Consider the following 451177-nt stretch of genomic DNA (forward strand, 5'->3'; position numbering starts at 1 on the left):
TGCAGTTCGTCCGGGAGAACGGCGACCGGTGCGTCGTCGGCTCGACAGCGGTGAAGGTGACGGACGAGGACACCGAGGTCGCCAACGGCCGGCTGCGGGAGGTCACGCGCGACGGCACGACCACGACCGGCCGGGCGGTCCGCGTCTACACCAAGGAAACGCTGGTCCGAACCAGTACCGGCCCCGGCACGCTGACCGTGTCCGTCTCCCGCCCCCTCGACGAGGTGACCGACCCCCTCGACACCCTGGCGCTGGTCATGCTTCTCGTCGCGGGCGTCGGCGTCCTCGGCGCCGGGGCCGCCGGCCTGTGGATCGCCAGGACCGGGCTCAAGCCTGTGGACCGGCTGACCGAGGCGGTCGAGCACGTGGCCCGCACGGAGGACCTGGCCGTACGCATCCCCGCCGAGGGCGAAGACGAGATCGCCCGGCTGTCCCGCTCCTTCAACTCCATGACGGCCGCTCTCGCCTCCTCCCGCGAGCGGCAGCAGCAGCTGATCGCCGACGCCGGCCATGAGCTGCGTACGCCGCTCACCTCGCTGCGTACCAACATCGAGCTGCTCGCCCGCAGCGAGGAGACCGGCCGGCCGCTGCCGACCGCCGACCGGAAGGCGCTGATGGCCAGCGTCAAGGCGCAGATGACCGAGCTGGCCGCGCTCATCGGCGACCTCCAAGAGCTGTCCCGGCCGGACGCGCTGCCCGGCACCGGGCCGCTACAGGTGGTCGCGCTGCACGACGTGGCGGCGGCCGCGCTGGAACGGGCGCGGCTGCGCGGCGCCGACCTCACGATCGACGCCTCGCTGGGGCCCTGGTACGTACGGGGGGAGGCGGCGGCGCTGGAGCGGACGCTGGTCAATCTGCTCGACAACGCCGTGAAGTTCAGCCCTTCGGGTGGTGTGGTCGAGGTCGTGCTCAAAGACGGCCAGTTCACGGTCCGCGACCATGGCCCCGGCATCCCCGCCGACGAACTGCCGCATGTCTTCGAGCGGTTCTGGCGCTCGCCGTCCGCCCGCGCCCTGCCCGGTTCCGGCCTCGGCCTGTCCATCGTGGCCCGCACGGTCCAGCAGTCCGGCGGGCAGGTGGGGCTCCAGCCCGCGCCGGGCGGCGGGACGCTGGCCTGGATCCGGCTCCCGGGCGCGCCCACGCCGCCGCCGGAGCTCGACTGATCTCCGGCCGCGGGGTCGGCTGACCTCTTGTCCGCTGGCCCTCTCAGCCGCCGGACACGCCTGACTCAGCCTGCGCACAGGCTCGGCGGCGAGGTTGGAGCCCATGCATGAGACAGCCCGGATTCTGGTCGTGGACGACGATCCCGCGGTGCGCGACGCGCTCAGCAGAACCCTGAGGTTCGAGGGGTACGACGTCGACACGGCCCAGGACGGCCTGGAGGCTCTGGCCCGGCTTGAACACCTGGCCCGGATCGGACCGGGGCCGCTCGACCTGGTGCTGCTCGATGTGATGATGCCCGGCCTGGACGGGCTGGCGGTCGCCCGCCGGATCCGGGCCGGCGGCGACACCGTGCCGATCATGATGGTCACCGCGCGGGATTCGGTCGGCGACCGGATCGTCGGCCTCGACAACGGCGCCGACGACTACCTGACGAAGCCCTTCGCGGGCGAGGAACTCCTGGCCCGGGTGCGCGCCCTGCTGCGCCGCGGCACGCACGGCCCCGCCGCTGCCCCGATGAGGGCTCAGCCGGCCCGGGCCGCCGCCCACCTGTCCTTCGAGGACGTGACGCTGGACTCGGGCACTCGCCAGGTCACCCGGGCCGGGCGGCGGCTGGACCTCACCAGGACCGAGTACGCGCTGCTGAAGCTGTTTCTCTCCCGCCCCCGCCAGGTGCTCACCCGGGCGGCGATCCTGCGCGATGTGTGGGGGTTCGACTTCGAGCCCACGTCCAACACGCTGGATGTGTATGTGATGTATCTGCGGCGGAAGACGGAGGCGGGCGGCGAGCCGCGGCTGCTGCACACGGTGCGCGGAGTGGGGTACGTCCTGCGCGCCCTGGCGGGCGACTAGGCCGTGTTCTGGAACGTCAGGCCCGGCGGGGCTCCGTGAGCTCCGTGCCGTTCTGGGAGCCGTGCAGCCGCGCGTACGTCCCGCCCAGGGCCAGCAGTTCCCGGTGCGTCCCCGTCTCCACCACACGCCCGTGGTCGAGGACGAGGATCCGGTCGGCGTCCGGCGCCAGGTTCAGATCGTGCGTGATCATGATCGTCGTACGGCCGGACATCAGCCGCCTCAGCGGCCTGACCACCCGCCGCGCGGACAGCGCGTCAAGCCCGGTGGTGGGCTCGTCCAGGACCAGGACGGGCGCGTTCCGCAGCATCGCGCGGGCGATCGCCACCCGCTGCAACTGGCCGCCGGACAGCTGCGCGGTGTGCGGGTCGATCCGGGTGTCGTAGCCCTCGGGGAGGGCGGCGATGAAGTCGTGGGCCGCCGCGTCCCGGGCCGCCTGGACGATCTCGTGGTCCGTGGCCCCCGGCCGCCCGCAGGTGATGTTCTCGCGGATGGTGTCGTGCAGGATGAGCGTCTCCTGCGGCAGGAGGGTGACGTTCTCGCGCAGGAAGGAGAGGGGCATGGCTTGCAGCGGCACCCCGTCCAGGCGTACGGAGCCCTCGGCGGGGTCGTAGAAGCGCAGCAGCAGCTTCGAGACGGTCGACTTGCCCGCCCCGCTCGCGCCGGTGATCAGCACGAACTCCCCGGGGGCGGCCGTGAGCGCGACCCCGGCCAGGGTGCGCTTCTCGGCGCCCGGGTAGCGGAAGCCCACCCGGTCGAACTCCACCGTGCCGTGCACCCGCCAGGGCGCGACGGCCGTTCCCGGCGGCGGGTCGGCCACGGCGGGCTCGGCGTCGAGGATGTCCAGCAGCCGCTCGGCGCCCGCGGTCGCGGCGGTGAGGGTCAGGCCGAGCTGCCCGAGGTTGCGGATCGGCGGGTAGAGGTAGCCGAGGAAGGCGGCGAAGGCCAGGAGCTGGCCGATGGTCATCCGGTCCTGCGAGATCTCCCAGGCACCGAGCCCGATGACGGCGAGGACGCACAGCGTCTCGATGACCTCGACCAGCTGTTCGTACAGCTCGCTCATCCGCGCCCCGGCCACCGACGCGCGCATCCAGGCGCGCGCCTCCCGGTGCAGCCGCTTCTCCTCGGCGGCCTTCCGGTTGTAGGCCTGGGTGAGCACGATGTTGCCCAGCGACTCCTCGACCACCGAGGTGATCGCGCCGTCGGCGACGCGTTCCTCCCGCGCGACGGCCTTGATCCGGCCGGAGAAGCGCCGGGCGGCCAGCCAGAACAGCGGCGCCAGCACGAAGGTGGCCAGCGCCAGGTCCCAGCGCAGCCAGAAGGCGGCGGTGGCGAAGAAGACCGTGCTGAACAGGGCGGACACGGTGCCCACGACGCCGGAGACCACCATCTGCTCGATGGCCTCGACGTCCCCCGTGAGGCGCTCGAGCAGGTCGCCCTGGCGGTGGCGCTGGAAGAAGTGCGGCGGCAGGTCCTGGACGTGTCCGAAGACGCGGGCGCGTAGGCGCAGTACGAAGCGCTCGGCGGTCCATACCGCGAGCGAGTTGCCGGTGTACCCGACCGCCGCGCCGAGGACCGCCACGGCGAACCACTGCCCCGCGGGGGACCAGAACGCGCTGAGCGAGCCCTGCTGCAGGGCGTGGTCCGTCAGGTCGGAGAACAGCAGGATCGCGGCCGTCTCGGCGAGCGCGGCGGCGACCACGCAGACGCAGATCAGCACCAGCCAGCGGCGGTCGCCCCGGGTCAGCGGCCAGAAGCGGCGGAAGGCCACGCGCGCGGGCAACTGCGGGGTGGCGTGCTCCTCCGCCCTCTCCTCCTCGCCGCCGATCTCGTAGGCGATCTCGTAGGCGTACGGCTCGGGGCGCCGGTGGCGCCCGCGGCCGGGGGCGGGATCGGCTCCGACCATCCGCAGCTGCATCGTCGGCTGGTCGTCATGGCTGGGCGCGGTGCGCGCTGTGGGTTGCGCTGGGGGCACTGGGGGCACTGGGGGCATTGCCGGGGTCATTGTCTCTGTCTCTCCCGCTCCTGGCGTCGGCCGGCTGCCGGGGCCGTGCCGGGTCCGGACATGGCCGAGGCGGGCCCGTGGCACAGTGCCGCGGGCCCGCCTCCGGTATGTGGGTCAGCCACCGATCGGGCGACGGCGCTGGTGCTTCTTGTGCTTCTTGCACGCCGGCTTCGGGTGCTGGTTCTTCTTCTCCTCGGGCTTGCGGGCGGGCTTGACCGGAACGACCTTGCGGATGCTCATGGTGAATTCCTTTCGGTTTTTCTTTTCTGATGTCTCGCCGTTCGGCTTCGACACGGAAAACATTAGGAGGGGTTTCCGTGAGCGAGGTCAGAGGAGCCTGTGTATTTGCCAAGACCCTCATGGCGGACATGCCGAAGGGGGCCGGTGGCGTGTGCCACCGGCCCCCTTCTGTGACCTGACTCAGGTCGGCCCAGCCTGCGCTCAGTGCTCGATCGGACGGCGCGGGGGCTTCTTCGGGCCCTTCTTCGGCTTCGGCAGCGGCTTCGGGAGCGGCTTGTGCGAGTGCTTGGGCTTGGGTAGCGGGGCGACCTTCTTGAAGCTCATTTCAATTCCTCTTTCGTCTTCTTTTGCTGCGCCTGTCCGGTGCAACGAGAAAGACACTACCGAGGAATTCGACAACGGAAAGTCAAATTCGGTGAGACCTGATTGAGGAAACAATGAGATTTCCTCATGGAGGCTCACCCGGCCGAGTGCCGGGCGGCGCCCACGGCCAGCCCCGAGCCCGTCAGGTCGGCCCGGATGCCCTCGCGCTCGACGGTGATGTTCCGCAGCCGAAGGCCCTTGGCCTGCTTCGGCAGCTGGAAAGAGAACGCGACCCGCTCCGTCAGATCCTGGGCCCGCAGCCGCACCAGGGCCCGGGCCAGCACCGGGTCGACGCCGACCTTCTCCAGCGTCTCGGGGCGGTCGGCGACCAGGTCCACGAGGTTGGCCCGCGTCAGCCGGTCCGTGAAGCCCGGCCGCCCGGTGATCCGGCCCAGCCGCTCGTCGTCCCGCAGCGCCTGCTCCACGGCCTCGGGCGCGAGGCCGAGCTGCCGCGCCACCGATGGCACCGCGAGCAGCGCCCGCGTTTTCTTCTTGTCGCGGCTGATGCGTTCCGCGGCCTCGGGGTGCAGCCTCAGCTGAGCGGGCTGGCCGGGCCGGTAGGTGGCGATGCCGGGGACGTCGAGCCGCATGTCGCTGACGCTGGTGGCGACCCCGCGGTCGCCGTCCCGCCGGATGTGCGCCAGGGCGTGGATGCGCGCCTGCCGTCCGGCCACCGGCAACTCGCCCTCCGCGCGCACCGACGCGCGGTCGAGCACCCGGAACGTCACCTGCGAGGCGCCCAGTTCGCGGTTCAGGTCGTCGAAGGCCAGCAGTACGTCCCCGTCCACCCGGGCCGCCTTGGCCCCGTCAAGGGGCAGCGGCAGGCCCCCGACCAAATCAATGTCCGTGGCCTCGGCCCGTACCTCGGCGAGGGTCACCCGGCCGGCCGCCACGTCGGGGATGGTGACGTCCACCCCGTCCAGGTGCTTGCCCAGCACCTGGGTGAGGAACGGAAACCCGTGGATGTTCACCTCGGGCGTCGCTGCCAGACCGAGCTTGTGCCGCAGGGTCTGCTCCGCCCGTTGCTCGGCGTACATCACGGCCAAGCGGTCCACGAGCACCAGCAGCACGGCGCCCAGCAGAAGCCCGATGACCACCTTGGTGGTGCGCGGTACGCGGGCGAGCCCCCGGGGAACCTTTCGCTCCGGATCCGGGTCGACGCTCTGGGGGGATTGACGGGACAGGGGGGAGAACATGCGCACGGGAGATCGCATCACTCCATCCCAACACGCCCGCCCGGCCCGAACGCAAGTCCTGATAAGGGTTCGTGGCGAACGGCACGCAGCGCGTAGCGTGGCCCGCATGACCCGTTCCCGCAGCAAGCGTCGGCTCGTCGTCGGCGACGACACCTATCTGTGGTCGGTGGGCCATACCCACGAGGGCGGCAAGCGGCCGGACGTCTCGACCTGCCGGGAGACCCTGTCCCTCCGCCTGGACGGCAGCCGCGGCCGCCTGCTGCTCGCCTTCCACCAGCCTCCGGCCATCGGCCCCACGAGCACGGTCGGCTCCCCCGATCTCGGCTGGCTGAACCTCCACGAGCCGGGCGTGGTCCGTGCCTTCCTCGACGCGGCCCTCGCCCAGGGCTGGCAGCCCGGTGCGACCTCGGGACAGGAGATCGACGGCTTCACCCTCTTCCCCGAGGTGCTGAGCGCCCGTCGCGCGAAAAGCGATGGTGGGACGGGCACCGAGGCGTGAGGATGCCGCCATGAACAAGAAGCGGCTCACGCACATCCCGGCTCCGGAGGGCGTCGCCCCGGGGAAGGGCTACACCAACGTCGTCACGGGCTCCGGCCGTATGGTCGCGGTGTCCGGGCAGATCGCGCTCGACGCCCTGGGCGAGGTCGTCGGCGTGGGCGATCCCGCCGCACAGGCCCGGCAGGTCTTCGAGAACCTGCGCCGCTGTCTGGCCGCCGCGGGCGCGACCTTCGACGACGTCATCAAGCTCACGTACTACGTCACCGACGTGGCCCACCTGCCCGCGGTCCGGTCCGTGCGTGACGAGTACGTGGACATGACGCGCCCGCCCGCCAGCACGGCCGTCCAGGTCGCGGCGCTGTTCCGCCCCGAACTGGTCCTGGAGGTGGAAGCCTTCGCGCTCGTCGGGGAGTCACCCGCCGAGACCGCTTAGGCGGCCGCCCGCCAGCCCAGCGCCGGGCCCAGCTCGGTGGCGAGGTCGGTGAGGATCTGGACGTAATCGTCGTGCTCGAAGGTGAACGGCAGCGCGAACGCCACCTCGTCGATCTCCCGGAAGGCGGCGTGGGCGTAGAGCCGTTCGGCGATCTCGCCGGAGGTTCCGACCAGGTCCGGCGCGAACATCATGCGGGCCGGGCCCTGCGGTGTGGCCGTACGAGGCGTCCGCTTGCGGGCGTACGCCTCGTACTTCGCCCGCTGCTCCGGCGTGGCGGTGTCGGTCGGGATGACCACCAGCCCCTGGGAGACGCGGGCACGGTCGCCGTCGGGGTGGTGGGCGCGGAAGGTCCGGATGTGCGAGAGCTGGATCTCGGCGAAGTCCGCGTACTCCTGCGCCTCCTCCGCCTCCTCCGCCTTGACGACGCTGCTGGTCAGGAAGTTCATCCCGTGCTCACCGGCCCACTTCGCCGATCGCAGGCTGCCGCCGCCGTACCACAGGCGGCGGCCCAGGCCGGGAGAGTGGGGCTGGACGCGGTCGGAGAAGGCCTCGAAGCCTTCCGTGCCGCTGAAGTCGGTGGCCGGTTCGCCGCGTACGAAGTCCAGCAGGCGCCGTACGCGCTCGAAGCTGAAGTCCTCGCTGTCGGCGGTATCGGGATAGAGCGCGTCCTTGACCCTCGCGTAGTGCATCGGCGGGCCGACGCTGATCCCCGGGTTGAGGCGACCCCCGGACAGGATGTCGACCGTCGCCAGGTCCTCGGCGAGACGTAGCGGATTCTCCCAGCCCAGGGGGATGACCGCCGTGCCCAGCTCGATGCGGCTGGTGCGCTGCGAGGCCGCGGCCAGGACGGCGACGGGGGAGGAGATGCCGTACTGCAGATGGCGGTGGCGTACCCAGGCGCTGTCGAAACCCAGCCGCTCGCCCAGTTCGATGATCTCGAGGGTCGACTCATGGCCCCGGCGGGGGTCGGCCTCGTCGAACAGCCCGATGGTCAAGAAGCCCAGCTTGCGCAATGGTTCCGAGGTCAGCGGCACAGGGCTCCTCCATCGTCCGCGGGTGCGTTCTGCCGTACACCGACGCCGCCCGATTCTGGCAGGTGGTTGTTGCACGGGCCTGTCTAGAACATGTCCGGGGACGCGGCGGTCAGGTCGGCGAGGAGTCGCAGGGCCTCCTCGGACGGTGAGCCCGGCTCGGCGTTCATCACGGCCACCCGCTGCCCCTCGTCCTCCGGGAGCGCCAGCAACTCGCACATGAGCGTCATGGTGCCCACCACGGGGTGGCGGTAGGTGCGGGTGGCGGTGCCGCAGTCGCCCACCGTATGCGCGGCCCACAGCTTGGCGAACTCCGTGCTGCCTACGGTCAGTTCGCCGATCAGGCCGGTCAGCGCGGGGTCTCCCGGGTACCGCCCGGCGATCACCCGCAGGTCGGCGACGGTGGAGCGGGCCTTGCGGATCCAGTCGGCGTACAGCTCGCGCGTGTGGGGGTCGAGGAACAGCAGGCGGGCGATGTTGGGGCGCTCGGCCGGGCGGTTCGGCGCGTCGAAGTCGAGGTGCCCGGCCATCAGGGCGTGGGCCATCCGGTTCCACGCGAGGACATCGCAGAAGCGCCCCATGACCAGCGCGGGCACATCCCCGAACGACTCGATCATGACGCGCACCCCCGGTCGCACCTGCTCCGGCCTGGCCGCCCGGCGGCGGGCCCTCGGCTTCGGCCGGGCCAGCGAATACAGGTGGGTCCGCTCGGCCTCGTCCAGCCGCAGCACGCGGGCGACGGCGTCCAGCACGGCGTCCGAGGCGTTGGGGCTCTGCCCCTGTTCGAGCCGCGTGTAGTAGCCGGCGCTCACCCCGGCGAGCTGCGCCAGCTCCTCACGCCGCAGCCCGGGCACCCGGCGGCGTCCCCCGTACGTGGGAAGCCCCGCGTCCTCGGGCCGCAGCCGCGCCCGCCGCGACCGCAGGAACTCTCCCAGCTCCTCACGCGTGTCCACGCGCCCCAGTCTCGCGGACGCGCGCCCGCGGTGCCTGCACCTGCCAGGTGTAGTCACCGCGGGTGTATCTCCGGCAGGGGGCTGGGTACGGCTCGCCGCCCGTCGCAGCCTGGCACCGAGCGCGGGAAGACCAGCGAAACGGACAGGACAACGAATGAAGATTCTTGTGATCGGCGCGACGGGAACCATCGGCAGCGCGGTCGCCGACGCGTTGGCGGAGCGGCACGAGGTGGTGCGTGCGTCACGCCGTGGCCCGGTACAGGTGGACATGGCGGACACCGCGTCGATCGACGCCCTGTTCGCGGGCCTGGGGGACGGCCTCGACGCCGTGGTGTGCTGCGCCGCGAGCGGGGGTCTGACTCCGCTGGACGCCCCGTCGGACGAGCGATTCTGGAGCGGGCTCGACGGGAAGCTGATCGGGCAGGTGACCCTCGTACGGCGAGCGCTCGCCCACGTACGGGACGGCGGCTCCGTCACCCTCACCAGCGGACGCTTCACCGAGCCCATCCCCGGCAGCTCGCTCGGCTACCTGGTCAACGCGGGCCTGGAGGCGTTCGTGTACGCCGCCGCCACGGAGATGCCGCGCGGCCTCCGCCTGAACGCGGTCAGCCCCGGCTGGGTCCGCGAAACCCTCATCACCCTGGGCATGGACCCGTCCATCGGCACCCCGGCGGCGGATGTCGCCCGCGCCTACGTGGACGCGGTGGAGGGCGACGCCCACGGGCGGACGCTCACGGTGGGCGCGGCCTGAGCCGCCTGCCCGGGCCGTCTGCCTGCCCCGCCTGCCTGAGCCGCCTCCACGCCCTCTCACCGGGACCGGTCCCCCACCACCCCGAATGGCGAACCGACGACCGCCCGGACCTGCGGAAATGGTTACGCGGCAAGCGCATCGGAGTCCGGATCGCCCGCAAAGGCATCGAGTCCAGCGAACGGTTGGGCCGCCGCAGGTAGAGGATCGCTGTGCGGTCGCAGTAGACGATCTACCACCCGTCTCACGGCAGCGCGTGTTCCGCTACTCAGCGGTGCGCTTCTGCTTCCAGTCCCGTTCCGCGAGGCGCCTGATTCGCCAGCTCGGCAACGGGTGACGGGCCTCCATGGTGAGGAAGTGCATCATGTCGATCAGCATGCGCCGAACGTCGGAGATGGGGACGGCCAGCTCTTCCCACTGGTTGTAGTTGGCGTGCAGGCGGATCTGGTTGTCGGAGATGCGCTCCAGCCGACAGCTTTCCACTCCCAGCTGGGACTCTTCACCGGCTTCGATTCGGAGCCATTGCAGGAGGACCGCCGAGACGGCCCAGTCGGGCCCGCACTGCGAGACGATCTCCTCTGCCGCCCAGCACAAGGTCTGGGGCGTGCCCGCGGGAGCCTTGATGAGGGTTGTACCGAAGGCGGAGGCAACACGATGAACTGCCCCGTCCTGGCCCTTGCCGGAGGCGGGGATCTCCTCGAGGCCGAAGACCCAGCGGTCGTCCAAGGCGTCCCGGTGCTCGTTCGTATCGCTCACGTGCACGAGGATGCCAGGCGAGTCAAGCCGCGATGTCGAACGCGTCGCGACGCGGGGTGAGTTCGAACCACAGGAGCTTGCCGCTGATCCCGAAGAGCTCGTCGGCGAGGGGGTAGCCGCCCCAGTTGTCCGCGCAGAGCCGGACGATGAGCAGGCCACGGCCGTGGGTGTCGTCGGTCTTGGCGGCGGCCTCGGTGAGGGCGGTGAAGCGGTCGAGGGGGCCGGGTGGGGTGTCGAAGGGGGCGGGGATGAGCGGGGTGGTGTCCCAGATGCTGACCCGGAGGCGGCTCTCGCAGAGGTGGCGTAGGCGGAGCTGGGCGGGGCCGTCGGAGTGGCGGAGCGCGTTGGTCACCAGCTCGCAAGTCATCCGCGAAAGTATGTCTTTCTCGGTGGAAAGCTGATCGGGCAGGTGAACCTCGTACGGCGGAACGCGGTCGGCCCCGGCTGGGTCCGTGAAACCCTCGTCACCCTGGGCATGGACCCGTCCATCGGCACCCCGGCGGCGGAAGTCGCCCGCGCGTACGTGGACGTGGTGGAGGGGGACGCCCACGGGCAGACGCTTGCGGTGGGCGCGGTCCACGGAAGTGTGGCATAAGTCACTAGAACGGATAGGGGCTCGCGGACAAGACCGGATGTGGAATTTCTGATGCACGCCCGGATACGGGCGGGGGATCCTGAGGCGTTCCGGGAGCTGTTCCGCGATCACGCCCAGCTGGTCTACCGGCATGCGGTGCGGGTGGCCGGCGACTGGGCCGTGGCTCAGGATGTCGTCTCGCTGACGTTTCTGGAGGCGTGGCGGCTTCGGGACAAGCTGCGCGACGAGGGAGACAGCCCACGGCCCTGGCTGATGGGCATCGCAACGAATGTGCTGCGCAATACGACGCGCGCCGCCCGTCGCCATGACCGCGCCCTGGCGCGCATGCCCGCGCGGGAGGCCATGCCCGATTTCGCCGAGGAACTGGTCGGGCGGATGGCGGATGCCGAGCAGCTCGCGGCCGCCAAGACCGCGCTGGCGCAGCTTCGGCGGTCAGAGCGTGAGGTGTTCACTCTCTGCGTGTGGTCGGGTCTCGGGTATGCGGAGGCCGCCGAGGCTCTGGGCGTGCCGGTCGGGACGGTCCGCTCGCGGCTTTCGCGTGCCCGAACGCGGCTGCGCAAGCTCGCTGCGAAGGAGCTGAAGAAAGCACGGGACGCCGGAGGAAACAGGGAACCGCTGGCCGGGGACGGACAAGTACGGGCTGGCCGCACCGATGCGGCCCGGTCGATGAAGGAGTGGAACCGATGACGCTCAATCCGTGGCGACGGCGGCATGAGCCGCTCGACCATGCGGAGTTGGCCCGGCTGCTGCCGGCGCCGGGCGACCCGGCTCTGCCACCCGACCGCCACCTTCTGCTCGGGGACCACCTCATGCGAGAAATCCAGCACCAGCAGAACACCCCAGCCGCCTCGGCCCCGCCCCGTCGCTTCCGGCGGCGTCTGGTCTATTTCGCCGTTCCCGGCGCGCTCGTCGCTCTGGCCGGCGGCGCTGTGGCCGCGACCACCCTTATGGGCAGCTCGCCCGCCTCGGAGCCCAACAGCGTCCGCTGCTACAGCGCGGCCGAACTGTCGGCGCAGTACAGCGACATGGCCGTGGCGCAGCCGGCATCGGGCACCTCACCCGCGGATATCAGTGCCACCGTCTCCGCCGCGATCAACGCCTGCGCCGGCATGTGGGAGAGCACGCTTATCCGGCCCGGGAAGGTCGGGCATCCCACGGTCCGGCCCGGTGAGCCCCTGATCATCCCCTCTGCCACGCCTGGTCAGGGGAAGGTGCCTCCCCTGACCGCATGCGTGCTGGAAGGCGGGCAAGCCGCGGTCTTCCCCGGTGATGAGCGCAACCTCTGTCAGAACCTCGGACTGGCGCGACTCGCCGACCGGTCGTGACCCGGACCATGGATTTTCAGGAGGGAAATCGTGAAAACGACCAGACTACGGCTGCCCCGCAGGAGAGCATGGTCAACCGGCATGGTGCTCGGCTTGCTGAGTGCGACCGTGGCGGTCGTCGGGATCCCGTCGCCCGCCGGCGCCGATGAGGTAACCGGCCCAGCATGGAAACACACCACGGTCCCGGTTCCAGGCGCGATCCTCGCGGATGTCGCCGTGGACAAGACGACCTGGACCGTGGGCTACTCCCTGGCCGGTGATGGATTCGGCTTCAAGCCCAACGCATCCCAGCGGACCGATGGCAGGTGGTCGCCCAATCGTGCCGCCGGTCTTCCTGCCCATGGCCGCCTCGATGGCGTTGACACCGTCGGCGGTCATACCTGGGCGGTGGGAACCGAGGAGATTCCTGGCCCGGAGGAGGGAACCGTCATCGGTTTCCGGGCCTTGGCGGCACGGTGGGACGGCACCACATGGGAACCGGCGCGGCTGCCCCTTCCCCAGTCCGACTCCGCCTTCACCCAGCTCCAGGCCATCGACGTGCTGCCCAACGGGCAGGCATGGGCAGTGGGCTCTCAATCTGACCACGCGGCCGGCACCGAAAGCGGTCTCGTGCTCCATTACGACGGAACGCGTTGGAAGCGCCTGACACCTCCCGAGGGCGCTTCCTTCATCAGCGATGTCATGGCCGTCAGCGATCACAGTGTCTGGACCACCTCCAACAACCAGGTCAGCCAGTGGAACGGGACCCGCTGGACGCATACGCGGCTTCCAGCAGTAGACGGCGCGAAACCGAATCTCGAGGCCCTCAAAGGCCTGAGCGATCGCGACCTGTGGGCCGTCGGCTACACGCAGACCGGGGGTATCGACACCCGCAAGCCTCTCGCCCTGCACTTCGACGGCCACACTTGGACTCGCATCACGATGCCGCAGCAGGACAAGGCCACTCTGCTCGATGTCGCGATGACCGCAAAGAACCGCGCCGTGGCCGTGGGCTACACCCCTGGCGAGCGGTTCTACACCCTCGCCCTGTCCCTGGCCGGGGCCCGGCACGCCCCAGTACCCGCACAGTCCGCTGACACACCCGGCAGCCTCAATGGCGTCAGCGCCTCCCGAGCAGGGCTGTGGACCGTCGGAGCTGTGACCGCCGACGGGAACCAGCAGCCCGTGGCCGCCCACGTCAAACCGACGGTCGGCACCCCGGCGGCGGACATCGCCCGCGTGTACGGGGACGGGTGGAGGGCGACGTCCAAGGGCCGCCACCGGCTGGCGGGCGGCGGAGCGGCGGATGGTCGCCCAGAGCGGTAGACGCCGGTCCGGTTTGGGGCCTCCCCCCACCCCCTCTAAAAAAAGTGCTTGATGCAGAGCAAGCGTTTTTTTAAGAGGGGGTGGGGGGAGAGCCGGTCCCGCCCAGTGTGAGCTCAGCCGCTCACCGGGCGAAGGAATCGGGACACCGGGCCAGCCGCCCCGGTTGTCCGCGCAGTGCGAGCCATGGTCGCCCCTCGGTTGGTCGTTGAGGCAGGGGTAGGCCTCATGCAGGAAGACGGTGGTGTACACCAGCACGTCGATGCGTTCGCGGCCTGCGTCAGTATGTCCACGAACGTGGACACGGGGATGTCCGCGCGCGGTGACTGGTGGGGGTAGCTCATGGCCCTCTGGAGGGCGGGACGGTCCCGGGAGATGATCTCTTCATGAGCGAGATCATCCTGATGTCGGACCCGAAGGTCTCAGCCATCCCCATCCAGGAATGCGGCGAGCCCCTGGTGGACGTCCGCCGCGGCGGCTCTCTCCTGGTCGACATCCGCAAGCAGGACCCCGCGGGGGCCTTCGCGCACCTGCGCCAGGGCGTCCTCGACCGGCTCCTGGCCGCCCAGGCCCTGCTGCCTGATGGGCTGCGACTGCTGTTCGTCGAGGGATACCGCCCGCCGTCCCTGCAACGCCGGTACTTCGAGGAATACGCCGCCCAGTTGCGGGCCGCCCACCCGGACTCGTCCACCGACCAGATCCATGCGGCGACCAGCCGCTATGTCTCCCCGCCCGAGATCGCCCCGCATAGTGCGGGAGCAGCCGTCGACCTGACTCTCGCCGACGCCTACGGACACGAGCTCGATCTCGGCACACGCCTCAACGCGGACCCGGAAGAAAGCCACGGCGCCTGCTACACCCACGCCGACAACATCAGCGCCCAGGCCCGCGAGCACCGCGACATCCTGGGGTCTGCCCTCAGCGCCGTGGGCTTGGTGAACTACCCCACCGAGTGGTGGCATTGGTCCTACGGAGACCGCTACTGGGCCCTGGACACCGGTGCGGACACCGGCCTCTACGGGCCACGCGACCTGCTGGTTGCTCGGTAGCTTGCCCCGATGGATCAAGCGCGGGTGATGCAGGCTCTTGACGGCGGGTCCGACGCGTTCATCCGCGGGCTCCGCGGGTTGTCGGACGAGGAGTGGGAGCGTCCGACGCGATGCGAGCCATGGCGAGTACGGGAGCTTCTGGGACACATCCACGTCGTGGTTGGCCGGCTTCCGGGATGCCGGCTTCGCTGTCCTGTGGCAGCAGATGGCCCTGCTGTGCCAAGCCCAGCCGCACCGGCCGCCGGGGAGCTGATCGTGGGGCTGCTGCTGCTGCTGGGCCAGGGCCAGGCAGGACTGGTGCGTGAGCTCGGCTGGGATACCGCGGGTTTTGTGCGCAAGGCCACTGGACGGGAGCCGCTGAACGGCCGGGATGCCGCCCATGTTGAGCGGGTCGGCCTGCAATGGCTCACGCTCGGCTGACCATCTTCGTGGGCGGATCAGGCCGCGATGTCGAACCTGTCGCGGTGCGGGGTGAGTTCGAACCACAGCAGCTTGCCGCTGATCCCGAAGAGCTCGTCGGCGAGTGGGTAGCCGCCCCAGTTGTCCGCGCGGAGCCGGACGATGAGCAGGCCACGGCCGTGGGTGTCGTCGGTCTTGGCGGCGGCCTCGGTGAGGGCTGTGAAGCGGTCGAGGGCGAGACCGCCCTGACCTGCGATGACGGGACCTGTCCCGATGTTCACGGGGTCAGCCGAGATAGGGCCGGTCGCGGTGTTCCAGGAAGTGGCGGAGCCGGAGCCGCTGCGTGCGGTGCATGGGCAGGTCGGCAAGTCCCTCCGGCGGGACGAAGCGTAGTTCCATGCCGCCGCCGGGTGGTGCCCAAAGGGCATTGTCCCGGCGGCGCTGGAGCAGAATGCGGTCGGTCTCGTCGGTCTCGTCGGTCTCGTCGGTCTCGTCGGTGACGACGGCGGATGCGGCGACAACCAAGCTGTTCACATCGCCGTCACCCCGCGCCCGTAACGGGCGGACCGCACGGGCGCTGTGGGTGGCGGCAGGGTGGGTCGGATACGCCGGGTCACCCCGCGAGGGCCGCGCCGAAGGACGCCTTGACCGCCTCGTAGCCGAATGAGTCCGGGCCGAAGAGGATCGAGCCGGTGCCGGTGAGACCGTCGCCGCCGCCGTACAGCATGCTGACGGCGCCGGTGCCGCGCCACTTGCCGCGGGCGCCCACGGCGAGGTCGGCCGCCCCGTCGCCATTGTAGTCGCCGGGGGCCATGGCCGAGCCGAACAGGTCGCCCGTCTCGGCGACGCCGACGACGCCCTTGGTGTCGAGCGACAGGGTCTGGGTCTTTGAGTCGGCCAGCCAGTTCGCGCTGCCGGGCACGACCGTGAGCGCCCCGGCGTTGGAGAAGCCGTCGCCGTCCTCCGCGTTCGGGTCGCCGATGAGCAGGTCGGCGTGGCCGTCGCCGTTGACGTCCGCGAGCCGGGCCGCGGTGCCTTGGTGCGGGCCGCCGTCCCACACCACGGCGCCCGCCGCGTCGAGGCCGCTCGCGCTGCCGGGGAAGGTGCGCAGCAGATAGTCGTCGGGTCCGTCGGAGAAGCCGGTGTCGATGACGACGTCGTCCTTGCCGTCGCCGTTGATGTCGCCGACCACGGCCTTGTAGTCGGCGAAGGGCAGGCCGATGTTCCGGCCGAGCGGCGTGCTCTTCAGGCCCGTCCTGGAGCCCGGCAGTACGCCGAGGGTGCCTTCGTCGGCGGGGTCGTCGAAGTAGGCCACGGTGACGAGGTCGTCGTAGCCGTCGCCGTTGATGTCGCCGCTCGATATGCCCCGGGTTCCGGCGCCGCCGCCGGGCGGGGCGATCCGGGTGATCTTCGGGGTGGGCGTCGAGCGCAGGTTCTTGGCCCCGAGGACGAGGTCGACCTTGGTGCCGTCGACGACGGCGAGGTCCTTCAGCCCGTCGTGGTTGTAGTCGCCCAGGGCCAGCCGGCCACCGAAGCCCTGCCGGGCCGTGACGGTCGGCGCGTGGAACGCGATGGCCTTGGTGGACAGTCCGGTCCGGGAGCCGAAGACGACGGTCACCGAACCGGCGCCCTTCACATCGCCGATGGCCTCGCCGCTCGCGCCGACGACCAGGTCCGCGTATCCGTCGCCGTCCATGTCGCCCAGCGCGAGCGCGGATCCGAACCGGTCACCGGCCTCCGGCGTGCCCGGGACCCCGGTGGACGACTGGGTGAGCCCTTTGTGCCGGCTGACCTGGATGCCGTTCTTGGTGCCGTACGTCAGGGCCACGTAACCGGCCTTGGCGTACCCCTTGGTGGCGGCGTCGGGCGCTCCGACGGCGAGGTCGTCGTAGCCGTCGCCGTCCACGTCGGCGGCCTTGCCCGAACCCGCGGTGGCGGCCGCCAGGTTCATGGCGCCGCTGCCGCCGCCCGGGGCGCCGGTGTTCGCGGCGACGTGCGAGGTCCCCGCCAGCGCCACCCCCGTGACCACGGCCGTCACGGCACCTACGGACAGCAAGCGTTTGCGCATACCCGTTCCCTCTTCCGGTGGTTCGTCGTCTCGCGGCCCCCGGGGCGCCGGCCATGGCGGTCGTGGCGGTCGTGGGCGCGCTGGGTGAGACCAACGAGAAGGTGGAATGGTTGGGGTGACACGGAGACCAGAAAGTGAACGGCGCCTGAAGCGGCAGCGGCCCGGCGCTTCTGGGCGATGCCTACGACGAGTCAGGCCGCGATGTCGAACGCGTCACGGCGCGGGGTGAGTTCGAACCACAGCAGTTTGCCGCTGATCCCGAAGGGCTCGTCGGCGAGGGGGTAGCCGCCCCAGTTGTCGGCGCAGAGCCGGACGATGAGCAGGCCACGGCCGTGGGTGTCGTCGGTCTTGGCGGCGGCCTCGGTGAGGGCGGCGAAGCGGTCGAGCGGGCCGGGCGGGGTGTCGAAGGGCGCGGGGATGAGTGGGTTGGTGTCCCAGATGCTGACCCGGAGGCGGCTCTCGCAGAGGTGGCGCAGGCGGAGTTGGGCGGGGCCGTCGGAGTGGCAGAGGGCATTGGTGACCATTTCGGACGTCAGCAGCTCGGCCGTCTCAGTCAGCTCGGCCATGCCGTGGCCGGAGAGAACCGCCCGAAGGGTGACCCGTGCGATCCGGGCGGCCCTTGGGTCGTTGGGAAGGCGGAGGGTGTACGTCCAGGGCTGTTCGGCCTCGTCGGATGCACCGGGGTCGGAGTTCTGCGGCGAGACGGTTGCCATGCGAGTCTCCCTCGAGCGGGTGGAGTTCAGTGGGCTGGGCCACACCGTAGAGCAGTTAGTGGTAGACCTGCTACGAAATCGACAGCAGTGCTGCCAAATGACTTCGTGTGGGTGACAAGGGAGAGCCGATGCCGCCGAGTAGTACCCCGACGTTGACGCAGCGCCGCCTTGGCACGGAGCTGCGGAAGCTTCGTGAACGAGCGGGCTTGTCCTCAACCGCTGCCGCCGCGCGGCACGGGATCATTCAGGCTCGTCTGAGCAGTATCGAGGCCGGTCGGTATCCGGTGAGCGCGGATCGTGTGCGGCTCTTCGCGCGCAACTACAGTTGCGCGGAGGACGGTCTGGTGGACGCGATGGCAGAGATGACAGGCGGGCGCACACGAGGCTGGTGGGACGAGTACCGGGAGCATCTACCAGCCAGCTTCGCCGATCTGGCGGAGCTGGAGCACCATGCCCGGGAGATCCGTGTCGCGCTGGTCATGCACATCCCCGCGCTGCTGCAGACCCTCGATCACGCGCGTGCGTTGATGCGGGCGGTGGTGCCACCGCTACGGGCGTACGAGGTGGAGCACCGGCTGTCCCACCGGATGAAGAGGCAGGCGATCCTCTACGGTGACTGCCCGGTCCCGTACTCCGCGGTCATCCATGAGGCCGCGTTGCGCATGGAGTTCGGCGGCCTGGACACCGTCCGCGCACAGCTGGCTCACCTCGTCGAGATGAGCCAGATGGACAACGTCACCGTCCGGGTCATCCCTTTCAGCGGTGGCAGGACCTTCCCCGGGACGGGTCAGGCATTCGATTATGTTCTCGGCGCCGTTCCGCAGCTCGACACGTTGCAACTCGACGCCGCTCATGGATGCCAGTTCATCGACGCCGAGGCCGAGGTGGCCAAGTACCGGGCCGTCTTGCAACGTATGGAGGCAACTGCCCTTGAGTCGGCTGAATCCCGGGACTTCATCCACGGCATCATGCGCAGCAGGTGAAGCAGCATGTGAAAGGTGAGAAACGTGTCAACGTACCTGTGGCGTAAGTCTTCGTTCAGCGGCGATGCGTCGAACTGCGTGAACGTCGCCGCCGACAACGGCGTCATAGCACTCCGTGAGAGCGACGAGCCCGACGTCGTCCTGACGACGACACCCGCCGCTCTGCGCGCCTTCATACGTGGCACCAAGGCGGGCCGCCTCGACCACGTCAACGAGCGGCCCAAGCACGCATAACGGCGGAGGTCCGCGGCCACGAGCGCCATGGCGCTGCTCGTGTCGCGGGCCTCGACCCGGGCTGACGGTTGACGCGTCCGATCGCGATCGGGCGGACAGGCGCTAACTGGTGCGGGGGTAGCGGGCGCGCATGGCGGGGCTGGCAGCGGGGCCGGCGGTGAACGCGTAGGTGTGGCTGTCGTCGAGGCGGCGGCCGGTCTTGGCGTCGACGACCACGGGTTCGACTTCTTCGCCGCTGCTGGTGTCAACCAGGATCATGCTGCGCTGCTCGGGTGGGAGGCGGGAATTGCCCCATGCCGCCAGTGTGACGATCACCGGGCGCAGGGTGCGGCCCAGGTCGGTCAGGACGTACTCGTAGCGGACGGGGTTGGTCTGATAGGGGCGGCGCTCCAGCAGGCCGTCGGCGACGAGGGTCTTCAGGCGGGCGGTGAGCATGCTGGTGGAGATGGAGAGGTTCTCCTGGAACTGGTCGAAGCGGGTGTAGCCGTCGAAGGCGTCGTGAAGGATCAGCAGCGTCCACCATTCGCCGACGTGCTGCACGGTCGTGGACAGCGGGCATTCGAGGTCTTCCGCCCTGATGCGGCCTGCCATGGTTGACCACCCCCGGAGAGTTACTGCTAAAGTCGAAGTTAGTAGCTTCTATTTTAGCAGTAACTACGGGAGCGGTGCTCCTCCTGCCCGCATCCGGGAACGGAACTCGTCGTGACCACCCCCATCAGTGAATCCCTCGAGGCCCGGCGCGCCCTGGTCACCGGCGGCACCAAAGGGGTCGGGGCGGCCATCGCCCGACGCCTCGCCGACGCCGGCGCCACCGTGCTGGTGACCGCCCGCAACCGACCGGACGACATCGACCCCTCGGACATCATCGCCGCCGACCTCGCCACCCCCGACGGGGCTGCCACCGTGGTCGGCGAAGCCATCCGCCGCCTGGGCGGGATCGACATCCTGGTCAACAATCTGGGCGGCTCCAGCTCGCCCTCGGGCGGATTCGCGGCCCTCAGCGAGGACGACTGGGCCGAGGAGCTCAACATCAACCTCCTCGCCGCCGTCCGCTTGGACCGCGGCCTGCTGCCCGGAATGATCAAAGCGGGCAAGGGTGTCATCGTCCACGTCACCTCGATCCAGCGCCGCATGCCGCTGTGGAACGGCACCCTCGCGTACGCCGCGGCCAAGGCCGCGCTCACCACCTACAGCAAGGGCCTCGCCAACGAGGTCGCCCCACACGGCGTCCGCGTCAACACGGTCTCCCCGGGCTTCGTCCAGACCACCGCCGCCGACCACCTCGTCGACCGGATCGCCGAGAACGCCGGCATCACCCACGAAGCGGCGCTCGAGCAACTGATGGCATCCCTCGGCGGCATCCCTCTGGGCCGCCCCAACCGGCCGGAGGAAGTGGCCGAACTCGTCGCCTTCCTCGCCTCCGACCGCGCATCGGCCATCGTCGGCGCCGAGCACGTCATCGACGGCGGCACCGTCCCCACCGTCTGACCCCCACCGTCTGACCCCGGCCGTATGGCCCCCGCCGTCTGCCCCCCACCGTCTGCCCCACTCCGCCCCAGGGAACCGCCATGCGTGACAACCAGCCCCGCAGCATCGACCCGGCCGCTCTGCCCGAGGTGATCACCCGCTATCTGGACGCGCACCGCGCGCATGACACCGCCGCCGCGATCACGGCCTTCCACCCCGAGGCCACCGTGGTCGACGAAGGCAAGACCCACCAGGGGACGTCAGCGATCGAGAGCTGGCTGACCAGCGCCGCCACCGAGTACACCTACACCACCGAACTCACTGGCGCGCAGGAGATCGACGCGTATCACTACATCGCCACACACCACCTCGAAGGCAACTTCCCGGGCGGCGTCGTCGACCTGCGGTACCGGTTCACCCTCAGCGGTGATCTCGGCGGCGGCCTCATCATGGGGCTTCTCATCGAACCCTGACGCGTGCCCTCTCGGCGCGATGGCCACGACATCCTCCGTCGTGGCCATGCTCGCCGTCGTACCGCGGTCAGGTGCGCCTGGTGGCTCGGGGCCTCGCCTCGTCGACCTGGATCGAACGGCCGTCGACCTCGGTGCCGTTGAGGTCGGCCACCGCCTGCTCCGCCGCGTCGTTGTCGCTCATCTCGACGAAGCCGAAGCCCTGGGAGCGCTGCGTGTCGCGGTCGTGCATGATCTGGACGCCCGCCACCTCACCGCACTGCTCGAACAGTCGATGAAGGTCGTCTTCCGTCGTGTCGAAGCTCAGGTTGCCCACGTACAGCTTCTTCATGACCGGCTCTCCCTCTCGCCGTGGCGTTGGCCGGACGGATCGTCGCGAGCCGGGTCAATCGTCGCGAGGCGGAGGGCGGTCGGCCATCGCGGCTGGGCCGAACGGGTGAGGTTGGGCGGGGCGCATGGGAGCGGCCCGGCGCCCATCAGAGGTTGATGGGGGCCGGGCCGCGTCCGTGACGCTCAGCGCCAACGCTCAGCGCGCGCCGGTCACTTCAGGATCTCGCGTCACTTTACGATCTCGGGTCACTTCACGATCTTGATGCGGTCCGCCGCCGGTGGAGCCAGGGGCGAGGCGGCTGAGGAGTGCGCGCCCAGGTAGGCCGTGAAGGCCTCCAGGTCGGACGCGCCGACCAGCTTGTTCTTGCCTTCCTTGAAGACGGGGAAGCCGTCCCCGCCACCCGCGAGGAACTCGTTCATCGCGACGCGGTAGGTCTTGGCCGGGTCGATCGGCTCGCCGTTCAGCTTCACCGAGTCGGCGACGACGCGGTCGGCGCCGGTCTTGGTGAGGTCGAGGGTGTAGGTGAGGCCCTTGGAGACCTGGAGGATCTTCGGGGAGGCCTGGTTCGAGCCGCTGACCTGCTGCTTCAGGGCGGTGATGAGCTGGTCGCCGGTGAGGTCGATGACGTTCATCATGTTGGTGAAGGGCTGCACGGTGAACGCCTCGCCGTATGTTACGACCCCGTCCCCCTCGCTGCCCGACGCCGCGTAGGCGAGGTCGGAGCGGATGCCGCCGGGGTTCATGAGGGCGAGCTGGGCGCCGCCCTTGTCGGCGGGGGCGAGCGCTTCGAGCTGGGCGTCGGCGATGACGTCGCCGAGCGGTGACTCGTACGCCGTGGAGCCGCGGCCCGGGATCTCGGCGGAGACGTAGCCGACGGGCTTGTTCGCGATGGGCGCGGCCAGCTTGTTCCAGCGGCCGATGAGGGAGGTCATGTCGGCGGCCTTGGGCTGCTGCCGGTCGACGACGTGATTGGCCGACTTCACCTTCGTACGGACGATGTCGCCGGTGCGGCGGTCGTAGGTGAGGGTGGTGTCGGTGTAGAGGCGGCCGAAGGAGGCGGCGGAGGTGACGGTGCGCGGGGTGCCGGAGGGGTCCGGGATGGTGCACGCGTAGGCCTGGTGGGTGTGGCCGGTGACCAGGGCGTCGACCTTGGGGGTGACGTTCTTGGCGATGTCGACGATCGGGCCGGAGATGCCGGCGCCCGGGCCGGAGCTGTCGCAGTCGTAGTTGTACGAGGAGGAGGCGGGCAGCCCGCCCTCGTGGATGAGCGCGACGATCGACTTGACGCCCTTGCGGTTGAGCTCCTTGGCGTACTTGTTGATCGTCTCGACCTCGTCGTGGAACTTCAGGCCCCTCACGCCCTCGGCGGTGACGATGTCCGGGGTGCCTTCGAGCGTGACGCCGATGAAGCCGATCTTGACGCCGTTGCGCTTCCAGACGGTGTAGGGCTTGAGGACCGGCTTGCCGGTCTTCTCGTCGGTGACGTTCGCGGCGAGGTAGGGGAAGTCGGCGCCGGGGAAGGTCTTGCCGTCCTCGTAACAGCCGTCCTTGGGGTGACAGCCGCCGTTCTGCATCCGCTCCAGCTCGGCGCGGCCCTCGTCGAACTCGTGGTTGCCGACGGCCGTGACGTCCAGGTCGAGCTTGTTGAGCGCCTCGATGGTCGGCTCGTCGTGGAAGAGACCGGACAGCAGCGGGCTCGCGCCGATCATGTCGCCGCCGGCGGCGGTGACGGAGTACGGGTGGCCCTCGCGCGCGGTGCGCAGGGAGTTGGCGAGGTACTCGACGCCGCCCGCCGGGACGGCCTTGGTGGTGCCGTCCGGCTGGGTCTCGGTGACGGTGCCGGAGGAGCCCTGCGGGGGCTCCAGGTTTCCGTGGAGGTCGTTGAACGACAGCAGCTGCACATCGACGGTGCGGGCTGGGTGCGGCTTCGCGGGGGCGCTCGCGTTGGCGCCTGCCGGGCCGGCGGCGGACATGACTCCGGCCGCTGCGGCCAGTACGGCCGCCGCGGCGGTCAACCGGCGGGCCGTGCGGCGCCGTTGAGGTGTCGCTGGCATGTGGTCCCCTCTGTGCACCGTGGTGGTTGTGCGCGGCAGCTTACGGTCAACGCGCGTAGCGGGGCAGGGGGATCGAGGTTACGAGCTGATTGCGCGTGGGCGACCCCGCGGCCGCTGGTGGAGAGGCGGCATCCGTTCGTCACCCGTCCGTCGCCCGTTCGGCGGTATGGCGTGGGCGTGGGCCGGGGCGTGGCGCGTGGGTCGGGGTGCGGCGTGGAGGGTGCGGCGTGGAGGGTGCGGCGTGTGGGCCGGGGATCCGTCGGGCGAGTGACTCATCGGTAACGGAATGCGCGGCCGCCTGTCCGGCCAGGGCCTGGCCGTAGGCTCGGGAGCATGAATGACGTGCTGAACGAGGCGGCCGGCGCCCGCCGGATCGATGTCCTCGACGAGGTGACGCCCGCCGTGGCGCAGGACGTGCTGCGGCTCGTCGCGGAGGCCGCGCGCACCGATGGTCAGCAGGCCGTGTCCGAGCAGGGGCGGCTACAGCTGCGGGGGCGGCGGGAAGGGGTGCGGCATCTGCTGCTGAGCGAGGAGCCGAGCGGGAAGCTCGTGGGCTACGCGCAGTTGGAGGACACCGACCCGGTGGAGGCCCCGGCCGCCGAGCTGGTCGTGCACCCCGCGTATCGGGGGCAGGGGCACGGGCGGGCGCTGGGCGTGACGCTGTTGCGCGAGTCCGGCAAGCGGCTGCGGGTGTGGGCGCACGGCGGGCACTCCTCGGCGCGCCATCTCGCGCAGGTGCTGGGGCTGACGCTGTTCCGGGAGCTGCGGCAGATGCGCCGGCCGCTGGGACCGCTGGCCGGGCTGGACATCCCCGAGCCGGTGCTGCCGGAGGGCGTGACCGTGCGGAGCTTCCGGCCGGGCGAGGACGAGGCCGCCTGGCTGGCGGCGAACGCGTCGGCCTTCGCGCACCACCCCGAGCAGGGCTCGCTGACCCTGCGCGATCTCGAGGACCGGATGGGGGAGCCGTGGTTCGACCCCGAGGGCTTCTTCCTGGCCGAGCGGGGCGGGGAGATCGTCGGGTTCCACTGGACCAAGGTGCATGCGAAGGAGCGGCTGGGCGAGGTGTACGTGGTGGGGGTGCGGCCCGAAGCGCAGGGCGGCGGGCTCGGCCGGGCACTGACCGCGATCGGGCTGCGGCACCTGGCCGGGCGGGGGCTGCCGACCGCGATGCTGTACGTCGACGCCGACAACTTCGCCGCCGTCGCCGTCTACGGACGGCAGGGCTTTACGACGTACGAGACCGATCTCATGTACCGCACGGAGACCTGAGCCGGGGAGGTGAGCCGGGGAGGTGGGCCCGGCGGGGCCGGGCCGGCGGGTCGCCTGCGGGATGGATCGCGATTTCCTACGCGCCATGTCTCCGTTACCGGCGATTCAAACTTGGTTGCGAGCATCGCTGAATGCAGCCCGCCGTGCCGCCCACCTCGAACCGGAGGCTCCATGCCGCTTCAGCATCGGCTTCCGGTAAGCCGTTCTCGCCTTCGGCGCGGAACAATGAGGACATGAACCACTCCAGCGGACAGGCCCCCATTACCGCGCAGCCCCACCCACAGCCCCAGCCCTCGGTCGGCTCCATCGCGGCCCACCGGCCGCATGCCGTCGCCGCGCCGCCCGTCCGCAACCTCGACCCCGACCTCGACGGCGACCTGGACTCGTACGAGGACGACAGCGTGGACGTAGAGGGGGAGGAGCTGCCCCAGGGGCGGTTCCTCGACCGTGAGCGCAGCTGGCTGGCGTTCAACGAGCGGGTGCTGGAGCTCGCCGAGGACCCGAACACGCCGCTGCTGGAGCGGGCGAACTTCCTCGCGATCTTCGCGAGTAACCTGGACGAGTTCTTCATGGTGCGGGTCGCCGGCCTCAAGCGGCGCATCGCGACCGGCGTCGCCACCCGCTCCGCCTCCGGGCTGCAGCCCCGCGAGGTGCTGGACCTGATCTGGACCCGGTCGCGGGAGCTCATGGCCCGGCACGCGGCCTGCTTCCAGCAGGACATCTCGCCCGCGCTCGCCGACGAGGGCATTCACCTGATCCGCTGGCCCGACCTCACGGAGGACGAGCAGTCCCGCCTGTTCACGCTCTTCCGCCAGCAGATCTTCCCGGTCCTGACGCCCCTGGCGGTGGACCCGGCGCACCCCTTCCCCTATATCTCCGGGCTCTCCCTCAACCTCGCGGTCGTGGTGCGCAACCCGGTCAGCGGCCATGATCACTTCGCGCGTGTGAAGGTCCCGCCGCTGCTCTCGCGGTTCCTGGAGGCGTCGCCGCAGCGGTACGTACCGCTGGAGGACGTCATCGCGGCGCACCTGGAGGAGCTGTTCCCCGGCATGGAGGTGCTGGCGCACCACATGTTCCGGGTGACCCGCAACGAGGACCTGGAGGTCGAGGAGGACGACGCGGAGAACCTGCTCCAGGCCCTGGAGAAGGAGCTGCTGCGGCGCCGCTTCGGGCCGCCGGTGCGGCTGGAGGTCGAGGAGTCCATCGACCCGTACGTACTCGACCTGCTGGTGCGCGAGCTGAAGGTCTCCGAGGCCGAGGTCTATCCGCTGCCGGGGCCGCTGGACCTCACCGGGCTCTTCGGCATAGCGGCGCTGGACCGGCCGGAGCTGAAGTACCCGAAGTTCGTGGCCGGCACGCACCGGGACCTCGCCGAGGTCGAGTCCGCCTCCGCGCCGGACATCTTCGCCGCGCTGCGCGAGCGGGACGTGCTGCTGCACCACCCGTACGACTCCTTCTCGACCTCCGTCCAGGCCTTCCTGGAACAGGCGGCCGCCGACCCCGACGTGCTCGCGATCAAGCAGACGCTCTACCGGACCTCCGGCAAGTCGCCGATCGTCGACGCGCTCATCGACGCCGCCGAGGCCGGCAAGCAGGTGCTGGTCCTCGTCGAGATCAAGGCCCGCTTCGACGAGCAGGCGAACATCAAGTGGGCGCGCAAGCTGGAGGAGGCCGGCTGCCACGTGGTCTACGGCCTGGTCGGCCTCAAGACCCACTGCAAGCTGTCGCTGGTGGTCCGCCAGGAAGGCGACACGCTGCGCCGCTACTGCCACGTCGGCACCGGCAACTACCACCCGAAGACGGCCCGGCTGTACGAGGACCTGGGGCTGCTGACCGCCGACCCGAAGGTCGGCACCGACCTGTCCGACCTGTTCAACCGGTTGAGCGGCTACTCCCGGAGGGAGAACTACCAGCGGCTGCTGGTCGCCCCCAGGTCGCTGCGCGACGGGCTGATCAGCCGGATCAACCGCGAGATCACCCACCACAAGGCGGGGCGGCCCGCGTACGTACGGATCAAGGTCAACTCGATGGTCGACGAGGCCATCGTCGACGCGCTGTACCGGGCCTCGCGGGCGGGTGTGCCGGTGGACGTGTGGGTGCGGGGCATCTGCGCGGTGCGGCCGGGGGTCCCCGGGCTCTCGGAGAACGTCCGGGTCCGCTCGATCCTCGGCCGGTTCCTGGAGCATTCGCGCGTCTTCGCGTTCGGGAACGGTGGAGAGCCCGAGGTGTGGCTCGGCAGCGCCGACATGATGCACCGCAATCTGGACCGCCGGATCGAGGCCCTGGTGCGGGTCACCGACCCCGCCCACCGCGCCTCTCTCAACCGTCTGCTGGAGTCCGGCATGTCCGACTCCACCTCCTCCTGGCACCTGGGCCCGGACGGCGAGTGGACGCGGCACGCGACGGACGCGGACGGACAGCCGTTGCGGAACATACAGGAATCGCTCATAGACGCCCGGAGGCGACGGCGTGGTACAGCGACATGATCTGTCGTCGCCGGTCGGGGTTACGGAGGCCGGCCGGTCGCACGGCGCTCCACCCGCCGCTGCCCTCGGCCCTGGGGGGTACGACACGATGACGGACGGTGTGATGGGGGTCGACGCGGCGGTGGCCGGGCCGGCGCTCGCGACGGCCACGGCGGGCGATGTGCTGTCGTGGTACTTGAACACCCAGGCCGGGGACTTTCTGCGGAGCCTGCGGCAGCAGCGCGAGAGCGGGGCGGACGCCGAGGAGGCGGCCGAGGCCGCCCGGCTGCTGCGCCGCTGCGCCCGGCGTATCAGCGGCACGCTGTGGGTCTACCGCCCGCTCACCGACACCGCCTGGGCGGATCAGCTCCGCTCCGAGCTGGTGTGGCTGTCCGGCACGCTCGCGCTGGAGCACGCCTACGCGGCGCGCCTGACCCGGCTGCGCGGCGCCCTGCACCGGCTCTCGGGCGCGGTCGCCCCGGCGGACGCGGCGGCGGATGGGGTGGCGGGTGCGGCGGGTGCGGCGGGTGCGGGCGGGGACGTCCGGGGGGGTGCGCGGGTGGACGCGGCTGCGGACGTGCGGAGGGAAGCGCGGGCGGAGGTGCGGGTGGACGCGGGGGTGGATGCGCGGGGCGACGTGGCGGCGGGGGACGCGGCGGCGCAGCGCTCGCCCCGGGCCGCACGCCGCGGCGTCTCCCTGACGGCCGACGCCCCACAGGACCCGCCCGGCCCGCGCGGGAGCGGTACGACGAGTGGGGGTGCGGCGGACGCCGCACATGACGCCCGTGACACTGCCCGTGACGCCGCGAAGGACGCCGCCGGCGACGCGGCTCAGGCCGCGGCAGGCGCGGACGGGACAGCCGCCGCGGCCCAGCTGCGCGAGGCCGGGGCGGCCGGGGCGGCCGGGCAGCGGGGCGACAGGGCGAAGCAGCAGCCGGGCGGTGGCGCCGGACCGCGGTCGGGCGGTGGCGCGGACGAGGCCCGGGGCGGGGCGCTCACGGTCGGGGCCGCGCGGGCCGGGGCCCTCCTGGAGCGCCAGCTCACCCTCGCGCGGACCCGCGCGCACACCGCCGCCCTTCAGGTGCTCGGGTCCTCCCGCTTCCACGCGGTCGCCGACGCGGTCGCGCTTCTGGCCTCCGAGGCCCCCCTCGACGAGGCCGGCGCGGCCCGCCCCGCCGAACTGGCGTTGCCGCCGCTCGCGGAGCTGGCCCACCGGCGGCTGGTCGAGGCGGTCGAGACGCTCCCGCTGGGCCGGGCCGGGCATCCGTACAACGCGGAGGCGCTGATCCACGGCCTCGCCGCGACCCCGGCCGCCGACGCCCCGCCCGCCAGCGAGCGGCAGGACGCGCCCTGGGACCAGGTGCGGAGGCTGCTGCAGCTGCGGCGTTACGCCCTGGAGGTGCTCGACGCGGAGCAGCGGCCGGACGGCACCGGGCCGGTGGAGGCCGACCCCTCGCTGTCCGTACGGCTGCTGGCCGCCGGGCAGGCCCTCGAACGACACCGGGACGCGGCCGAGGCGGCGGCCGCCGCGGCCACCGCGGCCCGGACCCCGCGGATCGCCCCCGCCACCGCCTACGCCCTCGGCGTGCTGCACGCCGACCAACGACACGAGGTCGAGGCCGCCCGCTTCGCCTTCGGGCGGATCTGGCAACGGGTAGTGGCCTCGGCGTCCTGACGGCCGGGCGAGACCGGGCGACCGGGTCGGACAAGGAGGTCGGTGTATGGATGAGAAGTCGGTGATCCGTGCGGCGGGGTGCGTCCTGTGGCGGCGTTCCCCGCGCGACGGCCGACCGGAGATCGCGCTCGTACACAGACCGCGTTACGACGACTGGTCGCACCCGAAAGGCAAGCTCAAGCGGGGCGAGGAGCCGCTGCGGGGCGCGGTGCGCGAGGTGCTGGAGGAGACCGGAGTGGCCTGCGTGCCGGGGGCCGCGCTGCCCACCGTGCGCTATCTGGCCAAGGGCCGCCCCAAGGAGGTCCGTTACTGGGCGGCGGAGCCGGCCGAGGGCGATGCCGGTGAGGGCTTTGTTCCCAACGACGAGGTCGACCGGCTGGTATGGCTGCCCCCGGACGAGGCCCGTGCGTGGCTGACCCATGACCACGACCGGGCGCTCGTCGAGGCGTTCCTGGACACGCGGCGCCGCCCGGGCTGAGGCGGCCTCAGGCGCCGGGCCGCCGGCGACGCTGTGCCTTGTCGGCCAGCGCGGGCGGTGCGTAGTAGCTGTCGTCCCGGTTCAGGTCCGTACCCGGCGGCACGATCTCGTCGATGCGGTCCAGGACGTCCTCGCTCAGCTCCACATCCGCCCCCGCGAGCAGGTCCTCCAGCTGCTCCATCGTGCGCGGGCCGATGATCACCGAGGTGACGGCCGGGTGGGACCGTACGAACGCGATCGCCAGGTGCGGCATCGAGAGCTTGGCGTCCGAGGCCAGCTCGGCCAGCCGGCCGACGGCCTCCAGCTTGCGTGCGTTCTCGGGCAGCGAGGGGTCGAACTTGTGCTTCTCCATGGCCGTCCGGCCGCCGGTCAGGTCGATGTCGGAGGCCTTGGTGTAGCGGCCGGACAGCCAGCCCGCGGAGAGCGGACCCCAGGTCAGCACGCCCATCCCGTACTTCTGGGCGGTCGGCAGCACCGCCGCTTCCACCGAGCGCGCCAGGATCGAGTACGGCGGCTGCTCGCTGCGGAAGCGGACGTGGCCGCGCCGTTCGGAGGCCCACTGGGCCTCCACGATCTGCTCCGCCGGGAAGGTGGACGAGCCCACGGCCCGCACCTTCCCCGCCCGGACGAGGTCGGACAGGACCGAGAGGGTCTCGTCGATGTCGGTCGCCGGGTCGGGGCGGTGGATCTGGTACAGGTCGAGGTAGTCCGTGCCGAGGCGGCGCAGGCTGTTCTCGATCTCGCGGGTGATCCAGCGCCGGGAGTTGCCGCCGTGGTTGGCGTCCGGCCCCATCGAGCCGTTGGCCTTGGTCGCCAGGACGACGTCGTCACGGCGCCCCTTGAGGGCCTTGCCGACGATCTCCTCCGACTCGCCACCGGAGTAGACGTCGGCGGTGTCGACGAAGTTGATGCCCGCGTCCAGGGCGCGGTGGATGATCCGTACCGAGTCGTCGTGGTCCCGGTTGGCCCAGCTTCCGAACATCATCGTGCCCAGGGCGTATTCGCTGACCGAGATGCCGGTGCCGCCGAGGATTCTGCGCTTCATGGGGGTTCCGCCTCCGTGAATAAAATACGTTTGGGGTGTCTGGTTACAGCCTTCGGCCTGTGCGGCTCAGGGACCAGGCCCGGCTCAACCTGGGTCCGGCAGAACCACCTGGACGGGCCCCTTCCGGGTACCCCCGCGGATAATGGAGCGATGGGCGATGCGGAACCAGAGATCAAGGCGTTCCTGAGGGCGCGGCGCGCGGCGCTCGACCCGGCCGAGCTGGGGTTGCCCGATGGGCTCGTACGGCGCCGGGTGCGGGGGCTGCGCCGCGAGGAGGTCGCGCAGCTGGCGGGGATCAGCGTCGACTACTACACCCGCATCGAGCAGGGCCGCGCCCCCGCCGTCTCGGACTCGGTGGTGGACGGCCTCGCGCGGGCGCTGCGGCTGACGCCGTCCGAGCACACGTATCTGCGCAACATCACGCTGCCCCGGCGGCACGGCCAACCCCTGCGCACCAGCCCCCGGCCGCCCGTACGGCCCGAGGTCCGGCTGCTGCTGGACGCCATGGACGAGACCGTGCCCGCCTATGTCTTCGGGCCGGGCGGGGACATCCTCGCCTGGAATCTGCTGGGTGGCCGGGTCTCCTTCGACTATGCCGCGCTCCCGGAGCTCGAGCGCAACTCCTCCCTGCTGGTCTTCCTCCACCCGGACGCCAAGGCCCTGCACCCCGAGTGGGACAAGGTCGCCGACGAGACGGTGGCGAGCCTGCGGGCGGAGGTCGGACGCCACCCCGACAACCTCCGGGTATGCCAGGTCGTCCACGAGCTGCTGGAGCGGAGCGAGGAGTTCCGGCGGCGGTGGGAGGCGCAGGTGGTACGCGAGCGCACCAGCGGTACGAAGTGGATCCGACACCCGGTGGTGGGGGATCTGGTGCTGACGTACGAGGCCTTCGTGCTGCCCTCGGACCCCGGCCAGGTGCTGTGCACCTACGCGGTGGAGAAGAGCTCCCCGACGGCCGAGGCACTGCGGGCGCTGGCGCGCGGCACGGTGCCGGTGGGGTAGGTGCCGGTGGGGGTAGGTGCCGGTGGGGTAGGGCGTCGCGTACCCGCTGCCCGCCTGCCGCTGCCCGCCCTCCTCTCTCTCGCTACCCGCCCTCCCGGGAACGGGTGAACACCCGCTCCCGGGCCGCCTCCAGCCCCGTCGCCACCGCGCCCAGCAGCACCGCGTCCTCCCCGAGCGCGCTCGGCGCCACCTTCGGCCGCAGCGGCCCGATCCGCTGCAAGGTCAGCTCCACGGTCCGCAGCAGCAGGTCCGCGCTGTGGCCGACGCCGCCGCCGAGTACCACCAGGTCGGGGTCGAGCACGGCCGCGACCGCCGCGACCACATGGGCCAGCCGCTCGGCCTCCTGCCGTACGGCCTCCAGCGCGGGCGCGACGCCGTCCCGCGCCGCGTCGAAGACGGCCTTGGCAGTCAGGGGCTCGGACCTGGTCCCGGACATGCCGAGCTCCCGGGCGGCCCGTACGACCGCCTCCGCCGCGACGGCGCCTTCCAGCCCCCCAGGGCCAGGGCCGTACGGGCCCGGTCCGCCCACCCGGGGCAGGAGCGGCAGGAAGCCGATCTCCCCGGCCGCTCCGTGCGCGCCGGTGAACAGCCGTCCGTCGGCGACCACGCCCATACCGAGCCCGGTGCCGACCAGGACGTACACGAAGAGCCTGCTGCCTCTCCCCGCGCCGAAGGTGTACTCGCCGAGCGCCGCCAGGTTCGCGTCGTTGTGCACCGACAAGGGCGTGGACAAGGGCGTGCCCAACTCCTCGCGCATCCGGTCCAGCAGGCCCGCGCGCCCCCACCCGGGCAGGTTTCCGGCGTAGCGCACCCGCCGCCGCTCGGGGTCGTACACCCCGGGCACGCCGACGACGGTGTGCGCGACCAGGGCCGGGTCCACCCCGGCGTCGGCGATGACCCGGCGGGCCGCGGCGACGGTGAGGTCCGCCATGGCGCCGGCGCTGCGGCCGCGGTTGCGTACCTCCGCGCGTGCGACGACGGTGCCGTCCAGGTCGGCGGCGGCCACGCGCAGCCAGGCCCGCCCGATGTCCAGGCCGAGGACGTAGCCGGCGGTCGGATCCGGCTCGTACAGCACGGCGACCCGGCCCCGCTCCGGTGGCGCCTGCCGGCCCGCCTCGCGCACGAGCCCGGCCTCTTCGAGGGCGGCCAGGGCGCTGGAGACGGTCGGCTTGGACAGGCCCGTTTCGCGGGCGAGCTGGGCCCGGGAGGCGGGGCCCTCGGTGCGCAGCCGGGCCAGCAGCAGACGTTCGTTGTTGCTGCGCAGCCGCTGCCGGTTCCAGGGTTCCGACCCTTGACTCATCAAGTAAGGCTCCTTAACTTAATCACACTCGCACAGCGAGCCAGGGAGGTCCAGATGGCCGGAGGCCCGGCGCCCAGCAAGACCCCGCCAGCCGGTGGGAGTGGCGGGAGCAGCGCAAACGGATTCGTCCGCCGGATCGGACTGTTCCAGGCCACGGCCATCAACATGAGCCAGATGTGCGGCATCGGGCCGTTCGTGACCATTCCCCTCATGGTCGCCGCCTTCGGCGGGCCGCAGGCCGTGATCGGCTTCCTCGCGGGCGCGGTGCTGGCGCTGGCGGACGGGCTGATCTGGGCCGAGCTCGGCGCCTCGCTGCCGGGCGCCGGGGGCAGTTACGTCTATCTGCGCCAGGCCTTCCAGTACCGCAGCGGCAAGCTGATGCCCTTCCTGTTCGTATGGACGGCGATGCTGTTCATCCCGCTGATCATGTCCACCGGCGTGGTCGGGCTTGTGCAGTATCTCGGGTATCTGTGGGACGGCATGACGCAGACGCAGGGCGACCTGGTCGGGCTCGGCGTCATCGCCCTCGTCGTGGCGCTGCTGTGGCGCGGAGTGGAGCACATCGCCAGGATCACGGCCGTGATGTGGGGCGTGATGATCACCGCCGTGGTGCTGGTGATCGCCGCGGCGCTCAGCGACTTCGATCCGGACAAGGCCTTCACCTACCCGGCGCACGCCTTCGACCTGGGGTCCGGTCAGTTCTGGACCGGCTTCGCGGCGGGGCTGACCATCGGCATCTACGACTACCTCGGCTACAACACCGCCGCGTACATGGGCGCCGAGATCAAGGACCCCGGCCGCACCCTGCCCCGCGCGATCGTCACCTCGATCGTCGGCATCATGGGCATCTACCTGCTGCTCCAGATCGGCACCCTCGGCGTCATCGACTGGCATCAGATGCTCGACTCCCATTCGGTGGCCTCCCAGTCCGTCGCGTCCGCGGTCCTGGAGGAGACCTGGGGGAAGGGCGCGGCCGACGTCGTCACGGTCCTCATCCTGGTCACGGCCTTCGCGTCGGTCTTCGCGGGGCTGCTCGGCGGCTCCCGCGTCCCCTACGACGCCGCCCGCGAGCGCGTCTTCTTCCGCCCGTTCGGCACGCTCCACCCGCGCCACCACTTCCCCATGCTGGGCCTGGCCACGATGGGCGTGGTCACCGCGGTCGGCTTCCTGATCGGCCGCCACACCGACCTGGCCACGCTGATCCAGCTGCTCACCACCGTGATGGTCATCGTGCAGGCGCTGGCGCAGGTCCTCGCCGTGACAGTGCTGCGCCGCCGCCAGCCGGCGCTGCGGCGCCCGTACCGGATGTGGCTGTATCCGCTGCCGAGCGTGGTCGCGCTGGTCGGCTGGCTGGTGATCTACGGGTACGCGGACAAGAACTCGCCCGGGCGCCACCCCATCGAGTGGTCGCTGGCGTGGGTCGCGGCGGGGTGTGTGGCGTTCCTGCTCTGGTCCCGGTTCGAGAAGGTGTGGCCGTTCGGGCCGAAGGAGATCAGCGAGGAGTATCTGGGCGGGGACCCGGTCACGGGCGCGGCGCCAGCGCCTCCCAGCTGACGGTGACCTCGCCCTGACGCCAGCGCCGCGGGCCGTCCACGAGCGGCCAGCCCGCGGCGCGCAGCGCCTCGGCGCTGCGTATCCAGCGCTGGCGGGCGCTCAGCGCCGCGTACGGGGCGGCGGCCGCCCAGGCACGGTCGAAGTCGCGCAGGAAGGCGTGCACCGGCTCGCCCGGCACATTGCGGTGGATGAGCGCCTTCGGTAGCCGTTCGGCCAGGTCGGACGGGCGGTCCAGGGAGCCGAGCCGCGCCGCGAAGGTCACGGTGCGCGGGCCGCGCGCGGTGAGGGCGACCCACACATGCCGCCGCCCGATCTCGTCGCAGGTCCCCTCCACCAGCAGCCCGCCCGGCGCCAGCCGCGCGCACAGCCGCCGCCACACCTCGGCGACCTCGTCCTCGTCGTACTGCCGCAGCACATTGGCCGCCCGGATCAGCGCGGGCCGCGCGCCATCCGGCAGCGGCACCTCGAACCCGCCGTGCGCGAAGTCCAGCCCTTCCCGCCGGTACGGCCGCGCGGCGGCGACCCGGACCGCGTCGATCTCGACGCCCACGACCCGGGCGTCCGGCCGTACCGTACGCAGCCTGCCCAGCAGCTCGACGGCGGTCCACGGCGCGGCCCCGTACCCCAGGTCCACGGCGATGGGCGCCTCGGCGCGGCGCAGCGCGGGGCCGTGGGCGGCGGCGATCCACCGATCCATGCGGCGCAGCCGGTTGGGGTTGGTGGTCCCCCGGGTCGCCGACCCGATGGGCCGACCCGGCGGCGGAGGGACACGGGCAGACATGTCGCCGAGCCTAAGCGCAGGCGCACCCTGCGCCGGGCCGGGGGACCGGGGTCCGGGGCGCGGCCGCGGGCCGCCCGGAGCGAGCCGTCCGGAGCGAGCCGTCCGGAGCGAGCCGTCCGGAACATTCCGTCCTCAGAACATCACTTTTTGGCAAAGCGGAAATGGGAACGAGAGGTTCCGGTGTTGAGGGGTCGGAGGGGAAAGCGGAGTCCGCCCGAGTCCGCCCCGGCAAGGAGGTATCGCGCGGTGAGCCAGCATATTTCCCGGCTCGGCGGCCTGCGCGGCCGTTCCCATGGGCACGGAGCGTTCGGCGGGCCGCACCACCAGCGCCTCAGACGCGTCGGGCGCCGCCCGCGCCGGATCGCGATGCTCAGCGTGCACACCTCGCCGCTGCACCAGCCCGGCACCGGTGACGCGGGCGGCATGAACGTCTACATCGTGGAGCTCGCCAAGCGGCTGGCCGCCATCGACATCGAGGTGGAGATCTTCACCCGTGCCACCACCGGCACCCTCCCGCCCGCCGTCGAGCTCGCGCCCGGCGTGCTCGTACGGCATGTGGACGCCGGGCCGTACGAGGGGCTGGCCAAGGAAGACCTCCCGGCCCAGCTGTGCGCGTTCACGCACGGGGTCATGGGGGCCTGGGCAGGTCACCGCCCCGGGTACTACGACCTCGTCCACTCCCACTACTGGCTCTCCGGCCACGTCGGCTGGCTCGCCGCCCAGCGCTGGCGGGTGCCGCTCGTGCACGCCATGCACACCATGGCCAAGGTCAAGAACGCCGCCCTCGCGGAGGGCGACACCCCCGAGCCCGCGGCCCGTGTCATCGGCGAGGAGCAGATCGTCGGGGCCGCCGACCGGCTCATAGCCAACACGGCCGAGGAGGCGGAGGAGCTGCTGCGCCACTACGGCGCGGACCCCGAGCTGGTCGCCGTCGTCCACCCCGGGGTGAACCTCGAACGCTTCCGGCCCGCCGACGGCCGCGCCGCCGCACGCGCCCGCCTGGGTCTGCCGCCCGACGCGCTGATACCCCTGTTCGCGGGGCGCATCCAGCCGCTGAAGGCGCCCGACATCCTGCTGCGAGCGGTCGCTCACCTGCTGGACGAGGAGCCGCGGCTGCGCGAGCGGATCGTCGTCCCGGTGGTCGGCGGGCCGAGCGGCAGCGGGCTGGCGAAGCCGGAGCGGCTGCACAAGCTCGCGGCGCGGCTCGGCGTCAGCGACGTGGTCCGCTTCCGGCCGCCGTGCACGCAGGACGAGCTCGCGGACTGGTACCGGGCGGCGTCGGTGCTGGTCATGCCCTCCTACAACGAGTCGTTCGGGCTGGTGGCGGTCGAGGCCCAGGCCTGCGGTACGCCGGTGATCGCCGCCGAGGTGGGCGGCCTGCCCGTGGCCGTACGGGACGGGCACAGCGGCATCCTGGTGCCCGGCCACGACCCCGCCGACTACGCCCGGGCGCTGCGCCGCTTCTCCGACGACCCCGGGCTGCTGAAACGTTTGAGCAGCGGGGCTGCCCACCACGCCGAGGGCTTCGGCTGGGACAAGGCGGCCGCGGCGACGGCGGACGTCTACGCGGAGGCGATGCGCGGGTACCGTCGCCTACGATCGGTTCATGGGTGACGCCGAGGCCAGGAACGAGACCGCCAGGAACGTGACCGCCGGGAACAAGGCCGCCAGGAACGTGACCGCCAGGGCCGAGACCGCCAGGGCCGTGATCGAGCAGACGCTGCGCGACGCCGAGCTGGCGTGGGAGAGCCCATCCGACGGCACGTACGTGGTCACGCTGCCCGGCACCCGCAAGCTGTCCACGACCTGTTCGCTGCGCCTTGGCAGGCACTCGTTGTCGGTGAACGCCTTCGTCGTCCGCCGCCCGGACGAGAACCATGAGGCCGTGCACCGCTGGCTGCTGGAGCGCAACACCCGCCTGTACGGGATGAGTTACGCGATCGACCAGCTCGGCGACATCTATCTGGTGGGTCGGCTGCCGTTGGCGGCGGTCACGCCGGAGGAGCTGGACCGGGTGCTCGGTACGGTGCTGGAGAACGCCGACGGCAGTTTCAACACGCTGCTGGAGATGGGGTTCGCCAGCGCGATCCGTAAGGAGTACGCGTGGCGTACGGCGCGTGGCGAGTCCACGCGGAACCTGGCGGCGTTCGCCCATCTGACCCGCGAAGCCTGAGCGCTGCGCTCGATCCGCTCATGCACGACCCCTTCCGCCCGCCCCTGCCCCATGGCATCCTCACGCCGTCGCACATCTGAACGCCGTTCACATCCATGGAAGGCGGGCTCATGGACAGCATGGACAAGGGGATCGACCGGAGAAGACTGCTCGGTGGCGCGCTCGGCGCCGCGACGGCCGCGGCGGGCGCCTCGCTGCTCGGCGCCACCTCGGCCACGGCACAGCAAGCAGCCGCACAGGGCACAGCCGCACACAGCACGGCCGCGGAGGGCACAGCCGCACAGGGCGCAGCCGCGCAAGGGGCCGCGGGGTCCGGCACCTCGGCCCTGTGGCGGGAGTTCCGCGCCGCCCCGTACACCCACCCCCAGATCCCCTACGTCGGCCGGGCCGGCTTCCGAGGCGGGCGCGCGGACTTCCCGCGCTACCCGGTCGTCGCCGACGTCCGCGCGTACGGCGCCAAGCCGGACGGCTCGGCCGACGCCGCCCCCGCGATCAACCGCGCCATCGCCGACGCGGGCCGGCGGGGCGGCGGCACGGTCCTGGTGCCGCCCGGCACGTACCGCGTGGACGACGTCATCCGCGTCGGCCACGACAACGTCGTCCTGCGCGGCGCGGGGAGCGGCCGCACCACCCTGCACGCCACCCGCAACCTCACCGAGCTGATCGGCCCGTACGGCAGCCGGTACGGCGGCGACAAGTCCTCCTGGTCCTGGGCGGGCGGCCTGATCTGGATCTGCCCGACCGACCGCTGGCGGACCCTCACCGACGCGATCAAGGCGCAGGCCTGGCCCTTCGAGGGCTGGACCGGCAACAAGCGCGACGAGTGGCACACCCTCACCGCCGTCACCGGCTCCGCCCGGCGCGGCGACTGGACCGTCACCGTCGCGGACACCTCCCGGCTGCGCCGCGGCGACCGCGTCCTGCTTCAGCTCAGCGACGACGGGGACCACACCCTGCTGCGCCACATGGCCGGAGACGCCGAGGGCGCCGCCGACTACGTCTGGACCGACAAGACCAAGCTGACCTCGTACGTCCCGTACGAGTGGCCCTGCCGGATCACCGCCGTCGACGCCCGCCGCCGCCGGGTCACCCTCGACCGCCCCCTCCCGCTCGACGCCCGGCCCGCCTGGCAGCCGCGGCTGACCACCCTGGTCAAGGGCGTCGTCGGCGCCGGCGTCGAGGGCGTCACCCTCGACATCGTCGAGACCCCGCAGGCGCAGCACCTGCTCGACAAGGGATACAACGGCGTGGCGCTGCAGTGCGCATGGGACTGCTGGGTCGACGACGTGACCGTCAACAACGCCGACAACGGCTTCCTGCTGGTCGCGGCGAAGGCCTGCACGCTCAGCCGGGTACGGGTCTCCGGCCGCGGCAGCCACCACCCGTTCTGCTGCCGCGAGGGCTCCCACGACAACCTCATCGAGGACTTCGTGCTCAGCGAGCGCACGGTCCCGGCCCCCGCGGGGACGCAGCTGCACGGGATCAACGTCGAGGGCCTGTCCAGCTACAACGTCTGGTCGCGCGGGCGCATGGAGACGGGCACCTTCGACACCCACCGCGGGATGCCCTTCGCCAACGTCCGCACCGACATCACCGTGAACAACACCGGGCGGCACGGCGGCGACGCGAGCGCGGGTCCCCTGTACGGCGCGCGGTTCAGCCACTGGAACGTCACCGTCACCAACCAGCGCGCGGGCCTGATCAAGATCGACGGGATCGCCCCGTACAGCGCGACGGCCGGGATCAGCGAGGTCCGCGAGTTCGACCAGATCGACGTCCCGGACTTCACCGGCCCGCTCCACTCCCGCATCGAGTCCTACGGCCACCCCGAGGCGCTGCGCCCCCGCAACCTCTACGAGGCACAGCGCGACCTGGACTGCTGAGCGGGGGCCAACGGCACCCCCAAGTCGCTCCGAATTTCCCGCGGTTCACGGTGAAGAATCGCGTCCCCTGAGGCCTCTTTATGGTGAACCGGTCACCGACCGGGAAGCATCAAAGGGGACAAGATGGGGGCCGGGTATGAGTGACGCGGTCGAAGAGGCTACGGGCGGCGAGGAGTTCGAGGACTTCGAAGATTTCTACGCCCGCACCTATCCCTGGCTCGCCGCCCGCGCGGTGATGCTCAGCGGCAATCGGCAGAACGCAGAGGACGCCGTCCAGGAGGCGTTCATCGAGGCGATGCGCCGCTGGCCGACCGTGCGGGCGTGCGCCTCGCCGGAGGGGTGGGTCGTGACCACCATGCGCCGCAAACTGTCGCGCGACGGCCGGCGCTGGTGGTTCCGGTGGAAGCCGGTCGAGCTCACCGTACCGGCCGCCACCACCGCCACCGTGGAGGAGACCTCGGAGGCGCTGGCCGCGCTGCGCGCGCTCGGCATGCTGCCGCCGCGCCAGCGCCAGGTGGTCGTGATGCACTCCCTGGAGGGGATGAGCTACGCGGAGATCGGCGCCGAGCTCGGCATCAGCGCCGGGAGCGTCGGCAGCAATCTGCACAAGGCCCGCGCCCGGCTCAGCCTGTTGCTCGACGTCTCCCCGGAGCTCGGCCGGCCCGGAGATTCCCTGGTCCCCGGCGTGAGGACCGACCCACTGTCCACGGCGCTGCGCGGCGCCGCCGCGTGGCTGCTGGACGGGCTGCTCGGGGACGCGCGCACCCGGGACCGGCTGCGCACGGGTCCGCCCGCCCGGCCCGACGGACCTCACGACCGCGACGCCCGGGACAACCGGAGGCGGAGATGATCGCCGCCGCCATCGCCGCCGCCCGCGCCGTGCTGGCCCTGGTGCTGCTGGTCGCCTTCTACGCCCTGGTCGCGCTCCTGGTCCTGGTGTGGCTGGCCTTCCTGGTGCTGGGGCTGTGGGCCGCCGGGGCGCCGGGGAGCACGGCACCGCCCACCAGCGTCATTCTGGCCTGCGCCGCGTTCGCGCCGATCCTGGCGGGCATGGTGTGGGCGGTGGTGCGCACCGCGCGGCCCGCCGCGCCGCTGGAGAACACGGTGTGGGTGAGCCGCCGCAGGGCGCCCGCGTTATGGGCGGCGGTCGAGGAGCTGGCCGAGGGCGTGGGCACCGCCCCGCCGGACGCCATCCGGCTGACCGCAGAGGTCAACGCCTCCGTCACCGAGGACGCCGCGTTCCTCGGTCTGGTGCCCGGCCGCCGCACCCTCTACCTCGGCCTGCCCCTGGTGGTGGGCCTGCCGCCCGCCGAGCTGCGCGCGGTGCTCGCGCACGAACTGGGCCACTTCTCCCGCCGCCACAGCCGCTTCGGCGCCCTCGCCTACCGCGGCTCGGCTGGGCTGGCGGCCGCCTGCGAGGCGATCCGGAGCGCGGCGGCGGCCAACGACCTGGTGCGGATGTACGCGGGTGGGCCGCTGCTGCTGCTCCACGGCTACACGCGCGTCTTCCGCCGGCTCACCCGGCCGGTCCGGCGGCGCCAGGAGATCGAGGCCGACCGCGAGGCCGCCCGGGCGGCCGGGGCGCGGACCGTCGCCGACGCCCTGCGCTCCGCGGCCGCGCTGGAGGTGGCCTGGCTGGAGTTCGTCGCGGGTTTCCTCACCCCCGTACGCCGGGCCGAGGGCCGGGTACCGGACGATCCGTTCCGCGCCTTCGCCCACATGGTCGAGGCCCCCGAGCTGCGAGAGCCGTTCGCGGCGCTCCGGGCGCGGGCCGCCGAGCGGCCCGCCGACCGCGACGACCCGCACCCCGACCTGGCCACCCGCCTGAGCCACCTGGCCCGCCTCCCCGACCAGCCCGCTGGGACCGCCGGGGGCGGCGGTATGGCCGAGCCCCTCGACGTGCCGTCGGGGTACGCGGCCGAGCTGGGCCGCAGGCTGCACCCCGGCCCGCACCATGGCCCGCGTACGGCGCCGACCATGCCGTGGCGGGAGTGGCTCGGGCTGCTGGCCGAGCACCGGGCGACGCGGCTGCTGAGGCCGCTGGCGGAGGCGGTCCGTACGGTCGAGGAGGCGGAGGGGATATCCGGGGAGCGGCCCGTGGGGCTGACGATCCAGCGGGTCCTGCGCCTGCTCGACAGCGGACGTCGGATGCCGCTCGCCCGCGCGCTGGGCAGCCGCGTACCGCCCGAGGAGAGGGCCGAGGAGAGGGCCGGGGAGAGCGACGGGGCCGGGCGGGGGCCGTTGGGCCTGCTCGCCGAGGCCCTGTACGTGCTGATCGGGGCGCAGCTGGTGGCGCGGGGAAACGCGCACTGGACGATGAACTGGACCGGCCCCGGCACCCTCGTGCCGCCTGAGGGCATCGCGCCCGAAACGATTCGGGACTGGGCCGACACCGCCGTACGCCAGCCCGGCCAGACCCAGCGGCTCGGCCTGTACGTGGCCGCCCTGGGGGTGGACGAGCAGGCGCCGCTGCCGGGGGAGACGGCGCCGGACCGGGCGAAGGGGACTGGCGAACGGCCTTCCGGGGCTTCCAGGACTGCCAGGCCTTCCAGGGCGCAGATCAGCATCACCCCCCGCGTGGACGCGCCCGCCCAACGGCGCATCTCCGGCATCCGGGTGCTGGCGCTCACCGTGCTGCTGGGGATGACGGCCGTGTCCTGGCTGCTGTGGGCCAACCGCGAGGAGCGGCAATACCCCGGGACGGGGTGGCAGCGGGTGAACCCGACCAGTACCTACGACCCGGCCGCCGGCGGCGCCGGGCTGCCGGGGGAGGTGCCAGGCTCGGGAGGCTACTCGGGCTGGCCGACGACGGGGCCGTCCTATCACCTGCCCACTGCCCCGATCTGGACGCCGGGGACGTTGCTGCGGCCGAGTTTCGACGTCGAGTCCCTGGTGCCCAGGCTCACTCCGTGAACCGCGGGGGCTCAGCCCGCCGCGACGGTGCGATCAGGCCGGGAGCCGCCCCCAACGCGTTCCCCCACGTCTTCCCCCGCACAGTCCCCAGCACCATCCCCCGCACCTTCCTTCTCCGTCCCCGGCCCGACGGCCCGCATCAGCGCCGCGTACCCGGCTGCGGCCAGCGTCCCCACCACCGCGCACGCCGCCCACAGCACATCCGCCCCGTAGCGGTCGATCACCGCGCCGCCCGCCAGCGGGGCGATCAGCGCCGCGAGTGACCAGGAGAGCACGTAGACCCCCTGGTAGCGGCCGCGCCCGTGGGTGGGGGAGAGCCGGGCCACGAGTCCCATCTGGATCGGGGTGTTGATGATCTCGCCGATGGTCCAGACGCACACGGTCAGGGCGTACATCCAGACCGATCCGGCGAAGGCGGTGAGCCCGAAGCCGTAGCCGATCAGCAGCGCGGCGCCGACCAACAGCCGAGTCGGCTCGCGGTGCCGCTCGATGAACCGGGTGACCGGGATCTGCACGGCCACGATCAGCACGCCGTTCACGGCGATCGCCAGCCCGAAGTCCGAACTGGACAGGCCGCTTGCGCCCATGGCCACCGGCAGCCCCACGAACCCCTGCTGGATGAGCGTCGCGACAAGGAACGACAGCGCCACCACGGCCATGAACGACCGGTCGCGCAGCACGGTCCCGAGCCCGGTCTCCGGCTGCCGCGCCCCCGCCGCCCCCGCCGTCCCCTCCCGCGCCGGGCGGGATTCCGGCAGCTTGACGAAGACGACGACGGCGCACAGCAGCGTCATCATCGCCTCGCCCAGGAAGAGCGCCAGATAGCCGTGCTCGGCGATCAGCCCCGCCACCGCCGCGGAGAAGGCGAAGCCGAGGTTGATGGCCCAGTAGTTCAACGAGTAGGCGCGCACGTGGTCCTCGGGGGCGACGATGTCGGCCAGCATGGCCTGCACCGCGGGCCGTGACCCGTTGGTCGCCATGCCGACGAGGAAGGTGACCGAGGCGATGGCGACCGGATGCTCGACGAACCCGAGGACGGCGACGCTGACCGCCGTCGCGCTCTGCGCGATCAGCAGCGTGGGACGCCGCCCCAACCGGTCCGTCATGACCCCGGCACCCAGCGCCGACACCGCCCCGCCCAGCCCGTACAACGCGCCGACCAGACCGGCGTACGTGGCCGAATAGCCGCGGTTCACGGTCAGGTACATGGCAAGGAACGGGGCGACGAAGCCGCCTAACCGGTTCACCAGCGTGGAGGTCCACAGCCACCAGAACGCGCGCGGCAGACCCGAGACACTCTCCTTCGCTGCCTGTGTCAGCCTGGCGACGGACGGTAGGGCGAAGGACATCGGGCGACCCCTGGTGCAAAACGTGACATGTAAGTGGTGCGAGCGGTACCCGCAAGTTACCGACCCCGCCTCCCGCGCGCCACCGGATTGACCGGGTGCGTCCAGCGAGGCGTCCATGCGGGTCAAGTAGGCTCGACGGCATGGCCGACGCACCGTACAAGCTGATCCTCCTCCGCCACGGCGAGAGCGAGTGGAATGCGAAGAACCTGTTCACCGGCTGGGTGGACGTCAACCTCAACGAGAAGGGCGAGAAGGAGGCAGTCCGCGGCGGTGAGCTGCTCAAGGACGCCGGCCTGCTCCCCGACGTGGTCCACACGTCCCTCCAGAAGCGCGCCATCCGCACCGCGCAGCTCGCCCTGGAGGCCGCCGACCGCCACTGGATCCCGGTCCACCGCTCCTGGCGGCTCAACGAGCGCCACTACGGCGCGCTGCAGGGCAAGGACAAGGCCCAGACCCTCGCCGAGTTCGGCGAGGAGCAGTTCATGCTCTGGCGCCGCTCGTACGACACCCCGCCGCCTCCGATCGACGACGACTCCGAGTGGTCGCAGGCCGACGACCCGCGCTACGCGACCATCCCGCCGGAGCTGCGGCCGCGCACCGAGTGCCTCAAGGACGTCGTCGGGCGCATGCTCCCGTACTGGTACGACGGCATCGTCCCGGACCTGCTGGCCGGCCGTACGGTCCTGGTCGCCGCCCACGGAAACTCGCTGCGAGCGCTGGTCAAGCACCTCGACGGCATCTCCGACGCCGACATCGCGGGCCTGAACATCCCCACCGGCATCCCGCTCGCCTACGAGCTCGACGCCGACTTCCGCCCCGTCAAGCCGGGCGGCACCTACCTCGACCCGGAGGCCGCGAAGGCCGCCATCGAGGCGGTCAAGAACCAGGGCAAGAAGAAGTAAGCCGACGCCAGTAAGCCTCCTACCTGCGGTTTCTCCGCGAGTAGGGGGCTTACTGCTGGGCTGGGGCCGTCTCTGGGCCGTCAGGTGCGGGACGGCCCCGGTCACCGACTGCCGTCGCCAGCACCGTTCCAGCGGCGAGGAAGGCGGTCACGATCTTCCCGTCCGGGACCTTCGCCACGTAGAAGTTGGTGGCGCACCGGTCAACAGCGACGACGCCCCGGCCGCTCTCCTCGTCGTCCCCCGCGATGACCTGGACGGGTAGATCCGTCGAGTAGTCGCGCACGTGAACGTGAACACCGCGCGGGCCAGTCACGACGGTCAGATGGCATCGTCCGTCGGTGTGCTTCCAGACGTTGGTCAGGAGCTCGGTGGTCACGAACAGCACTTCGTCCACTACCAGCGCGGAACCCGGAGCGCTGAGGAGGGCACGGAGCAGGCGGCGGACCTCGGCCGGGCTCCTTTCAAGCACTTTTGAGAACCGGCAGGTGTACCGCTGGTGGGAAGCGAGCCCCGGGTCTACGTCGACAGCCATGTGCGTCTGCGGCCTCTCCGGCTGGCCATGAAGGCAAGGAGTAAGTGACAAGTTCGAGTGAACCGTCCCGGCTTGCCCCGCTCCACGGCATCCTTGCGGCACTCTGAACGCACACCGTGCAGGAATGAGGCAGCGGTCCGGGATCGGGCGGGCGCGAAGGGGAGCGGGCGTGGGCCTTGCTGAGCGTCGGAGAAGTCTGGGCTTCGGTCAGGAAGGACTCGCCCACGCCCTCGGCATCGATCGCACGACGGTCTGCCGCTGGGAGAGCGGTAAGACCGTGCCTCAGCCACCGTTACGACCGGACCTCGCCGCGGCACTCCAGCTCGACCTTGCCGAACTCGACGCCCTGCTGGCTCAGCCACGAACCGCCGAGGAGCCCGCAAGCGCGCCGCCCAGCGACCACTACGGCCCGGGGAGCGCCGACGACATGATCCGACGTGAGTTCCTTCGCGTGATAGCCGTGACCGGGGCACTCACCACCGTCCCCACCGACGAGGCCGAAGACCTCGCCGAAAGCCTCCGCCGCGCGTCCTCGCAGGACTTCCTGCGTATGAACGGCCACCTGTGGCAGGTCTACCAACTCGCCCGAACCAAAGGCGCGGTGTATCCGGTCGTGCGCGACCAGCTGTCGAACCTCAACGACGCCTTCTCCGGCCATTCCCAGCCCGAGTTCCGGACCATGTGCGCCGCCGCGAGCGACCTCTTACAACTGGCCGGCGAGTTGTCCTTCGACAGCAACCGGTACACCGAAGCCGCGACCTCCTACACCCTGGCCGCCTCCGCGAGCAGGGACGCAGGCGCATACGACCTCTGGGCCTGTGCTCTCGTACGGCACGCCTACATCGACGTGCACGAACGCCGCTACCAGGAAGCGGCGCACACACTGTCAGCCGCCGAGAAGGTGGCCAGACGCGGCGACCACTCGCTGTCCACCCGCCACTGGGTAGCTGCCGTGCAGGCCGAGGCGTACGCGGGACTTGGCGACCTCAGAGCCTGCGAGCGAGCCCTCGACACCGCCGAAGAGGTCCTGCGCCTGTCCTCCCCGGGCCACAGCAGCGGCTGGCTCCGCTTCGACGGCTCCCGCCTCGCGGAGGCACGCGGCGCCCGCTACACCCAACTGGGACGACTCGACCTGGCCGAGCAAGCACTACAGGGCGCCCTGAAACAACCAGTTCTCGCTCAGGGCCAGTCCTACCGGCGACGGGCAGCCGTCCTGACAGACCTCGCCGCCATCGGCGCCAAGCGCAGCAACACCGACCAGGTCATCACGTACGGCCGTGAAGCCCTGCAACTGGCTCGCCAGTCCGGCTCCGGGTACGTGGCTCGCAAGCTCCTCAGCTTGCGTACTGCTATCAGCCCCCTGGCCCACAACACCCGCGTCGCTGATCTGGCAACCGAGATCGCCGCACTGACCACCCCACGATGAAAGGCAACCGCATGCCCCACCCCGACGGCGCCCGCCTGTTCCGGGAAGCCTGGATCGCCGGCGTACGCAAACACTTCCCAGGAGAGCCCAAGCCCGGCTACGTCACCCCATGGGAGGAAACCCCGGAGTGGGAACGCCAAGCCGCGGGAGCCGTTCACGAACAGGTACGCCAGTTCCTCGACCTCAGCGCCGGCCACGCCACGCGACTCACTCGCGAACAGAAAGGCCGCTTCGTAGCCACCTGCTGGACCGCGCAGATGTACAAGCACTTCGATGCCCCAAAGCCGGGCTACGTCGCAGACTGGCCAGACCTGCCGGACTGGCAGAAGGAAACGGACGCGGACATCTTCGAGGCTATTGAGGATGCTCTTGACTGACCAAAATGCTTCTGGCCGCCGCGCTGGCTCCTCGGCCGCCTTACCATTCGAAGTGTCAAGCATCTCCCGGGACCGGACAGCCGAAGGGAAACGCAAGGCACAAGACATGCCTCCGGCGGGGGCGCTCAGACTCCGGGATGGACCGGGCGCCGTTCGCGAGTGCCGGCCGAATCGTGGCGAGCGTTGTGGGCTCCCATCCCGGCCACCTTCGCCCCAGGCAGAGCCGAGCAGTCGCGGCCCAGGGCGTCAAGGTCGTTCGTACAGTGGCGCGCTCCACCTTGACACCCTGAACCACGCCCGCTCCACGGTGTGTGGGTCGAAGGCGGACGGGATGGGAGCTGGGGTGAATGGTGGGTTGATGTAGCAGGCAAGGGGTGCTAGAGCTGCTTCAGCTCATGAAAAATGGATGGAGGGGGTCAGCGATGGCAGAGCGGGCGTGGGCCACGGCGGGCAAGAAGGACAGTCCCGACCGGAAGTCGCCGGGCCGGGCGCGGCTCACGGGCGTGGCGCTGATCGTGCTGTCTTTGATGTGGGCGGTGCTGAGCTACCTGGCGTTCACGGTGTGGGTGCCAGGCCAACAGGAGCGCTACGAGCACTACCGGGCAGCCGAGCCGTGCCCCGCGCAGGCGACCCCGCAGGAGGTGGCTGCGAAGGACTGCCTCACCACCTGGCACTTCACCGTCACGAAGGCCGAGTCCACGTTCACAGGAAAGGTCACGGCCTACGAGGCGACCCTCAAGGACAAGGGCGACGACTCCTGGCAGAGGGTCGTGCGGTTCAGCGACTCCGGGCCGCTCTTCGACAAGCTGCATCGGGGCGACGAGGTCACCGCGACCGGCTGGCGCCGCGACATCGTCGTCCTCAGCAAGGACGGCGTCCGCCAGAACACCTCCGACGCACCCCGCGACGAGCACCAGGCGAACGCCGCCCTAGGCGTCCTCGTCGCATTCCTCGCGGCCCAGTCGCTGGTATTCGGCGCGGTCCGCCTGGCCAGGCCGACCGCCTACGCGCCCTTCGTCTGGGAGCCGTACGGCAGGTGGTTGGCCTTCACCAACATCTGCGTCGGCGTGGGCGTGGGGGCCGCGTCGGTGTGGCTCGGCATCCCGTGGTGGACTGTGCTCGTGACCGTGCCGGTCGTGGTGTGCGCAGTGATGGTGCGACTCCTGCGCCGGCAGCGGCGCGCGGCGGCGTCCTCGGCGAAGGTGCGGCGGCCGAGGTGGCAACAGGACTCGCGAGTGAGTTCGCGATAGTTCAGAAGTTCCCCCGTGCCACAACCGCGCCAGATCGGGCGGGGACTCACGGGGAACCGCAGCTGCTGACGGTGGCCGAAGCCAGTAGCCGTCGAAGTCGGCATCCCACAGGCCAGACCCCAACACGCCCCACCTCGCTCCTAAAGAGGTTGTAGGAAACGGTGGGCTGTCTGTTGTCAGCCCGCGCTCGTCCATGCATCTGGGCGGGGCACCAGCACTGCGGAGACCACCGTGTGGGACAAGGTCATGACATCGACCACGAATCGCAGGCGCCCGATGCCGAGTAGGCGCAGTGCCGGACCGTGGTCGGCGGCGACGACGAGAGAGACCGCGAGCAGAAGAAGTCGCCACAGGGTCATCACCGGGCGGCGCATTGCGCGGGGCAGCTCCGCCAGGGAGGCGTGCAGTCGCTCGCAGTGGAAAGGGACATGGCGCTGCTCGTCAGACAGGATCCGCCCCGCCACATCCGCAGTGAGCGAGTCGTCGGTGCCATCGCGCAGGACCCGGTAATAGCGCAGCGCCACCACTTCCGCGATCAGCAGCACCAGCAGTTCCATACGTAGGCCCAAGAGACGCCGCAGCCGTACGAAGAGCACGTCGCTCCAGTGCCCAGTCAGAGCCGGTATGCCCCCCGCAGCCAGCAGCCGAGCAAGTAGACGGGCGTGATTCTGTTCCTCGGAGATGAAGAGCCGGACCGCCTGCCCGTAGTCGGCGTCGCCGGCCTGGTCCGCTTTGCCGACGAGGTTGGCGCCGTCACCGTCCTCGCCGACCTGGAAGCGCTGGATGCTGGCCCACACCGCCGGATGCAGCGCCGCGCCTTGCCCCCAGTCCGGATCACCCTGGGCGCGCCTGTACGCGCGCTCGTCCTCGAACCGCTTTGTCCACTTGGCGAAGCCGCCCGCATACACCCGGTCTCCCCTCTCCGGGACACAGCCACCGTGCCCCGGAGAGGGACGACGCAGGCGGACACCAAACCGTTCCACTGCTGCCAGGCGCCCACAGTTCACAGATTCACATGCACGCGCCGCGCGAGAGACCCGCCGGTCCCCTCGTGAACAGCCACTTTCCCAGTGCAGGTTGACATCAGCAGCTGACATCAACGTTGTCGGACAATCATGGATCCAGGTAGTCAGAGGTGGATCAGCCACCGTCCCGGAGCACGACTACGAGCAGGCCACGCGCTCCGTTGATCGAACTCTTAAAGCGGGTGTCGCAGGTTCGAATCCTGCCGGGGCGCAGGAAAAAGGGCCAGCTCAGGAGGGGGTTCCCTCCCAGGCTGGCCCCTCGTCATCCCGGACGCCGGTCCATTCGGAAACACACGGCGCCGGGCCCCGGCTGAGGGGACCCGGCGCCGCGGGTGCTTCATCGTTGCTTACTGAACGTCGACGTAGTCGGCGGTGACGGTGGCGGTGCCGGTGGTGGAGGTGCCGGCGAATGACCAGCGCCAGTAACCATCGGTGGCGGCCTTGACTGTGGTCTTCAGAGCGCCGCCGGTACCCGTGGTCACCGTCTTGACGGTGGTGTAGGTGTTGGTGCCCTTCTTGCGGAACTGCAGTTTCACCGGCTGGCCGGTGTAGCCGGCGTACTTGTAGGTCTCCCAGTTGGCGCGGGTCAGCTTGCCGGTGACACTGAGGGTCTTGCCCTTCTTCACCGGCTCCGGCGAGGCGTTGACCGTCAGCTTGGCGTAGCGCCTGACCTTCACCGTGGCGGCGACGTCCTTGCTGACGTAGTCCCAGTCGTTGCCACTGGCGCTGGCGCGCACCTTCCAGGTTCCGGCCGTGGTGTTGTCTTGAGGGTCGATCCGCGGGTTCATGGTCAAGGTGAAGGTGCAGGTGGTCGTGGTGGTGCTGTGAGCCACGCAGTCACCGGACACGTCGTCGGGGACAACCAGCCCGTAGGGGTCGTCGGGCATTTTCTGGCCGGGCCCGTGCCACAGCACGGGGAAGGTGTAGTTCTCCTTGATGCCCGAGTTGTCGGTGGCGGTCACCGCGATGGTGAAGGTCTTCGGGTTCGTGGTGCCCAGGACGATGTTGGACCCGCCGTTGACGACCACCTTGGTGATTTCGGTGTCGCCCACGGCCTCATCCGCCTGGGCGGCGCCTGGAACAACGAACGCGGACAGGGCCAGGGCGCTGGCAACGGCGGCCACGGTGGCGCGCTTACGCATAAGTGTGTTCCCCCCACACTCTGGTGGTCCCGGGACGTCCGGGACCAAAACCGGCGAGGCGCATCCGACGCAGGGGAGGCCAGCTCATCCGGGTAAAGGCGGCCTCATCCGCTCGGCGGCACGGACGGCACCGAAGATGACTGCCGAACCCCCGGAATGGTTGCACCGGAAGGAAACCCAAGCACACCCGCGAGCGCGGGAGGTGCCCATCAGCTCATAGGCCGCCGGGCCGTTATCCGGGCCGTCCCTGGGCCGTCCGAGGTCGCTCAACAGTGGCCAATGATGACCAGCGACGACCGTTCCGCCGCTCATGAACACCGCTCTGAGCAGCGAAAACCCAGCTCACCAAGATCCCCGGTAACACCCAGGGCAAGAAGAAGTAGGACGCACGTCTCACCAGACGCCGAAGGGTCTTCGACCGGGTGCCGGCCGAAGACCCCTTCGCTGTTCGCTGTGAGCTACGGGAACTCAGCCGCAGTTGCCGCCGCACGAGCAGGAGCCGCCGGACTGGCAGCCGCAGGAGCAGCCGGAGCCGCAGCCGCAGGCGCCGAGGAGGGGCAGCGGGGGGCGGTGTTCGGCGGCCGGCCGGGTGGGGTCGGCGGGGGTGGGAGTCGGGAAGTCGGCCATGAGTCGCCTCCTGGGAGGTCTTCGGGAGGGGTCAGCTCCTGCCCATGGTGCCGGTCCTCCGGCCCCCGCCCGTAGCGGCGCATGGACGGCGCGCGGATGCACGGGTCCCGCCGTGCGGCGGGCGCGTGCCCGGCGTGTGAGGGCGCGCCGGGACGCCCTCGCGCCCCTGGGCAGGCCCTGCACACGCCCCTGGGTAGCGCCTGGACTAGCCCTGGGCACCCCCTCGGGCGCCACAGGGCCGACGGTCACGCCCCCTCCGGCCGTCACAGCGACGGTCACGCTCCTCGGGTGCCACAGGGCCGACGGTCACGCCCCCTCGGGCGCCTCCGTCTGCTGTGCGATCTCGTCGGCGTGCTCCCCGGTGACCAGGTACACCACGCGCTTGGCCACCGAGACCGCGTGGTCGGCGAACCGCTCGTAGTAGCGGCCCAGCAGCGTCACATCGACGGCCGTCTCTATGCCGTGCTTCCAGCGGTCGTCCATCAGGTGCTGGAAGAGGGTGCGGTGCAGCAGGTCCATCGCGTCGTCGTCCTCCTCCAGCTGCAGCGCGAGGTCGACGTCCTTGGTGATGATCACCTCGGCGGCCTTGGCCATCAGCCGCTGCGCGAGCTGGCCCATCTCCAGGATGGTCGCGTTCAAGTCACGCGGAACGGCCGAGTCCGGGAAGCGGAGCCGGGCGAGCTTGGCTACGTGCTGGGCGAGGTCGCCGGACCGCTCCAGGTCGGCGCTCATCCGCAGGCTGGTCACCACTATCCGCAGATCCGTGGCCACCGGCTGCTGCCGGGCCAGCAGCGTGATCGCCCGCGCCTCCAGGTCGCGCTGCAGGTTGTCGACCTTCTCATCGGCGGCGATGACGCTCTCGGCGAGCTTGAGGTCCGCGTCGAGTATCGCCGTGGTCGCTCGACCGATTGCCGAGCCGACCAGCCGGGCCATGTCGACCAGGCCCTCCCCGATCGAATCGAGCTCCTCATGGTAAGCGTCCCGCATCACTGACCTTCTCTCGCTGGTTGTCGCTGTTGACTCTCGGTGGACTCGTGACTCGCCGCCCCCCAGGCTTCCACGTTCCGGCTGAAACGCGTCGGGCTCCGGCATCCGGAGTGAACCGCTACTGACTCCCCGGTGAACTCTGGGAAACGTCTCCCCGAGGGTGCCCGTCTGGGGCTGTGGAGCTGTCTCGTGGCACGCATAACCTGGATGCATGAACGTGAACGCGGCGATCGCCGCACTGGCGGCGCTCGCCGGGCTGTGCACCGGCGTCATCGCCATGCTGGCGTTCCGCTGGAGCGAACGCGAACAGGCGAAGCCTACGCGCTCCTCACTGCACACAGACGCTGCGCTGCCGCCCGGCGTGGACACTGTCCTCTCCGTCCTGCGCTCCTCGGCCGTCGTCCTCGACGAGGCGGACGCCGTGGTCAAGGCCAGCTCCGCGGCGTACGCGCTCGGGCTGGTCCGCGGCGGGAAGCTGGCCGTCGAGCCGATGATGCAGATGGCCCGCGACACCCGGCGGGACGGAGAGATCCGGCAGATCGAGCTGGACCTGCCCCGGCGCGGCACGGGCCGCGGCGAGGCCCTCGCGGTGTCGGCCAGAGTCGCCCCGCTGGGCTCCCGCCTGGTGCTGCTGCTGGTGGAGGACCTCACCGAGGCCCGGCGGATCGAGGCCGTACGGCGCGACTTCGTCGCGAACGTCAGCCATGAGCTCAAGACCCCCGTCGGCGCGCTGTCCCTGCTGTCCGAGGCCGTGATGGACGCGTCCGACGACCCCGAGGCGGTCACCCGCTTCGCCGGGCGGATGCAGATCGAGGCGACCCGGCTGACCAGCCTGGTCCAGGAGCTCATCGACCTCTCCCGAGTACAGAACGACGACCCGCTGGAGGACGCGGAGCCGGTCCGCGTGAACGAACTGGTCGCCGAGGCCATCGACCGGTGCCGCCACCAGGCGGGCACCAAACAGATCACCATGGCCACCGGCGGCACCGCCGATCTGCACGTATGGGGCAACCGCGGCCAGCTGGCCGCCGCGCTCGGCAACCTCGTGGAGAACGCGGTCAACTACAGCCCGGCCCGTACCCGCGTCGGCATCGCCGCCCGCCGTATCCCCTCCACCGGCGGCGAACAGATCGAGATCGCCGTCACCGACCAGGGCATCGGCATCTCGGAGAAGGACCGCGAGCGGGTCTTCGAGCGCTTCTACCGGGTGGACCCGGCCCGCTCGCGTCAGACCGGCGGGACCGGGCTCGGGCTCGCCATCGTCAAGCACGTGGCCGCCTCGCACGGCGGGGAGGTCACGGTGTGGAGCGCCGAGGGACAGGGCTCCACCTTCACCCTGCGGCTGCCGGAAGCCGGCTCGGTACGCGACCGCGACCGAGACCGCGACCGCTCGTCGCGCGAGCCGTACGAGACCAACGCTGACCTCGATGGAGAGGACCAGGACGGGCCGTACGAGACCAATTCCTGTGAACACCTTTCTGCCCCGGAGGTCCTTCCGTGACCCGAGTTCTGGTCGTCGAGGACGAGGAATCGTTCAGCGACGCACTGTCGTACATGCTCCGCAAGGAGGGATTCGAGGTCGCGATCGCGGCAACGGGACCCGAGGGGCTCGACGAGTTCGAGCGCAACGGCGCCGATCTGGTGCTGCTCGACCTGATGCTGCCGGGCCTCCCCGGCACGGAGGTGTGCCGTCAGCTGCGCGGCCGCTCCAATGTCCCGGTGATCATGGTGACCGCCAAGGACAGCGAGATCGACAAGGTCGTCGGCCTGGAGATAGGAGCCGACGACTATGTGACCAAGCCCTTCTCCTCGCGTGAGCTGGTGGCCCGCATCAGGGCCGTGCTGCGCCGCCGCGGAGAGCCGGAGGAGGTCGCCCTGGCCGCGCTGGAGGCCGGGCCGGTACGGATGGATGTCGACCGGCACGTGGTCACGGTCGGCGGCGGCAAGGTGGACCTCCCGCTGAAGGAGTTCGACCTGCTGGAGATGTTGCTGCGCAACGCGGGCCGGGTGCTGACCCGGATGCAGCTGATCGACCGCGTCTGGGGCGCGGATTATGTGGGCGACACGAAGACGCTGGACGTTCACGTGAAGCGGCTGCGCGCGAAGATCGAGCCCGATCCGGGGGCGCCGCGGTATCTGGTGACGGTGCGTGGGCTGGGGTACAAGTTCGAGCCGTAAACCCGGGCCCCAGATCGCCGGACGGAGTCCGGCGCAGCGTCCCGAAGCCCGTGAGGCCCCCTGGGGCCGATCGGTGCGAGGGGCGCACGGGGGAGCTTCGCCGCGAGGGCCCTGGAAGTCGCTTCCAGGGCCCTCGCGGCGGTTGCTGTCGCTGTCGTTGCTGTCGGCTCAGTGACCCGTCGGCGCCGGTTCGCCCGACGCGATGCCGTTGGCCGGCGTGCCGCTCTCGTTCGCCGCGCCGGACGGCTTGTTGGTCGCCGTGGCGGTGCCGGACGCCGGGGAGCTCGGCTTGTTGGTCTGCTCGCCGCCGGGGGTGGTGGGCGCCGTGGTGGATGGGGTCGTGGACGGGGTCGCGGTCGGCATCTGCGACGGGCCCCAGTCCTCGAAGTAGTGCGTCGCCGGGACCACGAACGCCGTGATCGGCACGTCGCCTGTCTTGCTGAGGTCGAAGACGATCGGCTGCGCGTCGCCGTTCCTGGGGGCCTCGCGCCCGTCCACGATGACCGCGGAGGCGTTGCCCTTGCCGCCGAGGAGTACCGAGCCGCCGGCCGGGACGACGACCGCGCCCTTGCCCTTGGCCGGGGACACCTTCACCTTGGTGGCGGTCCCGGGGAGCGTGATGGCCTTGAGGGTCTGGTTGTCCCCGCCGTTGTTGAAGATCTTGGCCGTGATGACGGCCGGGCCCTTCGTCTTGCGGTCCGGCTGGGTCACGACAGTGGCGTTCTGGATCTTGATATCGCCGACGGACGTCGCGGCGTTGTCCGGCTTGACCTGCAGCGTCTGCGCGTCGTTCCCGGCCGCGCAGGCGGAGAGTGAGGCGACCGAGACCACGAGGGCGGCGGCGGCGAGGGCGCCGCGTCGAAGGCTGCTGCTCACGGCGGCGGCATCTCCTAGGGCTAGGTAAAAGTTGGATCAGCGGGCTTAGGTTACCGATCCCCTTGTCCGGGGCCACACCCGACCCACCCGGGGTCGCCCCCGCCTGTCCGGCGCACCGCCCGGGGTCGTACCCCGGGCCGTACTCGGGGCGGTGCCCGGGGGGTACGCGGCGCTGTACCCGGGCCCGGGTACGGCCCCCGCGTACGGGCCCGCGTCCCGTCCATCCGGCCGTCCATCCGGGGCCGCTCCCCGCACCGCTCCCGATCCGATCTTCAGCTTCCCGGATCCACTTCTGACGTGTGTGTCTGATGTGCGTGTCTGATGTCTGATGTGCGTGGCGAATATCTGTCCGGTGGGGGAAGCGGGCGATTATCGGTAAGGAATGTGTGGACGTCCGAGAATTGATCAACACTCTTGATCCACTCTTGATCCACCCCTGATCCACTCTGGCGTGATCAATTCGGGAAAGAGGATGGGATCAGTAGCTCCGGGCCCGAACGGAGTAGCGGAAGTCCTTCGACCGGACTCCGGCAAAACGGGACGTAAGGTCACTCGTGAGGGGGTGCCGGGGGGTGTAGCGTACGGGTTTCAGTGCGCCCGTGCAGCCGCTCCCACCTGCGAATACCCGCTTCCGCTGCCCTCGCACAGCACGTTCCGCCTGCTGTTGTCAAGCCCCGAGATATGCCCTGACCTGCGAAAACGCCATTCAGAAGAAGGCGTTCCCGTGTTACCCTGGATAGCCACGGAAGGGGTACCTGTCACATGACGTTCAAGGTTGGCGACACCGTGGTCTATCCCCATCACGGGGCCGCGCTGATCGAGGCCATCGAAACTCGCCAGATCAAAGGCGTGGACAAGACCTACTTGGTGCTGAAGGTCGCTCAGGGTGACCTGACGGTTCGTGTGCCGGCGGACAATGCGGAGTTCGTCGGTGTGCGTGATGTGGTCGGCCAGGACGGGCTGGACCGGGTCTTCGAGGTGTTGCGCGCACCGTACGCCGAAGAGCCGACGAACTGGTCCCGTCGCTACAAGGCAAATCTCGAGAAGCTCGCCTCCGGCGACGTTATCAAGGTCGCCGAAGTGGTGCGCGACCTGTGGCGCCGAGAGCGGGAGCGCGGACTCTCTGCCGGTGAGAAGCGCATGCTTGCCAAGGCACGCCAGATCCTGGTGAGTGAGCTCGCCCTCGCTGAGAACACCAACGAGGACAAGGCCGAGGCCCTGCTCGACGAGGTCCTCGCGTCCTGACACATAGATGCCGCGGTGCCCGAGTGACTCAGACGACATAGCGTCTGTCGCCGGGCGCTGCGGCATGTGCGCATGCCGGTGTCGCCGAACATTCCGGTGCCCTGAACGTCCGGCCTGCTGTCACCGCGCCCGGCGCTCCGGCCGACTGTTCGTCGGCTCCGCGCCGACGGTGCTGGTGTGCCGGGCCCGGGCAGCTGGCTCGACCAGTCGTCACGGAAGGGGCTGGTCGGGTCATCGCGCCCGGCACGCTGTGGCCATACCCATTTCGGTCGAGGAAGCAAACCTGAACGCCAACTCAATGTCCGTATCAGGGCAGTCCGCTGATTCCGGGGGCACCGAGAGCCCCGCCCGCCCCACCCGTACCGCCGCCGTCATCCCGGCAGCGGGCCGCGGGGTGCGGCTGGGGCCCGGCGCGCCGAAGGCGCTGCGCCCGCTCAGTGGCACGCCGATGCTGGTCCACGCGGTGCGCGCCATGGCCCGGTCGCGTTCCGTCACGCTGGTCGTCGTGGTCGCCCCGCCGGACGGGGCCGATGAGGTCCGTCGGCTGCTCGACGCCTCTCCACTGGCCGGAAACACCGAGGTGGTGGTGGTGCCCGGCGGCGAAACCCGCCAGGAGTCCGTCCGGTGCGGCCTGGCCGTCGTACCCGAGGACATCACCTGCGTCCTCGTCCATGACGCGGCGCGCCCGCTCGTCCCCGTCGACACCGTGGACGCGGTGGTCGCCGCCGTACGGGAAGGGGCGCCCGCCGTCGTCCCGGCGCTGCCGCTCGCCGACACCGTCAAGCAGGTCGAGCCGCGCACCGGCGACCGGGCCGGCGAGCCCGAGCCGGTGGTCGGCACCCCGGAGCGCGCGCTGCTGCGCGCCGTGCAGACTCCGCAGGGCTTCGACCGGGCCACGCTGGTCGCCGCGCACGAGAAGATCGTCCTGGAGGGCGAGGGGGCGACGGACGACGCCGGGATGGTGGAGCGGCTCGGGGTCGGGGTCGTGGTCGTGCCCGGGCACGAGGAGGCGTTCAAGGTGACCCGGCCGCTGGACCTGGTGCTGGCCGAGGCCGTGCTCGCCCGGAGGAGGGCCACCGATGGCTTCTGAAATCTCCAAACCCTCTGGGCTCTCCGGGTCCTCCGGGTCCTCCGGGCTCTCCGGGTCCTCCGGAACTGCCGCGATCCAGGGGATGCCGCTCGTGGGCATCGGCACGGATGTGCACGCCTTCGAGAAGGGCCGCGAGCTGTGGTGCGCGGGTCTGCTGTGGGAAGGCGATGAGTGCGGAGAGTACGGCCTGGCCGGGCACTCCGACGGCGACGTCGCCGCGCACGCCGCCTGTGACGCGCTGTTCTCCGCCGCGGGGGTCGGCGACCTCGGGGCGCACTTCGGGACCGACCGCCCCGAGTGGGCCGGGGCCTCGGGGGTCACGCTGCTGGCCGAGGCCGCCCGGATCGTCCGCGCGGCGGGCTTCGAGATCGGGAACGTGGCGATCCAGGTGATCGGCGTACGCCCGAAGATCGGCAAGCGGCGGGACGAGGCGACGAAGGCGCTCTCGGCGGCGGTCGGGGCGCCCGTGGCGATCTCGGGCACCACCACCGACGGCCTGGGCCTCACCGGCCGGGCGGAGGGTCTCGCGGCGATCGCCACGGCCCTGGTGGTGCGAGTGGGCTAGCCGCTCGCGGTGGGTCGGGGGAAGTCGCTCCGCCGAACGGTTCCCCCGTGGGGATGTGACGGTGTGTCGGGCGCCCATCGGGTACTCAGCACACCGTACGTACCTCACGTACCTCACGTATCTCGCGAGGGAAGGAACCGCCGTGCCAGCCGCACTCTCCGACGAGCTCAAGCGTCTTCTCGACACCCCCATCTTTGTGACCGTCGGGACCATCCAGCCCGACGGCAGCCCGCAGCTCTCACCTGTGTGGGTGAAGCGCGACGGCGACGAGCTGCTGTTTTCGACCACCATGGGGCGGCAGAAGCAGAAGAACATCGCCCGGGAGCCGCGGGTGTCCGTCGTGGTGCAGCCCTCCGAGGATCCGTACAACTACGCGGAGATCCGCGGCAGCGCCGCCTACACCACCGAGGGTGCCGACGACCTGATCGACGAGCTGTCGCTCAAGTACACGGGGAAGAGGTACGCCGAGTTCAACCCGGCGTCCGCGCAGGATGCCCAGCGCGTCGCCGTACGGATCACCCCGCGCAGGGTCGTCGGCAGCATCTGAGCGGGCCGGGCCGTGCCGACCGGAGCGGCGCATGCCGACGACCGGAGCGTCCCAAGTGTCACGCTTCTGTGTCCCTGCGGCCATAAGGTCGCGGGGCACTGTCGCCTTCCGTCTACCCTTGATGCGTGACTATTCGCCTGTACGACACCAGCGCCCGGCAGATCCGTGACTTCAACCCGCTCACGCCGGGCTGCGTCTCGATCTACCTGTGTGGCGCTACCGTGCAGGCCGCCCCGCATATCGGGCACATCAGGTCGGGGCTCAACTTCGACATCATGCGCCGCTGGTTCACCTACCGCGGCTACGACGTGACGTTCATCCGCAACGTCACCGACATCGACGACAAGATCATCGCGAAGTCGGCGGAGCAGAACCGCCCATGGTGGGCGATCGGCTATGAGAACGAGCGCGCCTTCAACTCCGCGTACGACGTCCTCGGCTGCCTGCCCGTGACGTATGAGCCCCGGGCCACCGGCCATGTGCCGGAGATGATCGAAATGATGCGGGGACTGATCGAGCGGGGTCACGCCTACGCCGCCGAGGGCAGCGTCTACTTCGACGTGCGCTCGTACCCCGGCTATCTGCAGCTCTCCAACCAGGAGCTGGACGGGCTGCGCCAGCCCTCCGGCGAGGGGGAGAACGGCAAGCGCGACCCGCGCGACTTCGCCATGTGGAAGGCGGCCAAGCCCGGCGAGCCGAGCTGGGAGACCCCGTGGGGGCGCGGCCGGCCCGGCTGGCACCTGGAGTGCTCGGCGATGGCCCACAAGTACCTGGGCTCGGCCTTCGACATCCACGGCGGCGGCGTCGACCTGATCTTCCCGCACCATGAGAACGAGATCGCGCAGGCCAAGGCGTTCGGCGACGACTTCGCGACGTACTGGACGCACAACGCCTGGGTGACCATGAGCGGCGAGAAGATGAGCAAGTCGCTCGGCAATTCGGTGCTGGTCTCCGAGATGGTCAAGCACTGGCGCCCCATCGTGCTGCGCTACTACCTCGGCACCCCGCACTACCGCTCCATGATCGAGTACAGCGAGGAGTCGCTGCGCGAGGCCGAGTCCGCGTTCGCGCGCATCGAGGGCTTCGTCCAGCGCGTCACCGAAAAGGCAGGGAAGGTCGTCCCGCCCGCGCCCGAGGTGCCGCCCGCGTTCGCGGAGGCGATGGACGACGACTTCGGCGTCCCACAGGCGCTCGCGGTCGTCCACACCACCGTCCGCCAGGGGAACTCGGCCCTGACCGCCGACGACAAGGAGTCGGCGGTCGCGCGGCTGGCCGAGGTGCGCGCCATGCTCGGCGTGCTGGGTCTCGACCCGCTCGACGAGCACTGGGCGGGCGGCCCGGAACGGGGTGAGGATCTTCACGGCGTGGTCGACTCGCTCGTACGGCTGGTCCTGGAGCAGCGGCAGGCCGCGCGGGGCCGTAAGGACTACGCGACGGCGGACGCCATCCGTGACCAGCTACAGCAGTCGGGGCTGGTCATCGAGGACACCCCGAGCGGGCCGCGCTGGGAGCTCGGCTCGCGCTGACCCCGGCGGCCCCGCCCCGACCGGCCCCGCCCCGCCCCGACCGACCCCGACCGATCCCCGACTGAAGCGGTGCGCCTCCGGCACACCCACACGACATGACCCAAGCAGGCAGCCGCCGGACCAGGTCCGGCGGCACAGCCGCGCGAAGCCGTGAGGCCCGCCAGGGCCGGGCGGCCGGCGGGCGGCCACGGATGAGAAACAGGTGAACCCCATGGCCGGCAACAGCCAGCGCAGGAACCGTCGCACCGCCAACAAGAAGGGCGCGACGGTCGGCAGCGGCGGCAAGCGGCGCCGGGCCCTGGAGGGCAAGGGCCCCACCCCGCCCGCCGAGATGCGTAAGGGCCACGCCAAGCAGCGCGTCGCCAACGCGCGCGCCAAGCAGGCGGCCCGCCGCCCCGCCCCGCGCCGCGGCGCGGGCAAGGGCTCGAACGAGCTGGTGGTGGGCCGTAACCCGGTCGTCGAGGCGCTGCGCGAGGGCGTCCCGGCCAGCATGCTGTACGTCCAGCAGTTCATCGACAGCGACGACCGGGTGCGCGAGGCGCTGAAGCTCGCGGCCGACCGCGGCGGCATCCACCTCATGGAGGCCCCGCGCCCCGAGCTGGACCGGATGACGAACGGCCTCAACCACCAGGGGCTCGTGCTCCAGGTGCCGCCGTACGAGTACGCGCACCCCGAGGACCTGCTCGCGGCCGCGGCCGACGAGGACCAGGACCCGCTGATCGTCGCCCTCGACGGGGTCACCGACCCGCGCAACCTGGGCGCGGTGGTGCGGTCGGTGTCGGCGTTCGGCGGCCATGGCGTGGTGGTGCCGGAGCGGCGCGCGGCCGGGATGACGGCGGGGGCGTGGAAGACCTCGGCGGGCACCGCGGCGCGTACGCCGGTGGCGCGGGCGACCAACCTCACCCGCGCGCTGGAGGCGTACAAGAAGGCGGGCCTGATGGTGGTCGGGCTGGCCGCCGACGGCGAGACCGAGGTGCAGAACGCCGAGGCGCTGGATGGCCCGGTGGTGATCGTGGCCGGCAGCGAGGGCAAGGGGCTGTCCCGGCTGGTCGCCGAGACCTGCGACGTCCTGGTGCGCATCCCGATGCCCGGCGGCGCCGAATCGCTCAACGCGGGCGTCGCGACGGGTGTCGTGCTGTACGAGGCGGTCCGGCACCGGGGCTGACCGGTCCGGCACCGGTGCTGAAACGGTCGGGCATCGGGGCTGAGCGGTCCGGCATCGGGGCTGAACTGATCATGGCTTGACGGGCCTCGGACACCTCGGGGCGGTCACGGCAGTGTCCTATCCGCGCGTCACTCGGTTAGATGAGCGTGGAGACCAGAACACCCCGCACGCCCATGGGGGGACGCGCACCGGGTTTTGACGACGAGCCACAGCTGACCATGGCCAAGGTGCCGAGCGATCCGGCGCAGGTCACCGTCAATCCCGCGAGCTTCCGGGTGCAGCTTGCCGCCCCGGTGGTGAGCGGCGCGCTCGCGGACACCACGCGGCTCGCCCGCGTCCCGGCCGCCGCCCGGCGCCGCCCGCCCGTGGTCTGGAGCGGCCGCACCCGGCCCGGCGGCGACGCGGCGGCCACCCGGCTGCTGCAGGCCGTGCGGTACGCGGGGGTGGGACTCGAGGGTCCCGGCCCCGGTGTCGGGGCCGGCGGCGAGGACGTGGCCGCCACACAGGTGCTGCCGCGGCTCACCTTCGACGACGGGCCGCCCACGGTCGTCGGCCCGCGCCGCAGCCCGCGCACGGAGGCTGTGCCATCGGCCGAGAGGGCCGGGGCGCGGTACGGGGCCCCGCGGGAGCCGCGCACGCCCCAGGGCCGGGCGCCCCAGGGCCGGGCGGCGGCCCGGGGCGGGGGCGCCGAGGTGCCGCGCCAGCGGCGCCACGCCGACTCCGTACGGCATGCCTACTACCCCGGCCGCCGGATGAACCTGGGCGTGGTGCTGCTCCCGCTGCGCATCTTCCTCGGCCTCATCTCCATCTACGCCGGCATGGGCAAGCTCTCCGACCCGGTCTACTTCGACGGCGGCGAGCGCGGCTCGATGGTCACCTGGCTGCGGTCGCTGCACCCCTGGCCGATCGCCGAGCCGCTGCGCGACTTCGCGCTCGGGCATCCGGTGGGCGCGGGCCTGACGGTGGCCTTCCTCCAGGTCGTGGTCGGGGTGCTCACGGTGCTGGGGCTGTGGCAGCGTCTGGCGGCCTTCTTCGGCGCGGCGCTGTCGGCCGCGCTGATCCTGACCGTGAGCTGGCGGACCGTACCGGTGTACGACGCGCCGGACATCATCTATCTCGCCGCCTGGAGCCCGCTGATCATCGCGGGCGCCCCGGTGTACTCGACGGACGCCCGGCTCGCGGGCGAGGCGTGGCGGCGGCTGGGGCCGCGGGTCGGGCTGTGGGCGCTGCGGCGGCGGGTGCTGCGCCGGGGCGGCTTCATGGCGATGATCGTGGTCGGGGTGACGCTGCTGCTCGGCTCGATGCTCGGCGGCGCCGTACGGGCCTCGGAGACGGTGCGCGCGCCGGAGCCGAGCGACGTCCCGACGAACAACCTGCCCGGCTCGCCGCTGCCTCGGCGGGCCGACCAGAGCCCCACCGGCGCCACCCGCGGCCCCCTCGGCGCGGGCGGCGCGCCGTCCCCGCGCGCCCCGGTGACCAGCCCGACCGCCCCGTCGGCGGCGTCCTCGGCGGGCTCGCCCAGCGCGTCGGCCCCGGCCGGCGGCTCCGGCCGCCCCAGCCCGTCCCACGGTGGCGGCGCGCGGACCGCCCCCGGACAGCCCCGGCGGCCCGCCGACCCGGCGACCACGGAAGGGTCGTCGTCGGCGGGCGGGCGGAGTGGCCGGGGCGGCCGGGGCGGACTCGGGATCGGCGAGGGCGAGACCTGGCCCGAAGTGGCCGCGGGCAGCGGCGGCATGTCCGGCGACTCGTACGGCTACGGCGAGGGCTCCCCGGAGGGCAGCGGAGCCCTCGGCGGCCTCCTCGGCTGACGCGTCCGTCGGCTGACGCGTCCGTCGGCTGACGCGTCAGCCGGTTGGCGCGTCGGTCGATTGACGCGTTGGTCGGTTGACGGGCCGGTCGGCTGACCTCGCCGGTCGGCTGACGCGTCCGTCGGCTGACGCGCCGCGGCCTGGTGCCTGGTGCCTGGGAACACTCTTGCTGGAATCATCTTGGGGGGCGGACCGCGGTCCGCCCCCCAAGTCAGTGCGCAGGCGCGGCCATTCAGGCGGCCATGCGGAACGTGGGCGCGGCCCGGCTCATGCGCGCTGGGCGGTGTTCATGCGCGCTCGGCGGCGGGCGCCTGGCCCGGCGCGCCGTGCGGCGGCTGTCCGGCGGCCAGCTCCTTGGCGGCCTCGGTCAGGTCCTTGGCCGTGTCGATGGCGCGCCAGTACGCGCCGTGGGGCAGTGGGAACCCGGCCAGGCGGCGCTCGCGGGCGAGCCGGGGGAAGGTGGTGCGCTCGTGGTCCCCGCGGTCGGGGAGCAGCGCGGTGAAGTCGGCGGAGAAGACGTAGACGCCGGCGTTGATGAGGTACGGCGACGGCGGCGCCTCGATGAAGTCGAGGACGTGGCCGAACTCGTCGGTCTCCACCGCGCCCCAGGGGATGCGCGGGCGGGCCAGGGCGAGCGTGGCGACCGCGTCCCGCTCGCGGTGGAAGTCGGCCATGTCGCGGAGCGAGAAGCGGGTCCAGATGTCGCCGTTGGTGGCGTACCAGGACCGGTCGGGGTGCGGGAGCGACGCCGCGGCGAACTTCAGACCGCCGCCGCGGCCGAGCGGCTCCTTCTCGACGACCGTCGTCACCCGCAGCGGCAGGTCCGCCGACTCCAGCCAGTCCTGGAGCACCGCCGCGAGGTGACCGCAGGAGACGACGGCGTCGGTGACGCCCTCGGCGGCCAGCCAGGCGAGCTGGTGGCCGATGATCGGGGTGCCGGTGCCGGGGATCTCGACCATGGGCTTGGGGCGGTCGTCGGTGTACGGGCGCAGCCGCGAGCCCTGGCCTCCGGCCAGGACGACGGCTTGCGTGGGGCGCGCGGGCAGTGGGTGCCGCGCCGCGGTGCGGGCGTCATCTGTCATGGGCCGCACGATATGCGGGACCGCCAGGGACATAACGGTGGGGGCGGCGAGCCGCGTCAGCGGCGGGCCCGGGCCACGCCGGTCGCGTACGAGGTGTCGCAGACCGGGCGGGAGTAGGCCTGGGCGCGGTCCGCGCCGCCGTACTTGGCGACCGCGGCGCGGCCGAGGGCGCGGGCGATGGAGGCGCAGTGCCTGGCCAGCGACGGCCGCTCGGACGTGGCGGCCTGGAGGTGGGTGAGCGCCACGGCCGGGTCCTTCTCCTGGAGTTCGGCGAGCAGCCGGTCGCGCAGCGCCTCGTGCGGGGCGCGGTGGGCGGCGCGGGTGGACGCCTTGTCGGAGGAGGCGGTGAGGATCTGTGACTCGGACGCCGGGGAGGCCCACGGGACGCGGGTGACGGCGAGTGTCCCGGAGAGGACGAGGACGACGGGGAGGACGAGGGCGAGAGTTCTGCCGATGCGGCGTGCTGCGGTGTTCAAGGACGTTCCTCGCGGTTCGTGGCCGTGCTCGACGGTCGGTGCGTACGGGACTGCGGTACGCGGCGATCGTAGCGAGGAGCGATGATTTGGCGACATTTAGTCACCGTATCGAGGGACCCGATAGGCCAGAGAGCGGGGCGAGCCTTGACGAGTTGGGGTGAAATGCCCGATCTGGCAGGGTATTTATCTGTCGGGGTATTTGTCGATACAGCAACAGGCGGCGGCAGTCGGCGGCAGGCGCCGGCGGCAAGGCGGTGATGGCAGGCGGCGATGGCAGGCGGTGATGGCGGGACGGCGGTGGCAAGACGGCGGCGCCGTCCGTCAGCGCAGAGGCGGACGGACGGCGCCGTGGGGTCTACCGGTGGCGAGCTCAGTCGCTCAGGCGCTCGCCGGTGGACGTCGAGAAGACGTGGATCTCGCCCGGGCGCGGGACGACGTGGAGCTGGGTGCCCTTCTCCGGCACCTGGCGGCCGTTGACCCGGACGACCAGGTCCTTGACCTCGCCGCTGACATCGGCGGTGCCGTAGACGTAGCCGTCGGCGCCGAGCTCCTCGACGACGTTGACGGTGACGGCCAGACCGGCCGGGGCGTCCTTGCTCGCCTTGGTGAGGGCCTTGGCGGCGGCGCCGTTCTCCTCGACCACGTCGAAGTGCTCGGGGCGGACGCCGACGGTGACCGTGCTGTCGCCCTTGTCCGCCGCCGCGCTGAGCGCCTCGCGGCTGACCGGGACGACGCTGTTGCCGAACTTCACGCCGCCGTCGGTGATCGGCACCTCGACGAGGTTCATCGCCGGGGAGCCGATGAAGCCCGCGACGAAGAGGTTGTTGGGGCGGTCGTACATGTTGCGCGGCGAGTCGACCTGCTGAAGCAGCCCGTCCTTGAGCACGGCCACCCGGTCGCCCATGGTCATGGCCTCGACCTGGTCGTGGGTGACGTACACGGTGGTGATGCCCAGGCGGCGCTGCAGGCTCGCGATCTGGGTACGGGTCTGCACACGGAGCTTGGCGTCCAGGTTGGACAGCGGCTCGTCCATGAGGAAGACCTGCGGCTCACGCACGATCGCGCGGCCCATCGCGACACGCTGCCGCTGACCACCGGAGAGCGCCTTGGGCTTGCGGTCCAGGTAATCGGTGAGGTCCAGGATCTTGGCCGCTTCCTCGACCTTCTGCCGGATCTCCGTCTTGTTGACGCCGGCGATCTTCAGCGCGAAGCCCATGTTCTGGGCCACGGACATGTGCGGGTACAGCGCGTAGTTCTGGAACACCATCGCGATGTCCCGGTCCTTCGGCGGGAGGTGGGTGACATCGCGGTCACCGATCCGGATCGAGCCGCCGTTGACGTCCTCGAGGCCGGCGAGCATCCGCAGGGAGGTGGACTTGCCGCAGCCGGAGGGGCCGACGAGAACGAGGAACTCGCCGTCCTCGATGTCGATCTCGAGCTGATCGACGGCGGGCTTTTCGGTGCCCGGGTAGATCCGGGTCGCCTTGTCGTACGTGACCGTAGCCATGCTGATCTGGTCCCTTCACCGGCAGGAACGTGCCGGACGATCCGAGTAAAGGCAGGGGTCTAGTCCACTCGCGCGGACTGGCCGTGACCTTACTTCGGGGTGGGGCTCCCTGTCTCTACTTGTGCGGACCAAACTTTGGACGAGCGGAGGATTTCGAACGGATCACCCCTCGGCGTGGGTACACTGCTGGGGACGCGCCGACTTAGCTCAGCTGGTAGAGCACCGCTCTTGTAAAGCGAAGGTCGTCGGTTCGAACCCGACAGTCGGCTCTGTATGCAAATGCGCTGACCTGGGGTTTCTCCCCAGGGAAGCGTTTTACTCGGCCTCGGACTCCTCGTCCGGGGCCGTTTGCGTGATCGATGCGTGAGCGGACGGGCCGCCAGGCCCTGATACCTCTCCCGACGGATCAGCACCATTCGGCACGGGCTCCGGGCCCGGCCTCTTCCGCCTCGTCGGGCTCGGGCTCCGCTTCGGGCGCCGGTTTCCTCGGAGGTGACGCGTGCGCGTGGCACAAGCCGGGCTGCGGCCTCGCTTCGGGTCGTCCTCCGAGGTCGTCATGCGGCCCACGGAAACACCCTCGGACGGGCACGCCGAGGTACGCATCGTCGCTGCCTCCCCCGAGGTCGCCCGTCGCGTCACGGAGATTCTCCGCCACTGCCTCGCCGGCACCGAGCAGCGCAGCTATCCCGCGGATGCCGAGGGAGGGACCCGCCTCCAGCTCACCGTGGACTCCGCCCGCGCGGCAGAACCGGCACGGTCCTGGCTGGAGACCAGCCGCTCCTCGGAGGACTGCCGCCGACGGAAGTGAGCGGCGTCCAGGAGCGGTCCGTTCGGCCTCTTCGGGGAGTAGCGTGAACTCATCGGGAGCATTTCGCACACCGGCCCCCATGCCGGTGTCGTTCCCGGTGAGCAACGACACCGGCCGACTGCCCACGCGCAGAGGTCCGGAGACGGGTTCGCGCGATGTCCGCGACCACCGACCATCCCCCGCTACGGGCCGTGCCCTTCAGGGCCCCGACCGCGCGCCTCGCGCTGAAACCCGTGAGTCCTTCACCAGAGCACGGCGAGCTGGACGGCGCCTGGTGGCCTCGTTCACGTGACCTGACACACGAACTCTCCGCTCTGGCGGACGTACTGGATCCGCTGTGGGGACGGATCATCCGTATCGCCGTCAACCCGCGCCACTGGCCGATCATCCCGCGCGAGATCGTCGTCAACGGCCATATGGTGAAGGTCGGTTGGCTGACGTCGGAGCAGGATCCGCACAAGATCCTGCTGCTGTCCTACACAGCGGGCCGCTGGGACCTCCTGGTAATACCCCCGGAGACCAGTGCCCCCTCGGCCGCCCGGCTGATGGCCGCCGCGAGCGCGAGCACCAGCCCGCTGACCGCGACCGCTCTCATGACAGCGGAAGAGGCCAGCGACACTTCCTCGTCGTACGAGGCCACGGCCGGACGGCCCGGCCGATTGGTGTCAGGGATGTGATGGTCGCCGTCATCGCCCTGGTCGTCAGTGCCCTGGTGATTCGCCGGCCCGTCCATGGTGGGCCGAGTCAGACGTGACCGCCCGCAGCGGATGCCATGAGCGGTTCCGCGGCCTCCTCCGTCGTGTCCGGAGGGACGACCAGCAGGTCCCAGCGCCCCCGGCCGGGGGCGAGCAGGACGACCGTGTGCGGGGCGGATGCCGCCGGTGTCCTGCGCAGTCGTACGACCTGGTTGGAGACGAGCGTCCGGCCGGGCGTCGCGGACCACTTCGCCCCGTTGACCGTGACGCTGCTGATGTGGCCCCACGCAGGCGGCAACCCGGCGAGCAGTGGCGGGAGTTCCGCGAGCAGGTCGTACGAACGAGGCCACCACGCGCCGTCGATGGGTCGGGGCAGACCGCCGAGGGGTGCCAGGCGCAGACGGAGAACAGGGCGGGAGGGAAGCGGGGGTTGCAGTGCGGTGGTCATGAAGGCTCCTGCCAACTGCCGTATATCAATGAGTGGTTGACGTCAGGCGCGACAGGCGGCGACGCGGGCCGGCGTCGGCCGGCGCACCTCGCACACCCAGCTGGTACGGAACGGGCGCTCACCGATCATGGTGGGACAGCGAGTTCGCGCTCCAGGTGACATGGTGGAGCAGCGCGATCCGCACGAGTCCCGCCCACAGCAGGGCGGTCACGCCGGCCACCCAGGTGCCGCCGATCGCCCAGCCCGCCGCGAACGGCAGCGTGAGGGTGAGGACGCACAGCACCGGAAGGCGCGGGCGACGGCACGGATGTCGCGGTCGGCCAGCAGAGCGGGGCGTAACGTTCCGTCGGCGTGCGGGCGGTGCGGAACAGCCAGCCGACATGGGCGTGCGGCAGCCCGCGCAACTGGCCGCGCAGATGCGTGCCTTAGCGGTAGGGGGAGTGCGGGGTCGCCGGGCCGGTCCGTCAAGAGGTGATGACGGCGGTGGGTGGCGACCCAGCCGATGACATCGCCCTGGAAGGTCATCGAACCGGCCACCGCCAGTGCGATGCGTACCGGCGGAAGGCCCGGTAGCCGCCGTGCGTGAGACCGCGGTGGAATCCGGCCGTGACGCCCAGACCGGTGAAGGTGTGGAGAACGACGGCCAGCAGGATGTCGGCGGGATGGATGAGGCGCCCCCACAGCAGCCAGCCGACCAGGCCGAGCGCCACGAACGGCAGGACGACGATCACCGCCGTCACCGCGACATACAGCCGCTCCGCGCCGTCGCGCGCGGGCACCGGGCCGTCCGGCGGAAAGGGGGATGTCCCGTCGTAGCACCTGGGACGGTGAGGCGATGTTCGGCGGAATCGCCGTCGTGGATGCGGTGGAAATGAGCGACATGGGGGCTCCTCGGCCTCGGTGCGGGTGGCGCGGCCGGGGTCAGGGGCTACCCCTGTGATGGGAGTCGCGAGGACTGGGCCGGTTCGGATACCGGCATACGAAGAGCCTCGCCACCCCCACCGTACTCCCGCACGCTCCGAAACGAGGCGGGCCGGATCGCGTGGCCACCGCGTTGAAAGGGCTGTCGCCGGACGTTGACTGGCAGCACGGCGTAGGGCCATGCCGCTCCGGAACACACGGCGAAGCATTCCGTCTTCCCGCCTCGCCCGGACCCCGCGGGAACCCGCGGGCCAATCCGGGGGGCCCGCAGAACGCCGTACCCCGGGCCCGGAGGCGCTGCTCCCGTCGGCCGAAGGGGACGAGATCGTCCTGCGCCTCCGGCACCGACAGTCCGCGCAAGGCGCTGGAAGAGGCCGAGAGCGCCTACCACGAAGCCACCGCCCAGCTCGTGAACGCCCTCGCGGAACGGCGGCGTGCGTCTCCTCCGCGCCGGCTGGCAGGACCAGGTCCCTGAGACACAGTCCGACGAACTTCGGCACGCGCTGAGGCAGTACCGGGAGATCACACAACGACTGCTCCACCTCTAGGCGGCCGCAGGTCCGCGCTGCGGCGGAGCGGGGAGTAGCGTAGACACTACCGAGGGCATTTCGTACACCGGCTTCCATGCCGGGTCGTTCTCGGCGAGAGATGAAAACCGGGCCGCCGCAAAGGCGGCCCGGAGACGGGTCCGCCTCATGTCGGCAACGTTGTACCCAACCCTGCCGCACCACGAGTCCGCCGCAGCCCCGGCCGCGCGTCTCGCATTGAAGGCCGAGGGCACGTCCCGCGGACTCCTGGACGGGGCCTGGTGGCCCCGCTCCCGGGATCTGTTGAGCGAACTGCCCGCATTGACCGACGTGTTGGACCCCTTGTGGGGCCGCATCACCCGCATCGCCGTCAACCCGAAGTACTGGCCGGTCATCCCCCGCAAGGTTCCCGTGGACGGCCACATCGTCAAGGTCGGCTGGTTCACCCCGGAAATCGATCCGCACAAGCTGCTGCTGCTCTCCTACGGCACCGGCCGCTGGGACCTGCTGGTCATCCCGCCCGAAACCGGGGCGGATTCGGCGGCCCGGCTGATGGCTGCCGCGTCCGACTACGACGGCCCGCCACTGACCGCGAGCGCACTCATCGCCGCGGACGAGGCCCGGCACGCCGTCTCCGCGACCGACCAGCCACTGGACCCGGACGAGACATGGGAGTACGAAGGCGGCGCCTCCGCGGTGTCCGCGGCCGTTCCGGAACAGACCGGTCCGTCCAGTCAGACCAGTCGTCTGATCGTCGGTATGTGAGGTGGCCGCCATGAACGCCTTCCTGACAGTCGCCGCCTTCGTGGTTCTCATCGCAGCGGCGGCATACGTGATCCACCGGCTCAACATCCAGCATGCCGACAGAGTCGCCGTGCACCGGTACAGCGTCGCCCTGCCCGGCCGCCGCGGCCCCCGGTGGGACCGGCCCGGTCCGAGTCGCCGACCACCGGCGAACGACGGGACCACCGTGACGGGGGCCGTGGCCGCTTCCCGCCGCGCCGCCGCGGCAGCCGCACCACTCACCACAGGTGACCATCCGGTTTCCGTCACCGGCCTCGCGCACGGACCGCCGACTCGGCTCGTACCGACGCGTGCGCCCGGGAACACACACCCGGGCCATGGACCGCGCGAGGAGCGGCCGGGACCCATGAACCGAGGCGTCATGACTCTTCCGCAGCTGAACATCTACCGGCACGACCGGGGCACACGAACACTGATCACCCTGGCCGGTGAGATCGACCCGACCACCGCGCCCCAGGTGCGGACCGCTCTGGAGCGGTGCCTGCGGGACGGCATCACCACCATCGACGTCGACCTGACCACCGTCGGCCGCTGCGACAGCAGCGGCCTGCGCGTCTTCCTCGACGCGTCGCGGCACGCCGCCGAGACCCACGCGTCCCTGCGACTGCACTACCCGTCCCCGCAGACCGCACGGCTCCTCGCGGAGACCGGCTCCGATCGCGTGTTCCTGTGATGGACCGGGCCGGAACGGCGCAGCTAGGGACCGGAGTTGATGAGCCGGCTCCCTGAACGCGATCCGCCTGCGCCGGCTGAACCGCGGGCAGGCCGAGAGCCTGCGTGAGAACCTCGCGGACCTGTACGTGAAGTCCGCCGTCGGGGCGGGCGGCGAGGAGTACCGGGACAGGGAAGGTTTCCTGCGCCGCCTGGCGGGGGCCGTCCAGCGTCCGCCCGCACGACCAGAACCGCGACATCGCCGACCGACTGCAGGAACGCCTGCTGACCGACCTCCACGCCGCGCTCGGAGTCACTCTGGTTCATCCGTACGACCGGAGCGCCCTTGCCGCGTTCCAGTCCTGGGGGTGGCTGGACATCGGGGAGATCGTGCGGCTGCCCGGCCCGGTCACGCTGCGGGTGCTGGTCCTGCCCGTGGCACGGTCGCTCCGGCCGGATTCCCCGGCGAACCGCACGCCAGACCTGAGGGGTGCCGGGAACTCCCCGCACCCCGTTCCCCTCGTCCCGAGGAGCCTCCCCTGCAGGCCCTGATCGTTCTCATCGTCGTGATCGGCCTCCTGACCCTCCTCGGCCTCGCCCTCTCCGTGAAGGTCGTCAAGCAGTACGAGAAGGGGGTGCTGTTCCGCTTCGGCCGGCTCGTCGGAACACGCTCCGCGGGGCTGCGCTGCCGTGTCCGCGGTCGCCTACTTCCGCTTCGGACCGTCCATCACACGACGCGAGGACTATGCTGCTGTATAGACGTCCCAGACCCCGGCGGCATGCTGTTGCTGAACACAGATGGCTGCGGGGTGCGGACTCTTCGTCCGCCACCCGGCGCATCCCTGGAGGGAACCGGGTGGATCCTCTGTCCTGCTGCGCAGGCTGTCGGACCGGCCGTTGCTCTGCCTCCTCCGAAAATACGCCCCCTGCCGGGAGCGCGCCCAGGGGCCGGGACTCCGGCACCACCGCGCCCGCTGCCGGATGGTCTTCCGAACCGAGGCGTCATGCCCCTGCCACAGCTCACCGTCTACCGCCATGCCCGAAGTAAACGGGCGCTGATCACCCTGGCCGGTGAGATCGACCTCGAATCCGCGCCGTTGGTGCGCGTGTCCCTGGAGAGGTGCTTGCGAGACGGTATCCGCACCATCGACGTCGACCTTACCCCCGTCACCTTCTGCGACTGCAGCGGACTCAACGCATTCCTCCACGCTGCGCGGCAGACCACCGAGGTCGGCGGGACCCTGCGACTGCACTACCCGTCGGCGATGTTCGCTCGGATTCTCGACCTCACCGGCTGCGGGTTCCTGCTCCTCGGCATTCCGGTCGGCCACCTGCCACCTCCTCTCGGCGACACCCCGGCCGCGTCCATTCCAGCCTCGCCGCACCGGTCTGTCCCACTTGCGCCTGTTCGCTCGGGCGATGTGCGATGACGGCCGAACCCGGGCGGGGACAGTCACGGAAGTCGGGGGACGGCGAGACCTCCACCATGGCTCCGGTGAGGTTGCGTCGGCTGAACCGCTGGCTGGTGGATAGCCTCCGTGAGGAACTGGCGGATCTGTATGCGGAGTCCCGCGTAACGGCGCCGGGTGATCCATACCGCCGTCCCAGCCGCCAGAACTTCTTGGACCGTCTCGCCACGGACATGCGCCGACCGGGGTTCGCCATGGTGATCGCCGGGACGGACAGCCTGATGGGATGCGCCTTCGGATTCCCGGTACGCGGCGACGGCGCCTGGTGGCTCGGCTTCGAAGGACCATTGCCGCGCAGCATCGAGCAACTCAAAGTAGCCGGCAGCGTATTCGCGTTCGCCGACATCCTGATCGGGCCGCACCCGCAGGACCGAGGTCTCGCCCGTCGTTTGCGGGAGCGGCTGCTGACCGATCACCAGGCATCACTCGGCGCCACCTTTCGCAGGTCAGCGGGGACCACCACGTTCCGCGCGCTGGTATTTCCGCTCGGGGAACGCACCACGGCGAGGCTGGAGGGCCTCGTCACGATGCCTGGAGGCGGTGGCCCGGGTGGGGCCTGACAGCCGGTCGGCCCGCATTCAGATGCTGGTGGCCGAACAGGCGGTCCGACGAGGTGCCCGGGTCGGTGTGGTGGATGTGTGCACTGCGGCCGTGGCCGCGCTGCCGATCGGCGGGGCCGGGCTGTCGGCGATGTCCCGGACCGCGGCGAGTCATCCGTTGTGCAGCACCGACGACATCAGTGAGCAACTGGAAGAGCTCCAGCTCATGCTGGGTGAGGGACCTTGCGTGGACGCCTTTGTACGCGGCTCGGCCGTCCTGACACCCGATCTGCTCACCACTGAACTGCAGGATCACTGGACGGTGTTCGCCGATGCGGCCCTGGAAGCCGGAGCCCGTGCGGTGTTCTCGCTCCCCTTGCAGATGGGGGCGATCAGCCCGGGAGTTCTGGACCTGTACGCCAATGTTCCGACCGTACTGGACACGGAGGAACTGGCCGACGCACTGGCGTTCGCCGATATCGCGACGCTGCTCCTGCTCGATACAAGGCTCGGCGAGACGGGCGCGCCGGCCGGCGGGCCGATGCCGGACCGCAGCTTCGAGGACCTGGGCGCGTACCGGGCGGAGATCGACCAGGCCAGCGGCATCCTGACCGTTCAACTCGGAGTCGGCATCGAAGAAGCCTTCGTCCGGCTCCGCGCCTACGCCTATGCGCGGGGACGCCGGCTCGCCGACGTGGCCGCGGATGTGGTGGCCCGTCGGCTTCGCTTCTCCCCGGACACGAAGCCGGATCAGGCCGAGGAGGAAACCTGACGTATCGGTGCCAGCCGACGAACGTGCCGTACTTCCCGCCCCTTCGGGCAGGGATCAGTCTCAATGGAGGGTGCCCACGATGGATCAACAGCTTCTGGCCAAGACCTTCGTCGAGCTGGCCGACAACCTCGTCGCCGACTTCGACTTTATCGATTTCCTGCGCCTGCTGACCGACCGCTGTGTCGGCATGCTCGACGCGAGCGCCGCCGGGGTGCTGCTCGCCGACCGGGACGGCAAACTCCGCGTCATGGCCGCCTCCAACGAACAGGTGCGCTTGCTGGAGCTCTTCCAGCTCCAAAACGACGAAGGCCCCTGCCTCGAGTGCTTCCGCACCGGCACACCGGTGATCGTCCCCGACCTCAGTACGGTGACCGCCCGCTGGCCGCGCTTCGCGGTGGCGGCCCAGCGCAGCGGGTTCGGGGCAGTCCAGGCATTGCCCATGCGTTTGCGGGACGAGGTCGTCGGCGCGCTGAACCTCTTCCGCACCACTCCCGGCCCTTTCGATCCGGCCGACACACCCGTCGCCCAGGCCCTGGCCGACGTCGCCACCATCAGCCTGCTGCAACAACGCACTGCTCAGCGCAGCACGGTGCTCAACGAACAACTGCAGACGGCGTTGAACAGCCGGGTACTGATCGAACAGGCCAAAGGGAAACTCGCCGAACGCCAGGGCATCGACATGGAGCAGGCGTTCACCACGCTGCGTGGTTACGCCCGCGCCCACAACCGGCGCCTGGCCGACGTGGCCCGTGCCCTCATCAACGACTCGGAACCCCTCGCCGGTCTCGGGTCCTGACCCACGCCCTTGCCGGGCCCGCTACCGCTCTGCACCGTCCTCGATCAGACGGCGGTGGAGTTCCGTGGAGAGTTGAGCTCACAGCTCCCGGTGCCGTCCGCTGGGCACGTACGCCGTCATCTCCAGTCCGCCACATGGAGGCGCCGCAGTGCTCGGCGCAGCTCCCGCTGTATCGGTTCCGGGAGCGTCCGGTCGTTCGGCATGGCGACCAGAGCCGCAGCCACGTCCCGGAGCTTGATGTTGCAGTGCTGCGACACGTCCACCAGCAGGTCCCAGGCCCGGTCGCTGGAACACGGCGCCAGGGCCATCACCATGCCGCGCGCCTGGTCGATCACCGCACGGCTCACCAGCGCCCGCGCCAACTGCTCGTTTGTGACGCGCAGTTCGCCGACCTCGGCCAGCAAAGCAGCGGCGTCCCCCGCTGAAGGCACAGTCCTCAACAGCCGCTGTTCTTCACGGGGCGGGGTCACCCGGTGCATGGTGCGTACCTCACAGGGCAGTCATCCTGTCCGTAGGTGGTCAGCGGCGCGCCGGTTGCCGTTCTCCGGCCGCACCGGGGCGGCCTGCTTCACCAGCGTTCTGACATAGCCGAGCCTGAGATAGCCCGGCCCGGTGATCGCGTCCTCAAGAGGGACGAAGACCAGACGGTGCCGGGTTCTCGGACGTTGGCTGCGTGAATCACGGCTTCTCCCTACCTGGACGACCCGCCCGGTTGTCGTGAGTCGCACCCCTGGTTTTCCGCGTGAAATCGCCGCAGCGCACGACGCAGCGCCCGCTGTATCCGGCCCGGGAGCGGCTTGCCCTCCCAGGCGGCGACCAACGCCGCGGCCACCTCTGGAAGTCTGGCGTCGCACTGCCGTGAGACATCCACCAGCAGGTCCCTGGCCGCCCCGCGGCGGCAGGGGGTCAGGACCATCACCATGCCGCGGGCCTGGTCGATGACCTCATGGCCGGCCAGCGCCCACCGCAGCTGATCGTTCTCGGCGCGCAGTGCGACGACGTCCTGGCCCGCAGGTGCGTTCCCCCACGTGGCCTCGGCCCGCAGATCCCACCACTCCTCTTGGACCCCGCTTGTGCGCTGCATGGCATGTACCTCTTAACGATCTCGACGTGTCCGGCCTGGCTGAAGCTGTGCCCAGACCCCGTGGCTATCGGGCCACTTCGCGGTTCACCTGCGGTGTTCGCGGTCCCGACGGTCCTCGCGCCGCCAGCGCGCCCGGTTCTGGCGGCTGTAGCGGCGGTCCCAGCGTTCCTGACGATTCCGGCGCTCCTGGTAGTCCCGGTAGTCCCCGAGATCGGAACTGCTGCCACGGCTCCGGCCTCCGTCACGATCGCGGCCGTAGCGGGTGGCGCCGTAGACCAACACCGCCGCGGCCACCCACCAGATGGGATTGAGGAAGCCGAAGCCGAACAGGACCACGATGAGGATGAGCAGCAGGACGAACACGGTGGGCCTCCCCGGGAGCAGGACACAGCATCGATACCGGGGACTGGGGCTCACCCCACAGCGTAGTCCTGCCCAGCGGTTGCGGATACCGTGCGACGTAAGACCGTCCTGTCCGGCATGGATGGCTACTTGACACCTGTCGGGGAACTGCGGCGAGGGCTAGCGTGCGACATGCCGCCCCTGCCCCCGGCAGCGTCGCACCGCCAGCGCGCTCCCAAGGGGGCGCACCCTGCGCATCGGTGCCGGAACCCGCCGCGTCACCAGCGGGGCGGTTCCCGCACACGCCCATCGTCACGCGATCCCGGCGCGCCCCGATGCGCCCCAAGCGGGCACCGATCCGCTGCCCGCCACGTCGCACGCATCCCGCAACAGGCGGTACACATGTACGCGCTGATCCTTCCCGCTTCTACCCCCTTCGTCCTGCTGGCCACCGTGATGGCCCTGTCCTGGTGGGAGGACCACATCCTGCCGACGCCGCCGACCGAGCCGGCCGAAGCCTCCGCCGAGGCTCCGTTCACTCCAGCGGCCCCTGCCCAGCTCCCAGAACTCCGCAGTGTCGAAACTGTGTTGACGAGGGACGTTGCCGGGCGTTGACTGGCAGCACGGCGTAGGGCTATGCCACTCCGGATTAATCGGCCGCAGTATTCGACCCTCCCGCTCCGCCCGGACCCCGCGGAATCAAGGAAATCCCCGCGTTCTAGAGGCCCGGCAATGTTCTGGATTCTTCTCCTTCTGCTGATCCTGGTGGTCTTCTGGTTCGGCTTCACCATGCAAATTCTGTGGTGGGTCGCGGCCGCCACTCCACGCCCCATCCCCCGCGGGAACGACCGCCTGTACGGCGACCACGCGCGGGAGTCCATCCAGCCGATATGCAGAGGACAGACATGAGCGTCGGACAGACGATCAAGCACAAGACACAGGAATTCAAGGGTCGGATCACCGAACGCATCGGCCGGACCACCCGCAATCGGCGTCTGCAGCGCGAAGGCAGGACCAACCGGATATTCGGAAGCCTCAAGCAGGCCGGCGACAAGGCCAAGAACGCCTTCAGGCGCTGACCACAAACGCCCCGGGTGCCCACGTCGAGTGGACACCACCCGCCCGGCCTCAATGCTCAATGAGCCGCCGGGAATTGACGGCGATGAAGCAGACCAACGTGCGAACCGAGAGCCAAAGAAGGCAGCGATGTTCACCTTCGTGATCACCGCCGGGATCGTCATCGGCCTGGCCACCCTCCTCTACCTCGGACGCGGGCGTACGAAGCCTTGCACTTGCTAGGCGGCTTCGCGTCGTTCTTTGTTGCCCTGCAGCGACTTACGTTCCTTGACTGGTGCGGGTCGGCGATCAGGACCGGCAAGACCGACATGGATAAGGCCCTGGCGCGCTTGCTGGAGGGTGAAGAAGGCGATTAATCATGGCGACGCGGCGCCGTCAAGCGGCGCACGACAGCGGAGAGGACATCTGGAACCGAGTCGAGAAGGCTGGCGAAGCCGGTCTGCTGACGGAGCAGGCCACGGGACGAAACACCCGCGGTCAGTTTGAGCGCGGCAAGGCTTGGATCAAAGAAAATAAGTGCAAGAGTGAGAAGAAAGGCTGGGTCTACCATCACGGTGTCTACACGATCACCGTAGACCCCTATAAGTGCACTCTATACGCGACCGACCGGCTCCGTTCCCCGCAGGCTGCCGTGAAGTCCGCCGAAGCAGACCCCAAGGCGGCCGGCCTTTCACGGCGCAGCCGCAAGGCGCCGTCGCGCTGATATGCAAGGTCAAGGGCGGAGTGTTTCGGTAGAAATACTCCGCCCAGACCACGTCCCAACCGGATTACGCGCGATCTGCCGGACAGCGCCACTGGTGCGCCCATGAGGGTGGCCCGGCCGCCGAGGGCGGCTCGTCCTGGCCGGCATCGGCGTGGTCGTGACCGCCCAGCACTCCGGTTCCCGAAACCGGTGGTCGGCGGGGTGAATGCGTGAGCGATGCGTGAGCGGACGACGGAGCATCACCCGTCATGAGCGGGATCAAACGTCATGCCGGGTGGTGCCGACCTGCGAGGACAGCACCACCCGGCATGAACTGACATCCTCGATCAAGGATTCGATCCCACTTGTAAAGTGAAGGTCGTCGGTTCGAGCCCGACAGTCGGCTCCGCGAGCGCACGGCCCTTCGTGGCGGACCATGGAGGGCCGTTCGTCTCGCCCTTCACACGCACCCCGTGCGCCGGGTTCCCGCCGAGGCTGTCAACAAATTGCCAGCCGCGCCCCGGCGTGATCGCCCACCGTTGCCCTCCGAGTGCGCTGCGCGTTCGGAGTGGGGTCAGATGGGGCGGAGTTTCCGGGTCGGAGTGCAGCTTGTTGACAATCCCGCGCTGCCACGCCATGGCGCTAAGCAGAAGCTGCGCAAAAGTGGGCGATTTTACTTGATCTTTACCAACTGTAGTCCGTTGACTGGCTTGTGGAGGCGAACTAATGTCGCGCCGCAGGGGCTTGTACGGCCTTTCCGGCCACAATCCACCTACTGGACAAGGGCTTCTGGGCTGCGGGGAGGAAGGGCTACTCGCAAGTCAAGAACCAGTGGGTCACGGTGGCGCGGAAGTTCGTGATGCGGAAGTTCGTGATTCTGATCGGCGGCTGTGTAATTGCGGATTCAATTACGGGGCGGCCGCCGATCGCCATCGCGGCCGTTCTTGGTGACCTTGGACGGTCGGCAGTAACCGACGGGTATGCGACGGACGGGTCGTGTGCCGCATGGGGGAGTCATGGCTGAACTGTCCAGTACGGCTGAACTGTCCAGTACGAAGGAAGAGCCGGCGACGTCCGTACTCGGCGTCCCGATCCAGTCCCCGGCGATGGTGCTGGCCACCGACGGCCCCGGCGTCAGACAGGGCATCGGGCAGCTCCTGACGCGAGCCCGGCACAGCGTCAGTCTGATCGTGCCCGGCACCTTCGAGCGGGCCAAACCGGTCCTCCCGATGATGGGCCGGTTCACCGCCGTCGCGAGCACCGGGGTCACCGTGCGCGTGCTCTGCGCCCCGCAGGTCCTGGCCCCGCTCGGCATCCTCGCCGCCGCGCGGCGCGGCCCGCTGGGCTATGAGGTCCGGGTCGCGGACGTCGATCTACAGGGGACCGTGATCGCCGACGGCAGGGCCGCCTTCGGCCGGTCGGGCGGCGAATGCGGCGGCCGGTACGTGAGCTTCAACACCGACCCCGCCTCGGTCCGCGCGCTGGATCTGATGTTCGCCGGGGCCTGGGGCAGCGCGATGCCGCTGGATGAGCACCAGCGCCTGGCCGACCGGCTGCGCTCGGACTCGGTACGGATGATCCTGGAGCGCCTGCGCGAGGGTCACACGGACGATGTGGCGGCGCGCCAGATCAGGGTCTCGCTGCGCACGTACCGCCGCCATGTCGCGGCGATCATGCGTGACGTCGGGGCCCACTCCCGCTTCCAGGCCGGGGTGCGCGCCGTCGAACTGGGGCTGTTGTCGGACGTCGGCTGACGTGACCGGGCACGAGGAGGACGGCGCCGAAAGCGAGCGGGCCGAGCGGGCCATCGCCCAGGAACTCCTGGCGGTTCGCGCGTTCATAGAATCCACGGTCGCCGCATCGGCTGCGGCTGCCGAATCCGCCGTCGGCGATTCCGGGGCCGGTGATTCCGAGGCCGACCAGGGCGCCGGGCGACCGCACGGGAACTCCTGGGTCGCGGCGGTGGAAACGGACGAGGAAGAAATTCGAACGGCCGCGGAAGAGCTGATCCGGGAGGCCGGCGGGAATGTCGATGTCGTGCTCGCGGCGGAGGCCGCGCATGTCGGTGCGCTGCATTCCGTACTGAGTGAATGGCTCCGCTCCGGCGGTGAGGACGTGAGAACACGTGTTCTGTGCGCCCAGAACTCGCTCGACTGGAATTTCGTCCGGCAGCACGCCAGGGACCGGCGGCACCTGGAGGTCCGGGTCGCCCGGATTCCGCTGCTCGCCGCGTTCATCGTCGACGGCCGCGCCGCGCTGGTCTGCGCCGACTCCGCGGTCGGCCGCCGGGCCTCCGCCATCCGCGACCCGGGGGTCATCGAGACCCTGCAGACCCTCTTCGACGGCATCTGGCGCAATGCGGTGGTGGTGAACGAGCAGGTCGGCTTCGGCGACCACGCCCGGATGGAGATGGTGCGGCCGATCCTGGAGTGGCTCAGGCTCGGCGTCACCGACGAGGTCGCGGCGCGCGAGCTGTCGGTCTCGGTGCGCACTTATCGCCGCTATGTCGCCGAGATCATGGTCCTGTTGGGCGCGAGCTCCCGGTTCCAGGCCGGGGTGCGCGCCGCTGAGCTGGGGCTACTGCCGGTCACACCCCCCGGGGACAGCCCGCGGGACCCCCCGCGCCACCGGCGCTGAGCCGGTGGCGCGAGGGGCGGTGACCGTGGCCGGTTGAGGTGCTGGCAGCTTCCTGTAGGCGCGTTGCGGGTGCTCTGGGCGTCCGGCTAGACATGATGAACTGACCTGACGAAAGCCGTAGTTGCGGACGGTCCTGGCGCATGGGAGTGACCGGCCCGACAAGGAGGCACTCTTATGACGATTTCAACTCCCGAAAAGCTGCTGACGAGTCACCGGAAGACGACTCGGGGAAACACGGCCCCGGCCGCCCCGGTTGCTCCGGCCGCCCCGGAAAGGATGACTCCGGAACGGAGGTCTCCAAACCGGACCTCTCCAGATCGGACCTCTCCGGACCGGACCTCTCCGGAGCAATTGCTGAGCGGGGTCGGCGTGCTCGACAAGGCCTCGCTCCTGCTCGGGGTGCTGGAAGCGGGCCCGGCCTCCCTGGCCAGGCTGGTCTCCGCCACCGGCCTCAAACGCCCCACCGTGCACCGGCTGGTGCTCGCCCTGGAGCGGCTGCGGCTGCTCGCCCGGGACGCGCAGGGCCGGTTCATCCTGGGGCCGAGGCTCGGGCTGATGGCCCTGGAGGCCTGCCGGGACCACCTGGCGACGACGGCGGAGCCCGTGCTGAGCGAGCTGCGCGACGTGACCGGCGCCAGCGCCCGGCTCTACCGGCGCCGCGGATATATGCGCATCTGCGTCGCCGAGGCCGCGGTGGTCGGCAACCCCGTCGCGCAGGACCGGGTGCCGGTCGGCGCCGCCCTGCCGATGAACGCCGGCCCCGTCTCCCAGGTGCTGCTGGCCTGGGAGCGGCCCGAGGACCTGTGCGAGGGGCTGCGCGGCGCCCAGTTCACCGCCGCCACGCTCTCCGGCGTACGGCGCCAGGGCTGGGCCCAGAGCGTCGGCGGGCGGGAGCACGGTATAGCCGCTGTGGCGGCCCCGGTGCGCGGCCCCGGCGGCCGGGTGGTCGCCGCGCTGTCGATCTCCGGGCCCATCGGACGGATGTCCGGCACCCCGGGCCGGGTCTACGGCAGCGCGGTGATCGACGCGGCGGTCCGGCTCGGCAGCGGGTTCCAGCGCTGACACGGGGGGCGGGCCGCCGCCTGTCGCGGGGCGGCCGCCGCTGCGGGATGCTGTGCGCATGCCGACGCCCGCCGAGCAACAGCTCGCCCCCATGACCCTCGATGACTACACCGCCCGGATGTCCCGGGCGGCCCGTACCGCCGCCGACGCCGGGCTGTCCGGGCTGGTGGTCACCCCCGGCCCGGACATGGTCCATCTGTGCGGTTACCGTCCCCCGGCGGAGACCGAGCGCCTCACCGCGCTGCTGCTCGTCCCCGGGCAGACGCCCCGGCTCCTGGTGCCGCTGCTGGAGCGGCCGGACGCTCTGGCCGCGACCGGCGTGGGGGCGACCGAGGTGACCGGCTGGACCGACGGCAATGACCCGTACCGCGCGGCGGCGGACATGCTGCCGCCGCGCGGCCGCTACGGGATCTCCGACGAGACCTGGGCCGTCCACCTGCTCGGCCTCCAGCGCACCCTCCCGGACACCTCCTACTCCGCGATGGGCGAGGCGCTGCCCATGCTGCGCGCGGTCAAGGACACCCACGAGGTGCAGCGGCTCGCGTCGGCGGGGGCGGCCGCCGACGCGGCGTACGAGGAGATCGTGCGGGTCCGCTTCGCCGGGCGGCGGGAGCGCGACATCGCCGCCGACCTCAGCGCGCTGCTGCTGCGGTACGGCCACAGCCAGGTCGACTTCACGGTCGTGGGCTCCGGCCCCAACGGCGCCAACCCGCATCACGAGGCCGGAGAGCGGGTGATCGAGGAGGGCGACATGGTGGTGCTGGACTTCGGCGGCCTCAAGGACGGCTACGGCTCCGACACCACGCGTACGGTGCACGTCGGCGAGCCCACGAAGGAGGAGCTCAAGGTCCACGACGTCGTACGCGAGGCGCAGCAGGCGGCGTTCGAGGCGGTCCGGCCGGGGGCGGCCTGCCAGGACATCGACCGGGTGGCGCGCCAGGTGATCACCGAGGCGGGCTACGGCGAGTACTTCATCCACCGCACCGGCCACGGCATCGGCGTCACGACGCACGAGCCGCCCTACATGGCGGAGGGTGAGCAGTTGCCGCTGGTGCCGGGGATGTGCTTCTCGATCGAGCCGGGGATCTATCTGCCGGGGCGGTTCGGGGTGCGCATCGAGGACATCGTGACCTGCACGGAGACGGGTGGGCGGCGGTTGAACAACACGGCGCGCGAGCTGCGGGTGGTGGCCTGAGGGGCGGGGGCCTGAGGGTCGGGGATCCGAAGGGGCCCGCCCCCGGGCCGCCGGGAGTGCCCCTGGCGGGGCGGCGGCTGGAGAGGCCCGCGGCGGGGCGGTAGCTGGTTGAGGCCCGCCGGGGCCGGCCCCGCTCTCCCCTCGTGGAGCGGCACCGGCCCCGGCGGCCCGGTCTGGTTACGGCACCGGGACGGCTACGGCACCAGGACGACCTTGCCCGTCGTGGCGCGCGTCTCCAGGGCCCGGTGGGCGGCTGCCGCCTCGGCGAGGGGGAAGCGGTGCACCCCCGGGACGAGGCGGCCGGCCGCGGCCTCGGCCATGGAGCGTTCCTCCAGCGTGCGCAGCGGGTCCAGGCCGCCGGCCTTCGCCAGCATCGGCGGGCCGAGCACGACCTGGGAGGTGATCCCGCGTGCGGTCAGCTCCTCCTCGCTCAACTCCAGCGGGCCGTCACCGCCGGTGAGCGACCCGCCCGAGGACCAGCCGAAGACGAGGTGACGGCCGCCGGGGCCGAGCAGGTCCACGCCCGCGCGGCCGGGCTCGCCGCCGACGCCGTCGAACAGCACGGTCGCGGCCCGGCCGCCGAGGGCGGCGCGGACCCGGTCCGGCCAGCCCGGGGCCGTGTAGTCGACGGCGATGTCGGCGCCCAGCTCGCGCACCAGCGCCACCTTCTCGGGGCCGCCCGCGAGCCCGACGACCGTGGCGCCCGCGTGCCGCGCGTACTGCACCAGGAGTTGGCCGATCCCGCCCGCCGCCGAGGTGACGACCGCGACGTCGCCGGCGGTCAGGTCGGCGAACTGAAGGATCCCCATCGCGGTCCGGCCGGTGCCGATCATGGCGACGGCCTGCGCCTCGTCCAGGTTCGCGGGCACCTCGTAGAGCTTCCCGGCGGCGACCACGGCCAGTTCGGCGTAGCCGCCGGGGACCATCCCGAGGTGGGCGACCACGCGCTTGCCCAGCCACGTCGGGTCGGTGCCCTCGCCGAGCGCCTCGACGGTGCCCGCGACCTCGCGGCCGGGGATGGTCGGCAGTTCGGGGGCGGCGTGTATGGCGGTGGTCCGGCCCTCGCGCAGGGCGGTGTCGAGCAGATGGACCCCGGCCGCGGCGACCGCGATCCGGACCTCACCCGGGCCCGGCAGCGGATCGTCGGTCTTCTCGAAGACCAGGTTCTCGGCGGGGCCGAAGGCGTGCAGGCGGATGGCGTACATGGTGGTCTCCCAGGGCTCGTGGGGCTGTCGTACGGTCACCCTCCAACCTCAACCAAACTTCAGGTCAAGGGCTGTTGAGCCGCGCGGAGACGTGACGGCGGTCACCGGGGCGCCCCCGGCGCAGCCCCCGAAGCGGCCCCCGGCGCAGCCACCGACGCGCCCCCGGTCCGCCCGCCGAGCGCGAGCGTGGCCGCGGTGAGCGCGCTGTTGAACGACACCTCACAGAGCACCCCCGGCGCGGCCACCTGGTCACCCGCCAGATACACCCCGTCGCCCCGGTGGACCGCCGGCCGGTCCCGCCAGGTGGTGCCGGGTGCGTCCACCGCCCCCGTACGCCCGGTCGCCAGGGCCACCCGCCGGAAGACCGTACGCTCGCGCCAGCCCGGAAAGCCCAGGTCCAGCAGGTGTTCGGCGCGGGCGACGCCGTCGGCCCTGGTCTCGTCCGGGGCGATGGGCACCTGGCCCTGGAGCAGTTGTTCGCCGGGCGGGGCCAGCGAGGGGTCCTGGGCCGTGAAGCGTTCGAGCCAGCCGGGGGAGTCGAGGTCGGAGACGGCGAACGCGTCGCCGCGCCGGGTGCGTACGGCCAGGTCGACCAGGACCGTACGGCCGCTCTCCCCGGTGAGCGAGGCGTCGCCGAGGAGCGCACGGGCGGCGGACAGCGCGGTCGCGACGATCACCGGGCCCTGGTCGGTGGGCAGCGCGTCCACGCGGGAGCCGGTCTCGAGCCGTACGCCGAGCTTCCAGGCGTGGTCGGCCATCCGTTCGACGACCGAGCCCCAGCCGCCCCGCACATAGTGGGCCTCCGGCGGCACCTTGGCGGAGCGCCGGAAGCGCTCCTGGACAAAGGCGGCGGACAGCCGCCCGGGGGCGTGGTGGAAGGTGGCGACGCCGACGTAGTTCGCGGCCGCGCGAGCCCCGGCCGCGCCGGCGACGCTCGTCGCCCAGGTGGTGAAGTCGGCGTCGACCGGCGCCCGTTTGGCCAGCAGCAGCCTGAGCATGGCGGCCGGCGGCACGCGGCGCAGCCGCCCGGCGCGGTGGAAGCGCAGCCGGGCGGCCTCCAGGGGCGGGATGCTCGCGAGCGGGCCGAGCAGCCCGCGCTTCCTCAGCCACGACCAGTGCGGCCCGCCCGCGTAGAAGGCGTGCGGGCCCTCGTTGGTGCGGTACGGGCCGGGGGCGGTGCGGGCGCGGCCGCCGAGCGTGTGGTGGGCCTCGTGCAGGGTCACCACGGCTCCGGCCTCGGCGGCGGCGATGGCCGCGGTGAGGCCGGCCAGGCCGCCGCCGATGACGGTGATACGACGCATGAGCAGCACTCCTTCCCGTACTGCGACCCGGGTCGGATCGCGCTTCACGAGTACGACGACGGGGCGGGGCGAGGTGTGACATCGGGCCGTTGTCAGTGGTGTGGTTCACGATGGAGAGCGGGTCACGGCGAGCGCGACATGGTGAGCGGACGGGACGGAGCGGGTATGGCTGGGCGCGGCAGGAGCGGGGCGGCGGGCGGGGTGCGGGCGGCGCGGCGGCCGGAGGTGGCGCTGCCCGAGCTGCGGCCTTACGAGGGCGGGGAGCTGGAGCCGGAGGGGGACTACGACGGGCTGGACTTCGCCGACCTGGACTTCGCCGGGCAGCGGGCGGGCGGCGCCCGCTTCCTGGACTGCGGGTTCCGCCGCTGCGGGTTCGACGAGGCCAGGCTGTCCCGGGCCAGGTTCCTCGACTGTGTGCTGGAGGGCGTGCGGGGCGTGGGCGCCGATGTCTCGGAGGCGCGGCTGCGGGATGTGGAGCTGGTGGACGCCCGGCTGGGCGGGGTCCAGCTGCACGGGGCGGTGCTGGAGCGGGTGCTGGTGCGCGGCGGGAAGATCGACTATCTGAATCTGCGGACGGCCCGGCTGACGGACGTCGTCTTCGAGGGGTGCGTGCTCGCGGAGGCGGACTTCGGCGGGGCGGTGCTCGAGCGGGTGGAGTTCGTGGACTGCGCGCTGCGCGGGGCGGACTTCACGCAGGCGCGGATGACGGACGTCGATCTGCGCGACGTCACGGAGCTGGACATCGCGCGGGGCGTGGAGCACCTGGCGGGCGCGGTGATCAGCCCGTCGCAGCTGCTCGATCTGGCTCCGGCGCTCGCGGCCCGGCTGGGCATACGGGTCGAGGCGGCGGTCCGGACCGGGGGTCAGACGCGGGGGTAGCGGGCCTGAAGCTCCCACACCGCCGGGTTGTCGGCCAGCCCCTCGTGCATATCGGTGAGGTCCTCGATCAGGTCGTGCAGAAAGTCGCGGGCCTCCCGGCGCAGCGCGGCGTGGTTGAAGGTGAGCGGCGGCTCCTCGGCCGGCGCCCAGTCGGCCGTGATGTCCACCCAGCCGAAGCGCCGTTCGAAGAGCATCCGGTCGGTCGACTCGGTGAAGTCCAGCTCGGCGTGGACGGGGCGAGCGGAGCGGCTGCCGAGCGGGTCGCGGTCGAGCCGCTCGACGATGTCGCTCAGCGCCCAGGCGAAGTCGAGCACGGGCACCCATCCCCAGGCTGTGGACAGCTCGCGGTCCGCTTCCGTGTCGGCGAGGTAGACGTCGCCGCAGAACAGGTCGTGGCGCAGGGTGTGCACATCCGCGGTGCGATAGTCCGTCTGCGGGGGGTCGGGAAAGCGGCGGGAGAGGGAGTAGCCGAGGTCGATCACACGGTCGATGGTGTCACGGCGGTCGCGGCCCCACCGGCCCGCACCCACCGGCCCGTACCCGGCCCGTACCCGGCCCGCACCCAGCCGTATTTACCGGTCCGCGCCGGCCCGCCGGACGGGACGGCGCGGACCGGCGCGGGACGCGCTCAGTGGCCGCGGGCGATCCACTCCTCCAGGTGCGGGGCCTCGTCGCCGATGGTGGTCGGGTCGCCGTGGCCGGTGCGTACGACGGTCTCGGGCGGGAGCGGCAGCAGCTGCTCCCGGATGGAGTCGATGATCGTCGGGAAGGACGAGTACGAGCGGCCGGTCGCCCCGGGGCCGCCCTTGAAGAGCGTGTCCCCGGAGAAGACCGTGGTCAGCGCGGGGGCGTACAGGCAGACCGCGCCCGGTGAGTGGCCGGGGGTGTGCAGCACCCGCAGTTCGGTGCCGGCGACGGTGAGGACGTCGCCATCGGCCAGCGCCCGGTCCGGCTTGCGGTCGGGGTGGCGCATGCGCCACAGCACCTCGTCCTCCGGGTGCAGCAGGATCGGCGCGCCGGTGCGGTCGGCGACGTCCGGGGCCGCGTCGATGTGGTCGTCGTGGCCGTGGGTGCACAGGATGCCGAGCAGCCGCCGGCCCCCGACCGCCCGGGCGATCGCGTCCGCGTCATGGGCGGCGTCGATGACGTACACCTCGCTGTCGTCGCCGACGAGCCAGACGTTGTTGTCCACCTCCCAGGTGCCGCCGTCCAGGGAGAAGGTGCCGGAGGTGACCAGCCGGTCGACGCGTACGGGCGGGGGAGTCATCAGAGCGTCACCACCGAGCGCAGCACCTCGCCGCGCTGCATCTTCGCGAACGCGTCCTCGACGTCGTCGAGCCCGATCGTCTCGCTGACGAACGCGTCGAGGTCGAGCCGCCCCTGGAGATACAGGTCGATCAGCAGCGGGAAGTCGCGGGAGGGCAGGCAGTCCCCGTACCAGGAGGACTTGAGCGCGCCGCCGCGCCCGAAGACGTCCAGGAGCGGCAGCTCAAGCTTCATCTCCGGGGTGGGCACGCCGACCAGCACCACGGTGCCGGCGAGGTCGCGGGCGTAGAAGGCCTGGCGGTAGGTCTCGGGCCGGCCGACCGCGTCGATCACGACGTCGGCGCCGTGGCCGCCGGTCAGCTCCTGGACGGCCTCGACGACGTCGGCCGCCGTGCCGTTGATGGTGTGGGTGGCGCCCAGCGTGCGCGCCATCTCCAGCTTCCGGTCGTCCACGTCCACCGCGATGATCTTCGAGGCTCCGGCCAGCAGGGACCCGGCGATCGCCGCGCCCCCGACGCCGCCGCAGCCGATGACGGCGACCGAGTCGCCGCGCCCCACCGCGCCGGTGTTGATCGCCGCGCCGAGGCCGGCCATCACGCCGCAGCCCAGCAGGCCCGCCGCCGCGGGCGATGCGGCCGGGTCGACCTGGGTGCACTGCCCGGCCGCCACCAGCGTCTTCTCGGCGAACGCGCCGATGCCCAGGGCCGGGGACAGCGGGGTGCCGTCGGTGAGCGTCATCGGCTGGGCGGCGTTGTGGGTGTCGAAGCAGTACCAGGGGCGGCCGCGGCGACAGGCCCGGCACTGGCCGCACACCGCACGCCAGTTGAGGATCACGAAGTCACCGGGGGCCACCTCGGTGACGCCCTCCCCGACGGACTCCACGACGCCCGCCGCCTCATGGCCGAGCAGGAAGGGGAACTCGTCGTTGATGCCGCCCTCCCGGTAGTGCAGGTCGGTGTGGCACACACCGCACGCCCGCACCTGCACCACCGCCTCGCCGGGCCCGGGGTCCGGCACCACGATCGTCTCGATCCTGACCTGCTCGCCTTTGCCCGGGGCGATGACACCGCGTACGTGTTGAGTCATGGCAGCAGCGTAAGTGCCGATCAGCGCCGGGGACAGGAGCGCCGGGGACAGGAGCGCCGGGGGCACGGGCGGCGGGGAGAGGAGCGCCGGGAGGAGGGGCGGGACAGGAAACGGGCCGCACCGGGTTGCGGTGCGGCCCGTCGCCGCGCCTACTTCGTGGTCACTTCATGATCACTTCACGTTGATCGCGGTCCAGGCGGCCGCGACGGCCTTGTACTCGGTGCTGCTCGCCCCGTACAGGTCGGTCGCCGCGCTGAGCGTGGCGGTGCGGGCCTGCGCGTACTTGGAGGTGGAGGTCAGGTACGTGGTCAGGGCCCTGTACCAGATCTTGATGGCCTTGTCCCGGCCGATGCCGGTGACCGTGGAGCCGTCGTACGTCGGGCTGTTGTAGCTCACGCCGTTGATGGTCTTCGCGCCGCTGCCCTCGGACAGCAGGTAGAAGAAGTGGTTGGCGGGCCCGGAGGAGTAGTGGACGTCGATGTTGCCGAGCGTCGAGGACCAGTAGTCCTTGGACGCCCCGTCCTTGCTGGGCTTGTCCTGGTAGCGCAGCGGGGTGCCGTCGCCGTTGATGTTGATCTTCTCGCCGATGAGGTAGTCACCGACGTCGGCGGAGTTGGCGGCGTAGAACTCCACGGCGGAGGCGAAGATGTCGGAGGTGGCCTCGTTGAGGCCGCCGGACTCGCCGCTGTAGTTGAGCTTGGCGGTGGCCGCGGTCAGGCCGTGGCTCATCTCGTGGCCGGCCACGTCGACCGAGGTGAGCGCGTTGGCGTTGCCGGAGCCGTCGCCGTAGGTCATGCAGAAGCAGGAGTCCTGCCAGAAGGCGTTGACGTAGCTGTTGCCGTAGTGGACCCGGGAGTACGAGCCGACGCCGTCGTTCTTGATCCCGTTGCGGCCCAGCACGTTCTTGTAGAAGTCCCAGGTCAACGCGGCGCCGTAGTGCGCGTCGACGCCGGCCGTCTGGCGGCCGCCGCCCCACACGTCGTCGGCGTCGGTGAACAGGGTGCCGGTGCCCGACGAGCCCTGGTTCAGGTCGTAGGTCTTGTGGTTGCCGCGCGTGCTGTCGGTGAGGCTGTAGGTGCTGCCGCTCTTGGTGGTGCCGAGCGTCACCGTGCCGCTGTACTTGCTGGTGCCGCTGCCGGTCTCGACGGCCTCGTCGGCGAACAGCTTCTTGCCGGTGGCGGCGTCGGTGATGACATGCAGCTCGCTCGGGGTGCCGTCCTTCTGCATGCCGGTGACGACGGTCTCCCAGGCCAGGACGGGCTTCCCGGTCGCCGCCCAGATGACCTTGCGCGGCGACTTGCCGGCCTTGTCGTCGGTGGGCGCCGCCTTGAGAGCTGCGCTCTTGGCGTCGGCGGACGGCACGTCGGCGGAGGTGGTCGGCACGGAAATCTTGGCCGAGGTCGCCTTGGTCACGCTGCGCGCGCCGCCGGCCTTCTCGTGGACGACCAGGTCGCCGCCGAGGACGGGCAGCCCGGCGTACGTACGCTCGTAGCGGGTGTGAACCGTGCCGTCCGCGTCCTTGATGACGTCCCGCACCAGGAGCTTCTCCTGGGCCCCGAGCCCGAGGAACTCGGCCTGGGCGGAGGCGTCGGCCTGCGCGGCCTTGATCGCGGACGCGCGCTCCTGGGCGGAGAGCGGCAGCGCCGTCGCGCCCGCTTCACGGCTGCGCTCGGCCTGGGCGCTGGCCGGGCCGGTCTGTACGCCGATCACGACCATCGCGGCGGAGGCGACGAGGGCCGCGGTGCGAAGGGTCTTCTTGCGGGTGGCGGAAGCGATGGATCTCACTCGGTCTCCTTGCCTTGGGGTCCGCGGGGTCGCGGCCCTGTGTAGGGGGTGCGGGCAGCCATGGGTGGGCCGCCCGGTGGTGCGAGGAGTGGTGCATGAGTGATGCGTGAGTGGTGCATGCTTCGGTGGTGCCGGCACCTGGCGCGCGGTCATCTGACGTGCATCTGACATGCGCGGTGACCGAGCAGAGATTGTCATCGAACGACCTGTTCGGACAGGTCTGAAACAAGAATTTGACTTGGCGTTGTCTCTTCGGAGGCGATTCAGGTCAGGTTTTCGCCACTCAGCCGCGCCTGGAAGATGAGGGCTTGTCACTTTTCGCGCGGCCGCCCTCGGCCGCCGAACCCGCCCCGCCCTGGCTGGCCGCCCAGCTCGCGAGCACCGCCAGCTTCTCCGCGGCGGCCGAGCCCGGCACGGCTGTGTACGCGACCAGGAGCTGGTCCGGATCGCCGGGCAGAGCGAGCGTTTCGTATCCCAGCTCCAGATCGCCCACGACCGGATGGCGCATGAGCTTGACCCCGTGTGTCTTCTCCTTGACCGGGTGGTCGGCCCAGAGTCGGCGAAATGTCTCGTTCTTCATGGCCAGTTCACCGATCAGCGATGCCATCAGCGGGTCGCCCGGGTGCCGTCCCGCGTCCAGCCGCAGATAGGCCACCGTCTCCGCGGCCACGGTGGCCCAGTCGGTGTAGAACTCGCGGGCCGCCGGGTCCAGGAAGGTGTGCCGGGCGGCGTTGCGCTCCCCCTCGGCCATCGCGGAGAAGCCCGACACCGCGTCCGCGAGGGCGTTCCACGCCAGGATGTCCATCCGCCGTCCGAGGACGAAGGCGGGTGTGCCCGTCATGGTCTCCATCAGGGTGCGCACCCCCATACGGAGCGCCCGCCCGCCGCCCTCCCGCGCCGCCCCTCGGCCCCGGCCCCGCTTCGGCCTGGCCAGATCCCGCAGATGGGTGTGCTCGGCCTCGGTCAGCCGCAGCACCCGCGCGACCGCGTCGAGCACCGCGTCGGACACGTTCGACCCGCGCCCCTGCTCCAGCCGGACGTAGTAGTCCACGCTGACCCCGGCCAGCTGGGCCACCTCCTCCCTGCGCAACCCCGGTACCCGGCGGCGCCCATGGGAGATCAGCCCCACCTCTTCGGGGCGTATACGGGCGCGCCGTGAGCGCAGGAAGTCACCGAGAGCGTCGTCGTGCATGCCTTGAGGGTAGGCGAGCCCTCCGCCGCCAACCTGGTACTGGCAGACCCAGGAAAAGCATCACCCTGGGTACGGCGGCGCGAGGGCCGCAACCTTGAGGACGTGGCGGGGGGTTCCCGCACCGCACGACACCACCACGCGACACCACCGCACGACACCACCACGCGACACCACCGCACGACACCTCAGGAGCACACGAGATGAACCACGCAGACTCGCGCCGGACCGACCTCGCCGGGCGCACGACCGACCACGCCGCGGGTACCGCCGACCTCGCCGGGCGCACCGCCGTCGTCACCGGGGCCGCCAGCGGCATGGGTGCCGCGACCGCCCGGCTGCTCGCCGCCCGGGGCGCCCGGGTGGCGCTGTGGGCGCGGCGCGCCGACCGGCTGGAGGAACTGGCCGGGAAGATCACGGCCGACGGCGGGCAGGCCCTCGCGGTCCCGGTCGATGTGACCGACGAGGCCGCGGTCGCCGCCGGTGTCGCCCGGGTCCACGACGCGTTCGGCCCGGTGGACCTGGTGGTCAACGGCGCCGGGGTGATGCTGCCGAACCCGGTCGAGGCCGGCCGGGCCGACGAGTGGACCCGCATGGTGGACACCAACCTCACCGGAGCGCTGCGCGTCGTGGGCGCCTTCACCCAGGACCTGCTGGCCGCGGCGGCGGACGGCAGGCCCGCCGACCTCGTCAACATCTCCTCCATCGGAGCGCATATGACGTTCCCCAACTACGCGGTGTACTCGGCGACGAAGGCCGCGCTCACCCATCTGTCGGCGTCACTGCGCTCCGAACTCGGCCCGCGGAACGTGCGCGTCACCAACCTCGAGCCCGGGCTGACCGAGAGCGAGCTCGCCGACCACGTCGACAACGCGGAGGCGACCGGCCAGCTGGACGACATGTTCGCCGCCCTCGGAGGGCTCTCCTCCGAGGACATCGCCGACCTGATCGCGTATGTCACCAGCCGCCCGGCCCATGTGAACCTGCGCCAGGTGATCGTCCTCCCCACGCGCCAGGCGTGACCTCGGCCCGCGCTGCCGGGGGCGCGTGGGCCCTACCCGGCGGGCCCTACCCGGCGGGCCCTACCCGGCGGGCCCTACCCGGCATCGGCCTCGCCCGGCGGGGCAGCGTCGCCCGGAGGGGCGAGCAGTCGGCGCAGCGAGGCCGACACCTCGTGGGCGAGCCCGGCGTCCACGGGCGCGTGCCGACTCATGAGCCGGTACCACATCACCCCGAAGGCGAGATCGACGGCGAGGTCGAGCGAGGCCGCGTTTTCGCTCAGCTTCCCCTGCCGTACCGCCCGCTCCAGCACCTCGCGCAGCGCCCGGCGGCGCGCCGCGAGCAGCCCGGCCTGCAGCCGGTCGGCGAGCTCGGGGTCGCGCTGGGCCTCGGCCATCAGCCCGGCGACGGCCTGGCCGGTCAGCCGCGCGGTCATGGTGTAGGCGGCGACCAGGAACGACTCCAGATCGCGGAGCGGATCGCCGGTGTCCGGGAGGAGGGTCGGGGCCTCGCGCTCCGTCAGGTCGCGCAACGCCTCCAGCAGTACGGCCTCCTTCGTCGGCCACCAGCGGTAGACCGTCTGCCGCCCGACCCCGGCCGCCTCGGCGATCCCCTTGATAGTCAGCGGCTGGAAGCCGTCGCGCTGGCACAGCTCCAGCGCCGAGGCCAGGACGGCTCGCCGTGCCTGCTCACTGCGCGGTCTGCCGCGCGCCGGGGTGCCTGTCATGGAACCCACTTTACAAGACACCATGCCTCGAATTAGATTTAACGAGTCACCGTGCCTCGTAAATGGTGTTGAGGAGAAGCAAGCAATGACAGAACGAATCGTGGTCATCGGCGGTACCTCGGGCATCGGGCTGGCCGCGGCCGAGCGGCAGTCGGCCGCGGGCCGCGAGGTCGTGATCACCGGGCGGGACGCGGACCGTCTGGCGGCCGCCCTGGAAAAGCTGGGCGAGGGCGCCACCGGCCAGTCCGTGGACGCGCGTGACGAGGCGGCGATGCGCGCCTTCTTCACCGGCCTCGGCACGGTCGACCATGTCGTGATCACCGCCACCGGCGCCTCGGCGGCCGGCCCCTTCAAGGACCTGGCGGTCGACGAGCTGCGCACCGCGGTCGAGGGCAAGCTCATCGCCCAGACGGTCGCCGCGCGGGCGGCGCTCGAGGTGCTCGCCCCCGAAGGCTCGCTGACGTTCATCACCGCGGGATCGTCCGGCGCGTCGCTGCCCGGCACGGCGGGGTTGGCGGCGGTCAACGCGGCCGTCGAAGCCATGGTCCCGGTGCTGGCCGTGGAACTCGCGCCGGTGCGGGTCAACGCGGTTTCCCCGGGCGTCGTCGCCACCCCGTGGTGGGACTGGATGCCCGCCGAGGCGCGGCAGCAGGCCTTCGACAGCTACGCCAAGGTCACCCCGGCCGGGCGCGTGGGCATGGCGGAGGACATCGCCGACGCCATCGGGTATCTGATCGGCAACAGCTACACCACGGGCACCGTCCTGTCGGTCGACGGCGGCCTGCGGCTCAACGCGGCGGCGCTGTGACGGTGCGCCCCGCGGTCGCGGGCCGGACCGTACTGATCACCGGCTCGACGGACGGGCTCGGGCGCGAGCTGGCCGTGCGGCTCGCCGCCGAGGGCGCGCATGTGCTGATCCACGGACGGGACGCGGAGCGGGCGGAGGAGGTGTGCGAGCGCGTCCGGGATGCGGCGGTCGGGTCCGGGCTCGGGTCCGGTGCGGGTCGCGGCAGCGCCGAGGTGCTGCTCGCCGACCTGGCCGACCTGCGGGCGGTGGACCGCCTCGCGGACGAAGTCCTCGCCCGCCACGACCGGCTGGACGTCCTGATCAACAACGCCGGCCTCGGCGGCGGCCCGTCCGGCCGGGGCCGCGAGGAGAGCGCCGACGGCTACGAACTCCGGTTCGCTGTCAACTACCTCGCGGGCTATCACCTCACCCGCCGCCTGCTGCCCCTGCTCACCCGCTCCGCCCCGGCCCGCGTCGTCAACGTCGCCTCCGTGGGCCAGCAGGCGCTCGACTTCACCGACGTCATGCTGGAGCGCGGCTACGACCGCTCGCGCGCCTACGCGCAGAGCAAGCTCGCCCAGATCATGTTCACCTTCGACCTGGCCGACGAACTCGACCCCGCCGCCGTCTTCGTCGGCGCGCTGCACCCCGCGACGTACATGGCCACGACCATGGTCCGCGAGGCCGGCGTCGCGCCGTGGAGCACGGTCGAGGAAGGCATGGAAGCGGTCCTTCACCTCCTCGCCGCACCCGCGCGCGGCGTGCCTTCCGGCCGCTACTTCAACGGCGCGGAGGAATTCCGTGCGGCTTCCCAGGCCTACGACGCGCAGGCGCGGCGGAGGCTGCGCGAGCTGTCCGAGGATCTTGTCGCGCGGGCCCTGGTGCAGGGGCGGACCTGACTCCTGACGCTCTGCTTCTGCTCGCCGCCTCCGTGGAGCGAGGCATGAACGGCTCGGTGGCGGGCGCTGTTATGACGCAGCCTCCATAGTTCTTCTCCAGGGGGCAGGGCCCGACGAGGCGCTGGGCGTGCACAGTGGCCCTGCGCTGGGGAAGGCGTTCGTAGTCGCGGACGGTGCGGCGGGCCGGGGCACACCTGGTGGGTGTGCCCCGGCGGGCTGGGATGACTGCCGGGCCGGTGCGCGGCCCTTTGCGCGGTGGGTCGTCAGTAGACCTGGGTGCATCCCAGCGACGCACCCGATGCGGTGCGGCCGCAGGAGTTCGCGACGTATCCGGCGTCGTTCACCATGCGGGTGTGTGCGTCGCTGCCGGAGTTGACGCGGCTGGTGTAGTAGTTGCTGGGGGCCTTGCTGTTCGCGACGTCGACCCTGTCTCCGACTGACGCCCTGATGATCTTGCCCCAGGCGGCTCGGCAGGACGGGCTGTACCGCAGGATGATGGTGCGCCCCTGGGACGTCGTGGTCCGTACGTTGCGCGCGTCGTTGGCACATGTCGTGCCGTTGGTCTCCTGCCCGGTGCAGGTGGGTCCGTGGCAGGTGGCCGCGGCGGTAGCCGGGGCCGCCGTCGCGGGAGCCCCCCACGCCGCAGCACCAAAGGCCAGCAGTGTCGCGGCGATGACGGTACGTGTTTTCACGAATCCTCCTGGAGCCGTGGCAGCGGGTCTCCTCGTCGACCACGCCGCCAAGAGGTAGGACTGGGTCACGTGCTGACCTGCGGGAACGCTGGACATTTCTCGTATGGGTGATGTCTGGCCCATTCACCCCTCGGCTGCTCGCCTAGGCTGGGAGTGTCGCTCCGTACGAAGGAGGTCCACCGTGGCACTGATGGCCTCCGAGCGTGTACCGCACACGGACACCGACGGGAACACCGCTTCATCGGTCGAGGAAGCCTTCGTGGCGTTGAGCGCGGCAACCCCTGAGGGGTGGCGCGTGGAACTCATCGAAGGGAAAATCCACGTGGTGCCTCCCGCCGATGGCGAGCACGAAGAGATTGTGTCCGAAGTGACGGGGCAAGTGCGCGACCACCGGAAGGACCTGGGGCGGTACACCGGCATCGGGCTTCTCATCCCGGGCGCGTCACCCACCGGCAAGGTCGTACCCGATCTCGTCATCGCGCCCAAAGGCAGCTTCAGCGACGCGCTGGAGTACCACGACCCCAGCCCCACGCTGCTTGTCGGCGAGGTCACCTCGCACTGGACCGCCGAGAACGACCGAGGACCGAAGCTGCGCGGTTACGCCCAGGCGGGCATCCCCTGTTATCTCCTGATCGACAGGGATAGGGGCCACGTGGTCGTGCACACCGAGCCGTCCGGGCAGCGTTACGCTCGGCGGACCGAGGTGGAGATCGGCAAGACGGTCGCCCTGCCATATCCCTTCGAATTCGAGCTGGACACCAGCGAATTCTGATCCGCTGCTGATCCGCCGGGACCGCTGACACGGCTGAGGGCCGCCCCTTGACGGGGCGGCCCTCAGTGTTTCGTGCGCTACGTCCGTCAGACGTTGACGCCGAAGTCCTTGGCGATGCCGGACAGACCCGCGGCGTAGCCCTGGCCGACCGCGCGGAACTTCCACTCCGCGCCGTTCCGGTACAGCTCGCCGAAGACCATGGCGGTCTCGGTCGCCGCGTCCTCGCTGAGGTCGTAGCGGGCGATCTCGGCGCCGCCGGCCTGGTTGAGGATGCGGATGAAGGCGTTCCGCACCTGGCCGAAGTTCTGGCTGCGGGACTCGGCGTCGTAGATGGAGACCGGGAAGACGATCTTCTCGACGTCGGCGGGCAGGGCCGCCAGGTTGACGTTGATCTGCTCGTCGTCGCCCTCGCCCTGGCCGGTGACGTTGTCACCGGTGTGGACGATGGACTGGTCCGGGGTGGACTTGTTGTTGAAGAAGATGAAGTGCTGGTCCGAGTAGACCTTGCCGCTCGGGTTCACGGCGATGGCGCTTGCGTCCAGGTCGAAGTCGGTGCCGGTGGTGGTGCGGACGTCCCAGCCGAGGCCGACCGTGACGGCGGTCAGGCCCGGTGCCTCCTTGGTGAGCGAGACGTTGCCGCCCTTGGACAGGCTTACAGCCATGGGGTGTCCCTTTCGTGGTGGTCGAGTCCTCAGGGCTTCGTACTCCGGACGAAGCTACCGTCACCCTCCACAACGCCGTCAGCCGCCCGCCGGTTCCAGGTTCCTTTACCTTCTTTGCCAAACCTTATCGCCGAGCGGCTCGCCCTCGCCGCGGCGCAAAAGCAGGTGACGGCCCTCCGCCGGCGCGGGATCATAGGGGGCATGTCCGGGCCCTATGTCATCCGTGGCTCGGTCTCCCTGCCGGAGGCCGAGCTCATGTGGCGTTTCTCGCGGTCGTCCGGGCCGGGCGGGCAGCACGTCAACACCAGCGACAGCCAGGTGGAGCTGCGCTTCGACCTGGCCGAGACCGAGGCGCTTCCGCCGGTGTGGAAGCAGCGCGCGCTGGAGCGGCTGGCGGGGCGGCTGGTCGGCGGAGTGGTGACCGTACGGGCGTCCGAGCACCGCTCGCAGTGGCGCAACCGTGAGACGGCGGCGGTCCGGCTCGCGTCGCTGCTGGCCGAGGCGACCGCGCCGCCGCCCAAGCCGCGCCGTGCGACCCGTATCCCACGCGGTATCAACGAGCGGCGGCTGCGGGAGAAGAAGCAGCGCGGCGACACCAAGCGGGGGCGGTCCGGGCGGGACTGGGGCTAGGGGACTGGGATTGATCGGGGCTGGTCGGGGTGGCGCGCTTTGAGGGCTTCGTGGAGGAGTTGCTCGACTTCCTGCTGACGCGGCTGGATGAGGCGGGCTTCGAACGGCTCGTCGCCCATGAGCCCAAGCGGATGGGCGCCTCATACATCTTCACGGGTGGTGGTCGGTGCGAGACGCGGGTCGACATGTTCACCGGCTGCGTTACCTGCTCGCAGGTCACTCCGTTGTCGCTCAAAGTCGAAGCATGGCCGTGCCTGCCTGTCCGCACCCTGGCACTGCGGTTCGCCGACGACCCGGACTTCGCCTACGGGTGGCGGCCGGAGTACGCCGTCTTCGCCTCCGGGAAGCTCGTCCACCCGGTGGGTGATGTCGAATGGCCCTGGGGCCTGTCCAGCGACCCGGCCGAATAGCCGAGGCTGGCTAGGGGAGGGTGGAGCGGACCGCGTCCGGGGTGCGGCCCACCACCGCCGTGCCGTCGTCCGCCGTGATGATCGGCCGCTGGATCAGGATCGGATGGGCGGCCAGCGCCTCGATCCACCGGGCGCGGGCGGACTCCTCGCGCGGCCAGTCCGCCAGGCCCAGTTCGGCCGCGACGGACTCGCCGGTGCGGGTGATGTCCCAGGGCTCCAGGCCGAGGCGGCGCAGGACGTCCTCGATCTCCTGGGCGGTCGGCGGCGCCTCCAGATAGCGGCGCACCGTGTACTGGGCGCCCTCGGCGTCCAGCAGGGTCAGCGCGGAGCGGCACTTGGAGCAGGCGGGGTTGATCCAGATTTCCATGGGTGTTTCGGGTCTCTCGGTCGCTGGGGGAGCGTGGGGGAGGCTACCCCAGCGTGCGGTAGCGGCCCCGGAAGTACATCAGCGGGCCGCCGTCCGCGCTCGGGGTCCCCGCCGACAGCACCCGGCCCACCACCAGTGTGTGGTCGCCCGCCGTCACCCGCTGCTCGGTGCGGCTCTCCACGACCGCGAGCGCTCCGCCGACGAGGGGTGCGCCCGTGGCGTCACCGCGCGTATAGGGGATGTCCTCGAACAGCAGTCTGTCGCTGATACGACCCTTCATGGCGAATCGTCCCGCTATGTGGCGCTGACTTTCCGACAGGACCGATACCGCCCAGAGGGGCTGTCGGGTCAGTAGGTCGTCCATCCGCGAGCCGTTGCGAACGCTTACCATGACGAGCGGCGGGTCAAGTGACACCGACATAAACGCGGTGGCCGTCATGCCGACGTCCTCGCCGCGCGGCCCGTCCTCCGGGTCGTGGGCGGTCACCAGTACCACGCCCGTGGAGAGTCGGGACAGGGCGGCACGGAACTCGTCCTCACTCACCCCACCAGCATGGGGGATGGCGGGCTGGGCCGGGGCGGAACTCGATGGGTGCGGCACGTACCGAACGCTAACGCGGGCCCGGGGGGCCCCGCATCGGGCCCCGGGACCAGGCCGGTCCTAGGTCGCGGGCCGTATCCGCCGTACGCCGGGGGCGGCAGTCCGCGACCTTCGGATGAGTGGCTGAATGGTGTTTCGGGATTTGCATTCACAAAATTCAGGAGCGCTCCCACGCTTGTCTCCAAGGCTTGAACACTGTCTGTGACATGACTCACACCAGGCAGTAATTGTTGACCCTGTGTACCGAGTGAACAGCTCGCTGTGATTCAGTGGCCATGGCAATCGGACGACAAGTCGGACGACAAGAAGGACGACAAGAAGGACGACAAGAAGCCAGGAGTTGCTGTCGAGGTCTCGGGGGAGTAGCGAGCGATGGAGACCGAGTCGGAGCCGTACATCCGCCTTGCGACCCTGCGGTTGTTGCACCAGGTGGTCGCCGATCTGAACACCGCCCGCAGCCTCGCCGACACCGTGCAGACCGTCGCCGACGGGGTGATCGCCGGGCTCGGCTACGAGCTCTCGGCTGTCAATCTGGTCCGCCAGGACGGCGATCTGGTCGTCGCGGCCGTCGGCGGCAACGCCGGGGCCGAGGCCCTGATGGCCGGCCGGGTCGGCTCGCGCGCCTCCTGGGAGCGCCGGCTGTCCATGGGCGACCGCTGGGGTGCCCTGCGCTTCATCCCGTACACCGAGGGGTGGGTGCTCGACGACGACGACGTTCCGCAGTGGCACACCCCAGGGCCGGTGCCCCGCTTCCCCGACGAGTGGCATCCCATGGACCGGCTGTTCGCCCCGATGTACACGGCGGGCGGCGCGGGCGGCGAGCTGATCGGCGTCATATCCGTCGACCGGCCGAGCAGCGGCCGCCGCCCCGGCGCATGGGGGCGCGAGGCCCTGCAGATGTACGCCTTTCAAGCCGCCACCGCGATCGGCAACGCCCGCCTGCGCGCCAACATGCAGCGCGCGCTGCTGCGCCTGGAGCGCGAACAGCAGGCCCTGCGCGCCAGCGAGGAGAGCTTCCGGCAGGCCTTCGAGTACGCGCCGAGTGGCATGGCCATCGCCGAGATGGGCGGCGACCAGCACGGGCGGCTGCTGCGCGCCAACGACGCGCTGTGCCGGCTGCTGGGCCGCCCGGCCTCCGCCCTGCGCCGTTACTCCTTCTCCGACCTCGTTCACCGCGAGGACATCGGCACCCTGCTGCGCACCTCCGCCGAGGGCGGCCGCTCCGAGCTGCGGCTGGCCCGCCGGGACGGCAGCTACGTCTGGGTGAGCCTGCGCAACTCCGTGGTCGCCGACGCGGCCGACGGCCCGCGCTTCCTGCTCACCCACGTCGAGGACATCGAGGAGCGCAAGCATCACGAGCTGCAACTCGCCCACCGCGCCAGCCACGACTCGCTGACCGGCCTGCCCAACAGCGCCGAGCTGCGCACCCGCCTCGGCAGCAGGCTGTGCGGCAACCCGCCGCGGCCCGGGGAGTCCGGGTCCGGGGAATCGGGGTCCGGGGAATCCGGGTCCGGGGGCGACGCCGCCGGGGCGGGCGGGCTCTCCCGCGGCTACGACGAGTTCGAGGGGCTGGGCGTCTTCGACGAGCCGGGGGTCTTCGGCACGCCAGGCGTCTTCAGCACGCCGGGCACGCCAGGCACGCCGGCTGTCTTCGACGGGCCGGGGCCGGGCGGGCCCGGCGGGTCGGGTGCGTTCGACAGGCCGGGCGGCGGCATCCCGTACGAGCCCCATGTGCACGCCATCGCGCCACGGGAGGACGACGACGTCGACGACGGCCACAAGGGGCTGGCCGTCCTCTTCTGCGACCTGGACGGCTTCAAGTCGATCAACGACCGGTTCGGCCACCACGCGGGCGACGCCGTGCTCATCGAGGTCGCCCGCCGGCTGGCCGCCGGGGTGCGGGAGGGGGACACCGTGGCCCGCCTCGGCGGCGACGAGTTCGTGGTCCTCGCGGACGGCCTCGGCCGGGCCGACGCCAAGGACCTGGCCGTCCGGCTGCGCAACGCGATCACCCCGCCGATCCGGGTCGACGGCCGGGCCGTCCGGGTCGGGGCCAGCTTCGGTATCGGCTGGGCCAGTTGCGGGATGACGGCCGAGGAAGTGCTGCAATCGGCTGACCAGCGGATGTATATCGAGAAGCGGTCGCGCTCCAGGGACCGCCGCCGCGCCGGATGAGCCTTCGCTGACTCGCGTTCTCTTTGGCACGGTAGGCTGCCCCGATGCGGCACTGCCGCCGACGGTGAATCGACCATGAATATTGGCCATCCGGACAGTGCATGCCCTGTTGCGGCCTTCCCGGCCCTGATATGAGCTGTCATGGCGCGTTCGCACCTGAGCGCCGTTGGCCATATGTACAGGGGAGTGACGAGAGGGATGACGGCCGGCAACAACGGCTCGGACACGCCGGAGAATGACGACCCGTTCGCCTATCTGTACCGCTCAGAGGGCGGGCAGGACGGTCAGCCGGGACAGTCGGGCTCCGCCCCCCGGACCGGCGGCTACGGCTACCCGGGCCCGACCGCCCCGCACCAGCCAGGGGTCCCCCGCACCTCGTACAACCACGTCCGCGCGGTCGGCGAGCGCACCTACGGGCAGCAGAACCAGCAGCAATACCAGCAGCAGTACCAGCAGCAGACCCAGCAGATTCCGAACCAGCAGGCGCACGGCAGCCAGGGTCAGCAGCAGGGTTACGGGCAGCAGAACGCCCACTACGCCGCCCCCGAGACCCTGCCCGGCGGTGCCCCCCGCCAGCCGGGGCCCTCGCGCGGCGGCCGCGGCCGTGGCCCCAACAACAAGGGGCTGCTCATCGGCGCGCTCGCCGTCGTCGCCGTCGTCGTGGTCGGCATCGGCGTCGCGATGATCACGAACGGCGGCGACGACGAGAAGAAGGACAAGGCCGACCCCACCAACTCGTCCACGGCGGGCGCGAGCGTCAAGCCCAGCGAGACCGCCAAGCCGACCAAGAAGCCGTCCCCGCTGCCCACCGAGGACGCGTGGGGCATGAGCCTGGAGGGCGGCGCGGCGCCCGCGACGGACATCCCGGGCGCCAAGGCCGACGGTGGTAAGTACGTCGGCGGGCTGAACACCCCCGGCGCGTCCGCGACCTGGAGCGTGGACGTCGACAAGAGCGGCTCGTACAAGCTGTACGTGCAGTACGGCGTGCCCGGCGAGGACCAGGGCCTCTCCCTCAACGTCAACGGCAAGCAGGCCACCGAGCCGCTCCGCATGAAGAACTACGCCAAAGCGAAGCAGGGCGACTGGGAGAAGGGCTGGACGTACACCTGGACCATCGTCAACCTCAACCCTGGCACCAACACGGTCAAGGTGTCCTGCGAGGCGGGCGACAAGTGCAACGTCAACCTCGACCAGATGTGGCTCGAGAACAAGTGAGGCCGCGAGGGCCGCTCAGGCCGCCGGGTCCTCGGTGACCTCGATCCGCCCCAGCAGCCCCTCGTAGGTGGCGCGGTCGAACTCGCCCGCCGCCGGGGCCCGTACGGCCGCCGCCGACAGGGCCACCGCGCGTGCCAGCCGGTCCGGCCACGGAGCCCCGTCGACCAGACCGGACAGCAGCCCGGCCACCGCGGAGTCCCCCGCCCCCGTCGGGTTGCCCGCGAGGCGGCGCGGCGGGGCGGCCCGCCAGGTGCCCTCGGCGGTGACGGCGAGCATGCCGTCCGCGCCGAGCGAGGCGGCCACCGCGCGCGCCCCGCGCCGCCGGGCGTCGCGCGCGGCGCGCAGCGGCTCGGTGGAGCCGGTGAGCCCGGCGAGTTCGTCGGCGTTCGGCTTGACGATGTCGGGGCGGGCGGCGATGCCGCGGCGCAGCGGTTCGCCGCTGGTGTCCAGCAGCGTGGGGACGCCCGCCGTGCGCGCCTCCCGGATGAGCCGGGCGTACGTCCCGACGGGGACGCCGGGCGGCAGGCTGCCGCACAGCGCGACCGCGGACGCCTCGCGCAGCAGTTCGGCGTACGCGCCGAGGAACGCGGACCACTCGGGGGTGGTGACGATCGGGCCGGGCTCGTTGAGCTGGGTGGAGTCGCCCGAGCCGGCGTCGACGACGCCGACGGTGCGCCGGGTCGTCCCGGCGATCGGCACCAGGGCGTCCGTCACCCCGCCGCCGAGCTCGGCGAGCCGCTCCCGCAGGACCGTCCCCGTCACGCCCCCGGCGAAGCCCGTGACGACGGTGCGGTGGCCGAGGGCGGACAGTACCCGGGCGACGTTGAGGCCCTTGCCGCCGGGCCGCTCGGTGACCTCGGTGACGCGGTGGGTGGTGTGGGCGCGCAGGCGTGGCACCTGGTAGGTGATGTCCAGGGCGGTGTTGAGCGTGACCGTCAGGATCACCCTGGCATCCCCTTCGTCCGTCCCCCGGCCCGGTGTGCGCCCGTGTGTTCCGCGGGTGTGTGCGGCTGTGAAGGATCATGCCAAAACGGCGGCGGCGGGCCCAGCCCCTATGGGGGCCGGCCCGCCTGACCAAGGTGGCGAATCAGCCCACTTCGGGATCGATCACCCATGCGCCCCGGCGCATCACGCCCACCACCGCGAAGTCCTCGCCCAGCACGACCAGATCGGCGTCCTTGCCCGCCTCCAGCGAGCCCACCCGGTCGTCGAGGCCCAGGACCTTCGCGGGGGTGGCGGACAGCGCCCGTACGGCCTCGGGCACGCTCAGCCCGTCGAGGGTCACGGCCCGGGCGAAGGCGCGGTCGAGGGTCAGGGTCGAGCCCGCGATCGAACCGGCCGTCGGGCCGCCGCTGATCCGCGCGACTCCGTCGGTGACCTCGACCTCCATCGGGCCCAGCGGGTAGACCCCGTCGCTCATGCCGGCCGCGCCCATCGCGTCCGTGATGAAGGCGACCCGGTCGGCGCCCGCGCGGCGGAAGGCGAGGCGCAGCGCGGCGGGGTGCAGATGCGTGCCGTCGTTGATCAGTTCGACGGTGACCCGCTCGTCCTCCAGCAGGGCGGCCACCGGCCCCGGCTCGCGGTGCAGCAGCGGCGGCATCGCGTTGAACAGGTGCGTCGCCACGGTCGCGCCCGCCTCGACGGCTTCGAGCGCCGCCTCGTACGCCGCGTCGGTGTGGCCGACGGCCGCGATGACGCCGCTGTCGGCCAGCAGCCGCACGGAGTCCAGGCCGCCGGGCAGTTCGGGCGCCAGGGTCAGCATCTTCGCGGTGCCGCGCGCGGCGTCGACGAGCTTGCGCACATCCGCGGGGGCCGGGTGGCGCAGCAGCGACGGCTGGTGGGCGCCGCAGCGGTGCGGGGAGATGAAGGGGCCCTCGAAGTGCACGCCGGCCAGCTCGCCCTGCTCGACCAGCTCGGAGAGGACCGAGGCCTGCCGCGCGAGGTCGTCGAGGTCGCCGGTGACGGTGGAGGCGAGCAGGGTGGTGGTGCCGTGGCGGCGGTGCGTATGGGCGACGGTGAGGGCTTCCTCGGCGGTGCCGGACGAGAAGGACGCGCCGCCGCCGCCGTGCACATGCATGTCGATGAAGCCGGGGACGATCCAGTGGCCGGTCAGATCGAGCGCGGCGCCGCCGGGGGCGGGCTCGCCGCTGCCGGTCGCCGCCCCGCCCGCCTCGACGATGTGCCGGCCCTCGACCGTCACCCGCCCGTCCTCGACCACACCGGTCGGCAGCACCACCCGGGCGCCCATGAGAACCGTTCGAGCGGTTGGAGCCGTTGGAGCCGTTCGTCCGACCATCAGGCGCTTACCTCCGTGGAGAGAAGATCCCAGGCGAGCAGACCCGCGCCCAGGCATCCGGCGGTGTCCCCGAGGGCCGCCGGGACGATAGAGGGCAGCTTCTGGAACGTGATCCGCTCCTCGACCGCCGTGCGCAGCGGCGCGAACAGGGTCTCCCCGGCCTCGGCCAGGCCGCCGCCGACGATCAGTACCCCGGGGTCCAGCAGGGTGACCCCGGTGACCAGGCCGTCGGCGAGCGCGCCCACGGCCTCCTGCCACACCGCCACCGCCCGCGGGTCGCCGGCCTCGACGGCCTTGGCGCAGTCCGCGGCGTCGGCATCGGGGTCGCCGCTCGCCCGCGCCCAGGCGCGGCCCACCGCGGAGGCCGAGGCGAGCGTCTCCAGGCAGCCGGACTGCCCGCATCCGCACGCCGGGCCGCCCGGCCGTACGACGATGTGGCCGATCTCGCCCGAGGAGCCGTTGGCCCCGGGGTCGACGTGTCCGTGGATGCCGATGGCTCCCGCGATGCCGGTGCCCACCGACACGAACAGAAAGCGGTCGGCTCCTTCGCCCGCTCCTATCCGTCCCTCGGCCAGCCCGCCCATGCGTACGTCGTGGGCCAGCGCGACCGGCGTCCCGGCGAGCCGTTCGGCCAGCAGGGCGCGCAGCGGCACATCGCGCCAGCCGAGGTTGGCGGCGAAGACGGCGATGCCGCGGTCCTCGTCGAGGACCCCGGGCACGCCTACCCCGGCCGCGGCGGCCGGGGTGCCGTAGCGCTGCTCGCCGATGGCGCGCAGCTCGGCGGCGAAGTCGAGGATCGTGGCGACGACGGCCTCCGGCCCGCGCTCCCGGCCCGTGGGCCGTCTGTCCTCGTGGAGGAGCGCGCCGTCCGCCCCCACGAGGGCGGCCTTCATACCGGTGCCGCCCACATCGAGGGCGATGACATGTTTCACGGGAACAGTCTCGCGCGATCCCCCGTGAGAGGTCTAGTCCACTCGCCGTTCGGGCGGTGGACTACGCTCCGGTTGTCCGCGTAAAGGTGAAGTTCGATACCGAAGCGATATCCGTATGGTGTAGACCCTGTGGAGGTATACGGGGCAGACTCGCTCGACCCTCCTGGGAACCGGCCAGGAGGATAGTCAAGCCACGAGGGTGGGGAAGAGCAGTGCAGCGTCGGCGATTCATGGGTCTGACGGCGGCGGGTGCCGTGACGGCGGCGATGTCGCCCGCGCTGACGGCGTGCGGAAACGAGGGCCCGGGCTCGGGTGATGTCACCCTGAAGGTGGTGGCCGCCGACTACGGCGACAGCTCGGCCAACAGCTCTCAGAAGTACTGGGACAAGCTGGCCCGGGAGTTCGAGGCCAAGCACGAGAACATCAAGGTCGATGTCCAGATCCTGAGCTGGACCGAGGTCGACAAGAGCGTCGCCGCCATGGTCAAGCGCGGCGAGGCCCCGGACATCGCGCAGATCGGCGCGTACGCCGACTTCGCCGCCGCGGGCAAGCTCTACCGCGCCGACCAGATGCTCTCCATCCCCACCCAGGCCGGGTTCATCGAGTCGCTCGCGCGGGCGGGCGAGGTCAAGCGGGTGCAGTACGGGCTGCCCTTCGTCTCCAGCGCCCGGCTGTTCTTCTACAACAAGAAGCTGTTCGACGAGGCGGGCGTCACCTCGGCCCCGGAGAGCTGGGCCGAGCTGAAGGACGCCGCCGTCAAGCTCAAGGCGATCGGCGTGAAGATCCCCTACGGGCTGCCGCTCGGCCCCGAGGAGTCACAGGCCGAGACCATGATGTGGCTGCTCGGCGGCGATGGCGGCTACACCGACACCAACGGCAGCTACACCATCGACTCGACCCAGAACATCAAGACCTTCGAGTGGCTGCGCGACGAGCTGGTCGGCGAGGGCCTCACCGGCCCCGACGCCCCGGCCCGCACCAACCGCCAGGACATCTTCGACGCCTTCACGCGCGGCGAGGTCGGCATGCTCAACGGCCACCCGACCCTGATGCAGCAGGCGGACGGCCACGGCATCGAGTACGGCACCGCGCCGCTGCCCGGCCGCGACGGGAAGTCCAGGGCCACCATGGGCGTCGCCGACTGGGTCATGGCCTTCAAACAGAACGGCAACCGCCGGCAGGCCGGGCTCTTCCTGGACTTCCTGTACGACGAGCAGAACGTGCTCGACTTCACCAGCCAGTACGACCTGCTGCCGGTGACCAGCAAGGCCTCCGGCGCGATGCGCGGGGACCGCGAGTACAAGCGGCTGTGGAAGTTCCTCGACGAGCTGGAGACGGCGCAGTTCTACCCGGTGGACAAGACGTCCTGGGCGACGGTTCAGGCGGACCTGAAGAAGAAGATCGGTTCGGTGGTCGCCAAGGGCGGCGACCCGGCGGGTGTGCTCAGCGAGGTCCAGCGCCAGGCCGACGCGATGGAGACTTCGGCGGGCTAGCGATGCAGGGCGAGCAGGGCGAGCAAGATCAGCAAGGCGGGCCTGGGGACGGGCGCGCGGAGGAACATGCGGCAGTGCCCGGCGAGGCGGCCGAGGGGCCCGTCGAGGCGGTCGGCGAGGCGGCTGGGGAAGCGGCCGGCGAGGTGGCCGGGCTGTCCGAGCGGGACCGGGCCGTGCTCGCCGTGGAGCGGCGCGGCTGGCCGGGGCCCGGCGCCAAGGAGCGCGCGATACGCGAACAGCTCGGCATCTCGCCGACCCGCTACTACCAGCTCCTGAACGCCCTCCTGGACGACCCCCGCGCCCTCGCCCACGACCCGGTGACCGTCAACCGCCTGCGCCGCCTGCGCGCGGCGCGGCGCGACCGCCGCTGACCGGGACCGCCGGCCACCCCCATCGCCCCACCCCACCCGCCCCCGTGGCGATAGGGTCGGCAGCATGGGCAGCCACCCTCTTCCCGTACCCACGACAGCGGCCGGCCGTGAGGGCCTCGCGGCGATCCTTCAGCGGCCCGGGGAGGCCGTCTTCGCCTTCGACTTCGACGGCACCCTCGCCGACATCGTCCCCGACCCCGACCAGGCCCGCGCCCACCCCGGCGCCGTGCCCGCGCTCTCCCGGATCGCCCCGCTGCTGCGCTCCGTCGCGGTGATCACCGGCCGTCCGGCCGCCCTCGCCGTGGAGTACGGCGGGTTCGCCGAGGCCGCGGGCCTCGACCACCTCGTGATCCTCGGCCACTACGGCGCCGAGCGCTGGGACGCCGCCGACCGCGAGGTCACCGCCCCGCCCCCGCACCCGGGCGTCGCGGCGGCCCAGGCGGAACTCCCGGACGTACTCGCCGCGGCCGACGGCGCGCGTGGCGCCACCGTGGAGGAGAAGGGGCGCGCCGTCGCCGTCCACACCCGCCGCGCCGCCGACCCGCAGCGCGCCTTCGAGGCGCTGCGCGAGCCGCTGCGCCACCTCGCCGAGCGGCACCGGCTGATCGTCGAGCCCGGCCGCCTGGTGCTCGAACTGCGCCCGCCGGGCGTGGACAAGGGCGTCGCCCTCACCGAGTACGTACGGGAGACCGGGGCCGGGGCCGTGCTGTACGCGGGCGATGACCTGGGGGACCTGGCCGCGTTCGCGGCGGTGGAGCGGCTCAGGTCGCGCGGGGTGCCCGGGGTGCTGGTGTGCAGCGGCAGCGCCGAGGTCACCGAGCTGGCCCAACGGGCCGACCTGGTGGTCGACGGCCCCGCGGGGGTCGTGGACCTGCTGACCGCGCTGGCGGCGGCGGTCGAAGGCGGGTAGGGGGCAAGGCCCGCCGCAGGCGTCACGCGTCCGTCAGCTCCCGCAGCTGCGCGAGGAACCACTGCGCGGGCGGCAGCGCGGTCGCGGCGGCCACCAGCCGCTTCGTACGCTCCGCCCGCTCGCCGTCCGCCATCGACAGCGCCTCGTGCAGCGCCCGAGCCGTCGCCTCGATGTCGTACGGGTTCACCACCAGCGCGTCGTCGCCCATCTCCGCGTACGCCCCGGCCTCCCGCGACAGCACCAGCGCGCAGCCCTTCTCGGAGACCACCGGCACCTCCTTGGCGACCAGGTTCATCCCGTCCCGGATCGGGTTGACCAGGGCCACGTCCGCCAGCCGGTAGGCGGCGAGCGACCGCGCGAAGTCGTCCTTCACATGGAGCGCGACCGGCTGCCAGCCCTCCGTGCCGTACTCGGCGTTGATCGCGTCGGCGACCCGCCGCACCTGCTCCGTGTACTCGCGGTAGACGGCCAGGTCCTGGCGGGAGGGGTAGGCGAAGGCCACGTGCACCACGCGCTCCCGCCACTCGGGGCGGGTCTCCAGCAGCCGCCGGTAGGCCAGCAGCCCGCGGACGATGTTCTTGGACAGCTCGGTGCGGTCCACCCGGACGACGGTCTTGCGCCCGGGGCCGATCTGCGCGCGCAGGGCCGTCAGCCGCTCGTCGACGTCCGCGGCCCGCGAGCGCTTCCGCAGGAAGTCCGCGTCCGCGCCGAGGCCGTGCACGCCCAGCCGGGTCTCGCGCCCCTCGAGGCGCACGGACAGCCGCGCGCCGTCCCGCACCACCTCCGCGCCGAGCACGGCCGCGGCGCAGTCGGCGAAGGCCAGGGCCCAGCGCTCGGTGAGGAACGCGGCGCGGTCGCCGCCCAGGATGCCGCGCAGCACGCTCGCAGCCACGTCGTCCGGCAGCAGCCGGTAGTAGTCCGGCGGCGCCCAGGGGGTGTGCGAGAAGTGGCCGATCCGCAGGTCCGGCCGCCGCTCCCGGAGCAGGCTGGGCACCAGCGCCAGGTGGTAGTCCTGGACCAGCACGGCGGCGCCCTCGGCGGCCTCCTGGGCGAGGGCGTCCGCGAAGGCCGCGTTGTACGCCTGGTAGGCGCCCCACTGGGCGCGGAACTCCGCGTCGAAGACCGGCTCGAGCGGCGTCTGGTAGAGCAGATGGTGGACAAACCACAGCACCGAGTTCGCGATGCCGTTGTACGCGGCGTCGAAGACCTCCGGCGCGATGTCGAGCATCCGCACCAGCTGCCCGCCGGTGTCGCCCGGGTCCAGATGCCCGGGCCCGGCCCGCCGGGCCGCCTCGCGGTCGCCGTCGCCCAGCGCCGCGCAGACCCATACGGCGTCGGTGTCCGGCCCTATGGCACTGAGGCCGGAGACCAGCCCGCCGCCGCCGCGCTTGGGGTCAAGCGAACCGTCCTCCCGCAGGGTGTACGAGACCGGGCCGCGGTTGGACGCGACGAGGACCTGTGCAGCACTGCGCTCGGAGGCCATGTCGCGTACCTAGCCACCTCACGAGTCGCGCAAACGTGCGTGCGGCTTCTTGCCCCGGTCGGGGCAGGCGGGCGTCACGCCGCACGCCGCTCCACATACTCCGGGATCTCGATCATCGGCGGCCGCTCCTCCGTGTCCACGGCGCTCGTCCGCGCCACGAAACCGGCCTCGCCCCGGTCGAACTGGGTCAGCCGCGGCCGCACCAGATGCCCGCGGGCCAGCCGCAGCTGGGCCGTGCGGTAGATCGTGGCCGCCATCCGGCCGAGCGCCTGCGCGTCCTGGTGCCGGTGGATACGCACGCCGAGGTCCACCTGGGCGAGCGCGTCGAGCCCGACCGTGTGCAGCGAGTCGATGAGAATGGCGAGCTCCACCCCGTACCCGACCGGGAAGGGCAGCCGCTCCAGCAGCGTGCGGCGCGCCGCGTACTCGCCGCCGAGCGGCTGTACGAAGCCGGCCAGCTGCGGCCAGTGCAGGTTCAGCAGCGGCCGGGCCACCAGCTCGGTGACCCGTCCGCCCTGGCCGGCTGTGTTGCCGGCTGTCCTGCCGACTGTCTTGTCGGAGGCGAGCGCGTTGAACTCAGGGCGGAGCGGCCGGTCGTACATCCCCTTGACCAGGTGCACGTCCGGGTCGGTCAGCAGCGGGCCGACGATCCCGGAGACGAAGCGCGCATCGAATTCCCGCAGGTCGGCGTCGATGAAGCAGACGATGTCGCCGCTGGTCGCCAGCAGCGAGCGCCACAGCACCTCGCCCTTGCCGGGCAGCGTCGGCAACTCGGGCAGCAGGGAGTCGCGGTGCACGACCCTCGCCCCGGCCGCCGCGGAGACCTCGGCGGTGCGGTCGGTGGACCCGGAGTCCACCACCACCAGTTCGTCGACCAGGGGCGTGGCCTGGCTCATCAGCTCGCGGCGGATGGTCGCGGCGATCTCACCGACCGTCGCCTCCTCGTCGAGGGCGGGCAGGACGACGCTCACCGTTCTGCCTGTGGCTCGCTTGGCGGCCAGCAGGCGGTCGAGCGGACGGTCGTCGGCGGACCAGGACCGCTCCTCCAGCCAGCGCTCCACCTCTTCCAGCACGTCCATGTCTCCCTGCTGTGTGTGCGGACAGTTCGCGGTAAGTACGTCGGGGTCAGCCGCGTCCCAGCACGTCAGCTGTGATGCATCTCGCGCTTCGGACGACTATCTCAACCATCCGGGCCTTCGGTTACAGTCTTGAACAACGCACGTGACCGTCGTATGTCGGGGGTCTTCGTGCGACAAACACGCCGGGCTGGGCCCGGCGTCATACCGCTCATCCAGAGGGGCAGAGGGAACGGCCCGTTGAAGCCCCGGCAACCCTCCAGCCGGTCCTGATTCGATTCTCAACGAAGCGGGGCCCCGGCTAGGGAAGGTGCCAATTCCGGCTCGCGGCGAGATGCGCCGTGAGGAAGATGAGGAGAAAGGGCCTCGCCTCCATGGCTGTGCAAGCTGTCGAAAGTTCAACCGCTTCTTCTGGTTCCGCAGGTTCTGCCGGTTCTTCCGTTTCGCTCGGCCCCGCCGTCGCCCTGTCCTGTCGCGAGTGCGGTGAGCGTTTCCCCCTCGGCCCCATTTTCGCCTGTGTGGAGTGTTTCGGACCGCTCGAAGTCGCGTACGACCTGCCGACCGGCGACCCCGAGGGGCTGCGCCGGCGGATCGAAGCCGGCCCGAACAACATCTGGCGCTACGCCCCGCTGCTGCCCGTCCCGGCGGACGTGGCCGACAAGCCCAACATCAACCCCGGCTTCACCAAGCTGGTGAAGGCCGACAACCTGGCCCGCGAGCTGGGTGTGACCGGCGAGCTGTACATCAAGGACGACTCCGGGAACCCGACGCACTCCTTCAAGGACCGCGTCGTCGCCCAGGCCGTCGAGGCCGCGCGCGCCTTCGGCTTCACCACCCTCTCCTGCTCCTCCACCGGCAACCTCGCGGGCGCGGTCGGCGCCGCGGCGGCCCGCGCGGGCCTGCGCTCCTGCACCTTCATCCCGCACGACCTGGAGCAGGGCAAGGTCGTCATGGCCGCGGTCTACGGCGGCGACCTGGTCGCCATCGAGGGCACGTACGACGACGTCAACCGCTTCTGCAGCGAGCTGATCGGCGACCCGGCGGGCGAGGGCTGGGGCTTTGTCAACGTCAACCTCCGGCCGTACTACGCGGAGGGGTCCAAGACCCTCGCGTACGAGATCTGCGAACAGCTCGGCTGGCGGCTGCCGGACCAGCTGGTCATCCCGATCGCGTCCGGCTCGCAGCTCACGAAGATCGACAAGGGGCTGAAGGAGCTCATCGCGCTCGGCCTGGTCGAGGACAAGCCCTACAAGATCTTCGGCGCTCAGGCCGAGGGCTGCTCCCCGGTCTCCACCGCCTTCAAGGCGGGCCACGACGTGGTGCGGCCGCAGAAGCCGAACACCATCGCCAAGTCGCTGGCCATCGGCAACCCGGCGGACGGGCCGTATGTGCTGGACATCGCGCGCCGCACGGGCGGGGCGGTTGAGGACGTGAACGACGAGCAGGTCGTCGCGGCGATCAAGCTGCTGGCCCGTACGGAGGGGATCTTCGCGGAGACCGCGGGCGGGGTGACCCTGGGCGTGACGAAGAAGCTGCTCGAGAACGGGGTGCTGGACCCCGCCCTCACCACCGTTGTGCTCAACACCGGAGACGGCCTCAAGACGCTCGACGCGGTCGCCCCGACGAGTGGGCCCACGGCGGTGATCCGCCCGAGTCTCGACGCGTTCCGCGAAGCTGGTCTGGCCTGAATCGGCCCGGCTCAAACCAGCTGGCTTGAATTCGTCCCTCGCCCCCGCTGCAATTCCCACAGAAGGTGAAACGCTCATGAGCGTCAATGTCCGAATCCCCACCATCCTGCGCACCTACACCGGCGGGCAGGCCGAGGTCAGCGCCGATGGGGCGACCCTCGCCGAGGTCCTGGCGGACCTGGACCGCAATCACCAGGGCATCGCGGCCCGCGTTCTGGACGAGACCGGCAAGCTGCGCCGTTTCGTCAACGTCTACATCAACGACGACGACGTGCGCTTCGCGGAAGGCCTGGAGACGGCGACCCCGGACGGCGCCGGTGTCTCGATCATTCCGGCGGTCGCGGGCGGCTGCTGAGCCGCTCACGGCCCGGTTGTACCCCCCGAGGTAAACGGAATCGCCTCGTCCTGATAGAAACGGACGAGGCGATTCCGTGTTTAGAACCGCGATACAGTTGAAGCGATCCCCTTCTGTCGGCTTCTGGCGGCCTCCGCGCCGACCGCATATGAGAACTCGTCAACTTGTGCGTGAAGTGTGCGCGCGAATTGCCGGGTTAATCCCTTATGTCCGGCCCTGCTTGCCCTGAATTCGCAGGAATTTGCCGCTTATTACCGTTCGACCGTCGCCAGAATTCTCGTCCGATTGACCTGTTGCACAGGGCAGTGGGACAGATACATTCAGCGGCGGTCGACGCGTTCCGGCGCACACCCCCCTCGACTCGGGGGGTGAGGTCTGACCCGGGTCCGCGGAGTGCGGTCCTGCGCAAGGGCCAGCAATAGGGGAGTTAGGAATGGCTCAGGGCACCGTCAAGTGGTTCAACGCGGAGAAGGGGTACGGCTTCATCGCGGTCGACGGTGGTGCGGACGTGTTCGTCCACTACAGCGCGATCCAGATGGACGGTTACCGCACCCTCGAGGAAGGCCAGCGGGTCGAGTTCGAGATCTCGCAGGGTCAGAAGGGGCCGCAGGCGGACATGGTCCGCGTGGCTGTTGGCTGAAGCGCGCCGACGCGAGGCAGCTGACTGGACCGTTCAAAGGGCCCGTACCCCCTGGGGGAACGGGCCCTTTGACGTGGGTGCAGACGACCAGCTTGTCCCGTCCTGTCACCCACTCACGCTTGCACTCTCGGGGGTCGAGTGCTAATCATTGGCGTTAGCACTCTAAGAGTGAGAGTGACAGAAGGATCGGGTTGGTGAGGTCCGTCAGGCCGTGCGGGGCAAGGAACCGCAGGGCAGGCAGACCGTCCGTCGCGGGCGCCAGGCGCGGTCCGGAGCAATCCACCCCGTCTTGGGAGGACCACTTCACATGGCCAAGATCATCGCGTTCGACGAGGAGGCGCGGCGCGGCCTCGAGCGCGGGATGAACCAGCTCGCCGACGCCGTCAAGGTCACCCTCGGCCCCAAGGGCCGCAACGTCGTCCTCGAGAAGAAGTGGGGCGCCCCCACGATCACCAACGATGGTGTGTCCATCGCCAAGGAGATCGAGCTCGAGGACCCGTACGAGAAGATCGGCGCCGAGCTGGTCAAGGAGGTCGCGAAGAAGACGGACGACGTCGCCGGTGACGGCACGACGACCGCGACCGTCCTCGCCCAGGCGCTGGTCAAGGAGGGCCTGCGGAACGTAGCCGCGGGCGCCAACCCGATGGCCCTCAAGCGCGGCATCGAGAAGGCCGTCGAGGCCGTCTCCGCCCAGCTGCTCGAGCAGGCCAAGGACGTGGAGACCAAGGAGCAGATCGCCTCCACCGCCTCCATCTCCGCCGCCGACACCCAGATCGGCGAGCTCATCGCCGAGGCGATGGACAAGGTCGGCAAGGAAGGCGTCATCACCGTCGAGGAGTCGCAGACCTTCGGGCTCGAACTCGAGCTCACCGAGGGCATGCGCTTCGACAAGGGCTACATCTCCCCGTACTTCGCCACCGACATGGAGCGTATGGAGGCGTCGCTCGACGACCCGTACATCCTGATCGTCAACTCGAAGATCACCAGCGTGAAGGACCTCCTCCCGCTGCTGGAGAAGGTCATGCAGTCGGGCAAGCCGCTGCTGATCATCGCCGAGGACATCGAGGGCGAGGCCCTGGCGACCCTGGTCGTCAACAAGATCCGTGGCACCTTCAAGTCCGTCGCCGTCAAGGCCCCGGGCTTCGGTGACCGCCGCAAGGCCATGCTCGGCGACATCGCCATCCTCACCGGTGGCACCGTCATCTCCGAGGAGGTCGGCCTCAAGCTGGAGAACGCGGGCGTCGACCTGCTCGGCCGTGCCCGCAAGGTGACCGTCACCAAGGACGAGACCACCATCGTGGACGGCGCCGGCGACACCGACCAGGTGCAGGGCCGCGTCAACCAGATCCGCGCCGAGATCGAGTCCTCGGACTCGGACTACGACCGGGAGAAGCTGCAGGAGCGCCTGGCGAAGCTGGCCGGCGGCGTGGCCGTCATCAAGGCCGGTGCCGCCACCGAGGTCGAGCTCAAGGAGCGCAAGCACCGCATCGAGGACGCGGTGCGCAACGCCAAGGCCGCCGTGGAGGAGGGCATCGTCGCCGGTGGTGGCGTGGCCCTGCTCCAGACCGTCTCGGTCTTCGACAAGCTGGAGCTGGACGGCGACGAGGCCACCGGCGCCCAGGCCGTGCGCCTGGCGCTCGAGGCCCCGTTGAAGCAGATCGCGGTCAACGCCGGCCTCGAGGGCGGCGTCGTGGTGGAGAAGGTGCGCAACCTCACCCCGGGCCACGGCCTGAACGCCGCGACCGGCGAGTACGTCGACCTGATCGCCGAGGGCATCATCGACCCGGCCAAGGTCACGCGCTCCGCGCTGCAGAACGCCGCGTCGATCGCCGCGCTGTTCCTGACCACCGAGGCCGTCATCGCCGACAAGCCGGAGAAGGCCGCCGCGGCGGGCGCTCCGGGCGGCATGCCGGGCGGTGACATGGACTTCTGATCGACGCCTCAAGTCGATCGGCTGTCCGCCCGAAACATCGGGTACGTCGGGGCGGCACCCTCTCCCAGGGTGCCGCCCCGACGGCGTTTCACCGCGCGGTCATCACGGCTGTGCGGCCTCCAGGGCAGCCCGCAGGTGGCCGTCCGACTCGCTCAGCAGCCGGGCGGCGGTGGAGGCGTCCACCCCGCCGAGGAGGGCCAGGATGGCGTGCTTCGTCTCGCCTTCGCTGGCGGCCAGCGCGGCCTCGATCTGCGGATCGGGGGCGCCGGTGGCGAGGGAGACGATACGGCGCGAGCGCGCGCGCAGCTTCTCGTTCGAGGCGCGCACATCGACCATCAGGTTTCCGTAGGTCTTGCCCAGCCGGATCATGGTGATGGTCGAGACCATGTTGAGCACGAGCTTCTGGGCCGTGCCCGCCTTCAGCCGGGTGGAGCCGGTGAGCAGCTCCGGCCCGACCACGACCTCGATGCCGTGCTCGGCGGCCGCCGCGAGCGCCGAGCCCGCGTTGCAGGACAGTCCGACGGTGAGCGCGCCGAGCCGACGGGCGTGCTCGACCGCGCCGACCGCGTACGGGGTGCGGCCGGAGGCGGAGATGCCGACGACGCTGTCGTCCGCTCCGACGCCCAGTGCGTCGAGGTCGGCGGCGGCCAGCTCCTTGCTGTCCTCGGCGCCCTCGATGGAGGTCACCATGGCGGCGGGCCCGCCCGCGATCAGCCCGACGACCTGGTCCGGGGCGGTGTTGAAGGTGGGCGGGCACTCGCTGGCGTCGAGCACGCCGAGCCGCCCGGCGGTGCCCGCGCCCGCGTAGATCAGCCGGCCGCCGCGGGCCATGCGCACGGCGATGCCGTCGATGGCGGCGGCGATCCGCGGGAGCTGGGTGGCGACGGCCGCGGGCACGGCCGCGTCCTCGCCGTTCATGATGCGGGCGATCTCGATGGTCTCCAGCCGGTCGATCTCGGCGAGTTCGGGGCGGAACGCCTCGGTGGTGAGCGTGTCCAGCTGGGCGCGCAGCTGTTCCTGGTCAGCGGCGGAAGTCATGGCGAAGCGGCTCTTTCCGGTACGGGGGTGGTGGCGGGGCCCCGCCGAAACGGGGGTCCCGCCGATACGGGGGGTGTCCCGACTCGGTCAGCGCTCGGTCAGCGGGGGCCGGGCCGGGGGTCATGCCGGTGGGCGAGAGCTTCGTACGAGGCCGACAGCGCGGGCGCGGCCGCCTCGTACGTACGCTGTGCCACACCTATGAAGAGGCAATCCACGACGAGAAGTTGACTGGTGCGGCTGGACATCGCCGCCGGGCGCAGCTCGCTCTCGCGGGCGGTGGACGTGGTGAGCACGAAATCCGCGTACTGCGCGACCTCGCCGTCGGGGCGGCCGGTGATCGCGACGGTGGTGGCTCCGCGCTCGAAGGCGACCCGCAGGGGCTCGATGACGTCGGTGGTGCGCCCCGAATGGGTGATCGCGATGGCGACGTCGCCGGAGTGCAGCTGCACGGCGTTGGTGACCGCGAGGTGCGGGTCGCCGTGTGCGTGGGCTATCAGGCCGATCCGCAGCAGCTTCTGGACCAGGTCCTGGGCGACCAGGCTGGAGGCGCCGACGCCGTAGACGTCGATCCGGCGGGCGGTGGCGAGGGCGGTGACGGCCGCCTCGAGCTGGCTGGTGTCCAGCCCGGCGGCGGTGTCGGCCAGACACTGCTGCTCTTCCTGGGCGAGCTTGGTGACGACGTCGGCGATCGGATCGTCGACGGCGATGTCGGCCGTGACGGCCGGGGCGCGGCCGGCCGCCTGCTGCGCGGCGAGCGCGGCGAGCGCGAGGCGCAGATCGCGGTAGCCGGGGTAGCCGAGCAGGCGCGAGGTGCGGACCACGGTGGCCTCGCTGGTGCCGGTGAGCTCGGCGAGCCCGGTGACGGTGAGCGCGGCACAGCCGGCCGGATCCCCCGCCACGGCCTCGGCGACGCGCTGCATGGAGCGGGTCATGGAGGGCGCGAGGGTACGGACCTTGGCCGCGAGGGCGGCGGGGGCGGGTGGAGTGGCTTCGGGCACGATGAAAGTTTCCTTCAGCTTGCTACTCACCACTGAAAGATATTTTCGGCGATCGGGGGCCGTCAAGGGGACGTCCCGGGGCTCTGCCCCGCCGCCCTTCGCGCGTACCGACGGGCGCCGGTTGTGCTCAAAGGTGACAATGGGTCTCATGAAGCTCGAACAGGCACTGCATGCGGCACGGGCGCTGGTGCTCGCCGATCTCGCGGCGGGCGAAGTGGCCCAGGCGGACATCGTCTCGCTCGTCGAGGACTCCATCGCGCACCGCAGATGGTGGGTCGAGCAGTGGCCGGAGGGCGCCGCGTACGTGGCCGGGCTGGTGGCCCAGGACGTACAGGACGCCCTGCTCGAGCGGTACGGCCGCTGGCCGCTGTGCCCGGTGTGCACGGAGGGCGGCGATCTCCACGCGCTGGACGTGGAGCCGGAGTTGGGGCCGGATCCGCACTGGGTGTGCGGCAAGACGGCGGTGGCGGTGGCGCGGGTGGGGGCGCTCGGGACCGTGTGACCGCCCACGCTTCGTACGCTCCGAGGGCGGCCGGTCCCCTCAGGCCCCGAACCGGCGCCGGTACGCCGACGGGGTGAGGCCGATTTCGCGGCGCATGAGCGCGCGTAGATTGGCGGCGGTGCCGAGCCCGCTGTGCCGTGCGACCACCTCGAAACGGGACTCGCCCCGCTCGATCAGCCGGCACGCCAGGGTGAGCCGCTCCCCCGTGAGCCACGCCAGCGGTGTCGTGCCCAACTGCGTCCGGAAGCGCCGGTGCAGCGTCGCCGGGCTGACCGCCGCGCGCGCCGCGAGGTCGGACACGGTGAGCGGGACGTCCAGCCGTTCCTGGGCCCAGGCCAGGACGGGCGCCAGGGACTCGTCCGGGAGGTCGGGCACCGGGCGTTCGATGAACTGCCGCTGCCCTCCTTCCCGGTGCGCCGCGAAGACCAGCCGTCGGCTCACCGAGTTGGCCACTTCCGCGCCGTGGTCGCGGCGGACGATGTGCAGCCCGAGATCGAGCGCGGCGGCGCTCCCGGCGGCGGTGAGGATGTCGCCGTCGTCCACGAACAACACATCCTCTTCGAGCTGGACGGATGGGAAACGGGCCCGGAAGGAGTCCGCCCACTGCCAGTGCGCGGTGGCCCGGCGCCCGTCGAGGACCCCGGCTTCGGCGAGCGTGAAGGCGCCGCTGCAGAAGCCCACCAGTCGCGCCCCGCCCCGGTGCGCCCGCCGCACCGCAGCCAGCACGGCGGGTCGGCGCGCCACCTCGACATCGGGCCGATTGGGGACGATCAGGGTGTCCGCCGTGTCGGCCGCGTCCAGCTCGGCGACCCCCGTGAGCGTGAAGAAGCCATCTCGCATCAGCGTGTGGGGCTCGGGCGAACACAGCCGGAAGCTGTAGAGATCGCGGCCGATCTCGGGCCTGCGCAGACCGAAGATCTCGGTCGCGCAGCCGAGCTCGAAGGGGTTGGAATTCTCGTCGACGATCACGACGACCCGGTGCGGACCCGCCTCTCGAACTTCCTGCGAGGATCCTTGCGCCATATGCGATTCCTAGCGCTCACCGCTCTTGTGCGCAACCGGCGAGGATTCCTCTCGTGAACAATGAACCCATCGCCCTCGGCAAGGCCCTCGCCTCCTTCGACGCGCTGTGGAGCCCCCGCATCGTCACCCGCGTCAACGACTACGACGTGCGCGTCGCCAAGGTCGAGGGCGAGCACATCTGGCACGTCCACGACGACACCGACGAATTCTTCCTGGTGCTGGACGGGGAGCTGCATATCTCCCTGCGAGAGGCCGCCGGGGAACGCACGGTCCGGCTTCCCCGGGGCGCGGTCTTCACCGTCCCCCGTGGCACGGAACACAAGCCGTACGCCCCGGCCGGCGCCGCGATCCTCCTCTTCGAGCCCGCCGGGACACCGACGGTCGGCGACCGCCACGACGAGATCCCCGACCATGTCGACGCGACGACGGGGCACGCGCTCGAGGTCTGAGGTATCCGGACGGCCGTGTCGATGCCGTGGGTGACTGTCGCCCCGTTTGCTAGCACTGCTAGATATTCGAGCGTCGAACATCTAGCATAAATTTGGGGCCCTGGGAGGGCACATGCAGGACGTACTGGCTGTTGTCACGGTCGTGGTGGTCGGGCTGATGGTGGGTGTGGAGCTGGCGGTGGCGGCGTTCGTCAACCCGATCCTCGACCGGCTCCCGGAGGACGGCGGTCTGGCGGCCCGGAGCGACGGCGCCCGGGTGCTCGGCCGGGTCATGCCGTTCTGGTACATCGGCTCGATGGTGCTCGGGGCGGTGTGGGCCGTTCAGTCATGGGGCGGAGCGCAGGCCTCGCTGGTCCTCACGGCCACCGTGCTGCTCGTGGCGAGCGTGGTGATGTCGATCGTGCTGCTGGTGCCCATCAACTCGCGGGTCGCCCAGTGGACGGACGGCGACATCCCGGCGGACTGGCGGGAGCAGCTCGGCCGGTGGGACCGTTTTCACTTCGTCCGCGTGGCCGTCATCATCAGCGCGTTCGTCCTGATGGTGGTCGCCCTCGTATGACGGCGGCCCGCCGTCCCCCTGCGGTCCGGACGTGGCCCGAGCGGACCGCTCACCCCGTCTGTCGAAGGCCGTCGCGCCGGTCAATGCCGTCGCGACGGCCTTCGCTGTGCGGCTCCTCTCCCAGGGCCTCCGAACCGACGACCACCCGGGACGCGCCCCGCGCGTGCGGCAGCCGCGCGGCGGCCGCCGTCGTCCCGACGGCGGCCGCCGCGAGCGCCGCGCCCGTCCAAGCCACGGCCGGGTAGCCCCAGCCCGCGTCGATGACGAGCCCGCCGAGCCAAGGGCCGAGTGTGTTGCCGATGTTGAAGGCGGAGGTCGTGGTCGCGCCCGCGAGGGTCGGGGCGGCGTTCGCGACGTTGAACATCCGGGCGTTGAGCGCGGGCGCGGTGAAGAAGGCGGTCACGCCGAGCAGCAGCGCCAAGCTCACGGCCACGACGGCGTGGTGCGCGGTCAGCGCCAAGGCGGTCAGCACGACGGTGGAGGCCGTGATGCCGCCGTACAGCGTGCCGAAGGGGTGGGCGTCCGCGATCCGCCCGCCGATCGCCGTCCCCACCAGGGCCCCGACGCCGAACAGCGCCAGCACCGTCGGCACCCAGCTCTCGTCCAGCCCGGCCACGTCCGTCAGCAGCGGCGCGAGATACGAGAACAGGCAGAAGACGGCGCCGCCGCTGAGCGCGGTCATGGCCAGCGCAAGCCACACCTGCCGGTCGCGGTAGATGGACAGTTCGGTACGGAGCCTCGGCCGGTCCTGCCCGGTCGGCACCTCCGTACGCGGTACGAACCCGACCACGCCCACCAGCCCGAGCGCCGACAGCGCCGCCACCGCCCAGAAGGCCGCCCGCCACCCGGCGTGCTGCCCCAGGAGGGCCCCCGCGGGCACCCCCGCGACGTTCGCGATGCTCAACCCGCCGAGCATCACCGCCATCGCCCGCGCCCGCGCGTTCACCGGCACCAGCGACACGGCCACCGCCGCCCCCACCGCCCAGAACCCCGCACACGCGAGCGCGCTGACCACCCGGGACGCGAACAGCACCCCGTACGAAGGCGCCACCGCCCCCGCGACCTGCCCAAGACCGAACGCCGTCAGCAGCGCGATCAGCGTCGTCCGGCGCGGCAGCCGCAGCGTGGCGGCGGCGAGCAGCGGCGCACCGACCACCATCCCGATCGCGAAGGCGGAGATCAGCAGCCCGGCGGTCGGGATCGAGACATCCATGTCGCGGGCGATGGGTTGCAACAGCCCGGAGAGCATGAACTCCGAGGTGCCGAGGGCGAAGACGGACAGGCCGAGGATGTAGACGGCGACGGGCATGCGGACACGAGCGCGGTCAGTGGGGGCCATGCCATGGGCCAACCACGGCTCGGATCTTGGTATTCCGCGTCCGACTCCGCGCGCGTCAGTTCGGCTCCGGCTGTCGGAGGAGGGTGTTTGACTCTTCGTATGGATCCGAAGACGACTCTGGCAGCGCTGCGTGACTTCTGCGCGGAACATCTCGGCGCCGATCTCGCCGACCGCGTGGTCAGCCTGGCCCGGCCCGGTTTCTCGCTCACCGAGGCCGCCCCTGGCCAGGCCGCCGGACACAGCCGCTTCGGCGGCAGGGCCATGCTGGAGCCCGGCACCCCCTGGCCGGTGTGCGAGGACATCCCGCTCAGCCTGATCGCCGTCCTCGACACCGACGCCCTGGCCCCCTGGCTCGGCGACCTCCTCCCACCCGGCACCGGTCTGCTCAACTTCTTCCACCTCGACGCGGAATCCGAGCAGGGCGACCCCGCCGCCTGGGAGGTGGCGCGGGGCTACGGCCCGGAGGACCCGGAGGTGGGGAGGGTCATCGCGGCCCGTTCCGCCCTCGCCGTCGAAACCGAGCCGCCCGCCCGATCCAGCGTTTTCGCCCCCGTCCCGTGGGCGGCGGAGCCCGGGTTCGCCCTCCCCGACTCCTTCGATACCGCCTGGGACACACTCGACCTGGGGTACGAGGGGAGCGACTATGAAGCCGTGGAGGCGTTCAAGTACGCGATACGCACCGAGTGCTTTCCCCCGGGCATGCTGTTCTGCGAGGACATGGCCTTCGGCCGGCCCGTCTTCCCCACGGGAAGCTCGTCGGTGATGTTGAACGGCGACGACTCGAACCGTTACCACCACCTGCTTCAGTTCTCCGGCCGGCACGAGTGGCACCTCGACGGGGACGGCGGCTGGATGCACTGGTCGATCCCCACCGAGGCACTGCGCGCCGGTGACTTCACCCAGGCGATACCGACCCCGGACATCTGGTGATTCGCTACGCCGCCGGGCGGTAGGTGGTGACGGTCCCGCCGTGGCTGAAGGTGAGCGTCTCCACGGGCGCGAACGGGCGGGGCCGGAACCCTCCGGCGAAGGCGGGCACGCCGCCGCCGGCGACGACCGGGTACCGCTTCAGCACCAGCTCGTCGATCTCGGGCAGAAGGTGCCCGGCCAGCACACCCCCGCCGCACAGCCAGATGTCGCCGCCGCCGTCCTCGGACTTGAGTCGCCGTACGAGGCCGATCGGGTCATCGGGGACCAGTTCGACGGCCGGGTCGGCGATCTCGGGGATGGAGCGGGAGACCACGTACTGGCGCAGATGCGCGTACGGGCTGGTCACGCCGGCGTCCAGACCGGGCTGGTAGGTGCCGCGCCCCATGACCACGGTGTCGAAGCGCTTGTTGGGCACTCCCTCGAGACCGATGTGCGGTCGGATGTGGGTGGGCATGGTTTCGGGGAGCTCCGCGCGCAGGTACTCCACCATGTCCGGCGCCTCCGGATAGAAGTCGAACTCCCCGCCTGGGCCCGCGATGAAGCTGTCGATGGAGACCGCGACGTAGTACACAAGCTTTCGCATCTGGAACCTCGCCCCCCGGAGAAACTCCGGATGTAGTACTTTGTTTGGAGTGGTTAGACCGTAGTACTACAAGTGAAGTGGTGTCAACGACGAAATGGTGCGACGCAATCCAGAGAGAAGGGCGGCGCTGCTCGACGCCGCGATCGAGGTGCTGGCCCGCGAGGGCGCGCGAGGGCTGACCTTCCGCGCCGTCGACCAGCAAGCGGCCGTGCCCGCGGGCACGGCCTCCAACTACTTCGCCAACCGCGACGACATGCTCACCCAGGCCGGTGAGCGCGTGTACGAACGGCTGGACCCTGGCGAGGCGGAGCTCGCCTCCGGCCTCGAAGGCCCCCGCGACCGCGCCCGGGTCACCGAGCTGATGCACGGCTTGGTGGACAGGGTGGCCGCGTTCCCCACAGGTTTCCTGGCCATGCTGGAGCTGCGCCTGGAGGCCACCCGCCGACCGGAGTTGCGTGAGGTCCTGACTCGCCGCATCCGTACCGACGTCGACTTCAACATCAGCTATCACTTGAAGTCCGGCCTGCCCGGGGACGGGACCACGGTGGTCCTGCTGTACCTGGCGCTCAACTGGCTGATCCTCGAGCGGCTCACCCTCCCCGATCTCTTCTCGGAGGAGCACCGCCGCGACCTGGTCACCGCCCTGGTCGAGCGCCTCCTGGCCGGCGGGCCGGGCAGTCAGTGACTTTGTGGTGAGTATGAGACACCGACACGCCGTGGCGTCGGCGTGTCGCCGTCCCAAACTCACCACAACTCAGGTGCCGGACGGGCCCAGACAGCAGCCGTGCGAGGAGCCGGAGCCCCTCGCACGGCCGTTTACGGGTCGTTAGATCCCGAAGGGCGCCGCGTAGCGGACGGTGCCGCTCGGCAGCGGGTGGGCCTCGTCCAGGGTGAGGGCCATCATGGCCTCATCCGGGACGTCGAGGGTCACGCCGATGCCGTGGGTGGAGGCGCGGGTGAAACCGAAGCGCGGGTAGTACGCCGGGTGTCCGAGGACGGTGACGTAGTACTCGCCCAGGCCCCTGGCCGCGGCGAGCGCGGCACGGATGGCCACGGACCCGGCGCCGGTCTTCTGGTGCTCGGGGAGCACGGAGACCGGGGCCAGGCACAGGGCCGGGGTGTCGCCGATGTGGCAGCGCGTCAGCAGCGCGTGGCCGACGGGCCGGCCGTCCTCGTCGGTGCTGACGACGGACAGGCCCTCGATCCACGACACGTCGGCGCGCAGGGCGTCGATGAGATCGGCCTCGTACGGGGTGTCGAAGGCGGCGAGGACGATGTCGCGGATGGCCGGGATGTCGGCCTGCGTCTCGGCGCGGGTGATCCACTGGTTGTGGGTACGCATGATGGGATGAAGATCCGTTTCATGGTGAGGTTCGTGCAGGAGTGCCTCGCGAGCTCACGCTCCCAGCGAGGCGAGGTTGCTTGGATCAGGCCGTCGCCCGGGACGTGAGGACGGTCCGGGCGCTGCGCGGCGCAGTGGCCTTCGGCGCGGCCATCAACTCACCCTCCCCGTCATCCTCAACCTTGATCGACACGAACCACCGGAGCGTACCAAATGCCTTGAGCCGAGGTCACCTTGAGCGGTGTCGGGCGGCTCACGGCCTCCGTGCCGTCAGGGACTCGGCCGCGCTCGCCGATTGAGCAGCACCGCCACGGCCCGGGCGGCGGGCGGGGTGGCCGACCACACCGTCGCGATGACGACGGCGGCCCCGAGCGCCGCGCCGGCCAGCACATCGTGCGGATAGTGCACGCCCGCCGCCACGCGCGCCACCGCCACCACCGCCCCCAGCGGCAACGCGACGGCCGCCAGGCGCGGGCGCACCATGGCCAGGCCGACGGCGAGCCCGGCCGCGAGGGTGGCGTGGTTGCTCGGGAACGACCAGTCGCCCGCCACCGGGCAGTCGGCCAACACCTCGGCCCCACGAACCGCCCGACACGGCCGCTCCTCGTCCACCACCAGCTTCAGCGCCTCGCTGACCGCGTACGCGACGACGGTCCCGACACCGATCAGGACCACCCCGGCGACGTCACGGGCACTGCGCCGCCGCACGGCCGCCCACCCCGCCCACGCCAGGAGCAACCCGAGGACGACCAAGAGCCCGTCGGCGACGAGGTCCACCAACGCCCCCACCCACGACGGCGCATTGCCCACCGCCCCGTTCACCGCCCGGTACACCGCCACCGAGGCGCCGCCGGTCACCTCCACCGGCCCGGCCTTCCCCAGCCCGCCCGGGTAGAGCAGCGCGAGAGCCCCCGCTCCCGCGCCCAGTGCCACCAGCGAACCGAGTACCCGACGGCGGGCGCCGTGCGGAGTTTTGGATTCCATGCCGCCCGACGCTAGAGACGGTGGTCGACGGACACCCGACCCGAAAGACACCCCCGCCCCCTGACGATCGTCAGGGTTGGCGTGTGATGTCAGGTCTCGTCGTTGTACGCGAGCAGCCGCCCGCCCCTGCTCTCGGCCACACGCAACGCGTCGCTCAGCGCCTCGGTCAGCCGGTGGGCCAGGAAGCGGAGTTCGCGGCTGCTCGCCTTGTTGTCGGCAAGCAGTGCGGCGGCGTGGCCGAGCAGTTGGCTGCCCATGCCGAGTTGCAGTGCCTCGATCTCGTCTGCCCTGCGGCTCAGTCGGCTGTTGCCGTCATCGGTCGACAGGTAGCACGGCTTGCCGTCCGGGCCGGACCATGGCAGGAGACGCAGACCTCTCATGGCTTCACCTCTTCTCGTCCCGGCGCCCGCATAGGCATAGGCACCGTGTGTAGTCAGTTGGTCACCCGGGAAACGCGGTTTCCAATAGAATGAGGTGGCTTGACCGGCGGTGCGCAAGTCGGCGACCTGCCGCGATGCGCGCTGCGATCACATGGCGAGAGGTCACGGCAGTGGACGAGACGACCCCATCCGCACACTTGAATCCCCTCCAGCGCTTCGGACGTGACGTCAAACAGGTCCGTCTCGCCCGCAAGCTCACGCAGAAGAACCTGGGCAGGGCCACCGGCTACTCGGAGGCGTACGTCAGCAGGGTGGAGGCCGGGAAGATGCTGCCCAGGCCGAGTGAGAAGTTCGCGAAGGGGTGCGATATTGCCTTCGGCACGGGGGAGTTGTTCGCGGGCATGCTGCGGAGGATCGACGAGGGCGACCACCCGTCGTGGTTCGTGCCCTATCTCAACCTGGAGCGGAAGGCGTCGCGTGTACTGGACTACTCGACGAACCTCGTGAGCGGCATTCTCCAGACGGAGGAGTACGCACGGGCCATCTTCCGCGCGTACTTCGCACGGGAAGAAGACGAGGTGATCGAGGGCAAGGTCGCGGCCCGACTGCGGCGGCGTGAGGTGTTCGAACTGGATGCTCCGCCGTTCTGGTGGGTCATCCTGAATGAGGCGTGCCTGCGAACGGTCGTAGGCGGTGCTGAGGTCATGACCGGACAGCTTGAGTACATGCTGGCGGCAGCCGCGTCACCGCACATCAGGCTCCAGGTCTTGCCGTTTTCGGCAGGCATTCCGGCCGCACACGCGAAGCCCTTCACTGTGTTGCGCTTCACGGACTCTCCCGCGGTGCTTTACACCGAGACCAGGGTAGGAGGCCGGATGCACGACTCCGCTCAGACAGTCGCCGCCGCCCTGGATGACTACGACTTGCTCAGGGCGCACGCGCTGTCCCCGGACCGATCATTGACTCTGATCAAGACTCTGGCGAAGGAGTTCCGCGCATGACGAGTGCCGACTTGGACATCACTGGCGGCGAGTGGGTCAGGTCTTCGTACAGCGACGCCAGCGGTGGCCAGTGCGTCGAGTTCTCCCGCACCTTCACCCAGACCCACAGCGCCGTCCCGGTCCGTGACTCCAAGGCCCCCCACGGCCCGGCGCTGATTTTCTCGGCAGAGGGCTGGTCGTCGTTCGTCTCTGCCCTCATACGCGGAGAGTTCCCCGACGCCTGACCCTGGCTGCCTTACCCGAACCACTCCTCCGCCTCATGCGCCATGCCGAGCCGCGTGGCGAGGAGCGCTACCTCGTGGAAGGTGCTCTGGTAGCGCATGGCGACTGAGGCGAGGGCGGGGAGTGAGATGGGGCCGATGCGGCTGTCTTGGGTCATGGACTCGGCAGTGGCGGAAGTGTACGGATCAAGGACTTCCGCGAGGACTTCTTCGGCGGCGATGTCGGCCCTGAACTCAGCGGGAATTGGTTCGACTACCAGCCCCAGGCGGGTCAGACCGTCAGCGATGTCGTCCATGCTGCTGTCGATGAGTTGGGCGGTTGCATACAGCTCTTCTTTAGTGATGGGCTCCTTATGGCTGCGATTCGGCACATTGGTGAGTTCTGTGGCGTCTAACCTCTGCAACAGCGCAGGGTCTGGCGCGATGTGGTAACCGATGGCTGTTAGACGCACCGTCAGGTCGTACAGTGAGGTCGTGGTTCGCTCTCCCAGTTTCCTGAGGGTGAACACGTCCAGGGGCTCTTCCTCGGCGGGCCATCGGGCTCCGCTCACCCGGCGACGGTTCTTGAACAGCTCCGCATCCTCGGCGGTCACGAGGCTGGCATCAGGGAGGGGATCAGGAACCCGAAAACCCAGCGTGGTCAGGCGCTGCGCGACCTCGGACACCGGGCGGCCGAGGCGCAGAGCAAGAGCTGCCAGCTGTCCGCGGGGGACGGGCCGATCAACAGGCAAGTCGTCTGAGAGCAGGATGCTGTCGTCGTCCTGGGTGAGATCGAGCCGCGCTGTCTCCGAAGGAGCCGCGAAACCGGCTTCTTGCAATAGCTCAACAAGAGCACCAACCGACCGCCCGCGACTGAATGCCAGGTAGGCGATGCGGGCCGTCGAGATCTCGTGGGCCCGGTCAGCCGGGATGGGCTTCTCGCCGTCGAACCACAATGCCCTCAGTACCTGCGCGTCCTCCGGAGCCCAGGGTGTGGTCCGATACGAGTGGTCTGGCATTCGGTAGCCCAGTTGAGTCAGGCGTGCGGCGGCCTCGGAGGGGGAGCACCCGGCATGGGCTGCGCTGTAGGAGATCTGAGCCATCGAGAGTACGGAGCCGGGAGAGAGCCAGCCTTTGTGTTGGCCAATGGGTTTCAGCAGGGCCACGTCAGCGGCAACCACGTCCACCGCACCGAAAAGCTCTGGCGTGTAATAACCCAGCTGGCTGAGCCGGGTTACGACATATGCGGCGGAGCGCTGAGTCCGTGCTACGCAGGAGAAGACGTCGGCCGCCGTGACGTTAGCGGACGGCGACCGCCAGCGGAAGAGCCCTTGGAGGGTGGGCCACCCGGTCTTCTGGAATGCGGATAGGTGCGCACCCCTGATTTGCCGCGCCGAGTCCCTTGACGTGACTGTTCCGTACCAGGCCCTGGGAGTGCCATCGGATTGGGAGCTCAATAGATACAGGTCCGATGGGCGGGCGATAGGTAGCGATTGAGTGTGCTCAAGGACAGGGCTGGGACCGTCGCCGATTCCCGCCGCGTACAAGACAGGCAGCCGCCACCGGAGGACTGCAGCCGGGATCATGCGCACGAGGAACGGCCATTTCCGCCGGTGGCCGACTGGCGGTGAATACGCACCCGTCACCAGAGACAGCAATAGGGTGTCAGGGGGGAAGAAGCCGGTGATCGCCGCAGGCAGCTCTTGGCCTTCCACGGGCCAGGTGACACCTACTTCTCCTGCCTGATCGGTGACCTCGTCGGCGAAGGTGACCGTGTGCTCACTCACTTCGCCCAGCCAGGCGCGGGTTACCACCGATTGGGCACCTGGGAATGTGTTGTCAAACAGGCTGGGAATCGCGGCCCGCATCATCGAATGCACGCGGGCGGCGCTGTATGAGCGCATCCGCCGTCGGTCCACGGAAAGCAAGGGGCGGTCCTTGCCGTGCAGGTTGACGATCACACCCTTGCTGTAGAAAAGGCCGATGTTGTCGGTCAGGATGCCGTCGGCGAGCACGATGCCGCTTTTCTGCGCCCACCAAAGATTTGGATCACACGACGGATAGGAATGGCCCAACTTGCGGGCAGGGAAGCGGGGCTCCTCATAGAGGGCGGCGAGATCCGCCCGCAAGATCCCCGGCTCCCACTCCTGCGTCCGAGATCCATGCACCACCTGCGTCCGGTACGGCGCCACCCACAGTACCTTGGTTAGTTGATCCAACGCCGACTGCTGCGCCGCCCGTGTGGTGAGATGCAGCCGCACCCGTGTGCCCGCCCACTCGCCCGGCCCCTCGTCTTCGATGCGGAAGAGGTTGCCGGGGCCCGCGATCGTGACCTTCACCAGGCGCCGAGGGTGCCCCTCACGGTCCAGACGACACGTATGGACCGTGATTTCGTCGGCGAGCATGAAGTAGCTGAGCACGCCGATGCCGAACCGGCTATTCGGGAACAGCTCGACGGGCGGGTCGAGCTCGGCCCAGTCGGCGGCCTCCTCGACATACTCCGGCAGGTCCACGAAGCGCGCCCCGCCTTGTGAGAACGTGCGGCTCAGTTCGTTGACGCCCATGCCGATGCCGTTGTCCCGGCACTCCAGGTAGGGACGGCCCGATTCGTCGACGCCTTGGACGAATTCGATCAGCCCTTCCCACTCCTCCACCCGCCGACCCGTCCGGCGCAGATACGTCGTACGTGCGTCCCGGTAACGGCACGCGTCCAGGGCGTTCTGGTAGAGCTCGCGGACAGCCAGCCCTCGGTCGCCGTACAGCTCCTCACCCATCAACAGCTCTTGCACCCGGTCCTCGGCGAGGTGGAAGCGAATGCCAGAGGAGAGGTTGGCGGGCGCGCTGCCGCTGGGGCGCACTCGGCCTGCGTTGGCGTACGGGGGCAGGGTGCTCAGCGGGGCGAGAGCATGGCCCGCCTTGGCCGAGGACTGGTTGATGTCGCGGAGCAGGGAGTCCACGCGCTGGGCGTGCTCCTGAAGGGCGATCTCCACGGCCGGGTGCTGGCATACAGTCGCCAGAGCGCGACCGGCGCCGGAGCTGAGCCATTGGGATGCGCACAGGGTGGTGCGTAGCTCCGTCAGGTCGACGCTGTCGGAGATGCCGAGGTGCTCGGCGACGACTTCGGGGAGGTCGACCGGATCGACGGCCAGCGCGTGGGCGGCCTTGGCAAGGCAGGCGACGAGGGATTCGCGGACCTCGTGCTCATGGATGGTGCTGGCGGCGATCGGCTCGTGGTCGGCGAGTTCGCCGAGGCGAGGGGTTGCGAACGGGGCGGTGCGCTGATCCTTGATGAAGCGGATGAGGCGATCGCCGGACAGTACGTCGCGCGTCCACGCAGGATGTTCCGGTCCACACGGCAGAGATCCGAGAAGTTCCTTGAGGGCCTGTGGCGCGTAAACATCCGGTTGTTGCAGCAGCCAGCGGTGGAACAGCCACCACCGGATGTGGTGCGCCGACTCGTCCGTCGCCCCCGTCTGCCGCAGCCGCCGCAACCTGCGGTCCAGTCGGGGGTAGCTCTGGATGAAAGAGCTGAAGGCGTCGCTCTCTGGGGTGCGGTCGGCCTCGTCACCACTGAGCGCAGCGATACGGCGCGCGGCCTCCTGGGCCCAGAACGCCTGGCTGACGAACGGCATCAGCGTCAGCACCGCGGCCTCGGTCGGCGACAACCGGGCGTCCTTGGCGAGTTTGCCGGTAAGGAACTCGGCCTTCTCATGGACGCGCTTGGCCAGCTCGGCGTCGTGCCAGGGATCGTCCCGCAGCGCCGCGGCGTTCCGCTCGTACGCCTCCGCCAGCCGCCCCGCCCGCTCGACGCACAGCTCCTTGAGCGTGTCGCGCGCCGCGCACAGATCCGGATCGATCCGCTCCCACGCCGGGTGGCCGGCGACCGCGCGTACCCAGGGGTGCTCGCGGGGATCGCGGAGGGGGCCGGGCAGCACGGCGAAGGCCGACTTCTCCGCTTCCGTCCTCACCCGGACCAGCTGCAGCGGCCTGGACTTGCCGTAGGCCGTGTGCAGTTCGGCGATCCGCTCCTGCACAGCCGCCTCGAACTCTGCCAAGTCCAGCGCATGCGTCAGCCCGCCGACCACATCGCACACGGCCCGCGAGAAGAGGCTGAACGACTCACCGGGCACCGTCTCGACGTCCGCCCCCTCCCGGACGGCCTCCCTTTCCTGCACGAACAGCGCGTACTGTCCGGGCGAGCACGCGTACACATACGCGACCTCACGCCGCAGCGCGGCGGCCTGCTTCCGCCTGCTCCACCCCTCGACACCCGCCGGTCCCATCGAGTCCTGCTCGATGCCCTCCCGGCAGGCGTCGATGAGGAAGACGACCCGTTGCGCGGGGCACTCGTTCAGCTCCTTGCCCCAGTCGATCGGAACGCAGCTGGAGGCGAAGGGATGGACGTGGAAGCTGGCGTCCTCGGGGATCAGATAGTCCGTCCCCTCGTAGTGCTGGCCGTGCCCGCTGAGCAGGATGATCAGCGAGTCGTCCCGCTTGGCCTCCCGCAGGAAGCGGCTGACCTGTTCCTTCACAAAGTTCAGCGTGATGCCGCGCTTGGACTCCGCCACCTCCGCCGAGTGGAAGCCCCGCTCGGTGAGGGCCGCCGACAGCCGCGCGAGGTCGTCCCGTACGAAGGGAAGCGAGCGGATCCCCGGCTCGTCGTAGTCGCTTGCGCCGATGAGCAGCGCCCTGTGCCGTGTGGTCATGATGCCCGGCGCGGCCTTACGGGCGCTTGAAGGTGAGGGTGAGCCCTCGGGTGCCCTGGATCTGGCCGGTGCCTATGAGCTGGACGCCGCCGCTCGCGGTGACCTGGAAGGACAGCTGGGCCTCCGCCAACGGAAGGGTGCCACCCCGCGCCGCGACGTCGGCGAAGACCTGCTGCAGCGCGTCGACGGTCGCGGCGAGGTTCTTGCGCAGCGGGCCGAGCGGGACCAAGCGCAGCTCGGGGTTTCCGCCGCCGAGGATGGCCATCGAGTCGTCGTCGGAGTCCTCGGTCACCTCGACCCAGAAGGGCAGGGCCTGGTCCTCCAGCTGTGCTGCGTTGTCGTCCATGCTGCCCCCCTGGCGTGCGCGGATGGTCCGTCAACTTTAGAGCTGTGAGCGGTACATATTACGCATCCAGCAGCCGCAGCTCCGTCGCGAGATTCCGGCGGGCCGCGTCCTCCCAGCGGTCGTGGGCCTCCGGCGTACGGAACAGCCCCGGCATGGTCAGCAGTTCGCGCAGTACACCCGCCCGGCCCTCGCGGAAGGCGTCGTCCGGGACGAAGGCGTACTCCTCGCGGACGGCGGCGGCGTATGCGGCGTAGTCCTCGGGGGTGCCTGCCAGCACCGCCAGGTCGGCGTCGCACAGCACCTCGCCGTTGGTGTCGCCGGGGGCGGGGGCGTGGGTGCGGGTGAGGCGGACCAGGCGGGCGACTTCGGCCGTACGTGCGTGGGGGACGCCCGCCTCGGGGAGGGCGCGCTCGGCGAGGCGGGCGCTGCGGTCCTCGTTGGTGGAGCGGTCGGGGAGGTAGACGGCGTCGTGGAACCAGGCGGCGAGGTGGACGGCGGCGGGGTCGGCGGCGTGGTCGATCAGCTCGTCGACCCGGTCCAGGATCGCGATGAGGTGGTCGGTGGTGTGGTAGCGGCGCTGGGGTTCGGCCCAGCGGGCGAGGAGGTCCTGGCCGTACGGGGTGGGGGAGGGGGCGCGGACGGGCTCGCGGGCGCTGTCGAGGTGGGTCGCCCAGCGGGTGAGGAGGGCGTCATGGGCGGGGTGGCGGGCTGCGGGGTCGGCCATGGGCCCATTGTGTGGGGTGATGGTTTCAGGGCGCACGGGGTGTGGCAAGCTGTTCAGCATGTCTAGACCAATTCTCGAGGTGATCGCCCTCGACGTGACGGACGCGGTCGCGGCGCAGGCCGGAGGGGCGGACCGGCTCGAGCTGGTCACCGATATGGCCGCCGACGGGCTCAGCCCCTCCCGCGAGACCTTCGCCGCGATCCGCTCGGCCGTGGACATCCCGCTGCGGGTGATGCTGCGCGCGTCCGACGGCTTCGCGGCCGGCGGCGCCGCCGCGCTCGACGCGCTGTGCGCGCGGGCGGCGGCGCTGCGGGCCGAAGGGGCGGACGAGTTCGTACTCGGCTTTCTGGCCCCCGACGGGCTGGCCGACCTGGCCGCCGTCGGCGCGCTCGTTGAGGTCATCGGTGCGGGCCCTGGGCTCGACGAGAGCCGGTGGACCTTCCACCGGGCCATCGACCGGGCCGCCGATCGTGATGTGCTCCGTCAGCAGCTCGCGGGTCTTCCGGGTCTGGATACGTATCTCACCGCCGGGTCGCCCGCCGGGGTGGACGACGGGCTTCCGGTCCTGGCGGACGAGGCGGCGCGTGGCGCGGCCGGGCCCCGGATCATGGTGGGCGGCGGGCTGCGGCTCGATCACCTGCCCGCGCTGCGCGCCGCCGGGATCGACGCCTTCCACATCGGCGGCGCGGCGCGGCCCTCGGGGTGGGACGGGCCCGTGGACATCGCCTCGGTTCACCAGTGGCGGGCCGCGCTGGACGTGGCGGTGCCGGTGGGCTGACCGGGCGGTGCCCGGCCCCGGCCCTGAGGACACGGCCGGGGCAGGCGGCCGCTCAGTCGACGGCGGCGAGGCTGGTGGCGGAGGGGCCGATGGTGGTCCAGGTGCTGCCCTGGCCGCTCCAGCGGGAAACGGTCTTGTGGTCGCTGGAGACGCGGTACACCGAGCTGTCGGTGACGACCAGGTCCGCGCCGGCGGTGCCGATGAGGGTCCAGGAGAAGGGACTCCCGTTGTACTTGAGGATCTGTCCGGTGGACTCGCGGACGATGAACATCCCGGCACCGCCCGCGTAGATCTTGTCGGCGGCGCCGCCGACTTGGAACCATGCGTCGCCGTTCTCGGACCATTGCAGGACCATGTCGCCGCTCGGGGAGATACCCCACAGGTGCTCGCCGACCGCGAAGTCCTTGCCTGGCCCGCCGACCCTGTCCCATTTTTCCGGGGTGCCGCTGTACTTGTAGATGTCCCCGCTGTCCGGGTAGGTGCCGAACAGTCCGACCGGGCCGGCATAGAGCTCTTTGGTCTTGAACCCGACGCGGGTCCAATCTTTGTCCCGGTCCCAGCGCATGACCGCGTCTTGCTGCGGCTTGAGCCCGTAGAGCGTGCTGCCTTGCTGGATGAACTGGAAGCCGGGAGAGCCGATCGGTTCCCAGGTGCGGGACGCCGGACGGTACTGGGAGATCCACTTGTCGGACTTGTTGATCCGGAACAGGCCGGCTCCTCCCGCGACGACGCTGTCGGCGTCGCTGCCGATGGACCGCCAGGATGTGCCGGTGCCGCCCCATTGCAGCACTTTGCCGTTCTTGGAGACGGCGTAGACGCCGGCCGGGTCGGTGACGTCCGCGTCCTTGGCGTCCTCGGCGTCCGCCGAGTCGTCGGTGTCCGGCCGGGCGTCCTCGTGCCGGGGCGAGGAGGCGGAGGGGCTGGAGGTCGGGCCGCTGCTCCGCGAGCCGGAGGGGCCGACCGCGGCCGGACCGGAGGGGGACGGCGGCTGCGGGGCCGATGAGGGTGGGCTGCTTGCGCCGGTGTCGTGGCGGTCGGGGGAGCCGTAAAGGAGCACACCCGCCGTGGCGATCGCGACGGCGGCCCCGACCCCGGCCCCGGCGGCCAGGATCAGCTGGGTACGGCGGCGGTGCGGGCGGGCGGCCGTGGAGCGGCTCCCGGCGACAGGGGCGTTGGTGGCGGCCCCAGCACCCCCAGCACCCCCGGCACCCCCAGCACCCCCGGCACCCCCGGCACCCCCAGCACCCCCGGCGCGCCCGGCGGCGTTGTCCGCGCCGCTCCCGGTTCCTCCGGGGATTCCGCTGGTCAACGGATTGTCCCGGCGTTCCAGGACAATGCCCTGGACGATGTCCGACCCGGGGAGCGCCGGGCGGATCTGCTGCCACAGGCGGGCGACTTCGGTTCGCTGCTCCTCGACTTCGTCGTGCACCAGAGCCGACTGGAGGATCAGGCCCCCGCGGGCCGACACGGCCGGCAGACGGGCGTCGTCGCGGTCGTCAGCGCGGTCGTCAGCGCGCTCTTCGTCACGGTCTTCAGCTCCGCCCCCGTCACCGGCCTCAGCGCCCGGCGCGCCTGCCCGACCCGGATCCGGCGAGGCACCTCCCTCTTCCCGGCCTTCTGCTACCTCTACCTCTACCTCTCGTTCCACCTGCTCCGCGGCCTGCTGGACCTGCCGCACGATGCCCAGCCGGTGGCGTGCCGCGGCCAGGTGCTGCTGCACCAGCGCCGCGTCCGCTCCGGCCACGACGGGCTCGTCCGGGTCCGTGAGGGCGGTGATGATCTGTAGAAGCGCCTTGACGAGCTTCTCCGACTCGGCGCGGTCCGCCTCGGCCTGACGGCGCGCCGCGCCGGGGTCGTCCGCCGAGCGGATGTTCTGCTCGGCCGTGATCGCCGCCTCGTACAGGCGCCGCGCCTTGGCCAGCATCGTGGTCCGGCCCTGCTCGTCCCGGAAGCGGTCCTTGATCACGGCGTTGAGCCGGCCCAGCGGGATGATCCGGGCGCCGGAGCGGTACTCACCCCAGAGGGTCTTGCTGATGTGGTAGCGGTTCTCCAGTTCCCGTACGGTCATCCCGGCGGTGAGGTCCCGCAGGAACCCCGCCAGAGCGTTCGCTTCTTCCGTGCCGCCCTTCGGCGGCCCCTGCGGCCGCCCGGCTCTGCTCATGAGTCCCCCTTGTCCGCGGACAACCCCCGTTGTCCGCCAGTCCCCTGCGCCTGCCCCGCGGCGATGCGATCCGCTGCGGCGGCCAATTCCCCGTGGCCCGCAGCGTGGTGTCACCACCCGATCACACCACCTCGGAGGCCGCGGTGACACTCGGATCCACGAAACGCCCCGCCAGATACGCGGGTCGGCTGCTGGCGGTGACCACGGCGGCTCTCATGGCGCTGACCGCCTGCGGTTCCTCCGACCAGGCGCCCGCCGACGGCGCGAAGAAGATACCCGCCGACGGCACCAGGGAAGCCGCCGCGGCGAAGTCGACCGAGCTGGGCGCCGGGCAGCTGCCCGGCGGGGCGCGGCAGGGCTGGAAGGCGGCGGCCGCCCGGAGCGTCAAGAACCCGAAGGACGTCCAGCTCAACGAGTGCACCGCCGTCCACGGCGCCACCTCCTGGCGCCAGTTGACCCACACCGGCAAGCGTCACGCGGTCGCCACGCAGGACACCTTCACCTTCGCCGACCAGAAGCACGCCCAGAGCGCCTACAAGGCCGTGGTCCGGGCGATGGGCGCCTGCCAGGCCCGCTCCCGCGCCCTTCAGGCCGGCGGCCGCCTCAAGGCCGACGCCGTGGTCGCCCCGGTGGTCAGCGCCCCGGCGAGCCGCGCCTGGGCCCGCACCTGGACCGCGATCAACACCCTGTCCGCCGACGGGCACAACAGCGACCGCCTCTACGCCGCGCACCGCGCCAACACCCTCACCGTGCTGCAGGTCACCGAGCCCGGAACCGGGCCGGGATCGGCCAGGACCGCGGCCGACCGCGCCGTTCTCACCGCCCTCGCCCAGCGCCTGGGCTCTCAAGCGGCCGGCCGCGTCGCGACCAATCCGCGCACGGGCGACCTCTACAAGTACGGGGGCAACGGCCCCAAGAGCTGGAGTCGTGTCGGCGGTCCCGGCCGTACGTTCGCGGTGAACGGCAGCCACCTCTACGGTCTGTCGCCGGATGGCAGTGGGGTGTATGAGTGGACCCGTCGCGGTGACACGTGGAAGAGGATCGGCGGTGCGGCCGCGAACATCTACGCGGGGGGTGCGGGGCTGTTCGCGACCAACCCGCGGACGGGGGACGTCTACAAGTGCAACGGGGGTACGGGTAACGGGAATTGGAGCCGTATCGGCGGTCCTGGCCGTACCTTCGTCGTCAGCGACAACAACATCTACGGGCTCTCCCCGAACGGCAGTGAGGTGTTCCGGTGGACCGGGCGTAAGGACAAGTGGTCTTACGTCGGCGCCTTGGCGGCGTCCGGCTGACGCGACCCCGAGCCAGTGGCATGAGGGCCGATCTCCTGAGGATCGGCCCTCGCTCTTCTCTGACGAGTACGAAGGAGAAACGAACGCATGGAGACCAGGCAGGTCATACGAGCGGTCGGACGGCGGACGGCGCTGCGCTACCTGGACACTGGGGCTGATGGCCGCCACGGTCGCGGCCTGCAGCCGCGACGGCGACTCCACGAGCGTCAAGGAACAGGCGCTGAAGGCGTTCATCAAGGGGGAGTGGGAGTTCAAGGCCGAGAACGGCAGCGGTGGGAGGCTGTCCGTCTCAGACGACGGGACATGGGCCGGCGAGGGCATCACGGGCCGTTGGGAGCACAAGGGTGGCCGGCTGACCGTGACCGGTGATTCCGGGAGCGATCTCGGTGATCGCGAGCCGTTCCTCATCCAGGACGTGCCCGGCACCACGCAGGAAGCCCTGTCCAGGGACTACCAGCTGACGGGCGGCCTGACGGACGGGCAGGACGCGGGGTACCGGAACATGCAGGTCCGCTACCGCAAGGGAACGGTCACACTCACCTTCCCCGACTACGAGGTCGAGGGCGCGGCCCGGGTCGTCACCTGTGCCCGGGTCGGCAAGGCGTCACAGTGACCGGCCGGCCTCTGCCGCGGTCTTCCCGCGGGCGGGGGCCGAGGGTGTCGGGGGCTCGGGCGCGCGCGGTGCGCGCGTCGTCGTCAGGACCGTGGCCGTGGCGAGCAGCGCCAGCAGTGTCGCCGTCAGCGGGAACCACCGGTCGCCGAGGAGCGCGACGGACACGCTGCCCGCGCCGCCACCCGCCGCCATCCCCAGGTACAGCGCGCTGCTGTTGAGGGAGATCAGCAGGGGCGCGTTCGGCGGGTCGAGGGAGGCCAGGCGGTGCGGGAGGGCGACCGAGGCGGACCAGCCCGCGGCCGGGGTCACCAGGGCGTAGAGCAGCGCGCCGGGCATGGTCAGGCCGAGCCAGGGGAGGGCCAGGAAGGCGAGGGCGGTGACCCCGCTCCCGGTGAGGAGCACGCTCCGTACGCCCCAGTGGTCCACCGCCCGGCCGCCCAGCCAACTGCCCGCCACCGACGCGACGCCCATCACCAGCATCACCAGGCTCAGCCGTTCGGCGTCGCCGCCCGTGGCGGGGCGTACGGCGGTGGCGATGTAGATGTACACGGAGTTGAAGGCGAGGAAGAAGAGGAAGGTGGTGGCTGCGGCCCCGACGACGCGCCGGTCGCGCAGCGGCGCCAGCCGCTCGCGCAGCCCGGGCGGGGCGGGCGTGGTGGTGGGCGCGGCATCGGCGTCGGCGTCGGCGGCGGGGGCGGCACCGGGCGCGGCGCCCCGTGCAGCACCCGGCGCGGCACCGGCCGAGCCACGGGCGCCGGGCAGGCCGGACAGGCGGGACCGGCGGGACCGGCGGGGTCGGCCGGACGGGCCGGGCAGGCCGGGCAGGTCGCGCAGCAGCAGGGCCTGGCCCGCGAGGGCGGCCGCGCCGAGGGCGACGACCAGCCACATCGTCAGCCGCCAGTCCGTGCGCCCGATCCAGGTGCCCAGCGGTACGCCGAGCGCGGTGGCCACGGTCATGCCGCCCAGCACGGTGGCCAGCGCCCGTCCGCGGCGCTCGGGCGGGACGAGGGAGGTGGCGACGGCGTTGGCGGTCGGGGTGTAGAGCGCGGCTCCGGCGGCCGCCAGCACGCGGGTGGCGAGCAGCAGGGGGTAGGTGGGGGCGAGCGCGCTCAGCGCGTTGGCCGCGGTGAAGAACGCGAGCGCGGTGAGCAGCAGGCCTCGGCGCGGCCAGCGGGCGGTGACGGTCGCGAGGACGGGCGCGAGCAGCGCGTAGGAGAGCGCGAAGACGGTGACCATCTGTCCGGCCGTGGGGACCGATACGTCCAGGTCGCGGGAGATTAGGCCGAGGATTCCGGCCATCACCATGGAGTCGGTGCCCACGGCGAAGGTGCCGAGGGCGAGCAGGAGCAGGCGGAACCGCAAGGGTGTCCTCCCCGAGTGACGGTTGGATGCCCGTCCAACAATAGGGATGGTTGGACGGGTGTCAAACTGTTTCGGGTTGATGAATGTCAAACTGTTTGGAGCCGCACGGGCAAGCACGGGCGAGCAAAGGCAGGAAACAAGAAAGAGGAAAGAGAGGGAGAGGGCGTGGTGGAAGAACGGCTGCCTCAGCCCGATGCCGAGGACATCGAGCTGGTCAAGGTCATGCACGCCCTCGGCGACCCGGTGCGCCTGTGGCTCCTCTGCGTCTACGGCGACGGCGAGGAGCACAGCTGCGCGCCCGAGGCGGTGAGCCTCGACCATCTCCACAAGTCGACCGTCTCGCACCACATGCGCGTGATGCGCGAGGCCGGGATCACCACCACGAGGGTCGCCGGGCGCAACCGCTATGTGCGGCTGCGCCGCGACGAACTCGACGCCAGGTTCCCCGGCCTCCTCGACGCGCTGCTCACATCCATGCCGTGGAGCAGGGATCCGTCGTAGGCGGTAGCGGGCCCGCTCAGGCCAGCTGCTCCGGGAGCGGCGCCGCGTGGACCACCGTGAGCCCCGACACCGCCCGGGTCAGCGCGACATACAGGCGGCGCAGGCCGGTGCGCTCGTCCGGCTCTCCGTCGACCACCGCGGCCGGTTCGTCCAGCACCACGTAGTCGTACTCCAGACCCTTGGCGAGCGTCGCCGGGACGAGCGTGAGGCGGGCCTCGGCGCTGGTCTCCTCGCCGGGGGAGAGATACGCCAGGCCCGCCGCGTCGAGGGCGCCCGCCAGCACCGGGATCCGCGCGTCGGCCGCGATCAGGCCGACCGAGCCCTCGCGGCCCAGCGCCTCGTGGCAGGCGGCGAGCACAGCGGAGTCGAGCGCGGCGGAGTCGAGGGCGGCGGAGTCGAGCGCGGGGGAGTCGGGCGCGGCGGGGCCAGGAGCGGCGGGGCCAGGAGCGGCGGAGCCGGGTGCGGCGGGGGCCACCGCCCGTACGGAGAAGTCGCCCGCCGCCTCGCGGATCGAGGTGGCCTCCGACAGGTCGGGGGCGATGGCGGGCAGCAGCCGCGAGGCGTACGCGATCACCTCGCGCGGCACCCGGAAGCCCTGGGTCAGCTCCTCCACCACCGCCCCGGACTTGCCGAGGTGGACGAGGGCCTCCTCCCAGGTCGCCGTCGCCCACGGGGTGGTGCCCTGCGCGATGTCGCCGAGGATGGTCGCCGAGCCGGTGGAGCAGCGGCGGCCCACCGCCCGGTACTGCATGGGGGACAGGTCCTGCGCCTCGTCCAGGACCACATGGCCGAGCGAGTGCGTCCGCTCCACGAGATCGGTGGCCTCGTCGATGAGCACCGCGTCCGCCGAGGACCACTTCGCGGACTTCACGCTGCGCGGCGGCTTGGCCCACAGGATGGTCTTCTGCTCGTCGGCATCGAGGATCCCGTCCGCCTGCTCGGCGAGGAAGTCGGGGTCGGAGAGCAGCCGCAGCACGAGCTTGGCCGGGTCGACGGGCGGCCAGATCGCCTTGACGGCCGCCTTCACGGCGGGGTTGCGGGCCACCGCGTTCTGCACCCGGTCGTCGGGTGCCTCGCCGGACTGTTCCATCCGTACGAGCACGGCGTGCGCGATCCGCTGCGGCAGCGCCTCGCCGGCCGCGCCGTACCGGATGTCGCGGTCCAGCAACTCGCGGACGATCTCTTCCAGTTCGTATGCCGGGACCCGCCAGCGCCGCGAGCCGCGCACCACCATGCACGGCTCGGTCGGCAGGGTGACATGCGAGCGGACGGCGCGGCGCAGCACCTCGGCCATCCGCGCGTCGCCCTTGAGGCCCGCCGCGTCGGCGTCGTCCGTGCCCCGCACCTCCACATGCGCGACGAGGTCGTCGACCGTGGCCTGGCCGACCTGCAACTCGCCGAGCGCGGGCAGGACTTGCTCGATGTAGTGGAGGAAGGAGCGGTTCGGGCCGATGACGAGGGTGCCGGAGCGGGCGAGCCGCTCCCGGTGCGCGTACAGCAGATAGGCCACTCGGTGCAGACCGACCGCCGTCTTCCCGGTGCCCGGCGCCCCCTGCACACAGACCGTGCCGCCGATTCCGGCGCGCACGATCTCGTCCTGCTCGGGCTGGATCGTGGCGACGATGTCCCGCATCGGGCCCACGCGCGGCCGCTCGATCTCGGCCTGGAGCAGCTTGCTGGTGTGCTCCTCCTCGGCGGGGTCGGTGAGGCGCTCGTCCTCGTACGCGGTCAGCTCGCCGCGGGTGTAGCCGAAGCGGCGGCGCAGCCCGATGTCCATCGGCGCCTTCTTCGACGCCTGGTAGTAGGGCTGCGAGACGGGGGCGCGCCAGTCGATGACCATCGGGTCGCCGTCGGCGTCGTGGACATGGCGCCGCCCGATATAAAAAGTGTCTTCTGAGCCGCCTCCGGCGGCGGGCTGTTCCCCTTCCGCGCCCTCCGCCGTCTCCGCGCCCGGTGCGTGCAGATAGTCGAGGCGGCCGAAGAACAGCGGGGTGTCGGCCAGGTCGGCGAGGGCCTTGATGCGCTCGTCGATCTGGCGCTGGAGGACTTCGGCGTTGACCCAGTTGGCGGTGACGTCCTTGATGTCGAGGGCCTCGACATCGGCGCGCATGGCGCGCAGGGCGGCGCGGGACGCGGCGAGGTGGCCGCGCTCCCGCTCGAGCGGGTCGGGGTGGTCAGGGGCGTGCGAGGGCACGGCGTAGCCTCCGGCGTGTACACGAAGCAGACAGACAAGGTGCAGGGCTTGAACGGCTCAAGTGAGAAGCCGGCCGGTTTCCGTCCGGGCGGCGGCTCTCCCTGGTGGTCGGGAGGCGGCAAGACGGGCGATTGTAGCCAGTGCTCCGCTGGGCCGCGAATGGTTTATCGCCCGACCAGGCCTGGTTGGATGGCGTGGGTCGGACGATCCGATTCATGAGCGCAGAGGGAGGTGGCGCATGCCCCGTGCGGGTCTGACGCCTGAGCGGGTGACGGAGGCGGCGGCGGATCTGGCGGACTCCATCGGCCTGGAGAACGTCACGATCTCCGCGCTGGCGCGAAGCTTCGGAGTGGCCGACGCGAGCCTGTATTCGCACGTCAAGAACGTCCGGGACCTGCGCGTGCGGGTCGCGTTCCGCGCCGCGAGCGACTTCGCCGACCGCATCACGGCGGCCGTGGCCGGGCGGGCCGGGCGCGACGCCCTGATCGCCTTCGCCAACGCCTACCGGGACTTCGCGCTGGAGCACCCCGGCCGGTACGCGGCGACCCACATCGAGATCGACCCCGAGGTGGCCGCCCAGTCCTCGGGCGGCGCCCGGATCATCCAGGCCACGTACGCCGTCTTCCACGCGTACGGGCTCGACGAGCCGGATCTGACCGACGCCGTACGGCTGCTGCGCTCCACCTTCCACGGCTACGTCGGCCTGGAGGCGATCGGCGCCTTCCGGGACCCGCGCGACGTCCAGGCGTCGTGGGAGCGGGGCGTCAACGCCCTGGCCACGCTGCTGGAGAACTGGCCTTCGGCCGCCACTGCCCGCTGAACGTCAGCCGAAGGTCACCGAACGTCAGTCGAAGGTCAGCGATCGTCAGCCGCGGATCAGCTGGGGCTCACACCGTCCTCGCCCGCCAGCAGCGCGCTCGCGTCCACGATCCGGTAGGCGTACCCCTGCTCGGCGAGGAACCGCTGGCGGTGGGCGGCGAAGTCCTGGTCGATGGTGTCGCGCGCGACGACCGAGTAGAAGACCGCCGGGTGGCCGTCCGCCTTCGGCCGCAGCACGCGGCCGAGGCGCTGGGCCTCCTCCTGGCGGGACCCGAACGTCCCCGACACCTGGATGGCGACCGTGGCCTCCGGGAGGTCGATCGAGAAGTTGGCGACCTTGGAGACGACGAGGACGGAGATCTCGCCCTGCCGGAAGGCCTCGAAGAGCTTCTCGCGCTGCGCGTTGGTCGTCTCGCCCTTGATGACGGGCGCGTCCAGATGCTCGCCCAGCTCGTCCAGCTGGTCGATGTACTGGCCGATGACCAGGGTCTGCTGCCCCTTGTGCCGCGCCACCAGTGCCTCGGTGACCTTGCGCTTGGAGGCGGTCGTCGCGCAGTAGCGGTACTTCTCGTCGGCCTCGGCCGTCGCGTACGCCAGGCGCTCGGTCTCCGTCAGATTGACCCGGACCTCGACGCAGTCGGCGGGCGCGATGTAGCCCTGCGCCTCGATCTCCTTCCACGGCGCGTCGAAGCGCTTGGGGCCGATGAGGGAGAAGACGTCGGACTCGCGGCCGTCCTCCCGCACCAGCGTCGCGGTCAGGCCGAGCCGGCGGCGCGCCTGAAGGTCGGCGGTGAACTTGAAGACGGGCGCGGGCAGCAGATGCACCTCGTCGTAGACGATCAGGCCCCAGTCGCGGGAGTCGAAGAGCTCCAGGTGCCGGTAGATGCCCTTCCGCTTGGTCGTGAGGACCTGGTACGTGGCGATGGTGACCGGGCGGATCTCCTTGCGCGTACCGCTGTACTCGCCGATCTCGTCCTCGGTGAGGGAGGTGCGCTTCACCAGCTCGTGCTTCCACTGGCGGGCCGAGACGGTGTTGGTCACCAGGATCAGGGTGGTGGACTTGGCGGTGGCCATCGCCCCCGCGCCCACCAGCGTCTTCCCGGCGCCGCAGGGGAGGACGACGACCCCCGACCCGCCGTGCCAGAACCCCTCGACGGCGTGCTTCTGGTACGGCCGCAGCGCCCAGCCGTCCTCGCGCAGCTCGATCGGGTGCGCCTCGCCGTCCACATACCCGGCCAGGTCCTCGGCGGGCCAGCCCAGCTTGAGCAGCACCTGCTTGATCTGCCCGCGCTCGGAGGGGTGGACGGCCACCGTGTCCGGGTCGATGCGCTCGCCGACCAGCGGCTGGATCTTCTTCGAGTGCAGCACCTCCTGGAGGACCGGGCGGTCGGAGGTCTCCAGGACGAGGCCATGGGTGGGGTGCTTGAGCAGCCGCAGCCGCCCGTAGCGGGCCATCGTCTCGGCGACGTCGACGAGGAGGGCGTGCGGGACGGGGTAGCGGGAGTACTGGACGAGCGCGTCGACGACCTGCTCGGCGTCGTGCCCGGCGGCGCGGGCGTTCCACAGGCCGAGCGGGGTCACCCGGTAGGTGTGGATGTGCTCGGGAGCCCGCTCCAGCTCCGCGAAGGGGGCGATGGCGCGGCGGCAGGCGCCGGCCTGCTCGTGGTCGACCTCGAGCAGGAGCGTCTTGTCGCTTTGGACGATCAGCGGTCCGTTCACGCGCCTGGGCCCTTCATGACGGGGATGGGGGGCAAGCATCCAGTGTTACGCACTCGGGAGGGTGAACGGGAACGGAGCGGCGGACGGGTGGGGGGGGGTGGGGGCACCACGCTGAGGGCGATGGCTCCCGAGAACGAGGTGGCGTGATGAGCGTCGTGCATGATCCGCACTACGGCCCTTGGACGGTCGCGGAAGTTCTGGCCTTGGGGGAGGACCGCGGACAGCGGCGGGAACTTGTGGGAGATGCGCTTCTCCTGTCACCGGCTCCGCGAACCAAGCACCAGCGAGCTTCGTCCTGTCTGTGGCGCTTGCTGGACGCTGCGGTCGAGGCGGCCGGTGCTCCGGTGGAGGTGCTGAAGATGATCAATGTGGTGCTGCCGGAGGGGCTGGTCATTCCGGACATCGCCGTGGTGGATGCCGCAGCCGCCTATGAAGACGCTGTGGCGTGTGATGGCGAGGCGGTGCTGCTCGTCGTGGTGGTTTCGCCGTCGCTGGCCAGCCGCCGCATCGACCGCCTGCTCAAGCCGCCGTACTACGCGGAGGCCGGGATCGAGCACCTGTGGCGGCTGGAGCTGGAGCCGGTGCCCGCGCTGATCGTCTCCCAGCTGGAGAACGGCCGCTATGTGGAGCGGCTTGCGGCCGAGGCCGGGCGGACGACGTTGATCGAGAAGCCGTTCCCGGTGGAGGTGGACCCCGGGGCGCTGGTGCAGCGCAAGCGCTGACGCGCCGACGGGCTGAACGTCGCTCACGCCGAGTCGTCCGCCAGCTCGGCGACCCCCGTGATCCGGTGCAGCGGGTACGTCCGCACCTCGTCGGCCGTGTGGTCGTACGCCGTCACGAAGCCGCCCTCGACGCGCACCGGGGCGATGACGCGCTGGCTGGCCGCGCCGTCCGCGTTGACGTAGCCGATCCAGACGGCCGAGCCGGTGAGGGCCGCGGCCTGCATGGTGGCGAGGGTGTCGGCGGAGGTGGTGCGGGGGAGTCGGCCGCCCGCGGTGGCGGTCGCCGGGGCCGGCTTGTGGGGGGTCGTCGCGGCGCGGTCACCGGCGCGGATGGCGCGCACCGCCGCGCCGAGCAACGTGTCGTCGGGCAGCGGCGGGCCCTCCGGTACGGGGGTGGGGGCCGAGCGCGGCGGGGTGCGGTGGGCCTCGGCGCGGGTGATCAGCACATCCCCCTCGGCGGACTCGGCGGCCGGCGCGTACCCCATGGCGCGCAGGCCCTCCAGGAGCGCGTCCGGCGCCGCCTGCGCGGCCAGCACGGTCGGCGCGAGACGGCGCAGCCGCAGGCCCGCCGAGCGGCGGTCGGCCAGGATCTCGGCCAGCAGGGCGTCGTCGTCGCAGCGCACATACGCGGAGGCGGCGCCGACGCGGAGCCGGCCGTGCTTACGGGCCACGTCGTCGATGAGATAGGCGAGCGGCTGGGGCACCGGGGTGCGGGAGTGCTCCTTGAGGAACGCGTGCAGGTCGGACGCTGCACGCCCGGCGTCCAGCGCGCGGCGTACGGAGGTGGGCGTGAAGCGGTAGACCGTGGCGCCGCCCTTGGACTCCACGTCGGCGAGGACCCCGAGCATCGCCGCGAGCGGCCGCTCCAGCGGGCCGGGTGCGACGGCGGTGAGGTCGGCCTGGAGGAGGACGTGGTCCAGCGGCTGGGGCAGCAGCGGCGCGAGCAGCCGCGCGGCCGCCGCGGCGGCGGCAGCGGCCTCGGCCCCGGACAGGGGCCGGCCGGGCGGGGACGGGGCGTGGGCCCGGCTCCCGGGCCCGGCGGCCGTCCGGCCGGTGGCCCGGCCTCCGGGCTCAGCGGCCGATGGATCGGCCGCCCGGCCCTCGGGCCCGGCGACGGTCTCGCCTTCGGCGGTCTGCGATGCGGTGCCCTGGCCACCGACGCCCCGGCTCCGGGCCCGGCCTCCGGGCTCGGGGGTGCCCCGGCCGTCGCCGCCCCTGCCGCCGGGGCCACGGCGCTTGGCGCCGCCCGCCTCGCCGCCTGCCTCGTCGGCCGAGGGGCCCGCCGGGGAGGGGACCGTGGGCGGGAGTGGGCCGAGGAGGGCGCGGCCGTGGGTGGAGAGGGCGCCGCGGCCGGTGACGCCGAGCAGTTCGGCCTCGGCCGACGTCCACTGAGCCAGCCGGGATCGCAGGTCGTCGGCGGGCGCGCCGCGGTGGGCCGGGCGCTCCCAGCGGAGGCGGGCCAGCAGCGCTTCGGCGGCGGGCGGGGCGCCGGGCGGGAGGGCGCCGAGGAGTTCGAGGGCGCGGCGGCGCACCTCGGGGGCGGGGGAGCGGTCCAGCTCCGGGCCGAGGGCCGCGAGCGTACGGCCCTTCGCGTCGCGGGCGCCGACCAGGCCCGGCGTGCGGGTCGCGGTCAGCCAGGCGGCGGCGAGCCGCGCCCAGCGCTCCTCGGCGGGCAGCCCCAGCCAGTCGTCGTAGGCGGGGGTGGGCGCGTAGCGCTCGTCCGTCTCGCTGTCCGAGGCGAGCAGCCCGGCCGCGTACGCCAGCTCGATCCAGAAGGCGGCCACCGGCTCGGGCACGTCGAGCGCCGCGGCGGTCCGCTTGAGGTCCCGTACGCTCAGGCCGCCCGCGCGCAGGACGGACGGTCCGGCGGTCCCCCACTGGCCCAGCAGCTCCTCGACCGTGGACAGGGCGGTGAAGGCCTGGCCCGCCGCGGTCGCGTCCACAGCCTGTGGATCGTGCCGCGTCGCGGGCGGGAGTGGCGGTGGCAGCGGCTCGGGCGCGCGGTGCGCGCGGCCGCCGCGCAGATGCAGGGCCACCTCGCGGGGCAGCACCACATTGCGCGGCCCGGACGGCAGCAGCAGGCCGCGGGCCAGCAGCCACTCGACGGGCGGGCTGGGCGAGGCGACGGACGCCTCCCCGTACGGCGGGCCCCAGGTCAGCTTGGCCAGGACCGTCGTCGCGGCGGCGGGGGCCTCGGCGAGCAGCGCCGCCATGCGGGGGCGGTCGCCGAAGAGCGCGGTGAGGGCGGCCACCGCGGTGACCGGGTCGTGGGTGGGCGGCAGCCCGGCCGCCGCCAGGATCTCCTGTAGCCGGCCGGGGGACATGCCGGCCGTGGCCTCCTGGACGGTGGGGCCCAGACCGGTCGGGGACGGGGCCGTGGGAGAAGGGGCCAGCAGTTCGTGGGCGGTGCGGACCAGGCGCAGCCGGTCGTCGCCGCCCCAGGCGAGGGCCTGGGCACGCAGGGTGGCCACGGCGCGGGGGAGCTCGGCGAGAATCTGCTCGCGGGTGGCCCTGGGGGGCTTTTCGGGGGGCGTGGTCGTGGTCGCGGGCTGGGGCGTCTCGTGCGTCGCGTCGTGCGTCGCCTCAAGGGGCTCCGGGGTGTCGCCGGCCATCAGGGCGCTCAGCGTCTCGTACGAACACGGGTCCGGCGCGACGGCCAGCGCCTCCGCGGTCTGCAGCGCGAACCGGTCGAGCCGCTCCACGGCCCGTACGACCGAGGCGCGGGTGCCGGCCCGGGTGGCGAGCTGGGTGAGGTCGTTCGGCACGGGGGACAGCAGGTCGGGGCGGGCGCGCAGAAGGGTGGCGAGGGCATCGTCGGGGCGGGTGCGCAGCTCTTCGGCGAGCGTGCGCGGCGCTCCGCGGCCGCTGTCCGGTGGGCCGGTCTCTGCAGGCACGGATGCCTCCCGATTCCGCGAGCTGGTCATTCGATCCACGATACCGGGGGGCGGTGACGAGCCGGAGGTGCGGCGGGCCGCCGGTCCGGCGCGGTACGGTCGGAACGATCTGATACGCCAGCGGTGCGCATTGTCAGGGGTCTTGGTGGGGATCGAGAGCGAGCAGCTCGTCTACGACTATCTGAGCCGTGTCGGCGATCTGGCACAGCAGCGGGGTCTGCCGTCCGGCGACCGGATGCGGCTGGTCGCCGAATTGCGCGCCGACATCGACCAGCGGCGGGCGTCCGCCGGTTCGGACAGCCCGGCGGGGGTGAAGCGGATCCTCGCGAAGCTGGGTACGCCCGCGGAGGTGGTGGCCGCCGCGGGTGGCCGCCCGAGCGATGGCGCCGCACCGGACGGTGGCGCGGCGGGCGCGGGGGCCGCAGCGGGCGCGGGGAGCGTGGGCGGGGCGTACGGGGGTGCGGAGCCGCCGCGCGGAGCGGGCGCGGCCGGGATGGCGCGCGCGGCCCGCGACAAGCTGTCCGGATTCGCCGAGCGCAGCGGGCTGATCGGCAAGGTGCCCGCCCCGCGTGACGGCGACTCCCCGGCCCGGCCCGAGTCCCCGTCCGGCGCGGCGCCGACCGACGACCTCGGCAGACCGTCGCCCCGTCGGCGGTCGCCCGCCGCCGCGTCGCCGCCTCATCTCGCGGGCGAGGACGAGCTCGGCCCCCGCGAGTCCAACCCCGACTGGTGGCACGTCGAGCCGGGCCCGTTCGTCCAGGCCGAGCAGCGTGACTCGCCGCTCGGCCAGGTGGAGGGGTTCGTCGGCGGGGTGGAGATCCCCGAACTGCTCGGCTTCGCGACCGAGACAGACACAGAAGCCGAGGAGGCCGCGGGCGCGGACACCGACCAGGGCGCCGACGAGGCGGAGGCCGACACCGGCGGCGGCAAGGCGGCCCGGAAGCCCGGGCTGCTCCGCCGCGCGCTGCGGCGGCGCGGCGCGAAAGGCGGCGGGGGCGGGGACGGAGAGGGGGGCGGGGCCCAGCGGGCCGGCTTCCTCAGCCCGCTCGTCCTGCTGGCGGCCGCGCTGCTCGTGGCCGGCGCCGCGCTGGGCAATCTCATCGTGATGGCTTTCGGCTGGGTGATCGCCTACAGCACGCGCAAGCTCTCGCGCGCCGAGGTGAAGTGGGCCGTGCTGGGCATGCCCGGCCTGGTCGCGGCCGCGACCATGGCGTGGCTGTGGGGCCGGGCCTCCGGCAAATGGGGCGAGCCGATCCCCGAGAACGGCATGGGGGACGCGCTGCGGGCAGCCTGGCCGGTCGTCGTGCGCGCCGCGGCGATCACGTCGGCGTTCTTCCTCGTCTGGCGCGCCAGGCGCCGGCGCTGACCCCCGCACCCGGCCGCCTCGTGGTGGGCGCCCCGTGACGGGCGCCACGCCGGGGCGCGGAGTTCGCGGTTCCGCACGGGGGAGAATGTCGGGCATGTCTTCGCCTTCGCCTTCGCCTGCGCCCGCGCACCCCGTGACCGTCGGTTTCGACCTCGACATGACCCTGATCGACTCCCGCCCCGGCATCAAGGCCGCCTTTGAGGTGCTCTCCGCCGCCACCAGCACCTTCATCGACGCCGATCTCGCCATCAGCCGCCTCGGCCCGCCGCTGGAGCAGGAGCTCGCGCACTGGTTCCCGAAGGAGCGGATCGACGAGGTGGCGGAGATGTACCGCACGCTGTACCCGGAGTACGCGATAGCCCCCACGCGCGCCATGTCCGGCGCCCGGGAGGCCGTGGCCGCGGTGCAGGGGGCGGGTGGGCGTGCGGTCGTGGTGACGGCCAAGCACGAGCCGAACGCCAAGCTGCACCTGAGCCATCTCGGCATCGAGGCGGACGCGGTCGTCGGCTGGCTGTGGGCCGAGGCCAAGGCGGAGGCGCTGCGCGAGTACGGCGCATCGGTGTACGTCGGGGATCACACGGGCGACGTGCGCGGCGCGCGCACGGCGGGCGCGCTGTCCGTGGCGGTCGCGACCGGGCCGTGCGATGCGGAGGAGCTGCGTACGGCGGGGGCCGACGTGGTGCTCGACGACCTGACCGCCTTCCCGGAGTGGCTGGCCCGCCACCTGGCGGGGTGACCCTGCTCAGGCTGGGCACACCCCCTCAGGCTGGGGACTCCCTCAGTCGGGGTGGGTCGCCCGGTCGGCCGCGCGCCGCTGCGCCGCGATCGAGCGCAGCAGGCCCGCCGCGGCGAGCGCGAAGCCGACGCCCATCAGCATGCATACGAAGTACGCGGCCGACGGCAGCGCGTGCAGGCCCAGGAAGAGCGGGGCTACCGTGATCAGAGTGGCCACGGCGCCCACGCCGAAGACGATCACCCCCAGGCGCACCAGCCGGTCGCCGGGGGCCGTTCCGTCATGTGGTGTTTCATTGCTCACCGCAACAGGGTAGGTCGGAGCAGAGCGCGCGTAGGAACCACCACCCGGAATCAGCCGGGTACGTCTTGTCACCAGGCTCCGGACCATTAGCCTTGGTGCTGGCGGGTCTTACGACCCGCTGTAGTGCTATCCAGAGCAGTTTTTACGTGTTTTCCGACGAGTGACGAGGACGAGGACAGACGTGCCTACCGGCAAGGTCAAGTGGTTCAACAGCGAGAAGGGCTTCGGCTTTCTCTCCCGTGACGACGGCGGCGACGTCTTCGTACACTCGTCGGTGCTCCCGGAAGGCGTGGACTCGCTGAAGCCGGGACAGCGGGTCGAGTTCGGCGTCGTGGCCGGCAACCGCGGTGACCAGGCACTTTCGGTGACGGTACTGGAGCCCGCCCCCTCCGTCGCGGCCGCCCAGCGGCGCAAGCCCGACGAGCTGGCGTCCATCGTCCAGGATCTGACCACGCTGTTGGAGAACGTGACGCAGCAGCTGGAGCGCGGGCGCTACCCCGACAAGGCACACGGCCACAAGATCGCGGGCATGCTGCGGGCGGTGGCCGACCAGCTCGACGTCTAGAAGTCCGGCCGGACGAAGAGAAGTCCGGCCAGAGGAAGTTCGCTTGAGCGAAGTCCGCTGAACGAAGTTCGCTAAACGAAGTCCAGCGCGTTGTGGCCGAGGGGCGGTACCAGCCCCTCGGCCGCCGCGCGTGTGAGCAGCCCGCGCACCGCGGCGTAGCCGTCCTCGCCCAGGTCGGCGGTGAATTCGTTCACGTAGAGCCCGATGTGCTGGTCGGCGACCGCCGGGTCCATCTCCTGCGCGTGCTCCAGGACGTACCCGCGCGAAGCCGTCGGGTCGTCCCAGGCCGCCCGTACGGATGTACGAGTCGCCTCGGCGACGGCCCGCAGCCGCTCGGCGCCCAGCGACCGCTTCGCGACGATGGCGCCGAGGGGGATCGGCAGGCCGGTGGTGAGCTCCCAGTGCTCGCCCATGTCAGCCAGGCAGTGCAGGCCGTAATTCTGATAGGTGAACCGGGCTTCGTGGATGACCAGCCCGGCGTCGACCCGGCCGTCCCGCACGGCGGGCATGATCTGGTCGAACGGCAGCACGACGACCCTGCCCACCCCGCCCGGCACCTCGACGGCCGCCCACAGCCGGAAGAGCAGATACGCCGTCGAGCGCTCGCTCGGCACGGCGACCGTCTTGCCCGCGAGGTCCTTGGCCCGCCCCGGCTCCTTCGTGAGCACCAGCGGGCCGCAGCCGCGCCCCAGCGCCCCGCCGCAGGGCACCAGCGCGTAGTCGCGCAGGATCCACGGCAGGACGGCGTACGACACCTTCAGCACATCGCGCTCGCCGCGCTCCGCCATGCCGTTGGTGATGTCGATGTCGGCGAAGGTGACATCGATCGCGGGCGCGTCCGGGACGCGGCCGTGTGCCCAGGCGTGGAAGACGAACGTGTCGTTCGGGCAGGGCGAGTACGCGATGCTCAGCGGCTGCGGGGGCGTCTGGGCAACGGTCATGATCTGCTGGGTTCCTTCCAGGTGGCGAGGGCGGGCGGGAGGTGACGGAAGGCGCCCGCCAGGGCGTCGAGCGCCTCGCCGATCCGCCAGGCGGCTCGGTCGCGCGGGCCGACGGCGTTGGAGACCGCCCGTAGCTCCAGAACGGGCACGCCGTGCGCGGCGGCCGCCTCGGCCACCCCGAAGCCCTCCATCGCCTCGGCGGCGGCGCCCGGGTGCCGCCGGCTCAGCTCCGCGGCGCGCCCGGCGCTGCCGGTCACGGTCGAGACGGTGAGCACCGCGCCGCGCACCGCCCCCGTCGCCTCGGCCACGGCCCGCACGAGCGCGGGCGGCGGGAGGTGCTCGACGGTCCCGAATCCGAGGTCGGTGACGGCGGCGAAGCCGTCGGGGGTCTCGGCACCCAGGTCGGCGGCGACGATCGCCTCGCCGACGACGACGGAGCCGAGGGGCGCGGGGGCGAAGCCGCCGCCGATGCCGGCCGAGACGACGAGCCCGTACGGCGCGTGCCCGAACTCGGCGGCGGTAAGGGCCGCGGCGGTCGCCGCGGCCGCGGCGGCGGGGCCGACCCCGGCGTGCAGCGCGTCCACGGTGAGCGGGGGCCGCACGACACGGCACAGCGTCCGCCCGCCCGGTACGAAGACCTCGGCTTCGGGTTCAGTCTCGGCCGCTGCCGCGCTTACGCCACGTACCACCGCGTCCCGTTCGGCGGGTACGGCGGTGACGACGAGTACGCGCATCAGCGGCTCCCGGATCTCCCGGCTGCGGCGGCCGGCGGCTGCCCACGGTCAGGTCAGGCGTCGGGTGTCAGACGTCGGGTGTCAGGCGTCGCGCTTGAGCTTGATCGGCCACGCGCCCTTGATCCCGGTGCCCTCGCCGGTCTCCACCACCACGATCGTCACGCTGTCGAGGGTGGTCGTGGCGCCGGTCTGCGGGTTCGTCTGCTGGAACAGCTTGTCGCTGTCGAGGCTGCGGTAGGTCTTCTTGGACTGACCGTTGATGAGGCCTTGGGCCTCGCTTATCACCAGCCAGCCCGACTCGGCGATCTTCGGGTCCACGCCGACGCGCACCTTCTCGCCGGGGCTGACCGACAGCGTCTGCTCGGGCTTCCGGGTCAGGCACGCCGTGACCTTCTTCTCGGACGTGGCGACGACGTCGCCGTCCTTGTAGCAGCCCTTGGGGGCCTCGGTCATCACGGTCTTCGAACCGACCGTGACCGTCGCCAGCGGGGTCGGCTTGTCGCAGGCGGAGAGAGCGACGATCCCGAGGGACATGGCACAGGCGGCGGTGGCGGCCCGGCGGCCCTTGCCCCTGGTAAACAGCGCAGCGGTCATGCGGGCAGGCTACCGGGCCGCTGTGATCACGCCACGAGGGGGTGTGTCGCTCCACGCCGGGCGGCGGCCAGCAGCCCCCGCACGCTCGCCGCCGCGCCCAGCGCGATCATCGCGCCGGCGGCGGCCATGCCGAGCACGCCGTTGAGCGGGAGGACGATGCCCACGGCCCCGCCGAAGACCCACCCCAGCTGAAGCGTGGTCTCCGAGCGGGAGAAGGCGGAGGTACGGACCCGCTCGGGCACATCGCGCTGGATCAGCGCGTCCAGCGACTGCTTGGCCAGCGCCAGCGCGATCCCGGCGGTCGCGGCCACGGCGGCGACCATGACCGCGCTGTAGAGGGCGGCCGCCGCGACGAGCACCCCCAGGGCCGAGGTCAGCACCACCGCGATGATCCGCTCCGGCCCGCGCTCCCGCAGCCAGGCGCCGATCGCCGTACCCAGCGCGTTGCCGCCGCCCGCCGCGACGGCGGCCACGCCGAGCGAGATCTCGGGGCTCAGCCCGCCCAGTGGGTGCTCGCGGAGCAGGAAGGCGAGGAAGAGGGTCAGGAAGCCGGACAGCGCCTTGAGGGAGGAGCACGCCTGTAGGGCGTGCAGCACGGAGGGGCTGACCTTGCGCAGGCCGACGCGGCGCGGGGCCTCGTCGCTCGTCTTGTCGCCAGCCTTGTCGCCCGCCTCGTCGTCCGCCTTCTCGTCCGCCTTCTCGCCCGTCTTCTCGCCCGTGTCGCCCGCCTTGTCGCTTGTGCCGCTTGTGTTGCTTGTGTCGCTCACCGGGTCGGGGGAGGCGTGCGTGGACGGGTCGGCGGACTCGTGGGCGGGGTCGCGGTGCGTGGGCTTCGGCAGGTGCAGATGATGCTCGCCGGAGGTGAGCTGCAACTTGCCCTCGCCCTTTGCCGAGTCGACCTTGTGCGGCAGCGTGAAGGAGAGGAAGCCGCCGCCGACGAACACCGCGCACGCCCCGTACAGCGGCCAGCTCGGCCCTATCTGGTGCAGCCCGGCCCCGATCGGTGCCGCCAGGCCGGTCGCCAGCAGCCCGGCGAGCGTGACCCGCGAGTTCGCCTTGACCAGCGAGAAGCGGGGTGGCAGCAGGCGTGGCACGACGGCGGACCGTACGACGCCGTACGCCTTGGAGGCCACCAGCACCCCCAGCGCCGCCGGATACAGCTCCAGCCCGCCGCCCACCACCGCGCCCGCCATCGTGAGCGCGAGCACCGCGCGCGTGAGCATGGCGCTCGCCATCGCGGCGCGGCGGCCGTGCGGGAGGCGGTCGAGCAACGGGCCGACGACGGGGGCGAGGAGGGTGAAGGGGGCCATGGTGATGGCCAGGTAGAGGGCGACGCGCCCGCGCGCCTCTGCGGTCGGTACGGAGAAGAAGACGGTGGAGGCCAGGGCGACGGTGATCAGCATGTCGCCCGCGGAGTTCACGGCGTGCAGCTCGATCAGTTTGCCGAGGCCGGATTCGCCGGCGCCGTGCGCGTGGGTGGCCCGGCGGATGCCTCTGCCGGTCGCGGTGAACGGGAGGTGCAGTGCCCGGCCGATCCGACGGCCTGACCGTCGGATCGGGCCGTCGCCGATGAACCTCGTGACTACCACCCGACCATGGTGCAGCCAAGACGGCCGGTATGTGAGGCCCCCGACCGCCATCCGGAACTATGTGTTCCCCTTTGGTGGCCCTTTGGATGGCTCCTTTGGCGGCTCGGTCGGCGGTTCCCGGGTGGCTTCTTCCACGGCTTCCGGGCGGACGGGGGTAGGGCCGGGTGGGCCGGACAGGGTAGCGTGCGTTAAGCGCCACCGACGGTCGTTCTTGGCCACGTGCCGAGTCGCCATCCCGCAGAATGGGACGTACAAGGTGCGCCCGAGGCCGGATCGGGCGCGGACGTCGACGCGGCCCTATGGTCCGCTCCGTCCGCGATCCCGCGTCCCGGCCGTGCGGCTGGCGCACTCGTCAAACGGCTGCGACGGCGTGGAAGAGAGAATCGATCCTGTGAGTGCTGCGATGCGAAGCCGTACCCCCGACCGCCTGTGCGCCGAGGCGGTCGAACTCGCGCGTGAGGCGGCCGCGGAAGCCGCCCGTCCAGGTACGGTCGGCGAGCATGTGCGCGCGGTCGCCGACGCGGACCGCGTCGTCACCCACCTCTTCGAGTGCCAGGAGCTGGGCTACCGGGGCTGGCGCTGGGCGGTGACCGTCACCCGCGCCTCCCGCGCGAAGCTCGTCACCGTCGATGAGACGGTGCTGCTGCCCGGCCCCGACGCGCTGCTGGCGCCGGAGTGGGTGCCCTGGAGCGAGCGGCTGCGCCCCGGCGACCTGGGCCCGGGCGACCTGCTCCCCAGCGAGGCCGAGGACCTGCGGCTGGAGCCCGGCTACTCGGGCGAGGACGCCCCGCTGCCGAACTCCGTCGTCTCGGAGGAGATGCAGCAGCTCGCGGCGGTCGAGGACGCCGATGTGACGGCGGGCGCGCCCGCCGCGCAGGAGATCCCGCCCGCGGTCGGGAGTATCGGGGCGGTCGCCGAAGAGCTGGGCATGCGCCGCGCCCGGGTGCTGTCCCGCTACGGGCTGCACGTCGCGGCGGACCGCTGGGACGATGCGTTCGGCGCGCAGACGCCGATGGCGCAGGCCGCCCCCGCGTCCTGCGCGACCTGCGGCTTCCTGATGCCCCTCGCGGGGTCGCTGCGGCAGGCGTTCGGGGTGTGCGCGAATGAGTTCAGCCCGGCGGACGGGCGCGTGGTGTCCCTGTCGTACGGCTGCGGGGCGCACTCCGAGGCCGCCGTCATGCCGAAGCCGCCGCGCCCGGCGCAGCCGGTGATCGACGAGACGGTCGTCGAGCCGCTGGCGCTGCGGGGGCCCGCGGAGCGGACCGGAGGGTCGGTCGAGGCGGATACGCCGGCGGAGGAGCTCGGCCACTCCTGACCGTTCGGCGGCTGGTCTGCCGGCTCTGGTCGTTCGGCGGCTGGCTGCCGGCGCCAGATCTGCCGGCGCCAGATCTGCCGGCGCCTGGTCTGCCGACGTCCGGTCTCTCGGTTTGTCGCCTCCCGCTCTCTCGTCTTCCGATCTCGCTGCGCGCTCGCGCGCAGGATGGAAGGAGGGCGGGGCGAGATCGGGAGCGGGGTGACGGTACGTTCGGCGACAGCAGTGGGGAAGGCGGGCCGCGGGGGAACTCAGTGACGCGGGACGCATCCCCAGGGACGGCCCCAGACTGACCCAGACGGCCCCAGACTGACCCCAGAGGGTCTTCCCAGACGGACCCAGACCAGGACCCCGGAGGCGACACGTGAGCAGCACGGCGATGGTGCGAGGCGCGACGGAGGACGCGGATCCGTTCGGGACCGCGCGGCTGCGGCGCGGCGTGCTGGACGCCTGGGCCGCTTCGCCCGCGAGGTTCCGGGAGGACGCCAACGCCGAGGAGGACCTGGCGCTGGGCGGCCACCGGGACCGCCTCGTGGTCGAGCTGGCGCAGAACGCCTCGGACGCCGCGGCCCGGGCCGGTGTGCCCGGCCGGCTGCGGCTGACCCTCCACCCGGCGCGGGACGGCGAGCCCGCCGCGCTGGCGGCGGCCAACACCGGGGCGCCGCTGGACGCGGCCGGTGTGGAGTCGCTGTCGACGCTGCGGGCGTCCGCGAAGCGGGACACCGCCGGGTGGGACGAGCCCGGCGCGGTGGTCGGCCGGTTCGGGGTGGGCTTCGCGGCGGTGCTCGCGGTCAGCGACGAGCCCGCGGTCGTGGGCCGCTCGGGCGGGGTGCGCTGGTCGCTGGCGGAGGCGCGCGAGCTGGCGTACGGCGCGGCGGCGGCGAGCCCCGGCCTCGGGGACGAGCTGCGCCGCCGCGACGGGCACGTACCGCTGCTGCGCCTGCCGCTGCCCGCCGAGGGCACCGCGCCGGAGGGGTACGACACGGTGGTCGTGCTGCCGCTGCGCGACGGCGCCGCGCAGGACGTGGTGGAGCGGCTGCTGACCGCCATCGACGACGCGCTGCTGATCACGCTGCCGGGCCTGGCGGAGGTCGTGGTCGAGACGCCCGAGGGCGTACGGACGCTGCGGCAGACACGGGCAGAGGGGACGGGCCCGTACACGGTCGTGGAGGACAGCGGCTCCGTACACGCGAACGGGGTCCGCCGGTGGCGGACCGAGACCGCGGGCGGCCCGCTGGACGCCGCGCTGCTCGCCGACCGCCCGGTGGAGGAGCGGCTGCGGCCGGTGTGGTCGGTGACCTGGGCGGTGCCGGTGGACGCGGAGGGCGCGCCGGAGCGGCCGGGCACGGCCCCGGTGGTGCACGCGCCGACGCCGACGGACGAGCCCCTGGGCGTACCGGCGCTGCTCATCGCCTCCTTCCCGCTGGAGCCGACCCGCCGCCACACCGCCCCGGGACCGCTGACGGACTTCTTGGTGGAGCGGGCGGCCGAGGCGTACGCGGCGCTGCTGCGCGACTGGCACCCGGTGGGGGTGGGGACGATCGGCCTGGTCCCCGGCCCGCTGGGCAAGGGCGAGCTGGACGGCGAGCTGCGTCGGCGGATCCTGGAGCTGCTGCCGCGCGTGCCGTTCCTGCCCAGCGCCGCCGCTCCGGTGGGCGGCGGAGAGGCTGACGCCGGGGCTGTCGGGGCCGAGACCGGCTGGCTGGGCTCGCCGGACGCGCTGGGCCCGGACGCCGCGCAGGGCGGTCCGGGGAACCCGGGCGGCGGTGCGCCGGCCGAGCCGTGGGACGACGACATCCTGGGCGATGTCCTCGTGGGCGGCTCGGGCAGCGAGCCGTACGCGCTGCGGCCCCGGGACGCCGAGATCCTGGAGGGCGGGGGCGCCGAGACCGTCGGGGTGCTGGCCGAGCTGTTCCCGACGCTGCTGCCCGCCGGTCTCGAACGGCGGCAGGAGCTGCGGGTGCTGGGCGTGGCGCGGGTGCCGCTCGGCGAGGTGATCGACCGGCTCGCGGGCGTCGAGCGCGCCCCGGCGTGGTGGCGGCGGCTGTACGACTCGCTGGGCGGCACCGACCCGGACCGGCTCAGCGGGCTGCCGGTGCCGCTGGCGGACGGGCGGACGACGATCGGGCCCCGGCAGGTGCTGCTGCCGCTGCCGGGCGAGACGAGTGGCGCGGGAGCGGGCGGCGAGGAGGCGGGGAGCGAAGCGGGAGAGGGCGCGCACGGCGGCGACCGGCACCGCACGCTGGCGCGGCTGGGCCTGAAGGTCGCGCACCCGGACGCCGCCCACCCGCTGCTGGAGAAGCTCGGCGCGACCCCCGCGACCCCGCGGGCCGTGCTGACCACGCCTCAGGTGCGGGCCGCCGTCGCGCACTCGCTGGACGCGGAGGACGAGTACGACCCGTTCGCGGAGGACGAGGGCGCGCCCGCCGCCGCGCTCGACCCCGACACGCTCGCCGAGACGGTCCTCGGCCTCGTCCAGCAGGCCCGGCTCGCGCCCGGCGACGAGCCGTGGCTGGGCGCGCTGGCGCTGCCCGACGAGGAGGGGGAACTGGCCCCCGCCGGGGAGCTGGTCTTCCCCGGGAGCGCCTTCGAGCAGGTGATGCGGGAGGGCGAGCTGGCCGCGTGCGACGCCGAGCTCGCCGAGCGGTGGGGCGAGGAGACGCTGGCCGCGGCCGGGGTGCTGGCCGGCTTCACGCTGGTGCGCGCCACCGATGTGGTCCTGGACCCGGACGAGCTCGAGCCGCGGGAAGGGGACTACGCCGAGCCCGACGACGTGGGGCTGCTGGACGCGGTCGACGTGTGGTGCGAGGACGTCCTGGACCGGCTGCCCGAGACCCCGGTGCCGCCCGTGTCCACCGAGATCGTCGCCGTACGGGACCTGGACCTGGTCGACGACGACGCCTGGCCCAGGGCGCTGGCGATGCTCGCCCAGCCGCCGCTGCGCGACGCGCTCACCGCGCCGGTGCGGGTGTTGCTGCCGGACGGCACGACGGAGTCGGTGCGCTCGTACACCGCCTGGTGGCTGCGCGGCCACCCGGTGCTCGACGGGCGCCGGCCGGCCGGTCTGCGCGCGGCCGGGGGCGACCCGCTGCTGGCCGGCCTGTACGAGGCGGTGGACGCGGCCGGCTTTGAGGACGAGCAGGTGCTGCGCGCGCTGGGCGTACGCACTTCGGTCGCCGCGCTGTTGGACGAGCCGGGCGGGGCGGCGGAGCTGCTGGCGCGGCTGGCCGACGAGGACCGTCCGGTGAGCCCCGCCCAACTGCTGGCCATCTACGGGCTCCTGGCCGACCTGGAGCCGGAGCAGGTGACCCTGCCGGACGAGCTGCGCGCCGTGGCCTGTGGCGAGCCGAGTGTCGTCGACGCGGGGGACGCGCTGGTCGCGGACGCGCCGGACCTGATGCCGCTGGCCGAGGCGGAGGGCCGGGCGCTGCTGCCGGTGCGGCCCGCGCGGGCGGCGGACGTGGCGGAGCTGTTCCAGGTGCGGCGGCTGAGCGAGGCGTACCCGGCCCCGGTCGTCTCCCAGGGCGAGCCGCACGAGGTCCCGGCGGCGGTGCGCGAACTGCTGCCGGGCGCCCCGCTGTCGTACGTCGAGCACGAGGAGCTGCTGGTCGAGGGCGGCGCCGGGCCGGACCAGCGGGCCGAACTCGACTGGCGATATGTGGACGGCACGCTGCACGCCTCGACGCTGGAGGGCGTGGCGGCGGGCCTGGCCTGGGCAGCGGGCCAGTGGGCACGCCGCTTCGAGGTGGCGGCCCTCCTGGAAGACCTGACCCGCACCGAGGAACTGGCCCGCGCCCGCTGGTTCGACTGACCGGGCCACTGACCTGGCCACCATGCCGCGCCCCCGAGATCTTGGGGGCGCGGCGGACACGTGCGCGGGGGCGCTACCCCTTGTGCCCCACCCCTGCGTAGATCCACAGGTCCTCCGCCTCCGCCTCGGCCCGCTCCCGCTCGCTCGCCGGCCTCCACCGGTGCGGCATCACCACGCCCGGCTCGATGAGCTTCAGCCCGTCGAAGAAGGCCGTGATCTCCTCGTGGGTGCGCCCCTGCACATGGATGCCGCTCGCGCGGTAGAGGTTGGTGACCGCGTCGGAGAGCCCGGGGCGGGGGTCGATCGCGCCGTGGGAGAGGACGAGGTAGCTGCCCGGTGCCAGGGGGGCCAGCAGCCGCTGGACGATCTCGTACGGCTTCTGGTCGTCGCCGATGAAGTGCATGAGCGCGTTGAGGGACAGCGCGACCGGCTCGCTGAGATCCAGCGTGGCGTGCAGCTCGTCGGCGGCCAGGATGGCCTCGGGGTCCGCGACGTCGGCGTGGAGGTAGGCGGTGCGCCCTTGGGGGTTGGAGAGCATCAGCGCCTGCGCGTGGGCCAGGACGATGGGGTCGTTGTCGGCGTAGACGACCCGGGAGTCGGGGGCGGCCTTCTGGGCCACCTGGTGCAGATTGGGCTCGGTGGGGATGCCGGTGCCGATGTCGAGGAACTGCCGGATGCCCGCCTCGGTGGCCAGCCAGCGCGTGGCGCGGTGCATGAAGGACCGGTTGGCGCGGGTCCACGGGATGACGTCGGGCCAGACGGCCTCGACCTGTTCGGCGGCGCGGGCATCGACGGAGTAGTGGGTCTTCCCGCCGAGGAAGTAGTCGTACATGCGAGCCGAGTGCGGCTTGCTGGTGTCGATTTGGTCCGCTCGAAAACCATGGCCGGTCATGAAGGCCACATTACTGGTCAGTTGGCGTCGGAGGTGAGCAACTTCCATACCCAGAAAGAATCGCGACGCCACGGAAACGCTTGTGAACGATCAGTGAAGATCGTACGGTTGTTCCCCGTTGGGCTCCGCTGCCGCACGCCCGCGGCCGGGCCCTCTCAGTCCTGTGGGGGGACAGATGCGTAAGCACACCACCTTCGCCATGCTCGCCGCCGCCACCGCGCTGGGCGGTCTGGCCGCTCCGGCGGCCCGGGCGGCCCAGACGGACGGGTTAGGCGACACCACGATCACAAACGTCACGGTCGACGGCGCGGGGAAGATCGCCGTCGGGACGACGGGCGCCAGGACCTTCAAGGTCGCGGTGACCGCGAAGGATGACTCGGGCATCAAGCGCGCCGAGCTCTACCTGGACGGGCCGTCGTACGGCTACCTTCAGCCGGACGCCAAGGTGACATGTGTCGCCTCGGCCACGGACGCCACCACCTCGACCTGCACGGGGACCTTCACCGTCGACCCGGAGCTCGACTTCGTCGACAACGCCCCGGCGGGCACCTGGTACGTCAACGCGTGGGTCGACGGTAAGGACGGTGACTACTTCACCTCCGACACGGCCGGCTCCTTCGCGATGCAGCGGCTGTCCAAGCTGACGGTCGACGCCTCGCCCGAGCCGGTGAAGAAGGGCAAGACCCTCACCGTGACCGGCGCGCTGACCCGCGCCAACTGGGAGACCGGCGCCTACGCGGGCTACACCGACCAGCCCGCGCAGCTCCAGTTCCGCAAGCGGGACAGCGACACGTACACCACGCTCAAGACGGTGAACACGGGCAGCCGCGGCGCTCTGGCGACGACCGTCACCGCGACGGAGGACGGCTGGTACCGCTGGACCTTCGCGGGCACCTCGACCACCCCGCCGGCCACGGCGGGCGGGGACTTCATCGACGTGCAGTGAGGGGGAGCGGGAGCAGGTAGCGGTCGGGGCGCTCAGGGCTCGCGGGAGCGGCGGATGGTCGCCTCGCGGACGCGGACGTACCAGATGCCGAGCAGCCCCAGGCCACCGCCGGCCAGGCAGGTCCACAGCCACCACAGATGGCCGTGGTCGTCGTACCAGCCGTAGAAGGGCAGCTGGACCAGGAAGAGGACGAACCACACGATCGTGCCACCGGTGATCGTGGCGACGACATTGCCCTCCAGGGGCGCCGGGGCCTCGTGTTTGGGGGTCCACTTCGTCATGCGCACAGCTTACGGGCCGGGTGTGGGGACGGTGGGAACATCGTCCCCACACCCGGTCCGCTGCTCATACGCGCGGGATTGGCTCATACGCGCGGGATTGGCGTTTTTACACTTCATGTATTCATACTGAAACGGTCCGGGTCTGGCTGGATTGTCTTGTCTGATCATCCAAAAGGCCCGTTGGTTATGTTCACGCACCTTTGAGGTACTTCATGTCCCCCTCGGCCCCCGCGCCGGCCGACGCCAAGCAGCAGGCTCCGGCACCCCCCAGCAACGGCCTGGACAGGTTCTTCCGGATCAGCGAGCGGGGGTCCTCCGTCCCCCGGGAGGTCCGTGGCGGTCTGGCGACCTTCTTTGCGATGGCGTACATCATCGTGCTGAACCCGATCATCCTCGGGGCCGGTACGGACAAGTACCACCATCAGCTGGACAACACCCAGCTCGTCACCGCCACCGCCCTGATGGCCGGTCTGACCACCCTGCTCATGGGGGTCATCGGCAACGTCCCGATCGCGCTCGCCGCCGGCCTCGGCATCAACGCCGTGGTGTCGCTGCAGCTCGCGCCCAAGATGAGCTGGCCGGACGCCATGGGCATGGTGGTCCTGGCGGGCCTGGTGCTGATGCTCCTGGTCGCCTCCGGGCTGCGGCAGCGGGTGATGGACGCGATTCCGGGCGGGCTGCGCCGCGCGATCGCGATCGGCATCGGACTGTTCATCGCCCTGATCGGCCTGGTCGACTCGGGCTTTGTCACCCGTAACCCGGACAATGCGCATACCACCGTGCCGATGGGGCTGGGCATCGACGGCAGGCTGCAGGGCTGGCCGGTGCTGATCTTCGTGGCCGGGCTGGCGCTCACCTTCGTCCTGGTCGTCCGCAAGACGCGCGGCGCGATCCTCATCGGCATGGTGACCATGACGGTGGTCGCGGTGGTGGTCAACGCCGCGGCCGACATCCCGGGCGGGAACTGGGGGCTGACCGTCCCCGAGCTGCCGGACAAGGTGGTCGCCACCCCGGACTTCGGCCTGATCGGTCAGGTCAGCCTGTTCGGTGGCTTCCATGAGGTCGGCATCCTCACCGGCTGTCTGTTCGTCTTCACCGTGCTGCTGTCCGGCTTCTTCGACGCCATGGGCACGATCATCGGCGTCGGGGAGGAGGCCGGGCTCACGGACAAGCGCGGCCAGCTGCCGGGGATGGGCCGGATCCTGATGGTGGACGGCGTCGCGGTCGCGGGCGGCGGCTTCGGCTCGGCCTCGGCCAACACCTGTTTCGTGGAGTCCACGGCGGGTGTCGGCGAGGGCGCCCGCACCGGCTTCGCGAACGTGGTGACCGGCGGGCTGTTCCTGCTCGCGCTGGTCTTCACCCCGCTGGCCAAGGTCGTCCCGTCGCAGGCGGCGACCCCCGCGCTGGTCGTCGTGGGCTTCCTGATCATGGCCGCGAACGTCAAGGAGATCGACTGGAGCGACTTCACGATCGCGGTCCCGGCGTTCCTGGCCATGGTCTCGATGCCGTTCACGTACAGCATCACCAATGGGATCGGCCTCGGCGTGCTGTCGTACCTGCTGCTGCGGATCGCGACCCGGCGGACGCGGGAGGTGCCCTGGCTGCTCGGCGCGGTCGGGCTGTGCTTCCTCGTCTACTTCCTGCTGGACCCGATCCAGCAGGCGCTCGGGTCCGGCTAAGTGGCCGGGCCGTAGAAGCGCTCCGTCTCGTCGACCGAGGTCTTGAAGCGTTCGTCGAAGTCCTCGCGAATGAGCGTCCGGATGACATAGTCCTGGACGCTCATTCCGCGTTTTGCGGCATGCTCCCGGACCCGGTCCAGCAGCTCGCCGTCCATCCGTAGGCTGAGCACTTTCGATCCCGTGGGCGATCCCATACGGCCAGGGTCCCCGTGACTTGCGTCTCCCTGCGTCACTTTCTGGAACGGACTCACTCGTATGGGTGAAAATAACATCGTGTCGTAACGCGGGTTTTCATTAGACGAGGTAATGAGTTATGCTAAAGACCATGCCGGATCTGTCCCATGGTGGCAACGAGGACACAGCCGCCGTGAACGCACTGCGATCCGCCGTGATGCGCCTGTCGCGACGGCTCAAGCACCAGCGCGTCGACGAGTCGCTGAGCCCCACCGAGATGTCCGTACTGGGCACTCTGGCCCAGTGCGGCTCCGCCACCCCGGGTGAGCTCGCCCGCAAGGAGCATGTCCAGCCGCCCTCGATGACCCGCATCGTGGCGCTGCTCGAGGCCAAGGGACTGGTCAGGCTGGAGCCGCATCCGGAGGACCGGCGGCAGAAAGTCGTCTCGCCGACCGAGCGGGCAGAGGCCATGCTCGAAGAGAGCCGGCGCAGGCGGAACGCCTGGCTGGCCGAGCTGGTCGGCGGGCTGACCGAGGAGGAGTGGGCCGCGCTTCGCGCCGCCGCGCCGGTCTTGGAGAAGCTCGCGCAGATGTGAGAGAAAACGAGCCGCCTAGGAGGCGAACGCGCTTTGAGTACGGGACCCGGAGCAGACTCCGCACCCGCACCTGATACCGACCCCGTGACCGTTCCCACTGGTGACGCCGCAGCCGGGCGTACCAGGGGCGGGACCTTCAGCTCCCTGAAGATCCGCAACTACCGGCTGTTCGCCACGGGTGCGGTGATATCCAACACTGGCACCTGGATGTCGCGTATCGCCCAGGACTGGCTCGTCCTCAGCCTCACCGGCTCCTCCACCGCGGTCGGCATCACCACCGCGCTCCAGTTTCTCCCCATGCTGCTCTTCGGCCTGTACGGCGGCGTCATCGCCGACCGCTACCCCAAGCGCCGGCTGCTCCTGCTTACCCAGGGCGCGCTCGGGCTGTGCGGGCTCGCGCTCGCCGCGCTCACTCTCAGCGGCCAGGTGCAGGTCTGGCATGTCTATCTGATCGCCTTCCTCCTCGGCATGGTCACCGTCGTGGACAACCCCACGCGGCAGGCGTTCGTCGTCGAGATGGTCGGCCCCAAGGACCTGCGCAACGCGGTCAGCCTGAACTCCGCGAACTTCCAGTCCGCCCGGCTGGTGGGCCCGGCGGTCGCCGGTGTGCTGATCACCGCCGTCGGCAGCGGCTGGGCCTTCCTGCTCAACGGGCTGTCGTTCGGCGCCCCGCTCATCGGCCTGCTGATGATGCGCACCGCCGAGCTGCACGACGTCGAGCGCGCGCCGCGCGGCAAGGGACAGCTGCGCGAGGGGCTGCGCTATGTCGCCGGGCGCCCGGACCTGATCTGGCCCATTGTGCTGGTCGGCTTCATCGGCACCTTCGGCTTCAACTTCCCGATCTGGCTCAGCGCCTTCGCCGACGGCGTCTTCCACGCGGGCCCGGGCACCTACGGCCTGCTCAACACGCTGATCGCGGTCGGCTCGGTGACCGGCGCGCTGCTGGCCGCCCGGCGGACCACCACCCGGCAGCGGGTGCTGGTCGGCGCGGCGCTGATGTTCGGCCTGCTGGAGATCGCGGCGGCGCTGTCCCCGGCCTTCTGGCTCTTCGCCGCGCTCATGGTGCCGATCGGGATCTTCTCGCTGACCTTCAACGTGACGGCGAACTCCAGCGTCCAGCTGGCGACCGACCCCGCGATGCGCGGGAGAGTCATGAGCCTGTTCATGATGGTCTTCGTGGGCGGCACCCCGCTCGGCGGCCCCCTGGTGGGCTGGCTGACCGACACCTATGGCGCGCGGGTCGGCTTCGCGGCGGGCGGCCTGGTCTCCGCGGCGGCCGCGGCGACGGTGGGCCTGATCCTCGTCCGGGTGGGTGGCCTGCGAGTGAAGGTGGACCTGCGGCCGGGGCGCCCGCACCTCACGTTCGTACCGCGCTCCCCGGAGAACGCGCAGGACAAGCCGGTGCCCGCGGCGGCCTGACGCGGGCGGCGGCGTGTCGCGTCAGGCCGCGCCAGATGGGCGGGGCCTGGTCATGCCGCGGCCGTGCCGGGCGGGTGGGGCGGTCGCTGCGGGAGACTGGGCGGGTGAGACTCTTCGCCGCCGTACTGCCCCCCGAGGCGGCCGTCGCCGAGCTCGCCGCCCGGGTGGGGGCGCTGCGCAGGCTCCCGGGCGCGGACGGGCTGCGCTGGACCGAGCGCGCGGGCTGGCACTTCACGCTCGCCTTCTTCGGCCAGGTCGATGAGAGCGTGCTGCCCGCGCTGCACGAGCGGCTGGCCCGGGCGGCCCACCGCCACCCGCCCCACGAGGTCCGGCTCGCGGGTGGCGGCCGCTTCTCCGACAAGGTGGTGTGGGTCGGCGTCGACGGCGACCGGGCGACCCTGGGGCACCTGGCCGACTCCGCCGAGGCCGGGGCCAGGCGAGCTGGCCTCCACATGGACCGGCACCGCCCCTACCACCCGCATCTCACGCTCGCGCGCTGCCGCGGCGGCGCGGACCTGCGGCCGTATGTGGCGGGGCTCGAAGACTTCGCGGGCAGTGCCTGGACGGTGGCCGAACTCAGCCTGGTGCGCAGCCATCCGCCGACGCCCGGGGTCACGGGCGCGCAGCCACGCTACGAAGTGGTGGCCGCCTGGCCGCTGGGGCACTGAGCGGTCCCGTTACCCTCAAGAGTGTGGATCCCAAGACCAGGAACCTGATCATGAGCGGTGCGCTCGTGCTGATACTCGTCGTCGTCGCCGTGGCGGCCGCGTTCGGCTGAGCCCGAGCCGAGCCGCTGCCGCCACGGCGTGACGTGGTGGCCGCGAGTCCTACCAGGCGAACGCCTCGGGCGAGGGGCCCGTACCCGGGAAGATCTCGTCCAGCGCGGTCAGCAGCTCCTCGCTCAAGGTCAGCTCGCTGGCGCGGAGCGCGGAGTTCAGCTGCTCGGCGGTGCGCGGGCCGACGATCGGGCCGGTCACCCCGGGCCGGGTGAGCAGCCATGCCAGGGCCACCTCGCCGGGCTCGAGGCCGTGCTTGTCGAGCAGGTCCTCGTACCGCTGGACCTGGTCCCGTACCTTGCTGTCCTTCAGCACGTCGGCGCTGCGCCCGGACGTGCTGCGCGCCCCGCCGCCCTGCTGCTCCTTGCGGATCGCCCCGCCCAGCAGCCCGCCGTGCAGCGGCGACCAGGGGATCACCCCGAGGCCGTACTCCTGCGCGGCCGGGATGACCTCCATCTCGGCGCGCCGCTCGAACAGGTTGTACAGGCACTGCTCGCTGACCAGCCCCAGCGAGCCACGGCGGCGCGCGGCCTCGTTGGCCTGGGCGATGTGCCAGCCGGCGTGGTTGGAGGAGCCGGCGTAGAGGACCTTGCCCTGCTGCACCAGGACGTCGATGGCCTGCCAGATCTCGTCCCACGGGGTCGAGCGGTCGACGTGGTGGAACTGGTACAGATCGATGTGGTCGGTGCCCAGCCGCTTCAGGCTGGCATCGACGGCGCGGCGGATGTTGAGCGCGGAGAGCTTGTCGTCGTTGGGCCAGGGCTCGCCGTCGACGCCCATGTTGCCGTAGACCTTGGTCGCCAGCACGGTCTTCTCGCGCCGGCCGCCGCCCTGCGCGAACCAGCTCCCGATGATCTCTTCGGTGCGGCCCTTGTTCTCGCCCCAGCCATAGACGTTGGCGGTGTCGAAGAAGTTGATGCCCGCGTCGAGCGCGGCGTCCATGATCGCGTGGCTGTCGGCCTCGTCGGTCTGCGGGCCGAAGTTCATGGTGCCGAGGACCACTCGGCTGACCTTGAGTCCCGTACGTCCAAGCTGCGTGTACTCCATGAACACCTAGCCAAGCCCTTGGAGTGCGCTCGAATCAAGGGCCCGCCGGGGCGCGTCAGGGCCAGATCACTTCCCCGTCCGTCACCGACACCGGCGCGAACGCGGTCTCCTCGTGGAAGCGCATATGGCACTGGAAGGCGAGGGAGTCGACAGCCCGTTCGTGCAGCCAGACCAGGAGCTCCTCCGCCCTGTCGAACTCGTCGGGGTGGAACTCCTGGCGGGAGGTCAGGGCCCAGCCGCCGCGGGGCCCGGGCTCCAGGGCCGACAGGAGTACGCCGCCGGCGCGGGCGGCGGGGCCCTTGGCGGCGAGGACGGGGTACGGCTCGTAGAGCATCAGCCAGTTGCCCTGCTCGTCCTCTTCCGGTTTGCCGTCGTCCCCGATCAGCGGCTCGGCGTAGCCGGTCACGAGGGACAGGGCGGCGGCGGGCTGGGGGGCGAGGCCCAGGTGCCAGCGAAGCTCGGATATCTCGGCGTCGGAGAGGGTGTCGGGGAGGTTCACCGACAGGATCAGGTCATAGATATCGGCCACGCGGCGATCATAACGCGGGCGGTCCGGGGAAATCGTCGGTTGGTCCCGGGAAAACTGTGGGCGGTCTCGGGAAATTACCGGGCGGTCCCGGAAAATCCGAATGCCCGCATTCTCGGCCGGGGTGCGACCGAAAAGCGGGCTCTCGGATGTTGCTTGCCGAATTAATTCTTTCTTATCGGCTGTCGCGGGACTTCATGAAGCCGAGCACACCGAAGATGACGGTCAGCAGCGCGCCGATCAGCACCATGTAGAGGCCGGGGCCCGCGGAGATGTCGAGCTGCTTCACGGCCGATTCCGCGGCCTTTTCGGCGACGCTGTCGGAAACCTTCTCCTCGTCCACGAACTTCGCGGCGACCAGACGAGCCGGGTCGGCCATGTTGATCACGGCGAAGACAGCGGTGACCAGCGACAGGATCGCGCCGCCCAGGTAGAGCGCCGCCTTCTTGGTGACCAAGGCGCCGACCAGGGCCAGCGCGGCGACGATGGAGACGATCAGCGTGATCACGCCGTCGCCGTCCATGCCCTTGATGCCGCCGTCCGCGCCATCGACGCCGGAGACCACCCAGTTCACCATGGAGCCGACCAGGGCCAGGACCGCGCCGACGATCCCGATGATCGCGAACTTCTTGGACTGCCCGGAGTCCGCCGGAGCGCCCCCGGGCGCGGGCGCGGTTTGCGGGTAAGAGGAACCGTAATTGCTCATGGGGCAGACCGTAGGGCGGGTTTATTCTTCGGCGCAACGCCGTGGTCCGCTTTGCCGCCAATTGACCGATAAATTTCCAAAAATTAATCTCCGGATCAGCACAACTAATCCGGAGATTATGAATTTGTGTGTCGAGTCGGTGTCGAGTGCTCGCTTATTCGTTATCTGCCCGTTCTCGACGAAGTCAATCAGACAGGTGTAGCAGCCCGGTGACCCGCCCCTGGCTGACTGCCGCCCCCTCAGGTCCACGCCCAGATGGCAGGCTTGGCCCCATGCGTTCGCTTCCGTCCGTCCTCGGCGCCGCCGCGCTGGCGGTTCTGCCCGCCGCCGCCCCGGCCGTTGCCGACGACCACACGTCGCCGTCCTCCTTCACGATCGAGGACTCCAGGATCACCGAGTCCAGCGGCCTGGCGGCCAGCCGCGCCCACCCGGGCGTCTACTGGACGCACAACGACAGTGACGACGGCCCGTACATCTACGCCGTCGACAGCAAGACCGGGCGTACGGTCGCGACCGTCACCATGCGCGGTGTCGGCAGCCCGCGCGATGTGGAGGCCATCTCGATCGGGCCGGACGGCGACATCTACGTCGGCGATATCGGCGACAACCTGGGCGGGACGTGGTCTCATGTGTGGATTTACCGTTTCCCCGAGCCGAAGACGCTGAAGAACACCACGGTCAGGGCGGTCCAGTACACCGTGAAATACGAGGACGGTCCGCGCAACGCCGAGGCGATGATGATCGACCCCAAGACCGGCCGAGCTTATATCGCGAGCAAGAGCCAGGAGGACGGCGGGCTGTACGCCGGGCCGAAAACGCTGTCCCCTTCCGGAGCGAATATCTTCCGGCGGGTCGACGACATCGGCATGGAGGTGACGGACGGGGCCTTCGCCCCGGACGCCAGCAGGCTCGTGCTCCGCGGGTACTTCGACGTCGCGGAGTTCGGATGGCGCGGCGGCAAGCTCGAAGACCTGAAGGAGGAGCCGGATCTGCCGCTGCAGCGGCAGGGCGAGTCGGTCACCTTCACGACCGACGGCGGCACGCTGATGTACGGCACGGAGGGCCCGAGCAGCAAGGTGACCGCGGTGAAGCTGGGCGGGGAGCTGCTGCCGGACGCGACGGCGAAGGAGCAGAAGAGGAACGGGGGCGGGGACTCCACGGGGGCCGGCGCGTCCTCGGAGAAGGAGAAGGACGGCAATCTCTTCAAGGGCGCGCTGACGTTCGCCGTCGCCGCGGCCCTGTTCTTCGGCCTGCGCTCGGTCTTCCGCCGCCGCCGCTGATTCTCCGGGGGCGAAGGTCTACTGCTCGGCGGCGTCGCGGGCGCGGCCCGCGATGAACGCCCCGATGCCGTCGAGGAGGCTCTTCAGGCCGAATTCGAAGACCTCCTCGCCGCGCCCCGCGAAGGCGTCCTCGCCGAGCGCCGCCTGCATCGGAAACCTGCCGCTGGCGAGCGCCTTCTCCATCGCGGGCGTGTGCGCCTTCCAGAACTCCTCGTCGCTGACGCCCGTGCGCTTCTCGGCCATCGCCGAGTTCACATAGGTGCGGGCGATGCCGGTGGCGAACCCCTCGACGGTCACGATGACATGGACCCGCTCGCGGCCGGTGAGGCCGAGGCCGTCGAGGCCGCGCAGCGCCCACTCCAGCCCCGCCATGGCGTTCGGCCCGAGGATGGGGCGCGCCTGGTCGACCTGGAGCAGCCAGGGGTGGCGCCCGAGTAGCTGCCAGAAGCCGCGCGCCACCATCTCCAGCGTCTCCCGCCACCCCGGATGCGGGGCGTGGGCGTCGGGGTCGAAGGCCTGGACCTGGTCCAGCATCAGGTCCAGCAGCTCGGCCTTGCCGGGGACGTAGCGGTACAGCGACATGGTGCCGGTGCCCAGTTCGGCCGACAGCCGCCGCATGGAGACCGCGGCGAGCCCTTCCGCGTCGGCGACGGCGATGGCGGTCGTCACGATCCGCTCCAGGGTCAGCCCGGGCTTGGGGCCTCGGCTGGGCCGCTCGCCGGTGCCCCACAGGAGCTCCAGGCTGCGGGAGATGTCTCCGCTGCCGCTGTGTTCGGTGGTCGTCATCGCGCGCCAATCCTAACGCCACCCCCGAAAACTGAGTACGGTGTACCCGAAACTGGGTACGCTGTACTCGCCATTGGGTACGGTGTACCCAATGGTGGCCTGGCGGCCGCCGACCGACATGGGGTTCCTATGGGGGTTTCTTTGGACACGGCGCGATGGGCGGTCCTCACCGAAGGACTGCGGAAGCGATACGGACGAAAATGGGCGCTCGACGGCTTTGACCTGGCCGTCGGCCGCGGCACCGTCCAGGGGCTGCTCGGCCCCAACGGCGCGGGCAAGACGACGGCCGTACGGATCCTGTCCACGCTGGCCCGGCCGAGCGGTGGCCGGGCTTTCGTCGGCGGGTTCGATGTGACGGAGCAGCCCCGTCAGGTGCGCCGCCGGATCGGGCTGACCGGCCAGTACGCGGCGCTGGCCGAGATGCTGAGCGGGCGGCAGAACCTGGTGACGTTCGGCCGCCTCTTCCACCTGGACAAGGCGCGGGCCGCACGGCGGGCCGACGAACTGCTGGGCACGTTCGGGCTGACCGAGGCCGCCGACACGGTGGCCAAGGAGTACAGCGGCGGCATGCGGCGCCGGCTCGACCTGGCCGCGAGCATGATCCTCGCCCCTCAGGTGCTGTTCCTCGACGAGCCGACGACCGGGCTCGACCCGCGCGGCCGCAACGAGGTGTGGGAGGCGGTCCGCTCGCTGGTCGCGGGCGGTACGACGGTGCTGCTGACCACGCAGTACCTGGACGAGGCCGACCAGCTGGCGGACCGCGTCGCCGTGATCGACCGGGGGCGGAAGATCGCCGACGACACGCCGGCCGAACTCAAGCGGGCGATCGGCGGGGACCGGATCGAGGTGGTGGTGCGGGAGACCGCCGACCTGCCGGCCGCGGTCGAGGCCGTGGCGCGGGTGATGGACCGGCGCGTGGGTGTGGGTGCGGGAGCGGGCGCGGCAGGCGGTGCGGCAGGCGGTACGGGCGAGGGCACGGGGTCCGCCGAGCCGGAGGCCGACCGGGAGGACCGGCGGGTGACGGCCCCGGTGCGCGACCGGGTCGCGGCGCTGACCGAGGTCGCACGGACCCTCCAGGAGCGGGGCGTGGCCGTCGAGGACATCGGGCTGCGCCGCCCGACCCTGGACGAGGTCTTCCTGCGGCTGACCGGACACCGCACGGACGAACGGAGTGCCGGCCAGAGCACGGACGAGCGGACGGAGGTGCCGGCATGAGCACCGCGACAGGGGCGACAGGGGCGGCAGGGGCGGCAGAGGCACGAGCGGTCGTGGACGGGCCGGAGCGGCGGGCGTACTGGGCGGTCGCGGACTGCCTGACCATCGTCCGGACCGAACTCATCGCCCGGCTCCGCTACCCCGCCGCCATCGCCTGGCAGCTCGGCACGCCGGTGATGTTCGTGCTGCTGTTCGTCTATGTCTTCGGCAGCGCGATGGAGGTGCCCGGCGGGGCCGACTACAAGGACTACGCGCTGCCCGGCATGTTCGCCATGACGATGGCGAACGGCTTCATGAACACCGCCGTCATGGTCGCCGCCACCAAGGAGAGGGGCGTCATGGACCGCTACCGCTCCATGCCGATGGCGCCCTCGGCGGTGGTGAGCGGGCGCGGCGTCGCCGATGTCATCGGCGCCGTGGTGGACCTGGCGGTGCTCGCGGCGATCGCCCTGGCCGTCGGCTGGCGGCCGGACGGCGGCCTCCTCGCGGCACTGAGCGCCTTCGCGCTGCTGATCCTGCTGCGGTCCGCGCTGATCTGGGTCGGGGTGTACCTGGGGCTGCTGGTGCCCACGCAGGAGGCGGCGGGCAACCTCTTCGCGGTCGCCTTCCCCCTCGGGATGATCTCCAGCGTCTTCACCCCGCCCGCGATGATGCCCGACTGGCTGGGCGCCATCGCGCTGTGGAACCCCGTCTCGTCGACCGCGAACGCGATTCGGGACCTGTTCGGCAACCCGGTCCCCGGCGGGGGCGGCTGGGTGGAGCAGCACGCGACACTCATGGCGGTGGTCTGGCCGGTGGCCCTCACGGCGGTGTTCCTGCCGCTGGCCGTACGCCGCTTCCAGCGGCTGAGCAGCTGAGCGGCCCGCCTCGTACGTACGTACGCGAAGGGGCCCGCGGCCGTCGAGTCGGCTGCGGGCCCCTTGCGGAATCCTCGGATCACTCGGGTCAGAGGTGCTCGATGACGTAGTCCACACAGGCGGTCAGCGCCTGCACGTCCGACGGCTCGACGGCCGGGAACATGGCGACCCGCAGCTGGTTGCGGCCCAGCTTGCGGTACGGCTCGGTGTCCACGATGCCGTTGGCCCGCAGCGCCTTGGCGACCGCGGCGGCGTCGATCTCGTCGTTGAAGTCGATCGTCCCGACGACCTGCGACCGCTTGGCCGGGTCGGTGACGAACGGCGTGGCGAACTTCGACTCCTCCGCCCACCCGTACAGCGCGCCCGAGGAGGCCGCGGTGCGGCGCACGGCCCAGTCCAGCCCGCCCTGCCCGTTGATCCACTCCAGCTGGTCGTTGAGCAGGAAGAGCGTCGCGAGCGCCGGGGTGTTGTACGTCTGGTTCTTCAGGGAGTTGTCGATCGCCGTCGGCAGCGAGAAGAACTCCGGGATGTGCCGGCCCGAGGCGTGCACGCGCGCGGCGCGCTCCAGCGCGGCGGGCGAGAAGGCCGCGATCCACAGCCCGCCGTCGGCGGCGAAGGACTTCTGCGGCGCGAAGTAGTAGACGTCTGTCTGGGCGATGTCGACGGGCAGGCCGCCCGCGCCCGACGTCGCGTCCACCAGTACCAGCGCGCCCTCGTCGGCGCCGGCCACCCGCTCGAGCGGCATGGCGACACCGGTCGAGGTCTCGTTGTGGGTGAGGGCGTAGACGTCCACGCCCTCCTCCGCCCGCGGCAGCGGATGCGTGCCCGGGTCGGCGGAGATCACGGTCGGCTCGTCGAGCCAGGGCGCGAGCTTGGCGGCCTTGGCGAACTTGGACGAGAACTCGCCGAAGGACAGGTGCTGGGACTTGGTCTCGATCAGGCCGTGGGTCGCGATGTCCCAGAAGGCGGTGGAGCCGCCGTTGCCCAGGATCACCTCGTATCCCTCGGGGAGCTGGAACAGCTCACGCACGCCCTCGCGCACCTTGCCGACCAGGTTCTTGACCGGGGCCTGGCGGTGGGAGGTGCCCAGCAGAGAGCTCCCGGTTGCGGCCAGCGCACTGAGCGCCTCGGTGCGCACCTTGGAGGGGCCCGAGCCGAAGCGACCGTCGGCGGGCTTGATGTCAGCGGGAATCCGGATCTCAGCCACGGACGGAAGCCTAATCCGTCGGTATGCCCAGCCTGCCCCGGCGTCCACCGGATGAGACACGGCGTCTCTTCTCCGGGATGGCCCACGAGGCGCCGAGCTCGCCGCAGGCCACGACCGCGAAGACGGCGAAAGCGCTGGTGTAGCCGGATTCGGCGGGAAAACCGGGGGCCTTGGCGGGGCCCGCGGCGTCGAGGACCGCGACCGCGATCTGGGCGTCCACGGCACCCCCGACCGTGCGGGCGATCGTGTTGACGCCGCCGGCCACCCCGATGTCCGCGGGCCCCGCCGTGTCCACGACCAGGTCTTTGAAACGGAACTCGACATTCTCATCCGGGCCCTCGCCATGGACCATGGGAAGCATGGTTGATCACGAGACAGGTGAGGCAGGCGGAGTAGGCGAACTGGAACGGGCCCTGCGCCGGGCCGTCCGCGGCGAGGTCTCCTTCGACACGGCGAGCCGCGCGCTGATGACGATGGACGCGTCGAACTACCGGCGCGTGCCCGCCGGGGTCGTCGCCCCGTACGACGCCGACGACGTCGCGGCCACGCTGGCCGTGTGCCGCGAGCGCGCGGTGCCCGTGGTGGCGCGCGGAGCCGGCACGTCGATCGCCGGACAGGCCACCGGGGTCGGCGTCGTCCTCGACTTCACCCGCCATATGCGGTCCATCGTCTCCCTCGACCCGGACACGCGCACCGCCGTCGTCCAGCCCGGCGTGATCCTCGACGACCTGCGGGCGGCGGCCGGCGCCCACGGGCTGACCTTCGGCCCCGACCCGTCCACCCACAGCCGCTGCACCCTCGGCGGCATGATCGGCAACAACTCGTGCGGCTCCCACTCGGTCGCCTGGGGCACCACCGCCGACAACGTACGGGAGCTGGACGTCGTGACGTACGGCGGCGAACGGCTGCGCGCCGGGCGCGGCCTGGACGGGCTGCCGCCACGGCTGAGGGACGGCCTGCGCGCCCTGGTCGACGCCGACCTCGCCCTTCTGCGCACCGGCTTCCCCGAACTGCCCCGCCGCATCTCCGGCTACGCCCTGGACGCGCTGCTGCCCGAGAAGGGCGCCGACGTGGCCCGCGCGCTCACCGGCAGCGAGGGCACCCTCGGGGTGCTGACCGAGGCGACCGTACGCCTCGTGGACGCGCCCGCCGCCCGCGCCCTCGCCGTCCTCGGCTACCCCGACGAGAGCGCCGCCGCCGAGGCCGCCCACACCCTGCTGCCCCACGGCCCGCTCACCGTCGAGGGCATGGCCGCCGACCTGGTCGCCGGGGCGACCGGCCTGCCGAAGGGCGGCGCCTGGCTGTTCGCCGAGGTCGGCGGCGCGACCCGGGACGAGGCCCTCGCCCGCGCCGAGGCCCTGGCCCGCGCGGCCGCCGACTCCACCACCGGCCACACCGTCGTCGCCGACCCGGCCGGCCAGCGCGCCCTGTGGCGGATCCGCGAGGACGCCTCCGGCACCGCGACTCGCATGCCGGACGGCAGCGAGGCCTGGCCCGGCTGGGAGGACTGCGCGGTGCCGCCCGCCCGCCTCGGCGCGTATCTGCGCGACTTCCGCGCGCTGATGGCCCAGCACGGGCTGCGCGGCACGCCGTACGGGCACTTCGGCGACGGCTGCATCCACGTACGCATCGACTTCGACCTGCTGAGCGATGCCGGGATCCGCGTCTTCCGCGCCTTCTCCACCGACCTCGCCGAACTCGTCGTCGCCCACGGCGGCTCGCTCTCCGGCGAACACGGCGACGGCCTGGCCCGCGCCGAGTTGCTGCCCAAGATGTACGGCGAGGAGATGGTCGGGCTCTTCTCCCGCTTCAAGGACCTGTGGGACCCGGCCGGCGGCCTCAACCCCGGTGCCCTCGCCCGCCCGCAGCGCATGGAGGAGAACCTGCGCTTCGCCGTGCTGCCCAGGCGCCCGGTGGACGTGGAGTTCGGCTACCCGCACGACAACGGCGACTTCTCGGCGGCGGTGCGGAGGTGTGTGGGCGTCGCCAAGTGCCGCAACGAGTCCGTCTCCGGCGCCGCCGTGATGTGCCCCTCCTACCGCGCCACCGGCGAAGAACAGCACTCCACACGCGGCCGGGCCCGCCTGCTGCACGAGATGCTCGCGGGCGAGGTCGTACGCGACGGCTGGCGCTCGGAGGAGGTGCGCGGGGCGCTCGACCTGTGCCTGTCGTGCAAGGGGTGCCGCAGTGACTGCCCGGTCGGGGTCGACATGGCCACGTACAAGGCGGAGTTCCTCCACCACCACTACGAGGGCCGCCTGCGGCCCGCCGCGCACTACTCCATGGGCCGGCTGCCGCTCTGGCTCCGGGCCACCGCCGCCCTCCGAGCGGCACCGGTGGCCAACGCGGCGGCGGGCGTGGCGCCGCTGGCCGCGCTCGCGAAGCGCGCGGGCGGCATCGCGCCCGAGCGAGACATCCCCGAGCTGGCCCGGGAGCCCTTCACCCGATGGTGGCGCAAGCGGGCGCGGGCCGCTGCGCGGGGCGGCGGCCGCGCGCAAGCCCCCACCGTCGTGCTGTGGCCCGACACCTTCACCAACTACCTCTCCCCGTCAGTCGGCAGGTCGGCCGTCGCCGTGCTGGAGGCGGCCGGGCTGCGGGTGGTCGTGCCGCCGGGGCCGGTGTGCTGCGGGCTGACGTGGGTGTCGACCGGGCAGCTCGACCGGGCCCGGTCGGTCATGCGGCGGACGCTGGACGTCATGGCCCCGGCCCTGGACGCCGGGCTCCCCGTGGTCGGCCTGGAGCCCAGCTGCACCGCCGCCCTCCGCACCGACCTGCCCGAACTCCTCGGCCCCGCCGACCCCCGCGCCGCCCGCCTCGCCGACTCCGTCACGACATTCGCCCAGGCCCTCGAGGACCACGCCCCCGACTGGGAACCCCCGAAGGTCGACCGCCCGGTCGCCGGCCAGACCCACTGCCACCAGCACGCGGTCCTCGGCGACGCGGCGGAGCGCCGGCTGCGCGCCCGCGCGGGGCTGACGGGCGAGTTGAGCGGCGGCTGCTGCGGGCTCGCGGGCAACTTCGGCTTCGAGAAGGGGCATTACGACGTGTCCGTCGCCTGCGCGGAGGAGCAGCTGCTGCCGTCCGTACGGGGCGCCGACCCCGGCGCCGAGATCCTCGCGGACGGCTTCTCCTGCCGTACGCAGCTGGAGCAGTTGGCGGACCGCCGGGCCCGCCACCTCGCGGAGGTCCTGGCCGAGCGGTTGCCCTGACCGCGCGACTGCCCTGACCGCGCGGGCCGCCTGACCACGCGACTGCCCTGACCGCGTGGGCGCCCGGCGCGCTCACCGGCCCGAGATCGGCTGGGCGCGGTTGACGATGACGCCGTTGACGACATTGCGCGGGGCCTCGCCCGACAGCACCCGGTCCAGGCTCTCGATCAACCGCGCCCTGATCGCGTGATACGCCTCGTGGGTGACGCCCGCGGTGTGCGGGTTGAGCAGTACGTCGGACCGGCCGCGCAGCGGGGAGTCGGCGGGCAGCGGCTCCTCGGCGAACACGTCGAGCGCGGCACCCGCCAACTGCCCGCTGTCCAGGGCTCGTACCAGCGCGTCCTCGTCGAGGACCCCGCCGCGCCCGGCGTTGACCACATACGAGCCCCGGTCCATGCGGGCCAGCAGGGCGTCGCCGACGAGGCCGCGGGTGGCGTCGTTCAGCGGCAGGTGCAGGGTCAGCACATCGGAGCGGGAGGCGAGTTCGTCCAGGCTCACGTACTCGCGCTCCGGCTCGGACGGTACGGGGTCATGGACCAGGACGCGGCTGCCGAACGCGTCGAGGCGGCGCGCGACGGCCCGGCCGATGTTGCCGAACCCGGCGATGCCCACCGTCAGCGCGGACAGATCGCGCCCCCGCAGGCCATCGGGGCCCCAGCCGCCCTCGGCGATCCTGGCGTGGCCGGCCGCGTAGTGCCGCACCAGAGACAGCAGCGCGCCGACCGTCCAGTCGGCGACGGCGTCGGTGTTGAACCCGGGGAGGTTGGCGACCGGGATGCCCAACTCGGCGGCGGCGCGGTGGTCGACTCCGTCGAAGCCGACAGCCACGGACTGCACAAGCCGGCACCGCTCCATCCCCGCCAGCAGTTCCGCGGTGATGCGGCGCTCCTTGCCCAGCGGGGCGAGGACGACCGTCGCGTCGGCGAGCGCCTCCCGGTGGTCGTGCGGGTCCTCGTCGGGGCCGATCTCGGTGATGCGCAGGTCCGGGTGGCCGGGAAGCAGCCGCCGCAGCTCGTCGGAGCCCAGGTCATTGAGGTGATACAGCGTCACGAGGTGGTGCTCGGGCATGGCGGGCGGCTCCAGATCATCCAGGGCGTAGGGCGTCCTGGGGCGCTGTGGGAGCGGCCCTGTGGACGCCAAGAGTTTTCGCCACCGGTAAGATCGTGTCAACGGTTAACCGATGACGGTTGCCTGCGAGCGTGCCCCGGGCGGCCCCGAGGCCTACGCCGCGCCCGCTCGCCGCGCGCTCCCGCTTTCCGTACCGCCCGCTCCCGCACCGCCGAGGGAAGGACCCGGACCATGACCGCTCAGCGCACCGTCGTCACCGCTCTGACCACCCCGTTCACCGCGGACGGCGACCTCGACCTGCCCGCGGCCCGCGCCCAGTACGCGTTCGCCGCCCGCACCACCGGACAGCTGCTCGTGGCCGGCACGACCGGTGAGTTCCCCGCCCTCAGCGAGGGCGAGCGCACGCTGCTGACCGAGACCGCCCTGACAGAGGCGGGTGCTGGCGGCGTCATCGCCCACATCGGCGCCCCCGACGCCCACGGCGCCGCCCGGCTGGCCCGCGCGGCCGTGGCGGCCGGCGCCCGCCGCCTGGCCGCGCTGACCCCGTATTTCCTCCCGGCGAGCGCCGACGAGCTCCTGACGTACTACGGCCGCATCCGCGACGCCGCCCCCGCCGCCCAGCTGTACGCGTACCTCTTCCCGGAGCGCAGCGGCCTGACGGTCGACCCGGTCCTCTTCGGCAAGCTGGCCGTCTCCTGCGGCCTGTCCGGCGTCAAGCTGAGCGGCGCCCCCTCCACCGAGGTCGCGGCCTACCGCGCCGAACTCCCCGAGGAGTTCGAGGTCTACTCCGGCAACGACCGCCGCCTCGCCGAGGTCCTCGCCGCGGGCGGCGCCGGTGTCGTCTCCGGCTGCTCGGCCGCCTTCCCCGAACCCTTCCTCGCCCTGGCCGAGGCCCTGGCCTCCGGCCCCTCCGCCGACCTGCCCGCCCTCCAGGCCCGCGTCGACCGCACCGTCGACCTCCTCGGCCCCGGCATCGGCCGCATCAAACACGCCCAGCGCACCCGCGGCCTCCCCTCCGGCACCTCCCGCATGACCGTCGCCGACCCGGACCCGGAGACGGCCGCGGTGATCGAGGCGCTGGGGCGGGAGCTTCTGGGCTGATGGGCTGAGGCGGGGCTCGCCGCAGACTGTGTCGCCACATCCCTGAAGGGGCCGCACACTCCTCTGACCTGCGGCGCGCCCGTCACTCGACGTTCGGCGAGCACGCTCGGGCTTCGCTGCGAGAGGTCACCTTGGCGGCGGGATCCGGGGTGCTGTGTCGAGTGAACGCCCACAGCGCGAGCCCGAGGCAGCTGAACGCGGCACCCAGTGCGCACACCGCACCCCAGCCGGCCACCGTGTAGAGGGAGGTCGCGGCGATGGCGCCGGTGGCGCTGCCGATCGAGTAGAAGACCATGTATCCGCCGATCAGCCGGCTGCCCGCGTCCGGGTGCAGCGCGTAGATCAGGGTCTGGTTGGTGACATGGACCGCCTGCACGGCAAGGTCGAGGAGGATCACCCCGACGGCCAGGGCCCAGAGCGAGCTGCGGGTGAAGGCCAAGGGCAGCCACGAGGTGGCGAGCAGCGCCAGGGCGATGCCGGTGGTCCGCCGGGAGAGTCCGCGGTCGTTCAGGCGGCCCGCCACGGTCGCGGCCAGGGCGCCGGCGACGCCGATCAGCCCCAGTGCCCCGATCGCGCTGTGGGGCAGGAAGTACGGGGCCTCGCTGAGCGGCAGCGCGACGCTGCTCCACAGGGTGCTGAAGGCGGCGAAGATGAGCAGACCGAACAGGGCCCGGAGCCGCAGCAGCCGTTCCCGTGCGAACAGGGTGATCGTGGAGCGCAGGAGCTGTCCGTAGCGCAGGGGTGTCGGCGGAGCGTCACTGTGGCGCGGCAGCACTCGGTACAGGACCAGGGCGAGCAGAGCGGTGAGCGACGCCGAGGCGAGGTAGACGGAGCGCCAGCCCGCGAGATCGGCCATGAGGCCGGATGCGGTGCGGGCGAGCAGGATTCCGGTGACCACGCCGCTGGTGACCAGACCGACGATCCGTCCGCGCCCGGCGGGAGGGGCCAGCGATGCCGCGAAGGCCACCAGCGTCTGCGTGACGACCGCGAGAAGCCCCGTCGCGGCCATGCCCGCGAGCAGGATCGCCGCCTTGTGTGCGGCGGCTACCACGGCCAGCGCCATCACCAGGAGCAGCAATTGGGCCACGATGAGCCGTCTGCGGTCGGCCACGTCGCCCAGCGGTACGAGGAAGAAGAGTCCCAGCCCGTATCCGACATGCGTGAGGGTGACCACGCTGCCGACAAGTGCCGGGCTCATGGCGAGGTCGTGACCCATGGTCACCAGGAGCGGCTGGGAGAAGTAGACGTTGGCCACCGCGGCCCCGCAGGCGACGGCGAACAGTATGACGACGCCACGGGAGAGGACGAACGCGGAGCCTTCCCCGTTTCGGGCCTCGGTCCGTGGTGTCACAGCCTCGCCGTTGCCGGGCATCAGCACTCCTCCGCATATCTGGTTTCATCTTGCTACCAATGGCGACGGCGACGGTAGCCCTTTTGGTAGCATGTTGCAACCGTGCGAGAGTGAGGGACGCCATGGTGGCCAGGACGCGCTTCGACGACAGCGAATGTCCCGTCGCCCGGTCGGTGGACGCGATCGGCGACTGGTGGTCCCTGCTGATCGTGCGGGACGCCTTCGACGGAAGTCGGCGCTTCGGGGAGTTCCAGCGCAGCCTCGGCGTGGCGAAGAACATCCTCACCGCGCGTCTGCGCACCCTGGTCGCCGGAGGTGTCCTCGAATCCGTCCCCGCCTCGGACGGCAGCGCCTACCGCGAGTACGTACTGACTCCGAAGGGCAAGGCGCTCTTCCCCGTCATCGTGGCACTGCGGCAGTGGGGCGAACAGAACTTCTTCGCCCCCGGCGAACCACACTCACAGTTGGTCGACCGCCGACAGGGACATCGTCTCCGCCCACTGGAAGTGCTGTCCGCGGACGGGCGACGGCTGGACCCCGACGACACCACCGTCCAGAAGATCTCCACCCAGTGATCTGAGCCGGAGACCCGGTGCTCACCGCTCGGAAGGGCTGACGGCCCACACGTCCTCAGCCGGTGCCCGATCGCCTGCGGTGCGGGGCCGGGCACCGTTGCCGCTGCGAGATCGAGGCGGGCGGCCGGGCTGAGGGCCCGTTGTCGCGACCGGTGAGGCGGAACCGACGGTGGTCAGCCGGTCTTGGAGAGCAGGTGCGGTGCGCACGCCTTGACCGCGTCCATCAGTTGCTTCTTCGAGGGGTTCACCATCGCCCGCCCCGCCACCGTCACGGTCGGCACGGTCTCGTTCCCGTCCGCGACCGAGCGGACGAACGCAGCCGCCTCGGGGTCCTTCCAGATGTCGACCTTGGTGTACCGCAGCCGCGTGAAGCGCAGCCGGAGGAGCAGCTTCATGCAGTACGTGCACATGGGGCGCCAGTGGACGACCACGCCGTCCTGGTCCTCGACCACTGATCTCCCTCTCCGCCGGATCGGCCGGAAGGCCGTGGAGGCGAGTGTGCCAGGCCGCCGACCTCAGGAGCGTTGCAGGGAGGAGAGGCCCCACAATTCCGCGATGCGCCCGTCGCGCACGCGGAAGATCTCCAGCATGGTCGCCGGCTGTTGTCCGGGCACACCGCGCACGCTCGTGCGGACGGCGGCCTTGTCCCCCTCGACGACCATGTCCTCGACGACGACCTGGGCGTCGGGGAACGCCTCGTGGAATCGCTGCCACGCCCGCGTCACGCTCTCGTGCCCGGTGGCGTCCAGCGGGTGGCTGTAGAAGTCCACCGCGAAGATCTCCTGTGCCGCGGCATGGTCGTGGGCGTTGAACGCCGCGTACATGCGCCGGGCCACGGCCCGCACATCCTCCGTCATGGGTTCTCCAGCTCGGTCACGTTCGTGCGGATGCGCCGTAGGGCACCGAGCACGATCTCCTGCCCTTGTGTGGTGACGCCGTCGAGCAGCCGCTCCTGGTACGCCTGGTGCGCTCGCTCCAAGTCCGCGGCTGCCCGCTCGCCGGCGGGCGTCAGTGCGGCCAGGGTGTAGCGGTTGTCCGCCGGATCGAGGCGGCGGCCGGCCAGCCCCTCGGCTTCCAGCTCCTTGACGAGCCGGGTCACGCTGGCGCCATCGATGCCCAGCGCCTGCCGCAGGTCGCTGTGGCTGGTCTCCCCCTCTCGCCGCAGTCGGATCAGTATCTGCACTCGCTGGGCGCCCATCCCCACATGCCGGGCGAACGCCCGCCGCAGCTGCGCGCAGGCACCGCCGAGCTCCTGGAAGAACCTGTCCTCAGGCGTCTCTTCACGCACGCTCTCTTTATATGCTCAACTCTTGAATAGATCAAGAGATTCGGGTCCCGCGAAAACCAGTGGCACGGCTTGGTGTGTACCAATTAGCTTGCGGGCTCGTGACCGATGGTTCGAAGGCTCAGGGGCTGTTCTCCCGGACGTACGTGGCCGCCACCGCGAGCTTTGCCGCGGTGATGTTCCTGACCGGGTTCGCCGCGCTCGCCGTGGTGCCGACCCTGCCGACGGCGGCCCGGGACCTGGACGGGGTATCCCTGTTTCCCGTGGTCGCGGGGTGTTTCGTGACGGCGAGCCTGTTGGGCGGGGTGCTGGGCGGGCACTGGGCGGACCGGGCCGGGGCGCGCAGGCCGCTGGCGGCGGGGGTGGTGCTCACGGTGGTCACCCTGGTGGTCTCGGGTGCCAGCAGCTCCATCTGGCAGCTCGCGGCCGGGCGTTTCCTGGACGGGCTGGCCGCCGGGATGGTCGCGGTGTCCGTCAATGCCGCCATCGGGCAGGCGTATCCGGAGCGGCTGCGGCCTCGTGCGCTGGCGCTGATGAGTTCCTGCTGGATCATCCCGTCGCTGGTGGGGCCGCCGCTGGCCGGGCTGGTGTCGGAGTGGTGGTCCTGGCGAGCGGTGTTCTTCGGGCTGGCCGCCCTGACCCTGCTGCCCTCGCTCGCGCTGGTGGTCGTGTTGCGCGGCCGTTCCCTGCCGGGCGCCGCGCTGTCGGACGACCACCCGTCGCGCCCGCCGCTGCTGATCGCGACCGTGGTGAGCCTGGGCGCGGCGCTGGGGCAGTACGGGGTGTCGGGCTGGGACGTCCGCCATCTGCTGTTCGCGGCCGGGGGGCTGGGGCTGCTCGTGGTGTTCGCGCCGCGGCTGCTGCCCGTGGGCACCTGGAGTGCCGCCCGGGGCCTGCCGGCGACGGTGTTGTTGCGTGGTCTGTCGTCGGGCACGTACTTCACGGTCGAGGCGCTGGTGCCCCTGATGCTGATCGACGAACGGGGCGCGCCCGCGGTGGTGATCGGCCTGGCGTTCACGGGCGCCGCGGTGGTGTGGGCGGGCGCCTCCTGGGTCCAGGGACGGCTGGAGAACCGGCCCCGGCATCTGTTGGTCGCCGTGGGCGCGTTGGTGATGGCGGTGGCGGTCGGGCTCGCCGTGGCCGGGGCGCTCAGCCGGGGGCCGGTGGTCATCGCCGCGTCATCCATGCTGGTCGCGGCCGTTGGTATGGGCATGCTGGCACCGTCCCTGACCGTGCTGTCCCTCTCGCACAGCCCGTCCGGCCGACTGGGCCGCACCAGCGGTGCGATGCAGACCAGCCAGAACCTCGGTCAGGTCACGGTGATGGCCCTGTCCTTCGCCGTGCTCAACACCTGCGTGGCGACCGGCGCGTCCGCGATGGCCGGTTACGGGGCCGCCTTCGGGCTGCTGCTCGTGCCGACCCTGCTGATCGCCCTGCTCGCCGGGCGCGCCCGTAACGACACGGGAGGCAGAGTGGTCACCGCTGCCACCACCGCCGGTGAGCCGACCTTGGCCGGCAGCGGTTCCGACTGAGCAGGACGGGCAGTGGCTGCGAACGCGCGGGCCTGACGGGCGAGCTGAGGTGCGGCTGCTGTGGGCTCGCGGGCAACGTCGGCTTCGAGTGAGGGCATGACGACGTGTTCGTCGCCTGCGCGTGCTTGGTGCCATCGCATAGCCATGCCCAGTCAGTACCGTGCCATCTGACCCCAACTTCCGCAATGGAGGGCATATGGGCACGGCAGGGCAACAGGGCGGGCCGGCGGACGGGCACTGCCGCACCACCGCATACCGGCATTCGCTGGACAAACGGCGCCTGAGCGCAGCCCACGCCTTGACGTGCGCCACTCCGAACGCAATATTCATCACATGATGAATTACTCTTCCGGTGTCTCCGCCCGAGAGGGAGACGCCGTGAGCGAGGCGCCTGCCGTCCGAGCCGTCGGCCTCACCGTCGTGCGCGGCTCGCGCACTGTCGTGCTCCGCGGCCTGGACTTCACCGTCCCGCGCGGCCAGATCACGGGCCTGCTCGGCCCTTCCGGCTGTGGCAAGTCGACCCTCATGCGCTCGATCGTCGGTACGCAGGCCAAGGTCACCGGCACCCTGGAAGTCCTCGGCCGCCCGGCGGGCGACGCCTCCCTGCGTTCCCGTGTCGGCTACGTCACGCAGAGCCCTTCCGTCTACGACGACTTGACGGTCCGGCAGAATCTCGACTACTTCGCCACCGTCCTGGAACCTGGCCGTGCGGCCGTCGAAGGGCGCCGTGAACGTGTCACCCGCGCCATCGCCGACGTCGACCTCACCTCGCGCAGCGACGTCCTCGCCGGCAATCTCTCCGGCGGCCAGCGCAGCCGCGTGTCCCTGGCGGTGGCCCTGCTCGGCGCCCCCCAACTCGTCGTACTGGACGAGCCCACCGTCGGCCTTGACCCCGTACTCCGCCGCGACCTGTGGACTCTCTTCCACGCCATCTCGGCCGAGCGCGGCGCCACGCTCCTCATCTCCTCACACGTCATGGACGAGGCCGAGCGCTGCCACCGCCTGCTCCTCATGCGCGAAGGTGAAGTCCTCGCCGACGACACCCCCGACGCCCTGCGCGCCCGCACCCACACGGAGACCGTCGAAGCGGCCTTCCTCCACCTTGTTGACCAGGCGGCCGAAGCCGCCGCGGCCCGTGTCCGCTGAGGAGCCCCTCGGAATGAATGCCTCCCGAACCGTCGCCACCGCGGCCCGTGTCCTGCGCCAGCTCCGCCACGACCCGCGGTCCATTGCGCTGATGATCCTCGTTCCGTGCGTGATGCTCTTCCTGCTCCGCTACGTTTTCGACGGCAGCGCGCGGACCTTCGACTCGATCGGCGCTTCGCTGCTCGGCATCTTCCCACTGATCACGATGTTCCTGGTGACCTCCATCGCCACCCTGCGCGAACGCACCTCGGGCACCCTCGAACGTCTCCTCGCCATGCCCCTTGGCAAGGCTGACCTGATCGCCGGGTACGCCCTCGCTTTCGGCGTGCTGGCCGTCGTCCAGTCCACTCTCGCCACCGGCCTTGCCCTGTGGGTCCTCGACCTGGACGTGACGGGCTCCCCCTGGCTCGTGCTCCTCGTGGCCCTGCTCGACGCCCTGCTGGGCACGGCGCTCGGACTCTTCGTCTCGGCCTTCGCGGCCTCCGAGTTCCAGGCGGTCCAGTTCATGCCGGCTGTGATCTTCCCGCAGCTACTCCTGTGCGGTCTCTTCACTCCCCGCCCGCGGATGCATCCGTTCCTCGAAGGCATCTCCGACGTCCTGCCCATGTCGTACGCCGTCGACGGCATGAACGAAGTCCTCAGGCACACCGACGTCACCGCCGATTTCATCCGCGACGTGGCCGTCGTCGCCGCCAGTGCCCTCCTGGTTCTCTCGCTCGGCGCGGCCACTCTCCGCCGCCGCACGGCGTAAGGCCGAGGTCGGCCGGGGCACTCCCCGGGGGTCGCACACCGGTGATGCCTGAATCATGCAAGCGCGCTTGATTGTTTCTTGCTGTGCTGCCACGCTCCCTTCCCGGGACGCACGACAGGGACCCCACACGACGGGAGCGCAGCGTGTCCGAAACGGACGTCGTGCTCGGCGATCTGCTGGCCGAGGGCGAGGAGTTGGACGGCCTGGTGGCCGGGCTCGCGGACGAGGCGTGGGCCGCGCCGACGCCCGCCGAGGGCTGGACCATCGCGCATCAGATCGCCCATCTCACCTGGACCGACGAGCGGGCGGCGCAGGCCGCCACCGACCCGGCGGGGTTCGCGGCCGAGGTGCGGAAGGCCGCCGCCGAGCCGGACAGGTTCGTGGACGAGGCCGCCGAGCTGGGCGCGGCGCAGCCGCCCGCGGAGTTGCTGCGGCGCTGGCGGGAGGGGCGGGAGCGGCTGCGACGGGTGCTGGTCGGGCAGCCGGCCGGGGCGCGGCTGCCGTGGTACGGGCCGTCGATGAGCGTGGCGTCCATGGCCACCGCCCGGCTGATGGAGACCTGGGCGCACGGGCAGGACGTCGCCGACGCGCTGGGCGTGCGCCGCGCGCCCACCGTCCGGCTGCGGCATGTGGCGCGGATCGGCGTGCGGGCGCGGGGCTTCGCGTACGCGGTGCGGGGTCTGGAGCCGCCTGCCGAGGAGTTCCGGGTCGAACTGCGCGCCCCGGACGGGGAGCTGTGGACGTACGGACCCGAGGACGCGCCCCAGCGGGTGACCGGGCCCGCGCTGGACTTCTGCCTGCTGGTCACCCAGCGCGCGCATCGTGCGGATCTGGCGGTACGGGCCGAAGGCCCGGACGCGGACCGGTGGCTGGACATCGCCCAGGCCTTCGCGGGCCCGCCCGGCAAGGGCCGGCCTCCCCGGCCGGGCGAGGGCCGCGCATGACGCCACCCCTGCGCATCGGCAACTGCTCCGGCTTCTACGGCGACCGCTTCGACGCCATGCGCGAGATGCTCACCGGCGGCCCCCTCGACGTGCTGACCGGCGACTACCTCGCCGAGCTGACCATGCTCATCCTCGGCCGGGAGCGCCAGAAGGACCCGACACGCGGCTACGCCGACACCTTCCGCCGCCAGCTCGACGACAACCTCCGGCTCGCAGTGGAGCGCGGCGTGCGGATCGTCAGCAACGCGGGCGGGCTCAACCCGGCCGGGCTCGCCGACGCGATACGTACCGCCGCCGACAAGCAGGACCTCGCCGCCCGCGTCGCCCACGTCACCGGCGACGACCTCCGCACCACCCACGACTGGCCGACCCACACCCTCACCGCCAACGCCTACCTCGGCGGCGCCGGAATCGCCGAGTGCCTCCGTGCAGGCGCCGATGTGGTGGTCACCGGGCGGGTCACCGACGCCGCCCTCGTCACCGGGCCCGCCGCAGCGCACTTCGGGTGGCGGGCGGACGACTGGGACGCGCTCGCCGGGGCGGTGGTGGCCGGGCACATCCTGGAGTGCGGTGCCCAGGCCACCGGCGGCAACTACGCCTTCTTCACCGAGCACGACATGCGCCGCCCCGGCTTCCCGCTGGCCGAGATCCACCCCGACGGCTCATGCGTGATCACCAAACACCCGGGCACCGGCGGCGCGGTGACCGTCTCCACCGTCACCGCCCAGCTCCTCTACGAGACGGCGGGCGCCCGCTACGCCGGGCCCGACGTCACCGCCCGGCTCGACACCGTACGGCTCACCCAGGACGGCCCGGACCGGGTGCGGGTCCACGGGGTGAAGGGGGAGCCGCCCCCGCCGTCGCTGAAGGTGGGCCTCACCCGCATCGGCGGCTGGCGCAACGAGGTCGTCTTCGTGCTCACCGGCCTCGATATCCACCCCAAAGCCACCCTCGTACGCGACCAGATGGAGGCGGCCCTGACCAAGCGCCGCCCCGCCGAGGTGCGCTGGACCCTCGCCCGCACCGACCACCCCGACGCCGACACCGAAGAGGCCGCCAGCGCGCTGCTCCGCCTCACCGTCCGCGACCCGGACCCGGAAAAGATCGGCCGGGCGGTCAGCGGCGCCGCCGTGGAGCTGGCGCTGGCCGGATACCCCGGTTTCCATGTGACCGCCCCGCCCGGCAAGGGCTCCCCGTACGGCGTGTTCGAGGCCGCGTACGTCCCCGCCGCCGACGTCCCGCACACCGCCGTACTCCCCGACGGCACCAGCACGCCCATCCCCCCACCCGCCACCACCACACCCCTCGCCCCCGTCCCCGAACCGCCCCTGCCGCCCCCGCTCCCGCCCGGCCGCCCCACCCGCCGCGCCCCGCTCGGCCTGGTCGCCGGGGCCCGCAGCGGGGACAAGGGCGGAGCCGCGAACGTCGGGGTCTGGGCCCGCACCGACGACGCCTGGCGCTGGCTGGCCCACACCCTCACCTCCGACCGCTTCCGCGCGCTGCTGCCGGAGACGGCCGGCCTGCCCGTCACCCGCCACGCGCTCCCCGCCCTGCGCGCCCTCAACTTCGTGGTCGACGGTCTGCTCGGCGAGGGCGTCGCCGCCCAGGCCCGCTTCGACCCGCAGGCCAAGGCCGTCGGCGAGTGGCTGCGCTCGCGTCACCTCGACATACCGGAGGACCTCCTTTGACCCGGCTCGCCTCCGCCCTGGACCCTCACGGCGCCGACTACACGGCCCATCGCGAGGCGATGCTCACCAAGCTCGCCGAGCTCGAGACCGAGCACGCCAAGGCGCTCGCCGGAGGCGGCGAGAAGTACGTCGCCCGCCACCGCAAGCGCGGCAAGCTCCTGGCCCGCGAGCGCATCGAGCTGCTCCTCGACCCCGACACCCCCTTCCTCGAGCTCTCCCCGCTGGCCGCCTGGGGCAGCGACTACCCCGTCGGCGCCTCGGTCGTCACCGGCATCGGCGTCGTCGCGGGCGTCGAGTGTCTGGTCAGCGCCAACGACCCGACCGTACGGGGCGGGGCCAGCAACCCCTGGACCCTCAAGAAGTCCCTGCGCGCCCACGAGATCGCCCGCGCGAACCGCCTCCCCGTCATCAGCCTCGTCGAGTCCGGCGGCGCCGACCTCCCCAGCCAGAAAGAGATCTTCATCCCTGGCGGCGCCATGTTCCGCGACCTGACACGCCTGTCCGCCGCCGGAATCCCCACCATCGCCGTCGTCTTCGGCAACTCCACCGCCGGAGGCGCGTACATCCCCGGGATGTCCGACCACGTGATCATGGTCAAGGAGCGGTCCAAGGTGTTCCTCGGCGGGCCGCCCCTGGTCAAGATGGCCACCGGCGAGGAGAGCGACGACGAATCCCTCGGCGGCGCCGAGATGCACGCCCGCACCTCCGGCCTCGCCGACTATTTCGCGCTCGACGAGCCCGATGCCATCCGCCAGGCCCGCCGCGTCGTCGCCCGCCTCAACTGGCGCAAGGCGCACCCCGACCCGGGCCCCGCCGAGCCCCCGAAGTACGACCCCGACGAACTGCTCGGCATCGTCCCCGGCGACCTCAAGACGCCCTTCGACCCCCGCGAGGTCATCGCCCGCATCGTCGACGCCTCCGACTTCGACGAGTTCAAGCCGCGTTACGGCCCCAGCCTCGCCACCGGCTGGGCCACCCTCCACGGCTATCCGATCGGGATCCTCGCCAACGCCCAGGGCGTGCTGTTCTCCGCCGAGTCCCAGAAGGCCGCCCAGTTCATCCAGCTCGCCAACCAGCGCGACATCCCGCTCCTCTTCCTCCACAACACCACCGGCTACATGGTGGGCCGCGAGTACGAGCAGAGCGGGATCATCAAACACGGCGCCATGATGATCAACGCGGTCTCCAACTCCCGCGTCCCCCACCTCTCCGTCCTCATCGGCGCCTCCTATGGCGCCGGCCACTACGGCATGTGCGGCCGCGCCTACGACCCCCGCTTCCTCTTCGCCTGGCCCAGCGCCAAGTCGGCCGTCATGGGCCCCCAGCAGCTCGCCGGCGTCCTGTCGATCGTCGCCCGCCAGTCCGCCGCCGCCAAGGGCCAGCCGTACGACGAGGACGCCGACGCCGCCCTCCGCGCCATGGTGGAACAGCAGATCGAGTCCGAATCGCTGCCCCTGTTCCTCTCCGGGCGGCTGTACGACGACGGCGTCATCGACCCCCGCGACACCCGCACCGTCCTCGGCCTGTGCCTCTCCGCGATCCACACCGCCCCGGTCGAGGGCGCGCGCGGCGGCTTCGGCGTCTTCCGGATGTGAGGATTTTCAAACCCGTGATCCGATCCCTCCTCGTCGCCAACCGCGCGGAAATCGCCCGCCGTATCTTCCGCACCTGCCGCGAACTCGGCGTCGCCACCGTCGCCGTCCACTCCGACCCCGACGCCGCCGCGCCCCACGTACGCGAGGCCGACGCGGCCGTACGGCTCCCCGGCGCCGCGCCCGCCGACACCTACCTGCGCGCCGACCTGATCGTCAAGGCAGCCCTCGCGGCCGGCGCCGACGCCGTCCACCCCGGCTACGGCTTCCTCTCCGAGAACGCCGACTTCGCCCGGGCCGTCACCGACGCGGGCCTCACGTGGATCGGGCCGCCGCCCGAGGCGATCGAGGCCATGGCCTCCAAGACCCGCGCCAAAGACCTCATGCGCGCCGCCGGCGTCCCCCTCCTCGCCCCCGTCGACCCCGACCGCGCCACGCCCGACGACCTCCCCCTCCTCGTCAAGGCGGCGGCGGGCGGCGGCGGGCGCGGCATGCGCGTGGTCCACGACCTCGCGGCCCTCCCGGCCGAGCTGACCTCCGCCCGCGCCGAGGCGCTGTCCGCCTTCGGCGACGCGGAGGTCTTCCTCGAGCCGTACGTCGAGGGCGCCCGCCACGTCGAGGTGCAGATCCTCGCCGACGCGCACGGCACGGTGTGGGCGCTGGGCACCCGCGACTGCTCCCTCCAGCGCCGCCACCAAAAGGTCATCGAGGAGGCCCCGGCCCCCGGGCTCCCCGACGAGCTGCGCCGCGCCCTCGACGAGGCGGCGGTCGGCGCGGCCCGCTCGATCGGCTACCGGGGGGCGGGGACGGTGGAGTTCCTGGTGGGGCGGGACGGGCGGCCGTACTTCCTGGAGATGAACACGCGGCTCCAGGTGGAGCACCCGGTGACGGAGTGCGTGTACGGGGTCGACCTGGTGGCGCTGCAACTGCGCGTCGCTGAAGGCGAACCCCTGCCCACGGAGCCGCCCCGGGCCCAGGGCCACGCGGTGGAGGCCCGCCTGTACGCGGAGGACCCGGCGCGGGGGTGGCGCCCGGGGACGGGCACGATGCACCGGCTGGCCGTGGCGGGGGGCCCGGGGCTGCGGGTCGACTCGGGATTGGCCGACGGCGACGACGTCACCATCCACTACGACCCGATGCTCGTCAAGGTCATCGCCTGGGCCCCCACCCGGGCCGAGGCCGTACGCAGGCTCGCACACGCCCTGGAGCGGGCCCGGCTGCACGGGCCGGTCACCAACCGGGAGCTGCTCGTACGCGCCCTTCGCCACCCCGAGTTCCAGGACGCCCGCATGGACACGGGCTTCCTCGAACGGCGCCTCGACGAACTCAGCCCCACCGCCGCCGACGAGACCACCGCCCCCCTCGCCGCCCTCGTCGCCGCCCTGGCCGACGCGGCACAGCGGACCGGGACCGCGACCGCGGCCGGGACCGCGACCGTGGCCGGGCGGCTCGGCGGCTGGCGCAACGTACCGTCGCAGCCTCAGCTCAAGACCTACCGGTCGGCGCCCGATGGCACCGAGCACGAGGTCCGCTACCGCCTGACCCGCGACGGCCTGACGGCCGACGACCACCCGAACACCCGGCTGGTCGACGCCGGCCCCCGGCACGTGGTGCTGGAAGTCGACGGCGTACGGCGCCCGTTCGACGTCGCCGTCTACGGCGAGGACGTCTACGTCGACTCGCCCCTCGGCGCCCACGCCTTCACCGCCCTGCCCCGCTTCCCCGACCCCACCGCCCGTACGGAACCGGGCTCGCTGCTGGCCCCCATGCCGGGCACGGTCGTCCGCCTCGCCGAAGTGGCGGTCGGCGACCGGGTCGAGGCCGGGCAGCCGATCCTGTGGCTGGAGGCCATGAAGATGGAACACCGGGTCACGGCACCCGCCGCCGGTCTGCTCTCCGCCCTGCACGCCACCCCGGGCCGCCAGGTCGAGGTCGGGGCGGTCCTGGCGGTGGTGGTGGCGGAGGGGGACGAGACGCACCGCAACCCAGCGCCCGCACCCGGGAGGAGTCGCACATGAAACCCGACACGACCGCCCTCATAGACGGCCCCGAACGCACCGCCCTCCGCTCCGCCGTGGCGGCCTTCGCCAAGCGCTACGGCAGCGACGGGGGAAACACGGGAAACGTGGGAAACACGGAAGAGCTGTGGGCCGAGGCCGGCAAGCTCGGCTATCTCGGCGTGAACCTGCCCGAGGAGTACGGCGGCGGAGGCGGCGGCATCGCCGAGCTGTCCATCGTGCTGGAGGAGCTGGGCGCGGCCGGCTGCCCGCTGCTCATGCTCGTCGTCTCGCCCGCGATCTGCGGCACGGTGATCGCCCGCTTCGGCACGGAGGAGCAGAAGCGCGCCTGGCTGCCGGGCCTGGCGGACGGCAGCAAGACGATGGCGTTCGGCATCACGGAGCCGGACGCCGGCTCCAACTCGCACCGCATCACGACGACGGCCCGCCGCGCCCCCGGCGGCGGCTGGCTGCTGACCGGCCGGAAGGTGTTCATCTCGGGGGTGGACATCTCGGACGCGACGCTGATCGTGGGCCGCACGGAGGACGCGCGGACGGGCAGGCTCAAGCCGTGTCTGTTCATCGTGGAGCGCGGGGCGCCCGGCTTCTCGTACCACCACATCCCGATGGAGCTCGCGGCGGCGGAGAAGCAGTTCGAGGTGGTGCTCGACGAGGTGCCGCTGCCCGCGGAGTCGCTGGTCGGGGACGAGGACGCGGGGCTGCTGCAACTGTTCGCGGGGCTCAACCCGGAGCGGATCATGACGGCGGCGTTCGCGCTGGGGATGGGCCGGCACGCGCTCGCGAAGGCCGTGGAGTACGCGCGCGTCCGCCAGGTGTGGAAGGAGCCGATCGGCGCGCACCAGGCCGTGGCACATCCGCTCGCGCAGGCCCATATCGAAGTGGAGCTGGCGCGGTTGATGATGGCCAAGGCGGCCCACCTCTACGACGCGGGCGACGACGCGGGCGCGGGGGAGGCGGCGAACATGGCGAAGTACGCGGCGGCGGAGGCGGCGGTGAAGGCGGTCGACCAGGCGGTGCACACGTTGGGCGGGAACGGCCTGACGACGGAGTACGGGCTGGCGAAGCTGATCACGGCCGCGCGGGTGGCGCGGATCGCGCCGGTCAGCCGGGAGATGATCCTCAACTTCGTCTCGCACCAGACGCTCGGGCTGCCCAAGTCGTACTGACGCTGACGGAGCAGGACTTACGGAGGGATCCGACATGGCGTGGCGCAGTGAGTACCCCGATGTCCCGCCCCTGGACCTGCCCATCCACGAGGCCGTACTGGGGCGGGCGAGCGCCGAGTTCGGCGATCTGCCCGCGCTGGTGGACGGGGTGGACGGCACGGCGCTGAGCTACGCCGAGCTGGACCGCGCCACGCGGCGGTTCGCGGCGGCGCTCGCCGAGGCGGGGGTGTGCCAGGGGGATGTGGTGGCGCTGCACAGCCCCAACTCGGTGCTGTATCCGGTGGTGCTGTACGGCGTGACGCGCGTGGGCGCGGCGGTGACCACGGTGCATCCGCTGGCGACCGCGGACGAGTTCGCGGCGCAGCTGCGCGATGCGAAGGCGGAGTGGATCGTCACCACCTCGGCGCTGCTGGGCGTGGCCCGGCGCGCCGGGGAGCGGGCGGGCGGGGTGCGCGAGGTGTTCGTGTGCGACAGCGTGGAGGGGCCCTGGCCCCGGCACAGGTCGGTGCCGGAGATGCTGGAGTGCACGGCGCCCGAGCCGGTGGTGGAGATCGACCCGGGCGAGGACATCGCGGTGCTGCCGTACTCGTCGGGGACGACGGGGACCCCGAAGGGCGTGATGCTGACGCATCGCAACCTGGCCACGAATCTGACGCAGCTGCATCCGGTGGTGCCGACGGGGCCCGAGGACCGGATCCTGGCGGTGCTGCCGTTCTTTCACATCTACGGTTTGACGGCGTTGGTGAACGCGCCGCTGCGGGAGGGCGCGACGGTGATCGTGCTGCCGCGCTTCGATGTGGAGCGGTTTCTCGCGGCGATCGAGGAGCACCGGGTGACCGCGCTGTATGTGGCGCCGCCGATCGTGCTGGCGCTCGCCAAACACCCGGCGGTCGCCGGATACGACCTGTCGTCGCTGCGGTACGTGATGAGCGCGGCGGCGCCGCTGGACGCCGGCCTTGCCCAGGCGTGCGCGCGGCGGCTGGGGATTCCGCCGCTGCTCCAGGCGTTCGGGATGACGGAGCTGTCGCCGGGCTGCCACATGGTGCCGCGCCATGCGCGGGACGTGCCGCCGGGCACGGTCGGCAAGCTGTTGCCGAGCACCGAGATGCGCATCGTGGAGACGGCGGGGGCGCGGCGGGACCTGGGGGTCGGGGAGGACGGCGAGATCCTGATCCGGGGGCCGCAGGTGATGAAGGGGTATCTGGGCCGGGCGGCGGAGTCGGACGCGATGGTCGACGCGGAGGGCTGGCTGCGCACCGGCGACGTCGGGCATGTGGACGCCGACGGCTGGCTGTATGTGGTGGACCGGGTCAAGGAACTGATCAAGTACAAGGGGTACCAGGTCGCCCCCGCCGAACTGGAGGCCGTGCTGCTCACCCACGAGGCGATCGTGGACGCGGCGGTGGTCGGGGTCCCCGACGCGGACGGCAACGAGATCCCCAAGGCGTATGTGGTGCTCAGGCCCGGGGCCGAGCTGCCGGCGGAGGAAGTGATCGATTACGTTGCCGGGCGGGTGGCCCCGTACAAGAAGGTGCGCCGTGTGGAGTTCACGGACGCCGTGCCGCGCGCGGCCACAGGCAAGATCCTCAGGCGTGAGCTGCGCGCCAGGGAAGGGAGTACGACGGCCTCATGACGGACGCGCCACCACCTCAGCCACCACCTCAGGCAGCGGCTCAGCCGGCAGCTCAGGCGGCACTTCAGCCCCCGTCTCAGCCGCCTCTGGTACGGCGTGCGTACGCGCGCGGCGTCACCACGCTGACCCTCGACTCGCCGCACAACCGCAACGCGCTCTCCGCGCGGCTGGTCGCCGAGCTGGGCGACGGGCTGGCGGCGGCCGGGCGGCACGCGGGCACGCGGGCGGTGCTGCTGACCCACACCGGCACCACGTTCTGCGCGGGCGCGGACCTGAGCGAGCCGCCCACGCGGTCGGCGGCGCTGAACCTGGTCGCGCTGTTGCGGGCGATCGTGGAGCTGCCGAAGCCGGTGGTGGCCCGGGTGACCGGGCATGTCCGGGCGGGCGGTCTGGGGCTGCTGGGCGCGTGCGACATCGCGGCGGCGGGCGGGGGCGCGAGCTTCGCCTTCACCGAGGCCCGGCTGGGTCTCGCGCCCGCGATGATCTCCATACCGCTGCTGCCCCGGCTGGACCCCCGCGCGGCGGCCCGCTACTACCTGACGGGGGAGCGGTTCGACGCGGCCGAGGCGGCGCGGATCGGCCTGGTGACCCTGGGGGACTCGGCGGGAGACCCGGCCGGAGATGTCGACGAGCTGCTGGCGCCGGTCCTCGACGGGCTGCGGCGCGGCTCTCCGCAGGGGCTCGCCGAGTCCAAGCGGCTGGTCACGGCGGAGGTGCTGGCCGCCTTCGCCCGGGAGACGGACCGGCTGGCGGAGCGGTCCGCGGCGCTGTTCGCCTCCGCCGAGGCCCGCGAGGGCATGACGGCCTTCCTGGAGCGGCGGGATCCGGCGTGGGTGGCGGAGCTCCTGGGCGGCGACGGGGAGGCGCGGTGACCCCGCCGCGTACCCCGCCGCCGCGTACCCCGCCGCGTACCGCGCTGCGCGACCCCAAGCAGGACCGCAGCCGCGCGACCCGCCGGCGGCTGCTGGAGGCCGCCGTCGCCTGCCTGGCCGAGCACGGCTGGGCCCGGTCCACGGTGGCGGTGGTGGCCGAGCGGGCCGGGGTGTCGCGGGGCGCGGCCCAGCATCACTTCCCGACCAGGGAGGACCTGTTCACGGCCGCGGTCCAGCACGTCGCGGAGGAGCGCTCGGCCGCCCTGCGCGCGCTGCTCTCCCAGGAGCGCCCGGCCCAGGCGCAGGCCGTGGTCGGGGAGCTGGTCGACCTGTACACCGGCCCGCTGTTCCGGGCCGCGCTCCAGCTGTGGGTGGTCGCCTCGTACGAGGAGCAGCTCGGCGCGCGCGTGGTCGCCCTGGAGGCGCGGATCGGCCGGGAGACCCACCGGATGGCGGTGGAGCTCCTGGGCGCCGACGAGACCGTGCCGGGCGTACGGGAATCCGTCCAGGGCTTCCTGGACATGGCCCGCGGCCTCGGCCTCGCCAACCTCCTCACCGACGACCGCGCCCGCCGCGACCGGGTCGTGGCGCAGTGGGCGCGGATCCTCGACGACGTGCTGCGCGCGGCGGTCAGCCGGTGATGTCCCCGAAGCCCTCGATGTCGTGCGGGCTGCGCGGGCCGGGGCCGGTGTAGCGGGCGGAGGGGCGTACGAGGCGGCCGGTGCGCTTCTGCTCCAGGATGTGCGCGCTCCACCCGGCGGTGCGGGCACAGGTGAACATGGAGGTGAACATGTGCGCCGGAACCTCCGCGAAGTCCAGGACGATGGCCGCCCAGAACTCGACGTTGGTGGCCAGCACCCGGTCCGGCCGCCGGTTGTGCAGCTCGTCCAGGGCCGCCCGCTCCAGCGCCTCGGCGACCTCGAAGCGCGGCGCGCCCAGCTCCTTGGCGGTGCGCCGCAGCACGCGGGCGCGCGGGTCCTCGGCGCGGTAGACGCGGTGCCCGAAGCCCATGAGCCGCTCGCCGCGGTCGAGGGCCTGCTTGACGTACGCGGTGGCGTCGCCGGTGCGCTCGATCTCCTCGATCATGTGGAGCACGCGGGAGGGCGCGCCGCCGTGCAGCGGGCCCGACATGGCACCGACCGCCCCGGAGAGCGCGGCGGCGACGTCGGCGCCGGTGGAGGCGATGACGCGGGCGGTGAAGGTGGAGGCGTTCATGCCGTGCTCGGCGGCCGAGGTCCAGTAGGCGTCGACGGCGGCGATGTGCTTGGGGTCGGGCTCGCCGCGCCAGCGCCGCATGAAGCGCTCCACGACGGTCTCCGCCTTGTCGATCTCCCGCTGCGGGACCATCGGCAGGCCCTGGCCGCGGGCCGACTGGGCGACGTACGACAGCGCCATCACGGCGGCGCGCGCCAGGTCCTCGCGGGCCCGCGCCTCGTCGATGTCCAGGAGCGGGGTGAGGCCCCAGACGGGCGCGAGCATGGCCAGCGCGGACTGCACATCGACGCGGATGTCACCGGAGTGGACCGGGATGGGGAACGGCTCGGCGGCGGGCAGACCGGGGTTGAACGCGCCGTCGACCAGCAGGCCCCACACGTTCCCGAAGGAGACATGGCCCACCAGGTCCTCGATGTCCACGCCTCGGTAGCGGAGCGCGCCGCCCGCCTTGTCGGGTTCGGCGATCTCCGTCTCGAACGCGATGACTCCTTCGAGTCCGGGTACGAAGTCGGACATCAGGCGGCTCCTCGTGATGTGGTCGACGGTGGACGAGCGGCGGGTGGGGACTCGGACCGTACGGCGGAAACTGATGCGGATCCCGGTACTGGGTGGCCCGGGATGTCGTGGGGGCTCTCGGTGCCGGGACGGCTCCACGGCCGCGCGCGGCTCGCGGTCCGTACCGGTCACCCCGGTGATGCCCCGTGCGGGCGGGTGTCATCCGGCCGCGCCGCGTACGCGACCGTACGCGCCCGGCGGGCGGATGGCCTGCCACAGTCTGGTCTCTGAGGTACCCCCGGGGAAGCGTGAGAAGCGGCACACCCCGCGCCACCCACGGAAAGGGTTACGGCGCGGCCGGAAGAGGGCAAAGTAGGGAGGCGGATCGCCCGTTCGGGGCAGTAGCCGAGGCGCGGCGTTGATGTTGCAAGATATGCGCGTGCCTCACGTTGACCCGCAATTCTCGGCGCGTCCGGCCGCGCGCACCTATGACCCGGCCGCCATGCGCGAGCACTACCGCGCCGAGGGGATCGCCGAGCGCGATCTCGCGGCCGACCCGTACGGGCAGTTCACGCGGTGGTTCGAGCAGGCCGTGGCGAGCGGTCTGTTCGAGCCCAACGCGATGGTGGTCTCGACGGCGGACGCCGCCGGGCGGCCCAGCTCCCGCACGGTGCTGATGAAGAGCTTCGACACGCGCGGATTCGTCTTCTACACCAACTACAAGTCCCGCAAGGGCCGTGAGCTCGCCGAGAACCCGTACGTCTCGCTGCTCTTCCCCTGGCACCCGATCGCCCGCCAGGTCATGATCACGGGCACGGCGCGGCGGACCGGCCGGGACGAGACGGCGGCGTACTTCAGGACCCGGCCGCACGGGTCGCAGCTGGGGGCGTGGGCGAGCGCGCAGTCCTCGGTGGTGGGCTCGCGGGAGGAGCTGGACCGGGCGTACGGGGAGCTGGCGGACCGCTATCCGCCGGGGGAGCAGGTGCCGGTGCCGCCGGAGTGGGGCGGCTTCCGCGTGGTGCCGGACGCGGTGGAGTTCTGGCAGGGGCGGGAGAACCGGCTGCACGACCGGCTGCGGTACGTCCCGGGCCCGGGCGGCGAGGGCTGGCGGATCGAGCGCCTGAGCCCGTAGCGGGCTGTGGGGGGCTGCGTATTGGGGGAAAAACGCAGGGCGGGCGGGGCGGGGGAAACGCAGACGACCCGCGGGTCTTTCCCTGCGCCGTGAGGCGAGGGAGCCGGTCGGACGTACCGGCGACCCGCGGGTCGGGTGACTGCTTGGGATTGGCCGGCTGCGCACCTGCTTCAGTGCGCCTGTCCGGCGAATGCGCTGAGCGCGACGACGGACTACTAGCCCGCAGTCACCTCACGCGTCCGGATTTGATACATCGGCCGAACCACCTCCCTTCTCGTGTGCTCCACAGCCTAAGAACCGGTTTGCCGCGCCACAAGTGAATTTCCGGGTCGCAACGATTTAGCGGAATCCGGTGTGGCGCGTGTCACGTTCGAGTTGAATGTCACGGCGTGCACCACCGCACGCGGCCGTGGCTGTCAGGTCAACCAGGGGGTGCCCGGTGAGCGCTTCGCGACGTTCCGAGCCCGCACAGCCGGCTCGTGCCGTGCCATCCGCTCCGGCGCCGCCGCGGGCCGCCGAGGACGAGCCGCCGGGGGCCGCGGCAGACCCGGAGGACGACTCGGGGCTGCTCGCCGCGCTGCTGGACGGCATGGACGCGGCCCTGTGCGCCTTCGACGCCCAGGGCACCGTCACCCACTGGAACCGCGAGGCCGAGCGCATCCTCGGCTGGTCGGCGCGGGAGGCCGTCGGCCGCAAGGGGTTCGCGGGGTGGGCGGTGCGGGCGGCGGACGCGCGCGAGGTGGAGGCGCGGCTGATGGCGGCGATGGACGCCCCGGGGCGCCAGGTGCACGAGTTCGCGCTGCTGACCAAGGACGGCGGCCGGGTCCTGGTGCGCACCCAGTCCTCGGCGGTGCCGCGGGCGGACGGGCGGCCGGGCGGGGTGTACTGCGCGTTCAGCGAGGTGCATACGCAGATCGACCTGGAGCGGTCGATAGCGCTCAGCGAGGCGCTGCTCGACGACGCCTCGTGGAACGTGGTCCTGGTCGACGCCGATCTGCGCCCCGCGGTCGTGAACAAGAACGCGGCGCGCGCGCTGCGCACGGGCCGTACGGCGGCGCTGGGGCGGCCGCTGGGGGAGCTGCTCGACCAGGGCCTGGAGGAGCTCGAGTGCGCGCTCCAGCACGTCCTGGCGGAGGGCGCGCCCCCGGCGCCCACGGAGCTGTGGGTGAGCCTGCGGGAGGCCGGTGAGGGCCTCAGAGGTCTACGGGGCGGCGGAGGCGGAGCCGTCGGCGGGGCCGGTGACGGCGGCGCCCCCGCGCGGCGCTGCTGGCGCAGCGGCTTTCTGCGGCTGGCCTCGCCGCTGGCGGAGGAGCCGGTGCCGCTCGGCGTGGCCTGGATCTTCCAGGACGTGACGGAGCTCAAGCGCCACGAGATGGACGGCTCACGGCTGCGCTTCCGCGGCAATCAGCTGCACCGCGCGGCGCGGGCGGCGGCCGAGTGCGAGGACCCGGCCGAGGCGGCCACCGTCCATCTGGACTTCGCGCTCGCGGGCTTCGCCGACCACGCCCTGATCGACCTGGTCCTGGACGCCCCGCAGGCCCACCGGCCCGGCAGCCCCGACCCGGACCGGGTCCGCCTGGTGCGGGCGGCGGCGACGCCGAGCGGCGCCCCGGGCCCCTGCCCGGCGATCGTCGCGGGAGGCATTCCGCTGGCCTATACGGAGAGCCATCCGGCGCTCCAGGCAGCCGAGCGCTGCGGCTCGGTGCGGGTCAGCGCGCCCCGCGCGGAGGAGGCGGCCGCCACCGGGTGGGCGGCGGCCCGCAAGTGGCCCGACGGCACGGTCCACGGCCTGTGCGCGGTGCTCCGCAGCCGCGGCCGCACCCTCGGCGTGATCACCTTCCTGCGCTGCTCCGGCCGCCGCCCCTTCGACCGTGCGGACGCCGCGTACGCCGAGGACGTCTGCGCCCGCGTCGCGGCCGCCCTCGACCTCGCGCAGCAGCTGGGCTAGGCCGGACAGGGCCTAGCGCGGCCTGGCGCCTCCGGCCGTCCGGTGCTCAGCGCTGGTAGAAGATCCGGTCGCCGTACTCGGCCATGACCCGCCCGTTCCAGTCGTGGCCCCCGTCCACGTTGCCCGAGCGCAGCATCGGCGGGTCGATGCCGCGCGCGGCCAGCTCGCCCGCCGCCGTGGCCATCACGGCCTGCATCAGGGCGGAGGTGACGACCGTGGAGGCGGGGGCGAAGGGGGCCCCGACGCCGTCGGCGGTCAGCTCGGCGTCACCGACCGGGATCTTGCTGTCGAGGACCAGGTCGCAGTGGTCCTTCAGGAAGTCTCCGGAGCGGTGCCGCGAGGTGGTGGCGGTGGTGTACGCGACGGAGGTCACGCCGATCACCTTGAGGCCGAGCGCCCGCGCGGACATGGCCATCTCCACGGGCAGCGGGTTGCGCCCGGACAGCGAGATGATGAAGAGCAGGTCGCCCGCCCGCGCCGGGCTGTTGTCCAGGACGACGCCGGCCAGCCCGTCGACGCGCTCCAGGGCGCTGCCGAGCGTGGCGGGCATCACGTCCACGCCGACCATCCCCGGCACCGGGAGCAGGTTCATCAGGGCCAGGCCGCCCGCGCGGTAGACGACGTCCTGGGCGGGCAGCGAGGAGTGGCCGGCGCCGAAGGCGAAGAGGCGGCCGCCCGCGGCGACGGTCTCGGCGACCAGGGCGCCCGCCGCGCCGATGGCCTCGGCCTCCTCGTCGCGTACCCGCCGCAGCAGGCCGATGGCGGCGTCGAAGTACTGCCCGGCCAGCTTGCTCTCGCTCATCCCCGAGTGACCCTTCCCGTTGGTGTGGGTTGCCGCGGTCGGTGCCGCGTGGCGCGGATCACGTTGGGCCGTCGGTCAGGGCGCTGTCAATACTGGGTCGATTCCGAACTGCTCCAATGGGCACAGTGCCGCCGGACTCGACCCCGTTGTCGGCGGGATGCGTCAGAATTGGGGTCAGGGCCACCGCACGACACACTCGAGGGGCACGCATGTCCGGACTGATCGACACTACGGAGATGTATCTCCGCACCATCCTCGAGCTGGAGGAGGAGGGTGTCGTCCCGATGCGCGCCCGTATCGCGGAGCGACTCGACCAAAGCGGCCCGACGGTCAGCCAGACCGTGGCGCGCATGGAGCGGGACGGCCTGGTGAGGGTCGCCGGCGACCGTCACCTGGAGCTCACGGAGGAGGGCCGCCGCCTGGCGACCCGCGTGATGCGCAAGCACCGGCTCGCGGAGTGTCTGCTGGTCGACGTGATCGGGCTGGAGTGGGAGCAGGTCCACGCCGAGGCCTGTCGCTGGGAGCATGTGATGAGCGAGGCGGTGGAGCGGCGGGTGCTGGAGCTGCTGCGCCACCCCACCGAGTCGCCGTACGGGAACCCGATCCCGGGCCTGGAGGAGCTGGGCGAGAAGGCGGAGGTCGACCCGTTCCTGGACGACAGCATGGTGAGCCTGCGCGAGCTGGAGCCGGGGAGCGAGGGCAAGACGGTGGTCGTGCGCCGGATCGGCGAGCCGATCCAGATGGACGCCCAGCTGATGTACACGCTGCGCCGGGCGGGGGTGCAGCCGGGCTCGGTGGTGAGCGTGACGGAGTCGCCCGGCGGCGTGCTGGTGGGCAGCAGCGGCGAGGCCGCCGAGCTGGACGCGGAGATCGCCTCCCACGTCTTCGTCGCCAAGCGCTGAGCGCCGCGCCCCGGCCGGGCAGCCGGGCACGCCCCTTTCGCGCCCGGACCCGGCCGCACGCCCCCGCAACACGGCCCCGAAGCACCGCCTCGGGGCGCCGAAACACCGCCCCGAAACACCGCTTTCGCCCGCGTCACCTCCCGCGTCACCCCCGTGACACGCTGACCGAATCGACCGGTTCGGCGGTCGTGACCTGCGGCGGGGTCTTTTCCTGAGGTTTTCCCGATACCGGAGTTGGTGGAATCCGAGCGGTCGGGCCCGCCGCGTGCGACTCTGTCGCTGAGGCATATATGCACGAGCGCGCTCGTGCGCCGAGAGGTGTGCAGGGACCTGGGGCTGGGGCATTCGAGGTCTGCTCGTGTGCTTCCCCGGGTCGGGGGGAGGGGGCTCATGGGCCTGACGGGCGATGCCGCCCTGCGGGCGATCGGCAGCGAGGAGAGCGAGGGCCCCGGCGCCTTGAGTCGCCGGGGCCCTGCTTCCCCATGTCCCCCCTCTGGGCCTCCGGCCGTACGGCCCGCTGTGACGCGGCCCGTACGGCCGGAGGCCCTGTCGACCCGGAGCCCCGAGCTCCCAGGGTCGGCCCCCGCGGACTTCCTTCCCCGAGCAGTCCGCCTCCCGCTAGCTGTCTCCCCTCGGTGTGGACGATCAACCCCCTGGCACGGTCACTCAAACGAGGGGTGTTGCCCGGCCGTAACGGCATGTTCGAATAAGAGTTCGATATCCTGGGGCTGGTCGAGGGAGGAATGGAGGTGCCAGAACACATGGTGCGGCGCATCGGTGTGACGGGAGCCGGCGGCGTGCGTCTCGCCGCCTGGGAGTTCGCCGACCCGCCCAAGGCGGGCGGCGGCGCGCGGGCCTCGCGTGGGCCGGGTGTTCTTCTGCTCCATGGCCTGATGGGCCGGGCGGCTCACTGGGCGCGCACGGCGCGCTGGCTGGCCACCCGCCATCGGGCCGTCGCCCTCGACCAGCGGGGCCACGGCCGCAGCGAGAAGCCCGCTGACGGCCCGTTCGACCGCGGCGCCTATGTGGCCGACGCCGCGGCCGCGGTCGAGCAGCTGGGCCTGGCCCCCGTCACCCTCATCGGCCACTCCATGGGCGCGCTGACCGCCTGGCAGCTCGCCGCCCGCCGCCCTGACCTGGTCCGGGCCCTGGTGATCTGCGATATGCGGGCCTCCGCGCTGGGCTCCGCCTCGCAGGCGGAGTGGACCCAGTGGTTCGCGTCCTGGCCGCTGCCGTTCGCGACCCTCGCCGATGTGCGCAAGTGGTTCGGCGAGGACGACCCGAGGCTGGAGCGGCCCAATCCGGCGCGGGGTGACTTCTTCGCCGAGATCATGGCCGAGCGCTCGGACGGCTGGCGCCCGGTCTTCTCCCGCCGCCAGATGCTCAAGGCCCGTGAGACCTGGGTCCATGACGCCCATTGGGAGGAGCTGGCGCTCGTGCAGTGCCCGACCCTCGTGGTGCGCGGCCTGGACGGCGAGTTGGGCCGGGCGGAGGCGCAGGAGATGGTGCGCGTTCTGCCGCGCGGTCAGTATGCGGAGGTGACGGACGCGGGCCATCTCGTCCACTACGACCAGCCGGACGGCTGGCGCCGGGCCGTGGAGCCCTTCCTGGCCTCGGTGCTGCCCGCGTAGCCGGTTCACCGCGTCACCGCGCGCGGGCGCGGGATTCGGCGGTGGTCTTCAGGTCGTGCAGCCAGGCTTCGAGGCCCGCGCCGAGGGCCGCGGTCGCGGTGGGGACGTCGGCTTCGACCTGGGCGCCGGTCCAGGTCTCCTCGGTGTGGACGCGGACGCCGCCCTTGACCTTGGTGAAGGTCCACAGGTGGACGCCCTCGTCGATGCGCAGCCCGTCACCGATCGCGGGCCCGCGCCACAGGATGCAGTGGTTGCGCTGGAGTTGTTGGACGGTGGAGGTGATGTCCAGGGTGGTGGCGGGGGTCGATGGGGTGGCGGGCGCCGGGGTGGTCCACCGGAACTGCGAACCCTTCCGCAGGGGGCCGGGGTCGAGGCGCTTCATGGTGAGGACGGGGGGCTGCCAGGTCGGCCAGCGCTCCACGTCGGTCTGTAGCTTGAAGATGGTGCTCAGCGGCGCGTTGATCACCATGTCGGACTGGTAGCGGATACGGGCGCTGGTGTCGACGCCTTCCCCGCGGCACTGGGAGGGACCGCTGTGGTGGGCGGCCTGGGCCTCAGCGGGGGCGGCCCCGAGGACGCCGGCGACGGCGAGCGAGACCGTGAGGGCGGCGGTGCGGACGCCGGTCCTGAATGTGTTGCTGAGCATGGTGTGCCTCTCGTCGTGGGTGGGCGGGATCGAACGTTCGGGTGTTCGGGTGTGAACGGCGCCGTGCGTTACGGGGTCAGCACGACCTTTCCGGCGACGGTGCCGGATTCGGCCAGCCGCAGGGCGTCGGCGACGCGGGTGAGCGGCAGTTGGGCGGCGATCTTGGTGGTGATGTCACCGCGCTGGAGGGCGGCGAAGACCTGGGTGAGGTCGGCGCGCAGCCGGGCCCGGAACCGGTTCTTGGCCAGGGCCCGTCCGGCCCAGGCGTTGTAGAAGTAGGCCCGGCGGCGGTTGGGCAGGGCGTTCCACAGCCAGACGCGGCCGAGGAGTTTGAGTACGGGCCACTGCTTGGAGCCCTGGTCGTCGCGGGTGGAGGCGCTGCCGTAGGAGACGAGGGTGCCGCCGGGGGCGAGGAGGCTCCAGGAGTCGCTGATGCCGCGGCCGCCGACGTGGTCGAAGACGGCAGCCACTCCGCCGGGGGCGAGTTCGCGGATCCGCGCGGCGACGTTCCCGGCGCGGTAGTCGACGGGGGTGACTCCCTGCTCCCGTAGGGCGGCGTGGTGGCGGGTGGACGCCGTGCCGATCACCTTCGCGCCGGCGGCGTGGGCGAGCTGGACCAGGACGGAGCCGACGCCGCCGTTGGCGCCGTGCACCACGACGGTCTGTCCCGCACGGACCCGGGCCTTGCGGTGGAGCATCTGCCAGGCGGTGATCCCGTTGACGACCAGGGTCTCCGCCTCCGCCGCGCCGATCCCGTCGGGGACCTCCACCACGTCCGCCGCTTCGACGACCACATAGTTGGCCCAGCCGCCGACCTTGATCAGCGCGGCCACCCGGGTGCCGGCCAGTCCCGGCTCGACGCCTTCGCCGATCGCCGCCACCGTGCCGACCAGGTCGTAGCCCGGCACGAAGGGGTACGCCGGCTGGTCGTAGTAGCGGCCGCGCCGCATCTGCTGCTCGGCGAACGAAACCCCGGTCGCCTCCATCCGGATCACGACCTCCCCCGGACCGGGGGACGGAACGGCTCCACCGCGCCGGATCTGCAGCCCTTCCGGCTCGACCGTGCCCGGCAGGACGACCTCGACGAGTCCTTCGGCGTTCATGACGACCTCCACTGCGCTTCACGCTTTGCTAGATGCCGTTGCGTTCGTTAGAAGTTATAACGCTATGACGAAGAGGCTGTCAACGACCTTCGTGATAGCTTCTAACTAAACCTTGATGCTGTAGTTGCGCAGGTGTGGAAGGGCGGCAGACCATGGCGGAAACGGGCATCACAACCCCGCGCGAGCGCTACCGCGCCCAGGTGCGCGCGGAGGTCAAGCAGCGCGCCTGGGAGCAGATCGCCACGGCGGGGGCGTCCGCGCTCTCCCTCAACGCGATCGCCAAGCAGATGGGCATGAGCGGACCCGCGCTCTACCGGTACTTCGCCAGCCGCGACGAGCTGATCACCGAACTCATCAGGGACGCGTACCGAAGCCTCGCCGACACGATCCGCGCGGCGTCCGAGAAGTCCGGCGCCGACGTGGCCGCGCTGGCGCACGCCATGCGCGGATGGGCCCTGGAGGACCCCCAGCGGTACTTCCTCATCTACGGCACGCCCGTTCCGGGCTACCACGCGCCCGACGACATCACCGCCATCGCGTCCGAGATCATGGCGAGCTTGCTCGACGCCTGGAACGCGCTGCCCTCGGACGCTCCGGCGACGCCACTCGACGCGCACCTCGAGGACCACCGGCAGTGGGCGGGCGGCCACCCCGCCCCGTCGGCGGTCCTCCACCGGGCGCTGATCCTCTGGACCCGGCTGCACGGCGTGCTGTCCCTGGAACTCGCGGGCCAGTTCGCCGGGATGGGATTCGACCCCGCCCAGCTCTTCGCGGCCGAACTGGACGGCCTGCTCGCAGGCCGCTGAAAACACGCTGAACGGTCAGCGCGCCTTGGGGAAGGCGGCGCGCAGCTCGGGCCGGTTGACGATGAACGCGGTGGGGGCGAGGGCGAGGGCGCCCGCGATCTGCGGCACGACGAACCACAGCGGGAGTGCGCCGGGGATGGAGTCGATGGCGACGATCGCGACCGGCACGACGACGGCGATGATGCGCACGCGTGTATAGGCCCATCGCGCGCCCCGTGAGGCGACGACGGTCAGCCAGTACGTCACGACGGCGCTCGCGAACATCCCGCCGGTGCGGCCCCACATGAACGACGTCACCTCGCGGCCCATGACCGAGAGGACGACGACCACGACGAGGACCGCGACACTGAACGCGCCGTAGGCCACGACGCATTTCTTCACCGTGCCGAAGGCCTGCTGGGTGGCCGGGTGGCTGACGTGACCGGCTTCGACCGTGGTGCGGTTCGGGGTTGCCATGTTTCTTCCTTCTCTTCCTCGATCTACTCCGGGTTTCCGGCGCGGATTCGAAGCTAGGGAGCGCCCGGCCGGGGCGGTATGCGCCTGGACGCACGGTGGGGTGGGTCTGGACCCACTTCTGCGCCGATCTGGCCGGAAACAGACTTCGCCCGGCGCACAGTGGACTCACTGGGCCACGAAGTAAGAAGGAGCATCATGAAACCGCTGGTGTCGTGGGTGACGAGCGCATGCGTGGGGTTTGCCCGCGCATGCGTCGTGGTGGCCGTCGCCCTGCTGGTCCCGGCCGTATGGGCCGCCGCCGTGGCGCTGTGGATGTGGTGGGGCGGAAACCCGTGGTCGTGGACAGGCCCGTTCATATGGGCGTGCATGGGCACCCTCGCCCTGTCCCGCCCGGTCTGCCGGATGGTCCGCTCCCTCGTCGCGAAGTGGACGGGCACCGTCATCCCCGCCGGGTATCGGGGGGCCACCCCGGTGACACAGATGTCGACCGGGTACTGGTGGAACGGCTACTCCTACTCGCGCACCAGCAAGGACGCCCGCCGGGAGCAGCGGCTGCGGCTCTGGTGGAGTGATCCCGCCACCTGGCGTGATCTGCGGTTCACGGCGATGGTGCCGATCACCATCGGGGTGATCGCGGCCATCCCGCCGGCCGGAGCCGTGGCGGCGGTCCTCGGGTTCAGCCAACTGGGGTCCGCCGGCCTCCTCGTCGTGGTGGTCGGCGCGGTCGTGGCCATCGCCACCGCCCCGTACGCCTGGCGGTCCGTCGAGCCGGTGGCCGTACGCTTTCTGCGCCCGTCGTCGGCGATGGCGCTGGCCGACCGGGTGGAGGAGCTGACGGCCCAGCGCGCCGACACCACGATCGCGCAAGCCGCCGAGATCCGCCGCATCGAACGGGACCTGCACGACGGGGCGCAGGCACGCCTGGTCATGCTCGGGCTGTCGCTCGCGACCGCGGAGAAACTGATGGAAACCGACCCCGGCCAGGCCAAGGCGCTGATGCGGGAGGCGCGGGTGGGCGCCGCCACCTCACTGAGCGAGCTCCGCGAACTGGTCCACGGGATCAACCCGCCGGTACTGAACGACCGGGGGCTCGTCGACGCCGTGCGCACCCTCGCCATGGACAGCCCGCTGGAAACCAGCGTCAGCGCCGACGGCCGGCTGAGCCTGGACCCGCCGATCGAGTCCGCCATGTACTTCGGCATCGCCGAACTGCTGACCAACGCGGTCAAGCACGCCCATGCCACCCGGGGCCGGATCTCCATCGCCCGGGACGACACCGGGATCGTCGTCGAGGTCGAGGACAACGGCCGGGGCGGGGCCGATGTGCGGGCAGGCGGAGGGCTCGCGGGGCTGCGCCGCCGTATCGCGGTCTTCGACGGCACCGTGGAGCTCACCAGCCCGGCGGGCGGTCCGACCCGCGTGAGGATGATGGTGCCGTGCGAATCGTTGTAGCCGAAGACCTGTACCTCCTGCGTGACGGCATGGTCCGCCTCATCGAGGCGTGCGGACACCAGGTGGTGGCGACGGCGGCCACCGGGCCCGAGACGCTTGGCGCGCTGCTGAAGTGGCGGCCGGATGTCGCCGTCGTCGATGTCCGCATGCCGCCGACCCAGTCGGACGAGGGCCTGCGGGCGGCTCTCGCCGCCCGCAGCGAACTGCCCGGGCTGCCGGTCCTGATCCTCTCCCAGTACGTCGAGCAGCTGTATGCCCGCGAGCTCCTGGCCGACGGTGCCGGTGGCATCGGCTATTTCCTCAAGGAGAGCGTGTTCGACGCCGATCAGTTCATCGACGCCCTGGAGCGCGTCGCCGCCGGCGGTACTGCCATGGACCCGGCCGTCATCACCAAACTGCTCTCCAGCGGGTCCTCGAACCGACGACTGGGACGGCTCACCGAACGCGAACACTCCGTGCTCGCCCTCATGGCCGAAGGACTGTCCAACCAGGCCATCGCCCAGCGGCTCTTCCTCAGCGAGAGCGCCATCAGCAAATACACCACCTCGATATTCGGGAAACTCGGCATCACCGACGACGGCAACAACAACCGCCGCGTCCGCGCCGTCCTGGCCTACCTCAACAAGCTCTAGCTCTTGGCGAGGGCTTCGCGGCGGATCCACTGGAGCAAGGTGGGATTCTGGACGGTGGTGATCACGCTGACGGTGGAGCGGAGGTGACGGTCGTCGTCCAGCAGGGCCAGCATGCTCGCGGCCAGGTCCGCACGGGCGGTGAACCTGCCGTCGGCGTGGCCCTCGACCACGGCGTAGTCGGTGACCGACGGCAGGTGGTACAGCCCGCTCGGGCGCACGATCGTCCAGTCCAGATCGCTGGCCCGGACCAGCGTTTCCATCCGCCGCATATCGTCGTACAGCGTCTTGCCCAGCACCCGCGTCACATAGGGCAGAAGCACTCGGTTGAACAGGAACCCGCCCTCGGAGTACGGGCGCGGGTCGACCCCGCTCGAGCTGACCACGGCGAGCCGACGCACCCGGTGCCGTTTCATCGCGGCGACCATATTGGCCACTCCCCGCGAATACGTGCTGATCGGTTCCTTCCCGGCGGGCACCCCGAGCGTCGACAGCACCGCGTCCCGCTCCGCCACGGCGGCGTCGACGGCCACCGGGTCGAGCACATCGGCACCGACCACCTCGAGCCGATCGTGGCGCAGCGGAAACGAGTCGGGCTGCCGGGTGACCGCGGCGACCCGATGTCCGGCGGCGAGCGCCTGGCCTGTCAGCAGGCGGCCGGTGGGACCGTTGGCCCCGAAGACTGTGATGCGCATGACGACTGTTCTTCCTCGGTTGCTATGCCTTCTGGTGGTCGTTCCGGGGAGCTGCGCGCAGCGGGTCCCGGTCAGTCCGAGTCCCGGCGGGCCTGCTGCGTTTCGCGCAGGACCGCCCAGGCATCCGCCACGGGGCCCACATGCCCGAGCTTGTCGGGGTTGCTCACCGTGCGGATCGTCTGGATCTGCCCATCGAGGATGTCGAGCGTCCAGGTGTTGATGACCTTGCCGTCCCGGTCGCGGAAGATCGCGCCCGGCTGGCCGTTTACCTGGTGCGGTTCCACGACGCCGCCGATCCGGACGAACGGCGGGAGGAGGGCGGCGATCACCCGGGACACCTGGTCGGCGCCGAAGAAGCCCCCGGCCCATTGCGGTGCCTTGCCGCCGCCGTCCGCGACCAACCGCACGTCAGCGGCGAGCAGTTCCCGCAGCGCGTCGACGTCCCCGTCGGCGAAGGCGCCGAAGAACCGCATCGCCAGTTCCTCGCGTTCGCGCCGGTCGGCCTCGAACCGGGGGCGGCCCTCGTTCATATGACGGCGTGCCCGCACCGCCAGCTGACGGCACGCCGCCTCCGAGCGGCCCACCGCCGAGGCGATCTCCGGGAAGCCGAACTCGAACACCTCCCGCAGCACGAACACCGCGCGTTCGAGCGGGGTGAGCCGTTCGAGCAGGAGCAGGGCCGCCATCGACACCGAGTCGGCCAGCTCGGCCGAGCGCTCGGGGTCCTGGTAGGGGTCGGTCAGCAGCGGCTCGGGGAACCATGGCCCGACGTACTCCTCGCGCCGGACGCGGGCCGAGCGCAGCACATTGATCGAGATCCGGGTGACCACGGCGGACAGGAACGCCTTGGCCGAGGTGGGGAGCGTCGGGGACACCTCGTAGCGCAGCCAGGCCTCCTGGACCGCGTCCTCGGCCTCGGCCACGCTGCCCAGGATCCGGTAGGCGATCGAGAACAGCAGCGGCCGCAGCTCATGGAACTCCTCGGCCCGGGTCATGCCAGCTCCTCCTTGAAACCCTGCCGCCACGAGGGGTAGCGCGGCTGCTGGCCGAGCTCCCGCTTGGTCTTGGCGTTGGATCTCGCCGGAGCCGGTTCGTCGTCGACGATGTTGAACACGCCCGTCGCCCTCCGGCCCAACGCCGCCAGCAGGTGGTCCGTCCCCTCGGTGCGCAGCCGGTTGGTGGCGGCGAACCAACGGTCTGGACGCGGTCCCGCCTGCCACGAACACCCGCATGATCATCACCTTCCCGACATGAGCGTCTGTCTTCGCTACCTGAGACAAGACAGCCCCGTCCGTCTGTGACATGGGAGGGAGGACGGTTGGGAGACGGGAGTTCCGCCTCACCACGTAGGACACGGTCTTCAGGGTGCGGGCCGTGAAACGGAAAGTCCGCTGCCCTGGTGTGACGCACCGGGGCAGCGGACTTTCATGGCACAGCTCTGGGCTGGTCAGCCGATGGGGTTGACGAAGGTGGCGGGGCGGGTGGCGCCGCGCTGGTCGACGAGGCTGTCGGTCTCCCAGGGCCACTCGATCTTGAGGGACTTGGTCTCGTTGGGCGGGGTGATCTCGACCCAGGCCGGCTGGTAGAAGCCCTCTTCCTCCTTGGTGAAGGCGAGGTTGAGGGTGAACTCGGTGCTCTGGCCGGCCTCCACCTCCAGGGAGCTCCACTTCTGCGAGGAGCGGGCCAGGGACCAGCGCTCGCCGCCGTTTATCGAGGTCAGGTCCACACCGGGGAAGCCGCCGATCCTGCAGGAGCTGGTGCCCTTGTTCATCAGGACGATGGTGGCGGTCGTCGCGCCGCCCGCGCTCTCCTCCGGCACCGGGAGCGCGTCCTCACCCGTGGCGAACGCGGCTTTCAGGTCCTGGGTGTGGCAGCGCTCGACGCCCGCGTGCGCCCTGCCGCCGCCTTCGGTGGCGCCCTGCCCGCTGCCCGACTGATTCTCCGCGGCGCCCGCCTCCGAGCCCCCCTTGGCCTTGGCGTCGGAACCCTGCGCACCGTCGGAGGAACCCGGGGAGCTGCTGGACCCGGCCGGGGCCGTGTCGGCCTGGCCCGCGGACTTCGTGTCGCCGTTGCAGGCCGTCAGGGTCAGGGCGGCGGCTGCGGTCAGGACTGCGGCGGCGACGCGGAGGGTACGACGGCGGGCGATGCGGGCAGTGGTGTTGGAGCGCATTTCGGGTCCCCCAGAGAGGTCGGTGTCGTCGTCTGCTCGGTACGACAACAACTCTGACCGGGGCCGCTACCGCAACACTGCCGCCTCACTAACATCCGGCTAACACGACTGTGACCAGGGAAAAGACGCCAAGGGGAACTGAGGAGCCAGGTCACACCCGCCTACTGAGGCCTGTCCGGCGGATCAGGTCGGCTGGCAACGCGGGGGTGCGGTGTTGGCAGGGTCGAGCGGGGTCTGGTGCGTGCAGCTGCAAGGCGGAGGAGGGCGTCAACGCGGAGCGTTGGCAACCGACAGCAGCCGCTGGACGAGGGGCTACTGTGCGCCGAACTGCAGGGTGGCCGGGGTGAGCGACCGCCGGCTCGATCGCGCGGGCGCTGTCGCCGGGACGGCGAGCGCCGTGCGGTAGGCGTCCAGCACCGCGCCCGGTGAGCCATCGGCGCCGGCCGCGGCGATCCCGTACACCGCGGTCACCGCGGAGATCCCGACCGCCGAGCCGAACTGGGTGCACGTGTACAGCAGCCCGCCCGCCAGGCCCTGCTCCTCCTTGGCCACGCTGTCGGTCGCCGCGATGGTGATCCGCCGCCGGCCCAGCAGGTCGGCGGCACGGCCGCCGAGCAGGGTGAAACCGGCGTAGCCGAGCACGTAGCCACTCATCACCCACGCCGCGGTGCCGGTGGTCAGGCCGAGGTCGGCGCGGATGGTGGGGATGGCAACGGCCAGCATGGCGACGTCGCTGCCCTCGAGGAAGATCGTGCCGCACAGGACGAGCAGTAGGGCCCAGGCTGGTCCGCTCTTGCGGGCCGCAGGGACGGTGGACACGGATGCGTTTCTCACCCGTTGAGTCCCTTGGTCACCTCTGGCTCATCAGCAACGGACGCTGTCCATCGCGCGACTGCACGAGCCCAGCCACGCCGCCCATGCCCGCACGTCGAACCGTCCATCCCGGAGCCTCCACGATCGCCATGGCCGCGACCGTACCGAGCAGCCAGGAACCTAGGCCACATCTTTTGTCTGTACCCGGAGGTTCGAGTGGGTGCCGTGCGACGTCGCCGAGGTGGGCGCCCCAGGGCGGCGTACACCGACACCGCGTCGGCGTACGCCGCCCTCTCGGCGCTCGCACCCGCCGCTGGACGGCATGGTCGGATGGGCGGGAGCAGGTATCGTCTCGCGCCTTCGGCGCAAAGCGGCCAGCAGCGGGAAGGGGAGGGGCGGCGGAGGCATCGTCGCCGTCCGGCCCCGACGGGCCGTCACCGGCTGGCGGGTGGCGGAACGGTGGTTGGTCGCCCAGAGCGGTAGACGTCGGTCCGGTTGGGGCCTCCCCCCACCCCCTCTTAAAAAAATGCTTGATGCAGAGCAATCGATTTTTTTAGAGGGGGTGGGGGAGAGCCGGTCCCGCCCAGTAGTGCTCGCCTGCCCGTCGCGCTCCCAGGCCCCGGTTCAGCGCACCGCTGAACCGACCAGCCCGGCCACCGCGCGGCAGCAGTCGCCGCGAAGCGCAGCGGAGCATCTTTGAGCTCAGCTGCCCGCCGGGCCAGGGAATCGGGACACCGGGCCAGCCTTCCCCCTTCCCTCCTCCTGCCGGCGCTTTGGACCCGGAGGGTCCGAGACGAAAGCCGCACCCGCGTGAGCCGAATGCCGCGAGACGGCGCACAGGCACAGCGAAGCGCAGCGCAGCCAACGCGCAGCGCAGCCAACGCGCAGCGCAGCCAACGCGCAGCGCAGCCAACGCGCAGCGCAGCGGAGCGTTCGAGCCGCCTCCCGTAACTCGCCTCGCTCGAGGGCGGCGCCCACCGAGACCGCGTCGGCGTGCGCCGCCCCGTTCGTGTGCAAGGAGGGCTCGGTGAGGGCCTAAAAGAGGGTAAGGACGCGCCCACTCGCCGGATTGGTTCCATCCGGTCGGTCAACCTTGCTCAGAGCTAGGGGAGTTGCTACCTCGCGATTCCGGAGGCGTCGCGTCGTGAATGCCCGGTGCTACTCTCTTCTGTGCGATGACGAAGATTTTCCTGATCACGGGGGGTGTGATCGCATGCAGATCAAGTACAGAGCTTCGGCAATCGCGTTGACGGCGGCGTTGCTGCTGGGGGGATCGATGGCCATGGCGCCGACGGCGTCCGCGGTGGGGTCGTCGGCGTGCCGGTTCAATTCACCTGATGTGAATTTCAAGGTCCGCACCAGCGGCGCGACATTCCGTACCGGGCCCGGAGCGCGTTATCACGTGATCGGGACGCTTTACCGGGGGGATTCCTTCCGCTACTTCTGCCGGACGGGTGGCCTCCAGGACTTCAAGAAGAGCTGGTCCTACGGAAAGATCACCAAGCGGACCCACTCGGGAATTCGGGCCGGTACGAAGGGCTGGGTCTACAGCAAGTATCTGGACTGACGTCCGGTCACGCGCCGAGGTGGTCGAACTTACCTGCCTTGATCCCGCGTATGAGGGTGCCGAGGGGGCGGGGCGCTGTTGTGATGACGACGTGGGGGTCGTCGCTCTCCCGGAGGCGTATCGCGCCGTCCACGGCAGCCAGCTCCACGCAGGCTCCCGACGTCTCGGAAAAGGATGACTTCTGCCAGGTGATGGGTGTGGTCATGGGCGTACCCTTCACAGTTGCTTTGCTGCGGTGTGGATAAAGTCCTGCGACTCGGTGCCGCTCAGCGCTGCGGACCCGACTGCGGTGAAGACGGTGCGGTAGCTTTCGAGATGTGATTCCGCGTGCAGGAAAGTTGCGCCAAGTGCGGCCTCGATCTGCACGGTATCGAGCTTGGGCACCGGGCCGCCCGAATAGAGCATCGCACGGCTGGCGCCTGTGTATCCCTCGGACTCGAAGAGGACCACTCGCACGGAGACGTTGGGTCGATCGCATTGGTCCCGAAGGTGTTCGAGCTGGGCCCGTGCGACTTTCCGGCCGCCGAAGCGCATTCTCAATGCAGCCTCGTGAATGATGGCGTCCTGGGTCGGCGGTACTTCCCGTTCGAAGATTTTTTGACGCTCTATCCGGTGAGCGACGCGCGCGTCCAGCTCTGTCTGCGGGAGCTGCGGAATCGTGTGGCCGAATACTGTGCGCGCGTAATCCTCGGTCTGAAGGATCCCGGGGATGTGCGTGATGTCGATGGAGCGCAGGTAGGTGGCGTGGTACTCCATTTCGGCAATGTCCAGGAACTGAGCGGGAAGCGTCCCCCGGTACGCTTCCCACCAGCCTTCACCGCGCTGCTCGTACGTCATCGCGGACAGCGCGTCGACAAGCGCCGTATCGCCGCACGAGTAGAAGGCCGCCAGGCGGCGTACGCGCTCCTCGCTGACGCCGACACGGCCGGACTCGATGTGGCTGACCTTTGCCGGATCGACGCCCAGCAGCCTTGCGGCATCGCGGGCGGTCATGGCCGCGGCCTCGCGCATCTTGCGTAACTCGATACCAAGGCGCTCCTGGCGAGCAGTTGGGGTGCTCCTCGGTGGCATGGCTTCCTTCCCTGGCTCCTGATGAGTGTGGCGCGCCGCCGTATCACGGTCTACCTCGTTTGGGGGCGGTTTCGGCTTCAAGGTTGCCCCGGAGTCATCTTGAACCCTACCGTCTGTGGCGTACCTCTCACACACCGCTCATGAGAGAAGGCCACCGCATGGGCAATTCCAGGCCGAACCGCCCCCACTCGTACACGCTGTACTGCCCACCCCTTGAAACATCCCCCTGCATCGCCCGCGACTTCGTCGCCTCCGTCCTGCGTCGCTTAGAGCTCAACGACGCAGTCGACACCGCGGCACTGTGCACCGCCGAACTCGCCGCCAACGCCTACGCCCATGCCGCGGGCAACGGCTCCGTTCTCTGGCTCGCCGTCGAGCCCGCCGAAGTCTGCGTCACCGTGTACGACGGCAACCTCACCGAACCCCTCCTCCGCCCGCCGAGCCTCGACGCCGAGGGCGGCCGTGGTCTGCGGATCGTCGACGCGCTCGCGGACAAGTGGGGCACAAGCCCCGGCGCCCCGCTGGGGGTCGGCGGGGCGCGCGGTAAAGGCGTGTGGTTCTCGCTCGCGACAGGAGCTTCGTAACGGCCGGCTCAGCCCTTGGTGACCGCCGCCAGGATCTCCGGCAACCGCGCCGCCGTCCGCGGCGCGGCCAGCTTCAGGCCGCCCAGGGCGACCCCGGCGCCGTACGCCGCGCCCAGCGGAAGCAGCAACCACAGTTGGTCGTCCGCCCCCGAGACATGCATCCAGACCGTCGCCGCCAGCACCGGTGCGCACAGCACCGCGCCGGTGATCATCCCGCCGAGGATGCCGATCCACGCCAGCCCCGCCTGCCCTGGCGCCACGTTCTTGTAGCCGCTGTCCTGCGGAATCGAGTACGGGTACAGGGCCGAGGTCATGGCGCCGGTCGCCACCAGCGCGCCGAACAGTGCCAGGGCGAGGCCGAGCGCGTCGGGGACCGCCGCCCACTCGTCCATGAACGCGGCCGAGCCCAGCACCGCCAGCGTGACGTAGGGCACGCCCACCAGCGTGAGGGCCAGCGCGCGCCCGCGCAGTTCCAGATAGGCGTCGCGCGGCGAGGAGATCGTCTGCGCGACCATCCAGAAGGCCGAGGAGTCCTGCCCGAACTGGTTGTACATCTGCATGCCGAGCAGCCCCGCGGCCCAGCAGGAGGCGTAGACGCTGCCGGCGCCCTGGATGGTGGTGACGACCGGCACCAGCAGGCCGACGGCCAGCGAGGTCACCCACGCGGACTTGGTCTTCGGGTCCCGCCACGCATAGCGCAGCGTGCGCAGCACGACCGTGCCGGTGCGGTCCTCGGGCAGCAGCCGGTGCAGCGCGGGCCGCGCCGCGCCGGGGCGCTTCCGGCTCGGCTCGGCGGCCTGGATGGTCGAGGAGTCCGGCGAGGTCATCAGGTGTGTCAGACCGCGCTGCCACCACCACAGCAGCAGCGCCAGCAGGCCTGCGGACAGGGCGAACTGGGCGGCCGCGGTCCCGTACGAGCCGTCGCCGACACCCTGGACCGCGTCGACGGCCGCGGCGGGCGGCACCCAGCGCAGCACGTCCGCCACCGGCTCCAGGGAGGACAGCCCCTTCTCGCCGGACAGCTGCCCGATCCCCACGTTGACCAGCTGTGCGCCCACCGCCACGAACAGGCCGCTGAGCAGCGCCAGATCGCGGCCCCGGCGGCTGGTCAGCAGCCGGGTGTTGGCGGTCGCGACGGCCCGCGACAGCGCCACGCACAGCAGCATCGCCACCACCACGGCCAGCACACCCGCCGCCGCGGCCGCCGCGCCGTGCGCCACGGCGATCACCGAGCCGGCGATGAGGGTGACGGTGAACAGCGGGCCGATGCCGATCAGCGAGGACACCAGCAGGGCGACGACCAGCGGGCGGGGCCGCAGCGGCAGCATCACCAGCCGCGTGGGGTCCAGGGTTTCGTCGCCGCCGGGGAAGAACAGCGGCATCACGGCCCAGCCGAGGGCGAAGAGCGCGGCGAGAAGGGTGACCAGCGCGGCGGCGTGGTCATTGCCGCGCAGCGCGATCAGTCCGAGCAGTTGGAGCGCCGCGATGAGGAGCGTGACGACGATCGAGGCGACATACGCGGCGCGGCGCCCCGCGGACTGCCGCAGTCCGTTGCGCAGTAGGGACAGTTTGAGCTGGACGAACAGGGTGGTGAGCGGGCCGGTGGCGGTCATCGGGCGCCGCCGCCCAGCCAGTCGAGGTCGTGGTCGGCCGCCCGGTCGCTCGCGCCGACCAGCTCCAGGAAGGCGTCCTGGAGCGACGGCGCCGCGCCCCGCACCTCGTCCAGCGGGCCGTGGGCCCGGATCCGCCCGGCGGCCAGCACCGCGACCCAGTCGCACAGCGACTCCACCAGCTCCATCACATGGCTGGAGAAGACGACGGTGGCGCCGGAGCGGGTGTAGCGCTCCAGCACCCCGCGGATCGTCTGCGCGGACACCGGGTCCACGCCCTCGAAGGGCTCGTCCAGGAAGAGGACTTCCGGGTTGTGGAGGAGCGCGGCGGCCAGACCGATCTTCTTCCGCATACCGGTCGAGTAGTCGACGACCAGTTTGTGCTGCGCCCCCGCGAGGTCCAGCACGTCCAGCAGCTGGGTGGCGCGCTTGTCGACATCCTCGGCGGGCAGCCCGCGCAGCCGCCCGGTGTAGTCGAGGAGTTCGCGGCCCGACAGCCGCTCGAACAGCCGCAGCCCCTCGGGCAGCACCCCGATCCGCGCCTTCACCGCGACCGGGTCCCGCCATACGTCGTGCCCGCCGACCTCGACCGTGCCGGAGTCGGGCCGCAGCAGCCCGGTCACCATGGACAAGGTGGTCGTCTTGCCCGCGCCGTTGGGTCCGACCAGTCCGATGAACCGCCCGGCGGGCACCTCCAGATCGATCCCGGCGACGGCGACCTGGTCCCCGTAGCGCTTCCACAGCCCCCGCACGAGCACGGCTGGTATGGCCGACGCCCCCTGCTCCTCCGACTCCTTCGCCACCCGGTCCCCCTTTTTCCGAACATGCGGGAGGCCCCGGTCACGCCCCCGTCCGCCGTCCACGATAGGGGCATGCCCGGCGCGGACGCCGGTAGTCCGTGCGTCGGCGCGCCTAGGGTCTGTCGTCGAAGGGGGCGTCCGGCCGCGAGCGGCGTCTGGCGCGGTGCATCGCAAGGCGGAGCGTCGCCCTCGTACTGGGCGTACTTGGGCGATGCGACAACGCAGCGAGGTGCCGTGCCAGACGTCGCGAGCAGGGCGCCCCCTTTGACGACAGGCCCTAGCGCCCCTCGCGGCCGCAGGCGTAGGCGAGGGCGCTGACCAACTCCTGGGCGTCCGGGAGCCAGCGGTTGGCGGCGGTGGGCCGGCGCGCCCACTGGACCGAGCCGTGCGGGCCCACGCGCGTGGGCGGCGCGACCACGTAGTCGCCCTCGCCGCGCGCCACGAGGTCGATCGACGAGGGCGGCCAGCCCTGGTTCCGTACCAGGTCCGGGATCTTGGCGGCGGCGCCCGGCAGCACGAAGAAGAGCATCCTGCGCCCCGGGGTGCGGGTGACCGGGCCGAGTTCGACGTCCAGGCGCTCCATCCGCGCCAGTGCCAGACAGCCCGCCGTCTCCGGCACGTCCAGCGCGTCGAAGGTGCGCCCGGTCGGCAGCAGGATGGAGGCGCGCGGCGTCCTGGCCCATGTGCGGCGTGCCACGACGGCGCTGCCGGTCGCCTGGTCCGCCCAGTCGGCGCGGGTCGGATGGGCGCCGGGGGAGGGGCAGTCGGCCGCGCCGCAGCAGCATTGGTCCCACCACTGGCCCGCGTCGGCCACGGGCTCCAGCCAGGCGCCGGGGAGCACGTCCCAGTGCCGCTCCTCCGCGTAGCGCACCGCGGCGTCCCGCAGCGGCTCCCCGCGCTGCTTGGGGATCTGTGGTGCTCCTGTCATGTCATCCGTCACGTCGTTTGTCACGTCCATGGTCTCGTCCACGACCAGCACAACTTGAGGGATCGGCAAGGGTTACGCCCCCGGGCCGGGCCCGGGAGGCGAACCGAGCCCCTGAAAAACGGCATGCGGGGCGCATGGGAGCACGGCTGGGGGCGCGCACGAGGACGCGACTGCGTGAGCGGGTAGCCACCATGCGTGACGGGCGTACGAGTGTCCGGTAGGCCGTGCCGTGTTCCAGGGCGCGGTCCCGGACTCCTGTCGGCGCCGTACGCGCACGATCGCGGTCAATTCGGGCAAGTCCTGCATTCTCCGCACATGCCTGGCGTATCCGCGATATCTGCGGGGCACTGATCAACAGGGACGGCATCCGCCGTAAACGCACAGCAGTCACTGTGGGGGTAAAGCCATGGCCGCTAGGCCGCTTGTGGCGCGGCAGCCGAACGAGAGGCTGCAGGCGCTCATCCAGGAAGCCGCGTGTTCCAACGCCGGCTTGGCGCGCAGGGTCAACATGTGCGGCGCCGAGCACGGCCTCGATCTGCGCTACGACAAGACCTCGGTCGCCCGCTGGCTGCGCGGCCAGCAGCCGAGGGGCCGGGCCCCGGGCATCATCGCCGAGGCGCTCGGCCGCAAGCTCGGCCGTACGGTCACGATCGACGAGATCGGCATGGCCAACGGCAAGAATCTCGCCTCGGGCGTGGGGCTCCAGTTCTCGCCCACCGTCCTCGGCGCGATAGAGCAGGTCTGCGAGTTGTGGCGGAGCGACGTCGGGCGCCGTGACTTTCTGAGCGGTTCGACGGTCGCCGCCTCGGCGCTGGTGGAGCCCAGCCGCGACTGGCTGATCACCGGGGCGGACTCCCAGGTCGCGCGGACGGCCGGGGCGAAGGTCGGCAGGTCCGACGTGGCGGCGGTGCGGGCGACCACCGACGCGCTCACCGAGCTCGACCACCGGTACGGGAGCGGCCATGTGCGCCCCGTCGTCGTCCACTATCTCAACAGCGTGGTCTCCGGGCTGCTGGCCGGCTCCTACCGGGAGTCGGTCGGGCGCGACCTGTTCGCCGCGGTCGCCAGGCTGACCGAGCTGGCCGGTTATATGGCGGTCGACACCGGTCAGTCCGGGCTCGCCCAGCGCTACTACATCCAGGCGCTGCGGCTGGCCCAGGCCGCCGGGGACCGGGGGTACGGCGGGTATGTGCTCGCCGCGAGCATGAGCCACCTCGCGGCCCAGCTCGGGAACCCGCGGGAGATCGCCCAGTTGGCGAAGGCCGCGCAGGAAGGCGCGCGCGGGCAGGTGCCGCCGCGCGCCGAATCGCTGTTCCTGGCCGCCGAGGCCCGCGGCCACGCCCTGCTCGGCGACGGGCGCGCCTGCCAGGCCGCGGCGGGCCGCGCGCTCGACGCCATGGAGCGGGCGGCGGGCAGCGGGGGCGAGTCCGGCGACGAGCCCGCCTGGATCCGCCACTTCGACCACGCCTATCTGGCCGACGAGTTGGCCCACTGCCATCGCGACCTCGGCCAGGCCGAGCCCGCCAGGCGCCGCGCGGAGGAGGCCCTGGAGGGCCACCCGGAGGGCCGGGTGCGGCGGCGGGCGATCGGGCTGTTGCTGCTGGCCACGGCGCATGTGCAGCAGCGCGATGTGGAACAGGCCTGCCACACCGGGACCCGGGCGGTCGAGCTGCTCGGATCCCTGCGCTCCAACCGGGGGATGGAGTATCTGGACGACTTCCAGCAGCGGCTGGAGCCGTATCGGGACGAGCCGGTGGTGCGGGAATTCGGGGCGCGGCTGGAGGTTCAGGCGGCCTGAGACGGTGACCAGCGTCTCGTTGTCCCGCGGGTCCGCCGGGCACCGCACCGTCCGGGGACCCGGTAGCGTGAGCCGTTGATTCCGTAAGTCGTATAGCCCCAAGGAGTCCCGGTGACGCAGAGCGGACAGGGGGATGAGCCGCAGCTGCCTGCGGTCCCGCCCGCGCAGCCCCCGCAGCCCGTGCGCGAGGGTGTCGTGCTGCCCGCTCAGGGCGATCAGCGGGCCCACGAGCAGCACCAGGCGGCCCCGGCGGGTGGCCAGGCTTGGGGACAGCCATGGGGTCCGCAGGGCGCCCCGCAGGCCGCCGGGCAGCCCGGCGCGCCGGGGCAGCCTCAGCCGCTGCCGCAGCCCCAGGATGCCGCCGCGGCCCAGGCCCAGCCGGGCTGGCCGCAGAACGGTGCGCAGAACGGCTTTCAGGGCGCCCCGCAGAACGGCTTCCAGAACCCCCCGCTGAGCCCGCCCCCCGGTGCGCCGCAGAACGGAATGCCCGCCGGTCCCGCCGGTCCTGCCGCTCCGCACAGCGTGCCGCCCGGTGCCTCGTACGGTGGGCCTCAGGGTGCGCCGCTGCCCGCCCAGGGGCAGCCGTACGCCCAGCAGGGCTGGCCCCCGCAAGGGCAGCCACAAGGGCAGCCGCCGCAGCCGCAAGGGGGGCCACCGGCGCCGGACAGACAGGCGCAGCCCTTCGCCGGAGCCGCCGACCAGACCCAGATGCTGACGCCGCAGCCCGGCTTCTCCGGGCCGCCCGCGGCCGACTCCGCGGCGACGCAGTACATACCGCCCGTCTCCGGACAGGCGCCCGGCGCGATGCCTCTGCCGCCCGAGGGCACCGCCCCCGCCGCTTCCCCCGCCCAGGCCGCCTCTGGCCCGGCCCCCGGGCAGCCCGCCCCCGCACAGCCCACCCCCGCGCAGCCCGCCCCCTCGGGCACGCCGCTGCCGCCGGAGAACCGGTCTGCTCACCCCCAAACGCAGCCCGAATCGGACAACGAGTCCACCACGCTTCTGCGGGCGGTCCGCCCCGGGCGCGCCCGCCACGGCGCCCCGCAGGCCGCACCCCAGCCCGCACCCGGCCAGGCGGCCCCCGGCCAGCCCGCTCAGGCCGCGGCCCCCGGCCAGCCGGCCCCCGGCGCCGCCGAGGAGACCCAGGTCCTGCCCGGGCCGATCCCGGCGGCCGGGCCGCCGCCCCAGCAGCAGGGCCACCGCGCCGCCCAGGCGGGCGGCCCGCCGCGGCCCGGTTCCGCGCCGTACGCGATCCGTCCCGGCATGCCGGGGGACCGGCCGCCGCCGTCGGAGTTCGACGGCCTGTTCCGCGCCGACGCCGGGCCCGCCGAACCGGCGGACTCGACCCAGCAGCTGCCCCAGTTCAGCGACCAGGGCCCGCTGCCCGGCCCGACCGCCGCCGCCCCCGACGGCGGCGGCCCGGGCAAGCGCGGAGGCGGCCGCCGCCGTATGTCGCCCGCCGCCCTGATCGGCATCGTCGTCGGGGTCTGCGCCATCGCCGGCCTCGCCGCCGGAGCGGCGCTCAGCGCCGGGGGCGACGACGACAAGAAGAAGACGGACGTCGCGGAGAAGAGCCAGACGCCGGAGGCCAAGACCGACGACCAGACCAAGGCGGCCGACCCCGTCGAGACGCAGGCCAAGGCTCTCGACGCGCTGCTCGCGGACAGCAACAACAGCCGCGCAGCGGTGATCAAGGCCGTGGAGGACATCAGGTCCTGCAAGAACCTCTCCAACGCGGCCACGAACCTGCGCACCGCCGCCGGGCAGCGCACCGACCTGGTGACCCGGCTCGGCAAGATCTCCGTCGACCAGCTGCCCAACCACGCCCAGCTGACCTCGTCCCTGACCAAGGCCTGGCGGTCCTCCGCCACGGCCGACAACCAGTACGCGGCCTGGGCCGACCAGGTCGGCGGCAAGAAGGGCTGTCACAAGGGCCAGGCCCGCAGGACCGGGCGGGTGGCCGCGGCCGAGCGGGCGAGCGGCGAGGCGACCACGTCGAAGAAGAAGGCGTCCGAGCTGTGGAACCCGATCGCCACGAAGTACGGGCTGACGTCACACCAGCCGACGGAGCTCTAGCCGGCACGGAGCTCTAGCCGCCACAGAGCTGTAGTCGGCGCGGAGCTGTCGGCGCGGCGGGCCGGGCTTCCCCGAAGGAGGGGACCTAGCCCGCCGTGGCGTACCGCCGGAGCGTCTTCGAGACGTCCACGAACCCCTTGCGGACCGCGACCAGCCGTCCGTCCCGCACCACCTGGTAGGTCACGTCCGCGTTCACGATGCGCGGGTAGCCGTGGATGGACAGCATGTCCTTGTAGCCCCAGCGGAGTTCCGGCGTGAGGCCGCCGGTGCCGACCGCGTGGCCGTTGTCCAGCGTGCGCCGGATGGAGCGGGCGCTGATGTCGTCGGCCTTCAGCGAGTTCAGGACGGACCGCAGCACGGTGTAGGCGATCCAGGTGGTCTGGGTGCCGGGGTCCTCCGCGTCGATGCGGGCGTCCTCGAAGGCGTAGTCCTTGATGACCTTCTTCATGGGCGCCCAGCGCGGATCGTCCGCGGCCGGGTACCAGCCGGTGGCGTACGCGCCCTCCAGCGGGCTCTCGCGGCCGCCGGTGCTGTCCACGAGGGACTGGCGGACGCTGCCGAGCACGGAGGCGATCCGTACCTTCGGGTGGTCCTCCTGGAGTCGCCGGAAGGAGTCGAAGAAGGTGCCGGTGCGCTCTCCCAGTGCCGCGGTCACGCAGGAGCCGGGCAGCTCGGAGCCCTCCGCGGCGCCGCCCAGGGCGGACTCGGCGCCCACGCCGTTCAGGGCGGTGCGGGCCTGCCGCGTGTAGTCGCCGGCGTCCTCGGGGGCCCGTACGTCGGTGGCGGCGCTGCGCTTGCCGGCCTTGAGGCCCGCGTCGAGGAGCTCGGGCAGCTCGTCGCCCGCGATGGTGTCGGGGCGGACGAGGGAGACGCGCCGGCACACGGAGGCCAGCTGCCGTCCGTTGCCGGCCAGCAGGGCGGCCTGGCCGCCGTTGACGGGGTAGGAGTACGGGCTGTCGAACTCCTCCTCGGTCAGCCCGTATCCGCCGATATAGGGGATGCCCGAGCCCTCCAGGGCGGAGATGAAGTAGCGGCCGAACTGGCTGTACGAGCCGACGACCGCGACGACGTTCTTGTCGGCGGCGCGCCGGGCGCAGCGGGCCGCCGCCGAGGGGTCGTTGCGCTCGTTGCAGGTGAGGACCTTCAGCTTGCGGCCGTGGATGCCGCCGTTGTCGTTGACCCAGCGGGCGTACGCCTCCGCCATCGCGGGCATCCCGGGCATATTGGTCGCCTTGGTGTTCTCGGGTGCCCAGGTCATGACGGTGATGGGGCCCTTGGATCCCGTTCCGGAGAGGGCGCCGCAGCCGGTCAGCGCCCCCGCCCCGACCGTCGCGCAGAGCGCGGCCGCCAGCCACGGCCGCGGGGAGAAATGTCGCCATCCGGTCATGGCATGTGAGCGTGGCGTTCCGCTCGTAACGGGGCGGCTATCGCAATTGACGAAAAAGTGACGAGAGGGTGAATTGCGGGGGTCGATGCGTGCTCATCCGCGAAGAACGTACGATCGATCACCGTGCAAGGTTCGGAGAAGTCTTCCCGTCGCGGCCGTCGCTCGACCACCATGGGCGGCATGCCTGTCAATGACATGCCGTGGTGGCGCTGGCGCAGCAATGTGCGCTCGGCGCTGCATATGCTCTCTGACCCCGTCTTCCAGCAGGGGTGCTGGCTCGCGGGCCTGGACGGATACGGGGACGTCACCGACGCCGTGTACCGGCTGGTGGAGGACACCTGGCTGGACAACTGGTCGGCCGAGAAGTACGTCGGCACGATCTTCCGCGACTCGCAGGAGGCGGCGCTCGTCGATGTCGCCGTCCTCAGAGTGCTGCGGATCATGCACCAGGTCGGCGCGGACGCCCCGCCCTCGGTCTACCTGGAGCACCACGCCTGGCCGGAGGCCGTCCGGGCGGCGCGCGAGGCGCATGTGCGGCTCGCGGCCAACGACGGCGAGGACCCCGATCTGCCCCCGCACACCCTCGAAGTGCTGGCGATCATGACGCGCTCGGTCTAGCGATCTTCGTGGGTGTGCGACGCTATGGAGTCATGAGCCAGTCGCATTCCGCCACCGCCGACCAGTACATCCTGACCCTGTCCTGCCCGGACAAGCAGGGCATCGTGCACGCCGTGTCCAGTTATCTGTTCATGACCGGCTGCAACATCGAGGACAGTCAGCAGTTCGGCGACCGGGACACCGGGCTCTTCTTCATGCGGGTGCACTTCCGGGCGGTCTCGCCGGTGCGGGTGGAGGACCTGCGGGCGAGCTTCGCGGCGGTGGGCGAGTCCTTCCAGATGGACTGGCAGATCCACTCGGCCGCCGAGAAGATGCGCGTCGTGCTGCTGGTCAGCAAGTTCGGCCACTGCCTGAACGACCTGCTCTTCCGCTCGCGCATCGGGGCGCTGCCCGTGGAGATCGCGGCGGTGGTCTCCAACCACACCGACTTCGCCGAGCTGGTGGGCTCGTACGGGGTCCCCTTCCGGCACATCCCGGTGACGAAGGAGACCAAGGCCCAGGCGGAGGCGGAGCTGCTGGAGCTGGTGGAGGCGGAGAACGTGGAGCTGGTGGTCCTGGCCCGCTATATGCAGGTGCTCTCGGACGACCTGTGCAAGCGGCTGGCGGGGCGCATCATCAACATCCACCACTCCTTCCTGCCGAGCTTCAAGGGCGCCAAGCCGTACCACCAGGCGCACGCCCGCGGGGTGAAACTGATCGGTGCGACGGCCCACTATGTGACGGCCGACCTGGACGAGGGCCCGATCATCGAGCAGGAGGTCGAGCGGGTGGGCCATGGGCTCACCCCGGACCAGCTGGTGGCGGTGGGGCGCGATGTGGAGTGCCAGGCGCTGGCGCGGGCGGTGAAGTGGCACAGTGAGCGGCGGGTGCTCCTCAACGGCCACCGGACGGTCGTCTTCGCCTGAGGGGCTGTTTCCGCCTGAGGGGCCGGCGTCGCCTGAGGGGTCGCCTTGGCCTGAGGGCCGTCTTCGCCCGGGGCTGAGGGTGGCTCACAGACGCGACAGGGACGCCGTCGCGAAGAGGACGTCGCGGATCGCCTCCGTGTCACCGAGCTGCCCCGCTGCCGCCTCCTGGGGCGGTACGTGCCCGGCCGCCAGCTGATAGAAGGCCTCGCGGTCGAGCGCGATATGGGCCACCGCCTCCTCCGGGGAGGGCTGTGCGGCGGGGGAGTCCAGCGGGATGTACCAGTCGCCGCTGCCCTCGACCTCCAGATGGAGTGTACGGCCCGGCGCGCCTGCCTCGACCAGCCGCCGGGGCGGCCCCGCGAGCCCGGCGCGGCGGCGCTCCGCGAGGGCGTCGGGCAGCAGCCGGGCGCACAGGTCGACCATGGGTCTGAGATGGGCCGAGGCGGGCGGCTCGTACGGGTAGTCGATCGCCTCGGCGATGTCCCCGGCGTGCACCCAGCACTCGAAGGCGCGGTCGAGGAACGAGTCGCGCATGGGCAGGGAGAAGTCCCCGTACGGCACGGACAGATCGCGCGCGCCGCGCCCGGCGAAGGACACCGTCCGCACCAGGGCGTGACCCTGCTCCCGCCACGGCTCGCGCACCGCCCCCGGCTCCCCGGCGGCCTCGTGCTCCCGCGCGGGCTTGCGGCGCCAGTACGCCTCCGTACGGCCCGCCGGGGAGTCCGGCGCGTGGGCGCCGAGCGGATCGGGCAGGCCGAGGGACGAGGCCAGGATGCCGTCGACCACCATCAGGTGGCCTATCACCCCGGCGACGGTGGTGTCCCGCCCCACCAGCCGCTCCCCGTCGAACCATCTGAGCCGCACCGGCGCCCGCCACTCCGCCTCGCCCATGTCGCGCAGCAGCGCGTCCAGCCGGGCGGCCTCCGCGTCGTACACCCTGGCCCAGTCGGGCACCGGGATACGGGCCGGGCGGCGGCCCAGACAGCCCGCCAGCACGCGGGAGCGCAGCAGCGGGTCGAGGTCCAGGCTCTGCTCGGTGTGCAGCAGACCGACCGCCTCGCGCAGCCGCAGGGCCTCCTCGGCGCACGGGGTGCAGTGGTTGAGGTGCGCCTCCACGGCGGCGGTCTCCTCGGGCGAGCAGGCGGTCAGGGCCCAGGCGCCCAGCAGCGACTTCAGCACCGTGTGGGAGAGGGGCGGCGGGGGCGGTGAGGGCAGCGGATCGCGGCGCTCCGCGTCCGGCCGGGCGTCCGGGGCGGCCGCGGGGCCGGCCGCGGGGCGCCACCGGGCGGGCCAGTGGCCGCTGTCCTCGGCGGCCGGGCGCGGCGGGGGTATGCGCGGCGCGTCGGCGGGCTCGGGCGCGAGGGGCGGCTCGTCGCCGCGCCCCGGGCCGCCGGTGCCGTCATCCGGCCTGTTCACAGGGCCCGTCCGTAGCCGGGGGGCGGAACGGAGTCCGGGGGTGGGACGTTGGCCGTGGCCAGCAGCTGTAGGCCCAGTCGAAGGCGGCGTCTGGCCTCGTCCTCCGTCACACCGAGCTCGGCCGCGGCCTGGCGGTAGTCGCGGCGGTCGAAGTAGGCCAGTTCGAGGGCGGCGCGCAGCGGGGCGGGCATGGACGTGACGATGTAGTCGGCGCGGGCGGCCACGGAGGCTTCGCGGATCTTCTCCTCGATGTCCTCCTGCGTGCGCCGTGCCAGGCCTCCGGCGGGGTCGTCTCCGGCGGAGTTGTGTCCGGCACGGGCCCCTCCGGCGGGGTCGTCTCCGGCCGGGCCGTCTCCGGCGGGGCCGTGCCCGGTCGGGCCGTGTCCGGTCGGGTCGGCGGCGGCCCGCGCCTCGGCCTCGCGGAGCCGGTGCACCGCCTGACGGTGGGCCAGTGTGGCGATCCACGAGCGCAGCGTGCCCTGCTTGGGGTCGTACGCGTCCGGGTTCTCCCAGGCGTAGCCGAACACTTCGCGGGTGACGCGGTCGGCGGCCTCCTCGTCCTCGAGGACGCGGTAGGCCAGATTATGGACGAGAGAGGCGAACCGGTCGTACAACTCGCCCAGCGCGGCGGCCTCGCCGCGCGCCAGGCGCTGCTGCATCCTGCGGTCCCAGCGGGGCGGTGCGTCGTGTGCCATACGGCCCCCATCCCTCGTGCTCGAGTCGTCCGGGCGTCGGCTCCAGGCGTTCGGGCCTGATGCCACCGTCATATCGAATGTAGTGCGGGGGGTGGCACAACACGCCCCCATGCGGCAAAGTGCGGCACGGTGGGGCTGCGGATGGTATTGGGCCCGTCACTTTGCGCAGGAATCCCGCGACGAAACGCTTCCGCACGGCATAAGGTCGTCATCTCTGGCTTGTGCCGGGGGGTGTTTGGTGGGGCACCGGGCGGGCAGCCGCTGGGGAACAGGCAATTCCGGTTAGCGGGCGAGCGAAGGGCTTCGGGCGCGTGACGTTGAAGGTGATGGAGGGCCAACGGGGGGAGTGGGTCGTCCTCCAGGTCTCAGGAGAGATGGACCTGGTGACCTCCCCCGCGGTCCGGCAGCACGTCCACGACGCGGTGGCCGAGGGCCGCCACTGGCTGGTGCTCGACCTCCAGGAGGTCCGCTTCTGCGACTCCAGCGGGGTCGGCGTCCTCATCGCGGCGCGGCGGTTGATGCGGTCCTGTTCCGGGCGGCTGCGGCTGATACTGCCCGCGCAGGGCGAGGCCCACGGCTCGCACGTCAACCGGGTGCTCGCGGCGCTCGGTGTCCGCCGGCTGTTCGACTGCTATCCCGACCTGGTCGCCGCGACCGAGACGGCCGTGGACCCGCTGAGCGCTTAGGGCCTGGCGCCCGCAGCCCGGCGCCCGGCGCTCAGCTCTGGGCCTGCCGGGGCGTGGGCCGGACTCCGGGGAGCCGGGCGCGTACGACGAAGCCGCCGTCGGGCAAGGGGTGCGCCTCCAGTGTGCCACCGAGCAGTTGGGCGCGCTCGCGCAGGCCGATCAGCCCATGGCCGCCGCCCGGCAGACCGGGCGCGGCGGCCGTCGCGTCGGGCGCCCCGTTGCGCACCTCGACCCGCAGCTCCCGCGCGCCCTTCCCATCGCCTTCCGCCCCGCTGCCTTCCGCCCCGTCGCCTTCCGCACGGACAGCGCCGATAGCACCGACCTCGCTGACCCGGACCCGTACCCGCGCCCCCGGGGCGTGCTTGCGCACATTGGTCAACGCCTCCTGCACGATGCGGAACACCGCCCGCTCGACCGCCTCCGACTGCCCTAGGTCCTCCAGCAGCCCCTCCCCGTAGTCGGCCTCGTAGTCCACGTCCAGCGCGCTCAGCTCGATCAGCCGCGGCAGGTCGGCCAGGCACGGCTGCGGGGTGAGCTGCTCCAGGTCTCCGCCCGCCGCGCGCAACACGCCCACCATGTGGCGCAGCTCGTCCAGCGTGCGCACCGACAGTTCGCGGATCGTCCGGGCACTCTCCCGCGCCTGGGTGTCCCCCGCGCTGATCTGCACCGCCCCGGCCTGAAGGCTGATGAGACTGACCTGGTGCGCGACGACGTCGTGCATCTCCCGGGCGAGGCGGGCCCGTTCGGTGCTCAGCACCTGCTGGGCCAGCAGATCGTCGGCGTGGCGGCGGCTGCGCGTCAGGTCCTCGATACGGGCGGCCAGTTCGCCACGGGTGCGCACCAGCAGGCCGAGCGCGATGGGGGCGACGGAGGTCACGGACGCGTCGATCAGGGTCAGGGTGTTCTCCCGGTACGCGGTCGGCTCGAAGTCCGAGACCGGCCACGGCACGAAGTGTGCGACGGCCAGCAGCAGTGCCGAGACCGCGAGCAGCCGGCGGTCGGGGCGGCGCGCGGCCACGGTGTACAGCGCGATCATGGGCGCGAACCAGACGTAGCCGATCAGGATCCCCGGGAGCGTGGCCAGGAACACGGTCAGCGGCAGCTTTCGGCGCAGCAGCAGCGCGGCCGCGGCGACCAGTGACACATTCAGCTCCAGGCCCAACGTCACGCCGTTGACCAGCAGCGCGTCCGCCACCGCGAGGGCCACGGGGACGACCAGCGACGCCCAGCGCGGCACTCGGGCGGTCATCGCGGCCCCCCTGATTCCCCTGGCATCCCTGGCACCCTTGGCACCGCTGTGGCTCTGGGTACCCCTGTCGCTCTTGGTACCTCTGTCGCCCTTGGCACCCCTGTGCATGGGATGCCCGCCAGCAGCCCCGCCCGGTCGGCCACGATCGCCGCCTGCACCCGGTTGACCCCGCCCAACTTCGCCAGCAGCGCCCGCACATGGTCCTTGACGGTGCTGGGCGCCAGCCCCATCCGCTCCGCGATCTGCGGATTGGCCAGCCCCTCCCCGAGCAGCGCCAGCACCTCCCGCTCGCGCGGCGTCAGCGCCTCGACCGCCGCCGAGGCCGTGGCCTCCGCTTCGGCGGCCAGATAGCCGCCGATCACGGCCCGGGTGACGCCCGGGTCCAGCACGCTGCCGCCCTGCGCGAGCGTCCGTACGGCCCGTACCAGCTGTTCCGGATCGGTGTCCTTGAGCAGAAACCCCGCCGCCCCCGCGCGCAGCGCTGCCGTGACGTACTCCTGCGCGTCGAAGGTGGTCAGCATGGCGACGGCGGGGGCGCGGTCCGCCTCCAACAGCCGTCCGAGCACGGTCAGCCCGTCCACGTCGGGCATCCGGATGTCCAGGAGGACCACGTCGGCCGCGCTGCTCCGCACCGCCGCCACCGCCTCGGCGCCGGAGCACTCCGCGACCACCTCGATATCCGGGGCCGTGCCCAGGATCAGCCGCAGCCCGGACCGTACGAGCGCCTCGTCGTCCACCACCGCCACACGGATCACCGGCCGCTCCCTCCCCTTGGCTGTCATGCTCATTGCCCGGACAGCCTGCCGCATGCGCGGTACAAAGTGGAGGGGCTACCTCCGCCCGTTGGGGGGGAACACCCCCGCCGGTCGGCGGGGGTGACGGGAGACCAGGGGCGGATTCCCCGGCCGCCCGCCGCCGGGCACAGTGGTTCCACGCCGCGTCACCCCGCGGCCCCCGGGCCGCCGCGGCCCCCACACGCGGCGGCCCCCTTTTTTGTGGCTCGGTTCGCCTCCGGGGCGCCTCAGCCCCTGTCGACGGTCGACCACGCGGCGGTAGCCGCATATCGATCGCAGCCTCGGCCCTTCGTTCCTCAGGGCCTCCGCGCGCTCTCCCTTTCACAGCGCACATCAGCGCCTCCGGCGCGCGAGGCCACGCCCCTTCGGCTCGCCCCCAGCTACCGCTGGGAGGTGCCCCCAGTCGGCCCGAACGCGCATGGGCTCGCAAGGGGGAGGGACCGGCAGGCCCGAGCGGTCTGAGGCCGGGGGTCCGGCCGTGCGCGGGCGGCCCCTGGTCTCACACCGGCGGCTCCGCCGGGGCGGGGCCCAGGGTGGTCGTGCCGGGCGCCGCGCGGTGGCCCAGACCCATGCGGTACGCGTCCATCGCCGCTTCGGCGCGACCGCCGCGCCGCAGCAGATCGCCCAGCAGCCGGCACAGGTCGGCCAGGTCCCCGGCCGCGCCCGTCCGCTCCAGCAGGGACAGGGCCGCGCGGTAGTGCTCCTCCGCCGTCGCGGCGTCGCCGCGCTCCTCCGCGATCAGGCCGAGCAGCCGGTGCGCCCCGCCCGCGTGCACCGCGCCGGCCTCGGCGGTGAGCGCGGAGGCCGCCCCTCCGCCCCCGCCGTCCCCTCGGTCCCCGCCGTCGCCTCCGCCCCCGCCGTCCCCCGCGACCTCGGCGTCCGCACCGCTCGCCCCTTCCGCCCCACCATCCCCCGTGGCCCGCTTCAGCAGCGGCAGCAGCAGCGCCTCCGCCTCCGCCGTCCGTCCGCGCCGCCGCAGCACATCCGCCAGCTCCACCTCCACCTGCACCACGTACAGCGCGGCCCGCTTGGACGCCAGCATGTCCCGCGCGATGCACAGTTCGCGCTCCGCCCGCTCCAGGTTGCCGTCCTGCGCGTGGACATAGCCGCGCATCCAGTGGCAGTGGGCCAGGTCGGTGTGTATGCGCAGCTGCTCGTACAGCTCCTGCGCCTTGGCCAGCGAGGCGTCCGCCTCGGCGGTGCGGCCCTCGGCGATGAGCGTGCGGGCCACGCCGCGGTGCAGCCGGGCGATCAGCCCCGGGTCGTCCACGCTGGGGGCCAGCGCGAGCGCCAACTCGGCGGAGCGTGCGGCGCGGGCGTGCGCCCCCATGTCCATGTACGGGGCGATCGAGGCCGTGTAGAGCAGCAGCAGGGCGTTCGGGTCGTGCAGGCCCGAGGCGTTGAGCTCGTCGATGGCGCTCTCCAGGAGGTAGCAGGAGTAGCGCAGTTCGCCCGAGAGGAAGTGGGCCACGGCGCGGCCGCGGATCGCCGGGACCCGCCGGGGCAGCGGCTCGTCGGCCAGGAGCTGTTCCGCCGCCTCGTAGTGAGCGCGCGCCGCGGCCAGCTCGCCGGTCTCCTGCGCGCAGTCGCCGAGCCCCACCAGGGCTGTGGCCCGCTCGTCCCGGAAGCCCAGCCGCTCCGCCTCGGCCATCAGCTCCTCGAACAGCGCGGCCGCGTCCTTCGGGTCGCCGGTGGCCAGCAACTTGCGGGCGTCGGTGAGCCCGGCCCGCAGCCGGATCGCGTCGTGCGGGTCGCGGCCCGTGGTCAGCTCCTCGTAGCTGATGCCGAGGCGCTCGGCGAGGTGGCGCAGCGCGGCTTCGGAGGGGCGTACCTTCCCGGACTCCAGCGTGGAGACATACGCGGCGGTGTAGGCGGGCTCGGCCAGCTGCCGCTGGGTGAGCCCGCGTTCCGTACGCAGCCGGAGCACCCGGCGCCCGATCTCCGCGGCTCCGTCAGCCGTTCGTACGGCCCCGGCGCTTCTCTCGCCCACCGTGCCCTCTTCTCCTCGGCGGCAACTTAATCGCCGAGCTAAGTCCATTTACGCGAGGATTGAAACATGTCGAGCTGATGGATCAGGGGCCGGTCGAGTGGGAGGCGGCGACCGTCCGTCGGCCAGGACCCCCACTGACCGATCACCACTTCGACGTACCGTTCGACCATACGGCTCCCGGCGCGGAGTGGATCGTGGCACATCCTGAAAACACATGGTGAGACGCCGTCTGGGACGCTGTGGCCGGTGCCTGGGGAGACGCCCGTGACTACTGACAACTGCTGACGATTACTAGCGACTTCCCTAATCCTTATTGCCGGATCGCGCCCCGAGCCCCTAGGTTGAGCGGCGACTTAATCGTGCTTAACTGGCTGCTTACGAAGTTGAGTTCGGGGGGTATCGACCGTGCGCAGACGTCTGCCCAGACGTTTCTCCATACGCACCGCAGCAGTCGCCGGCGGTTTAGTCCTGACGGCGGCCCTGGCCGCCACAGCGTCGGCCACCCCGGCGCCACCGCCACCCCCCGCCCGGGCCGCGGCGGTTCACGGCGCCGAACGCACCCACGAGGTGGAGTACTTCACCCGCCCCGGCGCCCACCCCCGCCACACCGAGGTCCCGGCCGCCACCCCCGCCCGCATCGCCCGCGCGGACCGTGCCCTGTCCGCCTCCGAGGCCGCCGCCGACGGCGACGTCAGCTCGGTCATCCAGACCGGCCCGGTGGCCGACAAGCTCGACGTCGTCTTCATCGGCGACGGCTACACCGCCGCCCAGCAGGGCGACTTCCACGCCGACCTGCGGTCCAAGTGGGAGCAGATGTCCGCCGTCGAGCCGTACGCCTCCTACAAGGAGCTGTTCAACGTCTGGTCGGTGGACGCGGTCTCGAACCAGTCCGGCGTCTCCGGCGACCCGGGCAAGGACGTCGTCAAGGACACCGCGCTGAAGTCGTACTTCTGGTGCGACGACATCGAGCGGCTGCTGTGCGTCGACACCGACAAGGTCGAGTCGTACGCAGGCAAGGCCCCGGACGCCGACCTGGTCGTCGTGCTCTCCAACTCCACCAAGTACGGCGGCGCGGGCTACACCCTCACCTCCCAGGTCGGCTACGACGGCATCGCCACGGCCTCCTCCGACCACGCCGACTCCGACCAGGTGGCCGTCCACGAGACCGGCCACTCCCTCGGCAAGCTGGCCGACGAGTACTTCTACGACGACTACGGCACCTACACCGGCGCCGAGCCCGGCGAGTCCAACGCCACCAAGCTCAGCGCCGCCCAACTGACCGCACAGCAGAAGAAGTGGTATCGCTGGATCGGCCAGACCTCGCCCGACGGCGGCACGGTCGGCGCGTACGAGGGCGGGCGCTACTACCCCAAGGGCATCAACCGCCCCACCGAGAACTCGATCATGCGCACCCTCGGCCGGGAGTTCAGTCTCCCCGGCCGTGAGGCGATGATCGCGGGCTTCTACCAGCACGCACGTGTCCTCGCCAGCACCACCGGCACGGACACCGCCCTCAAGCGCGACGCGACCATCAAGGTCACCTTCCCGTCCTCCGCGTCCGTCACGTGGTCCGTGGACGGCACCGAGGTCACCGCCGCACGCGGCAAGAACTCGGTCACCCCGGCCTCCCTCGGCGTCGCCTCCGACGGCCGTTCGCACACCGTCACCGCCAAGGCCACGGACACCACCAAGGCGGTCAAGGACCCCGCCCTGCGCAAGCTGCTGACCAACTCCCGCACCTGGAAGGTCACCACCTAGCCGCTCACCGCCGCCACCCCCCAAGCTGCCGCCCCGTGGACCCCCGCCGCGGGGCGGCTTCTTTTCCGTGCGACCGCGCCCAGTTGCGCGTTACCGCGCGTAGGGACGCAGCGGCGGCTCCTCGCGGGCCCACGGCTGGCTGTGGATCAGGACATCGATCGGGAGGCTCAGCAGGCTCGGCAGGGTCTCGACGGCTTTCTCGGTGTTGAGGGGCATGAGCAGGGTGGCGCAGTCCGCGCGGTTGATCCTTCCGGGGTCGGCGGGGCCGGGGTGCTCGATCGCGTCGGCGGCGAGCTCGTAGGACACCAGGTCGACGAGCAGGCCCATATGGCTGGGCCACGCCCGTCCGGGGCAGATGTCCTGGACTCCGATGTTCCGGGCACCCGGCAGGACCGAGGGCTGTCCATCGATCACCACGGACTCGTCGGCCAGGGAGTAGACCGAGGTGTACGAGGGGCCCGCGGGCATGGGGGTGCCGTTCGCGGTGAGCGCCTTCGTCCAGTTCGAGTCGCGGGCGAACTGCAGGGACGCGGCCGGGCAGCCCGTGATCTCGGAGAGGGGACGGCAGGCGCTGCCGATGCTCGTGCCCTGGAACGGGGCACCCAGGGTCACCACATCATCGACCTTGGCCGCGAGGTCTGGCCAGAAGCGCAGCGCCCATGCCGCCTGGAGGCCGCCTTGGCTGTGCCCGACCAGGTCCACCTTCCGGCCGGTGCGCTCGTGGACCGTGCGCGTCGCGTACACCACGTACTCGACGGTCTCCTGCATGTCCCTGAGGCCGCGGCCGGGGTAGTCCACCCAACAGGACGGATAGCCGCTCTTCTTCAGCTCGGCCATGTAGTTCCAGGCGTAGGCCTCCTCGCCCTTGAACCCGGTACCGGGAATGAACAGCACGGTCGGCTTTTCGCTGTCCGCCTGGCCTGGCTGGTCTGCCTGGCAGTGCAGGCCCTTGGCGAGCTCGGCCACCGGGGTTTCCAGGGGCGGACCGGGATCGGTGTCCGCCTCCGCGGACAGAGGGAACAGAGTCGGCGTCAGCAGGGCCGCCACGAGGCCGGCGGCCCATGTGGGTAATCGCATAGGAACCTCCGCAGGGGAGCGAGTGAAAGGAGCCTCCCATCGTGCGCAGACGCCACAAGGCCGTCAATATCCCTCCCTAACGCCCCCACATCCCTCCGCAATCCCCCACCGGTCAGGGGCGGTCCGCCGTCAGCCCGCGGAGCGGCTTTCCGGGGGCTCGACGGGCGCTCCGGCGCGGTAGATCCGGAACTCGCCTCCGTACCCCTGGGATCCGGTGATCAACGAGACCGCGAGCATGCTGCCGTCCGGCGACCAGGCCATGGCGGGGAGGATGTCGCCGCCGGACCGGCAGCGCATGAGCAGCGCGCCGTCGGAGACGCGCCACAGGTCGATCAGCTCGCCCCCGTCGATCTCGTCGTCGGACGGGCCCTTCCCACCGCCGGCCACCAGGTAGGCCCCGTCCGGCCGGACGATCGCGTCGGACCGGATTCCGGTGAGTGTGCCGAGGACGCGGCCGCTCTCCGGATCCAGGATGTGCACATCGCTGCCCTGGCCGACGAACATCCGGGTCTCGTCACCGGTGAAGGAGACGCTTCCGACCTCCGCCTTGCCTCGCGGAAGGTGCAGCCGGCGGGGCGATTCGCCGGACGAGCACAGTACGTCGACCCAGCCGCCGTAACCGGTGAACCCGCCGTAGCCGCCGTCGGCGCGGTAGCGGCCGAAGCCGGTGTCGGCCCGGTAGCGGCCGGTGCGCGAGCGGGCTTCCCGCGGCTGCGGCGGGACATCCACCTCGGCGTCGCTGTCGACGTCGTAGGCGCGGGTCGGGGCGCCGGCGTCCCCCTCCCCGCCGCCCCATCTGACGCGCGCGGTGATCTGGTGGGTGCCGGGCACCCACTGGATGTCCTGGCCCCACAGGGAGCTGTCGGGGACGCGGACGTGCTCGCTCCAGTCGTCCGTACGGAACACCACCAGCTCGCACGCCTGGCTGGTGACCGCGAGATACCGCCCGTCGTCCGAGAAGGCCAGATCGCTGGGGGTGCCCTCGTCGCCTCCCTCCCCCGGGAACGGGGCGAGCGTCACCGCCGGGCCGCGTAGGTCCAGCACCGTGGGGGCGTCCTCCTCCAGCACCTGGTCGGCCGTGATCGGATAGGAGGCGGTCGCCCAGCCATGGCCGGGGCTCAGCGACCCCAGCCAGCGCGCGTCGGTGACCTCGACGTCGTAGTCGGCCTGGACGAGGAGGTCCTCGTCCTTCCAGCGGCCGTCACGCTCGTAGTAGAAGTCGTGGAGGCGCTGCCAATCCGCCTCGGCCACGGGGTGGTTGCGGGTGGCCGTCCGCTCGATCCGCCGGACGTACCGATGGGTGTGGGCGGCGAGCCACTCAGGATCGAGGATCTCGTCGACGCCGACCATCCGCAGCGGGTGGGGCGAGCTGACCGGCAGGCGCTCCGCCGCCTCCCACAGCAGCGCGAAGAAGAAGCTCGGATCGTCGGGCAGCGGCGCGTGGGTGCGGCTTCCGGTGTCGTAGTACACGACGAAGACGCGGAACCGGACGCGCAGCTCGTCGGGCGCGACGTCGAGGACGCGGATGCCGTACAGATCGGTGGCCATCGGACCTTCCACAGCAGGGGACTTCGGGAGTCCGGTCCATGGTCACAGAAGCGTCCGACAGCCCGCCCGGCCGGCGGGCCCCGGCCTTCGAAACCGGCCCGGTTCGAAACCGCCTGGGCTAGGGACGCCGCAGCAGTCCCCGCTCCAGGGCCACCACCACCGCGCGCGTCCGGTCGTTCACGTCGAGCTTGGCGAACAGGCGCAGGAGATGGGTCTTGACCGTGGCCTCCGTGATGACGAGGCGTTTGCCGATCTCGGCGTTGGTCAGGCCGTCGGCCACGGCGCCCAGCACGTCGGTCTCGCGTGCGGTCAGCGGGTCCTGAGCCGGGCGGCGCATGCGCGCGATCAGCTTCTCGGCCACCCGGGGCGCGAGGACGGTCTCGCCGCGCGCCGCTGAGCGGATCGCGTCGGCGAGCTGTTCGCGGGTGGTGTCCTTCAGGAGATAGCCGATGGCGCCGGCCTCCACGCCGCGCTCGATGTCCTGGTCGGTGTCGTACGTCGTCAGGATCAGGACCCGGGTACGCGGGTATCGGGCGACGATTTCGGCGGTCGCCCCCACCCCGTCGAGCACCGGCATCCGCAGGTCGATGAGCGCGACGTCGGGGTCGTACCGCGCGACGAGTTCGAGGGCCGCCCTGCCGTCCCCCGCCTCCCCGACGATCTCGATGCCGTCCTCACCGGCCAGCAGAGCGACCACGCCCGCCCGCATCACGGTGTGGTCGTCCACCACGACCACCCGGACTCGTTCACAGGTCATCCCGTCCCCTCACTCCCCTTGTCGGGTTCCTCGTCGCCGGCGGCGTCGCTGTCCTCGTCGCTGTCCTTGCTGTCTCTGGACATCTCCACAGGAACCACCGCCAGGACCCGCGTCCCGTCGCCGACCGAGCTGGTGACCGTCAGCCGGCCGCCCAGTTCCGCCAGGCGTTTACGCATCCCGTCGAGTCCGAACCCCGTCGACTCCTCCGGGACGAAACCGGTGCCGTCGTCGGTGACCTCCAGCTCCACCCCGTACGGCCGGTGGGCCAGGATCACCCCGACCGTGGACGCCCGCGCGTGTTTGCGGACGTTGGCCAGGGACTCCTGGGTACAGCGCAGCAGCGCGATCCGGGTCTGCTGGTCGCATACGACGTCCGCCAGGTCGGCGACCACCGTGAGCCCCGTGTCCTCCGCGAAGCGGTCGAGGATCCGGCGCAGCGTCCGCGCCACGGATCCGGCCGCCGCACCGTCCTGCCGCTGTGCCGAGCCCACCAGCTCCCGCGCCTCGGCCAGGTTCTCGCGCGCCGTCGACTCGATCGAGCGCAGCTGCTGGGCGCTGCGCGCCGGATCGGAGGCGAGCTGGGCCCGGGCCGCCTCCGCGAGCACGACGATCGACGCGAATCCCTGCGCGAGGGTGTCGTGGATGTCCCGCGCCATCCGCTCCCGTTCGTCCGCCGCCCCCTGGCGCTGGTGCGCCTCGGACAGCTCGGCCTGGGTCCGCTCCAGTTCGACGATCAGCCGGGCCCGTTCGGTGCTCTGTGCGACCACCGAGTGTGCCCACAGACCGATCAGGACCCCCACGGCCACGACGATCAGGGTGGACACCAGCGTCTCGCTGAAGAACTCCAGTGACCAGCCCTGCCGGGACCAGGTCCCCACCAGTGTCGCCGCGGTCGCCAGCCCCAGGAACCCCATGGAGGCCCTGGGGGTCCGCCCGAACATCCAGTAGTGCGGCAGCGTCACCATGAACAGCGCCGCATAGCTGCTGCGCAGATACGCGATCCCGCCGAGCGCGAGCACCAGCACGGACAGATAGACGTGCGGCCGTACGACGGGATTGCCGGGGAAGCGGTCGAGGAGCGCGTAGCACAGCACCACGCAGCCGAGCAGCGCGAGCGCCCCGTATCTGCTCCCGCCGGGCCGGTCCATCGCGGCGAGCCCGACGGCCATCGCGGCGAACAGCACCCAGCACACCGCGTTCCAGCGGCGCAGCGACGCTGCCCAGAAGGCGTCGGCGGAGGGCCCGGCAAGAGCAGTCATACCGATCAACGTACGTTGACCACCGGCTGTTCGTGGGCCGCACGGCCCGGCACGGCCGCGGCCTCTCGCCTCGGCCGCGACGGCCGCGACGGCCACCAGGTCGCCTCGCCGAGCAGGAGCAGCGCCGAGGGCAGGATCATGATCCGGACGACGAAGGCGTCGAGCAGCACGGCCGCCGCCAGGACGAAACCGATCTGCTTCATCTCGATGATGTGCAGGAAGACGAAGCTCACGAAGACGGTCGTCATCACGACCGCGGCGCTGGTGACCACGCTCGCCGAGGTGCGGATCCCGTCGAGCACCGCCTGCCGCGTGGGGACGCCGGCGAGCACGGCCTCCCTGATCCGGCTGACCACGAACACCTGGTAGTCCATGGAGAGTCCGAAGAGGATCACGAAGAGGAAGAGCGGGACGCGCGACCCGATCGAGCCGGTGGAGGTGAAGTCCAGCAGCCCCTCGGCCCAGGTTCCCTGGAAGACGAGGACGAGCAGCCCGAGCGCGGCCGCGGCCGACAGCAGGTTCAGTACGACGCCGATCAGGCCGAGCACCACGGAACGGAAGGCGTACACGGTCATCGCGAACGTCACCAGAAGCAACGCCCCGATGACCAGGGGCAGTTTGCCGTTCTGGTGGGCGGGATAGTCGGCGTAGCGTGCGACGTCACCGCTGACGCCGTACTCCGCGTCCGCGATCCGGCCGACGGTGGCGGGCAGGTAGTCGTGGCGCAGGTGGTTCAGGGAGGCCTTGGCCTCACGGGAGTTGCCGAGGTGCGGCACCTTCAGCCGCAGCACGCTGATCCGGTGGTCGGCCGATGTCATGATTCGAGAGCCGTCGGCGAACAGCGGATCGCGGTCGGCCAGCTCGGCGAGGCCGCGCAGCGCCCCGGTGACCTCATGGGTGCGCGAGGCGTCGGCGCGTACGACGACGTCGTGGGTGACCCTCTGGTCGGGGAACGCCTCGTTGAGGCGGTCGTACACCCGCATCGCGGGGATCTCGCGGGAGTGGGTGTCCCGGCTCATCTCCGTGATCTTCAGCTCCGCCAGCGGAACGACGAGGGCGAGCAGGGCGAGGACCGAGACGCAGAGCGTGGCGAGGGGATGCCGGGCGGCGGGCCGCAGCAGCGCCGTCCAGATCCGGCCGCCGCCCTCGCCGCGCGTCCGCCGGGCCGGCTTGCCGCGCTCCGCCCGGCGCCGTGCCCTGCGTTCCGCCCGCTTTCCGAGCACGACCAGCAGTGCGGGCAGGGCCGTCAGGGAGCTGGCCACGGCGACCAGGACGACCACGATGGTGCCGGTAGCGAGCGAGGAGAAGATCACGTCGGAGGCCAGATACAGCGTCGCGGTGGAGGCGACGACCGCCAGCCCCGACACCACCACCGCACGGCCGGAGGTGGCCGCCGCCAGCTCCACCAGCGCCTCGGTGCTCAGCCGACCGCCGGCGCGGGCCCGCTCCTCGCGCTCCCGCTTGAGGTAGAAGAGCGTGTAGTCGACGCCGACCGCGAGGCCGATCATCAGGATGACGTTCGTGCCGACCCCGGCGTCGGGGGAGAGATGCGAGGCCACCATCGCCAGGCCGACCGCCGCCGCGATCGACGACAGGGCGAGCAGCAACGGCACCATGGCCATGACGACCGAACCGAAGACGACCAGCAGCGTGATCAGGGTGACCGGAAGCGTGATCGCCTCGGACAGCGCCAGGTCGTCGCTGCGCTGCTGGTCGACTCCCTTGCTGACGGAAGGCGAGCCGGTCTCCTCGAACAGCAGCCGGGGGTGGGCCTTCTGGACGGCCTCGGTCTGCGCGACCAGCGCGTCGACCTTGTCCTTCGCGTCCCGCTCCTCGCCCTTCAGGGACACCTCGACCATCAGGATCCGGCCGTCGTCGGACCACAGCGGCGCGGCCACGCCCTCGACCTCGGGCAGCGGCTTCATCCGGGCCGTGAGGTCCCGCGCGGCCGCTTCGGCGGCCCGCTTGCCGGCCTGACCGTCGAGGGCGCCGGAACGGGCGGAGATCAGCACCTGCTCGGTGGAGCGGCGCTCCAAATGCCCCTCGGCCGCCATGGCCTCGGCCCGGCCCGCCTCGCCGACGCGGTAGTCCGCCGTCTTGGCGCTGTTGGTGCCGACGGCTCCGCCGACGACCAGGCACAGCGCCACGAACACCAGCCATCCGACGACCGCCCGCCAGGGGTGCCGCGCGCTCCAGCGGGCCACCCGCACAGTGAGTGATTTCATGCCCAGAAGCCTTGTTGACCAGGGCGGTTGCCGGACAGAGGTGTCAGGTTGAACCTGCCGTCCACCGATCGGTGGACCCGGGGGAGGGGGTTATCCCCCGTACGCCCACCACGCATCCCTCAAGGCCCGGTGCCGTGGCCTCCTGCCGTGACACACCGCCCGGCTCACGCCTCCCCACCCCGGCGCCCGTCCCGCGGCAGCGTCAGCGTCGCGCCCGCCGTCAGTACGAGCCCGGCCGCCGCGAGCAGCATGCTCCACCGCATACCGGCCAGGAACGTGTCCGCTCCCGCCAGCAGCGCCCCGAAGACCGCCACCGCGATCGCCCCGCCGACCTGGCGGCCGGTGTTGAGCACGGCTGATGCGGTGCCCGCCCGGTCCCCGGGTACCGCGTCGAGCAGCATCGCGGTCAGCGCCGGCACCGTCAGCGCCCCGCCGAGGCCGACCGGCACCATCAAAGCCGCCACCACCCACACGTTGGTATGAGCCCCGACGGTGAGCAGCGCCAGTAGCCCGGCTGCCCCGATGAGTTGTCCCGCCACCATCGGCACCCGCGGGCCGAACAGCTCGGCCAGCTTCGCCGAGGCCAGGTTCACCACGGCGACCAGTGCCGTCATCGGAATGAACATCAGGCCCGCGTGCAGCGCGGTCTGCCCGCGCTCCTGCTGCAGGTACAGGCTGAAGATGAACACCCCGCCGTAGTACGCGGCATTGAGCATGAAGCCGACCGCCAAGGACACCGCCACCACCCGCGAGCGGAACAGCGGCAGCGGGAGCATCGGGTGTGCGCCCTTGACCTGCGCGGCGAGGAAGGCGGCTGCCGCGGCCGCAGCCACCAGCAGCGACACCACCACGAACGGCCGGCCGAAGCCCTTGTCGCCGCCCTCGATCACGCCGTACGTCAGCGCGCCCATCGCGACCACCGCCGTCACCTGCCCGACCACGTCAAGACGCGCGGGCAGCCGCGGCGAGGCCGGCACGCGGGCGAGCAGGGCGAGCGCCAGCAGGCCCGCCGGGAGGTTGACGAAGAAGATCCACCGCCAGCCCACGGAAGCGGTGAGTGCCCCGCCGAGCACCGGCCCGGCCGCCACCGCGACCGCGCCGCCCACGGTCCAGATGGCGATGGCCCGAGCCCGCTTCGCCTGGTCGGGAAAGCCCTGCCGGACCAGGGCCAGCGACGCCGGCATCATCACTGCCGCCGCACCCCCCTGCACCAGTCGCGCCGCCACCAGCACGCCGAGCCCGGGCGCCAGTCCGCACGCGGCCGAGGCCAGCCCGAAGAGCACAAGGCCGCCGCCGTACGCCTGCCGGGCCCCGATGCGGTCGGACAGGGCGCCCGCGGAGAGCATCAGGGCGGCGAAGATCAGCGTGTATCCGTCCACCACCCATTGCAGGCCGGACATGCCGCCGCCGAGGCTGCGGCCGATGTCGGGCAGCGCGACGGTGACGATCAACGCGTCCAGCGAGATGAGGAAGAAGCCCAGCAGGGCGGCACCGAGCACCGTCGGGGACCCACCCCGGGCCGCCTCCGGCGCCGAGGCCGCGGTACGGGCGTCCGGGGAGAACTTGAGCAGGGATTTCACCAGGACACTCCTGAGAGGCGGTGGGCGGGGAAAGGGGCGGAGGCGGCTGGAGGCGTCAGTCGTCGAAGTCGGTGGAACGGGTGAGCTTTTCCCAGGAGCGGAGTTCGGTGTGGGCACGGTCGAGGTGGTCGGTGATCGCGTCGGCGGCGTCGTTGCCGAGCAGCAGACGCAGTGGCGGTTCGTCGGCGTCCAGAGCGGTGAGGATGGCGGCCGCGGCCTTGGCCGGGTCCCCGGGTTCCTGGCCGCTTCCGCCCGGCAGCCCGGAAAGGACGGGGCCCACGGTGTCCTGGTAGGCGTCCAGGGCAGCCGCGGAGGGCCGCAGTGCTGCGGTGCCGGCGAAGCCGGTACGGAACGCGCCGGGCTCGACGATCAGCACCCGAATGCCGTGCGGGGCGACCTCGGCGGCCAATGCCTCGGAAAGCCCCTCCAGGGCGAACTTGGTGGCGCAGTAGGCGCCGACTCCGGCGAAGGCGAACCGCCCACCCATGCTGGTCAGCTGCACGATGGCGCCCGAGCCCCGGCGGCGCATATGCGGCAGCGCGGCCCGGGTGAGCGCGGCCGGGCCGAAGAAGTGCAGGTCCATCAGGTCCCGCAGCTCCGCGTCGGTGGTCTCCTCGACCGCCCCCACCATGCCCCGTCCGGCGTTGTTGACCAGGATGTCGATCCGGCCGTGCCGGGCCGCCACGCCGTCGACCGCGGCTTGGACGCCCGCGATGTCGGTGACGTCCAGCGGTAGAGCCTCGACCTGGTCCGGGTGCGCGGCGACCAGGTCGTCGAGCAGCGCGGTACGGCGGGCGGCTGCGACCACGATGTCGCCCGCAGCCACCGCCGCTTCGGTGATCGCCCGGCCGAACCCGCTGCTCGCCCCGGTGACCAGCCATACCTTGTTCATGTTCTTCTCCTTGTGCAGGGTGATCCGCTGTTCTCGGCGGTCCGTGTGTGCACCACCTTGCGAGGCACACCGTTTGCGCGTCCAAGATCTGCTGTGATAGCCGATGGTTATGGACGTTCACGGACGGGACCTGAGGTACTTCGCCGCAGTGGCCGAAGAGCTGCACTTCACGCGCGCGGCCGAGCGGCTGTACATCTCGCAGCCCGCGCTGAGCAAGCAGATCAGGATGCTGGAGAAACAGGTGGGGGAGGCGTTGTTCGAGCGCGACCGGCGCGAAGTGCGCCTGAGCGCGGTCGGTGCTGCGCTGCTGCCGCATGCTCAGCGCATTCTCGCCGAGTGGGAGGCAGCCAAGGAGGCAGTCGCCCGCGTTGCGGCCGACCGGGCGGCCGTCCTCGTCGTGGGGATGAGTACCAGCCCGGGGCGCGGGGGCGTGCTGCCGGCGATCCGCTCCCGCTTCACCGCCGCGCGCCCTGATGCCCGACTCAGGCTTCGCCAGGTCCCCTGGCAGGACTCGACCGCCGGGCTCGCCGACGGCACGTGCGACGCGGCGTTCGTCTGGCTGCCGCTGCCCGATCCGTCCCGCTACCGGTGGGTGGTGGTCGCCGAGGAACCCCGCCTGGTCGCCCTGGCCGATACTCACCCGCTCGCCGACAGGGAGATCATCGACTTCACCGAACTGCTGGACGAGCCGTTCCTCGCTCTGCCCGACAGCGCCGGGCCGCTGCGGGACTACTGGCTTGCCACCGATGCCCGCGGCGGGAAGCCGGCACGCATCGGCGCGGAGGTGGCAAGCACCGAGGAGACTTACGAAGCGCTTGTCGCGGGTCTCGGAGTGGTCCTGCTGGCGGCCGGGAACACCCCGCTGATCACCCTCGGCGGAGTCGTCACCCGTGCGGTGAGGGGCATCTCGCCCAGCCGCTTCGTCCTCGCCTGGCGCGCCGACGACCGCCGCCCGCTGGTGCGGGAGTACGTGCGCGCGTGTGAGCTGGCGACCGAGACAACGGACTGAGGCAGGGCGCAGCCGCGAGAAGTGCTCGGTCAGGGGATAACCGTCCGCGACTCCAAGAATCCCGGCGGCCCCCGCCTTCACTTCACCGCCACTGCCTGGCGCGCCTTCCTCGCCCCCGCCACATCTATGCCGCCAACTCCCGCTCCAGCGGCGTACGGAACCGGGGCGTGACCCGGACCTCCCCCAGCCATCCGCTCAGCCGCGCCGCCTCCGCCTCCACCGCGGCCGTCGCCTCCCGGCCCACATCGGTCAGCGCGCGCCAGACCACCTCGCCGTTCGCGCGCTGGGCCCAGCCGCCGACGATGCGGCCGTTCCACCACACCGTGGGGCCGATGTTGCCGCTGCCGTCGAAGAGCGGCTTCACATGGTCCGGGTCGAGATACCAGCCGCGGGCCTGCCAGCCCATGGCGGTCGGGTCGAGGCCGGGCAGCAGCGCGGCCCAGGGCTCGTCGCCCGCCACCGGCTCGTCGTCCCCGGGCACATCCCCTGGCACCACGTACCCCGGCCCCTCCACCAGCGTCACACCCTCCGCGCCGATGTCGGCCAGCGCCCGCCGGGTGTCGGTCAGCGTCCAGCCCGTCCACCACTTCAGATCGGCCTCGGTCGCGGGCCCGTACGCGGCCAGCCAGCGGCGGGCCAGTTCGGCTTTCGCCTCGCGGACGGGGAGGTCGGGGAGCGGCGGAACGAGGGCCCACGGGTAGAGGCTGCTGGTCCAGGAGCCGCGCGGGCGGCAGCGGCGCAGATGCCCGTCGGAGGCGAGCAGGCGCAGCAGTCGGCTCCCGACGGTCTGCCGGGCCGCGTACGGCTTGCCCGGCGCCATCACGATCCGTTCGCGCAGCGCGGGCACGTCCTCGGCCACCTCGGCGGTCGTCGCCTCGCCCCGTTCGGCCACGGCCGCCAGTACGGCCTGCTCCACCTCGGCCAGCCGCGCCTCGTCCCAGTGCTCCTCGGCGCGCTCCCGCAGATGCTTCAGCAGCGTGGCCCGTTCCCGGACCGCGATCGCCCGCGCGGTCGACGAGCCGACGACCGGCGCGAGTTCCGTCGTCACGGCGAAGATCGTGCGCCGCATGCTCAACAGCTTGACCAGCGAGACATCCTCGTACAGCGCCCGCTCCACCTCCCCGGCCCCCGGCTCCCGCAGCCGCGCGCACGCGGACAGATACACGGTGGCCGGATCGGTCGCATGCAGCCCGACGACCGCGTCCGCCACCGCTTCGACGGCGGCCGCCCGCGCGGACGGTGCCAGCAGATGCCGCCGCCCGAGGCGGGCGCGGCGCTGGGCGGGGGTGATGTGGGGGAGGGAGTTGCTCATGGGGCCGACCGTAAGGGCCGTACCTGTCATCTTCTGGCAGGTACGGCCGACGACGCCATGGCCCGTTGGCTGGGCCGGTTGGGGACTCCCGCGAGCGTTACGGCACGGCGAACGTGGCCCAAACCACCTTCCCTCGCAACGGCCTGGCGTGATGCCCCCAGTCCTTGCTGAGCGACGCCACGATCACCAATCCCCGCCCGCGCTCCTGGCTGTCGGGCACAGGACCTCCGGGCCAGACCGGCGGCCGACGGTCCGGGTCGTCGACTTCCAGCCGCAGCCACTGTGCGCTGCGCAGCATGGTCAGGGCGATCACGCCATGGGCCTGCCCGGCGTGCCGCACCGCATTCGTCACGAGTTCGCTGGCCACCACCTCGACGCATTCGGCCAGCTCGGCGTCCACGCACCAGGTGTCCAGGACGTCGCGGACGTGGCGCCGGGCGTTGGCTGCTGCCTTGGGCGCGTGGGGGAGAGGCATGCGGCTGATGTGAAGTCCAGGGTAGCCGTGCCGAATCCCAACGACCTCGACCCATCCCGGTCCCCGCTGGCCTTCTTCGGCTCGGAGGTGCGCCTGCAGCGCGAGAAGGCAGGCATGTCCCAGCAGGACCTCGGCAAGGCGCTGTACTGCTCCGGCGCGCTCGTCGGGTACATCGAGGCGGCGAAGCGGTATCCGACGCTGGAGTTCGCGGAGCGCTGCGACGACGTGTCGACTCCAAGAACCCCGACGGCTCCCGCCTCCACTTCTCCGCCACCGCCTGGCATGCCTTCCTCGCCTACGCCACTACGCCCCCCGTCCCCTGCTCCGGCGGCCCAACGGCATAGTTGACCAAAGCCGGCGCCGCCCGCAGGGCGGCGCCAAGGCGTACGCCCGTCGGCGTACCGCAGGAGTCTCTCCCGGCAGGACGACGCGTGCCCGCGCGGCCCGCACGCTGGGGCCATGACACAGCAAGCCCCAGTGGTGACGATTCACCAACTCACTAAGCGATATGGCGACCGGGTCGCGGTCGGCGACCTCACGGTCGAGGTCCCGCGTGGCGTGGTCGCCGGATTCATCGGCCCGAACGGCGCCGGCAAGACGACCACCATGGCGATGCTTCTCGGCCTCGTGCGCCCGACCTCCGGGGACGCCACCGTCCTCGGACGGTCGATCCACCACCCCGAGCGCTATCTGGGCCGCGTCGGCGCCCTGCTCGAGGGACCGGCCATGTGGCCCGCGCTGACCGGCGTGGAGAACCTGCGGGTGCTCGCCCGGCTCGGTGGGCAGGACGAGCGCCGCATCCCCGAGGTCCTGGAACTCGTCGGCCTCGCCGATCGGGCGCGAGACCGCTACGGCAGGTACTCCCTCGGCATGAAGCAGCGGCTCGGCATCGCCGCCGCCCTGCTCGGCGACCCCGAGTTGCTGATCCTCGACGAGCCGACCAATGGCCTCGACCCGGCCGGGATGATCGACATGCGCGACCTCATCGCGCGGATCGCGGCCGAGGGCCGCACTGTGCTGGTCTCCTCGCACATCCTGAACGAGCTGGAGCAGGTCTGCGACTGGCTCCTCATCATCGAGCAGGGAACGCTCGTCTACGCCGGCTCAGCACGGGAGTTCGCCGGCCGGACCGGCAACGACATCCTCCTGGCCCCCGCGGACGGCGCGGATCTCCTGAAGCTCGCCGACATCGTCGCCGCCGAAGGGCTGGAGCCCAAGAGCGACGGGGGCCGGCTCATGGTGCCTATCGATCACCGCGACCCCCGGCAGGTGGCCGCGTCTCTCAACCGCGCGGCCTTCGCGACGGGCATCGTGCTGGCCGAACTCACGGTCCACCGGCCCACCCTGGAATCCACCTACCTCCGACTCATCGAGGGAGACGTCGCGTGATCCGCTCATTCCGTGCCGAACTGGCCAGGCTGATCCGCCGCAGGGTGCTCATCACCACGATCGTCGTGGTCCTCGCGAGCTCTGTCGGCGGCGCGGCGATCGAGCTGGGCGGTGCCAAGCCCACGTCGGAGATGTCCCCGAACAGCATGACGCCGACGCTGGAGACCCTTGCCGGGGCTGGCGGCGGCACCGAGGTGTTCCGCGCCGTCGCGGCCTTCTCCGGCACCCTCGTGTTCGCCTTGTTCGTCGGCCTGTTCAGTCTGGAGTTCTCCCGCGGCACGTACCGCACGATGCTCTTCCGGCAGCCCAAGCGGACGAGCCTGCTGATCGGCAGGCTGGGCGCGCTGCTGGCCTTCGCGGCCGCGGCCCTGGCGTGCGCCGAGGTCGTCACGTGGCTTGCCGCCCGGTTCATGGCGTCCGGCTACGACGTCCAGACCGACGCGTGGACCGGCGCCGACGCTCTCGGCGCGGCCGTCACCGACTACGCGTCCGTACTGGTGTGGGTCACCGGCTATGCCGTGCTCGCCATGCTGATCGCGGTGCTGCTGCGCTCCGTTCCCCTGGCCCTCGCCGTCGGCATCGCGTGGGCCGGGCCCGCCGAACACCTCATCGGGGACGCGTGGGACCCGGGCCGGCGGTTCTTCCCCGGACTCCTCCTCGAGACGCTGGGGCAGGGCGGGACGTCGGAGGTGAGCGCGACACGGGCGCTGCTCACCGTGGCCGCCTACGTCGTCGCCGCCGCGGCGGTCGCCGGCACCGTCTTCGCGCGCCGCGATGTCACGGCCTGAGCCCGCCACGGAACGCGGTGCCGGCCATCGCGGTCCACGCCAAGCCGGCCTCCGGACCCCCACCCCCTTGCAAAAAATGCTTGTCCTTGGTCAAGCGTTTTTTTGTAAGGGGGTGAGGGAGGCGCCGAGCCGACTCAGCGGACGTGCGGCGTCGCGGCGGCGATGAAGTCGCGGACGCCCTGCCGGGACCGCTCGCGGATGTCGTTCAGCCGGTCGCGGTCCCCGGCCCGGTGCAGCTCGGTGACGTGCTCCATGATCCGCTCGGCGAGTTCCACGAGCGCGGGGTCGTCCGAGACCATCTGCGCGCGGAACATCGCCTCCTGCGCCGCGTAGCGCAACTCGTAGACGTGCTCCCGCAGCTCCGGGGTGTCCTCGTCAACCCGGTTCTCGTGGGTGACGTACCACCGGTGGACCAGCACCCGGCGGTAGTTGAGCAGCGCCCCCGCGTAGGCGCAGTACGCGTCGATCCGCTCCTGCCGCAGCTTCTCCTCCCGGGCGAAGTGCTCGCTCCGGTCGGCGGATCGCCGCTGGAAGGTATGGGTGACCGCGGAACCCAACACCGTGCCGAGCACGGCGATAACACTCGCCAGGACTGCCTCCATGGGGGAAGTCGACCACAGCGCGGGCGGGTGTGGGCGGGCGTTGGCGGGGTCGGGGGCGGGGGCGGGGGGAGTCTCGGGCGTGCGGCAAGATGAGGGCATGGGTAGCTTCGGGGGAAGTGATCGTCTGCTGGCCGGGCGCTATCAGCTGGTGTCACGGCTGGGGCGCGGCGGCATGGGCACGGTGTGGCGGGCCGTCGACGCACTGCTGGGCCGGGATGTGGCGGTCAAGGAGCTGCACATCGACGACGGGCTGGACGGGATGTCGGCCATCGACGTCCAGATGCAGCACGAGCGCACGCTGCGCGAGGCCCGTACCGTGGCGCAGATCAAGCATCCGAATGTGATCGTCCTGCACGATGTCGTGGAGGAGGACGGACGCCCCTGGATCGTCATGGAGTTGGTCGACGGCCGCTCGCTCGCCGACCAGCTGGCCGCCGAGGGGCCCGTCGGGCCGGGTGAGGCGGCGCGGATCGGGTTCGCGCTGCTGGACGCACTGCGGGTGGCGCATGCGCGCGGGGTGCTGCACCGGGACATCAAGCCCGCCAACGTGCTGGTGGAGGCGGGCACCGGGCGGGTGGTGCTGACGGACTTCGGGATCGCGCAGGTGACGGGGAGCACGACGATCACGGAGACCGGGACGTTCGTGGGCTCGCCCGAATACACCGCGCCGGAGCGGATGTCGGGGCGCCGCACCGGCCCGGAGTCGGACCTGTGGTCGCTGGGCGTGCTGCTGTGCACGCTGGTCAGCGGCGAGTCCCCGTTCCGCCGTGACTCGTTGGGCGGCGTGCTGCACGCGGTCGTGTTCGACGAGATACGGGCGCCCGAGGCCGCCGGGGTCCTGGCCCCCGTCATCGAGGGGCTGTTGCGGCGCGACCCCGACCTGCGGCTGACCGGGGACGAGGCGGCCCGGATGCTGCGGATATGCCTGGAGCCGGGGGACACCCCCGAGATCCCCCTGGAGTACACGCCGACGCAGCCCGCCGTGCCGGTGGCGACCGGCCATGGGCCCGGGTACGGGGCCGCCACCCCGGCGACCCCGGCGGCCCCCGTGGCCCCGGAGCCCCCCACCCCCGTCGCCCCCGCCCCGCGCCTCCGGGGCCCCCGCCGCCGTACGGCGCTGATGGCGGCCGTCGCGGTGGTCGCGCTGGCCGGCCTCGGTGCCGGGGTCGCGGCGCTGGCCATGGACCGGGGGGACGGCGACACCGCGGACAAGGGCACGGCCAGTGCCACGACAGACCCTGGCAAGAAGCCGTCGAAGGCGTCGCCCACGCCCTCGAAGACGTCCTCCAAAACCGCCGTCCCGGACGGCTACGAGCTGGTCGATGACCCGCTCGGCTTCACGATCGCCGTGCCCAAGGGGTACTCCCGCGTGGTCAAGGCGCCGCGCGTCTACTACAACTCGCCCGGCATGGAGTTCCGGATCGGGATCCACGTCCAGGAGCAGGACCCCAAGGGCCCGCTCCAGCTGAGCCGGGAGGCGGACGCCAGGGGGCCGCAGGACTACGAGGGCTACCGCAGCGGCCAGGTCATCGAGACGGACCGCAACGGGCTGCCCGCCGCCCTGTGGGCGTTCATCTGGAACGGCTCGGCCGACGACGGCGGCTCGCGCCAGACCTATGACCTGACCTGGAACGAAGCGGGCAAGATGTATGACGTGTGGGTGTCCGCGCCGGTCGGGCGGAAATCCGAGGGAAAGCAGTACTTCGACACGGCTGTCACCACTTTCTCCCGATCCGCCGACCAGAACTGAACGGCACCGCAACGGCTTTGTCACGAGCGGTCACAGCCGCTCCGGGGCCGGTGGCGGGCCGTGCACCCGACCAGGTAATGATGGAGCCATGACGAACGACGGGGGACGGGCGAACGAGCCCACCAGCTACGAGCTGCGGCCACCGAACGCTCCGGCCGCGCCCGCGCCGCCTCCACCCGCGCCGGTGCCGTCCCCGCACACCCCGCACACCCCGCACACCCCGCACACCCCGCACACCCCGCACACCCCGCACGAGCCGACGCAGTTCGACGGCCGGGTCACCCCTGAGCAGCCCGCCTCCGGGCAGCCCGACCCCCGTACGGCTCCGCCCTCGGCCGCCGCCCACGACCCCAACATCGGCCGGGTCATCGGCGGCCGCTACCGCCTCGACTCCCGCCTGGGACACGGCGGCATGGGCACGGTCTGGAAGGCACACGACCAGGTCGTCGACCGCGATGTCGCGGTCAAGGAGCCGCGGGTGCCCGACACCCTGCCGGAGGGTGAGCGACAGAAGGTCTACCAGCGGATGCAGCGCGAAGCGCGCGCCGCGGCCCGGATCGACCACCCCTCGGTCGTCTCGGTGTACGACGTGGTGATCGAGGACGGTCGGCCCTGGCTGGTGATGGAGCTGGTGCGCGGCGACTCGCTCGCCGACCGGCTGGCCGAGGGCACGCTGGACCCGCGCGAGGCGGCCCGTATCGGCGTCGCGGTGCTGGGCGCGCTGACGGCCGCCCACGAGGCCGGGGTGCTGCACCGCGACGTCAAGCCGGACAACGTCCTGCTGGGCCGGAACGACCGGGTGGTGCTGACCGACTTCGGCATCGCGCAGGTCGAGGGCGAGCAGGGGCTGACGGAGACCGGCGCGTTCGTCGGCTCCCCCGAATTCATCGCGCCCGAGCGGGTGCTGGGCCAGCGGCCCGGGCCCGAGTCGGACCTGTGGTCGCTGGGCGTCGTGCTGTACGCGGCGGTCGAGGGCATGTCCCCGTTCCGCCGCTCGCACGCCCCCGCCACCCTCCAGGCCATCCTCTCCGCCGAGCCGCAGACGCCCGCGCGCGGCTCGGGCGCGCTCGGCACGCTCATCATGCAGCTGCTGCGCAAGGACTCGGCGGCGCGGCCGACGGCGGCCGAGGCGCGGCAGGCGCTGGAGGAGGTGGCGCGGCCCCCGCAGCCGGTGCCGACGATGCTGACGACCAGACTGTACGGCCAGGCCGGGGCCGGGGCCGTGGCCGAAGGAGGGGCCGAGGCCGGGGCCGGGGCGGCGCAGAGTGCGGGCAGCCGCTTCGTACCGCCCATCCTGCACAAGAACCGCAAGGCGCAGCTGGGTCTTGGCGGTGTGGTGCTGGTGGTGGCCGCCGCGCTGGTGCTGATCCTGCTGAAGCCGTTCGCGAGCGAGGGCAGCGGCATTCCCGCCGGGTGGACGGTCCGGGACGAGCGCGAGGTGGTCGCCGCGTCGCTGGCCGTACCCGAGAACTACAAGCGGGTACTGGACGACACCGACGAGAACAACCAGGCCGTCACCTTCAAGGATCCCAGCGGCGTCTACACCATCTATCTCCTCCGGGCCCTCAAGGACGGCGAGGCGGACGTCACCGGGCTCGCGGACGCGGTCAAGCAGGTGATCGCATACCGCGAGAGCAGTGGGCAGACCGACTACGCGGACGCGGAGAGCAAGCAGGAGAAGTCCTCCCAGCAGGGCCAGCCGGCGGCGGACGTGAACACCACCTACCGCCCCTTCTCCAGCAACCGCGACGACTACATCCCCTATCTCGAGCGCACCCACATCTACGTCGGCACCGACAAGACGCAGTGGCAGCTGAGCGTGATCATGCCCGCCGAGGGGGAGGCCCGTAAGACCGGGAACAAGCTCTATGAGGACGTCGTGAAGCACCTGGAGATCCAGGGCCTCAAGAAAGCCGCGGAATAGAGTTACCGTCGGGTAGTCAAACCGGCCGGGCCGGGCCTACCCTCGCCCCCATGACGGACTCGCAGGACAGCGCACAGCCCACGCAGGACGCCCCGCAGGAGGCCGCACCCGACGCCGCGCCCGAGGCCGGACCTGACGCCGGACAGGAGACCGGACAGGGCACCGCAGCGGCCCCCGCCGACGGCAACCCGGTCGCCCCCGCGGGCGCCCGCACTGCTTCCCACGTCGTCACCCCCGAGCTGATCGCCCGGCTCTCGCGCGGCGTGGTGGGCAGCTCCAGCACCACCAGCCACACCCCCTTCACCGGGGAGGTCGTGGCCGAACTGCCCGAGTCCACCCCCGAGGACGTCGCCGAGGCATACGAGCGGGCGCGTACGGCGCAGCGGGCGTGGGCCCGTACCCCCGTGCGCCGACGCGCCGCCGTGCTGCTGCGCTTCCACGACCTGGTCATGCGCCGCCAGTCCGAGGTGCTGGACCTGATCCAGGTGGAGACGGGCAAGACCCGGCTGCACGCCCATGAGGAGGTGCAGGAGGTCTGCCTCACCGCCCGCCACTACGGGCGCAAGGCCCCCGCCTACCTGGGCGCCCGCCGCCACACCGGCGCCGTTCCCGTCCTCACCAAGGTCACCGAGCTGCGCCAGCCCAAGGGCGTCATTGGCCTGATCTCCCCCTGGAACTACCCCCTCGCGCTCTCCGCCGGCGACTCGCTCCCCGCCTTCGTCGCGGGCAACGCGATCGTGATGAAGCCGGACACCGAGACCGCGCTGACCGCCCTGTGGGCCCGTGAGCTGCTGATCGAGGCCGGGCTGCCGGAGGGCGTGTGGCAGATCGTCCTCGGGGAGGGCCCGGTCGTCGGCCCCGCCGTCGTCCAGCACGCCGACTACGTGTCCTTCACCGGCTCCACCCGCACCGGCCGCGAGGTCGCCCAGCGCGCGGCGGCCCGGCTGATCGGCTGCTCCCTGGAACTGGGTGGCAAGAACGCCATGTTGGTACTGCGGGACGCCGACCTCGACAAGGCCGCCGACGGCTCGGTGCGCGCCTGCTTCTCCTCCGCCGGGCAGCTGTGCGAGTCCATCGAGCGCCTCTACGTCCATACGTCGGTCGCCGACGCCTTCCTGGAGCGGTTCGTCGCCCGGACGAAGGCGATGCGCCTGGGCACGGCCCTCGCGTACGGGGCCGAGATGGGTTCCCTCGCGGGCGAGCGCCAGTTGGAGACCGTCGTACGCCATGTCGACGAGGCCCGGGAGAAGGGCGCGAAGGTGCTCACCGGTGGCCGCGCCCGGCCCGACATCGGCCCGTACTTCTACGAGCCGACCATCCTCGACGGGGTCGAGCCGCCGATGGCGGTGTGCGCCGAGGAGACCTTCGGCCCGGTCGTCTCCATCTACCGCTTCACCGACGAGGACGAGGCGGTCGAGCGCGCCAACGCCACCCCGTACGGCCTCAACGCCAGCGTCTGGACGAAGGACGGGCGGCGCGGCCGCGCGGTCGCCGCCCAGCTGCAGGCCGGCACGGTCAACGTCAACGAGGGCTACGGCGCGGCGTACGGCAGCGTCCGGGCGCCGCTGGGCGGGATGGGCGACTCCGGCCTCGGGCGCCGCCACGGCTCGGAGGGGATCCTCAAGTTCACCGAGGCGCAGACGGTGGCGCACCAGCGGCTGCTGCCGCTCGGCCCGGCCTTCGGCATGACGGACGAGAAGTACGCGGCGTTCATGACCCGCAGCCTGCGCGCGATGAAGGCGCTGCGCCTGCGCTGACCGGCGTACGGCGAGGGAGCGGGAGGTACTGCTGTGGACGAGGCGTACGACACGTACGACACGTACGACACGTACGACTACGACGTCATCGTCGTCGGCTCGGGCTTCGGCGGCTCGGTGACGGCCCTGCGCCTGACCGAGAAGGGGTACCGCGTCGGCGTCCTGGAGGCGGGCCGCCGCTTCACCCCCGAGACCCTGCCGAAGAACTCCTGGCACCTCCGCGACTACCTGTGGGCCCCCGCCCTCGGCTGCTACGGCATCCAGCGCATCCACGTCCTGGGCAAGGTGATGGTGCTGGCGGGCGCCGGGGTCGGGGGCGGCTCGCTCAACTACGCCAACACCCTCTACGTACCGCCCGAGCCCTTCTTCCGGGACGCGCAGTGGGGCGCCATCACCGACTGGCGGGCGGAGCTCGCCCCGTACTACGACCAGGCGCGGCGGATGCTCGGCGCGCGCCTGAACAGGACCATGACCCCCTCCGACGAGCACCTCAAGGCCGCGGCCGAGCGGATGGGGGTGGGCGAGAGCTTCCATATGGCGCCGGTGGGGGTCTTCTTCGGGGACGGCGACGACGCGGACGGGACGGCGACGGCGGCGCCTGGAGAGCGCGTCCCCGACCCGTACTTCGGCGGCGCGGGCCCGTCCCGCAGGGCCTGCACCGAGTGCGGCGAGTGCATGACCGGCTGCCGGCACGGCGCGAAGAACACCCTCAACGAGAACTACCTCCACCTCGCCGAGCGGGCCGGCGCCGTCGTCCACCCCATGACGACCGTCGTGGCCGTCGGCGAGGACCGGCGGGGCGGCTACCGGGTCACCACCGTCCCCACCGACCGGCGCCGCAAGGCCCGGCCGCGCGCGCTGCGCGCCCGCCAGGTCGTGCTGGCCGCCGGGACGTACGGCACCCAGACGCTGCTGCACACCATGCGGGACAAGGGCCTGCTGCCCCGGATCCCGGACCGGCTCGGCATGCTCACCCGCACCAACTCCGAGGCCCTGGTCGGCGCGCAGACCACGGACCGCCGCTACCGCAAGGTCCGGCCGGGGCGGGGGCGGGCCGACTTCACCCGTGGCGTGGCGATCACCTCCTCCATCCACCCCGACGACACCACCCACATCGAGCCCGTCCGCTACGGCAAGGGCTCCAACGCGATGGGGCTGCTGTCCGTCCTGCAGATCCCGGAGGGCGGCCGCCTGCCCCGCTGGCTGCGGTTCCTGGGGAACCACCTCAGGCACCCGGTGCTCGTGGTGCGCTCGATGTCCACCCGGCGCTGGTCGGAGCGCACCATCATCGGCCTGGTCATGCAGACCCACGACAACTCGCTCACCACCTACCGCAAGCCGAAGGGGATCGGGAAGGGCCTGCTGACCGCCCGGCAGGGCCACGGCGAACCCAACCCGGACCACATCCCCGAGGGCGCGCAGGCCGCCCGCCACCTCGCCGAGTCCATCAACGGATTCCCGGGCAGCAACGTCGGCGAGCTGATGGGCACCCCGCTCACCGCGCACTTCCTCGGCGGCTGCCCGATCGGCGCGGACCCCGGGCACGGTGTGATCGACCCGTACCACCGGCTGTACGGGCACCCGGGCATCCACGTCGTGGACGGGGCGGCGGTCTCCGCGAACCTGGGCGTCAACCCGTCCCTGACGATCACGGCCCAGGCGGAGCGCGCCATGTCCCTGTGGCCCAACAACGGCGAACCGGACCCGCGCCCACCCCAGGGCGAGCCGTACCAGCGCCTGCCCCCGGTGCCGCCCACGTCCCCCGCCGTCCCCGAGGACGCCTTCGGCGCCCTGAAGCTCCCCCTGCTCCCGGTCCCCAAGGTGCCCCCGGCGGCTGACCACTGAGCCGGTGAGCGTGCGAGATGTGAAAATGTCGGCTCGGGCGGGCGGCCGCGGCGACTATGCCCGAGGCCCGTAGGCCAGGCGGCGCAGGACGATCTCGGCGGGGCCGGCCTGCTTGCGCTTGTCGAGCAGGCGGGCGATCAGAACGGTCATGAGCCAGACGGTCACCGCGATGATCAGACCGGTCGCCGTGGGGCTGCCGAAACGGTCGCCGAGGGCGAGCGTGAACGGCGCCAGAAGGACCAGCCAGGCCACCGACTGAAACAGGTATCCCGACAGGGAACGCCGGCCCAGGGCCGAGAGTGCGCCGACGACGGGGCCGGGCCGGTTGACCCGCATGGCGATCAGGCCGAAGACGGCCACGTAACCCGGGCCGGCGAACATGCCGCTGGCGCCGTGGAGCATCATCATCAGGCTGGTGGCCGACTCGTCGACGTGCAGCCATCCGGCGCCGACCAGAGCGGCCGGGAGACCTCCGGCGATGGCGACGCCGAGCCCAAGGGCGGCGGTCCACTTGAGCAGGGACTTGTGGCGGGCCGGTTCCTCGAGGACGCGGCGGCGGGCGGCCCACATGCCCAGCCAGGTGATGATGATGAAGGGCAGGACGGTCAGCGTGTGCATCGGCCATTCGCCGAGGCGACCCAGCATGGACGCGAGGTAGTCGGGCGCGGCGAGGGAGTCGACGTGGCTCGACGGCAGCGGGGCCGACCCGCCCGAACCTCCGATGCCGCTGACCACGACGGCGCCGATGACCAGGACCTCGACCGCCGAGAGCGCCCAGAGCACCAGCGCGGTCCGGTGGAACTTGTCGCCGCGGCGCAGTAGCACCAGGGTCATCACGATCCCGACGATCCCGTAGGCGCCGAGGAAGTCGCCGTAGTACAGCAAGGCGGCGTGCGCGAAGCCGAAGACGACGAGCCACAGGTTGCGGCGTAAAAGCACCGAACGGACCTGCTTCGGCGTGGCGCCGGAGGCGTCCTGGCGGCAGGCGAGTTGGACGAGTCCGTAGCCGAACATCACGGCGAAGACCGGGTACCCGCGGGCGTGGACGAGTTCGAAGAGCACGAAGTTGAGGCCGCGGTCGGCGCCTTCTGGTGTGGTGTCGAGGCCGGGCTCGCCGGCGAAGACGACTCCGGCGGCGTTGGCCAGCGCGATGATCAGCAACATCGCTCCCCGGGCCAGGTCCGGCGCGAGGGCGCGTTCGGCGCGCCGCACCGGCCCTCTCGGTGTCCGCAATGCGGTGTCAGTGCTCAAGTTCGTCCCTCTCCCCGAGATCGCGCGCTTTAGTTTCTCAGAGAAAGTATCACAGGCATACTAAATCCAACAGGCGCACTGGATCTGGCATGATGGGCCTCATCGATCGGGGCGAACGAGGGAGCCATGACCAGCGAGGACTTCATTCCGGCGGCGCTGCGCCGGCTGTGGGGGATCTCGGAGTCCTCACGTCTCGGGCGGCCCGCGGTCCTCGACGTCAATCTGGTCGTCGCCGCGGCGGTGGAGATCGCCGACCGCGACGGGCTCGGCGGCGTGACGCTTCCCAAGGTCGCCAAGAGCCTCGGCTTCACGGGGATGTCGCTTTACCGGTACGTCGGATCCAAGGACGAGCTGCTCACGCTCATGGCCGACTCCGCCCTGGGCGCGCCGCCGGACATGGACACCGACGACTGGCGCGAAGGGCTGTGCGGCTGGGCCTTCGCGCAGCGCGCGGTTTTCCAGCGTCGGCCGTGGCTGACGCGCGTGCCCGCCTCCGGACCACCCTCCGGACCGAACCAGATCGCCTGGATGGAGTCCGCGCTGGCGATCATGTCCCGCACCCGCCTCGACTGGGCGCACAAGGTCGGCGTCCTCATGCTGATCAGCGGCTACGTGGTCCAGTCGGTGCGGCAGTACAGCGAACTCGCCGAGGGCAGGGCCGAGGGCCAGGGGCAGGCCGACGCCGAGCGCGAATACGGTCGCGCGCTGGCGCGGCTCGTCGAGCCCGAGCGCTTCCCCGAGACGGCCCGGCTGTTCTCCTCGACGCTGTTCGAGGCACCGCCGTCGGACACCCCCGACGCGGCGATCGCCGACGCGGACTTCTCGCTCGGGCTGGAGCTGATCCTCGACGGCGTCGCCGTCCGGATCGAGGGCCCCGACTCCTGAGGGGGCGGCATCCCCGGCGACGCTTCGGAGCCCTGAGGCTCCCGGTGCTGCCGGTCCCGAAGGTGCCGCCCGTCGCCGATGGCGTTCACGCCCGTTTGACTTGGAGCGCACTCCAACTCCTAGCGTCTTGGACAGACGGTTCGGAGCACAGGAGTCGCAGCCCAGGAGGCAGCAGCATGACCATCGTTCCCACTCGGCACCTCGGCGAACTGGCGGTCTCCGCGCAGGGGCTGGGATGCATGGGCATGAGCCACGGCTACGGCGCCGCGGACGACGCGCAGTCGATCGCGACGCTGCACCACGCCCTTGACCTCGGAGTGACCTTCTGGGACACCTCCGACTTCTACGGCGGCGGGCACAACGAGGAGCTGATCGGGCGGGCCATCGCCGGGCGTCGCGACGAGGTGGTGCTGGCCACGAAGTTCGGCTTCGCCAACCGGCTGGGCGAGCCCACCCGGATCCGCGGTGACGCCGCCTACGTGCGGGAGGCGTGCGAGGCGTCGCTGCGCCGGCTCGGGGTCGACCACATCGACCTCTACTACCAGCACCGGGTCGATCCTCAGGTGCCGATCGAGGAGACCGTCGGCGCCATGGCCGAACTGGTACGGGCCGGGAAGGTCCGCCACCTCGGGCTGTCCGAGGCCGGTGCGCAGACCATCCGGCGGGCGCACGCGGTGCACCCGATCGCCGCGCTGCAGAGCGAGTGGTCGCTGTGGACCCGCGACCTGGAGGCGGAGATCGCCCCGGTCTGCCGCGAGCTCGGTATCGGCCTGGTCCCGTTCTCCCCGCTCGGGCGCGGCTTCCTGACCGGGCGGTACAGCTCGGTCGAGGGGCTTGCGGAGACCGACATGCGGCGCGGCCAGCCGCGTTTCGCCGACGGCAACCTCGAACGGAACCTGGCGATCGTCGAGAAGCTGAACGAGCTGGCCGCGGCGAAGGGAGTCACCGCCGGCCAGCTCGCCCTGGCCTGGGTGCAGCACCGGGGCGACGACGTGGTGCCGATCCCCGGCACCCGGCGGCAGCGGTACCTGGAGGAGAACCTCGCGGCCCTGGCCGTCGAGCTGTCCACCGAGGACCTCGCCGCCATCGAGGCCGCCGCCCCGGCCGAGCAGATCGCGGGCACCCGCTACGACGCGACCAGCCTCACCTTCGTCAACGGCTGAGACCGCCGCGGGGCCGGGAACGCGCGAAGGGGCCGCCCCGCCCGGGGCGACCCCTTCGACACGGCCCGGCGGCGGTTCAGGCCGCCGCCGTCAAGCCGCCGTCAAAGCGTCAAGGCGTCAAGGCGTCACGCCGCCGCGCCACCGCTGCGGCGACGGCGCACCACGAACACCGCGCCCGCGCCCGCGGCCATCGCGACGCCGCCGATCACGGCGATCGTCGGCAGCGCGGAGGAGGAGCCCGTCTCGGCGAGGCTGCCCTTGGGGTTGATCTTCGTGTCGCCCGCCGGCTTGGGCAGGGGCTTCTTGCCGCCATGCGGCTCCGGCTTGGGCTCGGCCGGCGGGACGTGGCCCGGCTTCGAGCCGGCCGGGAGCACGTCGAACTCGTAGTAGTCGCCGGTCGAGAAGACGCAGTTGCCCTCGTCGTCCGTGTACACGCCGAAGGTGAGCGCGTAGCCGAAGCCGTCACCGAGGGCCTTGGCGGAGACGCTCAGCCGCATGTCGATGGTGACGGTCTCGTGGGCGCGCACGTCGGTGTAGCCGATGTAGCCAGAGGACGGGTCGTTCTCGTCGGTGGAGATCGACGTCCAGACGCCGCTGTCCGGGTCCTTGTACTGAAGCGTCAGGAACTTGCCGGTGCCGTCGGGGTGCTTGGAGTCCGCGGTGCCGGCGAAGACACCGAAGTCCACGCGCTTGAGGGACTTGTCCGAGTCGTTCTCGACCTGGAACTTGAAGCTGTGGAACCCGCTGCCCGCCACGACCTTCGACGGCAGGCCGGTGATGGTGGTGGTGAGGTCGGGGTCCTCGTTCCACGAGCCGTCGTCGTTGCAGTCGTCGCCCGGCGTCGGCTCGTCGGTCGGCTCGGTCGGCGGGGTGGTTGTGGGGGTGTCGGTGGTGGGAGGGGTGGTTGGCGGAGTGGTTGTGGGGGTGTCCGTGGTGGGCGGCGTGGTCGGCGGCTTGGTGTCCGTCGGCTCGTCGGTGGGCGTCGGGTCGGTCGGGGACGGAGTGGTCACCGTGGGGTCGGGGGCCGGGGTGACGCTGGTGGTCGGGTCGGCCGACGGCGTCTCCTCCGCGAAGGCAGCGGGCGCCGCGAGCAGCGCGGCGGGGACTATGGCGGCCGTAACTGCGGCGGTCGCCAGGGCGCGGCGAAGCTTCATGAAGACCTCTTCTGGGTCCGTTCGTGCCGCTGGTGGGGCCAGAGGCACGCATGTGGAAGGCCGTCGCGGTGGGGGCGCGGTCTGGCCGTGCGTTTGCACGTACATGACCAGCCGGGTGGCCGAAAGGTTGCCCCGGAGGTTGCTCACAGAATGGTCACAGAAAAACCCGATCAAAGTCACGGATCTCTGGAGCCGCGTGAAGGCAAACGTGAAGGGAAACGCGAAGGGCCCCGGGGACGTCCGAGCGGGGCGGGCGTCCCCGGGACCCTAGGCGGTCAGCACCGGCGTCAGGGCAGCGCCGGTGCTGAGGGGCGGCGCCGGGGGGAGCGCCGCTGGCTTTGGGGGCCGCCGGCTTTCGGGGTGGTGCGCTTTCGAGCGGTGCGCTTTAGGGGTGGAGCGCGGTGGTGAAGCGGCGATGCAAGGGGGGCGTGCGCCCGCGTGGTCGGACCAATGACGGTAGGGAGGTCCGGGGCGTCTTCCCTCAGTGCATCGTGGTGGATGTGGCGCTTCCGGCGCAACCGTTTCGACCGGATACGGTCGGTCCCAGGCGTCCCCGGGACCGACCGTTCTTTGGGGTGGTGACCGGGCTGCTGTCCCCTGCTGACCGGTCACCTCGCCGAAGCGAGGTCCCACGACGCGCGCCGCCTGAATCACCGCAGGGGGGCACGTCTCATCGCTTCGGCGGATCTGAGCCACGCGTGGATTTTTCCGGGCCGCTCCTGGCTGGCGCGGACACCGGGCTCAACGAAGCGGCTCACGGCCCGGTCACGTGGCGTACGGGTGACGGCGCGTGACGGCCCGAGCCCGGAGAGCGCCCGGAAAGCGCCCGGAAAGTGTCGATGACGAGCCCGTTAGAATCGATGGTCCAGCCCCTGAGAAACACCGCAACCTCCGCCGGAAGGCCGCCGAAGTGCCATCAGCGTCCCCTGCTGCCGCCCCCGACACCGTCCTGGTCGTCGACTTCGGCGCGCAGTACGCCCAGCTCATCGCCCGTCGCGTCCGCGAGGCCCGGGTCTACAGCGAGATCGTCCCGTCCACGATGCCGGTGGCCGAGATGCTCGCCAAGAAGCCGAAGGCGATCATCCTCTCCGGCGGCCCGTCGTCGGTCTACGCCGAGGGCGCCCCCACCGTCGACCGTGCGCTGTTCGAGGCCGGGGTGCCGGTCTTCGGCATGTGCTACGGCTTCCAGCTGATGGCCACCGTGCTCGGCGGCACCGTCGACAACACCGGGGCCCGCGAGTACGGCCGTACGCCGCTGACCGTCACCAAGCCCGGTTCCACGCTCTTCGAGGGCACCCCGGCCGAGCAGACCGTGTGGATGTCGCACGGCGACGCCTGCTCGGCCGCCCCCGAGGGCTTCGCCGTCACCGCCTCCACCGACGTGGTGCCGGTCGCGGCCTTCGAGAACGACGAGAAGAAGCTGTACGGCGTGCAGCACCACCCCGAGGTAATGCACTCCACCCACGGGCAGCAGGTGCTGGAGCACTTCCTCTACCGGGGCGCCGGGATCGAGCCGAGCTGGACCACCACCAATGTGGTGGAGGAGGCCGTCACCGCCATCCGGGAGCAGGTCGGCACCAAACGCGCGATCTGCGGCCTGTCCGGCGGCGTGGACTCCGCCGTCGCCGCCGCCCTCGTGCAGCGGGCCATCGGCGACCAGCTGACCTGCGTGTACGTGGACCACGGCCTGATGCGCAAGGGCGAGTCCGAGCAGGTCGAGAAGGACTTCGTCGCGGCCACCGGCGTCCAGCTGAAGGTCGTCGACGCCGAGGAGCGCTTCCTGACCGCGCTCGCCGGGGTGTCCGACCCCGAGGAGAAGCGGAAGATCATCGGCCGGGAGTTCATCCGGGTCTTCGAGCAGGCCCAGGCCGAGCTGGTCGCCGAGGCGGGCGCCGCGGGCGAGGCCGTGGAGTTCCTGGTGCAGGGCACCCTCTACCCGGACGTGGTGGAGTCCGGCGGCGGCACCGGCACCGCCAACATCAAGTCCCACCACAACGTGGGCGGGCTCCCGGACGACCTCGAGTTCCAGCTGATCGAGCCGCTGCGCCGACTGTTCAAGGACGAGGTGCGGATGGTCGGCCAGGAGCTCGGCCTCCCGGACGAGATCGTCCAGCGCCAGCCCTTCCCGGGCCCGGGCCTGGGCATCCGTATCGTCGGCGAGGTCACCAAGGAGCGCCTGGACCTGCTGCGCGAGGCCGACGCCATCGCGCGCGAGGAGCTGACCGCCGCGGGCCTTGACCGGGACATCTGGCAGTGCCCGGTGGTCCTGCTCGCGGACGTGCGCTCGGTGGGCGTACAGGGCGACGGCCGCACCTACGGCCACCCGATCGTGCTGCGCCCCGTCTCCTCCGAGGACGCGATGACCGCGGACTGGTCGCGGCTGCCGTACGACGTGCTCTCGCGGATCTCGACCCGGATCACCAACGAGGTGGACGAGGTGAACCGCGTGGTCCTGGACATCACCAGCAAGCCGCCGGGCACCATCGAGTGGGAGTGACCCCCCGCTTCCCGTACCCGCGCCGACGCCGTCGCCCGCTTCACCGGGCGGCGGCGTCGCCGTGCTCCGAGCCCTGAAAGGCGGCCGCGGCTCTGGCGTCCTGTGATACCCCCAGGTAGCTTCCGCTCCGAGCCCTGAGAGCAGCAGTGCGCCAAGGAGTGAGCCGCCGATGCCGCCGACGCCGGAGCCGATCCCCACCGACCAGTTGCACTTCACCCTGCCGCCGCAGCACACCTCGTTCGAGGAGGAGCGGCACCACCGCAAGGAGCGGCTCGCCGCGGCCCTGCGCCTCTTCGGGCGGTTCGGGTTCGAGGAGGGCGTCTCGGGCCATATCACCGCGCGGGACCCGGAGTTCACCGACTGCTTCTGGGTGAACCCCTTCGGGATGCCCTTCGACCACATCACCGTCAGCGATCTGATCCTCGTCAACCAGGCGGGCCGGGTCGTCCAGGGGCGCCACCACGTCAACCAGGCGGCGTTCGTCGTTCACTCGTCCGTGCATCAGGCGCGGCCGGACGTCGTGGCCGTCGCGCACTGCCACTCGCTGCACGGCCGCGCCCTGTCGGCGCTCGGCGAACTGCTCGAACCCATCACCCAGGACGTCTGCGCCTTCTTCGAGGACCACGCGCTCTACGACCGCTACACGGGCGTGGTCGTGGACGAGGCGGAGGGGCGGGACATCGCGGCGGCGCTCGGCATCCACAAGGCCCTCATCCTGCGCAATCACGGTCTGCTGACGGTCGGTGGCTCGGTCGACGCGGCCGCCTGGTGGTTCATCGCGATGGAGCGCTCCTGCCAGGTGCAGCTGGCCGCGAAGGCCGCGGGCAAGCCGGTCCTGATCGACTACAAGAACGCCGTGCAGACCCGCGAGCAGCTGGGCACCGATCTCGTCGCCTGGATCAACTATCAACCTCTGTACCAGCAGATCACCCGCGGTGAGCCGGACCTGCTGAGCTGAGACCCTCCGACTTACGGCACAATCCCCTGTCGAGACCTGTCAGTTGGGTCGAGACCTGTCAGTTGGGACGAGAGCACGACTGACCCGAGAGAACGATGAGCGGGAGCGCCTCGTGGCGGTGAAAGCGGCGGAAGACGCCACGACGGCAGAGCGCCATACGCACAGCGGATGCGAGTGCCCCGACTGCGCCCGGGACGGGCATCGGCGGGCGGTGGCCGCGTTCCTGGCCCTGCGCGACCGGTTCGCGGCCGGGGAGGGCCTGCCGGCGGCGCTCGCGCACTCCGCCGAGGCCTCCCGGCAGTGGGTGTCGGACGAGCTGACGCAGGCGGCCCGGACGACCTGGGACACCGGCCGCGCCGAGAGCTTCGCGTGGGGCGGGGCGGTGCGGCGGCGCACGCTGATCGTGGTGTGGGGCGCGGTCGGGGCGCTGCTGATCGGGCAGCTGGCCACGGCGGTCGGCGCGGGCTGGTCGGCGGCGCGTACGGCCTCCCTGGCCGTCGCGCTGCTCGCCGCCGGGCTGCTGACGCTCGCCGCCCGGCTGCACCGCGGCAGCGGCGGCCCGCTCGCCCCGCTCGTCGGTGAGGACAACCGGCTGTCCACCTCGCGTGCCGTGGCCGCCGCGTGGGTGCTGTTCGCGGTCTTCGCGGTGCTGATGCTCGCGGTCGAGCTGGCCTTCGCCCCGGGGACGGGGGAGCGGACGGCCGACGGGCTGGCCCTGGACGGCGCCGCCGGGCTGCTCACCGTCACTGCCCTGACCTGCCTGGCGGTGGTGGCGGCCCGGCTCGTGGTGGCGGCGCGGGTGCGGGCGCAGCGGCTTCAGAAGGTGCGGGCGCTGCGGCCGCGCGCCGCGGACCTGCTGACCGACGACGCGGGCCGCGGCAGCCTGGCGGACGCGCAGTACGTGGTGGTGCACGCGGTCGCGCTCGTCTTCGCCGCGGTGCGGCTCGCGCGCGAGCCCTGGCGGCTGCCCGACCTGCCCTGGGGCCTGGCGCTGCTGGCCGCCGTCTCGGCGCTGATGTATCTGGCCGGGAAGTACGCGGAGGGCGGGCGGCCCACGGTGCTCTCGGTGGTCCGGGTCCGGCCCGAGGAGGGCGGCTTCGACCGGGACGCGCCGATCCGCACCGGGGACGACATCGAGATCCGCGGCAGCGGCTTCGTACCTCCGGGGGCGCAGGAGCCGGACCGGCTCGCCCGTATGGTCGTACGGATCGGGGCGGTGCATGTGCAGGTCCCGCTGGTGCCGGTCCCCGGGGGCTTCAGCAACCCGACCGACACCGTGCTGACCGTGCCGGTGCCGGTGGATGTGGAGCCGGGGCGGGTGGAGGTGCAGGTCGTCACCGCGGCGGGGGCGGAGACCAACCGTTATCCGATCGACGTTCTGGACTGAGTCCCGGGCCTGGGCGCGCGCCGGATCTCGGGTCGGTCTCGGCCTGGTCCCGGGCTCATTCCCGGCGTTCTGGGCTGAGTCGCCCGCCCGTTCTCTTCGTAAGGTTTTGTTGACGAGGCAACGGGAGAGGCGGGCGTCATGAGGCATGCTGACAGAACGGTCGGAGCCGGCTCGGGCAGTGTGAGCGGCGTGGGCGGGGTGGGCGGGATAGGCGGGAGCGGCGGGCAGACCGGCGGCTGGCGGGACTCCGCCGCACGGTACGCCCTGCTGCCGCTGCGGATCTTCCTCGGGGTGACGTTCATCTACGCGGGGATCGACAAGCTGACGGACTCGGCCTTCCTGGCCGACAGCGGCACCGGCTCGATCGGCGAGCTGATGCGGAACGTGCGCGACAGCTCCGCGGTGCCGTGGCTGATAGACCAGGCGCTGAAGGACCCGTCGAGCTTCGGGTACGCCATGGCCTTCGGGGAGCTGGCGGTCGGGCTCGGCACGATCGTGGGGCTGCTGGGGCGGCTGGCGGCGTTCGGCGGCGCGCTCATCTCGCTGAGCCTGTGGCTGACGGTCAGCTGGCAGTCGGACCCGTACTACTACGGAAACGATTTGGCGTATCTGATGGCGTGGCTGCCGCTGGTCCTGGCGGGCACCCCCTATCTGTCGCTGGACGTGGCCATCTCCAAGCGCCGCAGGCGCCAGGGCGCGCAGCTGTTCGGTTAGACGCCTCCTGGTCCTCCTTGGTCCTGGCGGGGCTCCTGGTTCCGGCGGGGCTCTCGTACGCCGCTGCCGCGCCCTGCTGGCGGCGATTCGTAGCGGCGGCGCAGTTCGTCCATGGGCAGGTCGCCCAGCGGCGGGGCGGTGTGCTCGGAGAAGCGGGCGCGGCGCCGCCGGGCGCCGAAGGCGAGCGCCGAGACGAGCCCCGCCAGGCACAGCCCGCCCAGGAGGACGGGCAGGGGCGCGAAGGGCGGCAGATTCCACTCCCCGGCGGCGTCCAGGCCGTACGCGAGGCCCGCCCCGAGGACGACGAGTCCGGCGATCAGCTTGCCCGGCTCGAAGCGGTGGCGCTTCATGACCGGCTCACCTCCACATTGCCCAGGCCGATCTCCAGGTCCAGCCGCAGCGTGCCCTTCGCGGCGCGCCCGTCCGACGGCGGCACGGTCACGGTCCGGTCCCTTCCCGGCTTGATGTCGATGTCGTCGCTCTTCTCGCCCGGCAGCCGTATGTCGCCGAGCCCCACATGGATCGACAGCTCGAGCCGCGCGTCCTCGGGCACGGTGACCGCGAGCTTCCCGGCGCCGACCTCGGCGTGCGTGGTGACGATCTGGCCCTTCTCCAGCGACAGGCGGTCCAGCTTGAGCTCGCCGACGCCCCCGCCCAGTGCGTACGAGCCGCGCAGGGCCGCCGTGGACGTGGGTGCCCAGGTGCGGCGCGTCCAGTCGGTGGTGACGGACTTGGGGAGCCAGGCGGCGGCCGCCAGCAGCGCGCTGGTCACCACCGCCAGCACGATGGTGCCCGCGCCGGTGCGGCCGTACCGGGAGCTGACCGCGATGCCGAGCCCGAAGACGCCCAGCGCGCACGCGAGCCCGATCTCCAGACTGGTGCCGAGCGGCCGGGAGCCCCACGACGCGCCGGTGCCCGCCACGGCCGCCGCCAGGGCGAGCAGAAACGTCCAGCCGCCGATCGACGTCCCCTCGGGCGCCTTGCGGGACCTGCGGAACGCCCCCCGCCCTGCGCCCCTGGTGGCGTACGAGGCGCCGTCCGAGCCGTCGTCGGGGCCCCACAGATAGCCCGTGTCCTCGCCGACCGGGCCCGTCGTGCCGTCCTTGACGATCGGGTCCCGCCACCAGGACGGGCCGCCCCAGGCCGGCGGCGGGGCCTTGGTCTCGGGGGGCGCGTCGGCCACCGCCTGCGCCGTCGCCGGGTCCACCGCGCCCCCGCTCTCCGCCTGGTGGCGGTGGCGGGACCAATAGGCGGCGCCCACCGCGGCTATGGAGAGCATCACGGAGAAAAAGATCACGCTGCCGTTGTTGAGCATGGACAGGAACAGGCCGCAGCCCACCAGCGCGCACAGCACCGCGGTGAGCGCCGGGCCCTCCACCCGGCCCGAGAGCAGCCTGCGGCCCTCGTTCTCCTCCTCGCCCTGGAGCGGGACCAGCAGCCAGCAGAAGCCGTACACGATCAGGCCGAAGCCGCCCGTGACGGCGAGCACGGACAGCACCACCCGGAAGATCACCGGGTCCACGTCGCAGAACCGGCCGAGCCCCCCGCACACGCCCGAGATCATTTTCTGCTCGCGGCTGCGGCGTAGCAACGCCCTCGCCGGCGGGGGCGGATCGCCGGAGCCGGCCGCGCCGGGGGTCGGATCCGTGACGGTGGGTCCATCGGTCATGCTCACCATGGTGACAAGCCGGCGGGCCGGGCGGCATCCGGCTCGACCCTGGCCCTTCCCTGAGATCGTCCCTTAGAGAGCGACAGCTATCGTGTCGCTTCGAACGTATGCGGGGGCCATGGTCAGCCGGGGGAGCGGGAGGGGCAACAGTGTCAGATGAAGGGCGGCTGATCGCGGGGAGGTACCGGCTGGCCGAGCAGATCGGCCGCGGTGGCATGGGCACGGTCTGGCGTGCCGCGGACGAACTGCTGGACCGCCAGGTCGCGCTGAAACAGCTGCACATCTCGCCTCACCTCACCGAGGACGAGGTCGCCACCCTCTTCGAGCGCACCCGCCGCGAGGCGCGCAGCGCCGCCCGTATCGCGCACCCCAACGTGGTGGTCGTCCATGACGTGGTGGACCACCTGGGGCTTCCGTGCATCGTCATGGAGTACGTGCCCTCGACCACGCTGGGCGATCTGCTCAAGACCGGCCGGACCATCAGCCCCGACGAGGCGGCCAGGGTCGGCCGGGGCATGATCGCCGCGCTGCGGGCCGCGCACGCGGCCGGGGTGCTGCACCGTGACGTCAAGCCCGGCAACGTCCTCCTCGGCGACGACGGGCGGGTCGTGCTCACGGACTTCGGCATCGCCATGGCCACCGGCACCTCCACGCTCACCAAGACCGGCGAGGTCGTCGGGTCCATCGACTACATCGCGCCCGAGCGGATCAGGGGCCGGACCCCGGGGCCCGCCTCGGACCTGTGGGCGCTGGGCGCGACGCTCTATCAGGCTCTCGAGGGGCGGCCGCCGTTCCGCAAGGCCACGCCGATCGAGACCGGGTACGCGATCGCCGTCGACCCGCTGGAGCCGCCGCTGCGGGCCGGGCCGCTGACGGGGCTGATCGAAGGGCTGCTGGCCAAGGAGCCCGAGGACCGGCCGACGGGGGAGCAGACCGAGCGCGCGCTGCGCGGCCCGGCGGGGCTGCCCGAGACGACGACGATGCCCAGGCCGGACCCGACGTCCGACACGACCCGGCTGTCCGTGCCCAGCTTCGACCTCGCGTCCACGCCTACTCCCACGCCCACCCCTACTCCCACGCCTACTCCCACCCCCACGCCCACCCCCACGCCTACTCCCACCCCCACGCCCGCTCCCGCTCCCGCTCCCGCGTACGCGCACCCGCCCATGCAGGCCCCCACGCACGCCCACGGCCCCGTCTTCCCGCCCACCCCCGGGCCCGCCGCCCCGGGCGGCGGCCGGCGCCGCGGGCGCACGGCGCTGTGGAGCGCGTCGGCGGCCGTGGTGGCCGTGGTCGGGGTCGCGGCCGGGCTGTATCTGTCGGGCGTCGAATTCGGCGGGGGCAAGGACGACGGAGCGGGTTCCGGGACCCCCACGTCCACCGCGTCGTCGACGCCGACGTACAAGATCCCGGAGCTGCCCGACGGCTACCACCGGGAACAGCTGACGGACTTCGGCGTCTCCCTGCCCGTGCCGGACGACTGGACCCGCCAGCCCGACTCCAGCTCGCAGGGCACGGTGGACGGCACCCAGGAGGTCAGGTTCCTGGACCGCACCCAGAAGGTCAGGCTGATGGTCAACGTTCTGGACTTGGCGGGCCCGGACCCTGTGCAGCACTTCAAGGACATCGAGACCCAGCTGAAGCAGGAGTACCCCGTCTACGAGCGGCTGCGCATGGACAAGACGACGTACCGGGACCTGCCCGGGGCGATCTGGGAGTTCAAGTTCCAGGGGCGGGAGCGCTGGTACCGCGCCATCGACCTCGGCTTCGGCGAGGAGGGCGGCAAGGCGTACGCGCTCTACCTGAGCGCGCCCGCGGACGAGTGGGGCGACTATCTGCCGGTCTTCCGGAACGTCCGGGACGGCTTCAAGATCGAGAGCAGTTCCTCCTAGGTCGAGTCCTAGGTCGGGGAACGATCAGGGGCGACCCTGATACCCGGGGGAAGCCGTTCGTGTGACGATCGGAGCATGACCGCCGCCGCGCCCCCCGCTGCCGAGCCGCCCCCGCGCAAGCTGTACCGCAGCGCCGAGGGGCGGATGGTCGGCGGTGTCGCGCGCGGGCTGGCCGGGCATCTGGGGCTGCCGGTGTCCTGGGTGCGGTTCGTGTTCATCGCGCTGCTGATGGCCGAGGGCTTCGGCGCGCTGGTGTACGCGCTGTTCTGGTTCGTGGTGCCGCTGGGCTTCGGCGGCGTCGAGACCGCCCGCCCGGCGTCCGACCGGGGCCCCGACGGCGGGCGCCGGATCCTGGCCCGCAAGCCGGACAAGGGCCAGGTCTTCGCGCTGCTCGCGCTGCTGGTCGGCGTGGGCGTCTTCGTCGAGAAGTTCCAACTGGGCCGCGCCAACACCTACATCTGGCCGCTGCTGCTCATCGGCGCGGGCGTGGCCCTGGTCTGGCGCCAGGCGGACAACTCCCGGCGCGCCCAGTGGGTCGAGCTCAGCCGCCGCAAGCAGGTGCTGCCGATCGCGCGAGGCGCCGCCGGGGTGGTGCTGGTCGGCGCCGGGGTGACGGGCATCGTCGTGCTGCAGGGCTCGGCCAAGCACCTGGGCGCGGTGCTCCAGGCCGCGCTCGCGGTGCTGGTGGGCATCGCGCTGCTCGCGGGCCCGTACCTGGTGCGGATGGCCCAGGACCTCTCCGAGGAGCGCCTGATGCGCATCCGCGCCCAGGAGCGGGCCGAGGTCGCCGCCCATGTCCACGACTCCGTGCTGCACACCCTGACCCTGATCCAGCGGAACGCGGAGGACCCCCGGGAGGTCGCCCGGCTGGCCCGGGCCCAGGAGCGCGAGCTGCGCGCCTGGCTGTACCGGCCGGAGGGCAGGGGCAAGGACGAGGCCGAGGAGCCGGACACGCTGGCGGAGGCGGTCAAGGCGGCCGCCGCCGAGGTCGAGGACCACCACGGCGTGCCGATCGAAGTGGTGGTCGTCGGCGACTGCCCGCTGGACGAGAAGCTGGCCGCGCAGCTCCAGGCCGCGCGCGAGGCGATGGTCAACGCCGCCAAGTACGGTGGCGACGGCGGGGCCGTCCAGGTCTTCGCCGAGGTCGAGGGGGCCATGGTGTTCATCTCCGTACGGGACCGGGGCCCGGGCTTCGACCTGGACGCGGTGCCGGAGGACCGGATGGGCGTGCGCGAGTCCATCATCGGCAGAATGCGGCGCAACGGCGGCACGGCGCGGCTGAGATCCGCGCCGGACGGGGGCACGGAAGTGGAGCTGGAGATGGAGAGGGCGGCGACGACGACATGACCGACGCGAGTCAGGCGGCGAACGAGACGGCGAGCGAGACGGCGGACGGGGCGGGGAACGAGGTGGCACAGCGCCGGGTGCGGGTCGTCCTCGTCGACGACCACCGGATGTTCCGGACCGGCGTCCAGGCCGAGATCGGGGAGACGGCCCGCACGGGCGTCGAGGTGGTCGGGGAGGCGGCGGACGTCGACCAGGCCGTCACGGTGATCGGCGCCACCCGGCCGGAGGTCGTCCTCCTCGACGTCCACCTCCCGGGCGGCGGAGGCGTCGAGGTGCTGCGCCGCAGCGCGGCGCTGATGGCCGCCACCGACCGGCCGGTGCGCTTCCTGGCGCTGTCGGTCTCGGACGCCGCCGAGGATGTCATCGGGGTGATCCGCGGCGGCGCCCGCGGCTATGTCACCAAGACCATCACCGGCACCGACCTGGTCGACGCGATCTTCCGGGTCTCCGAGGGCGACGCCGTCTTCTCGCCCCGCCTCGCCGGCTTCGTCCTCGACGCCTTCGCCTCCACGGACGCCCCGCCGGTGGACGAGGACCTGGACCGCCTCACCCAGCGCGAGCGCGAGGTGCTGCGGCTGATCGCCCGCGGCTACGCCTACAAGGAGATCGCCAAGCAGCTGTTCATCTCGGTGAAGACGGTGGAGAGCCATGTCTCGGCGGTGCTGCGCAAGCTCCAGCTCTCCAACCGCCACGAGCTGACCCGCTGGGCGACGGCCCGCCGCCTGGTGTGACCCCGATGGCCTGCGGCTAGTAGCCGATCGTGAACCGCCGCTGTACGAACTGGGGCAGCTCGGCCTCGTCGACCAGCGCGACGGCGGCGTCCTCGATGGAGATACGGCTGCGCCCCTCGGCGTCCAGGACCGGCTGGTCGCCGCCGAGCCGGAAGCGGCCGGTGCGCTCGCCGGGGGCGATCTCCTCGGCCGGGCTGAAGTAGGTCCACAGCCGGTTCGAGGCGCGCAGCACGTTCAGCGCGTCCCGGTGGCCGCGCACCGCGGCGGCGTACTCCCTCGGCAGGCCGAGGGAGTCCAGCGCCTCGTACAGCTCCTCGGCGGAGTCGGCGCGCGTGACCCCCGGCCGGATCTCCAGGCTTCCCGCGCCGCCGATCACGATGAGCCGGGTCCGGGGGCGGCTCTCCAGGGCTTTCAGCAGCGCCTTGGCGGCCGTGGCGTAGACGGTCGGGTCGGCGATCGAGCGCCGCACGGTGTCCGCCATGTCCTGGGCGGCGTTGCCCGGCTGGAAGCCGCTGATCAGGACGTCCAGGCCGGGCAGGGCCGCCGCCACGCCGTCGGCGTCGAGGACGTCGACGCTCTTCCACACCACGTTCGCGCGGTCCTCCTCGATCCGGGAGGCGTCGCGGGTGAACGCGGTGACGTCATGGCCCCGGTCGAGGGCTTCGGTGACGACGCGCTGTCCGATGTTTCCGGTGGCGCCAATGATTCCCATACGCATGAAAACAAATCTCCAATGCCGGAAGGCGAGTTGATGCGCGCCGTGTATCTGTACGGCGCACAGCTATACGGCGTGCAGCGACTATACGGCGTGAAGTTTTGATACGGCAACCAAGGATTGTGACGCTGTAGAGTGCTCCCGTGGGTACGACGACGGGACGCCGGGAGAGGCTGCGGGCCGAGACGACGGCCGAGATCAAGAAGGTCGCGCTCGGGCTGATGTCCTCGGGCGGGCCGGACGCGATCACCCTGCGGGCCATCGCCCGCGAGATGGGCATGACGGCCAACGCCATCTACGGCTACTTCGCCACCCGGGACGACCTGGTCACCACGCTGATCAGCGATGTGTACACCTCGCTCGCCGACGCCGTGGACGCCGCCCGGGACGCCTGCCCCGCCGACGACCCGGCCGGCCGCATCGCGGCCTGGGCGAACGCCTTCCGCGACTGGGCGCTCACCAATCCCGAGGGCTTCCGGCTGATCTACGGCGACCCCGTACCCGGCTACCAGGCGCCCGAGACCAGCGCCGCGCCCGAGGCCGAACACCGCGTCTGCGCCGGGCTCACCGGCCTGGCCGCCGGGGCCTGGCCGCACGCCAAGGAGCTCTACCCGGAAGCCGAGTTCGAGTGGTCGGACTTCGACCCCAAGCTCGCGGCCGAGGTACGTGAGGAATTCCCCGGCCTGCCGCCCGCCGCCGTGGCCATCGCGCTCCGCATCTGGGGCCATCTGCACGGCCTGGTCTCACTGGAGATCTACGGTCATATGCGCGTCCAGACCCCGCGCCCGGACAAGATCTACCGCGCGGAGCTGGCCCAGCTGATCTGCGGTCTTGGCCTGCCCGCGTAGGCCCTTCCCCAAGCTCTCGGCTTCGCCCGAGCAGGGGATACCCCATCCGAGGACGACTCGCCGGGCCCTCGTGCGCGGGGGTTCGGTGAGCCACGAACTCCCCTAAAGAACGTGGGTAAAGAACTCCCCACCCACCGGCTGTTGGAAGGGTTCCCGGAGTACGTGACGCATGAGGCCCGAGCGGCAGAGGTCAGACTCTATGAGGTCGGAGTCGTCCCCGGTCTGCTCCAGACACCGGAGTATGCGGCGCGCTGGAGGCGGACGCCGTACGCCGGGAAGCGATCACCCCCGAACAAGCCAGTGAGCGAGTCGCGTTGGTGACGCAGCGGCAAGCCGCACTTGCCTGTACCCCAGCACCCTTGATCCTCGCGGTGCTTGACGAGGGGTGCGTCCTCCGGCCGATGGGGGATCGCGCGATCATGGACGCTCAGTTCGCCCGGTTGCTGGAGTTCGCCGAGCGTCCGAACACCGTGCTCCAGATCGCCCCGTTCCGCATGGGGGCACGTCGGCCGTTCAGCCTGCCCATTACGGTGCTGACGATGCCGGATCGCTCGCTCATGTCGTACGCCGAGTCCGCCCACCGGGGGCACCTGGAACGAGAAAGCACCTTCGTGCTGCCCATATTGACGGCCTACCATCAGTTGCAGGCCGAAGCCCTCTCCCAAGCGGCATCCGTGGCCATGGTCGAGCAGTTACGAAAGGGCGCCCCGTGACGACCGAATCCCCCCGTTGGTACAAGTCCTCATACAGCGGCAACGGCGGCCAGTGCATCGAGGTCGCCGCCAACCTCGTCGCCTCGCGCGGCGAGGTCCCCGTCCGCGACAGCAAGGACCCGCACGGCCCGGCGCTCGCCTTCGAGCCGTGTGCCTGGTCTTCGTTCGTCGCCGCCGTCAAGGGCGGAGAGTTTCCCGCCACCTGACACCCACACCCACACCCACACCCATCAGCCATCCATCAGCCACCAAAGCGTGCTCCTCGCCCATCCGGGCGCCGGTGGTGTGCGACTGGCTGAGGTCGTCCCCGTTGATGTGACTGCCGTACACCGGTGGAGGGGTGCGCTTCGCTTTGCTACGCGCCGCCTATGCGCCGTCTCGCGGATTCGGTTCACAGCGGGTGCGGGTTTCGTCTCGGACCCTCCGGATCCAAAGCGCCGGCGAGAAGAGGGAAGGGGGCGGCTGGCCCGGTGCCCCCGATTCCTCGGCCCAGCGGATGGCTGAGCTCAAAGAGGCTCCGCTGCGCTCCGCCGCAGCTGCTGCCGCGCGGTGGCCGGGCGAGGGGACCAGCGGTGCGCTGGACCGGGGACGTGGGAGCGCGACGGATGGGCGGGCGCCGGGGGACGGGGCCGGCTCTCCACCCACCTGCTCTTAGAAAAACGTTTGATGCAGTACTTGATGCAGATCAAGCATTTTTTTAAGAGCAGGTGGGGGGAGGGCCCCAACCGGACCGGCGCCCACCCTTCGGGCGACCGTCCGCCGTCCCCCGCCCGCGAGCCAGTGACGACCCCTTGGGCAGGACGGCGACGATGCCTCCAGCGCCCCTCCCCTTCCCGCTACTGGCCGCTGTGCGCCAAAGGCGCGAGACGATGCCCGCACGCGGCAACCGGACCGTACCGCCCAACGGCGCTGGCCCATTCGTCGCACTCCTGCACCCCCTGTCGAGCGCACCGCTGGACCAACCGGCTCGCCACCGCGCGGCAGCAGTCGCGGCGGAGCGCAGCGGAGCCAGCCTTGAGCTCAGCCACCCGCCGGGCCGAGGAATCGGGGGCACCGGGCCAGCCGCCCTCTTCCGTGCACCCCGCCACAATTCCTTCTCCATGTGCGGGCCGAGTGGCCCGTGCGTGCCGTCCGTAGGCCACTGCGAACGGCCCTGTGCTCCCGCTGTGCCTCCCCGGTGAGCCCCAGGAATGCGGTCCTACGCATCACGCGGCCCTCCGCCTTGCGATCGCACGCGCCCCCAGCTACCGCTGGGAGCTGCCCCCTGACGCCGCAGGGCCTAGCGGCCCGGTCAGCTGCCGGCGCCTGCCATGGTCTGCTTGGCCAGCTCGTACGCGGGCAGCATGGCGTCGTGCTCCTCGGTGTCGAGCCCGCCGAGGTGCAGCACGACGCCTCCCTTCGGGGTCATCACCGCGAGCGCCCGCTCCCGCTTGGCGCCCAGATCGGGATTGTCGAGGATGTAGCTGATCTCCGCGGCGGGCAGGTCACCGGCCTTCAGCTCGCTGTACCGGGCGTCGCGGGCATCCTTCTCCTCGGCCATGAAGGCCTTCAGCAGCTGCCGGGGCTTGGTGCCTGCCGCGGCCTCGTCCTTGTCGCCGGTCCACACGCGCAGAAAGCCGATGTGCCCGGCGGGCTTCGCGTCGATCTCGCAGACGAGGGTCACCGGCCCCTGCTTGAGGAGGGTGGAGCCCAGCTCGGGGTCGGCCCCCTCCACTTCCTTCACCGCCTCCGGCTTCCACGACTTGGCGAGGCTGAACCGCACCGGCAGCGGGCACGCCGTGTCCCGGCCGCCGAGTTCGCCGCTCGCGGCCGCCACGTTGACGCCGCTGCCGCTCTTGGCGCCGCCCTTGTTGCCCTTGCCGCCCTTGTTGTCGCCCGAGTCCGACGAGCAGCCCGTCAGTGCCCCGAACATGCCGATCACGCCGATCGCCACCGCGGCGCCCACGGCTGCCCGACCAGTTATGCGCATCGCGCTGTTCCTCGCCTTCTTCACAGAAAAATCGAAAATTCGCCGCAGCATATCCGGAACGGAAGCCAACCGGTCGGGACCGCTCAGAAGTGATCGTCCCGAGCCTCAACCGCAATGATTCCGGGCCGGTCGGGGCGGTGTCCCTGTGGTAGAAATCGGCCACGCACGGGGGCTGAACGGTCGCCTCCGGCCAACGGGCGGAGGAAACCACATGAAAGCGCGCATGCTCGCGGGATGTGCCTTGACGGTGGGGGCGCTGCTGTTCACCAGCGCTTGCAAGGACGGCACGGAGGGTGGCCAGAAGGAGGCATCCGGCGGTCCCGCCGCCACGGAGAGCCGGAGCCCCGCATCCGCCACCAAGACGCCCACCGCGGTTCCCTCGCCGGCCGGCACGATGGCGAAAATGCCCGCGGGCACGGACCCGGGGCTGCGGACCGAAGGTCGGCTGACGGTCTGCAGAGGCGCGGCGCAGACGCCGTTCCTCACGTCGAGCGAGGAGGTGCCGTCCGCAAACGGCGCCACGGTCGGCAAAGTCAAGGGCTTCGACGTCGAGATGCTCAGCCTGATCGGCCAGCGGATCAATGCCGTGCCCCAGTTCAACGGCAACGTCCCGGTCGACAAGGTCTACAACGGGGAGGCGCTGAAGCAGAAGTGGTGTGACGTGATCGGCGGCATATCCACGGACTCCAAGGCCGCCTTCCCGCAGATGTCGTTCAGCGTCCCGTACTTCACGCGCAAGAGCGCGATCCTCGTCCAGGGCGACGCCCGCTACGCCTCGCTCGACGACCTGGTCGGCAAGCGGGTCGCCGCCAGGACGACCACGCCCGACTTCCCGGACGAGATCGACGCCTACAACGACAAGCACAGCAAGAAGATCAACGTACAGCGGGTCGAACAGGACGAACTGCTGATCGGCATGCTGACGGGCGGACACGTCGACGCCGTCGTACTCGGAAACGGCCAGGCGAAGTACTTCGCGGCCCTGCGGAAGGAGTCGGACCTGCACATCACGGCCGAGTTCGGCAAGAGCTACCAGGCCATGTTCGCGGTGCGGAAGGGCAATTCCGCACTGCTGAAGCAGATCGACGCGGCGCTGGCCGATGCGGGCCGTAACGGCCTGTACGCGGAGGCCTACCGCATGTGGTTCAGCGAGGAGCCGAAGTCCGTCCCGCCCACGGGCTGAACGCGTAGCGCGCCGCCCGCGACCGGCCGGCCCGTGGCCCGCATGCGTTTCCGGCCCCCGGACTGCTGTGCATAACGTGCTTGGGCCGCCCGCGTCTTGTGACCGCGGGCCGGAAGGAGGCGCAAGCGATGGGTACTGCGGGACCGTCGACGGAAGCGGAACCGGAATCGGGAGTGCAACAGAGATCGGGAGCGGAACCCGAGTGGTGGCAGACCTGGGAGGCCGAAGCGGAGCGGCGCCTGCCGCCGCACGCCTATGCCTACTACGCCTCCGGCGCCGGGCGTGACGTCACCCGGGACGAGGGGCTGCGCGACTGGGACGCGCTGCGGCTGCTGCCGCATGTGCTGCGCCGCGTGTCCGGGGTCGCCACCCGTACGACGGTGCTGGGCACGGAGGTCGCCACCCCCGTGCTCGTCGCCCCCATGGCGGGCCAGGAGTACGCCCACCCCGACGGGGAGCGGGAGATGGCCAAGGGCGCGGCCGGCGCCGGGTCCCTGGTGGGCGTGACGACCTGGACCGCCAGCCGCTTCGAGGACGTCGCCGCCTCGGGCGCGCCCTGGTGGTACCAGGTGTACGTCATGCGCGACCGCGGCCTGACCGCCGAACTCGTCCGGCGCGCCGCCCACCACGGCGCCCGCGCCCTGCTGTTCACCGTCGACCTGCCGGTGCTCGGCCGCCGCGGGGACAGCCGGCGGGCCGCCGACCTCGACCCGACCGTGCGCCTGGTCAACCTGGGAGAGGGGCCTCAGGTGCTCCCCCGTGAAGAGGCCGCGATGGAGCCGGACCTGACGCCGGAACTGATCGGGTGGCTGGGTGAGACCAGCGGGCTCCCGGTCGTGGTCAAGGGCGTGCTGCGGGCGGACGACGCCAAGGTCGTCGCGGACCACGGGGGCGCGGGCGTGGTGGTCTCCACCCACGGCGGCCGCCAGCTCGACCGGAGCGTGACCTCGGCGTCCGCGCTGCCCCGCGTGGCCGAGGCGCTCGCGGGCACCGGCGTCGAGGTCTACGCCGACAGCGGGGTGCGCCGCGGCGAGCACATAGCCGCGGCCCTCGCGCTGGGCGCCCGCGCGGTGCTCGTCGGCCGGCCGGCGCTGTGGGGGCTGGCGACGGAGGGGGCCGCCGGGGTCCAGGAAGCCGTGGACCGGCTCACCGCCGAACTCGCCCACACCATGACCCTGCTCGGCGCCGAGACCCCCGCCGCGCTCACCCCCGACCTCGTCGCCTGAGCGGGGCCCGGGCCCCTGAACGCTGTCACGCGAAGCCGAAGCGGCGCGGCGCGGCCACGTCCAACGTGTCCTTGACCATGGCGAGTGCCGCGCCGAGTGGGCTGGAGCGCCCGCCGCTCACCGTGATGTCGCCCGCGTCCGGACAGCCGTAGACCACGGCCTTCTCCGGCCCGGTGAGCGCGTACAGCGGGTCGCCGGGCGCGGTCCGTTCCAGGCGGACCCGGACCAGCAGCGGTTCGTCGGCGCTCGCGCTCGCGACCGCACGCAGGCGGTGGCCCGAGGCGGCGGCCTCCCGCGCGGCCCGCGCCGTGCCGTCGTCCACCGCCTCGGTCTCGGTACGGACCGCCGAGGCGTCCCAGCCCCACAGCAGGGCCGCCAGCAGCCGCGCCTTCGTGGCGGCGTCGGAGCCGGACAGGTCGGCGCTTGGATCGGCTTCGGCGATGCCGCGCCGCCGCGCCTCGGCGACCGCGGCGGCCAGGGAGTCGCCGGCCGCGAGGCGGTCGAGCACGAAGGTGGCGGTGCCGTTCGGGCAGGCGCGGACCGAGCGGCAGCCCAGGCCGCGCACACCGGCCCTGGCCAGGTCGCCGGCGGGCAGGGCGGCGCCGGTGGCGCCCGAGATCCTGATCAGGCTGCCGCCCTCCGCCGCGGCCCGGGCCAGTTCCCGCCAGTGGCTGAGCAGATGGCTCTTGGTGGCGGTGACCACGTGCACGCCGCGGCGCAGGGCGAGCAGCGCCTCGGTGGCCGCCTGGTCGCGCACCTCGGGGGAGGAGGGCAGGCACTGGACCAGCACGCCGGCCCCCGTACGGTCCAGCGTCTCGGCCAGTGACGGCAGTGGGCCCCACCCGGGCCGGGGCGGCGGGGGCGCCCAGGTGTCCGTACCGTCGGCCGGCGGCAGGTACGCGGCCGAGCCGGTCCGTACGGCCGCGAGGCGCAGCCGCACCCCGTGGCGGTCCGCGAGGGCCTCGCCCTGCGCGGCGAGGTGGTCGACGTAGGCCCGGCCGACCGGGCCGTAGCCCGACAGCACGACGGAGGCCCGGGTGGCGGTGTGCTCCGACACGGATTCAGCTCTCTTTCGCACCTGGCTGGATACGGCCGTCGGGGTCGGCCGGGCCTCTTGGACGGTGTGCCGCGAGCCGAACACTTCTCGTGGCACGGTACGCCCGCCCATCCACCGGTCTGCCGGTCGGGTCCGTCGGTCAGCCGAAGCGGACCGAGGAGATGTCGTTGTCGAAGCCGATGGCGGCCAGGTCGGCGACATCGCCGGTCACGACCTTGGACCTGCCCGTGCAGTCGGGCCCGGACCAGATCTTCAGCGAGCCGTCGGCCGACAGGGAGGAGGCGATGTCGTCGCGCGCCACGTTCTGGCAGCCCGGACCGGCCAGGCCCTGCGCGCCGTTGTCGGCGAACCCGGCGTCGTCGAACAGGACGACGCTGGTGGCCTTGGCCGCCCCGCCGCCGTTCGGAGCGGAGCCGCTCGGAGCGGGGTCGGCGGGGTCGGCGGGGTCGTTCTGGGGTTGACCGGCCTTTCGGCCGTCGGGCGTCACACCGAACCAGGTGCCGCCCACGCCCTGGCCCTTGGTGTCTCCGGGCTTGGTGTCCTTGCTGAAGCGGTAGACCGGCCAGCCGTTGATGGTGACCTGGCGGGTGCCGTCGGCGCGCTTGATCACACCGATCGCGGACGGCTTGACCCCGTCCACGAAGATCTTGCCGCCGGGGGCGATGAGGACCGGCGGCCAGGTGGTCGCGCAGGCCCCCTCGCAGTTGGACCTGGACGGCATGGCGGTGTCCTTGTCGAAGCGGTAGAGGGTGAAGCCGGCGCCGTTGACCACGACCGGGTTCAGCGCCCCGGCCCGGCCCGCGGAGAGCTGGACCCACGTGCGGGCCTTGGGAGTGCCGGCGCCCGCCCAGTCGCCGGTCTTCGGGGCCGCGCCGCCCTGCTCGGCGGTGCCGCTCCGGAACGAGAGGTCCATGGCGCCCGAGGCCGCCGAGGGCTGCTTCGACGCCTTTGAACCCTGCGACGAGTCGTCGCCGTCCCCGCAGGCGGAGAGCAGCAGCACACCGGTCGTGGCGAGGGCGGCGAATGCGGCGGAACGCTTACCGAACATGAGGATCTTCTCCTGTAGGTCATTCGCCCCCGAACCACCCGGGTGCGATCACCCCTCAGCACGTACCCGCGGTCGGATCGGCCGGGCCCATGACGTATCAGGGACACACCCCCGACGTGATGCGGACAAGCCCCACACGACGGTGACGGAGCGGACAGTTCCGTGACACGGAACCCCGGCCGCCGCTACGCGGGGCGGGTCGCGCCCGCGAACGGCATCTGGTCGATCGGCGCCACGCGGACGGGCGCGCCGGGGCGCGGGGCATGGATCATGCGGCCGCCGCCGATGTAGAGGCCGACATGGCTGACGCCCGAGTAGAAGAAGATCAGGTCGCCCGGGGCGAGCTCGGTGCGCGAGACCCGGCGGCCCGCGTTGATCTGGGTGTAGGTGGTGCGCGGCAGGGCCACCCCGGCGGCCCGCCAGGCGGCCTGGGTCAGCCCCGAGCAGTCGTAGCCCTGCGGGCCGGTCGCGCCCCAGACGTACGGCTTGCCGAGCGCCCCGTACGCGTACGAGACGGCGCGGGCCGCACGGCCCGACGCGGCGTACGACGTGGCGTACGGCGCGGAGCCGGCCCGGGTGCCCTGAGCCTCCCGGGACTCCTGGGCCTTCTGGGCCTCCTGGGCCTCGTAGCGGCGGCGCTGCTCGTCGGTCAGCCGGTCCAGGAGGGCCTCGGCGGCGGCGAGCTTCTTGCGGGCGACGCCCTTGTGGCGGGCGAGCGCCGCCTGAGCGCCGCGCAGTTGGCCGAGCCGGTCCTGCGCCTCGCCGCGCACCTGGCGTAACTTCCGGGCCTGGCGGGCGAGGCCCGCGACGGCGGCGGCCTGGCGGCTGCCCGCGCGGTCGGCGAGCGAGGCCCGCCGCAGATACTGCTCGGGGGAGGACGACAGCGCGAGCTGGAGGGTGGGCGCGACGGTGCCGGAGCGGTACTGGGCGGCGGCGAAGGCGCCCAGCGCGTTGCGCGAGGCGTTCAGCCGCGCGGTTTTGCGGGCCGCCTCGTCGCGCAGCTTGTCGAGCGCCTGGCGGGCCTCGCCCGCCTTCTCCTTCGCGCCGTTGTACTTCTCGTTGGCCTCCTCGGCCTCCCGCTGGTACTGGTCCACCTTCGCTTTCACCTGGGCGGGGGTGGGGCGGGTCTCGGCGTGGCCGGTGCCGCTCATGGCGGTGGCGGCGGCCCCCGCGAGGGCGACGGCGGCGGTCCAGGCGGTGCCGCCCGTGAGCGAGCGCTGCTTGGGCTTCCTGTGCGACGCCACGGCGGCGGGTCACCTTCCCTTTCCTTCGCGTTGTGTCAGGCAGGTGGCAGCCCGCCCATGAGGCGGGGACCCTCGGTTAACGGGAAGCGGACTGCCACCTGGGGGAGGAAGCTAGGCGGGCGGGCGCGGGCGGGCGGTGCGATGAACGGGAGTGGACGGATTCGGTGCCCTGATGCCCGTAACCGACCGCCTGGCGCACGGCCGCCGATGACTCGCGGGGCAGCCGTGATCGAAACGGCGATCGTGGCCCACCCGGTTGCCGGGGGCTGCTATGGGCAGGGCTACGCTCGCCAACCATGGACGTCCTCATCAATGTTTTCGTCGGGCTGCACATCGTCGGCATCGCCGCGCTGCTCGGCGGCTTCCTGGCGCAGCTGAAGCCGATGCGCGCGGGCGAGGGGCGGATGACCCCGGGGATGCTGCACGGCGCGCTGACCATGCTGGTGACCGGTGCCGCGCTGGTAGGGCTCAACCAGGCCGACGACAACAGCGTCAACAACATCAAGATCGGTGTGAAGCTGGCGCTGCTGATCGTGATCCTGGGGCTGGTCTATGTGAAGCGCGACGAGGAGAAGGTCGAGTCGGCGGCGCTCGGCACGGTCGGGCTGCTGGCCACGGCCAACATCTTCATCGCCGTCCTGTGGACCTGATACGCGCACGCGTACGAACCCGCGAGTGACCGTCAGGTTCCGCACAACCTCCCGGCCCCACTGTCTGTCTTACCGGGCAAGGCAGCCGAAGGGAGCGGGCAGTGGGGGTATTTGCGGGATGGGGCCGCCGGACGGGCGTGGCCTTGGGGGTGGCGGGGATGGTGGTGCCGCTGGCGGTCGCGCTCGGCACCCCGGCGCAGGCCGCCTCGTCGTGCACGACGAGCGTCGGGCCGTACCAGAAACAGGTGGAGAAGTTCCTGGGCCGCCCGGTGGACGGGCGGCAGTCGCGGACGGACTGTCTGGCGATCCAGAAGTTCCAGGTCAACCATGGGATCAGCCCCACCATCGGCTACGCCGGGCCGGTCACCTGGGGCGTGATGAAGGTGATCAATTCGCAGAAGGCGGCCGGGCGCAACCCGAACAAGGCGAGAAAGTGCCCCACCAACAAGGGCCGCATCGCCTGCGTGGACCTCACCCGCCAGCTGAGCTGGATCCAGGACGGCTCGCGGCTGAAGTACGGCCCGGTGCCGGTGCGCAGCGGCCGCGACCGGTATGAGACCCGGGGCGGGCTGAAGAAGATCTACTGGCGGCACATCGACCACTGGTCGACGATCTACGACGTCGCGATGCCGTACAGCCAGTTCTTCGACGGCGGCCAGGCCTTCCACTCCATCGCGGGGAGCGTGTGGTCGCCGCCCGGCTCCCACGGCTGCGTCAACATGCGCAAGGCCGACGCCAAGAAGTACTGGAGCCTGCTGCGCAACGGCGACGACGTGTACGTCTACGGCCGCAAGCCCGGCACCTGAGCCGCCGCCTCCCGGGGTCCCGGAGAGCCCCTCGGGACCCCGGGGAGGCTGCGAGCCGCTACGCCGGGCGGATGCTCCCGTAGATCGGCATCTCGGTGATCGGCGCCTTCTTGACCACATCGCCCGGCTTCGGGGCGTGGATCATCATTCCGTCGCCTATATAGAGGCCGACATGGCTGATGTCGTCATAGAAGAAGACGAGATCGCCCGGCTCGAGGTCGGAGGTCGATACGCGCGTGCCGACCTTCACCTGGTCCCAGGTGGTGCGCGGCAGTGAGACCCCGGCGGCCTTCCAGGCGGCCTGGGTGAGCCCCGAGCAGTCGTAGGAGTTGGGGCCGGTCGCGCCCCAGACGTACGGCTTGCCGAGCTGTGACCGTGCGAAGGCGATGGCCTTGTCGGCCTTGGTGGCGTACGAGCCGGAGGAGCCCGAGGACCCAGAAGACCCAGAGGACCCCGAGGACCCGGAAGACCCCGACGAGTCGGAGCCGCTCTCCTGGTTCTGCTCCCGCTGCTCCTGCTGCCGCTTCGCCGCCTCCTCCCGCTGCTTCTGCGCCAGCTCCGCCGCCTTGCGCCGGGCCTCCGCTTCCTTCTTCTTCTCGATCGCCGCCAGCCGCGCCTTCTCCTCGGCGGTCAGCTTCGACAGCAGCTGACGGGCCTGGGTGAGCTTGTCCTGGACGGTCTTCTTCTTGGTCTTCAGCTGCTGCTGCGACCGGGTCAGCGAGGCCAGGCTCTCGCCCGCCTTCGTACGCTCCTTGGCGGCCTTGGCCTGCTGCGACAGGAAGTCGTCGACGGTCTTCTTCTGCTCGCCGGTCAGCCGGTCCATCAGATGGGACTGGTCGAAGATGTCCTGCGGGTCGGAGGCGAACAGCAGGGTCGCGGCGCTGGAGGCCATGCCGCCGTTGCGGTACTGGGCCGCCGCATAGCTGCCCAGCTTGCGCCGTGCCTCGTTCAGCTTCTCGGTGCGCTTGGCGACGCTGTCCAGCAGCCGGTCGACCTTGGCGCGCTGCTCGCCCGTGTGCTCCTTGGCGGCGTTGTAGCTCTGGGTCGCGGATTCGGCCTGGTGGTAGAGCGTGTCGACCTTCTTCTTGACCTCTTCGACCGTCGGCTTGGGCTTGCCGGGCTCGGCGCTCGCCGTCTGGGAGAGGAGGGTGACGGAGGCGAGGGCGGCCGTGGTGACCCCGACGGCGGTGCGGCGGCCGGTGGCCGAGTCCAGTATTCGGGTCCGCGGCTTGCGGTGCGACGCCAAGGGAGGCGACTCCTTCCGTGGACCGCCTACCGGGTTAGCTGTCGGGTTCGGGCGTCGGAAGGCTGCCCTACGGGCCGTGCGGCGGACGGCTGGCGTCGCCGCGTGGACCGATTCACCCCAGTGGTGCCTCTGGGTCCCCGGCTCCGGCTGCCTCTTACGGCGGGGCCGGACTCGGCGGAGACAGCCCGTGTCGACGCGGTCGCCGACGGGTTCCGGACCGCCTGTCGCAGGACGGTAGCGGGCGTGTGGGGCTCGTGTGAAGGCTGGTGTTCGATTTGCCCCGAAACCGTTTCGTGACATCCGTACGTACGCTGTCAGTGCGGCGCCCTAGACTCGGTGAGCGATGAGCAGCCTCTTTGACGACAGCTTCCTGGCGGACCTCGGGCCCTCGGACGAGCAGCCTCCGCCGCCCGAGGACGACGGCCGGTCCGCCGGTGAGGACGTCCCGCACGACCTCTTCGACGGGGCGTTCGACGCGCCCGTCCCCAGGGACGCGTACTACCGCGACGGCGCGGCGCGGCCCGCGGCGGACCCGGCCGCGCTGCTGGAGGGGCTGAACGAGCAGCAGCGGGCCGCCGTGGTGCACACCGGCTCGCCGCTGCTGATCGTCGCGGGCGCCGGGTCCGGCAAGACCCGGGTGCTCACCCACCGCATCGCGTATCTGCTCGGCGCGCGCCAGGTGCACCCCGGCCAGATCCTCGCCATCACCTTCACCAACAAGGCCGCGGGCGAGATGAAGGAGCGGGTCGAGGAGCTGGTCGGCCCGCGCGCGAAGGCCATGTGGGTGTCGACCTTCCACAGCGCCTGCGTGCGCATCCTGCGCCGGGAGTCCAAGAAGCTCGGCTTCACGTCCTCCTTCTCGATCTACGACGCGGCCGACTCCAAGCGGCTGATGGCGCTGGTGTGCCGGGACCTCGATCTCGATCCGAAGCGGTATCCGCCCAAGTCCTTCAGCGCCAAGATCTCCAACCTGAAGAACGAGCTCATCGACGAGGAGACCTTCGCCGGACAGGCCTCGGACGGCTTCGAGAAGACGCTCGCCGAGGCGTATGCGATGTACCAGTCGCGGCTGCGCGAGGCCAACGCCCTCGACTTCGACGACATCATCATGACGACGGTCAATCTGCTCCAGGCGTTCCCCGACGTCGCCGAGCACTACCGCCGCCGCTTCCGGCACGTCCTGGTCGACGAGTACCAGGACACCAACCACGCGCAGTACACGCTGGTGCGCGAGCTGGTGGGGACGGGCCCGGTGGCCGCCGCCGACGGCGATCACGGCGAGGGCGACGGCGAGGGGCTCGGGGTCGCCGAGCTGTGCGTGGTGGGCGACGCCGACCAGTCGATCTACGCCTTCCGGGGCGCCACGATCCGCAACATCCTCCAGTTCGAGGAGGACTACCCGAACGCCACGACCATCCTCCTGGAACGGAACTACCGCTCCACACAGACGATCCTCAGCGCGGCCAACGCCGTCATCGAGCGCAATGAGAACCGGCGCCCGAAGAACCTGTGGACCGACGCCGGCGCCGGGGCGACCATCACCGGCTATGTGGCCGACACCGAGCATGACGAGGCGCAGTTCGTCGCCGACGAGATCGACCGGCTGACGGACGCGGGCGACGCCAGGTCCGGGGATGTCGCCGTCTTCTACCGGACCAACGCCCAGTCCCGTGTCTTCGAAGAGGTCTTCATCCGGGTCGGGCTGCCGTACAAGGTCGTCGGCGGTGTGCGCTTCTACGAGCGCAAGGAGGTCCGCGACGTCCTCGCGTATCTGCGGGTGCTGGCCAATCCGGAGGACTCCGTCCCGCTGCGCCGGATCCTGAATGTGCCCAAGCGCGGCATCGGCGAGCGCGCCGAGGCGATGATCGACGCGCTGGCGCTGCGCGAGAAGACCACCTTCCCGCAGGCGCTGCGCCGGGTCGACGAGGCCTATGGCATGGCGGCCCGCTCGGCCAACGCGGTGAAGCGGTTCAACGTGCTGATGGAGGAGTTGCGCACGATCGCCGAGTCGGGGGCGGGGCCGGCCACCGTGCTGGAGGCGGTGCTGGAGCGTACGGGCTATCTGGCGGAGCTACAGGCGTCCACGGACCCCCAGGACGAGACCCGTATCGAAAACCTCCAGGAGCTGGCGGCCGTCGCCCTGGAGTACGAGCAGGAGCGCGGCGAGGAGAACCCGGGCACGCTCGCGGAGTTCCTGGAGCGGGTCGCGCTCGTCGCCGACTCCGACCAGATCCCGGACGACGACACCGAGGGCGCCGGGGTCATCACGCTGATGACGCTGCACACCGCCAAGGGCCTCGAGTTCCCGGTGGTCTTCCTCAGCGGCATGGAGGACGGGGTCTTCCCGCATATGCGCGCGCTCGGTCAGACCAAGGAGCTGGAGGAGGAGCGGCGGCTGGCGTACGTCGGCATCACGCGGGCGCGCGAGCGGCTGTATCTGACCCGGTCGACGATGCGCAGCGCCTGGGGCCAGCCCGCGTACAACCCGCCGTCCCGCTTCCTGGAAGAGATCCCGGACCAGTATGTGCGCTGGCAGCGGACCGGGCCCGCCACCCCGTCGGCGTCGATGGGTGCGGTCGGGGCCGCCGCCGGGGTCGCGTCCTCGCTGTCCTCGTCGCGTTCGAGGGCGGGGGCCGGGGCGGGTGGCTTCGCCACGCGCCGGGCCAAGGAGCGGCCGGTGGTCGCGCTGGTCATCGGCGACCGGGTCACCCATGACACGTTCGGGCTCGGCACCGTCGTCGCGGTGAAGGGGAGCGGGGACAACGCGGAGGCGACGATCGACTTCGGCGACGAGAAGCCGAAGCGGCTGCTGCTGCGGTACGCACCGGTGGAAAAGCTGTGAAGCTGTAGGGGGCGCTGCGCCGCCGGTCGGCGGCCTCGCCGCCGACCCGATCAGCGTGGTGGATCAGGGCGGTGAGGGCCTCAGCCCACCGCTGATGGTCCTAGGTCGGGTCGAGCCCGTGGGTGCGCAGCCACGGCAGCGGGTCTATGGCCGAGCCGCCGCCGGGGTGCACCTCGAAGTGCAGATGCGGCCCGGTGGAGTTGCCCGAGTTCCCGGAGTACGCGATGACGTCCCCGGCCTTGACCGAGCCGGCCCGGATCTTGGTGCTGCTCAGGTGGCAGTACCAGGTCTCGGTGCCATCCGGGCTGGTCAATATGACCATGTTGCCGTAGGCGTCGTTCCATTGGGTGCGCACGGTGCCGTCGGTCGCGGCCATGACCGGCGTGCCGTAGCTGACCGGGAAGTCGATGCCGGTGTGCACGGACATCCAGTTGATACCCGCCTGGCCGAACGTGGCGCTCAGCCCGTGCTGCGCGACGGGAAGCGCGAACTTCGGCCGCAGCGCCTCCTTGCGGGCGGCCTCCTGGATCTTGCGCTGCCGCTCGGCGGCCTGGCGCGCCTTCAGGTCGATCCGCTCCTGGGTGCGGCTGGCGCGGTCCCGGAAGTCGTCGGCGTCCTCGAGGCCCGCGGCGAGCTGGGTGTCCAGCTTGCTGTTGGCGACCGAGGCCTTGACCGGCGGGGCGTCCGGGGCGGCCTGGGTGGTCTTGGCGTCCTTCGTGTCGTCGCCGATGTTGGCGACGGAGGCGGCGGCCACGGCGGTGACGCCCAGCGCGCAGACGGACGGGACGGCGACGGTGAGGAGCGCCGAGCGTTTGGGGCGGGCCGAGGGGGCGCGGCGGCGGCTGCGGCCGCCGTCCCGGCGGGGAGAGGGAACCGATGCCGCCTCGGGCCCGGCGGCCTCGGAGTCGGCGGTCGTGCCGCCTTCCGGGTGAGCGGGGTCGGTGGCGTCGGCGGTGTCGGCCTCGGGCGAGTCGAGATCCAGGGCCATGAGGGCGGCCTGGGTCTCGGCCTCGTGCACGGCCCCCGCCCCGGGTTCCGGCTCCGTCTCGGGGACGGCGTACGGCTGCTCGGCGGACTGCTGATATCCGCCGTGCTCGTACCCGTCCTCGCGGTACTCGCGGTACTCGCTCTGGCCGTGGTCGGTGTGGCCGTGGGCGGTGTGGCCGTGGTCGTTCTGGCCGTATCCGCCTCGGTCGTACCCACTCTGGTCATATCCGGCCTGGTCGTACTGCGACTCGTCGACGGTCGCGTACGCGCTCATGTCCCAGCACTGGGTCTGGCCGGTGTCGACCCCCGACGTGTCGTACTGCCCCGTGGCGTCCCACTGGGCCGCCGTCAGATCGTGGTGGCCGGTGGTGTCCCAGGCGGAGGCGTCCCACTGGCCGCCGGTGTCCGAATCCTGCTGGGCCGGGATGGCGCCCGCCAGCGGAAAGCCGGAACCGGCCCACATCGCGGTGGTGTCATAGGTCCCGGAGTCGTAGCCGCCGGAGTCGTAGCCGCTGTTCGCGGCGCCCCACTGCGTGGCGTCGTACTGCCCGCCGGCGGATCCGGATCCGTCATGCCCGGTCCCATAGCCGCCGTCGTGGCTGCCGGGAAGGGAGCCGAAGAGGGGGTCGCCGTCGCCATATGCGGCGGCGAGGCTGTCGAAGTTGCCGGTGGAATAGCCGTCGTACCCGGCATAGCCGTGCGCTGCGCCCTGCTGGTCGTAGGCCTCGTAGTACTGATATGAGGCGTCAGGAGCGGGGACGGTCGAGGTTGTGATCCCCGACGGGTGACGGTCGTTCACCACCAACTTCTCTTTCGCCTCGGCAGCAGGAGAATTAGCGGCGACTGTACCCGCCGGTTCGGGACGGCGACAATCTTCATCAGGTTTTGAGTAATGCCGGAACGGGCATTTGGCCGCCTTTCGGCTGACTGGCTGTCGTAATTTGGCCGGGTGTTCGATTACTGTTCGGCAACTTCCGGCCCCATCACGCAACCGAAGCGGCGTCGGAAGCGTCCGCCGGTGCCCCTTCGGCGGCGTCCAGCGCCGCGCGGACTTCGGCGGCGATCACATGGTGCACCGGGAGGGCGAGATGCCCCATTCCGCTGACGCGGACGCTGCGCGCCCGTAGATCGGGATGGTCGATACGGGCCGTCTCCGCAGGAATCATCAGCTGATCCACATCGCTCCAGAAGCTGATGAACCGGGTGCGGCAATCGGGGGCGGGGAGCCGCAATTCCTCGATCAGATCGGAATCCGGGCACATCTGGCGTACCAGCGGATGCGCGGACAGCAAGGGCGCGGTGCGGGTGCCGGAATGCGGGGTGCCGAGGGTGACCAGCGTATGCACAGATGCGTCCCCGCCCAGCCGCTGCACGTAGTAACGGGCGATCAGACCGCCCAGGCTGTGCCCCACGACATCCACCCGGCTGTGGCCGGTGCGCGCGCAGATCTCCTGCACATGGCCGTCGAGCAGCGCGGCGGCGGTGCGGATGTCGCAGGTCAGCGGGGAGTAGTTGAGCGCCACCACATGCTGCCGGCCATGTCGGCGCAGGGAGCGGCGCAGCAGGACGAACACGGAGCGGTTGTCGATGAAGCCGTGCAGCAGAAGGACCGGGCGGTGGGCCCGGCCGTCGGTGGGCAGCCGGGCCGCGGCGCCGGGCGGCGGCGGGGCGGGCGGGCGCTCCTGGAGCAGGCCGGTCGGATAGAGGAGGAGGTGCCCGGCGAGGATCGCCAGGTCGAGGACGGTAGCGCGGATGCGGGTGAGGCCCATGACGGCCGACCTCCTGAACGGCGCACGGGAGGCGGCGCTCTCCCCGTGTGCCCTCGCGGGCAGCCGGCGGCGGGTGTCGTGGTCGTGGCGGTGCAACCGCTCCGTCGCACCGCGGCGCCAGGCGGCTCGTGCTGACGGCGCTGCGCGGTGCGACGGTCCCCGCTGCGGCTCCCCTGATGGCCGGCCCGATGCGTGAAACCGCCACGCGGCGGTCGAGGCGGAGGGTGGGTGCGGCCGAGGTGAATGTGTCCCACGTGTGATTTCCCCCTCGCCGCGCGCCGTGAAACTGCAGCCTGCGGGATGCTGTAGATAACGTTCGTTCACGTCCACGTCCCGCGACGGCGGCCGGCGAGATCCGCGCGACGCGCCGCGGGGTGGGATGACGACATGGAGGCTGCGATGGGTGTGACCGGTCCGATTCGTGTGGTGGTGGCCAAGCCTGGGCTCGACGGTCACGACCGAGGGGCGAAGGTCATCGCGCGGGCGTTGCGGGACGCGGGCATGGAGGTCATCTACACCGGCCTCCACCAGACGCCCGAGCAGATCGTCGACACCGCGATCCAGGAGGACGCCGACGCGATCGGGCTGTCCATCCTCTCCGGTGCGCATATGACGCTCTTCGCGAAGGTGCTCGAGCTGCTGCGGGAGCGCGACGCGGAGGACATCAAGGTCTTCGGCGGCGGCATCATCCCCGAGGCGGACATCCCGCTGCTGAAGGAGCAGGGGGTGGCCGAGATCTTCACTCCGGGGGCCACGACCACCTCGATCGTGGAGTGGGTCAGGGCGAACGTACGGCCGGTGGCCGCGTAATCCCGCGACCGACCGCGGCGGGGAGCGGCGGGGAGTGACGCGGTCAGCGACTACGGCGGCTACGGGGTTGGCGCCGGGCGGGTCGGGACTGTGGCGGGGGGTTCGAGTTCGCGGCGCATCGCGGCGCGCAGCCGGAGCGTGCCCACCAGGCGCTGGAACGCCTCCGACCAGTAGCCCCCGGCACCGGGCGAGCCGTCCGTCGGCTCGTCCGATATCGCGGTGAGCACTTCCAGCCGGTCGGCCTGGTCCGGGTCCAGGCAGCGCTCGGCCAGCCCCATGACGCCGCTGAAGCTCCATGGGTAGCTGCCCGCGTCACGGGCGATGTCGAGCGCGTCCACGACCGCCCGGCCCAACGGCTCGGCCCACGGCACCGCGCACACCCCCAGCAGCCGGAAGGCGTCGGACAGCCCGTGGGCCGCGATGAAGTCCGCGACCCACTCGGCCCGTTCGGCCGGCGGCAGGGCGGACAGCAGCTTCGCCGGGTCGCGCCAGGACGCGGCGCCGGGCGGCGCGGGCGAGGCGACAGGCGAGGCAACGGGCGCGGAGGCGGGCGGCGCGGCCGGGGCGCCGAGCAGGGCGCGGGACCACTCCACGTTTCGCTGCCGGACGGCCGCCCGGCACCACGCCGCCTGAAGGTCCGCCTGCCAGCCGTCGGCGACCGGCAGCGCCACGATCTCGGCCGCGCCACGCCCGCCGAACCACTCGCTCCAGCGCTCCAGCGGGGTCGCCTCCACCAACTGGCCCAGCCACCACGCGCGCTCGCCGCGCCCCGAGGGGGGCTTGGCCACGACGCCGTCGCGCTGCATGCCGCCGTCGCACTGGGTCGGCGCCTCGACGGCGATGACCTCGGCGGTGGCCCCGGCGGTGAGCGAGACGCAGGCGCGGGACCGCTCGGCCATACGGAAGGCCAGCGCGGAGCCGGGGAGGGCGGACAGCAGCTCGGCGGCCGTGGCCCGGACGTTCCGGCTGCGGTCGGCCAGGGCCTGCTCCAGGAACGGCTCGTCGGAGGGGGAGAGCTCGTCGCGGAGCGAGTCCAGGAACATCAGCCGGTCTTCGGCGCGCTCCATGGACCACGTGCCGCCGAGCAGCGCGAGGCCGAGCTCCGGGTCGCGGTGGCGCACCGCCGCCAGCAGCGAGACTCGCTCGGCGAACAGGCCCTCCTCCCACTGGCGCTGTATCTCGGCGGGCACGGCCGGACCGCCGGGAGTGGCCAGGCCGCCGGGCGCGGCCGGGCCGGGCGCGGCGGGGCCGTCGGCCGCGGCTGTTTCAGCGGCCGCCTCAGCGGTGGTTCCGGCCGTGGCGGCGGGGCCCGTGGCCGCGGCGGCACCCTGGGACCCGGGCGCTCCGACCGCTTCCGCCGCTTCTGCTGCCCCTGCCGATGCCGCCCCTGCCGCTGTGGTTTCTGCCGGTGCCGCCGCGCGCCCGGCCCCGCCGCCACGCAGCGCGAACCTCCACTCCGGGTTCAGCCGGGCCAGCCACAGGGCCCGCGGCCCGCCGAGCGTGAGCGTCTCCGGGCGCAGATCGGTGCGCGCGCGGGCCGCGTCCAACAGGGCGGGGAGGAGGGCTTCAGGCGTGCGGTAGCCGTACTGGTTGGCCATGGTGAGCCACTGCGGGAGCAACTCGGCGAGGTCGGGCGCGGAGCGCCGGCCGCCGCCGGGGGCCGAGCGGCCGGCGAGCAGCATGGCCAGCCGGTTGCGGGCGGCCGGTGGCAGTGGCGGGCGCGGGTCCTCGGGTGCGGGGGAGGGGGCCGGCCGTGCGGCGGCGGGCCGCAGCCCGGCCCGCCGCCGCACGGTGCTGAGCGCGGCGGCGTCCAGCAGGGCGGCGGGCGCGTCCTGTCCGGGGCGCGGGGTGACGGGCGGGGTGCGGCGCTCGGTGCCGAGCAGGGCGGCGGCGACCAGGTCGTCCCAGGGCGCGGTGGTGCTCACGGCATGCCTCCATGCGGTGTCGATCCGGTGCCGGACGGGCTCTGGAGCGGGACGGGGGCCGGATCCCAGGTGGTGATCGGGGCGAAGCCGCGGTGGCCGCACTCGCCGAAGACCGTGACGGGGCCGCCGCCCGAGACCGCGGCCAGCTGCCACAGGTCCGTACGCCCCGCGCACCGCGGGTCGATCGGCAGGGCGGAGCCGGTCCGGGTGTCCGCCAGCTGCCAGCCTTCCTCGCCGCCCGGGATCGGGGTCACCCCCGCGAGGACGACCGGCCAGGCGTCCAGCCAAGGGTCCTCGCGCAGCGCGTCCCCGTAGGCGGCCAGGGCCGAGGCGATGTCACTCCCCGGCGGCACTGCGGGCGACGGCGCGAGGGATGGCACGGGGGACGGTGGCGGGTCCGGGTGGCGGGTGCCGAGCACGGCGCGCAGCGGGCGCCCGGCCGGGTGGTACGTGAGGTCGGCGTCCAGCACGATGCCGGTCGGCAGGGCCAGTTCGGGGGAGTGCCCGGCCGCGCCGAAGGAGAGCAGCAGGGCCATCCGCCCCGTGTCCTGGCCGCGCAGCCAGACCCGGCGCGTCGTCAGCCTGCCGTCGGCACTGTCCTGCAGGCCGAGGACGAGCCAGCGGTCCCGGACGGCGGTGCCGGAGGCCAGCAGCTCGGCCGTGGTCGTGGTGAGGCCGACACGCGAGCGGGTCGTGGTGGCCAGCGCCTCCGGGAGCCGGTCCAGGCGCAAGAAGCCCTGGGTCAACAGGTGGAGCAGGGCGCACTCCTCCAGCAGGCGCGCGGGCCAGCCCGGCCCGGAGGACGGGATGGCGCCCAGCTCCCGCACCCGCGCCTCCAGGCCGGGCGCCTGCGCGTCCACCATGCGCGCGGCCGTCTCGTCCCACGTCGCATAACCGGCGTGGTCGGCGCCGGCCAGGCCGTCGCGGAGCAGATCCGCCAGGCGCTGCTCCAGTTCGGTGGCGCCCGCGGCGATGCGCTGGGCGCGCCGCTCGGCCCGCCGCCTGGCCGCCTCCGGATCGGCGACGCCGCCCGACCCCTTCCGCTCCCCTGCGGCCTCGTCAGCTCCGTGGGCGGCTCCGGCGACGGCCGCGGACGCCTCGCGCCCGGCGCGCTCACGCCGCCCGCTCAGCCACTCCCCGGCCCACTCGGGCGGCCCCTCGGCCTCCGGAACGCTTCCGCCGCCCGCCCACAGGAGCAGCAGGCCGAGCGCGTGCTTGCACGGGAACTTCCGGCTCGGGCAGCTACAGCGATAGCCCGGCCCGTCCAGATCGACCACGGTCTGATACGGCTTGCTGCCGCTGCCCGCGCACAGCCCCCACACGCCCCGGCCCTGCGCCCCCGCGCCCGACCACGGGCCGGGCGTGGCGAGCTTGCCGCCCGCCTTGCGTGAGGCGGCGTCAGGAGCCAGGGCCAGCACCTGCTCCGCCGTCCAGCGTTCCCCCTGCGCATTCATGTCCTCGACGGTACGGGTGCCCACTGACAACGGCCGTGACCTGCGGGTTCGTTGACGAGCGGGCTGGTTGTCAGTGGTGTGGTGCAGGGTGGTCGACGGGTCCGGAAACGGACGGAGAGACGAGTCGTGGGGGAGCTGTGACCGTGCCTGTGCCCAGCGGAGACGAGACCGCCGAGGTCCGCGGCGGCAACGACGCCGCCGACGCTGCCAAAACCACCCAAGCGGCCCAAGCGGCCCAAGCAGCCCAAGCGGCCGGAGCCGCCGACGGCACGGCGGGGGCCGCCGGGGGCGAGGCCCTGCGCCCGCACGCCGAGGACGCCTTCGCCGACGAGCTGAAGGCGCTCGCCGCGGCCGACGACCGCCCGCGGCCCGCTCGCTGGCGGCTGTCGCCGTGGGCCGTCGCGACCTATCTGCTCGGCGGCACGCTGCCGGACGGCACCGTGATCACGCCCAAGTACGTGGGCCCCCGCCGCATTGTCGAGGTCGCCGTCACGACCCTCGCCACCGACCGCGCGCTGCTCCTGCTGGGTGTGCCCGGCACGGCCAAGACCTGGGTCTCCGAGCATCTGGCGGCGGCGGTCAGCGGTGATTCGACGCTGCTCGTCCAGGGCACCGCGGGCACGCCCGAGGAAGCCATCCGTTACGGCTGGAACTACGCCCGGCTCCTCGCACACGGCCCCAGCCGCGAGGCGCTCGTGCCGAGCCCGGTGATGCGGGCGATGGCCGAGGGCATGACGGCGCGCGTGGAGGAGCTGACCCGTATCCCGGCCGACGTCCAGGACACGCTGATCACCGTCCTCTCGGAGAAGACCCTGCCGATCCCGGAGCTGGGCGAGGAGGTCCAGGCGGTCCGCGGCTTCAACCTGATCGCCACGGCCAACGACCGGGACCGGGGGGTCAACGAGCTCTCCAGCGCCCTGCGCCGCCGGTTCAACACGGTCGTGCTGCCGCTGCCCGCGACCGCGGAGGAGGAGGTCGACATCGTGGCCCGCCGCGTGGCCCAGCTCGGCCGCTCGCTGGACCTGCCCCCGGCTCCCGAGGGCGTGGCCGAGATCCGGCGGGTGGTCACGGTCTTCCGCGAGCTGCGGGGCGGGACGACGGAAGACGGGCGCACCAAGCTCAAGTCGCCGTCGGGCACGCTGTCGACGGCCGAGGCGATCTCCGTGGTCACCGGCGGACTCGCTCTCGCCGCGCACTTCGGCGACGGCGTCCTGCGGGCGGGCGACGTGGCCGCGGGCATCCTGGGCGCGGTCGTCCGCGACCCGGCGGCGGACCGGGTCATCTGGCAGGAGTATCTGGAGACGGTGGTCCGCGAGCGCGACGGCTGGAAGGACTTCTACCGCGCGTGCCGCGAGGTGAGCGCGTGAGCACCGCCGCCCCGGGCCGCGCGGCGCCCCCGCCCGGGCCCCGGCCGGACGCGGCGGAGCCCCCGTGGCCGCTGCTTTTGGGCGTACGGCACCACGGCCCGGGCTCCGCGCGGGCCGTACGGGCGGCGCTCGACGCGTGCGAGCCCGACGCCGTGCTCATCGAGGGACCACCGGAGGCGGACGCGCTCGTCGGCTTCGCCGCGGAGGAGGGCATGCGGCCCCCCGTGGCCCTGCTCGCCCACGCGGTGGGCGACCCGGGGCAGGCCGCGTTCTGGCCGCTGGCCGAGTTCTCGCCGGAATGGGTGGCCATCCAGTGGGCCCTGTCCCGCGGCGTCCCCGTACGGTTCATCGACCTCCCGGCGACGAACTCCCTGGCCATGGCCGCCCGCACGGGTACGGAGGGAGAGGCCGAGCCGGAGGGCGCGGCCGGCCAGGGCGACCCGGGCGGAACGGCCCGCGTGGCCGGAGCGGAGCCCATCGCCGACCCGGCCGGCGTGCGTGGTGAGGGCCGGGCCGCCGGTGACGAGGTCTCGGAGGAGGATCCGGCCGGACGGCTGCGGGTGGATCCGCTCGCGGTGCTCGCGGAGGCCGCCGGATACGACGAGCCGGAGCGCTGGTGGGAGGACGTCGTCGAGCACCGCGGCATCGGCCCGGGCGCGGCGGGGGGTGCGGGGCCGGCCGACGAGGCGGGCGGGGCAGGCGGGGCACTCGGGACGGGGGGTGGGACCGGGGCCGTCGCGTCGTTCGCCGCGCTCGGCGAAGCCATGGCCGTTCTCCGCGCCGAGTACGGCCACGGCGGGCATGAGCACGACGCCGCGCGTGAGGCGCAGATGCGGCTGCGGCTGCGCGAGGCCCGGCGGGAGTTCGGGGACCGGGTCACCGTCGTGTGCGGGGCCTGGCACGTCCCGGCGCTGGCCGAGCGGACGACCGTGACGGCCGACCGCGGGCTGCTCAAGGGGCTGCCGAAGGTCAAGGTCGAGCTCAGCTGGGTGCCGTGGACACACCGTCGGCTGGCCCGGCACAGCGGCTACGGCGCGGGGATCACCTCCCCCGGCTGGTACAGCCATCTCTTCCACGCCGCGGACCGCCCGCTGGAGCGCTGGTTGACCAAGGTCGCCGGGCTGCTGCGCGCCGAGGACTTCGCCGTCTCGTCCGCGCATGTCATCGAGGCCGTACGGCTCGCCGAGACCCTCGCCGCCGTGCGCGGCCGGCCGCTGGCCGGGCTCGCCGAGACCATGGACGCGGCGCGGGCGGTGATGTGCGAGGGCTCCGATGTGCCGCTCGCGTTCGTCCACGACCGGCTGGTCGTCGGGGACGTCCTGGGGGAGGTGCCCGAGTCGGCACCCGCCACTCCGCTCCAGCGGGATCTGGCGCGCACGCAGCGTTCGCTGCGGCTCAAGCCGGAGGCGCTCGAGCGCGAGCTGGAGCTGGACCTGCGCAAGGAGACCGACGCCGCGCGCAGCCGCCTGCTGCACCGGCTGCGGCTGCTCGGCGTCGACTGGGGGACCCCGGCCGCCTCGCGCGGCAGCACCGGCACCTTCCGGGAGACCTGGCGGCTGCGCTGGGAGCCGGAGCTGTCGGTGCGGGTCGCCGAGGCCGGGGTGTGGGGCACCACCGTGCTGTCGGCCGCCACGACGAGGGCGGAGGCCAAGGCGGTGGACGCCACCGCTCTCGGCGAGGTCACGGACCTGGCCGAGCGCTGTCTGCTCGCCGGGCTCCCGGACGCGCTGCCGGTCGTGATGCGCGCGCTCGCCGACCGGGCCGCGCTCGACGCGGACGTCGGGCATCTCGCCCAGGCCCTGCCCGCGCTCGTCCGGTCGGTGCGCTACGGGGACGTGCGCGGCACGGACACCGCCGCCTTGGCCGAGGTCGCCGTGGGGCTGGCCGAGCGCGTCCTGGTCGGGCTGCCGCCCGCCTGCTTCGGCCTCGACACGGACGGCGCCGCCGAGATGCGCGGCCATCTGGAGGCCGTGCACCAGGCCATCGGCCTGCTGGCCGAGATCCGGGCGGGTGGCGCGGAGCACGGCGAAGCGGGCCGGGACGGTCCGAGCGGCGCGGTCGGCGGGGGCGGCCCGGAGAGTGCGGGTGGCGGGGGCGACCCGGGCGATGGGGGTGGCCCGGACAGTGCGCATGACAGGGGCAGCGCAAGTGGCAAAGGCGGCTCTGGCGGCGCGGAGCGCGGCGATGCGGGCCCGGACGGCCCAAGCGGCCCGGACGGCCCAAGCGGCCCGGACGGTCCGGTCGGCGGGGGGAGCGGGGGCGGTCCGGGCGGCGCGGGCGGTCGGACCGCCGTCGGGCTGCGGGCCCGCTGGCTCGCCGTGCTGCGCGCGCTCGCCGGACGTGACGGCGTCTCAGGGCTGATCCGCGGCCGGGCCGCGCGTCTGCTCCTGGACGACGGCCGGCTGGCCGAGGGCGAGGCGGCGCGGCTGATGGGCCTGGTGCTCTCGCCCGGCACCGCACCGGCCGAAGCGGCGTCCTGGATCGAGGGGTTCGTGGGTGGCGGCGCGGGCGGCGGAATGCTCCTGGTCCACGACGAACGGCTGCTCGGCCTGCTCGACAGCTGGCTCACCGGCATCCCGGCGGAGGCGTTCACGGACGTACTGCCGCTGCTGCGGCGCACGTTCGCGGCGTACGACGCCGGGGTGCGCCGCACGCTCGGCGAGCTGGTCCGCCGCGGACCGGCTGCGGCCGACGGCCCGCGCCCGGTCGGCGGCCCACCCGTGCCCGGGTTCGGCCTCAGCCTGGACGAGGAGCGCGCGGCGGCCACCCTGCCGATGGTCCGCCTCCTCCTGGGGTTCGACGACAACCACAACAGTCACGACAACCACGACAACCACGACAACCACGCGTCGGAGGTGGCCGAATGACCGGGGAGACGACCGGGGAAGCCACACCGCCCGCGCCCGCCGCGGCCGGGACGGACGAGCGGCTGCGCCGCTGGCGGCTGGTGCTCGGCGGGCAGGGCGGCGACGGGACCGGGTGCGCGCTGAGCGGGCAGGACGCCGCGATGGACCGCACGCTCGAAGCGCTCTACGGCGCGGGCGGCGGGACGGGCCCCGGCGGCGGCGCGGCGGCCACCGCCCGCGGCGGCTCCCCGGGGGGCGGCCCGCGTTCGGCCGGGCTCGGCGGCTCCGCACCCCAAGTGGCCCGCTGGCTCGGCGACATCCGCAGATATTTCCCCACCTCCGTGGTCCAGGTCATGCAGCGCGACGCCATCGATCGGCTCGGCCTGTCCGCCCTGCTCCTCGAGCCCGAGATGCTGGAGGCCGTGGAGGCGGACGTCCACCTCGTCGGGACCCTGCTCTCGCTCAACAAGGCGATGCCGGAGACGACCAAGACCACCGCCCGCGCCGTCGTCCGCAAGGTCGTGGAGGACCTGGAGAAGCGGCTGGCCACCCGCACCCGCGCCACCCTCACCGGCGCCCTCGACCGCACCGCCCGGACCAGCCGTCCGCGCCACCGCGACATCGACTGGGACCGCACCATCCGCGCGAACCTGAAGAACTACCTCCCCGAGCACCGGACCGTCGTCCCCGAGCGGCTCATCGGATACGGGCGCGCGGCGCGCGGGGTGAAGAAGGACGTCATCCTGTGCATCGACCAGTCGGGGTCGATGGCCGCGTCCGTCGTCTACGCCTCCGTGTTCGGCGCCGTACTGGCCTCGATGCGCTCCCTCGCCACCCGGCTCGTCGTCTTCGACACCGCCGTCGTGGACCTGACGGAGGAACTGGACGACCCGGTGGACGTGCTCTTCGGCACCCAGCTCGGCGGCGGCACGGACATCAACCGCGCGCTTGCCTACTGCCAGTCGCAGATCACCCGCCCCGCCGACACCGTGGTCGTCCTGATCAGCGATCTGTACGAGGGCGGCATACGCGACGAGATGCTGGGCCGGGTCGCGGCGATGAAGGCGTCCGGCGTGCAGTTCGTCGCGCTGCTCGCGCTGTCCGACGAGGGCGCGCCCTCCTACGACCGCGAGCACGCCGCGGCGCTCGCCGCGCTCGGCGCGCCCGCCTTCGCGTGCACCCCCGATCTCTTCCCCGACGTCATGGCCGCGGCGATCGAAAAGCGCCAACTGCCCATACCGGACAAGGAGCTGTATCAGTAACCGGGGGGTTGCGCCGCCCCCCGCCCGTCGTGCAAGGATCAACCCGTCGCCACGGAAGTGAATCTGACCTTCCGATTGGTCGATCCAACTCTGCTTCGCCCTGCTCCGTATGCCCGTATGCCCGTACGTCTGGGAAGGCCCCTCTCTTGTCTGCTGTGTCCGCCATGCCTGTCGCAGTGCGCCTGCCGCGCACCGCGGCCGCGCGGCGGGCGCTGCTGGCGGCGCTGTTCCTCGGGGGTTTCCTGGCGCTCGCGTTCCTCTTCGGGGGCAGCGCGCACGCCGCGGAGCGTACGGACGCGGGCGGGGCGGCCGACTCGTCGACCGCCTCAGGGCTGCTCGACCCGGGCAGCGCCGATGACACCGCGGCACGGCACACGAAGGACGCCGCCGAGGTTACCGACGACACAGCCCTGGTCACCGACGACGCCGTACGGGAGGCCGTACGGCCGGTCGAGAAGCAGACCCGGGACCTCACCGAGCCGGTCACCGACCTGCTGGACCAGGCGGGCCAGTCCCTGCCCGTCCACCTGCCCTCCGACGTGCTCGGCGGGGCGGACGACGACACCGGTCCGAGCGGTTCCGTGCCTGCTCAGCGCCCGTCCGACGGCCACCGGGCCAAGGGCGGCAAGGCCCCGGAGCACCCGGTCACGCACGCCACTTCCGCCATGGGGCCCACGGCCTCGTGGTCGGCCGTGACCGCGCCGCGCACCGTCGCCGACCACGACCGGACCCCGGTCGTCCGGGCGGCGCACGGCCCGGCTCAGGGTGACGGCGTTCCGGCGCCGCTTCCCTTCCCCTTCTCCGGTTCCCCGGTGGGGACCGTCTCCCAGTGCACCGGCGACAGCGGCGCCCCCCGTAACGGGGACACCCATGCCGCCCTCGTGCCGGGCGGCCCGGCGAGCCACTGGCTGCGGCCCGGCGCCGTCCGCGCGGAGAGCTCCGCGCCGACGCGTGAGCGATTCAACGAAGTCCTCGAATTCCCCGGCTAGGGCAGACCAACACTCCGTCTGTTTAGACCTGCCGCGCGGGGGCGGGTCAGGTCTGCCCGTCCGAACATCCCCCTGAATTCGAAGGACTTCCCCCTCATGCGTAACAACATCCGCCGTTCCATCCTCGTCGTCGCCGCCGCCACCGGTATCTGGGCCCTCGGCACCGCCGCCGCCAACGCCGCCGACCTCCCCGAGGTTCCCTCCACCGACAGCGTCACCAGCACCGTCGACGGCGCCACCAAGACGGCCGGGGACACGCTGCCGACCGACGGCGTGAAGGACGTGACCAACGGCGTGGCCGACACCTCCAAGGTCACCGACACCGTCGGCAAGACCGTGGACGGCGCCAAGGCCACCGTGGACGGCGCGGCCTCGAAGGTCACCGGCACCGCGAAGGGCGCCCTGCCGGGCGTCGGCGACGTGACCGGCCTGACCGACGGCCTCACCAACGGCGCCACCGACAAGGCCGACCCGGCGAAGACGGTCAAGAAGGCCAAGAAGACCGTCAAGAAGGCGCAGAAGGCCGCCAAGAAGGTCACCGGCGGCGTCGACCTGCCCACCGGCGAGGTGCCCGGCGTCGTGCCGCAGCTCCCCGGCCTCGGCTCGCTGCCGTCCGTGCCCGTCACCCCCTCGGTGCCCGCCCTCCCCTCGGTCCCGGGCGAGCTGCCGGCCGTTCCGGCCACCCCTGAGCTGCCCGCCACCCCCGGCTCGGCCGACAACCTGCTCGCCGCCCTCTCCGGTGCGGGTGTCCGCCCGGAGGAGCTGGCCGGCAAGGCCCAGCGCGTCGTGGGCGACGCCCAGGCGGCCGCCGGTTCCATCGCCCCGGGCGAGCCTGCCGGGAACGGCGTGATCGCCAAGGTGACCCCCGTGGCCCAGCAGGCCGTCGGTGACGCCGGCGTGCTGGCCGACGACGTGTACCTGCAGGTCGCCCCGTACGCCCAGAACCTGGCCAACGGCGCCCAGGACAGCGCGACGGGCGTGGCCGCCGACAGCGTGCTGCTCGTGCAGGGCCTCACCCTGACGGTGACCACCGACGGGCAGATCACCGCCGGCAACGCCGTCGCGGGCGCCCGGACCCTGGTCCCGGCGCTGCCCGGCGACCTGACGGACGCCGCCAACATCCCGGCGCTGCCGATCCTGCCGGGCGTCCCCTCGGTCCCGGCCGACCTGCCGACCCTCCCGGTCACGAGCCTGCCGACGGTCCCGGCGGACCTCCCGACCGTTCCGGCCGACCTGCCGGCCGTTCCCGCTGACCTGCCGACCGTTCCGGCCGACCTGCCGACCGTTCCGGCCGACCTGCCGACCGTTCCCGCTGACCTGCCGGCCGTCCCGGCGGACCTGCCGGCCGTCCCCGCGGACCTCCCGGCCGTTCCGGCCGCGGAGCTGCCGACCGTCCCGGCTGACCTCCCGGCCGTTCCGGCCGAGCTGCCCGCTGTCGGTGGCATCGACGGCGTTGACGGCCTCGGCGGCCTCGGTGGGCTGAACGTCTGATGACACCACCAGCCGTACGCCGTACGGCAACTGCTTGACCGATCGGGCGGTCCTCTTTGGGGAGAGGGCCGCCCGATCGGCGTTCCCCCCGCTCAGGCCCCTCACACCCCTCCGAGCAGCACGGCTGTACAAAGATAGGTGGGTATGGTCGCGATCTGTGACCGTAATCACCGCGCCAGTGTGATCTGCGATTTAGGGACGCAGGTCCTGCGGGGATAACCTGCGAGACGGACATGCCGCGTACCCGGCGCACGTGTGCCGCCCTCGTCAAAGATCGCGTCCTCACGCTGCCAGCCGCGGCACGCCCGCGCAGACAACGAACCGCGATTTCCAGGAAAAGGGACGGACGCGCGTGGACCTGTTCGAATACCAGGCGAGGGACCTCTTCGCCAAGCACGGTGTACCGGTGCTGGCCGGTGAAGTCATCGACACGCCTGAGGCGGCGCGCGAGGTGACCGAGCGACTGGGCGGCCGCGCGGTCGTCAAGGCGCAGGTCAAGGTCGGCGGCCGTGGCAAGGCCGGTGGCGTCAAGCTGGCCTCCGACGCGGATGACGCGGTCGAGAAGGCCACCCAGATCCTGGGCATGGACATCAAGGGCCACACGGTCCACAAGGTGATGCTGGCCCAGACCGCGGACATCAAGGAGGAGTACTACGTCTCCTTCCTGCTGGACCGGACCAACCGCACCTTCCTCGCCATGGCGTCCGTCGAGGGCGGCGTCGAGATCGAGGTGGTCGCGGAGGAGAACCCCGAGGCGCTCGCCAAGATCCCGGTCGACGCCATCGAGGGCGTGACCAAGGAGAAGGCCGCCGAGATCGTCGCCGCGGCGAAGTTCCCGGCCGACATCGCCGACCAGGTCGCCGAGGTCCTGCAGACCCTGTGGAAGGTCTTCATCGCGGAGGACGCCCTCCTCGTCGAGGTCAACCCGCTGGTCAAGACGGGCGAGGGCAAGATCATCGCCCTGGACGGCAAGGTCTCCCTGGACGAGAACGCCGCCTTCCGCCAGCCGGAGCACGAGGCGCTCGAGGACAAGGCCGCGGCCAACCCCCTCGAGGCGGCCGCCAAGGCCAAGGGCCTCAACTACGTCAAGCTCGAGGGCGAGGTCGGCATCATCGGCAACGGCGCGGGTCTGGTCATGTCGACCCTCGACGTCGTCGCGTACGCCGGTGAGAACCACGGTGACGTCAAGCCCGCCAACTTCCTCGACATCGGCGGCGGCGCCTCCGCCGAGGTGATGGCCAACGGCCTGGAGATCATCCTCGGCGACCCGGACGTCAAGTCGGTCTTCGTCAACGTCTTCGGCGGCATCACCGCCTGTGACGCCGTGGCCAACGGCATCGTGCAGGCCCTGGAGCTGCTGAAGTCCAAGGGCGAAGAGGTCACCAAGCCGCTCGTCGTGCGCCTTGACGGCAACAACGCGGAGCTGGGTCGCAAGATCCTGACCGACGCCAACCACCCGCTCGTGCAGCAGGTGGACACCATGGACGGAGCGGCCGAGCGCGCCGCCGAGCTCGCGGCTGCGAAGTAAGGGAACAGGTCACCAACACCATGGCTATCTTCCTCACCAAGGAAAGCAAGGTCATCGTCCAGGGGATGACCGGGTCCGAGGGCCAGAAGCACACCCGGCGGATGCTTGCCTCGGGCACCAACATCGTCGGCGGTGTGAACCCGCGCAAGGCCGGTACGAAGGTCGACTTCGACGGCACCGAGGTACCGGTCTTCGGCGGCGTCAAGGAGGCCATCGAGGCCACCGGCGCCGACGTCACCGTCATCTTCGTCCCGGAGAAGTTCACCAAGGACGCGGTCATCGAGGCGATCGACGCCGAGATTCCGCTCGCCGTCGTGATCACCGAGGGCATCGCGGTCCACGACACCGCCAACTTCTGGGCCTACGCCGGCCAGAAGGGCAACAAGACCCGCATCATCGGCCCGAACTGCCCGGGTCTGATCACGCCGGGTCAGTCGAACGCGGGCATCATCCCGTCCGACATCACCAAGCCGGGCCGGATCGGTCTGGTGTCGAAGTCCGGCACGCTGACCTACCAGATGATGTACGAGCTGCGGGACATCGGCTTCTCGTCCTGCGTCGGCATCGGTGGTGACCCGATCATCGGCACCACCCACATCGACGCCCTGGCCGCCTTCGAGGCCGACCCCGACACCGACCTGATCGTGATGATCGGCGAGATCGGCGGCGACGCGGAGGAGCGGGCCGCGGCCTTCATCAAGGCCAATGTCACCAAGCCGGTCGTCGGCTATGTGGCGGGCTTCACCGCGCCCGAGGGCAAGACCATGGGCCACGCCGGTGCGATCGTGTCCGGGTCCTCCGGCACCGCGCAGGCGAAGAAGGAGGCCCTGGAGGCCGCGGGCGTGAAGGTCGGCAAGACCCCGTCCGAGACCGCCCGCCTGGCGCGCGCCGCGCTGGCCGGCTGACGCCGCCGGCCGGAGCGTACGGCTCACGGGCGCGGGCCCGCACCACCCACGGGGTGGTGCGGGCCCGCGCCTTTTGCTGTCCCCGTTGCCTTTCACCGCCGCCTCTACCGCGAAAGGTACATAAGCGCAATCTTTACGACACGGCGACTAATCGCCTGATGTACGGATGAAACGGAGGTTATTGGCAGCATGGGCGCGTGACCCAATTGACCGATCGCAGCCCGTCGTTGTCCTCCCCTGGCCGCGCCGCGCTTCGGCGCCCCTCCTCCGAGGTGAGAGAGGCGTTCCTCGGCGGCGTCGTCGCCGCGGGGCTCGGGCTGGGCGCGCTCGCCGTCGTCGTACTCCTGCTGTGGATCACCTCCTCGGCCCCCGACAGCAGCCCGGACGGTGCCCTGCACATCGCCGCCGACCTGTGGCTTCTCGCGCATGGCGCGGAGCTCGTACGGACCGAGACGCTGTCGGGGGACTCCGCGCCCGTCGCGCTCACCCCGCTGTTGCTCAGTGCCCTGCCGTGCTGGCTGCTCTACCGGGCCGGGCGGCACGCGATCGAGACGGGAGTGCCGGAGGAGGCGGAGGAGGCTGCTGAGGCGGCCGGCGGCGCGGGGCTGTGGGTGCCCGGGGAGGGCACGCTCCACCCGCGCACCGCCTTCGGATGGGTGACGGGCGGCTATCTGCTGGTCGGGGTGGCCGTCGTGGTGTACGCCTCGACGGGGCCGCTGCATGTCGAGCCGCTCAGCGCTCTGCTGCATCTGCCGCTCATCGCCGCGGCGGCCGTCGCGGTGGGGGTGTGGGCCGCGGACGGGCGGTTCCCCAGACCGCTGCTGCCCGCCTCCGCGCGCGAGGCGTGCCGCCGGTGGCGGGGTCGGCTGAAGGACTGGTTGCGTGCGCGGTTGCTCGCCCGGCTGCCGCGCGCCGTACGGCTCGTTTCGGCCCGTCACCGGCTCAAGCGCCTGGTACGCCTGGTGTGCCTTGTGCCCTTCGTGCGGCTCCGCTCGGCCGCCGGGCGCCGGGGCGCCGCCCCCGGGGCCGCCGGGCTCCGGCCCCCGGCGTACCGGACCCCCGTCTTCCGCGCCGCCGTGCTGCGGTCCGCCGGGGGCGCCGTGATCGTGCTGCTCGGCTGCGGCGCGCTGCTCACGGCGGTGTCGCTGATGAGCCACGCGGGTGCGGTGCAGGTGGCGTTCCTGGAGCTCAGCGACGTGTGGTCCGGCCGTTTCGCGGTGCTGCTGATCAGCCTGGCGCTGCTGCCGAACGCGATCGTCTGGGGCGCGGCGTACGGACTCGGCCCGGGGTTCACGGTCGGCGCCGCCGCCGTCGGCCCGCTGGGCGTGGCGGACTACCCCGACCTCCCCCACTTCCCCCTGCTGGCCGCGCTGCCCGCCGAGGGCGGGGGCGTCCCGCTGAGCTGGCTGACGGGGTGCGCGGCGGGGGCGTCGGTGGCGTGGTTCGTCGCGGTCGCGGCGGTACGGCGGGTGGACGGCGGCCAGGGCGCCCAGGGCGGCGAGCGCGGTCGGGGCGGTCAGGCCGTCCAGGGCGGAGTCGAGGGCGGCAAAGAGGGCGGAGGCGGGGACGGGGCCGGAGAAAGAGGCGAGGCCAGAGGCGGGGCCGGAGGCGAGGGGCGGGCGCTGCGGCCGGCCGTGTCGGTGTGGGGGTGGGCGCAGACCGCCCTGATGGCCGCGGGCGCCTCGCTCGGCTGCGCCGCCGCGATGGCGCTGCTCGCCGGAGCGTCGGGCGGGGCCCTGGGCACCCACGGGCTCGCCGAGCTGGGCCCGAGCTGGTGGCATACGGGCGTGGCGACGCTGGCCTGGACGGCCCTGCCCGGGATTCCCGGAGCGGTCCTCCTGCGGTGGCTGCGGCTGTTCGTGCCCGCGCTGATGGCCTGGGTGGCCCGTAAGGCGGAGGCCCGGGCCTGGGCCGCCTCGGCGGCGCCCGCATCGCGTCCGGAGGCCGAGGGCCAGAGCGAGCAGGGCGCCGGGGACGGCGGGGACGGCGGGGCGGGCGGCGCCGCCGCGCCGTCGTCCTCCGTGTCCTCCGCGTCCTCCGTGTCCTGGTGGCGGCAGTTCTTCCCGCGCTACGACACGGCTCCGGGCCCCAAGGCCGACCCGCCCGCGGCGCCGCCCGCCGACCTGGGCCGTGAGGCGCTCAGGGCCTGTCCCGCGGGGGAGTGCGCCGACGGTCCGCCATGTGTGACGGCGGCGAACAGCACGAAGACCGTGGCCGGATGCCGGGGTTCGGGGTGCTGGGGAACGTGAAAGGGGCGGGCGGCTACGACGTATCCGCGTCGCAGCCGCCCCTGTGTGCTCAGGCCTGGTTTGCCGGGGCCCGGCATGCTGAGGCCCGGCGTGTCGGGGCCCGGTTTGCGCAGGGCTCCTCGGGCCCCTCGGTCCCGCTCAGTCCTCCGTGCTGAGCAGCGGCCGGAGCTGCTTCGGCAGCAGGTCCTCGCAGGCGTTCCGGGAGGTCTGGGTGAGGGAGTCGTCCACACATGAGTAGTAGTCGCTGTAGACGACCTGGACGGTGAAGGTCGCCACGACGATGGCCAGCGCGAGACCGCCCGTGACCAGCCCGCTGATCGCCGCCGTGGCCTGCGGCTTCGAGGGGCCGGTGCCCGGTGCCGGGAGATGGGCCGGGGTGGCGCCGGGGGTGGGCGGCGGGGCGTTCAGCGGGACGGCCGCGGGCGGCGTCGGCGCCGGCCGGCGCGGCTTGGCGCGCAGGGAGCTGATGCCCCAGTAGAGGGCCAGCGCCCCGAGCAGCAGCGCGATCTCCGGCAGGCTGAACAGCGCGAAGAAGAAGGCCCACATGCCCGCGAGCAGGGCGTAGCGTCCGCGCCGCTGGGCCGGGTCGTTCGGGTCCCAGCGCGGGCTGCCCGAGCCGCCCTGGCCGCCCGTCCCGGACGGTCGGCCAGGGTTCGAGCCGAAGTTGCCGTTCTGGCGGCCGGGCTGGCGGCTGCTCCACTGGCTGCCCCAGGCCGGAGGCTGCTGCGGCGGGCCGTCCTGGCCACCCTGGCCGTCCTGGCCGCCCTGTGCGCCGTCGCCCGGGCCGCCGGGCCCGCCGGGGGCACTGGGCCACGGGGCGCCGGGCCCACCGGGCGCGGCGCGGCCGTCATCGGGGCCACCGCTGCCGTTGTCGCTGCCGTTGTCGTTGCCATTGTTGCCGGCGCCCTCACCGCCGCCCGGCGCGGCGTCGGGCCGGTGCCTGGGCTGCCAGGGCTGGTCCGGCCGTCCCTCCGGCGGCGGCGCGAAGGGGTTGTCCTCCTGGCGCCCGGCGGGCGAGCCCTCGGGCGAGGTGGAGGAGGACGGGGACTGCTGCTCCCGGAGCAGCGGCGTCGTGCGCGGCGTGCGGGCGTGCCTCATCGCGGCCCCCCGGTACGGGCAGGGGTCGGCGTGAGGCAGTGAGCCGCGCGGCGGCGTCGGTCCGGCATGTGGAGGTGTCTTCCCCTTGTGTCGTCGTGATGCACGCAAGGCTTCCGTACAGCCTGCGCCGTACGGCTCCCCTGCGCGGGCGCGACGGTGGTTCCCACGGCGTCAGTCGGATTCGCAGTCCAGACGCTACCTCCCGCGCCCGCCCCCGTCCCCCGGGGGCCGTTTCATGTGCCGGTATCGTTGCTGACGGTCGGCGGCTTCGTAGAGTTCCCCGGAATTCAGGACTCCGCGACCTTGTACGACCACACAAACGCAGTCGCACCACCACAGAGAAGCACCCGCCCGAGCCTTCACACCACCCCGCCGCGCCACCGCGCCCGGCGTCCGCACCGCCTGCCCCACCCCGCCCCACCCCCGCTTCGCCCCGCATCGCCCGCGAGAAAGATCCCCGCCGTGGCCTCCCCGCCTCCCCTCGCCGCCCGCCCCGAGCGCCCCGCCCGCCTCGTCGTCCTCGTCTCCGGTTCCGGGACGAATCTGCAGGCGCTCCTCGACGCGATCGCCGCCGAGGGCGCCTCCGGCTTCGGGGCTGAGGTCGTGGCCGTCGGAGCCGACCGCGCCGGCATCGCAGGCCTGGAGCGCGCCGAGCGCGCCGGCATCCCCACCTTCGTATGTCGGGTGAAGGACCACGCCACCCGAGCCGAGTGGGACCGGGCGCTGGCCGTGGCGACGGCCGTGTACGAGCCGGACCTCGTGGTCTCGGCGGGGTTCATGAAGATCCTGGGCCAGGAGTTCCTCGCCCGCTTCGGCGGCCGGTGCGTCAACACCCACCCCGCGCTGCTGCCCAGCTTTCCCGGTGCCCACGGCGTGCGCGACGCGCTCGCGTACGGCGTGAAGGTGACCGGCTGCACCGTCCATCTCGTCGACGACGGAGTCGACACCGGCCCGATCATCGCCCAGGGCGTGGTCGAGGTCCGGGACGAGGACGACGAGTCCGCTCTGCACGAGCGGATCAAGGAAGTCGAGCGCTCGCTGCTCGTCGAGGTCGTGGGGCGTCTGGCCCGCAACGGCTACCGCATTGAGGGACGAAAGGTAAGGATCCCGTGACCGCCGAAGGTACGAAGCGGCCCATCCGCCGCGCGCTGGTCAGCGTCTACGACAAGTCGGGGCTCGAGGAGCTGGCCCGGGGGCTGGACGCGGCCGGGGTCCAGCTCGTCTCGACCGGCTCGACGGCGGCGAAGATCGCCGCCGCGGGCGTCCCGGTCACCAAGGTGGAGGAGCTGACCGGCTTCCCCGAGTGTCTCGACGGCCGCGTCAAGACGCTGCACCCGCGCGTCCACGCGGGCATCCTCGCCGACCAGCGGCTCGACTCGCACCGCGAGCAGCTCGCGGAGCTGGGCGTCGAGCCCTTCGAGCTGGTCGTCGTCAACCTCTACCCGTTCCGGGAGACCGTCGCCTCGGGTGCCTCGCCCGACGAGTGCGTCGAGCAGATCGACATCGGCGGCCCCTCCATGGTCCGCGCTGCCGCCAAGAACCACCCGTCGGTGGCCGTGGTCGTCAACCCCGGGCGCTACGCGGACGTGCTGAAGGCCGCCGCGGAGGGCGGCTTCGACCTGGAGCAGCGCAAGCGGCTGGCGAGCGAGGCGTTCCAGCACACCGCGGCGTACGACGTGGCGGTGGCCAACTGGTTCGCCGACGGCTACGCCGCTGACGAGAGCCCCTGGCCGGACTTCATCGGCGCCACCTACGCGCGCGAGCAGGTCCTGCGCTACGGCGAGAACCCGCACCAGCCCGCCGCGCTCTACAGCGACGGCAGCGGCAAGGGCCTCGCGCACGCCGAGCAGCTGCACGGCAAGGAGATGTCGTACAACAACTACGTCGACACCGAGGCCGCGCGGCGTGCGGCGTACGACCACGACCAGCCCTGCGTCGCGATCATCAAGCACGCCAACCCCTGCGGCATCGCGGTCGGAGCGGACGTCGCCGAGGCCCACCGCAACGCGCACGCCTGCGACCCGCTGTCGGCGTTCGGCGGCGTGATCGCAGTCAACCGCCCGGTGACGGTCGCCATGGCCGAGCAGGTCGCCGAGATCTTCACCGAGGTCATCGTCGCCCCGGCGTACGAGGACGGCGCCGTCGAGGTGCTGGCCCGCAAGAAGAACATCCGCGTGCTGCGCTGCGCCGACGCGCCCGCGGCCGTCGTCGAGCAGCGCCCCATCGAGGGCGGCACGCTCGTCCAGGCCAAGGACCGCTTCCAGGCCGAGGGCGACGACCCGGCCAACTGGACCCTGGCGACCGGCGAGGCGCTGGACGCCGACGGCCTGGCCGAGCTGGCCTTCGCCTGGCGCGCCTGCCGGGCCGTGAAGTCCAACGCGATCCTGCTCGCGAAGGACGGCGCGACGGTCGGCGTCGGCATGGGCCAGGTCAACCGCGTCGACTCGGCGAAGCTGGCCGTGCAGCGGGCGGGCGAGGAGCGGGCGGGCGGCTCGTACGCGGCGTCCGACGCCTTCTTCCCCTTCCCCGACGGCCTGGAGGTGCTGGCGGAGGCCGGGATCAAGGCCGTGGTGCAGCCGGGCGGCTCGGTCCGCGACGAGCTGACCGTCGAGGCGGCCCGGAAGGCGGGCGTGACCATGTACTTCACGGGCACGCGCCACTTCTTCCACTGAGGCGCACTGAGGCGCGCCAAGGCGTACTGAGGCGCACCGAGGCATACGGAACGAGGGACCGAGGGCCGCACCCCCGAGAGGTGGGGTGCGGCCTTTCGGCCCTGATTGGAACAGACGTCCCCGCATCCGGGAGGATGAAGCCATGACCGCGCAGATTCTCGATGGCAAGGCAACCGCAGCCGCGATCAAGTCCGATCTCGTCAGCCGAGTGGAGGCGCTCAAGGCCAAGGGCATCCACCCCGGCCTCGGGACCGTGCTGGTCGGCGAGGACCCGGGCAGCAAGTGGTACGTCGCGGGCAAGCACCGCGACTGCGCCGAGGTCGGCATCTCCTCCATCCGGCGCGACCTGCCCGAGACCGCCACCCAGGAGGAGATCGAGGCGGCCGTACGGGAGCTCAACGAGGACCCGGGCTGCACGGGCTACATCGTCCAGCTGCCGCTCCCCAAGGGCATCGACGCCAACCGTGTGCTGGAGCTGATCGACCCGTCCAAGGACGCCGACGGGCTGCACCCGACGAACCTCGGCCGGCTGGTGCTGAACGAGACCGGCCCCCTGCCGTGCACCCCGTACGGCATCATCCAGCTGCTGCGCCACCACGGCGTGGAGATCAACGGCGCCCACGTGGTGGTGGTCGGCCGCGGCATCACCGTCGGCCGGTCGATCGGGCTGCTGCTCACCCGGCGCTCGGAGAACGCCACGGTCACGCTGTGCCACACCGGCACCCGCGAGCTGTCCGGGCTGCTGCGCCAGGCCGACATCATCGTGGCGGCGGCCGGGGTGCGGCACCTGATCAAGGCGGAGGACGTCAAGCCGGGGGCGGCGGTGCTCGACGTCGGCGTCAGCCGGGACGAGCACGGCAAGATCGCCGGTGATGTGCACCCCGACGTGAACGAGGTCGCGGGCTGGATCTCCCCGAACCCGGGCGGTGTCGGCCCGATGACCCGCGCCCAGCTGCTGGTCAACGTGGTGGAGGCCGCGGAGCGGGCCGCCAAGGCCGCCGACGGCGACGGCGACAGCGGTGCCGGGCATGCCGGCTGAGGCCGGCGAGCCGGCTGCGGAACCGGCCGGACAGCTCCCCCCGGCGGCGTCCAACGGAGCGGCGGCGCCCCCTGCCGCCAGATCGCGCCGCTTTCCCCTGATCACCCGGGACACCGCCCGCCCCGAGGGCGGCGGCCGCGCGGCGTCCGGCGGCGCCCCGGCGCCCGCCCGCCAGTGGCCGCTGCTGGTGGTGGTGGCCGGCGTCGGCGTGGGGCTGCTGGTGGTGGCCCTGGACGCGTTCCGCGCGGGCACGGTCCTGGTGGGGCTGTCCCTGCTGACGGGCGCGCTGCTGCGGTGGGCGCTGCCGGAGGTCGGGATGCTGGCGGTGCGCTCCCGCTTCACCGACATGCTGACGTACGGGGTGCTGGGGTCGGCGATCGTGCTGCTGTCGCTGATGGCCCAGCCCGACCCCTGGCTGGAAGTCCCGTTCCTGGAGGACGTGGTGCACTTCACCGTCCGATAGGACGATGAGGTCTTCGCCACCTGACCGCTCACCGCCCGCGCACTGCGACGGCCCGTCCTCTCCCCCGAAGAAGGACGGGCCGTCTGAGATAAGGGTTCTGTTAAGAGGGCTGCTGGATCAATGGACGTCGAGGGCCTGTGGCGCGGAAGTGACCATTCCGGTACGACATCTCGGGTGCGCAACAGCCGTGTAGGGGCGCATGGGGAGCGCGCCCAGGTCCGGAATGCTCCGGTGCGCCCCTGCTGGGGGAACTGTCATCCTTGGGCGGGCCATCTCCCTGGGTAACGGATCCAGGACTCTCGGAGGGCCCAAGCGGGGGCAGAGCACGGGAAGTTCACGGATACACGGGGGGACAGGGGGAGGCAATGCCTCGTTGGAGGGAGCTGCCGGAGGAGCTCGATCCGCAGGTTCGGGAGTTCGTCGGGCAACTGCGCAGGCTTGTCGAGAACAGCGAGCTGGGCCTCGTCGCGGTCGCCGACCGCACCGGCTACAGCAAGACATCCTGGGAGCGCTACCTCAACGGTCGTCTGCTGCCGCCCCAGGGCGCCGTGGTGGCGCTGGCCGAGGCGACGGGCACGGACGTCGAGCATCTGAGCACCCTGTGGGAGCTGGCGGAGCGCGCGTGGAGCCGCTCCGAGTTACGGCACGACGTCACGATGGAGGCGATCAGGGTCGCGCAGGCACGGGCCACGCTGGGGGAGGCGAGCCCGCTGCCGCAGTCGAGGAACGGCCGCACGGCGGAGGAGGCCGGAGCCGAGTCGACCCGTGTCGAGGCACCCCGTACCGAGGCACCCCGCGTCGAGGCACCCCGTACCGAGGCACCCCGCGTCGAGACACCCCGTACCCGGGCACCTGGCGCCGAGATGCCCCGTACCGAGGCGGCGGTGCGCAGGGCTACAGCCGTGCCGCCCGTGGCGCCCGTGGCGGACCCTCCGCTCGTCTCCGCCGCACCGGCCTCGCTTCCCGAGCCGCCTGATCAGCCGGGCCCGCCGCGCGCGGGCGATCCCGACGCCGGGTCGCCGCCGCCGGACGGGCGCCGCCGACGCGTCCCGCTGTTCGTCGCCGCGGCGGTCGGGGTGCTGCTCATGGGCGCGGCGGCGGTCCTGCTGGTCAACCCGGGCGGCCGCGCGGACGAGCGAGCGAAGGCCCCGACGCCAGGGTGGACCACGACCACCGGCCCCAGCCTGCCCAGCGGGGTGAAGTGCGCCGGCCAGGAGTGCGCCGGCAAGGACCCCGAGGCCATGGGGTGCGGTGGCGCGTACGCCAGGACGACCGCGAGCGTGACCGTGGGCAGCGCCTATGTCGAGGTGCGCTACAGCAAGGTGTGCGGGGCGGCGTGGGCCCGGATCACCAAGGCCGCCCCGGGCGACCGGTTACAGGTGACCGCGCCCGCCCGGGGCGCCGTCGGCCCGGCGCGCGCCGGGAACGGCAAGGTCAACGCCGACGGCGACGCCTACACCCGGATGATCGCGGTCGACTCCACCGCCCGCGCCAAGGCCTGCGCCACCCTCACCACCGGACAGCGCGGCTGCACCGCGACGGCCGCGGGGCACACCAGCACCCCCTCCCGCACCAGCGCCACGTCCCGCACCGGCACCCCCTCCCGCACCGGCGCGCCGTAGCGCGACCCCCGACAAGGGCCCTCGTCCGAGGGGATCTCCAAGGAATATCCGTGTCGGGGGGAATGCGCTCGCCGAATCGGGGCAGGCGCACGCCGAGCCCCCCACGGGTGCGGCATGGCACCGTGGCGGCCGCCTGCTACTCCCCCCTCCTTGCGGCAGGCGGCCGCCGAATGCCCGTCCCGGGCCCGGCCTGTCTGCGGCCGGGCCTTGTCTGTCGGCGGTGAGCGGTTACACAGTGGCCCCTGGGGCCCCGTGCATCCTCGTCGGATAGCCTGACGCCGGTATCTCGACACCAAGAGATCGACAGAAAACACAGCGCAGGAGACCGCCATGACCCGCACTCCCGTCAATGTCACCGTCACCGGCGCGGCCGGCCAGATCGGCTACGCGCTGCTCTTCCGCATCGCCTCCGGCCAGCTCCTCGGCGCGGACGTGCCGGTCAAGCTGAACCTCCTGGAGATCCCGCAGGGCCTGAAGGCCGCCGAGGGCACCGCGATGGAGCTCGACGACTGCGCCTTCCCGCTGCTTCAGGGCATCGACATCACCGACGACCCGAACGTGGCCTTCAACGGCGCGAACGTGGCGCTCCTGGTCGGCGCCCGGCCGCGGACGAAGGGCATGGAGCGCGGCGACCTGCTGGAGGCCAACGGCGGCATCTTCAAGCCGCAGGGCAAGGCCATCAACGACCACGCCGCGGACGACATCAAGGTCCTGGTCGTCGGCAACCCGGCGAACACCAACGCGCTCATCGCCCAGGCCGCCGCCCCGGACGTACCGGCCGAGCGCTTCACCGCGATGACCCGTCTGGACCACAACCGCGCCCTCTCGCAGCTCTCGAAGAAGACCGGCGTCCCGGTCGCGGAGATCGCCAAGCTCACGATCTGGGGCAACCACTCCGCCACCCAGTACCCGGACGTCTTCCACGCCGAGGTCGCGGGCAAGAACGCCGCCGAGGTCGTGAACGACGAGCAGTGGCTGGCCGAGACGTTCATCCCGACCGTCGCCAAGCGCGGTGCCGCGATCATCGAGGCGCGCGGTGCCTCGTCGGCCGCCTCCGCCGCCAACGCCGCCATCGACCACGTGTACACCTGGGTCAACGGCACCCCGGCCGGGGACTGGACCTCCGCCGGTGTGGTCTCCGACGGCTCGTACGGCGTGGCGGAGGGGCTCATCTCGTCCTTCCCGGTGACCGCCAAGGACGGCAAGTTCGAGATCGTCCAGGGCCTGGAGATCAACGACTTCTCGCGCTCCCGCATCGACGCGTCGGTGAAGGAGCTCGAGGAGGAGCGCGAGGCCGTGCGCGGCCTCGGCCTGATCTGATCGGCCTGATCTGAGCGGCCTGATCCGAGGCCCTATCCGAAGGGTCATCTTCCGGTATTCACTCCGGAGGGTGGCCCTTTTGCCATTTCTCTATGGCTGTGGCTCAGCTTCCCCTATTTTGAGAGGAGTTGCCGGTAAGGGGTGACGCCGGCCTCGGGGGGAGAGCATGGCCAGGGACACGGGCGCGGAGCATGGGCAGGATCCCGCCGGGGCGGGCGGGCGTGCGTACGGCGACATCCACATCGGCAATGTCCGCGGCGGCGTCGTAGGCATCGGCGACCACAACCACATCGTGAACGTGCGCGGGGAAACGGTCCCGTGCGACCCCGCGTACCAGCAGTTGCTGGAGGCCGTGCGGCAGCTTGCCACGGATCTTGACCGGCTTGTCGAGAGCCCCGCGGTCAGCGCGCTGGCGGACGAGCTGTCCGAGGCCGAGGACGAGATCCGGCGCACCGGGGCGGCGGCCCCCGGCCGCCTCACCCGGCTTCGAGCGCTGCTTCAGGACGCGAGCGCGAGCATCGGCGTGCTGGCGTCCGGTGTGGCCCTGGGGCAGACGCTCGGCGCGCTGCTGGGCGGCTGAGATCGCGCGACGCGCGCGGCGACAGAAGCGGCGGCAGAAGTTGCAGAAGAGTTCAATCGTCGGGGGGCTTGGATGAGCGACGCGGACGCGGAGCGGCAGGAGTGGATGGACGGCGGCGCCGCACCCGCGCCGCCATCGGTCGGGGATGCGCGGCGGGGCCTGCGGGCGGCCGCCGTGGCGGTGGTGTTGTGCGGCGCGCTCGCGTTCGCCGGATGGGTGGCGTTCGGGAGCGACGGCAAGGGCGGGTATCGGGCGGGCCCCGTCCCCGGGGTGGGTGAGAGTTCGGCGCCCGGCCCGTCGAGCACGGACGGGACACCGCCCGACGACGCGTTTCCGACCCCCGGCCAGGAGTCCGGCACCCCGTCGGCCTCCCCGTCGGCGGGCCCGTACGACCCGCCGTCCGAGTCCCCGGCCCAATCCCCGTCCCTGTCGCCCTCGGCCACGCCCTTCGGGTCCCCGCCCGCGGGATTCCGCACGGAGGACGACCCGGCGGGCTTCACCCTCGCCGTCCCGGACGGCTGGCGGCGCACCGCGGAAGGCCCCAGCGTCTTCTACACCTCGTCCGACCAGGCCACCATGGTGCAGATCTTCGAGCTGCACGGCCCGGAGCGGACGCCGTACGAGTCGGCGCAGGAAGCCGAGCGGATCGCCGCGCGGCAGAGCGGCTATGAGCAGATCGCCCTGGGGCGGACCGGGCAGGGCGCCATGGACCCGGCGGAGCTGGAGTACACCTACGACAGCGAGAAGTACGGGGGCTCCCGGCGCGTCCTCGACCACCGCTTCACCGCGTCCGACGGCACGATGTACGCCGTCCTGGTCATTGGCCCGGCCGACGACCGCGCCGGACAGCAGGAGATCCAGCAGACCGCCGTCGACTCCTTCCGCCTGAGCTGACGCGATCCATCGAGTCGAACCATCGAGTTGTCCCATTGAGTCGAACCATCGAATTGACCCATGAATCCGCAGTGAGAATGCACCTTCCAGCCGGTCTATCGCGGCCATAGATTCATGGTCATGACGAACGACAACACACACAGCAACACGCACAGCACCCCGCACGGCAACACAAACAACCACGCGCCCCGGGTCGAGTTCGCCAAGGCCGCGCCGAAGGTGTTCAAGGCCCTGATCGGCTTCGACGCCGCCGCCCGCGAGGGCCTGGACCCCGCGCTGGTCGAGCTGGTCCAGATCCGCTCCTCGCAGCTCAACGGCTGCGCGTACTGCCTGCACATGCACACCTCGGACGCTCGCAAGGCCGGGGAGAGCGAGGAGCGCCTGCACATGGTCGCCGTGTGGCGGGAGGCCGCCCACTTCTTCACCCCCGAGGAGCGGGCGGCCCTCGACCTCACCGAGGCCGTCACCCTGGTTTCCCAGGGCGGGGTGAGCGACGAGGTCTACGCCCACGCGGCCGCCCACTTCGACGAGTCCGCGCTGGCCCGGCTCCTGGCCCTGATCTCCACCATCAACACCTGGAACCGCATCGCCGTCACCACGGCCAAGGTGGCCGGCAGCGACGAGCGCGCGGCCCAATGAGGCCTGCGATGAGCATCTGTGCGTGAGTGCGCACAGTTTGTGACCACGTGAGCCCGACCACTTTCGAACGACAATCACGCATAGGTCCGGGCCTTTCGGGGAGGGGCTCCGCGTTGCCGGCGCGGTCGGCGGCGCGAGTCCCGTAGCACCGGAAGGCAGAGCGACGTGTCGGCAGTCGAGACCATTCATGTGGACGGGGCGTGGCGCGCCGCCGCGTCCGGCGCGCAGCGGGAGGTCCTCGACCCCGCGGACGCCAAGACCCTCGCGGTCGTATCCGAAGGCGGCGCCGACGACGCCGACGCGGCCGTCGCCGCCGCCCGCCGCGCCTTCGACACGGGCCCCTGGCCGCATACGCCCGTGGCCGAGCGGGCGGGGCTGCTGCGCCGCGTCGCCGATCTGCTACAGCGCGACCGCGAGAAGATCGCGCTGCTCGAGAGCCGTGACACCGGCAAGACGCTCGAAGAGGGGCGGGTCGACGTCGACGACGTCACCAATGCCTTCCGCTACTTCGCCCAGCTGGTCGTCGGCGAGTCGGCCGGGCGCGTGGTCGACGCGGGCACCCAGGACGTACACAGCGTGGTCGTGTACGAGCCGGTGGGCGTCTGCGCGCTGATCGCCCCCTGGAACTACCCGCTGCTTCAGGCCAGCTGGAAGATCGCCCCGGCGCTCGCCGCGGGCAACACCTTTGTCGTCAAGCCCAGCGAACTGACCCCGCTGTCGACGATGTACCTGATGGAGCTGCTGGTCGAGGCCGGGCTGCCGGCCGGGGTCGGCAATCTGGTGACCGGCACCGGGGACCCCGTCGGCGCCCGGCTGGCCGAGCACCCCGATGTGGACCTGGTGTCCTTCACCGGCGGCCTGGCCAGCGGTACGAAGGTGATGGAGGCGGCCGCGCCGGGGGTGAAGAAGGTCGCGCTCGAGCTCGGCGGCAAGAACCCCAATGTCGTGTTCGCCGACGCCTGCGACACCGCCGAGGACTTTGACACCGCCGTCGACCAGGCCCTCAACGCCGCCTTCATCCACAGCGGCCAGGTCTGTTCCGCCGGGGCCCGGTTGATCATCGAGGAGTCCGTGCGCGAGCGGTTCGTCGCCGAGCTCGCCCGCCGGGCCCAGAAGATCAAGCTGGGGCGCGGCACCGAGTCCGGCGTCGAGTGCGGCCCGCTCGTATCGGCGCGGCAGCTCGACAAGGCCGAGGCGTATGTCGCCTCCGCACTGGAGGAGGGCGCGCTGCTGCGCTGCGGCGGCGCGCAGCCCGAGCCGTCCGACGTCCGTCCCGCGACCGGCTACTTCTACCTGCCGACGATCCTCGACCAGTGCCACCGCGAGATGCGGGTGGTGCGGGAGGAGACCTTCGGCCCGATCCTCACCGTCGAGTCCTTCCGCACCGAGGACGAGGCCATCGCGCTCGCCAACGACACGGAGTACGGGCTCGCGGGCGCCGTCTGGTCCGGTGACACCGCGCGGGCGCGGCGCGTCGCGGGGCGGCTGCGGCACGGCACCGTATGGATCAACGACTACCACCCCTACCTTCCGCAGGCCGAGTGGGGCGGTTTCGGCAAGTCCGGCATCGGACGCGAGCTGGGCCCCTCCGGCCTGGCGGAATACCGCGAGACCAAGCACATCTACGAGAACCTGCGGCCCACCCCCGTCCGCTGGTTCGCCGGCTGAGCCGTCCCCCTCCGCACACCCGCACGTCCCCCCACCCGGGCCTCGGTCCGGGGCGCCGCGAGGAGTAAGCCCATGTCCGTACCTGACGCAACCGATCATTTCGACTATGTCGTCATCGGCGGCGGCACCGCGGGATCGGTGATCGCCTCCCGGCTCACCGAGGACCCGGGCATCCGCGTCGCCGTCATCGAGGGCGGGCCGTCCGACGTCGACCGGCCCGAGGTGCTGACCCTGCGCCGCTGGCTCGGCCTGCTCGGTGGCGAACTGGACTACGACTACCCCACCACCGAGCAGCCACGGGGCAATTCGCATATCCGGCACAGCCGGGCCCGGGTGCTCGGCGGCTGCTCCTCGCACAACACCCTCATCTCCTTCAAGCCGCTGCCGGGCGACTGGGACGAGTGGGCGAAGGCGGGCGCGGACGGCTGGGACGCCGCTTCCATGGACCCGTACTTCGCGCGGCTGAACAACAACATCGTGCCGGTCGACGAGAAGGACCGGAACGCCATCGCCCGCGACTTCGTCGATGCCGCGCGGGCGGCGCTCGGCGTGCCGCGCGTGGAGGGGTTCAACAAGGAGCCCTTCCACGAGGGCGTCGGCTTCTTCGACCTGGCCTACCACCCGGAGAACAACAAGCGGTCCTCCGCCTCCGTCGCCTATCTGCACCCGTTCCTGGACCGGCCCAACCTCCAGCTGATGCTGGAGACCTGGGCGTACCGGCTGGAGCTGGACGAGTCCGGCCGGGCGACGGGTGTGCGGGTCCGTACCAAGGACGGTGCGGAACTCCTGGTCGAGGCGGGGCGCGAGGTGCTGGTCTGCGCGGGCGCGGTGGACACCCCGCGGCTGCTGCTGCACTCCGGCATCGGGCCCCGGCGCGATCTGGAAGCGCTCGGCATCCCCGTCGTGCACGACCTGCCGGGCGTCGGTGAGAACCTGCTCGACCACCCCGAGTCGGTGATCGTCTGGGAGACGGACGGCCCGATACCCGAGAACTCGGCGATGGACTCGGACGCGGGCCTGTTCGTCCGGCGCGACCCCGGGGCACAGGGCCCGGATCTGATGTTCCACTTCTACCAGATCCCGTTCACCGACAACCCCGAGCGGCTGGGCTACGAAAAGCCCGAGCACGGCGTGTCGATGACCCCGAACATCCCCAAGCCCCGCAGCCGCGGCCGCCTCTACCTCACCAGCGCCGACCCGTCCGTCAAACCCGCCCTGGACTTCCGCTACTTCACGGACGAGGAGGACTACGACGGCCGCACCCTCGTCGACGGCATCCGCATCGCCCGCGAGATCGCGAAGACCGAGCCGCTGGCGGGCTGGCTGAAGCGCGAGGTGTGCCCCGGGCCCGAGATCACCTCCGACGAGGAGATCGGCGAGTACGCCCGCAAGGTCGCGCACACCGTCTACCACCCGGCGGGCACCTGCCGGATGGGCGCGGTCTCCGACGAATCGGCCGTGGTCGGCCCGGACCTGCGGATCCGGGGGCTCAAGGGCGTCCGGATCGCCGACGCGTCCGTCTTCCCGACCATGCCCGCCGTCAACCCGATGATCGGCGTGCTGATGGTCGGCGAGAAGTGCGCGGAACTGCTCGTACGAGAGCGCAAACGGGACCAGGCAACGGCGATTGGCAGAGGTGAGGCGTGATGACCGCGACCGATTCGACGGATTCGACCGGTTCAATCGATTCGGCCAAGACGGCCGAGCCCCAGCCCCCGACCCCCGCGTCCGGGCCCCGGCGCGCGGCGCCGGTGTTCTCCGTGCGCGGGCTGTGGAAGGTCTTCGGCCCCAGGGCCGACCGCGTCCCCGGCTCGCCCGCCGCCGACCTGCCCGCCGAGGAGCTGCGCCGCCGTACGGGGTGCACGGCCGCCGTCCGCGATGTGTCCTTCGAGGTGCGGCAGGGCGAGGTCTTCGTCGTCATGGGCCTGTCCGGCTCCGGCAAGTCCACCCTCGTACGCTGCCTGACCCGGCTGATCGAGCCCACCTCCGGCACCCTCCACATCGACGGCGAGGACGTGCTGGCCATGGACAAGGTGCGGCTGCGCGAGCTGCGCCGGCACCGCGCCGCCATGGTCTTCCAGCACTTCGGGCTGCTGCCGCACCGCACCGTGCTCGACAATGTCGCCTACGGCCTGGAGATCCAGGGCATGGGCAAGGCCGAACGCCGCGCCAAGGCCGCCGAGATGGTCGCCAAGGTCGGGCTCACCGGCCTGGAGCGCCGCCGCCCGGGCCAGCTCTCCGGCGGCCAGCAGCAGCGTGTCGGCCTGGCCCGTGCGCTCGCCGCCGACCCCGAGGTCCTGCTCTTCGACGAGCCGTTCAGCGCGCTCGACCCGCTGATCCGGCGCGATATGCAGGAGGAGGTGATCCGGCTGCACCACGACGAGGGCCGCACGATGGTCTTCATCACCCACGACCTGAGCGAGGCCCTGCGGCTCGGCGACCGCATCGCGCTGATGCGCGACGGCGGCATCGTGCAGCTGGGCACCCCCGAGGAGATCGTCGGCTCCCCGGCCGACGACTACGTACGGGACTTCGTCCGCGATGTGCCGCGCGAGCAGGTGCTGACCGTGCGCAACGCGCTGCGCGCCGCCGAGGACGGCGAGCGGGACAGCGGCCCGGCGCTCGCGCCCGACGCGACCATCGCCACCGCCATCGAGGCCGTCGCCCGCTCCGGCGGCCCGGCCCGGATCATGGACGGCGCGCGGCTGCTGGGGGTGGTCGACCATCAGCGGTTGCTCGCGGTGGTGGCGGGACTGCGGGTGAAGGGGGCACCGGCATGACCCCGGGCACCGGCCTGATTCCGGGCACCGGCCTGACCGTGGGCACCGGCCTGGTTCCGGGCACCGGCATGACCGCGGGCAGCGCTGGCCTGATCCCGGGCGTCGGCATGACCCCGCGCACCGGCCTGATCCCGGGCACTTCCCTCCCCGGCACTTCCCTCCCCGGCGTGCGGAGGCGCGTATGACCGTCGCGACCACCACCCCCACCAAGGCTTCCCAAGGCGCCGCTGACGCGCCCCCGGGCGCGCTGCGTGCCGCGGCCCGCCGCCCCGCCGTCCGCAAGCTGGCCCTGCTCGCCCTGATCGCCGCCGTTCTCGTGCCCCTCGCCGCCACCCGCTGGCACAGCGGGAGCTGGCCGGGCGCGCTGACGGTCGATGTGTCGGAGCCGCTGGGCAAGGCGAGCGACTGGATCATCGACAACCGCGACAGCCACCCGATCTTCCTCTACTTCTTCGGCCACATCAGCAACGCGGTCATCGTCTCCGTCCGCGCCGTCTACCTCACCCTGCTGGCCCTCGGCTGGGCCGGGGTCACCGCCGCCGCGACGCTGCTGGCCTGGCGGGTCGCCGGGGTGCGGGTCGCGGTGACGGCGGCCGTGTCGTTCGCGGTGTGCGGGCTGCTGGGGATGTGGGTGCCGACCATGCAGACCCTGGCGCTGATGGCCGTCGCCGTCTCCGCGTCGGTGGCCATCGGGGCGCTGCTCGGGCTGGCCGGCGGGCTCTCGGAGCGTACGTACCGGGCGCTGCGGCCGGTGCTCGACACCATGCAGGTGCTGCCCGCCTTCTCGTATCTGCTGCCCTTCGCGATGGTCTTCGGCATCGGCGTGCCCGGCGCGGTGCTGGCCACGGTCATCTACGCGGCCCCGCCCATGGCCCGGCTGACCGCGCTCGGGTTGCGCGAAGCGGACGCCGGGGTGATGGAGGCCGTGGCCTCGCTCGGCGCCACCGGGCGGCAGCGGCTGCTGTCGGCCAGGCTGCCGCTGGCCCGCAAGGAGCTGCTGCTCGGCGTCAACCAGACGATCATGATGGCGCTGTCCATGGCCGTCATCGCCTCCGTCATCGGCGGCGCCGGGCTCGGCGACCGCGTCTACCAGGCGCTGTCGGCCGTCGACGTGGGCAAGGCGCTCGCCGCCGGCATCCCGATCGTGCTGCTCGCCGTCGTCATGGACCGCACCACCGCCGCCGCGGGGCTGCGCCTGGGCACGGACCGCGACGCGGGCCCGCGGTGGCTGCGCGGCTGGTACGCCTGGGCGGGGGTCGTGGCCGGCACCGCCGCCGTGGCGCTCGTCGGGCGGACCGCCGGCTCGTCCAGCTGGCCGGAGGGCTGGACCCTCGCCATCGCCGAACCCGTCAACACCGCCAAGGAGTGGATGGTCGACCACCTCTACTCCGGTGTGCCGGTGGTCGGCGGCACCGCCGACTGGGCGGCCGGCTATGTCACCTGGGTCCTCGACCCGCTGCGCGGCGCGCTGCAGGGCCTCCCGTGGTGGTCGCTGCTGCTGATCGTCGCGGCGCTGGCCTGGCTGATCGGCACCTGGGGCACCGCCCTGACCGCGGTCCTGGCCCTGGCCGCGATCGGCGTGCTCGGCGTGTGGGACCCGGCCATGGACACGCTCTCGCAGGTGCTGGCCGCCGTCGCGGTGACGCTCGTCCTCGGCTTCGCGACCGGGATCGCGGCGGCCCGCTCGGCCCGCCTGGAGCGGCTGCTGCGCCCGGTGCTGGACATCTGCCAGACCATGCCGCAGTTCGTCTACCTGATCCCGGTGGTCGCGCTGTTCGGCGTGGGGCGGGCCCCGGCGGCGGCCGCGGCCATCGTCTACGCCCTGCCCGCCGTCATCCGCATCACCACCCAGGGCCTGCGCAACGTCGACCCGGCCGCGCTGGAGTCGGCCCGCTCGCTGGGCGCCACGCGCGGCCAGCAACTGCGCCAGGTCCAGCTCCCGCTCGCCCGCCCGGCGCTGCTGCTCGCCGTCAACCAGGGCGTGGTGCTGGTGCTGGCCGTCGTCATCATCGGCGGCCTCGTCGGCTCCGGCGCGCTCGGCTACGAGGTGCTCTTCGGGCTGGCCCAGGGCGACCTGGCCACGGGCCTGGTGGCGGGCGTCGCGATCGTATGCCTGGGTCTGATGCTCGACCGGGTGACGCAGCCGACGGCGCGCCGCCCGAGGAAGGGGGCCTGACCATGGCTCTTACCCGCATGCGGCGTCGTACCCGCACCCGGCTGCTGATGGCCGCCACCGGGGTCACCGCCCTGCTCGCCGCGACCGGCTGCGGCGCGGCGGACATGACCAAGCAGTCCTCGCCATACGCGAACGTCGGCGGCGCCAAGAGCGTCACCCTGTCCGTCCAGTCCTGGGTCGGCGCGCAGGCCAACGTCGCCGTCGCCGAATACCTCCTCGACCACAAGCTGGGCTACCGCGTGGACACCGTCCAGGTCGACGAGGTCCCCGCCTGGGACGCGCTCAGCCAGGGGCGGGTGGACGCCATCCTGGAGGACTGGGGCCACCCGGAGCAGGAGCAGCGCTACGTCAAGGACAAGAAGACGATCGCGCGCGGCGGCGACCTCGGTGTCACCGGCCACATCGGCTGGTTCGTCCCGAAGTACTTCGCCGACGCCCACCCCGACGTCACCGACTGGCGGAACCTCGACAAGTACGCCAAGACGTTCCGTACGGCCGAAAGCGGCGGCAAGGGCCAGCTCTTGGACGGCTCGCCGTCGTATGTCACCAACGACACGGCGCTGGTGAAGAATCTGGGCCTGAACTATCACGTCGTCTTCGCCGGCTCGGAGGCGGCGCAGATCACCCAGATCAAGCAGTTCGCCAAGGAGAAGAAGCCGTTCCTGACCTACTGGTACGAGCCGCAGTGGCTGTTCAACCAGGTGCCGATGGTCGAGGTGAAGCTGCCGAAGTACACGGACGCGTGCGCCGCGAAGGGCACCGAGGACCCCGAGTCCATCGACTGCGCCTATCCGACCACCCCGCTGCAGAAGTACCTCAACGCGGACTTCGCCAAGGAGGGCGGCAAGGCGGCGTCGTTCCTGAAGAGGTTCCACTGGACCGAGAAGGACCAGAACGAGGTCGCCGAGATGATCGCCTCGGACGGGCTCTCCGCGCAGGACGCGGCGGAGAAGTGGGTCAGGAAACACCCGGACGTCTGGAAGAAATGGCTGCCCTGATACGCCCGGCTGCCCTGACACGGCGGCTGTTCTGATACGGCGGCTGCCCTGATACGGCAACAGCCGCACGCCGACCCACGTCGGCGTGCGGCTGTGCCGCGTTTCAGCCCGCTGTTCAGCCAATAACGCTGTACAGCCAGGAGCGGTGGTAGTTGAGGTCGGTGTAGATGTCGGGGGTCGTCCCGCAGATCTCGCCGACGCCGCGGCTGTCCACGCCGACGAGCTGCCAGCGGCCGTTGACCTTCCTCAGCAGCGGCGAGCCCGAGTCACCGCCGCACGGGCCGTAGGTGTCCTGCGGGTTGTCGGTGCACACATCGCCCTCGCGGATGCCCCACGCGTCGTCCCCCGTGGAGTCCACCCGGCACTTCTCCGTGGTCGGGTTCAGCACCTTGGTGTCGAGTTCCTGAAGCTTGACCGGAAGCTTGGTCGGGTCGCCGACGTCGGCGGTCGCGGTGTAGCCCCAGCCGAGCTGCCGGACCGCGGTGCCCTCCCTGGTCGACGTGGGCGCCAGGGGGACCGTCTTGTTGGTCAGCGCGGTGTCGAGCTGGAGGAGCGCCACGTCGTAGCCCTCCGAGCGCTCGTCGAGCGCCTTGTACCCGGGGTCGACCTCGATCTTCTTGATCTTCGCGACGGTGCCGCCGGTGGTCCGGTCGTTGGAGCCCACCCGGACGTGGAACAGCGCCGGGTCCATGACCGTGTACGGGGCCGAGTCGGTGCCCGCTGTGGTGACGCAGTGCGCCGCGGTCACGACCCAGTCCTTGCGGATCAGCGCTCCGGTGCAACGGTGACCGTCGGGGTCCCCGTTCCTTTCCTTCTGCAGGGAAACGATGAACGAGTAGTTTTCGGTGGCGTCATGGCCGCCGATAATCTTGGGGGTCGGAGTCGAGGGATTTTCGTCGGCCTGCGCCGACCCGGCACCGGCCAGCGCGCCGACGGAAAGCGCCGCGGCCAGCACCGCACGGGTGGCCAACCGCCTTCCGGCCCCCCGGCGTTCGCCCGCTCCGCGCTCCCCTATAAGATTGTTCATTCTTTTGTTGCTCCCCGATTTCTGTTCCGCTTTTTGTGGTTTCCGCGGAATTCGAGTGCACGATAACGCCGCCCCGCAGACGTGTCCAGCGGCTTTATATGCCGCTGAGTTCCGGGGGAATCCGGTTGGCGTTATTGGTCGGCTTTGCGGTGAGAAATCGGGAGAGCTGTATTCTCTTGGCGGGTTCTCTTGTCGGGAATATGGCACTACACCGGGCGCAGCTGCTCGGCGATGTCCTCCACCGCCGTCAGCGCCCTGCGGAAGAGACCCGGGCCGAACGTGACGCGGGTCGCACCCAATGCGCCGAGTTCGGGGACGGAGGGGCCGTCCGGCTTGGCGAACGCGTTGAGCGGGGCGCCGATGCCGGCCGCGAGCCGGGGGAGCAGCGGCGGGGGCGCGAAGATCGGGTAGGCGCAGTCGGCGCCCGCCGCCACGTACCGCCGCCCGCGGTCGATGGCCTCCTCGGCCAGCCGGTCCGGGTCCGCCCCGGCGCCGCCGCCCACGGAGGCACCGCCGCGTACGAAGACATCGATGCGGGCGTTGATGACCAGGCTCTCGCCCGCCGCGGCGCGGACCTCGGCGAGCCAGTCCGCGTGCCGCCGCGCGTCCTTGAGCCCGTCCGCCGCCCGGTGGCCGTCCTCCAGGTTGCACCCCGCGGCGCCGGCCTCCAGCAGCCGGTCGACGATTTCGGCGGGGGCGAGTCCGTATCCCTCCTCGATGTCCGCCGTCACCGGAACGTCCACGGCGCGGGCGATCCGGGCGACCGCGGCGAACATCTCGTCGGCCGGAGTCTCGCCGTCCCGGTAGCCCAGCGAGGCCGCGATCCCCGCGCTCGGTGTGGCGAGCGCGGGGAAGCCCGCGGCGGCGAAGACGCGGGCGGTGGCCGCGTCCCAGGGGTTGGGCAGGACGAGCGGGTCGCCGGGGGTCCGGTCGTGGTGCAGGGCGCGGAGCGTCGTGGCGCCGGTCATGCCTTGCCCGGGACCATGCGGGTGGTGACCCCCACTTGCGCTCTGTAGCCGCGAATCCATCGCCTCAGCCTAGACGGGCTGAAACGTGGGAGGTACACAGACTAGATGGCTACGCCGACGCGAGTACTCAACCTGCACACCAGCACAGACAGGTACGTCGCATCGTACGGACGTGTGAGCCTGGATGAGCAAAAAATCGGGCACGGAGTAAAAAGCCAGCACGAGGAAAACGAAGAGTTCGGGGAAGAGAACGGCGCGCCGGTTAACCGTTGGTATCAGGACGTCGGTATCAGTGCGTTCTCTGGTGTTGATCGCCCCGGCTACCTCGAATTGCTGGCAGACATTGCGGCTGGGCGTATCAGGATTGTGATTGTCTGGCACGCGGACCGGCTAACCCGTGACGTTGGCGAGGGGCACGACTTCATTAAGTTGTGCCGCAAGCACAATGTGAAACTGTTCTCTCAGCAGCGCGGCGCGGAATACAACTTCGAACGCGCGAGCGGTCGTGCCGACTTCATCGCCGACATCAACGCAGCGAACAAGGAAAGCGGGGTTAAGTCGGAAAGGGTCGCGCTGGCACGCAAGCGGCAAGCGCGAAACGCGGAGTTCGGTGGCGGCAAGCGGCGATACGGCTGGGGGGTTGAGACTGGCCGCTATCGGTCCGTCTGTATCAACCCCAAAGCTGATATCGCTGATCGCGTGTACGAGGATCGCCCGATTCTCGACATGAACAAGCACCGACCGAACGAGCGAGACGAAATCCGTCGCTGGAAGAACGAGATCTTTGCTGGTGTTTCGGTGCGGCAAATTCTGCTCGACCTGAATAAGCGAAAAGTTCCGACGCAATCACAGACTGACGAACGCTTCGTCAAGCGCAATGGCAAGGAAGTCAAAAAAAATCGGTGGCGACGCGCTACAGTCGTCGGCATTCTCGTTAACCCTCGCACCGCCGGGCATATCGTGTACCGGGGGGAGATTGTAAAATGGAATGCCCTACCGCCGATCATTACCGAAGATGAGAGGCAAGCTCTCATTACCTTGTTCAGTGATCCGGCGCGCAAGACGACACCAGGGACTACCCCCAAATGGTTCGGCAGCCTCATCTATGAGTGCCCGACATGCCCTGATGCTGTGCATACTGTGCGCGGTCTATCAAGGACCGGAGTACCACTGTACCAATGCCAGGAGTGCGGGCGCGGGCGCCAAATCGCCACGCAAGTTGACGACTACGTGACGAAAGTTCTAATCGAGCGCTTGTCCCGTCCCGACATTGTGAGCCTGATCGACACAGGCCCGGAAGTGGATATCGAAAAGCTCCGGGCCGATCTGGTGCCACTGCAAACGCGAAAGAAAGACGCCTCGCTACTCTTCTCGCGCGGAAAGATTGATGCGGAACAGTTCGCGACGTCAACAGCCGACATCAACCAGCAAATCAAGAAGATCATGGATGACCTGAAAGCCGCAGTCGGCGAAAGCCCCCTAGCCCCGTTCGCGCTGAATCATGAACGAGCGGAAGAGACATGGAAGGGCTTGTCTCTCGGGCGCAGGCGGCAAATTCTACGCACACTGTGCACTGTGGAGCTCAAGCCCGCGCCGAAGCGTAAACCCGGGCGACGCATCAAAGATGCACCGCCGGAAGAACTCGACCTAAGCACAATCATCATCACTCCCAAGCAAGCAGCCGCGTAGGGGCGCATTGGCGCCCCGAAAGGGGCGACACCAATGCGGAAAGCCAGCCTGAAAGAATGGACGTTTACGCGCCATGCGCTGAGCCGCGCCGTAGATATGGCGCTCGACGCAGACGAATTGCGCGCGGCACTGGCCGCAGATGTCCGGCCCCTTCCGTCACCCAAGCAATATCCCGGACGCCACATGATCCATACAGAACGAATCATCCTCTGTGTGGACCTAGAGCGCCGCATTGTCCACACGGTCATCTGGAATACGTGGGATGGCCGTACGTGGCGAGCACACGGCAGGAATGGCACCCCGGACGAAATCGAGATGTGCAGAGACCAGGGCACGCAACACAAGCGGGCCCCAAATCAAGGGGGTTGAGAATGGCAGACACGATTACCGCGCAGATGGCGCAAAGGAAAGGCGAGAACGGACGTAGCTACTGGCGTCTGTACGTGTGTCTCATGGGCGAGACGCACTGGCCCGAGCGCGTATTCAAGGGGCCAAAGGTGCCCACCGTGGCGCAGCGGGCAGCCGCGCTCGCCTCGCTCGGCTACACGGTCGCCCTGCCGCAGGGCGCAGACGGTTTCTGGGACTGGTCTGAGGTGAGCATGGACTATGACGACCCGTCCAGCGCCGTGACCCTCATCGCGTCCGTGCCAGTCCGGGCGGCGCAGCCGGAAGAACTGCGCGACGTGGTCCCAGTCAGCTAACCTCGCCGGCCGGTTCGACCGGCCCCGCCATCGTGGGAGTGTGCGGGGCAATCACAGCCAACAAGACCAACAACCGAATACGAACCGAGCGGGCACAGGGCGAACTCACCTTGTGCCCGCTCTCTGTATTTGCGGCTCTGCTTGTTGTGGGGAGCGCGCCCCAGTCTCACCAAATCACGGAGAAAGGAACTGCGTTGCCCAATCGGAACAAGGCAAAGGGGACTCAGGCTGAAACAGACGTTGTGAATTGGTTGCGGGAGGGCTGTGGCTTCTGGGATGCGCGACGCAACGTGCTCGGCGGTCGATTCGATCCGGGCGACGTCGAGCCAATCCCTGCCGCAGTCCCCCCGATAATCATCAGCGTCAAGGATGGAGCAGAGGGGGCCTACTGCCCGCACTGCCGACAGAAACGCGAACTGCACTCACAAACTGTGCTGTTCGGAAGATGGTGGGGGGAACTAGTCAAGACCTGCGAGCGTCGCAGTCCTCTTGCGCTTCCCCTTCTGTGCCACAAGCGGGCGGGCAAGGCTAGCCCCGAAGAATGGAAATGGTACTTGCCATCTGAGCACCTGGGACGCTTTCGAATGGGCCCCGTGGCCATCACAGGATCGCAAGCACGCTTTGTGATGTGGAGCCACATAACGCGATGGGCGAAAGAATGACGCACAGCGAACCGGAACTAATCACGCCCGATGAGGTAGCGGCGCGCCTCAAAGTCAAGCCCCGCCGTGTCCGCGGGTGGGAACGGCGAGGATTCCTCACCCCCATTCGGACGTTCCGCGGTGAGCGCCGGTACCTCACGACGGAAGTTGCCCAGTTGGCGGCGCGCAATGGCCGGTGAGAAATACCGGTGCCCCGTGTGCCTCAAAGACATAGGCATAACGCAGGCCGAGAAGTACCGCAAGCACAATGCGGAGTCGGGCGAGGAATGCGACATGTCCCGCGTGTTCGTACCCGATCACGTGCTGAATGCCGGTCCGGTCACCAGCAATTCCGATGTGCCGGTCAAGGGCAGAGACTACGCGGACTGCCCCGCATGCGGGCGAACGCCCAGGCTCGACCAGGAAGGCGCATACGGCACTCACAAAATCGTGTCGGGCGGAAGCGAGGATTGCCCGATGTCCGGCAAGCCGTATGAGCCTGCCGACGCGAGCGACGATGACATGACGTCGGCTCAGTCGATAGCGACCGGGGAGGACATAGCGAAATGGCGCGAGCGGAGAAACCAGCGCCTAGGGGTGACCCAATCCCAGGAATCGACGGATACGCCGAACACCTCGCCCGCGCAGCCGACCGGCGAGGAGTCGAGCGAGACGCAGGCGACATTCCCGCCGGATGCCCCCACCCTGGACGACACAGCCAGCAATGCGCCCCCGACACGTGCGGCTGCCCAGGAACCGCCGGACCTGTCGGCGCAGCAACTGGACGCGTACCGGGACAGGGCGATATCGAATGTCCCTTTGCCACCGATGGACGATGCCCCGGAGAACGCGACGATTGAATTCGTCCAGCCGGCGCCGCCGTTCGAGCAACCCGCGCGGACCGCTCGTGTCCTGCGCGAGGCAACCCCCATGACGGACATGGGGCGCGAGGTAGCGGCGCGGCTGAAAGAAGTATTCCACTCGTATTGGAATCGCTCGGCCCGCAGCACACAAACCACGCTGGGGCCGAGCGATATCGGCACACCGTGCGACCGGCAACTAGCCCTGTCTCTCTTGCGTGTTCCTCCGGTCAACCCGGGGGGCGATGGTTGGGCAACATTCGTCGGCACGGCCGTTCACGCTGCGCTGGCCGACATGTTCGTCTGGGCCGACGCCAACACGGGGCGGTACGCGGTAGAGACACCTCTCAAGTACCCGAATGCCTACGTCCCGAAAGGGACTGGGGATTTGCTCGACCGGACATTGCTGATGTTCCTGGATCACAAGGTTATGGGCCGGTGGTCGCTCGACAAACTCAGCACGACCGGCCCCATGCCTAAGTATCGCGTCCAGATTCACACATACGCGTACGGGGCGAGACTGAAAGGCGAAAAGGTCGATTACGTGGCCATCATCGGATGGCCCCGCGAGGCAAGCACCCTAGATGACCTTTACGTGTGGACGGAACGCTATGACCCCACGGTAGCCATTGGCGCGCTCGCCCGCGTCGAGCGGATAGCGCAAACCGTCAAGGGACTGACGGAAGACGGGGCGTCATGGCATGAGGCCGTGCGCTATCTCCCCATTGCCGACGACTGCCGTTACTGCCCGTTCTACGCCCCGGGCGATAAGGCAGGCGAGCGAGGATGCAACGGAAAGGCGTAAGAGGTGGCACAGAGCAAGAAATCGAAACCCCACAAGCGCGAACCCAACTCCGACCGGATGAACGGGAAGGCTTGGAAACGCCGGAAATGCTGCGGCAGGCGGCACGCACCAGGGGCATGCAAATGATCGCACTTCTGTTGAGGGCACTGCATTGGGTAGTGCCCTCTTTGCATGTCTGGACGGAAGTGGACACGCCCCGTGGCCCTATGCGCTGGGCGTGCATCACCTGCGGCAAGGAATCGAGAGAGTTGAATTGATCCTCAGTCTTTGCTCTGGCGTTGGTGCACTTGATTACGCCGTAGAGAAACTAACAGGCGCTCGGGTTGCCCTGTATGCCGAAAAGAGCTATTGGCCATCGCTGGTCATGGCTCGACGCTATCCGGATGCTGTGAACCTAGGTGACATCAAGCTAGTTGACTGGCGGGCAGTCGCAGCGCAGCACCCGGAAATAACCATCATTACGGCGGGATTCCCCTGCCAGGACATATCGAACGCAGGGCCACGGGAGGGTATCAATGGTCGACGGTCCGCAGTCTGGAAGTACGTTGCCCGAGCCATTTGCACAATACGACCCCGATACGCATTCTTGGAAAACGTGGCCAGTCTCCGGACACGTGGCCTCGACGTTGTCACGGCCGACCTGGCCGGCGGCGGGTATGACCTCTCATGGACGAGCCTACGCGCGTCCGACGTTGGGGCGGCTCATGCGCGATACCGCTGGTTTGGTATCGCCACTCCTGCCAACCCCAGTAGCGGCGGATAGTGTTCGGGGCCCCGATTATGCCCGCGCCGAACGTAATGGGGCGGGCGACGACTTGGTTACCGCAATCGCGCGACTCTTCCCAACTCCGCTCGCTTCAGCCGGATATCACGGGAGCCCCAATCAACATGGTGCACGCGGTGATTACGCACTCTCGGGCACAGTCGTCAACCTACTTCCCACACCAACGGCGCGGGATTGGAAATCCGGAGCGTCCAACTTGCTGGACGTGAATAGCCGTCCGCTGGCTGAGGTTTCGCTGACGCTACCCAACGCTGAGGCGACACAGGAATGGGCGGAGTTCGAGCCGGCCATCCGTAGATGGGAGCGAGTCACGCGACAACCCGCGCCCCTTCCAACCGAAATCGGGCCCAGGGGTGGCAGACGTCTCTCCGCACGCTTTACCGAGTGGCTTATGGGGTTGCCGCGCGATTGGGTTACAGGGGTGCGCAAACTGGACCGAACGGAACAACTCCGCGCCATCGGCAACGCTCCCGTACCACTTCAAGCCTACAGAGCTTATCGGTATCTCATGAGGGAGATCTCTAAGTGAGTACACCCATGTTCAACCAGCCCGCGAAAGGCGACAAGTTCACGCCGCGGGATCACCCCGAGTGGCTTGGAAAGCTCTTTCTGATCTACCCGGACAGTTGCGCACCTCAGACGTTCAACCGGCCCGACGGGACACAAGACACGTCGGACATCGTTGAAGCCGATGTTGCAATCATCGACCTTATCGACCTGCAGACTGGGCAGCCGACAACGCTTTCCGGCGCCCGCATCGGCGGAAAGGGTATCGTCCCGCAGTTGCGGAAAATGATTGGCTCTATGGTGCTCGGGCGCCTTACGAAACTCCCCTCGCAGGGGCAGAAAGACGGAGCCTATGTGCTCGCCGATTTCACGCCCGACGACGCGCAGATAGCCACCGCGTACGTACAGACGCACCCGCGTACACAGTTCGGGCAGCCGCAGGGACAGGCACAGCCGCAGGGACAGCCAGCACCCCAGGCGCAGGCCCAGGCGCAGCCGACTCAGCCGCAAGGGGCGCAGTACGCCTCTCAGGCGCTGCCATACGACCCGTGGGCAGGGTCCGGCGCCCAGGCGCCCCCGCAGGCCCAGGCGCAGCCGCAGGCGCAGGCGCCGCAGGGTCAGGGCTGGCAGGCGGCGCCCGCGCAGGCCCCCGCAGTTCCCCCCGCAGGGGCCGACCAGGGATCGCCCCTCGCGCAGTGGCTGGCAACCAAGGGTGTGCCGACGCAGGGAATGCAAGACGAACAAATGCGCATGATCGCGTTCACGTTCCCTGACAACCCATTCCGGTGAGCGCCCGCATAAGGCGCTTCGGCGGTTAAGCGATACGGGCCGGATGCCCACATGGGCGGAGAGTCAAAGTCCGGAGCGCGGAAGAAGGTACCCGCGCCTGTCCATGGATGGCTAACCAAGTGGAGTGGATGAAATGCCCCCCAGGCGACGCAAGGCAGCAGAGGAAAACGCAACGGAGGAAGTAGACATGACGCAGCCCGTTACGGCAGAGCCGTACGAGGAAGACCCTGACTGGGACGGAGAAATTGAGGACGCGCCGACGGCCGGCGTGCCGCAGTCGGACGACGACGTAGTGACCGTGCCCAAGCGGCGTGGGCGTGCTCCGCTTCAGCTTCCCGCCGCAGCGAAGCGGTACGAAAAGGCGAAGGAAGCGGTGGCCCGGCTGAGTGCGACGGACGTCACGGCCGAGCGGGAAAAGCTCGCTGCCCGCATAGAGCGGGAAACAGCGCGCCTCGCCGAACTCGACGGACACGACGACCAGGTGAAGGAAGCGCAAGAGGAACTGACAGCGGCAGAGCAGGAATTCAACACCGCGCTGGCCGCAGTGCAGAGCAAGTAAAAACACCGAAGCAACGGGCCACCCTTCCGGCGAGGGGTGGCCCGGTGCTTTTCAACCGTGGGAGAGACATGGACAGGGAAGAACTGCACACACTGATTGATGCGGCCCTCGACTCCATCGGCTGCGACGAATGCAAAGGCGTATTCGCCGACATGATGGGCGCCCAAGCAGTGAGCAATGCGGGCGCACACAACGTCAAGGAATTGACGGACAAGATTTCAGCGGGGGAAATCACCCCGGTAGCGGCGTACGACCGACTGTCAACAGCCATGCGCCCCGTGTACGCCGCGATGGGCATGACCGTTTCGGACGAGGAACACGCACGGCTGCGCAATCTTTTTCTGAGGATCACGACCAGTGGCCTCAACTGAGAGCCGCGCTGCCTACGCGCTACAGGCGCGAGCGCGAGGGTTTCACGTGTTCCCGGTCGAGCCGCACGAGAAAACACCGCACACGCTCTACCCGGATCAGCCGTACACGCTCCGATGGAGCGAGGCAGCAACAAACGACCTGGGGCGAGTGGTCGAGTATTGGGCGCGGTGGCCGAGCGCGAACGTTGGCATAGCGTGCAAACCGTCTGGGCTGTTGGTCGTCGACTGCGACATGCCGAAACGGGAATACCAACTCGCCGACACACGATACGCCGAACTACACGACAGGTTCGGCCCCCTGGTCGACGGAACCGACGTATTCCGGCACCTATGCGAATCGCTCGGGCAAGACTGGGCAGAGACGACAGACACCTACCGCGTATGTACCGGGTCCATGGGTTGCCACTATTACTACTCGTGGCCGGACACCATGAAGCCACCGCGGGCGCCGGAACCGTCACAAGCGAGCATCGTCCGGGGCATCGTTGATATCCGTAGCGGTGGTGGAGAGCGCGGCGGGTACGTGCTCGGCGCGGGAAGCGTCACGACGAAAGGCCCTTACTGGGCGGAGAATTACCGGCCGATTCGGATAGCGCCCCCGTGGCTGGTTGCGTTGTGTCGCGATGACGTCGAGCCTTTCAGGCCCGCGCGCCCCTCGATTCCGTTCAAGCACCCCACGCGCGGGGGCGCCCTGTCCGGTCTGGTCGCCACCGTTGAAGGCGCGCCCCAAGGAAACCGAAATCAGGCGCTGTTGTGGGCGGCGCGCTCGGCGTGCGCAGACGGAACCCCTATGGAGAACGCCATAGAGGAACTGTCCGCCGCTTACACGGCCGTCCACGGTGACGGGGGCGCGAGGCAGGCAGAGCAGACCATTCGGAGCGCCTACCGGCTACAGGGGCGCAAAGCATGAAGACCAGGAAAGGAGAATTCCCGTGGGCGCTCTGACGGTCCTATGGCTGGTCGTGCTCGGCGCATGCGGCGCCCTCGAAACGGTGGCATGGTTCGCCGACCGGCGCGGCAGCAGCCTGTCCATCCAAATATGGGCGTGGTTCGCCTCGACCGACCGGCGCCGCGCCGCCTGGACGCGAGCGCGGCACGTGGCATCACTGGTCGCCATCACGTGGCTAGCGGTCCGCTTCAACACCGCGGGACACATCTGAGGGTCCATCAATTCCGTTGCGCCAACGCGTAGACGAGTGTTGCCATGAGTTGACCGACGGTAACGCCACCCTGCGCGTTGGCGCAGTAAGTGTATGAAGCAATGAAGGAGCAACCCCATACAAGATCATCGACAGATAGTCCGTAGCCGATGCCAGCACACCGCGGCATCGGTTACGAAGTAATGGCAGGGGCGAGGCTCGGCGGTTACACGTCCCTGGACACAGGAGAAGGGGACGGAAAGCACCATGCACATCAACCGCGTGGGTAACCGAATCGTCGTCACCCTGGGCGGGCAGAGATGCATTCTCACGACGCGCCAGGCATTCGAGTTCGTGACCTGTCTCCTAGTCGCCATCGATGAAGCCCGCGAATTCGGAAAATACCTGCGCGGGGAAGTGCCTGAGCCTGACAGGCACAAGCGCAAGAGCTGAACACCGACCAGTGAGGGACCCATCATGGTGCACCCACTTGTCTTGGCTGAACTCAAGTCGCGTGCTGCGGCACTGGAGTTGCAAGCCGAAAAACTCAACTACCGGGTACCTGGGGAATCCCTATCCCTCGCGTCGAGCCGACGGCACATGGAGTGCAACCGCGCTCGCGCGATGGCCCAGGATTACCGCAAACTCATTGAGATAGCGGAAAGTGCCTGAACGCTACTACTGCCCCGCGTGCGGGCAAGTGGCAGGCACGAGCGAACGACACATAGCGCGGGTGCGGGGCAACAAAGTGTGCCCCCACCCGCGCATTTCGTCTCTCAGCCTCATAGTCGGCGAACGGCTCGACCATGCGCGGGAGATATGCCCCGGGGGTCCTATCGACAAAGAGAGGGACCGTGCCCCATAGATGCAGGCACTGCAAACAACCCATTATGTACGCCCCATTGTGGCCCGATGCCCCGCGCTGCCCCCCAACATGGCGGCACGTGCCATCGGGCCTTTTCACGTGCTCTCAGGTCCCGATTGATTGGCCTGGGCGCACATGGCCAAACGCAGAACCGGAGCGCTGCAATGCATCAAGTCATCCCGAGCGGTAGCCACCGCGGGCGCGAAATCTGGTCGTGTGCCTGCGGGCACTCCGTAGCCATCACATGGCCAATGAGGGGCCGACTGTTCACTGTGTCCGTAATCCATGCCGGCGGGCGCCCCTGCCTCGCAGACGAAGAAGGGGGCGAGAATGCCCAGGCGGATTCAGACGGTGTGCGGCGCGGGACTTCACCGGCTGGACAACCCGCGCAACGTCTACATCACGTTCGACAAAGTGAGCGGAAAGCATCGGCGTAAGTGTCGCTCCTGCGCGCTCGCCCGCAAGCGTCGAGCCACCGCCGAGCGCGACCAGGTGCATCCTGCCCGCCGTGAACTGCCCTGGTGGCAACAGCTCGAATGGGTCGGTCCCCACCGCGCCGCAAGCGCGAGCGGTCGAGCCGACAGGCGCAAGCACACAGTGCAGCAATACGCGCCGAGCGGCCACCCGATGGAATACCGGCCGACACCTCAACAACTCGAATATCTCCAGGCACTTGCCGACGGGCTAACGGTGCCCGAAGTGGCCGAGCGGTTGTGTGTGACCCTCAACGCCGTACACAACGGCCTGTATGACCTGAGACGGAAATACGGTGTGCACTCAAACGCTGCCGCAGTCGCCCAGGGCCTCAAGCGCGGCACCATCCGGCCCGACCGGAAAACAGGGAAGGGCCTGCCGCGGAACAACTCGGTACGCACTCACACGCGCTCGATACGGGCCCTGATACGCGGCGAGCGCGCCCCGTACCGGGGCAACGCAGCCGCGCTCGCCCGCGAACTTGACGCGCTGCTGTCCTGGTCGGAAGCGCACGCCGTAAGCGTCCTATGGGGCGCTGATCGGCTCACGTCGCGGGACGTGCCGCAGACACGCAACCAATACCGCAGGCGCATCAAGAAAAGACGGGAGGACACGGCCACATGGAACAAACCTCAGGCCACGAAGTAGCCCCTACCGCACTGGTCTAGGCGACCATTCAAGAGGCCATCGTGTCGGAAGAACCAACCGCCACCGACTTTGAAATATCCGTCCGCCTCGCACTGTCCTGGTTGCTTCAGCCGCGGACGGTTGCGCTGGAAAACCTCGGCGAGGATGCGCAACGCATCGTCACGGCCATATCGGCGCGCGTGCCCGTGCCTGGGCTGGACGATCGGACACAGGCGCTCATCGACGCGCAGCGGCGCGAGGCGGCCGAGGTAGACAAAGCGCGGGAGATAGCGAGCTACAACCGCGCGAAAGAACGCGCTCTAGATATCGAGGAGCAAGACCAGCGCGGGCGCGTCGCACAGCTCGTTGACGCGCTGCTATCCGAAACCCTCACAACGGATGCGCTGGACGACATCGAAGAACTCACGCCCGTAGTTGATGGCCTGATGTACCGGGGCACCGTGGCGCGCATCAACGGAAAACCCGGGGCAATGAAGAGTTTCGTCGCCCTCGACATTGCCGGATCTGTCGGAACGGGCATTTCATGGGCAGGAAAGGAAGTGATTCAAGGTGACGTCATCTACCTAGTGGCCGAGGGTGCCGCAGGCTTCAAAAAGCGGGTTCGCGCCTGGGAGCAAGAACACGGGGGCAAAATGAGTGGCGTGCTATTCCTGCCGCGCCCAATACAAGTGGCGAGCATTGAATGGCTCGTTCTTGAGGAAGCATGCAAACGACTCAGACCCGCTTTGATCATCGTGGACACTCAGGCACGCGCAACCGTCGGCATCGAGGAATCATCGAATGAGCGCATGAGCGTCATATTCAACCGCATTGAGACTCTGGCGAAAGAGGCCAGCGCCTGCGTCTTGCTTATCCACCACACAGGCCACACGGGCGACCATGGGCGCGGCGCATCCACCATGCTCGGCGCAGTCCAGACAGAACTACTCGTCAAGAAAGAGGGCAAGGGGGCAGACAGAGTCATAGTCATACGCATTGACAAGACCAAAGATGACGACGACGGAACAGAGGTACGCATGCTCCCGCGCGTCGTGGCAGTCAACGGCATGACCCGCATGTCCGGCGCCCAGGAAACATCCATCGTGCTCGCCCCCGAAAATTCGGCGGTGTTCGGCATACCTGGGCTAGACCCTGCCGTGTCCGCCGCGGTGCAAATGCTCGACAAACACAACGCACCGATAGACCTGGGGCGAGACCGTATGCGCGCATGGCTGACAGATAGACAGATCAGCATCGGCAACAGCGTTCTGGCGCCCGCGATTTCCTACCGGAAAAAGCGAGACGCGCCACTGCAAAAACCCGACCAGCCTCAAACGCCCCTCGACGCAGCCGACTAGGCGCCGGACCTGTCCGCAGACGCGCGGACAGGTGCCCATTCGACCTGTCCGACTGTCCGCGGACAGTTTTGCCTATCTGCCCAGGTCAGACCTGTCCCGGACAGGTTTTCCAAAACTGTCCGTCGCCTGCCAAAACCTGTCCGTCCGGTCCTCCCCCTTTAGGGGGAGGACAGGTGGGGACAGGACAGCCGGACAGGCAGGAGAAAGGAAGATCGCTTGACGTGTCTCAGTACCTTGTCGACACTCGCCCCACACTGGCCGTGTGCGCTCGCTGCGGCACCTGGGTGCTTACCTGTCTGGTCGGCGGCGCCTGGGCGGGGGTGGACACGGCGCCCCTCAGCCTCGACGCGTTGCGGGCGCTCCTGGTCGCCGGCCGAACCGTCTACCGAGTGGTCGAGTACGCAGGCCGTGCCCAGGCGCTCACCCCCGCGCGCCTGGGCGACGTCGAGCGCGGCGCGCAGCTCCTGGGCGAGCATGCCTGCGGCGGACACCCCATGGACGCTACGGCCGTCCGTCCGGCGCCCCAGGTCCCTCCCTCAGCCCGTGTGAGCGCTACTGGGCCCCAGGGCCCCCGCTCTGCCTCAAAGACGTCTCACACGGGCGCACAGAGCCGCGCTGCTGTGAGCGCTGCGACCCACCCCCGTTCTAGGCCCCGACGCTGCGCACAGTGCCGCAGAACCATCAACAGCGACGAACTTTATTGGGGCGTTGAATGCGGAACCTACATATGGGCAGTGCACGACCAGTGCCCGGAGGATGAGAGGTAATGTCCCGCGACCTAGAACGCATACAGACTCTGGCCGATGAGCTCACACGCGGATTTGATGAGCGTGTGGAATACGACTTGCGATTTACCAACCACACAGACGAGTGCACGGAGAACAACCCTCGCTGGGCTATGTGTCTATGCCCCAGCGTCACAGAGCGGCGCGTTAAGACAGTGCATCACCCACCACTCATAGAACAGTTGCAGAACGCCATAGCCGACCAGACAACAGGACCTGACAATGACGGGCGATCCGGCACACGGGTAGACCCTGGTTTGCCGGGCAACTTCGATGCGCTCGACTTGATACGCGATATCCGGCGCGAACTATCGAGCGCCGTACGCCGAGCGCGCCAAATGCTCGGCTATGACGTACCCCCATCATCCGTCATACGTGGTGCCGTGTGTGGAGGATGCGGGGGCATGCTAAGTCTTCAGAAGAACAAGGCAGTTTGTATCGGCTGGATAGACGAGACGTCGCCATGCGGCACCGAATACACGTGGCAGGAGATAGAGGATTTCCTCAATGAACACCGAAGTTAGGCGGCGCCTAGTCGACACGGAAGCGGCAGTGTGCTGGACGCGTCGCCCCCGAGGCACGCTTTATCGCTGGGCGAGCGAGGGGCGCATTACTCGACACGGCACACGCGGACACTGGGGCGCACGCTGGGACCTAGACGAACTCCCGCGGTATCGGCATCGATGCTCGCCCGAGTGCGCCGAGCGCGGTGCCTGCCCGCCCCTGCCCGCACCACCACCCGCGCGGAAATTCGTCCTTGACCCCGTGGGGGTCAGAGAGTGAAGATGGTCGCACGTCCGGCATGCCCGGACGCAGGGCTAGGGCCCCGGTGATCCTCCCACGGTACCGGGGCCCTTTCTCATGCCCAGGCGATACGGCTACGGGGGGTGAGCGCGATAACCGGACGTAAGGAACTCACGGAATACGCCTACCGACAAGCCCGCGCAAGCGTGCTCGCCGAATCAGACACGTGCATATGGTGCGGGCACGGCGGGGCCGACTCGACGGACCACATCATCCCCGTGAGCAAAGGGGGCGACCCTTATGCGCGGGATAACCTCGCCCCCATTCACGGCGTACGCGGCTGCCCCGTGTGCCTGAGGAAATGTAACAATGAGAAAGGCGCACGCCTGCCCAGCGAATACGGTGACAGGCTCACAACGTCAATCGATTGGTACCGGCGATAGCCGCGCGGCTCGACGTCGGCCACGACCAGGACGCGCCCGAGCACGCCCGCCCCAGGCTTGCGTGAGTGCTGCCACCTTCCTGCCATCCGGGCGCGGCAGGCACGCGAGGCGCAAACGCTCTGGCCTATCGCCATGTGCCCATGTGCACACGAAGCAATAGGTCAGAGTGTTCCGCGCTCCGTCATCTGATTTTTTGGTGAGGGGCCTTCTCAGCCCCACGCCCAACTTTTCTCTTTTTGTGCGAGGCCGATTCCGGGGGGTTGATCATGGGCCCGATCGAAACGGCCATCCGCGCAGACGTCGCAGCACTCGGCGAATTGCTCGGCACGGAAAAGACCCTGGCCGAACTGGCCTACCGAGTGGCGCGGGAACTCGACTTCGGCGGTGGGCCAGAGGGGCGCCAAATGGCCGCGCTCAGTAGGGAATTGCGTCTCGCTCTCCAGCAACTCACGGACGGACACGCGGGGGGCAGCGATGACGTCTTTGGCGACCTGGGCGCCCCCGACTGACTACGCCGAAGAACTGCGCGAGGCGTACGGGCTGGAATGCGCGCCACGGTGGGGCACTCCTCGCAACTGGGCGCGTCCGACGCTGGGCGGTAAGGCAGCGCGCATCATGGAAGCGCTCGGGTGCACTCCGATGCCATGGCAACGCTATGTGCTCGACGTCGCCCTAGAACTCGACCCCGTGACTAAGCGGCTGGTCTATCGCAAGGTGGGTTTGTCGGTCCCCAGGCAACAGGGGAAAACGGAAACCGTGTTGACGGTCATGGTGCATCGCATCATGGCGTGGCCGGGCCAGAACGTCAGCTATACCGCGCAGACGAGAATTGATGCCCGGAAGCGATGGGAAGACGAATTTCTTGCCAAGCTCGACACGTCCAGCCTCAAAGGGAAGTATCACCCGCGAAAAACTACGGGCAATGAGGCGATCATCTGGAAGGCCACTCGCTCACGCCTGGGCATCACCAGCACGACGGAACGAGCGGGGCACGGTCCGCCGCTCGACCTGGGCGTGATTGATGAAGCGTTCGCCCACAAAGACGACCGGGTGGAACAGGCAATGTCCCCTGCGATGCTCACGCGCCCCAATGCGCAACTCTGGTGGGCGAGCGCGGGCGGCACGCAGGACAGTCGCTTTCTCAATGAGAAGCGGAAATCCGGACGTGAACTAATCGAGCGGGCATGGCTAACCGGCGAGTGGCCGAGCGTCTGTTATTTCGAGTGGTACGCACCCGATGATTTGCCTCGCAGTGATCCAGCAACGTGGCGAATGTGCATGCCGGCGCTCGGCCACACAGTCACGGAAGAAACAATCCGCAGCGAGCTTGAATCCCTCGACGAATCCGAGTTTGACCGCGCGTATCTCAACCGCACGAAAACCGCTCGACCGCCCGCAGACCCAAATGTGCCGCGCGAGGAATGGAAGCGCTGCGCGCGTCCGGACTCGAAACCCGTAACAGACCGGTTGGCGTTCGCGGTTGAGGTGTCGGCCCTGCGCGACTGGTCGTCAATCTCGGCAGTGGCTGAGTTGCCAGATGGCGCGGTGCACGTCGAGCTAGTGGACAGGCGCCCCGGTACGGATTGGGTTGCTCCCGCGCTCGCTCGACTACGGGACCTGTGGAACCCCGTAGCGATAGGCATCGACTCAAAGGGGCCTGTTGCCTCTCTCCTGGGCGAGCTTGAGGCGTACGGCATGACACCCCCCGAGGATGCCGACAGGCCCCTACGGGGCGACCTAGCGGTTCTGCGTACCCCTGATGTGGCGGTGGCTTGCGGGCAGATGGCCGACGCCATACGGCGCGGCACCGTCGTGCACATCGACCAGCCGCAACTAACCGGCGCGCTCAATGGCGCCCGCACTCGCCCCCTGGGGGACGCCTGGGCATGGAGCCGCAGCCGTAGCGCGAGCGTCGACATTGCCCCCCTGGTCGCTGCGACCAATGCGCTATGGGCGCTTTTCCGGCGGCGCGATGTTGTCGACCAGGGCGAATACGACGTTTTGGAATCTGTGTTGTAGGGAGCGTAAGGATGTCCCGGTTTACCGCGGCGGTCCGCCGCGCCTTTTCCCGCGTATGGGAGTCGCGGGCGATTACCTCGTTGCCGTGGGTTGCCGGGGGTCCTAGCCCAAGTCAGGTAAGCGCGCAGGCAGCGACTAGCCTTATCCCGCTGTTCGCCTGTTGGCGCATCCTCGCTGACTCGATAGCGAGCCTGCCCATACAGACGTTCATGCGGAACGGGCCAACCCGTGAGCCAAACCAGTACTTGCCTCAATTGCTGTTCCAGCCGGCCGTACGGGACAACCTATTCCAGTGGCTGCATAAGTGCGTGATCAGCCTGTGCGCGAGGGGCAATGCCTACGGCATGATCACCTCTCGCGACGAGTTCGACTATCCCACACGGATTGAATGGCTCTACCCCGATGATGTGTGGGTTGACGAGACGGACCCTGTAAGGCCCAAGTTTTACTACAGGGGTTTCGAGCTACCGCGGGAGGATGTCTTTCACATCCCGTGGGTCGTCATGCCTGGATACGTGGTGGGGCTTTCACCTATCCAAGCTTTCGCCCAGACAATCGGCGTTGGCCTCAGGGCCACCGAGTACGGCCTGAGTTGGTTTGAGAACGGCGGCACTCCGCCCGCCACGATGAAGAACAACGCTAAGACGATCAACCCGGGTGAATCCAAGGAAATCCAGAATCGGCTATCGGCTGCCATGCGCAGTCGTAAGCCGATGGTGTTCGGCAACGATTGGGACTTCTCCGCGCTTCAAGTCAACCCGGAAGAGTCGCAGTTCATCGAAACCATGCGACTCAATGCCACACAGATAGCGGCGATCTACGGTGTTCCTCCGGGGAAAGTCGGGGGCGAGGCGGGCGGCTCTATGACCTACTCGACGGTTGAGCAAGAGTCCATAGATCTGGTCTCCATCACACTCCGCCCGTGGCTGGTGCGCATTGAGTCGGCCCTGTCGGCACAGATTGCCGGACGCGAACAAGCACGTTTCAACAGTGACGCGATGATCCGGACCGACACTCTTACCCGCTATCAGGCATACGGAATGGCGCTTGATCAGGGGTGGTTGTGTGTGGACGACATCAGAGCCATGGAAAACCGCGCGCCCCTGCCGAACGGGGCCGGACAGATCTATAAGCCACTCGTAGACACTCCGCAGCCGCAGGCCACCCGTAGCGCGGAAGCTGACGCGTTCCTTGAATTGCTCATGAGCGAAAGGGGGTTGACCCGCGATGCGTGAGCTTGAGCGCCGGTACACGAAGATTCCGGCCGAGGTACGAGCGACAGACGACGGAAAGCGGATTGCCGGATACGCGGCGGTGTTCCGCAAAGAGTCCTCCAATCTGGGCGGATTCGTGGAGGACATAGACCCAACCGCATTCAACAAGTCCCGCGGGGACGGGTGGCCCGACGTCATGGCGCGTTATAACCATGACGATAATCTTTTGCTTGGCACGGTGGCCGCGGAAACCCTCACACTGACCATTGACGACACCGGCCTAGCCTACGAAGTAACACCCCCGAGCACTCGCGCCGATGTCCTCGAATTGGTCGCCCGTGGCGACGTACAGAAAAGCTCGTTTGCTTTTAGGACCATCGAGGACGACTGGGCGCAGACGACACAGGGGTTCCCTAAGCGCACTCTCCTACGCGTGCAGCTCGTTGACGTAGCCCCCGTGAACGTTCCGGCATACCCGGACACGTCGGCCGGGTTGCGTTCCCTCGCGCGCCGGATGGACGCGCCATATGCCGACGTGCGCGACTTGGCCGAGCGAGACGAACTGCGAAAGCTGTTCTCCCGCACCGACCGGCCGGCCGAACCGCACCGCACAACTCCCCAGCAAGCGCGGGTAACTCTCCTCGCGCTCCGCAACGCACCTCACAACGGGCAGGCGTAAGCCACCCGCAGGCGAGGCGGTAACAGCACCACATCGGGACAGGGCGCAACCCATCCTGCTAACTGAATATCGATGACACCAGGCAGGGCGAAACCCACCTGAATTCCAGAGCGACATAAGGAATCGGTGGGCATAGCCATGTCCCAAATCGTGAAAAGGCTCATGGAGACGCGCCTGCGCGCGTGGAACGAAGCCAAGGAACTTGCGGACCGCGCGGCCGACGAGAAGCGCGCGTTTACCGCGGAGGAAGACCAGAAGTGGGAAGCGCTCAACACCGAAATCAATCGGTGCGATGAGCGAATCAAGGAAGTACAGGAGCAGGAGCAGCGGGCAGAGGAAGCGAGCGCACTTCTCAGCCGCGGAGACCAGCGCGGGAGTAGCCCCAACCCTGCGACTCAGCCGACCGTTTCGGATGAACTCAGGTCCTGGGCGAGGGGCGAGCGCGGGCGCTTTTTCGACGTCGCCCCGAGTGGTCCTGTCGACATGCGTGCCCTCTCTAAGCTCACGGCGCCCGCAGGCTCCGCCACAGTCCCGCAGGGTTTTTACAACAAGCTCATGGCGCATCTGATCGAAAACAGCGCAATTCTGCGGGCGGGCGTAACAGTCCTCAACACGACATCGGGCGAGACAATCCCGGTGCCCAAGACCACCGCCCACAGCACCGGCGCACTCACACCGGAAGCGGGCACTATTCCGACGAGTGAGCCGCAGTTCGGTTCCGTCCCTCTGGGTGCCTACAAGTACGGCACGAAGATTCAGACCAGTACGGAACTTCTGACAGATACCGGTGTCGACCTAGAGGGTTATCTCTCTATGCAGGCAGGGCGAGCGCTCGGCAACGCTTTCGGCGTTCACGCCATTGTCGGCACAGGCACCGCGCAGCCGCGCGGCGTGGTCACGGATGCCACCATGGGCGTTACCGGCGCAACCGGGATCAATGGGGGTTTCGGCGCGCAGACGACTGCGGGGCAGGGCGCGGACTACGTGATTTCCGTATTCCACTCTGTGATTGCTCCGTATCGGCAGTCGGCATCGTGCAATTGGATGATGTCGGACGGGACCGCGGCGACCATTCGCAAGCTCAAGGACTCTACGGGGCAGTACATTTGGCAGCCTGCGCTAGTTGCGGGCGCCCCCGATTTGCTGCTGAGTAAGCCGGTCATTATTGACCCCAACGTTGCCGCGGTTGGGCTCGGCGCAAAGTCTCTGATTTTCGGGGACTTCTCTCAGTACTTCGTGCGCCTCGCAGGTGGTATCCGTTTCGAGCGGAGCGACGATTTCGCTTTTGACTCGGACCTGGTGACTTTCCGGGCGCTCATGCGGGCGGACGGGGCGCTTGTCGACCTTACCGGCGCTATCAAGTATTTCCAGGGCGGCGCCACCTGAGAAGAACGACCGGAGCGAGGGGGCGCCCGCGTGGGGCCCCTCGCTCGTACACCCATATGTGAGAGGCAGTCATGCGAATTCGATTGCTGGGCGACGTGTCCGGCCTGCGCAACGGAAAGCCCTGGCCGAAGCGAGGAACGATCATCACCATTCCCGACGATGAAGGGGATGCGCTTTGCGCTAGCGGCATGGCCGAGCGCGTACAGGGCCGCGCCCCCGTAGAAAAGGCGACACCCCGTAAGGACGACACGGAAATGCGCTAAGGGGGTGGCGTCGTGGCCACCGAATACACGGACCTAGCGACGCTGAAACTCGCCCTCAACAGCACTGACGCCACACGGGACGATTTGCTGACCACAGCGATAGCGGCAGCGTCGCGCGGAATCGACCGCAACACTGGGCGCCGGTTTTGGCTCGACGCTGCCGTAAGTCTCCGCACCTATAACCCCCAGGGTCGGACCGTATGCGGTGAGTCGGGCGAGCTCTTGATTGTGGACGACATCGGGAGTGCTGCGGGTCTGGTCGTGGCAACGGGCAGCGTCGGCGGCGCCTACATGCCTGTTACCGACTACGAGACGCAGCCGGAAAACGCGCTCGCCCGCGGGGAGCCTATAACCGGGTTGCTGCGTTCTGCGGGCACCTGGGGGCGAGGAACGGCACGCGTACAGATAACTGCGCTGTGGGGCTGGCCGGCGGTCCCAGACGAGATAGCGCAGGCAACCGCCATTCAGGCCCTGCGTCTCTATAAGCGCAAGGATTCCCCCGAGGGCATCCTAGGGTCCGCGGAATGGGGCGCTGTCCGCATGGGGCGCGTTGACCCCGACGTTTACGAACTCACCAAGCACTTTGTTCTACCGGGCTTTTGAGGGGGCATCGTGGACATTGCCAGTATCCGCGAACAGCTTGCGTCGGCCGCATCGGCCGTGAGCCTGCCGAATACTTCCCTCACGTGCACCGGATTCATCCCCGATGGCGTCAACGTGCCTTGCTTTTTCATCGCGGATTACACCATCGAATACGACAAGGTCATGAATCGCGCCCTCGACACCATCGCTTTTACGGGGCGCGTCCTGGTCAGTCGAGCCGATGACATGTCGGGACAATCGCTGCTTGACGGAATGCTGTCCGGCGCCGGACCGTCATCCCTCAAAAGCGCCATTGAAGCGGCGCGCGGTCCCGCGGGAAATCCCGCACTCGGCGGATACGCCCATGACCTACGCGTCACACGAGTTCAGGGCCTACGGCTCTACGAGCATGCCGGAACTCAGTACCTGGGCGCGGAACTCAGCATCGACGTGATAGGCGACGGGAGGGCATGAAATGGCGTTCTTGACCCTAACCAATGTCCGATTGTTCGCAGTGGGCTGCGACCTTACCGGCGCATCGAATAAGGCCGAGCTTTCCGCAGAGGTTGAGGAAAAGGACAAGACGACCTACGGGTCTGGGGGTTGGAAGGAAGTAATGGGCGGTCTTGGGTCCGCCGAGATCTCCGCAGAGGGATTCTGGGAGGCGGGCGACCCTAGCCGCGTTGATGACGCGTCGTGGGCGCAGCTCGGCGGTACCGGCCCATGGTCGATCGGCCCAGTGGGCGCGTCCGTGGGCGACGTCGCGTACGTCCTGGGCGCGCTCCGCACTGAATACGGCGCCATGGGCACCGTGGGCGACGTCGCCCCATGGAAGGGCAAGGCAGTGTCCACGTGGCCCCTTGTGCGCGGACAGTGGGCCCACAACCCCGCCACTGCCCGGACGTCGAGCGGGACAGGCCCAGGCGCCAACCTGGGGCCCGTGGCGGCCGGACAGCGGCTCTATGCCTCGCTCCATGTGCTCAGTGCCGCAGGCACTACGCCGACGCTCGACGTCGCCATAGAGAGCGACGACGCAGCCGGTTTCGCGTCGGCCACAACGCAGCTCACGTTCCCTCAAGCAACCGGCATTAGCGGGCAGATCCTGCGGTCGAGCGGCAGCGCCATAACGGATACGTGGTTCCGCCCCAAGTGGACTATCACGGGCACAAGCCCATCTTTTCTATTCGCTATCGCCTACGGCATTAGGTAAAGGGGTGAACTGCGATGGCATTCATGGTTCTTACGTCAGAATATCTTTCCCTCGCCGGCACGGACCTTAGCGCCTACACGAATAAGGCTGAGGTGGGGGTGGAAGTTGAGGAAAAGGACGTCACCACCTATGGGGCGCAGGGATGGAAGGTAGTTATAGGGGGCCTCAAGTCCGGAACCCTTGGGATCGAGTTCAAGCAGGATTTCGCCGCGGGCGCGCTCGACGCCATTCTGTGGCCGCTGCTCGGCGCGGTTGTCGCGTTCGAGGTACGCCCGACGTCGGCCGTAGTCGGAACGAGTAACCCCAAGTGGACGGGCAACGTGCTCGTCAAAGAGCTCAAGCCCATTTCCGGCGGAGTCGGCGATGAAGCAAGTCAGTCCGTGAGCTTCCCGACCAGTGGCGCAGTCACCCGCGCGACGTCCTAATGCCTGACTCCCCTGTCGACGTATCAGTCACTCAGGAAGGGCTACGGGCCCTGGTGCGTGCCCTGCGCGAGGAGGAAGACGGCCGAGCGCTCCGCAGGGACCTAGCTAAGGGCCTGCGCGAGGCAGTCAAGCCCTACGCCGAGGGCGCGAGCAATGCGGCCCTATCAATCCCCTCGCACGGCTCCAGCGCCTCGCCCGCGCTCCGCCCGGCCATCGCTAAGGGCATCAAGCCCCAAGCCGACTTGACCGCACGCAGGACTGGCGCGCGGGTCCGGGTAAGGCGCACGCCTAACGTCCGTGGTTTCTCGAATGCACCGAAGCGCACGCAGTCCCGTAAAGGGTGGCGCACGCAGTCGTACGGCAATGACCGGTGGCGCGTCCAGTTCGGCAAAATCGGTTGGTTCGATGATGCGTTCAACGGCGTTGAATCCCAGGCGCGCGAGGCGATATTCAGGGCCATGGAAGACATGGCGCGGCGGATAGCGGAAAGGGCGCATTGATGTTCTTCGTGTATCACCCTGCGGGGCAGGATGAGCCGACCCGTTGGAAGTACGTACCGCAAAAGCTCATGTCTGCCGAGCGGGAAATGTTGGAGCGGCACACGGACCGTAACTTCTCGCAGTTCACGCAAGACGTACTACAGGGCAATAGCCTGTGCCGCCGAGCGCTGCTGTTCATGTTCCTGAAGAGGGATCACCCCGGCAAGATCAAGTTTGATGACGTCGATTTCGCCTGGGATGAAGTGCGCCTAGAGTTCTCTAAGGCCGAGTATCAGCAGATGATGGACGACGCCAGAGAGCGCCTTTCCGGCGATCAGTTGGCCACGGTGCTGGAAAAGTTCGAGGCTGAAGCGGCAGACGCGTACGACGATCCGGACGACTCGGGAAAAGCCTTTTCGCCCGTCGCAGAATGAGACACCTCGCGCTAGCCGCAAAAGTTCTCGGCATACGACCGTGGGAATGGTCGCTACTCACGGTCGAGGAAGCGGATTGCGTCTGTGACGCGCTCGACCAGTACGAGAAGGAAATACAAGAGCTTGCCAACCAGCGCTAGGGGGGGTGATTTCCCGTGGCGTCGGACACAAGCCTTGTTTTCAATCTGATTGCCCGCGATCAGGCTAGTGGTCAGTTGGCCACCATGAAAGAGAAGTTCGCCACCGCTTCCGCAGCCATCGGGACGGGAGTTGCGGCAGCGCTCGGCGTAGGTGTAGCCGCGAACCTCGACATGGAAGCAGCCAATGCGAAGTTGGCCGCACAGTTGGGTGTCGGTCCGGCTAAGGCTGCCGAGCTTTCCAAGGTTTCCGCGCGCATCTACGGGAATGCGTGGGGCGACTCGACCGCAACCGTAAATGAGGCAATCAAGGGTGTCTATCAAAACATCGGGGACACCAAGAATGCCGAGGGCGGGCTAGAGGGAGTCACGACAAAGGTTCTGGCACTGTCTCAGACTTTCGACCAGGATCTAGGCGGGACGACTGCCGCAGTCGGCCAGATGATTAAGACTGGCCTCGCCCGAAACGCCGATGAAGCCCTAGACATCCTCACGCGCGGATTCCAGTCCGGAGCGAATAAAGCGGACGACCTCTTGGATACCATGAATGAATATGGTACCCAATTCCGCAAATTCGGCATTGACGGCAAGATGGCTACGGGTCTGCTTACGCAGGGGCTGAAGGCCGGTGCCCGTGACGCCGATTTGGTGGCCGACGCCATCAAGGAATTTTCCATTCGCGCTATTGATGGCAGCACTACCACCGCGGCGGGCTTCAAAGCAATTGGGCTCAACGCAGGCCAGATGGCGGCGCAGATAGGCAAGGGCGGCTCCAGTGCGAATAAGGCCCTTGATCTCACTCTCGACAAGTTGCGCGGAATCCATGACCCCGTAAAGCGCGAGGCTGCCGCAGTCGCCCTTTTCGGAACTCAGGCTGAGGATCTAGGCGCGAGCCTTTACAAATTGGACCCCTCAAGCGCCGTACAGGCATTGGGCAAGGTTTCCGGCGCCGCAGACAAGATGACTAAGACTGTTGGCGATAACCCTGCGGCTGCGCTCGAAAGGTTCAAGCGGCAGGCGACTATGAAGCTTGCGGCAATCTCCGGCGGTTTCATTAGTTTCGCTATGCAGAATCAGGGGGTTTTCAAGCCTCTTGCCGTAGTGCTCGGCATTGTGGCGGGTGCGGTCATCGCGGTGAGCATCGCTCAAAAGCTCTACGCGACCTATACCGCCATCGCTGGGGCAGTTACTGCGATCTTCACCGCGGAGACTTGGGCGCTCAATACCGCATGGCTGGCCAACCCCATGACGTGGATCGTCGTTGGCATTGTCGCCCTGGTCGCTGCCATCGTCCTGATAGCCACCAAAACCCGATGGCTGCAACAGGGTTGGTCTATAGCGTGGGGCGCCATCAAGAGGGCAATTTCTGCTGTCTTTGACTGGGTCAAATCGATCTGGCCGATGATTCAGTCGATAATCACCAAGCCGATTGGGGCCGCGGCAAGCTTCGTGTCTCGGCAATGGGGCAACATCAAGAGCAAGACTGTCTCTATATTCACCTCAGTCATCAGCTGGATAAGCGGAGTACCGGGCAGGATTTTCGGTGCAATCGCTGGTCTCGCTACTGGGCTATACAACAGGGCCCACGGCGCATGGGTCCGTTTCAAGAGCGGCACTACGTCCGCTGCGTCGTCGGCCGTCTCATGGGTCCGCGGACTGCCCGGACGGATAAAGAACGCGATAGGAAACCTCGGGAGTCTCCTGTACGGCGCGGGAAAAGCCATCATCCGGGGTCTCGTCAACGGAATCAAAGCGATGGCAGGCAGCGTCAAGAATGCCGTTTCCAACGTGCTCAGCTCCGCGCGGAACCTCTTGCCATTCTCCCCAGCGAAAGAAGGTCCCTTCTCCGGGCGAGGCTGGACACTCTACAGCGGGCAGTCGATGATGACGGGCCTAGCGCAGGGCATCACGTCCAAGTCTGACGATGCGCGACAGGCAATGACGGATGCTTTGGCGTACGCCTCGCCGACGTCGAGCGCGGGGGGAATAGGCGCCCAGTCGATATCGCAGGCCGGCGCAGGCATGCGCCCCATTCAGGCGAATCTGGTTGTTGACGGCCGTGTGTTGGCGTCGATTCTTATCGACCACTTGCGCGGGGAAATCCAGCACATAAGCGGGGGCAACGTCCAACGCGCTCTAGGAAGGGGGTAGCTATGGCATTCCCGACCACTCCGCTTGATACGACGGTCGAGCTGTTCATCAACAGTGTTTGGACGGATGTAACCGCGGATTGCTATCTGCGGGACCCGATCACCATCACGCGAGGCAGAACCGCGCAGGGCGACCAGGTTGACCCATCGCGGTGCACGGTGACTTTCAACAACCGCAACGGCAAGTATTCCCCGCGCAACCCGACAGGCGCCTATTACGGGAAGATCGGCCGGAATACTCCCCTGCGCGTGAGCGTCAGGGCAGGCAGCAATGCCCTTGACCTCCCGCAGGGGGCGAGCGCGTACGCGAGCACACCGGACGTTTCCGCCCTCGACATCACAGGAGACATTGACATCCGGGTTGATGGCACGCTGACTAACTGGCTATCACCGGAAACCAACACGCTAAACACGACGGTTCTTGTCGCCAAACTCGGCCCCGCAGGAAATAAGTCGTGGATGCTCGCAGTCCGTGACTATGGTCTTTACTTCGAGTGGAGCCCGGACGGAAGTACCGTACTTAGCGCAGGCTCAACGCTGCCGCTGCCTGCGGGGCCGGATACGAGGACGGCCGTACGCGTCACACTCGACGTCGACAACGGCGCAGGCGGGCGCACAGCCACCTTTTACACGGCGTCGAGCATGGGCGGCACATGGGCGCAGCTTGGGGACCCTGTCACGGCGTCGGGCACCACGTCTATTTTCAACTCGACCGGCCCCGTGCAACTGGGCAGTCAGACCTATTTCGCTTTCAGTGCCAGCCGCGGGAAAATCCACGCTGCCCAGATACGCAGCGGCATAGCCGGAACGGTCGTTGCCAACCCGGATTTCAGCGCGCAGGCCACGGGCACCACATCGTTTACCGACAGTGCCGGACGCACATGGACGACCCAAAGCGGCGCCACCATCACTAACCGGCAAATCCGTTTTGTGGGCGAGGTAAGCGAGTGGCCTACTGAGTGGGACGTTTCAGGGCAGGACGTTTACACACAGGTCACGGCTGCGGGATTGCTCCGCAGGCTGACACAAGGTGTTTCGCCTATCAAGTCGACGTTGACACGGCGCATCCCCACAATGGGGCCACTGGCGTACTGGCCTATGGAGGAAGGGGCGAGCGCGACTAAAGCGTATTCGCCGATTGAGGACGTCCCGGATATGCAAGCCGTCGGCTTCACCTGGGCGTCGGTCGATACGCTGGCTGGCTCGGCTGCGCTGCCGACCGTAGGCAACACAAGCATTCTCCGCGGGCCCGTTCCTCGCCCATCCGGCACGCCGACAAGTTGGCACGTGGAATTCGTCTACAACCTGAGTTCCGTTACCGCCACACCCCGAAGTGTCATGAAGATTGCGTCTTCCGGGACGGTACGGGAATGGGCTCTACAGCTCTCTACGGGTGCCGCCCGCATTTTCGGCACAGATGAAGACGGAGCGGTAATCGTCAATGACACCTACGCCGTGGGTAGTGACCTATACGACGGTCGGTGGAATCGCTGGCAATTCCGCCTGTCGGCGAGTGGCGGCACCGTCACGTACACGTCGCAATGGGCGAACGTGGGTGGAGTTGGCGGCAGCGCGTCCAACACCTACAGCGGCAGCATTGGCCGTGTCCTCGACGTGCATTCACCCGAGACTGGGTTTAGCCAAGACCTAAGCGGCATGGGCCTGGGGCACATAGCGGTGTTCTCACCTCAGCAGCTAAGTGCCTATGAAAATGTCGACATCGGCCTGAGTGGGGAAACGGCCGGTACCCGAATGGTCCGTCTCACCGCCGAGGAACGCATCCTTTTCGCGCTGTTCGGAAACCCTGGAATACAGGCGCCTGTCGGGCCGCAAAAACCGGCTACGGTGCTAGACATCCTGGGCGACGCTGCCGAAGCTGACGGCGGAATTCTCTACGAGCAGCGCTCTAATACGGGACTGATCTACCGGGACACGTCCAGTCTCTACAACCAGCCCGTACGCCTCGCGCTGAACTACGCGACGGCCGGGCATATCTCACCGCCGTTCAAACCGTCTGATGACGACCAGTACCTACGCAATGAGGTAACCGTGACGCGCCGAGATGGCACGTCTGCGGTTGCCTCGCTCGACGTCGGCCCGCTATCCACTCAGGCCCCGCCCAACGGTGTTGGCAGATATCAGGATTCGAAAGACATCAACTTCTATGACGACGACCAGCCGGCACAGATGGCGCAATGGCTTATCTATATGGGCACCTGGGATGAGGCGCGATATCCGACGGTGCACGTTGACCTGTCGGCAGGCGTGAGCCTCACAGAGGACGTAACGGCCGTTGACGTGGGTGACCGCATCACCATTTCGAACCCTCCCCCGTGGCTACCTCCCGACCAAATCGACTTGATAGCCCAGGGATATACGGAAGTGATTGGCGTCTATGACTGGGACGTCACCTTCAATTGCACGCCTGGGGGTCCGTGGTCCCACGTCGCCCAGGTGGGCACGTCACGTGCGGACACGGCAGGCAGCACACTGGCCACGGGCGTGACCGCAACCGCAACGGCACTGAGCATTGCGACCGGTTCGGGGCCCGTGTGGGCCGACTCTGTCACCTATCCATCAGACTTTCCCTTTGACGTCCTCATGGCGGGCGAGCGCATGACCGTGACCGCTATTAGCGGCTCGACGTCGCCCCAGACGTTCACGGTTGTCCGGTCGGTCAACGGAGTGTCTAAGGCCCAATCTGCGGGCGCCATTGTGCGTCTTTTCTCGCCTGCCTATGTTGCGCTCTGAGGGGGTGCACGAATGACAGCATGGAAAGCCGGAATGTTGATTACGGCTGCGCGTCTGCTGGACGACACGCCGACCACCACCACATCGGGAATCGTGGCTGCAACCGGATTCACGGTGACCACCTTTACCGGCTACCGGGTCGGCAACGCTATCGAGCTCAACGCGAACATTCAGCGCACGGGCGCCGATATCCCAGCAACCACAGGCAATATCAATGATGTTCAGATCTGCACTATGCCCGTAGGGTGGCGCCCCACGGTAGGCACGACTGATTTTTTCTGGGACAGCGGTTTTGAATCCGGCGCTTTCGTGATGGGCACGGACGGAATATGTACGCTGAGAACAGCGACGGACAACATCAACACAAACGCCAACATCCGATTGCACGCCGTATTCATCGTGGACAGCTAAGGGGGCACCTAGTGCCGGACCCGCTGAAAGCCCATCTATTGGTCCGCATCGAAACGAAACTAGACCTGGTCTTGCGGCACCAGGAGGACCACGAGGGGCGTATACGCGTGCTGGAAAGTCACGGCACCATCGACCACGACCAGCGGATAGCCTCGCTCGAAAAGTGGCGCCATGCGCTGCCTACTGCCGCGATTCTCAGCCTCGCATCCGTCATCACAGCCGTGATTACCGCCGTACTCAAGTAGGGGCAGGCATGATAAAGGGCATTGACGTTGCGTCCTATCAGAGCGCCACATACTCAACCGCGGGACTGGATTTCGTCTTTGTCAAGGCGACCCAATCAACCAACTACACCAACCCCAAGATGGCCGCCCAGGCTAAGCGAGCTCGCGATGCGGGTCTAGTCGTCGGCTATTACCACTTTCTAGTCAAGGGCCACCCCAAGGAACAGGCAGCCTATTTCGTCGCCCAGGCGGGCGAGCGCGCAGGCGACATATTGGCCTGCGACTGGGAGAGCAACACAAACGGCACCTACCCGAGCAACGCCGAGAAAGACACGTTCATTCGGGAAGTGAAGCGCCTGCGTCCACAATGCCGAGTAGTGCTGTACTGCAATCGCTCCTTCTGGACGACGCGTGACACCACGTCCTATGCGGGCGACGGCCTATGGATTGCCGATCCCGACCGGCCCGCGGGACATCCGAACATCCGACACCCCTGGACGTTTCACCAGTACTCAAGCGCGGGGGGCATCGACCGCAACGTCGGTAACTTCCCGGACCGCGCGGCACTCAAGAAATGGGCTGATGGGGTCACGCCGGCGCCCCCTTCCAAGCCAGCCCCGAGCACGCCCAGCAATGGAGACAGCACCGTGCCTCTCACCGCCCAGCAAGTACACGACGCGGTATGGACGCTCGACCAGATTGCGGCGCCGGACACTGCCCCGGACCGCAAGACCAATCCGACCTGGCAGGCACAGAGTTGGCTCAAGGACGCGGGTAACGGCGTCCGGGCGCTGCGCGTCGAGCTCGGCGCAGTCAAGGCCCAGGCGGCCGACAACGGGCGCGCCCTGGGCGCTGTGCTGGCACGGCTCGACGCGCTCACGGCCATCGTGGTGCAGCTCGCCGACGGTGGGAGCGAGGGACAGTGATGAAGACGTACGCGTACGTGATGCGCCTCGCCGAACAGACGGCCGTTACGGCCCTGGCTGCCTTTCTGACGGCCTGGGGAGCGTCCGGCTACAGCCTCGCTCGCGGAGCGCTCGGCGCAGCCGCAGGCGCGGCCCTGCGGGCGCTCTACGGCGTACTGGCGAAGCCGGTTGGCGACCGGACGCAGCCGAGCATCAAGTAGGCCCAGGACACGCGAAAACCCCCTCAGGCCCTGTCGTAGGGCTTGAGGGGGTTTTCTTTATTGCTGGTGTCCCTTACCCACACTCCCAGCATTCCGCCACATGCAAGGCTAGGTACCTTTCCTTCCTTTGCTCTGCCTTGCCCTGCGCCTCTGTCATTTCTTCCTTGTCCTGGCGCCCCCTCGCTTTCCTCGTTCGCTCACTCCACATGTGAACCTCTTTGTTGAAATGCCTTGCCATCCGTGCATACGCATCGCAGCGCACAGTCCCAATCTGCGGCGGGGGTCCTGAACACTTGCGGCAGTTCACCGCGTGCGAGGAAAGTGCATTCTCTTTCTTTGTCTGGTAGCTCGCTGCCAGCGAGAGCGCGAGTCTCGCGACACCCACATTTCCGCCTGCGTTCGCGGCTCTCCGGTCGTAGTGCGCTATTCTCTCGTCGAGCATTGCGGACATCCCTTTGTAGACGTCGCAGGGGAACGGTGGTTTCTCCCGAGTTTGCATCGCGTGCCTTTCTGTGTGGGCGAGGGGGCGTTTTTGGTTGCGCTTCGGCTGGTCACTCGCACATGGAGCAACGCACCACGTGCGCTACGAGAGCTGTTTGTTTCTGGATGTACGCGTTCGATACGACTAGCTGAGCACTAACCCTTTCTACGCCGGTAGTCGCGTCCCGTTCCTGTTGAATTGCATCCCCCAGCCTTTTCCCCAAGCGCTCGGCTTGATGCGTGTATAGCTGGCACCGAGCGGGGCGTTTCGGCAGCGGCTCGCACACGGGGCAGGCATCCACGTGGGCATTGAGGGTCTTGGTTTTGACTGCCTTGCCCTCTTTCAATTCTCGCTCCGCTGCGGTTCGCAGCCTTTCGTCAGTGAGGTGTTGCGATTTGCGGGCTTCAATGTCGATCGCTTCATCAAGGCGCTCGGCGATCATTTGAAACCAACTGCAACGCATGGGCTCCACTGCGTTTCCCCCAACGTGATTTGCTGTGCTCATAAAGTGCCCCCTCACCCTTTACCGGGCGAGGGGGCACTTTTGCGTTTAATGGTTCACTGCCCAGCGCCCGCGCGGCGCCCCGGAATGGCAGCCGTCGGGGGCATCACTTTGTTTCGGTCTCGCCGATCTTGGCGCGTGCCGCGCGCCATTTCTCCCGCAGCAATGCGGCATGACCACAGTCACGACCGTGTGTCAGGCAACTGTCGTGACACAGTGCGGCATGCGTGATGAATGCCCCCCATGCCTTTTTCACTGCCTCTTGTACCGCGTCACTGTCTGCGGTCATGGGGTGGTATTCAGCCTCGGTCGATGAGTCGTCGGCCGACCGTGCGTGTTCGGTCATGGGCGCCGCGCCCCTTCCGGCCCTGGTGCCTGTCCGCCCGTGTGGAGCGCTGCGGCGCGCTGCTGCCTGTCGTGCTCGATCACGTGGGACCGTACGAGCGGCCCCATGACTAGCCAGTCTGCGGACGGCTCTGAGGGGGGCGCGGGCGGTGGCTCGGCCCTGCCGTGCCGCGCTTCGCGGCGCAGGCGCCCAGACTCGACGCAGGGGGGCCATACGTCCGGCATCGGCCGGTTGGGAGCGGCTACCGGCGCCGGTCGGCCGGCGGGCGCCTGGGCGCCCTTCCTGTGCCTGCCTCGCGGGCGAGGTGGCCAGAAAGCCACGGCCCAGGCGAGCAAGCGAACGATAAGGTCTAACACGGTCAACAGCCCTTTCTGTTGGCTGCCCCGGTTCGGCTCTGCCCGCCGTTCCGGGGCGCTTCTGTGTTGGGACGCAGGGGCCCCGGCCCTGCGGAGACTGCGGGGCCCCTGCGCGGGACTCGACCAGCCGCGACGGGGGCGCATGCTGGGAGTCCTCTTGCGCCCGCTACACGGTGATTTCCTGCCGTGTAACGGGAATCTGGGGGGTGTGGCGCGTCGGATGCTGGGGCGGATCGATCGCGAATAAGCGCCGTTCACCGGCCACGGATATCCGCATTTCGTACCTGTGCCCCCGGTACAGCTCTAGCGCCACTGAGCGGTAATTGTGGGTCGTGTACCAGCGGTCGAAAGCGAAACGCTCGCCGCGGGTTAGCGGCAACTCTCGAACCACACGGGCCATGGCCCGTATCGCCTGCGTCCTAGTCCGGTAGGACTCTGACCGCTTGCCGTAGTTCAGTCGGTACACGTGACCTCTTTTGCGATCACGAAACGCGCCCAGACGCATTTTCCGTATGTCCTGGACCTGAACCCCCAGGACTCCGCAAGCCGAGCAACGAGTAGCAACCCGCGCCCGTTTTCCTGGTCGTCGGTGGCGATCCGGATTCGGGGAATTTTCTCTGTGTCTGGGTCGGACACCTCAAGTACTAAGGCGCCACCTTGAACAGAGACAGTGATCTCAATTTCGGCGAACGTGATGCGGCAATGTTTGATCGCGTTGGACACCAGTTCGTCAGCCGACAGGGTGACGTCGTCGGCAAGATCGCCGTCAACTCCCCAGTCAGCAAGGGTCTTCCGCACCCGGATTCGTGCATCCGGGACGCTGCGCTTGTGTTTGGAGACACGGAAGGTGTCTCGTCGCTGGTCCGCCGTAGCGGTAGTGGGCATCTGCGCTACCCCCTGACTGTGCGTCAAGATCGCGCCACGTAGCGGCGCGTACACGAGGCTAGGGCCCAAGTCGACAGGTTCGCAAGCATGTCGCGATGCATACATGCTGTGCGTACCTCTATCGTGGCAGCAAGCCCTACAGTTGTGCCCGAGACGCGATGGGTGCCCGATGAGAGGGGAAGCGATGCCCGCAGGAGGACGGCCGACCGTGCGCAGTAGGCGACTCGGCGCAGCGCTCAAGAGGTACCGACTCGGCGCCAAACTCGACCAGCCGCAGGCGGCCGAAGTGCTGGGGGTGCATCAGGCCAGGGTCAGCCGAATTGAAAGCGGGCATGTAACCGCTCGAATCCCGGAAATTCGCGTGTTGCTGGGCGCCTATGGCATCGATGACCCCAAAGTCGGCGCAAAACTCGAAACGTTGGCCAAGAACGCCAACCGGCGCGGGTGGTGGCTTGAGCATGCGGCGCACCTACGGTCGGATTACCTCGACCACATTTCACTAGAGGATGACGCCACCTTTATTCGAGAGTGGCAACCTTCTCTGATCCCTGGGCTACTGCAAGTCCCTGCCTACGCTGAGGCGATTATCACGAGTTCGCATGTCTTCATCGATCCTGACAAGGTGACGAAACTAGTGGAGGTAAAGGAAGACCGACAAGCGAAGATCGAAGAGAGGGAGGGCGCGGCAAACTATGCGGCGATCATCTGGGAGCCGGTAATAATTCACTCGATTGTGAAGCCTGAAATCCACCAAGAGCAACTAGCCCATATGCTCGAAGTGGGTAAACGGCAAAACGTGACGCTACAGGTGTTGCCCGTATCTGCGGGAGCGAAGGCGGGTATGCCTTCCGCTTTCTCGTGCTTCTCGTTCGATGCTGAGCCGATCGTGGAAGCGGTCACGTTGGATAACCTGCGCGGGTCGTCCATCCTCGAAGCAGCCGAGGACCTTACCGCTTACTCTCTCGCGTTTGACCAGCTACGATCGGCAGCACTGGCACCGGATGAAAGTTCACGTCTCATCCGGCGCGTCCTGCGGAACAGCAAGGAAGAAAAATGACCGTTGAGGTTATAGGGGCCTACCGGAAGTCGACGTATTCCGGCCCAGAAAACAACTGTGTAGAGGTTGCGGAAACGGCCGATCATGGCCGTGCCGTACGGGACAGCAAGGATCAGAGCGGACCGCATCTGACGTTCACAGGCGCGGCATGGCAGGCATTCCTGCTGGACGTCAAGGCAGGGCAGTTGGACCGCTAGGCAGTGCAGGAGCGCGAGGGGCCCCCGGCAACGGCTTGCCGGGGGCCCTGTCGTGTCGTCGGCCGTCCGCTCGCCCTGGGCGCCCCCTGTGCGGGCCCTCGCGGGCGCCTCGGATGCCGGTCGGGCGGAGCCTCGCGCAGGGGTGAGGATGGCCGTTTCACCCCTTGCCCGCAGCGCCTGCGGCGAGGCTCACGGATGGTTAGCTGCGCCTAACTTTCCGTGAGTCCCCGGATATGTGTAAAGCTAAACGCGAGACCAAATCTTCCCCAACTGCCCAGGTCAGGCCGGATATTTGATGGCTCATCAGATTTTTTTCTAGGTAAGTAGCAAAGACGGCCTTGACACGTGGTTTACCTGAGACCACCGTGGATGCCTTCCGAACGGATCATGTCGTTTCGGACATCCGCATAGTTGAGGCCGGTTGGAAGAACCGTCGCCAGATGACCCAAGGGTCGGCGGCCAGATTGTCACCGGTATGCCGCTAGGACATGGCGTCGCGACGATGCGCCTACCGGTCCCGATTGAGTCGGGGCACGGCGTGAGCGATGGGCACAGTTGGCGGCCATCAAGGAAAAGCGCAACGGCGCATGTCTTGCCCCGCACTGGGCGACGCGCGCCGATTCCGCATCACTGCGACGTCACCTCAAAAGGGAAGTGCGAGATGCGGAAATGATCGCTACTGGAATTCACATCGGATGAGGGTGGTCCCCATTGCATCCGTGCATGAGGTAACCGGCACAACAACGGACAAGGAAAGCAAGGAACTCAACCCCTCGCAGGCGACACAGAGCCGTCAACCGTCATCGCATACGCCCAAGGAAGGGGGCGCCGCCGAGATGCTGAGGGACGGCTCAGGCGGCGCCGCGGGGGCCATGTGCGGCGGTTCAGCGCCCAGGGCGGGCGGGGGCGCGGCTCAGGTCGACGCGCAGGCCCAGGACGACGACAGGGCCCAGGCCACCGCAGACGCCATCCGGCGCATGGTCGACACGTGGCCTCCCCTCACGGAAGGGCAGCGCGCGAGGCTGACTCTGCTGCTCCGACCTGGGCGAACACGGGTTGCGGACGAGTAGCTACCGGGCGTGGCGGTCGTGTGTCAGAATTGCAGCGGCAGAGCGCGGGTGGTGACGCCGATGCGGTTCCAGGCGTTGATGGCGATGATCGCGGCGATGACCTGGGCCAGTTCGGCCTCCTGGAAGTGGGCCGCCGCCCGCTCGTACACCTCGTCCGGGACGAAGCCGTCGGTCAGCACGGTGACGGCCTCGGTCAGCGCGAGTGCCGCCCGCTCCTTCTCGGTGAAGAAGCCCGTCGCCTCCTCCCAGGCGCTGAGGAGGTAGAGGCGCTCTTCGGTCTCGCCCGCCTTGCGCGCGTCCCGGGTGTGCATATGGACGCAGAAGGCGCAGTGGTTGATCTGCGACGCACGGATCTTGATGAGGTCGACGAGGGAGGGGTCGAGGCCCTTACGGGCGGCCGCGTCGAGGCCGACCATCGCCTTGTAGAACTCGGGGGCGAGCTTCGCCAGCCCCATGCGGGGGCCGTGCTCGTGGGTGTTCCGGGGTGTCTCGTCGGTGGTTGTCACGGCTCTCACGCTAGGACGTCAGTAGCCCAGCGGTATGGTCCATTTCCATGGAGGATTCATGGGCCACTTCCCGCCAGTCCCCGACCCCTCAAACCTCGCGGTCGCCGTCGGGGCTCGGCGCCGATCTGCATCTGGATCTCCAGCTTGACCTGCCGGAGCGCGGCGCGGCCGGGGTGCGCGCCGCGCTCATCCGGTCCCTGCGCGACGCCGCACGCGGCGGCCGGCTCGCCCCCGGCACCCGGCTGCCCTCCTCCCGCTCGCTCGCCGCCGACCTCGGCATCGCCCGTAACACCGTCGCCGACGCCTACGGCGAGCTGGTCGCCGAAGGCTGGCTCACCGCCCGGCAGGGCTCGGGAACCCGCGTCGCCCGGCGCGTCGTACCGCCCGAACCCACGCCCCCGCGCACCCCGCCGACCGCCGGGCCGCGCCGCCGCCCCACCTACGACCTGCGGCCCGGCTCGCCCGACGTCTCGTCCTTCCCCCGCGCGGCCTGGCTCTCCGCCGCCCGGCGGGCCCTGACGGCGGCGCCGCACGACGCGTACGCGTACGGCGATCCGAGCGGGCGGCCCGAGCTGCGCCGCGTCCTCGCCGACTACCTGGCGCGCGCCCGGGGGGTGCGGGCCGACCCGGAGCGGATCGTGATCTGCGCGGGGTTCAAACAGGGCCTGGCCGTCCTCAGCAGGGTGCTGCCGGCCGCGGGCGAGCGCCATGTGGCCGTGGAGTCGTACGGACTGGATCTCCACTGGGACATCATGCGGCGCGCCGGGCTGCGCACCGTGCCGCTGCCGGTCGACGACCGCGGCGCCCGCACCGACGAGCTGGCCGGGCTCACCGGCGTACGGACCGCACTGCTCACCCCGGCGCATCAGTTCCCGACCGGGGTGTCCCTGCACCCCGACCGCCGCGCCGCCGTGGTCGACTGGGCCTCCCGCACCGGCGGGCTGGTGGTGGAGGACGACTACGACGGGGAGTTCCGCTACGACCGCAACCCGGTCGGGGCGCTCCAGGGGCTCGACCCCGAGCATGTGCTCTACCTGGGCACATCGAGCAAGAGCCTGGCCCCCGCGCTGCGGCTGGCCTGGATGGTGGTGCCCGGCCACCTGATGGACGAGCTGCTGGCGGCGAAGGGGACGGGGGAGTGGCCGACGGCCGGACCTGACCAGCTGACGCTCGCCGAGTTGCTCGACTCCGGGGCGTACGACCGCCATGTGCGCGGCATGCGGCTGCGCTACCGACGGCGGCGTGACCAGCTGGTCGCGGCGCTCGCCGAGCGCGCCCCGCAGGTGCGGGTGAGGGGGATCGCGGCGGGGCTGCACGCGGTGCTCGAAATCCCGCCGGGGACCGAGGCGTCCGTGGTGCAGGGCGCGGCCTGGCAGGGCCTGGCGATGGACGGACTGGCCCGCTACCGGTACGCGTCAGCCGCCCGGCCCGGCGAGGAGCCCGGCGACGCGCTGGGCGACGCGCTGGTGGTCGGCTACGGGACCCCGCCCGACCACGCCTTCTCGGGCGCGCTGGAGGCGCTGTGCCGGGTACTTCCGGTGTGAGGCTTTCAGCGATTCTCTGAGGGGCCGCCGAGCGCTGCTCGACGGCCCTCCGATCAGACGCTCACCCTTCGAGCGTCCGATCACCCGGCCAGGACCGCCCGCAGCTGGTCCAGGCCCCAGTCCAGGTCCTCCTTGCTGATCACCAGTGGGGGCGCGATCCGGATCGTGGAGCCGTGGGTGTCCTTGACCAGCACCCCCCGGTCCATGAGCTTCTCCGAGATCTGCCGCCCGGTGCCATGCGCGGGGTCGATGTCCACCCCCGCCCACAGCCCCCGTCCGCGCACGGCCCGCACGCCGCCCCGGTGCGCCGGGCTCTCCACCAGCAGCCCCAGCTCACCGTGCAGATGCTCGCCGAGCTCCGCCGCCCGCTGCTGGAACTCACCGGTCCGCAGGATGGCGATGACCTCCAGCGCGACCGCGCAGGCCAGAGGGTTGCCGCCGAACGTCGAACCGTGCTCGCCCGGGCGGTACACGCCGAGCACCTCATGGGAGGACACCACGGCCGACACCGGCACCACGCCGCCGCCCAGCGCCTTGCCCAGCACATAGACGTCCGGGACGACGCCCTCGTGCTCGCAGGCGAAGGTCTTGCCGGTGCGCCCCAGGCCGGACTGGATCTCGTCCGCGATGAACAGCACGTTCCGCGCCCGGGTCAGCTCCCGGACCCCGGCCAGATAGCCGGGCGGCGGCACCAGCACCCCCGCCTCGCCCTGGATGGGCTCCAGCAGCACGGCCACCGCGTCCTCGCCGGCGGCCTCCAGCGCCGCCTCCATCGCGGCCAGATCGCCGTACGGCACGATCTCGAAACCCGGCGTGTACGGGCCGAAGTCGGCCCGGGCCTCGGGGTCGGTGGAGAAGCTGACGATGGTGGTCGTCCGGCCGTGGAAGTTGTTGTCCGCGACGATGATCTTCGCCCGGCCGTCCGGGACGCCCTTGACGCGATAGCCCCACTTCCGGGCGGTCTTCACGGCCGTCTCCACCGCCTCGGCCCCCGTGTTCATGGGCAGCACCATCTCCATGCCGCACAGCTCGGCCAGCTCCGAGCAGAAGGTGGCGAAGCGGTCGTGGTGGAACGCGCGGGAGGTGAGCGTGACCCGCTCCAGCTGGGCCTTCGCGGCGTCGATCAGCCGCCGGTTGCCGTGCCCGAAGTTGAGCGCGGAGTACCCGGCGAGCATGTCGAGGTACCGCCTTCCCTCGACATCGGTCATCCAGGCGCCCTCCGCGGACGCGACGACGACCGGAAGCGGATGGTAGTTGTGCGCGCTGTGGGCCTCGGCGGCGGCAATGGCGCGTTCCGTTGAGGTCAAAGTCATGCTCCGTTCGGTGTCGGGGCTGATCAGTGCTCTTTTCTATCGTCGCTCGGGTGGTTTGCGAAGAGACTTTGCGGCGCCGGGGTCCCGCTGGAGCGAGCCGATGCCCGGCCGGGGCGAAACCGCGCCTCGGCCGCGACCGGGTGGGGGCGTCGAGTGGGGGCGCCGAAATGATGTCGGCGCCGAGGGCCCCGACTGCCTAGAGTCCTGCCCGTGAGAGATCTTCGCCTCCTGCCCAAGGCTCATCTGCACACCCATCTGGAAAGCACCGTCCGTCGCGCTACGATCCGCGAGCTGGGAGGCGTGCCGCCCGTCGAGGACCGGCCATTCACCAGTTTCAGGGAGTTCGCCGACCAGCGGGCCGGGGTGCGCGCGCTGCTGCGCGACCATCGGCACTTCCGCCGTATCGCCGAGGAGTTCTGCCAGGACGAGGCAGGCCAGGGCGTCCGCTACGCGGAGGTCACCTTCACCGCGGCGGCCCACGGCGAGCGCCTCGGCGATCCGGAGATGCCGCTGGAAGCGGTGCTGGAGGGGCTGGCCGCCGGCGCGGAGCGGTACGGCATCCAAACCCGGGTGATCCTGGACCACTCGCGCCGTCGCCCCGTCGAGCGGCTGTGGCGCAGTCTCGAGCTGGCCACCCGGTACCCGCAGGTGATCGCCATCGGCCTCGCAGGAGACGAGTCCTACCCGGCCGCGCCCTTCGCCGAGGTGTTCCAGGCCGCCCGCGAGGCGGGGCTGCACCTGGTGCACCATGCCGGGGAGACGGCCGGCCCGGCCAGCGTCCGGGAGGCCCTGACGGTGGGGCATGCGGAGCGGATCGGCCACGGCATCCGCGCGCTGGAGGATCCGGATCTGGTGGCCGAGTTGCGGAGGCGCCGTGTGCCGCTGGAGGTCTGCCCCTCCTCCAACGTCTTGCTCGGCCTGGTGCCGTCGCTGGCGGAGCACCCGCTGCCGCGCCTGGTCGAGGCCGGTCTGACGGTCACCGTGAACACTGACGGGGAGACGTCGTTGGCGGCGGAGTACCAGCGCGCCCGGGAGATCTTCGGGTACGGCGACGCCGAACTGGCGAACCTGGCCCGTGCCTCGGTCGACGGCAGCTTCGCTCCCGCGGGGTTGAAAACGCAGATCAGCGCTGAGATCGAGCAATGGCTGCGTGATGACGGCAGGACGCGGATCCGATCCGCGGAGGAGGCGGACGCAGCCGTGATCGCGCGCATCCATATGGCCTCTCGGTCGGCGACCATGCCCTATCTGCCCCCGCAGAAGCGCGGCCACGAGCAGGTGACCCGATGGGTCCGGGACGTCCTGCTCAAGCAATGCCGTACTTGGGTCGCGGTGCGCGATGCGGAGATCGCCGGCTATGCGGCCCTTGACGGTGACATGCTCGAACACCTCTATCTGCGGCCGGAGGTCCGGCGCCAGGGCATTGGCACGCTACTGCTCGATGAGGTCAGGCGGCACAGCCCCGACGGGGTGTCCCTCCACGTCTTTCAGCAGAACACCGATGCCCGCGCGTTCTACGAGCGCCACGGGTTCACCGTCCTCGACACCAGCAATGGTGATCGCAACATGGAGAACCTGCCCGATATGACGCTTCGCTGGACACCGAACAGCGCGCGGTAAGCCGTGTCGGCCTCGTCCGCCCCGGCACCGATCGCCTCGCTGCCGCGGCTTGCCACCATGGGTACCTCAGGGGGCACCTCCCAGCGGTAGCTGGGGGATCATCGGGCAGGGGATCGTCGGGCGGATCCGATTCGCGCTGCACGCGACCACCTGGACGGAGGCGAATCCGGTACCCCGCAGATACCACCCGCCCACGACGTCCCCGCCCCAGCCGAGCCGGTCTTCCGCGGCCGCGCACTGCTGGGCCCGCCGAGTGGGGCCCTTGTCGTGGTCGGCCATGAAGGACGGGGCTAAGTCGGTGACCTGGTCCCTGTACCAGGCAGAGGCTTTCTCCGGCTCCTCGAAGGTCGCTTTGATCATTCTGGCCGGGCGCAGCAGCCAGTGGGGTACCTCCAGCGGTGGTACCTCGCTTGCCATGAAGGCGGGGCCGGCCGCCGCGATCTGCTTCCATTCCTGGGGCGAGATGTTGTGGACGACGAGATGCGGCGGCCGACGTGCGGATTCGTCGTCGTACGTTCGACGTTCTCCGGACCAGCGGTAGCAGTGCCAGTGGGCGGGCATGGGCGGGGGTGGTGCTGTCATGAGGGGGGCTCCTGCGTAGTGGAAGCGGCCCCGCCCTGCGGCGGGGGTGTCTGAGGACGGGGCCGCCGTCTACCTATGGCGCGTGACGCGGGCTACCTCGCGTACTGGCGTCCGTCGTCGGAGTCGCCGGGCGTCTGTCCACCGGGTGTCGGGGCGTCCGTGTCCGGCATGGTGTCGCCGTCGTCCGGGCCCTGGCGGGCGGCATGCTGTAATCGCACTGGGTCTCCTGTGAGTTCACGCGCGCAGGGGTGTCCCCGCGCGGTTGCGCGGTCCTCGTCCCGGCCACTGGCCTGCAAGCGGGAGGCCGGGGCGAGGCTTTCTGGAACTTCGGCTCCGTGTTGTCCGGTCCGAAGTCCCTTGGCCCTGCCCCGGATGGGCAGGGGGCTAGGGGCGATACCGGTGACTTACGCAGCCGGGGCCCGGACTTGCGGTGAGTTTGAGACGGCGACACGCCGAAGCGACGGCGTGTCGCCGTCTCAAACTCACCACAAAGCCACCTAGGTGGCGTCTGACTTCAGGGCCTCGACGGGTGGGTTGTTGTGGCAGTCGCGCTCACAGCGGACGGTCATGATGAGCGCGCCGCGGGTCGCGGGCGGTATGGGTGCCGCGCGGACCTCGCCCGGCCCTTTGCAGAACGCGTGGATCTCGGCGGGTGTGGTGTCGGGCTCGGCGGTGTACAGCGCGCAGTACGGGGACATTCGCCGGGCGCCGATCGAGGCAGTCATGTCGCCTGCCTCTCGCGCTGCAGGGTGACGAGCACGTTGTAGAGGTCGGCGTCGGGGTGCGGCCGTCGGCGGTTGCAGTCCGGGCACAGGTGCCGCAGGCAGCCGGGGCCGGACGCCGACGGACGAAGCACGGTGATCGGCTCGCGGGTGGGCTTGTCGCAGCGGTAGCAGTACTCGGTCACCGGCGAGCCTCCGCGCGGGGGCCGAGCGCTTCGCGGGTCGCGGTCTGCAGCGTGGCGAGGAGGGCCCCCGGGTCGGTGAGGTGCTGGTCCCGGGGCGGCACGCGCCAGTGGACGCCGGGCCCCTTCCGACAGTCGACGGAGGGCACCTCGATGTAGGCGGTCGCTCCCCACACCTCGATGCTGGGCAGTCGGCTCATGTCCCACGCGGTGGCCGCCCCGGGAGCGATGAGCCAGCACAGCACCCCGTCGAAGGGATTCTCGATGACCGCGCCGGTGGGTTCGTCGAGCAGGTCCAGGACCTGTTTACCAATGAAGCGCGGGACGCGTACGACGTCCCACCACTTACCAGCGGCCTGCAGCTGCGCGTCGCGGCCGCTTGGCGGTGTCCATGGTTCGGCTTCGGTCGTCATATGCGCCCGTGCTGTCATGCGTAGGCGGCGCCGGTCTGCCCTGGTAGGGGTCGCGCGATCGGGGCCGCTGTCCAGTGAGGCGCAACTTAGGGACACCGCATGCGATCAGACAGTGACGAGCCGTCCTACTTTCGCGCCTGGGTAGGACGCGATGCCCTACCCGTCCAGGTGAAGACGATCTGCGAGTTGCGTTACCGGAGAGGTACGGTGCCGCTCCCGGCTGCGCAGCTCGGCCACAAGCTGCCGCGCGGTGCCGTGGTACCTCATCCACTCGGGTGCGTCCTCCTCAGCTTTCAGCAGGGCACGGATGGCCGACGCATCCCGGTGGAGATCGGAGTACGCCAGGGCGCGATCCACATGAAACCGAGCCCGCCACGTCGCTGGAAGCGATCCCACGCCCTGCACAGTGCGGGCCGTAGCTACCGCATCGGCGCTTTGCTCCATCTCAACCAGGAAATTCACCTTCGCCACACCTACGTTGGTCGGGCCAAACGGAGTGGCGTAGTCGAGGCGATCGGCCCCGATGCTTGCTGCGGCGCCCGTTGACAGCCTCAGCAGCTCCTTCACCCTGTCGTACTTGCCCTCGCCCTGACGCACGGTCGCAGTGGCCGCCCGCAGCAGCAGAATTCCCCACAGCGAGAGATCAACAGGCTGGGAGCGGAAGCCGGGGTTGATCTGGTCGGCATACGTCAGTGCCACGCGCTCGGCATCTTCAAGGCGTCCTTGCTTCGTGAAGATCCATGCCAGGGTCGAGGCGCCAATGGATTCGAGGTGGGGGTCGTCGGAGCGTCTGGCCGCCTCCGTAGCGCGCTCCATGGCGGTGAACGCGGCATCTTCCTTGCCCAGCGCTGTGAGCGTGGTCGCCGCCACTTGGTATGCCTCGGCCAGGACGGCATGGGCGGCTGCTTGGTCGCTGCCGTGGTAGGCGCGGGCCGCAGCGCGAGCGTCTCGGATGAGCTGAGGCAGAAGCGAACCGATTTCCCCCATGCGTCCCTCGCGACGGATGACTTCGGTCGAGCGAAGCGAAGCGCGCAGCGCTCCCACGGATGGTGGGTCTTCCGTGTCAGGGTCCTCGCCGAGCAGGTCGGACAGCGGTGAAACCGCCTGCCTCAATGCGAGCACGGAGGGAGTGTCGCCATCAGAGCGCACTTCGAAGGTGGTCGGCTGACCGATCAGTGCGGACGTCTCGACATCCAGGGCGCGGGCCAGCTGGTTCAGCGTGGAAAGCCGAGCCGTCAATCGCCGGTTCTGCTCAAGCTTTCGCACGGTGTCTACCGACACGTTCGCGTGCTCGGCGAGCTGCTCTTGCGTCAGCTCCCGTCGCTCACGGAGCCGACCGATCCGATCGCCGATCGTCTCGTTCGCGTATTGCATAGTCACCCCCACCAGGTGAACGGTTCATCCACGCTACGCCGCAGGGAGCACCACGCACGAGTCTGTTCACCCGCCGGGCGTACGAGAAGGCCCGTCGTCCCCGACGCCCAGATGGGGCGAAACCGGGCTATGGCTAGAGTGGGTGCGTGCACGCCGTGACTGGCGAACGTGGAAGCGACCACGAGGAAGCGGTGTGCGGCTCCAGCCACCACGAGGTGCCGCCCGCCTGGGCACCCCGGGATCACGACCGGACCAACCGACCGATCGCCCGGAGGACACCGATGAGCCAGCCCCTTTCCCATCCCGACTCCGCCTCTTCCCCCGGCCCCTCCCTCTCCCACCCCGCGCTGGCCGCGGCCGACCCGGAGCTCGCCGGGCTGGTGGGTGCGGAGGAGCGGCTACAGGCGGAGACCCTGCGCCTGATCCCCAGCGAGAACTATGTCTCCAGCGCCGTTCTGGAGGCCTCCGGCACGGTGCTCCAGAACAAGTACAGCGAGGGCTACCCGGGCCGCCGCTACTACGAGGGCCAGCAGATCATCGACCAGGTCGAGACCCTCGCGGCGGACCGCGCGAAGGCCGTGTTCGGCGTCGAGCACGCCAACGTCCAGCCCTACTCCGGCTCGCCCGCCAACCTCGCCGTCTACCTCGCCTTCACCGAGCCCGGCGACACCGTGATGGGCATGTCGCTGCCCATGGGCGGCCATCTCACCCACGGCTGGGGCGTCTCCGCCACCGGCAGGTGGTTCCGCGGCGTCCAGTACGGGGTGCGCCAGGACACCGGCCTGATCGACTTCGACGAGGTGCGCGACCTGGCCCGCAAGGAGCGCCCCAAGGTGATCTTCTGCGGTGGGACGGCCGTGCCCCGCACCATCGACTTCGCCGCCTTCGCGGAGATCGCCCGGGAGGTGGACGCGGTGCTGGTCGCCGACATCGCGCACATCGCCGGACTGATCGCGGGCGGCGCCCACCCCTCTCCGGTGCCGCACGCCGATGTCGTCTCCACCACCACCCACAAGACGCTGCGCGGCCCGCGCGGCGCGATGCTGATGTCGCGCGAGGTCCACGCCAAGGCGATCGACAAGGCCGTCTTCCCCGGGCTCCAGGGCGGCCCGCACAACCAGACCACCGCGGGCATCGCCGTGGCCCTGCACGAGGCCGCCCAGCCCGCCTTCCGCGACTACGCCCACGCCGTCGTCGCCAACGCCCAGGCCCTCGCTGAAGCCCTGCTCGCCCGAGGCTTCGACCTGGTCTCCGGCGGCACCGACAACCACCTGATCCTCATGGACCTCACGCCCAAGGACGTGCCGGGCAAGGTCGCGGCCAAGGCCCTCGACCGGGCCGGGATCGTGGTGAACTACAACACCGTCCCCTTCGACCCGCGCAAGCCCTTCGACCCCTCCGGCATCCGGATCGGCACCCCCTCCCTGACCTCGCGCGGCCTGCGCGCCGAGCACATGGCCACCGTGGCCGAGTGGATCGACCGCGGCGTGGGCGCCGCCGGGACCGGCGACGAGGAGACGCTCACCAAGATCAGGGCCGAGGTCGCCGAGCTGATGGCGGCCTATCCCGCCCCCGGTCTGCCGACCGACTGACGCCGCCTGGCCGCCTGGGCCGGTCGCTCGCGGAGCCCTGTCCGGCCGTCAGGCCGGGCAGGTCCCGCCACTGCTCCTCCGCCCAGACCCGGACCCGCCCGTCCCGGCCCGGAGCGGTCGCGGACCCGGCGGCCTCCGGGTCGCTCGCCGGGGCGGCGCCCGAAGCGCCCACTATCCGCGCCATCACCCGCTCGACCAGAGTCTCCCCGTCCACCGGTGGCACGCCCGGCGGGGGCGACTCCAGCGCGCGTCCGAGCGCCCGCAGCTCGTCGGGCAGCCGTCCGCCCCCGCCCCCGCTCCGGGCCACAGCCTCGGCGGCTGCTTGGCCCGCGGCCTGTGCTCCGGCGCTCGTGGTGCTCTTCGCGGGCGACCCTGTGATCATCTCCGCGTCCCTCTCCGCCACTTCCTCGCCTTCCTTCCTCCTCCGCCGCCGATCCCGTCCCGAGCAGCAGCTCCAGCCGCCTCAGGGCACGGCTGAGCCGGGATTTGACCGTCCCGCGCGGCCAGCCGAGCGCCTGCGCGGTCTCCGCCTCGTCCAGATCCAGCAGATAGCGGTAGGTGACCACCCGCCGCTGTGGCTCGCTCAGCTCGTCCAGCGCGGCCAGCAGCCGGGCCCGCCGCTCGCCGGCCAGCGCCGCCACCGCCGGGTCCGCGGATTCCGGTATGGCCGGCTCGGCCCCGCCCAACGCCGCTTCGCGGCCCACCGCCGTGCGCAGCCGCCGCGCCGAGCGGAGCAGGTTGCTCGTCTCATGGGCCACGATCCGCAGCAGCCATGGCCGGAACGCCGCGCCGTCCCGGAATCCCCCCAGCGCGAGATACGCCTTCACAAAGGCGTCCTGCACCACGTCCTCCGCGTCGGCGCCGGCCCCGAGCAGCACGGCGGTGCGGTGCGCGATCGGGGCGTGTGCCCGCATCAGCTCCGCGTACGCCTCGGTGTCCCCGGCGCGCACCCGCGCGATGATCTCTGCTTCGGTCCCTGCTTCGGACGAAGCCGTCTCGGCCCCTGCCGTCTTCCGCACGGCGAGGTCCCCCTCCCGCGCCCTCTCACGAGTCCTCACACCTTTCATACACCGGCGGACCGAGACTGGTTCCACACCTGAGAGAATGGGTGCCATGGCCCTCGATCGTCCCCGTGCGCTCTCCGGTATCCAGCCCACCGCAGGCTCGTTCCACCTCGGGAACTACCTCGGTGCGATCCGGCAGTACGTCGCGCTGCAGGAGACCCACGACGCCTTCTACATGGTCGTGGACCTGCACGCGATCACCGTGCCGCAGGATCCGGCGGAGCTGCGCGCCAACACCCGGCTCGCCGCCGCCCAACTGCTGGCCTCCGGGCTCGACCCGGACCGCTGCACCCTCTTCATCCAGAGCCACGTGCCCGAGCACGCGCAGCTCGGCTGGGTGATGAACTGTCTGACGGGCTTCGGCGAGGCGTCCCGGATGACCCAGTTCAAGGACAAGTCGGCCAAGCAGGGCTCGGACCGGGCCACCGTCGGCCTCTTCACGTACCCGATCCTCCAGGTCGCCGACATCCTGCTCTACCAGGCCAGCCATGTCCCGGTCGGCGAGGACCAGCGCCAGCACGTCGAGCTGACCCGCGACCTCGCCGAGCGCTTCAACGGGCGCTTCGGCGACACCTTCACCATTCCCGCTCCGTACATCGTCAAGGAGACCGGGAAGATCTACGACCTCCAGGACCCGGCGATCAAGATGAGCAAGTCGGCGTCCACGCCGAAGGGCATCATCAACCTGCTGGACGAGCCCAAGGTCTCGGCGAAGAAGATCAAGAGCGCCGTCACGGACACCGAGACCGAGGTCCGCTACGACGAGGAGAAGAAGCCCGGCGTCAGCAATCTGCTGACCATCTACTCCACCCTCACCGGCACCACGATCGCCGACCTGGAGCGGAAGTACGAGGGCAAGGGCTACGGCGCGCTCAAGACCGAGCTCGCCGAGGTGCTGGTCGAGTGGGTCACCCCCTTCCGCGAGCGCACCCAGGAATACCTGGCGGACCCCGAGACGTTGGACGGGATCCTGGCCAGGGGTGCGGAGAAGGCCCGCGCCGTCGCGGCCGACACGCTGGCCCGCGCCTACGACAAGGTGGGCTTCCTGCCTGCGAAGCACTGACTGAAGCACTGTTTGAAGCACTGGCTGAAGCACTGACCGAATCACCGGCCGACGCTCCGAAGCCCCCTTCGCGGGGGGCCGTGAGTACGTGCGCCGATGGACCGACGAACCTAGCCGCGAAGGCGGCCCAGCCGCCACACTGACACCGATGGAGCGGCTGAGGCCCACAACGCCCGGGAGGGCCAGGAGGGAGAACGCAGTGGGGACCGTAACGCTCGGCGTTTCGATCGCGGTCCCGGAGCCGTACGGCAGCTATCTGCAGCAGCGGCGCGCGGGCTTCGGGGACCCCGCCGCACACGGCATCCCCACCCACGTCACGCTGTTGCCGCCCACCGAAGTCGACTCCGCGGCGCTGCCCGGCGTCGAGAGCCATCTGGCGACGGTCGCGGCCGAGGGCCGGCCGTTCACGATGCGGCTGGAGGGCACCGACACCTTCCGCCCGCTGTCCCCGGTCGTCTACGTCAAGATCGTCGAGGGCGTCGAGGAGTGCACGGCGCTCCAGGAGCGGGTGCGGGTCGCTTCCGGGCCGTGCGCCCGCGAGCTCCAGTTCCCCTACCACCCGCACGTCACGATCGCCCATGGCATCGACGAGCAGGCCATGGACCGGGCGTACGCGGAGCTGAAGGACTTCGAGGCGGCCTGGACGATCGGCGGCTTCGCGCTCTACGAGCAGGGCGCGGACGGGGTCTGGCGCCTGGAGCGCGAGTACCCCTTCGGCGACGGGCCCGGCCCCTCGGGCACCGGCCCGGTGGTCCCTCGCCAGGTCAACCTCTCCCGCCCGCCCGCGCCGTCCCTGTAACCGGGCCCGCAGCGCCGTGGCAGGGCTGGTCGGCCCTCGCCAAAAGGTCGCCAAAAGAGTGATGAGCGGAGTGTCGGACAAGTCGATTCCGGTTGACGACCCGTCGTAGCGAGACTCTGACGTCGCGCCGGGGACTGGAAGACGACCGAAGGGTACTCGCTGATCATGGACTGGTTGACCAGGCTGCCCGTGATCGGCCCCGTCGTCGTCCGGCTGACGCACACCCACGCATGGCGCTCGTACGAGACGCTGGAGCGCGTCCACTGGACCCGGCTCGCCGCCGCCATCACCTTCATCAGCTTTCTCGCCTTCTTCCCCCTGATCACCGTCGGCGCCGCGATCGGCGCCGCGACGCTCAGCGAACAGCGGATGCGGCAGCTGGAGAAGAAGCTCGCCCAGCAGGTCCCCGGGATCTCCGGCCAGCTCGACCTCAGCGGTCTCATCGAGAACGCCGCCACGATCGGCCTCGTGGCCGGAGTGCTGCTGCTGATCACCGGCATCGGCTGGGTGGGCTCGCTGCGCGAGTGCCTGCGTGCGGTGTGGGAGCTGGAGGAGGACCCGGGCAATGCGGTGAAGCGCAAGCTCAAGGACGCCATCGTGCTGGTCGGCCTCGGCGGCGTCGCGCTCGCCTCCTTCGCCGTGTCCGCCTTCGCCGTCACCGCCGTCGGCTGGACCGCGCGCCATCTGGGCATCCCCGAGAACGGGCCCGGCGGCTGGCTGCTGCGGCTGGCGGCCTTCGCGGCCGCCGTCGTCGCCGACTTCCTGCTGCTGTGCTACGTCCTGACCTGGCTGCCCGGCGTACAGCCGGCGCGCCGGAGCGTCGTCGTCGCGGCGCTCATCGGCGCGATCGGCTTCGAACTGCTCAAGCTGCTGCTGAGCAGCTACCTCCAGAACGTCGCGGCCAAGAGCATGTACGGGGCCTTCGGGGTGCCCATCGCCCTGCTCCTGTGGATCAACTTCACCGCCAAGCTGACCCTCTTCTGCGCCGCCTGGACCGCCACCAAACCCGTCCCCGAGCCGGAGCGGCCCGGGCTGAAGATCCCCCAGCCCGAGCGTTCCTGAGCCCGGCGTTCCCCAGGCCGACGGGTTCAGCCGCCGGCCGGCGGGTTCAGCCGCGCGAGCGGCGCCGTACCAGCTCCGGCAGCGGCCACCGGCGGTGCACCGCGTACGCCACGCCGCCCAGCAGCACGAGCGAGCCGCCCGTGACACCGACCGCCGTCCACTTCCCGCCCGAGCCGCCGCCGTCGCCGGGCGAGACGGCCGCCTGGGCGTGCTCCTTGGCCTTCTTTCCGGCGCCGTCCGACGGAGACCCGTTCGTGAGGCCCTTCGGGCCCGGCCGGACGAGTGTGCCCACCGGCTCGACCGAGTCGGCCGCCTTGAAGCCCCAGTCGAAGAGTTTCGCGGTCTCCTTGTACACCTCGTTGCCGGCCTCCTTCTGCGGGTTCATGACGGTGACCAGCAGCACCCGGTCGCCGTGCTGCGCGACCCCGGTGAAGGTCGAGCCCGCGTGCGTCGTGTAGCCGTTCTTCACCCCGGCGATGCCCTTGTACTGCGAGATGCCGAAGCCGGTCAGCAGCCGGTTGGTGTTCTGGATCGCGAAGCTCTCGCGCTTCTTCTTGCCCTTGTTCTTCTTGTCCTTCTTGTACTCGCCGGGGAACTGCGCGGTCGCCGTCGAGCAGTACTCCCGGAAGTCCGCCTTCTGCAGCCCTGAGCGGGCGAAGAGGGTGAGGTCGTACGCGCTGCTGACCTGGCCCTTCTCGTCGTAGCCGTCGGGGGTGACGACATTCGTGTCGAGCGCGTTCAGCTGCTTGGCGTGCGCCTGCATCTCCTTCACCGTTTTCGCCTTGCCCCCGTTCATCGCGGACAGCACATGCACCGCGTCGTTGCCCGAGCGCAGGAAGACACCGAGCCACAGGTCGTGCACCGTGTAGGTCAGGTTCTCCTTGACCCCGACCAGGCTGCTGCCCGCCCCCATGCCCGCCAGGTCGGACGGCGCCACCTTGTGCTCGCGGTCCTTGGGGATCTTGGGCAGCACCGTGTCCGCGAAGAGCATCTTCAGAGTGGACGCGGGCGGCAGCTCCCAGTGGGCGTTGTGCGCGGCGAGGACGTCGCCGGACTCGGCGTCGGCCACCATCCAGGACCGTCCGCTCAGCCCTTTGGGCAGCGCGGGCGCCCCCGCCTTCAGCGAGACCTGGGTGCCCGCGCGGCCGAGCCGCTTGCCGCCCACGACGGACATCTTGGCGGGCGGCTTGGCGGTGTCCTTGTCGTCCGCGCGGTCGGCGGTCGTCGCGGCGTGGGCCGGGGAGGTGGACAACAGGGCGGCCAGCAGGAGGGCGGCGGAGGCGGCCAGCGGGGCGGCGGTGCCCCGCTTGGGGGCGCAGGAGGAGGTCGGCACGCCTGCGAACGTACCGGCCGTCGAACCCCTAGGCGAAACGGCCACGGCCTTACGAGTGTCCGACCCGCGCGAGGCTCGCCCGCCAGGCGTGCTCATACTGGAAAGCATGAAGCTCAGCCGCCCCGTTTCCTGGTTCCTGCTCGCCTTCGGGATCTGGAGCTGGGCCATCTGGTTCACCTTTGTCAAAAACTTGTGGAAGGACAGCAGCGGGCTGGCTTTCGACGACGCCGGAGATCCCACCGCGTACTTTTGGGTGCATCTGCTGCTCGCGATCACCTCGTTTCTCTTGGGGACGGGGATCGGCGTGATCGGGTTCCGTGGTCTGCGTGCTCTGCGCCACGAGGACGCCGCCGAAAACAAGCAGTAGCGGAGCAGTAGTGGCGTGACCGGGCGCCCTGGAGGCGCGAAACGGGAGGACCTGGGTTGGTCGTGCTCTTCGCCCTCGTGGCGTTCGCCGTCGTCGGACTGCTGTCCGGCGTCCACTGGTATCTGTGGCGTCGGCTCGTCCGCGACACGACGGCGCGGGGCGGGCGCGCCCGGCGCGCCGGTACGGTCGCCGCGGTGGTCCTGCCGCTGATCAGCGTGGGCGCGCTGGTCTCCGGGCGGGCCGGAGCGCCCTTCGCCCTGCAGCGTGTCCTGGCCTGGCCGGGGTACCTGTGGCTGGCGCTGGTGCTGTATCTGACGCTCGCCCTGCTGGCGGGCGAGGCGGTGCGGCCGCTGCTGCGCCGGTGGCTTGAGCGGCGCGACGCGGCCCGGTCCGCTCAGCACCACCACGTGCCGAACAGCCACGTGCCGACCGCCGTGCCCGCCGCCGTGCCCGCCGACCTTCCCGCCGACCTTCCCGCGGAGCGGTCGCCGGTGGCGGTGGGCACCGTCGACGAGGCGGTACGCACCGAGACCGCGACCACCGACGCCCCACCCCCGCCCTCCCGGCGGCTGTTCGTCGCGCGGACCGTGGCCGTCGGGGCGGCCACCGTGGCGGCGGGCACCGTGGGGTACGGGACGTACACCGTGCTGCGCGGGCCCCGGCTGAAGCGGGTCACCGTGCCGCTGGCCAAGCTGCCGCGCCAGGCGCACGGGTTCCGTATCGCCGTGGTCAGCGACATCCACCTCGGGCCGATCCTGGGCCGCGCCCACACCCGGCGGATCGTGGAGACGATCAACCGCACCGGCCCCGACATGATCGCCGTCGTCGGCGACCTCGTCGACGGCAGCGTCGAGGACCTCGGCCCCGCCGCCGAGCCGCTGCGCGGACTGCGCGCCCGCCACGGGGCGTACTTCGTCACCGGCAACCACGAGTACTTCTCCGGCGCGGACCAGTGGGTCGACCACGTACGCGAACTCGGGCTGCGGCCGCTGGAGAACCAGCGCACCGAGCTGGGCGGCTTCGACCTCGCCGGGGTCAACGACGTCGCGGGCGAGGACGACGGCCAGGGCCCCGACTTCGAGGCGGCGCTCGGCGACCGCGACCCGGCCCGCGCCTGCGTGCTGCTCGCCCACCAGCCGGTGGTGATCCACGACGCGGTCGACCACGGTGTGGATCTACAACTGTCCGGGCACACCCACGGCGGGCAGATGTGGCCCGGCAACTACGTCGCCGAGCTCGCGAACCCGACCGCCGCCGGGCTCGAGCGCTACGGCGACACACAGCTCTACGTCACGCGCGGCGCGGGCGCCTGGGGCCCGCCGGTGCGGGTGGGGGCGCCGCCGGACATCACCGTGGTGGAGCTGGCCTCGACCCGTGCGTGATGGGGTCTGTCGTCCGGCGCGTGATGGGGGCTGTCGCCGCGCGCGGACGGCAGGGCCACCACGGCCGTCAGCCCCGCGCCCGGGGCGGTGGTGACCCGGACCGTGCCGCCGTGCGCGTCGACAGCCGCCCGTACGACCGCCATGCCCAGGCCGCTGCCCTCCGCGCCGCCCGTACGGAAGAAGCGGTCGAAGATGCGCTCCGCGTCCTGCGGGTGCATGCCCGGCCCCTCGTCGGCGACCCGCAGCACCCCGTACCCGCCCTCCTCGTCCTCCTCCACGCTCACCCGCACCCGCGCGTCGGCGGGCGTGTGGATGCGCACATTGGCCAGCAGATTGCTGACGATCTGGTGGAGGGTCGGCTCGTCGGCGAGGACCGGGCAGTCCGCGGGCAGGCGCAGCTCCACGGGGCGGCCGGGCTGCTGGGCGCTGAGGTCGGCGGCTGCGCCGCGCGCCACGCCCGCCAGGTTCACCGGTGCGGCGCGCAGCCGGGGCCGCTGGTCGAGGCGGGCCAGCGCGAGGAGTTCGTCGACGAGCCGGGCCATCCGTTCCGCCTCGGCGTTCATCCGGGCCATCGCGCGCGCCCGTTCCGTCTCGTCCTTGAACATGCCCTTCTCGTCCAGCTGTAGATAGCCGCGGATCGCGGCGAGCGGCGTCCGCAGCTCGTGCGAGGCGTCCGCGACGAACCGGCGCAGCTGCCCGGCGGCGTGCTCGCGGGTGTCGAAGGCGGTCTCCAACTGCTGGAGCATGGCGTTGAGGGCGGTGCGCAGCTGCTCGACCTCGCCGCCGCTGTGCCGGTGGCCGCGGGAGGCGACCCGGCGGGAGAGGTCGAGCCCCTGGGGGCAGCCCTCGGCAATGGCGGAGGCGGTCTCGACCATGTCCTCCAGGGGGCGCAGCCGCCGCCGCGCGCCGATGAACGTGGCCGTGCCCAGGCAGGCGACCAGGGCGGCGCCGACGGTCAGCACCATCCGTACGACCTTGTGCATCGTCTCGGTGACGGCCGTGGTGGAGTTGGCCATCAGGAGCAGCTGGCCGTCGGGGCCGCCCAGGCGCAGGGCGGTCACCCGGTAGCCGGTGCCGTGTGCGGTGGCGTCCATGGCCGTGTCGCGGCGGGCCAGCGCGGCGGCGTCGGGGACGGCGTCGGCGAGGGCGCGCTGGGCGGCGTCCGGCTCCACGCTGCCGAACGGCGCGGCCTTGCCGTCGCGGCCGACGACGGTGAACAGGGTGCGGTTGGAATGGTTCTTGGCAGCGAACTTGCCGGTCAGGTCGGCGATCGCGGCGAGGGACGCCATCTGGTCGCCGGTCAGCCCGGTCCGCTGGAGCCCGTTGCGGGAGGCGAGGAGATCGCTGTCGATGTTGGCGACCATGTAGTGCCGGATGCCCATGGTGCTGACCCACAGGGCGGCGGCGATGCCGATCGTCAGCATGGCGATGATGCTGAGCGTCAGCTTGGCCCGCAGCGTCGCGCGCTGGTGCTGCTCCTTCCGCCGGCACCGCCCGCACCCCCAGCACCAGCACTTCACGCCGGCTCCACGGGCCGCAGGCCGTAGCCGACGCCCCGCCGGGTGCGGATCAGGGGCGGCCCCAGCGGGTCGAGCTTGCGCCGCAGATAGCTGATGTACGTCTCGACGACCGTGGACTCGACGGGCTGCTCGTACCGCCACACGTCCCGCAACAGCTGCTCCTTGGGCACGATCCGGTCGGCGTGCCGCACCAGATGGCGCAGCAGCGCGAACTCGGTCGGGGTCAGATCCGCGCTGCGCCCGCCGCGCCGCACCGTGTACGTGGCCTCGTCGAGCTCCAGGTCGCCGTGGCGCAGCACGGGGGGCCGGGGCGGCGGCGGGGCGTCCGGGGCCGGGCCCGGCGGGCGGGTACGGCGCAGCACGGCCCGGATCCTGGCGACCACCTCGTCGACGTTGAACGGCTTGGTGATGTAGTCGTCGCCGCCGAGCGCGAGGCCGCGCACGATGTCGGCGGGGGCGTCGCGCGCGGTGAGGAAGACGACCGCCAGATCGGCGCGTTCGGCGCGCAGCACCCGGCACACATGGCGTCCGTCGCCGTCGGGCAGGGCGATGTCGAGCAGGACGGCGTCCGGGCGCGCCTCGCGGGCGAGTTCGACGGCGGCCCGCGCGCTGCCCGCGCACACCACCGAGAAGCCGTGGAAGCGCAGGGTGATGGCGAGCACGTCCGCGATGCTCGGCTCGTCCTCGACGATCAGGACGGTCGCGCTGCCGGGACCGTTGGGGGTACCAGCGCTGCCGTTGCTGTCTGCGGCATTCATCTCCCCAGTATCGGCCGCGGAATTGCGCGATCCCGTGGGGAAGCCTGGGAGCTTCTTGTGAGTCCGGGGGCCGTCGCCCTGCCGCCCCGTGCCGGCGGCCGAATCTTGGTGCGTACCTCGGGGGCGGACATCAGAACATCACGAGAAACAGGGAGCGGAACGCATGGCGGCATGGGCACGGTGGTGCCTCAGACACCGGCTGGTGGTGCTTCTGCTGTGGGTGGGGGCGCTGTTCGGCACGGTCGTCGCGAGCGGGGTCGCGGGCAGCGCGTACTCGAACGTCTTCAGCTTCCCGGGGACCGAGTCCTCGCGGGCCATGGAGCGGATGGAGAAGGCGTTCCCGCAGCGCGCGGGGGACACCGACAGCGTGGTGTGGGAGGTGGACCGGAACAAGTCGGTCAAGGACCCGGCCGTACGGGAGCGGATGTCGGTGGCGCTCGCCGACATCGGAAAGCTGCCCGGGGTCGGCACGGTGGTCAGCCCGTACGAGCCCGAGGGCGCGCGGCAGATCAGCGCGGACGGGCGGATCGCCTACGCCGAGGTGACCTTCACCAAGCAGGCGTTCGAGCTGCGGAAGGAGGACATCCAGAAGGTCGTCGACCGGGCCGAGGAGGCGCGCACCGCCGGGCTGCGGGTGGAACTCGGCGGCCAGGCCATCGAGCAGACGCAGGAGCCGCCGGCCGGGCTCTCGGAGGCGGTGGGCATCGTCGCGGCGGCCGTGGTGCTCTTCCTCGCCTTCGGATCGCTGTTCGCGATGCTGCTGCCGCTGCTCAACGCCGTCTTCGCGGTGGGCATCGGCCTGTCCACGCTGGTCCTGCTCAGCCATGTCGTCGACCTGCCCGAGGTGGCGCCGCTAATGGGCAGCCTGATCGGGCTCGGCGTCGGCATCGACTACGCGCTGTTCATCGTCACCCGGCACCGCAAGGGCCTGCGGGCGGGCCTGGACCCGCGCGAGTCCGCGACGCGGGCGCTGGACACCTCAGGCCGCGCGGTGCTGTTCGCGGGCGGCACGGTGTGCGTCGCGCTGCTGGCGATGTTCTCGCTGGACCTGAGCTTCCTCAACGGCATCGCGATCGCCGCGACGCTCACCACACTGCTCAGCGTGGTGGCCGCGGTCACCCTGCTGCCCGCGATGTTCGGCTTCCTCGGGCACCGGGTGCTCAGCCGCAAGGAGCGGCGGGCCCTGGCCGAGGAGGGGCCGCGGGAGGGCGAGAACCCCGGCGGGGCGGCGGTGCGCTGGGCCTCGTTCGTGGAGCGGCGGCCCAAGGCGCTGGCCGCGGTCGCGCTCACCGTGATGGCGGTGCTGGCGATCCCCACGCTGTCGCTCCGCCTGGGCACCAACGACCAGGGCAACCAGCCCGAGTCGCAGACCACCCGCAAGGCGTACGACCTGCTGGCCGAGGGCTTCGGGCCCGGCTTCAACGGGCCGCTGCTGATGGTCGCGGACGTCTCCGGCGGGGCGGCCGAACAGCGGGCGCTGGACCGCCTGGTGCGCCAGGTGGGCGACACCGAGGGCGTGGTGCGGGCGGTACGGCTTCCCGCAGGGCCCGAAACGTCTCAGGACACGGCGGTGGTGCAGGTGGTGCCGGCCACCTCGCCGCAGTCGGAGAAGACCGACCGGCTGATCAACAAGCTGCGCGACGAGACCGTGCCCGCGGCCGAGCGGGGTACCGCGCTCGAGGTCGACATCGGTGGTGCCACGGCGATCCAGAAGGACTTCGCGGCGGTCATCGGCGAACGGCTGCCGCCGTTCATCGCGCTGATCGTCGGGCTGGGCGCGCTGCTGCTGCTCGTGGCGTTCCGCAGCGTGGTGGTGCCGCTGACGGCCGCGGTGATGAACCTGATCGCGGCGGCCGCGTCCTTCGGCGTGCTGGTGGCGGTCTTCCAGTGGGGCTGGGGCATGGACCTGCTGGGTCTGGGCAAGGAGGGGCCGATCATCTCCTTCCTGCCGGTGATCATGCTGCCGCTGCTGTTCGGCCTGTCCATGGACTACCAGGTCTTCCTGGTCAGCCGGATGCACGAGGAGTGGGTGCACACCAAGGACAACGTGCGGGCGGTGCGGGCCGGGCTCGCCGACACCAGCCGGGTCATCAACTGCGCGGCGCTCATCATGATCTGCGTCTTCTCCTCGTTCATCCTCAGCGGCGACCGGGGCGGCGTCATGGCCGGCCTCGGGCTCGCGGGCTCCGTGGCGCTGGACGCGTTCATCCTGCGCATGGTGCTCGTACCGGCCCTGATGCAGCTGATCGGCCGGGCCAACTGGTGGCTGCCGCGGGCGATCGACAAGCGCCTGCCGCACCTGGCGGTGGACCCGCCGGACCGCCCGTACCCGGGGGTCTCTCCGGAGCCCGAGGGGGAACGGGAGTTGGTGGGCGACCGCTGAGGGTACGGGGTCCCGGCGTCCCCTGGGCCGTAGGGTGACGGTGATCGGCGTTCGCCGATCCGCCGGCCGAACGGCGCCTCGCCCAGGGGGGTTGGGATGACGGGCTACGACGGGAGCATGGAAGGGCTTGCGCCGGAAGCCCGGGTCGGGCCCTATCGCATCCTGTCGGTGCTCGCCAGCGGGGGCATGGGGCGGGTGTACCTGGCCCGTTCGCCCGGAGGCCGGCTGGTCGCGCTCAAGACGATCCGTGAAGAGGGGCCGGTCAGCGACGCCGCCCGGCAGCGGTTCGCGCGTGAGGTGAAGCTCGCCAGCCGGGTCGCGGGCATCTACACCGCCAACGTGGTGGACGCCGACCCCGCCGCCGATGTGCCGTGGATGGCCACCGAGTACATCGCGGCACCTTCCCTGGCCCATCTGGTGGAGACCTGCGGGCCGCTGCCCGTCCCCGCGGTGCGGTGGGTGGGCGCCGGGGTCGCCGAGGCGTTGGTGAAGGTGCACGCGGCGGGGCTCGTGCACCGGGACGTCAAGCCCTCCAATGTGCTGCTGCCCGAGGGCGGCCCGCGTGTGATCGACTTCGGCATCTCGCACGCCGTCGACGTGACCCGGACCACGGCCACGCTGGGGACGATCGCCTTCACCTCGCCCGAACAGGCGCGGGGTGAGGCGAGCAGCGCGGCGTCCGATGTCTTCTCCCTCGGGGCGACGATGTTCTATCTCGCGGTCGGCCGTCCCCCGTACGCCGACACCGGCGAGGTTCTCCAACTGCTGGGGCGGGTCGCCCAAGGGCGGCTCGACCTGACCGGACTGCCCGCTGAGCTCGACGGCCTCGTGCGCGGCGCTCTGGCGGCCGACCCGGCCGACCGGCCGTCGCCGCGGGAACTGCTCGAGGTCCTGGCCGCCGAGATAGACGCGCTGCCCACGGCCTCGGACGACACGGCCTGGCTGCCGCCGAGCTGGTTGCGGGCCATCGGCGCCTTCCGGGAGCGCGGTTCGGCCTCCGCCCGGGAGCGCGGCTCGCAGGGCGGCACGCTGGACGGCTCCTGGGACCTGGTGCAGCTCCAGGACGCACGGACCGCGCCGGTGCCCCCGCCTCCGCCGACCTGGCACCACACCGTCCTGGCCGGTCCGCCACGGCGGTCGGGCGGGCCGGGCCGACGGAAGACGGCGGTGGCGGTCGCCGCGATCGTCGTGGTCCTGGCCGTCGTGGCGGCGGTGCTGATGTTCGGCGACGTGCTGTCCGACGACGGGGACGGGCCAAAGGCACGGGCGGGCGGGAGCACGTCACCGTCGCAGAACTCGTCGCCGTCGCGGAGCACGTCGGCGTCGCCGGGCTCGGCGAGTCCCACGCGTACGGCGGACACGGCCGGGGAGCCCACGGTACGGACCGGCGAGTGCACCGACGTCTTTCATGACGGCAGCGCGTGGTATCCGGCCGACAAGGTCCCGGGGTCGGTCGACTGCGCGGCCGACGATGCCTACTACAAGGTGGTCGACCGCGCGGAACAGGGCGAGGGGATGGACTGTCCGGAGACCTGGCAGCTCGAGTGGAAGCCGGCCGAAGCGGACCGGCCGGCGCTGTGCATGGAGCGCCTCTACCGGGTGGGGCAGTGTTTCCCGCTGCGCACGGACGGGTGGGACGACGCGATCGTCGAGGCGCGGGTCGGCGCCCGGACGCCGTGCCCTTGGCAAATCCCCTTCACCGACAGCGGCTGGGCGAAGGTTCGGATCTTCAAGGTGCTCCAAGGCCAGGACGAAGTCCACGCGGACGCCTGCGGCGACGACTACGAGACGTACACGGTGATCGTCAGGCCCGGCGAACTCGGTCTCTGCGTCCGGGAGATATGAACCGGGCCCGACCGCGCTGACCGACCGCCCGGGCGCCGGGCTCAGACGCTGGTGAGCGTCTTCTGCCGCGGGGCGGCTGCGCTCACGGCGACGGGAGCGGGGACGGCGACGGGAGCGGGGACGGCGACGGGGGCGGGGGCGGCCACCGTGGTGTGGGGGCGCCGGGCGCGGGTGTGCGGCAGGGCCTCGTTGCGGAGCCCCGAAAGGGTCTCGTGCGGGCCGAGGCCCTCGGGGTGCCGCAGCGTCCGCAGCCCGTACGCCAGCAGCATCGTGATGGCCAGTACCGTGCCGAGTGCCTGCCCCGGCGAGGACGCCATGAGGTACACCGCGTCCTCGCCGTTCGCCTGCCGCACAGCGTCGATGAGGTCAGGCTCGAAGAGCAGCACCGCCGCCGCGAGCGACAGCCCCGCCAGCAACGGCAGCGCGGCCACGCCGAGCACCAGCGCCCGTACGGCCGGCCGCCAGAAGGGGAGCGCGCCGCCGTCGGAGGGCACCAGCCGCAGCCGCAACAGCCGCTTGCCGGGCGTCGCCCCCGTCAGATACGGCAGGACGACGAACCACCCGGCGAAGGCCGCGACGGGCACCCACGGCACCAGGTCCGCCTCGCCGAGCCCCTGGCTCACCACGACAGCGACAAGCGTCGCCGCCGCATACCCGACCAGGTCGACCACCAGCGCCGTCAGCCGCCGTCCGAACGGCACCGGGTGGCGCGCCAGCGCCCGCCCGTCCAGCGTCTCCAGCGTGGGCAGCCGCCGCGCCACGGGCCCGGCCAGGACCCAGCCGAGCATCGCGCCCGAGGCGTTGACGATCAGGTCGTCCACGTCGAAGAGCCGGTACGGGCACGCGTAGAGGCCCCACACCCCGCTCCACTGCGTCAGCTCGAAGAACAGCGAGGCGCCGAAGCCGAGGGCCGCGGTGGCCCGTGGCCCCCGCCGGAAGTGATAGCGGAGGAAGACCCCGAGCGGCAGGAGCAGCAGCAGGTTGAAGAGGGTTCCGGCGACGGCGGGGTTCTGCAGGACCAGTGCGTTGAAGCTGACCTTGCCGTGCGCCTCCTTCCAGATGTCGCCGAAGGTGTTGCCCGGGATCAGCTGCGGGTCGGCGACCGCGGTGTAGCCGGCGCACATGTCCGCGGACCGCCTGGGCAGCGGGACGACCGTCATGCAGAACGCGCTCAGCGCGTAGTACAGGAAGCCGTACAGCGACAGGGCCCGCCCCCGCGACATGACGCCGTGTCTGCGGTACAGCACGACGGCCGTCGGCAGGAACAGGGCCAGCGCGATGAGGGGGAACAGGGCCGCGGCGGTCTTGATCGGCAGCAGGTACGCATCGGTCATGCGGAGCACTATACACACGGCGTATACACCGCGTGTATACGTGAATCCTCGGCACGGCCGCGATCAACTTCCTTCATAATTCGACTACTTGACCGGTGGGGATCCGGTCCCGAATCCCTGTGGGGGGAACACCACATGACGCTCATCCGACGGCGTGCGAGACGCGCCCTGGGCCGCCTCGCGGCCGCCTGTACCGCCGTGCTGACCCTGAGCCTGGGCGTGGGCACAAGGGGTAGCGTCGAGGTGAGCCCAAAAGCCGCCAGTTGTTGATCTTGCGGACCTGGTGGCTCCACTGCGCTGACTTCTCTACGTAGCCAAGGCCGCAGCCGTGCGTTCGTCGTGTTCGCGCAGCATCCGCATGACCGTCGCTGGCGAGGGGTGCTGTCCCTTCTTCGCGCCGGTGGTGATGACGAGCCGCTTGGCAATGTCGCGCAGGCTCATCTCCTTCTCGTCGCGCAGGTGGAGGGCCATAGAGAGCATGGAGTCGTCGGTGACGCCGGCGCCGCCGATGGTCTTGCCGCGCTTGCGGGCGGACTCGTGCCCTTCGAGGGTGCGGTCCCTGATGTATTCGCGTTCCATGCCGGACGTGGCGGCCAGCACGGTGAAGACGATGCCGGAGGGGTCGTGCGAGCCCTTCAGTTCCCCGGTGAGGAACTCCAGGCCGACGTCGCTCGCCTTCAGTTCCTCGGCGAGCATGGCGAGTTCGATGCCGCGGCCGAGCCGCTTGTGTTCGTGGACGACGAGGGTGACGCGCACACCGGAGGAGCGGATCTCCCCGGCGAGATTGACGGCGGTCTCCAGTTCGGGGCGTCGGGTGGCGCGGGTGGAGATCTTCTCCGAGAAGACCCGGGTCACTCCTGCTTCGGCGAGGGAGTCCAGTTGCGCGTCCAGGGACTGCCGTGCGGTCGAGGCGCGCGCGTACCCGAGACGGACGTGTCCGACTGGCTCGGCGCTGGCGCTCGCGGGCCGGGGCAGCTCGGTCCAGACCGAGCCCGGCTTCCGTACGGCGGGGGTCGGAACGCTGAGCGCCTTGGCGAGTTGGGGCACGAGGCGGAATCGGGCGGTGTGGTACTGGATCGCCACCTTGCCCTTGCCGGTGCGGCATGGGGAGCCCGCCGGGGCGGCGCAGGTGGACATCGGGCAGGCGTGCGATTCCACGCGCTTGAAGTCGTCGCTCACGCCCCAAACCGTTTCATGAGGGTGTTTCAGACGTCCAGCCGCTTGAAACAACTCATGAAACATGATCGCCGCAGGTGGACCTTCGGGCGGCGGGGTGTTTCACGAGCGACCACCTATGAAACGGGTTGCTCCGACGACCAACCGTTACCCCTCCGCCATGGCGGAGGCGAACGTCCCCAGCCTTACCCCTCGGGTGCATCCAGCTTCGGCGCTATGAAGTCAATCTTTGTGGCAGGCAGGACCCGAACGCTGCGATCAGGAAAGTCGATGTGCCGGTAGATTTCGTTGTGATGGGCGATCGACTGGTCTGGAGGGATGAAGTCCGTTGGCTGGGGGCGAACCGATGTGGTGTGCCCGTCCGCCACCAGCACCAGGTCGTAGCCGTGGCTGAGGGCCTGGCGGGCGCTCGTCTCCACGCAGTTCTCGGTGGCAAAGCCGGTGACCAGGACCTCTGTCACGCCGAGCCGGATTAGCGTCTCGTCGAGATCGGTGTCCAAGAATGCGTCTGCACAGGTCTTCGTCACCACCGGCTCTCCGTTCCGCGGTGCCAGTCCGGGCAAGGCATCGCCGCACCCTTGCTGCTGAACCGTGATGACGGGAACGTTCGCAGCACGCGCCCGGGAGCTGAGCCCCGCGATGGTTCCGACGGTTTGGTCAGGGCGGTGCATGATGGGCCTCATGTTGTGCTGCATGTCGATGACGAGGAGCGCGGCACGGTGCGGTGTCGGCGGCATCGACCTACCGTAGCTGTCCTTCTGCCGTGGCGACGGACAGTCCCGAGGCATCGTGTTGGCCTGTATCCGTGACGCGTGTCCGGCCTGCCAGGCAGGCGGCAACCGCAATCGGAAGGATCAGGAGCGCGAATGCTCCGGCAAATGCCGGGAGGCGGTTCGTTGACGCCGCTGAGACTGCCGTGAACAGAGCCGACGTCACGGCCAGGACCAGGGTCTGGCCGAGGTTCTGCGAGGTCTGCATCGCGCCGCTTGCGTAGCCCTGCCTGTCAGCCGGAGTGTGCGCGAGCGACAGCAGTGTGAGTGACGGCGTCGCGAGCCCCATGCCGACGGCGGCTATCGCCATTGAGGACACCGCCGCGGCCGGGGGCACCGCCGGTATGGTGCACAGTGCTGCCACCGCCACCGCGGCCGCCATGATTCCGGCCCCGATGGCGACCAGTCGGTGCCGCGACACCCGGTTCTGCAGGCGGCCCTGCATCCAGGAGGCTCCGGCCCAGGCAAGTGCCGCCCCGGTGAACGCGAACCCTGTAACAACGCCTGGCACCTGTCGGGCTGTGCTGAGCATCAGGGGGACGAAGGCTTCTAGCGTGAAGAACGCGCCCGAGGTCAGCGCGCGCAGGAGCACCGTAGCGGGCAATCCGCCCCCGGCTCGCCACGTGTGCGGTGGCAGCAGCCTCGGTGCGAACGCCACAAGCACCACTACACCGACCGACGCACACGCCGCGTGCCATACATTCCAGGTGGAAACGCCGTACTGGGTGAGAGCCGCGGCCACGCTCACTGCCACTGCCGCGCGCAGGGCGGGCCGCCGCACGGGTGCCTCGGGACTTTCAGGTTCTTGCGATGCTCCTGGCTGTGCTGATCGTCCGCGAAGGAGCAGCACAGCGGCCGCGGCAGGGATCAGGGTGAGCCCGGCGACGCCGAAGAACACCGCTCGCCATGACCACGACGCGGCCACGAACCCGGCGAGCGGGGGGCCGGCTAGTGACGGCACAATCCAGCACGCACTCATGAGGGCCAAGGCGCGGGCGCGCAGGTGATCCGGGTAGGACTGCCCGATGGCCGCGTTGACGGACACCGCTACCAGGCCCGCCGCGATCCCGTCGGTGAAGCGTCCCAGGACCAGTTGCCAGATGGTGGTACTGGTTGCGGAGACGAGGAGTGTCGCGACGGTCAGGATCACCCCGGCTGTCAGCGGTCGCCGGGCCCCGCCGCGATCCGCCCATGCTCCGCCCAGCACACCACCGAGCAGGCTCGCCGCCACGAATGCCCCTGCCACCAGCGGGTAGAGACCGACTCCGTCGAGGTCTCGGGCGGCCACCGGCAGCAACGGCATCACCGCCAGCGCTGCGAACCCGGTCAAGAACATCACCGCGGCGAAACTCGCGGTGACCGCCAGATACGTACGGGAGAAGAGTTCGGGGGTAGGAAGGGGATCCGACGGTTCACGGGGGTCGCTTGTCACCGGCAGCAAGGTACGGCCCAGCCCCGGTCCTGGCCAGTGCTTTTAGCGTGGGTGCACGGGAGTGCACCGTCGGACAGACGCCCCCGACGGTCACGGGGTGGATGAGGCAGCCTGCGCCGCAGTCTCTTCGGCCTGCTGCGGACGAGGAATCGTCGTGGGTGCCAGGTTGACCCCGCGACATCACGCTCCGCCAGTCCATCCGGCCCGCCCGCGACGAGGAGGACCACGGGGCACGCGATACCTCTGGACGCATCTACCGGCACCAGTGGTTCGTACGGCAGCGCCGCCACACCTACCTCGACCACGACGATCCGACGGGCTACTCGGGGTGCCGGTAAGAACCGTGTCACCAGCCGCAAACGGCGGTGATCAGTCTGCTGACCTGGAGGGTCGGGGCAGTTCTGCCGTGTTGTTCGACTCAGCGAGCGCGAGACGGCCGCCCTTCAGTTCGGGCACGTAGTTGTAGATGGTGTTGCGGGAGACCCCGAGGAGCTTCGCGATCGAGGTGACGGTGTTCTCCGGGCGGGCGAGCAGGTCGCGGGCGTGACGTACCTGCTCCTCGGTCATCGCCGGCGGGCGGCCGAGTCGGGCACCGCGGGCGCGGGCGGCGTCCAGGCCCTCGTTCGTGCCCTGGACGATGAGTTCTCGGATGAACTCCGCGAGGGCCGCGAACACGTGGAAGACCAGGCGTCCGCCGGGCGTGGTCGTGTCGAGCGCCTCGTGCAGCGAGGTGAAGCCGATGCCGCGCTTGCGCAGGCCGGACACGATCGCGATGAGGTCCTGGAGAGAGCGGCCGAGCCGGTCCAGCGACGGGACGACGAGGGTGTCGCCCTCGCGCAGGTAGTCGAGGGACTTCCGCAGTTCCTCGCGTTCGGCGTTCTTGCCGGACTTCTTGTCGGCGAAGATCCGGATGCACCCTGCTTCGGTGAGTGCGTGGATCTGCCGGTCGAGCAACTGCCCCTTGGTGGACACGCGTGCGTATCCCACGAGGCCGCCGGTCCGTACGGCCGGAACGGGGGCAAGGAGATCGCCGGCGTCGTCGTCCTGGGGTGGCTGCACCCGCCAGATCGTACAGAAAACGGTGCCCTTCAAGTTCTTGAGCACACCGACTTTCTGACACCGTTTTATGTGCATGATCTGGCGCCGTTCCGGCCGTGAGTTGCCGCTTACTGATCTTGTTCAGAAATCGGTCGATAGATGAGCAGAGTGCGAGGCGGGACCTCGCTACCGGATCAGGTGATCACACTCTTCGGCGGCGCTTTCGTAGCTGCCCAGAAGGAAGGTGTGGATCGTCGCCAGTTGGTCACCGGAGAAGGTAGCCATCAATCGGCGGCTGCGGGCGTCGATTCCGTCGTAGAACGAAGCGATCCGTTCGAGTCCCGGGGCCGAGGCTTCGACGAGAACGCGGCGGCGGTCCTGCGGGTCCGGTTTCCGCCGGACGTACCCCGCCTTCTCCAGGCGGTCGATCATGTGCGTGACCGCGCCGGTGGTGCGCCCGAGCTGAGAGCTGAGCGCGCCCGCGGTGGAGGCTCCGGCGCGGTTCAGTACGTGCAGGCAGAGCAGATCGGTCTGCGCGATTCCAAGACGCTGGGCGATCAGGTCGTTCAGGCGTCCCAGGGCTCCGGCGAGGTCCGTCATGGACGCAATGATCCGGTCGGCCAGCTCGTCGGCCTGGCCATCCTCTGGTTTGACGGGCATGCGGCACTCCATTTATCTTCGCGATTCAGATACTTAGCGATGCAACTAATGTATCCGATGCCCATTCCTGCGAACTGGAGGCCCTCGGTGTCTACCGACGCATCAGCCCCAGCCACCACACCTGTCACCGGGAGAGCGCGAACGGTGGCACTCGTCGTCATTCTGCTGGCGAGCTTCATGGACCTGCTCGACGTCACCATCCTGAACATCACTCTGCCGTCCATCGAAGCGGAGCTCGATGCCTCGCCCGCGCAGTTGCAGTGGATGCTCGCCGGCTACACGCTCACGTTCGCCCTGGGAATCATCACCGGGGCCAGGCTCGGCGACCTGTACGGCTACAAGCGCGTCTTCCTCGTAGGGATCGCGGGCTTCACCGCCGCTTCCGCCCTGTGCGGCGCCGCCCCCACAGCCGAGGTGCTGGTGACCGCCCGCATCGTGCAGGGCCTCTTCGCCGCGGTGATGGTTCCCCAGGTGCTCTCACAGATCCAGGTCATGTACGCCCCGCATGAGCGCGGCGGAGCCATGGCGGCCTTCTCCTCGCTGACCGGGCTGGCGGCCGCTACCGGGCCCATCCTCGGGGCGGCCCTGCTGGATGCCGACTGGTTCGGCCAGGGCTGGCGAACGGTGTTCTGGCTCAACGTCCCCGTCGGCATCCTGGCTCTGGTCGCGGCATCCGCCGTTCTGCCGGAGGCACGGGGCACCACACGGCCACGCCTGGACGCAGCCGGTGTCCTCATCTCGTCAACGGGTCTGGTCCTCGTCCTCTATCCGCTCATCAAGGGCAGCGAGGAACGCCCCTGGCCCCTGTGGACATACGTGAGCATGATCCTGGGAGTCGCCGTCCTGGCAGGCTTCGTCCGGCACCAGCAGCGGCTCTCCGGCCGGGGGAAGTCCCCCCTGGTCGAGGTCGCGCTCTTCCGGGTGCGCTCGGTCGGCGGCGGCCTCCTGGTCCAGTTCCTCTTCTTTCTCCCGGTGATGGGCTTCTTCCTCACCTTCATGCAGCTCCTCCAACCCGGTCTCGACATGACACCCATGAACGCGGGACTGACGATCCTGCCGTGGCCGATCGCCACTACCATCGGCGCCGGAATCGGAGCAGCGGTGCTGCTTCCGCGCCTCGGCCGCACGACGGTGCAGATCGGACTCGTCGTTCTGGCTGTCGGCTTCGTTCTGCTCGCCGTGGCCGCGGGCTCCGCCACCCCCGACACGGGCTGGATCAGCTTCCTGCCCGGTGTCGTCGTCGGCGGAGCCGGGATGGGGCTGACCGTCGCGCCCCTGGCCCAGCTCACTCTGGAAAGGGTCCCCGCCGGCCACGCGGCCTCCGGCTCCGGCCTGTTCAACACAGTCGCCCAGCTCGCGGCGTCCGTGGGCGTAGCCCTCTTCGGCACGGTCTTCTTCGCTCAGCTGTCCGCACACGGCGGCGAGCCGGCCGACCGCTACACAACCGCCTTCACCACCACCATCTGGGGGAGTGTCGTTCTGCTCGCCGTCACCTTCGGCGTTAGTTTTCTGCTGCCCCCGAAGGAGGCTGCCGCACCGGCATCCTCCCCGGCCTAGGTGCTGAACCCGCGAAACCATGACGAAGGCGGCCGCACCTGTTTCCGGCGGATTCGGCTGCCTTCATCGTGCCCACCGCCTCAGTGTGCCCCGACGCTGTCGGAGTCGTCGGATGGTGCCCGGTCCGTCGATCACATTGCGCTCTTCGCCGCCTCGGCATCGGTCGGCATACGAGGGCCGGGCACAGTGGCTGCGGCGAGGTTGAGGCGAGCGGCCATGTCGAGATTGACCTCGCCGTATGGACGTACATGGGACCAGAACAACGGGGTCAGGCCGCGCCGGTCGGCGGGGGTGAGCAGGTTGGCCCACTCCGGCTCGTCCAGGACGTCTTGGAGCATGAGGGTGTTCACGTAGACCAGGGCAGATTGCAGGATCCGCAGGCAGAGCACGAACATCTCCTGCTCGTCGCGCCGGTTCGAAGCGATCTCCCCGCCCTTGCCGTACGCGATCGCAGAGTTCGCACCGTTGGAGGACTCCATCACGTTCAGGCCCTCCTCGACCTCCCGCTGAAGGTCCCGCAGCCGCAGGTAGCGGGCCACGAAGATGGTCTTCTGGGCACGGCCGACCTCCAGCATCGCCGCGTAGGTGGGGTGGGAGGCGTTGCGGGTAAAGCGCCGCAGGATCGCTTCGGTGGACGCGGTGCGGGTCCGGATCGCGGTGGCATACTTGATCATCTGGTCGTACTGCTGGGCGATGAGTTCTCAGCGGATCGGCCGGGTCAGCGCCGGGGTGAGCTGCGGGTAGGCGTCCGGTTCGCCGGCCACCGGCCGGTACAGCTTGACCTTGTTGATCCGCTTGATGCGCGGCAGCAGGTCGAAGTTCAGCAGTCTTGTGATGCCGAACCCGATTTCCGACTGGCCGTGCGAGTCCGTGTAGTTGGCTTCGACGTCCATGGTGGTGCCGTGCCGCATGGCGCCCTCGATCATCGCGGCGACTTCGGAGGCGGTGCAGTTGATCAGCTGGGAGTGGATAGCCAGCGACTTCTGCTCCACGTGCCAGTAGATGAGCACCCCACGGCCGCCGTAGCGGGAGTGCCACTCGGTGAACAGGTTCTGGTCGTAGGCCCGCACGTGGGTGGAGTCGGAGGCGACCGCGGTCGAGCCCTGTCCCCACAGCTCGGTGCTGCGGGCGGCGAAGGTGGCGTTCGCGATCTGGATGGCGATGGCGCGGGCGGCCTCGGCGGACAGATACCGGCGCCGCACGTACCGTAGTTCGTCCTCGGTGTGGCCGTGGCCGCCGGACGCCACGGCCTTGATCCCGGTGTTCGTTCCGTACGCGTAGATGACCAGCAGCAGGCGTTCGGCCAGCACCTCCGGCGAGAGGCTGCCGCCGCCGGAGACGGAAGTGACCGCGTCCAGGCAGCCGTCCGCAGCACCGCTTCCTTCAGCATGTCGACGAGCGGCACGATGCCCCACCGGCGCTGTACCTCGCCCTTGATCCTGCGCAGGTTGCGCGGCTCGGGCTGGGCCTCGGCCGCCGTGAGCCGGATGGCGCCGGACTTCCGCTCGGCGATGTCCAGCCAGGACAGCTTGGGCATCCGGTCGTTGAGCAGGGTCAGCTCGGCCGTCATCTGCTCGCGCAACTGGTTCACGAACACCGCGGCGTCCAGCGGCTTGCGTAGCTCCCGGTAGTTCTCTACCCGCCGGGCCTCGAAGTCCTGCGGCAGGTCCTCGTCCGGGTTGCGCCACTTGTCGGCGCCGACCACCCAGATCTCCTTGCACTTGAGCTGATCGCGCAGGGCCTGGAAGGCGACAACCTCATAGACCATGCGCACCACCCGGCGCCGGCCGCGCTTGTCGGCACGGTGCACGACCTCCGCCCAGTCCCCGCCCATCGCCTTGTGGACCGGCACCGTCTCGCCCAGCGGATAGTAGGTAGTGTTCCCGGCGTTCGCGTACCGGGTCACCAGCGCCAGGGCCTCGATCACGGGCCGGTGCGCATGGTTGGACGAGCGGAACTCCAGCACGTCCAGCAGCTTGATCAGCCCGCGCCGGTAGTGGTTGGTGTAGGACGCCTTCAGTATCGTCTGCACCGTGCGCCGGTAGACCGGCCCCCGGGTCTTGAACTCGTGCACCAGCTCCCGCAGCGTCGCCTCGCCCCCGGACACCGCCGGGAACACGACCTGGCGGACCGTCCCCTCTGGGGTGCCGAGCGATGCCTCGGCGAGCTTGAAGAGGATGTTCTCCTTGCCCGACACCTTCTTGAACGCGTTGACCAGCTGCTCGGTGACCTTCTTCTCTGCCCGCGCCCCGATCCGGTGCACCGTGGAGATCAGCAGCTCCACCAGCGTGTCCGTGATCTCCCGCTCCCGCTCGTGCAGCAGCGCGGCCAGCAACGTGACTCGCAACGGCAGCGGATGTGTCCGCAGGTGCGAGGGGGACTCCACCGCCGCCCGCGCCCGCCACCCGGCCACCACCTTCGGCGCGACGTCGGCGAACAGATCTGCAGACAGCCCGACCGCCCGGACCGCGAGCAGCTTGCCGATCTCGGTGAGCATAGTCTCCAGGCTGACGTTGCCCGGAGCCTCCTTGATCTTCCCCAGGACCGGCACACTGTCCTCGACCTCACCAGCACCGGCGTCACCGGGCACCGCGTCGTCTTTCTGGTCGGCGCCGGCGACCAGGGCCACGATCCGTTCGACGCTTTCCGCTGTGATCCGTGCCGAGATCCTCGCTGTCCCCTCTGGCAGCTCGACCGTACGGCGGACGAAGTCGACCACCATCTCCGGATACTCATCCGGCTTCGGGAACCGCCCCATGCGCTGATACGACTTCAGCGCCAGCAACAGCGCGAGCTGATGGCCATCGGAGTCCATCCGCTCAGCGGCCCACGCTGTCTCCTCCCGCGTCGGCGCGAAGAACAAGTGCAGCTCGTGCGCGGTGATCAGCCGCTTGAACCGCGGATACGCGGTCCGCTCGATCGAGGTCACAGTCCCGCCCCAGGTCCAGACAGCAGTCAGCATCACCACCAACGACCTTCGGTCAAATGGGTGACGGCCAGGCATCGAGCCGCCCCTCAAGATCAACTATTGGCGGCTTTTGGGCTTACCTCGGCGCTACCCCCACAAGCGCCCACGCCCAGGCGGCGGCCGACCAGCCGCGGATCATCTACATCGAGACCCGGACGGTGGACGATGTGCGGCACTCCACCTTCGTCACCGTCAACATGGACGGCACCGACCGCCGTACGCTCACCCCGAGCGGCCCCGACCTGCCGGCCGCGGACCTGGTCAGCCCGGTCTACTCACCCGACGGCCGCCACCTGGCCTTCATCAGCGATTTCTCCGACGTCTGGGTGGCCGACGCCGACGGGACCGACGCCCGGCCCGTGGCGCGGGACGTCCAGGATCCGGACGGCTGGCTCAGCCACCTCGCCTGGGGACCCGACAGCGACATGCTGTACCTGGACTTCCGGTCGAAGCCGGGGCACAGCCGCCTCCGGCTGATGCGGGTGAACCTGGACGGCACCGGGCTCGGCTACGTATTCGCCACTCCCGCGCAGACCTGGGACACCCGGCCCTCGGCCGCCCCGGACGGCCGGCTGGCGTTCCAGCGCGGAAGCTCGGTCAGGATCCACGACCCCCGGACCGCGGGCGAACCCCAGCTGGTGGGCCTCGGATACGCGCCCACGTTCGCCCCCGACGGCAAGAGCGTCGCCTTCACCCGATTCGTGACCACCACCGAGGTGATCGTCCACGACCTCACGACAGCTACCGACACACAGCTCACCGAGGGCACCAATGGCGTGATGTACCCGTCCTGGTCACCCGACGGCGAGCATCTGCTGTACCTCAGCGGCGGCACCCCCAGCTATCTCACGGTCCACTCGGCGCGTACGCCCGGCGGCGCCGGCACCAAGCTGACCGGCAGGGACGTCGAGGTGGCGGACGCCTCATGGGTGATCCCGCCCCAGGGCTCGTAGGCCGCCCGCGATACGGCCGCGATACGGCGAGTGCCCCGCTTCCCGGGCGGGAAGCGGGGCACTCGGCAGCTGCCTGCGGGCAGCTGCCTGCGGACAGTGGGGGATCAGAAGCGCCGCGTGATCAGCGCGCGCTTCACCTCCTGGATGGCCTTGGTGACCTCGATGCCACGCGGGCAGGCCTCCGTGCAGTTGAAGGTGGTGCGGCAGCGCCAGACGCCGTCCTTGTCGTTCAGGATCTCCAGGCGCTGCTCACCGCCCTCGTCGCGCGAGTCGAAGATGAAGCGGTGCGCGTTGACGATCGCCGCCGGGCCGAAGTACTGGCCGTCGTTCCAGAACACCGGGCACGAGGAGGTGCACGCGGCGCACAGGATGCACTTGGTGGTGTCGTCGAAGCGCTCGCGGTCCTTGGCGGACTGCAGGCGCTCGCGCGTCGGCTCGTTGCCCGTCGTGATCAGGAAGGGCATCACATCGCGGTACGCCTGGAAGAACGGCTCCATGTCCACGACCAGGTCCTTGAGGACCGTGAGGCCCTTGATGGCCTCGACCGTGATGGGCTTCTCAGGGTTGATGTCCTTGATCAGCGTCTTGCAGGCCAGCCGGTTGCGGCCGTTGATCCGCATGGCGTCGGAGCCGCAGATGCCGTGGGCGCAGGAGCGGCGGAAGGTCAGCGTGCCGTCCAGATCCCACTTGATCTTGTGGAGGCCGTCGAGGACGCGCTCCTTCGGATCGATGTCGATCTGGAAGTCCTCCCAGAACGCATCGGCGGCGACCTCCGGGTTGAAGCGGCGGATCCGGAAGGTGACCGTGATCAGGTGCGAAGCGGTGGCCTCGGCCGCCTCCGGAGCCTCGGAGGGCTTGTCAAGCGTCGGGGTGCTCATCAGTACTTACGCTCCATCGGCTGGTAGCGGGTCTGCACGACCGGCTTGTAGTCGAGGCGGATGGACTCGGAACCGTCGGCGCCGACCTCGCGGTACGCCATGGTGTGGCGCATGAAGTTGACGTCGTCGCGGTTCGGGTAGTCCTCGCGGTAGTGGCCGCCGCGCGACTCCTTGCGGGCCAGGGCGGAGACGGCCATGACCTCGGCCAGGTCGAGCAGGTTGCCCAGCTCGATCGCCTCCAGCAGGTCGGTGTTGAACCGCTTGCCCTTGTCCTGGACGCTGATGTTCTTGTAGCGCTCGCGCAGGTGGCCGATCTCCTCGACGGCCTCCTTCAGCGTCTGCTCGGTGCGGAAGACCATGACGTTCTTGTCCATGGTCTCCTGCAGCGCCTTGCGGACCTCGGCGACCCGCTCGGCGCCGGTGGCCGCGCGCAACCCCTCGACCTGGTCCACGACCAGCTGCGCCGGGTCCTCAGGGAGCTCGACGTAGTCGTTCTCGGCGGCGAACTCCGCGGCGGCGATGCCGGCCCGGCGGCCGAAGACGTTGATGTCGAGCAGCGAGTTGGTGCCCAGGCGGTTGGCGCCGTGCACGGAGACACAGGCGACCTCGCCCGCCGCGTACAGGCCCGGCACGACGGTGTCGTTGTCGGACAGCACCTCGCCCTGGACGTTGGTCGGGATGCCGCCCATCGTGTAGTGCGCGGTCGGCTGGATCGGGATCGGGTCCGTGTAGGGCTCGATGCCCAGGTACGTCCGGGCGAACTCGGTGATGTCGGGCAGCTTGGCGTCCAGCTGCTCCGGCGGCAGGTGGGTCAGGTCGAGGAAGACGTGGTCGCCCTCGGGCCCGCAGCCGCGGCCCTCCCGGATCTCGGTGTAGATGGAGCGGGAGACCACGTCGCGCGAGGCGAGGTCCTTCATGACCGGCGCGTACTTCTCCATGAAGCGCTCGCCGTCCTTGTTGCGCAGAATGCCGCCCTCACCGCGGGCACCCTCGGTGAGCAGGATACCCATCCGCCAGATGCCGGTCGGGTGGAACTGGAAGAACTCCATGTCCTCCAGCGGCAGCCCGCGCCGGTAGGCGACCGCCTGGCCGTCACCGGTCAGGGTGTGGGCGTTCGAGGTCACCTTGAAGAACTTGCCGCAGCCGCCGGAGGCGAAGACGACGGCCTTCGCCTGGAAGACGTGGAGCTCGCCGGTCGCCAGCTCGTAGGCCACCACACCCGCGGTGCGCTGGACGCCGTCGACCTCGGTCATCAGCAGGTCCAGGACGTAGAACTCGTTGAAGAACTCCACGCCCTCCTTGACGCAGTTCTGGTACAGCGTCTGGAGGATCATGTGGCCGGTGCGGTCCGAGGCGTAGCAGGACCGGCGGACCGGGGCCTCGCCGTGGTTACGGCTGTGGCCGCCGAAGCGGCGCTGGTCGATGGTGCCGTCGGGGGTCCGGTTGAACGGCAGACCCATCTTCTCCAGGTCGAGGACCGAGTCGATGGCCTCCTTCGCCAGGATCTCGGCGGCGTCCTGGTCGACCAGGTAGTCGCCGCCCTTGATCGTGTCGAAGGTGTGCCACTCCCAGTTGTCCTCCTCGACGTTCGCGAGGGCGGCGGCCATGCCGCCCTGGGCGGCGCCGGTGTGGGAGCGGGTCGGGTAGAGCTTGGTCAGCACCGCGGTGCGGCTGCGCTTCGTCGACTCGATGGCCGCGCGCATCCCGGCGCCGCCGGCGCCGATGATGACGGTGTCGTACTTGTGGATCTTCATGAGTGGATACCTCAGCCCCGGGGCCTAGCGGATGTTCGGGTCGAAGGTGAAGATCACCAGGGTGCCGAGCACAATGGTGAATCCTGCCGCCGTGTAGAGCAGCCCCTTCAGCCACAGGCGGGTGTTGTCCCGCTCCGCGTAGTCGTTGATGATCGTGCGCAGGCCGTTCGCGCCGTGCAGCGTGGCGAGCCAGAGCATGATCAGATCCCATGCCTGCCAGAACGGCGAGGCCCAGCGGCCGGCCACGAAGGCGAAGCCGATCTTGGAGACGCCGCCGTCGAGGACCAGCTGGATCATCAGGTGGCCCAGGACGAGCACGACCAGCAGGACGCCGGACAGCCGCATGAACAGCCAGCCGTACATCTCGAAATTGGTGCGGGTCGCCTTCGGCGACTTACGGGTACGGGCGCGCGGCGGCTCGATGAGCGGCGCGGGGTGGTCCACGTCGTACGCGGGGACGCTGTCGTGCGCGGGGGTGGTGGTCTCGGCGGACATCTGTGTCAGCTCCCGAACAGCTCGCGCAGGGTGTGCTGGAGGATCGGGTAGAAGGCACCCGCCATCAACACGACCCAGATACCGACAACGCTCCACAGCATCTGCCGCTGGTACTTCGGGCCCTTCGACCAGAAGTCCACGGCGATGACGCGCAGACCGTTGAGGGCGTGGAACAGGATGGCGGCCACCAGGCCGTACTCCATCACGTTCACGATCGGATTCTTGTACGTCGCGACGACGTCGTCGTAGGCCTCGGGCGAGACACGTACAAGCGAGGTGTCCAGGACGTGGACGAACAGGAAGAAAAAGATGAGGACGCCGGTGACTCGATGAGCCACCCAGGACCACATGCCTTCCCGGCCGCGATACAGCGTTCCAGCCGGCACGGAAAACCCTCCGGAAACGGGGATTGGGGCCTGCCGGCTTCTGTCGGTCGGGCCCGGCCGGGTACGGTCCACCGGCCCTGGCCATCGTAGCGACGTGTTGTCGGTTCGCTCGCCCGGGGGGCTCCAGTGTGATCGATCAGGCACGTACGGCCTAGATCAGGCAGGGCGGAACCGTTTGATTCCGGACACCTGGGCGTGGCCCGTGATCAGCCGAAGGAGCCGGCCGCGCGCGATTCGCCGCAGCTCCTCGGCCGCCTTGACCCGCTCGGCGTCCCTCTCGTTGTCCAGGCGGGTGTGGATTTCGGCCAGCACCCGATTCCGTATTTCGGCCGGGTGCAGGCCGTCCAGGCAGATCACGAAGACATGGCCGAAGCGGCGCTCGTACTCCGCGTGGGCCGCCCGTAGCGCGGTGTGGGCGGCCAGCGCCCCCGGCCCGTCCGCCGTCGGCAGCTGCCCGACCACCGCCTCGTCGGCGAGGGCCTCGTCCAGATCGGCGGGGGTGAGGTCGTAGCTGGCCTCGTCGCCGGCCGCGAGCAGCGCGTCGAGATCCGGATAGGGGCGGTGCGCCACGATCAGCCGCGCCCAGCGGCGGCTGCCGCAGCAGGCGAGCAGCGCGTCCTCGGCGGCGCCGGCCGCGGCGGCGTTGAGGTGGTCGAGGCGGGCGGCGCCGATCCGGCCGGGCGCGGCGGAGGTGGCGGAGGCGGCGGAGGCGCGCTGGACGGGCGGCCGGGGGGAGCGGAGCGCGGACGGGGTACGCGGGGAGTCGCTGGGCCTGGACAGCATGGGCTCCTTGGACACGCGTGTTCGAAGGGGCGGCGCAAGAGGTTCAGGAGGTACGTAACGGGCGCAAGGGGTTGAAGTGGTGCGATCGGCAGTTCAAGGTAACGATATGTGTCAGTCGCTGCCCGGTGGATGTACGAAATTCACCCGGAAGTGGAGGTTTCGTGGCGTGCGGTGGACGCCACGGGGCCCGGGATGGGAGGTCAGCGCCATGAGAGACCTGTGTGAGCTGAGAGACCTGAGAGACCTGAGCGATGTGAGAGACCCGAGCGATGTGAGAGAACGGGCCGTGCCATGGGATTGCCGTATATAAGGCGGCCAGGGCGACACGCGGCCGACCGGGCGACGGCCACCCGTGGGGCGGCCACCCGTGGGGCGGGCACCCGTGGGGCGGGCACCCCCGTCGTCACGGCGGTCGCCACGGCCGTCGTCACGGTCCTCGCCCTGGTCACCGGCTGCCAGCAGCAGGGCGGCGAAGGCGGGCACCCGGCCACCACCAGCCACCGCCCGACCGGCACCCCCACCGCCACCACCCCGAGCCCCCGCCCCCCGGCCACCACCAGCCCCCGCCCCACGACCACCTCGCCCCGGCCCCCGGCCAGCCCGTCGGCACTCCCCGCCGCACCCCGCACCATCCCGTCCGTCCGCGACTACGTCCCTCAGGCCGGCCCCGGCTGGCGGCCCGGCGCGGGCAGCCGCGTCGTCGCCGACACCCGTGGCCCGCTCGCCGACGAGGCCGCGCTGATCGCCCGTGAGCTGGGCCTTCGCGTCAGCCCGGGCCCCGCCCGCCGCGGTGACCTGGAGCTCGCCCTGAACCCCAAGCAGAGCGGCGGCCGCGAGGCGTACATACTCACCGTGCGCGGCGGCCGGGCCCGGATCACCGGCTCCGCCGACGCCGGCGTCTTCTACGGCACCCGCACCGTCAAGCAGGCGCTGCGCTCCGGGGGCCGAGTGCCGCAGGGCGTCATCCGCGACGCCCCGGACCGCTCGCAGCGCGGCCTCAACCTCGACATCGCCCGCAAGTACTTCTCGCCCGCGTGGATCGAGGCGCGGCTGCGCGAGATGGCCGACCTCAAGCTCAACCAGCTCGGTCTGCACTTCTCCGACGACCAGGCCTTCCGGATCCAGAGCACCTCGCACCCGGAGATCGTCGCGCCCCAGCACCTCACCAAGCAGGAGGTGCGCCGGATCGTGAGCCTCGCCCAGAGCCTGCACATCACGGTCGTCCCCGAGATCGACTCGCCGGGCCACCTCGGCGCGGTCATCCGCGCGCACCCCGCGCTCCAGCTGCGCACCGGGAGCGGAGCGTCGTTCCGCGGCGCCGTGGACATCTCGAACCCGGTCGCCGCTCGCATCGTGGACGACCTGATGCGCGAGTTCGCACCACTCTTCCCCGGCCCGTACTGGCACCTCGGCGGCGACGAGTACGGCGCGCTGATGTCACGGAACCCCGAGGCCACCTATCCGGCCCTGGCCACGGCCGCCCGTCTGGCCTACGGACCGAGGGGGCGCATCCAGGACCTGGCCACCGCATGGCTCAACGCCCGCGCGGCGGTCGCGCGTGAGCTGGGCAAGCAGCCCAAGGCGTGGAACGACGGCTTCTTCTCCGGCGGCGTCGTCACCCCCGACCGATCCATTCAGGTCGAGTACTGGACGGGCCGGGAGAGCGGCGCCCGGCAGCCGGCGGAGTACCTGCGCGAGGGGCGCACGATGGTCAACCTCAACGACGAATACCTCTATTACGTGCTGGGGCAGCCGAATAATTTCCGCTACCCGACCGGCGAACGTATATACGAACAGTGGTCCCCGGCGGTACTGCGCGGCACCACGCCCGTACGCGACCCGGCGCTGACCGGTCCTGCCCGGGTGCAGGGTGCACGCTTCGCGGTGTGGTGCGACCTCGCCGACGCGCAGACGCAGAAACAGGTGGCCGACGGAATCAGGCTGCCGCTCGCGGCACTGTCCCAGCGGCTGTGGGATCCCGGGAAGCCGCCCTTGAGCTGGAAGGATTTCGTCGCGCTCAGCGACCGGCTGACGAAGTGAGCTCCGCGGCCCCTCGACCGGGCCCCTTGCCGGATCCCTGAACAAACCGGGCTTCTGACCGGGCCTCTGAAGGAGGAGGGACGGTCGGGGCCGCCACCCCCCACAGGAGAGGCCCCGACCGTCGTCCAGGTACGGGCCCGCGAAGACCCGTACTCCCTACAGCGTCGCACGCCCCGAATGCGTCACACCTGCCGCGGACGAGATCGAGACCGGATCGAGGCGCCCGGTCCGGGTCCGGCGCCCGGTCGGGCTCTGGACGTGGCCGGTCGAATCCCCGTAACGTGCAGGTCCGCGCTGCGGGCGCGGTGTGTTGCTTATTCCTTGCGCGGCCGAATAGGGGCCACGTTTTCAGGGGGACTTCAAAAAATGTATCCGTGTGGGAACTGCCGCGCCGTGGCCGTCGGCCCCGACGGGCGCTGCGCCGCATGCGGGACCTACCAGCAACAGCTACAGCAGGGGCCCATACCGGCCGCGCCGCCACCGCCGCTGGCCTACCCGGCCGCCCCGGCGATGGGGATGCCGACCGGCGGGGTGGATCTGCGGCGTGGGCTGTCGACCACGCTGGTGGTGCTGTTCGGTGTGGCGATCCCTGCCCTCATCTTCGTTCTCGTGGCGCGCGGTGACCAGTACGGCGTCATCGGGGACATGCTCGACGGCGAGTTGGTGTCCCGCAGGGACCTCAACGACGCCGACGACTTCTATACGGGGGCGGCGGCCCTCTACTTCTGTCTGATGGTCGCGATCGTCATCGTGTGGGCCATCTGGTTCCGGCGGCTGAGGCTGAACGCCGAGGTGTTCGCCCCCGGGCAGCACCGGTTCGGCAGCGGCTGGGCCGCGGGCTCCTGGTTCACCCCGGTTGTCAACCTCTGGTTCCCCAAGCAGATCGCCAACGACATCTGGCGCGCCAGTTCTCCCCAGGGGCCGCACAACGTGCGCCGCGGACTGCTCAACGGATGGTGGGTGACCTGGATCGCCGGCTTCGTCGCCAACTTCGTCGGCACGATCCGGTACAACACACTGCGGAACAAGGTCGAGAGCGACAGCTACAACCCGAGCCTCTCGGAAGCCAAGAGCGACATCGAGGACCTGCACGGCATCCTCGCGCTCGACATGTTCGCGGTCCTCGTCTTCATCGCCGCGGCCATCCTCGCGCTGCTGCTCGTCCGCCAGATCACCGCGATGCAGGAGCAGCGCGCCTCGCTTCCGCCGCAGGCCGGCGGCCCCGCCCCGTACGGCACGCCCGCCCCTCCCTACGGCACGCCTCCCTCGCCTCCCTACGGCCCGCCCGGTCCGGTGAACCAGCAGTACCCGCCCTATGGCCACGGCTAGCCTCGGCTACGGCATCTCTGGACCTCCGTTTCTCCGAGTGGGGCAGGTAGAGGGCGTGCAGGGGGACGACGCGGAACTCACCGCCGCGGTGCGCGCGGCGCAGGACGGGGACGAGGCCGCTTTCCGGACGGTGTACCGAGCGGTCCACCCTCGCCTCCTCGGGTACGTACGGACGCTGGTCGGCGATGGCGACGCGGAGGACATCACCTCCGAGGCGTGGTTGCAGATAGCCCGCGACCTGGCCAGGTTCAGCGGCGACGCCGACCGCTTCCGCGGCTGGGCCGCGCGCATAGCCCGTAACCGGGCGCTCGACCACATCCGTATGCGTGGGCGGCGCCCGGCGATCGGCGGCGACGAGACCGAACTGGAGGGCCGGGCGTCCGACGCGGACACGGCGGACCTGGCGCTGGAATCGCTCGGCACCGGCCGCGCCCTCGGGCTCGTCGCCCAGCTGCCGCAGGACCAGGCCGAGGCGGTGGTGCTGCGGGTGGTCCTCGGGCTCGACGCCAAGAGCGCGGCCGCGGTGCTCGGCAAACGCCCCGGCGCGGTGCGCACCGCCGCCCACCGGGGCCTGCGGCGTCTGGCCGACCTGCTCGACGCGGGGAACGGGGCCGAACCAGGGGTACTGGACGGAGTTCCGCTGCAGCGGGAGTCACACAGAGGGACCGCGAGGTCCGCCGGTGTGACGGATTCCGGCGCCCCGACGCAGAAAGACATGTGATGGCCGACGACCACCGCTACAGCTGGCTGGATGACGATGCGGCGGAGCGGTTGCTTCGTGGTGAGCCTGCCTGGGCGCGACCCAGCGACTTCGAAGGCGGGCAGAACGGACGGTCGAGCCAGTCGCGGAGTGAAGCGGAGCGGTTGGCCGCCGTGCTCAGCGCCGTGGCCGAGGCGTCCAGCCCGGTAGCGGGGGACGGCACCGCCGACGGTCTGAAGCCCCTCCCGGGCGAGGAGGCCGCGGTGGCGGCGTTCCGCGCGGTGCGGGCCGAGCGGGTGGAGCAGGCCGAGCAGGTCGGCCGGGTCGGCCGGGCGGTACGCGGCATACGGTTCGGCGCCGACGGCGGCTCGGAGCCCCCTGGGACGTTCCGGGTGGCGCGGCCGTCGAGCGGTCAGGCGCGGCTGCGCCGACCGCTGCATATAGGAGTGGTCGCCGCGCTGGCCGGTTGTGCGCTCAGCGGATTCGCGGTCGCGACGGCCGCGGGCGTGCTGCCTTTCGGGCAGCACGGCGGCTCGCCGGGACCCGCGGTGAGCATGCCGGCCGACACCGGCGGAACGTCGGTCGGGCCCCGGATCTCCCCGGACGGCCAGACGTCGCCCGGATCCGGAGGACCGGCCGACAACGATGCCAGCGGCGGGTCCTCGTTCGGCTCCGGCGGTTCGCGGACGTCACCCGGCCAGGGCCAAAAGGGTGACACGGACGACAAGAACAAGAAGGATAAGAAAAAGAACAAGGGCCAGGACGACTCCTCGGCGTCGGGCTCGAACGGAAGCGGCTGGCCGCTCAATGCCTGCCGCCAGTATCTGGCGGCGGAGAACGGCGATGCCGCGGCCGTCGGCGCCAAGAAGCTGCGCAAGCTGGAGAAGGCGGCGGGCAGCGCGACCGGGATCCACACCTACTGCGTTGACGTCGTCGGCAACGGCGGCAGCAACGAGGGGACCCCGCGCAGCGCCGAGAACGGCGACAGCGGCGACAACAACGGCGGTGGGGAAGACCAGGGAAAAGAGGACGGGGGCACAGGCACTGACAACGCGCCGACGCCCCCTCCACCGCCACCCTCGTCCGACCCGGTGACCCCCGACCCGACATCGACCCTCGACAATGCGACCGAGACCGCCGAAGACACCGCGACCGAGACCCCTGATGACGTCGGCGGTGTCACCGCCGGCAACACCGGCAACACCGGCAACACCGGCAACACCGCCGACAACACCGCCGGTGACGCCCTCGATGGCGTGACGGATGACGCCACCGGCTCCGCCCACTGAGGTTCCGGAACCCGGGTGTGACGTTTTTTTCAGCCGTGACGCTGTAAGAAACAGGCCGACTGGTCATCGGCCTCGCGCGGGAGCCGAGGTTCCCCCCGTACCGACGGCTCCGCGCACATGGCGCGGGCAGGGCACGTTCCCCCGGCCCTGCCCGCGCCCTTCTCATTGACCTGGCAGGCCCTGGCCGGCCCTACTTGTAGACCACGACCTTGTCACCCGTCCGGACCTGGTCGAAGAGGCTTGCGATCTTCTTCTTGTCCCGCACGTTGACGCAGCCGTGCGAGGCCCCGCTGTAGCCGCGGGCGGCGAAGTCCGCCGAGTAGTGCACCGCCTGGCCGCCGCTGAAGAACATCGCGTACGGCATCGGGGTGTGGTAGATCGTCGAGACGTGGTCGCGGCTCTTGAAGTCGACCTGGAACAGCCCTTCCCGCGTCGGGGTGTACTGCGAGCCGAACCGCACGTCCATCGCCGAGACGACCTTGCCGTTGACCATCCAGGCCAGCGTGCGGCTCGTCTTGCTGATGCACAGCGCCCGCCCGGTCGTACAGCGCGGATCGGGCTTGGCGAGCGGGTTGGTGGTCGGCGGGTACAGCTCGTCGCGGGTGGGCCGCTTGGTGGCCGTGCGCAGCGAGTTCCAGGTGCGGCGGTCGACCGAGCCGGTGGCCGTCAGGCCGTGGCCGCGCTGGTAGGCCTGGACCGAGGAGCGGGTGACCGTGCCGTAGTAGCCGGTCGGGTTGCGGTCGAAGAGACCGAGCCCGCGCAGCCGCGCCTGCAACTCGCGCACCCGCTCACTGCTCGTCCCGAAGGCGATCACGGCGGCCGGTGCCGGCGGGGCGGTCCGCCGGGGCGGCACGGCCCGGTGCGCGGGGCGCGGCTTGTGTGATGGCTTGTTCCAGGTCCTGTGCGGCCGCGGCTTCGCGGGTGATGTGTGGGCGGGTGCGCTGGTGCTCGTACGCACCTCCGGTCTCGCGCGCGCATGCCCGGCGTCGGCCGCGCCCTGCTCCTTGCACCCCGTGACCAGCGTCGCCACCGCAGCCGTGGCGAGCGCCGTACGAGCCACCGATATCCGGTGCATCCTCCCCAACCCCCCAGTCCCCGTCCCTGCCCGGTCTTGTCCTGTCGCCGTTCCTTGCCGCTGTGCCCTGTAGTCGTTCGCAGTTCGCTGTCGCTATCCGTCTTCCATGCTTCCCGGGGCTGCCGCGCGGCGAACATCGGCGCATGCTGTGAGGAGAACCACGGCCACCGGACCAGCAGGAGGCGTGAACGCATGGCGCGCGAGTCGGAGTCGGGTTTCCCCATCGAGCCGGTGTACGGGCCCGGGGAGCCGGCCGGGTGGGACCCGGAGGAGGCGCTGGGCGAGCCGGGCACCTACCCCTACACGCGCGGTGTCCATCCCTCGATGTACACCGGCCGCTCCTGGACGATGCGCCAGTACGCGGGCTTCGGCACCGCCGCCGAGTCCAACGCCCGCTACCGCCGGCTCATCGAGCACGGCACGACGGGCCTGTCCGTCGCCTTCGACCTGCCCACCCAGATGGGCTACGACTCCGACGCCCCGCCCGCCCACGGCGAGGTCGGCAGGGTCGGCGTCGCCATCGACTCGATCGAGGACATGCGGACGCTGCTCGCCGGCATCCCGCTGGACCGCGTCTCGACCTCCATGACCATCAACGCTCCCGCGGCCCTGCTCCTCCTGCTCTACCAACTCGTCGGCGAGGAGCAGGGCGTGGCGGCCCGGAACCTGACCGGCACCATCCAGAACGACGTGCTCAAGGAGTACATCGCGCGCGGCACGTACATCTTCCCGCCGGGCCCCTCGCTGCGGCTCGTCGCGGATGTCTTCAAGTACTGCAAGGCCGAGATCCCCCGCTGGAACACCATCTCCATCTCCGGCTACCACATGGCGGAGGCGGGCGCCTCGCCCGCGCAGGAGATCGCCTTCACGCTGGCCGACGGCATCGAGTACGTCCGCACGGCACTCGCCGCGGGCATGGCGGTCGACACCTTCGCCCCCCGTCTGTCCTTCTTCTTCGTCTCCCGTACGACGCTTCTCGAGGAGGCCGCCAAATTCCGGGCGGCGCGCAGGATCTGGGCACGGGTCATGCGCGAGGAGTTCGGTGCCCGCGACCCGAGGTCGCAGACGCTGCGCTTCCACACCCAGACGGCGGGCGTCCAGCTCACCGCCCAGCAGCCCGAGGTGAATCTGGTGCGGGTCGCGGTCCAGGGGCTCGCCGCGGTCCTCGGCGGCACCCAGTCCCTGCACACCAACGCCTTCGACGAGGCCATCGCGCTGCCGACCGACAAGTCCGCCCGCCTCGCGCTGCGCACCCAGCAGGTGCTGGCCCACGAGACGGATGTGACCGCCACGGTCGACCCGCTCGCCGGTTCGTACGCGGTCGAGTCGCTGACCGACGCCGTCGAAGCCGCCGCCCTCGATCTGATGCGGCGGGTCGAGGACCTGGGCGGGGCCGTGGCCGCCATCGAACAGGGCTTCCAGAAGGAGGAGATCGAGCGCAACGCCTACCGCATCGCCCAGGAGACGGACGCGGGCGAGCGGGTGGTCGTCGGCGTGAACCGCTTCCGGCTGGAGGAGGAAGAGCCGTACGAGCCGCTGCGGGTGGACCCGGCCATCGAGGAACAACAGCGGGACCGCCTGGCGAGGCTGCGCGCCGCGCGCGACCGTACGGCGGTGAGCGCGGCGCTGTCCGCGCTGAAGAAGGCCGCCGAGAGCGAGGCGGGGACGGCGAACGTCCTCTACCCGATGAAGGACGCGCTCGCCGCCCGCGCCACGCTGGGAGAGGTCTGCGATGCGCTGCGGGACGTATGGGGTACGTATGTGCCCGCCGATGCCTTCTGACCGGGGCGCGTTTTCTGGTCTACTTTCAGGACCGACTTGGGGCCACAGGGTGCAGAACCACGGGGGGCGGGCCGATGAGGAGCGGATGGGCGCGCGGATGGACGCGGGGCGCCGCGGTGGTGGCGGGGCTGCTGCTGGCGGCGTCCGCGGTCGCGGGGTGCGACGACGGCGGCGGGAGTGACGGCGCCGGTGACAAGGGCGGCGGCATCGGGGGCGCCTTCGACCCGCCGACGAAAGCCCCGTCGTCGAGCGGTGGCGACGGGGGCGGCAGCGCCGCGGGTGGCGTGGTGAGCGGGCCGCCGCTGCAGTTCCTCCCGGTCGAGCGGGAGGAGCCCGGGCCCTGCCCGAGCGGCGCCACCGACGCGTACACGGACACGCCGAAGGACAAGACGGGCGGGACGGAGACGGGCGGGAGCGGCGAGACGGGCCAGGCCGGGCAGTCGTGCCTCTACATCGATCCGGATGCCGGGATGACGGTGCGCCGGACCGAGTCGGCGAAGGCGACCTTCGACCAGCAGTACGGTCAGGGCTTCATCGTGACCATCGACCTCGCCAGTGCGGACGCCGCGCGCTTCGGCCAGTTGTCGGGCAAGCTCGCCCAGCGGCAGAGCCCGCAGAACCGGCTCGCGATGGTGCGCGGCGACAAGCTGCTGTCGGCTCCGTCCGTCCTTTCCGCCATCCCCGGGGGCAAGGTCCAGATCACCGGGTCGTTCACCCGGGACGAGGCGGAGCAGCTGGCGCGGGACCTCGGCGGCGGCTGAGCCGCCAGGGGCACTCCCTACGGGTGCTCCATGGTCAGGGTGAGGGCGGTGCCGGGTTCGAGGGCCTGGCAGATGTGCGGGGCGTCGCCGGGATAGCCGATGTAGTCGCCCGGCCCCAGCTCCACCGGCTCCTCGCTGGGGCCGATGAGCGCCCGCCCGCTGCTGACGACCGCGTGTTCCACCGTGCCCGGCTGGTGCGGGTCGGACGCGCGCGGCGGGCCCGGCTCCACATGCACCAGGTAGATGTCCCGGCGGGCGTTCGGCGGGCAGGAGGCCAGCAGGGTGGCCACGTAGTTCGAGCGCTCGGACGGGACCGCGATGCCCTCGCCGTGGCGCAGCACGGTCACCGGGGGGCGGGGCGGGTCGACCAGCCTGCTGAACGGCACGTCCAGCGTGACGCTGATCGCCCAGAGCGTCTCCACGCTGGGGTTGCCCGCGCCGGACTCCAGCTGGGACAGCGTGGACTTGGCGATTCCGGCGCGTTTGGCCAGCTCGGACAGGGACAGCCCGGCCCGGCCGCGCTCTTTGCGGATCGATGCCGCGATCCGTTCCAGCGGGGGGCGGGCTGGCTGGACTCGTTCCCTCTGCCGGTCCATGCGTTCTCCTTGACGAACGGTCGATGGTCTGTTCACTATATCGGCCATGCGTTCGTTGTGGAAAACGCCCCCGCTGGAACGCCGGCTGCTGCGCGATATCGCGATGGTGGGTGTCGCCATCGGCGTCGTGGGCGTGTCCTTCGGGGCGATCGCGGTCTCCCGTGGCGAACCGGCCTGGGTGCCGCTCACCATGTCGCTGACGGTGTTCGCCGCCGGGGCGCAGCTCGCCGCGCTGGACATCGCGCTGGGCGGCGGCGGAACGGCCGCCGCCGTGGCCGCCGGGCTCGTGCTCAACGCCCGCCTGCTGCTGTTCGGCCTGGCCGTCTCCGATGTGCTGGGCGGCGTGCGGTGGCCGGCCCGGCTGCTGGGCAGCCATGTGCTGGTCGACCAGTCGGCGGCGTTCGCCCTGGCGCAGCGCGACCCGGCGCGGCGCAGAGCCGCGTTCTTCGGCTGCGGCGCGCTGCTGTTCGTGATGTGGAACCTCGGCACCCTGCTGGGCGTGGTGGCCGGGCGGGCCATGGGGGATCCGGGCGCACTGGGCCTGGACGCGGCCGAGCCGCTGGTCCTGCTGGCCCTGGTGCTCCCGGCGCTGCACGAGCCGCGCACCCGCCGGGCCGCGCTGCTCGGCGCCGCGATCGCGGTGGCCTGCACGCCGTTTCTGCCGGGTGGGCTGCCCGTGCTGGTGGCCCTGCTGGGCGTGGTGGCCGCGGCGGGCGGTGGGTCCCGTGGCGCAGGCGGGTCCCGTGGTGCGGGCGGGACACATGACACTGGTGGGTCCCATGGCGCGCCGGGGGCGGAGGGCCGCACATGACTCCGCTGGCCATTCTGCTGCTGGCCGTCGGCACCTTCGGGCTCCGGCTGTGCGGCCCGCTGCTCTCGGACCGGATCGAGCTGGGCGACCGTGCCCGACGGCTGCTCTCCGTATCCGCGACCGTGCTCCTGTGCGCGCTGGTCGCCACCTCATCGCTCACCGCCGACCACGGCTTCGCCGGCTGGGCCCGGCCCGCGGGGGTCGTGGTGGGCGGGGCGCTGGCGGCCCGGCGGGCGCCGTTTCTCGTCGCGGTGGTGGCGGCAGCGGCGACCACCGGGGCGCTTCGGTGGCTCGGGGTGGACTGAGGCGGGACGAGGGGGTTAGCCCGTCGCGGCCGTGAAGTCGCTGCTCAGCAGGCCACAGGCAGCTTCTCGGCAGAGGCGGCGGATGCCGGAATGTCCCCCTTGGACCGGCAGTCGCGGCAGCGGGTGGGCTCCGCTGCGCGGAAGGGGCGTTCGCAGCCGTCGCAGGTCTGCCAGGGCAGGGGTACGGCCGGGGGTGGTGTGCGGGGCGTGGGAGCGGCGGAGTCGGGTACGGGGAGGGGCGGTTCGCTGAGGCGGAAGGCCAGGATGCGGGCCGGACGGGCGAGTAAGCGGTCCGGGAGGCGGGTGGTGAGCGCGCTGGTGATCTGCCTGGGCCCCACGCCTGCCGCGAGCCACTGCGCGACGGCGGGGGCGAGTTGGGCCACTTCGTGTCGGGAGAGGATCAGCCGTGGGTCGGCGATGCGCAGCGAGGCGAGGAGGGCGACGGCCTGTTCATCGGCCTCGGCGAGGGTGGGTTGCGGCGTCGGTGCCGGTGCCGGTGCGCGTACGGTTGTTGCGGCGAACGTAACCGCCTGCATCCCACACCCGCAAGCCGGTCACTCGTACGGGTGACGTGGAGGAAGGGTGGGTGGGTGGGGAGTTCTTTACCCAGGTTCTTTAGGGGAGTTGGTGGCTCGCCGGACCCCCGCGTACGAGGATCCGGCGGGTCGGGTTCAGAGGCGGTGGCCGGCCGGTCAGTCCAGTGAGCGTTGTGCAACATGAAGACGCTGGTGACGGGGCTGGTGTGGATCGGTGGTCAAGAGCTGCTGCAGGACATGTAACCAGCGTCCGTCTTCGGGTGGGGGAGTTGCGTTGCAGTCCGTAGGCGTACGCGACCTCGAGCTGCTGGACACGGCACGCGCCTGGGCGAAGGGATACCTGGACGAGCTCATCGACGCCCGCGAAGCGGCGTCGCGCGCCGGCCGTACCAGCTGATTCAGTAGCCCGGACGCCCCTGAGCGTCGGTGTGCCTGCACTTGAACTCTCGCCGACGTCCAGTGCACGCGTTGCTGCCTCACTCGCGGAATTTCACCCGGCGCCATGGCTGCGAATGCGCGACACCTCAACATGCGAGCTCGCCAGTCTCGAACGCATCCGGCGGCGTCGCGTCTTGCAGGGCCCGAGGCCAGGCGTTCGCCTGGCCCGGACAAGAACACGAACAAGGCGGTGACCAGGCCGGACAGCCTTCAGGGTCAGCTTCCGGTCGTCTCCGCAGGTTTCTCGTCCGTCCACTCGGTCTTCCTGACCACCTGCGAGAAGGCGATTGCACCTGGCTTGAAGCCGACGTAGTCCCCGGTGGGCTCGACCACCACCGTGTCGGCGGTGAGGCCACGGGACGTCGCCCGGTCGAAGATGATCCGGTGCTGAGCCGTTCCCCCGCCCCTGCCCTCCTTGTTGATGGTGACCGCTGTGCCCGTCCGGCCACTGACGTCGGTGACGTGGTCGAGTACGGTGATGCCGTCCAACTCGGCGAGCATCCGGAAGGCCGCGGCGCGGACGGCAGGCTTGACCGGAAGGTCGAGGATCAGTCCCTGGGCCGCATCGAACAAGAACTCCTCGCGGGACGCGCTCAGCCGCTTCGCCCGACCGGTGTAACCGGTGAGGAGGTCGGCCTTGAGCTTGTCCGGATCGGTAGGCAGGGCTTGCAGCTCAGACAAGTCGACCGCCCGACCGATCACGTACGGTTTGCCGGGGGCGCTGCCGGGGCGGGAGTTCCGCTCAACCTGGGCGTCGTCTGCCGGGGCGCCCAGGATCCGAAGCTTGTCACCCGCCTCGAACCCCACCGGGTGGTAGGGCACGCCCTCGTGAACGGGTACCGGGTTCGGCGATCCTGCCTGCTTCCATGCCGCCTCGGTTGCCGGAGCGTACGGGACAGGCTCGGCAGGCCCGTGCAACGTGCCGGTCTTCGTGTCCGACCAGTCCGTTGCGTGGTAGCCGCCGGCGACAGCGTACTTGTCGTCTCCGTTGCGCGCCGCGAACTGCTGCCACAGGTCGTAGTCGACCCGCCAGTAGCGGCCCTCGGCGGGCTCCCTGAGTGCCGTCTGAGCTGCGGCCAGCAGAACATGGCTGGCGGAGAGCCTGTCGGCCTGCGCGCGCGCTGTCCCCAAGTGCCAGTTGTAAGCCTGCTGGTGGCTGCCGGGTTCGGAGGCCGTGGCAACCACGACGACGGCGACGGCCGTGGCGGCGGCGAGCATGCCCCAGGCCGGGCGGACCAGCGAGCGGCGACGCGCAGCCGGAACAGCGGTTGTCCCTGTGGTTTCGAGCATTGCCCGCTGCAACTCGGCCGTCCGGGTCCCCGGAGCCACCGGCCGGTCGGGATCCAAGTGAGCGGGGCGCGCGTCGGCCAAACGCTGCATCACATCGTGGTTCATCGAGCGCTTCAACGGACTTCCTCTCCTGCGATCCGGACATGGGGGCGGTGTGTAGTCGGAGTGGTCCCGAAGACCCAGCCGTTTCGCCCGTCGAGGTCCCGTCCCGGGCCTCGTTCACTACGTTGTCGAGAGCCCGTACGAGCCGCTTGCGGGCCCGGTGGAGGCGCACCCGCAGCGTGGTCGGAGCACAGCCGAGGACGTGCGCGGCGTCGCGCTGGTCGAGACCCTGCCAAGCGGTCAGAATCAGCAGGTCGCGGTCGTCCTCGTGGAGGGTGGCCAGGGCATGCAGCAGCGTCATGCGCTCCGTGACGAGGACGGCGACGTCCTCCTCAGCCGGGTCCGTCCAACCGGGTGGCAGAGGGTGGCGGACGACTGCCACCGCCTGTTCGCGCGGGTGCTTTCGCGCAGCACGTTGCGGGCGACGCCAAGCAGCCAGGGCAGCGGCGGCTCCGGGACGTCGCGGATCCGTCGCCATGCCACGGCGAACGTCTCGCTGACCGCCTCGTCGGCGGCCTGTTGTCCGGCGCGTGCGGCAGCGTAGGCCCATACACGCTGTCGGCATGCGTCGTACATGGCAGTGAAGCGGTCTGCGTCGTCAGGCTTCTCATCCATCGGCCACCGCCGGTACCTCCCGTAAGCCTCGGTGAAAGTGCTGTTGTGAGGTAGTGGCGCCGACCCGCAGATTGTTTCGGCCCGGCATGAGGAAAACACCATCCACGCTGAACCGGCTCGCCCAGCGGCTTCTCGACATGGCCGGCGGTAACGGCGTCTCCCACACGACGGTGCGTCGCTGGGTGCTGGAGGTGATCGAACTGCTCGCCGCCCGCGCCGAGCGGCTGGAGCGTGCGGGGCCGCCTGGTGTGGATCTCGGCCGCCCGCCCGGGCCGGTCCTCGGAGATCACCACTGCCCGCCACGACAAGAGCCGCCTGTAGGCCCGTCACGCCACCCCGCTCCTGCGGGTTCTGCTCGTACTGACGAACATCGAGATCGCCCGCTGACGGACGATCTTCACCGCAGACACCCGCCCCCGACCAGCACGAGCACTCTCCACGGCGACCACACCAGGCCCGCGACCAGCAACTTCAGGATGAACAATCTTCAGTCCCCCCACCCCCTCTTAGAAATACGCTTGATGTAGTACTTGATGTAGAGCAAGCATTTTTTTGAGAGGGGGTGGGGGGAGAGCCCCACCGTTGGGCGGGACAGCGACGATGCCTCCGGCGCCCCTCCCTTCCCGCTGCTGGCCGCTTTGCGCCAAAGGCGCGAGACGATACCGGCTCTCGGCGACCGGACCATGCCGCGGTCGAGGAACTTCGCCGCCGTGGTGGCGAGGCGGATGGGGAACGAGGACCGAGCAGCGGACTACCTCAGCCAGTCGCACGCCACCGGCGCGCGGATGGGCCAGGAGTACCGGGCGCGCGGGACGCTCTTCGGCCCTGTGTCCGCGACCACTCAGGCCGTCGGCATCTAAGGGGCGTAGCGGTCGGCCCCGGAGTGGGGGGCAGACATCAGGCGCTGCCCTCGGTCATCGTCCAGAAGGTCGGAAAAGCCTCCACGTCGTCACCGCCCGCCGCGCGATCGTGGCCGTCCTCGCCGGGGAGAAGAGCGACGCCTACTCATTGGGGCAGGCATGGCCGCCATGCAGGGCGACGCTGCCGCCGCCGTCCGGCACCAGCCGCTTGGCGATGGCGAGGCCAGGTGGCTCGGGGCGGACTGGCGGGACGGGGCGAGACGGGGGCTGTCAGCCCGTGACCGACTGCGGCGAGCCCGTGACCAGCCGCGAGTGGATCCGTACGCCCGGGCAGCCCTCCTTCAGGGCCGCGGTGAGCGCGTCCCCGGCGGCCGTCAGGGCGGTGTCGTCCATGGGGCCGAGGGCGTCGAGGACGAACATGGCGCGGGTGGTGGCGTGGGTCAGCCGGGTGCGGGTGCACTGGCGCCAGTTCCAGCGGCGGCAGGTGACGCCCGCGTCGTCGCGCCAGACCACCTCGCCGGGTGTGGGGTGCTCCACGACGGACTCGCCGCCGGCCGTGGTCTCGAAGGTCTCGTCGCCGTCGGCGCGGACCAGGCGCGCCGGTCCGGCGTAGTGGTCGAGGTCCTCGCCGCCGAGCGGCAGGACATGGGCGACGGAGATCGCGTTGTAGATGTCGGTGAGCCGGTCCACCCGGGGCAGCCCGGCCGCCACCCGCCGCAGCAGCGCCTCCGCGCTGGGCCGTGTGCGCTGCGGCTTCGACCCGAAGGCGCGGAACGCCTCGCGCCACGCGGCGATGTGCGGGTGCTCCTCCACGGCCCCGTCGCCCAGCAGCTCGCGCGCCGTGGACTCCGCGGCCGCGAGCATGCCCTCGCTGAAGTCGTCGCTGGGGCCGGGGCGCAGCCCCTCGGCGGTGATCAGGAGCGCGCGGTAGTCGGGGCGCAGCGCGAGGACGGCGGGGTCGATGGTCGCCGAGTCGAGCCATTCCGCCGCGTCGAGTGTCACGGTTCGCGTCTCCCTGCGTAGTTCACTATCTATGACGATTGAGTACAGCGTACTGGACGGAAGAGGGTGTCGCAGGACTCGCGTCCCGGGGCAAGGTGCACTCAGCTCCACCCGAGGACGGCGGGCTCCCCACATGGTGGCGAGCGGCCCGACGCGGAATCCTTTAACACATGACGACATACACCACCGGCCGTGGGCCGCACCGCAGCGAACCGACCGCCTCCGCCCCGCTCGCCGCCCCCGCCTCAGCGGGCATCGCGGCGCCGACCGGCCCGTACCCCGTCGGCATGATCTCCCTGCCCCTGGTCGACCGCGACCGGCCCGAGTCCGGGGTGCGGTCCAAGCCGTTCCGCGAGCTGACGGTCGACGTCCGCTACCCGGCCCGCGAGGTCGAGCGGTACGAGCGGACCCCGGGGACCTTCGTCCACGAGGACGCCCCGCCCGCGCTGGACCCCAGCGGCCCGCGCCCGGTGGTGCTCCACTCGCCCGGCGTCGGAGAGGCGTATGCGCCCAGCCCGCTCGCCGAGGAGCTGGCCTCGCACGGCTATGTGGTCGTGACCATCGTCCACGACGACGCGCGGGTGGATGGGTTCCCGTACGACCGGGTGGCGGACGTCCGGTTCGTGCTCGACCAGCTCGTTTCGCTCGCCCCTGGTGTACTTGACCTGTCCAGGATCGGGCTGTTCGGCCGGTCCGCGGGCTGCCTTGCGGGCCTGGAGGCCGGGTACGACGACCCGAGGATCAAGGCGGTCGCCGATCTGGACGGAAACCTGGCGGCGGTTTGGAGCGACGACCGGCGTGCGCCCCTCGTCGCGTTCTTCGACCGCCGGCTGCGCGGTCGGCAGGAGGAGGCCTTCGCGGCTACAGCAGTCCGAGCTGGACGGTGAGCATCGCGATGACAACGGTCAGAACCCAGCCGAGGATGGTTTCCAGCGACCCGTCGTCGGACGGTCCGCCGGTCCGGAGCCGGAAACGGGTGCGGCGTGCCGCGATGTCGGTCATGCGGGTGTCCTTCTCACTCAGCGATGATTCGGCATGAGGCAGCCGTCACCCCGCCCAGGGTGCGCAGACGCGTCCCGTGAGGTAAAGCGGGAGTGGCCGAACTCACGAGCACCGGTTCCTGCCCGCCGGGCGCGGGCGAAGCGAGTCGAGGAGGTCCGCCGTGACCAGCGTCATTCCGAAAGGCTTGAGCGAGCAGGTCCGCGCGCTGGCCGGCGGTGAGGTGTCCTCCCGTGCGCTGGTCGAGCGGGCGCTGGACCGTATCGCCGGGACACAGGGCACGCTCAACGCCTTCCGGCGGGTACGCGGCGAGGCCGCGCTCCGCGAGGCCGAGGAGGCCGACCGGCTGCTGGCGGCCGGGCGACGGCTGCCGCTGCTGGGGGTGCCGGTCGCGGTCAAGGACGACACGGACGTGGCGGGCGAGCCGACCGCCTTCGGGTGCTGCGGGGATTTCCCGCCCAAGACCGAGGACTCCGAGGTGGTGCGGCGGCTGCGGGCGGCCGGTGCCGTCGTCGTGGGCAAGACGAACACACCCGAGCTGGGGCAGTGGCCGTTCACGGAGGGGCCCGCCTTCGGCGAGACACGCAACCCATGGAACCAGCGCTACACCCCGGGCGGTTCCTCCGGCGGAGCCGCGGCCGCCGTGGCCGCGGGCCTGGTGCCCGCCGCGCTCGGCTCGGACGGGGCGGGTTCGGTCCGTATCCCGGCCGCCTGGACGCACCTGATCGGCATCAAGCCGCAGCGCGGCCGGATCTCCACCTGGCCGTACGCCGAGGCGTTCAACGGCATCACCTGCAACGGCCCCCTCGCCCGTACGGTCGAGGACGCCGCCCTGCTGCTGCACGCGGCGAGCGGCAACCGCCCGGGCGACCTGCACCAGCCGCCGCCCGTGGACGTGGTCTCCGCCGTGCGCCGCGACCCGGGGCGGCTGCGCGTCGCGCTGTCCCTGAAGCCCCCTTTCACCGGCACGCCCAAGCAGCTCGACCCGGTCGTCCGGGCCGCCGTCCTACGGCTCGCCGAGCGGCTGACGGCCCTGGGCCACGAGGTCGTGGAGGCCGAGCCGCGCTACGGGGTCGGGGTCGGCCTGTCGTTCGTGCCGCGGGCGATGGTGGGCCTGTGGGAGTGGTCCGCGAACGTCCCGGACCGGGCCCTGCTGGACGTACGCACGCTCACCGCCGTCCGGCACGGCAGGCTCCTGGGCGGCCGGCCGCTGCGCCTGGCCCGGGCCGCCGAAGAGCCGCTGCGCCGCAGGGTCGGGGAGATCTTCTCGCGCGACGGCTTCGGCTTTGACGTGGTGCTCTCCCCGACGACCGCGACGCCGCCGCTGCGGATCGGGGCCCTGGCCGAGCTGAACGGCTGGCACACCGACCGGGCGATGATCGCGGCCTGCCCGTACGCCTGGCCGTGGAACGTCCTGGGGTGGCCGGCCGTGAACGTACCGGCCGGATTCGCCGGCGAGGACGGCACGCTGCCGCTGGGCGCCCAGCTCCTCGGCCCCGCCGACAGCGAGCCGCGGCTGATCTCGCTCGCCGCGCAGCTGGAGGCCGACCAGCGGTGGTACGAGCACTGGCCGACCGGGGTGTAGCTCTCGCCCCCGCGCCGTTCAGAGCGTCTTTTGCGTGTCTTTGGCGCGCCCTTACGGCGCCAGGATGTCCAGCTCCCGCAGCGCGCCGACCGTGATCTCCCGTGTGCACGCCTCGGCCCGTACCGCGTCCCGCGCGCGTACGGCCTCGGCGACCCGTACGTGCAGGGTGACGGCCTCCGGGTCCGGGTCGCTGAACATCACCTGGTGCTCGGTGCGCCCCGTCAGCACCTCCGCGACCACGTCGCCGAGCCGCGCGAACATCTCGTTGCCGGAGGCCTTGAGGATCACCCGGTGGAACGCGATGTCGTGGATCAGATAGGCCGACAGCTGCTGGCCGCGTGAGGTGGCCACCATGTTGAGGGCGTGTCCGGTGAGTTCGGCGCACTGCTCGGGGGTGGCGTGCTCGGCGGCCAGCGCCGCCGCGGCCGGTTCGATCGCCGAGCGCAGCGCGGTCAGCGAGCGCAGCTGGCGCGGCCGGTCGGAGCCCGCCAGCCGCCAGCGGATGATCTGCGGGTCGAAGACGTCCCACTCCTCGGCCGGGCGCACCGTGACCCCCACCCGGCGGCGGGACTCCACCAGGTGCATGGATTCCAGGACGCGCACCACCTCGCGTACGACGGTGCGGGAGACGTCGAAGCGCTTCTCGAGCTCGTCCGTGCGCAAAACGGTGCCTGGCGGGTAGTCGCCTGCTGTGATCGCGGGCCCGAGGGATGCCAGCACGCGTGCGTGCAGTCCCCGCCCCTGGATGTCCATGGGCTCAGCCTACGTGCCCATCCGTATCTCAAATAAGTATGACTTTTAAGTCACAGACTCTTGAATACGTCGTACCTGTGGGGTTGAGTGTGCCGCGGCGCCGAAGTCGAAGAAGACAGCGCCGGAGAAGACAGCGAGGTATCGATGCAGACCCCCCAGGTTGTCGTCGTCATGGGAGTGTCCGGCACGGGCAAGACCACGGTCGGCGAGCAGCTGGCCGCCGAGCTCGGCGTTCCGTACGCCGAGGCCGACGACTTCCACCCCCCGGCCAACATCGCCAAGATGTCGGCCGGCACCCCGCTCGACGACGACGACCGCCGGCCCTGGCTGGACGCCATCGGCGCCTGGGCCCGCGAACACACTGCGGGCGGCGGAGTGGTCAGCTGCTCCGCGCTCAAGCGCGCCTACCGCGACCGGCTCCGCGCCGCCGCCCCCGACGTCTTCTTCCTCCACCTCACCGGCGACCGCGATCAGATCGCCGAGCGGCTGGCGGCCCGCAAGGGCCACTTCTTCAAGCTCGGTCTGCTCGACTCGCAGCTGGCCACCCTCGAACCGCTGCAACCGGACGAGAACGGCGTCGCGGTGGACATCACCCCGAATCCCGGAACCCTCGCGGAGCAGGCCGTCGCCGCACTGCGGCGGTCCGAAGCGCGGCGGTAACGCCCCGTCCCGCCCCCTGTCCCGTCCTCCCGACCCGTTCCCCGGCGTAGCCGGATAAACAAACGTACGGCCAAGACACCTTAAGGAAGCCTCCGTGACCGGTCTCAGCGTCGAGATCCTGGCAGCGGACACCGCCGACCCGATCACGTCGGCCGGTCACGCCCAGCTGGGAATCGCCGTCCTTGTCGGCATCGCCGTCATCGTCCTGCTCATCACCAAGTTCAAGCTGCACGCCTTTCTGTCGCTGACCATCGGCTCCCTGGCCCTCGGCGCCGTCGCCGGCGCGCCGCTGGACAAGGCGATCGCCAGCTTCACGGCCGGGCTCGGCAGCACGGTCGCGGGCGTCGGCGTGCTGATCGCGCTCGGCGCGATACTCGGCAAGCTCCTCGCCGATTCCGGCGGCGCCGACGAGATCGTCGACACGATCCTCGCCAAGGCGAACGACCGCACCATGCCGTGGGCGATGGCGCTGATCGCGGGCATCATCGGGCTGCCGCTCTTCTTCGAGGTCGGCATGGTGCTGCTGATCCCGGTGGTGCTGCTGGTCGCCAAGCGCGGCAACTACTCGCTGATGCGCATCGGCATCCCGGCCCTCGCCGGCCTGTCCGTCATGCACGGCCTGGTGCCGCCGCACCCCGGCCCGCTCGCCGCGATCGACGCGGTCAAGGCCAACCTGGGCGTCACCCTGGCGCTCGGCGTGCTGGTCGCGCTGCCCACCGTCGTGATCGCCGGGCCGCTCTTCTCGCGCGTCGCCGCCCGCTGGGTGGACGTCACCCCGCCCGACCGGCTGATCCCGGCCCGTCCCTCGGAGGAGCTGGAGCGCCGCCCCGGGTTCGGGGTCACCGTGGCCACGGTGCTGCTGCCCGTCGTCCTGATGCTCGGCAAGGCGCTCGTCGACATCGTCGTGGACGACCCGGCCAACGGCGTCCAGCGGGTCGCGGACGTCGTCGGCTCGCCGCTGATCGCGCTGCTGGCGGCCGTCATCGTCGGGATGTTCACGCTCGGCCGGGCGGCGGGCTTCGCCAAGGGCCGGCTGGCGTCCACCGTCGAGACCTCGCTCGCCCCCATCGCCGGAATCCTGCTGATCGTCGGCGCGGGCGGCGGCTTCAAGCAGACGCTGATCGACATCGGCGTCGGCAACATGATCATGGACTTCTCCAAGGACTGGAACGTCTCGGCGCTGCTGCTGGCCTGGCTGATCGCGGTGGGCATCCGGCTGGCGACCGGCTCGGCGACCGTGGCCACGATCTCCGCCGCCGGTCTCATGGGCCCGCTCGCGGCCGATATGAGCACCACGCACACCGCGCTGCTCGTCCTCGCCATCGGCGCCGGGTCGCTGTTCTTCAGCCATGTCAACGACGCCGGATTCTGGCTGGTGAAGGAGTACTTCGGGATGAGCGTCGGCCAGACCGTACGGACCTGGTCGGTGATGGAGACCATCATCTCCGTCGTCTCGCTCGGCTTCGTCATGCTGCTTTCACTGGTCATCTAGCGATCCGGTCATCCAGCGATCTGGGGGAACACACACCCATGACGACACATCCGCTCTTCGACATCGCGGGCCGCACCGCCCTCGTCACCGGCTCCAGCCGGGGCATCGGCCACGCGCTCGCCCGGGGCCTGCTGGAGGCGGGCTGCACGGTGGTCCTCAACGGCCGTGACCCGGAACGGCTCAAGGCCGCGGCGGCCGAACTCGCCGACTCCGTGGAGGCGACGGGGAACACCGCCACCGTCCACACCGCCGCCTTCGACGTCACCGACGGACCCTCCGTCGCCGCCGGGGTCGCCGAGGTGGAGGAGCGGGTCGGCCCGCTCGACATCCTGGTCAACAACGCGGGCATGCAGAACCGCGCCCCGCTGCTGGAGTTCACCGACGCCGACTGGCATCAGATCGTGGACACCAACCTCACCAGCGCCTTCCTGGTGGGCCGCGAGGTCGCCCGGCGGATGACCGAGCGCGGACACGGAAAGATCGTCAACATCTGTTCGCTCCAGAGCGAGGTGGTGCGCCCCGGCATCGCCCCCTACGCGGCGACCAAGGGCGCGCTGAAGATGCTCACCAAGGGCATGTGCGCCGACTGGGGCCCGTACGGAATCCAGGTCAACGGGCTGGGCCCCGGCTATATCGAGACGGAGCTGACCCAGCCGCTCGTCGAGGACGAGAAGTTCAGCGCCTGGGTGCGCGGACGGACCCCGGCGGGCCGCTGGGGGCGGACCGAGGATCTGGTCGGCGCGCTGCTGTATCTCGCTTCCCCCGCGGCGGACTTCGTGAGCGGGCAGGTTCTGTACGTAGACGGCGGCATGACGAGCGTGCTCTGAGCACGGAGACGTGAGAAACACGGAGAGGCGTGGGTGGAGGACATGGTGCTGGGCTGTGTGATTCATGGGCAGGGCGATCTGCGGGTCGACGGACTCCCCGAGCCGACTCCGGCTCCCGGGCAGGCCGTCGTCGCGATCCGCTACGGCGGCATCTGCGGATCCGATCTGCACTACCACCGCCACGGCGGGGTCGGCGACTTCCGCCTGAGCGAGCCGATGGTGCTGGGCCACGAGGTCGTCGGCACGGTCGTCGGATACGGCGAGGGCGCCAGCGGGCCCGCGCCCGGCACGCCCGTCGCCGTCCATCCGGCCACGCCCTGCGGGGTGTGCCCCGAGTGCGCGGACGGCCGGGCCAACGTCTGCCGCGACACCCGCTACCTGGGCAGCGCCGCGCGGACCCCGCACGTCCAGGGCGGCTTCGCGGCCCGTATCGCCGTCCCGGCGGCGCAGCTGCGGGCCCTGCCCGAGGGGCTCGACCTGCGCCGCGCCGCGCTCGCGGAGCCGCTCGCGGTCGGCCTGCACGCGGTACGGCGAGCCGGTGACCTCAAGGGCCGTCGTGTGCTGGTCACGGGCGCCGGGCCGATCGGCTGTCTGGTCGTGGCCGCGGCGCGCGCGGCGGGCGCCGCGGAGATCACGGTGACCGATCTGCTGCCGCGCGCCCTGGAGTTCGCGGCCGCGGCCGGGGCCACCGCGTGCGTACGGGCCGATGACCCGGCCGACCCGAACTGGCCGGACGACGAGGTGGACGTCGCGATCGAGGCCTCCGGTGTGGCGGCCGGCCTCGACACCTGTCTGCGCCGGCTCCGGCGCGGCGGCGTCGTCGTACAGCTGGGCATGCTGCCGCCCGGGCAGAGCCCGATCGCGGGGAACCTGCTGGTCAGCCGGGAGATCGAGGTCCGCGGGGCGTTCCGCTTCCACGCGGAGTTCGACGACGCCCTGCGACTGCTGGCGGCCGAGCCGTCCCTGGAGTCGCTGATCAGCGCGGTCCGGCCGGTACGGGACTCGGCCGACGCCTTCGCCCTGGCCGCCGACCGCAGCCGCTCCTGCAAGGTGCTGCTGGAGTTCGGGGAGGAGTAGGGGGCGGACATGCAGGCCGACTACCGTCCGGCGGGGGCGGCGTGGTCGCCCAATCCGGCCAGGTAGTCCCGGAGCCCGGCTTCCTCGCCCGCCGCTTCCGAGCCATCCGCCGCGAGGCCGACGTAGCCGTCGGGGCGGACGAGGAAGGTTCCGAAATCCGCGCACACGGCCGCATGATCTCTTCCATGCGCCGTACATGGCTGGTTCGGCGAACACGTTGTGCCATGGCCCCGGCCCACCGGGGCCAATAGCCCCGGCGGTCCCGGGCTGCGGCGGCGCGGCCTACGCGGTCGCCGCACGCGGCAGGCCCAGCGGCGCCGAGCCGCTGGGCCTGACCACAGTCAAACCGGGGCGTCAGTCGACCAGTTCAGGTTCGCGGCGCGGAGGCGCCACCCGCCCGGCCGGGGCCGTGCGGGAGAGCTTCTCGCCCTCGACGTCGAGGTTGGGAAGCAGCCGGTCGAGCCGGCGCGGCAGCCACCAGGCGTGCTTGCCGAGCAGGGCGAACAGGGCGGGGACGATCGTCATGCGGACGATGAAGGCGTCGAAGAGCACCGCGGCCGCGAGGCCGAATCCGATCATCTTGACGAAGTCGTTGTCCTCCACGATGAAGCCGGAGAACACGCTGATCATGATGGCGGCGGCCGCGGCGACCACCCGGCCGCTGTAGCGGAACCCGGTGACGACGGCCTCGGCGGGCCGCGCCCCGTGGACGTACGCCTCCCGCATGCGGGTCACCAGGAACACCTCGTAGTCCATGGCGAGGCCGAAGACCACCCCGATCATGAAGATCGGCATCGTGCTCATGATCGGGCTCGGCTGGTCGACGCCGAAGACATCGGCGAGCCAGCCCCACTGGAAGACCGCGACGACGGCGCCGAGCGCGGCGGTCACCGAGAGCAGGAAGCCGAGCGCGGCCTTGAGCGGTACGAGGACCGAGCGGAAGACCACCATCAGGAGCAGGAACGCCAGGCCCACGACCAGGCAGAGATAGGGAAGCAGCGCGTCGTCGAGGGTCTTGGAGAAGTCGATGAACATCGCGGTCTGGCCGGTGACCAGGACCTCGGCGCCGGTGTCGGCCTGGAAGCCGTCGGCCAGGGAGCGCAGGTGGCGCACCAGGTCCTCGGTCGCGCCGTCGGTGGGGCCGGTGGCCGGGACGACGCTCAGGATCGCGGTGTCGCCGGCCTCGTTGGGCGTGGCCGGGGTGACGGTGGCGACGCCGTCCTGCTCGGCGAGTCGTCTGCCGACGGTGTCGGCCGCGACGGCCGCGTCCTGGCCCTCCACGGTGATCATCAGCGGCCCGTTGAACCCGGCGCCGAAGGACTCCGAGAGCATGTCGTAGGCCTTGCGCTGGGTGGTGTCGGGGGCCATGGTGCCCTCGCCGGGCAGACCGAGCTCCAGACTGGCGGCGGGCACGGCGACCGCGCCGAGGCCGACGACGGCCAGCAGCAGTACGGCGACGGGGTGGCGCAGGACGTAACCGGCCCAGCGGGAGCCGAGGTTGGGCTTGCGCCGGGCGTCCTTCTCGGCGTGCTCGGCGGCCTTGCGCTGCTGGCGGGCGTTGAGCGGCTTGCTGGAGAACCGCTTGCGGTCCCGGCGGCGAAGGACCTTGACCGGCGCGAAGCCGAGCAGCGCGGGCACGAAGGTGAGGGCGACGAGTACGGCGACGGCGACGGTGCCCGCGGCGGCCAGGCCCATCTTGGTGAGCATCGGGATGTTCACCACGGCCAGGCCCGCGAGGGCCACGATGACGGTGAGCCCGGCGAAGACGACCGCGGAGCCCGCGGTGCCGACCGCCCGCCCCGCGGCGTCGGCGCGGTCGCGGCCCTCGGTGAGTTCGGCGCGGTAGCGGGAGACGATGAACAGGGCGTAGTCGATGCCGACGGCGAGGCCGAGCATCATCGCCAGGGTCGACGTGGTGCCGGACAGTCCGAGGGCGGCGCCGAGCGCCGTGATCGCGGAGATGCCGATACCGACGCCGATGAGGGCTGTGAGCAGCGGCATCCCGGCGGCGACCACCGAGCCGAACGTGAGGACCAGGACCACGGCGGAGACCAGGATGCCGATCTTCTCGCCGGTGCCGCCCATCGCGGCGTCGATCTTCACGGCGTCGCCGCCGGCCTCCGCGGTCAGGCCGCTGTCGCGGGCCTTGGCCAGTGCGTCGTCGAGCGCGTCGTGCGCCTTGTCGCCGACCTCGGTGGCGGGGACCTTGTAGGTGGCGATGGCGTAGGCGGTGGAGCCGTCCTTGCTCACCGCCTTCGTCGTGAACGGGTCGCTCACCGAGGCCACCTGCGGGGACTTCTTCAACTGCGCGACCAGCGCCGCGACGTGGGCCTTCGGTGCGGGGGCGGAGATCTTCCCGCCCTCGGGCGCACGGACCACGACCCGGGCGCTCGCACCGTCGGCGCTCGCGTCCGGGAACTTCTTCTCCAGCAGGTCGAAGGCCTTCTGCGACTCCGTACCGGGCATCGAGAAGGTGTCGGCGGGCGGCGCCGGGGCGGAGGAGGCGGCGAAGCCCGCACCGCAGAAGATCACCACCCACAGCAGCGCTATCAGCCATCGCCGCCGGAAGGCGAGACGGCCCAGCTTGTAGAGGAAGGTAGCCATGGCTGGGAACTCCTGTCGGTGGGCGGGAAAGGTCGAAAACGCACAGGGCCGAGCGGGGTGCGGCAGCGGGACGCGGAGCGGCCTCAGCGATAACGCCAGACCGGCAGTGCGGTGGCGTCAGATCCGTCGCTCGAGTGGTGCCATAGTGGCATCACCGAAGACCTACCGCAAGCCACCTCGTCGCCAGTGCGGCGCCACGACACGCTAGTCGGGGGAGGAAGTCCCAGGTCAAAGCCGCGTGCGCACAAAGAAGCCAATCCGGCTCGCAATAGCGCCATCGATGTGCCATGATGGCGTCATGAACCTCACGCCCTACGTCGACAGCCTCCGGCAGGAGCTGGCCGCCGCCGCGGACGCCGGCGGCGACGACGCCCGCGCCCTCGCCGAGCGGCTCACCGCCCCCCTGGAGTCCGCCGCCCGCCTGACCCTCCTCAACGCACTGTCCGCCGCCATGGGCGAGGTCACGCGGGAGCTGGCGCCGGGCTCGGTCGACGTGCGACTGCGCGGACTCGACCCGGAGTTCGTGGTGACGGCGCCGCCCGCCCCCGAGCCGTTCCAGGAGGCGCAGGAGCCGGATTCGGCCCCCGCCGCGCCCGCGCCGCCACCGCCGCCCGCGGTCGCCGACGACGGCGCCATGGCGCGGATCAACTTCCGCCTCCCCGCCCACCTCAAGGCCCGCGCCGAGGACGCCGCGGCGGCGGAGGGCCTGTCGGTCAACGCCTGGCTGGTGCGGGCCGTGTCCACCGCCCTCGACGGCGGGGAGCGCGCGAGCCAGGCGGGCCGCGGCAAGAACTCGGGCAGCCGGGGCTTCACCGGCTGGGTCCGCTAGGGCCGCCCACCCCACTTTCACCGGCGGATCGCCGATCCCGCCGACGTCAGTCATCACCCGCCTCACCAGCGGGATCGCCCACCCAAGCCAAAAGGACGGAACGGCCATGCCTGCTTTCGAGACCCCCGAACCGATCTCCGTCACCCTCGAGTTGGAGGCCGGCACCGCCCGCATCACCGCGGGCAAGCGCACCGACACGGTCGTGGAGGTGCTGCCGAGCAACGGATCCGACGACAACGACGTACGCGCCGTGCAGCAGACCCAGGTCACCTGCTCGGGCGGCCGCCTCACGGTCAGGACACCCAAGAAGCGGACCCTGTTCGGCAAGCCGGGCGCCATCGAGGTGAGCGTCGAACTGCCCGCCGGATCCGATGTCCGGGGCACCACGGGCATGGGCAGCTTCTACTGCGAAGGCCGCTTCGGGGAGGTCACGCTCAAGACCTCGCTCGGCGACCTCCAGGTCGACGAGGCGGCCGGCGCCAGCCTCAAGACCGACCTCGGCGACATCCGCCTGGCCCGCTCGGCCGGGGACGTCGAAGTTCTCGGCGCGGGCCGGATCGAGGTCGGCACGGTCGCCGGCTCGGCGACCGTCAAGAACGGCCTCGGCGCGATCGAGGTCGGCGAGGTCACCGGCGGTCTGAAGACCAGCGCGGCCAACGGCGCCATTTCCGTCGGCATCGCGCACGACAGTGTCAGCGCCAAGGCCGCCAACGGCCGGATCGAGGTCGGCGTCGCCCACGCCGGGGTCGACGCGAAGTCCTCCAACGGCGGCATCCGTGTCGGCGACGTCACCCGCGGCCGTATCGACCTGCACACCTCCGTCGGCGAACTCGAAGTGGGCATCCACGAGGGCACCGCCGCCTGGCTCGACCTGAACACCAAGTACGGCACGGTACGCAATTCGCTCGGCTCTTCCGCCGGCCCCGCCGAGTCCGACGAGACCGTCGAGGTGCACGCCCGGACCGCGGCCGGCGACATCATCATCCGCCGCGCCTGACAGCGTGCGCCTGAGTGGGACAGCTCACGGTTGGCGGCCGTGTCTTATTGTCCGTGCCGAGCACAATGAATGTATGACCCAGCGAATCGACGCGGCCACCGCTCACGTGTGGGCGACCCTCGGAGGCGCGGCGCAACTGACCGAGAGAGTGTCGTACGCCCCGGCCGACGAGGTGCTGCCCTCCCGCCTGCCCGTACGGGAGCTCGCCCGCGCCACCGTGGGAGCGTGCTCCCTCGCCGCCGCCGAACTCGGAGCGCGGCGGTCCGGGGAAGCGGTTCCCGCCGTACGGGTGGCGGAGGCCGCGGTCGCCACGGCGTTCGTCAGCGAGCGGCATCTGCGGATCGACGGCCGGAAGCCGACGAACTTCGCGCCGCTGTCCGGTTTCTGGCGCGCGGCCGACGGCTGGGTGCGCACCCACGCCAACTACCCCCACCACCGCACCCGCCTCCTGGCCGCCCTCGGCATCGCCGACCAGGAGCGGGACGAGGCCGCCCTCGCCAAGCGCCTCGCCGAGGAGCTGGCGGCCCGCCCGGCTCACTGGATCCAGGAGACGGTCTACGCGGCGGGCGGCCTGGCCGTAGCCGTGGCGCCGCCGGTCGCACCACCGGCGGAGGCCGTCACCGAGTCGGCGCTGGTCGAGTCCCGGCGGGTCGGAGACGCCGCCCCCCGCCCCTTGCCGCCCGCGCCCCTCCCCGCGAGCGGCGTACGGGTCCTCGACCTGACCCGGGTCATCGCCGGGCCGGTGGCCACCCGCACCCTGGCCCTGCTCGGCGCGGACGTACTGCGCATCGACTCCCCGCACCTCCCGGAGGACCCCGACGCCCACGCCGACACCGGCTTCGGCAAGCGGTCCACCCGGCTGGACCTCGGCGACCCCCGGGACCGGCAGACCTTCGAAGAGCTCCTCTCCCGCGCCGACGTCGTGGTCACCGGCTACCGCCCGGGCGCCCTCGACCGCTTCGGCCTCGGCCCGGACGCCCTGCTGGAACGCCGCCCGGGACTCGTCGTCGCCCAGGTGTCGGCCTGGGGCTGGTCCGGCCCCTGGGCCGACCGGCGCGGCTTCGACAGCCTCGTCCAGGCCGCGAGCGGCATCGCGACCCTCGAAGCCACCCCCGACGGCGACCCCGGCGTACTGCCCGCGCAGGCCCTGGACCACGGCACGGGCTATCTGCTCGCCGCGGCGGTCCTGCGCGCCCTGAACGAACGCCAAGAGAGCGGCGGCGGACGCCACCTGCGCCTCTCCCTCACCGCGACGGCCTCCTGGCTGATGCACGGCATCACCCCCGCCACCGCCCAGAACACCCCGGCAGCCCCCGCCGCCCCGTACGACCCCCACCCCTGGCTGACCGAGCGGCCCGCCCCGTACGGCCATCTGCGCTACGCCCTTCCACCCCTCGGCTACGACAACGCCCCCCGCGACTGGGCCCACCCGCCCACCTTCTGGGGCACCGACCGCCCGGCCTGGGCCTGACTGTGCCCGGCTATTTCGGGTCGCGGTTGAACACTGCCTTGGACCAGTGGTAGCCGAGCACGGTCAGGCCCAGGCACCAGGCGATGGTGATCCAGCCGTTGTTGCCGATCTCGGTGCCGAGGAGCAGGCCGCGCAGGGTTTCGATGGCGGGGGTGAAGGGCTGGTATTCGGCGATGGGCTGGAACCAGCGGGGCATCGCGTCGACCGGGACGAAGGTGCTGGAGATGAGGGGGAGGAAGATCAGTGGCATGGCGTTGTTGCTGGCGGCCTCGGGGTTGGGGCTGGACAGGCCCATTCCGACGGCGATCCAGGTGAGTGCCAGGGCGAAGAGCGCGATCAGCCCGAATGCCGCGATCCATTCCAGGGGTGTGGCGTTGGTGGAGCGGAAGCCGATGGCCAGGGCGACGGCGCCGACGAGGATGATGCTCATGATCGACTGGAGGACGCTGCCGATGACGTGTCCGATGAGTATGGATCCGCGGTGGATGGCCATGGTGCGGAAGCGGGCGATGATGCCTTCGGTCATGTCCATGGAGACGGATACGGCGGTGCCGATGGTGGTGCTGCCGATGGTCATCAGCAGGAGGCCGGGGACGAGGTAGGCGAGGTACTGGGAGCGGTCGGCGCCGCCGCTCATGCCGGCGCTCATGGTGTCGCCGAAGATGTAGACGAAGAGCAGCAGGAGTATGACGGGTGTGAGCAGCAGGTTGAGGGTCATGGAGGGGTAGCGCCGGGCGTGCAGGAGGTTGCGGCGCAGCATGGTGTTCGAGTCGCGTAGGGCGAGGGAGAGGGCGTTCATCGGGCTGTCTCCTTGGGCTGGTTGGGCTGGTTGGTGTTGCTGGTGAGGGCGAAGAACACGTCGTCGAGGTCGGGGGTGTGGACGGTGAGTTCGTCGGCTTCGATGCCGGTGGAGTCCAGCCGGTCGAGGATGGAGCGCAGTTCGCGTTGGCTGCCGTCGCTGGGGATCTGGAGTGCGAGTGCTTCGTCGTTGCGGGTGGCCTCGTGCAGGGCGTCGGCGGCGGAGTGGTAGGTGGCCGGGTTGGTGAAGCGGAGTCGGATGTGTCCGCCGGGGATGAGTCGTTTGAGTTCGTCGGCGGTGCCTTCGGCGGCGATTTTGCCGTTGTTGAGGAGGGCGATGCGGTCGGCGAGTTGGTCGGCTTCGTTGAGGTATTGGGTGGTGAGGAAGACGGTGACGCCGTCGGAGACCAGTTCGCGGATGATCTGCCACATGTTGTGGCGGGAGCGGGGGTCGAGGCCGGTGGTGGGTTCGTCGAGGAAGATGATGCGGGGGTTGCCGACCAGGGTCATGGCGATGTCGAGGCGGCGTTTCATGCCGCCGGAGTAGGTGGAGGCGGGTTTCTTCGCGGCTTCGGTGAGGTCGAAGCGCTCCAGCAGTCCGGCGGCGACTCGACGTCCTTCGCGCTGGGGGAGGTGGTGCAGGTCGGCCATGAGGAGCATGTTCTCCTCGCCGGTGATCAGGCCGTCGACGGCGGAGAACTGCCCGGTGACACCGATCGCCGCACGCACCTTGTGTGGTGATGTGGTGATGTCGTGGCCTGCGACCTGGGCTTGTCCGCTGTCGGCGGTGATGAGTGTGGACAGGATGTTCACGGCGGTGGTTTTGCCGGCGCCGTTCGGGCCGAGCAGCGCGAACACCGTGCCGGCTGGGATGTGCAGGTCGATGCCGTCCAGGACGGTCTTATCGCCGTACGACTTGCGCAGATCGGCGGTGGAGACGGCGGCGGGCGACGCGTGACCGTCGGCACGCATAGACGTGGGCATGACAAATGAAGCCATGGAGCTCTCCCTTTCGAAGGGTGAAGTAATAGGGGTGGTAGGTGAGTTACCGAACCGCGGGCCGCCTCCGCCGCCCGGCCGGACGGCCGCCCGACCCCGTGGTCCCGGGCGCCGGGCGCCGTGGCGGTGTCACTCGCAGAACACCTGCACCTTGGCGTCGGGGTCGTCGAGGTCGACAATGACCTCGTCGAGATGGTCGATGAGCTCCTCGAGGTGCTGCGGCTTGAGCTCGGTGAGGTCGATCGGTACCCCCGACTTGTCCAGTTCCGCGTTGGCCTTGGTGAGCGCCTGCGGAGGGATAAGGCTCGTGAGCCGGACCCCGGCGCGCAGCAGCTGTAGCGGGACCCGGACGTTGACCCGGCCTGACCCGTCGCCGCCGGAGCCGTCCGCCCAGCTCACCACCACGCGCAGATACTTGGGTCGGGGTTTCGGGCGGGACGCGGCTCCGGTCGGCGACTCGGGCTGTTCTTGTCCGAGGGCGTCGATCAGCCGCTCGGCCTCGTCCGCGGTGATCTTGCCCTCGGCCAGCATCTGAAGGATCTGGCGGCGCTGCTCGTTCAATGTTGCTCTCCCTCTCTGGCTCATCTGACGCTTACCAGCACGGCCGTTCGGCCCTGCTCGATCTCGAACCGGGTGCCGGGCAGCGCCCACAGCAGCCGCCCGATGCCGCGCAGCGCGCCCACCGCGCTCACCTGGGTGACGAGGCATGCGACCACTCCGCCCAGTACGGCGAGCAGCAGCAGCGGCGACAGCACCAGCACGACCGGCAGCACCGGGACGTACAGCCGCCGCCAGCGGCCGTCGGGTCGGCGATGGCGTACCGTCACCAGCTGCGGGATCATCGGGACCGCTCCAGCTCGGCCAGCGCCTCCTGGACGCTGATCTCCCCCCGCTGCAGGCGGTCGACGACGTCGGCGCTGGTGGGCGCCGGGTCGGTGTCGACGAAGTCGAGGTGCTCGGCGATCCGTTTCAGCCGGGACTTGATCGTCGGGTAGCTCACCCCGAAGATCCGCTCCATCTCCTTGATCGAACCGTGCGACCGTACGAACGCGGCAACGAACACCTGGTCGTCGACGCCGAGCTGAGCCAGCTGCGGCGGCTCGAACTGCCCCTCGACCACGACACCGCTGTCGGCGAGGCGGACCCGCTCGACCACGAACGGCCGCCCCTGCGTCAGGTCCGTCAGCTCCTGCCAGTCCACCCTCGGCTCCCTTGCTCTCGGCGATACGCTCGCCATTCTTTTGTACCTTGAGTTTCTTAAGGCGTCAACGCACAGATCTTGATTTTCTTAATCCGACCTTCGAAGAACTGGATCGCGGACTCCCGTCGTCCGTGGCCGGCGGTGCACTCGTCCCAGCCGGCATGCCGTCGACGTACCCGCGCTCCAGCAGCCCGAGTGCGGTCGGGTGGTACGCGTCCAGCTCACGGGCAGGATCGTGCTGATCGTTCGGTGACCGCCGGAGCGTCTGCGGTGCCGAAGAAGGCGAGACCACGGGAGAGTGGCATGACTTCTCACGACAGCCGGGCAGCCGCATACCCGGCACAGCTGTATGCGCACTTCCTGGGTGACAGAGCAAACAGCGGGGGCAGGGAAGACGATGGGGACCCCGTTCCCACACTGGCCGAACGGATACAGCAGCGCGTGCCCAGCGTCGGGCTCATCGCACGCAATCAGCGTCTCTTCGTGATGCGGGCGGTACGTATCCTCGCCGGGCAGTACGGCATCAGGCAGTTCCTCGACATCGGCTCCGGGCCGGACCACGCACCGAACGTTCATGAAGCGGCCCAGGCCGTCGAGCCGGCCTGCAGGGTCGTCTACGTCGATCGGGATGAGGCGGCCATGGCGGAGCTGTCGGCCAGGCGGGTGGGGGACGCCCGAGTCGGCTACCTCACGGCCGATGTGCGTGATCCCGAGGCCATTCTGGGCTCGTCGGCCGTGCGGGGGACTATCGACTTCCAGCAACCCGTCGGATTACTCCTGGCCTCGGTCTTCCTGTTCGTCCAGGACGAGGACGACCCGGCTGGCATCGTCGAGCGGCTGGTCGCAGAGCTGCCGTCCGGCAGCTACGTGGCCTTCTCGCAGGGCACCTACGACTATGACGGCGACCGGCGCACCGTGGAACTCCTGACCTCCTTGTACGCGGAGGGCGGCGTGATCGTCACACCGCGCGACAGGGCCACCATCGCGGAATTCCTGGAGGGGGCCGGACTGGAGATCCTTGCTCCCGGCATCGTCGCCACCAACCGTTGGCGACCGGACGCGGACGCGCATATGAACCTGGACGCCGCCTTGCCGGGGGACGAGGCCGACTCCTGCATTCACGCTGTCCTCGCTCACAAGCCGTAAGCGTTGTTGGCCGTGGCACATCCGTGCGGGTCGTCCTCGATACCGCTGTCGGCCTCCTGGGAAACGGACCGGATGACGGCATTCGGGCGCATCAGCGGGCGGGGGCTGCTCGCCCAGGGCGTGGCACAGGGCCGCGTGCAACTGCTCCGCCTCAGCGGGGGTCAGCTCCAGTTCGGCGATGGCGCGGTGCTGCCCGCAGCTGCTGATCTGGAGCGGCAGTGCGGGCACTCCATCGTGTGTACGGTGCAGGCCCCGCCCGGGACGGGCCCGACCTGCCAGCCGGTCATGATGCCCTCGGCACTCATAGGGGCGGGACCCCTGCCCTGGCAGTCGTCCCGCGCAGCACGTCGCGCAGCGCTTCACACAGCCGATCCGCCAGGAACCGGAGTTCGCCTGCGTCCGCCTTGTGGTCCCCGAGCAGCGCACGGGCGTGGCTGAGGAGCTCCCTCCCCATCGACACCTGTAGCGCCTCGATCTCGTCCGCTCTGCGGCTCAGAGGGCTGTTGTCGCCGTCCGCCGCCAGGTAGCACGGCTTGCCGTCCGGGTCGGACCACGGCAGTAGCCGCAGGCCGGACATCGCGGTCACCGAGCCACCCCCGCGAGCATGCCGTGAATCCGCTCGGGGCCCGCGTCGATGCCGTCGGGGGCCAGGGGCAGCACGCGCCGCCGCCCCTGCTGAAGCTCCCGCCGCGGCGTGCGGCGGACGGGCGGCGGCGGAGGCGCCGCACCGGCGGTGCTGGGCTCTGAGGCTGGCGGGCAAGCCCGGTGACGGCCACACGGCCGTAAGGCGAGAAGCGTACTCACCCATGTGAAGAACCACCCGATAGGGTTGTTCATTGTTCATCAGCTCCTGTGAGGCTGGTGGGCCACGCCCCGGGGCCGCGGACACGGTTGCCGGGGTCTTGTGTGTGGCTTTGCAGTCAAAGACTGGCCTCCCGAAGCAGACCTATCGCCACCCAAAGCGGAGACGGTTGGGGCGTACCGGCGTTACCGTTGAAAACGCCCAAACGTCCCCAGGGGGATCCTTGAATACAGCCTTACGATCAGCTATCGAGTCCGCTGGGCTGTCACCGAGGCAGCTTGCTATCCGGGTGGGTGTCTCTGGCAAGACCGTTGAACGATGGATCGCGGACGAAGAGCTCATCCCGCACGCCAGGAACCGGGTAGACGCCTCTGAGGTGTTGGGAGTTGAAGCAGAGATGCTGTGGCCGAAGGCTGTTCGGGATCGGTTGAAGACCGGCGGTGACCGGGAGCTCGTCCAAAGCTACGCCTACAGGTCCGCATGTCCTTCGACAGTCTGGGCTGATCTGATCGCCGGGGCGACCGAGGACCTGTTCTTCGCCGGCTTTACGTCCTACTTCCTCTGGACACAGGTGCCGGCTCTTCCCGAGACGCTGCGGAGGAAGGCGGAGAGCGGTTGCCGAGTTCGCTTCCTGCTCGGCGACCCGGATGGACCGGTGGCCCGACAACGCGAAGAGATCGAGGACGTTGCCCTGACGGTCTCCACGCGCATCAAGATGACCCTGGAGCAACTGGCCAAGATAGGTGGGGTGCACGGGCTGGAGGCGCGATTTTCCGCCCCGGCCGATGCCGTGAACCACGTGTCCCTCTCGGTCTTCCGCTTCGACGACGATGCACTTGTCACGCCGCACTTGGCCCGGCTCGTCGGCCATGATTCGCCACTGATGCATCTGCGGAGCCATAGTGACATGGGGATGTTTTCTCGCTTCGCGGAACACGCGGAGGAGCTGTGGTCCGGTGGCGTCCCCATCCCGAGGATCACTTCGTCCGCGCCGCGATAGCGGTAGCAGCCCTGCGCTGGGTCGGTGCAGGTGCGGCGACCCGGACCGCGTCGCGCCCTCCTCGCGCTGCAAGTTCGGTTGCTTGAAGCGCGCTTCAAGTCCCTAGCATCGCTGGCATGACGGGTGATCAACGGCACCCCGTGGAAAGGGCTTGAGCGCCATCATGAGCAACGCCATTGAACAGATCAGCAAGGTCGAGCTGGGCCACGGCGGCCCCCTCGTCGGTGTCCAGGGCTTCGGCGCCATGGGCATCAGCCACGCCTACGGACAGACGGATGACGCGGCGGCCCGCGACACCCTGGAGGCCACCGTCGAGGCGGGCGTCACCCTCATCGACACCGCCGACATGTACGGCTCCGGTGCCAACGAGGAGTTCCTCGCGCCGTTCGTCGCCGCCCACCGGGACGAGATCACTCTGGCCACCAAGTTCGGCATCGAGCGCCGCGCCGACGACCCGGACTACCGGGGCCTGCGAAACGATCCCGCCTACGTCAAGAAGGCCGTCGAGGCGAGCCTGCGCCGCCTGAACGTGGAGGTCATCGACCTCTACTACATGCACCGCCGCGACCCCGCCGTCCCGCTCGCCGAGTCTGTCGGCGCCATGGCCGAACTGGTGCGGGAGGGCAAGGTCAAGCACCTCGGCCTGAGCGAGGTCACCGGTGCCGAGCTGCGCGAGGCGCACGCCGTGCACCCGATCACCGCCGTGCAGTCGGAGTGGTCGCTCTTCAGCCGGGACGCCGAGCGCAGCGCGGTGGGCGCGGCCGCCGCGCTCGGGGTCGCCTTCGTGCCGTACTCGCCGCTCGGCAAGGGCTTTCTGTCCGGCGCCTTCACCGACGTGAGCAAAGACCTCTCCAGCAGCGACGTCCGGCAGTCGCATCCGCGCTTCACCGGCGACAACGCCAAGGCGAACGCCGCTCTCCTGGCGCCCCTGCACAAGCTCGCAGCCGACCATGGCGCCACCACGGCCCAGATCGCCCTGGCCTGGGTGCAGCAGCGGGCCCAGGCGCACGGCCTGACCGTCGTACCGATCCCCGGAACCCGCAAGCGCAGCCGCCTCCTCGAGAACGCCGCGGCCACCCGGATCACCCTGACCACGGAAGAGCTGGCGCTGCTGGAGCCGATCGCCGGCCAGGTCGCGGGCGACCGCTAGCCGGACATGTCGCTCACCTCCGCGGCCCGGGAGGCCTAGGAGTTGGGGATGAGGGCCGGGGCGGGGACAGTGGGCGAGCCGGCGCCACGCTTCGCTGTCGGCGTCGGCTATGCGCTGTACCGGGGACCGTCGGCGGACGGCTCCTTCCACCGGCACGCCGCCTTCCAGATCGCCATCGCGGCCGGGGCCGGGGCCGGGGCCGGCGGCGAGGTGGGCATGGTGGACTCCGGCGACACCTGCCATCGAGGCGCGGTACTGCTCGTGCCTCCGATGGTGCGGCACCGGATGCTCCCGACGGAGGACCAGCTCACGTTCTTCGTGGACCCACACTGCGCGTTCGCCGACCGGTTGCGTCGGCGCTGCGGCCCCGGCATCACGGCCGCCCCCGAGCTGCACGAGCTCGGCGAGGGGGACGTACGCCGGGCCGGCGCGCGCCCGTCGGGCGAGCTCGCCCCCCGGCTACTGGCCGCATGCCGGATCTGGCCGCAGGCGTTGGCCTGTCGCCCCAGCGGCTGCGTGCGCTGGCCCGCGACCAGCTCGGCCTGCCGCTCGTGCGCTGGCGGCTGTGGTTGCATCTGCGGCGGGCCGCCGAGGGGCTGCACGAGGGCCGGTCACCGGCAGACGCGGCCGTCGCCGGCGGCTTCGCCGACCAGGCGCACTTCACCCGGCAGATGCGGGAGCTGATCGGCCTCACCCCGGCTGCCGTACTGCCGGTGCTCCGCCCGTCCAGCCGCCCGTCAAGCGCGGCGCGCGACGTACACCGAGATCGAGCCGCTGAGCGTTGAGACCACCTCAGCCTCGCGCACGCCACTGAAGCCGGCTTCGGAGATCAACCGGGGCAGGACCCCTTCGGCGTTGGGCCGGGTGTCCTCGGTGCCGTCGGCGAGCTGCACAAGGCGGAACGCCAGGCGCATCGTCCGGGTGCGCTGCAGCCCGTAGTCGGCGATCACCAGTTTTCCGCCAGGCCGTAGCACCGCATGCATCGAGGCGAGGATGGCCCGCTTCGTGTCCATCGGGCACTGGTGCAGCACGAGGCTGGAGACCGCCGTGTCCACCGAGCCGGCGCCGAGAACCTCCGCCACCTCGTCGCCCATGCCGACCCGCCACTCCACGGCGGTACCGGTGGTGGCTGCCGTGTCGGCCTTGTGGCGCGCGATGGCCAGCACGTCGGGGTCGGGATCGACACCGATGATCCGTGCCCGTGGTTCGACGCGGTGCAGCAACAGCGCCAGCGAGCCGGTGCCGCAGCCCACGTCGACGATCTCGTCGCCGGGCCGGGGAGCCACGTGCATGGTCAGCAGACCGCGCCACAGGCGCTCGCGCAGCAGGGCGGCCACGGGATCGTAGAGACGCGCGGGGGCGAACCGGCCCAACGCCGGGGTGAAAGCTCGTTCGGTCATGCAGGCAGTCTCGGGCGGCTGCCGCCGCCCGGTCTTGAACAGATCGCTTGTGCCCGGCCTGATCGGCGCTCCTTTGACGACAGGCCCTGAGCTTGTTTTCAACCCTCTTAGAGGACAAGGCGGTTGGGTTGGCTCCCCGAGGCTCCCCGAGCCCCGCTCGCCTAGCCAGATGCCACACCTCGATCATCCGGTCGGGAGGACCGGCATCAGCAGTGCCGAACCCACACGTTCGGTTCCACCAGCTCTCCTAGATCACGCTCGCGATTGATCACCACCGGGGCGAGGGCGCCAGGCACCACGTAGGAGCCGGAGTCGGGGATGGTCAGGGGTCCAGCGGAGCACCGTCCGCCCGCGTCCAGGTCTTTTCGCGGTACCGCATCTGCGGAGCGGCCGACTCGCTCTGGACGAGACGGTGGTTGACGGGTTCGAGCGCATCGTGGACGCGTTCCTGGGAATGCTGCGCGGCCGGAACACCGGCAAGATCATCGTGCGAGACCGCACGCAAGCCCCGTGCGCGAACTGACACCCCAACGTCAATGAGGCCGAAGCCGCCGCGGTGGACGTCTCGGCCGGCGGCCTGCGCGCACGGCCCAGGCCGCCGGGCCCGCGGTCAGCCGTCTTCGCCGGGTGGTGTGCCGCAGCTCAGGCCGCCCGGGCCGTCGAACTGCACCGAGCTGAGGAAGTCCCGGTAATCGGGGTAGAAGTTGCCCTTGCCAGTGGGGTCGGCGGAGGTGACGACCGCGCAGCCCGTGTAGTTGGCGTCGGACCAGAGGTAGATGGTGGAGGAGGTCCGGTTCCAGTCCGACTTGGCCCGGTCGTTCATGCCGAGCGCCGCGAGGTCCGGCGTGCTCCCCCTCAGCGTGATCATGTCGCCGGTGCCGTCGAGGCCCGAGAACATGCAGTAATAGCCGTCAGGACACCGGTCGTACCCATCGGCCGCATGGGCCGTGGAGGCGGGCAGCGCGGTGGCGGCCGCGACGGCTACCGGCACGAGCAGGGCACGTAAAGTGTTCCTCATCTATTTTGTCTCCTTGGCCTGAATTGCGGGTGCGTGAACGATCAGGGCAAGACCCTACGGTCGTGCGCTCGGCCTGCCAAGAATCAAGATCCAGTGCTTGGTGCAGGCAGTTCAGGAGCGGCGGCGCTGCGGCGGGCACGCAGCGCGCGGACCCTGCCCCGGCTCGCACACGACGGGGACGGGCACCAGCGTCGGCGCCCGGGCGGATCGATGAAGATCCCCCGGCAGTCGTGTTCAGGGCAGCTTTTCAGCGTCAGCCGGTCCGAGCTGCTCAGCTGGCCCACTGCCTGACGGGCGATGCGGGTCAGAGCATCCACGGTCGTCGTTGGTGGTTCGCGGCGCAGCCGGTCGTCCGCTGTCAGCCGGATCGGGTCGTCATGTGCGGAGAGGAACCCGGCCAGGTCCGCCACGGCGCCTGCGGGCGGCGGCTGCTCATCGACGGTTGCCAAGGCCAGGACGCGCAGGGTCTCCCGCAGCTGCCGCGCCTGCTCCAGGTCTTCCTGGCCCGGTGGCCGAGTGGGGGACAGCTCGCAGTGCTCCAGCCATTCGGCGAGCCGGGCGGGCGTGGCGAGCCGCTCCACCGGCTCCGCGCTGAACGTGCGGCCTTTGGTGGCGAGCAGGTTCAACCAGAGGGCGCCGCAGTCGAAGCGGAAGGCGAACTTGTCTTCCTTGGTCATAGCGTGAGTGTAACGCTTCAGTCGTTACCACTGCTATCGTTCCGTAACGCTTGAGGCGTTACGAAGCTCGAGGGAGGACACGACCATGGCAACGAACCCCGGACTGTCGGAGCACCTGACACAGACCCGCCTGGATCGCGATGAGGGATACCGGATGCTGGACCTCCTCCAAGACGAGGCCACCCAGCAGGCGACCCTGCCGGGACTGGAGCGGATCGCGCCCGGATACGCCGACTGGATCATCACCGCCCTGTTCGGCGGCACCTACCTCCGCGAGGGGTTGTCGTTGCGCGACCGGCAGCTGGTCAACCTGGCCGCCCTCACCGCACTCGGCGGCGTGGACCCGCAGCTGAGCGGCCACGTCAAGACCGGGCTGCGGATCGGAATGACCCGGCAGCAGATCGTCGAGGTCTTCGTCCACCTGGCGCCCTACATCGGCGTGCCCAAGGCGCTGGCCGGGCTGCGTGTCGCCGCGGACGCACTCGCCGACGCGGAGCAGGAGCAGGCGCAGGAGAGCACGCGATGAGCCCCGCGATCCGGACTGTGCTCGGGGACATCCCGCCCGACGAGTTGGGCATGTGCGACGCCCACGACCACCTGTTCATCCGCTCGCCCATGCTGCCGGGCCAGGAACTGGACGACGCCGAAGCCGCATGTGCCGAACTCAATGCCTTCGCCGCGCTCGGCGGAGGCGCGGTCGTGCAGTGGACCCCCTGGGGGATGGGGCCGCGAGCCGAAGAACTTCCCGGCCTGTCGCGGCGGTCCGGCGTCCACGTCGTCTCCGCCACCGGATTGCACCAGGCGAGACACTACGACCACGACGAGCTGGAAGCTGTTCGCGACGGGCTGGCCGAGCTGTTCGTCCACGAGGTGACCAGCGCCCCCGTGAAGGCCGGACTGATCAAAGTCGCCGGGTCCTATCACCGCCTGGACGACCACGCCCGGCACGTCATGGCCGCCGCCGCCGAGGCACACCACACCACCGACGCGCCCATCGGCGTCCACCTGGAGGCCGGCACCGCGGCCCTGGACGTGCTCGAGCTGCTGTGCGGATCACACGGGGTCGAACCACGCCGTGTGATCCTCGGCCACCTGCATCGATTCCCGGATACCGGAATGCACCGGCAGGTCGCCGAGGCCGGCGCCTTCCTGGCGTTCGACGGCCCGTCCCGCGTGCACCATGGCACCGACTGGCGCTTGCTGGACTCCCTCGCCGCCCTCGCCGACGCCGGTCACGCCCACCAGATCCTGCTCGGAGGCGACACGGTCACCTCGACGGCCAGATCCACCGCGGACGGCCCAGGCATGCCGTTCCTGCTGAGCGGCCTGCGGCCGCGGATCGAGAACGAACTGGGCCCCGACATCGCATCCGCGATCTTCACCGAGAACCCGGCCCGGGCCTTCGCGGCGCAATGGCGGCAGCCATGACCCGCAAGCTGCGGCCGGCCCTTGGGGGGCCGGCGCTCATGAGGAGTCAGCGCACCCGGACCGCCGTCAGCGACCGCTTGATGACAGGCGTCAGGCGTTGCTCCACGAAGCGGTAGAGCAGCCAGGCGAGGGTCAGCATCAGCAGGATGGTCAGGGCGAAGGTGCCGTAGGAGGGGATGCCCAGCTTCTGGTGGAGCAGCTCGACCACCACCCAGCCCAGGTGTTCATGGACCAGGTAGAAGGGGTAGGTGAGCGCGCCCGCGAGGGTGAGCCAGCGCCAGTTGGCCCATTGGAACTTCCCCAGGGCGATCAGGGCGACCGCGAGATAGCCGAAGGCCACGATGGCGACGATGCCGAGCGTCGAACGGTAGGAGAAGAAGGAAGGATTCGGCGCGTGCCACAGCTCGGCCACCGCGTAGTGCTGGCCGATGAGGAAGCTGAGGACGACGACGCCCCAGGCCAGGGCGTCGTGGCCGTAGCGGTGGATCAGGTAGAGGCCGATGCCGCCGATGAAGTACGGGGCGTACTGCGGCATCAGGACCAGCTCCAGGAGGGGCTGGTTCGCCGCGTCCGCGAGGGCGGCGGCCAGGGTCCACACGGCGCAGAAGAGGATGACGCGTTGGCGGTTGGCGCCGGGGAGGACGACGAAGAGGGCGAAGAGGGCGTAGAACCGCAGCTCGGCCCAGAGCGTCCAGCACACGCCCAGCACCCGGTCCACGCCGACGGGCTGCTGAAGCATGGTGAGGTTGACGAGCGTGTCGCTGGGCGAGACCGACTTGAACGCGACCCAGGGCAGGGCGAAGACGGCGGTGACGATGAGGATCGCGGCCCAGTAGGCGGGGTAGAGCCGCGAGACGCGTGAGGCGAAGAACGAGCGCAGGGGGCGGCCCCAGCCGCTCATACAGATGACGAAGCCGCTGATGACGAAGAAGATCTGGACGCCGAGGCAGCCGTACGCGAAGTAGGTGGAGGCGGTGGGGAACTGTTCGCGGGGGGAAGTGCCCCACGCCTGGCTGATCTCCCCGCCCCTGCCGCCGTAGTGGTACGCGGCGACCATGAGGGCGGCGAGCAGCCGCAGCCCGTCCAGCGCGCGCAGCCGTACGGGCGCGCCGCGGGACGGGCGCGAGTCCTCGGGGGTGGGTGAGGTCGCGGGTGTCTGCGGGAGTGCGGGGGGCAGGGGGAGCGCGGCGGTGGGGGTTGCGGGGGATGCGGCGGATGTGGGGGATATCGGGCCCGTGTCGCCCGCGCCGTTGTCCGTCCCGTCGGACGGGCTGCCGCCCGGGCCGGTGGACGAGGGGGCGGGTGCGCCTGCGGTCGCGGTCACGATGTCGCCTCGTTCCGCGTCGCCTCGTTCCGCGTCGCCCCGTTCCGCGTCGCCTCGTTCCGCGTCGCCTCGTTCCGCGTCGCCTCGTTCCGCGTCGCCCCGTTCCGCGTCGCCCCGTTCCGCGTCGCCCCGTCACCCTCCTGGCGTATTCGGCGCATGGGGCGTATTCGGCCGAGCTCTCTGCCCGTGGTCATGGTGCCGTTCCCGTTCCTTCGCACTCGTCGCCTGCGCAAAGCCATCCGGCTTGTCCCCCGACTTGTCTACCGACTTGTCTCCCGCCCCCGGTTCACCCCGTGGCCGCTCGCTTCAGCGCCGACCGCTTGAGCGCGCGCGCCCGTCGCGCGACGCGGCGTACGGTCTCGTTGCGCGGGATGAAGGCGAGCTGGGACGGGACCGCGCCGGGCAGGGCGAGTGCCGTCAGGCGGCGGCGCTTGAAGTACCGCCAGGTGTGGGAGTCCAGGTGGGCGTTGAGATAGCGCTCGGCGGCGGGACGGAGCGATGGGTAGATCTTGGCCTGCATGGCGAAGCCGACGGCGCTGACCAGCCCGGTCAGCCGCTGGCCGGTGCGCTCGTCCGTGGGCGGGGTCCACGCGGCGACGGCCTTGTGGTCCTCGAGGTCGGGCAGCAGCGCGTCGACGATGGTGACGGGCACCCGGTTGCTGTTCTGGTAGGGGGTCAGCCGCTCCAGCAGCACCTCGGTGCCGATGCGGGCGACCGGCAGCCCGTAGAAGACGCTCGCGGTGAGCAGCGCGGTGGAGAAGCAGCCGATGACCAGGGCCGGGGCCATCCGCTGGTAGAGCACCTCGGCGAGGACGGGCGTGTCCATGACGGTCAGCTCGGCGCCCAGCTCCGCGGCCTTCTTCTCCAGCATCTGCGACCAGCGGGCCGGAGCGGTGGGGTGCGGCTTGAACACGACGCTGCGGTGGCCGAGGGCCACGGCGCCGCGCAACATCCGTACGTGCAGCTCCTCTTCCTCCTGCGGAGTGAGGATGTCGAGCGCCGAGAGGTACTGGCCGAGCATCAGGGCCGGGCCCACACCCGTGGCGATCCGCTCGCTCGCGGAGGCGACGCTGCGCGGGGCGGCTTCGCCGATCTCGGTGAGCACCTTGGTGAAGACGTCGGTCGGGATGACCTCCGGCTTGACGCCGAACTCGGTGAGCAGCAGCGGCCGCAGCCCCGGGACGAGGTCGAGGTGGAGGAGGCGGCGGATGCGGGTGCCGATCAGCGGGTCGAGCTTGTTGCGGGTGGGGCCGTAGCTCATCAGCCCGTCGGCGTAGACGTCGATGGGCGCGCCCTGGAAGACATTGGCGATCGCCATGGCCGGGTTGACCTGGATGGACTCCAGGACGATCTCGATGTCGTCGTCGTCGAGGTTCCACAGCAGCCGCAGATGGCGCTCCCACAGCGGGGCGTCGTCGGCGCGCGGGGACCAGCCGCCCGGGTGGAAGGGGCTGATCGTCTCGTTCCAGGACAAGACGCGGTCGAAGCGGCCGCGCAGCCGTTCGAAACCGGGCATGTCGTCGATGGCGGGGGTGGTTTCGGGCGTCGCCGCGTTGTTGCTGATGAGCAGCAGGCGGCGGTCGGCCGGGCCGATGCGCTCCGAGTCGATGGCGGCGGCGATCGTGGCGGCGCCGTAGAGCGTGGAGGCGAGGAAGATCTGGGTGCGCTTGCGGAGGGCGCGGGAGCGGCGGGCGGGGGCGAGGGCGGACATCAGGCCGCCACCTCCGTCACCGAGCGGCGCTTGAGCCGGCGCAGCCGGGCCGCACGCTCGTAGTCCATCGAGTCCAGCGCTTCTTTGAGTACGTCCTGTGGCATGCGCTTCATCGCGGCCGCGGACATGGAACGCAGTTTCCTGGCCACGGTCGGCTCGAACCTTTCGATGTTGCCGAGATGGTGGGAAATGATCGCGCAATAGGTGCGCACGGCCTTCGGGAGAAGGGCGTCCGCGTCCTGGTCCTGGGCCGTTTCCTCGATTACCTGATCGAATGCGCGAATGAAGTCGAGCTGCCGTACGTCGCCGATCTGGGTCAGCGAGGACGCGACGCCGCGCCGGTAGAAGACGCCCAGCAGGCCGACCGCCGCGAATGAGCGTGCCTCGCGGTGCAGCTTCCAGATCCAGGGGCGGTCCTCGGCGGTGCGCAGACCGTGGGTGAAGTGCAGCAGGCCCTGGTCGGCCAGGCGGCGGTGGTAGATGCCCGCCCAGGCGTAGGCGTAGTCGACGGAGGTGGAGCGGTCGGCGGGGAGGATGGCGTCGCGCGGGTTCATGACCACGCCGCGGAGGCCGTGCGGCACGCGGTGGATCGTGCGCGCCCGGCCGGTGCACTGGACGTGGTCCGTGCGCAGGAAGTCGCAGTCCAACTCCTCGATGGCGGAGAGCAGTTGCTCGTAGTAGCCGGGCGCGAGCCAGTCGTCGCCGTCGAGGAAGGTCAGGTACTCGCCGCGGGCCGCGTCAAGACCGGTGTTACGGGCGGTGGCCAGCCCGCCGTTCTGCTCGTGCCGCACATAGACGGCCCCGGGAAGGTCGCGCTCGGCGCGCTCCAGGATCTCCGGCGTCCCGTCGGTGGCACAGTCGTCGACGAGAATGAATTCGAAGTCCTCACGCGCGTTCGCGCGCAGGCTCCTCAGCGTATCGGGGGCATAGGTCTGCACGTTGTAGAACGGCACGATGACGGAGAGCTTAACCACTTGCGTGACGGTAGGTCGCCGTCTGGCATTCGTCTTGACGAGGGGTGTACGTAAAGGTGAACGAAGAACGTCAGGACGGTTAACCCGCCGCCTTTGTCGGAACATCTGCGCGGTTGACCGGGTGCTTCGACCGGCTTCCAGGAGGCCTCCCGACAGCTTCCGGACGGCTTTCCGAAGGGTGCCCGTCGGCTCCCGTCGGCCGATTCGCCAATCGTCGATGTGCTGTTAACCCTTTGTTGCTCCTGCGTTGGGCCGTGAATCGAAATCGCTTCCTAGCGTCATGGTCGTGCCCTCACGTACCAATTCCCCCCTACGAGTCGCCGTGCTCGCGGACTCCGACACCCGGTGGAAATGGGGCGCGCTCACCGCGCACCGCCTCGTCCCGGATGACTCGGACTCCGGCCGCCGCATGGACGGCTTCCTGCTGCGCGGCCGGGCGACGCCCACGGTCCGGCAGCTCGCCGAGGTCGGGGTGCGCGCGGACTCGCTGCGCGAGGTGACGGGGGTCGAGTTCGTCTCGGCGGTGGACCGCGAGCGGTACGACGTGATCGTGCTGTCCCTGGTCGGCGGCGCCGTCCAGGCCATGCTGCACGGCCTCGCCCGCGCCTGGGAGGGCGCCGAGCGCCGACCCGTCGTGGTCACCGGCTACGTGGGCGTGGTCTACGAGAAGCTCGCCGACGGCCTGCTGCTGCGGCACGGCGCGGACGTCGTCCTCGCCAACTCCCGCCATGACGCCGAGCGGTTCCGCGACGTCTACACGGGCGTCGGAGCGTCGGCGGACAGCGTCGTGGAGTGCGCGCTGCCGTTCCTCGGGGGCGCCCGGTACGACGAGAAGGCGCGGGAGGGGCGCGCGTACCCCGGGGGCACCGTGGTGTTCGCGGTCCAGCCGTCCGTCCCGGACAACCGCACCGACCGGATGTACCTGCTGCGCCGCGCCGTGGAGCACGCCCGGGCGCACCCCGACCGCGAGGTTCTGGTCAAGCTGCGCAGCAAGCCCGGTGAGCACACCACGCACATCGAGGAGCTGCCGTACCAGAAGCTGGTCGGCAAGCTCGGCGACGACGTGCCGGGGAACTTCCGCCTCGCCTACGGCAACATGGGCGAGGTCCTGGACACCACGGACCTGCTGGTGACGGTCAGCTCCACGGCCGCCCTGGAGTCCCTGCACCGCGGTATCCCGACCGCCGTCCTCACCGACCTCGGGGTGCGCGAGGTGCTGGGCAACCACCACTTCCTCGGCTCCGGCTGCCTGGCCTCCTGGGACCAGCTGGACGCGGGCCATCTGCCCGAGCCCGACCCCGACTGGGTGAGCCGCCAGGGCGTCGCGGCAGACGGCGCGTACGAGACGGCCTTCGACGCCGCGCGGCAGCGGGTCGCCGAGCTGGCCGCCCGGCAACTGCCGCCGCTCGCCCCCTACTACACGCGGACCACCGCGCCCGGCTATCTGCCCGCGAGGCTCGCCCGCTACGGCTTCGAGCCGGACGGCCGGCCGCGGCCGGGCGCCGCGGCCGGGGATGCCGCGCAGATCAGCGGGTTGCGCCGGGTCGTACGCAACACCATGCGGGAGGCGGCGCGCGGCGCCTATCGGCACGGCGTCCAGCGCGTGGCGCCCGTGATCCGCCGGATGGGGGAGCTGTGAGCGCCCCGGCAGAGCAACGCGCGGCAAAGCAAGGCGCAGCAAAGCAAGGCGCAGCAAAGCAGCGCGCAGAAGGCACCGAAGGCACTGAAGGAGCCGCCATGTCCCCGTCCGACCGGCGTGTGGTCGCCGTGATCCCCGCCCGTGGCGGTTCGAAGGGCGTGCCCGCCAAGAACCTCGCCGCCGTGGGGGGCGTGCCGCTCGTCGCGCGCGCCGTCCGGGAGTGCCAGGCCAGCCGCCTGGTGACGGACGTGATCGTCTCCACCGACGACGCGGGCATCGCCGCCGTGGCCCGAGGCGCGGGCGCGGAGGTCGTCCAGCGGCCGACCGCCATCGCGGGCGACACCGCGACCAGCGAGGCCGCCGTGCTGCACGCGCTCGACGCGTACGAGGCGATGCACGGGATCAGCGCGGAGGTCGTGCTGCTGGTGCAGTGCACCAGCCCGTTCATCGTCCGAGAGGACGTGGACGGCGTCGTCGAGGCGGTGCTGGACGGCGGGGCGGACACCGCGCTGACGGTGGCCCCGTTCCACGGCTTCGTCTGGCGGGACGCCGAGGACGCGACCGAGAACGGGAACGGGAACGGGAACGGGACCGGCACCTCGACCGGCACCTCGACCGGTGCCACGCCCGACGGCGGGTTCGGCGTCAACCACGACAAGTCGTACCGGCCGCGCCGCCAGGACCGGCCGCAGGACCTGCTGGAGACCGGCGCCGCGTACGCGATGCGGGTGGGCGGCTTCCGCACCGAGCGGCACCGCTTCTTCGGCCGGACCGCCCTGATACGCACCGACGCGGCCCGCGTCCTGGAGATCGACGACCCGCACGACCTGGCGCGGGCCCGCGCGCTCGCGCCGCTCCTGGACGCCCCGCGCCCCGGTGCGCTCCCCACCCGCGAGGACATCGACGCGGTGGTACTCGACTTCGACGGCACCCAGACGGACGACAGGGTGCTGATCGACTCCGAAGGACGCGAACTCGTCGCCGTGCACCGCGGCGACGGGCTCGGGATCGCCGCCCTGCGCCGCGCTGAGCTGGCGCTGCTGATCCTGTCCACGGAACAGAACCCGGTCGTCGCCGCACGCGCCCGCAAGCTGCGGGTCCCCGTGCTGCACGGCATCGACCGGAAAGACCTCGCACTGAAGCAGTGGTGCGAGGAGCAGGGCATCGCGCCGGAGCGCGTGCTCTATGTCGGCAACGACGTCAACGACCTCCCGTGTTTCGGCCTCGTCGGCTGGCCCGTGGCGGTCGCAGGTGCGCACGACGTCGTGCGCGGCGCCGCACGCGCGGTCACCTCCACGCCCGGAGGGGACGGTGCGATCCGCGAGATCGCCTCGTGGATTCTTGGAAAGGAACTGTCTTAAGTGAGCTCCAACAATCGCCTCCGTACGCTCGGTGACAAGATCGCCGGCCCCGGCCACCCGGTCTACGTCACAGGTGAGATCGGCATCAACCACAACGGCGACCTGGAGAACGCGTTCAAGCTGATCGACGCCGCCGCGGACGCCGGCTGTGACGCGGTCAAGTTCCAGAAGCGCACCCCGGAGATCTGCACCCCGCGCGACCAGTGGGACATCGAGCGGGACACCCCCTGGGGCCGGATGACCTACATCGACTACCGGCACCGCGTCGAGTTCGGCGAGGACGAGTACCGCGCGATCGACGAGCACTGCGAGAAGCGCGGGCTCGCCTGGTTCGCCTCCCCGTGGGACACCGAGGCCGTCGCCTTCCTGGAGAAGTTCGACGTGCCGGCCCACAAGGTGGCCTCCGCGTCGCTGACCGACGACGAGCTGCTGCGCGCCCTGCGCGCGACCGGCCGCACGATCATCCTGTCGACGGGCATGTCCACCCCCAAGCAGATCCGCCACGCGGTGGAGGTGCTGGGCAGCGACAACATCCTGCTCTGCCACGCCACCTCGACCTACCCGGCCAAGGCCGAGGAGCTCAACCTGCGCGTGATCAACACGCTGCAGGCCGAGTACCCGAACGTGCCGATCGGCTACTCCGGCCACGAGACCGGTCTGCAGACCACCCTCGCCGCCGTCGCGCTCGGCGCGGCCTTCATCGAGCGCCACATCACCCTGGACCGCGCGATGTGGGGCTCCGACCAGGCCGCCTCGGTCGAGCCGCAGGGCCTTCAGCGCCTGGTGCGCGACATCCGCACCATCGAGGAGTCGCTGGGCGACGGGGTCAAGAAGGTCTACGAGAGCGAGCTCGGGCCGATGAAGAAGCTGCGCCGCGTCGCGGGGGTCGTCGCCGAGGACGAGGCCGCCGAGCGCGAGCCGGCCGGGGTCTGACGAGCCGGTCGGAGTCCGAGAGGTCTAAGAGGCCAAGGAGCCGTCTGCTGTGAACTCATCGGCCGGTCAGCCCGGCCCACGCCCGGAAGCGGCGGGTCCCCGTGACTCCTCGGGGGCTGCCCGCCGCTTCCGGGCCCTGTCCCGGGACGGCGCGAAACGTCCCGGTCCCACCGGCGCCGGCTCCGGCGCCACCCTGGCCTTCGTCGAAAGCCCGGTTCAGCTGCTGAACGTCCTGGAGTGGGCGCACGCGGACGGGGCCGACCCCGAAGCGCTCACGGTCGTGGTGCTGTCGCCGCACGACCCGATGACGCGCGGCCAGCTGCGCCGGATGGCGGAGCTCGCGCGGGACGAGGGCATGGGGGTGCGGTGGGAGGAGGCGCGCGGTGGGGCGGGCGCGCCGCTGAAGACGATCGGGGGGCTGCGCGGCCCGCTGCGCCGCGCCGACCGGATCGTCATCGGCGATCCGTTCTCGCGCTATGTGCAGCTGCTGCTCACGCTCACCCGCGCCCAGGACCTGGTCGTCGTCGACGACGGCACGGCCACCATGGAGTTCGTCTCCCAACTGGCCAGCGGTGAGCCCCTGGTGCGCTGGCACCGGCGCGGCACCGGCCGGGGGGCGCGCGAGATGGTGTTCGCGCCGGTGTCGGCGACCGCGCGCCGCCGTCTCACTCCGGGCGGCAACCGGCGGGTCGAGGTGTTCAGCTCGATGCCCGTCGAGCCGCCCGCCGGGGTGACCGTCACGGCCAACTCCTTCGCCTGGACCCGGGACCGCTTCGGCCCGCCCTTGCTCACCCGCGGCACCGACCTGGTGGGCACGTCCCTGGTGGAGACCGGGGTGGTCGACCTGGAGCGGTATCTGGAGGCGGTGGCCTCCCTGGCGCGCACGCACGGGGCGACCCGCTACTTCGCGCACCGCCGCGAGAGCGCGGAGAAGCTCCACCGGGTCGCGGTCGAGATCGGGCTGGAGATCGTACGGCCGGACCTGCCGCTGGAGCTGATAGCCCGCCGCGGCCCCATCGGCCATACGATCGTGAGCTTCCCGTCGACCGTCGTGCACACGCTGCCGCTGGCACTCGCGGGCACGGGGGTCAAGGTCGCGGTCTGCGATGTGGACCCCGCCTGGCTGAGGAGCGACGCCTCGCCGCGCGCCCAGGGGTTCCTGTCGGGTGTCACGGGCACGGCCCGGGACGCGCACCGGCTGCGGTCGGTGCCCGCGACCGGGGGGCTGACGACCACATCCTGAGATGCCGGCGGCAACTTCCTGTCAGGCTTCACCTGTACGCCATGTGGCGCTCGTCACTGTGGAGCGGCCTTGAAGGGACCTGTTATACCCCCTGACTAGGGAGATCATGCGCAAGGGGTGGCAGTTTCCTGTCCTCGAACGGGTTGAAGTTTTGTTGATCGACATCCGGTCGCCCCACCAGCCGTTCTACGCTTCATCGGGTGAAGCAATTGATGTCCCCCGAGACCGATTCCGTCACCGCTGAGGCCGAGGCTGTCGCGGCCGAGGCCGCACCCGGCCTCAGCGCGATCGCCCTCGCGCTGCCCGGCCGGCTTCCCGAGGAGCTGCGGACGGAACTGATCGCCTTCCGGCGGGACATCCACATGCACCCGGAGCTCGGCAACCGCGAGTTCCGCACCACCGCCGCCATCAAGGCGCGGCTGGAGCAGGCCGGCCTGGAGCCGCGCGTGCTGCCCACCGGCACCGGCCTCATCTGCG

The 451177-nt window shown here is 70.9% G+C and carries 428 protein-coding genes, 1 tRNA gene, 12 pseudogenes and 3 riboswitches (2 of these 444 only partly in view); of the genes and pseudogenes, 256 read left to right on the forward strand and 185 right to left on the reverse strand.

All coding sequences use genetic code 11. From position 1 onward, the window contains the following. Both ACWY4P_RS28950 and ACWY4P_RS28955 read left to right on the forward strand, forming a co-directional pair. Positions 1-1163, forward strand: partial view of a sensor histidine kinase gene (locus ACWY4P_RS28950; RefSeq protein ID WP_456203263.1) — the 3' portion only. The gene continues 247 nt to the left of window position 1, outside the view; 1163 of the gene's 1410 nt are visible here — the last part of the coding sequence; the start codon falls outside the window, past its left edge; it ends in the stop codon at positions 1161-1163. A gap of 103 nt (positions 1164-1266) precedes the next feature. Further along, the gene (locus ACWY4P_RS28955) at positions 1267-2013 is read left to right on the forward strand and encodes a response regulator transcription factor (RefSeq protein WP_456203264.1); all 747 of its coding nucleotides are present in this window, start codon (positions 1267-1269) and stop codon (positions 2011-2013) included. Between the two features lie 16 nt (positions 2014-2029). On the opposite strand, the gene ACWY4P_RS28960 is transcribed toward ACWY4P_RS28955, so the two are convergent. From ACWY4P_RS28960 to ACWY4P_RS28975, 4 genes are all read right to left on the reverse strand, one after another. Then, positions 2030-3928, reverse strand: coding sequence for an ABC transporter ATP-binding protein (locus tag ACWY4P_RS28960; protein WP_456213089.1), 1899 nt, complete (start codon positions 3926-3928; stop codon positions 2030-2032). A gap of 201 nt (positions 3929-4129) precedes the next feature. Next, entirely contained in the window at positions 4130-4255 is a 126-nt protein-coding gene (locus tag ACWY4P_RS28965; protein ID WP_456203265.1) for a hypothetical protein, read from the reverse strand. Between the two features lie 201 nt (positions 4256-4456). Then, positions 4457-4579, reverse strand: a complete 123-nt coding sequence (locus tag ACWY4P_RS28970) for a hypothetical protein (RefSeq protein WP_456203266.1) — start codon at positions 4577-4579, stop codon at positions 4457-4459. A gap of 134 nt (positions 4580-4713) precedes the next feature. Continuing rightward, positions 4714-5832, reverse strand: coding sequence for an LmeA family phospholipid-binding protein (locus ACWY4P_RS28975; protein ID WP_456203267.1), 1119 nt, complete (start codon positions 5830-5832; stop codon positions 4714-4716). A gap of 88 nt (positions 5833-5920) precedes the next feature. On the opposite strand from ACWY4P_RS28975, the gene ACWY4P_RS28980 reads away from it, so the two are divergent. Next, a complete protein-coding gene (locus ACWY4P_RS28980; RefSeq protein ID WP_456203269.1) occupies positions 5921-6313 on the forward strand; it encodes a hypothetical protein in 393 nt (130 codons plus the stop codon). Positions 6314-6323: 10 nt separating this feature from the next. After that, entirely contained in the window at positions 6324-6746 is a 423-nt protein-coding gene (locus ACWY4P_RS28985) for a RidA family protein (protein ID WP_456203270.1), read from the forward strand. Here ACWY4P_RS28985 and ACWY4P_RS28990 read toward each other — a convergent pair. After that, positions 6743-7780: an LLM class flavin-dependent oxidoreductase gene (locus ACWY4P_RS28990; protein ID WP_456203271.1), complete on the reverse strand. Its 1038-nt coding sequence runs from the start codon at positions 7778-7780 to the stop codon at positions 6743-6745. The genes ACWY4P_RS28985 and ACWY4P_RS28990 overlap by 4 nt on opposite strands. A gap of 83 nt (positions 7781-7863) precedes the next feature. Further along, positions 7864-8730 (reverse strand): helix-turn-helix transcriptional regulator, encoded by an 867-nt coding sequence (locus ACWY4P_RS28995; RefSeq protein ID WP_456203272.1) that lies wholly within the window; start codon positions 8728-8730, stop codon positions 7864-7866. A 154-nt stretch (positions 8731-8884) separates the two neighbouring features. Here ACWY4P_RS28995 and ACWY4P_RS29000 point away from each other — a divergent pair, with 154 nt between their 5' ends. Then, positions 8885-9481: a short chain dehydrogenase gene (locus ACWY4P_RS29000; RefSeq protein ID WP_456203273.1), complete on the forward strand. Its 597-nt coding sequence runs from the start codon at positions 8885-8887 to the stop codon at positions 9479-9481. A gap of 98 nt (positions 9482-9579) precedes the next feature. Next, positions 9580-9678, forward strand: a pseudogene (locus ACWY4P_RS29005) (IS5/IS1182 family transposase); the annotation flags it as partial. Positions 9679-9742: 64 nt separating this feature from the next. On the opposite strand, the gene ACWY4P_RS29010 reads toward ACWY4P_RS29005, so the two are convergent. Both ACWY4P_RS29010 and ACWY4P_RS29015 read right to left on the reverse strand, forming a co-directional pair. After that, the gene (locus ACWY4P_RS29010) at positions 9743-10234 is read right to left on the reverse strand and encodes a hypothetical protein (RefSeq protein ID WP_456203274.1); all 492 of its coding nucleotides are present in this window, start codon (positions 10232-10234) and stop codon (positions 9743-9745) included. A gap of 22 nt (positions 10235-10256) precedes the next feature. Then, positions 10257-10601 (reverse strand): ATP-binding protein, encoded by a 345-nt coding sequence (locus ACWY4P_RS29015; protein ID WP_456203275.1) that lies wholly within the window; start codon positions 10599-10601, stop codon positions 10257-10259. Between the two features lie 42 nt (positions 10602-10643). On the opposite strand from ACWY4P_RS29015, the gene ACWY4P_RS29020 reads away from it, so the two are divergent. From ACWY4P_RS29020 to ACWY4P_RS29050, 7 genes and pseudogenes are all read left to right on the forward strand, one after another. Next, positions 10644-10829, forward strand: coding sequence for a hypothetical protein (locus ACWY4P_RS29020; RefSeq protein ID WP_456203276.1), 186 nt, complete (start codon positions 10644-10646; stop codon positions 10827-10829). Between the two features lie 51 nt (positions 10830-10880). Continuing rightward, a complete protein-coding gene (locus ACWY4P_RS29025; protein ID WP_456203277.1) occupies positions 10881-11516 on the forward strand; it encodes an RNA polymerase sigma factor in 636 nt (211 codons plus the stop codon). Further along, positions 11513-12154 (forward strand): hypothetical protein, encoded by a 642-nt coding sequence (locus ACWY4P_RS29030; RefSeq protein ID WP_456203278.1) that lies wholly within the window; start codon positions 11513-11515, stop codon positions 12152-12154. Before ACWY4P_RS29025 ends, ACWY4P_RS29030 begins: the two co-directional genes overlap by 4 nt. A 30-nt stretch (positions 12155-12184) precedes the next feature. After that, positions 12185-13459: a hypothetical protein gene (locus ACWY4P_RS29035; RefSeq protein ID WP_456203279.1), complete on the forward strand. Its 1275-nt coding sequence runs from the start codon at positions 12185-12187 to the stop codon at positions 13457-13459. A gap of 383 nt (positions 13460-13842) precedes the next feature. After that, positions 13843-14505, forward strand: coding sequence for a M15 family metallopeptidase (locus ACWY4P_RS29040; protein WP_456203280.1), 663 nt, complete (start codon positions 13843-13845; stop codon positions 14503-14505). A gap of 27 nt (positions 14506-14532) precedes the next feature. Beyond that, positions 14533-14667 (forward strand): annotated as a pseudogene (locus ACWY4P_RS29045) (maleylpyruvate isomerase N-terminal domain-containing protein); the annotation flags it as partial. A 54-nt stretch (positions 14668-14721) separates the two neighbouring features. Next, positions 14722-14925 (forward strand): hypothetical protein, encoded by a 204-nt coding sequence (locus tag ACWY4P_RS29050; protein ID WP_456213371.1) that lies wholly within the window; start codon positions 14722-14724, stop codon positions 14923-14925. Positions 14926-14942: 17 nt separating this feature from the next. Here the strand turns inward: ACWY4P_RS29050 and ACWY4P_RS29055 are convergent, their stop codons facing one another. From ACWY4P_RS29055 to ACWY4P_RS29070, 4 genes are all read right to left on the reverse strand, one after another. Next, positions 14943-15185, reverse strand: coding sequence for a hypothetical protein (locus ACWY4P_RS29055; protein ID WP_456203281.1), 243 nt, complete (start codon positions 15183-15185; stop codon positions 14943-14945). A 4-nt stretch (positions 15186-15189) separates the two neighbouring features. Further along, entirely contained in the window at positions 15190-15438 is a 249-nt protein-coding gene (locus tag ACWY4P_RS29060) for a hypothetical protein (protein ID WP_456203282.1), read from the reverse strand. Between the two features lie 79 nt (positions 15439-15517). After that, entirely contained in the window at positions 15518-16972 is a 1455-nt protein-coding gene (locus ACWY4P_RS29065; RefSeq protein WP_456203283.1) for an FG-GAP-like repeat-containing protein, read from the reverse strand. Between the two features lie 191 nt (positions 16973-17163). After that, complete coding sequence (locus ACWY4P_RS29070) at positions 17164-17685, reverse strand: ATP-binding protein (protein WP_456203284.1); 522 nt, start codon at positions 17683-17685, stop codon at positions 17164-17166. Positions 17686-17813: 128 nt separating this feature from the next. Between ACWY4P_RS29070 and ACWY4P_RS29075 the strand changes: the two genes are divergently transcribed. Next, positions 17814-18668, forward strand: a complete 855-nt coding sequence (locus ACWY4P_RS29075; RefSeq protein ID WP_456213090.1) for a helix-turn-helix domain-containing protein — start codon at positions 17814-17816, stop codon at positions 18666-18668. Between the two features lie 24 nt (positions 18669-18692). After that, positions 18693-18902 carry a DUF397 domain-containing protein gene (locus tag ACWY4P_RS29080; RefSeq protein ID WP_456203285.1) on the forward strand — a complete coding sequence of 70 codons (210 nt, stop codon included), beginning with the start codon at positions 18693-18695 and terminating at the stop codon, positions 18900-18902. Positions 18903-19004: 102 nt separating this feature from the next. Here the strand turns inward: ACWY4P_RS29080 and ACWY4P_RS29085 are convergent, their stop codons facing one another. Next, positions 19005-19493, reverse strand: coding sequence for a winged helix-turn-helix transcriptional regulator (locus ACWY4P_RS29085; RefSeq protein WP_456203286.1), 489 nt, complete (start codon positions 19491-19493; stop codon positions 19005-19007). Between the two features lie 111 nt (positions 19494-19604). Here ACWY4P_RS29085 and ACWY4P_RS29090 point away from each other — a divergent pair, with 111 nt between their 5' ends. Then, complete coding sequence (locus ACWY4P_RS29090) at positions 19605-20390, forward strand: SDR family oxidoreductase (protein ID WP_456203287.1); 786 nt, start codon at positions 19605-19607, stop codon at positions 20388-20390. 80 nt (positions 20391-20470) lie between these two features. Next, a complete protein-coding gene (locus ACWY4P_RS29095; RefSeq protein WP_456203288.1) occupies positions 20471-20842 on the forward strand; it encodes a nuclear transport factor 2 family protein in 372 nt (123 codons plus the stop codon). Positions 20843-20909: 67 nt separating this feature from the next. Here the strand turns inward: ACWY4P_RS29095 and ACWY4P_RS29100 are convergent, their stop codons facing one another. After that, the gene (locus tag ACWY4P_RS29100; RefSeq protein ID WP_456203289.1) at positions 20910-21170 is read right to left on the reverse strand and encodes an RNA recognition motif domain-containing protein; all 261 of its coding nucleotides are present in this window, start codon (positions 21168-21170) and stop codon (positions 20910-20912) included. A 245-nt stretch (positions 21171-21415) separates the two neighbouring features. After that, a complete protein-coding gene (locus tag ACWY4P_RS29105; protein ID WP_456203290.1) occupies positions 21416-23224 on the reverse strand; it encodes a bifunctional metallophosphatase/5'-nucleotidase in 1809 nt (602 codons plus the stop codon). A 333-nt stretch (positions 23225-23557) separates the two neighbouring features. Between ACWY4P_RS29105 and mshD the strand changes: the two genes are divergently transcribed. The 4 genes from mshD (at position 23558) to ACWY4P_RS29125 (ending at position 29111) form a co-directional block, all read left to right on the forward strand. Continuing rightward, positions 23558-24493, forward strand: coding sequence for a mycothiol synthase (mshD, locus tag ACWY4P_RS29110; RefSeq protein ID WP_456203292.1), 936 nt, complete (start codon positions 23558-23560; stop codon positions 24491-24493). 233 nt (positions 24494-24726) lie between these two features. Next, positions 24727-26979 carry an RNA degradosome polyphosphate kinase gene (locus ACWY4P_RS29115; protein ID WP_456203293.1) on the forward strand — a complete coding sequence of 751 codons (2253 nt, stop codon included), beginning with the start codon at positions 24727-24729 and terminating at the stop codon, positions 26977-26979. Positions 26980-27067: 88 nt separating this feature from the next. Continuing rightward, positions 27068-28633 (forward strand): CHAD domain-containing protein, encoded by a 1566-nt coding sequence (locus tag ACWY4P_RS29120; RefSeq protein ID WP_456203294.1) that lies wholly within the window; start codon positions 27068-27070, stop codon positions 28631-28633. A 46-nt stretch (positions 28634-28679) separates the two neighbouring features. After that, positions 28680-29111 (forward strand): NUDIX hydrolase, encoded by a 432-nt coding sequence (locus ACWY4P_RS29125; protein WP_456203296.1) that lies wholly within the window; start codon positions 28680-28682, stop codon positions 29109-29111. Between the two features lie 7 nt (positions 29112-29118). Here the strand turns inward: ACWY4P_RS29125 and ACWY4P_RS29130 are convergent, their stop codons facing one another. Then, positions 29119-30156: an aldo/keto reductase gene (locus ACWY4P_RS29130; RefSeq protein ID WP_456203297.1), complete on the reverse strand. Its 1038-nt coding sequence runs from the start codon at positions 30154-30156 to the stop codon at positions 29119-29121. 150 nt (positions 30157-30306) lie between these two features. Here ACWY4P_RS29130 and ACWY4P_RS29135 point away from each other — a divergent pair, with 150 nt between their 5' ends. Then, complete coding sequence (locus tag ACWY4P_RS29135; protein WP_456203298.1) at positions 30307-31158, forward strand: helix-turn-helix transcriptional regulator; 852 nt, start codon at positions 30307-30309, stop codon at positions 31156-31158. An 82-nt stretch (positions 31159-31240) separates the two neighbouring features. Here the strand turns inward: ACWY4P_RS29135 and ACWY4P_RS29140 are convergent, their stop codons facing one another. Then, positions 31241-32458 (reverse strand): ROK family transcriptional regulator, encoded by a 1218-nt coding sequence (locus ACWY4P_RS29140; RefSeq protein WP_456203300.1) that lies wholly within the window; start codon positions 32456-32458, stop codon positions 31241-31243. 54 nt (positions 32459-32512) lie between these two features. Between ACWY4P_RS29140 and ACWY4P_RS29145 the strand changes: the two genes are divergently transcribed. Further along, positions 32513-34012 (forward strand): APC family permease, encoded by a 1500-nt coding sequence (locus ACWY4P_RS29145; protein ID WP_456203301.1) that lies wholly within the window; start codon positions 32513-32515, stop codon positions 34010-34012. Here the strand turns inward: ACWY4P_RS29145 and ACWY4P_RS29150 are convergent. Next, positions 33981-34793, reverse strand: coding sequence for a class I SAM-dependent methyltransferase (locus tag ACWY4P_RS29150; protein WP_456203302.1), 813 nt, complete (start codon positions 34791-34793; stop codon positions 33981-33983). The two genes, ACWY4P_RS29145 and ACWY4P_RS29150, sit on opposite strands and share 32 nt — an antisense overlap. Before the next feature lie 246 nt (positions 34794-35039). Between ACWY4P_RS29150 and mshA the strand changes: the two genes are divergently transcribed. The 5 genes from mshA (at position 35040) to ACWY4P_RS29175 (ending at position 41762) form a co-directional block, all read left to right on the forward strand. Further along, on the forward strand, positions 35040-36407 hold the full coding sequence (mshA, locus tag ACWY4P_RS29155; RefSeq protein ID WP_456203303.1) for a D-inositol-3-phosphate glycosyltransferase: 1368 nt from the start codon (positions 35040-35042) through the stop codon (positions 36405-36407). Next, the gene (locus tag ACWY4P_RS29160; protein WP_456203304.1) at positions 36400-36966 is read left to right on the forward strand and encodes a YbjN domain-containing protein; all 567 of its coding nucleotides are present in this window, start codon (positions 36400-36402) and stop codon (positions 36964-36966) included. The genes mshA and ACWY4P_RS29160 overlap by 8 nt, the downstream gene beginning before the upstream one ends. Positions 36967-37061: 95 nt before the next feature. After that, on the forward strand, positions 37062-38849 hold the full coding sequence (locus tag ACWY4P_RS29165; RefSeq protein ID WP_456203305.1) for a glycosyl hydrolase family 28-related protein: 1788 nt from the start codon (positions 37062-37064) through the stop codon (positions 38847-38849). A 136-nt stretch (positions 38850-38985) separates the two neighbouring features. Beyond that, positions 38986-39699 carry an RNA polymerase sigma factor gene (locus ACWY4P_RS29170; RefSeq protein ID WP_456203306.1) on the forward strand — a complete coding sequence of 238 codons (714 nt, stop codon included), beginning with the start codon at positions 38986-38988 and terminating at the stop codon, positions 39697-39699. Next, positions 39696-41762 (forward strand): M48 family metallopeptidase, encoded by a 2067-nt coding sequence (locus ACWY4P_RS29175; RefSeq protein WP_456203307.1) that lies wholly within the window; start codon positions 39696-39698, stop codon positions 41760-41762. The genes ACWY4P_RS29170 and ACWY4P_RS29175 overlap by 4 nt, the downstream gene beginning before the upstream one ends. 11 nt (positions 41763-41773) lie before the next feature. Here the strand turns inward: ACWY4P_RS29175 and ACWY4P_RS29180 are convergent, their stop codons facing one another. Next, positions 41774-43111 carry an MDR family MFS transporter gene (locus ACWY4P_RS29180; protein ID WP_456203308.1) on the reverse strand — a complete coding sequence of 446 codons (1338 nt, stop codon included), beginning with the start codon at positions 43109-43111 and terminating at the stop codon, positions 41774-41776. Positions 43112-43251: 140 nt separating this feature from the next. Here ACWY4P_RS29180 and ACWY4P_RS29185 point away from each other — a divergent pair, with 140 nt between their 5' ends. After that, a complete protein-coding gene (locus ACWY4P_RS29185) occupies positions 43252-44013 on the forward strand; it encodes a phosphoglyceromutase (protein WP_456203309.1) in 762 nt (253 codons plus the stop codon). Between the two features lie 49 nt (positions 44014-44062). On the opposite strand, the gene ACWY4P_RS29190 is transcribed toward ACWY4P_RS29185, so the two are convergent. Further along, the gene (locus tag ACWY4P_RS29190; protein WP_456203310.1) at positions 44063-44545 is read right to left on the reverse strand and encodes an ATP-binding protein; all 483 of its coding nucleotides are present in this window, start codon (positions 44543-44545) and stop codon (positions 44063-44065) included. A 169-nt stretch (positions 44546-44714) separates the two neighbouring features. Here ACWY4P_RS29190 and ACWY4P_RS29195 point away from each other — a divergent pair, with 169 nt between their 5' ends. The 3 genes from ACWY4P_RS29195 (at position 44715) to ACWY4P_RS29205 (ending at position 47598) form a co-directional block, all read left to right on the forward strand. Continuing rightward, positions 44715-45971 carry a helix-turn-helix domain-containing protein gene (locus tag ACWY4P_RS29195; RefSeq protein ID WP_456203311.1) on the forward strand — a complete coding sequence of 419 codons (1257 nt, stop codon included), beginning with the start codon at positions 44715-44717 and terminating at the stop codon, positions 45969-45971. 11 nt (positions 45972-45982) lie between these two features. Beyond that, positions 45983-46348, forward strand: coding sequence for a hypothetical protein (locus ACWY4P_RS29200; protein ID WP_456213091.1), 366 nt, complete (start codon positions 45983-45985; stop codon positions 46346-46348). Positions 46349-46770: 422 nt separating this feature from the next. Further along, entirely contained in the window at positions 46771-47598 is an 828-nt protein-coding gene (locus ACWY4P_RS29205) for a hypothetical protein (RefSeq protein ID WP_456203312.1), read from the forward strand. 176 nt (positions 47599-47774) lie between these two features. Here ACWY4P_RS29205 and ACWY4P_RS29210 read toward each other — a convergent pair whose 3' ends face one another. The 4 genes from ACWY4P_RS29210 to phoU form a co-directional block, all read right to left on the reverse strand. After that, on the reverse strand, positions 47775-48506 hold the full coding sequence (locus tag ACWY4P_RS29210) for a ferritin-like domain-containing protein (RefSeq protein ID WP_456203313.1): 732 nt from the start codon (positions 48504-48506) through the stop codon (positions 47775-47777). A 464-nt stretch (positions 48507-48970) separates the two neighbouring features. Next, positions 48971-49765 carry a calcium-binding protein gene (locus ACWY4P_RS29215; protein WP_456203314.1) on the reverse strand — a complete coding sequence of 265 codons (795 nt, stop codon included), beginning with the start codon at positions 49763-49765 and terminating at the stop codon, positions 48971-48973. Between the two features lie 468 nt (positions 49766-50233). Further along, positions 50234-50392 carry a hypothetical protein gene (locus tag ACWY4P_RS29220; RefSeq protein WP_319689246.1) on the reverse strand — a complete coding sequence of 53 codons (159 nt, stop codon included), beginning with the start codon at positions 50390-50392 and terminating at the stop codon, positions 50234-50236. Between the two features lie 306 nt (positions 50393-50698). Beyond that, entirely contained in the window at positions 50699-51379 is a 681-nt protein-coding gene (gene phoU, locus ACWY4P_RS29225; RefSeq protein ID WP_456203315.1) for a phosphate signaling complex protein PhoU, read from the reverse strand. A gap of 211 nt (positions 51380-51590) precedes the next feature. On the opposite strand from phoU, the gene ACWY4P_RS29230 reads away from it, so the two are divergent. Together ACWY4P_RS29230 and ACWY4P_RS29235 are read left to right on the forward strand one after the other, a co-directional pair. Further along, on the forward strand, positions 51591-52880 hold the full coding sequence (locus ACWY4P_RS29230) for a sensor histidine kinase (RefSeq protein WP_456203316.1): 1290 nt from the start codon (positions 51591-51593) through the stop codon (positions 52878-52880). Further along, positions 52877-53557 (forward strand): response regulator, encoded by a 681-nt coding sequence (locus tag ACWY4P_RS29235; RefSeq protein ID WP_456203317.1) that lies wholly within the window; start codon positions 52877-52879, stop codon positions 53555-53557. Before ACWY4P_RS29230 ends, ACWY4P_RS29235 begins: the two co-directional genes overlap by 4 nt. A gap of 168 nt (positions 53558-53725) precedes the next feature. Here the strand turns inward: ACWY4P_RS29235 and ACWY4P_RS29240 are convergent, their stop codons facing one another. Further along, entirely contained in the window at positions 53726-54433 is a 708-nt protein-coding gene (locus ACWY4P_RS29240; RefSeq protein ID WP_456203318.1) for a DUF461 domain-containing protein, read from the reverse strand. Positions 54434-55195: 762 nt separating this feature from the next. Here ACWY4P_RS29240 and ACWY4P_RS29245 point away from each other — a divergent pair. The 7 genes from ACWY4P_RS29245 to ACWY4P_RS29275 all read left to right on the forward strand — a co-directional run bounded on the left by ACWY4P_RS29245 (position 55196) and on the right by ACWY4P_RS29275 (position 62379). After that, positions 55196-55678 (forward strand): CarD family transcriptional regulator, encoded by a 483-nt coding sequence (locus ACWY4P_RS29245; protein WP_003953493.1) that lies wholly within the window; start codon positions 55196-55198, stop codon positions 55676-55678. A 298-nt stretch (positions 55679-55976) separates the two neighbouring features. After that, positions 55977-56768 (forward strand): 2-C-methyl-D-erythritol 4-phosphate cytidylyltransferase, encoded by a 792-nt coding sequence (gene ispD, locus ACWY4P_RS29250; RefSeq protein WP_456203319.1) that lies wholly within the window; start codon positions 55977-55979, stop codon positions 56766-56768. 82 nt (positions 56769-56850) lie between these two features. Next, positions 56851-57333, forward strand: coding sequence for a 2-C-methyl-D-erythritol 2,4-cyclodiphosphate synthase (ispF, locus tag ACWY4P_RS29255; RefSeq protein WP_456213092.1), 483 nt, complete (start codon positions 56851-56853; stop codon positions 57331-57333). Positions 57334-57475: 142 nt separating this feature from the next. Continuing rightward, positions 57476-57880 (forward strand): PPOX class F420-dependent oxidoreductase, encoded by a 405-nt coding sequence (locus tag ACWY4P_RS29260; RefSeq protein WP_456203321.1) that lies wholly within the window; start codon positions 57476-57478, stop codon positions 57878-57880. Positions 57881-58005: 125 nt separating this feature from the next. Then, positions 58006-59406: a cysteine--tRNA ligase gene (gene cysS, locus ACWY4P_RS29265; RefSeq protein ID WP_456203323.1), complete on the forward strand. Its 1401-nt coding sequence runs from the start codon at positions 58006-58008 to the stop codon at positions 59404-59406. 211 nt (positions 59407-59617) lie between these two features. Further along, positions 59618-60571 (forward strand): 23S rRNA (guanosine(2251)-2'-O)-methyltransferase RlmB, encoded by a 954-nt coding sequence (gene rlmB / locus ACWY4P_RS29270; protein WP_456203325.1) that lies wholly within the window; start codon positions 59618-59620, stop codon positions 60569-60571. A 173-nt stretch (positions 60572-60744) separates the two neighbouring features. Further along, entirely contained in the window at positions 60745-62379 is a 1635-nt protein-coding gene (locus tag ACWY4P_RS29275) for a DoxX family membrane protein (RefSeq protein ID WP_456203327.1), read from the forward strand. Positions 62380-62666: 287 nt separating this feature from the next. Here the strand turns inward: ACWY4P_RS29275 and ACWY4P_RS29280 are convergent, their stop codons facing one another. The 3 genes from ACWY4P_RS29280 to ACWY4P_RS29290 form a co-directional block, all read right to left on the reverse strand. Then, positions 62667-63461: a nucleotidyltransferase family protein gene (locus ACWY4P_RS29280; RefSeq protein WP_456203329.1), complete on the reverse strand. Its 795-nt coding sequence runs from the start codon at positions 63459-63461 to the stop codon at positions 62667-62669. A 56-nt stretch (positions 63462-63517) separates the two neighbouring features. Beyond that, complete coding sequence (locus tag ACWY4P_RS29285; RefSeq protein ID WP_456203331.1) at positions 63518-63937, reverse strand: hypothetical protein; 420 nt, start codon at positions 63935-63937, stop codon at positions 63518-63520. Between the two features lie 370 nt (positions 63938-64307). Then, positions 64308-65444: an ABC transporter ATP-binding protein gene (locus ACWY4P_RS29290; protein WP_456203333.1), complete on the reverse strand. Its 1137-nt coding sequence runs from the start codon at positions 65442-65444 to the stop codon at positions 64308-64310. Between the two features lie 196 nt (positions 65445-65640). Here ACWY4P_RS29290 and ACWY4P_RS29295 point away from each other — a divergent pair. The 3 genes from ACWY4P_RS29295 (at position 65641) to ACWY4P_RS29305 (ending at position 66929) form a co-directional block, all read left to right on the forward strand. Next, positions 65641-65713: transfer RNA gene (locus ACWY4P_RS29295), tRNA-Thr, on the forward strand. A gap of 287 nt (positions 65714-66000) precedes the next feature. Beyond that, a complete protein-coding gene (locus tag ACWY4P_RS29300) occupies positions 66001-66252 on the forward strand; it encodes a hypothetical protein (protein ID WP_456213093.1) in 252 nt (83 codons plus the stop codon). A 233-nt stretch (positions 66253-66485) separates the two neighbouring features. Then, positions 66486-66929: a DUF5994 family protein gene (locus ACWY4P_RS29305; protein WP_456203335.1), complete on the forward strand. Its 444-nt coding sequence runs from the start codon at positions 66486-66488 to the stop codon at positions 66927-66929. A 67-nt stretch (positions 66930-66996) separates the two neighbouring features. Here ACWY4P_RS29305 and ACWY4P_RS29310 read toward each other — a convergent pair whose 3' ends face one another. The 3 genes from ACWY4P_RS29310 to ACWY4P_RS29320 all read right to left on the reverse strand — a co-directional run bounded on the left by ACWY4P_RS29310 (position 66997) and on the right by ACWY4P_RS29320 (position 68174). Next, positions 66997-67395, reverse strand: coding sequence for a DUF5994 family protein (locus tag ACWY4P_RS29310; RefSeq protein WP_456203337.1), 399 nt, complete (start codon positions 67393-67395; stop codon positions 66997-66999). A gap of 118 nt (positions 67396-67513) precedes the next feature. Further along, complete coding sequence (locus ACWY4P_RS29315; protein WP_456203339.1) at positions 67514-67678, reverse strand: hypothetical protein; 165 nt, start codon at positions 67676-67678, stop codon at positions 67514-67516. Between the two features lie 238 nt (positions 67679-67916). Next, entirely contained in the window at positions 67917-68174 is a 258-nt protein-coding gene (locus tag ACWY4P_RS29320) for a hypothetical protein (RefSeq protein ID WP_456203340.1), read from the reverse strand. A 322-nt stretch (positions 68175-68496) separates the two neighbouring features. Here ACWY4P_RS29320 and ACWY4P_RS29325 point away from each other — a divergent pair. From ACWY4P_RS29325 to ACWY4P_RS29355, 7 genes and pseudogenes are all read left to right on the forward strand, one after another. Further along, positions 68497-68864, forward strand: a pseudogene (locus tag ACWY4P_RS29325) (hypothetical protein). Between the two features lie 147 nt (positions 68865-69011). Continuing rightward, complete coding sequence (locus ACWY4P_RS29330; protein WP_456203341.1) at positions 69012-69608, forward strand: DUF5994 family protein; 597 nt, start codon at positions 69012-69014, stop codon at positions 69606-69608. Positions 69609-69993: 385 nt separating this feature from the next. Next, positions 69994-70320, forward strand: a complete 327-nt coding sequence (locus tag ACWY4P_RS29335) for an STAS domain-containing protein (protein WP_456203343.1) — start codon at positions 69994-69996, stop codon at positions 70318-70320. 982 nt (positions 70321-71302) lie between these two features. Beyond that, entirely contained in the window at positions 71303-71728 is a 426-nt protein-coding gene (locus tag ACWY4P_RS29340) for an STAS domain-containing protein (RefSeq protein WP_456203344.1), read from the forward strand. A gap of 56 nt (positions 71729-71784) precedes the next feature. Then, a complete protein-coding gene (locus ACWY4P_RS29345; RefSeq protein ID WP_456213094.1) occupies positions 71785-72327 on the forward strand; it encodes a hypothetical protein in 543 nt (180 codons plus the stop codon). A 22-nt stretch (positions 72328-72349) separates the two neighbouring features. Continuing rightward, a complete protein-coding gene (locus ACWY4P_RS29350; protein WP_456203346.1) occupies positions 72350-73078 on the forward strand; it encodes a GAF and ANTAR domain-containing protein in 729 nt (242 codons plus the stop codon). A gap of 79 nt (positions 73079-73157) precedes the next feature. Beyond that, positions 73158-73874 carry an ANTAR domain-containing protein gene (locus ACWY4P_RS29355; protein ID WP_456213095.1) on the forward strand — a complete coding sequence of 239 codons (717 nt, stop codon included), beginning with the start codon at positions 73158-73160 and terminating at the stop codon, positions 73872-73874. A 116-nt stretch (positions 73875-73990) separates the two neighbouring features. On the opposite strand, the gene ACWY4P_RS29360 is transcribed toward ACWY4P_RS29355, so the two are convergent. From ACWY4P_RS29360 to ACWY4P_RS29370, 3 genes are all read right to left on the reverse strand, one after another. Then, the gene (locus ACWY4P_RS29360; protein WP_456203348.1) at positions 73991-74353 is read right to left on the reverse strand and encodes an ANTAR domain-containing protein; all 363 of its coding nucleotides are present in this window, start codon (positions 74351-74353) and stop codon (positions 73991-73993) included. Positions 74354-74565: 212 nt separating this feature from the next. Further along, on the reverse strand, positions 74566-74958 hold the full coding sequence (locus tag ACWY4P_RS29365; RefSeq protein ID WP_456203350.1) for an ANTAR domain-containing protein: 393 nt from the start codon (positions 74956-74958) through the stop codon (positions 74566-74568). Positions 74959-75042: 84 nt separating this feature from the next. Continuing rightward, positions 75043-75321 (reverse strand): hypothetical protein, encoded by a 279-nt coding sequence (locus ACWY4P_RS29370; RefSeq protein WP_456203352.1) that lies wholly within the window; start codon positions 75319-75321, stop codon positions 75043-75045. 711 nt (positions 75322-76032) lie between these two features. Between ACWY4P_RS29370 and ACWY4P_RS29375 the strand changes: the two genes are divergently transcribed. The 7 genes from ACWY4P_RS29375 to ACWY4P_RS29405 all read left to right on the forward strand — a co-directional run bounded on the left by ACWY4P_RS29375 (position 76033) and on the right by ACWY4P_RS29405 (position 81953). Beyond that, positions 76033-76209 (forward strand): hypothetical protein, encoded by a 177-nt coding sequence (locus tag ACWY4P_RS29375; protein WP_456203354.1) that lies wholly within the window; start codon positions 76033-76035, stop codon positions 76207-76209. Beyond that, positions 76206-76379 (forward strand): CsbD family protein, encoded by a 174-nt coding sequence (locus tag ACWY4P_RS29380; protein WP_456203356.1) that lies wholly within the window; start codon positions 76206-76208, stop codon positions 76377-76379. Before ACWY4P_RS29375 ends, ACWY4P_RS29380 begins: the two co-directional genes overlap by 4 nt. Before the next feature lie 356 nt (positions 76380-76735). Next, positions 76736-77080: a hypothetical protein gene (locus tag ACWY4P_RS29385; protein ID WP_456203358.1), complete on the forward strand. Its 345-nt coding sequence runs from the start codon at positions 76736-76738 to the stop codon at positions 77078-77080. 995 nt (positions 77081-78075) lie between these two features. Beyond that, the gene (locus ACWY4P_RS29390; RefSeq protein WP_456203359.1) at positions 78076-78813 is read left to right on the forward strand and encodes a hypothetical protein; all 738 of its coding nucleotides are present in this window, start codon (positions 78076-78078) and stop codon (positions 78811-78813) included. A 1-nt stretch (position 78814) separates the two neighbouring features. After that, on the forward strand, positions 78815-79696 hold the full coding sequence (locus ACWY4P_RS29395; protein ID WP_456203361.1) for a LuxR family transcriptional regulator: 882 nt from the start codon (positions 78815-78817) through the stop codon (positions 79694-79696). Positions 79697-80065: 369 nt separating this feature from the next. After that, a complete protein-coding gene (locus ACWY4P_RS29400; protein WP_456203363.1) occupies positions 80066-80758 on the forward strand; it encodes an IclR family transcriptional regulator in 693 nt (230 codons plus the stop codon). A gap of 58 nt (positions 80759-80816) precedes the next feature. Continuing rightward, positions 80817-81953, forward strand: coding sequence for an aminopeptidase P family protein (locus ACWY4P_RS29405; RefSeq protein ID WP_456203365.1), 1137 nt, complete (start codon positions 80817-80819; stop codon positions 81951-81953). A 194-nt stretch (positions 81954-82147) separates the two neighbouring features. Here the strand turns inward: ACWY4P_RS29405 and ACWY4P_RS29410 are convergent, their stop codons facing one another. Beyond that, positions 82148-83158, reverse strand: coding sequence for a zinc-binding dehydrogenase (locus tag ACWY4P_RS29410; RefSeq protein ID WP_456213096.1), 1011 nt, complete (start codon positions 83156-83158; stop codon positions 82148-82150). A 101-nt stretch (positions 83159-83259) separates the two neighbouring features. Beyond that, positions 83260-84459: an FAD-dependent oxidoreductase gene (locus tag ACWY4P_RS29415; RefSeq protein ID WP_456203367.1), complete on the reverse strand. Its 1200-nt coding sequence runs from the start codon at positions 84457-84459 to the stop codon at positions 83260-83262. A gap of 165 nt (positions 84460-84624) precedes the next feature. Between ACWY4P_RS29415 and ACWY4P_RS29420 the strand changes: the two genes are divergently transcribed. Continuing rightward, positions 84625-85338: a pentapeptide repeat-containing protein gene (locus tag ACWY4P_RS29420; protein WP_456203369.1), complete on the forward strand. Its 714-nt coding sequence runs from the start codon at positions 84625-84627 to the stop codon at positions 85336-85338. Here ACWY4P_RS29420 and ACWY4P_RS29425 read toward each other — a convergent pair. The 5 genes from ACWY4P_RS29425 to ACWY4P_RS29445 all read right to left on the reverse strand — a co-directional run bounded on the left by ACWY4P_RS29425 (position 85323) and on the right by ACWY4P_RS29445 (position 90667). Continuing rightward, the gene (locus ACWY4P_RS29425) at positions 85323-85820 is read right to left on the reverse strand and encodes a hypothetical protein (protein WP_456203371.1); all 498 of its coding nucleotides are present in this window, start codon (positions 85818-85820) and stop codon (positions 85323-85325) included. The genes ACWY4P_RS29420 and ACWY4P_RS29425 overlap by 16 nt on opposite strands. A 146-nt stretch (positions 85821-85966) precedes the next feature. Beyond that, positions 85967-86605, reverse strand: a complete 639-nt coding sequence (locus ACWY4P_RS29430) for an MBL fold metallo-hydrolase (protein WP_456203373.1) — start codon at positions 86603-86605, stop codon at positions 85967-85969. Further along, the gene (locus ACWY4P_RS29435) at positions 86605-87690 is read right to left on the reverse strand and encodes an S-(hydroxymethyl)mycothiol dehydrogenase (protein ID WP_456203375.1); all 1086 of its coding nucleotides are present in this window, start codon (positions 87688-87690) and stop codon (positions 86605-86607) included. The genes ACWY4P_RS29430 and ACWY4P_RS29435 overlap by 1 nt, the downstream gene beginning before the upstream one ends. Positions 87691-87861: 171 nt before the next feature. Beyond that, a complete protein-coding gene (locus ACWY4P_RS29440; protein ID WP_456203377.1) occupies positions 87862-89475 on the reverse strand; it encodes a M4 family metallopeptidase in 1614 nt (537 codons plus the stop codon). Positions 89476-89758: 283 nt separating this feature from the next. After that, the gene (locus ACWY4P_RS29445; RefSeq protein ID WP_456203379.1) at positions 89759-90667 is read right to left on the reverse strand and encodes a helix-turn-helix transcriptional regulator; all 909 of its coding nucleotides are present in this window, start codon (positions 90665-90667) and stop codon (positions 89759-89761) included. A gap of 314 nt (positions 90668-90981) precedes the next feature. On the opposite strand from ACWY4P_RS29445, the gene ACWY4P_RS29450 reads away from it, so the two are divergent. Continuing rightward, entirely contained in the window at positions 90982-91686 is a 705-nt protein-coding gene (locus ACWY4P_RS29450; protein WP_456213097.1) for an SDR family oxidoreductase, read from the forward strand. A gap of 74 nt (positions 91687-91760) precedes the next feature. Here the strand turns inward: ACWY4P_RS29450 and ACWY4P_RS29455 are convergent, their stop codons facing one another. Continuing rightward, positions 91761-92390, reverse strand: coding sequence for a TetR/AcrR family transcriptional regulator (locus ACWY4P_RS29455; protein ID WP_456203381.1), 630 nt, complete (start codon positions 92388-92390; stop codon positions 91761-91763). Between the two features lie 85 nt (positions 92391-92475). Between ACWY4P_RS29455 and ACWY4P_RS29460 the strand changes: the two genes are divergently transcribed. Both ACWY4P_RS29460 and ACWY4P_RS29465 read left to right on the forward strand, forming a co-directional pair. Next, positions 92476-93198: an SDR family oxidoreductase gene (locus tag ACWY4P_RS29460; RefSeq protein WP_456203383.1), complete on the forward strand. Its 723-nt coding sequence runs from the start codon at positions 92476-92478 to the stop codon at positions 93196-93198. Further along, on the forward strand, positions 93195-94076 hold the full coding sequence (locus tag ACWY4P_RS29465; RefSeq protein WP_456203385.1) for an SDR family NAD(P)-dependent oxidoreductase: 882 nt from the start codon (positions 93195-93197) through the stop codon (positions 94074-94076). The genes ACWY4P_RS29460 and ACWY4P_RS29465 overlap by 4 nt, the downstream gene beginning before the upstream one ends. A gap of 263 nt (positions 94077-94339) precedes the next feature. Here the strand turns inward: ACWY4P_RS29465 and ACWY4P_RS29470 are convergent, their stop codons facing one another. After that, on the reverse strand, positions 94340-94768 hold the full coding sequence (locus tag ACWY4P_RS29470; protein ID WP_456203387.1) for a DUF2690 domain-containing protein: 429 nt from the start codon (positions 94766-94768) through the stop codon (positions 94340-94342). Between the two features lie 190 nt (positions 94769-94958). Between ACWY4P_RS29470 and ACWY4P_RS29475 the strand changes: the two genes are divergently transcribed. Next, a complete protein-coding gene (locus ACWY4P_RS29475; RefSeq protein WP_456213098.1) occupies positions 94959-95540 on the forward strand; it encodes a Uma2 family endonuclease in 582 nt (193 codons plus the stop codon). A gap of 86 nt (positions 95541-95626) precedes the next feature. Here the strand turns inward: ACWY4P_RS29475 and ACWY4P_RS29480 are convergent, their stop codons facing one another. Then, entirely contained in the window at positions 95627-96202 is a 576-nt protein-coding gene (locus ACWY4P_RS29480; protein ID WP_456203389.1) for a TerD family protein, read from the reverse strand. Between the two features lie 201 nt (positions 96203-96403). Here ACWY4P_RS29480 and arfB point away from each other — a divergent pair, with 201 nt between their 5' ends. Both arfB and ACWY4P_RS29490 read left to right on the forward strand, forming a co-directional pair. Next, complete coding sequence (arfB, locus tag ACWY4P_RS29485) at positions 96404-96832, forward strand: alternative ribosome rescue aminoacyl-tRNA hydrolase ArfB (RefSeq protein WP_456203390.1); 429 nt, start codon at positions 96404-96406, stop codon at positions 96830-96832. Positions 96833-96861: 29 nt separating this feature from the next. Continuing rightward, complete coding sequence (locus ACWY4P_RS29490) at positions 96862-97242, forward strand: hypothetical protein (protein WP_456203392.1); 381 nt, start codon at positions 96862-96864, stop codon at positions 97240-97242. A 10-nt stretch (positions 97243-97252) separates the two neighbouring features. Here the strand turns inward: ACWY4P_RS29490 and ACWY4P_RS29495 are convergent, their stop codons facing one another. Both ACWY4P_RS29495 and ACWY4P_RS29500 read right to left on the reverse strand, forming a co-directional pair. Then, positions 97253-97609, reverse strand: a complete 357-nt coding sequence (locus tag ACWY4P_RS29495) for an arsenate reductase family protein (protein ID WP_456203394.1) — start codon at positions 97607-97609, stop codon at positions 97253-97255. 43 nt (positions 97610-97652) lie between these two features. Then, the gene (locus ACWY4P_RS29500) at positions 97653-98153 is read right to left on the reverse strand and encodes a flavin reductase family protein (protein ID WP_456203395.1); all 501 of its coding nucleotides are present in this window, start codon (positions 98151-98153) and stop codon (positions 97653-97655) included. A gap of 429 nt (positions 98154-98582) precedes the next feature. Here ACWY4P_RS29500 and cdgB point away from each other — a divergent pair, with 429 nt between their 5' ends. Together cdgB and ACWY4P_RS29510 are read left to right on the forward strand one after the other, a co-directional pair. After that, on the forward strand, positions 98583-100385 hold the full coding sequence (gene cdgB, locus ACWY4P_RS29505) for a diguanylate cyclase CdgB (RefSeq protein ID WP_456203397.1): 1803 nt from the start codon (positions 98583-98585) through the stop codon (positions 100383-100385). A 198-nt stretch (positions 100386-100583) separates the two neighbouring features. Then, a complete protein-coding gene (locus ACWY4P_RS29510) occupies positions 100584-101600 on the forward strand; it encodes a carbohydrate-binding protein (RefSeq protein ID WP_456203399.1) in 1017 nt (338 codons plus the stop codon). Positions 101601-101615: 15 nt separating this feature from the next. Here the strand turns inward: ACWY4P_RS29510 and ACWY4P_RS29515 are convergent, their stop codons facing one another. The 3 genes from ACWY4P_RS29515 to ACWY4P_RS29525 form a co-directional block, all read right to left on the reverse strand. Beyond that, positions 101616-102545, reverse strand: coding sequence for a 1-phosphofructokinase family hexose kinase (locus ACWY4P_RS29515; protein WP_456203401.1), 930 nt, complete (start codon positions 102543-102545; stop codon positions 101616-101618). Between the two features lie 142 nt (positions 102546-102687). Continuing rightward, on the reverse strand, positions 102688-103848 hold the full coding sequence (gene nagA, locus ACWY4P_RS29520) for an N-acetylglucosamine-6-phosphate deacetylase (protein WP_456203403.1): 1161 nt from the start codon (positions 103846-103848) through the stop codon (positions 102688-102690). A 47-nt stretch (positions 103849-103895) separates the two neighbouring features. Then, positions 103896-104828, reverse strand: coding sequence for an ROK family protein (locus ACWY4P_RS29525; RefSeq protein ID WP_456203405.1), 933 nt, complete (start codon positions 104826-104828; stop codon positions 103896-103898). Between the two features lie 212 nt (positions 104829-105040). On the opposite strand from ACWY4P_RS29525, the gene ACWY4P_RS29530 reads away from it, so the two are divergent. The 3 genes from ACWY4P_RS29530 (at position 105041) to otsB (ending at position 107602) form a co-directional block, all read left to right on the forward strand. Further along, positions 105041-106321, forward strand: a complete 1281-nt coding sequence (locus ACWY4P_RS29530) for an ABC transporter substrate-binding protein (RefSeq protein WP_456203407.1) — start codon at positions 105041-105043, stop codon at positions 106319-106321. 2 nt (positions 106322-106323) lie between these two features. Next, positions 106324-106692, forward strand: coding sequence for a DUF3263 domain-containing protein (locus ACWY4P_RS29535; protein ID WP_456203409.1), 369 nt, complete (start codon positions 106324-106326; stop codon positions 106690-106692). Positions 106693-106756: 64 nt separating this feature from the next. Beyond that, complete coding sequence (gene otsB / locus ACWY4P_RS29540) at positions 106757-107602, forward strand: trehalose-phosphatase (RefSeq protein WP_456203411.1); 846 nt, start codon at positions 106757-106759, stop codon at positions 107600-107602. Between the two features lie 22 nt (positions 107603-107624). Here the strand turns inward: otsB and ACWY4P_RS29545 are convergent, their stop codons facing one another. Continuing rightward, complete coding sequence (locus ACWY4P_RS29545) at positions 107625-109085, reverse strand: alpha,alpha-trehalose-phosphate synthase (UDP-forming) (protein ID WP_456203413.1); 1461 nt, start codon at positions 109083-109085, stop codon at positions 107625-107627. A gap of 74 nt (positions 109086-109159) precedes the next feature. After that, a complete protein-coding gene (locus ACWY4P_RS29550; protein WP_456213099.1) occupies positions 109160-110158 on the reverse strand; it encodes a glucosyl-3-phosphoglycerate synthase in 999 nt (332 codons plus the stop codon). Between the two features lie 211 nt (positions 110159-110369). After that, positions 110370-110518, forward strand: a riboswitch (SAM riboswitch). Between ACWY4P_RS29550 and thrC the strand changes: the two genes are divergently transcribed. From thrC to groL, 4 genes are all read left to right on the forward strand, one after another. Then, on the forward strand, positions 110512-111849 hold the full coding sequence (thrC, locus tag ACWY4P_RS29555; RefSeq protein ID WP_456203414.1) for a threonine synthase: 1338 nt from the start codon (positions 110512-110514) through the stop codon (positions 111847-111849). Its footprint overlaps the riboswitch before it by 7 nt. A gap of 76 nt (positions 111850-111925) precedes the next feature. Continuing rightward, entirely contained in the window at positions 111926-112204 is a 279-nt protein-coding gene (locus ACWY4P_RS29560; RefSeq protein ID WP_456203416.1) for a MoaD/ThiS family protein, read from the forward strand. A gap of 433 nt (positions 112205-112637) precedes the next feature. Next, positions 112638-112844: a cold-shock protein gene (locus ACWY4P_RS29565; protein ID WP_009716982.1), complete on the forward strand. Its 207-nt coding sequence runs from the start codon at positions 112638-112640 to the stop codon at positions 112842-112844. 307 nt (positions 112845-113151) lie between these two features. Further along, the gene (groL, locus tag ACWY4P_RS29570) at positions 113152-114777 is read left to right on the forward strand and encodes a chaperonin GroEL (RefSeq protein ID WP_014177535.1); all 1626 of its coding nucleotides are present in this window, start codon (positions 113152-113154) and stop codon (positions 114775-114777) included. Between the two features lie 102 nt (positions 114778-114879). On the opposite strand, the gene murQ is transcribed toward groL, so the two are convergent. Together murQ and ACWY4P_RS29580 are read right to left on the reverse strand one after the other, a co-directional pair. After that, positions 114880-115815, reverse strand: coding sequence for an N-acetylmuramic acid 6-phosphate etherase (gene murQ, locus ACWY4P_RS29575; RefSeq protein WP_456203420.1), 936 nt, complete (start codon positions 115813-115815; stop codon positions 114880-114882). A 98-nt stretch (positions 115816-115913) separates the two neighbouring features. Next, complete coding sequence (locus ACWY4P_RS29580) at positions 115914-116843, reverse strand: MurR/RpiR family transcriptional regulator (RefSeq protein ID WP_456203422.1); 930 nt, start codon at positions 116841-116843, stop codon at positions 115914-115916. A 109-nt stretch (positions 116844-116952) separates the two neighbouring features. Here ACWY4P_RS29580 and ACWY4P_RS29585 point away from each other — a divergent pair, with 109 nt between their 5' ends. After that, entirely contained in the window at positions 116953-117315 is a 363-nt protein-coding gene (locus ACWY4P_RS29585) for a hypothetical protein (RefSeq protein WP_456203424.1), read from the forward strand. 39 nt (positions 117316-117354) lie between these two features. Here the strand turns inward: ACWY4P_RS29585 and ACWY4P_RS29590 are convergent, their stop codons facing one another. After that, positions 117355-118338 carry a GlxA family transcriptional regulator gene (locus tag ACWY4P_RS29590; RefSeq protein WP_456203426.1) on the reverse strand — a complete coding sequence of 328 codons (984 nt, stop codon included), beginning with the start codon at positions 118336-118338 and terminating at the stop codon, positions 117355-117357. 53 nt (positions 118339-118391) lie between these two features. Between ACWY4P_RS29590 and ACWY4P_RS29595 the strand changes: the two genes are divergently transcribed. Both ACWY4P_RS29595 and ACWY4P_RS29600 read left to right on the forward strand, forming a co-directional pair. Further along, positions 118392-118787, forward strand: a complete 396-nt coding sequence (locus ACWY4P_RS29595) for a cupin domain-containing protein (RefSeq protein WP_456203428.1) — start codon at positions 118392-118394, stop codon at positions 118785-118787. 112 nt (positions 118788-118899) lie between these two features. Next, positions 118900-119346, forward strand: coding sequence for an anthrone oxygenase family protein (locus tag ACWY4P_RS29600; protein ID WP_456203430.1), 447 nt, complete (start codon positions 118900-118902; stop codon positions 119344-119346). 49 nt (positions 119347-119395) lie between these two features. Here ACWY4P_RS29600 and ACWY4P_RS29605 read toward each other — a convergent pair whose 3' ends face one another. After that, on the reverse strand, positions 119396-120655 hold the full coding sequence (locus ACWY4P_RS29605) for a Cmx/CmrA family chloramphenicol efflux MFS transporter (RefSeq protein ID WP_456213100.1): 1260 nt from the start codon (positions 120653-120655) through the stop codon (positions 119396-119398). A 129-nt stretch (positions 120656-120784) separates the two neighbouring features. On the opposite strand from ACWY4P_RS29605, the gene ACWY4P_RS29610 reads away from it, so the two are divergent. Next, positions 120785-121615 (forward strand): DUF1963 domain-containing protein, encoded by an 831-nt coding sequence (locus ACWY4P_RS29610; protein ID WP_456203432.1) that lies wholly within the window; start codon positions 120785-120787, stop codon positions 121613-121615. Between the two features lie 4 nt (positions 121616-121619). On the opposite strand, the gene ACWY4P_RS29615 is transcribed toward ACWY4P_RS29610, so the two are convergent. Continuing rightward, on the reverse strand, positions 121620-122198 hold the full coding sequence (locus ACWY4P_RS29615) for a dihydrofolate reductase family protein (RefSeq protein WP_456203434.1): 579 nt from the start codon (positions 122196-122198) through the stop codon (positions 121620-121622). A 94-nt stretch (positions 122199-122292) separates the two neighbouring features. On the opposite strand from ACWY4P_RS29615, the gene ACWY4P_RS29620 reads away from it, so the two are divergent. Then, positions 122293-122883 (forward strand): TetR/AcrR family transcriptional regulator, encoded by a 591-nt coding sequence (locus ACWY4P_RS29620; RefSeq protein ID WP_456203436.1) that lies wholly within the window; start codon positions 122293-122295, stop codon positions 122881-122883. 141 nt (positions 122884-123024) lie between these two features. Here ACWY4P_RS29620 and ACWY4P_RS29625 read toward each other — a convergent pair whose 3' ends face one another. From ACWY4P_RS29625 to ACWY4P_RS29635, 3 genes are all read right to left on the reverse strand, one after another. Further along, positions 123025-123540 carry a GNAT family N-acetyltransferase gene (locus ACWY4P_RS29625; protein WP_456203437.1) on the reverse strand — a complete coding sequence of 172 codons (516 nt, stop codon included), beginning with the start codon at positions 123538-123540 and terminating at the stop codon, positions 123025-123027. A gap of 270 nt (positions 123541-123810) precedes the next feature. Further along, positions 123811-124524: a phosphatase PAP2 family protein gene (locus tag ACWY4P_RS29630; protein ID WP_456203439.1), complete on the reverse strand. Its 714-nt coding sequence runs from the start codon at positions 124522-124524 to the stop codon at positions 123811-123813. An 89-nt stretch (positions 124525-124613) separates the two neighbouring features. Further along, the gene (locus tag ACWY4P_RS29635) at positions 124614-124904 is read right to left on the reverse strand and encodes a hypothetical protein (RefSeq protein WP_456203441.1); all 291 of its coding nucleotides are present in this window, start codon (positions 124902-124904) and stop codon (positions 124614-124616) included. A 170-nt stretch (positions 124905-125074) separates the two neighbouring features. On the opposite strand from ACWY4P_RS29635, the gene ACWY4P_RS29640 reads away from it, so the two are divergent. Both ACWY4P_RS29640 and ACWY4P_RS29645 read left to right on the forward strand, forming a co-directional pair. After that, entirely contained in the window at positions 125075-125905 is an 831-nt protein-coding gene (locus ACWY4P_RS29640) for a helix-turn-helix domain-containing protein (protein WP_456203443.1), read from the forward strand. Next, the gene (locus tag ACWY4P_RS29645) at positions 125902-126129 is read left to right on the forward strand and encodes a DUF397 domain-containing protein (RefSeq protein WP_456203445.1); all 228 of its coding nucleotides are present in this window, start codon (positions 125902-125904) and stop codon (positions 126127-126129) included. Before ACWY4P_RS29640 ends, ACWY4P_RS29645 begins: the two co-directional genes overlap by 4 nt. Before the next feature lie 11 nt (positions 126130-126140). Here the strand turns inward: ACWY4P_RS29645 and ACWY4P_RS29650 are convergent, their stop codons facing one another. The 3 genes from ACWY4P_RS29650 to ACWY4P_RS29660 are packed head-to-tail and all read right to left on the reverse strand — an operon-like array spanning position 126141 to position 131881. Beyond that, positions 126141-130811 (reverse strand): HD domain-containing protein, encoded by a 4671-nt coding sequence (locus ACWY4P_RS29650; protein ID WP_456203447.1) that lies wholly within the window; start codon positions 130809-130811, stop codon positions 126141-126143. A gap of 16 nt (positions 130812-130827) precedes the next feature. Then, the gene (locus ACWY4P_RS29655; protein WP_456203449.1) at positions 130828-131157 is read right to left on the reverse strand and encodes a Pepco domain-containing protein; all 330 of its coding nucleotides are present in this window, start codon (positions 131155-131157) and stop codon (positions 130828-130830) included. Positions 131158-131215: 58 nt separating this feature from the next. Further along, entirely contained in the window at positions 131216-131881 is a 666-nt protein-coding gene (locus tag ACWY4P_RS29660; RefSeq protein WP_456203451.1) for an HD domain-containing protein, read from the reverse strand. A gap of 58 nt (positions 131882-131939) precedes the next feature. On the opposite strand from ACWY4P_RS29660, the gene ACWY4P_RS29665 reads away from it, so the two are divergent. Further along, complete coding sequence (locus tag ACWY4P_RS29665) at positions 131940-132659, forward strand: copper homeostasis protein CutC (RefSeq protein WP_456203453.1); 720 nt, start codon at positions 131940-131942, stop codon at positions 132657-132659. Positions 132660-132711: 52 nt separating this feature from the next. On the opposite strand, the gene ACWY4P_RS29670 is transcribed toward ACWY4P_RS29665, so the two are convergent. Then, positions 132712-134820: a hypothetical protein gene (locus ACWY4P_RS29670; protein ID WP_456203455.1), complete on the reverse strand. Its 2109-nt coding sequence runs from the start codon at positions 134818-134820 to the stop codon at positions 132712-132714. Positions 134821-134849: 29 nt separating this feature from the next. On the opposite strand from ACWY4P_RS29670, the gene ACWY4P_RS29675 reads away from it, so the two are divergent. Together ACWY4P_RS29675 and ACWY4P_RS29680 are read left to right on the forward strand one after the other, a co-directional pair. Beyond that, the gene (locus ACWY4P_RS29675; protein WP_456203456.1) at positions 134850-136115 is read left to right on the forward strand and encodes a hypothetical protein; all 1266 of its coding nucleotides are present in this window, start codon (positions 134850-134852) and stop codon (positions 136113-136115) included. Positions 136116-136272: 157 nt separating this feature from the next. Continuing rightward, entirely contained in the window at positions 136273-136728 is a 456-nt protein-coding gene (locus ACWY4P_RS29680; RefSeq protein ID WP_456203457.1) for a hypothetical protein, read from the forward strand. Here ACWY4P_RS29680 and ACWY4P_RS29685 read toward each other — a convergent pair. Then, entirely contained in the window at positions 136720-138090 is a 1371-nt protein-coding gene (locus ACWY4P_RS29685) for an MFS transporter (RefSeq protein ID WP_456203458.1), read from the reverse strand. The two genes, ACWY4P_RS29680 and ACWY4P_RS29685, sit on opposite strands and share 9 nt — an antisense overlap. Before the next feature lie 165 nt (positions 138091-138255). Here ACWY4P_RS29685 and ACWY4P_RS29690 point away from each other — a divergent pair, with 165 nt between their 5' ends. Next, a complete protein-coding gene (locus ACWY4P_RS29690) occupies positions 138256-138591 on the forward strand; it encodes an ArsR/SmtB family transcription factor (RefSeq protein WP_456203459.1) in 336 nt (111 codons plus the stop codon). A 16-nt stretch (positions 138592-138607) separates the two neighbouring features. On the opposite strand, the gene ACWY4P_RS29695 is transcribed toward ACWY4P_RS29690, so the two are convergent. Continuing rightward, positions 138608-140785, reverse strand: coding sequence for a HelD family protein (locus tag ACWY4P_RS29695; RefSeq protein WP_456203460.1), 2178 nt, complete (start codon positions 140783-140785; stop codon positions 138608-138610). A gap of 238 nt (positions 140786-141023) precedes the next feature. Between ACWY4P_RS29695 and ACWY4P_RS29700 the strand changes: the two genes are divergently transcribed. Further along, positions 141024-141605 carry a TetR/AcrR family transcriptional regulator gene (locus tag ACWY4P_RS29700; protein WP_456203461.1) on the forward strand — a complete coding sequence of 194 codons (582 nt, stop codon included), beginning with the start codon at positions 141024-141026 and terminating at the stop codon, positions 141603-141605. A gap of 56 nt (positions 141606-141661) precedes the next feature. Here the strand turns inward: ACWY4P_RS29700 and ACWY4P_RS29705 are convergent, their stop codons facing one another. Continuing rightward, the gene (locus tag ACWY4P_RS29705; RefSeq protein WP_456203462.1) at positions 141662-143323 is read right to left on the reverse strand and encodes a DNA repair helicase XPB; all 1662 of its coding nucleotides are present in this window, start codon (positions 143321-143323) and stop codon (positions 141662-141664) included. 146 nt (positions 143324-143469) lie between these two features. Between ACWY4P_RS29705 and ACWY4P_RS29710 the strand changes: the two genes are divergently transcribed. Continuing rightward, positions 143470-144045 (forward strand): Uma2 family endonuclease, encoded by a 576-nt coding sequence (locus tag ACWY4P_RS29710; protein ID WP_456213101.1) that lies wholly within the window; start codon positions 143470-143472, stop codon positions 144043-144045. Positions 144046-144068: 23 nt separating this feature from the next. Here the strand turns inward: ACWY4P_RS29710 and ACWY4P_RS29715 are convergent, their stop codons facing one another. Then, positions 144069-146969, reverse strand: coding sequence for a helicase-associated domain-containing protein (locus ACWY4P_RS29715; protein ID WP_456203463.1), 2901 nt, complete (start codon positions 146967-146969; stop codon positions 144069-144071). A 115-nt stretch (positions 146970-147084) separates the two neighbouring features. Between ACWY4P_RS29715 and ACWY4P_RS29720 the strand changes: the two genes are divergently transcribed. Both ACWY4P_RS29720 and ACWY4P_RS29725 read left to right on the forward strand, forming a co-directional pair. Further along, positions 147085-148305 carry an HAAS signaling domain-containing protein gene (locus ACWY4P_RS29720; protein WP_456203464.1) on the forward strand — a complete coding sequence of 407 codons (1221 nt, stop codon included), beginning with the start codon at positions 147085-147087 and terminating at the stop codon, positions 148303-148305. Positions 148306-148390: 85 nt separating this feature from the next. After that, entirely contained in the window at positions 148391-149041 is a 651-nt protein-coding gene (locus tag ACWY4P_RS29725; protein ID WP_456203465.1) for an HAD family hydrolase, read from the forward strand. 42 nt (positions 149042-149083) lie between these two features. Here ACWY4P_RS29725 and ACWY4P_RS29730 read toward each other — a convergent pair whose 3' ends face one another. Beyond that, complete coding sequence (locus tag ACWY4P_RS29730; protein ID WP_456203466.1) at positions 149084-149341, reverse strand: hypothetical protein; 258 nt, start codon at positions 149339-149341, stop codon at positions 149084-149086. 181 nt (positions 149342-149522) lie between these two features. Between ACWY4P_RS29730 and ACWY4P_RS29735 the strand changes: the two genes are divergently transcribed. Beyond that, positions 149523-149906, forward strand: a complete 384-nt coding sequence (locus ACWY4P_RS29735) for a cold-shock protein (RefSeq protein ID WP_456203468.1) — start codon at positions 149523-149525, stop codon at positions 149904-149906. A gap of 71 nt (positions 149907-149977) precedes the next feature. Here ACWY4P_RS29735 and ACWY4P_RS29740 read toward each other — a convergent pair whose 3' ends face one another. From ACWY4P_RS29740 to ACWY4P_RS29755, 4 genes are all read right to left on the reverse strand, one after another. Next, positions 149978-150847 carry a 1,4-dihydroxy-6-naphthoate synthase gene (locus ACWY4P_RS29740; RefSeq protein ID WP_456203469.1) on the reverse strand — a complete coding sequence of 290 codons (870 nt, stop codon included), beginning with the start codon at positions 150845-150847 and terminating at the stop codon, positions 149978-149980. Continuing rightward, positions 150844-151581, reverse strand: a complete 738-nt coding sequence (locus ACWY4P_RS29745; RefSeq protein WP_456203470.1) for a futalosine hydrolase — start codon at positions 151579-151581, stop codon at positions 150844-150846. The genes ACWY4P_RS29740 and ACWY4P_RS29745 overlap by 4 nt, the downstream gene beginning before the upstream one ends. 81 nt (positions 151582-151662) lie before the next feature. Next, complete coding sequence (locus ACWY4P_RS29750) at positions 151663-152175, reverse strand: hypothetical protein (protein WP_456203472.1); 513 nt, start codon at positions 152173-152175, stop codon at positions 151663-151665. A 26-nt stretch (positions 152176-152201) separates the two neighbouring features. Further along, positions 152202-153764, reverse strand: a complete 1563-nt coding sequence (locus ACWY4P_RS29755; protein ID WP_456203473.1) for an MFS transporter — start codon at positions 153762-153764, stop codon at positions 152202-152204. Positions 153765-154167: 403 nt separating this feature from the next. Between ACWY4P_RS29755 and ACWY4P_RS29760 the strand changes: the two genes are divergently transcribed. Together ACWY4P_RS29760 and ACWY4P_RS29765 are read left to right on the forward strand one after the other, a co-directional pair. Next, a complete protein-coding gene (locus ACWY4P_RS29760; RefSeq protein ID WP_456203474.1) occupies positions 154168-155079 on the forward strand; it encodes a DUF3027 domain-containing protein in 912 nt (303 codons plus the stop codon). A 376-nt stretch (positions 155080-155455) separates the two neighbouring features. Next, positions 155456-158887, forward strand: a complete 3432-nt coding sequence (locus tag ACWY4P_RS29765; RefSeq protein ID WP_456213102.1) for a sacsin N-terminal ATP-binding-like domain-containing protein — start codon at positions 155456-155458, stop codon at positions 158885-158887. Between the two features lie 73 nt (positions 158888-158960). Here ACWY4P_RS29765 and ACWY4P_RS29770 read toward each other — a convergent pair whose 3' ends face one another. Then, positions 158961-159779, reverse strand: a complete 819-nt coding sequence (locus tag ACWY4P_RS29770; RefSeq protein ID WP_456203475.1) for an SAM-dependent methyltransferase — start codon at positions 159777-159779, stop codon at positions 158961-158963. A 175-nt stretch (positions 159780-159954) separates the two neighbouring features. Between ACWY4P_RS29770 and ACWY4P_RS29775 the strand changes: the two genes are divergently transcribed. Beyond that, positions 159955-160725, forward strand: coding sequence for a calcium-binding protein (locus ACWY4P_RS29775; RefSeq protein WP_456203477.1), 771 nt, complete (start codon positions 159955-159957; stop codon positions 160723-160725). Positions 160726-160757: 32 nt separating this feature from the next. Here the strand turns inward: ACWY4P_RS29775 and ACWY4P_RS29780 are convergent, their stop codons facing one another. Then, positions 160758-161006, reverse strand: a complete 249-nt coding sequence (locus tag ACWY4P_RS29780; RefSeq protein ID WP_456203478.1) for a DUF2530 domain-containing protein — start codon at positions 161004-161006, stop codon at positions 160758-160760. Between the two features lie 212 nt (positions 161007-161218). Here ACWY4P_RS29780 and ACWY4P_RS29785 point away from each other — a divergent pair, with 212 nt between their 5' ends. Further along, entirely contained in the window at positions 161219-162685 is a 1467-nt protein-coding gene (locus ACWY4P_RS29785) for an NCS2 family permease (RefSeq protein ID WP_456203479.1), read from the forward strand. On the opposite strand, the gene ACWY4P_RS29790 is transcribed toward ACWY4P_RS29785, so the two are convergent. Then, positions 162682-162855 carry a ribbon-helix-helix protein, CopG family gene (locus ACWY4P_RS29790; RefSeq protein WP_456203480.1) on the reverse strand — a complete coding sequence of 58 codons (174 nt, stop codon included), beginning with the start codon at positions 162853-162855 and terminating at the stop codon, positions 162682-162684. The two genes, ACWY4P_RS29785 and ACWY4P_RS29790, sit on opposite strands and share 4 nt — an antisense overlap. 155 nt (positions 162856-163010) lie before the next feature. On the opposite strand from ACWY4P_RS29790, the gene ACWY4P_RS29795 reads away from it, so the two are divergent. The 3 genes from ACWY4P_RS29795 (at position 163011) to thpR (ending at position 165541) form a co-directional block, all read left to right on the forward strand. Continuing rightward, positions 163011-163454: a MarR family winged helix-turn-helix transcriptional regulator gene (locus ACWY4P_RS29795; protein WP_456203481.1), complete on the forward strand. Its 444-nt coding sequence runs from the start codon at positions 163011-163013 to the stop codon at positions 163452-163454. Between the two features lie 33 nt (positions 163455-163487). Beyond that, complete coding sequence (locus tag ACWY4P_RS29800) at positions 163488-164873, forward strand: MFS transporter (RefSeq protein WP_456203483.1); 1386 nt, start codon at positions 163488-163490, stop codon at positions 164871-164873. A gap of 104 nt (positions 164874-164977) precedes the next feature. After that, a complete protein-coding gene (thpR, locus tag ACWY4P_RS29805) occupies positions 164978-165541 on the forward strand; it encodes an RNA 2',3'-cyclic phosphodiesterase (protein WP_456203485.1) in 564 nt (187 codons plus the stop codon). A gap of 159 nt (positions 165542-165700) precedes the next feature. Here thpR and ACWY4P_RS29810 read toward each other — a convergent pair whose 3' ends face one another. From ACWY4P_RS29810 to ACWY4P_RS29820, 3 genes are all read right to left on the reverse strand, one after another. After that, positions 165701-166696: an aldo/keto reductase gene (locus ACWY4P_RS29810; RefSeq protein WP_456203487.1), complete on the reverse strand. Its 996-nt coding sequence runs from the start codon at positions 166694-166696 to the stop codon at positions 165701-165703. A gap of 55 nt (positions 166697-166751) precedes the next feature. Then, a complete protein-coding gene (locus tag ACWY4P_RS29815) occupies positions 166752-167225 on the reverse strand; it encodes a hypothetical protein (RefSeq protein ID WP_456203488.1) in 474 nt (157 codons plus the stop codon). Positions 167226-167397: 172 nt separating this feature from the next. Further along, complete coding sequence (locus tag ACWY4P_RS29820; protein ID WP_456203490.1) at positions 167398-167928, reverse strand: hypothetical protein; 531 nt, start codon at positions 167926-167928, stop codon at positions 167398-167400. 272 nt (positions 167929-168200) lie between these two features. Between ACWY4P_RS29820 and ACWY4P_RS29825 the strand changes: the two genes are divergently transcribed. Then, entirely contained in the window at positions 168201-169208 is a 1008-nt protein-coding gene (locus ACWY4P_RS29825; RefSeq protein ID WP_456203492.1) for a hypothetical protein, read from the forward strand. 18 nt (positions 169209-169226) lie between these two features. On the opposite strand, the gene ACWY4P_RS29830 is transcribed toward ACWY4P_RS29825, so the two are convergent. After that, positions 169227-169994, reverse strand: coding sequence for a TetR/AcrR family transcriptional regulator (locus ACWY4P_RS29830; RefSeq protein ID WP_456203494.1), 768 nt, complete (start codon positions 169992-169994; stop codon positions 169227-169229). Between the two features lie 129 nt (positions 169995-170123). On the opposite strand from ACWY4P_RS29830, the gene ACWY4P_RS29835 reads away from it, so the two are divergent. Further along, positions 170124-171209 carry an ATP-binding cassette domain-containing protein gene (locus ACWY4P_RS29835; RefSeq protein WP_456203496.1) on the forward strand — a complete coding sequence of 362 codons (1086 nt, stop codon included), beginning with the start codon at positions 170124-170126 and terminating at the stop codon, positions 171207-171209. Next, entirely contained in the window at positions 171206-172066 is an 861-nt protein-coding gene (locus ACWY4P_RS29840; protein WP_456203497.1) for an ABC transporter permease, read from the forward strand. The genes ACWY4P_RS29835 and ACWY4P_RS29840 overlap by 4 nt, the downstream gene beginning before the upstream one ends. An 88-nt stretch (positions 172067-172154) precedes the next feature. Here ACWY4P_RS29840 and serC read toward each other — a convergent pair whose 3' ends face one another. Beyond that, a complete protein-coding gene (gene serC / locus ACWY4P_RS29845; RefSeq protein WP_456203499.1) occupies positions 172155-173273 on the reverse strand; it encodes a phosphoserine transaminase in 1119 nt (372 codons plus the stop codon). A gap of 10 nt (positions 173274-173283) precedes the next feature. After that, complete coding sequence (locus tag ACWY4P_RS29850; RefSeq protein WP_456203500.1) at positions 173284-173625, reverse strand: hypothetical protein; 342 nt, start codon at positions 173623-173625, stop codon at positions 173284-173286. Between the two features lie 7 nt (positions 173626-173632). Here ACWY4P_RS29850 and ACWY4P_RS29855 point away from each other — a divergent pair, with 7 nt between their 5' ends. Beyond that, entirely contained in the window at positions 173633-176482 is a 2850-nt protein-coding gene (locus tag ACWY4P_RS29855) for an FAD-binding and (Fe-S)-binding domain-containing protein (protein WP_456203502.1), read from the forward strand. A 72-nt stretch (positions 176483-176554) separates the two neighbouring features. Here the strand turns inward: ACWY4P_RS29855 and ACWY4P_RS29860 are convergent, their stop codons facing one another. After that, the gene (locus ACWY4P_RS29860; protein WP_456203504.1) at positions 176555-177550 is read right to left on the reverse strand and encodes a 2-hydroxyacid dehydrogenase; all 996 of its coding nucleotides are present in this window, start codon (positions 177548-177550) and stop codon (positions 176555-176557) included. A 231-nt stretch (positions 177551-177781) separates the two neighbouring features. Here ACWY4P_RS29860 and ACWY4P_RS29865 point away from each other — a divergent pair, with 231 nt between their 5' ends. Beyond that, on the forward strand, positions 177782-178651 hold the full coding sequence (locus ACWY4P_RS29865) for a dihydrodipicolinate synthase family protein (protein WP_456203506.1): 870 nt from the start codon (positions 177782-177784) through the stop codon (positions 178649-178651). 82 nt (positions 178652-178733) lie between these two features. On the opposite strand, the gene ACWY4P_RS29870 is transcribed toward ACWY4P_RS29865, so the two are convergent. After that, positions 178734-180023: an MFS transporter gene (locus tag ACWY4P_RS29870; protein WP_456203508.1), complete on the reverse strand. Its 1290-nt coding sequence runs from the start codon at positions 180021-180023 to the stop codon at positions 178734-178736. A gap of 101 nt (positions 180024-180124) precedes the next feature. Between ACWY4P_RS29870 and ACWY4P_RS29875 the strand changes: the two genes are divergently transcribed. Further along, a complete protein-coding gene (locus ACWY4P_RS29875) occupies positions 180125-180577 on the forward strand; it encodes a winged helix-turn-helix transcriptional regulator (protein ID WP_456203510.1) in 453 nt (150 codons plus the stop codon). Positions 180578-180750: 173 nt separating this feature from the next. On the opposite strand, the gene ACWY4P_RS29880 is transcribed toward ACWY4P_RS29875, so the two are convergent. From ACWY4P_RS29880 to ACWY4P_RS29890, 3 genes are all read right to left on the reverse strand, one after another. Then, the gene (locus ACWY4P_RS29880; RefSeq protein ID WP_456203512.1) at positions 180751-181029 is read right to left on the reverse strand and encodes a glutaredoxin domain-containing protein; all 279 of its coding nucleotides are present in this window, start codon (positions 181027-181029) and stop codon (positions 180751-180753) included. Positions 181030-181092: 63 nt separating this feature from the next. Then, the gene (locus ACWY4P_RS29885; protein WP_456203514.1) at positions 181093-181434 is read right to left on the reverse strand and encodes an ester cyclase; all 342 of its coding nucleotides are present in this window, start codon (positions 181432-181434) and stop codon (positions 181093-181095) included. Further along, positions 181431-181865, reverse strand: a complete 435-nt coding sequence (locus ACWY4P_RS29890; RefSeq protein ID WP_456203516.1) for a MarR family winged helix-turn-helix transcriptional regulator — start codon at positions 181863-181865, stop codon at positions 181431-181433. The genes ACWY4P_RS29885 and ACWY4P_RS29890 overlap by 4 nt, the downstream gene beginning before the upstream one ends. A gap of 98 nt (positions 181866-181963) precedes the next feature. Here ACWY4P_RS29890 and ACWY4P_RS29895 point away from each other — a divergent pair, with 98 nt between their 5' ends. The 11 genes from ACWY4P_RS29895 to ACWY4P_RS29945 all read left to right on the forward strand — a co-directional run bounded on the left by ACWY4P_RS29895 (position 181964) and on the right by ACWY4P_RS29945 (position 195845). Next, positions 181964-183394 (forward strand): MFS transporter, encoded by a 1431-nt coding sequence (locus ACWY4P_RS29895; RefSeq protein WP_456203517.1) that lies wholly within the window; start codon positions 181964-181966, stop codon positions 183392-183394. 333 nt (positions 183395-183727) lie between these two features. Continuing rightward, complete coding sequence (locus ACWY4P_RS29900) at positions 183728-184540, forward strand: ABC transporter ATP-binding protein (protein ID WP_456203519.1); 813 nt, start codon at positions 183728-183730, stop codon at positions 184538-184540. A gap of 13 nt (positions 184541-184553) precedes the next feature. Further along, positions 184554-185291 carry an ABC transporter permease gene (locus ACWY4P_RS29905; RefSeq protein ID WP_456203521.1) on the forward strand — a complete coding sequence of 246 codons (738 nt, stop codon included), beginning with the start codon at positions 184554-184556 and terminating at the stop codon, positions 185289-185291. Positions 185292-185434: 143 nt separating this feature from the next. Further along, entirely contained in the window at positions 185435-186235 is an 801-nt protein-coding gene (locus ACWY4P_RS29910; protein ID WP_456203523.1) for a TIGR03084 family metal-binding protein, read from the forward strand. After that, positions 186232-187923 (forward strand): acyclic terpene utilization AtuA family protein, encoded by a 1692-nt coding sequence (locus ACWY4P_RS29915; RefSeq protein ID WP_456203525.1) that lies wholly within the window; start codon positions 186232-186234, stop codon positions 187921-187923. The genes ACWY4P_RS29910 and ACWY4P_RS29915 overlap by 4 nt, the downstream gene beginning before the upstream one ends. Further along, a complete protein-coding gene (locus ACWY4P_RS29920) occupies positions 187920-189518 on the forward strand; it encodes an acyl-CoA carboxylase subunit beta (protein WP_456203526.1) in 1599 nt (532 codons plus the stop codon). Before ACWY4P_RS29915 ends, ACWY4P_RS29920 begins: the two co-directional genes overlap by 4 nt. A gap of 14 nt (positions 189519-189532) precedes the next feature. After that, positions 189533-191533: an ATP-binding protein gene (locus ACWY4P_RS29925; protein ID WP_456203528.1), complete on the forward strand. Its 2001-nt coding sequence runs from the start codon at positions 189533-189535 to the stop codon at positions 191531-191533. Then, the gene (locus tag ACWY4P_RS29930; RefSeq protein ID WP_456203530.1) at positions 191530-192699 is read left to right on the forward strand and encodes an acyl-CoA dehydrogenase family protein; all 1170 of its coding nucleotides are present in this window, start codon (positions 191530-191532) and stop codon (positions 192697-192699) included. Before ACWY4P_RS29925 ends, ACWY4P_RS29930 begins: the two co-directional genes overlap by 4 nt. Positions 192700-192733: 34 nt before the next feature. After that, positions 192734-194332: a 4-coumarate--CoA ligase family protein gene (locus ACWY4P_RS29935; protein ID WP_456203532.1), complete on the forward strand. Its 1599-nt coding sequence runs from the start codon at positions 192734-192736 to the stop codon at positions 194330-194332. After that, positions 194329-195204: an enoyl-CoA hydratase family protein gene (locus ACWY4P_RS29940; RefSeq protein WP_456203533.1), complete on the forward strand. Its 876-nt coding sequence runs from the start codon at positions 194329-194331 to the stop codon at positions 195202-195204. Before ACWY4P_RS29935 ends, ACWY4P_RS29940 begins: the two co-directional genes overlap by 4 nt. Further along, positions 195201-195845: a TetR/AcrR family transcriptional regulator gene (locus ACWY4P_RS29945; protein ID WP_456203535.1), complete on the forward strand. Its 645-nt coding sequence runs from the start codon at positions 195201-195203 to the stop codon at positions 195843-195845. The genes ACWY4P_RS29940 and ACWY4P_RS29945 overlap by 4 nt, the downstream gene beginning before the upstream one ends. Here the strand turns inward: ACWY4P_RS29945 and ACWY4P_RS29950 are convergent. Then, positions 195835-196935: a citrate synthase 2 gene (locus ACWY4P_RS29950; protein WP_456203537.1), complete on the reverse strand. Its 1101-nt coding sequence runs from the start codon at positions 196933-196935 to the stop codon at positions 195835-195837. The genes ACWY4P_RS29945 and ACWY4P_RS29950 overlap by 11 nt on opposite strands. Before the next feature lie 412 nt (positions 196936-197347). Between ACWY4P_RS29950 and pdxH the strand changes: the two genes are divergently transcribed. Then, positions 197348-198046, forward strand: coding sequence for a pyridoxamine 5'-phosphate oxidase (pdxH, locus tag ACWY4P_RS29955; protein WP_456203539.1), 699 nt, complete (start codon positions 197348-197350; stop codon positions 198044-198046). Between the two features lie 439 nt (positions 198047-198485). Continuing rightward, positions 198486-199994, forward strand: a complete 1509-nt coding sequence (locus ACWY4P_RS29960; protein ID WP_456203541.1) for a PAS domain-containing protein — start codon at positions 198486-198488, stop codon at positions 199992-199994. Positions 199995-200040: 46 nt separating this feature from the next. Here ACWY4P_RS29960 and ACWY4P_RS29965 read toward each other — a convergent pair whose 3' ends face one another. Then, positions 200041-200796 carry an SIS domain-containing protein gene (locus tag ACWY4P_RS29965; RefSeq protein ID WP_456203543.1) on the reverse strand — a complete coding sequence of 252 codons (756 nt, stop codon included), beginning with the start codon at positions 200794-200796 and terminating at the stop codon, positions 200041-200043. A gap of 209 nt (positions 200797-201005) precedes the next feature. On the opposite strand from ACWY4P_RS29965, the gene ACWY4P_RS29970 reads away from it, so the two are divergent. Beyond that, a complete protein-coding gene (locus ACWY4P_RS29970; RefSeq protein ID WP_456203545.1) occupies positions 201006-201698 on the forward strand; it encodes a metal-dependent transcriptional regulator in 693 nt (230 codons plus the stop codon). 761 nt (positions 201699-202459) lie between these two features. After that, positions 202460-203329: an alpha/beta fold hydrolase gene (locus ACWY4P_RS29975; protein WP_456213103.1), complete on the forward strand. Its 870-nt coding sequence runs from the start codon at positions 202460-202462 to the stop codon at positions 203327-203329. 13 nt (positions 203330-203342) lie between these two features. Here ACWY4P_RS29975 and ACWY4P_RS29980 read toward each other — a convergent pair whose 3' ends face one another. Together ACWY4P_RS29980 and ACWY4P_RS29985 are read right to left on the reverse strand one after the other, a co-directional pair. Then, positions 203343-203975, reverse strand: coding sequence for an SRPBCC family protein (locus ACWY4P_RS29980; RefSeq protein WP_456203547.1), 633 nt, complete (start codon positions 203973-203975; stop codon positions 203343-203345). Between the two features lie 68 nt (positions 203976-204043). Then, complete coding sequence (locus ACWY4P_RS29985) at positions 204044-205078, reverse strand: medium chain dehydrogenase/reductase family protein (protein WP_456203549.1); 1035 nt, start codon at positions 205076-205078, stop codon at positions 204044-204046. A 152-nt stretch (positions 205079-205230) separates the two neighbouring features. Between ACWY4P_RS29985 and ACWY4P_RS29990 the strand changes: the two genes are divergently transcribed. Continuing rightward, positions 205231-205884, forward strand: coding sequence for a TetR/AcrR family transcriptional regulator (locus ACWY4P_RS29990; protein ID WP_456203551.1), 654 nt, complete (start codon positions 205231-205233; stop codon positions 205882-205884). A gap of 15 nt (positions 205885-205899) precedes the next feature. Here ACWY4P_RS29990 and ACWY4P_RS29995 read toward each other — a convergent pair whose 3' ends face one another. Beyond that, positions 205900-206340 (reverse strand): hypothetical protein, encoded by a 441-nt coding sequence (locus tag ACWY4P_RS29995; RefSeq protein WP_456203553.1) that lies wholly within the window; start codon positions 206338-206340, stop codon positions 205900-205902. Positions 206341-206535: 195 nt separating this feature from the next. Here ACWY4P_RS29995 and ACWY4P_RS30000 point away from each other — a divergent pair, with 195 nt between their 5' ends. Both ACWY4P_RS30000 and ACWY4P_RS30005 read left to right on the forward strand, forming a co-directional pair. Beyond that, on the forward strand, positions 206536-207792 hold the full coding sequence (locus tag ACWY4P_RS30000; protein WP_456203554.1) for a sensor histidine kinase: 1257 nt from the start codon (positions 206536-206538) through the stop codon (positions 207790-207792). Continuing rightward, positions 207777-208424, forward strand: a complete 648-nt coding sequence (locus ACWY4P_RS30005; protein ID WP_456203555.1) for a response regulator transcription factor — start codon at positions 207777-207779, stop codon at positions 208422-208424. The genes ACWY4P_RS30000 and ACWY4P_RS30005 overlap by 16 nt, the downstream gene beginning before the upstream one ends. On the opposite strand, the gene ACWY4P_RS30010 is transcribed toward ACWY4P_RS30005, so the two are convergent. The 5 genes and pseudogenes from ACWY4P_RS30010 to ACWY4P_RS30030 form a co-directional block, all read right to left on the reverse strand. Further along, entirely contained in the window at positions 208421-209116 is a 696-nt protein-coding gene (locus ACWY4P_RS30010; protein WP_456203556.1) for an NAD(P)-dependent oxidoreductase, read from the reverse strand. The two genes, ACWY4P_RS30005 and ACWY4P_RS30010, sit on opposite strands and share 4 nt — an antisense overlap. A gap of 71 nt (positions 209117-209187) precedes the next feature. Next, the gene (locus ACWY4P_RS30015; RefSeq protein WP_456203557.1) at positions 209188-210111 is read right to left on the reverse strand and encodes an RNA polymerase sigma-70 factor; all 924 of its coding nucleotides are present in this window, start codon (positions 210109-210111) and stop codon (positions 209188-209190) included. Continuing rightward, entirely contained in the window at positions 210108-210230 is a 123-nt protein-coding gene (locus ACWY4P_RS30020) for a hypothetical protein (protein WP_456203559.1), read from the reverse strand. Before ACWY4P_RS30020 ends, ACWY4P_RS30015 begins: the two co-directional genes overlap by 4 nt. Positions 210231-210563: 333 nt before the next feature. Further along, positions 210564-211286 carry a DUF4232 domain-containing protein gene (locus tag ACWY4P_RS30025; protein ID WP_456203560.1) on the reverse strand — a complete coding sequence of 241 codons (723 nt, stop codon included), beginning with the start codon at positions 211284-211286 and terminating at the stop codon, positions 210564-210566. A 573-nt stretch (positions 211287-211859) separates the two neighbouring features. Further along, positions 211860-212105, reverse strand: a pseudogene (locus tag ACWY4P_RS30030) (MFS transporter); the annotation flags it as partial. A gap of 1207 nt (positions 212106-213312) precedes the next feature. Here ACWY4P_RS30030 and ACWY4P_RS30035 point away from each other — a divergent pair. Further along, on the forward strand, positions 213313-213666 hold the full coding sequence (locus ACWY4P_RS30035; RefSeq protein WP_456203561.1) for an SH3 domain-containing protein: 354 nt from the start codon (positions 213313-213315) through the stop codon (positions 213664-213666). 7 nt (positions 213667-213673) lie between these two features. Here the strand turns inward: ACWY4P_RS30035 and ACWY4P_RS30040 are convergent, their stop codons facing one another. After that, positions 213674-213871: a DUF397 domain-containing protein gene (locus ACWY4P_RS30040; protein WP_456203563.1), complete on the reverse strand. Its 198-nt coding sequence runs from the start codon at positions 213869-213871 to the stop codon at positions 213674-213676. Positions 213872-213882: 11 nt separating this feature from the next. Next, the gene (locus ACWY4P_RS30045) at positions 213883-214677 is read right to left on the reverse strand and encodes a helix-turn-helix domain-containing protein (RefSeq protein ID WP_456203565.1); all 795 of its coding nucleotides are present in this window, start codon (positions 214675-214677) and stop codon (positions 213883-213885) included. 218 nt (positions 214678-214895) lie between these two features. On the opposite strand from ACWY4P_RS30045, the gene ACWY4P_RS30050 reads away from it, so the two are divergent. Continuing rightward, on the forward strand, positions 214896-215321 hold the full coding sequence (locus ACWY4P_RS30050) for an ATP-binding protein (RefSeq protein ID WP_456203566.1): 426 nt from the start codon (positions 214896-214898) through the stop codon (positions 215319-215321). Between the two features lie 8 nt (positions 215322-215329). Here ACWY4P_RS30050 and ACWY4P_RS30055 read toward each other — a convergent pair whose 3' ends face one another. The 3 genes from ACWY4P_RS30055 to ACWY4P_RS30065 all read right to left on the reverse strand — a co-directional run bounded on the left by ACWY4P_RS30055 (position 215330) and on the right by ACWY4P_RS30065 (position 218689). Further along, positions 215330-216934 carry a transporter gene (locus ACWY4P_RS30055; protein WP_456203567.1) on the reverse strand — a complete coding sequence of 535 codons (1605 nt, stop codon included), beginning with the start codon at positions 216932-216934 and terminating at the stop codon, positions 215330-215332. Then, entirely contained in the window at positions 216931-217734 is an 804-nt protein-coding gene (locus tag ACWY4P_RS30060; protein WP_456203568.1) for an ABC transporter ATP-binding protein, read from the reverse strand. The genes ACWY4P_RS30055 and ACWY4P_RS30060 overlap by 4 nt, the downstream gene beginning before the upstream one ends. Positions 217735-218008: 274 nt before the next feature. Continuing rightward, on the reverse strand, positions 218009-218689 hold the full coding sequence (locus ACWY4P_RS30065; RefSeq protein ID WP_456203570.1) for a bifunctional DNA primase/polymerase: 681 nt from the start codon (positions 218687-218689) through the stop codon (positions 218009-218011). Positions 218690-219065: 376 nt separating this feature from the next. Here ACWY4P_RS30065 and ACWY4P_RS30070 point away from each other — a divergent pair, with 376 nt between their 5' ends. Next, positions 219066-220457 carry a transcriptional regulator gene (locus tag ACWY4P_RS30070; protein ID WP_456203571.1) on the forward strand — a complete coding sequence of 464 codons (1392 nt, stop codon included), beginning with the start codon at positions 219066-219068 and terminating at the stop codon, positions 220455-220457. 111 nt (positions 220458-220568) lie between these two features. Next, positions 220569-222530, forward strand: a complete 1962-nt coding sequence (locus ACWY4P_RS30075; RefSeq protein ID WP_456203572.1) for a hypothetical protein — start codon at positions 220569-220571, stop codon at positions 222528-222530. An 85-nt stretch (positions 222531-222615) separates the two neighbouring features. On the opposite strand, the gene ACWY4P_RS30080 is transcribed toward ACWY4P_RS30075, so the two are convergent. Beyond that, positions 222616-223917, reverse strand: coding sequence for an ABC transporter substrate-binding protein (locus tag ACWY4P_RS30080; protein ID WP_456203573.1), 1302 nt, complete (start codon positions 223915-223917; stop codon positions 222616-222618). A 117-nt stretch (positions 223918-224034) separates the two neighbouring features. On the opposite strand from ACWY4P_RS30080, the gene ACWY4P_RS30085 reads away from it, so the two are divergent. Continuing rightward, entirely contained in the window at positions 224035-224535 is a 501-nt protein-coding gene (locus tag ACWY4P_RS30085; RefSeq protein ID WP_456213104.1) for an SCO4402 family protein, read from the forward strand. Positions 224536-224567: 32 nt separating this feature from the next. After that, positions 224568-225440, forward strand: a complete 873-nt coding sequence (purU, locus tag ACWY4P_RS30090) for a formyltetrahydrofolate deformylase (RefSeq protein WP_456203575.1) — start codon at positions 224568-224570, stop codon at positions 225438-225440. Between the two features lie 84 nt (positions 225441-225524). On the opposite strand, the gene ACWY4P_RS30095 is transcribed toward purU, so the two are convergent. After that, positions 225525-226856 carry a maleylpyruvate isomerase N-terminal domain-containing protein gene (locus ACWY4P_RS30095; RefSeq protein ID WP_456203577.1) on the reverse strand — a complete coding sequence of 444 codons (1332 nt, stop codon included), beginning with the start codon at positions 226854-226856 and terminating at the stop codon, positions 225525-225527. Continuing rightward, positions 226853-227551, reverse strand: coding sequence for a sigma-70 family RNA polymerase sigma factor (locus ACWY4P_RS30100; RefSeq protein WP_456203578.1), 699 nt, complete (start codon positions 227549-227551; stop codon positions 226853-226855). The genes ACWY4P_RS30095 and ACWY4P_RS30100 overlap by 4 nt, the downstream gene beginning before the upstream one ends. A 326-nt stretch (positions 227552-227877) precedes the next feature. On the opposite strand from ACWY4P_RS30100, the gene ACWY4P_RS30105 reads away from it, so the two are divergent. Continuing rightward, the gene (locus tag ACWY4P_RS30105) at positions 227878-228237 is read left to right on the forward strand and encodes an STAS domain-containing protein (RefSeq protein ID WP_456213105.1); all 360 of its coding nucleotides are present in this window, start codon (positions 227878-227880) and stop codon (positions 228235-228237) included. A 31-nt stretch (positions 228238-228268) separates the two neighbouring features. Here ACWY4P_RS30105 and ACWY4P_RS30110 read toward each other — a convergent pair whose 3' ends face one another. From ACWY4P_RS30110 to ACWY4P_RS30120, 3 genes are all read right to left on the reverse strand, one after another. After that, entirely contained in the window at positions 228269-229486 is a 1218-nt protein-coding gene (locus tag ACWY4P_RS30110; protein WP_456203580.1) for a sensor histidine kinase, read from the reverse strand. Further along, positions 229483-230241 (reverse strand): response regulator, encoded by a 759-nt coding sequence (locus ACWY4P_RS30115; RefSeq protein WP_456203582.1) that lies wholly within the window; start codon positions 230239-230241, stop codon positions 229483-229485. The genes ACWY4P_RS30110 and ACWY4P_RS30115 overlap by 4 nt, the downstream gene beginning before the upstream one ends. A 538-nt stretch (positions 230242-230779) precedes the next feature. Continuing rightward, positions 230780-232318: a tetratricopeptide repeat protein gene (locus ACWY4P_RS30120; protein ID WP_456203583.1), complete on the reverse strand. Its 1539-nt coding sequence runs from the start codon at positions 232316-232318 to the stop codon at positions 230780-230782. 357 nt (positions 232319-232675) lie between these two features. On the opposite strand from ACWY4P_RS30120, the gene ACWY4P_RS30125 reads away from it, so the two are divergent. Further along, the gene (locus ACWY4P_RS30125) at positions 232676-234028 is read left to right on the forward strand and encodes a M64 family metallopeptidase (protein ID WP_456203584.1); all 1353 of its coding nucleotides are present in this window, start codon (positions 232676-232678) and stop codon (positions 234026-234028) included. 90 nt (positions 234029-234118) lie between these two features. Here ACWY4P_RS30125 and ACWY4P_RS30130 read toward each other — a convergent pair whose 3' ends face one another. From ACWY4P_RS30130 to ACWY4P_RS30160, 7 genes are all read right to left on the reverse strand, one after another. Beyond that, positions 234119-235105, reverse strand: coding sequence for an esterase/lipase family protein (locus ACWY4P_RS30130; RefSeq protein WP_456203585.1), 987 nt, complete (start codon positions 235103-235105; stop codon positions 234119-234121). Between the two features lie 129 nt (positions 235106-235234). Next, entirely contained in the window at positions 235235-236653 is a 1419-nt protein-coding gene (locus tag ACWY4P_RS30135; protein ID WP_456203586.1) for a WD40 repeat domain-containing protein, read from the reverse strand. A 118-nt stretch (positions 236654-236771) separates the two neighbouring features. Beyond that, complete coding sequence (locus ACWY4P_RS30140; protein ID WP_456203587.1) at positions 236772-237410, reverse strand: response regulator; 639 nt, start codon at positions 237408-237410, stop codon at positions 236772-236774. Continuing rightward, on the reverse strand, positions 237407-238669 hold the full coding sequence (locus ACWY4P_RS30145; RefSeq protein WP_456203589.1) for a sensor histidine kinase: 1263 nt from the start codon (positions 238667-238669) through the stop codon (positions 237407-237409). The genes ACWY4P_RS30140 and ACWY4P_RS30145 overlap by 4 nt, the downstream gene beginning before the upstream one ends. A 5-nt stretch (positions 238670-238674) precedes the next feature. Beyond that, the gene (locus ACWY4P_RS30150) at positions 238675-240894 is read right to left on the reverse strand and encodes an MMPL family transporter (RefSeq protein ID WP_456203590.1); all 2220 of its coding nucleotides are present in this window, start codon (positions 240892-240894) and stop codon (positions 238675-238677) included. Positions 240895-241058: 164 nt separating this feature from the next. Continuing rightward, positions 241059-242474: an MFS transporter gene (locus tag ACWY4P_RS30155; protein ID WP_456203591.1), complete on the reverse strand. Its 1416-nt coding sequence runs from the start codon at positions 242472-242474 to the stop codon at positions 241059-241061. A gap of 55 nt (positions 242475-242529) precedes the next feature. Then, positions 242530-243366 (reverse strand): oxidoreductase, encoded by an 837-nt coding sequence (locus ACWY4P_RS30160; protein ID WP_456203592.1) that lies wholly within the window; start codon positions 243364-243366, stop codon positions 242530-242532. Positions 243367-243469: 103 nt separating this feature from the next. On the opposite strand from ACWY4P_RS30160, the gene ACWY4P_RS30165 reads away from it, so the two are divergent. After that, the gene (locus ACWY4P_RS30165; RefSeq protein ID WP_456203593.1) at positions 243470-244375 is read left to right on the forward strand and encodes a LysR family transcriptional regulator; all 906 of its coding nucleotides are present in this window, start codon (positions 243470-243472) and stop codon (positions 244373-244375) included. A gap of 21 nt (positions 244376-244396) precedes the next feature. Further along, a complete protein-coding gene (locus tag ACWY4P_RS30170) occupies positions 244397-244546 on the forward strand; it encodes a DUF397 domain-containing protein (protein ID WP_456203594.1) in 150 nt (49 codons plus the stop codon). On the opposite strand, the gene ACWY4P_RS30175 is transcribed toward ACWY4P_RS30170, so the two are convergent. Together ACWY4P_RS30175 and ACWY4P_RS30180 are read right to left on the reverse strand one after the other, a co-directional pair. Then, complete coding sequence (locus tag ACWY4P_RS30175; RefSeq protein WP_456203596.1) at positions 244500-245687, reverse strand: winged helix DNA-binding domain-containing protein; 1188 nt, start codon at positions 245685-245687, stop codon at positions 244500-244502. The genes ACWY4P_RS30170 and ACWY4P_RS30175 overlap by 47 nt on opposite strands. Before the next feature lie 97 nt (positions 245688-245784). Next, positions 245785-246162 carry an ATP-binding protein gene (locus ACWY4P_RS30180; protein ID WP_456203597.1) on the reverse strand — a complete coding sequence of 126 codons (378 nt, stop codon included), beginning with the start codon at positions 246160-246162 and terminating at the stop codon, positions 245785-245787. Positions 246163-246276: 114 nt separating this feature from the next. Here ACWY4P_RS30180 and ACWY4P_RS30185 point away from each other — a divergent pair. The 4 genes and pseudogenes from ACWY4P_RS30185 to ACWY4P_RS30200 form a co-directional block, all read left to right on the forward strand. Then, positions 246277-246330 (forward strand): annotated as a pseudogene (locus ACWY4P_RS30185) (hypothetical protein); the annotation flags it as partial. Positions 246331-246377: 47 nt separating this feature from the next. Next, complete coding sequence (locus ACWY4P_RS30190; RefSeq protein ID WP_456213106.1) at positions 246378-246506, forward strand: DUF397 domain-containing protein; 129 nt, start codon at positions 246378-246380, stop codon at positions 246504-246506. A 115-nt stretch (positions 246507-246621) separates the two neighbouring features. After that, entirely contained in the window at positions 246622-247551 is a 930-nt protein-coding gene (locus ACWY4P_RS30195) for an ABC transporter ATP-binding protein (protein WP_456203598.1), read from the forward strand. Further along, positions 247548-248339: an ABC transporter permease gene (locus ACWY4P_RS30200; RefSeq protein WP_456203599.1), complete on the forward strand. Its 792-nt coding sequence runs from the start codon at positions 247548-247550 to the stop codon at positions 248337-248339. Before ACWY4P_RS30195 ends, ACWY4P_RS30200 begins: the two co-directional genes overlap by 4 nt. A gap of 134 nt (positions 248340-248473) precedes the next feature. Here ACWY4P_RS30200 and ACWY4P_RS30205 read toward each other — a convergent pair whose 3' ends face one another. Then, positions 248474-248941 (reverse strand): hypothetical protein, encoded by a 468-nt coding sequence (locus tag ACWY4P_RS30205; protein WP_456203600.1) that lies wholly within the window; start codon positions 248939-248941, stop codon positions 248474-248476. Between the two features lie 97 nt (positions 248942-249038). Here ACWY4P_RS30205 and ACWY4P_RS30210 point away from each other — a divergent pair, with 97 nt between their 5' ends. The 4 genes from ACWY4P_RS30210 (at position 249039) to ACWY4P_RS30225 (ending at position 256217) form a co-directional block, all read left to right on the forward strand. After that, a complete protein-coding gene (locus ACWY4P_RS30210) occupies positions 249039-250691 on the forward strand; it encodes a serine/threonine-protein kinase (protein WP_456203601.1) in 1653 nt (550 codons plus the stop codon). A gap of 88 nt (positions 250692-250779) precedes the next feature. Continuing rightward, positions 250780-252615, forward strand: coding sequence for a serine/threonine-protein kinase (locus tag ACWY4P_RS30215; RefSeq protein WP_456203602.1), 1836 nt, complete (start codon positions 250780-250782; stop codon positions 252613-252615). 50 nt (positions 252616-252665) lie between these two features. Then, positions 252666-254372 (forward strand): succinic semialdehyde dehydrogenase, encoded by a 1707-nt coding sequence (locus ACWY4P_RS30220; RefSeq protein WP_456203603.1) that lies wholly within the window; start codon positions 252666-252668, stop codon positions 254370-254372. Between the two features lie 33 nt (positions 254373-254405). Next, entirely contained in the window at positions 254406-256217 is a 1812-nt protein-coding gene (locus ACWY4P_RS30225; RefSeq protein ID WP_456203604.1) for a GMC oxidoreductase, read from the forward strand. A gap of 54 nt (positions 256218-256271) precedes the next feature. Here ACWY4P_RS30225 and ACWY4P_RS30230 read toward each other — a convergent pair whose 3' ends face one another. After that, positions 256272-257468, reverse strand: coding sequence for a DUF418 domain-containing protein (locus tag ACWY4P_RS30230; RefSeq protein WP_456203605.1), 1197 nt, complete (start codon positions 257466-257468; stop codon positions 256272-256274). 126 nt (positions 257469-257594) lie between these two features. Here ACWY4P_RS30230 and ACWY4P_RS30235 point away from each other — a divergent pair, with 126 nt between their 5' ends. Together ACWY4P_RS30235 and ACWY4P_RS30240 are read left to right on the forward strand one after the other, a co-directional pair. Next, positions 257595-258353 carry a TetR/AcrR family transcriptional regulator gene (locus ACWY4P_RS30235; RefSeq protein ID WP_456203606.1) on the forward strand — a complete coding sequence of 253 codons (759 nt, stop codon included), beginning with the start codon at positions 257595-257597 and terminating at the stop codon, positions 258351-258353. A 176-nt stretch (positions 258354-258529) separates the two neighbouring features. Next, positions 258530-259516 (forward strand): aldo/keto reductase, encoded by a 987-nt coding sequence (locus ACWY4P_RS30240; protein ID WP_456203607.1) that lies wholly within the window; start codon positions 258530-258532, stop codon positions 259514-259516. A 125-nt stretch (positions 259517-259641) separates the two neighbouring features. On the opposite strand, the gene ACWY4P_RS30245 is transcribed toward ACWY4P_RS30240, so the two are convergent. Then, entirely contained in the window at positions 259642-260670 is a 1029-nt protein-coding gene (locus ACWY4P_RS30245) for an LAETG motif-containing sortase-dependent surface protein (protein WP_456203608.1), read from the reverse strand. A 910-nt stretch (positions 260671-261580) separates the two neighbouring features. On the opposite strand from ACWY4P_RS30245, the gene guaA reads away from it, so the two are divergent. The 4 genes from guaA (at position 261581) to ACWY4P_RS30265 (ending at position 266226) form a co-directional block, all read left to right on the forward strand. Beyond that, positions 261581-263167: a glutamine-hydrolyzing GMP synthase gene (gene guaA / locus ACWY4P_RS30250; RefSeq protein ID WP_456203609.1), complete on the forward strand. Its 1587-nt coding sequence runs from the start codon at positions 261581-261583 to the stop codon at positions 263165-263167. Between the two features lie 169 nt (positions 263168-263336). Next, positions 263337-264125: a class II aldolase/adducin family protein gene (locus ACWY4P_RS30255; protein ID WP_456203610.1), complete on the forward strand. Its 789-nt coding sequence runs from the start codon at positions 263337-263339 to the stop codon at positions 264123-264125. 112 nt (positions 264126-264237) lie between these two features. After that, entirely contained in the window at positions 264238-265512 is a 1275-nt protein-coding gene (locus ACWY4P_RS30260; RefSeq protein ID WP_456203612.1) for a hypothetical protein, read from the forward strand. 138 nt (positions 265513-265650) lie between these two features. Next, entirely contained in the window at positions 265651-266226 is a 576-nt protein-coding gene (locus ACWY4P_RS30265; protein ID WP_456203613.1) for a DoxX family protein, read from the forward strand. Here ACWY4P_RS30265 and ACWY4P_RS30270 read toward each other — a convergent pair. After that, positions 266223-266576 carry a hypothetical protein gene (locus ACWY4P_RS30270; protein ID WP_456203614.1) on the reverse strand — a complete coding sequence of 118 codons (354 nt, stop codon included), beginning with the start codon at positions 266574-266576 and terminating at the stop codon, positions 266223-266225. The genes ACWY4P_RS30265 and ACWY4P_RS30270 overlap by 4 nt on opposite strands. Next, positions 266573-267895, reverse strand: coding sequence for a PspC domain-containing protein (locus ACWY4P_RS30275; RefSeq protein ID WP_456203615.1), 1323 nt, complete (start codon positions 267893-267895; stop codon positions 266573-266575). The genes ACWY4P_RS30270 and ACWY4P_RS30275 overlap by 4 nt, the downstream gene beginning before the upstream one ends. 215 nt (positions 267896-268110) lie before the next feature. On the opposite strand from ACWY4P_RS30275, the gene ACWY4P_RS30280 reads away from it, so the two are divergent. From ACWY4P_RS30280 to ACWY4P_RS30290, 3 genes are all read left to right on the forward strand, one after another. Next, positions 268111-269787: a serine/threonine-protein kinase gene (locus ACWY4P_RS30280; protein ID WP_456213107.1), complete on the forward strand. Its 1677-nt coding sequence runs from the start codon at positions 268111-268113 to the stop codon at positions 269785-269787. A 75-nt stretch (positions 269788-269862) separates the two neighbouring features. Then, on the forward strand, positions 269863-271134 hold the full coding sequence (locus ACWY4P_RS30285) for a PspC domain-containing protein (protein WP_456203616.1): 1272 nt from the start codon (positions 269863-269865) through the stop codon (positions 271132-271134). Further along, the gene (locus ACWY4P_RS30290) at positions 271131-271865 is read left to right on the forward strand and encodes a LuxR C-terminal-related transcriptional regulator (protein ID WP_456203617.1); all 735 of its coding nucleotides are present in this window, start codon (positions 271131-271133) and stop codon (positions 271863-271865) included. Before ACWY4P_RS30285 ends, ACWY4P_RS30290 begins: the two co-directional genes overlap by 4 nt. Before the next feature lie 16 nt (positions 271866-271881). Here the strand turns inward: ACWY4P_RS30290 and ACWY4P_RS30295 are convergent, their stop codons facing one another. Next, positions 271882-272583: an NAD(P)-dependent oxidoreductase gene (locus tag ACWY4P_RS30295; protein ID WP_456203618.1), complete on the reverse strand. Its 702-nt coding sequence runs from the start codon at positions 272581-272583 to the stop codon at positions 271882-271884. A 140-nt stretch (positions 272584-272723) separates the two neighbouring features. On the opposite strand from ACWY4P_RS30295, the gene ACWY4P_RS30300 reads away from it, so the two are divergent. The 3 genes and pseudogenes from ACWY4P_RS30300 to ACWY4P_RS30310 all read left to right on the forward strand — a co-directional run bounded on the left by ACWY4P_RS30300 (position 272724) and on the right by ACWY4P_RS30310 (position 274347). Further along, positions 272724-273428 carry a TetR/AcrR family transcriptional regulator gene (locus ACWY4P_RS30300; protein WP_456203619.1) on the forward strand — a complete coding sequence of 235 codons (705 nt, stop codon included), beginning with the start codon at positions 272724-272726 and terminating at the stop codon, positions 273426-273428. Positions 273429-273566: 138 nt separating this feature from the next. Continuing rightward, a pseudogene (locus ACWY4P_RS30305) lies at positions 273567-274141 on the forward strand (DUF5753 domain-containing protein); the annotation flags it as partial. Further along, positions 274138-274347 carry a DUF397 domain-containing protein gene (locus ACWY4P_RS30310; protein ID WP_456203620.1) on the forward strand — a complete coding sequence of 70 codons (210 nt, stop codon included), beginning with the start codon at positions 274138-274140 and terminating at the stop codon, positions 274345-274347. The pseudogene ACWY4P_RS30305 and the gene ACWY4P_RS30310, both read left to right, overlap by 4 nt. A gap of 1085 nt (positions 274348-275432) precedes the next feature. On the opposite strand, the gene ACWY4P_RS30315 is transcribed toward ACWY4P_RS30310, so the two are convergent. After that, complete coding sequence (locus tag ACWY4P_RS30315; RefSeq protein WP_456203621.1) at positions 275433-276110, reverse strand: lipoprotein; 678 nt, start codon at positions 276108-276110, stop codon at positions 275433-275435. A 211-nt stretch (positions 276111-276321) separates the two neighbouring features. Between ACWY4P_RS30315 and ACWY4P_RS30320 the strand changes: the two genes are divergently transcribed. Both ACWY4P_RS30320 and ACWY4P_RS30325 read left to right on the forward strand, forming a co-directional pair. Continuing rightward, the gene (locus ACWY4P_RS30320; RefSeq protein WP_456203622.1) at positions 276322-277293 is read left to right on the forward strand and encodes a substrate-binding periplasmic protein; all 972 of its coding nucleotides are present in this window, start codon (positions 276322-276324) and stop codon (positions 277291-277293) included. Positions 277294-277466: 173 nt separating this feature from the next. Continuing rightward, on the forward strand, positions 277467-278519 hold the full coding sequence (locus ACWY4P_RS30325; RefSeq protein ID WP_456203623.1) for an alpha-hydroxy acid oxidase: 1053 nt from the start codon (positions 277467-277469) through the stop codon (positions 278517-278519). Positions 278520-278544: 25 nt separating this feature from the next. Here the strand turns inward: ACWY4P_RS30325 and ACWY4P_RS30330 are convergent, their stop codons facing one another. From ACWY4P_RS30330 to ACWY4P_RS30340, 3 genes are all read right to left on the reverse strand, one after another. Further along, on the reverse strand, positions 278545-279576 hold the full coding sequence (locus tag ACWY4P_RS30330) for a homoserine dehydrogenase (protein ID WP_456203624.1): 1032 nt from the start codon (positions 279574-279576) through the stop codon (positions 278545-278547). 139 nt (positions 279577-279715) lie between these two features. Then, entirely contained in the window at positions 279716-280624 is a 909-nt protein-coding gene (locus tag ACWY4P_RS30335; protein ID WP_456203625.1) for a hypothetical protein, read from the reverse strand. Positions 280625-280809: 185 nt separating this feature from the next. Next, positions 280810-281868, reverse strand: coding sequence for an NlpC/P60 family protein (locus ACWY4P_RS30340; RefSeq protein WP_456203626.1), 1059 nt, complete (start codon positions 281866-281868; stop codon positions 280810-280812). Positions 281869-282164: 296 nt separating this feature from the next. On the opposite strand from ACWY4P_RS30340, the gene ACWY4P_RS30345 reads away from it, so the two are divergent. Both ACWY4P_RS30345 and ACWY4P_RS30350 read left to right on the forward strand, forming a co-directional pair. After that, positions 282165-282518: a hypothetical protein gene (locus ACWY4P_RS30345; protein ID WP_456203628.1), complete on the forward strand. Its 354-nt coding sequence runs from the start codon at positions 282165-282167 to the stop codon at positions 282516-282518. Between the two features lie 158 nt (positions 282519-282676). Next, the gene (locus ACWY4P_RS30350) at positions 282677-283324 is read left to right on the forward strand and encodes a L,D-transpeptidase (RefSeq protein WP_456213108.1); all 648 of its coding nucleotides are present in this window, start codon (positions 282677-282679) and stop codon (positions 283322-283324) included. 58 nt (positions 283325-283382) lie between these two features. Here ACWY4P_RS30350 and ACWY4P_RS30355 read toward each other — a convergent pair whose 3' ends face one another. Beyond that, on the reverse strand, positions 283383-284570 hold the full coding sequence (locus tag ACWY4P_RS30355) for an NlpC/P60 family protein (RefSeq protein WP_456203629.1): 1188 nt from the start codon (positions 284568-284570) through the stop codon (positions 283383-283385). A gap of 8 nt (positions 284571-284578) precedes the next feature. After that, positions 284579-284757: riboswitch (cyclic di-AMP (ydaO/yuaA leader) on the reverse strand. A 156-nt stretch (positions 284758-284913) separates the two neighbouring features. On the opposite strand from ACWY4P_RS30355, the gene pcrA reads away from it, so the two are divergent. Further along, positions 284914-287412 (forward strand): DNA helicase PcrA, encoded by a 2499-nt coding sequence (gene pcrA / locus ACWY4P_RS30360; RefSeq protein ID WP_456203631.1) that lies wholly within the window; start codon positions 284914-284916, stop codon positions 287410-287412. A 100-nt stretch (positions 287413-287512) separates the two neighbouring features. Here pcrA and ACWY4P_RS30365 read toward each other — a convergent pair whose 3' ends face one another. Both ACWY4P_RS30365 and ACWY4P_RS30370 read right to left on the reverse strand, forming a co-directional pair. Beyond that, entirely contained in the window at positions 287513-289198 is a 1686-nt protein-coding gene (locus ACWY4P_RS30365) for a peptidoglycan DD-metalloendopeptidase family protein (RefSeq protein ID WP_456203632.1), read from the reverse strand. A 184-nt stretch (positions 289199-289382) separates the two neighbouring features. Further along, the gene (locus tag ACWY4P_RS30370; protein WP_456203633.1) at positions 289383-290168 is read right to left on the reverse strand and encodes a lipase family alpha/beta hydrolase; all 786 of its coding nucleotides are present in this window, start codon (positions 290166-290168) and stop codon (positions 289383-289385) included. 399 nt (positions 290169-290567) lie between these two features. Here ACWY4P_RS30370 and ACWY4P_RS30375 point away from each other — a divergent pair, with 399 nt between their 5' ends. Further along, positions 290568-290978, forward strand: coding sequence for a cobalamin B12-binding domain-containing protein (locus ACWY4P_RS30375; protein ID WP_450483437.1), 411 nt, complete (start codon positions 290568-290570; stop codon positions 290976-290978). Between the two features lie 59 nt (positions 290979-291037). On the opposite strand, the gene ACWY4P_RS30380 is transcribed toward ACWY4P_RS30375, so the two are convergent. Beyond that, a complete protein-coding gene (locus ACWY4P_RS30380) occupies positions 291038-292903 on the reverse strand; it encodes a DUF5691 domain-containing protein (protein ID WP_456203634.1) in 1866 nt (621 codons plus the stop codon). Continuing rightward, a complete protein-coding gene (locus tag ACWY4P_RS30385) occupies positions 292900-294357 on the reverse strand; it encodes an SWIM zinc finger family protein (RefSeq protein WP_456203635.1) in 1458 nt (485 codons plus the stop codon). Before ACWY4P_RS30385 ends, ACWY4P_RS30380 begins: the two co-directional genes overlap by 4 nt. 296 nt (positions 294358-294653) lie before the next feature. Between ACWY4P_RS30385 and ACWY4P_RS30390 the strand changes: the two genes are divergently transcribed. From ACWY4P_RS30390 to ACWY4P_RS30425, 8 genes are all read left to right on the forward strand, one after another. Next, positions 294654-295724 carry an ATP-binding protein gene (locus tag ACWY4P_RS30390; RefSeq protein WP_456213109.1) on the forward strand — a complete coding sequence of 357 codons (1071 nt, stop codon included), beginning with the start codon at positions 294654-294656 and terminating at the stop codon, positions 295722-295724. 71 nt (positions 295725-295795) lie between these two features. Then, positions 295796-298591, forward strand: a complete 2796-nt coding sequence (locus ACWY4P_RS30395; protein WP_456213110.1) for a DUF5682 family protein — start codon at positions 295796-295798, stop codon at positions 298589-298591. Further along, entirely contained in the window at positions 298588-299832 is a 1245-nt protein-coding gene (locus tag ACWY4P_RS30400) for a VWA domain-containing protein (protein WP_456203636.1), read from the forward strand. The genes ACWY4P_RS30395 and ACWY4P_RS30400 overlap by 4 nt, the downstream gene beginning before the upstream one ends. Before the next feature lie 164 nt (positions 299833-299996). Beyond that, the gene (locus tag ACWY4P_RS30405; RefSeq protein ID WP_456203637.1) at positions 299997-300821 is read left to right on the forward strand and encodes a hypothetical protein; all 825 of its coding nucleotides are present in this window, start codon (positions 299997-299999) and stop codon (positions 300819-300821) included. Between the two features lie 96 nt (positions 300822-300917). Then, a complete protein-coding gene (locus tag ACWY4P_RS30410) occupies positions 300918-302312 on the forward strand; it encodes a hypothetical protein (RefSeq protein WP_456203638.1) in 1395 nt (464 codons plus the stop codon). 352 nt (positions 302313-302664) lie between these two features. After that, entirely contained in the window at positions 302665-303840 is a 1176-nt protein-coding gene (sucC, locus tag ACWY4P_RS30415) for an ADP-forming succinate--CoA ligase subunit beta (protein WP_456203639.1), read from the forward strand. Positions 303841-303860: 20 nt separating this feature from the next. Next, on the forward strand, positions 303861-304745 hold the full coding sequence (gene sucD, locus ACWY4P_RS30420; protein WP_456203640.1) for a succinate--CoA ligase subunit alpha: 885 nt from the start codon (positions 303861-303863) through the stop codon (positions 304743-304745). 197 nt (positions 304746-304942) lie between these two features. After that, positions 304943-306994, forward strand: a complete 2052-nt coding sequence (locus ACWY4P_RS30425) for a cell division protein PerM (RefSeq protein ID WP_456203641.1) — start codon at positions 304943-304945, stop codon at positions 306992-306994. Positions 306995-307132: 138 nt separating this feature from the next. On the opposite strand, the gene ACWY4P_RS30430 is transcribed toward ACWY4P_RS30425, so the two are convergent. Then, positions 307133-308092, reverse strand: coding sequence for a hypothetical protein (locus ACWY4P_RS30430; RefSeq protein ID WP_456203642.1), 960 nt, complete (start codon positions 308090-308092; stop codon positions 307133-307135). A 462-nt stretch (positions 308093-308554) separates the two neighbouring features. Here ACWY4P_RS30430 and purN point away from each other — a divergent pair, with 462 nt between their 5' ends. The 15 genes from purN to ACWY4P_RS30505 all read left to right on the forward strand — a co-directional run bounded on the left by purN (position 308555) and on the right by ACWY4P_RS30505 (position 324943). Continuing rightward, on the forward strand, positions 308555-309205 hold the full coding sequence (gene purN / locus ACWY4P_RS30435; protein ID WP_456203643.1) for a phosphoribosylglycinamide formyltransferase: 651 nt from the start codon (positions 308555-308557) through the stop codon (positions 309203-309205). Then, positions 309202-310764 (forward strand): bifunctional phosphoribosylaminoimidazolecarboxamide formyltransferase/IMP cyclohydrolase, encoded by a 1563-nt coding sequence (gene purH, locus ACWY4P_RS30440; protein ID WP_456203644.1) that lies wholly within the window; start codon positions 309202-309204, stop codon positions 310762-310764. The genes purN and purH overlap by 4 nt, the downstream gene beginning before the upstream one ends. Before the next feature lie 142 nt (positions 310765-310906). Beyond that, complete coding sequence (locus ACWY4P_RS30445; protein WP_456203645.1) at positions 310907-311803, forward strand: bifunctional methylenetetrahydrofolate dehydrogenase/methenyltetrahydrofolate cyclohydrolase; 897 nt, start codon at positions 310907-310909, stop codon at positions 311801-311803. Beyond that, positions 311793-312266, forward strand: coding sequence for a DUF3017 domain-containing protein (locus ACWY4P_RS30450; RefSeq protein WP_456203646.1), 474 nt, complete (start codon positions 311793-311795; stop codon positions 312264-312266). Before ACWY4P_RS30445 ends, ACWY4P_RS30450 begins: the two co-directional genes overlap by 11 nt. Before the next feature lie 365 nt (positions 312267-312631). Further along, positions 312632-313888: a DUF2690 domain-containing protein gene (locus ACWY4P_RS30455; protein ID WP_456203647.1), complete on the forward strand. Its 1257-nt coding sequence runs from the start codon at positions 312632-312634 to the stop codon at positions 313886-313888. Between the two features lie 330 nt (positions 313889-314218). Continuing rightward, a complete protein-coding gene (locus ACWY4P_RS30460) occupies positions 314219-315208 on the forward strand; it encodes a malate dehydrogenase (protein ID WP_089512565.1) in 990 nt (329 codons plus the stop codon). A gap of 166 nt (positions 315209-315374) precedes the next feature. Beyond that, positions 315375-315788 carry a hypothetical protein gene (locus tag ACWY4P_RS30465; protein WP_456203648.1) on the forward strand — a complete coding sequence of 138 codons (414 nt, stop codon included), beginning with the start codon at positions 315375-315377 and terminating at the stop codon, positions 315786-315788. 72 nt (positions 315789-315860) lie between these two features. Further along, entirely contained in the window at positions 315861-316682 is an 822-nt protein-coding gene (locus ACWY4P_RS30470) for a serine/arginine repetitive matrix protein 2 (RefSeq protein ID WP_456203649.1), read from the forward strand. Positions 316683-316796: 114 nt separating this feature from the next. Continuing rightward, positions 316797-317321, forward strand: a complete 525-nt coding sequence (locus tag ACWY4P_RS30475) for a carboxymuconolactone decarboxylase family protein (protein WP_456203650.1) — start codon at positions 316797-316799, stop codon at positions 317319-317321. Positions 317322-317486: 165 nt separating this feature from the next. Beyond that, positions 317487-318989 carry an aldehyde dehydrogenase family protein gene (locus tag ACWY4P_RS30480; RefSeq protein ID WP_456203651.1) on the forward strand — a complete coding sequence of 501 codons (1503 nt, stop codon included), beginning with the start codon at positions 317487-317489 and terminating at the stop codon, positions 318987-318989. A gap of 72 nt (positions 318990-319061) precedes the next feature. Further along, positions 319062-320636 carry a GMC family oxidoreductase gene (locus ACWY4P_RS30485; RefSeq protein ID WP_456203653.1) on the forward strand — a complete coding sequence of 525 codons (1575 nt, stop codon included), beginning with the start codon at positions 319062-319064 and terminating at the stop codon, positions 320634-320636. Next, entirely contained in the window at positions 320636-321769 is a 1134-nt protein-coding gene (locus ACWY4P_RS30490; protein WP_456203654.1) for a quaternary amine ABC transporter ATP-binding protein, read from the forward strand. The genes ACWY4P_RS30485 and ACWY4P_RS30490 overlap by 1 nt, the downstream gene beginning before the upstream one ends. Beyond that, the gene (locus tag ACWY4P_RS30495; RefSeq protein ID WP_456203655.1) at positions 321766-321954 is read left to right on the forward strand and encodes a hypothetical protein; all 189 of its coding nucleotides are present in this window, start codon (positions 321766-321768) and stop codon (positions 321952-321954) included. The genes ACWY4P_RS30490 and ACWY4P_RS30495 overlap by 4 nt, the downstream gene beginning before the upstream one ends. Further along, on the forward strand, positions 321951-323945 hold the full coding sequence (locus tag ACWY4P_RS30500) for an ABC transporter permease (RefSeq protein ID WP_456203656.1): 1995 nt from the start codon (positions 321951-321953) through the stop codon (positions 323943-323945). The genes ACWY4P_RS30495 and ACWY4P_RS30500 overlap by 4 nt, the downstream gene beginning before the upstream one ends. Before the next feature lie 2 nt (positions 323946-323947). Beyond that, the gene (locus ACWY4P_RS30505) at positions 323948-324943 is read left to right on the forward strand and encodes an ABC transporter substrate-binding protein (protein ID WP_456203658.1); all 996 of its coding nucleotides are present in this window, start codon (positions 323948-323950) and stop codon (positions 324941-324943) included. Positions 324944-325058: 115 nt separating this feature from the next. On the opposite strand, the gene ACWY4P_RS30510 is transcribed toward ACWY4P_RS30505, so the two are convergent. Together ACWY4P_RS30510 and ACWY4P_RS30515 are read right to left on the reverse strand one after the other, a co-directional pair. Then, on the reverse strand, positions 325059-325970 hold the full coding sequence (locus ACWY4P_RS30510; RefSeq protein ID WP_456203659.1) for a S1 family peptidase: 912 nt from the start codon (positions 325968-325970) through the stop codon (positions 325059-325061). A 206-nt stretch (positions 325971-326176) separates the two neighbouring features. Continuing rightward, positions 326177-326938 carry an isocitrate lyase/PEP mutase family protein gene (locus ACWY4P_RS30515; protein WP_456203660.1) on the reverse strand — a complete coding sequence of 254 codons (762 nt, stop codon included), beginning with the start codon at positions 326936-326938 and terminating at the stop codon, positions 326177-326179. 174 nt (positions 326939-327112) lie between these two features. Here ACWY4P_RS30515 and ACWY4P_RS30520 point away from each other — a divergent pair, with 174 nt between their 5' ends. The 31 genes and pseudogenes from ACWY4P_RS30520 (at position 327113) to ACWY4P_RS30670 (ending at position 356569) form a co-directional block, all read left to right on the forward strand. Beyond that, positions 327113-328627, forward strand: a complete 1515-nt coding sequence (locus tag ACWY4P_RS30520; RefSeq protein ID WP_456203661.1) for a recombinase family protein — start codon at positions 327113-327115, stop codon at positions 328625-328627. A gap of 371 nt (positions 328628-328998) precedes the next feature. After that, complete coding sequence (locus ACWY4P_RS30525) at positions 328999-329328, forward strand: DUF6303 family protein (RefSeq protein WP_456203663.1); 330 nt, start codon at positions 328999-329001, stop codon at positions 329326-329328. A gap of 658 nt (positions 329329-329986) precedes the next feature. Further along, positions 329987-330169, forward strand: coding sequence for a MerR family transcriptional regulator (locus ACWY4P_RS30530; protein ID WP_456203664.1), 183 nt, complete (start codon positions 329987-329989; stop codon positions 330167-330169). A 16-nt stretch (positions 330170-330185) separates the two neighbouring features. Beyond that, positions 330186-331634 carry a hypothetical protein gene (locus ACWY4P_RS30535; protein WP_456203665.1) on the forward strand — a complete coding sequence of 483 codons (1449 nt, stop codon included), beginning with the start codon at positions 330186-330188 and terminating at the stop codon, positions 331632-331634. Between the two features lie 217 nt (positions 331635-331851). Then, positions 331852-332397 (forward strand): DNA cytosine methyltransferase, encoded by a 546-nt coding sequence (locus ACWY4P_RS30540; RefSeq protein WP_456203666.1) that lies wholly within the window; start codon positions 331852-331854, stop codon positions 332395-332397. A 558-nt stretch (positions 332398-332955) separates the two neighbouring features. Next, positions 332956-333714, forward strand: a complete 759-nt coding sequence (locus ACWY4P_RS30545; RefSeq protein WP_456203667.1) for a hypothetical protein — start codon at positions 332956-332958, stop codon at positions 333712-333714. Positions 333715-333901: 187 nt separating this feature from the next. Next, positions 333902-334273, forward strand: a complete 372-nt coding sequence (locus tag ACWY4P_RS30550; protein WP_456203668.1) for a hypothetical protein — start codon at positions 333902-333904, stop codon at positions 334271-334273. A 68-nt stretch (positions 334274-334341) separates the two neighbouring features. Continuing rightward, entirely contained in the window at positions 334342-334644 is a 303-nt protein-coding gene (locus ACWY4P_RS30555; protein WP_456203669.1) for a hypothetical protein, read from the forward strand. 46 nt (positions 334645-334690) lie between these two features. Continuing rightward, positions 334691-335554, forward strand: coding sequence for a bifunctional DNA primase/polymerase (locus tag ACWY4P_RS30560; RefSeq protein WP_456203670.1), 864 nt, complete (start codon positions 334691-334693; stop codon positions 335552-335554). Positions 335555-335576: 22 nt separating this feature from the next. Continuing rightward, positions 335577-335804 carry a hypothetical protein gene (locus tag ACWY4P_RS30565; protein ID WP_456203671.1) on the forward strand — a complete coding sequence of 76 codons (228 nt, stop codon included), beginning with the start codon at positions 335577-335579 and terminating at the stop codon, positions 335802-335804. A gap of 246 nt (positions 335805-336050) precedes the next feature. After that, complete coding sequence (locus tag ACWY4P_RS30570) at positions 336051-336236, forward strand: hypothetical protein (RefSeq protein WP_358846427.1); 186 nt, start codon at positions 336051-336053, stop codon at positions 336234-336236. A gap of 742 nt (positions 336237-336978) precedes the next feature. Further along, the gene (locus tag ACWY4P_RS30575) at positions 336979-337770 is read left to right on the forward strand and encodes a response regulator transcription factor (RefSeq protein WP_456203672.1); all 792 of its coding nucleotides are present in this window, start codon (positions 336979-336981) and stop codon (positions 337768-337770) included. Positions 337771-337811: 41 nt separating this feature from the next. Then, a complete protein-coding gene (locus ACWY4P_RS30580; RefSeq protein WP_456203673.1) occupies positions 337812-339107 on the forward strand; it encodes an AAA family ATPase in 1296 nt (431 codons plus the stop codon). A gap of 2238 nt (positions 339108-341345) precedes the next feature. Next, on the forward strand, positions 341346-341588 hold the full coding sequence (locus tag ACWY4P_RS30585) for a hypothetical protein (protein ID WP_456203674.1): 243 nt from the start codon (positions 341346-341348) through the stop codon (positions 341586-341588). Continuing rightward, on the forward strand, positions 341554-343098 hold the full coding sequence (locus tag ACWY4P_RS30590) for a terminase large subunit domain-containing protein (RefSeq protein WP_456203675.1): 1545 nt from the start codon (positions 341554-341556) through the stop codon (positions 343096-343098). Before ACWY4P_RS30585 ends, ACWY4P_RS30590 begins: the two co-directional genes overlap by 35 nt. 11 nt (positions 343099-343109) lie before the next feature. Then, positions 343110-344333 carry a phage portal protein gene (locus tag ACWY4P_RS30595; RefSeq protein ID WP_456203676.1) on the forward strand — a complete coding sequence of 408 codons (1224 nt, stop codon included), beginning with the start codon at positions 343110-343112 and terminating at the stop codon, positions 344331-344333. Next, positions 344326-344991, forward strand: a complete 666-nt coding sequence (locus ACWY4P_RS30600; protein ID WP_456203678.1) for an HK97 family phage prohead protease — start codon at positions 344326-344328, stop codon at positions 344989-344991. Before ACWY4P_RS30595 ends, ACWY4P_RS30600 begins: the two co-directional genes overlap by 8 nt. A gap of 162 nt (positions 344992-345153) precedes the next feature. Further along, the gene (locus ACWY4P_RS30605; protein ID WP_456203680.1) at positions 345154-346377 is read left to right on the forward strand and encodes a phage major capsid protein; all 1224 of its coding nucleotides are present in this window, start codon (positions 345154-345156) and stop codon (positions 346375-346377) included. A 71-nt stretch (positions 346378-346448) separates the two neighbouring features. Next, a complete protein-coding gene (locus ACWY4P_RS30610; protein ID WP_456203682.1) occupies positions 346449-346640 on the forward strand; it encodes a hypothetical protein in 192 nt (63 codons plus the stop codon). A gap of 12 nt (positions 346641-346652) precedes the next feature. Further along, a complete protein-coding gene (locus ACWY4P_RS30615; RefSeq protein ID WP_456203683.1) occupies positions 346653-347243 on the forward strand; it encodes a phage gp6-like head-tail connector protein in 591 nt (196 codons plus the stop codon). A 9-nt stretch (positions 347244-347252) separates the two neighbouring features. Continuing rightward, a complete protein-coding gene (locus ACWY4P_RS30620; RefSeq protein ID WP_456203684.1) occupies positions 347253-347696 on the forward strand; it encodes a hypothetical protein in 444 nt (147 codons plus the stop codon). Between the two features lies 1 nt (position 347697). Then, positions 347698-348432, forward strand: coding sequence for a hypothetical protein (locus ACWY4P_RS30625; RefSeq protein ID WP_456203685.1), 735 nt, complete (start codon positions 347698-347700; stop codon positions 348430-348432). A gap of 14 nt (positions 348433-348446) precedes the next feature. Beyond that, positions 348447-348857, forward strand: coding sequence for a hypothetical protein (locus ACWY4P_RS30630; RefSeq protein WP_456203687.1), 411 nt, complete (start codon positions 348447-348449; stop codon positions 348855-348857). Positions 348858-348910: 53 nt separating this feature from the next. Next, positions 348911-349357: a hypothetical protein gene (locus ACWY4P_RS30635; RefSeq protein WP_456203688.1), complete on the forward strand. Its 447-nt coding sequence runs from the start codon at positions 348911-348913 to the stop codon at positions 349355-349357. Continuing rightward, positions 349357-349770 carry a hypothetical protein gene (locus tag ACWY4P_RS30640; protein WP_456203689.1) on the forward strand — a complete coding sequence of 138 codons (414 nt, stop codon included), beginning with the start codon at positions 349357-349359 and terminating at the stop codon, positions 349768-349770. The genes ACWY4P_RS30635 and ACWY4P_RS30640 overlap by 1 nt, the downstream gene beginning before the upstream one ends. A 155-nt stretch (positions 349771-349925) precedes the next feature. Beyond that, positions 349926-352058 (forward strand): phage tail tape measure protein, encoded by a 2133-nt coding sequence (locus ACWY4P_RS30645; protein ID WP_456203690.1) that lies wholly within the window; start codon positions 349926-349928, stop codon positions 352056-352058. A gap of 2 nt (positions 352059-352060) precedes the next feature. Beyond that, positions 352061-354808 carry a hypothetical protein gene (locus ACWY4P_RS30650; RefSeq protein WP_456203691.1) on the forward strand — a complete coding sequence of 916 codons (2748 nt, stop codon included), beginning with the start codon at positions 352061-352063 and terminating at the stop codon, positions 354806-354808. A 12-nt stretch (positions 354809-354820) separates the two neighbouring features. Continuing rightward, the gene (locus tag ACWY4P_RS30655; RefSeq protein WP_456203692.1) at positions 354821-355219 is read left to right on the forward strand and encodes a hypothetical protein; all 399 of its coding nucleotides are present in this window, start codon (positions 354821-354823) and stop codon (positions 355217-355219) included. An 11-nt stretch (positions 355220-355230) separates the two neighbouring features. Then, positions 355231-355464: a hypothetical protein gene (locus ACWY4P_RS30660; RefSeq protein ID WP_358846408.1), complete on the forward strand. Its 234-nt coding sequence runs from the start codon at positions 355231-355233 to the stop codon at positions 355462-355464. A gap of 8 nt (positions 355465-355472) precedes the next feature. Further along, positions 355473-356030: pseudogene (locus ACWY4P_RS30665) on the forward strand (glycoside hydrolase family 25 protein); the annotation flags it as partial. A 338-nt stretch (positions 356031-356368) separates the two neighbouring features. Beyond that, positions 356369-356569, forward strand: a complete 201-nt coding sequence (locus ACWY4P_RS30670; protein WP_456203693.1) for a hypothetical protein — start codon at positions 356369-356371, stop codon at positions 356567-356569. Positions 356570-357120: 551 nt separating this feature from the next. Here ACWY4P_RS30670 and ACWY4P_RS30675 read toward each other — a convergent pair. The 3 genes from ACWY4P_RS30675 to ACWY4P_RS30685 all read right to left on the reverse strand — a co-directional run bounded on the left by ACWY4P_RS30675 (position 357121) and on the right by ACWY4P_RS30685 (position 359139). Beyond that, positions 357121-357555 (reverse strand): hypothetical protein, encoded by a 435-nt coding sequence (locus ACWY4P_RS30675; protein WP_456203694.1) that lies wholly within the window; start codon positions 357553-357555, stop codon positions 357121-357123. Positions 357556-357658: 103 nt separating this feature from the next. Further along, a complete protein-coding gene (locus ACWY4P_RS30680; protein ID WP_456203695.1) occupies positions 357659-357898 on the reverse strand; it encodes a hypothetical protein in 240 nt (79 codons plus the stop codon). 809 nt (positions 357899-358707) lie between these two features. Beyond that, a complete protein-coding gene (locus ACWY4P_RS30685) occupies positions 358708-359139 on the reverse strand; it encodes an ATP-binding protein (RefSeq protein WP_456203696.1) in 432 nt (143 codons plus the stop codon). Positions 359140-359323: 184 nt separating this feature from the next. On the opposite strand from ACWY4P_RS30685, the gene ACWY4P_RS30690 reads away from it, so the two are divergent. Further along, positions 359324-360196, forward strand: a complete 873-nt coding sequence (locus tag ACWY4P_RS30690) for a helix-turn-helix domain-containing protein (RefSeq protein WP_456203697.1) — start codon at positions 359324-359326, stop codon at positions 360194-360196. After that, the gene (locus ACWY4P_RS30695; protein ID WP_456203698.1) at positions 360193-360393 is read left to right on the forward strand and encodes a DUF397 domain-containing protein; all 201 of its coding nucleotides are present in this window, start codon (positions 360193-360195) and stop codon (positions 360391-360393) included. Before ACWY4P_RS30690 ends, ACWY4P_RS30695 begins: the two co-directional genes overlap by 4 nt. 1093 nt (positions 360394-361486) lie before the next feature. Here the strand turns inward: ACWY4P_RS30695 and ACWY4P_RS30700 are convergent. After that, the gene (locus tag ACWY4P_RS30700) at positions 361487-361969 is read right to left on the reverse strand and encodes a carboxymuconolactone decarboxylase family protein (RefSeq protein WP_456203699.1); all 483 of its coding nucleotides are present in this window, start codon (positions 361967-361969) and stop codon (positions 361487-361489) included. A 47-nt stretch (positions 361970-362016) separates the two neighbouring features. Here ACWY4P_RS30700 and pdxR point away from each other — a divergent pair, with 47 nt between their 5' ends. Beyond that, positions 362017-363513, forward strand: coding sequence for a MocR-like pyridoxine biosynthesis transcription factor PdxR (gene pdxR, locus ACWY4P_RS30705; RefSeq protein ID WP_456203700.1), 1497 nt, complete (start codon positions 362017-362019; stop codon positions 363511-363513). A gap of 80 nt (positions 363514-363593) precedes the next feature. Here the strand turns inward: pdxR and rocD are convergent, their stop codons facing one another. Beyond that, positions 363594-364820, reverse strand: coding sequence for an ornithine--oxo-acid transaminase (gene rocD / locus ACWY4P_RS30710; protein WP_456213111.1), 1227 nt, complete (start codon positions 364818-364820; stop codon positions 363594-363596). 216 nt (positions 364821-365036) lie between these two features. Here rocD and add point away from each other — a divergent pair, with 216 nt between their 5' ends. Next, positions 365037-366446, forward strand: coding sequence for an adenosine deaminase (add, locus tag ACWY4P_RS30715; RefSeq protein WP_456203701.1), 1410 nt, complete (start codon positions 365037-365039; stop codon positions 366444-366446). A 66-nt stretch (positions 366447-366512) separates the two neighbouring features. Here the strand turns inward: add and ACWY4P_RS30720 are convergent, their stop codons facing one another. The 6 genes from ACWY4P_RS30720 to ACWY4P_RS30745 all read right to left on the reverse strand — a co-directional run bounded on the left by ACWY4P_RS30720 (position 366513) and on the right by ACWY4P_RS30745 (position 369719). Then, positions 366513-367028, reverse strand: a complete 516-nt coding sequence (locus ACWY4P_RS30720; protein WP_456203703.1) for a hypothetical protein — start codon at positions 367026-367028, stop codon at positions 366513-366515. Between the two features lie 92 nt (positions 367029-367120). Then, positions 367121-367246 carry a hypothetical protein gene (locus tag ACWY4P_RS30725; protein WP_456203705.1) on the reverse strand — a complete coding sequence of 42 codons (126 nt, stop codon included), beginning with the start codon at positions 367244-367246 and terminating at the stop codon, positions 367121-367123. A 279-nt stretch (positions 367247-367525) separates the two neighbouring features. Then, the gene (locus ACWY4P_RS30730; RefSeq protein WP_456203706.1) at positions 367526-367753 is read right to left on the reverse strand and encodes a hypothetical protein; all 228 of its coding nucleotides are present in this window, start codon (positions 367751-367753) and stop codon (positions 367526-367528) included. Beyond that, on the reverse strand, positions 367750-367935 hold the full coding sequence (locus tag ACWY4P_RS30735) for a hypothetical protein (protein ID WP_456203707.1): 186 nt from the start codon (positions 367933-367935) through the stop codon (positions 367750-367752). Before ACWY4P_RS30735 ends, ACWY4P_RS30730 begins: the two co-directional genes overlap by 4 nt. Beyond that, positions 367932-368345 (reverse strand): hypothetical protein, encoded by a 414-nt coding sequence (locus ACWY4P_RS30740; RefSeq protein ID WP_456203708.1) that lies wholly within the window; start codon positions 368343-368345, stop codon positions 367932-367934. The genes ACWY4P_RS30735 and ACWY4P_RS30740 overlap by 4 nt, the downstream gene beginning before the upstream one ends. Positions 368346-368501: 156 nt before the next feature. Beyond that, on the reverse strand, positions 368502-369719 hold the full coding sequence (locus ACWY4P_RS30745) for a helix-turn-helix domain-containing protein (RefSeq protein ID WP_456203709.1): 1218 nt from the start codon (positions 369717-369719) through the stop codon (positions 368502-368504). A 145-nt stretch (positions 369720-369864) separates the two neighbouring features. Further along, positions 369865-369958, forward strand: a riboswitch (ZMP/ZTP riboswitch). A 42-nt stretch (positions 369959-370000) separates the two neighbouring features. Here ACWY4P_RS30745 and ACWY4P_RS30750 point away from each other — a divergent pair. Further along, positions 370001-371311: a serine hydroxymethyltransferase gene (locus tag ACWY4P_RS30750; protein ID WP_456203710.1), complete on the forward strand. Its 1311-nt coding sequence runs from the start codon at positions 370001-370003 to the stop codon at positions 371309-371311. Between the two features lie 428 nt (positions 371312-371739). Here ACWY4P_RS30750 and ACWY4P_RS30755 read toward each other — a convergent pair. After that, a pseudogene (locus ACWY4P_RS30755) lies at positions 371740-372273 on the reverse strand (RNA polymerase sigma factor); the annotation flags it as partial. A gap of 151 nt (positions 372274-372424) precedes the next feature. Here ACWY4P_RS30755 and trpS point away from each other — a divergent pair. From trpS to ACWY4P_RS30770, 3 genes are all read left to right on the forward strand, one after another. After that, positions 372425-373438, forward strand: coding sequence for a tryptophan--tRNA ligase (gene trpS, locus ACWY4P_RS30760; RefSeq protein WP_456203711.1), 1014 nt, complete (start codon positions 372425-372427; stop codon positions 373436-373438). Between the two features lie 199 nt (positions 373439-373637). Then, positions 373638-374237, forward strand: coding sequence for a 2'-5' RNA ligase family protein (locus tag ACWY4P_RS30765; RefSeq protein WP_456203712.1), 600 nt, complete (start codon positions 373638-373640; stop codon positions 374235-374237). A gap of 165 nt (positions 374238-374402) precedes the next feature. After that, on the forward strand, positions 374403-375299 hold the full coding sequence (locus tag ACWY4P_RS30770; protein ID WP_456203713.1) for a YihY/virulence factor BrkB family protein: 897 nt from the start codon (positions 374403-374405) through the stop codon (positions 375297-375299). A gap of 46 nt (positions 375300-375345) precedes the next feature. Here the strand turns inward: ACWY4P_RS30770 and ACWY4P_RS30775 are convergent, their stop codons facing one another. Continuing rightward, positions 375346-376632, reverse strand: coding sequence for a D-alanyl-D-alanine carboxypeptidase family protein (locus tag ACWY4P_RS30775; RefSeq protein ID WP_456203714.1), 1287 nt, complete (start codon positions 376630-376632; stop codon positions 375346-375348). Between the two features lie 106 nt (positions 376633-376738). Here ACWY4P_RS30775 and ACWY4P_RS30780 point away from each other — a divergent pair, with 106 nt between their 5' ends. Then, positions 376739-376999, forward strand: a complete 261-nt coding sequence (locus ACWY4P_RS30780; protein WP_456203715.1) for an SCO4848 family membrane protein — start codon at positions 376739-376741, stop codon at positions 376997-376999. A 56-nt stretch (positions 377000-377055) separates the two neighbouring features. Then, positions 377056-378381, forward strand: coding sequence for a metallophosphoesterase (locus ACWY4P_RS30785; protein ID WP_456203716.1), 1326 nt, complete (start codon positions 377056-377058; stop codon positions 378379-378381). Here the strand turns inward: ACWY4P_RS30785 and ACWY4P_RS30790 are convergent. After that, entirely contained in the window at positions 378285-379901 is a 1617-nt protein-coding gene (locus tag ACWY4P_RS30790) for an ATP-binding protein (protein WP_456203717.1), read from the reverse strand. The genes ACWY4P_RS30785 and ACWY4P_RS30790 overlap by 97 nt on opposite strands. Next, positions 379898-380659: a response regulator transcription factor gene (locus ACWY4P_RS30795; RefSeq protein WP_456203718.1), complete on the reverse strand. Its 762-nt coding sequence runs from the start codon at positions 380657-380659 to the stop codon at positions 379898-379900. Before ACWY4P_RS30795 ends, ACWY4P_RS30790 begins: the two co-directional genes overlap by 4 nt. A 163-nt stretch (positions 380660-380822) precedes the next feature. Between ACWY4P_RS30795 and ACWY4P_RS30800 the strand changes: the two genes are divergently transcribed. Together ACWY4P_RS30800 and ACWY4P_RS30805 are read left to right on the forward strand one after the other, a co-directional pair. Continuing rightward, on the forward strand, positions 380823-383042 hold the full coding sequence (locus tag ACWY4P_RS30800) for an MMPL family transporter (protein WP_456203719.1): 2220 nt from the start codon (positions 380823-380825) through the stop codon (positions 383040-383042). Positions 383043-383159: 117 nt separating this feature from the next. Continuing rightward, positions 383160-384887, forward strand: a complete 1728-nt coding sequence (locus ACWY4P_RS30805; protein WP_456203720.1) for a protein kinase domain-containing protein — start codon at positions 383160-383162, stop codon at positions 384885-384887. Between the two features lie 41 nt (positions 384888-384928). Here the strand turns inward: ACWY4P_RS30805 and ACWY4P_RS30810 are convergent, their stop codons facing one another. The 6 genes from ACWY4P_RS30810 to ACWY4P_RS30835 all read right to left on the reverse strand — a co-directional run bounded on the left by ACWY4P_RS30810 (position 384929) and on the right by ACWY4P_RS30835 (position 391237). Continuing rightward, positions 384929-386221, reverse strand: coding sequence for a VanZ family protein (locus ACWY4P_RS30810; protein WP_456203721.1), 1293 nt, complete (start codon positions 386219-386221; stop codon positions 384929-384931). A 306-nt stretch (positions 386222-386527) separates the two neighbouring features. Continuing rightward, entirely contained in the window at positions 386528-387400 is an 873-nt protein-coding gene (locus tag ACWY4P_RS30815; protein ID WP_456203722.1) for a recombinase family protein, read from the reverse strand. A gap of 182 nt (positions 387401-387582) precedes the next feature. Next, positions 387583-388134, reverse strand: a complete 552-nt coding sequence (locus tag ACWY4P_RS30820) for an isochorismatase family protein (RefSeq protein WP_456203724.1) — start codon at positions 388132-388134, stop codon at positions 387583-387585. Positions 388135-388138: 4 nt separating this feature from the next. Continuing rightward, positions 388139-389503, reverse strand: a complete 1365-nt coding sequence (locus tag ACWY4P_RS30825) for an MFS transporter (RefSeq protein WP_456213112.1) — start codon at positions 389501-389503, stop codon at positions 388139-388141. A 465-nt stretch (positions 389504-389968) separates the two neighbouring features. Beyond that, positions 389969-390658 (reverse strand): recombinase family protein, encoded by a 690-nt coding sequence (locus ACWY4P_RS30830; RefSeq protein WP_456203725.1) that lies wholly within the window; start codon positions 390656-390658, stop codon positions 389969-389971. A gap of 165 nt (positions 390659-390823) precedes the next feature. Continuing rightward, complete coding sequence (locus tag ACWY4P_RS30835) at positions 390824-391237, reverse strand: MarR family winged helix-turn-helix transcriptional regulator (RefSeq protein ID WP_456203726.1); 414 nt, start codon at positions 391235-391237, stop codon at positions 390824-390826. A 204-nt stretch (positions 391238-391441) separates the two neighbouring features. On the opposite strand from ACWY4P_RS30835, the gene ACWY4P_RS30840 reads away from it, so the two are divergent. Beyond that, positions 391442-392854: an MFS transporter gene (locus ACWY4P_RS30840; RefSeq protein WP_456203727.1), complete on the forward strand. Its 1413-nt coding sequence runs from the start codon at positions 391442-391444 to the stop codon at positions 392852-392854. A 131-nt stretch (positions 392855-392985) separates the two neighbouring features. Here the strand turns inward: ACWY4P_RS30840 and ACWY4P_RS30845 are convergent. Both ACWY4P_RS30845 and ACWY4P_RS30850 read right to left on the reverse strand, forming a co-directional pair. Continuing rightward, a pseudogene (locus tag ACWY4P_RS30845) lies at positions 392986-394575 on the reverse strand (Tn3 family transposase). 1007 nt (positions 394576-395582) lie between these two features. After that, positions 395583-395858, reverse strand: a pseudogene (locus ACWY4P_RS30850) (DUF4158 domain-containing protein); the annotation flags it as partial. Here ACWY4P_RS30850 and ACWY4P_RS30855 point away from each other — a divergent pair. Continuing rightward, positions 395840-396775: a TolB family protein gene (locus ACWY4P_RS30855; protein ID WP_456203728.1), complete on the forward strand. Its 936-nt coding sequence runs from the start codon at positions 395840-395842 to the stop codon at positions 396773-396775. The pseudogene ACWY4P_RS30850 and the gene ACWY4P_RS30855 sit on opposite strands and share 19 nt — an antisense overlap. 104 nt (positions 396776-396879) lie before the next feature. Here the strand turns inward: ACWY4P_RS30855 and ACWY4P_RS30860 are convergent, their stop codons facing one another. The 5 genes from ACWY4P_RS30860 to ACWY4P_RS30880 form a co-directional block, all read right to left on the reverse strand. Then, a complete protein-coding gene (locus ACWY4P_RS30860) occupies positions 396880-397653 on the reverse strand; it encodes a succinate dehydrogenase iron-sulfur subunit (RefSeq protein ID WP_456203729.1) in 774 nt (257 codons plus the stop codon). Then, a complete protein-coding gene (gene sdhA / locus ACWY4P_RS30865; RefSeq protein WP_456203730.1) occupies positions 397653-399407 on the reverse strand; it encodes a succinate dehydrogenase flavoprotein subunit in 1755 nt (584 codons plus the stop codon). Before sdhA ends, ACWY4P_RS30860 begins: the two co-directional genes overlap by 1 nt. A gap of 24 nt (positions 399408-399431) precedes the next feature. Then, positions 399432-399902: a succinate dehydrogenase hydrophobic membrane anchor subunit gene (locus ACWY4P_RS30870; protein ID WP_456203731.1), complete on the reverse strand. Its 471-nt coding sequence runs from the start codon at positions 399900-399902 to the stop codon at positions 399432-399434. 5 nt (positions 399903-399907) lie between these two features. Then, positions 399908-400288, reverse strand: coding sequence for a succinate dehydrogenase, cytochrome b556 subunit (gene sdhC / locus ACWY4P_RS30875; protein ID WP_319689693.1), 381 nt, complete (start codon positions 400286-400288; stop codon positions 399908-399910). A 156-nt stretch (positions 400289-400444) separates the two neighbouring features. Continuing rightward, positions 400445-401071, reverse strand: a complete 627-nt coding sequence (locus ACWY4P_RS30880; protein ID WP_456203732.1) for a 2-oxo-4-hydroxy-4-carboxy-5-ureidoimidazoline decarboxylase — start codon at positions 401069-401071, stop codon at positions 400445-400447. A 291-nt stretch (positions 401072-401362) separates the two neighbouring features. On the opposite strand from ACWY4P_RS30880, the gene ACWY4P_RS30885 reads away from it, so the two are divergent. The 4 genes from ACWY4P_RS30885 (at position 401363) to ACWY4P_RS30900 (ending at position 406429) form a co-directional block, all read left to right on the forward strand. After that, positions 401363-403111, forward strand: coding sequence for a beta-N-acetylhexosaminidase (locus ACWY4P_RS30885; protein WP_456203733.1), 1749 nt, complete (start codon positions 401363-401365; stop codon positions 403109-403111). Positions 403112-403504: 393 nt separating this feature from the next. Continuing rightward, positions 403505-404440, forward strand: a complete 936-nt coding sequence (locus ACWY4P_RS30890; RefSeq protein WP_456203734.1) for a DUF4328 domain-containing protein — start codon at positions 403505-403507, stop codon at positions 404438-404440. A gap of 55 nt (positions 404441-404495) precedes the next feature. Beyond that, entirely contained in the window at positions 404496-405161 is a 666-nt protein-coding gene (locus ACWY4P_RS30895) for an RNA polymerase sigma factor (RefSeq protein WP_456213113.1), read from the forward strand. After that, complete coding sequence (locus ACWY4P_RS30900) at positions 405161-406429, forward strand: hypothetical protein (protein ID WP_456203735.1); 1269 nt, start codon at positions 405161-405163, stop codon at positions 406427-406429. Before ACWY4P_RS30895 ends, ACWY4P_RS30900 begins: the two co-directional genes overlap by 1 nt. A 190-nt stretch (positions 406430-406619) precedes the next feature. Here the strand turns inward: ACWY4P_RS30900 and ACWY4P_RS30905 are convergent, their stop codons facing one another. Continuing rightward, positions 406620-407504: a L,D-transpeptidase family protein gene (locus ACWY4P_RS30905; protein WP_456203737.1), complete on the reverse strand. Its 885-nt coding sequence runs from the start codon at positions 407502-407504 to the stop codon at positions 406620-406622. A gap of 192 nt (positions 407505-407696) precedes the next feature. Between ACWY4P_RS30905 and ACWY4P_RS30910 the strand changes: the two genes are divergently transcribed. Together ACWY4P_RS30910 and ACWY4P_RS30915 are read left to right on the forward strand one after the other, a co-directional pair. Then, positions 407697-409286 carry an acyl-CoA mutase large subunit family protein gene (locus ACWY4P_RS30910; protein WP_456203738.1) on the forward strand — a complete coding sequence of 530 codons (1590 nt, stop codon included), beginning with the start codon at positions 407697-407699 and terminating at the stop codon, positions 409284-409286. 74 nt (positions 409287-409360) lie between these two features. Next, the gene (locus ACWY4P_RS30915) at positions 409361-410047 is read left to right on the forward strand and encodes a SecDF P1 head subdomain-containing protein (RefSeq protein WP_456203739.1); all 687 of its coding nucleotides are present in this window, start codon (positions 409361-409363) and stop codon (positions 410045-410047) included. Positions 410048-410064: 17 nt separating this feature from the next. On the opposite strand, the gene ACWY4P_RS30920 is transcribed toward ACWY4P_RS30915, so the two are convergent. Then, on the reverse strand, positions 410065-410643 hold the full coding sequence (locus tag ACWY4P_RS30920) for a helix-turn-helix domain-containing protein (RefSeq protein ID WP_456203741.1): 579 nt from the start codon (positions 410641-410643) through the stop codon (positions 410065-410067). 46 nt (positions 410644-410689) lie between these two features. On the opposite strand from ACWY4P_RS30920, the gene ACWY4P_RS30925 reads away from it, so the two are divergent. Continuing rightward, on the forward strand, positions 410690-411454 hold the full coding sequence (locus ACWY4P_RS30925; RefSeq protein ID WP_456203742.1) for an AzlC family ABC transporter permease: 765 nt from the start codon (positions 410690-410692) through the stop codon (positions 411452-411454). Beyond that, positions 411451-411759, forward strand: coding sequence for an AzlD domain-containing protein (locus ACWY4P_RS30930; protein WP_456203744.1), 309 nt, complete (start codon positions 411451-411453; stop codon positions 411757-411759). Before ACWY4P_RS30925 ends, ACWY4P_RS30930 begins: the two co-directional genes overlap by 4 nt. Before the next feature lie 44 nt (positions 411760-411803). On the opposite strand, the gene ACWY4P_RS30935 is transcribed toward ACWY4P_RS30930, so the two are convergent. Further along, the gene (locus tag ACWY4P_RS30935) at positions 411804-412295 is read right to left on the reverse strand and encodes a hypothetical protein (protein ID WP_456203746.1); all 492 of its coding nucleotides are present in this window, start codon (positions 412293-412295) and stop codon (positions 411804-411806) included. 274 nt (positions 412296-412569) lie between these two features. On the opposite strand from ACWY4P_RS30935, the gene ACWY4P_RS30940 reads away from it, so the two are divergent. Further along, the gene (locus ACWY4P_RS30940; protein ID WP_456203747.1) at positions 412570-412692 is read left to right on the forward strand and encodes a hypothetical protein; all 123 of its coding nucleotides are present in this window, start codon (positions 412570-412572) and stop codon (positions 412690-412692) included. Positions 412693-412949: 257 nt separating this feature from the next. Here the strand turns inward: ACWY4P_RS30940 and ACWY4P_RS30945 are convergent, their stop codons facing one another. The 3 genes and pseudogenes from ACWY4P_RS30945 to ACWY4P_RS30955 form a co-directional block, all read right to left on the reverse strand. Then, the gene (locus tag ACWY4P_RS30945; RefSeq protein WP_456203749.1) at positions 412950-414140 is read right to left on the reverse strand and encodes a CU044_5270 family protein; all 1191 of its coding nucleotides are present in this window, start codon (positions 414138-414140) and stop codon (positions 412950-412952) included. A 187-nt stretch (positions 414141-414327) separates the two neighbouring features. Then, positions 414328-414426 (reverse strand): annotated as a pseudogene (locus tag ACWY4P_RS30950) (RNA polymerase); the annotation flags it as partial. Continuing rightward, positions 414423-414842, reverse strand: coding sequence for an RNA polymerase sigma factor (locus ACWY4P_RS30955; protein WP_456203750.1), 420 nt, complete (start codon positions 414840-414842; stop codon positions 414423-414425). The pseudogene ACWY4P_RS30950 and the gene ACWY4P_RS30955, both read right to left, overlap by 4 nt. A 623-nt stretch (positions 414843-415465) precedes the next feature. Here ACWY4P_RS30955 and ACWY4P_RS30960 point away from each other — a divergent pair. Continuing rightward, positions 415466-415600 (forward strand): hypothetical protein, encoded by a 135-nt coding sequence (locus ACWY4P_RS30960; RefSeq protein ID WP_456203751.1) that lies wholly within the window; start codon positions 415466-415468, stop codon positions 415598-415600. 270 nt (positions 415601-415870) lie between these two features. Here the strand turns inward: ACWY4P_RS30960 and ACWY4P_RS30965 are convergent, their stop codons facing one another. Then, complete coding sequence (locus ACWY4P_RS30965) at positions 415871-416602, reverse strand: B3/B4 domain-containing protein (RefSeq protein WP_456203752.1); 732 nt, start codon at positions 416600-416602, stop codon at positions 415871-415873. A gap of 170 nt (positions 416603-416772) precedes the next feature. Between ACWY4P_RS30965 and ACWY4P_RS30970 the strand changes: the two genes are divergently transcribed. Then, on the forward strand, positions 416773-417489 hold the full coding sequence (locus tag ACWY4P_RS30970) for an alpha/beta hydrolase family protein (RefSeq protein WP_456203754.1): 717 nt from the start codon (positions 416773-416775) through the stop codon (positions 417487-417489). On the opposite strand, the gene ACWY4P_RS30975 is transcribed toward ACWY4P_RS30970, so the two are convergent. Continuing rightward, positions 417464-417604: an SCO1431 family membrane protein gene (locus tag ACWY4P_RS30975; RefSeq protein ID WP_456203755.1), complete on the reverse strand. Its 141-nt coding sequence runs from the start codon at positions 417602-417604 to the stop codon at positions 417464-417466. The genes ACWY4P_RS30970 and ACWY4P_RS30975 overlap by 26 nt on opposite strands. Before the next feature lie 160 nt (positions 417605-417764). Between ACWY4P_RS30975 and ACWY4P_RS30980 the strand changes: the two genes are divergently transcribed. After that, complete coding sequence (locus ACWY4P_RS30980; protein WP_456203756.1) at positions 417765-419186, forward strand: amidase; 1422 nt, start codon at positions 417765-417767, stop codon at positions 419184-419186. Between the two features lie 51 nt (positions 419187-419237). On the opposite strand, the gene ACWY4P_RS30985 is transcribed toward ACWY4P_RS30980, so the two are convergent. After that, positions 419238-419939, reverse strand: coding sequence for a FadR/GntR family transcriptional regulator (locus ACWY4P_RS30985; RefSeq protein WP_456203757.1), 702 nt, complete (start codon positions 419937-419939; stop codon positions 419238-419240). A gap of 144 nt (positions 419940-420083) precedes the next feature. Here ACWY4P_RS30985 and ACWY4P_RS30990 point away from each other — a divergent pair, with 144 nt between their 5' ends. The 4 genes from ACWY4P_RS30990 to ACWY4P_RS31005 all read left to right on the forward strand — a co-directional run bounded on the left by ACWY4P_RS30990 (position 420084) and on the right by ACWY4P_RS31005 (position 423995). Next, positions 420084-420599 (forward strand): gluconokinase, encoded by a 516-nt coding sequence (locus ACWY4P_RS30990; protein ID WP_456203758.1) that lies wholly within the window; start codon positions 420084-420086, stop codon positions 420597-420599. A gap of 94 nt (positions 420600-420693) precedes the next feature. Next, entirely contained in the window at positions 420694-422091 is a 1398-nt protein-coding gene (locus ACWY4P_RS30995) for a GntT/GntP/DsdX family permease (RefSeq protein ID WP_456203759.1), read from the forward strand. 38 nt (positions 422092-422129) lie between these two features. Then, complete coding sequence (locus tag ACWY4P_RS31000; protein WP_456203761.1) at positions 422130-422918, forward strand: SDR family oxidoreductase; 789 nt, start codon at positions 422130-422132, stop codon at positions 422916-422918. A 42-nt stretch (positions 422919-422960) separates the two neighbouring features. Next, the gene (locus ACWY4P_RS31005; RefSeq protein ID WP_456213114.1) at positions 422961-423995 is read left to right on the forward strand and encodes an L-idonate 5-dehydrogenase; all 1035 of its coding nucleotides are present in this window, start codon (positions 422961-422963) and stop codon (positions 423993-423995) included. Positions 423996-424015: 20 nt separating this feature from the next. Here the strand turns inward: ACWY4P_RS31005 and ACWY4P_RS31010 are convergent, their stop codons facing one another. Together ACWY4P_RS31010 and ACWY4P_RS31015 are read right to left on the reverse strand one after the other, a co-directional pair. Continuing rightward, the gene (locus ACWY4P_RS31010; RefSeq protein WP_456203762.1) at positions 424016-424162 is read right to left on the reverse strand and encodes a hypothetical protein; all 147 of its coding nucleotides are present in this window, start codon (positions 424160-424162) and stop codon (positions 424016-424018) included. Between the two features lie 187 nt (positions 424163-424349). Continuing rightward, the gene (locus ACWY4P_RS31015) at positions 424350-426599 is read right to left on the reverse strand and encodes an MMPL family transporter (protein ID WP_456203763.1); all 2250 of its coding nucleotides are present in this window, start codon (positions 426597-426599) and stop codon (positions 424350-424352) included. Positions 426600-426897: 298 nt separating this feature from the next. Between ACWY4P_RS31015 and ACWY4P_RS31020 the strand changes: the two genes are divergently transcribed. From ACWY4P_RS31020 to ACWY4P_RS31030, 3 genes are all read left to right on the forward strand, one after another. Beyond that, on the forward strand, positions 426898-427428 hold the full coding sequence (locus tag ACWY4P_RS31020; protein ID WP_456203764.1) for a hypothetical protein: 531 nt from the start codon (positions 426898-426900) through the stop codon (positions 427426-427428). 106 nt (positions 427429-427534) lie between these two features. Beyond that, complete coding sequence (locus tag ACWY4P_RS31025) at positions 427535-428425, forward strand: DUF4097 family beta strand repeat-containing protein (RefSeq protein ID WP_456203765.1); 891 nt, start codon at positions 427535-427537, stop codon at positions 428423-428425. A gap of 73 nt (positions 428426-428498) precedes the next feature. Next, entirely contained in the window at positions 428499-429896 is a 1398-nt protein-coding gene (locus tag ACWY4P_RS31030; protein WP_456203767.1) for a CoA transferase, read from the forward strand. A 10-nt stretch (positions 429897-429906) separates the two neighbouring features. Here the strand turns inward: ACWY4P_RS31030 and ACWY4P_RS31035 are convergent, their stop codons facing one another. The 5 genes from ACWY4P_RS31035 to ACWY4P_RS31055 all read right to left on the reverse strand — a co-directional run bounded on the left by ACWY4P_RS31035 (position 429907) and on the right by ACWY4P_RS31055 (position 432894). Beyond that, a complete protein-coding gene (locus ACWY4P_RS31035; RefSeq protein ID WP_456203768.1) occupies positions 429907-430695 on the reverse strand; it encodes an ABC transporter permease in 789 nt (262 codons plus the stop codon). Beyond that, the gene (locus ACWY4P_RS31040; protein WP_456203769.1) at positions 430692-431693 is read right to left on the reverse strand and encodes an ATP-binding cassette domain-containing protein; all 1002 of its coding nucleotides are present in this window, start codon (positions 431691-431693) and stop codon (positions 430692-430694) included. The genes ACWY4P_RS31035 and ACWY4P_RS31040 overlap by 4 nt, the downstream gene beginning before the upstream one ends. 129 nt (positions 431694-431822) lie before the next feature. Continuing rightward, complete coding sequence (locus ACWY4P_RS31045; RefSeq protein WP_456203770.1) at positions 431823-432254, reverse strand: SHOCT-like domain-containing protein; 432 nt, start codon at positions 432252-432254, stop codon at positions 431823-431825. 20 nt (positions 432255-432274) lie between these two features. Next, a complete protein-coding gene (locus ACWY4P_RS31050) occupies positions 432275-432535 on the reverse strand; it encodes a hypothetical protein (RefSeq protein ID WP_456203771.1) in 261 nt (86 codons plus the stop codon). Beyond that, the gene (locus ACWY4P_RS31055; RefSeq protein WP_456203773.1) at positions 432532-432894 is read right to left on the reverse strand and encodes a DUF2089 domain-containing protein; all 363 of its coding nucleotides are present in this window, start codon (positions 432892-432894) and stop codon (positions 432532-432534) included. Before ACWY4P_RS31055 ends, ACWY4P_RS31050 begins: the two co-directional genes overlap by 4 nt. 303 nt (positions 432895-433197) lie before the next feature. Between ACWY4P_RS31055 and ACWY4P_RS31060 the strand changes: the two genes are divergently transcribed. Beyond that, positions 433198-434040 (forward strand): SAM-dependent methyltransferase, encoded by an 843-nt coding sequence (locus ACWY4P_RS31060; RefSeq protein WP_456203774.1) that lies wholly within the window; start codon positions 433198-433200, stop codon positions 434038-434040. Positions 434041-434341: 301 nt separating this feature from the next. On the opposite strand, the gene ACWY4P_RS31065 is transcribed toward ACWY4P_RS31060, so the two are convergent. After that, positions 434342-434617 carry a hypothetical protein gene (locus ACWY4P_RS31065; RefSeq protein ID WP_456213115.1) on the reverse strand — a complete coding sequence of 92 codons (276 nt, stop codon included), beginning with the start codon at positions 434615-434617 and terminating at the stop codon, positions 434342-434344. A gap of 622 nt (positions 434618-435239) precedes the next feature. Here ACWY4P_RS31065 and ACWY4P_RS31070 point away from each other — a divergent pair. The 3 genes from ACWY4P_RS31070 (at position 435240) to ACWY4P_RS31080 (ending at position 437777) form a co-directional block, all read left to right on the forward strand. Then, a complete protein-coding gene (locus tag ACWY4P_RS31070) occupies positions 435240-435842 on the forward strand; it encodes an XRE family transcriptional regulator (protein WP_456213116.1) in 603 nt (200 codons plus the stop codon). Between the two features lie 163 nt (positions 435843-436005). Next, positions 436006-436992 carry an aldo/keto reductase gene (locus ACWY4P_RS31075; protein WP_456203775.1) on the forward strand — a complete coding sequence of 329 codons (987 nt, stop codon included), beginning with the start codon at positions 436006-436008 and terminating at the stop codon, positions 436990-436992. Between the two features lie 470 nt (positions 436993-437462). Continuing rightward, entirely contained in the window at positions 437463-437777 is a 315-nt protein-coding gene (locus tag ACWY4P_RS31080) for a helix-turn-helix domain-containing protein (RefSeq protein ID WP_456203776.1), read from the forward strand. On the opposite strand, the gene ACWY4P_RS31085 is transcribed toward ACWY4P_RS31080, so the two are convergent. After that, positions 437730-438392 carry a class I SAM-dependent methyltransferase gene (locus ACWY4P_RS31085; RefSeq protein ID WP_456203777.1) on the reverse strand — a complete coding sequence of 221 codons (663 nt, stop codon included), beginning with the start codon at positions 438390-438392 and terminating at the stop codon, positions 437730-437732. The two genes, ACWY4P_RS31080 and ACWY4P_RS31085, sit on opposite strands and share 48 nt — an antisense overlap. Positions 438393-438756: 364 nt before the next feature. Between ACWY4P_RS31085 and ACWY4P_RS31090 the strand changes: the two are divergent. Continuing rightward, positions 438757-438915, forward strand: a pseudogene (locus tag ACWY4P_RS31090) (NADP-dependent oxidoreductase); the annotation flags it as partial. 87 nt (positions 438916-439002) lie between these two features. Here the strand turns inward: ACWY4P_RS31090 and ACWY4P_RS31095 are convergent. Both ACWY4P_RS31095 and ACWY4P_RS31100 read right to left on the reverse strand, forming a co-directional pair. After that, positions 439003-439410 carry a peptidase inhibitor family I36 protein gene (locus ACWY4P_RS31095; RefSeq protein ID WP_456203779.1) on the reverse strand — a complete coding sequence of 136 codons (408 nt, stop codon included), beginning with the start codon at positions 439408-439410 and terminating at the stop codon, positions 439003-439005. 83 nt (positions 439411-439493) lie between these two features. Continuing rightward, the gene (locus tag ACWY4P_RS31100; protein ID WP_456203781.1) at positions 439494-440087 is read right to left on the reverse strand and encodes a CGNR zinc finger domain-containing protein; all 594 of its coding nucleotides are present in this window, start codon (positions 440085-440087) and stop codon (positions 439494-439496) included. Positions 440088-440172: 85 nt separating this feature from the next. On the opposite strand from ACWY4P_RS31100, the gene ACWY4P_RS31105 reads away from it, so the two are divergent. Together ACWY4P_RS31105 and ACWY4P_RS31110 are read left to right on the forward strand one after the other, a co-directional pair. Continuing rightward, positions 440173-440613, forward strand: a complete 441-nt coding sequence (locus ACWY4P_RS31105; RefSeq protein ID WP_456203782.1) for a carboxymuconolactone decarboxylase family protein — start codon at positions 440173-440175, stop codon at positions 440611-440613. Further along, positions 440610-441515, forward strand: coding sequence for a phosphotriesterase family protein (locus ACWY4P_RS31110; protein ID WP_456203783.1), 906 nt, complete (start codon positions 440610-440612; stop codon positions 441513-441515). Before ACWY4P_RS31105 ends, ACWY4P_RS31110 begins: the two co-directional genes overlap by 4 nt. Before the next feature lie 46 nt (positions 441516-441561). Here the strand turns inward: ACWY4P_RS31110 and ACWY4P_RS31115 are convergent, their stop codons facing one another. The 3 genes from ACWY4P_RS31115 to ACWY4P_RS31125 form a co-directional block, all read right to left on the reverse strand. Beyond that, on the reverse strand, positions 441562-442839 hold the full coding sequence (locus tag ACWY4P_RS31115; RefSeq protein ID WP_456203784.1) for an acyltransferase family protein: 1278 nt from the start codon (positions 442837-442839) through the stop codon (positions 441562-441564). 286 nt (positions 442840-443125) lie between these two features. Then, on the reverse strand, positions 443126-444550 hold the full coding sequence (locus ACWY4P_RS31120; protein WP_456203785.1) for an alpha-2,8-polysialyltransferase family protein: 1425 nt from the start codon (positions 444548-444550) through the stop codon (positions 443126-443128). After that, positions 444550-445524 carry a glycosyltransferase family 2 protein gene (locus ACWY4P_RS31125; protein WP_456203787.1) on the reverse strand — a complete coding sequence of 325 codons (975 nt, stop codon included), beginning with the start codon at positions 445522-445524 and terminating at the stop codon, positions 444550-444552. The genes ACWY4P_RS31120 and ACWY4P_RS31125 overlap by 1 nt, the downstream gene beginning before the upstream one ends. Before the next feature lie 280 nt (positions 445525-445804). Here ACWY4P_RS31125 and ACWY4P_RS31130 point away from each other — a divergent pair, with 280 nt between their 5' ends. The 5 genes from ACWY4P_RS31130 to ACWY4P_RS31150 form a co-directional block, all read left to right on the forward strand. Further along, on the forward strand, positions 445805-447163 hold the full coding sequence (locus tag ACWY4P_RS31130) for a DUF6716 putative glycosyltransferase (RefSeq protein WP_456203788.1): 1359 nt from the start codon (positions 445805-445807) through the stop codon (positions 447161-447163). 98 nt (positions 447164-447261) lie between these two features. Next, entirely contained in the window at positions 447262-448524 is a 1263-nt protein-coding gene (locus ACWY4P_RS31135) for a cytidylyltransferase domain-containing protein (protein ID WP_456203790.1), read from the forward strand. Further along, positions 448525-449457 carry an N-acetylneuraminate synthase family protein gene (locus ACWY4P_RS31140; RefSeq protein ID WP_456203791.1) on the forward strand — a complete coding sequence of 311 codons (933 nt, stop codon included), beginning with the start codon at positions 448525-448527 and terminating at the stop codon, positions 449455-449457. It begins immediately after the preceding gene. Between the two features lie 136 nt (positions 449458-449593). Next, positions 449594-450700 (forward strand): hypothetical protein, encoded by a 1107-nt coding sequence (locus ACWY4P_RS31145; protein WP_456213117.1) that lies wholly within the window; start codon positions 449594-449596, stop codon positions 450698-450700. A 212-nt stretch (positions 450701-450912) separates the two neighbouring features. Beyond that, on the forward strand, positions 450913-451177 hold the start of the coding sequence (locus tag ACWY4P_RS31150) for an amidohydrolase (RefSeq protein WP_456213118.1). Its footprint extends 1016 nt past the window's final position; 265 of the gene's 1281 nt are visible here — the first part of the coding sequence; the start codon lies at positions 450913-450915; its stop codon lies off the right edge, out of view.

The sequence above is a fragment of the Streptomyces sp. LZ34 genome (assembly GCF_053890475.1).

Coding starts and splice junctions, on each gene's coding strand:
- ACWY4P_RS30730 (WP_456203706.1), bottom strand. CDS start 367,753: ATGACTGCCTCGATCGGCGCCCGGCGAATGTCCCCGTACTGCGCGCTG.
- ACWY4P_RS29740 (WP_456203469.1), bottom strand. CDS start 150,847: ATGACCGTTGCCCAGACGCCCCCGCAGCCGCTGAGCATCGCGTACTCG.
- ACWY4P_RS29120 (WP_456203294.1), top strand. CDS start 27,068: ATGACGGACGGTGTGATGGGGGTCGACGCGGCGGTGGCCGGGCCGGCG.
- ACWY4P_RS29855 (WP_456203502.1), top strand. CDS start 173,633: ATGGTTGATCACGAGACAGGTGAGGCAGGCGGAGTAGGCGAACTGGAA.
- mshD (WP_456203292.1), top strand. CDS start 23,558: ATGAATGACGTGCTGAACGAGGCGGCCGGCGCCCGCCGGATCGATGTC.
- ACWY4P_RS30045 (WP_456203565.1), bottom strand. CDS start 214,677: ATGCGCGAGGCCGCGGCCATGACCGCCCGCGATGCCGCAAGGCTGCTG.
- ACWY4P_RS29430 (WP_456203373.1), bottom strand. CDS start 86,605: ATGACTCCCCCGCCCGTACGCGTCGACCGGCTGGTCACCTCCGGCACC.
- ACWY4P_RS29745 (WP_456203470.1), bottom strand. CDS start 151,581: ATGCGCGTACTCGTCGTCACCGCCGTACCCGCCGAACGGGACGCGGTG.
- ACWY4P_RS28975 (WP_456203267.1), bottom strand. CDS start 5,832: ATGCGATCTCCCGTGCGCATGTTCTCCCCCCTGTCCCGTCAATCCCCC.
- ACWY4P_RS30625 (WP_456203685.1), top strand. CDS start 347,698: ATGGCGTTCTTGACCCTAACCAATGTCCGATTGTTCGCAGTGGGCTGC.
- ACWY4P_RS31070 (WP_456213116.1), top strand. CDS start 435,240: ATGCTGTGGCCGAAGGCTGTTCGGGATCGGTTGAAGACCGGCGGTGAC.
- ACWY4P_RS29990 (WP_456203551.1), top strand. CDS start 205,231: ATGGCGGAAACGGGCATCACAACCCCGCGCGAGCGCTACCGCGCCCAG.
- ACWY4P_RS29350 (WP_456203346.1), top strand. CDS start 72,350: ATGCTGGTGGCCGAACAGGCGGTCCGACGAGGTGCCCGGGTCGGTGTG.
- ACWY4P_RS29460 (WP_456203383.1), top strand. CDS start 92,476: ATGACAGAACGAATCGTGGTCATCGGCGGTACCTCGGGCATCGGGCTG.
- ACWY4P_RS30080 (WP_456203573.1), bottom strand. CDS start 223,917: ATGACCGGATGGCGACATTTCTCCCCGCGGCCGTGGCTGGCGGCCGCG.
- ACWY4P_RS30820 (WP_456203724.1), bottom strand. CDS start 388,134: ATGCCGCCGACACCGCACCGTGCCGCGCTCCTCGTCATCGACATGCAG.
- ACWY4P_RS30780 (WP_456203715.1), top strand. CDS start 376,739: ATGAAGCTCAGCCGCCCCGTTTCCTGGTTCCTGCTCGCCTTCGGGATC.
- murQ (WP_456203420.1), bottom strand. CDS start 115,815: ATGACTTCCGCCGCTGACCAGGAACAGCTGCGCGCCCAGCTGGACACG.
- ACWY4P_RS30640 (WP_456203689.1), top strand. CDS start 349,357: ATGTTCTTCGTGTATCACCCTGCGGGGCAGGATGAGCCGACCCGTTGG.
- ACWY4P_RS30590 (WP_456203675.1), top strand. CDS start 341,554: ATGACGTCTTTGGCGACCTGGGCGCCCCCGACTGACTACGCCGAAGAA.
- ACWY4P_RS29205 (WP_456203312.1), top strand. CDS start 46,771: ATGGCAGAGCGGGCGTGGGCCACGGCGGGCAAGAAGGACAGTCCCGAC.
- ACWY4P_RS30220 (WP_456203603.1), top strand. CDS start 252,666: ATGACGGACTCGCAGGACAGCGCACAGCCCACGCAGGACGCCCCGCAG.
- ACWY4P_RS29860 (WP_456203504.1), bottom strand. CDS start 177,550: ATGCCCGAGCACCACCTCGTGACGCTGTATCACCTCAATGACCTGGGC.
- ACWY4P_RS29930 (WP_456203530.1), top strand. CDS start 191,530: ATGAAACCCGACACGACCGCCCTCATAGACGGCCCCGAACGCACCGCC.
- ACWY4P_RS29215 (WP_456203314.1), bottom strand. CDS start 49,765: ATGCGTAAGCGCGCCACCGTGGCCGCCGTTGCCAGCGCCCTGGCCCTG.
- ACWY4P_RS31060 (WP_456203774.1), top strand. CDS start 433,198: ATGACTTCTCACGACAGCCGGGCAGCCGCATACCCGGCACAGCTGTAT.
- ACWY4P_RS29445 (WP_456203379.1), bottom strand. CDS start 90,667: ATGCACGACGACGCTCTCGGTGACTTCCTGCGCTCACGGCGCGCCCGT.
- ACWY4P_RS31110 (WP_456203783.1), top strand. CDS start 440,610: ATGAGCCCCGCGATCCGGACTGTGCTCGGGGACATCCCGCCCGACGAG.
- ACWY4P_RS30745 (WP_456203709.1), bottom strand. CDS start 369,719: ATGCAATACGCGAACGAGACGATCGGCGATCGGATCGGTCGGCTCCGT.
- ACWY4P_RS29335 (WP_456203343.1), top strand. CDS start 69,994: ATGAACCGAGGCGTCATGACTCTTCCGCAGCTGAACATCTACCGGCAC.
- ACWY4P_RS31130 (WP_456203788.1), top strand. CDS start 445,805: ATGGTCGTGCCCTCACGTACCAATTCCCCCCTACGAGTCGCCGTGCTC.
- ACWY4P_RS29415 (WP_456203367.1), bottom strand. CDS start 84,459: ATGCGTCGTATCACCGTCATCGGCGGCGGCCTGGCCGGCCTCACCGCG.
- ACWY4P_RS30795 (WP_456203718.1), bottom strand. CDS start 380,659: ATGAATGCCGCAGACAGCAACGGCAGCGCTGGTACCCCCAACGGTCCC.
- ACWY4P_RS29345 (WP_456213094.1), top strand. CDS start 71,785: ATGGCTCCGGTGAGGTTGCGTCGGCTGAACCGCTGGCTGGTGGATAGC.
- ACWY4P_RS30810 (WP_456203721.1), bottom strand. CDS start 386,221: ATGACCGATGCGTACCTGCTGCCGATCAAGACCGCCGCGGCCCTGTTC.
- ACWY4P_RS30885 (WP_456203733.1), top strand. CDS start 401,363: ATGGGATTGCCGTATATAAGGCGGCCAGGGCGACACGCGGCCGACCGG.
- ACWY4P_RS29775 (WP_456203477.1), top strand. CDS start 159,955: ATGCGTAAGCACACCACCTTCGCCATGCTCGCCGCCGCCACCGCGCTG.
- pcrA (WP_456203631.1), top strand. CDS start 284,914: ATGAGCAGCCTCTTTGACGACAGCTTCCTGGCGGACCTCGGGCCCTCG.
- ACWY4P_RS29380 (WP_456203356.1), top strand. CDS start 76,206: ATGAGCGTCGGACAGACGATCAAGCACAAGACACAGGAATTCAAGGGT.
- ACWY4P_RS30025 (WP_456203560.1), bottom strand. CDS start 211,286: ATGCGCTCCAACACCACTGCCCGCATCGCCCGCCGTCGTACCCTCCGC.
- ACWY4P_RS28955 (WP_456203264.1), top strand. CDS start 1,267: ATGCATGAGACAGCCCGGATTCTGGTCGTGGACGACGATCCCGCGGTG.
- ACWY4P_RS30880 (WP_456203732.1), bottom strand. CDS start 401,071: ATGCTGTCCAGGCCCAGCGACTCCCCGCGTACCCCGTCCGCGCTCCGC.
- ACWY4P_RS30595 (WP_456203676.1), top strand. CDS start 343,110: ATGTCCCGGTTTACCGCGGCGGTCCGCCGCGCCTTTTCCCGCGTATGG.
- ACWY4P_RS31050 (WP_456203771.1), bottom strand. CDS start 432,535: ATGATCCCGCAGCTGGTGACGGTACGCCATCGCCGACCCGACGGCCGC.
- ACWY4P_RS30345 (WP_456203628.1), top strand. CDS start 282,165: ATGGACGTCCTCATCAATGTTTTCGTCGGGCTGCACATCGTCGGCATC.
- ACWY4P_RS30135 (WP_456203586.1), bottom strand. CDS start 236,653: ATGGCCACCGATCTGTACGGCATCCGCGTCCTCGACGTCGCGCCCGAC.
- ACWY4P_RS29450 (WP_456213097.1), top strand. CDS start 90,982: ATGGGTGCCGCGACCGCCCGGCTGCTCGCCGCCCGGGGCGCCCGGGTG.
- ACWY4P_RS29175 (WP_456203307.1), top strand. CDS start 39,696: ATGATCGCCGCCGCCATCGCCGCCGCCCGCGCCGTGCTGGCCCTGGTG.
- ACWY4P_RS30500 (WP_456203656.1), top strand. CDS start 321,951: ATGACCGTCGCGACCACCACCCCCACCAAGGCTTCCCAAGGCGCCGCT.
- ACWY4P_RS29915 (WP_456203525.1), top strand. CDS start 186,232: ATGACGCCACCCCTGCGCATCGGCAACTGCTCCGGCTTCTACGGCGAC.
- ACWY4P_RS30915 (WP_456203739.1), top strand. CDS start 409,361: ATGAGGAGCGGATGGGCGCGCGGATGGACGCGGGGCGCCGCGGTGGTG.
- ACWY4P_RS29655 (WP_456203449.1), bottom strand. CDS start 131,157: ATGGACGACAACGCAGCACAGCTGGAGGACCAGGCCCTGCCCTTCTGG.
- ACWY4P_RS30445 (WP_456203645.1), top strand. CDS start 310,907: ATGACCGCGCAGATTCTCGATGGCAAGGCAACCGCAGCCGCGATCAAG.
- ACWY4P_RS29625 (WP_456203437.1), bottom strand. CDS start 123,540: ATGCGTACCCACAACCAGTGGATCACCCGCGCCGAGACGCAGGCCGAC.
- ACWY4P_RS29830 (WP_456203494.1), bottom strand. CDS start 169,994: ATGACGACCACCGAACACAGCGGCAGCGGAGACATCTCCCGCAGCCTG.
- ACWY4P_RS29865 (WP_456203506.1), top strand. CDS start 177,782: ATGACCGCTCAGCGCACCGTCGTCACCGCTCTGACCACCCCGTTCACC.
- ACWY4P_RS29475 (WP_456213098.1), top strand. CDS start 94,959: ATGGCCTCCGAGCGTGTACCGCACACGGACACCGACGGGAACACCGCT.
- ACWY4P_RS29290 (WP_456203333.1), bottom strand. CDS start 65,444: ATGGCTACGGTCACGTACGACAAGGCGACCCGGATCTACCCGGGCACC.
- ACWY4P_RS29330 (WP_456203341.1), top strand. CDS start 69,012: ATGTCGGCAACGTTGTACCCAACCCTGCCGCACCACGAGTCCGCCGCA.
- ACWY4P_RS29950 (WP_456203537.1), bottom strand. CDS start 196,935: ATGTCCGACTTCGTACCCGGACTCGAAGGAGTCATCGCGTTCGAGACG.
- ACWY4P_RS29940 (WP_456203533.1), top strand. CDS start 194,329: ATGACGGACGCGCCACCACCTCAGCCACCACCTCAGGCAGCGGCTCAG.
- ACWY4P_RS29510 (WP_456203399.1), top strand. CDS start 100,584: ATGACGGCCGGCAACAACGGCTCGGACACGCCGGAGAATGACGACCCG.
- ACWY4P_RS30265 (WP_456203613.1), top strand. CDS start 265,651: ATGAGGCATGCTGACAGAACGGTCGGAGCCGGCTCGGGCAGTGTGAGC.
- ACWY4P_RS29600 (WP_456203430.1), top strand. CDS start 118,900: ATGCAGGACGTACTGGCTGTTGTCACGGTCGTGGTGGTCGGGCTGATG.
- ACWY4P_RS29725 (WP_456203465.1), top strand. CDS start 148,391: ATGTCGGGCATGTCTTCGCCTTCGCCTTCGCCTGCGCCCGCGCACCCC.
- ACWY4P_RS30600 (WP_456203678.1), top strand. CDS start 344,326: ATGCGTGAGCTTGAGCGCCGGTACACGAAGATTCCGGCCGAGGTACGA.
- ACWY4P_RS29650 (WP_456203447.1), bottom strand. CDS start 130,811: ATGACCACACGGCACAGGGCGCTGCTCATCGGCGCAAGCGACTACGAC.
- ACWY4P_RS29160 (WP_456203304.1), top strand. CDS start 36,400: ATGGGTGACGCCGAGGCCAGGAACGAGACCGCCAGGAACGTGACCGCC.
- ACWY4P_RS30650 (WP_456203691.1), top strand. CDS start 352,061: ATGGCATTCCCGACCACTCCGCTTGATACGACGGTCGAGCTGTTCATC.
- ACWY4P_RS29390 (WP_456203359.1), top strand. CDS start 78,076: ATGGCTGAACTGTCCAGTACGGCTGAACTGTCCAGTACGAAGGAAGAG.
- ACWY4P_RS31075 (WP_456203775.1), top strand. CDS start 436,006: ATGAGCAACGCCATTGAACAGATCAGCAAGGTCGAGCTGGGCCACGGC.
- pdxR (WP_456203700.1), top strand. CDS start 362,017: ATGGAGGATTCATGGGCCACTTCCCGCCAGTCCCCGACCCCTCAAACC.
- ACWY4P_RS28970 (WP_456203266.1), bottom strand. CDS start 4,579: ATGAGCTTCAAGAAGGTCGCCCCGCTACCCAAGCCCAAGCACTCGCAC.
- ACWY4P_RS30145 (WP_456203589.1), bottom strand. CDS start 238,669: ATGACTGCTCTTGCCGGGCCCTCCGCCGACGCCTTCTGGGCAGCGTCG.
- ACWY4P_RS29885 (WP_456203514.1), bottom strand. CDS start 181,434: ATGACGGAGGATGTGCGGGCCGTGGCCCGGCGCATGTACGCGGCGTTC.
- ACWY4P_RS29085 (WP_456203286.1), bottom strand. CDS start 19,493: ATGGCAGGCCGCATCAGGGCGGAAGACCTCGAATGCCCGCTGTCCACG.
- ACWY4P_RS29275 (WP_456203327.1), top strand. CDS start 60,745: ATGGGGGGACGCGCACCGGGTTTTGACGACGAGCCACAGCTGACCATG.
- ACWY4P_RS29150 (WP_456203302.1), bottom strand. CDS start 34,793: ATGTCTGCCCGTGTCCCTCCGCCGCCGGGTCGGCCCATCGGGTCGGCG.
- ACWY4P_RS30150 (WP_456203590.1), bottom strand. CDS start 240,894: ATGAAATCACTCACTGTGCGGGTGGCCCGCTGGAGCGCGCGGCACCCC.
- ACWY4P_RS29905 (WP_456203521.1), top strand. CDS start 184,554: ATGAATGCCTCCCGAACCGTCGCCACCGCGGCCCGTGTCCTGCGCCAG.
- ACWY4P_RS30510 (WP_456203659.1), bottom strand. CDS start 325,970: ATGAACAATCTTATAGGGGAGCGCGGAGCGGGCGAACGCCGGGGGGCC.
- ACWY4P_RS29300 (WP_456213093.1), top strand. CDS start 66,001: ATGCGGCCCACGGAAACACCCTCGGACGGGCACGCCGAGGTACGCATC.
- ACWY4P_RS29765 (WP_456213102.1), top strand. CDS start 155,456: ATGGTGCGAGGCGCGACGGAGGACGCGGATCCGTTCGGGACCGCGCGG.
- cdgB (WP_456203397.1), top strand. CDS start 98,583: ATGGAGACCGAGTCGGAGCCGTACATCCGCCTTGCGACCCTGCGGTTG.
- ACWY4P_RS30860 (WP_456203729.1), bottom strand. CDS start 397,653: ATGAGCACCCCGACGCTTGACAAGCCCTCCGAGGCTCCGGAGGCGGCC.
- ACWY4P_RS30505 (WP_456203658.1), top strand. CDS start 323,948: ATGGCTCTTACCCGCATGCGGCGTCGTACCCGCACCCGGCTGCTGATG.
- ispF (WP_456213092.1), top strand. CDS start 56,851: ATGCCGCTCGTGGGCATCGGCACGGATGTGCACGCCTTCGAGAAGGGC.
- ACWY4P_RS29125 (WP_456203296.1), top strand. CDS start 28,680: ATGGATGAGAAGTCGGTGATCCGTGCGGCGGGGTGCGTCCTGTGGCGG.
- ACWY4P_RS29165 (WP_456203305.1), top strand. CDS start 37,062: ATGGAAGGCGGGCTCATGGACAGCATGGACAAGGGGATCGACCGGAGA.
- ACWY4P_RS29820 (WP_456203490.1), bottom strand. CDS start 167,928: ATGAGCAATTACGGTTCCTCTTACCCGCAAACCGCGCCCGCGCCCGGG.
- ACWY4P_RS29135 (WP_456203298.1), top strand. CDS start 30,307: ATGGGCGATGCGGAACCAGAGATCAAGGCGTTCCTGAGGGCGCGGCGC.
- ACWY4P_RS30130 (WP_456203585.1), bottom strand. CDS start 235,105: ATGCGATTACCCACATGGGCCGCCGGCCTCGTGGCGGCCCTGCTGACG.
- ACWY4P_RS29115 (WP_456203293.1), top strand. CDS start 24,727: ATGAACCACTCCAGCGGACAGGCCCCCATTACCGCGCAGCCCCACCCA.
- ACWY4P_RS29280 (WP_456203329.1), bottom strand. CDS start 63,461: ATGACAGATGACGCCCGCACCGCGGCGCGGCACCCACTGCCCGCGCGC.
- ACWY4P_RS30430 (WP_456203642.1), bottom strand. CDS start 308,092: ATGAGGCACGCCCGCACGCCGCGCACGACGCCGCTGCTCCGGGAGCAG.
- ACWY4P_RS30050 (WP_456203566.1), top strand. CDS start 214,896: ATGGGCAATTCCAGGCCGAACCGCCCCCACTCGTACACGCTGTACTGC.
- ACWY4P_RS30770 (WP_456203713.1), top strand. CDS start 374,403: ATGGACTGGTTGACCAGGCTGCCCGTGATCGGCCCCGTCGTCGTCCGG.
- ACWY4P_RS29700 (WP_456203461.1), top strand. CDS start 141,024: ATGCCCCGTGCGGGTCTGACGCCTGAGCGGGTGACGGAGGCGGCGGCG.
- ACWY4P_RS29360 (WP_456203348.1), bottom strand. CDS start 74,353: ATGCACCGGGTGACCCCGCCCCGTGAAGAACAGCGGCTGTTGAGGACT.
- ACWY4P_RS29025 (WP_456203277.1), top strand. CDS start 10,881: ATGCACGCCCGGATACGGGCGGGGGATCCTGAGGCGTTCCGGGAGCTG.
- sdhA (WP_456203730.1), bottom strand. CDS start 399,407: ATGAAGATCCACAAGTACGACACCGTCATCATCGGCGCCGGCGGCGCC.
- ACWY4P_RS30985 (WP_456203757.1), bottom strand. CDS start 419,939: ATGGACATCCAGGGGCGGGGACTGCACGCACGCGTGCTGGCATCCCTC.
- ACWY4P_RS30920 (WP_456203741.1), bottom strand. CDS start 410,643: ATGGACCGGCAGAGGGAACGAGTCCAGCCAGCCCGCCCCCCGCTGGAA.
- ACWY4P_RS30450 (WP_456203646.1), top strand. CDS start 311,793: ATGCCGGCTGAGGCCGGCGAGCCGGCTGCGGAACCGGCCGGACAGCTC.
- ACWY4P_RS29385 (WP_456203358.1), top strand. CDS start 76,736: ATGGCGACGCGGCGCCGTCAAGCGGCGCACGACAGCGGAGAGGACATC.
- ACWY4P_RS30010 (WP_456203556.1), bottom strand. CDS start 209,116: ATGCGCATCACAGTCTTCGGGGCCAACGGTCCCACCGGCCGCCTGCTG.
- ACWY4P_RS30410 (WP_456203638.1), top strand. CDS start 300,918: ATGCGTAACAACATCCGCCGTTCCATCCTCGTCGTCGCCGCCGCCACC.
- ACWY4P_RS30405 (WP_456203637.1), top strand. CDS start 299,997: ATGCCTGTCGCAGTGCGCCTGCCGCGCACCGCGGCCGCGCGGCGGGCG.
- ACWY4P_RS29985 (WP_456203549.1), bottom strand. CDS start 205,078: ATGAACGCCGAAGGACTCGTCGAGGTCGTCCTGCCGGGCACGGTCGAG.
- ACWY4P_RS30335 (WP_456203625.1), bottom strand. CDS start 280,624: ATGTTCGGTAAGCGTTCCGCCGCATTCGCCGCCCTCGCCACGACCGGT.
- ACWY4P_RS29965 (WP_456203543.1), bottom strand. CDS start 200,796: ATGAGCGAGAGCAAGCTGGCCGGGCAGTACTTCGACGCCGCCATCGGC.
- ACWY4P_RS31005 (WP_456213114.1), top strand. CDS start 422,961: ATGGTGCTGGGCTGTGTGATTCATGGGCAGGGCGATCTGCGGGTCGAC.
- ACWY4P_RS29170 (WP_456203306.1), top strand. CDS start 38,986: ATGAGTGACGCGGTCGAAGAGGCTACGGGCGGCGAGGAGTTCGAGGAC.
- ACWY4P_RS29015 (WP_456203275.1), bottom strand. CDS start 10,601: ATGACTTGCGAGCTGGTGACCAACGCGCTCCGCCACTCCGACGGCCCC.
- ACWY4P_RS29760 (WP_456203474.1), top strand. CDS start 154,168: ATGCGAAGCCGTACCCCCGACCGCCTGTGCGCCGAGGCGGTCGAACTC.
- ACWY4P_RS30280 (WP_456213107.1), top strand. CDS start 268,111: ATGGGCACGGTCTGGCGTGCCGCGGACGAACTGCTGGACCGCCAGGTC.
- ACWY4P_RS30160 (WP_456203592.1), bottom strand. CDS start 243,366: ATGAACAAGGTATGGCTGGTCACCGGGGCGAGCAGCGGGTTCGGCCGG.
- ACWY4P_RS31065 (WP_456213115.1), bottom strand. CDS start 434,617: ATGTCCGGCCTGCGGCTACTGCCGTGGTCCGACCCGGACGGCAAGCCG.
- ACWY4P_RS30270 (WP_456203614.1), bottom strand. CDS start 266,576: ATGAAGCGCCACCGCTTCGAGCCGGGCAAGCTGATCGCCGGACTCGTC.
- ACWY4P_RS29310 (WP_456203337.1), bottom strand. CDS start 67,395: ATGACCACCGCACTGCAACCCCCGCTTCCCTCCCGCCCTGTTCTCCGT.
- ACWY4P_RS29825 (WP_456203492.1), top strand. CDS start 168,201: ATGCGTTCGCTTCCGTCCGTCCTCGGCGCCGCCGCGCTGGCGGTTCTG.
- ACWY4P_RS30835 (WP_456203726.1), bottom strand. CDS start 391,237: ATGACGGACCTCGCCGGAGCCCTGGGACGCCTGAACGACCTGATCGCC.
- ACWY4P_RS30800 (WP_456203719.1), top strand. CDS start 380,823: ATGGCGGCATGGGCACGGTGGTGCCTCAGACACCGGCTGGTGGTGCTT.
- ACWY4P_RS30585 (WP_456203674.1), top strand. CDS start 341,346: ATGGGCCCGATCGAAACGGCCATCCGCGCAGACGTCGCAGCACTCGGC.
- ACWY4P_RS30070 (WP_456203571.1), top strand. CDS start 219,066: ATGGCCGCTAGGCCGCTTGTGGCGCGGCAGCCGAACGAGAGGCTGCAG.
- ACWY4P_RS29340 (WP_456203344.1), top strand. CDS start 71,303: ATGCCCCTGCCACAGCTCACCGTCTACCGCCATGCCCGAAGTAAACGG.
- ACWY4P_RS30385 (WP_456203635.1), bottom strand. CDS start 294,357: ATGAATGCGCAGGGGGAACGCTGGACGGCGGAGCAGGTGCTGGCCCTG.
- ACWY4P_RS29585 (WP_456203424.1), top strand. CDS start 116,953: ATGGGTCTCATGAAGCTCGAACAGGCACTGCATGCGGCACGGGCGCTG.
- ACWY4P_RS30740 (WP_456203708.1), bottom strand. CDS start 368,345: ATGACGACCGAAGCCGAACCATGGACACCGCCAAGCGGCCGCGACGCG.
- ACWY4P_RS30000 (WP_456203554.1), top strand. CDS start 206,536: ATGAAACCGCTGGTGTCGTGGGTGACGAGCGCATGCGTGGGGTTTGCC.
- ACWY4P_RS30275 (WP_456203615.1), bottom strand. CDS start 267,895: ATGACCGATGGACCCACCGTCACGGATCCGACCCCCGGCGCGGCCGGC.
- groL (WP_014177535.1), top strand. CDS start 113,152: ATGGCCAAGATCATCGCGTTCGACGAGGAGGCGCGGCGCGGCCTCGAG.
- ACWY4P_RS29140 (WP_456203300.1), bottom strand. CDS start 32,458: ATGAGTCAAGGGTCGGAACCCTGGAACCGGCAGCGGCTGCGCAGCAAC.
- ACWY4P_RS29185 (WP_456203309.1), top strand. CDS start 43,252: ATGGCCGACGCACCGTACAAGCTGATCCTCCTCCGCCACGGCGAGAGC.
- ACWY4P_RS30975 (WP_456203755.1), bottom strand. CDS start 417,604: ATGACCGACATCGCGGCACGCCGCACCCGTTTCCGGCTCCGGACCGGC.
- ACWY4P_RS30825 (WP_456213112.1), bottom strand. CDS start 389,503: ATGTTCTTGACCGGGTTCGCAGCGCTGGCGGTGATGCCGTTGCTGCCG.
- ACWY4P_RS31035 (WP_456203768.1), bottom strand. CDS start 430,695: ATGAACGCCCTCTCCCTCGCCCTACGCGACTCGAACACCATGCTGCGC.
- ACWY4P_RS30040 (WP_456203563.1), bottom strand. CDS start 213,871: ATGACCACACCCATCACCTGGCAGAAGTCATCCTTTTCCGAGACGTCG.
- ACWY4P_RS30870 (WP_456203731.1), bottom strand. CDS start 399,902: ATGTCCGCCGAGACCACCACCCCCGCGCACGACAGCGTCCCCGCGTAC.
- ACWY4P_RS30525 (WP_456203663.1), top strand. CDS start 328,999: ATGGCAGACACGATTACCGCGCAGATGGCGCAAAGGAAAGGCGAGAAC.
- ACWY4P_RS30470 (WP_456203649.1), top strand. CDS start 315,861: ATGAGCGACGCGGACGCGGAGCGGCAGGAGTGGATGGACGGCGGCGCC.
- trpS (WP_456203711.1), top strand. CDS start 372,425: ATGGCCCTCGATCGTCCCCGTGCGCTCTCCGGTATCCAGCCCACCGCA.
- ACWY4P_RS28960 (WP_456213089.1), bottom strand. CDS start 3,928: ATGCAGCTGCGGATGGTCGGAGCCGATCCCGCCCCCGGCCGCGGGCGC.
- ACWY4P_RS28985 (WP_456203270.1), top strand. CDS start 6,324: ATGAACAAGAAGCGGCTCACGCACATCCCGGCTCCGGAGGGCGTCGCC.
- ACWY4P_RS31080 (WP_456203776.1), top strand. CDS start 437,463: ATGCCGGATCTGGCCGCAGGCGTTGGCCTGTCGCCCCAGCGGCTGCGT.
- ACWY4P_RS31100 (WP_456203781.1), bottom strand. CDS start 440,087: ATGACCAAGGAAGACAAGTTCGCCTTCCGCTTCGACTGCGGCGCCCTC.
- ACWY4P_RS30065 (WP_456203570.1), bottom strand. CDS start 218,689: ATGGACGTGACAAACGACGTGACGGATGACATGACAGGAGCACCACAG.
- ACWY4P_RS30055 (WP_456203567.1), bottom strand. CDS start 216,934: ATGACCGCCACCGGCCCGCTCACCACCCTGTTCGTCCAGCTCAAACTG.
- ACWY4P_RS30655 (WP_456203692.1), top strand. CDS start 354,821: ATGACAGCATGGAAAGCCGGAATGTTGATTACGGCTGCGCGTCTGCTG.
- ACWY4P_RS31120 (WP_456203785.1), bottom strand. CDS start 444,550: ATGTCCGCCCTCGCCCCCGCCCGCCGCTCCCGCGCCCTCCGCAAGCGC.
- ACWY4P_RS30370 (WP_456203633.1), bottom strand. CDS start 290,168: ATGGGCCTCACCCGCATCCGCGCTACCGTCCTCGACCTGGCGATCCTC.
- ACWY4P_RS30460 (WP_089512565.1), top strand. CDS start 314,219: ATGACCCGCACTCCCGTCAATGTCACCGTCACCGGCGCGGCCGGCCAG.
- ACWY4P_RS29065 (WP_456203283.1), bottom strand. CDS start 16,972: ATGCGCAAACGCTTGCTGTCCGTAGGTGCCGTGACGGCCGTGGTCACG.
- ACWY4P_RS30165 (WP_456203593.1), top strand. CDS start 243,470: ATGGTTATGGACGTTCACGGACGGGACCTGAGGTACTTCGCCGCAGTG.
- ACWY4P_RS30400 (WP_456203636.1), top strand. CDS start 298,588: ATGACCGGGGAGACGACCGGGGAAGCCACACCGCCCGCGCCCGCCGCG.
- ACWY4P_RS30900 (WP_456203735.1), top strand. CDS start 405,161: ATGGCCGACGACCACCGCTACAGCTGGCTGGATGACGATGCGGCGGAG.
- ACWY4P_RS29040 (WP_456203280.1), top strand. CDS start 13,843: ATGAGCGAGATCATCCTGATGTCGGACCCGAAGGTCTCAGCCATCCCC.
- ACWY4P_RS29635 (WP_456203441.1), bottom strand. CDS start 124,904: ATGAGAGGTCTGCGTCTCCTGCCATGGTCCGGCCCGGACGGCAAGCCG.
- ACWY4P_RS30930 (WP_456203744.1), top strand. CDS start 411,451: ATGACTCCGCTGGCCATTCTGCTGCTGGCCGTCGGCACCTTCGGGCTC.
- ACWY4P_RS30555 (WP_456203669.1), top strand. CDS start 334,342: ATGGACAGGGAAGAACTGCACACACTGATTGATGCGGCCCTCGACTCC.
- ACWY4P_RS29995 (WP_456203553.1), bottom strand. CDS start 206,340: ATGGCAACCCCGAACCGCACCACGGTCGAAGCCGGTCACGTCAGCCAC.
- ACWY4P_RS30610 (WP_456203682.1), top strand. CDS start 346,449: ATGCGAATTCGATTGCTGGGCGACGTGTCCGGCCTGCGCAACGGAAAG.
- ACWY4P_RS30485 (WP_456203653.1), top strand. CDS start 319,062: ATGTCCGTACCTGACGCAACCGATCATTTCGACTATGTCGTCATCGGC.
- ACWY4P_RS30195 (WP_456203598.1), top strand. CDS start 246,622: ATGACACAGCAAGCCCCAGTGGTGACGATTCACCAACTCACTAAGCGA.
- sucD (WP_456203640.1), top strand. CDS start 303,861: ATGGCTATCTTCCTCACCAAGGAAAGCAAGGTCATCGTCCAGGGGATG.
- ACWY4P_RS29670 (WP_456203455.1), bottom strand. CDS start 134,820: ATGAGCAGAGCCGGGCGGCCGCAGGGGCCGCCGAAGGGCGGCACGGAA.
- ACWY4P_RS31025 (WP_456203765.1), top strand. CDS start 427,535: ATGCCTGCTTTCGAGACCCCCGAACCGATCTCCGTCACCCTCGAGTTG.
- ACWY4P_RS29220 (WP_319689246.1), bottom strand. CDS start 50,392: ATGGCCGACTTCCCGACTCCCACCCCCGCCGACCCCACCCGGCCGGCC.
- ACWY4P_RS30805 (WP_456203720.1), top strand. CDS start 383,160: ATGGAAGGGCTTGCGCCGGAAGCCCGGGTCGGGCCCTATCGCATCCTG.
- ACWY4P_RS30960 (WP_456203751.1), top strand. CDS start 415,466: ATGGGGAACGAGGACCGAGCAGCGGACTACCTCAGCCAGTCGCACGCC.
- ACWY4P_RS29405 (WP_456203365.1), top strand. CDS start 80,817: ATGCCGACGCCCGCCGAGCAACAGCTCGCCCCCATGACCCTCGATGAC.
- ACWY4P_RS29875 (WP_456203510.1), top strand. CDS start 180,125: ATGGTGGCCAGGACGCGCTTCGACGACAGCGAATGTCCCGTCGCCCGG.
- ACWY4P_RS29190 (WP_456203310.1), bottom strand. CDS start 44,545: ATGGCTGTCGACGTAGACCCGGGGCTCGCTTCCCACCAGCGGTACACC.
- ACWY4P_RS30990 (WP_456203758.1), top strand. CDS start 420,084: ATGCAGACCCCCCAGGTTGTCGTCGTCATGGGAGTGTCCGGCACGGGC.
- ACWY4P_RS28965 (WP_456203265.1), bottom strand. CDS start 4,255: ATGAGCATCCGCAAGGTCGTTCCGGTCAAGCCCGCCCGCAAGCCCGAG.
- ACWY4P_RS30465 (WP_456203648.1), top strand. CDS start 315,375: ATGGCCAGGGACACGGGCGCGGAGCATGGGCAGGATCCCGCCGGGGCG.
- ACWY4P_RS30210 (WP_456203601.1), top strand. CDS start 249,039: ATGGGTAGCTTCGGGGGAAGTGATCGTCTGCTGGCCGGGCGCTATCAG.
- ACWY4P_RS29980 (WP_456203547.1), bottom strand. CDS start 203,975: ATGCTCAGCAACACATTCAGGACCGGCGTCCGCACCGCCGCCCTCACG.
- ACWY4P_RS30245 (WP_456203608.1), bottom strand. CDS start 260,670: ATGAAGCTTCGCCGCGCCCTGGCGACCGCCGCAGTTACGGCCGCCATA.
- ACWY4P_RS29630 (WP_456203439.1), bottom strand. CDS start 124,524: ATGGAATCCAAAACTCCGCACGGCGCCCGCCGTCGGGTACTCGGTTCG.
- ACWY4P_RS31000 (WP_456203761.1), top strand. CDS start 422,130: ATGACGACACATCCGCTCTTCGACATCGCGGGCCGCACCGCCCTCGTC.
- ACWY4P_RS30750 (WP_456203710.1), top strand. CDS start 370,001: ATGAGCCAGCCCCTTTCCCATCCCGACTCCGCCTCTTCCCCCGGCCCC.
- ACWY4P_RS30235 (WP_456203606.1), top strand. CDS start 257,595: ATGACCAGCGAGGACTTCATTCCGGCGGCGCTGCGCCGGCTGTGGGGG.
- ACWY4P_RS29795 (WP_456203481.1), top strand. CDS start 163,011: ATGCCGGATCTGTCCCATGGTGGCAACGAGGACACAGCCGCCGTGAAC.
- ACWY4P_RS29420 (WP_456203369.1), top strand. CDS start 84,625: ATGGCTGGGCGCGGCAGGAGCGGGGCGGCGGGCGGGGTGCGGGCGGCG.
- ACWY4P_RS30695 (WP_456203698.1), top strand. CDS start 360,193: ATGACCGTTGAGGTTATAGGGGCCTACCGGAAGTCGACGTATTCCGGC.
- ACWY4P_RS29075 (WP_456213090.1), top strand. CDS start 17,814: ATGCCGCCGAGTAGTACCCCGACGTTGACGCAGCGCCGCCTTGGCACG.
- ACWY4P_RS29355 (WP_456213095.1), top strand. CDS start 73,158: ATGGATCAACAGCTTCTGGCCAAGACCTTCGTCGAGCTGGCCGACAAC.
- ACWY4P_RS29770 (WP_456203475.1), bottom strand. CDS start 159,779: ATGACCGGCCATGGTTTTCGAGCGGACCAAATCGACACCAGCAAGCCG.
- ACWY4P_RS29975 (WP_456213103.1), top strand. CDS start 202,460: ATGGTGCGGCGCATCGGTGTGACGGGAGCCGGCGGCGTGCGTCTCGCC.
- ACWY4P_RS30255 (WP_456203610.1), top strand. CDS start 263,337: ATGCCGCCGACGCCGGAGCCGATCCCCACCGACCAGTTGCACTTCACC.
- ACWY4P_RS30320 (WP_456203622.1), top strand. CDS start 276,322: ATGAAAGCGCGCATGCTCGCGGGATGTGCCTTGACGGTGGGGGCGCTG.
- rlmB (WP_456203325.1), top strand. CDS start 59,618: ATGGCCGGCAACAGCCAGCGCAGGAACCGTCGCACCGCCAACAAGAAG.
- ACWY4P_RS29840 (WP_456203497.1), top strand. CDS start 171,206: ATGAGCACCGCGACAGGGGCGACAGGGGCGGCAGGGGCGGCAGAGGCA.
- ACWY4P_RS30720 (WP_456203703.1), bottom strand. CDS start 367,028: ATGACAGCACCACCCCCGCCCATGCCCGCCCACTGGCACTGCTACCGC.
- ACWY4P_RS30295 (WP_456203618.1), bottom strand. CDS start 272,583: ATGCGTATGGGAATCATTGGCGCCACCGGAAACATCGGACAGCGCGTC.
- ACWY4P_RS29365 (WP_456203350.1), bottom strand. CDS start 74,958: ATGCAGCGCACAAGCGGGGTCCAAGAGGAGTGGTGGGATCTGCGGGCC.
- ACWY4P_RS29455 (WP_456203381.1), bottom strand. CDS start 92,390: ATGACAGGCACCCCGGCGCGCGGCAGACCGCGCAGTGAGCAGGCACGG.
- ACWY4P_RS29680 (WP_456203457.1), top strand. CDS start 136,273: ATGGCCGCCACGGTCGCGGCCTGCAGCCGCGACGGCGACTCCACGAGC.
- ACWY4P_RS30530 (WP_456203664.1), top strand. CDS start 329,987: ATGACGCACAGCGAACCGGAACTAATCACGCCCGATGAGGTAGCGGCG.
- ACWY4P_RS29545 (WP_456203413.1), bottom strand. CDS start 109,085: ATGGCCTCCGAGCGCAGTGCTGCACAGGTCCTCGTCGCGTCCAACCGC.
- ACWY4P_RS31085 (WP_456203777.1), bottom strand. CDS start 438,392: ATGACCGAACGAGCTTTCACCCCGGCGTTGGGCCGGTTCGCCCCCGCG.
- ACWY4P_RS29535 (WP_456203409.1), top strand. CDS start 106,324: ATGCAGGGCGAGCAGGGCGAGCAAGATCAGCAAGGCGGGCCTGGGGAC.
- ACWY4P_RS31030 (WP_456203767.1), top strand. CDS start 428,499: ATGACCCAGCGAATCGACGCGGCCACCGCTCACGTGTGGGCGACCCTC.
- ACWY4P_RS30140 (WP_456203587.1), bottom strand. CDS start 237,410: ATGACCTGTGAACGAGTCCGGGTGGTCGTGGTGGACGACCACACCGTG.
- ACWY4P_RS30110 (WP_456203580.1), bottom strand. CDS start 229,486: ATGACCGCCCGAGTGCCGCGCTGGGCGTCGCTGGTCGTCCCCGTGGCC.
- ACWY4P_RS29810 (WP_456203487.1), bottom strand. CDS start 166,696: ATGGAGTACACGCAGCTTGGACGTACGGGACTCAAGGTCAGCCGAGTG.
- ACWY4P_RS31040 (WP_456203769.1), bottom strand. CDS start 431,693: ATGGCTTCATTTGTCATGCCCACGTCTATGCGTGCCGACGGTCACGCG.
- ACWY4P_RS29645 (WP_456203445.1), top strand. CDS start 125,902: ATGACGAGTGCCGACTTGGACATCACTGGCGGCGAGTGGGTCAGGTCT.
- ACWY4P_RS28980 (WP_456203269.1), top strand. CDS start 5,921: ATGACCCGTTCCCGCAGCAAGCGTCGGCTCGTCGTCGGCGACGACACC.
- ACWY4P_RS30670 (WP_456203693.1), top strand. CDS start 356,369: ATGAAGACGTACGCGTACGTGATGCGCCTCGCCGAACAGACGGCCGTT.
- ACWY4P_RS29660 (WP_456203451.1), bottom strand. CDS start 131,881: ATGGCCGACCCCGCAGCCCGCCACCCCGCCCATGACGCCCTCCTCACC.
- ACWY4P_RS30215 (WP_456203602.1), top strand. CDS start 250,780: ATGACGAACGACGGGGGACGGGCGAACGAGCCCACCAGCTACGAGCTG.
- ACWY4P_RS30350 (WP_456213108.1), top strand. CDS start 282,677: ATGGTGGTGCCGCTGGCGGTCGCGCTCGGCACCCCGGCGCAGGCCGCC.
- ACWY4P_RS29620 (WP_456203436.1), top strand. CDS start 122,293: ATGGTGCGACGCAATCCAGAGAGAAGGGCGGCGCTGCTCGACGCCGCG.
- ACWY4P_RS31015 (WP_456203763.1), bottom strand. CDS start 426,599: ATGGCTACCTTCCTCTACAAGCTGGGCCGTCTCGCCTTCCGGCGGCGA.
- ACWY4P_RS30180 (WP_456203597.1), bottom strand. CDS start 246,162: ATGCCTCTCCCCCACGCGCCCAAGGCAGCAGCCAACGCCCGGCGCCAC.
- ispD (WP_456203319.1), top strand. CDS start 55,977: ATGTCCGTATCAGGGCAGTCCGCTGATTCCGGGGGCACCGAGAGCCCC.
- ACWY4P_RS30570 (WP_358846427.1), top strand. CDS start 336,051: ATGCACATCAACCGCGTGGGTAACCGAATCGTCGTCACCCTGGGCGGG.
- otsB (WP_456203411.1), top strand. CDS start 106,757: ATGGGCAGCCACCCTCTTCCCGTACCCACGACAGCGGCCGGCCGTGAG.
- ACWY4P_RS29785 (WP_456203479.1), top strand. CDS start 161,219: ATGTCCCCCTCGGCCCCCGCGCCGGCCGACGCCAAGCAGCAGGCTCCG.
- ACWY4P_RS29130 (WP_456203297.1), bottom strand. CDS start 30,156: ATGAAGCGCAGAATCCTCGGCGGCACCGGCATCTCGGTCAGCGAATAC.
- ACWY4P_RS29410 (WP_456213096.1), bottom strand. CDS start 83,158: ATGTACGCCATCCGCCTGCACGCCTTCGGCCCCGCCGAGAACCTGGTC.
- ACWY4P_RS29100 (WP_456203289.1), bottom strand. CDS start 21,170: ATGAAGAAGCTGTACGTGGGCAACCTGAGCTTCGACACGACGGAAGAC.
- ACWY4P_RS30855 (WP_456203728.1), top strand. CDS start 395,840: ATGGGTGACGGCCAGGCATCGAGCCGCCCCTCAAGATCAACTATTGGC.
- ACWY4P_RS29710 (WP_456213101.1), top strand. CDS start 143,470: ATGAGCGTCGTGCATGATCCGCACTACGGCCCTTGGACGGTCGCGGAA.
- ACWY4P_RS30550 (WP_456203668.1), top strand. CDS start 333,902: ATGACGCAGCCCGTTACGGCAGAGCCGTACGAGGAAGACCCTGACTGG.
- ACWY4P_RS29180 (WP_456203308.1), bottom strand. CDS start 43,111: ATGTCCTTCGCCCTACCGTCCGTCGCCAGGCTGACACAGGCAGCGAAG.
- ACWY4P_RS29495 (WP_456203394.1), bottom strand. CDS start 97,609: ATGGAAATCTGGATCAACCCCGCCTGCTCCAAGTGCCGCTCCGCGCTG.
- ACWY4P_RS30105 (WP_456213105.1), top strand. CDS start 227,878: ATGGAGGGCCAACGGGGGGAGTGGGTCGTCCTCCAGGTCTCAGGAGAG.
- ACWY4P_RS29850 (WP_456203500.1), bottom strand. CDS start 173,625: ATGGTCCATGGCGAGGGCCCGGATGAGAATGTCGAGTTCCGTTTCAAA.
- ACWY4P_RS29435 (WP_456203375.1), bottom strand. CDS start 87,690: ATGACTCAACACGTACGCGGTGTCATCGCCCCGGGCAAAGGCGAGCAG.
- ACWY4P_RS30905 (WP_456203737.1), bottom strand. CDS start 407,504: ATGCACCGGATATCGGTGGCTCGTACGGCGCTCGCCACGGCTGCGGTG.
- ACWY4P_RS29245 (WP_003953493.1), top strand. CDS start 55,196: ATGACGTTCAAGGTTGGCGACACCGTGGTCTATCCCCATCACGGGGCC.
- ACWY4P_RS30680 (WP_456203695.1), bottom strand. CDS start 357,898: ATGACCGAACACGCACGGTCGGCCGACGACTCATCGACCGAGGCTGAA.
- ACWY4P_RS29565 (WP_009716982.1), top strand. CDS start 112,638: ATGGCTCAGGGCACCGTCAAGTGGTTCAACGCGGAGAAGGGGTACGGC.
- ACWY4P_RS29935 (WP_456203532.1), top strand. CDS start 192,734: ATGGCGTGGCGCAGTGAGTACCCCGATGTCCCGCCCCTGGACCTGCCC.
- ACWY4P_RS30515 (WP_456203660.1), bottom strand. CDS start 326,938: ATGACCGGCGCCACGACGCTCCGCGCCCTGCACCACGACCGGACCCCC.
- ACWY4P_RS31135 (WP_456203790.1), top strand. CDS start 447,262: ATGTCCCCGTCCGACCGGCGTGTGGTCGCCGTGATCCCCGCCCGTGGC.
- ACWY4P_RS29105 (WP_456203290.1), bottom strand. CDS start 23,224: ATGCCAGCGACACCTCAACGGCGCCGCACGGCCCGCCGGTTGACCGCC.
- ACWY4P_RS30285 (WP_456203616.1), top strand. CDS start 269,863: ATGACCGCCGCCGCGCCCCCCGCTGCCGAGCCGCCCCCGCGCAAGCTG.
- ACWY4P_RS29835 (WP_456203496.1), top strand. CDS start 170,124: ATGGGGGTTTCTTTGGACACGGCGCGATGGGCGGTCCTCACCGAAGGA.
- ACWY4P_RS30935 (WP_456203746.1), bottom strand. CDS start 412,295: ATGCAGGCGGTTACGTTCGCCGCAACAACCGTACGCGCACCGGCACCG.
- ACWY4P_RS29970 (WP_456203545.1), top strand. CDS start 201,006: ATGTCCGGACTGATCGACACTACGGAGATGTATCTCCGCACCATCCTC.
- ACWY4P_RS29480 (WP_456203389.1), bottom strand. CDS start 96,202: ATGGCTGTAAGCCTGTCCAAGGGCGGCAACGTCTCGCTCACCAAGGAG.
- ACWY4P_RS29375 (WP_456203354.1), top strand. CDS start 76,033: ATGTTCTGGATTCTTCTCCTTCTGCTGATCCTGGTGGTCTTCTGGTTC.
- ACWY4P_RS31105 (WP_456203782.1), top strand. CDS start 440,173: ATGGCAACGAACCCCGGACTGTCGGAGCACCTGACACAGACCCGCCTG.
- nagA (WP_456203403.1), bottom strand. CDS start 103,848: ATGGGCGCCCGGGTGGTGCTGCCGACCGGTGTGGTCGAGGACGGGCGG.
- ACWY4P_RS30455 (WP_456203647.1), top strand. CDS start 312,632: ATGCCTCGTTGGAGGGAGCTGCCGGAGGAGCTCGATCCGCAGGTTCGG.
- ACWY4P_RS29145 (WP_456203301.1), top strand. CDS start 32,513: ATGGCCGGAGGCCCGGCGCCCAGCAAGACCCCGCCAGCCGGTGGGAGT.
- ACWY4P_RS30120 (WP_456203583.1), bottom strand. CDS start 232,318: ATGGACTTAGCTCGGCGATTAAGTTGCCGCCGAGGAGAAGAGGGCACG.
- ACWY4P_RS30675 (WP_456203694.1), bottom strand. CDS start 357,555: ATGAGCACAGCAAATCACGTTGGGGGAAACGCAGTGGAGCCCATGCGT.
- phoU (WP_456203315.1), bottom strand. CDS start 51,379: ATGCGGGACGCTTACCATGAGGAGCTCGATTCGATCGGGGAGGGCCTG.
- ACWY4P_RS29750 (WP_456203472.1), bottom strand. CDS start 152,175: ATGACCGCTGCGCTGTTTACCAGGGGCAAGGGCCGCCGGGCCGCCACC.
- ACWY4P_RS29560 (WP_456203416.1), top strand. CDS start 111,926: ATGAGCGTCAATGTCCGAATCCCCACCATCCTGCGCACCTACACCGGC.
- ACWY4P_RS30240 (WP_456203607.1), top strand. CDS start 258,530: ATGACCATCGTTCCCACTCGGCACCTCGGCGAACTGGCGGTCTCCGCG.
- ACWY4P_RS30925 (WP_456203742.1), top strand. CDS start 410,690: ATGCGTTCGTTGTGGAAAACGCCCCCGCTGGAACGCCGGCTGCTGCGC.
- ACWY4P_RS30290 (WP_456203617.1), top strand. CDS start 271,131: ATGACCGACGCGAGTCAGGCGGCGAACGAGACGGCGAGCGAGACGGCG.
- ACWY4P_RS30910 (WP_456203738.1), top strand. CDS start 407,697: ATGGCGCGCGAGTCGGAGTCGGGTTTCCCCATCGAGCCGGTGTACGGG.
- pdxH (WP_456203539.1), top strand. CDS start 197,348: ATGCGCGTGCCTCACGTTGACCCGCAATTCTCGGCGCGTCCGGCCGCG.
- ACWY4P_RS30035 (WP_456203561.1), top strand. CDS start 213,313: ATGCAGATCAAGTACAGAGCTTCGGCAATCGCGTTGACGGCGGCGTTG.
- ACWY4P_RS29615 (WP_456203434.1), bottom strand. CDS start 122,198: ATGCGAAAGCTTGTGTACTACGTCGCGGTCTCCATCGACAGCTTCATC.
- ACWY4P_RS29610 (WP_456203432.1), top strand. CDS start 120,785: ATGGATCCGAAGACGACTCTGGCAGCGCTGCGTGACTTCTGCGCGGAA.
- ACWY4P_RS30605 (WP_456203680.1), top strand. CDS start 345,154: ATGGAGACGCGCCTGCGCGCGTGGAACGAAGCCAAGGAACTTGCGGAC.
- ACWY4P_RS29780 (WP_456203478.1), bottom strand. CDS start 161,006: ATGACGAAGTGGACCCCCAAACACGAGGCCCCGGCGCCCCTGGAGGGC.
- ACWY4P_RS29870 (WP_456203508.1), bottom strand. CDS start 180,023: ATGCCCGGCAACGGCGAGGCTGTGACACCACGGACCGAGGCCCGAAAC.
- ACWY4P_RS31020 (WP_456203764.1), top strand. CDS start 426,898: ATGAACCTCACGCCCTACGTCGACAGCCTCCGGCAGGAGCTGGCCGCC.
- ACWY4P_RS29605 (WP_456213100.1), bottom strand. CDS start 120,655: ATGCCCGTCGCCGTCTACATCCTCGGCCTGTCCGTCTTCGCCCTCGGC.
- ACWY4P_RS30575 (WP_456203672.1), top strand. CDS start 336,979: ATGCCCAGGCGGATTCAGACGGTGTGCGGCGCGGGACTTCACCGGCTG.
- purU (WP_456203575.1), top strand. CDS start 224,568: ATGAGCCAGTCGCATTCCGCCACCGCCGACCAGTACATCCTGACCCTG.
- ACWY4P_RS29200 (WP_456213091.1), top strand. CDS start 45,983: ATGCCCCACCCCGACGGCGCCCGCCTGTTCCGGGAAGCCTGGATCGCC.
- ACWY4P_RS30375 (WP_450483437.1), top strand. CDS start 290,568: ATGGGTGTGACCGGTCCGATTCGTGTGGTGGTGGCCAAGCCTGGGCTC.
- ACWY4P_RS30175 (WP_456203596.1), bottom strand. CDS start 245,687: ATGAGCAACTCCCTCCCCCACATCACCCCCGCCCAGCGCCGCGCCCGC.
- ACWY4P_RS31095 (WP_456203779.1), bottom strand. CDS start 439,410: ATGAGGAACACTTTACGTGCCCTGCTCGTGCCGGTAGCCGTCGCGGCC.
- ACWY4P_RS29000 (WP_456203273.1), top strand. CDS start 8,885: ATGAAGATTCTTGTGATCGGCGCGACGGGAACCATCGGCAGCGCGGTC.
- ACWY4P_RS30015 (WP_456203557.1), bottom strand. CDS start 210,111: ATGACCCGGGCCGAGGAGTTCCATGAGCTGCGGCCGCTGCTGTTCTCG.
- ACWY4P_RS29030 (WP_456203278.1), top strand. CDS start 11,513: ATGACGCTCAATCCGTGGCGACGGCGGCATGAGCCGCTCGACCATGCG.
- ACWY4P_RS30495 (WP_456203655.1), top strand. CDS start 321,766: ATGACCCCGGGCACCGGCCTGATTCCGGGCACCGGCCTGACCGTGGGC.
- ACWY4P_RS29900 (WP_456203519.1), top strand. CDS start 183,728: ATGATGAATTACTCTTCCGGTGTCTCCGCCCGAGAGGGAGACGCCGTG.
- ACWY4P_RS30970 (WP_456203754.1), top strand. CDS start 416,773: ATGACGACATACACCACCGGCCGTGGGCCGCACCGCAGCGAACCGACC.
- ACWY4P_RS30100 (WP_456203578.1), bottom strand. CDS start 227,551: ATGGCACACGACGCACCGCCCCGCTGGGACCGCAGGATGCAGCAGCGC.
- ACWY4P_RS30475 (WP_456203650.1), top strand. CDS start 316,797: ATGGTCATGACGAACGACAACACACACAGCAACACGCACAGCACCCCG.
- ACWY4P_RS30205 (WP_456203600.1), bottom strand. CDS start 248,941: ATGGAGGCAGTCCTGGCGAGTGTTATCGCCGTGCTCGGCACGGTGTTG.
- ACWY4P_RS30630 (WP_456203687.1), top strand. CDS start 348,447: ATGGCATTCATGGTTCTTACGTCAGAATATCTTTCCCTCGCCGGCACG.
- thrC (WP_456203414.1), top strand. CDS start 110,512: ATGAGGAGAAAGGGCCTCGCCTCCATGGCTGTGCAAGCTGTCGAAAGT.
- ACWY4P_RS29665 (WP_456203453.1), top strand. CDS start 131,940: ATGTCTAGACCAATTCTCGAGGTGATCGCCCTCGACGTGACGGACGCG.
- ACWY4P_RS30690 (WP_456203697.1), top strand. CDS start 359,324: ATGCCCGCAGGAGGACGGCCGACCGTGCGCAGTAGGCGACTCGGCGCA.
- ACWY4P_RS29590 (WP_456203426.1), bottom strand. CDS start 118,338: ATGGCGCAAGGATCCTCGCAGGAAGTTCGAGAGGCGGGTCCGCACCGG.
- ACWY4P_RS30955 (WP_456203750.1), bottom strand. CDS start 414,842: ATGGTGTTTTCCTCATGCCGGGCCGAAACAATCTGCGGGTCGGCGCCA.
- ACWY4P_RS30315 (WP_456203621.1), bottom strand. CDS start 276,110: ATGCGCATAACTGGTCGGGCAGCCGTGGGCGCCGCGGTGGCGATCGGC.
- arfB (WP_456203390.1), top strand. CDS start 96,404: ATGTCCGGGCCCTATGTCATCCGTGGCTCGGTCTCCCTGCCGGAGGCC.
- ACWY4P_RS30490 (WP_456203654.1), top strand. CDS start 320,636: ATGACCGCGACCGATTCGACGGATTCGACCGGTTCAATCGATTCGGCC.
- ACWY4P_RS29070 (WP_456203284.1), bottom strand. CDS start 17,685: ATGGCAACCGTCTCGCCGCAGAACTCCGACCCCGGTGCATCCGACGAG.
- ACWY4P_RS29715 (WP_456203463.1), bottom strand. CDS start 146,969: ATGACCAGCTCGCGGAATCGGGAGGCATCCGTGCCTGCAGAGACCGGC.
- ACWY4P_RS30685 (WP_456203696.1), bottom strand. CDS start 359,139: ATGCCCACTACCGCTACGGCGGACCAGCGACGAGACACCTTCCGTGTC.
- ACWY4P_RS29230 (WP_456203316.1), top strand. CDS start 51,591: ATGAACGTGAACGCGGCGATCGCCGCACTGGCGGCGCTCGCCGGGCTG.
- ACWY4P_RS30545 (WP_456203667.1), top strand. CDS start 332,956: ATGTTCAACCAGCCCGCGAAAGGCGACAAGTTCACGCCGCGGGATCAC.
- ACWY4P_RS29095 (WP_456203288.1), top strand. CDS start 20,471: ATGCGTGACAACCAGCCCCGCAGCATCGACCCGGCCGCTCTGCCCGAG.